Consider the following 442,640-nt stretch of genomic DNA (forward strand, 5'->3'; position numbering starts at 1 on the left):
GCCTCTCGAGGGTCTGGGTCACGGCCGCCGTGCCCGAGGCGCAGGCCGGGCAGCTGCGTCCGGGCCAGGGCGTTGGCGTCACCCTGGCGGCCTATCCGGGCGAGACCCTGCGCGGGACGGTCCAGGCCGTGCTCCCGCAGGCCCAGGGCGACAGCCGCACCTTGCAGGCGCGGATCGAACTGGCCAACCGCGACGGCCGCCTCAAGCCTGGCCTGTTCGCCACCATCGCCTTCGACGCGGCGACGCGGACCGCCCTGCTGATCCCGTCCGAGGCGGTGATCCGCACCGGGGCGCGCGACGTGGTGATGCTGGCCGCCGACGGCGGCCGCTACCAGGCCGTCGAGGTCCGGACCGGGCGCGAAGCCGGAGGCCGGACGGAGATCCTGGCCGGCCTGTCTTCCGGCCAGAAGGTCATCGCCTCGGGCCAGTTCCTGGTCGATTCCGAGGCCAGCCTGGCGGGCCTGCAGGTCCGGCCGCTTCCGGCCTTGGGCCCTCAAACACCCCCAGGCGACACGCCCATGGCCAAGCCGATGGCCCCGGCCAAGCCGGCCCTGGCCGAAACCACCGGCCGCGTCGAGCAGGTGACCCCGGACGGCGTCACCCTCTCGCACGGCCCCGTGCCGGCCATCGGCTGGCCGGCCATGACCATGACCTTCCGCGCCGACCCGAGGCTGCTGAAGGGCGTGAAGGCCGGCGACCAGGTCCGCTTCGCCTTCGACCCGCCGCCGGCCGACCCGATCATCCGGCGCATCGCCAAGATCGGCGGTGGCGCATGATCGCCGCCCTGATCCGCTGGTCGGTCGCCAACCGCTTCTTCGTGCTGCTGGGCGCCCTGGCGCTGATCGTGGCCGGCGGCCTGGCGGTGCGGTCGACCTCGATCGACGCCCTGCCCGATCTCTCCGACACCCAGGTGATCATCCGCACCAGCTATCCGGGCCAGGCCCCGCAGCTGGTCGAGAACCAGGTCACCTATCCGCTGGCCACCACCATGCTCTCGGTCCCTGGCGCCAAGACCGTGCGCGGCTATTCGTTCTTCGGCGACAGCTTCGTCTATGTGATCTTCGACGACAAGACCGACCTCTACTGGGCCCGCTCGCGGGTCCTGGAATATCTCAACCAGGTGCAAGGCCGCCTGCCCGAAAGCGCCCGCCCGGCCCTGGGGCCCGACGCCACCGGGGTCGGCTGGGTCTATGAATACGCCCTGGTCGACAGGACCGGCGCTCACGACCTCAGCCAGCTGCGATCGATCCAGGACTGGTTCCTGCGCTATGAGCTGAAGACCCTACCGGGCGTGGCCGAGGTCTCGGCGATCGGCGGCATGGTCCGCCAGTACCAGGTGGTGCTCGACCCGCAGAAGCTGGCCAGCTTCGGGGTCACGCACCAACAGGTTGTCGCCGCGCTGAAAGGCGCCAACGCCGAGACCGGCGGCTCGGTGCTGGAGCTGGGCGAGGCCGAATACATGGTCCGCGCCACCGGCTATCTGAAGACGATCGAGGACTTCCAGGCCGTGCCGCTGAGGACGGCGGCCGGCGGAGTCCCCGTGCGTCTGGGCGAGGTGGCCACGATCCAGGTCGGCCCGGAAATGCGGCGCGGCGTCGCCGAACTCAACGGCCAGGGCGAGGTCGCCGGCGGCGTGGTGATCCTGCGCTCCGGCGAGAACGCCCGCACGACCATCGCGGCGGTGAAGGCCAAGCTGGCCGAGCTGAAGAAGAGCCTGCCGCCGGGCGTCGAAGTCATCACCACCTATGACCGCTCGGGCCTGATCGACCGGGCCGTCCATAACCTGACCGGCAAGCTGCTGGAGGAGTTCCTGGTCGTGGCCCTGGTCTGCGCCCTGTTCCTGGGCCACCTGCGCTCGGCCCTGGTGGCGATCCTCTCCCTGCCGCTGGGGGTGCTGGCCGCCTTCCTGGTCATGAAGAGCCAGGGCGTCGACGCCAACATCATGTCGCTGGGCGGCATCGCCATCGCCATCGGGGCCATGGTCGACGCGGCCGTGGTGATGATCGAGAACGCCCACAAGAAGCTGGAGCGCTGGGCCCATGAGCATCCGGGCGAGATCCTGACCGGCGAGGCCCGCTGGGCGGTGATCACCGAGGCCGCCGCCGAGGTCGGGCCCGCCCTGTTCTTCAGCCTGCTGATCATCACCCTGTCGTTCATCCCGGTCTTCACCCTGCAGGCCCAGGAAGGCCGGCTCTTCCGCCCCCTGGCCTTCACCAAGACCTACGCCATGGCGGCGGCGGCCATCCTTTCGGTGACCCTGATCCCGGTGCTGATGGGCTATCTGATCCGCGGCAAGATCCCCGACGAGGCGGCCAATCCCGTCAACCGCGTGCTGACGGCGGCCTATCGTCCGCTGCTCGACCGGGTGATGCGCCGGCCCAGGACCACCCTGCTGGTCGCGCTGCTGGCCTTCGCGACCACCGCTTGGCCGCTCGCCCACCTGGGTGGGGAGTTCATGCCCAACATGGACGAAGGCGACCTGCTCTACATGCCCTCCGCTTTGCCAGGACTATCGGCGGCCAAGGCCGGACAGCTGCTCCAGCAGACCGACCGGATGATCAAGACCATGCCGGAAGTCGACAGCGTGTTCGGCAAGGCTGGCCGGGCCGAAAGCGCCACGGATCCGGCCCCGCTGGAGATGTTCGAGACCACCATCCGCTTCAAGCCCCGCGATCAGTGGCGGCCAGGCATGACCCCCGACAAGCTGGTCGCTGAGCTCGACCAACGTGTCCGCGTGCCCGGTATGACCAATGTCTGGGTGCCGCCGATCCGCAATCGCATCGACATGCTGGCCACGGGCATCAAGAGCCCGATCGGGGTCAAGGTGTCCGGGGCCAACCTCGCCGAACTCGACCGGATCGCTCGCGAGGTCGAGGGCGTGGCCAAGGGCGTGCCCGGTGTCAGCTCCGCCCTGGCCGAACGGCTGACCGGCGGGCGCTATGTCGATGTCCGCATCGATCGGGCCGCCGCCGCCCGGTTCGGCCTCAACATCGACGACGTCCAGTCGATCGTCTCCGGGGCGATCGGCGGCGAGACCATCGGCCAGACGGTCGAGGGCCTGGCGCGCTATCCGATCAGCGTGCGCTATCCCCGCGAGCTGCGCGATAGCCTGGAAGGTCTGCGGGCCTTGCCGATCCTGACGCCCGCCGGCGCGCAGATTACCCTGGGCACGGTGGCGCAGGTCGAGATCGCCGACGGACCGCCGATGCTGAAGAGCGAGAACGGCCGGCCCACCACCTGGGTCTATGTCGACGTGCGCGGCCGGGACCTGGCCTCCGTCGTCGGCGACCTTCGCCAGGCGGTGGCCCAGAAAGTGCGGCTGTCGCCCGGCGTCAGCGTCTCCTACTCGGGCCAGTTCGAATATCTGCAGCGCGCCGCCGACCGGCTGAAGATCGTCGTGCCGGCCACCCTGCTGATCATCTTCGTGCTGCTCTATGTGATCTTCCGCCGTTTCGACGAGGCAGGGCTGATCATGGCCACCTTGCCCTTCGCCCTGACCGGCGGGATCTGGACGCTGTATCTGGCCGGCTTCCACCAGTCGGTGGCCACCGGGGTCGGCTTCATCGCCCTGGCCGGCGTCTCGGCCGAGTTCGGGGTGGTGATGCTGATCTATCTCAAACAAGCCATGGACACGCTTGGTCGGAACCCGACGCCCGATCAGGTCGAGGCCGCGGTTCGCGAAGGCGCTCTGCTGCGGGTGCGGCCCAAGGCTATGACCGTGGCGGTGATTCTGGCGGGCCTCGCCCCCATCCTCTGGGGCCATGGCGCGGGCTCGGAGGTCATGAGCCGCATCGCCGCCCCGATGATCGGCGGCATGCTCACCGCGCCGCTGCTGTCGATGTTCGTGATCCCGGCCGGCTACCTGCTGCTGCGCCGCCGTCAGGTCCGAACCGTCCTTTCCACGTCCCCCTCAACCTAGGAGAACACCCAATGAAGACCCTGTCCCTGACGCTCGCCGCCCTGTTGGCGACGACCAGCCTGGCCGCCTGCGGCCGCAAGACCGAGGCGCCCGCCGCTCCGGCGGGGCCCGCCTCGGCCGCCGCGCCCGCCAACGCCAACGCCAACGCCAACGCCAACGCCATGGCCGGCATGGACATGGCCCCGGCCGACAAGATGGCCAAGGGCGTTGGCGTGGTGAAGGCGATCGACAAGGCCGCCGGCACGATCACCCTCGACCACCAGGCCATCCCGGAAGCCGGCTGGCCGGCCATGACCATGGGCTTCAAGATCGCCCCGGCCCTGCTGGACGGCGTCGCGGTCGGCGACCACGTCGCCTTCGACCTGAAGCTCCACGACGGCGCGGGCGAGGTGACCGCGATCCACAGACAATAGTCGCCCCGCGGGTCGGCGCGGACCCAGATTCCGCGCCGACCCGACACGCCGCGAAACTCAAGACTTCGCCATCAGTCGGGCCGCACTTCAGCCCGCCATTTCGTCCTACGCGCTCAGGGTCTGGATCAGCGGGCAGCCTGGATCGCGCCCCATGTCGCAAGCCTTCACGGACGCGGCCAGGACCTGCTCCATCCGCTGAAGGTCGGCGATCCGCGACCGCACATCGTCCAGGTGCGCCGCGGCCAGGTCGCGAACCTCGGCGCACGCGGCCTGTCCGTCGGCGGCAAGGTTCAGAAGGGCGCGTACCTCATCCAATTTGAACCCCAGTTCCCTCGCCCTGCGCACGAAGCTCAATCGCCCCACGTCCTGGACGCCATAACTCCGATAGCGCCCCCGCCGCGGGGGCGCGGAAATCAGGCCGATCCGCTCGTAGTAACGGATCGTCTCGATGTTGCAGCCGGTTCGGCGGGAGAGTTCGCCGATCTGAATCGCGTGATGGGTCATGGCGCCCTCGATTAGAGCTTGAGTCTGTAGCGGCTACAGATGGCATTTGTGTCGGCATCGAACCAGGAGGTGACAGGATGACGGCGCAAGACGGCCTTGAAACGCCGCGCGGCGGGAGAAAAGACCGCCCGGCCCAAACGACTCTGACTTGGGCGGCGCTAGCCGCGGCGGCCGGTGCTGTGTTCGCCTGGGCCGCCTGTTGCATCCTGCCGATGTCCCTGGCGCTCGCGGGCTTGGGCCTGGGTGGTCTGGGCTGGATCGCGGGTCAGCGCGCCTGGTTGACGATCCTTGCGCTCGGCGTCGTTTGCGCCGGCTGGATCGTGACATGGCGTCGAACGCGGGCATGCCGGATCGACAGCGCCTGCGCCGTTCCGTCACGCCTTGGGATCAGCCTGCTGGCCGTAGCCACCGCCCTGGTGGCTGCCGCGCTGCTCTGGCAACCCATCATCGAGCCTTGGGCCCTGGCTCTGATCCGGAACGCGCGAGGATGAACAAGATGCGGATTGAACCGATCTCCACCCTGACCTGCCCGCAGTGCGGCCACCAGGCGACCGACACCATGCCCACGGACGCCTGCCAGTACTTCTACGACTGCCAAGGCTGCGGCGCCGTGCTCAAGCCCAAGCCAGGCGACTGCTGCGTCTACTGTTCCTACGGCGACGTTGCTTGCCCACCGATCCAGGCGGGAAGCAGCGCGTGCTGCGGATGATGTCGGCGCGCTAGGCGGTCTTCTCCGTATCGTCGCGACGACTGGTCTGGTTCCAGAAGAAGCCGCCGACAAGGATAGCGATGGTCATCGCCTGAGCGGCGACGCCCTCGATCGTCGGGAAGAAGCCCAGCAGCTCGACGCGCGGCAAGGCCAGCGGATGCAGGTCGAGCAGACCCGCCTCCTGCAGACCGGCCACACCCTTGCCGGCCAGGACGACCGCCAAGATAGCCATCAGGATCGCGCTGTACTCGAAGAACTTCCCGATCGGCAGGCGCTTGGAGAAACGCAGCATCGCCCAGGCGATCGCCGCCAGGACCAGCGACGCAGCGGTGATCCCGCCCACCACCGCCCCAGCTCCGCCTTGAGTGGAGAGCGCCGTGAGGAAGAGGATGGTCTCGAAGACCTCGCGATAGACGACGATGAAGGCCAGCAGGAACAGGAACCAGGCCGACTGCTTCGAGAGCGCATGGGACAGCTTCTCGCGGATATAGACCTGCCAGGCGTCGGCCTGGGCCTTGCCGTGCATCCACAGGCCCACCGAGATCAGCACGGCCGCGGCGATCACCGAGCCGAAGCCCTCGGTCAGCTCGCGGCTGGCGCCGCTGATCGAAATGAAGAAGGTCGCCGCCGCCCAGGTCAGACCGCCGGCCGCCAGGGCCGCGATCCAGCCGCCGTGGACATAGGGCAGCACGTCGGTCCGCTCGGCTTTGCGCAGGAAGGCGATCATGGCGACCACGATCAGCAGGGCTTCCAGGCCCTCGCGCAGCAGGATGGTGAAGGCGCCGACGAAGCTGGACAGCTTGCTGGCCTTCTCCGGCGCCAAGGCGCGGCCCGCGGCGGCGAACAGAGCATCCAGGCGCTCGATCTGGTCGCGGACCTCGCTGGCCGGCGCGGCCTTGCCGATCGCGCCGCGCACGTCGCCCATCGCGCCCTCGATCCGCCGCATCAGGGCCGGATCGCGTGCGCCTAGTGACGGCTCGACCGGCTCGAAGCCGTCGAGATAGGCGGCCAGGGCCAGATCGGCGGCGGCCTTGCGGTCACCGGCTTCATAGGCCTTGAGGCTGGCGGCCAACTTCTGGCGGGCGACGTCCAGCGAGCCGCCGCCCGTGCGGGTGACGACTTCGGGATGGCGGCGCAGATAGGCGGTCAGGGCGCGGGCCTTGGTCTCGCCCACGGCGGTCGCAAGGGCGGCGGGCGTGGTCTGGGTCAGGGTTTGCAGGTCGGGGAAACGGGCGCGGACGGCGGCGTCCTCGTTCCAGATCTTCTCGCCGGCGGCAGCTTCGGCGTCGCTGAAGGCAAAGCGCCCGACATAGAAGGCCAGGTCCCAGCGTTCGTCGGACGGCAGGTGGGCGTAGCTGGCCATGGCGGTGCCGTCGAGGCCCTGCTGGATGACCTGGTAGAGGCCAAAGACGCTGCGTTGGCGGGCGCGCTCGGCGTCGGCGAAGGCGATTGGCGGCGGGTCGAGACCGGCCGCGTTCGGACCGTCGGCCTTGCCCGTCTCGCCATGGCAAGCCGCGCAGTTCTCGGCATAGAGGGCGGCCCCTCGCGCCAGGTCCGGCGCCCGCTTGGGCGCCAGGGGCGTCGGATAGGCGGCCAGCAGGTCATTGGCCAGGGCATGGGCCTTGGTCGAGACCACGGCCGGTTCCTGCTTGGCCGCGATCGTGGCCTGAAGGCTCTCGGCCTTGGCCAGCAGGTCCGGCTGGGCCTTGGTGGCCGGCAAACCCGCGATGCGCTCGCGCACCTGGCCGGCGAACTCGTTCATCTCGGCATATTCGGACGGGCTGATGACCTTGCCATCCTTCACCGCGCCAGCATAGTCGACCGACAGGTAATCGAGCAGTCGCCATGCGGTCTGGGACGAGCTGGCCTCCTGGGCCGTCGCGACGCCCGCGCCACCCGCCAGGACCAGGATCACGATCATCAGCCCAGAGATGGCCCGCCCCACGGCGTTAAGAACAGTAGTCATTATCACTCCGGTGGCGTGGCGATCGGCAGGCTGGAAACGGTACGGGCGACAGGACGGGGGAGCGCGGGGCCGCGAAGGCCGCCACGATGAAGCTTCATGCATCCTATAGCCACTGGAGGAGCAAGCGGAAATTATCTCCGATCGACTAATCGCGGTTTGGCGCACCGGGAATGGGGCCAGATTTTAGTTACGGAGATGACCAAGATCGGCGGCATGGAGCGTGGCGCGGTTCAGTTGGACAGCGCTCCGACAAGCCCGAGATCGAGTGGGCGGCCGTGATCGGCGCACGCCAAGTTTGGCCGCGAACACGCACTCGGCGCTATGAAGGCGTACGTCGCCTGGTGATTGACCCCGATTGAGGCGATGTTCCGTAGGCCCTCAACATCGTCCGCGAGTCCCGTAAATGCATTGCTCAGAGGAGACCCGCCGAGCGTTATTGGCCAGAATGGGATCAATGGCGTTCGCGATGGGCGCAGCGTTAGCGGTCGCGAGGAAGGCGACGAGCGCGACGGTCGCCCCGAACCCTAAAACGCTCTGGTCGCCCCTCCTTCCGGATCCCGATGCCGTGATGGTCGGCGGGACTGTACAGGGCGAGCGCGTCAGGATTTTGATCGATACAGGCTCGGCGATGACCGTCGTCGATGCCGCGCTTGCCAAGCGGCTGGGCTTGGCTTCGACGGGCGCCCGCAGCGTTCGCGGCGATGTCGGGTCGGTCACGCTGGGCGCGGGTAGCGACCTCAGTCTCGATCTTGGCGGGACGCATTTCGCCGTCGAGCGATATCTAGTCACCGATTTCGCGCCAATTTTTGGAGCCGATGGTGGCTCGCCCAATGTTATCCTTGGGATCGACGCGCTTAGAGACGCCATTCTCGCGATCGATTTTACAGCCCGCCGCCTCGCATTCCTCCCCCGCGACGCCTTCCGGCCATGGCCGGGCGCGGAACGCTTTGCGGTCACCAAGAGCTTGCGCGGGCAGCTCTCTCTCCCGATCGTCCTGGAGGGACACGACCCGGTCGCCGCGGCGATTGACCTGGGCAGTTCCAATCCTCTCACCGTCACGCCGGCCTTGGCGGAGGCGCAAACCTTGATGCGTGGCCGGAAAATTTCGTCGGCGGCGACGGGAGGGATCGACGGGCTGTCCATCAGCCGCACTATTTCGGTAGCGACGCTCCGGGTCGGACGCAGCCTGATCCACGATGTTCCCTGCGAGGTGTTGGCGAAGACCGACCCCACCCTTGTCGCCGCCAAGCTGGGCCTGCCCGTTTTCGAGCGATTTCTATTTGCTCTGGATGTCGCGGGCCAAGCCCTTTGGCTGAAACCCGAGGCACGTCGATTGGCGACGCCGTTTAGGCGGGATTTGTCTGGCCTGGGCCTCGCTGTGGAGTCTGGTCATCTGCGCGTCGTCCATGTCGCCCAGGGTGGGCCGGCCGCCTTGGCCGGGTGGCGTGAGGGCGAGATCATTGTCGCCGTGGACGGCTTGCCAATCGGCCCGCGTTACGCATCGAGCGGTTTGGCTCGATGGCGCTACGGGCCGGCGGGAGGCAAGGCCGTGCTCTCGCTGTCGGATGGATCTACACGCACGCTGGTGCTGCGACGCTACTATTAAGGCTCGAGCAAGTCGCACTGCCCGGTGACGCTGTTCTACGGCACCTCGCACCAGGATCAGGGTAGCAGGTTCGCGCAGGTGTCGAAGATGGCCCAGCAGTAGGCGCCTAGGGTGGGCAACGCGGTGACGGCGATTCCAAAGGCCCGCGCGCCCGCGCCGCGCGGATAGCCGCGGAGGAACGTGCTCCTTCCGACGCTGAAGAGGACGACCGCTCCAACGATGTAAGCCAGCGCGGCTTCGCCCTTGGCCGTCGCGAGCGCCAAGAGGCCAACACTAGTCACGAAGGCCTGCTCAAGGGTGTTTCGAAGGAACGCGGCGGGAATGGCCAAGCGCGCGCTTGGCCGGCTGAAGGCGGACCCGGCGTTGTCGGCGGCCGACACAAACCGCACGTGCGCCACCCTCTGCACGGCCAGCAGCACCCAAAAGCCGATCACCAGATTAGCCCGCAGGCCAAAGGCGACGCGTTCGGCCAGAGACGTCGGGAATTCGAAGAGCCGGGGCAGGCCGAGACACGCCAGTGTGAGGACCAGGACGCATACGGCAAAAGCGAAGGCGGCCTGCCTGCGAACGCATCCCTGTTCTGTCACCAGATCGATCTGAGGCGGCGCCATCTCCTCCGTCATTTGGGCGCCTTGGTCCGCCGCGCCCATAGACGATAGGTATCGCCGAAGATTTCGGGATGCTTCATCTCGTGGAGATGAAGGCGCCGGAGGTCGCGCATCGAGTCGGATGATCGATTTTCGGCGCGGTAGCGGGTTCGATCTGCCTGATGCCCGAACTGCACACCGAGAAACTCCAGGCCCGCTGAATCCAGAAGCTCGCCAATCTGGGGCAACGTGAAACGATGCTCTTCCACATGAAAGAGTAGGTCTCGGCAATCAGATAACGTCCAGAAATCCGAGGCCGGGCTCACCACGCTCTGCAGCTGGGCCGGCGCGCCCGCCAGCATCAGTTCACGCCGTAGAGCGCGAATCCCCTCCGCCGAGTTCGCGTACTGTCCATGGGCGATGTGGCGTCGCGCCTCGACAACGGCGCGCCTGCCGATCTCGCTGTAGAGCCCCAGGAAAATAAGGCCCTGCGGTTTCAACAGCCCTGAGAGCACCTTCAGACCTCGCACCGGCTCGGCCATATGGTGAATGACGCCAAAGCTGTCGATCAGGTCAAACCTCTGACTCAGGGCGGTGAGATCAAGAATGTCGGCTTGAAGGTGTTCAACCTCGATCCCGTATTCTCGGCTCTTGCGCATTGCGTAGCCAAGGCTGGCGCCGCTTAAGTCAACCGCTAGGATCGAAGCGCTACGGTAGGTGCTCGCCACACGCAGCGTTTCCAGTCCCGTGCCGCACCCCGCGACGAGCACTTGGGGTGCGTCGGTCTCGGGAATTTCCCGCGTTGCGAGCTCAGGCAATGCGGCCTGAACAGCTTCCCGGAACGGCAACGGCGCACCCAGACCGCAGCGCGTCCAGCGCGGATATGGGTTCTCTTCGTATTGCTGCTGCACGGCGATCGAGATGCTGTCGACCATGGGCTTCAGCAGGGGCAGGGTTGAGCGAAGGCGCGCCTCCTCGGCAGGTTCGGTCAGTTGTTCTCGGAGGAGATCGGCCAACGCCGGGAGATCAACGGCCTGAAGTCGCGACGAGAGCGGGGTGGAGGCAAGCGGGCGATACGCCGCCACCAGGGCGATCCTCGCGGCCGCCCCCGCCCCGAATTCGGGGTCTTCGTGTTCAAGCTGGGCGATCAGAGAATCAACGCGACTCTGCTCTTCGACGCTAGCGAAATAGACGAATTCGTTGAGAAACGCCTGTCGCGCGATCGCGACAATGAGGCCAAGCTCCTCTTCCAGGCTTGCAGGCTCGTCGTTGGCGATGGCCAATAGATCAGCTCGCAGCTGAACGAGCAGAAGCTCCACTGCCGCGTCCGGAATTGGCGCAGATGCAAGGAGGCTTCGAAACAGCGGATCCTGGACGAAGCGGGAGGCGGCATCACTTTTTTCCTCAAGCGTGCGTGTCAGCGCTCGCGGTTCAGCAGCGACCGCATTGAGGAGATCGTCGATCTCCGCATCTTGACGGATGACCGCTAAGGCCGCGGTCGCCAAATTCCGTGGGTTCACGTCCGTTCGTTCGAAGAGGCGGCATAGAACATCACGGAAGGCAGGGGTCGCGGGCGCCACTCGAGTATGGCGAAGGGCGCCTGCAAGCCGCCGCCAGTGCTCGTCGTCCCCAGGCACGATGTCGACGGCCTGAGCCAGCACGTCGAAGGCTTGCAGCCCTTGGCCAATCTGCAGCAGCGCAACGCCGAGATTGGCGAGGAGGACGGGCCGCATGGGATGGCCGACGGGCGCGTTGACACAGCCTGTCTCGAAGCGGGACGCGGCCAAGCTCGGATCACCGTTTTGCAACGCCAGGAGCCCATACCCGCTGAGCGCGCCAGGCAGGGTTGGCGATAGACGCAGGGCGGCTTGGTAGCTGCGCTCGGCATGAACCCCCTGTCGCATGATCCTGAAGGCGTCGCCTGCGGCAGCGTGGGCTTCTGCAAAGTCCGGCTTCAACACCGCGGCGCGCTGGAAGAATTTCGCCGCTGTCGGATAGGCGTGTAGGCGCCTGTGCGCCTCTCCGAGATTGAACTGGATGAACGGGTTTCGAGGTTGACCGGCAGCCGCCCGCTCGAACCACACCAGCGCATCATCGACCGGACCAGTGTTCATGGCCACGGTTCCAAGGACGTTCAGCGCCGAGGAATCCTTTGGCGTGACGGCGAGGACCCGCTGGGCATGAATTTGCGCTTGGCGCCATTGCCCCCCATTCACAAGCGCGACCGCACGTTGCAGGTCCGACATTACTTGGGCTGACGGGCGGTGCAGCAGATGTGGCGGCTGCCGGCTCATGAGCGGCTAGACCGGCTGAGGCGTCTGCGCCTCGCGCAGATCGGCGCGCGCATCGCGGATAATCGACCAGGCCGACTGCAGGAAGAGCCCGCCGATGACGACCGCCACCACAAGGTCCGGCCAAGCCGCCTTGGTCCAGAAAACCAAGCCCGCGGCGACAACAACCGCGAGGTTGCCCAAGGCGTCGTTGCGCGAGAAGAGCCAGACCGCGCGGACGTTGGCGTCGCCCTTCCGATGCGGGATCAGGATCAACGCAGCGACGACGTTCGCTACCAGCGCCACGGCCCCAAAGAGGCCCATGAGTTCGGCTTCAGGCTGGTTCAAGACCAGGACGCGGTAGCCTGTATTCAGGAGCACGCCCAGGCCAAGCAACGCCAGAAAGTAACCCTGGATCAGGGCGGACTTGGCTCGCCACGCGAGGGACCATCCAATCGCCAGCAGGCCCAAGAAGCTGATCAGACCGTCGCCAACGAAGTCCAGGGCATCGGCCTTCAGCGCCTGAGACCGTGCGATAAACCCGGCGATGATCTCCACCAGCCCGTAGCCAACATTGATCAGGACGACGCCCCAAAGGGCCCGTCGGTAAGAGGGGGTGACATGACTGACCGCTTTGGCGCTTTGGCGTTGGTCATCGTCCGCGACGGCCTCTTCGCGATCCAGTTGGTAGCCCAGCCCGTTCACGGTCGCCTCGATCTCGGACGCGCGTCGCTCCGCCCCGTCGACTTGCAGGGTCATCATCGACGAAGCGATCGATACGCGCGCCGTTTCCACGCCAGGAAGTTTTGACACCGCCGACTGGATCTTCTCGGCGCAGCTCGAGCAGTCCATTCCAGTGACCCGGTAGCGAAGTGTTTCGGCGACCGCCGTCGTGTTGGGCATGCACATCCTCCTCTTGGCCAAGACCTTACTTGCTCAAGTCACTAGAGGATCAAGTCGTTGCAGGCCGTTATTCGCCCTCCAGGTCATGCGGTTCGGGCGCGGTCGCCATGCGGCGATGGGATCTTAAGAGCCCATCACGCAGGACAGCTACGACACGGCGCCCGTTGAGGGGGACGAGGATCGCCGCTAGGCCCAGATAGGTCCAAGCCAGGATTGTTAGGCTATTGACCGTCGCCACCTCGTCCTCTCGGAAATGAAAGGCCAGTCCGACCTGCACGGCGAAGAGCGCGAACAATAGACCCGCCGACTGAACCGAAATTCGCAGGCGAACCAACAGCATGATGGCGAACAGCGACTGGGCGGCCGTCAGCAAGAATTCTTCCTTCTGCCGCGCGTCAAGGGGCAGGCCGATCAGCCCCCCCGCCCCAAGGCTCATTGCGAGCGGCAGCATGCCGACCAGCAGGGTCCATTGGTTGATCTTGTCGCTGATCATGGCCGTCAGTCCGCTTACCGCACGCCCGGCCAAGACGAAGAGGACCGCGATCGTCACGGCGGGCGCTTCGCTGGCCAATGGCGCGAGCCATTGGATGAGGAGGAACTCGTCGACGCCAAGGATCCTTCCTGACCCCACCATGGCTTCGGCAAACGGCTCGGCGGAGGTCGCGATCACCACGAATGCGATCAAGGTAAGCCCACCCATCCAGGCCCACTGTGCGGTGGGGCGGAGCGCGTTTAGCGCCGCCGCAGGGCCAGGCTCCTCGTCCTCATCGTCGTCGTCGGCCTTTGGCAACTGGCTGACGCGGTAGAGGTAGCCAGCGAAGATCAGGAACAGCACCGCGAAATCGAAGGGAGCAATGGCGCCGTTGAAAAGGATAACGAACGCATAGAGGCTGCCCAGCATAAGGAAGGCGATCTCGACGGCGTTGACGGGTGAGAGTTCGAGAGCCTTGTTGCGCGTCTTCAGCCAATGCAGCAGCACCATCAAAGGCCAGGCCAGTCCCACCAAAAGGCGGTTGGCGCCGGTCATATTGGCGGCGGCGTAGTGGACGTAGTTCGACTGCGGAGCCTGGCCAGCGCGGAAAGCATAGTACAGATCCACCGCGTACTCTGGAAGAACGGTGACCAAGGCGACCAAGGCGACGATGAGGCCTTGAGAAATGTGTTTCTCAGCGGCTTCCGCCCCCCAGGAAAGCATGAAGCCGGCGGCCAGGACCGCGACACCGAAAAAAAAGGCGTCCGCCACAGGGTCGGGTCGCCACCCTGTGATCCTGAGGACCATCGCCGGCGCCACCGCGAGCAAGGCCGCCAACACGAGCAGCATGAATCGGCGCATTCCTGACCCTCCCATAGCCGCGAGACGCGAGCATCGGCGACGTGGCTAGCTTGTCTGGTTCCCGTAGCGGACGACCTCAACCTTCTCGAACGTGATCAGACCGATGTCGTGGAATTCGCCGAGAGTGACAACAAACGCGCGAAGGGGCGCTTCATCGTCGACGATCTCGATGACCACCGGCATGTTGTCGTCGAGCCGAAACGGCCGATGCGCGTGCAGTCGCGAGGAGTGGCCATAGCCCAAGCTGCCGCGCAGGACCGTGGCTCCGGCCAACTGCGCTTCCCGAGCCCGCTTGACGATGACCGCCGCGAGCGCCTCGGCGCCATAGAGCGCGTCCTCGTCGGTATAGATCCTCAACAGGACCGCTGAACCAGGTGCAACCATCACGCCGCTCCTGACCAGGTGGAATAAGGACCACAGTTCATGTTCAACTCCTCTGTCTAGCTCGGCTCACCCTTTAGGCAGACGCCTCCGTGGCTTTGGAGGAAGAGGCCGACGTTTCCCGGCTGAAGCGGTCGCCGATCGTCAACAGAAGCTTGCTGATGGCCGGCAGGACGAGGAGGGTGACCGCAGTGGCGGTGATCAGGCCGCCGATGACCACCATGGCCAGAGGCTTCTGAACCTCGGCGCCTGTGCCATGCGCCAGCGCCATCGGGATGAACCCGATCGCCGGCACCAAGCCGGTCATGAGGACGGGACGCACCCGCTCCATGCCGCCTTCGTAGATGGCCTCGACAACGCTCGCCCCATCCTCAAGCCGCTGACGTATGCTGGTCATCACCACCAAACCGTTCAGGACCGCAACACCGGCCAGGACGATGAAGCCGACGGCCGCGGAGATCGAAAAGGTGATCCCCGTGAGGGCCAGGGCGAAGACACCGCCCGACAACCCCAGTGGAATGGCGGCGAAAACGGCCAAGGCTGGCCAGAAACCGCCGAGCGCCAAGAACAAGATGAGGAAGATCGCCAGGAAGCACAGCGGAACCACGATCGAAAGTCGCGCCGTCGCGGCCTTGAGATTTTCATACTGTCCGCCCCAGACCATCCACGAGCCCGGCGGAAGCGGAACGGCCGCCACCTTGTCGCGTGCTTCGGTCACGAAGGAACCGACATCGCGGCCGCGAACATTGGCCTGGATGACGACGCGCCGCTTTCCGTCCTCGCGGCTGATCTGATTGAGGCCGTCGGTGAAGCGGAACTCCACGAGTTGGCGCATCGGAACCGACTGGCGCGCTTGACCTTCGCCGCCGGACAACATGACCGGCATTGCTCCCAGGGCTTCGATGTCGTTCCGCTCGGCCATGGGTACGCGCACAACGATGTCGAAGCGGCGATCCCCTTCGAAGACATTGCCCGCCTCGCGGCCGCCGAGCGCGCTGGCCAGCGTATCGGCAACGTCTTCGACGGTCAGGCCATAGCCCGCGATCGCGGCCCGGTCGAACCGGACATCGAGCGTGGGCGCGCCGGAAGTCTGTTCCACCCGCACCCCTGACGCGCCCGGGATGGATCCAAGCGTGGCGCCGATTTTAGCCGCTGCGGCGCTCATCTTTTCCAGATCGTCGCCGTAAAGCTTAATGGCGACGTCGCCGCGCACCCCAGCGACCAGTTCGTTGAACCGCATCTGGATCGGCTGGGTGACCTCGTAGTTGTTCCCGAGCAACGGCTCGGCCTTACCGAGGATGCGCTCGACCGCTTCTGATTTCGAATGTACCCCCTTGGGCCAGTCCTTCTGCGGCTTCAGGATGACGAAGCCGTCGGACTGATTGGGCGGCATCGGATCGGCGGCCATCTCCGCCGTGCCGGTCTTGGAAAACATCATCTCCACCTCCGGCAGGGTCGTGACGGCGCGTTCGACGTGCAACTGCATGTCGCGAGACTGCTCCATCGCCGTGGAGGGAATCCGCAAGGAACCGAGAAGCACGTTCTTTTCGTCGAGGGTCGGAATGAATTCCTGGCCGATCGTCGTGAAGATCCCCGCCGCCACCACAAAGACCGCCAAGCCGCCGCCGATGAACGGCCAGGGCCGCAGAAGCGCGCGACGCAGGATAGGCTCATAGCGAACCTTCACCGCTTGAACCGCTTTGACCTCCTTTTCAGCCACCTTGCCGCGCATGAGGATGGCGACCATCGCGGGGACGAAGGTCAGCGACAGGATGAAGGCCGCCGCCAGCGCCAGCATGATGGTGACCGCCATCGGATAGAAGGTCTTCCCTTCGACCCCCGTGAACGTCAGCAAGGGCGCGAACACCAAGAAGATGATCGCCTGACCGTAGACGGTCGGCCGGATCATCTCTTGCGTGGCGTGGAGCACAGTCTCCAGCCTTTCTGGCAAACTGAGCAGGCGGCCCTGGTGCTCCTGTTTGTGGGCAAGCCTCAGAAGACAATTCTCGATGATGATCACCGCGCCGTCGACGATCAGGCCAAAGTCGAGCGCTCCCAGGCTCATCAGATTCCCGGGCACCTTCAGCCCGTTCATGCCGATGGCCATCATCAGGAAGGAAAAGGGGATGACCAGCACCGCAATCAGCGCCGCGCGGCCGTTGCCCAGCAACAGGAAGAGCGTTGCCGCAACGAGCAGCGCCCCTTCCGTCAGATTGCGCTCGACCGTGCCGATGGTGGCGTTCACCAGCGCGGACCGATCGAGAAGCGTGTGTACGACCACCCCGGGGGGAAGGGAGGCCTTAACCTGCTCCAGCTTCTCGCCTATGGCCTTGGCCACTGTGCGGCTGTTTTCGCCGATCAGCATGAGCGACGTGCCGACGACGACCTCCTGGCCGTTCTTACTGGCCGCGCCGGTCCGCAGTTCGCCGCCGATCCGCACCGCCGCCACATCCTTGACGTGAACGGGGACGCCGTCCCGGGTGGCGATCACGGCCTCTGCGATCTCGTCGAGCCGCCGCACCCGCGCATCGGCGCGCACTAAGTAGGCTTCGCCCGCGCGCTGGATGAAGTTAGCGCCGACAGACAAATTGGCGGCTTCGAGCGCTTTCCCAAGATCGGCGTAAGAGACGCCATAAGCGACCAGTTTCGCGGGGTCGGGTTCGACGAGGTACTGTTTCTCATAGCCGCCGATGGAATCCACGCCGGCCACGCCTTTGACCGTGCGCAACTGCGGCCGAATTATCCAATCCTGGACGGTTCGTAGGTAGGCCGCCTGGGAGACCGCGTCAGCGAGCCGCTCGCCTTCCGGCGTGAGATAGGCGCCATCGGTTTGCCATCCGGGTGCGCCATCGCGTATCCGGGCGTTCGGGCCGGGACGGGCGAATTCGACCGAGTACATGAAGATCTCGCCCAGCCCGGTAGAGACCGGCCCGACCTGTGGCTGCACCCCTGCCGGGAGCGAGGCGCCGGCCTGAGCCAGCCGCTCGGCGACTTGCTGGCGGGCGAAATAGAGGTCGGTGCGGTCGGTGAACACCGCCGTCACCTGCGAGAACCCATTACGCGAAAGGGACCGGGTCGTCTCGAGGCCTGGGATGCCGGCGAGCGCGGTTTCGATCGGGAATGTGACCCGTTTCTCGATCTCGACGGGCGAGAGCGAAGACTCGACCGTGTTGATCTGGACCTGCTTGTTCGTAACGTCCGGAACAGCGTCGACGGGAAGCTTCGTGAGTTGCCACAAGCCGAGAGCGGCGATGATCAGGGTAAGGGCGACGACATACCAGCGTCCCCTTACCGCGAGGGAAATGAGGCGAGCGATCATGCTTCTGTTCCTCTAATCTTCTTCCGCCTCGCCCTTGGCGAGTTCGGCTTTCAGGAGGAAGGCGTTTTTGACCACGATGCTTTCGCCAGCTCGGAGGCCCGAGGCGACCTCGACGCGCCCGGCGGCGCGAGCACCAACGAGGACCGGTCGGGCCACGAAACCTTTTTGAGTTCGGACAAACACCACGTCCTGTCCTTCCCAAGTCTGGACAGCCTCCTCGGGCACCACGATGCCTTGGGTGAGCGACTGACGCGCGGTGATCCGCGCTCGCACCGCCTGACCTGGCTGGAGTAATCCTTGCCCTCCGGTCAGGGTGAGCACGACGGTGGCGGCCCGGGTGGTCTCGTCGACGCCGGGCGTGACGGAGCGCACGATCGCGCTGGCGGTGGCTCCGTCATTCAACTCAAGCACGGCAGAGTCGCCTGGACGAATGCGGCGAGCGTCAGCAGCGGTCACGGCGGCTTCAACCTGCAGCCGGCTCGCATCCGCCACCCGGAAGAGTTCGGTCTCCGGCTGTACGAATGCGCCGACGCTTGCTGGCGCTGAGGTGATGCGACCCGTGATCGGACTTGTCACCATGACGTATCGGCCATCCCGAGACACATCGGCCGCGCGCACAGCAGCAGCGGCGCTCAGCGCCTCGGCTCGGGCTGAAGCGTCCTCCGCTTGCGCGGCTTCGAGGTCCTGGCGGGCGCTGACACGCTGTTCATAGAGATGGCGCTCTCTCGCGAGCGCCTTGGCCGCCAAGTCGGCTTTGGCGGCGGCCACACTGCGTGCGGCGGCGATCTGAGCAGCCTCGCGACTTTCCACCAACGCCAATACTTCGCCGGCGCGCACCGGTTCGCCCAAACGCTTGTTGATCCGACTGACCGAACCGGCTGCGCGAGCGGTAAGCACGGCCTGGGCCCCCGGTGCGGCTTCCACGGTCGCCTGCGCCACAATCTCGGCGGCTAGGCCGGTGGCGGACACCGTCTGGACTGAAAGCCCGCTCGCGGCGATGCGGTCCGCCTCCATTTCGACCGCGTCGGGCGCGCCGACCGGCTTCTTCTCTTCACCGGCTTCGGCAGCGACTTTCGCCGGCGGGTTGCTCGTGAGCTTTGCGAGGCCGAAGCCGCCAGCGGCGGCCAGGATCGCGGCCATGGCGATCCCGCCGTAAAGGGCGTTTCGGCTGACCGAGCCCGCCGCGGAGACCTGCTTGTGGTCGTGCTTCATGGTTGATCTCCAAAGGGGGGGGCGCCAGCTAGGCGGGCGAGCGCGGCCTGCGCGCTCAGCCGCTCGGTAGCGGCGTCGATCATCTGGGTGCGGGCATCGGTCAGCGCGCGACGGGCGTTTAGCAGTTCTACCAAGGCCAGTTTGCCGCCTTCATAGCCGATGCGCGTGAGGCGGTAGGCTTCCTCGGCGGTTTGCTCGCCTTCCCGAGCCGCAGCCAGGCGCGTTTCTGCGGCGCTCACGCGAGCAACGCCCGATCGCGCCGCAGCTTCGGCATCGAGCCGAGCCGAATTGAGGCGGGCCTCTGCGGCATTCAGCTCCGCTCGCGCCGCGCTGATGTTACCGCCATTGCGGCTGAAGATTGGAAACGGCATCGCGACGCCGGCCACCATGGCGGTGGAATTGTCTTCCTGCATTTTGCGGACCCCGAACGAGACGGTCACGTCTGGCACGGCCTGGCTCCGCTCCACCCGTACGCGCCGCGCCGCCGCATCGCGCTCGGCTTCTGCTGCCAGATAGGCAGGGCTCGAAAGGGGGTTCGGATCTGGAATTCGGAGGGTCTTGGTGGCTTCGTCGAGCAAGCTGACCGGGATCGAGGTGTAGGACACCGGCGCGCCCACCATGGCGGTGAGATTGGCGAAAGCCGTAGCGCGCGCGGCCCTGGCCTGGTCAACGGCAGCGCGCGCTGCCTGCACCGCCGCTTGGGCTTGCACCCGCCGCAGATCCGCCTCACGCCCGGATTGGACTAGGACGGTTGCTATACGTGCGTCTTCCTGCGCGAGCTCAAGGCCTTCGCTTGCCAATTGCAGCCGGCGATCGGCGCCGTCTGCCTCTGCGTAGGCGGCGGCGAGATCGAACGCATATTCCGATTGGGCACTCGCCGCGCGCCGACGCGCGGCTTCGACGTCGGCGCGTCCGGCAGCGATACGCGCCGATCGTTTGCCGCCGAGTTCGATCGTTTGCTCGATCGAAGCCGTAGTCTCGGCCATGTTCACCCCATTGCTGGTGGCGAAGTTCTCGACTTCGACGCCCAGTGTCGGGTTGGGCATAGCGCCAGCTTGGCGTGCAAGCCCTTCGGCGCGCGCGATTTCGGCCCGCGCTTCGGCTAAACGGGGGGCCGTCGCCTGGGCCTGACGCAGCAGCTCCCTGAACGGCGGCGCGGGGTCAGCGAGCGCGGCGCCGGCTAGCAGTGACTGCAACGAAAGGCCAAGCAGCAGCTTAAGGCGCAGCTTTTGAGGAACAGATAGGGACATAGACCTTCTCACGATTTGACGAGGCGGCGCGCCACAGGCGCGTAGCGGCTCAAGCGCGAGGCGGTCGATTCAATTCAAATTCGGGATTCGACACAGGCAACGCCGTGTTCGCCAACGCGTGGCGTTCGGTCGGTCGGTCGCTGGCGGGCGCATGATCTGCCGCCATAGGCGGAGGAAAGGCCACACTATGTTGGCAATGGCCGTAAAGGCAAAACCCGACCAGAGCCGGAGAGGGTCTACCCCGCTCTCCGTTGGTCGCCATCGCGACTTGCTGAAAGGTGGCCGCTGACGAGATGGTCGGCGCAGGTTTGCTTTCGGGGCAGAAGGCAGCATCGAGACTTGGAGCAAGAGCGAACAAGGCGACAGCGCAAGCGATCGCCAGCTGCGCAATGCCCTTTCCCCAAGCCCTCAGCCTGTCCATGGCCACCCCAGATACTCCAACGCCACGAAACCGGCGCACGCAGTTGGACGCGCTTTCAAAAGACACCGCGCCTTGACTCGTTGGCATCTTGCTTCCTCTAGTGGCTAGAGGATCAAGCGTTTTCTTTACTCGGCCGAGCCCAGCGGAAGTTGGCTATGGATATGCGGCGCCAATGCCCGGAACCATGGTTCAATGCGGCGGCGTCGCCCGAAATGATCTCTTTCGTTGCTGTGGATCGAGGGGCTATTCGTGGAGGCAAGGAGCGCCCTGCATGAACCTCTCCATCGGCTTGTTGGCCAAGGCCGCTGACGTCAAGGTCCCGACCATCCGCTTCTACGAGGAGATTGGCCTGCTCCCCGAGCCCAGGCGCGCGGCCAACGATCGTCGGGTTTATGACGCCGACGCCGTCCGACGCCTGGCTTTCATCCGTCACGCGCGCCAGCTTGGCTTCTCGGTCGAGGCGATCCGCAACCTGCTGGATCTCTCCGACAATCCTGAGCGCCCTTGTGGCGAGGCCAATGCTCTGGCCTCCCGGCAACTTCACGACGTCGAGACGAAGATCGCCCAGTTGGAAACGCTGCGCAGCGAGCTGCGGCGGATGGTGACTGCGACCTGCGATGGTCGGGCTGCCGATTGCCGTGTGATCGAGGCTCTGGCTGGTCCCAGTGCGGACGCCTAGCGGAGCGGATCACCTCGCCATAGTTGCCGGAGGATGACTGACGATGGAAATGCAAATATGATCGTGAACGCATCAAGGTCGACGGTAGATCACCATCAAAACGTCCCCAATTGCCGCCCCCACCGGCAACGGACTCAAGAAGATTATTCTATAAAAATCATACTGTTAAGCCAAATTGCAGGGCTCCTCCACAACCACCCGTCCGGCGACCCAACCCCGTCGCGGCCCGACATCGACATGACCAAGCAGATCGTCGAAGCCGGAAAAGCCCTGAAGATCGCCGTCCACGACCACCTGGTGGTCGGCCGCGAAGGCGTGGCCAGCTTCAAGGCCCTGGGGCTGATGTAGACGCAGCGGGGCGAGCCACAGAACAACCTCAACCTCCAGGCGACAAATTGTCGCGGACTTTACCCGCGATTCATCCTGCAGATGCGAAATGCGCACCACAACCTTCAGTGGAGGCGATTTTGCACACTCGATTGCCGCTCATCGACGTCGTGCGCGGCTATTGCCTGGTCAATATCTTCGTCAACCACATCGCCAGCGGTCAGGTCCGCAACTTCTCGCCGTCGAACATGGGCTTCTCCGACAGCGCCGACCTCTTCGTCTTCCTGGCCGGCATGTCGACCTTCCTGGCCTATGGCCGGATGGATGATCGCAGCGCCCTGCGCACCTTGCTGGTCCGGACCGTCAAGCTCTACGGCTGGACGCTCCTGCTGGCCCTGGGCACCCTGGCGGTGCTGACCGGGCTGGCCGCCGCGGTCGGCGTCGAAACGCTGAAGGCCGCGGCCCTCCTGCGCGAACTGACGGCGGCGCCCTGGCCAGACGCGGCCTGGCATCTTCTGACCCTTCAGCAATCGACCGGCTATTCCATGGTGCTGCGGCTGTATGTCGGGCTGATGCTGCTGGCGCCCCTGTTCCTAGCGCTGGCGGCGCGCCGCTGGTGGTGGGCGCTGGCCGCGGCCGCGCCGATCTGGCTGGCGGCCGGCCAGCTGCGGCTGGTGGAGCACGACAGCCTGACGGGAACGGTTCTGATGCTGAACGCCCTGCCCTGGAGCCTGGTCTTCGCCTGTGGCGTCGCCCTGGCCGCCGGCATGACCCAGGGCATAAGGCTGCCGCGTTCGCGGGCGCTGGGCGGCCTGGCCCTGGCTGTGCTGCTGGGCGGCTTCGCCGTGCTCCAGATCGCGCCCCACTGGCCGCCGGCCGAAGCCTGGTTCGCCGATCGCCAGAGCGACTTCTGGCTCGGGGTCAGCAAGATCCTGATGTCGCCGCTGCGGATCCTGCACCTGCTGGCGCTGGTCTATCTCGTGACCGCCTTCGCCGACGCCCCGCTGATCCGCCTGCTGCACCAGGCGGGTCCGACGTCGCCGCTGGCCGTGCTGGGCCGCCGATCGCTGCCGGTCTTTGTCACCGGCGCGGTGCTGGCCGTGACCGCCGACGAGATCCTGGCCCTGGCCAGGCAGACCCTGAGCCTGGCGGCGCCGGCCGCGCTCGCCATCGAACTGTCCCTCATCGCAGTGGGCGTCGCCATCCAGTGGTTCGTCGCCACGCACCCGCAGGCCCGATCGCGCGCAGCCTGGCCCGCCACGCCGCAGAACAGCCTGACGAACGCCCCGGCGACTTGACGGACAGCCGGCGATCTCCGAGCGTCGCCGCTTCAAGTCTTCTGGGGAGTCTCCATGCGTCGCCTGCTTACCGTCCTGCTCGGCTCGGCCGCCCTGCTCGGGTCCGTCTCCGTGGCCCACGCCGCCGACAAGAAGGCGCCCGCCAAGCCGCCGGTTGTCTCCAAGCCGATCAAGGCGCTGCACGACAGCTTCCTGATCCTGGACACCCACCTGGACACCCCGACCCACTTCGGCCGTCCGGGCTGGGAGATCACCGACCACCACGAGGTCGAGCACGACTTCAGCCAGGTTGACCTGCCGCGCATGAACGAAGGCGGCCTGGATGGCGGCTTCTTCGTCATCTACACCGGCCAGGGCGACCTGACGTCCAAGGGCTATGAGTACGCGCGCGACTACGCCCTGCACCGCGCCGTCGAGATCCGCGAGATGCTGGCCGCCAACCCCGGCCAGTTCGAGATCGCGCTGACCGCCGACGACGCCCGCCGCATCAACAAGGCCGGCAAGAAATTCGCCTTCATCAGCATGGAAAACAGCTGGCCGCTGGGCGAGGACCTGACTCTGCTGGAGACCTTCTACAAGGAAGGCCTGCGGATGGCCGGGCCGGTCCACTTCCGCAACAACCAGCTGGCCGACAGCTCGACCGACCCGAAGGGCAAGCTGTGGAACGGCTATTCGCCGCTGGGCGTGCGCTGGGTCGCTGAAGCCAACCGTCTGGGCATCGTCATCGACGTCAGCCACGCGTCGGACGACATCGTCGACCAATCGCTGGCCCTGTCGAAGGCTCCGATCATCGCCTCGCACTCGGGTCCCAAGGCGATCTACAACCACCCCCGCAATCTCGACGACGCGCGCATCAAGAAGATCGCCGATGCCGGCGGCGCGATCTGCATCAACTCGATCTACCTGACCGACAACACCCCCAGCCCCGAGCGCAAGGCGGCGATGGAGAAGCTGGGCCCCAGCCCCGACCTGAAGACGGCGACGCCGGCCGCGGTCAAGGCCTATGCCGACAAGCGCGCGGCGGTCGACAAGGCCTATCCGGCCAAGCGCGGCGACTTCGACCTGTTCATGAAGAGCATGCTGCACGTGCTGAGCGTGGCCGGCCCCAAGGGCGTCTGCGTCGGCGCCGACTGGGACGGCGGCGGCGGCATGGACGGCTTCGAGGACATCACCGACCTGCCCAAGATCACCGCGGCGCTGAAGACGGCGGGGTATAGCGATAGCGATATCGAGGGGATCTGGAGCGGGAATGTGCTGCGGATCGTGGCGGCGGCGCAGGCGGCGGCGGAGAAGAAGTAGGGGCTGCTAGATCCTCCCCCGCGATGCGGGGGAGGTGGCCCAGAGGGCCGGAGGGGGCCAGCTGGACGATCGCCGCATTAGCCCCCTCAGTCGCTCTGCGACAGCTCCCCCGCCATGCGGGGGAGCATCTTCTTCCGCGCCTCCCAAACCCGCCACCCCATCAGCAGCAGGAACACCGCCCCATAGACCAGCGGCGGGCGGTGATCGGCCTTCACCAGCAGGTAGTAGTGGGCCACGCCCAGGGCGACGACGACATAGACCAGCCGATGCAGCCGCTGCCACGCCGCCCGGCCCATGCGGATCACCCAGCCGTTGGTCGAGGTCACCGCCAGCGGGATCAGCAGCAGGAAGCCGGCCATCCCAAGGGTGATGAAGGGCCGCTTGAGAATGTCCTTCCACAGCTGGCCCCAGTCGAAGAACAGATCCACGCCGATATAGCTGCACAGATGCAGGGCGATGTAGGCGAAGGCGAACAGGCCGATCGTCCGTCGAAAGCACACCAGCCGAGGCTTTTTCAGCAGCCGCGCCGCCGGCGTGATGGCCAGGCCCACCAGCAGCAGGCGCAAGCCCCAGACGCCCAGCTGGCGGATCAGGGTCTCGATCGGATTGGCCCCGAGGTCGCCGGAAAAGCCGCGCCACGCCAGCCACAGCAGCGGCGCGAAACAGGCCAGCCAGACGCCGGCATAGACCAGGTTGTCCTGGGTCTTCGAAGGCCGCGCCATCAGTAGAACCGCTTCAGGTCCATCCCACGATAGAGGTCTGCCACCCACTCGCCATAGCCGTTGAAGGCCAGGGTTTCGCGGCGGCGGAACTCGCCCAGGCGCCGCTCGGTGGCCTGCGACCAGCGCGGATGGTCCACGGCCGGATTGACGTTGGCGTAGAAGCCGTACTCACGCGGGGCCAGCTTGTTCCAGGCCGTGGCCGGCTGGCGGTCGGTCAGAGTGATGCGCACGATCGACTTGCCGCCCTTGAAGCCATATTTCCACGGCACGACCAGCCGCAGCGGCGCGCCGTTCTGGTTGGGCAGCACGTCGCCATAGAGGCCCACGGCCATCAGGGTCAGCGGGTGCATGGCCTCGTCGATGCGCAGGCCTTCGACATAGGGCCAGTCCAGCGTGTTCCAGCCCTGGCCCGGCATTTCGGACGGTCGCTGCACGGTCTCGAACGCCACGTACTTGGCCTTGGAGGTCGGCTTGACCGAGGCCAGCAGGTCCTTCAGCGGGAAGCCGACCCACGGGATGACCATCGACCAGCCCTCGACACAGCGCATGCGGTAGATGCGCTCCTCGAGCTTGCTTCCGGAGATCAGATCCTCGATGCCGACCGTGCGCGGAGCCTCGCAGGCACCCTCGATCCGCACCGTCCACGGACGCGGCTTGAAGCGCCCGGACTTCTCGGCCGGATCGCCCTTGTCGACGCCGAACTCATAGAAGTTGTTGTAGCTGGTGACGTCCTTGCGCGGCGTCGGCTTCTCGGTGGTCGAAAAGCCCTTGGTGTAGTTCAGCGCCGCGTTCGCCCGTCCAGCGAAACCCGCCAGGCCCACGCCCGCCAGCCCCGCCATCAAGGTTCGTCGCTGCAGGTAGAGACCCTGGTCGGTGACGTCGTTGTCGGTCAGGTCGGGCGCGTGACGGATCAGCATGGCTCAGTTCTCCGCCTGCTGTTCGGCAAGATTGCGGCGGGGCGCATAGACCTTGGCCAGGCCCTGGGCCAGCACCGTCCGCTCGTCCGGTGACAGGGTGGCGGCATAGGCGGCCAGGGCGCTCTCGACATTGGCCCGCGCCTGGCTGTCCAGCGATCGGGCGCTGGCCAGGCGGCGGCTGACCTCGGCCGGATCGAAGCCCGGCGCGCGCATGGCCGCCAGCGCCGCTTGGCGCTCGGCCCGGGCCTGACGGGTGATCGGCTGGTTCTTCTGATTGGCCCCGCGCAGGGCTTGGCGCAGCGCCTTCCGGCTCTCGGGCGACAGCTGGTCGCCGGCTCGCCACAGCGGGGCGCGGGGCGCGCGTTCGGGCTGGGCTTGCGGCGGTTGGCGGATGACGACGGGGGGACGCTCGACCGGCGCCGAAGGCGCGGCGGCCGGCGGTGAAACATAGACCGTCGCCGGCTGGGCGGGCGGGGCCGGCGCGGCGACCGGCTTCTCGGCCAGACGAACATAGGCCATCCCGGCCACGCCGCCGATCAGGAACACATTGAGGGCCGCCGAGACGATCAGGCCGACCAGCAGCGGGCGCGACAGGCTCATAGGGCGGCAGGCTCCTCGAGGGCGTCCTGCAGGTCGGCGGTAAAGTCGACGGCGGTGACGGTGTCGGCCTGGGCGACGGCGGCCGGCGCGGGCTGGACCTGCCCACCGATCATCACCCCGACGCTGACCCCGGCGAAGGCGGCGGCCGACAAGCCCAGGGCCGCGCCCAGGCCCGCGATCCAGCGGCGAGCGGTATTGGCCGGCGACGGCGCGGCGGCGATCAAGCGGCCCAGCAGGGCGGCGTCGGGGCGCTGGGCGGGGGCCAGGTCCAGCAGGCGATCCAGGCCGGCCGCCTCCAATAGCACCGGCGACAGGCGCGCGGGTTCGGCGGCCAGCAGGGCGCGGGCGGCCTCGCGCTGATCCTCGGGCCAGCGGGCGATCTCGCCGCCATAGGCGGCGGCCAGGTTCTCGAAGCGTTCGAATGTCATCATCGTCTCAGTCCTCCCCCCGCAAGTCGGCCAGCGAAACCTTCAGGGCTCGCCGTCCCCGCCCCAGCAGCCCCTCCAGCGCCTCGACCGTCACCCCCATCAAGGCGGCGGCCTCGATATTGCCCAGGCCCTGGTGATGGCACAGCACGATCGCCTCGCGCTGCCGCTCCGGCAAAGCCGCCAGCGCCGCCTCGACCCGCTGACTCAGGTCGGCGGCCAGCAGGCCCGCGTCCGGCGGCGGACCGGGATCGACCTGCTCGGGCGGTTGGTCGGTCACAACCTCGCGCCGCCGTCGCAGCCGGTCGTAGCAGAGGTTCAGCGCCACCCGGTGCAGCCAGGTGTCGAACCGCGCCTGCCCCGGCTTCCAACCGCGCGCCTGTTTCCAGGCCCGCAGGAAGGTCTCCTGGGCCACGTCCTCGGCCTCGCCGGGATCGTTCAGCAGCCGCCGGGACAGGGCGAGAATGCGCGGCAGACGACGGTCCAGCAGGGTGCGAACGGCCGAGGCCTCGCCTCGTCCCACCCCCGCCAGCAAGGCTTCGTCGGGATCGTTCCCGTCGGTGGCCAATCGTCAATCCGCCGCGCACGCCGTCATTCAGATCCCGACCTTGGCCTTGCCCGACTTGGCCTGCAATTCCTCCAGCGTCAGGATGCCGTCATTGTTGGCGTCCATGCGCTTGTAGCGCCAGGCCAGCACGGCGTCGGCCTCGGTGCGCGACAGGAAGCCGTCCTTGTCGGCGTCGAAGCGCGCGAACATCCGCTCGCCCCGCTTGCCGGCCTTGGTCGCCGCGGCGTCCACCTTGGCGTTCTGCGCGCGATAGGCCTCGAACTCTTCGCGCGAGATCTTGCCGTCCTTGTTGGCGTCCAGGCGGGCGAACATCTTGTCGCCGTTCGAGGCCTGGAACTGCTGCAGGGTCATGCCCTGCGGTTTCTCCGAAGTCTGCGCCAGGGCCGGAGCAGCCATGGCCAGCAGCGCGCCGGTGGCGATCAAAGTACGTACGAACATCGGTCAAAGGTCTCCAGCGAGATCGTCCCTGTGACCTTGAACGCGTAGAGCCCCTGATTCCGTCGCGCCTTTCCTAAGCTTTCACGATCGCCGCATAGGCCGCGCGCGCCTCGGTCTTGGCCTTGGCCAGTTTGGGCTTCAGCGACTTGAACTGGGCGACGCCGCCGGCGCGGGCCAGCAGGGTCTTGAAGGCCTTGGGCTCGGCCTCGACGTCCAGGCCATCCTCCAGGGCCACCTTGATCAGCTGGGAAAGGTCCTGCTCCAGCCGCCAGGCCGCTTCCAGCCGCGCTAGCGCGCCGTCGTCGGCCAGGCCCGCCGCGCGGAAGGCGGCCAGGGCCTCGCCGGTGTTCTGGGCCAGGGGGCCGCCGTCGGCCGCATGGGCCAGCTGCAGGAACTGGGCAGCGAACTCGATATCGACCAGGCCGCCGGGGTCCAGCTTCAGGTCCCAGTCGCCCTTGCCGGGGCGCTCGTCTTCCATCAGCTGGCGCATCTCGACGACGTCCTTGGCCGTGACGGCGCGGTCGCGCGGACGGCGCAGGGCCGCCTCGATCGCCCCCTCGGCGCGGACCTTGAAGTGCGGCGAGCTGGCCCAGATCACCCGGGCGCGGGTCAGGGCCAGGAACTCCCAGGTCTCGGCCTCGCGCTCGTAGTACTCGCCGAACGCGCCGAAGCTGACCGCCACCGGCCCCTTGGCCCCGGACGGCCGCAGCTTCATGTCGACCTCGTAGAGGGTCCCCTCCGAGGTCGGCGCCGACAGGGCCGAGATCAGCCGTTGGGTGAAGCGGGCGTAGAACACCTCGGCGCTCCAGCTCTTGCCGTCCGACATCGCCGTCGGATCGTCGGCGACATATACGGTCATCAGATCAAGGTCTGACTTGGCGGTCATCTCGCGCGAGCCGGCCTTGCCCAGCGCGACCACCGCGACATGGCCCGGGAAGGCCCCGCCCAGGCGTTCGGTCTCGGAGAGGGCCGCCGGGGCCAGGCCGCCGACGATCAGGTCACCCAGCTCGGCAAAGGCCCGGCCGATGTCGCGGGCGTCGGCGCTGCCGCTCATCACCCGCACGCCGATGCGGAAGCTCTGGTCGCGGAAGAGCCGCCGCGCCGCGTCCATCGCGCCCTCGAAGTCCGTCGGATCCCACGGGGCGACGGTGGGCGTCTCGATGGGCCCGAAGAAGCTGGGGTCCAGCAGGGCGTCCAGGGCCGTGGGCCGCTTGGCCATGGTCTGGGCCAGGCGCGGCGCGAAGGCCATGACCTCGACGATCAGCTCGAACAGGCGCGGTTGGGCCAGGAACAGCGACTGGATCTGCACGCCCGAGCTGAGGGTCGCGAAGAAGTCGGCGAAGCGGTTGAAGGCCTGGTCCGGCGCGCCGGTGGCGTTGGCCGCGTCCAGCAGGCGCGGCGCCAGGCGGGTGAACAGCTCGCGGCCGCGCTCGGTGCGGGTGGCGGCGATGTGGCCGTGGTGCCAGCCGCGGATGGTGGCGGCCACGCGTTCGGGGCTGGAAAAGCCCATCCGCTTGAGGGTGGCCAGGGTCTCGGGATCGTCCTCGACGCCGGTGAACACCAGACTGCCGAAGCGCGAGGACAGCTCCTCCTCGCCAGCGAACAGGCGGCCATAGCGCTGGTTGACGCCCTTCAGGATCTTGCCGACGGCGGCGTCGAAGCTGCGCAGATTGTCCTGGCCCCACAGGGCGGCGACCTTCTTGCGGTCGTTGTCAGACTCCGGAAGCTTGTGGGTCTGGTCGTCGGCGATCATCTGGGCCCGGTGTTCCAGCGCCCGCAGATCCTTGTAGGCCTGCGTCAGCCAGGCGGCGTCCTCGTCGGTGACGTGGCCGGCGGCGGCCAGGGCCTTGAGGGCGTCCAGGGTGCGGGGGCTGCGCAGGTCGGGCTGGCGGCCGCCCAGGATCAGCTGCTGGGTCTGGACGAAGAACTCGATCTCGCGGATGCCGCCCCGGCCCAGCTTCAGGTCCGCACCCTTGGCGGTCAGGCGGTCGTCGACCTTGTAGGTGTGGATCTGCCGCTTGATCGAGTGGATGTCGGCGATGGCCGCGAAGTCCAGGTTCTTGCGCCAGATGAACGGCTGCAGCTCGGCCAGGAACGCCTGGCCTTGAGCGATGTCGCCAGCGGCGATGCGGGCCTTGATGTGGGCGGCGCGCTCCCAGTTCTGGCCGACGCTCTCGTAGTAGTCCATGGCCGCATCGACCGGCATGGCCGGCGGGGTCGAGGACGGGTCGGGGCGCAGGCGCAGGTCGATGCGGAAGACATAGCCGTCGCCGGTGCGCTCCTGCAGGATCCGGCCCAGGTGGTTGGCGATCCGCACGGCCACAGCCTGGGGCTCGTGGCCCTGCGCGACCGGCAGCTTTTCGGGCGCGTAGAAGATCGAGAAGTCGATGTCGCTGGAATAGTTTAGCTCGAACGCGCCGTGCTTGCCCATGGCGATGCAGAACAGGCCCGGCGCGGGACCGCCCTCGCCCCCCTCTTCGGAAGTTGGGCCGACATGGGTCAGCGCCCCGCGATCGACCTCCTGGCGCACGGCCTGGGCCAGGGCGGCCTGCAAGGTGGCGTCGGCGAAGCGGGTCAGGGCGCCGGTCACCTGGTCCAGGTCCCAGACGCCCGACAGGTCGCACAGGGCGGTGACCAGGTGCAGGTCGGCCTTCAGCTCGCGCAGAGTCCGGCGGGCGGTCTCGAAGTCCGGCTCGGCGGCGACGGCCTGGGCGGCGGCCAGGATGGCGGCCAGGGTCGCCTCGGGATCGCCTTCCAGCAAACGAGGCAGACGCTGGCCGTCGCGGCGCGCCAGGCCGGCCAGATAGGGCGAGGCGCCGAACACCGGGGCCAGGGCCGGCCAGGCCGCGTCGACGACCGCCATGGCCTCGTCGGTCGCGCGCTTGGCGATCATCTCGTGCGCCCGCTCGGCAGCCTTGGCGTCGAGGATGGGACCACAAGGGATGAGGCGATCGGCGAGACGAGTCATGCCGCGCACCGTGGCCCGGCCACGAAGCTGGAGCAAGATCAGGCGGCGCGCGGAACCATGCGGGCATAGAGGCCGGCGATCGTCGCCACCGCCGTGCGGGTCTCGTCCAGGTCGGGCGCCTCGCGATCGTCGTTGTAGCCGAAGGCCTCGCTGTCGCCGACCTGCTGCAGCACGATGCCGTCACGGCGCGGCAGCACCGAGACGTTGCGATAATAGAAGCCGTAGTGCAGCTCGGCTTGGGGGATCAGCCAGCTGATCTGGCCGCGCACCGGGACGACGCTGTCGTCCTTCCACAACGCCCGCGCGCCATAGCCGGTGCAGTTGACGATCACCGGCTCCTTCAGCTGGGTCAGCTCGCCGGGCGCGTTGAAGACCCGGGTCTCGATCCGGCCGCCAGCCAGCAGGAAGTCGGTCATCAGTACGTGGGCGTATTCGGTGACGTTGAACTGCAGCGACGCGCCCTTGCGCGCACGGGCCACGGGGAACGGATTGTCCTGGCCGGTGACCTCGACCATCCGGGGCGTGATGTCCCGCACCCGGTCGATATAGCTGGCGAAGTGCGGAACGCCCGGCGGGGGCGGCGCATGGGCGGCGGGGGCCTCGTCTAACAGGTTGTAGCGGTCGCTCCATTCGACGGGCGAACCGGCCAGGCCGACATAGTCCTGGAAGGTGCGGAACGAGGTCCGGCACATCGCCTCCCACAGTTCGGGGAAGCCGGCCGCTGCCTGGCCTTCGGCGGCGATGCGCGAGTCCGGCGACCAGGTGCCGGTGGCCCGAGCCGAGCGGGTCTTCTCCAGGCGCTCGGCGGCGTAGATGGTGACATTGGCGCCGGCCCGGCGCAGCACGGTGGCGGTCGTCAGGCCCAGCGCCCCGCAGCCGATCACCGCCACGTCCCGCGCGCCGCCGGCCAGGGCCTTCGCCGTCGCCTGCTCGGCCGCGCCCCACGACAGCGACCAGCCGCTGCCGCCGTGGCCGTAGTTGTGGACCACGGTCTTGTCGCCGACAGTCTCGACATCCATCCGCGGCCCCGCCGCTCGAAAGGGACGCAGGCAGACCGTTACCCGGGTGATGCGGTCCATCTCGGCCCGGACGGCGGGCAGCGTCGACAGCGCGGGCCTGCCGGCCGGAACGGTGGCGCAGCCGGCCAGCCCCGCTGCGCCCCAGCCGCCCAGGCCGGCCAGCAGCGCGCGCCGTCCCAAAATCGCCGATCCGTGGACCAAGATCGCCTCCCTGTACGATGGTGGACGGGCACTTGAAGGCGCCGCCGCGCCCAGGTCACCCGCCAAGGGATCGAGGCGCAAGGTTTTCTCGCCGACGCTCGAAGACCAGGCGCCCTGCGACACCGGAAGGCTTGACGGCTGAATTTACAGTTGTAACCATGTTGTCCGAGGAAACGGCCGGAACGGCATTCGCAATGATCGAGCTCTTCGCCCTCGCTTTGATCCGCGCCCAGTTGGCCGCCGCCGCCGCGGTGCTGCTGATCGTGATCCTTCGCCCGTCCGCCCGCCGCCTGTTCGGGCCGCGCCGCGCCTATGGCCTGTGGGGAATCGTGCCCGCCGCGGCTGCCGCCGCCTTCTTCCCCAGCCTGGCCGAGACCATGGGCATCGGCGCCCCGTCGCGGCCCCTGGGCGCCTCGGCGCCGATGCTGGTCGACCTGTGGCTGGCCGGCTGCGTGGTCGCGGTCGCCGTCCTGGTGCTGCGCGAGCATCTGTTCCGCCGCCGGGTCAAGCAGGGCGTCGCCGGTCCCGCCGTCATGGGCGCGCTGTGGCCGCGGGTCGTGCTGCCGGTCGACTTCGCCCAGCGCTTCGACGCCCGCGAGCGCGAGATGATCCAGCTGCACGAGCGCACCCACATCAATCGCGGCGACCCGATCGCCAACCTGGCCTTCGCCGCCGTCGGCGTGCTGGGCTGGTGCAACCCGATGATCGCTCTTGGCCTGCGCCTGGTCCGCATCGATCAGGAACTGGCCTGCGACGCCACGGTCGTTGCCCTGCGCCCCGGCATCCGCGCCGACTACGCCAAGGCGCTGATGAAGGCCCAACTGACCGTCGCCACCTCGCCCCTGGCCTGCGGCTGGGCCACCCATCCGCTGATCCTGCGGGTGTCGCTGCTGAACAAGCGCGAGCCCAGCCTGACGCGCGACGTCGCCGGCTTTCTGACGACGACCTTCCTGGCGGTGGCGGCGATGGGCACGGTCTGGAGCATCGCCCCGCGCGGTCCCGACGCCCGCGACCTGACCCAAAGCTTCGCGGCGACCACGCCCAGCTACATGGCGCTGATCACCTGGGCCGGGCGGTAGAGGCCCTCAGCCCCGATCAGCCCAGGAACAGCTTCACGTACTCGTCGACCGGTCGGCGGGTCAGGGTGTCGTTGATCCACACCTCGGTCGTCCCGTCCTTCTGCGGTTTCAGCAGCCGCACGCCGGCGACGCGCATGCGGTCGAAGACCCCGTCGGCCAGCTTCGGGTTCAGGGTGATGTGGCGGATGTTCGAGGCGTTGGGCGCGGCCTTCAGCTTGGCGGCGCCGGCCTTGTCCAGCGCCGCGAACAGCTGGTCGGCGGCGGCGAAGGCGGCCTTCTGCCGAGCCTGGAAGTCGTCCAGCGCCGCCAGGGCCAGCACCGCGGCCGGCCAGGCCTGATAGATCGTGCCGCCGAACTGATGGCGCAGGGCGCGGGCCTTGGCGATGTCGGCCTTGCTGCCTGCCAGCACCGCCCCGAACGGCGCGTCCAGGTATTTGTAGAGCGAGACATAGACCGTATCGAACAGGGCGGCGGTCCCGGCGATGTCATAGCTGGGCGGGGCCAGCATCTCGCCGCCCGCCCGGCGCACCGGGCTCTCTAGCGAGATCGCGCCGATCTTCAGCGGATAGGGACCGTTCTCGGCCTCATCGACGGCGGCCTTGATCTCGTCCAGCGTCGGACCGGCGCGGCCGGGCGCCAGATTGACGAGGTTCAGGCCCGACAGCAGCGGGACCGCGTCGCTCTCGTCGCGATAGAGGTGGCTTTCGTGCTGGACGATGACCCGCGTGGCCTCTCCGGCCAGGATGCGCACGGCGACGTGGTTAGCCAGGGTACCGGTCGGCAGGAAGGCGCAGTCCTCCTTGCCCAGCATCGTGGCGAACCGCTTCTCCAGTTCGGCGACCGCGCCGCCGGCCAGATAGCTGTCGCGCGGCTTGCCCTGCTGGACCAGCTGCGCCAGGCGGGCGGCGGACTTGACCGGATCGGGCGGCGCAGCGTCGCCGACCAGCCAGACGCTGCGGGCGTCGACGGGCGGGAACGGCGGCGGGGGCGACGCGGTCTGGGCCAGGGCGACGCCGGGCGTCAGCGCCAGCAGGGAAGCGGTCAGGAACTGGCGGCGGTCCATGCGTTTCCCCTTTGATGACGTGATCTATTCGACCCGCGGGAGCAGCAGCGCCACGCGCAGGCCCGGCCCCGAGCCGTTGTATTCGCCCGGCCCCTCGGCCAGCTCCAGACGGCCGCCATGCGAGACGGCGACGGCGCTGACCAGCGACAGACCCAGACCCGCGCCCGGTTCGCTGCGGCTGTTTTCCAGGCGCACGAAGCGCTGGACGACGCGCGGGCGGTCAGCTTCGGGCACGCCGGGGCCGGTGTCGGTGACCGAGAACTCCAGCTCGCCCGACGAGGTGCGCCGGGCGCGCAGCATGATCGCCCCGCCTTCCGGCGTGTACTTGATGGCGTTGTCCAGGATGTTGGCCAGGGCCTGGGCCAGGAACTCGCGGTTGCCCTTGATGTTCAGGGCCGGGACGATCTCGGCCTTGAAGTCCAGACCCTTGTCCTCGCACGACAGCTCGTAGAGTTCGGCCATATCGCCGGCCAGTTCCGAGGCGTCGAACAGGCGCTGGTCGGGGGCCGAGCCGGCGGCCTGCAGGCGGGCGATGGCCAGCACGGCGTTGAAGGTCTTCAGCACCCCGTCGGCGTCCATCAACGCTGTCTCCAACGCGGCCACGGGATCGCCCTTGCCGTTCTCGGCGTCGATCAGGGCGACTTCCATGCGGGCGCGCAGGCGGGTCAGGGGCGAGCGCAGGTCGTGGGCGATGGCGTCGCCGGCATGGCGCAGGCCGCCCATCAGGCGCTCGATCCGGTCGAGCATGTCGTTCAGGCCCTCGGCCAACTCGTCATATTCGTCGCGCGTGCCGCGGACCCGGGCGCGGGCGTGCAGGTCGCCCGCCCGCACGTCGTTGACCACGTCCACCAGGCCCTGCATCGAGCGGCTGACATTGCGGCTGATCAGGACGCCGCCGGCCAAGCCCAGCAGGATGACCAGGGCCCCCGCCCCCCACAGCGCGCGGACAATCTTGCGGACATAGGCTTCGGAGGCGTCGACATCGGCCCCGACGAACAGGATCTCGCCCTTCTCCAGCCGCTGCTGCACCCCGCGCGCGGCGGCCTTGACCTCGGCCCCGTCCAGGTCGGTCTCGGTGACCTTGAAGCTGGCCCACTGCGGCCCGTCGCCGTTGAAGTCGCCGACGGGGGACTCCTCGATCGAGCCGGAGATCCGCTTGCCAGTCTTGTCGGCCAGGAAATACAGGAACGGCCGCTCGCCGATGGCCCGCTCGACGATGGTCTGGTTCAGGGCGTCGACGCCGCCCTGGCGATAGGTCGCCTCCAGGCTCTCGAACTCGCGGCTGATCTCGGCCTGGGCGCGACGGTTCACCTCGCCGGCCGTGGCCACGTAGATGTAGCCCAGAAAGGCGCTGGCCGCTGCGGCGAACAAGGCCAGGAACAGCAGGGTCAGCCGAAACGGCGTGGTGCGGAGAAGACGCGGCAGACGCATGGGGTGTTCTAAATCTTCTTGCCCAGCAGGGCGGCGATGTTCTGGCGGCCGTCGAGGATGCGATCGAGGCTGATCCAGAGGGTCAGCCGGACGACGTCTGCTCGCGCTTCGGCGCTGAATTCGACCCTGGCCCCCGCCATACAGACGCTATCGGCCTTCCCTGCGCAGTTGCTCGCGGACCTCGTCCATGATCGCTTCGGGATCCCAGGCCACGCTCTTGCCCTCAGCGAACTCCTGGCGCGCGCGCCTGAGAGACTCGTTGATCTCATCGCGGTTCTGTTCAGCCCACGCATCCCATTCCGCATCGGTCGGCATGGGACCATGGATGTCCGACAGATCGTCGACGTCGTCAGCCTGAGGTTTCGCCGGCTTGTTCATGGTCTGATCCTACCACGCCCCCCAGCGATCTCCCAGCCGCGCCGCCTACGGATCGAGCCGGTAGCCCGCGCCGCGCACGGTCTGCAGCATGGCCCGGTCGAAGCCCTTGTCGATCTTCGAACGCAGGCGCGAGATGTGCACGTCGATGACGTTGGTCTGCGGGTCGAAGTGGTATTCCCAGACCTTCTCCAGCAGCATGGTGCGGGTCACCGACTGGCCGGCGTGGCGCATCATGAACTCCAGCAGCTGGAATTCGCGCGGCTGCAGGTCGATCTCCTTGCCCTGGCGATGGACCGTCCGGTTGATCAGGTTCATCTCGAGCTCGCCGACCTTCAGGGTCGTGGCCACGGCGCCGGTCTCGCGGCGGCGCGACAGGGCCTCGACCCGGGCCATCAGCTCGGGGAAGGCGTACGGCTTGACCAGGTAGTCGTCGGCGCCGGCGCGCAGGCCGGTGACGCGGTCGCCCACCTCGCCCAGGGCCGACAGGAACAGCACCGGCGTCTGGTCGCCCTCGCGGCGCAGGGTCTCGACCACCTGGACGCCGTCCATCTTGGGCATCATGCGGTCGACGATCAGCACGTCGAAGCCGCCCTTCTGCGCAACGCCCAGGCCCGCTTCGCCATCCGGCGCATGCTCGACCTCGTAGCCAGCTTCCTTCAGGCCGTGCGCCATGGCGGCGGCGGCTTCCAGGTCGTCCTCGATAATCAGTATACGCATCAGCGAGCCCCTCATGCGCTGGGACAGAAACAGCGGAACGATCAACGTTCCCTCGATTCTGGCCGCCGCGCGACTGTCGGAACGGTTGATAGCCGTTTCGACGACCGCCGTAACTTAAACCTTGGACAGATACGAAAAAGCCCCGCTCCGGCGGACCGGAGCGGGGCTCAATCGTCTAGCGCTGAAACCGCCTTACGGAGCGATCTTCAGCGGCACGAAGACCGGACGGTTCTGGCGGATCACCTTGACCAGAACGCTGGTGCGGCCGGCCTTCTTGGCGGAAGCCACCGCGGCGTTGACCTCGGCCGTGGTGTTGACCGCCGAGCCGTTGATCGACGACAGGACGTCGCCCTTGGCCAGGCCCTTCTCGCCGGCGTCGCTGTCGCCCTTGACCGCCGTGATCAGCAGGCCTTTGACCTCGCTGTCGATCTTGTAGGTCTGGCGCGAGGCCGCATCGATCGGACCCAGGCTCAGGCCCAGGGCGGCGATGCTCTGGCTGGCCGGCTTGTCCGGGGTCGGCGCGGCGCCGCCGTCCTTGTCCTGGTCGTCGTCGGCCAGGCCCAGCTGGCCTTCGGCCGGACGGGTGCCCGACTTGACGTCGATGGTGCGCGGCTTGCCGTCGCGCAGGACCGACATGCGGATGTTCTCACCCGGACGGGCCTTGGCCACTTCGCGGGTCAGTTCCGAGCGGTTGGTCACGGCCTGGCCGTTGACCGCCGTCAGGATGTCGTCCGGCAGCAGGCCGGCCTTGGCGCCAGGGCCACCCGGGACCAGCTCGGCGACGATGGCGCCCTTCACGTTCGGGATGCCCTGGGCTTCGGCCATCTCGGCGCTGAAGTCCTGAATGGTCACGCCGATATAACCGCGCACGACCTTGCCGCCCGAGATCAGCTGCTTGACGGTGGCTTCGGCGATGTCGGCCGGAATGGCGAAGCCGATGCCGACCGAGCCGCCCGACGGCGAGTAGATGGCGCTGTTGACGCCGATCACCCGGCCGTAGATGTCGAAGCTGGGGCCGCCCGAGTTGCCGCGGTTAATCGGCGCGTCGATCTGGATGTAGTTGACGAACGACGAGGTGTTGTCGCCCAGGTCGCGGTTGTAGGCCGAGATGATGCCGGCCGTGGCGGTGCCGCCCAGGCCGAACGGGTTGCCGATGGTGATGACCCAGTCGCCGACGCGCGGCTTGGCCTGGTTCTCGAAGTTCACATAGGGGAAGTCCGAGCCCTTGGCCTTGGGATCGACCACCTTGACCACGGCAAGGTCGGTGCCTTCGTCGCGGCCGACCAGGGTGGCCTTCAGCTCACGGCCGTCCTTCAGCACCACCTGGATGTCGTCAGCCTCGGCCACGACGTGGTTGTTGGTGACGATGTAGCCATCCGCCGAGATCAGGAAGCCCGAACCGGCCGACTGCTGCTTCGGCCCGGTGGGCGCCTCGCCCTCACCGTCTTCCTGGCCCTGGCCCTGGCCCGGCTTGCGGCCGCGCGGCACGATGTCGAAGCCTTCCAGACCCGGAATGCGCAGGGTCGGCTGGCTGGCCTTGGACGTCACGTTGATCTGGACGACCGCGGGAGAGACCTTCTCGAAGATGTCGGCGAAGGACATCGGCGCGCCGGGCGGCGGCGCAAAGGCCGGCGTTCCGGCCATGGCCACGCGGACGGGTTGCTGCGCCTCGGCGGCGCCCGCCGTGCCCATGCGCATGCCCACACCGGCCAGAGCTGCGGCGGCGACGCCCGCGCCCGCAACGGCGCCCACAATGAAACCCGACTTCCTAGCGGTCATTCTCGTCTTTCCTCACCCGCGCGCTCGGCGCGCGGTCCCATGTCATCTGAGAACCTAGTCGTAGCAACGAAAGGCGCAATGGTCCTCGACCTAACTTTACGTCATCCGCCGAAGCTTCTTGGGGCCGCTTTTCGGCGCAATCGTGTCAATCCTCTTCGAGGAGACGGCGCAGACGGTCCTCTTCGTCCTGCGAAAGCTCGCTCTCTGCTGTCTCCCGACGCCGCAGCAGTCCGAACATCAGACCGCCGCCGACCAGCAGTACGCCGACCGGCGCCAGCCACAGAACGGCATTGCCCGCCGAAAACGGCGGCTTCAGCAGCACAAACTCGCCATAGCGCTCGACAAGAAACGCACGGATCTCGCGATCGCTGCGCCCAGACTTGACCTGTTCGCGCACGACCTTGCGCAGGTCGCCGGCCAGCTGGGCCTCGGAGTCGTCGATCGACTCGTTCTGGCAGACCAGGCAGCGCACTTCCTTGAAGAGCTCGCGGGCCCGCGCCTCCTGGGCCGGATCGGCCAGGCGCTCGGACGGCTCGGAGGCCCCGGCGACCAGGGCCAGGGCCGAGATGGCGATGGCGGCGGCCTTCAGTCGGTTCACGACACCACCTCCTGCGCGCGCTTGCCCACGCCCAGGCGCACCCGGCGGTCCGACAGCGAGATCGCCCCGCCGATGGCCATCAAGAGCGGGCCGAAGAAGATCAGCCGCACCCAGGGGTTCACATAGGCGCGGACCAGCCAGGCGGGCTTGCCGCCCACGCCGGCCCGGCGCTCGCCGATGACCACATAGATGTCGTCCAGGCCGCGCGGGCAGATGTGCACTTCCGAGGTCGTCTGGCCGCCGGTCGGATAGAAGCGGCGCTCGGGCTGGGCGCGGCAGACCACTGTCCCGGCCTTGTTGGCCACCGTCACGATGCCGCGCTCGGCCAGGTAGTTGGGACCCTCAACTGTGCCGACATCGGTCAGGGTCAGCGCATAGGCGCCCAGCTTCTGGGTGTCGTTCAGGCTCATGGCCTGGGCCGTCTCGACCCGCCAGGCGGTCTCGAACGAAGCGCCCAGCACGAAGAGGCCCAGACCGGCATGGGCCAGGGTCGTGCCCCAGGCGCCGCGCGGCAGGCCCTTGGCCCGGCGGGCGCTCTCGGCGCCGGGTGCACGGAACAGCTTCAGGCGATCGGCGATTTCGACCAGCGCGCCGCCCACCAGCCAGAAGCCGACGACCAGGCCGCCGCTGGCCAGCAGCTTGCGCGGCTCGACGATGGCATAGGCCAGGAGCCCCAGAACGACGGCGCCGGCGAGAGCGATCCACAGCTTGCGCGCGACACCCTTGGCGTCGCCGCGCTTCCAGGCCAGCAGCGGCCCGGCCGGCAGCACCGCGAAGGCCAGGATCATCAGCGGCACGAAGGTCATGTTGAAGAACGGCGCGCCGACCGAGACGGCCTCGCCGTCCATGGCCTCGCGGATCAGGGGATACAGCGTGCCCAGCAGCACCACCGCCGTCGCCGTCGACAGCAGGATGTTGTTGAGCACGATGGCGCTCTCGCGGCTGATCGGACGGAACTGGCCGCCGCGGTTCAGGCTGGGGGCGCGCAGGCCAAACAGCAGGAAGCCCGCGCCGGCGGCCACGCCCATCATGATCAGCAGCAGCACGCCGCGCGTCGGGTCGACCGCGAAGGCGTGGACGCTGGTCAGCACGCCCGAGCGCACCAGGAAGGCGCCCAGCATCGAGAAGGTGAAGGCCGCCAGGGCCAGGAACGCCGTCCAGCCCGGCAGCGCCCCGCGCTTCTCGGTGACGATAGCCGAGTGCAGCAGGGCCGCGCCGATCAGCCAGGGCATGAAGCTGGCGTTCTCGACCGGGTCCCAGAACCACCAGCCGCCCCAGCCCAGCTCGTAATAGGCCCAGAAGGCGCCCAGGGTGATGCCGATGGTCAGCAGGCTCCAGGCCGCCAGGGTCCACGGACGGACCCAACGCGCCCAGGCCGCGTCGATCCGGCCCTCGATCAGGGCGGCCAGCGACAGCGAATAGACCACCGAGAAGCCGACATAACCCGCATAGAGGAACGGCGGGTGGAAGGCCAAGGCCCAGTCCTGCAGCAGCGGATTGAGCGAGCGGCCCTCGACCGGCGGATCCAGCAGGCGGTCCAGCGGGTTGGAGGCGAAGACGGTGTAGGCCAGGAACATCACGCCCAGCGCGCCCTGGATGGCGATGGCGTAAGCTCTGAGACGGGGCGGCAGGCTGTCGCCGAAGAAGGCCATGGCCGCGCCGTAGCCGGTCAGCACCAGGCACCACAGCAACATCGAGCCTTCGTGGCTGCCCCAGGCGCCGGCAACCTTGTAGAGCAGCGGCTTGGCGGTGTGCGAGTTGGCCGCGACGTTGGCGACCGAGAAGTCCGAACCGACGAAGGCGTAGATCAGGCAGCCGAAGGCGACCAGCACGGCCAGGAAGGTCGCGATCGCCGCGCCGCGACCGGCCCCGGCCAGCACCACCGAACGCCGCGCGCCGCCCACGGCCGACAACCCGGCCTGGGCGATCGACAGCATCAGCGACAGGACGAGGGCGAAGGCGCCCAGTTCGACGATCATGGGGCGGGCTTTCCAGGGGCAGGCTCGCCGGCGGCCGGCTGACCGTACGACGGCTTCTCGCCCTCGCCGCGCCACTCGCCCTGTTCCTTCAGCGCCTTGGACACTTCGCGCGGCATGTAGCGCTCGTCGTGCTTGGCCAGCACCTGCTTGGCGACAAAGACGCCGTTCTCGTCGAACGTGCCCTCGGCCACGATCCCCTGCCCTTCGCGGAACAGGTCGGGCAGGTCGCCGTGATAGCTCACCTTCGCGGTGGCCTTCTGGTCGGCGACCACGAACTCGACATTGCCGTCGGGATGCTTGACCACGCTACCGGCCTGGACCAGGCCGCCCAACTGCACCTTGCGGCCCGACTTGACGTGGGCCTCGGCCGCCTGGGCCGGCGTGTAGAACAGCGAGATGCTGTCGCGCATGCCGTACATGGCCAGGCCCACGGCCAGGGCCAGAACCGGCGCGACGGCCAGGATGACGGTCAGACGCGCGCGCGCCTTGCGGGATTTCGGCCAGAAACTCATGGCTTCACGTTCAAGTTCGATTGAGCGGGGGTGTCGGCGGCCTGACGCAAGGCCGCGATGACCTTGGGCTGATCCTTGAACCGGACGGAGGCTTCGGCGAGCGCGGCGTCGCGCTTGGCGACATCTCCCAGCACGGCATAGGCGCGCACCAACCGCACCCAGCCGTCGGCGTCATCGGGGGCCTGAGCCAGGCGCGCAGCCAGGCCCTGGACCATGCCGGCGACCATGTTCTGGACTTCCGGATTCTCTTCGGCGGCAGGCGCGCCCGGCAGGCCGCCGGCGGCCTGGGCCTGGTCGATCTCGCGGGTCAGGGCCAGGCGCGACGGATCCGTCGCCGGCAGGCCGTCGCGCAGCGTGCGCCAGTCGGCCAGGCCGCCGGCCAGATCGCCCTCGGCGATGCGGCCGCGAGCCAGATAGTAGCGCGAGCGCAGCTCGTTGGGCTCGATCTTCAGGGCTTCGCGGAAGGCCAGCTTGGCGTCGGCGCCGACCTCGCCCTTCGCTTCCATGACGAAGGTCTCGCCCAGCAGGCTCCAGATATCGGCGCGCTTGGGGGCCACGCGGACGGCGCGACGCAGAGCGGCCTCTGCTCCAGCCAGATCGCCGGCGGCGGCCCGGGCCTTGGCCAGGAACACCAGCGGCTCGACGTCCTTGGGACGCTCGGCGACCACGCTCTCCAGCACGGCGGCGATGCGGGCCGGATCCAGGGTCGAGGGATCGCTGGCCTTCCATTCGGCCACGCGCTGCAGATAGGGCTGGTCGGGCAAGCCGGGCTTGCCGACATAGACATAGAGACCCAGCGCGCCGACGCAGACTGCGCCGATCGAGGCCACGACGCCGATGCGAGCGGCCTTGCCGCTACGGCCCCAGCTCTCGGACTGGTCGGCGGCGGCCAGCAGGCCGCGTCCGGCCTCGGCGCGGGCGGCCTTCAGATCGTCCTGCGCCAACAGGCCGTCCATGGCCAGGCGCTCGACCTCGGCCAGGCGGCGGCGGTGCGGTTCAAGACGGGTCTGGGCGTCGTCGACGGGACGGGCGCGGGCCGCGCCGCGCAACACCAGCCCCGCCGTCGCGGCCGACAGCCCCGCCGCGGCGATCCAGAAAGCGATCATGGCCGCGTGTTAGCCCGTAACCGCGCGCGAAGTTAGCGAAAAAAGCGCGTAAGGACGACGGTATGACAAGAGCGCGCCCGTCGCGCCATGCCTGCCGAGGAAATCGTCATGACGCCGATCCTGCTGATCCCGGGCCTGCTCAGCTCGGCCGAGATCTTCGCGCCGCAGCTGCCGGCCCTGTGGCGATATGGTCCGCTGACCATCGCCAACACGCTGCAGGGCGACACCGTGCCGCAGATCGCCACCGCGATCCTGGCCGACGCCCCGCCCCGCTTCGCGCTCGTCGGCGTGTCGATGGGCGGCTATCTGGCTCTGGAAATCATGCGCCAGGCTCCCGAGCGGGTCGAGCGTCTGGCCCTGGTCTGCACCTCGGCCCGCCCCGACACGCCCGAGCAGTCGGCCAATCGCCGCGACATGGTCGAGCGGGCCCGCAAGGTCGGCTTCGATCGCTTCTGCGCCCTGGGCGCCGACAGCCTCACCCACCCCAGCCGCAAGGGCGATCCCGAGCTGAACGCCATCAGCGGCCGCATGGGCGCGGCGGTCGGCCTCGAGGGCTATGCGCGTCAGACCGAGGCCGTCATCGGCCGCGCCGACAGCCGTCCGCTGCTGCCGACGATCAAGGTCCCGACCGCGATCATCGTCGGCGACGCCGATCCCCTGACCCCGGCCTCACTGTCCAAAGAAATGGCCGCGGCCATTCCGGGCGCCGTGCTGACCCTCGCCCCCGATTGCGGACACGTGATCACGCTGGAACGGCCGGAAGTGGTGAACGCCGCGCTCGTGGCGTGGCTGGAACGCTGATCAGGCGGCGATCGCCGCGGCCGCGCGGCGGCGGACAATTTCGGCGGTCTTGTCGTCGCGGGTGTAGGCGATGAAGCCCGCGGCGACGTCCAGGTACTTCACGGCCAGGCCAGAATCGCCGCCCTCGCCGGTGCGGGCCACGTGCAGGACGTCCTCGATATAGGGGTCCAGGCGGGCGTTGAGCTTTTCCAGGATCTTGTTGCGCGAGCTGCCGTAGCCGGCCTTGTCGGCGCAGGCGCGCAACTCGGCGACGAAGGTCAAAGCCCCTTTTGCCCGACGGATCATCGCCTCGTCCGGCTCGTCGGTCAGCTTGGCGACGCCGCGGCTGCCCTTCTTGGCCAGCATCGAGATCGGCCGGGTCGGCAGGGCCTTGTCCAGCTCCCGGTCGGCCTGGTCCATGCGGGCCTCGCAGATCTTGGCCATCTGCTGCTTGAAGCGGAACAGGCGCTTGCCCCAGGGGCCGTCCTTGGCCACCTCGATCGACTGCTGGAACTCCAGGATCTGCATCTGCACGCGCTGGGCGTCCAGGCCCGCGGCGCGGCCGGCCTTCTCGCCGCCGGCGAAGTCGAACTCTTCGATCCGCGTCAGCGCCTCGCCGATGTCGGCCAGCACGCGCTCGCCGAAGCGGCTAACTTCCGACGAGGCTAGGTAGCGGTCGCTGGGCCGGTCCATGACCGCCGAGATCACGCGCAGGATGCGCCACTCGTCGGGCAGGTGGGCCGACAGGATGTCCAGCAGCAGCGGGCCGGCGTCCTCGCTGATCCGGCAGGCGTCGCGATAGGCCAGGCGCGCGGCCGCGGCGCGCTCGTCCGACATGCGGCTGACCCATTCCGACAGGCGCGGCAGGCAGGTGCGGGTGATGGTCGACAGCTGCAGGCACATGGCCAGCTGTTCGGGGTCACAGATCGAGCGGATGCTGTCGAAGGCTTCGTTGCTGCTGTCGCGCAGGCCGGCGGCGGCGATCGCGCACAGCTCGTCGAACACCGGCGGGGTGCCGTTCTCCAGGTCCCACGGATTGCACTTGGCCGAGGCGTCCTGCACCTGCTGCGGCGCGATCAGGCGCAGGGCCCGCCACAGACGGGACAGGGTCACCGGCGGGAACGACACACAATTGTCGCCGCGGTGGGCGCACAGTGGCGCGACCGGCGCCAGGATGTTGTTGCGGATGTAGCGGTTGGCGGCCTCGTCCTCGACCAGCCCGCGCACAGCGGCCAGCGAGCCTTGCGCGCCGGCGCCGGCCAGGGCCAGCTCCAGGCTGCGCAGGGCCGCATCCGGCGCGGTTTCCACCAGCGTCCGGATCAGCTGCAGTTTTTGGGCGGCGATGGCGGCCATAGATCCTCGTGTCGGACTCCCACGGCCGACAGCGTCAACCATGTTCGCTACGAGTTAAGGATTTCCGAAACGCGTCAAAATTCTAGCGCGCCTGCGACGCTCTGCACCGCTGAAAAAGCTGTTGCCTACCAGAAGTTTAGCCAAGGACGGCGCTCAGCGCAGCCTGACCGTTCCGCGACATCGTGACGCAACCTTGAGTTACCTTTCCGCGCGCGGCAGGTCCAGGGTGACTCTCAGGCCGCCCAGGGGTGATTCACCAAGCTGGACCGAACCGCGATAGGCGCGCGCCAGCTCGTCCACGATCGACAGGCCCAGGCCCGAGCCCGGGGCCTTCTCGTCCAGCCGCTGGCCGCGCTTCAGGGCCTGGCCGCGCTCCTCCGGCGTCAGGCCCGGACCGTCGTCGTCGACGGTCAGCAGCATGCGCGCCTCGCCGTGCGGCGCGGCCTCGACCCGGATCTTGCCGCGGCACCACTTGCCGGCGTTCTCCATCAGGTTGCCGGCCAGCTCCATGAAGTCCTGCTTCTCGCCCTGGAAGGCCAGGTCCTCTGGGCAGCGCCAGTCGATCTCGATGCCCTGCCCGTCCGACTTGTCCTGGAAGATCCGCTCCAGGGTCACGGCCAGCTCGTCCAGGATCGGCTCGACCGGCGTGCGCTCGCCTGAGGTCTGCGAGCGGGCGGCGGCGCGGGCGCGACGCAGATGGTGGTCGACCTGCTCGCGCATGGTCTGGGCCTGGCGCGCCACCACGTCGGCCAGTTGGCCCGGCTGCTGGGAAGCCTCGGTCAGCATCACCGACAGCGGCGTCTTCAGGGCGTGGGCCAGATTGCCGACGTGTGTGCGCTGCCGCTCCACGACTTCCTGGTTGTGGGCCAGCAGGGCGTTCAGCTCGACGGCCAGCGGCTCCAGCTCGACCGGATAGATGCCGTCCAGGCGCTCGGCCTTGCCCCGGCGGACGGCGGCCACCTCGCGGCGCAGGCGGAACAGCGGCTGCAGGCCGAAGCGCACCTGCACCACCACCGCCAGGATCAGGCCCACGCCCAGGATCGACAGGGCGAAGATGGTGATGCGGCCGAACTGGCTGGCGTCGTCGTCGATCGGCGAGCGGTCCTCGGCGGCCACGAACACCAGCGGATCGGCATAGCCCGGCAGCCGGGCCAGGATGGCGGCGGCGCGCAGCGGCTTGTCCTGCGGGCCGCGCAGGTCGAAGTACTGGGTCTTGCCCGGCGCGGCGTCCAGCTGGTCGATCTGGCTGGAGGACAGCATCAGGTCGCTGTCGAACAGCGAGCGCGAGCGCACCACCGGCCGGATCGCGCCGTCCGCCGACTTGTCCAGGATCGCCCAGTAGCGGCCCGAATAGGCGCGGGTGGCGCGGATGTCGGTCAGCACCGGCGCGCGCAGCTGGCCGTCCTCGATGGTCGAGCCGGCGTAGAGGTCGTCGGTCAGCACGGCCAGCGACGAGTCGAAACGCCGGATGGCCGCGGCCTTGAACTGGGCGGTCAGGAACACCCCGGCCGCCAGCATGACCACCAGGGTCCAGACCCCGGCGATCAGGACCAGACGGCGGACCAGCGATCGACGGCGCAGGTCCAGCAAGGAACTACTCAGTGGCTTCGCCCGCCAGCGGCGTCAGGCGATAGCCCAGGCCGCGGACGGTCTCGATGCGGTCGGCGCCCAGCTTCTTGCGCAGACGGCCGATGAACACCTCGATGGTGTTGCTGTCGCGGTCGAAGTCCTGGTCGTACAGGTGCTCGACCAGCTCGGTGCGGCCGATCACCCGGCCCTGGTGCATCATCATGTAGTGCAGCAGGCGATATTCCAGCGAGGTCAGGCGCAGCGGCTCGCCGTTTACGCTGGCGCGGGCCGCGCGCGGGTCCAGGCGCAACGCGCCGCACGACAGCGACGGCGCGGCGTGGCCGGCCGAGCGGCGCAGCAGGGCGCGCAGGCGGGCCAGCAGTTCCTCGGTGTGAAAGGGCTTGGCCAGATAGTCGTCGGCCCCGGCGTCGAACCCGGCGACCTTGTCGCTCCAGGCCGCGCGGGCGGTCAGGATCAGCACTGGCGTCGTGACATTGCCCCGGCGCCAGCGCTCCAGCACCGACACGCCGTCCACCTTGGGCAGACCCAGGTCGAGAACGACGGCGTCATAGGGCTCGGTCTCGCCCAGGAACTGGGCTTCCTCGCCATCCGGGGCGTGGTCGACGGCATAGCCGGCGTCGGCCAGGGCCAGCTTCAGCTGGCGCGACAGGTCGGGATCGTCCTCGACGAGCAGGATGCGCATGGGAAACTCCTGAGAACTATCAGCCGCCGCTGAGGATCTGACCGGTCTGGGCGTCGACGATGAAGTCGATGCGACGGCCATCGGCCGTGGCCCAGCGGACCCGGTAGTTGTTGCCTTCCAGCCCGGCGTCCAGCACCCGGCCCGGCACGCGCGAGGCGATCATCTGGATCACCCGCGACAGCGGCACGAGACGACCCGACTGCACGCCGCCGCGCGCCTGGTCCTGCTGGGCGCGCCAGTCGGCGCCGAGCGAGTCAGGACCACGACGTTGCGCCGACGCGGCGCCCGGGAGGGCGGCGACGAGCGCGGTGGCGACAAGAAGGGCGCGGATCGTTTTCATGCTCTCCGGTCTAAAGGATCGCGGCTGAATGGAGACTGAACACGCGGGTTATGAACGGGCCGCGACGTTCTGTCACGCCGGCTCGCGCGGCCAGGGAGCCGTGTCAGCTTATCAGCGTCTTGATGCGCGCGGCCAGGGCTTCCATCGCGAAGGGCTTGGTCATCACATGCATGCCGGCGTCCAGGCTGCCGTCGCCGACGGCGGCGTTCTCGGCGTAACCGGTGATGAACAGCACCTTGAGGCCCTGACGGCGCACGCGGGCGGCGTCGGCCATCTGCCGGCCGTTCATGCCGCCGGGCAGGCCGACATCGGTGACCAAGAGGTCGATGCGGCGGTCCGACTGCAGGATGGCCAGGCCCTCGGCGCCGTCGGCGGCCTCCACGCCCTGGTAGCCGAACTCAGCCAGCACCTCGAGCACCAGCATCCGCACGGTCGGTTCGTCGTCGACCACCAGCACGGTCTCGCCCGCGCCGTGGCCGGGGATCTGGGCGTCGCCGCCATTGACCGCGGCCAGGGGCTCGCCGGTGCGGCGCGGCAGGTAGAGCGTGACGGTCGTGCCCTCCCCGGCCCGCGTCTCGATGCCCGCCTGACCGCCCGACTGGCGCACGAAGCCGTAGATCATCGACAGGCCCAGGCCCGTGCCCAGGCCCAGCGGCTTGGTGGTGAAGAACGGATCGAAGGCCTTGGCGGCGACGTCCGGGGTCATGCCCACGCCGGTGTCGGACACGGCGATGGTGACGTACTCGCCGGCGGTCAGGCCCAGGCCGGCTGCGCCCGCCTCGTCCAGCCGGCGGTTGGCGGTGGCGATGGTCAGCCGGCCGCCGCCGGGCATGGCGTCGCGGGCGTTGATGCACAGGTTGAGGACGGCGTTTTCCAGCTGGTTGACGTCCACCTTGACCGGCCACAGGTCGTCGGCGGCGGCCACTTCCAGCTCGACCGCCGGCCCGACCGTGCGGCGGAACAGGTCCTCCAGCTCGGCGATCAGGCGGTTGGCGTCGGCGACGGTGGGGTCCAGGGTCTGGCGGCGCGAGAAGGCCAGCAGGCGATGGGTCAGGGCCGCCGCCCGGCGGCTGGCGCCCTGCGCGGCGGCGATGTAGCGGCCGACCTCGCCGGTGCGCCCCTGGGCCAGGCGGCTTTCCAGCAGTTCCAGGCTGCCGCTGATACCGGTCAGCAGGTTGTTGAAGTCATGGGCGATGCCGCCGGTCAGTTGGCCGACGGCCTCCATCTTCTGGCTCTGGCGCAGCTGCTCCTCGGCACGGGCGAGGGCCTCCTCGGCCGCCTTCTCGCGGGTGGTGTCGCGGGCCACGCAGTACATCAGGTCGCCGTCGGGCACGGCCGTCCAGGTGAACCAGCGGTACGTGCCGTCCTTGGCGCGGAAGCGGTTCTCGAAGCGCAGGGTCGCGCCGCCGCCCGCTAGGTGGTCGATCTCGCTGCGGGTCTTGGCCCGATCCTCGGGGTGCTCCATCCATTCGGACGTGCGGCCCAGCAGCGCCTTCTCGCTCCAGCCCAGGATCTCGGTCCAGGCCGGGCTGACCGCCAGCCACACCCCTTGGGCGTCGGCGACCAGGAACGGATCCTGCGACAGGTTCCACAGGCGATTGCGCTCGGCCGCCTCGCTCTCGACCCGGCTTTCCAGGGTGGCGTTCAGGCGCACCAGGGCCTGTTCGGCGCGGCGGCGTTCGATGGCGATCCAGGCGCGGTTGGAGACCTCGCGCGCCAGGCCGATCTCCTCGGGCGTCCAGTCGCGCACCCGGGCGCTGGCGATGTACAGGAGCGCCACGAAGCCGTCCTCCTCAGTCACCGGCAGGTTGATCCCCGAGATCGCGCCGATCGACACCAGCGCCTCGGCGGTGTCGCGGGTGCGCGGGTCCTGGCGGGCGTCCGAGAACACCACCAGCCGCCCCTGCTTGAGGTCGTCGATGTACGAGCCGTAGTCGCGGAAGTTCATCAGGCGCGGCAGGGGCGTGCGGCCCGGCGCGCTCCAGCCGCGCGCGACGTCGATGGTCTCGGCCTCGCGATCCACCAGGCCATAGCCGGCATGGGCCGCGTCCAAGGTGCGCCCCAGGATCTCGGCGGCGGCGTGGGCGATGTCGTCCGGGTCGTCCAGCAGGCGAAAGCGGTCCGACAGAGTCAGCAGCGCCTGCTCGAACGCCTGGGCCTCGCGCTGGGCGCTGACGTCCATCACTGCGCCGACGGCCCGTCGGCAGACGCCGTCCGCGTCGAAGATCCCCTTGCCGCGCGCCACCACGTGGCGGATGCGGCCGTCCTCGCGGCCGATGGTGCGATACTCGACGTCGTAGGTGGCCCGCAGATCGGGATCCAGGGCCGAGGCGAACGCCCGGGCCGTGGCCTCGCGATCGTCCGGATGCAGGCCGGCGTAGAAGTCGTCCAGGGTGCAGGGCGCCCCCGGCGAGATGCCGAACATCGCCCGCGTACGGTCCGGCCAGATCAACGCCCCGGTCTGGACGTCGACGTCCCAGGTTCCGATCTCGGCCATCTCGGTGGCCAGGCCCAGGGCTTCCTGGCTCAGCGTCAGCCGGACCTCGGCGGACAGGCCGGCTCCCTCGGAACTATGGGACAAGACGGGGAACTCCAGGCGCCGACACAGGGCGCCTGCAACGCGCCCCTGCCGGGAGGAACGCCAAGTCACGGCCAAGGTTCAAGTCCCCTGGCCCCGCTTCGGGGTCACGCGTCGGCCTAAAGCGCGATCAGGCTTTTGCGCACCGTCAGACGCACCGTGCGGCCCAGCGGATCCAGATAGTCGGCCTGATAGGCCTGGGGCGTCATCCCGCGCGCGTCCTTCACCACCGGACGGCTGTAGAGGACGTTGTCGGCGGCCACCGTCACCCGCGCGCCGGCCACCCACTTGGACACCGGCCCCAGGTTCAGGTCCTTGGGCGCCTCGTAGAAGGCCGACAGGTTGATGGTGGTCTGGTCGTCGAAGCGCAGGGCGCCGGTGGACGGGCCGGCGTCGATGGTGCTGCCGCCGCGCCAATTACCATTCAGGTTGACGCCCACACCCTGCTTGAAGGCGTTCAGGCGGAAGCTGAGCTCGCGGCGCGGCTGGCCTCGGCGGCTGGTGCTGGCGCCGTTCAGCAGGTCCAGCGGCGGCAGGCCGTCGCGCAGCGTGGTCTCGTCGCGCAGCCGCCAGACATAGTTGACCGACATCTGCACCTGGCCGGCCTTGCTGCGGTCGGGCTTGGCCTTGCTGCCCTTGGGGGGCTGGCCCAGGAAGCGCGTCAGGTTGAAGCCGCCGCGCACCTCCTCGCGGTCGATGGCGTCGAAGTTCAGCGGCCGGCTGTCGATGGCCGTCAGCACGCCGTCGGCGTTGCGGGTGAAGCGCTCGGGGAAAGCCGCCTCCAGCGCCGCCGTGCCCAGCGGGAAGTTGGAGATCGGGTCTTCGATATGGGTCGCCACATAGTTGGCGTTGACCGTCAGGCGCGTGGGCCCGCCGTCGCGGCCCATCGGCCGGAAGTTCAGGCCGGCGCGCACGCTGCGGCGGCGGTCGTTGGCCAGGCGGGTGTTGCCGCCCTCCAGCCGCTGGACGGCGACGCTGGTGCCGGTGGCGAAGTCGAACACCGTGACGCTGGGGGTCAGCACCACCGGGTCGACCAGCTGGTTGGCGTTGGGGGCGGTCTCTTCCTGGGTGATGTTCAGATTCACCGACACCAGCTTGTCGGGCGTCCAGTTCAGGCCCCCGCCGAAGGCCAGCCGGTCGCGGCGGCTGTCGATGTCATAGCCGGCGTTGAGGCTGGCGGTCAGGTCGCCCAGGGCCGGCAGCACCTCGCGCCCGCGATTGGCCAGCGGCACGTCGATGTCGCCCTGCAGCGAGACCACCTGGCGCTCGAAGACGCTGTGCATCGCGCCGCTGGAGCGCACGGTGTCGGACACCTGCTGGATTTTCTGGCCGCCCAGCTTCAGGGTCGAGGTGATGCGGCCGGCCGGGGTCTCGGCGACGTCGCCGTTCAGCACCAGCTCGGCCTTGGCGGTCTTGGAGGTCGACTTGGCGGTGTCGGGCTTGTTGATCTTCAGCAGGGTCGGCGAGACCGGGCCGAACGGGTTCACGGCCGGATCACCCGCCGCGATCGCCGCCTTCCAGCCGGCGGAGTCGACGCCCCGGCCGGTGATGGTGCTGTTGTCGTTCTGGTCGTAGCCGCCGGTCACGGTCCAGCGCCAGTCGCCGACATAGCCGTTGGCGGCCAGGCCCAGCTGGCCCTTGACGGTCTGGGCCTCGCGGATCAGCGAGCCGGGCGCGTCCAGATAGCGATAGACGGTGACGTCCTGGCCGAACGGCGAGAACGGATTGCCGGCCGGCAGCTTCACCGAGGTCGCGGGCAGGCCCAGCTGGCTGGTGCGAAGGGCGTCTTCCAGGTTCAGGCTGACCGTGACGCTGACCAGCTTGGCCAGGTCGCGGGTGACGGCGGCCTTGAAGCCCTTCTGCTGCAGCGCCGCCAGCAGGCTGCGGTGAGCGATCAGGCCGTCCAGCTCGGGCGCGTCGGCGCCGGCCGCGAAGGCGGCCAGGTCCTGAGGGCCGCGCCAGGCCGCATCCGGCGCGCGGACCACGGTGACGACGCCGCCGGCCAGGGCCGAGAGGGCCGGGTCGATCTCGGCCCCGAACGGCGAGGCCGCGACATTGCCGACCAGGCCGTAGGGCGAGGTCGCCGACGGGATGCGATAGATGTCGCGCTCGGTTTCCAGCAGCGCCTGCTCGCCGCGCAGGTCCAGGCCCGCCGTGGTGCGCTCGTCGCCGGCCAGGCGGAAGGCGTCGGCAGTCACGCGGCCGTTCAAGCGCGGCGCGGCGACACCGCCTTCGCTCTCGGCGGCGACCGAGGCGAAGCGCTTGCGCAGCACGAAGTTGACGACCTTCTGGTTGGGCCGGAAGCCGTAGGACAGCGCCGTCGCCGGCGGCAGCACGTCCATCCGCTCGATGGCCTGGGTCGGCAGGTTGCTGATCTCGGAGAAGCCCGAGATCCGCCGGCCGTTGGCCAGATAGATCGGCTGCGCCGCGTCCGGCTCACCGGTGGTGATCTCGCCCTGCAGCAGGGTGACCAGGTCCTGGATGGTGCTGGTGCCGGTGCCCAGGATCTCCGAAGCGTCCAGAGTTAGTTCGGGCAGGGCCGGCCCGCGCGCCTTGCCGCGGACGCCCTGCACGACCAGCCCCTCGATCAGGGCCGTCTGCTCGCTCTCGGTCGGCGCGGTGGTAACCGGTGTCTCCTGCCCATACGCCTCGAGAGGCGCACTGGCCTGCAGGAGCGCCAAGACGCTGACCAACACCATCGGAGCCTCCCCGGACCCTGAGTAGAATATGGGGAATCCCTAAGATGGGTAGCCGTGGGAGGCAAGGGGCATAGATCCTCCCCCGCGTTGCGGGGGAGGTGGCCCAGAGGGCCGGAGGGGGCTAGCTGGACCTAAGCCGTATTAGCCCCCTCAGTCACTTCGTGACAGCTCCCCCGCATCGCGGGGGAGCATCCTGAAGCCCTACTTCCGCTTGGGCGTGTAGGGCTTCTGGTCGCGCCAGGCCTGGGCGAACTTCTCCAGGTCCTCGTCGATCGTCTCGGGCAGGGTCACCACCAGGCGCGCCAGCAGGTCGCCGCGCTTGCCCTTGGCGTCCGGGAAGCCGCGTCCCTTCAGGCGCAGGGTCTGGCCGCTGTTGCTGCCCTTGGGCACGCCCAGCATGACGTTGCCGTCGGGGGTCGGCGCCTCGACCTTGCCGCCTAGCACCGCGTCGGGCACCGAGATCGGCAGGTCCATGATCAGGGCGTCGCCCTCGCGCCGATAGATGGGGTGAGGCTTGATGGCCAGTTCGATCAGGGCGTCGCCGGGACCGCCGCGACCGGGGCTGCCCTGGCCCTTCAGGCGCAGGGTCTGGCCTTCCTGGGCGCTGGCCGGGATGGTGACATCGATCGTGCGGCCGTCCGAGAAGGCCACGCGCTTCTTGCCGCCCTTGATCGCCTCTTCCAGGTCGATGTCCAGGCGCGCCTTGATGTCCGCGCCCTTGGCCGAGAAGCCCGCGCCGGCGCCGCCGCCGAACGGGCCGCGCCCGCCGCCGCCCTGGTTGAACATGCCGCCGAACAGGTCGGAGAGATCGATCTCCGGCCCGTCGTCACGCTGGAAGCCGCCGCGACCAAAGCCGCCGGCGTTGAACGGGCCGTTGCCCGGCTGGCCGCCGAAGCCGCGCATGGTCTCGCGACCGTCGGCGTCGATCTGGCCCAGGTCGAACTTCTTGCGCTTCTCCGCATCGCCGACGATGTCGAAGGCGGCGCTGACCTGCTTGAACTTCTCTTCCGCCTTCTTGTCCCCCGGATTGGTGTCCGGGTGGTGCTGCTTGGCGAGCTTGCGGAACGCCTTGCGGATCTCGTCCGCCGTCGCGGTGCGGGAAACGCCAAGTTCCTGATAGGGGTCGCGCGCCAAGGAAGGTCCTCTGGAAGAATAAGGGCGGTCTGGGTATCGCCCTCCATCTAGAACGTCCAGAGCGAGGCGCAAGGGCCGATGTGGCTTATTTACCACAACCCCGTTGTCGCAGGGACGCCCCAGCCGTATAGCGCGTCGGCCTGCGCCACCTCGATCAAGGCCGCCGACGACGGCGCATCGGCGGTCCGCATGGTCGCCGTGTAGACGAAGGCCGGGCTCGACACCTCGTCCTCGCGCAGGACCACGCCGCCGTCCAGCACGCGGAGCCGATAGCGCTCGACGCCCTCGGCCAGCGGGACCTCGCCGTCCCAGACGTCGCCGCCCAGGCGGGCGCGGCGGATCCAGGTCAGGCGCAGGTCGCCGGCGACCATCCGGCTGCGCAGATGGGCCGGGGCCAGGGGCCGCAAGGCCCGGCCGGTCCAGGTCGCCGTCACCTCGCTCATCGCCGTGCCCGAGGGCGGACCACCGGCCGGGGCGGCGCGGACCACCAGCGGCGCGCCGCGCTCGAAGGCCGCCACGGCCATCGGGACCACCGCCTCGTCCAGCAGCACCACAGCGGCGCCGGCCGGGATCACGGCTGCGCTGACCACGCCGTCGCGTTGGCCGCGCAGGAGGCCGGTGAGCCGCCAGACATCCGGCGCGATCAGCTCGGCGGACTGGAAGGCGATCACCTCACAGTCGCCGGACGGGGCGCGGACAGCCAGGGCGTTGTCGCCGGCCAGCACGGCCGCCAGCGGCGCCGAGGCCAGGCTGCGCCCCTCCATGCGGACGGTCAGACTGCCGGTGCGATCCAGCCGGTGCGGCGAGGCCGGTGGCAGGTCATTCAACGTCTCGCCCACCGTGGCCGGCGCGGCGATGCGGGCGCGGACGGTCAGGGTCGAAGGACCGGCGCCGGCATGGATGTCCAGCGGTCGCCACGGCTCGCTCGCCGCCGCAACCAGGGGCCTTGCATCGTCGGTCAGGGCGCCATCCGAGGGCAGGTCCAGCACGTGCAGCACCGGCGGCGCGGCCGGGTCGCGCGGCGGGCTGGGCGTCCAGTCGATCGCGTCGCCCACGCCTTGCACCGCCAGCACCGGGACCAGGGTCGCGCGCGGCTGCTCGTCCAGGTCCAGCCGCGCCACCCGCCAGGCGCCGCCGTCGAAGGTCAGCCGATCGCCGGTTTCCAGGCGCAGGGCCGCCGACGGCGCCAGATGGAGGATCCGGGCGCGTCGCGCGGCTTCATCGGCGGCCAGCATCCGGCGGGCGACCGCTTCGGCCTCGGCGGCTGCCAGCACGATCGGCGCATCGGCGTCACGGGTCCCCTGCCCGGCCTCGCGCCGCACGACCAGCGCCCCGACCTGGTAGTCGCGGGCGGCGTCGAGAAAGCGCAGGCGCAGCGCCTCGGCGGCGGGCTCCAGGGTGCGGGTCTCCGTCTCCCCGGGACCGTCTTCGGGCAGAACCAGATCATCCGCCGCCAGCACGCCAGACGTCCGCCCGCTGCGCGCCGCCATCCGCACGTGGTCGCCGCGCTCAACTGGGTCCAGGGCGAAGGCCTCGGTCAGGGGAAGCAATGCGTCGCGCAGCCGCATCGGCCGATCGACGACATAGCCGCCGACACTGCCGCCCGCCTCGCCGGGATCGATCGCCACCCCAGCCCGCGCGCCCAGGGCCTGGATCAGCTCGGGCAGCGGCGCGATCCCCGCCCGGCCGGTCAGCCAGTGCCCCAGCAGCCAGTTGCCTCCGTCGGCCCAGACGCCGGACCGGGCCGGGAAGTCCGGGAACGGCCGCGCATCCCAGCACCAGGCGCTGGCCGCCGCGATCATCGGCCCGCCATAGAGGGGCGAGACGGGATTGGCCTCGGGCTCCTCCAGCCAAGCCAGCACGGTCTCCAGATAGCGCCGCTGGCCGAAGTCGTCGCGCTCGCCCGTCGAATAGGGCGGCAGGAAGCTCTCCGAGCTCTTGGGGTCGATGAAGAGGTTCGGCGAATTGGCCCCCTTGTCGACCGCCGGGCAGCCGAACTCGGTCAGGCGGATCGGCTTGGACATCGGGACCCAGGCGGTCGGGGTCGCCGAGCGCACGCCGCCGGACCGGTCGTGATGCGGTTTGCTCCACCACGAGAGCAGGTCCTTGGCGCGATAGATCCACGGCTCGCCATGGGCGCCGTCGGTGATCGGGGTGCGGATCTGGGCGTCACGCGCCGCCTCGCTGGCATAGTACCAGTCGAACGCCTCGCCGCCGGTCAGGCCGGCGCGCAGATAGGCCGGATCGCTGGGCCCGAACCAGCCGGCCTGGGCGTCGCGATGGGTGTCGCCCTCGCGCCAGTCGGTGACCGGCGGATACCAGTCGACGCCGACGAAATCGATGTTCGGATCGGCCCAGAGCGGGTCGAGGTGAAAGACCGCGTGGCCGGTCCCGTCGGCGGGCTGGTGACCGAAATATTCGCTCCAGTCGGCGGCGTAACCCAGCTTCGTCCCCGCCCCCAGCACAGCCCGCGCATCGGCGGCCAGGCTCTTCAGCTTGGCCACCGCCGGATAGGTCCCGCCCGCCCCGCGCACGGTGGTGACGCCGCGCAGCTCCGAGGCAATCACGAAGCCGTCGACGCCGCCGGCCCGCACGGCCAAGGACGCCATGTGCAGCACCATGCGGCGCAGCCCCCAGGCGCCGTCGAAGAAGGCGTTCACCTGGGTCGTGGCGGCGCTCGTACCGTCGGCGCCCGCCGCGCAGGTGATCCGACCGCGCCACGGATAGGCCGCCTGGCCGGCCGGCGGATCCATCAGGATGAACGGATACAGCACCACCTTCAGCCCGCGGCGCTTCAGCTCGGCGATGGCCTGCAGCACCACCGCGTCGGCGGGCGTGCCGCCATAGGCCGGCGCACCGTCCTTCAGCGAGATCAGGTGCGCGCCCGAGCGGTCGACACCCGCCACGCTCCAGTCGATCGGCAGGGTCTCCTTGGCCGCCTGCTCGACGCCGGGCCGGATCTGGCACTGACCGCAGCGCAGGTCCGTGCCGAACCACGAGACGACCAGGGTCACCTCCTCCACCGCCGGCAGTTGGGCCTGCAGTTGGTCCAGGGCGACGACCAGGTCGGGCCGTCCCTCGGCGTTGTGCACGCTCTCGGACGCCGTGCGGGTCAGGCCCTCGCGCCGCAGCACCGCCTCGGTGGCGTAGACGAACTCACCGGCCCCGGGGATCAGGCAGACGCCCTTCAGCTGCTCCTCCAGCCCCAGGGTCCCGGGAACGCGCGGGCGGCGGAAGACCTCGAACGACAGCTGCGGCGGGCGGTTGCCGTACGGATCGAGCGGCAGGTCCTCGAACACCACATAGGCCACGCCGCGATAGGCCGGCGCCTCGCCCTCGACGGCGGCGATCAGCGGATCGGGCGCCTGGTCCTCGGTCCCGCGATGCAGGCGCATGGTCACGCCGGTCATGTCCATCACCTTGCCGTCGGCCCAGACCCGGCCCAGGCCGTCGATCGGGCCCTCGGCCACGGCGACCGCGAACGACAGGCTGTAGGCATAGGCCGTGGTCTTCTGGCCCTTGGAGCCGCCGACGCGGCCCTCGACCCGCTTCTCGCGGAAGCGGGCGGCCCAGACCACCTGGCCGCCGACCCGCGCGCGACCGAAGACGCACGGCAGCGCCGCGCCCTCGGCCGCCCCGGTCAGGCGCAGTTCGGGGATGCGCGGGCCGATCTGGCGAGCAGGGCTCAGGGCGTTGATCGCCGCCTGGTCGACCATGGCCCCGAGGGTCGCCCCAGCCACGGCGCCGAGCGGTCCGCCGATCGCCGCGCCGACGCTGGACAGGATCATCTGGGCCATGGCGGCCTCCTCAACAGGGAAAACGGAAGGCGGCGACCAGGCGCTCGCGCCACCAGCGTCCCAGGACGCTCTCGACGCAGGCCCGGCCCCAATAGGCGTGGATCATCCGGTCGGGGCCCGACTGGATCGCGCAGTGCTTGGCGACCGCGCTCGGCGCCATGCGGAAGACCAGGACGTCGCCGGGGCGGGCGGTGTTCGGCGGGATGGGTTGGAGCCAGCGGGCGAAGGCGTCCAGCATCAGTTCCTGGCCGCCGGTCTCGGCCCAGTCCGGGCGATACGGCGGCGGGGTTTCGGGCTCGGCGCCGTGCAGGGCCCGCCAGACGCCGCGGATCAGGCCCAGGCAGTCGCAGCCGGCATGCAGGGTCGAGGCCTGGTGGCGGTAGGGCGTGCCCAGCCAGCGGCGGGTTTCGGTGAGGATGGCGCAAGCCCCCTCCACCGGCGTTCGCCGGTCCCCCTCCCCCAAGAGGGGGAGGATAGAGAGCCCCGGTGGAAGGGCAGTGTAATTCTCCGCCCCCGGCTGGGGGCGGACAGACCTGCGCAGCAGGTCAGGTGGGGGCAAGTGCAGACTCACCGCTTTCCCCCGTCGTTCCGCTCCCCCTCCACCGGATACAGCGTCAGGAAGTCTTCCCCCGGCGCCGTCGGGAAACCCCGGAAATTCACGCCGTTCGCAAACGTCCCGACACAGCTCGCCCAACGCTTGTCGCAAGTCGCACCGTCCGGCGGGACAATCCCGCACCGCTCGTCACCGAGCCGCGCATCGCACAGCCGGGTGAAGGTGCGGCCGGCCACCCGCTCCAGGTCCGCCGCCGGCCCAGCCAGGGTCGCCTTGAAGGCCTGGCCCTCGCGGGCGACCGAGGCGATGGCGGCGGTCCACAGGCGCACCACGCGATACGGCGCGCTCCAGTCCACCCGCAGCGCCGCCACCCGCGCCCCGTCATAGAGGCCGGCGGCCAGGTCGCTGTCGGTGATCCCCGCATCGTCCAACACGCCCAGCGCCGCGGCCTGCCCCGGCGCATAGCCGACGGCGGTGTCGCTGGCGCCCGGGCTCCAGCCGCCGCCGGCCCGGCAGGTCACACCGTCGACGACGAGATCGCGATCATGATCGGTGAAGCCCAGCCGCACGCCGTCGCGACGCACGACGATCCAGGCCCAGGCCAGGCGGGCGACGTCCAGGCCCTCGGGAAGGGCGCGCATCAGACCCGCACCTCGACCAGCGCGCAGGCCGTGACCCGCGCGGCCGCGAAACCCTCCAGGGTCACGTCCAGCCGGTCGGTGTCGAAGCGCGCCGGCGTGTCGAACTCGAAGCCCGCCTTGACCGCCGCGCCGGCGGCCGGGGCGGCGGTCAGGGTCACAACGCCGGTCGCGGCGTCGACGGAAAAAGCGCCGGCCGCCAGGGCTGCGCCCGCCACCGAGACCTTGACCGTGCCGGCCACCGGTTTGGCGATCGTCCGCAACACGGTCCCGTAGGCCTTCGTCAGCTGAAAGGTTTTGCGCGCCCCGTCGCCGGTCCCGATCGCCTGGTCGCCCGCCGCCGTCACGCCCGAGGGCGCGCACGACTTGAAGTCGGCCGGGTCGCGGAACCGGAAGCCCGCCAACCGCCCGCCCCGCGCCTCGAAGAAGGCCAGGAGCTCGGCGACCTCGTCCAGCGGCCGGGCGGCGGTGGCGATCAGCCAGCGACGGCGGCCCTGGCTCCACGGACTGGTGCGGCGCTCGAAGCCCGAGGCCAGGGTCACCACCTCGGTGCGTCGCTCGATCCCGCCCGTGCAGCCGAACGCCAGGCGCGCGGGCAGGCGCGCCTCGTGGAACTCGCTCATGGCGATGTCTCCGGGTTCACGAAAAGGTTTGCAGAAAATTTGACGCCAAGCGCAGCCGTTCGGCGCGAACGCGATTAAGTCTGCGTCATGACCCGCTTTTCACTTCATCGGCGGGTCGTCGGCCCCTACGTATGGGGTCGAGATTGGAGAATACGATGGATTGGAAGACCCTGTTCCTGTCGCCCGAGGGCCGCATCGGCCGCCAGGCGTTCTGGATCGGCTGGCTGGTCCTTTTGGGCGTCAACGTGGTGGCCGGCTGGCTGCCGCTGATCGGCTGGGTCATCTCGCTGGCGACGATCTACGCCAGCGTCTGCATCCACACCAAGCGCCTGCACGACATGGGTCAGACCGGCTGGTGGCAGGTGCTGCCGTGGGTGCTGGGCCCGATCCTGGTGTTCGGCGCCGTGGCCTCGGTCGGCTTCTCGGCCCTGGGCAGCGCCTTCAACGGCGGCGAGCCCAGCATGGCCATGCTGGCCAGCCTGGGCGGCCTCTTGATGTCGATGTTCATCGCCTTCGCCGTCTGGCTGGCCTTCACCTTGTGGGTGGGCTGCAGCACCGGCCAGCCGGGCGACAACAAGTACGGCGCGCCGCCGATCAACACCGCCGCCGTGGTCCTCTAAAGGCGTCTCGCCCCCAGGCTCACGGCGCGCGCCAGGGCCTGGGCCAGCTGGGCGTCGGAGCGGATCAGGCCCGCGACGTCGCCGCCCTGGACATTGACGGTCACCGACACCCCGCCGGCCGTTCCGACCGGCTCGATGCTTCCGCCGGCGGACGGGCGAAAGACCTCCGGCCCGCGCTCGCCGACCAGATAGGCGCCGCCGGGCAGCACTGGGCCGCCATCGGCCCTGCTTCCTGAAAAAGGGGCGCCGGAAAAGCTCTTCGACAGCGCCGCGCCAAGTCCTGCGCCGGCCGCGCCCAGCACCGCGCGCGCCAGCTCGGCCAGCGACACTTCACCGTCAGACGCGGCGCGCGCCAGGGACCGCGCCAACGACGTCCCGGCCCGGGTGAAGGCCTCGTCGATCGAACGGGCGGCCCGTTCGGCCGGCGCCTTCAGGGCCTCAAGCGACGCAGCGGCCTCGGCGGCGCGGGCGGGAACGGCGGTCAGGCCGTCGGTTTCCAGGCTCATGAACAGGCCTCCTCATCGGGATAGCGGGCGATTAGGGCGGTCAGGCCCGAGCGGGTCAGGACCGGCTGCGGCGGAGTCTCGGTCAGCAGCCGCCACTCGACCAGCGACAGCCGCCAGAACGCCTCGGGCGCAATGCCCAGGCGGAGGGCCAGCCGCAGCGGCGCGGCCCAGCTCATGCGCTGGCGACCAGGGCGGCGGCCAGGGCGCTCGCGGCCTCGACGACCGTGGCGCGGGCGGCGATCGCCGTATCCTCGCCCCCGCCGTCCAGCAGGGCAGCCAGCACGGCGGAGAGATCGCCGGCGCTCAGGGTGGCGATCCGGTCGGGCAGCTGCGCCCAATCCGAGAGGCCCAGCGCGCTTTCGATCCGCGCCAGGGCGCCCAGGGTCAGGCACAGGCGCCGCGGTGCGCCGGCCAGGCTGACCACGACCTCGCCGCGGGCGGGATTGGCGGTCGGCATCAGAGCGCCGTGAAGGTGACGGCGCCGGCCGAGGCCAGGCTCAGCGCGAACGCCGCCTCGCCGTCGTGCTCGCCGGCATACTCCAGGGCCGCGACCAGGAACGCGCCCTCCAGCTGGCCGAAGTCGGGGATCACCAGCCGCCAGACGCGCGCCGACTGGTCGAAGAAGCTGGTCCGCACCTGGGCGTCGGAGGCGGCGTCACGGAACACGCCCGCGCCCGACACGGCCACCGATTTCACCCCCGCCCCAGCCAGCAGCTCGCGCCAACGGCCGGTGCTGTCGCTGTCAGTGGCGTCGATGGTCTTGGCGTTCAGGCTGATGGTCCGGGCGCGCAGGCCCGCGACGGTGTGGAAGGTCGGGGTCGCGGCCCCGTCGCTGATCTTCAGCAGCAGGTCCTTGCCGGCTTGGGCGGCCATGGGAAGCTCCGTGGATTAGAGGGGTTCGGTGACCGCCCGCACGCGGACGATGCCCAGCGTGGTCTCGCGATCGGCGCCGGCGAAGACGTCGGCATAGGGCGTGCGCAGGGTGACCAGGCGCCGGCCGGTCAGGGCCGGCTTGGCGTCGTGCAGCGCCGCACGGACGGCGGCGACCAGGGCCCTGGCCTCCTCCGGCCCGCCGAAGCGGCTAGCGCAGGTCAGGGTCAGCAGGTGCTCGACGGTGTCGCCTTCGACGGGGCGGCCTTCCGACCGGGTGACGACGACGCAGGGATAGGTCGGCATGCGCGGCGCGGCGGCATGGATCCGCTGGCCGGCGATCGCGGTGACGGCGGGCGCGGCCTTCAGGGTCGCGACCAGGGCGTCGATCAGGGGCTTGTCGCTCACAGCCGCGCCTTTCGGTAAGGGGCCAGCCACGGCTCGACGAGGGCCAGCGCGGGCTCGTCGCGATGCTCATAGGCGTGGGCGACCAGGATCAGGACGGAGAGGCGCAGCGGCGCCGGGCTGGCGGGGGTGAGAGCGACGCCGGCGGCCGTGGCGACACGGGCTTCGGCGGCGTCGATCAGCAGCGTGAGGACGGCGTCCTCAGAGGCGTCCGGCACGCGCAGAAACGCCCGGGCCTCGGCCAGGGTGAGGGATTGGGGCATCTTTGATGTCCTTGCAGAGGCGGCGCTTGCCCCCTCAGTCGCTCCGCGACAGCTCCCCCGCATCGCGGGGGAGCATCTGGGCCGCGCTGAAAGCTCCTCCCCCGCGATGCGGGGGAGGTGGCCCAGAGGGCCGGAGGGGGCTAGCTCGGCGTTGGAAGGTTAGCTCGCCGCGAACTTCAGCAGCTTCACGGCATCGAAGTTCTGCACGCCGCCGCCGACACGCTTGGTCGTGTAGAACAGCACGTGCGGCTTGGCCGAGTACGGATCGCGCAGCACCCGCACGCCGGCGCGGTCGACGATCAGATAGCCCTTTTCGAAGTCGCCGAACGCCACAGCCATGGCGTTGGCGGCCACGTCCGGCATGGCCTCGATCTCGGTCACCGGGAAGCCCAGCAAGGACGCCGACTGGCCCGGCTGCAGGGCCGCGTTCCAGATGTAGTTGCCTTGCGCGTCCTTGAACTTGCGCACCGCGCTGACCGTGCGGCGGTTCATCACGAAGCGGCCGTTCTGGCGGTACTGGGTCTTGGCCGCGTAGATCAGGTCGATCAGCTTGTCAGTCGGGTTGGTCGCGGTCCAGCCGCCCGCCACGCCGGTGGCCACATAGCCCAGCTGGCCCCACGTGTAGGTCGCGTCGGGCGCGGCGGTATAGGCCAAGAGGCCCTTGGGCTTGTTGACCCCGTCGCCGGTCACGAAGGCCGAGGTCTCCTGGGCGGCGAAGGCGTCCTGCACCTCCTCGGCCAGCCACTCGTCGATGCTGACATAGGCGTCGTCCAGCAGGGCCTGGGTGGCGGCCGGGCTGGCGTAGAGCTCGCCGGCCGGGAAGTCGATCACGTCCAGGGTCGGCGCGGTCGTCTCGGGCCGCACGGCGGTCTCGGCCACCCAGGCGGCGGCCAGGCCCGTCGGCGACACCGGCTTGCGGAACGTGCCGGCGCCGATGGTGCGGACCTGGCAGATCTCGCGCATCGGGCTGGTAGCCGCCAGGCGACGCAGGATCAGCCGCTCCAGCTCCGGCGGCGCGACATAGCCGCCGGAGCTGGCGACGCCTTCCGACAGCCCCTTAGCTTCGAGCAAGGCGGCGGGCGTTTCGCCGGTCTTCACATAGCGGTCGAAGGCGGCCTTGCGCTCGTCGACACGCGCCAGCGGCGCGTCACCGCCGAGATCAGGCCTCCGCAGGTCGGCCATCAGGCGGTCCAGCCGATCCTGGGCGCGGCCGACAGCCTCGTCGATGCGGCCGACCTTCTCCTCCAGCAGGACATCGGCCCGCTTGGTCTCGATGGCGGCCAACCGCTGGTCGTTGGCGGCCTTGAAGCTCTCGAACGCCGACAGGACGTCCGCCAGCGCCGCGCGGGCCTCGGGCGAGGCCGCGTGTTTGGTTTCCTTCATGGGGATCTCCGTTGAAAACAGATGCTCCCCCGCGATGCGGGGAAGCTGTCGCGGAGCGACTGAGGGGGCAAGCTGGACTTAGGCCGAGCTCGCCCCCTCCGGCCCTCTGGGCCACCTCCCCCGCAACGCGGGGGAGGATCTTCACGCCACCGTCAGCCGCGCTTGAGGCAGCATCGGGAAGGTCACGATCGACACCTCCCAGAGCTCGACGCGGGACAGCACGCGCAGGCGGCCCTGGGTGCGGGCCTTCACCTGTCGGAAGCCGATGGAGAGGCCGTCCAGGGCCCCGGCCTCGACCAGGGCGGCGACCAGACGGCCGCGAGGCGTCGTACGCAGGATCCGGCCACGGACGAACAGGCCCTTGGCGTCCTCGACCACCGCGTCCCAGACGCCCACGGGCTCGGCCTCGTCGTGCTGGTGCAGCATGATCACCGGAGCACCGGCGGCGAGGCTTTCGACGAAGGCCCCCGCAGCGGTGACGTCGTCATTGAGGTCGCGGGTCCAGAACAGCGACGCATAGCCCTCGATCTTCAGCTCATCGTCCATCGGCGCGCTCCAGACGGGCTTCGATGCGGATCAGGCTCTGGCGGCTGGCCTCGGCCTGGGCCTCCAGCCGCGCCAGGCGTTCGGCGACGGGGGCCTGGGCTTCCAGTCGCCGCTGCATCTCGTCGATCCGGGCCGAGGCCTTGCCGGCCCACAGCAGGGCGGCGGCGGCTTGCAGCGCCACGGCGACCAGCAGGGCGGCCGAGACCTGGCGATCCAGCCGCCAGCGGTTGGCAGGCGGGCTCAATGCTCCAGCCCCGCCAGGCGCCGGCGTTCGGCGTCGGTGAGGAAGGACGCGGCCTGCAGCCGGCTCCACAGGGCGTCGCGTTCGGCCGACAGGGCGGGGACGGCGTCCAGGTCGGGCGCGATCTTGGCGCCCGGGAACTTAGCGGCCAGCCAGCCGGTCAGAGCGCGGGCGGCTCGCTCGGCCAGGGGCACGACGGTCCCCCGCCAGAAGGCGGCGTTGGCCTCGCGATAGTTGGCGTAGGTGTTGTCGCCGGGGATGCCCAAGAGCTGCGGCGGCACGCCGAACGCCAGGGCGATCTCGCGGGCGGCGGCGTGCTTGCCCTCGGTGAAGTCCATTTCGGCCGGGGTCAGCGACATCGCCCGCCAGTCCAGCCCGCCTTCCAGCAACAGCGGCCGGCCGGCGTTGGCGGCGCCGGACTGGGCGGTCGCCAGCTCGGTCTTCAGCCGCTCGAACTGCTCGTCGGTCAGGCGGTCGCCGGCGTCCTTGCTGCTGTAGACCAGCGCCCCGGACGGCCGGGCGGAGTTGTCCAGCAGCGCCTTGTTCCAGGCGCTGGAGGCGTTGTGCACGTCGATCGCGAACGCCGCGGCTTCCAAGGGCGAGAAGCCGTAGTGATCGCTTGTGGGATTGAAGAGCTTGAGATGCAGCACCGGCAGCCAGCCGTCGGCGTCGCGGGCGATCCGCACCGTGCGCCCGGCGGCCTGGTAGTCATAGGCCAACGGCCAGCCGCGCGGCCCGGGGACCAGGGTCATGCGGTCAGGGCGCAGGGCGTAGAGCTCGGTCGGTTGGGCGTCGCCGGCGGCCTCGAGATAGGCGTTGCCGGCGACCTGCAGGCTGCCGAAGAAGGCCTCCATCAGGTCGGGTCCGCCTTGTTCGGGGTTAGGGCGATCGAGGAGCTTCTTCAGCGGGTGATCATCCGCGCGACGGCCATCGACGAACACGGCCAGCGGCGTCGCGGCGGCGGCCTCGGCGATCAGCCGCGTGCAGCGATAGGCGACGGGGTTCTTGGCGAAGCCTTCCGCCGCCAGGGCGCCGTAATCGCGCGGCGTCCACTGCGGACGGCCGCCGGTGGTGAGAGCGATCAGACGCGCGGCGCGGGAGTCTTTGCGCTCGGGCGCGCGGGGTTTGAAGAGGGGCATTGACGCCTCCCATTGCTGAGAACAAAGATAGAACAATCTGGAGCTGCAGCCATCACCGTCTTCCCCCTCCGGGGGAGGAGGGCCGCAAGGCCCGGAGGGGGCAAGTCAGGGAGTTCGCAATGTCAGCGCCCAAGACGACCGTCGCCAATGCGCGACGCCTTCGGAAGGACATGTCCAAACCGGAGATGAACCTCTGGCACGCGCTCAGGCGCGGCGGACTGGACGGACTCAAGTTCCGCCGCCAGCACCCGATCGGCCCATACGTGCTCGACTTCTACTGTGCGGCCCTACGGCTGGCGGTCGAGGTGGACGGTTACAATCACTGCATCGGATCGCGCCCCCGGCGAGACGCCGTGCGCGACCAGTGGCTGTCGAGCCAAGGCGTTCGAACGCTGCGACTTCCAGCGCACGAGGTGATGCGATCGGTGGACGATACGCTTTGGGCTATCAGAGCTTACATCACTGACTTGCCCCCTCCGGATGCTGCGCATCCTCCTCCCCCGGAGGGGGAAGACGGGGCCACTCCGTCTGCCCCCTCCGGGGGCGGACGACCGCGCGACAGCGCGGTCAGGTGGGGGCCTCCCGGCGGTTAAACCGCCCGCAACCGCGGCGCTCGCCCCGGTCCCAGCATCAACTCACTCACCGCCCAGACCAGCGCGTCCGCGCGGTCGGGGCTGTGCTCAAGGTCGCCGGAGCCGAGGGCCATCAGCTCTTCCTCCAGCGCCGGGAACGCGCCGCAGTGGAGGACGCGGCCTTGTTCGTACAGCGCGGCGACAGGCTCAGCTCTTGCGCGTTTGCCGATGCTGGCCTTCACCAGCTTGATCCGGCACGGCGGGTCGGCTTGGGCCAGCACCGAGCGCACCATGTCGCCGCCCTGGTTGGCTTCGGCGACGAGCGCGTCGGCCTTCCAGAACCGTGCAGCAGCCACCGCTCTCCCCGCCCAGCCGGCGGGCGACAAGCCCCGCGCGGTCTCGTCTGCGAGGACGAAAGCCCGGTCGTCGCGGCGGCCGACCGCCACGATCCCGCAGGCGTCGCCGGTCGCCGTCGCGGGCGGATCCACGGCTACGACCACGCGGTCGAACCTCGCCGGCCGCGCCGCCCTACACCGCGCCAGGTCCTCGGCCCTGAACAGCCCGCCGTCGGTTTCGACAATGATGCCGTCCAGCTCCTGGGCGGCGAGGCGGGTGCCGCCGTACAGGCTCTCCAGCGTGCGCAGGAAGGCCGGCGCCAGGTTCTCGGCGTTGGCGGCCGTCCCGGCGCGAGTCAGAGCGACGCCGGGTTCGGCCATCAGGGCCTTCAGCGCCCTGATCGGCCTGGGCGTCGAGGTCACCACCAGCCTGGGATCCTCCCCCAGCCGCAGGCCGAAGCGCAGCATGGCCAGGGTCTCGGCGGGCTTGGGCCAGGCGCAGAACTCGTCGGCCCAGGCGGCGTGGAACTGCGGGCCGCGCAAGCTGTCAGGGTCCTCCGCCGAGAAGGCGTAGGCGCACGCGCCGTTGGGCCAGACCAGCCGCCGGCGCGAGGCTTCCCAGCGGGGGCGCGCATCCGGCGGTGAGAGGGCGCGAAGACCGGAGGGGCCGTCGATCATCACCTCGCGCACGTCGTGGAAGGTCGGCCCTACCAGGGCCAGCCGCTCGACCCGCTCGGCCTGCTCGATCATCCAGGCCGCGCCGGCGAAGGTCTTGCCCGCGCCACGGCCGCCCAGGAACAACCAGGTCGTCCAGGGGTCATCAGGCGGGTTTTGATGGTCCTCTCTCACCCGCAGGGTCGCCAGGCAGCGCTCGACCAGATTGTTGGAGCTTTCGCTCAACCAGGTTTTTAAGCTCTCGGGATCCAGCAAGCTTGTCCAGTCGCTCACGCACCTGGGCATGAAGGGCTTCGACGCGCTCGGGAGTCCATTTGGAAGCGTCGTCATTCATCGCGGTCTCCTCGACGTCCGAGGCCTTGGCGGGGCGCAGGGCGTTGATCGCCTTCAGCGCTTGACCCCCACGACCTCGAAACAGTTTGACGTAGCGACCAGCCTTGGCGACCGCAGTCGCCACCGCCAGGCGATCGTCGGCGGATTTGCCCTCGACTTCCTTGTGCTTGGCGACTGCGGCCTCCACGAACTCGGCGGCCACCATGTCTTCCAGCTCAGCGAGCAGGGCATCGATCTTTTCGCTTCTTCCGGCCATGACACAAAGGTACGGCGCCAGCGGGCGCGGATGATTGGGGCCCGCATAAAAGTGACAAGCCGTTGATTTCGCGCGGTTCGGCCTCGCGAACGCCGAGCATTCACCGGCCCGAATGCCCGTGCCTCAGGCTCCAGCCGCTTTTCCCCAAGGAAAACCCGGACAAATCCGGGGCGCGCATGGACTTGTCATGGTCGCGGTCCCATCTAGGCCCCTCCACGGAACACAACGGGACGACGATCATGACTTTGACGGGCGAGCTTCTGATCGGCGGCAAACGCCGCTTCGGGACCAACGGCGAGATCAAGGGCGTCAATCCCGCCAGCGGCGAGACCCTGGAGCCGGCGTTCGGCGGCGCGACCAAGGCCGATGTCGAGGCCGCCGCGGCCCTGGCTCACGAGGCCTTCGCCAGCTATCGCGCCCTGCCCTACGAGACCCGCGCGACCTTCCTGGAAGCCATCGCCGAGCACATCGAGGCGATCGGCGACGACCTGATCGTCCGGGTCATGGCCGAGACTGGCCTGCCGCGCGCCCGCCTGGAAGGTGAGCGCGGCCGCACTACCGGCCAGCTGCGCCTGTTCGCCAGCGTGCTGCGCGATGGTGGTTTCCTCGAGGCGCGTATCGACCCGGCGATGCCGGACCGCAAGCCGCTGCCGCGTCCGGATCTGCGCCTGCGCAACGTCCCGCTCGGCCCCGTGGCCGTGTTCGGCGCGAGCAACTTCCCTCTGGCCTTCTCGGTGGCCGGCGGCGACACCGCCTCGGCCCTGGCGGCCGGCTGCCCGGTCATCGTCAAGGCCCACCCGGCGCACCCGGGCACGTCGGAGCTGATCGGCCGCGCCATCCAGGCCGCCGTGGCCTCGGTCGGCCTGCACCCGGGCGTGTTCGCGATGATCCACGACAGCGGCTATGAGGTCAGCCAGGCCCTGGTCGCCGACGCGCGGATCAAGGCCGCCGGCTTCACCGGTTCGCGCCGTGGCGGTCTGGCCCTGCTGGCCATCGCCCAGGGCCGCCCCGAGCCGATCCCGTTCTATGCCGAGATGAGCAGCATCAATCCGGTGATCCTGCTGCCGGCCGCCCTGGCCGCGCGCGGTCCGGCGATTGCAGAAGGCTTCGTCGGCGCGCTCACGCTGGGCGCGGGCCAGTTCTGCACCAATCTCGGTCTGATCCTGGCCATCGACGGGCCGGAACTGACCGCCTTCATCGACGCCGCCGGCAAGGCGGTCGAGGCCGCGCCCGCCGCCGTCATGCTGACCCCCGGCATCTGCCAGGCCTTCGCGCACGGGGTCGCGGCCCTGAACGACGCGCCGGAAGTCACCACCGTCGCGCGCGGCCAGACCGGCGTCGGCCACACCGGCCAGGCGGCGCTGTTCAGCGTCTCGGGCGCCGACTTCCTGGCCAACCCGCACCTGCACGAGGAGGTGTTCGGCGCCGCGTCGATCGTGGTGCGCGCCGCCGATCAGGCAGAGCTGGAGAAGGTCATCGCCGCCATCGAGGGCCAGCTGACCATCGCCATCCACATGGACGAGGCCGACCACGGCCTGGCCGGCGACCTGCTGCCCGCCCTGGAGCTGAAGGCCGGCCGCATCCTGGTCAACGGTTTCGGCACCGGCGTCGAGGTGGCCCACGCCATGGTCCACGGCGGCCCGTTCCCCTCGACCAGCGACGGCCGCACGACCTCGGTCGGCAGCCTGGCCATCGCCCGCTTCCTGCGCCCGGTCAGCTACCAGAACCTGCCGGAAGCCCTGCTGCCGGCCGAGCTGAAAACCGACAACCCGCTGGGCGTCACCCGCCGGGTCGACGGCAAGGTCGGCTAACGCAAGATCGAGCCCGCCGCCTTCGGACGGCGGGCATTTTCTTCGCCTCGATACTTAAGTCATCACTTGACCATTCCATCGACCACAGATACTTAAGCTCATGCCTAACCAACAGCCCTCGCTCGATCTGATGTTCCAGGCCCTCGCGGATCCCGCGCGGCGGGGCATGGTCGAGCGGCTCTCTCGGGGCCCTGCCTCGGTGAGCGAACTGGCCCGGCCGCTGGACATGTCGCTACCGGCGGTCATGCAGCACCTGGCCATGCTGGAGGCGGGCGGGATCGTGACGTCGGAGAAGGTCGGCCGGGTGCGCACCTGCCAGATCCAGCCTCAGGCGCTCAGTCTCGCCGAGCAATGGATCAACCAGAGGCGCACCCAGTGGGCGCAGCGCCTCGACCGCCTGGGTGACTTCCTGGCGGCCGAAGGAGACGACAAATGACTGAACGCAACGCCGTCCACGCCACCTTCGTCGTCGAGCGGACCTATGCCGCCTCGCCCGCCCGGGTGTTCAGCGCCTTCTCCGATCCGGAGAAGAAGGCCAAGTGGTTCAAGGGTCCCGATGAATGGGGTCCGGGCGACGTCAAGCTGGACTTCCGGGTCGGCGGCGACGAGCACAGCATCGGCGGCCCGCCCGGCGAACCGCCCCACCGCTGCTACATCCGCTACCTGGAGATCCTCCAGGATGAGCGGATCGTCTACACCTACTGGATGCACCACGGCGAACCGCTGGCTTCGGCCTCCATCGCGACGCTGGAGTTCCGGGCGGAAGGCGACAAGACCCGCCTGGTGATCACCGAGGTCGGGACCTTCCTAGACGGGTATTATGACGCCAAGGGGCGGGAAGAAGGGACGCGGTGGCTGCTGGAAGGCATCGCGCCACTCGTCGAAGCCGGCGAGGCCTAGCCGTCTGCCCCCTCCGGGGGCGGACGACCGCGCGCTGGCGCGCGGTCAGGTGGGGGCGAGTGAGGGGATTGCTCACTGACTTGCCCCCTCCGCGCCTTCGGCGCTCCTCCCCCGGAGGGGGAAGACGGGCAGCTCACCCCCTCAGTGCCCCCCAGGCGCCGGCGGCCGCGCGATCTTCGCCACGTCCGCCTCGGTCACCGGCTTGGCGTAGGCATTGCCAAAGTGCGTCCGGATATAGGTCACCGCCTCGGCCATCTGGGCATTGCTCAGCGTGCCGCTAAACCCCGGCATGCCGCCCTTGCCGCCCGCCACGACCATGATCGGATAGGCCGCGCCGGCCAGTTTCGGATTGTTGGCCAGGGCCGGGATTTCGCCCGCGCCCTTGCCGCCTTTCGCGTCCGCCATGTGGCAAGCCTGGCAGACCGCGCCATAGACCTGCTCGCCGGTCACCGGCTTCTGCACGCGGACCACCCCGCCTCCGGTGTCGCCGCCGCCCGACGTCTGAGCCATGGCCGGAAAGGCGATCAAGGCCGCCAGAAGTACGATCTTCCTCATGTCCTCAGGCCTCCAGCGCGCGCTTGTGCAGACGGGTGATGGCGTCGATGGACGACAGCAGGGCGCCCTCCATCCAGCAGCCCACGTAAGAGGCGTGCTCGCCGGCCAGGACGATGCGGCGGTCCATGCCGACCAGGGTCTGGTAGTGCTCCTTGCGGGTGTCCTCGTTCCAGCGCGCGCAGCAGCCCATGGCCCACGGCACGCGGCTCCAGGCCACCGAGGCGCCGTTGGCGAACTCCTTGCGGTAGCTGGCCGGGTGCAGAACCGAGCCCTGTTGCAGGGCCACCTCGATCCGCTGCTCGGGCGTCATGCCGGCCAGGCGATAGGCCCCCATCTCGCGGGCGAAGGCGCCCAGCAGCACGGCCGGACCGTCCTTGAACATGTTGTTGTTCGGATAGGAGATCAGGGCGATCTCCTGGTCGGTGAAGCTGTGGCCGCCGTAGATCGACTCGTCCTCTTCCCAGAAGCGGCGCTTCATCTCCAGGCCGATCTTGACCTGGCCGGAATAGGGCACGGCCTTGATGGCGGCCATCATCTCGTCGGTGACCTGAAGGTCCATCTGGCCCAGGATGCTGAGCGGGATCGTACAGACGCACCAATCGGCCTTGGCGTCGGTGGTCTTGCCGGTGGTGGTGTCGGTCCAGGTCACCGCCACGCCCTTGTCGTCCTGGGCGACCTTGGAGACCTTGGCGTTGTAGGTGATCAGGCCTTCCACCTGCTTGGCGAAGCCCTTGCCGATCATGTCCATGCCGCCCACCGGCTGGAACATGGTGGTCTGCATCTCGTGGCCCATGAAGAAGCCGATCGAGCTCCAGACCTGCGGGTCCAGCACGTCGTGCAGGCTGCTTAAGTCCTTCGACGCGATCGGCGCGCCATTGACCCCGCCGCCGGGCGGACGGTCATAGCCGCGGTGGGCCGAGGCGCGCAGGCTGGCCGAGTACTTATAGTCCTTGTCCAGCATGCCCCAGCCCTTCAGGGCTTCCAGCAGGCGCTCGCGGTCTTCGAGGGTGACGGTGTCGTCCAAGGCCTTGGCGTTGACCGACTTGGCCAGCAGCTCGGCGATATTGCCCTCGAAGTCGGCGGCGGCGGTGTTGAAGCGCACGGGCTTGCCGCCGAAGGCTTCCGACGAGTGCATCCAGGTGTTGTGGTTGTACTGGATGAAGGGCTCCAGCGCGACGCCGAAGGCCTTGCAGTAGTGCAGCAGCGTCCGGTGATGGTGCGGGATCCGCCAGGGACCGGGGTTGAAGTAGTTGCCCGGCGCGTAGCCGACCTTCTGGGTCGCGCCGCCCAGCTCGGTATAGGTGTCGCCGCCCCGCAGCGACCAGTTGCGGCCACCGGGACGGTTCTGGAACTCCAGGATCTTCACCTTGTAGCCGGCCCGGGTCAGCTCATAGGCGGCCAGCATGCCGGCCAGGCCCGCGCCCAGCACGATGACGCTGGCGCCGGGACGCGCGCCCTGCAGGTTCGGCGGACCGTGGAACTGGGTCTCGGCCGCATGGCCCAGGGTGGTCATCGCCTGATACAGCGCGGCCGTGCCGCCGACCCTGGCGATGGCGGAAAGAAGCTGACGCCGACTGGGCGCCCTGACACCGAAATCCATCACTGAAACCCCGAACCAACCGCCGGCCCTTGGCGGTGCGGTGTTAAGGGGTAACGGCGGTCGGCGAAGGCGCGAGCCCTTGCGAGGCCTGGGGCCGCAGGTCGTGGCCGGGGCTCTGAATTATCGGCGCCGGGACGATAGAGGTGCGCGCGAAGTGTGCAGGTGGAGTGTCCCCGTCTGCCCCCTGCGGGGGCGGACGACCGCGCGCCGGCGCGCGGTCAGGTGGGGGCAAGACGGGGATGGCTCACGGACTCGCCCCCTCCGCGCCTACGGCGCTCCTCCCCCGGAGGGGGAAGACGACCCTACCCCACTACCCGCAGCTGCGGCTTGTCGGCCGCCGCCTGGGTGAGCGGGACGGTGAAGTAGAAGCACGAGCCCTGGCACGGGGCGCTGATCACGCCGATCGCGCCGCCCATCAGCTCGACCAGCTCGCGGCAGATCGACAGGCCCAGGCCCGCCCCGTCGTGGGCGCGGGTCAGGGTGTTGTCGACCTGGGAGAAGGTCTTGAACAGGTGCGGCAGGTGCTCGGCGGCGATGCCGACGCCGGTGTCCTCGACGTCAAAGCGCAGGCCGTCCTTGCCGACATGGCGCACGCGGACCGTGACCCGGCCCTCGTTGGTGAACTTCACGGCGTTGGCGGCCAGGTTGCCCAGCACCTGGCGCAGGCGGGTCGGGTCGCCCGTCCAGCGGCCACGCAGGTCCGGCGCGATATCCACGACCAGTTCCAGGTCCTTGGCCGCGGCGGCGCCCGAGAAGGCCGCGCAGCTGGCCTCGACCAGGCCGGCCAGGTCGAAGATCTCGGCCCGCAGCTTGACGGCGCCGCCCTCCAGCCGGGCGATGTCGAGGATGTCGTTCAGCAGGGTCAGCAGCGAACGGCCCGACTCCTCGAGGATGCGCAGGCGACGGGCCTGGCGGTCGGTCAGGATGTCGGCGGCCATCACCTGGGCCATGCCCAGCACCCCGTTCAGCGGCGTGCGGACCTCGTGGCTCATATTGGCCAGGAAGCGGGTCTTGGCGGCGTTGGCGGTCTCGGCCTCTTCCTTGGCGGCGATCAGGGCCAGGCGGCCGGCGCGCAGTTCGTTCAGCGCCTCCTTCACCCGCAGCAGCAGGACGGCGGCCAGCGACCCCAGCAACAGGAAGGCGACGATCACCCACGGCGCCACCCTTTTCAGCAGCGACAGGCCGGGGTTCTCAGGATCCCAGGCCAGCTCCCCGACCATACGGCCGTTCAGGTCGCGCAACACGACGTGAGGCTTGCGGCCCTCCAGCGCATCCGAGAACGCCATGCCCTGAAGGCCCAGGTCGTCGGACAGCTCCTTCACCAGCGGCGGGGTCACGCGGCGGGCCGAGACCAGCACAGCGGTGGGACCCGTATAGCTATCCGCGACCGTGCGGGATTCAGGGGTCACGGCGGCGAAGGCGACCACATAGGCGACGCCGTCCACCTTCAGGAAGCCGACGCGCGAGGCCTCGGCGGCCAGGCCCAGGTGGCCGTCGGCCTCGTTCGAGCGGCTCTCGGCGGCGACGTCGGCGGCGGTGCGGGTCACCCGGCCGGGAAACTCGCCCAGGGCTCTGGCCGGGACGCGGACGCCCTCGCGCGAGGCATAGACCACTTGGCCGGCGCGCATGATGAAGGTCAGGTCGTGCTTGAACTGGCCGCTGTAGTAGCCGGCCAGATTGATGTCGATCCAGCGGGGGTTCAGCGTCCAGCCCGTGGCCTTGTAGGCGTCGTCCCAGATCGCGGCCGAGGCCAGCTCGCGCTCGGTACGGACCTGAGTGCGCGATACGATGCGGCTGACCAGCGCGATGTCGTCCGTGGTGTCGGTACGATCGACCTCGCGGGCGGCCAGCAGCATCAAGGCCGCCGCGCCAATGATCGAGACGGCCACCAGTGCCGCGGCCGCGCCGACGATCCCCAGGATCAGTCGCATCGGCCGCGCGTCGGGTCCTCGGAAAATGAGTTTGCTTCGCGCCATGGGAGGAAGCCTTGGGCCCGCATGCCTAGCGATCCGTAAAAAGCGGCGCTTGGTCGCTGCGACACCATGGCCGCGTTTTCGGCATGGCGCACAACTCCGCCCTCGCGACGCAAAGCCCTGTAAGACAAGGCTTTTCACTCAGGCTTCCGCGGTCGCCGAACGTCGTGCCGCAGGGGCGAAACACGCGGTGCGGCAGATCGCCGCCTGCCGTTTGAGCGCCCCCCGCCTAACCGTCTGGCTCCTGCATGGTTGAGATTGCGCCGTTCGCCGAAAGGGCGTTTGCTGCGTCCTCGATTGAAGGACCTCGCGTTGACGACCTCTCCGATCACCCCGCTCTCGGCCCTTTCTTCTGGATCTGGCGCGGTCATGCTTCCAGCCCGGCCTGAGCCCCTGCCCGTCGATCCCGCGACCACCGCGGTCATCGTCATCGACATGCAGAACGCCTACGCCTCCAAGGGCGGCTATCTGGACCTCGCCGGGTTCGACATCTCGGGCGCCCAGGGCGTGATCGAGAAGACCAAGGGCGTGCTCGAGGTCGCCCGGGCGGCCGGCATGACCGTGATCTATTTCCAGAACGGCTGGGACGACCAGTACGTGGAGGCCGGCGGCCCCGGCTCGCCCAACTGGTGGAAGTCCAACGCCCTGAAGACCATGCGCGCCAAGCCCGAACTGCAGGGCAAGCTGCTTGCGCGCGGCCAGTGGGACTACGAGCTGGTCGACGACCTCAAGCCTCAGCCCGGCGACATCCAGCTGCACAAGACGCGCTACAGCGGCTTCTTCAACAGCCAGCTGGACAGCGTGCTGCGGGCGCGCGGCATCCGCCACCTGATCTTCACCGGCATCGCCACCAACGTCTGCGTGGAGTCGACGCTGCGGGACGGCTTCTTCCTGGAATATTTCGGGACGGTGCTGGCCGACGCCACCCACCAGGCGGGGCCCGAGTTCGTCCAGCAGGCCGCCCTGTTCAACATCGAGACCTTCTTCGGCTGGGTCTCGACGACGGCAGACTTCAAGGGGGCGTTCGGGCAGCTGGCGCCGCAAACCTAGGGAGCAACACCATGCCCAAGACCGTCATCACCCCGCCCGGGACCGGGACCCCGATCGCGCCGTTCTCGCCCGGGACCCTGGCCGACGGGATCGTCTACGTGTCGGGCACCCTGGCCTTCGACAAGGACAACAACGTCGCCTTCCCCGACGACGCCGAGGCCCAGACTCGCCAGGTGCTGGAGACCATCAAGTCGGTCATCGAGACCGCCGGCGGCACGATGGAGGACGTGACCATGAACCACATCTTCCTGACCGACTGGTCGCACTATGCGCCGATGAACAAGGTCTATGCCGAGTTCTTCACCGGCGACAAACCGGCCCGCTACTGCATCCAGTGCGGCCTGGTGAAGCCCGGCTTCGTGGTCGAGATCGCCTCCGTCGCCCACATCGGGAAAAAATAGTGACCTCCCCTCTCCGCTCATCCCCGCGAAAGCGGGGACCCAAGCCGAGTCAGTGGATTTCAGCTCGGCTGCGCCAAACCCGACATGCCGCTTGGGTCCCCGCTTTCGCGGGGATGAGCGAGGTTTTTGAATGACTTCGGGAATGGTCGACGGTCTTCACTACGAGCTGCATGGCGGACCGGTGGCCGGCCGCGAGGTCGTGCTGCTGTCCTCGGGCCTGGGCGGGTCGGGCGCGTTCTGGGGCCCGCAGATGGCGGCCCTGACCGCGCACTGGCCGGTGGTGCTGTACGACCATCGCGGCACAGGACGTAGCGTTCGCTCGCTACCTCCAAACTACACCGTCGCCCACATGGCCGGCGACATGGTCAAGGTCATGGACGCGCTGGGCCTGCAGAGGGCCCACGTGGTCGGCCACGCGGCGGGCGGCAATGCGGGAATGCAGCTGGCCCTGGACCACCCCGACCGCCTGGCCAAGCTGGTGGTCGTCAACGGCTGGAGCCGGCCCGATCCGCACATCAAGCGCTGCTTCGACACCCGCATCCACCTGCTGAACGACACGGGCCCGCAGGCCTATGTCCACGCCCAGCCGATCTTCCTCTATCCGGCCGACTGGATCTCGCGGAACCACGCCCGGCTCGAGGCCGAAGAGGCCCACCACGTGGCCGGCTTCCCGCCGCGCGACGTGATGCTGGCGCGCATCCACGCCCTGCTGGCCTTCGACATCGACGCGCGGCTGGAGGCCATCACCCACCGGGTGCTGATCAGCGCCAGCGCCGACGACATGCTGGTGCCGATGGCCTGCTCGCAACGCATGGCCGCGCACCTGCCCAACGCCGCCTTCCAGCAGGTCGCCTGGGGCGGCCACGGCTTCACCGTCACCGATCCCGAGACCTTCAACGAAGGCCTCGTCCAGTTTCTCATGGGGGAATAATCCAATGCAGGTCGGCGTCTTCATTCCCATCGGCAACAACGGCTGGCTGATCTCCGAAAACGCGCCGCAGTACATGCCGAGTTTCGAGCTGAACAAGGAGATCACCCAGAAGGCCGAGAAATACGGCTTCGACTTCGCGCTCTCGATGATCAAGCTGCGCGGGTTCGGGGGCAAGACGCAGTTCTGGGAGCACAATCTCGAGAGCTTCACCCTGATGGCGGGCCTGGCGGCCGTGACCAGCAAGATCAAGATCTTCGCCACCGTCGCCACCCTGACCATCCCGCCGGCCATCGTGGCCCGCATGGCGTCGACCATCGACTCGATCGCCCCGGGGCGGTTCGGCATCAACCTGGTCACCGGCTGGCAGAAGGCCGAGTACAGCCAGATGGGCCTCTGGCCCGGTGAAGAGCACTATACCGACCGCTACAACTACCTGGCCGAATATACGACCGTGCTGAAGGACCTGCTGGAGACCGGCGTCTCGGACTTCAAGGGCAAGTACTTCACCATGGACGACTGCCGGGTCAGTCCGCACCCGCAGGAGACCAAGCTGATCTGCGCCGGCTCGTCCGACGAGGGCCTGGCCTTCACGGCGCAATATGCCGACTACAGCTTTGCCCTGGGCAAGGGGACCAACACCCCGACCGCCTTCGCCTCGGTGAACAAGCGGCTGGAGGCGGCGGCCGAGAAGACCGGCCGCGACGTGCAGTCGTTCCTGCTTTTCATGGTCATCGCCGACGTGACCGACGAGGGCGCGATGGCCAAGTGGCAGAGCTATCGCGACGGCGCCGACCAGGAGGCCCTGGCCTGGCTCACCAACCAGGCCGCGCCCAACGCCAAGGCCGGCGCAACGACCAACACCACCCAGCTGGCCGCGCCGGAATCGGCGGTGAACCTGAACATGGGCACGCTGGTCGGCAGCTATGAGAGCGTCGCCAGGATGATGGACGAGATCGCCGCAGTGCCGGGCACGGCGGGCGTGCTGCTGACGTTCGACGACTTCGTGCAGGGGGTGGAGGCGTTCGGGGAGCGGATCCAGCCGTTGATGAAGTCGCGACAATAGAAGCGGCCACTTGCCCCCTCCGCGCTGCGCGCTCCTCCCCCGAAAGGGGAAGACGGATCACCGTCTGCCCCCTCCGGGGGCGGACGACCGCGCAGCGGTCAGGTGGGGGCCAGTAAGCCCCCCTAATCGACCGCCAGCATCCCGATCAGCTGCAGCCGGAACACCAGCGTGCTGTCTGGCGGGATCTCGCCCATGTCGCGCGGGCCGTAGCCCAGCGACGACGGGATATACAGGGTCCACTCGTCGCCCACCTTCATCAGCGGCAGGGCTTCCAGCCAGCCCTGGATCAGGCCGTCGGCGGGCATGATCGCCGCCTTGCCCCGCGCGAAGCTTGAGTCGAAGACCGTGCCGTCCAGCAGCTTGCCTTCGTAGTGGACCTTGATGATGTCGCCAATCTTGGGCGAGGGACCGGTCTTGGGGCCGCTGGCGACGACCTTGTACTGCAGGCCCGACGGCAGGCTGATCACGCCCGGGGCCTTGGCGTTCTTCTCCAGGAAGGCCTTGCCGGCGATCGCGCCCGCCGAGGGGCCGGCGTTCAGCTGCGGCGGAGCGGTCGGCGTCACCTGGGCGTGAGCCGCGCCGGCGGCGAGGAAGGCCGCGAGGGCCAGAGGAGCGAGAAGGCGCATGTTGGTGACTCTGAATAACGGTGACGGGCACCCTAGCCGTCCTTGAGCGGAACTTCGATCCCCACAACCGATCTCCCCGGCGAAAGCCGGGGCCCAGATTCAGCCTGGGCGTTTGGGGATGATCCGAGATGCGCTCTGCACGCCCGGAAGGTGCTCTCGGGTTCGATCTGGGCCCCGGCTTTCGCCGGGGAAACGGGTTTTGGTCAGACCAGCCCCCGCCGCTGCGCCTCCAACGCGGCCTCCGCCCGCGAGCAGATGTTGAGCTTGCGGTAGATGGCCTTGACGTAGCCGGCCACGGTCAGCTCGGTGACGCCCATGACCTTGGCCGCCTCGCCCGAGCGCAGGCCGCGGCCGATCAGGCGCAGGACCTCGGTCTCGCGCGGGGTCAGGGCCGCTTCAGGCTCGGCGGCAGCCTGGGGCTTGCGGAAGTAGTCCAGCATCCGGCGGGCCACGGCCGGCGACAGCGGGGTCTCGCCCGCCTCCAGGCGGCGCAGGTAGCGCACCAGGTCCGCGCGATCCATGTCCTTGAGCAGATAGCCGCCCGCCCCCGCCGCGATGGCGTCGAACAGGTGGTGGTCGTCGGCATAGATAGTCACCACCACCGACCGCGTCGCGCCGCCCGAGCGCTCGGACAGGTCGCGCAGGAAATCGACGCCGCGCCCGTCCGGCAGGGCCAGATCAACGAGCGCCAGATCGGGCGCGCCCCCGTCCAGGAACGAGCGCGCCTCGGCCAGATCGGCCGCGCCAGTGGCCACCACCCCGGGAAACGCCTCAGCCAGGGCGGCCAGCAGGTGCTCGCGGGTCTCGGTCTGGTCCTCGAGGACGAGCGCAGTGCCAGGAATACTCATGCTTCAATGCTCATGCCGGCGTGCTCGCGCCGATGGGGGCCGACAGCCGGATCACCGTGCCGCGCTCGGCGTCGGGGATCTCGACCGCCCCGCCGATCTCGCCCAGGCGCCGCTCCAGGTTGGCCAGGCCGCTGCGCCGCCCGCCCGGCGCGCGCGGCAGGCCGACGCCGTCGTCGCTGATGGTCAGCTCCAACCGGCCGCCGGCCTCGTGGACGGTGACCGCCACCCGCCCCGCCCCCGCGTGGCGGATGGCGTTGGACACCACCTCGCGCACGGCCGAGGTCAGGTTCTTGTAGACCCGATACGGCGCGGTGACGTCGGGATCGGCCAACTCGACCGGGGGCCAGTCCAGGGTCAGGCCCGCCGCCTCCAGCCGTTCGGCGGTCTCGTGGCGCAGGTCGGCCAGCACGGCCTCCAGCGGCAGGTCCTGGCCCGACAGCCCCGAGACGATGGCCCGCAGGTCGCCGATCGCACCACGCATGGCCTCACGGGTCTGGGACAGGTCCTGGCGATGCAGGCCCGACAGCAGCCGCGCGCCGACGTCGTCGTGCAGGTCGCGAGCGATGCGCAGCCTCTCCTCGACCACGCCGCGGGCATAGGCGTCACGACCTTCCTCGATCTGGGCCAACAGCCCGACCAGCTGTTCGGCCAGCTGCACCTGGGCCGTGCCGAACAGGCCCCGGCCGCGGAACGGGAAGCGCAGGGTCAGGGCCGTGGTCCCGGCGGCGGCGGGCAGGCCTAGGGCCACGCCCTCCTCCAGGATCTCGACGCGGGTCTGGGAAGCGGCGCCCTGGGCGACTTCCAGCGGCTCATAGACCTTGGCCAGCAGCGCCTTCCAGGCCTGGCTGCGCGCCTCGACCCCGTGGATCAGGGCGACGTCGGCCACGGCGGCGAACATCTCGTGGTCCTTCATGGTCCGTCGGCCGATGGTCAGCCGCCACAGCACGTCGCGGAACGGCAGATAGACAAAGGCTACGATCAGCAGCGACACGCCCAGGGCGGTCTGGGCGCTGGTCCCCAGGGCGGCGATCAGCAGGCCGTCCAGCACCAGCAGGGCCGCGCCGGCGCCCAGATAGAACAGGATCCGGAACGCCCACTGGTCCAGCTGGAACAGCTTGTGCCGCCGCAGGCCCACGGCCATGCCGACATAGATGATCACGAAGAAGCCCAGCGAGAACCGCGGGTCCAGGAACGGCGCGCGGCCCAGGGCGATCGGCACCGCGACATTGCCGATGAAGGCCCCGGCCCCGATCACCACCGACAGGCCCAGCCAGCGAGTGGCGGCCATGGCGGCGGGGTCCTTGCGGCTGGCGAAGGCCTGGACGGCGATGGCTACGATGATCAGCGCCATCTCGATCGAGGTGCTGGCCTGGCCGGTGGTCTCGCGGGCCGGATTGCCCGGCAGCAAAGGCGTCATCGCCCACAGCGCCACGCAGACCGGAGCCAGCAGCATCACCGGCAGGCGGGTGACGCGGGTGGGATAGGCCAGGAAGAAGGCGATCATCGCCCCGCCGTAGGCCACCGCGCCCGACATGTTCAGCCAGGCCAGGACGACGGCCGCGGCCTGCCCCTGGACCAGCTCGACGCTGGCGGAAACCGCCCAGCCGAAGGTGAAGGCCAGCATGGACAGTCCGGTGAGGGCGAACAGCTGGGTGGCCAGGTCGCGCGGCCGCAGCGCCCAGACCCAGCCGACGATCAGGGCCGCGATCAGGCCGAACGAAAGATTGGCCCAGAACTCCATGCCCAGCCGGTTCAGGGGCCGGATGCGATCGTCCAGGGTGACGACCCGCTGCGCGCCGTCGGGTCCGGCCAGGCGCAGGACCAGGGGGCGGGCCTTCAGGGTCTCGGCGAAGGCCCCGCGGCGACGGTGCTGGGCGTCGACAGCGGCCTGGGAGTCGAAGGCGCCGGCCAGACCGATCGCCTCGGCCTCCAGCACAGGGCCCGAGGCCCCGACGCCGGCCAGCCGGTCGCCGACCTTGGCGCCGACGCGGTCCAGCGGACCGTCAGCGCTGACGGCGGTGATGACGATGGCGCCGTCAGACCTGGCGTCGAACTGCGCGCCCAACCAGGGCGGCGACGTCGCCAGCCAGACGCCGGCCAGCGCCGTGGCCACGCACAGCAGGATCACGCCGAGCAGCAAGGTGGTGGGAGACGAAACGCGCATCGCCCACCCAGCTTGAGCCAGGACAAGCGCTGCCGCAACCTTGGGTGAACACCGTTATGGGGTCACCACACCCCCAGGGTTGGGGGTTGCGCGGGCGGTTACCCTAAATCCCTCTCTCGTAGAGAGAGGGAGGGGCCCGCCGCCGAAGGCGGTGGGAGGGTGGGAGGTTTCACCTTTTCAGAACGGGATGCGGGCGACCGCCCGTCCCAAACCGTCGTCATCCCGCGCTTTATGCGCGGGACCCATGGTTCAGCTTCTACGTGAGAGCTTAGGCACGCACTGTCCTTGCGACGGATAGATGGGTCCCGCGCATAAAGCGCGGGATGACGGCTGAGACGGACGAGATTGAAGGCCGAGCCTCTCCGGCCGGCAATGTAACCTCTCACCCTCCCACCGCTGCGCGGCGGGCCCCTCCCTCTCTCTATGAGAGAGGGATTTACACCATCCCCACGGTCTTCAGCCTTGCCCGGGGGTGGATCTCGTTCTGGCTCATGACCACCGTCTGGCCGCGGAAGCGTTCGATGATCGAGCGGACATAGGGGCGAACGCCGGGGCTGGTCAGCAGCACGGGCGCCTCGCCGGCCAGGGCGGCGCGTTCGAACGAGTCCCGGACGCCGCGGATGAAGTCCTGCAGGCGCGAGGGCGGCAGGGCCAGCTGCTTGTCGTCGCCAGGGCCGATCAGGGCTTCGGCGAAGGCCTGCTCCCAGTCGGCCGACAGGGTGATGATCGGCAGGGCGCCGTCGTCGCCGCGGTTGGCCCAGCACAGCTGGCGGGCCAGGCGCGCGCGGACCTGCTCGACCAGCTGGGTGACCGAGCTGGTGTGCGGGGCGGCCTCGCCGATGCCCTCCAGGATCTGCGGCAGGTCGCGGATCGAGACGCGCTCCTTCAGCAGCGACTGCAGCACGCGCTGGACGGTGGTGGCGGTGACCGTGCCCGGGATCAGGTCGGCGACCAGTTTCTGCTGCGCCTCGGGCAGCTCCTTCAGGAGCTTCTGGACCTCGGCGTAGGACAGGAGGTCGGCCATGTTCTCCTTGAGGATCTCGGTCAGGTGCGTGGTCAGCACCGTGGCCGGGTCGACGACGGTGTAGCCGCGGAAGGTGGCTTCCTCGCGCAGGTCGTCGGTGATCCAGGTGGCCGGCAGGCCGAAGGCGGGTTCGCGCACGTGCTCGCCGGGCAGCTCGACCTGGCCGCCGCGCGGGTCCATGGCCATCAGGCTGCCCAGGCGCACCTCGCCGGCCCCGGCTTCCATCTCCTTGATGCGGATGGCGTAGCCCTGGTTGGACAGGCGCATGTTATCCAGGATGCGGACCGGCGGCATGATGAAGCCGAACTCCCCGGCCAGGGTCTTGCGCAGGGCGCGGATCTGGTCGGTCAGCTTACGACCGTCCAGGTCGTTGATCAGGGTCAGCAGGCCGTAGCCCAGCTCGATCTTGACGTCGTCGATGGCCAGCGAGGCGCTGATCGGCTCTTCCTCGGCCTCGGCCGGGGCGCCGGCGGCGGCGTCCATGTCGGAGAGATCGATGGGCTTTGGTTTCTTGGCGTCCTGCACCCGCTTATAGGCCAGGGCGCCGGCGCCGATGGCCATGGCCGCGAACGGGATGATCGGCATGCCCGGGATCAGGGCGATGACGCCCGACGAGGCCGAGACCATGCCCAGGCCGACCGGGTTCATGGCCAGCTGGGTGACCAGGGCCTTGTCGGCCGAGCCTTCGACGCCGGCCTTGGACACGACCATACCGGCGGCGATCGAGATGATTAGGGCCGGGATCTGGCTGACCAGGCCGTCGCCGATGGTCATGATGGTGTAGGACGACGCCGCTTCCCCGATGGGGATCTTGTGCTGCACCACCCCGATGATGATGCCGCCGACGATGTTGATGCCGGTGATGATCAGGCCGGCGATCGCGTCGCCCTTCACGAACTTGCTGGCGCCGTCCATGGCGCCGAAGAACGTGCTTTCCTGCTCCAGCTCCTTGCGGCGCAGCTTGGCCTGTTCCTGGTCGATCAGGCCCGTCGACAGGTCGGCGTCGATGGCCATCTGCTTGCCGGGCATGCTGTCCAGGGTGAAGCGGGCGGCCACTTCGGCGATCCGGCCCGAACCCTTGGTCACGACCATGAAGTTCACCACCACCAGGATGATGAAGATGATCACGCCGATGACGAAGTTGCCCTGCATCATCAGGTGACCGAAGGCCTCGATGACCGCGCCGGCCCCGCCGGTGCCTTCCTGGCCGTGGCCCAGGATCAGGCGGGTCGAGGCGACGTTCAGGCCCAGGCGATACAGGGTCGCCACCAGCAGAACGGTCGGGAACGAGGTGAATTCCAGCGGGCGCTTGATCAGCACCGCGGTCATCAGGATCAGCACCGAGCCGGTCAGCGACACGGCCAGCAGCACGTCCAGCAGCATCGGCGGGACGGGCAGGATCAGCAGGACGATGATGCCGACGACGCCGATCGCCAGACCCATTTCGCCGCGCATGATCCCGTCCAGCAGCGACTTGGCGCTGGGCACGGATCGAGCGGCGGTCGGGGCGGCGGCGTCAGCCATGCGGAACCTTGGAACCGTTGATGTTTAGCTAGACCTGCGCTTGGAGCGATTTGCGGTCTGCCGCCATCTCCTTAAAGAAAATTAGCCATGTTCGGCGCCGGACGCAGTGTCGCGGCGCCGCGACATGTTGGCCTAGGCCGGTGGTCCGTCCTCGCCCTTCGACAAGCTCAGGGTGAGGACTACTTTTGACGCCGCTTCAGTAGAAAACCTCACCCTGAGCCTGTCGAAGGGCGGGGTTTTCGGCTCCGCGGCGCCAGAAATCACTAGGCGGCCGCGCCGACGCCGCCCTGGGGCGGGGGCACCGGAACGCCGGCGTCGCCGTATTCCTTGAGCTTGTTGCGCAGGGTGCGGATCGAGATGCCCAGGATGTTGGCGGCGTGGGTGCGATTGCCCAGGCAGTGTTCCAGGGTGTCGATGATCAGCTTTTGCTCAACTTCAGCCACGGTCGATCCTACGAAAGTGCGAGAGACGGCGTCGGCCGCCATCTGGGCGCCGCGCGCCATGGCGACGTCGGGGGCGGGTGCGGGGGCCAGTTGCTGGCCGTCCGGCAGGCGAATGGCGAACTCTTCGATCTCCGGACCGGTCGACAGCAGCACCGCACGGTGCATGGCGTTTTCCAGTTCGCGGACGTTGCCCGGCCAGCGGTGGGCGATCAGGCGGCGCTTGGCCTCGGCCGAGATCGGCTTTTCCGGCATGCCGTTGGCGGCCGAGTACTTCTTCACGAAGAACTCGCACAGGCTCAGTACGTCGGCCGGACGCTCGCGCAGCGGCGGCAGGCGCAGATTGACGACGTTCAGGCGGTAGAGAAGATCTTCGCGGAAGACGCCGTCCTTGACCGACTGGGCCAGGTCGCGGTTCGAGGTCGCCAGGATGCGGATGTTGACCTTGACCGGCTTGGAGCCGCCCACGCGGTCGATCTCGCGCTCCTGGATGGCGCGCAGCAGCTTGGCCTGCAGACGCACGTCCATTTCCGAGATTTCGTCCAGCAGCAGCGTGCCGCCGTCGGCTTCCTCGAACTTGCCGATGCGGCGGGCCATGGCGCCGGTGAAGGCGCCCTTCTCGTGGCCGAACAGCTCGCTTTCCAGCAGGTTCTCGGGGATGGCGGCGCAGTTGACCGAGATGAACGGCGCCTTGGCCCGGCGCGACTTGCCGTGGACGTAGCGGGCCATGACCTCCTTACCCGAACCGCTTTCGCCGGTGATCAGGATCGAGGCTTCCGACGGCGCGACCTGATCGGCCAGCTTCAGGACCTGCTCCATGGCCGGGTCGCGGACGACCATCGGCTTGTCGTCGTCGGTGACGGCGGCCAGGACGGCGGCGATCAGCTCGGCGTCCGGCGGCAGCGGGATGAATTCCTTGGCGCCGGCCTTGATGGCCGAGGCCGCGCGCATCGGGTCGGCGTCGACGCCGCAGGCCACCACCGGCACCCGCATCCGCTCGGTCTCGTTGGCCGCGATCAGGCCGGCGATGTCCAGCGCGTAGTCGACCATCAGGAGGTCGGCGCCCTGCCCCGCCCGCAGCGCATTGGTCGCCTGCTCCGTGGTTTCCACGTGCGAGACCTTGGCGCCCGCGTTCATCGCCATTTTCACGGCGACCGAGAGCTGTCCGTTCAGTTTACCGACGACGAGAAGCCGCATGTTGTTACTCCCTCAGAACCGGGGCCTTAGCCCTGGTCGCCGTCCTTGATGATTTCCGTCATGGTCACGCCCAGGCGCTCGTCGACGACGACGACCTCGCCCCGGGCGACCAGGCGGTTGTTGACGTAGATGTCGATCGCCTCGCCGACCTTGCGGTCCAGCTCCAGGATTGAGCCCTGGCCCAGCTGCAGCAGCTGCGCCACCGACATGTTGGCGCGGCCCAGCACGGCCGAGATGTTGACCGGCACGTCGAAGACGGGCGCCAGGTCCGAGGCGGTCTTGTCCGCCAGTTCGACCGGCATTTCGGAGGCCAGCATCGCGCCGCCGAATTCGTCCAGGGTCAGATTGTCTTCGGCCATCTCAGGTCAGCCTTCTCAAGAGAACATCGGTTCGGCGTGAAGGCCTTCGGCGGCGATGGCCGCCTCCAGCGCTTCGGCGACACGCTGGGCGGCGCCGTCGGGATCGAAGGCCGCGCGGCCGTCGCCACAGTCGAAAGTAAAGGCCGCGGGGGCCATGGCGCCGTCGGCGCGGGCGACGATCTGGCCCTGATAGCCGATCTGGGCCGCCACGTTTTCCAGCGCCAGCTGGGTGCGCTCTTCCAGCTCCGGCGAGACCCGGACGAAGATGCGCGGCTGGGCCTCGACTTCGCGAGCCAGGCCCTCGAGGGCGGCCATGACCGGGGCCTCGGGGAAGTGGTGCAGGGCCGCGTCGGCGATCTTGCGGGCGCAGGCCAGGGCCAGTTGAGCCGCGCCTTCGCGGTGCTCGTGGACGACCTGGGTCAGGCCGCCGAACGCCTGGTGGATCGCCTGGGCGACCTCGTTCAGAGCGTGGGCGGCTTCCTGTTCGGCGCGGGCCACGGCCGAGCGCTCGCCCTGGGCGTAGCCCTCGGCGCGGGCGGCCTCGACCTCTTCGGCGGTCCAGGTCTTCTTGACCTTGGGCGCGGTGTAGGCGACGCCGCCGCGGTCGTCGAAGACCGTGTCGAAGGCGAACTTGCGGTGAGGTGTGTCCATCATGATGCCATCTCCCTCAGTAGATCAGCTCGTCGTCGCCGCCGCTGCCGGCCAGCATGATTTCGCCCTTGGCGGCCAGGTCCTTGGCGACCTGGACCATGCCGACCTGGGCCGCATCGACGTCCTTCAGGCGCACGGGGCCCATGCTCTCCATGTCCTCGCGCATGATCTTGGCCGCGCGCTCGGACATGTTCGACATGAACATGTCGCGCAGCTTGTCCGAGGCGCCCTTCAGGGCCAGGGCCAGCGACTCCTTCGGCGTGCCGCGCAGCAGCGTCTGGATGCCGCCCGGGTCCAGCTTCGACAGGTCCTCGAACACGAACATCAGGGCGCGGATCCGCTCGGCCGCCTCGCGGTTGCGCTCTTCCAGCGCGGCGATGAAGCGGGCTTCGGTCTGGCGGTCGAAGTTGTTGAAGATCTCGGCCATCATCTCGTGGCTGTCGCGCTTGGAGGTGCGCGCCAGGTTCGACATGAATTCGGTGCGCAGCGTCATCTCGATCTTGTCGAGGATCTCGCGCTGCACCGGCTCCATCCGCAGCATGCGGGTGACGCATTCCAGGGCGAAGTCTTCCGGCAGGCAGGCCAGCACGCGGGCGGCGTGGTCGGACTTCACCTTGGACAGCACCACCGCGACGGTCTGCGGGTATTCGTTCTTCAGATAGTTGGCGAGCACCGCCTCGTTCACGTTGCCCAGCTTGTCCCACATGGTTCGACCCGCCGGACCGCGGATCTCTTCCATCAGCTGGTCGACCTTGTCCTGCGGCATGAACGACGCCAGCAGGCGCTGGGTCTGCTCGTAGGAGCCCATGATCGCGCCGGTCGAGCTCATGCCCGAGACGAACTCGACCAGCAGGTCTTCCACGACCGAGGCCGAGACCGTGCCCAGACCAGCCATGGCCTGGGAGACTTCCTTGATCTCCTCGTCGTCCAGGGCTTCCCAGATCTTGGTGTGCTCTTCGCCCAGGGCGAGCAGAACGATCGCGGCCTTCTCGGGCCCCGAAAGGTTCTTCACATCGGTGACGGCGACTTTCATGGCCATCAGGTCGACTCGTGCAGCCAGTTACGGAGGATCGCGACGGACTCTTCGGGGTGCTTTTCGACGAACTCCGAGACCCGCTTGATCGACGAGGCCTTAACCTGACCCTCGATCTTGGCGATGTCGATACGTTGATCGATGTCGCTGACCGGACCGGCGATGGCCATCGGCTCACCCGACTGGTCGACGACGACCTGCTGCTGGGTGCCGTCCGACAGGGTGACCAGGCGGGTCACCGGCTGGCCCGGACCGGCCAGGGCCAGCTGGGCGGGGGCCGGCGAGGTCAGGTTCTTGATGAACGGGCGGACCGCGAACAGCAGGACCAGCAGGGCCACGACGCCCAGGATGCCCAGCTCGGCGAAGCGCATGATGTCGTTCTTGTCGAAGCCCGACAGCAGGCCTTGCTTCTCCAGACCCTGATCCTCGGGCTGCGGGAACTTGATGTTGGTGACCTTGACCTGGTCGCCGCGGGCGGCGTCGAAGCCGACGGCGGTCTTCACCAGTTCTTCGATCTGGGCGATCTCCTCGGCCGACCGCGGGGTGTAGGCGCCCGGCTTGCCGTCCTTGCCCATCGGGGCGGTGATCCCGTCGATGGCCACGGCGACGGCGACCTTGCGCACCGTGCCAGGCTCCTGGACGGTGGTCTTCACCGACTTGGAGATCTCGTAGTTGGTGACGCTCTCGTTGGCGTTCGACCGCGAGCCCAGCTGCTGGAAGCCATTGTTGGCGGCCTGGCCGGGGACGTTGGCGGTGGCGGTGACGCCCGAGGTGTCGTCGTTCTTGGTTTCGCTGTTGCCCGACTCGTTGGTGCTTTCCGAGCGGATGACCTGGCCATCCGGATCGAAGCGCTCTTCCTGGGTCGTGACGCGGTCCAGGTTGATGTCGGCGGTGACGTTGACGCGGGCCTTGCCGGCGCCCAGCACGCCCTCGACCATGTCCTTGACGGTCTTGGCGATGCGCTGCTCGGCTTCGGTCTTGCGGTCCTGGGCCATCTTGCCGGCCAGGCTCTCGTCGCTGGGGGCCGACAGGGTCTTGCCGTGCTGGTCGATGACGGCGACCTTCTCGGCCTTCATGTTCGGGACCGACGAGGACACCAGGTTCTGGATGGCGCGGACCATGTCGGTCGACGGCTCACGGGCGCCGACGCCGATGGTCACGGCGGCCGAAGGTTGCTCGGCGTCTTCCTCGAACAGCTGACGCTTGGGCAGCACCAGGTGGACGCGGACGCTGTTGACGCCCTGCATCGCCTTGATGGTGCGCTCCAACTCGCCCTGCAGGGCGCGCTGGCGGTTCAACTGCTGGACGAAATCGGTCTGGCCCAGGGCGTTGCTGCTGTCGAAGATCTCGTAGCCGATGTTGCCCGAGCTCACGAGGCCCTTGCCGGCGATCATCAGGCGGGCGCTGGCGACCTTGTCGCGCGGCACCATGATGGTCGAGCCGTCGCCCTTGGCTTGATAGGGGATCTTGGCCTGGTCCAGGGCCGCGGTGACTTCCGAGGCTTCCTTCAGGTCCAGGTTGGAATAGAGCAGTTCCTGGGGCTCCTTGCCCATGAACATGACCAGGGCCACCAGCACGGCGACAACGCCGGCGCCAACGCCGAGCATCGCGGCCAGACGGCCAACGCCAAACTGCTTGATCGAACCCAGAAAGCTTTCCAAGCCTCACCCCTGCATCTGCCGACGAAGCAGGGAGAGCCGCCCGTCGGTAGGCAGGATTTACCCAGTGCAAGGTAAACGAGGCGTTTATATTTGGGTCCGGAAGGGGGCGTCAGAGGCGCCAAAACGTCGCGGCCGCCCCCTTTCGGGAGCGGCCGCTGAACGTCTTCAAACCCTTACGGCTCAAGGCCTTGGGGGTTATCTGGAGCTCCAGGGGCGAGCCAAGACGCCGCACCCCTGAAAGGTCTTAACGGTACTGCTGGATCCGAGTGGTCCGCAGGCCCGCCAGGCCGTGCTTATCGATCGACTGCTGCCAGCTGAGGAACTCATCGTTCGTCAGCTTGTAACGATCGCAAGCCTCGTCGAGCGAGAGCAGACCCCCGCGGACGGCGGCCACGACCTCGGCCTTGCGGCGGATGACCCAACGCTGGGTCTCCGGCGGCGGCAGATCGGACAGGGTCAGAGGCGCACCGGTCGGACCGATGACGTACTTTTCACCCCGGCTGTTCGTGCGCTGCTGTTGCAACATGGCTTTACGCCTTTCCCACAACCATCACTGTTGAGAGGTCACTATAGGCGCCGCCTAATAACAGCGGCTTAATTCCAATAGTAAAGATCCTCTAAACAGGTGGCTCCATCTAGTACTCGTTAGTGTATCGAACTGACACACAAGAATTAAACAGCGTTAATCCCTAGGACTAGCGCTTAATATTCAGAAGCTCTTCCAGCATCTGATCTGCGGTCGTGATGATTTTCGACGAAGCAGAGTAAGCACGTTGCGTCGTAATCAGGCCCGTGAACTCGGTCGACAGGTCGACGGTCGAAGCTTCCAGCGTCGAGGGAGCCAGCGAACCGGCGCCGCCCTGGCCCGGAGGCTTCAGGCTGTAGGTGCCGCTTTCGTTGGTGACGCGGTAAGCATTGCCGTTGACGCCCTTAAGGCCGTTGGGGTTGCTGAAGGTGGCCACGGCGACCTGGGCGATCCGGCGCGTGACGCCGTTGTCGAAGATGGCCGAGACGTAGCCGTCGGTGTCCACTTCGATGTTGGTCAGGTTACCGAAGGCCGTACCGTTGGTGTTCACCGACTGGACGACCGACTGGCTGTTGTACTGGGTCAGGCCGCCGGCGGCGCTGGCCAGGTCGATCTGGACGTCCTGGGTGTCGATGCCCAGGCCCTTGGCCCAGACCGGCGGTTGCGGCAGCTGGGCGGCCGGCGGGGCCGGCTGGGTGACCAGCGGCGTGCCCGAAGCCTGGATGTTGACCGAGGTCGGCGTGCCCGAGAACAGCGAGCCCGTGCTCATCAGCTTGCCGTCGGTCGTGAACTTGACGATGCCGGTGCTGATCAGGCCGTTGGCGTTGTTCTCCAGGTCGCCCGGCTGGGCGCGCAATTCAGCGTACCACTCGTTGGGGCCCGGGGCCTTCAGCAGCGACATGGTGACCGTGCGCTGGCCGCCCTTGGAGTCCGACAGCGGGATCTGGATCTCGAAGTCGGGCTTGACGCCTTGCGGCTTGGTCGTGGTGTCCTTGCTGGCCTGACGCAGGGCGTAGGTCGACATCGAGTTGGCGGCCGGATCGTACAGCGCGCCCTTGTTGACTTCGTCGGCGTCGGTGGCCGGCGCGACGGCGCCGGTGACGATGCCCAGGTCAGCCAGGCTGACGGTGGTGCCGGCGGCGATTTCGACATCGGTCGTCGAGCCGGTGGCCGTGCCGCCCGGATAGGTCAGGGTCGAGCTGGCGATCATGCCGGTGGCCGGATCGTAGCCGACGGTGCCCGAGATCTTGACGACGCCGTTCTCACGGATCTCGACGTCGTACTTGTTCTCGCCGCCCTGCGGATTGGCGACGCCGGTCGACTTGTAGGTCACGTCGTAATTGTGGGTGGCCAGGGTCGAGTCCGGCACGGCGGTCTTCGACGGAGCGCCAGCGGCGCCGACCTTGTACGAGACGTTGGCGGCGACCGGCTGTTCCGAGCGCAGGTTGGCGTTGACGCCGACGCGGGTGGTGCGCTCGGCCGTGCCGCCGACGGTGCCGACATTGATCGCCGACAGCTGCATCAGGTCCGACGGGTCGGGCGTGATGATGCCGCTGACCGGATCGGCCAGCCAGCCTTGCAGATAGAGGCCGGCGTCGTTCTTCAGGTAGCCCAGGCTGTCCAGCTGGAACGAGCCGGCGCGGGTGAACGAGCGGGTGTCCGACGAGGTCAGGCCTTCCGGCTTCTCGGTGGCGACGAAGAAGCCCGAGCCCGAGATCGACAGGTCCAGGTTCGACGTGGTCGACTGGTTCAGGCCCTGCTGGCTGACGAACTGGTGGGTCTGGGCCTTCACGCCGCCGGCGCTGTAGGCGGTGTTCTTGCTGCCGCCGGTGACCAGGGTCGAGAAGTTGGCGGTCGAACGCTTGTAGCCGACGGTGTTGACGTTGGCGATGTTGTCCGAGATCGCGGCCAGGGCCGACGAGTTGGCGATCAGGCCCGAGACGCCCGAGAGCATGGCGGAGTTGATGCTCATGACTGAAATCCTGCTTCTAAATGGGGTTCGAAGGGTTCAGCGCTGTTTGCGTTTGGGTCCGGGGGAAGACCGTCTTCCGGGGGACCGCGTCGGCGTCATTCTGACGCCCTGTCGATACGAATGAGGTGGCGGGGTTAGGCGGCCTTGGACTCTTCGTCCTCCGCCTTGGCTGCGACGGCGGTGACGCCGATGACACTGTCGATGGGAACCGCCTGGCCGTTGATCATGACCTTCGGCTGGCCGGTCGAGTTGTCGACGGCAGTGACGACGCCCTCGATGCGGCCCTTGATGTTGGTGACCTTCAGTTCCTTGCCGTCGCCGCCCTTGGCCACGACGTTGATGCCGTAGACGCCACCGTCGGAAAGCTGGGCGCCGCTGTCGTCCTTGCCGTCCCAGGTGATCGTGTGAGCGCCGCTCTTCTGGTCTTCCGGGGTCAGGGTGCGGACGACCTTGCCGGCGGCGTTCTTGATCTCGACGGTCAGCGAGGTCGACTGGCCCGGCTGGCTCCAGGTGAAGGTGGCCTTGCCGCCCTGCAGGGTCGAGGTGTCGCTGGTCGCCGTGACCTGCTTGCCGATCATGTTGACGCCCTCCGACAGGCCCGAGCCGGTGTTCATGCCGACCAGGGCGGCCAGCAGGTCATTGGTGACCAGCTGCTGCTCGACGCCCGTCATCTGGGTGATCTGCTGGGTCATCTGGGTCGTGTCGGTGGGCGACAGCGGGTCCTGGTTCTTCAGCTGCGTGGTCAGCAGCTTCAGAAAGGTCTCGGTGTTGTTGGCCATCGACGTGCGGCCGTTGTTGATCCGGTCGAGGACGGAATTGGTGTTCGCGGAGGAGACGGCGGTGGCCATGGTTCTTCCTTAGATCCGGATGTCCAGACCGCTGTCGGCGGCCATCTTCAGGCCGGGCAGCAGGTCGGGGGTGAGGGCGATGTCTTCTTCACCGGTCAGGTTCTGGAAGGCGCGACCGGCGAAGGCCTGGCGGCCCTGGTCGTTGAAGCCTTCGAAGGCGAAGAAGGGGTTGTTGCTCTGGCCTTGGTTCTGGCTGGAGACGTCGAAGGAGAGGCCGTTGTCGGCCACGTTGAAGCCGGCGTCGTTCAGGGCTTGGCGCAGCTCGCCGGCCTTGGCGCGCAGTTCCTGGGCGGCGTGGACGGTGTCGAACTTCATGGCGGCGGTCATCACGCCGTCGCGGCCGATCTCGATCCGCACGTCGACCTTGCCCAGGGCGTCCGGGGTCAGGACCATGTCGAAGCGCGTGGCCTTGCCCATGGACTTGATGATCTGGGCCGACAGGGCCTGAACCGTCTCGGGCGAACCGCGGACCGGGGCCTTGGCTTCCACCTCGGCGGCGGCCTTGGCGTCCAGCGCCTGGGCGGTCGGGGCCGGAGCGACGACCGGGGCGGCGTCGACCGTGGCGAGCGCCGGAGCCTCGACCGCGGCGATCGTGGTCGCGGCGGCGTCGGTCTTCTTGGCCGAGGCGTCGACGCTGGTCTCGCCGCTCTTGTCGCTGGCGGCGACGGCGGTCACCGCCTGGGCGGTTTCGACGGCGACGGCGTCGGCGGCTTGAGCCTGGGCGGCCTGGGCGGTGGGCGCGGCCTTCGGCGCTTCGGTGGTCTTGGCGGCCTTGGTGTCGACGGGGGCGGCTTCCACCGGGGCGGCCTCGACGGCGGCGACGGCTTCGACGACCTGGACGGCCGAGGCGGCGGGCTCGGCGACGACCGGCGCGGCGTCGGCGACGACCTGGGCCTGGACGGCGACTTGAACCGCTTGCGGCGCGGCGGCCTGCGGAGCGACCGCAGCGACCTGGGCCTGCACGGCCGGCTTGGCGTCGGCGGCGACCTGGGGGGCGATCTTCGGCGCGTCGGTCTTCGGCGCGGCTTGAGCGGTCAGATCCGCATCCGCCACAGGGGCGGCGGCCGGCGCGGTCTCTTCACCACCGGCCAGAGCGGCCAGGGCTTCGAGGGCGGCGGCGTCGACAGCCTGGCCTTCCGGCGCGGCGGCCGTCTGGACTTGCGTCTGGGCCTGCTGGGCGACGGCGGCCGGTTGAGCGGCTTGCGTCTGAACCTGGGCGGCCTGGTCGGCGACCGGGGCTTGGGCGGTCTGAACGGCGGCGGCGAAGTCGGCGACCGTATCGGCGGCTGCGGCGACCGGAGCGACCTCGACGACCTCACCCTCGACCGGGGCGGCGACCGGCGTGGTCGCGGCGGCCTGGGCGGCGATCAGGGCGGCGGCGGCCTGGGCGGCGGCTTCGGCGCTGGTGGCTTCAGCCTGGGCCGGGACTTCGGCGGTGTCGGCCGGGTCGGCGGCGACGCCCGTCTTGTCCGAAGCCTTGTCCGAACCCTTGTCGGCGGTCTCGACCGTCTTGTCCTTGGGGGCGTCAGCGGCCTTGGCGTCGCTCTTGCTGTCCGTGCGGGCCGGCTTGTCGGCCGTCTTCACGTCGCGGGCTTCGCTCTTGTTGTCGGCGCGGGCTTCGCTCTTGGGCTCGGGACGACGGGCGACCGGGGCGCGGTCGTTCGTCGTGTCACGGCCGGCGATGCCCAGCAGGGCCTCGAAGCCTTCGCCCGACACCTTCGGACCAGCGGCCGGAGCCGGGCTGGCGGAAGGAGCGGCGGTGGGGGCGGCGATCGCGGTCATTCGCAGTCGTTGCTCGGCTCGGTTGGGTGGGACGGCTCATGACGAACCGCCTTGTCGCCGGTCCTCTGAGCAACGGTCGGGCCAACTCGGCAAAAACAGGTCAAGCCATTGTTTTTACTGATGTTAATAGCTTGTTTACGAAGCAAAAACGGGCCCGATGTGGCGCTTTTTGCCGGGTGTCGACGCCCCGACAGGACGGGAGTTGCCGCGTCCCGGCGCCGCGCCCTCCCCCACCGCTCGAGTTGGCGCCGTCCTTGCGCAGCACTCCCTGTCGAATTTCCGACCACCGGAACATATCGCCATGAAATTCAATGGCTTGGCACATCACCGGGGACTGATCCCCACCGCGACCCGGCAAGTTTCGCCCGGCAAGGACGCATTGTGCGTTGCGCGGTTTGCCGAGCACGAGCCTGCCGAAGCCGGACATCCGGCTTCGATAAGCAGGCTCGATCTTCAAGAATCCGAAGCGCGCTTCGTGGGCGATCTCGCCTTCGAAGCGCGCTTCTAGGGGAGTCGAAGCCTATGTCGCTTAATGCGATCATGAGCACGGCGACGTCCGGCATGATGGCCGCGCAGACGGGTCTGCGCGTCACGTCGGACAACATCGCCAACGTCAACACCACCGGCTACGTCCGCAAGACGATCAGCCAGTCGAACATGCTGTCGAACGGCATGGGCGTGGGCGTCAATATCGACGCCATCAAGCGCGCGACCGATCGCTTCCTGCAGTCGGCCAGCCTGAACGCCTCGTCGGACAGCGCCCGCGCCTCGGTCGTGGCCGAGACCCTGAACAGCGCCCAGAAGCTGTTCGGCGACCCCAGCGTCGACGGCAACTTCTTCTCGACCCTGGACGACATCTTCACGGCCTTCTCGGCCGCCCAGGACGATCCGACCTCGGCCCTGCTGCGCAGCCAGGCCCTGACCCGCGTCGAGGACTTCCTGTCCGACTCGGCCCGGATCACCTCGTCGCTGTCCAAGCTGGGCAAGGACGCCGACGCCCGCATCTCGGGCGACGTCTCGCGCGTCAACGACCTGCTCAGCCAGATCGACGCCCTGAACATCGACATCACCCGGGCCAAGGTGTCCGGGGCCGACTCCACGGGCGCCGAGAACGTCCAGAGCGGCATGATCGACGAGCTGTCGCAGCTGATGAACGTGCAGATCTCGCCCCGCACCCTGGGCGGCGTCGTGGTGCGCTCGACCGAAGGCCTCAGCCTGGCCGGCGAAGGCGCCGCCAAGGTCACCTACCAGACCTCGCCGACCGCGACGGGCTATCTGACGGTCCAGCTGGCCAACGGCTCGATCAATCCCACCGCGCTGAACATCACCAACGGCGAGCTCAAGGGCCTGCTGGACGTGCGCAACACCGAGCTGGTCAATCTGTCGGACCAGCTGGGCGAGTTCACGACCCGCGCGGCCGAGGCGATCAACAAGGCGGCCAACGCCAGTTCGTCGGTCCCCGCCCCCGCCACCATGACCGGCCGCAACACCGGCCTGGACGCGGCGGCGGCCTTCAAGGGCTTCACCGGCAAGACCACCATCGCCCTGACCAACGGCGACGGCGTGATCCAGCGCAAGATCGAGATCGACTTCGGCAACACGCCGGGCGGCCCGGGCACGATGAGCGTCGACGGCGGGCCCGCCGCGGGCTTCGACGAGACGACCTTCCTGACCCAGCTGAACACGGCCATGGGCGCCATGGGCTCGGCCAGCTTCACGAACGGCGCGCTCAGCTTGTCGGCCAGCACTAGCCTGGGCGTGGCGGTCGCCGATCCCGACCCGACCTACAATCCCTCGTCCAAGACCGGGAAGGGCTTCAGCCAGTACTTCGGTCTCAACGACATCATCCGCACCAACAGCTACTCGCCTTACGAGACGGGCCTGAAGGCGGGCGACGACCACGGCTTCACCTCGGGCGCGATGACCATCCGCCTGACCGACGTCGAAGGCGGCCGCATCCGCGACGTCGTCGTCGAGCCCCCCGCGGGCGGCACGATGCAGGAGATGTTGGACGCACTGAACTCGCGCGCCACCGGCGTGGGCGTCTACGGCCAGTTCTCGCTGAACGCCAACGGCCAGATGACCTTCCAGTCGGCCAGCAGCTCGCCGGTCAGCATGTCGATCCTGGGCGACACCACCGAACGCGGCGTCGGCGGCCCCTCGGTCAGCCAGCTGTTCGGCCTGGGCCCGGCGGAACGCAGCACCCGCGGCGAGAAGTTCTTCGTCAATCCGGCGTTCGAGCAGACCCCCAAGCTGCTGCCGTTCGCCCAGCTCGACCTGGCCGCCGCAGCCGGCACGCCGTCTCTGGCCGTCGGCGACGGTCGCGGCGCCCTGGCCCTGGCCAAGGCCGGCGAGACGACCATGTCCTTCTCGGTCGCCGGCGACGCCGTGGCCGTGAACATGTCGCTGCAGCGCTACTCGGCCGATTTCAGCGGCACGGTCGCCCGCAAGTCGGCGACGGCCGAAAGCCGCAAGGACGCCGCCGCCGCGGTCTCCACCGAAATCGACACTCAGCGCCAGTCGCACGAGGGCGTGAACCTCGACGAGGAGCTGATCAACCTGACGACCTACCAGCAGGCCTTCAACGCGTCCGCTCGCCTGATCCAGGCCAGCAAGGACATGTTCGACGTCCTCGTCGGCATCATGGGGTAATCGCTATGACCCGCGTTTCCACCGTCCAGAACTACAACGTCATGACCTCCAACCTCATGAAGGCGCAGATCCGCCAGAACGAGGTCGGGGGCCAGGTGTCCAGCCAGAAGGTCGCCAACGACCTGAAGGGCTACGCCAAGAACGCCGAGATGCTGACCGCCATGCGCGGCACCCAGACCCGCATCAACGGCCTGGTCGAGCAGAACAAGCTGGTGAACAACCGGCTCGACATGCAGGACACCGGCATCGGCAAGGTCGCCGACTCCACCAAGAGCGCGCGCGAGGCCATCGCCAACTCGCTGGCGGCCGGCAACGCCACCACCCTGATGCAGGAACTGCAGGCGGCGTTCGGCAACATCGTCCAGGGCCTGAACACCAAGTCGAACGGGCTCTACGTGTTCTCGGGCGCCAAGACCGACACCGCCACGACCTCGGCCACCAACATGAGCGACCTGACCACGGCGCCAGACGTGTCGGACCTGTTCCACAACGACCAGTACATCGCCACCAACCGGGTCGACGAACAGACCAGCGCCAAGACCGGCGTGCTGGGCGACAACCTGGGCAAGGAAGTGTTCCAGGTGTTCAAGGACATCCAGGCCCGCGTCGACGCCCTGGGTCCGTTCACCGGCAATCTGGACGACGCCACCGTCACGTTCCTCAAGGACCGCATGACCGAGCTGGACAAGGCCTACAAGGGCGTCGTCGACACCCAGGGCAAGAACGGCGTCACCCAGAAGCGCTTCGAAAGCGCCACCACCGACCTCAGCAACCAGGCCGACACCCTGACGATCATGGTTGGCGGCGTCACCGACGTCGACATGGCCGAAGCCGTCACCCGCCTCCAAGCCGCCCAACTGGCCGTCCAGGCCTCGGCCCAGGTGTTCTCCAGCCTGCAGCAGTCCTCGCTGCTGAACGTGCTGCGGTCGTAGGAAGGCCCAAACCTCGCAAAACCGCCCTTCCCGCGCTATATCCCCGGCGATGAACGCCGACTTGCTGACCCCGACCACCGCCTCCGACACCGACACCCTCATCGCGCGCGCGGTCGAGCAGGTGCGGGCGGCTGTGGGTCTGCCGGCGGGGACGCGGATCGTGGCGGCGATGTCGGGCGGCGTGGATTCCACCGTCACCGCGGCCCTGCTGGCCAAGGCCGGCTATGACGTCGTGGGCGTGACCCTGCAGCTCTACGACCACGGCGCGGCGATCACCAAAAAGGGCGCCTGCTGCGCCGGCCAGGACATCCTGGACGCCCGCATGGCCGCCGAGCGCATCGGCATTCCGCACTACGTGCTGGACTACGAAAGCCGCTTCCGCGAGCAGGTCATCGAGGACTTCGCCGACGCCTATCTGCGCGGCGAGACGCCGATCCCCTGCGTGCGCTGCAATCAGACCGTCAAGTTCCGCGACCTGCTGGACGTGGCCCGCGACCTGGGCGCCGAGGCCATGGCGACCGGGCATTATGTGCAGCGCGGGTTCGTCGGGGGTTCGAACCGCCCGCAGCTTCGCCGCGCCGCCGACCCGGCCAAGGACCAGAGCTATTTCCTGTTCGCCACCACGCGCGACCAGCTGGACTTCCTGCGCTTCCCGCTGGGCGGCATGGACAAGCCGACCGTGCGCGCCGTCGCCTTCGGCCTGGGCCTGTCGATCGCCGACAAGCCCGACAGCCAGGACATCTGCTTCGTGCCCGAGGGCAAGTACACCACGGTCATCGACCGCATCCGCCCGCAAGGGGCCGAGGCCGGCGACATCGTCCACCTGGACGGCCGGGTGCTGGGCCGTCACGAGGGCGTGACCCGCTACACCATCGGCCAGCGCCGGGGGCTGAACATCGCCGTCGGGGATCCGCTGTTCGTGGTCCGCATCGACGCCGACCAGCGCCAGGTGATCGTTGGCCCGCGCGAGGCCCTGCTGACCGCCGCCCTGACCCTCAAGGAAGGCAGCTGGCTGGGCGTACAGGACAGCCTGGAAGCCGCCGCCGAGGACGGCCAGCGGGTGCTGGCGCGCGTCCGCTCCACCCGCGAGCCGGTGGCCGGCCATCTGGCGATCCAGGACGGCCAGGTCTCGGTGGTGTTCGACGGCGCGGAAGAAGGCGTCGCCCCGGGCCAGGCCTGCGTGCTGTACGATCCGGCCGATCCCGAGCGCGTGCTGGGCGGCGGCTTCATCGCCGGAACGACCCGGGCGATGGACCTGGCCGCCGCCTGATCCAGGGCTAAACGACGGATCGAACCGGGCTTTCCGGGGTTCAGCAGAAAAGAACCCCACGGAAGGCCCCCATGCTCCGTTCCCTGCTCATCGGCCTGTCGGCCGGCTCCCGTTCCATGACGCCGCTGGCGGCGGTCAGCGAGGCCGCGCACGGCGGGCATCTCGACGCCGCCAATCCGTCCGCCCAGCTCTTGGGCCATCCGCTGGTCGCCGCCGGGACCAAGGCCCTGGCCGCCGGCGAGCTGTGGGGCGACAAGATGAAGTCCGCGCCGGACCGGATCGTGCCGCTGGGCATCGCCGCCCGGGTCATCACCGCCGGCTTCACCGGCGCCGCCCTGGCGCCGCGCAAGAAGATGCTGCTGGGCGGCGCCCTGGCGGCCGGCGCGGCCGTGGCGGCCGCCTATGTCACCTTCCACTTCCGCATGAAGGCCCTGGACCGCTTCGGCCAGACCAAGAGCGGCCTGGTCGAGGACGCCCTGACCGTCGGCGCGGCCCAGCTGGTGACGCGGGCGCTGCGCTGATGGAACGCAAGGATGAAGAGCCCGTCGCGCCGGAGATGACGCCCGATCCCGAGGCGGATGTGACGACCGAAGGCGTGCGACGCCAGCGGCGGCACATCGAGGAGCTAGACGGGGAAGATCCGCTGCGGGGCGGCGTGGCGGACTAGCCCCTACTCCGCCGCGATCTTCACCGCTTCCAGGGCTTCGCCGACCGTCAGGGCCGGTTCGTCCGGGATGGTGCGTTCGATGTCGCGGCGCTGGACCACCTCGCCGCAGGCCTCGCAGGCCAGCACGGGGTGGAAGGCGCAGCCGCAGGTCTTGTGGCGGAACATCACCGGCGACTTGTCGCGGCCATACACGTGCTGGTCGCCCCACTCGGCCATCGTCAGCAGCACCGGCGACAGGGCCAGACCCTTCTCGGTCAGCCAGTATTCGTGGCGCGGCGGACGTTCTGAATAGCGGCGGGTCTCCATGACCCCGTTGGCGACCAGGCTCTTCAGCCGCGCGGCCAGGACGTTGCGGGCCACGCCCAGGCGCTCCTGCCACTGCTCGAAGCGCTTCACGCCGGCAAAGGCGTCGCGCAGGATCAGCAGCGTCCACGGATCTCCCACCACTTCGAGGGTGGCGGCGACCGAGCAACGCTCGTGAGTATAGTCAGCTGTGCGGCCCATGAGACGAAGGGTGAGGCGTTCCGCGAGGGAAAGCAAGAGAAGGTTGCGTTTGAAGATGAACCCAGGTAGGTTTTTATTCGCAATTGACTCTCTCGGTTATTGCAAAACTGGCGAGCGGCTCCAACCACCGTCGGCGGCCGCTCGCCCTCTTCCTTCGCCAAATCGCAAATCGCTTGCTTGACGTCGCGCGAAGGGGGCCTATTCCGCCCCAAAACACCGCTTCAGGGAGCTGAACCATGTCCGCCGCCGATCCCACCCGCGATCCCGTCGTCATCGTCTCGTACGCCCGCACGCCGATGGGCGGCTTCCAGGGCGCGCTGGGCGGGGTGAAGGCCACCGACCTGGGCGCGACGGCGGTCAAGGCCGCGATCGAGCGCGCCGGCGTGGCGGGCGACAAGGTCGAGCAGATCATCATGGGCTGCGTGCTGCCCGCCGGCCTGGGCCAGGCCCCGGCCCGCCAGGCGGCGCTGGGCGCGGGGCTGCCTCTTTCCGTCGAGGCCACCACCGTCAACAAGATGTGCGGCAGCGGCATGCAGGCCGCGATCATGGCCCATGACGCCCTGGCTGCGGGCTCGGTCGATGTCGTGGTCGCCGGCGGTATGGAGAGCATGACCGGCGTGCCCTACCTGCTGTCCAAGCACCGCGCCGGCGCCCGCATCGGCCACGACCAGATGTGGGACTCGATGTACCTGGACGGCCTCGAGGACGCCTACACGCCGGGCAAGCTGATGGGCGCCTTCGCCGAGGACACGGCGGCCGAATACCAGTTCACCCGCGACGACATGGACGCCTATGCCACGCGCGGCCTGATGAAGGCCAAGGCGGCGGTCGAGAGCGGCGCCTTCAAGGCCGAGATCACCCCGGTCACCGTCACCACCCGCAAGGGGACCGAGATCGTCGACACCGACGAGCAGCCCGGCAAGGCCGATCCGGCCAAGATCCCCACCCTGCGCCCAGCCTTCTCGCGCGACGGCGGCATCACGGCGGCCAACAGCTCGTCGATCAGCGACGGGGCGGCAGCCCTGGTGATGACCCGCGAGAGCGTAGCGAAAGAGCTGGGCGTGCCGATCGTCGCCCGCGTCGTCGGTCATGCCGCCCACGCTCATGAGCCGGGCCTCTTCACCACCGCCCCCGTGCCGGCCATGCGCAAGGCGCTGAAGAAGGCCGGCTGGGACGTCGCCGACGTCGACCTGTTCGAGGTCAACGAAGCCTTCGCCGTGGTCGCCATGATCGCCCAGAAGGAACTGGGTATTCCCGACGACAAGCTGAACATCAACGGCGGCGCCTGCGCGCTGGGCCACCCGATCGGCGCTTCGGGCGCGCGGATCCTCTGCACCCTGATCTCGGCCCTGCAGGCGCGCGGCGGCAAGAAGGGCCTGGCGTCCCTGTGCATTGGCGGCGGGGAAGCCACGGCGATGGCGGTGGAGCTGGTCTGATCCTATCTGAAGTCCTCCCCCGCAACGCGGGGGAGGATCAAGCGTTGAAAGTCCCATGACCGAAAGCTTCCGCCACAACCCCGAACTCAGCCGCTACGAGCTCGAAGAGGACGGCCTGCTTGCGTGGGCCGACTATCAGCGGGCCGGGCACCGGCTGGTGATCCCGCATGTCGAGGCCGATCCCGCCCTGCGCGGCAAGGGCTCGGCCGGCCGGCTGATGACCAGGGTCGCCCAGACCGCCCGCTCGGAAGGCATGCGCATCACGCCCCTGTGCGGCTATGCGGCCGCCTGGCTAAAGCGCAACGATCCAGATTTGATCGCTTAAGCCCTACTCTCTGCGTCATCAGAAGAGTTCGCACGGTCCGCCGCTTGCGAACGCCCATCCGCGCCATAGCTAAACGGCAAGCCGGACCGTTGGGGCCTCGGCGCGGAGATCCCCTCATGAGCGACACCAGCAAGGGCCTTGCACTGGTCACTGGCGCGTCCACCGGCATCGGCGCGGTCTATGCCGATCGCCTGGCCAAGCGCGGCTACGACCTGATCCTGGTCGCCCGCGACGAAGCCCGCCTCGCCGCCCTGGCCGAGCGCCTGAAGACCGAGACCGGCGTCAAGGTCGAGGTGCTGAAGGCCGACCTGACTGACCGCGCGGACCTGGCCAAGGTCGAGGATCGCCTGGCGTCGGACACCGCGATCACCCTGTTGCTGAACAATGCCGGCGCGGCCCATTTCGGCGGGTTCGAGACCGTCGATCGCGACGCCCACGAGAAGCTGATCGCCCTGAACGTGCTGGCCGTCACCCGCCTGGCCGCGGCCGCGGCGGCGAACTTTGTGCCGCGCGATGCGGGCACGATCATCAACATCTCGTCGGTGGTGGGGCTGGTCCCCGAGTTCAAGTCGCCCGTCTACGGCGCGACCAAGGCCTTCGTAACCTATCTGACCCAGGGCCTGCGGGTCGAATATGCGCAGAGCAAACTGCGCCTGCAGGCGGTGCTGCCCGGCGCGACGCGGACCGAGATCTGGGAACGCTCGGGCGCCGACCTGAACGCGGCCGATCCCGAGACGGTGATGAATGTCGACGACCTGGTCGACGCGGCGCTGGTCGGCCTGGACCAGGGGGAGCTTGTGACCATTCCCTCGCTGCCCGACGCGGCCGACTTTGCGGCCTACGACGCCGCACGCCTGAAGATGGCTCCGAACCTGTCGCGGCGCACCCCGGCAGCGCGGTTCAAGGCCTGACAAGCGGAAAGCTCGCCGGCGAGGCGCTCACTCCCACGCCGGCGAGTCCGCCCTGACGGTGTCCTACGGGGTTGATGCGCACCCGTGGGAACCGCCTGGAACGCGAAACTTACGAAAGCACCATCACGACGACGCGGCGGTTCTGGGCCCGGCCTTCGCGCGTCTCGTTGGCGGCGACCGGAGCTTCCTGGCCGTACGAAATCGTGGCCATCCGGTTCAGCGCCACACCGTGGGTGCTGAGGAACTTGCGCACGGTTTCCGCGCGCTTCTCGCCGAGCTCGTCGTTGTATTCCTTCGAGCCGGAATTATCCGTGTGACCCTGGATCTCCAGGTACACGTTCTTGTTGTCGGTCTTCAGCTTCTCGGTGAATTCCGCCAGGCGCGTTTCGGCTTCCGGCGACAGGCTCGCGGCGTTGACCGGGAACTTCACGGAGTCATCGCTGAGGACCAGCTGGTACTGGAACTTGCCTTCCGCCAGCTTGCCGGCGGCGGTGGCGCGATCCAGGGCTTCCTTGGCCGTGCGATCCAGCTCGCCGATCTGGGTGTCGTGCCCGCTGACCCGGGCGTCGACAGCGCCGACCTGCTGGTTGACGTACTTCTTGGTCGCGCAGCCGCTGACCGAAAGACCACCCATCACCAGGGCGGCGGTAATCATCAGGGTCTTGGTGCTAGCTATCACTTTGTGCCTCGTCCGTAGTGGGTGCAAACGTCCTGCAACGCTCGCAGGAGGCAAATCGGCAAGCCAAACTGGGCCAAAGATGGGCGTGATTTCGACCCTTCCGGGCCAAGCTAGACCATTGATACAGCTGAATAATTGGCGGACTTAATACCGCGCGCAAGCGCCGTGTCCGGACTTTGGTTCCAAAGATTCTTTATTCGCTAGATGTGCTGGAAAGCCACGCCTGGAAGGCCCGCAGGGCGGGACTCGGGGTCCTGGATTTCAGCCAGGTCAGCCAATATCGGCCGGCGCTGACCTGAGTCTCGAAGGGCCGAACCAGGCGTCCCTGGCGCAGATCCCGAGCAAACATCATCGGCGGGGCCAGGGCTACCCCCAACCCTTGCAACGCCGCCTCGACCATCACCCACGAGCTGTCGAAGACGGGGCCGCGCACCGGCGGCGGCGGCAGTCCGGCGGCGGCGAACCAGTCGGGCCAGTCGGCGGCGCGATAGCTGCGCAGCAGGGTCTCGCGCAGCAGGGCCGAGGGCTCGGTCAGCCGCTCGGCCACCTGCGGCGCACACAGCGGGCTCATCGGCGCTTCAAAGAGGGGCGCGGCCTCGGTGCCGTGCCAGGCCCCGTCGCCGAACCGCACCGCGCAGTCCAGCCCCTCGCCCGCCAGGTCGGCCCGGTTGTTGTTGGTGAAGAGCCGCAGGTCGACGAACGGATGGGCCTCGTGGAACGACGACAGGCGCGGCAGCAGCCAGCCGACCGCGAAGGTGCCCACGACCCCGACCCGCAGCACCTCCAGCACCCGGCCGCCTTCGAAGCGGTCCAGCACGTCGCCCAGCTTGTCGAACGAGTCGCGCACGCTGGGCAGCAGGGCCAGGCCCTCGTCGGTCAGGGCCAAGCCACGCGGCAGCCGTCGGAACAGGGTCGCGCCCAGCCGCGCCTCCAGCCCCTTCACCTGATGGCTGACCGCCGCCTGGGTCACGCACAGCTCGATCGCGGCCTTGGTGAAGGACAGATGTCGGGCCGAGGCCTCGAAGGCGCGCAGGGCGTTCAGCGGCAGTTGCGCACGGCTCATGCGGACAAGACCCTAACTCAGCTAATGGCTCAGCCAAGGTATCGTCGTTTGCGGCCAAGGCCAGCCCCGGGCAGTTTCCGCCGGCAAGGAGACCCCACATGCTTGATCGCAGAACGCTGATAACGGCTCTCGCAGCCGCCCCTACCCTCTTGCCCGCTGTGTCACGGGCGGCCGCGCCGTTAACACACCTTAATTCAAGTATGGCTGAGGTCGAGAAGCGCAGCGGCGGCCGACTGGGCGTGGCCGCCCTGGACCTGCAGACTGGCAGGCGCTTCGCCTGGCGCGGCGACCAGCGCTTCCGCATGTGCAGCACCTTCAAGATGCCCTTGAGCGCCGCCATCCTGCGCCGCGTCGACCAGGGCCGCGAGCGTCTGGACCGGGTGATCGCCTACGGCCCAGAGGTGCTGATGGGCAACTCGAACGCCACCAAGCAGAACCTTGGCAAGGGCATGACGGTCGGCGCCCTGTGCGAGGCCACCACCATCTGGAGCGACAACGCCGCCGCCAACCTGCTGCTGGACGCCCTGGAGCCGAAGAAGGGCCCTGCGGCCATGACCCGCTTCCTGCGGTCCATCGGCGACCAGACGACCCGCGTCGACCGCTACGAGCCGGAGATGAACAGCGGGGCCGAGGACGATCCGCGCGACACCACCACCCCGACGGCGATCGTGGCCACCTGGAAGGCCCTGCTGGTCGACGACGCCCTGTCGCCGGCCTCGCGCCAGCAACTGACCGCCTGGGTGGTCGACAACCGCACCGGCGACAAGCGCCTGCGCGCGGGCCTGCCCTCCGGCTGGAAGGTCGGCGACAAGACCGGCAACGACGGCAAGGCCATCACCAACGACATCGCCATCGCCTGGCCGCCCGGCCGCAAGCCCGTGCTGATCGCCACCTTCCACGACCGCGGCTCGCCCGACGACGACAAGCGCAGCGCGGTGCTGGCGCAGGTGGCGCAGACCCTGGTCGCGGGCGGGTTCGGCAAGGGGTGATGGTCGCCAGACAGGATCGCTGAGGCCCCTGCCCGGCTGTGACGTCATCGCATTGCCGTCATAGCCGAGCATAGATGCCCCTCACCGCGAGAGGGACCTCGACCGGATCCGCGCCCAGGGAATGTCATGAACGCGCCCGTACGATCGCCTCCGCGCAGGCCGGCGATCATGACCTTCCTGCACAGCTTCCAGCCCGGCGGCGTCGAGCGCGTGGCGCTGAGGCTGGCCGGGGCCTGGGCGGAGGCGGGCTGCGCGGTGACGGCCGTCATGGGCCGCCGGGACGGCCCCCTGGTCCAGGCCATGGTCGGCCGCTTCACCATCGAACGCGCGGGAGAGGCCTATCTGGCGCTGAGGAGCGGGCTGGTGGAGGCGGTTTAGCGCCCAGCACCTCCCCCGCGTTGCGGGGGAGGTGGCCCAGAGGGCCGGAGGGGCTAGCTCGGCCTCTGCAGCGCTCGCCCCCTCAGTCGCTTCGCGACAGCTCCCCGCAGCGCGGGGGAGCATCGATCCGGAACTACTCCGCCGCGTAGCTCTGCAGCGGGCGCACATCCAGGGCCTCGTCGGGGGCGCCGGCGATGGCCTGGGCGGCGGCGAGGGCGCCGGCCGAGGTCGTGTAGTAGGGCACCTTCATCATCAGCGCCGTGCGGCGGATCTCGAAGCTGTCTTCCAGCGCCTGCTTGCCCTCGGTGGTGTTGAACACCAGCTGGACGCCGCCGTTCTTCATCACGTCGACGATGTGCGGACGGCCTTCCAGGACCTTCTTCACGTGCTCGACCTTGATGCCTTGCGTGGCCAGGTAGGCTTGCGTGCCCTCGGTTGACAACACGGTGAAGCCGGCCTGTTGCAGCAGGCGGACCGGCTCGACGATCCAGGGCTTGTCGCTTTCCTTGACCGAGACGAAGGCGGTCCCCTTGCGCGGCAGCTTCACGCCGCCGCCCAACTGGCTCTTGGCGAAGGCGCGGGCGAAGGCCGGGCCCATGCCCTCTTCGCCGTCACGCTTCCAGTCCAGGCCCATGACTTCGCCGGTCGAGCGCATTTCCGGGCCCAGCACCGTGTCGACGCCGGCAAAGCGCGCGAACGGGAAGACCGCTTCCTTGACCGCGATGTGGTCGTAGGGAACGTCCTTCAGGCCGAAGCTGGCCAGGGGCTCGCCGGCCATGACCTTGGCGGCGATGGCGGCGACCGGCTGGCCAATGGTCTTGGCCACGAACGGCACCGTGCGCGAGGCGCGCGGGTTCACTTCCAGCACGTAGATGCGCGGGTTGTCGCCGTGCGGCTCCTCGATGGCGAACTGCACGTTCATCAGGCCGCGCACGTTGAGCGCCAGAGCCATCTGCACCGTCTGGCGCTTCAGTTCCTCGACCGTCTCGGCCTTCAGCGAGAAGGGCGGCATCGAACACGCCGAGTCGCCCGAGTGGACGCCGGCTTCCTCGATGTGCTCCAGCACGCCGGCCACGAACACGTCCTTGCCGTCGCACAGGGCGTCGACGTCCACTTCCGTGGCGCGGCTCAGATAGTGGTCCAGCAGGATCGGGTGCTCGATCGAGATGTCGCCGGCATTGGCGATGTAGCGCTCGAGGTGATCGTGGTCGCGGATGATCTCCATGCCACGGCCGCCCAGCACGTAGGACGGACGCATCACGAACGGGAAGCCGATCTTCTCGCCTTCCGCGCGGGCCTCGTCCCAGGTGCGGGCGATGGCGTTTTCCGGCTGGGCGATCGAGAGGCCGTTCAGCAGTTGCTGGAAGCGCTCGCGGTCCTCGGCCAGGTCGATGGCGTCCGGGCTGGTGCCCAGGATCGGGATACCGGCCTCTTCCAGGGCGTGGGCCAGCTTCAGCGGGGTCTGGCCGCCGAACTGAACGATGACGCCGGCCAGCTCGCCGCTGCGCATCTCGACATGCAGCAGCTCCAGCACGTCCTCGGCCGTCAGCGGTTCGAAGTACAGGCGGTCGGAGGTGTCGTAGTCGGTCGAGACGGTCTCAGGGTTGCAGTTGACCATGATCGACTCGATGCCGACCTGATCCAGCGCGAAGGCCGCGTGGCAGCAGCAGTAGTCGAACTCGATGCCCTGGCCGATGCGGTTGGGACCACCGCCCAGGATCACGGCCTTCTTGCGGTTCGAAGGCTCGCTCTCGCACTCGGGGATCTGGCCCAGGGCGCCCGTCTCGTAGGTCGAGTACATGTAGGGCGTCGAGGCCAGGAACTCGCCGGCGCAGCTGTCGATGCGCTTGAAGACCGGGCGGACCTGCAGCTCCTGGCGCAGGCTGCGCACGGCGCCTTCGGTGGAGCCGGTCAGCTTGGCCAGGCGGGCGTCGGAGAAGCCTTGAGCCTTCAGGGCGCGGAAGCCTTGCGCATCGGTGGGCAGGCCGCCGGCCTTCACCCAGCCTTCCTGGCGGACCAGTTCGGCGATCTGGCGCAGGAACCAGGGCTCGTAGGAACAGGCGGCGTTGACCTCGTCCACGGTCAGGCCGTGGCGGAAGGCCTGGGCGATGACGCGCAGGCGGTCGGGGGTCGGGGTGCCCAGGGCGCGCACGACCGCGGCCTTGCCGGTGTCCGGATCATCAGCGCCGACGATCTCGACGTCGTCGAAGCCCGACAGGCCGGTCTCCAGGCCGCGCAGGGCCTTCTGGACGCTTTCCTTGAAGGTGCGGCCGATGGCCATCACCTCGCCGACCGACTTCATGGCCGTGGTCAGCAGCGGTTCAGAACCCGGATACTTCTCGAAGGCGAAGCGCGGGATCTTGGTGACGACGTAGTCGATGCTGGGCTCGAACGAGGCCGGGGTCGCGCCGCCGGTGATGTCGTTCTTCAGCTCATCGAGCGTGTAGCCGACGGCCAGGCGGGCGGCGACCTTGGCGATCGGGAAGCCGGTGGCCTTCGACGCGAGCGCAGAAGAGCGCGACACGCGCGGGTTCATCTCGATGACGACCATGCGGCCGTCCTTGGGATTGACGGCGAACTGGACGTTCGAGCCGCCGGTCTCGACGCCGATCTCGCGCAGCACGGCGATCGAGGCCGCGCGCATCCACTGATATTCCTTATCCGTCAGCGTCAGGGCCGGGGCGACGGTGATCGAGTCGCCGGTGTGGACGCCCATCGGGTCGATGTTCTCGATCGAGCAGATGATGATGCAGTTGTCCGCCGTGTCGCGGACCACTTCCATCTCGTACTCTTTCCAGCCCAGGACGCTCTCTTCGATGAGGACTTCCGTGGTCGGCGACAGGTCCAGGCCGCGCTCGACGATCTCCTCGAACTCTTCGATATTGTAGGCGATGCCGCCGCCGGTGCCGGCCAGGGTGAACGACGGACGGATGATCGCCGGCAGGCCGACGAACTCCAGGCCTTCGCGGGCCTCGTCCATGTTGTGGGCGGCCTTGGAGCGGGGGCTTTCCAGACCCAGCTTGTCCATGGCGTCGCGGAACTTCTGGCGGTCCTCGGCCTTGTCGATGACCTCGGCCTTGGCGCCGATCATCTCGACGCCGAACTTCTTCAGCACGCCCTGCTCTTCCAGGGCCAGCGCGGTGTTCAGCGCCGTCTGGCCGCCCATGGTCGGCAGCAGCGCGTCGGGGCGCTCCTTCTCGATGATCTTGGCGACCATCTCCGGGGTGATCGGCTCGATATAGGTCGCGTCCGCCACGTCCGGATCGGTCATGATCGTGGCCGGGTTCGAGTTGACCAGGATGATGCGGTAGCCCTCGGCCCGCAGCGCCTTACAGGCCTGGACGCCCGAATAGTCGAACTCGCAGGCCTGGCCGATGACGATAGGGCCGGCGCCGATGATCAGGATCGAGGAGAGATCGGTACGTTTCGGCATGGCTAACTCGCGCAAAGACACGGTCGCGCACATCCGCGCGCCCGCTGTCGACCATCTTGCTGGTTAAGTCGCCCGTGTAGAGACGGAGTCGGTTTTCCGCAACCCCGCATCTTATGAAGGGGTTAACGGCGACTTTCGGCGAGCGCCGTTCGCCGTCCCCGAGACGACCGGAACGCCGCGGGGAAAGTTATCCACAGGAAATCTCCCCACGCACAAACCCCTCTTGAGCCTCGTCAATTGGCGGCCATTCGGGGGCGCAGGTTAACAAGCTAAGCTGCTGAGTTTCTTACGTCGCGGGCGTTTCCGGCAACCCATATCGGGGCCGTTAAGACCCCTGAGGCCGCGTAATGCTCCGGGCCCCGAACATCCCACGACCTGGGCGTCGAGGACGGGGGGTTCACACCCTCCAGCCTCTGTCTATGAACATCGCAGGCGCCTTGGGGGAGCGCGTCTGAGGTCGTCGCTCGGCCTTTTTGTCCCCAGCAGTAAGAGGACGATCATGGCTTATACTTACGAGCAGCTGACCAAGGCCTATGCGGCCGTACACGGCGGGATCGCCCCCAATGCCGAGGTCGCCGTCCAGCTGCAACTGCTGACCAACGCCTCGTTCACGGACGCCGACCGGCTGAACTACATCCTCAACAGCGCCGACGACTCCACCGCCGTGGCGGTGATGACGTACCAGTTCTTCACGGGCAAGAGCCCCAAGGCCGACGGCATCGCCTGGCTGCTGAACTCGGCTGACAACAAGAACGACCTGAACGACGCGGCGTTCGCCAACTTCAATCTCGAACACCGCTTCATGAACTTCGCCGCCAGCCTGGCCCTGTCGGGCGAGGGCAAGGCCGCGTTCGAGGCCAAGTACGCCTCGCTGACCTATGCCGGCTATGTCGCCTCGATCTATGACAGCATCATCGGCAACGCCCAGGCCCGCGCCGCCGGCCTGAATCCGGAAGCGATCGTCGCCTCTGTCGTCGCCCGCCAGGACCTGATCCTGGCCTCGGCCCGCGCCGCCGGCATGATCGGCCCCAACGCCACCGCCGCCGAGATCGACCTGGCCCTGAAGACCGCCACCGCCGCCTATCTGCTGGCCGAGGGCATCAAGGCCGATGTCGGCGTCTACGCCGCCGCGACCAACAACTTCATGGTCGGCCTCGCCAAGGGCGACGCGGTCTACAACACCGACATCACCCAGACCTACGCCCCCAACACCAACAGCCCCTCCAGCGGGACCGGCAAGGCCGTCGACACCCCGCCGCCCGTCCAGAGCCTGCCCGGCGCACCACCCCCGCCGCCGGAACCCGAGCCGGAGCCCCAGCCGCCGGCGCAGGCCAGCTTTGTCTTGACCACCGGCATCGACAAGTTCACCGGCACGAGCGGCGCCGACACCTTCACCGGCACACACCTGACCTACCAAGGCACTGACGTGCTGGACGGCGGCGCCGGCATCGACACCCTGACCATCACCGCCAGCCCCACCGCCGGCATCGCCTACTACATGCCCAATGACGGCTTCACCGGCATCGAGGTCGTCAACGTTACCTCGGACGGCGGCCTGGACGCTTATTTCCCTTACCTGGCCGACATCACCGAGCTGAACGCCACCGCCGGCGCTGGCATCATGGACCTGACTGTGAACGCGACCGCGACGGTCACGGCCACTTCGACGCACCAGGACACCTTTAGCATCGCCATCAATGGCGGCAGCGACATCAGCCTGACCAGCAGCCTCGCCACCACCGGGCAGATCACGATCGGCATCAACGAAGCGCCGACGGGCGACGTCGTTGTCAGCCGCGAACAGACTGGCGCCAACGTGGCCGGGACGATCACGGTCAACGGCGGCAAGACCGTCAGCATCACCCAGACTGCGGTCAATCCGTCGAACGGGACCCAGACCAACGGCGCGGTCACCGTCAACGGCTCGGCCCTGACCACCGAGGTCACGGTCAAGGCGGCGCAGGCCGCCACCGGCGGCGGCTTCACGCGCAACGCCAACAGCGTCACGATCGGCGACACCAACTACGGCAGCACCACCCTGGCCGGCACGATCAGCAAGGTGGCCGTCGACGGCTACACCTCGCTGGCGTTCAACGGTTCGGGCCTGACTGACCTGTCGCTGGCCCACGGCTCGGGCAACGTCGTCCTGCGCAAGGGCGCCCTGGCCGCGCCGACCAACACCGAACTGAACCTGGCCCTGAACGGCCTGACGGGCGGCATGCTGCAAGACTTTAACAGCCTGTACCGGACGCTGAACGTCACCACCGGCGCCCAGGCCTCGACCCTGGGCGGCCTGGCGTTCGGCAATCTGCAGACGCTGGACATCCAGGGCGCCAGCACCCTGACCATACAAGGCTCACCGACGCTGGGCGGCTTGCAGGACGTCAAGGTCAGCGGTGCGGCGGGCCTGAACGCCGACCTGTCGCAGACGTCGGTCACTCTGGTCGACACCTCGGCCAGCACCGGAACCAACACCCTGAAAATCGACGCCAGCCAGGCGCTCTTCACCGGCGGCGCGGGTGTGGACAACATCACGCTGTCCTCCACGACGGTCAGCCAATCGGTCACTCTGGGCGGCGGCGACAACACCCTGACGCTGGCCAGCGGCACGACCCACGCCAGCATCAACGGGCTGCTCGAAGGCGGCTCGGGCGGCGTCAACACCCTGAAGTTGGACGCCCTCGACGCCGCCCAGATCTCAAACTTTGGAACCGCCAAGTTCTATGGCTTCCAGACCATCGAGCTGACGGCCGCCGCCGCAATCGACAACACCGCGCCGATCAACCTCGGCATGATCAGCGGCATCGCCAATACGGTGCGCACCCAGGGCGGCAACGGCCTGACCCTGACCAGCGCCACCTCGGTCCAGACCCTGGAGCTGACCGGCGCCGGCACGTCCTACAATCTGACGGGGAACTGGGCCGGCGCGAACGACACCCTGGCCGTGAAGCTCCAGGGCGCGGGCGGCAGCGTCAACTTCGCCTTCACCGGGATCACCGCCGCCGGGATCGAAACCGTCAACATCACCAGCAACGACATCAACCACACCGGCAACGCCCAGAACTGGCTGACCTGGCTGGGCAATGACGTGAAGACCATCACCGCCAGCGGCGACGGCGACCTGAACCTGACCGCCTCCAGCACGGCCCTAACCACGGTCGACGCCAGCGGCCTCACCCAGGGCGACTTCCAGTGGAGCTCCGTCGGCCTGACCGGCGCGGCGACGATCAAGGGCTCGGCGACGGGGACCAACACCATCGACATGCGCAGCCTGGGCGCGACCGGCAGCTTCACCTATACCGGCGGCACGGGCGCAGACCTCGTCACGTTCGGGGTCGGGAACAACACGATCAACCTGGTCGCCGACAGCGCCGTGGACAAGATCATCGTCGGCGGCGGCAACACCGGGGCCGCCTACACGACGGTCAACGGCCTGCAGGCCGGCGATCAGATCGTCTTCGACTTCGGCCCCGACAAGCCGCACGCCCTGACCACGCTGCCCAACTCCGCCACGCTCGCGGACTACCTCGCCGCCGGATCGATAAACAGCGACGGCATCTGGACCTATGTCGAGTACTTCACGATCGGCAGCGACACCTACCTCATCTACGACCGCAGCTCGAACAATGGATTCCAGGACAACGACGACGTGTTGATCAAGCTCGTCGGCGTCACTGGCATCACCTCCGCCAACTTCAACGCCGGGACCGGCACGCTCACGCTCTGATGCGGTAAGGCTTAGCGGTTTCCGAGGGAGGCGCGGCTTCGGCCCGCCTCCCTTTTTCGTGCGCTCTACCGCGCGCGCGGCGCCTCTTCCGGCGCCGCCGGAGCGATCCAGGCGCTGCCGTCCAGGGCCTTTTGTTCGCCCAGCTGGAACAGGGCCTCGCGGTTGGCGGCGCTGAAGTCCAGGCCCGAGGTGTCGCCTGGCGCGTCGTCCGGAATGGCGGTGAACAGCATCGTCCCGCCGCTCTGGCGCACGAAGGCGGCGCTGGCGGTCAGGTGCGTGCGGGTCAGGGCCTTGCTCATGGTCAGCCACGAGCGGCCGATGATCGACAGGGTGCCGCCCTTGGTGAAGCCGAACGTGCCGCCGACCTTGCCGTTGACGATCACATGCACCCGGCCCGGCCGCGCCTCGCCGCCGGCCGGCGGGGCCCATAGCAGCAGCGACTCCGGGGCCACGAAGAACGGGATTGTCACCCCGCCGTCGACATGCATTTCCGACAGGCGGCGGCCCTCGCCCTCGACCTCGATCAGGGTGGGCGGGAAGACGCCGGGGATGCTGGCCGAGGCCACCAGCACGTCCTGGAACAGCTTCAGCGCGGCGGCGTCGCCCCGCGCGGCGATCGCGCCCATGTCCCAGATCACCGTCTGCTCGGTGTCGAGATTGGTGGTGGCGATCAGCAGGCGCCGGCCCTTGGAATGCTCCATGGCGATCGCCCACAGCAGGGGCGGATCGACATACTTCTCGACCAGCACCCGCAGGCCCTTGGTGTCGTAGACGCCGGGCCGGAAGAACACATCCAGCCCGCGCCGCGACAGGATCTTGTCGGCCGCGTCGCTGGTGTAGGCCTCCGTCAGGCGGCGGTCCCAGTCCTTGCCCAGGAAGGCGAACGGCGCGGTCAAGGCGCCGGTCGAGACGCCGGTGACGATGTCGAACTCGGGCCGCTCGCCGGTGCGGGTCCAGCCGACCAGGATCCCCGCCCCATAGGCCCCGTTCGAGCCGCCGCCCGAGATGGCCAGCACGTCGAAGGTCTTCTGATGGACGCGGCGGGTGCGGGCGGCCTCGGCGAAGGCGATGCCGGCGGCGGCGTCGCTGGCGTTGAAGCGGATGTCGGCCAGCCCCTGAGGCGCCTGGGCCCCGAGATCGGCGGCCGTGAACGGGTCGCGCGGCAGCGAACCGCAGGCGGTCAGCAGCAGGACGGACATCAGAGCGGCGAGCAGCCTGGCCATGCGACGCGACAAGCCCCGCCCCGGCGACCGCGTCAACCCCGACGCGCACTCGCCGTCGCAGAACTACGTTCTCCGAGATGGACTCCGATCGCCAATGGTTCATAGTCGGGGGGTCGTCTTGCCGGGGGGAAGAGATGCCGTACCGCCACGCCTGGCTGTTCATCGCCGCGCTGATCGCCACGTCCGTCTTCGCCTTCTGGCGCAGCTATGTCGGCGTCCTGGCGACCGCGCCGATCGGCTTCCACATCCATGGCGTCACCGCCACGCTGTGGATGCTGTTGCTGCTGGCCCAAAGCTGGACGCCGCATCGCGGCCAGCTGGCCGTTCATCGCCTCGTGGGACGCGCGACCTTCGTGGCCATACCGCTGTTCGCCGCCGGGGCCATGGCCGTGCTGCACTCGATGGCGGCCGGCACGATCGGCGGCAATCCGTTCTACGCCCTGTGGGGGGTCAAGCTGTCCATGCTGGACGCCCTGGCGTTCGGGGCGGTGCTGTACGCCGCCGCCATGGCCCTGCGTCATCGCCGGCAGGTGCGCCTGCACGCCGGCTGGATGCTGTCGACCGCCCTGCCCCTGATCAGCCCTGTGCTGGGCCGGGTGTTCAACCAGACCGTCCCCGGCATGATCATCCGCGGCCCGCAGGACTTTCCGGTGTTCGGCGGCGGCGTGCAGCTGGCCAATCTTGTCGCGGGGCTGATTGCGCTGTGGCTGTGGCGGCGCGATCCGCGTCATGGCCGGCCGTGGCTGGTGGCCCTGGCGGTGATCATCGCCCAGATCGTCGCCTTCCAGCTGATCCCGGCCGGCGAGCCCTGGAGATCGGCCTTCGGCGCCCTGGCCGCCCCGCCCCTGCCCCTGCTGCTGGCCCTGGGCCTGGCGCTAGGCGCGGCGAGCGTCTGGATGGGCTGGACGACGCCGGCGGACCGCCGGAAGGCGCAGCCGGCGGCGGCTTAGCCCAAACGAAACAGGCCGGCGCTTGCGCGCCGGCCTGTCGATCGTTCGAACTGTAAGAGGTCTTAGACCGCTTGCAGTTGGCCGGCCGAGGTCTTGCCGCTGCGGCGGTCTTGCTCGAGCTCGAACGCGATCTTTTGACCTTCGTTCAGCGAGCCCAGACCGGCGCGCTCGACGGCCGAGATGTGCACGAACACGTCCGCGCCGCCGTTGTCGGGTTGGATGAAGCCGAAGCCCTTGGTGGCGTTGAACCACTTCACGGTGCCGGTAGCCATAGTCAGTATCCTTGTAGTCAGATGTGGTCGTTCGCTCGGCTTATCCCGAGGCGACGATCAAATTTCGTTGGAAGTTCGGGAGGCGCGTCCGGCGCTCCGGCTTTCGGAGCAAGGAAAAGCAGGCCGATCGGCAGCGAATTCGATGGTGCTTTATCCCCCCTCACCTGCGGAAGAGCAAGGAAAAACTTTTCAACGACTTTGAACTCTCCTTGGACCCCAAGCTTTGCCTGGCGCGTTTTGCCTTGGTGAATCCGCCAGACCGGCGGAGAAAACTGGAGTTCGCCGTATGACCTTGCTGGAAAAGATCCCGACCTTGGGCGACGCCGAACTGAACACCCTGCTGGCCAACGCCCGCCGGCTGGACGTCACCGGAACCCCTGCCCAGCGCCGCGCCGTCGACGAGGTGCTGACCCCGTTGGAACGCGAGGCCTCGCGCCGTCGCGAACTGGCCCGCGCCCGTCGCTAGACGCGTGAGCCGCCCTTAAGCGTGAAATCGCGCTTGCGGGACTCTTATTTGCAATTCATTCTCAGAAACATCATCGCGAGGAGACGACGATGGTTCTGAGAATGACGGGCGCCAGCTGGCTGGCCACCATGATGCGCGCGGGTCGCGAACGCGACGAGCCGCAGGAAGAGACCGACTGGCTGCTGCACGGCCCCACCGACCCCGACGTGGTCGAAGGCGACCGCGCGGCGAACGATTAGCGAGCGATAGATGCTCCCCCGCGATGCGGGGGAGCTGTCGCGTAGCGACTGAGGGGGCTAACGCGGCGTTCGCCCAGCTTGCCCCCTCCGGCCCTCTGGGCCACCTCCCCCGCAACGCGGGGGAGGATCTTAAGTAGCGAACGGCCACACCCAGGCGATCAGCCACGGCGCCACCAGCAGGATCATCAGGCTGAGCGGCGCGCCCAGGCGGGCGTAGTCGCCGAAGCGATAGCCACCTGGCCCCAGCACCAGCGTGTTGCACTGGTGGCCCACTGGCGTGAGGAAGTCGCAGCCGGCCCCCACCGCAACGGCCATCAGGAACGGATCGGGGGAGAGCCCCAGCTTCTGCGCCACCCCCATGCCAATCGGGGCGGCGATCAGCACCGTGGCGGCGTTGTTCAGGAACGGCGTGGCGGCCATGGCCACGGCCATCATCGCCGTCAGGGTGGCGATCGGCGGCAGGCCGTTGAACGCCCCCGACAGCCCGCTGGCGATCAGGTCGGCGCCGCCGGTCTTCTGCACCGTGTCGCTGACCGGGATCAGGGCCGCGACCAGCACCAGCACCGGTGCTTCGAGGGCCGCATAGGCCTCGCGCATCCGCAAGGCGCCCGTGGCCACCACCAGCACCGCGGCGCCCAGGAAGCCGGCCGCCACCGGCACGACGCCCGTCGCCACCAGCACCATGGCCGCCACCAGGATCGCCACCGGCAGGATGGCGTGGCGCACCCCGCCCAGCCGCACCTCGCGCTCGGCCAGCGGCAGAAGACCTAAAGCCTGCAGAGCCCCCGGCAGCGACTGCTCGGCGCCCTGCAGCACGACGATGTCGCCAGACTTCAGGCGGATGGTCGCCAGACGCCCCGCCATGCGGTGACCGCTGCGGCTGACGCCCAGCAGATTGACCCCATGGGTGTCGCTGAGCGTGACGCTGCGGGCCGACTGGCCGATCAGGTCCGACTCCGCGCCGATCACCGCCTCGACGACCCGGACCTCCTCGGTCGGCTCGTTCATGGTCACCGGGCGCAGAGCGTCGCGCAGGCGCAGCTTGGTCTTCACGATCAGCTGGTTGAGGTTCTCCTGCTCGCCCTCCAGCAGCAGCACGTCGCCGGGGTGGAGCTTGAGATTGGCGTGCGGGGCCTGGGTGCGCTTGCGGCCGCGCAGCAGGGCCACGACGGTGACCGAGCCCTCGGCGGCGGCGCGGACCTTGCCGATCCGGCAGTCCTCGAACGACCAGTCCTCGGGAACCTCGACCTCGGTGACATAGGCCTTGGCCGCCAGGGCCGCGTCGATATCGATGGCCGCCTTGCGCTCCTTCGGCAGCAGCCGGTAGGCGAACGACAGATAGGCCACGGCCAGCACGGTCAGCACGCCGCCGACCGGCAGGAAGTCGAACATCTGGAACGGCTGGCCCAGGGCCTCCTGGCGCACCTCCGAGACGATGATGTTGGGCGAGGTGCCGACCAGCACGGCCAGCCCCCCGACCAGCGAGCCGAACGCCATCGGCATCAGGATCCGGCCGGGCGGCACGCCGGTGCGGCGGGCGATCTGCAGGGCGCTGGGCATCATCAGGGCCAGGGCCCCGACGTTCTTGGTGGCCATCGACAGGATGGCCGTCGTTCCGGCCAGCACGGGGACTTGCGTGCGCTCGTCCTTCAGCTTGGGCATCAAGGGCGCCATTAGCAGGTCGACCACGCCCGAGCGGGCGACGGCGGCCGACAGCACCAGGGCGCTGGCGATGATGATGACGATGTCGTTGGAGAAGCCGCTGAAGGCCTCCTTCACGGGGATCAACCCCAGCGCCATGCCGCCCACCAGGGCGCAGAGCGCGATCAGGTCATACCGCCACCGCCCCCAGACGAACGCGGCGATCGTCGCCCCGATGAGCCCGAAGGACAGAGCTTGCTGTAGCGTCACGTGTGCAGGTTCCCCGAAGCTGTGCTGGAGGGGAACGGGGGGATGAGGGGTTGGTTCAATAGATGCTCCCCCGTGATACGGGGGAGCTGTCGCGGAGCGACTGAGGGGGCTAGTTCAGCGCCTTGCGCGCCGCTTCCCAGTACTGCGCGCCCGTGACCAGGGTCACCAGCGTCGCCACCCACAGCAGGCCGTGCGCCACGATCGTGAAGCCGCCCATGACGCTGGGCTCTGGCGACAGGCCGAACGCGCCCCACGAGGCCAGGATCATCTCGGCGCCGATGGCCACCAGCTGCAGGGTGGTCTTCCACTTGGCCAGCAGGGTGACCGGCAGCTTGACGCCCTTGCCGGCGCCGACCTCGCGCAGGGCGCTGACGGTGAATTCGCGGAACAGGATCAGGCCGGCCGGCAGCACGACCATGGCGTTGGGGCCCAGCGCCATCAGGCCCAGCAGGGCGCCGCAGACCAGGATCTTGTCGCCGATCGGGTCCAGGATCGCGCCCCAGACGCTGACGGCGTCCAGCTTGCGCGCCAGCCAGCCGTCGAAGAAGTCGGTCACCGCCGCCACCACGAAGGCGTAGAACGCCCAGCGCTCCAGGCGCAGCTGGCTCTCGGCGGTCAGCTGGTCCGACAGGAACGGCACCGCGCCGGCCGCCGCGGCCAGGGCCACGAACATGAACAGCGCCATCACGAGGCGCGAGCTGGTCAGGATGTTGGGCAGGGCTTTCATGGTTCCCTCATAACGCACAATTCGGCGAAGAGGATACGGCTCAGCCTGCGGTGTCGCATTAACCGAAATCGCGGATTTTACTGACGCGCACCGCGAGCGCGTTCGCTATACAGACGGTTGGGGGGCGATGCGGCGCCTTCGTGGTCGCGGGCGCACGCGCGGATGGCACGGCTGGGTACGGGACGGGGTCATTTCAGCTCGGTGCGCAGCCGGCTCGTGCTCCTGACCGTCAGCCTGCTGGCGCCGGCCCTGCTGGCCATGGGCTTCCTGCTGATCAGCGCCGACCGCGAGTCGCGCAGCCAGCTGTATCAGCAGCTGGTCACCACCGCCCGGGCGCTGTCTGGCGCCGTCGACCGCCAGGCCGCCGTCGGCATCTCGGTGGCCGAGACCCTGGCCACCGACCAGGCCCTGATCAACGGCGACTGGGCCGCCTTCCACGCCCGCGCCCAGCGCGTGGCCCAGCGGCGGCCGGGCTGGATCGTGGTCTCCGACATCCGCGGCCAGCAGATCCTCAACACCTTGCAGCCCTACGGCCAGCCGCTGCCCGCCGTGCCGCGCGCCAACGAACTGACCAGCGCCCTGCTGGCCGGGCGCAGCAAGATCTCGGACCTGCGCGAGGGCAAGGTCTCGGGCAAGCCGGTGATCACCGTAGCCACGCCCATCCAGGTCCGGGGCCAGCCCTATGTGCTGTCCTATGTCGTGGAATCCAGCTCGTTCACCTCGGTGTTCCGCCAGCAGCGCGTGCCCGAGACCTGGATCGCCACCGTCATCGACAACAACCGCCGGGTCGTCGCCCGCTCGCGGCTGAACGAGAAGTTCACCGGCAAGCAGACCACCTCGGACATGGCCCGCAACCTGGACCACTCCACGGAGGGGGTCAGCAAGAGCACCTCGCTGGACGGCGTGCCGACCATGGTGGCCTATACCCGCTCGCCCCAGACCGGCTGGACCCTGGTGGTCGCCGTGCCTCGCGCCGAGCTGGCCCGCACGGTCAACCGCTCGGTGCTGACCGGGGCCGGGGTGTTCGTGGTGCTGCTGGGCATGGGGCTGACGCTGTCGCTGGTCTATGCGCGGCGGATCAACGGCGAGATGCGCCAGCTGATCCTGGACGCCGACGCCATCGGCCGCGCGGAAAGCCTGCCGCCCGCCGATCCCGACACCCTGGAAGAGATCGCCGCCGTCCACGCCGCCCTGCGCACCGCCTCCCAGGAGCTGAAGATCCGCGAGGAACGCCAGGGGGTGATGATCAACGAGCTGAACCACCGCGTGAAGAACACCCTGGCCACCGTCCAGGCCCTGGCGCGGCAGACCTTCTCGAAGACCAAGGACGCGCCAGTCGAGGTGTTCACCGACCGCCTGATCGCCCTGTCGGCCGCCCACGACCTGCTCACCCGCACCGGCTGGCGCGAGGCCGATATGGGCCAGCTGGTCCAGGCCAGCCTGGGCGCCTATGTCGAGCGCGTAGACTGTTCCGGCCCTGCGGTGGCCCTGGCCCCGCACACGGCCGTGGGCCTGTCGATGGTGTTCCACGAACTGGCCACCAACAGCGCCAAGTACGGCGCGCTGTCGGCGCCCACCGGCCGGGTCTCGGTGACCTGGCGCCTGGACGACGACGGCGGCGTGCTGTCGTTCACCTGGCGCGACCAGGGCGGCCCGCCCGTCACCCCGCCCGCCGCCCAGGGCTTCGGCACCCGCCTGATCGAAAGCTCGATCCGCCGCGAGCAGAAGGGCAGCGCCCACTTCGACTTCCGCCCCGACGGCCTGGTCTTCGACGCCACCCTGCCGCTGCCCGCGACGGTGCGCTGGAGCAATAGCTTCTAAGGGCCTGACTCAAATCAAGGCCGCGCCCCGCCGTCTCCGCGATGATGCCCGCGTCATCACGGAGCCCTTCGATGAAGATCGTCCTCATCCTCGCCCATCCCTCGCCGCTCAGCTTCGGCGTGACCCTGGCCGGCGACTGCGCCGAGGTGCTGCGCGCGGCCGGCGTCGAGGTCGTGGTGCGCGATCTCTACCGCATGGGCTTTGATCCCTGCCTGGCCGCCGAGGAGCTGCCCGGAGCCCAGGGGCCACGCGCCGACGTCGTGGCCGAGCGGGCCATGCTGGCCGACGCCGACGGCTATCTCTTCGTCTATCCGCTGTGGTTCAACGCCCCGCCGGCCATGTTGAAGGGCTATGTCGATCGGGTGCTGAGCGGCGGCTTCGGCTTTGCCCCCACCGCCCACGGGGCCGACCCGCTGCTGGTCGGCAAGACCCTGATCAGCGTCACCACCTCGGGCGCGCCGGACGTCCACCTGGACAAGACCGGGGCGCTGAACATGCTGACCCGGTCGTTCGACCTGCACCTGTGCGGCATGACCGGTCTGCGCTTCGTCGACCACCAGCATATCGGCGGCGTGGGACCGGACATGAGCGAGGAATATGCCGAAGAGCGCCGCGGCCGCGTGCGGGCGATGCTGGCCCGCGAGCTGCTAGGCCACGACGCGGACTGAGGGGCGGAGAGCGCCCTCCCCCCCCTCAACCGTCATCCCGCGCTTTATGCGCGGGACCCATCCATCCGCCGCAGGTGCAGAGAAAACCTAGCTCTCACGTGGAAGCTGAACCATGGATCCCGCGCATAAAGCGCGGGATGACGGGTTTAGATGCGGGTTGAGCCAGGGCGCTAAACCGGCCCCACCATGTCCCCTTCCGCCACCGCCCCGCCGTCGGTAACGTTCAGATAGATGCCGCAGAACATGTGGCCGTAGTGGTCGAACAAGGCCTTCACCAGATCGACGTCGCGCTCGGCCGTGATCGGGTCGACGTGGGTGGCGGCGCAGCGGACGATCGGCTTCAGCACCTCGGCGGTCGCGGTCCCGACCTGCAGGGTCCGACCGGTCCAGTCGTTCTCGGCCCAGGCCGGCCAGCCGTCGACATAGAGGTTGGCCCGAAAGCGTAGCGGATCCAGGTCCATGCCGACCTTGGCCGACAGGTCGCGCACGCTGGCCAGGTTGACGATCGAGACATAGCCCGAGCGGCTGTCCATGAAGCGATAGGCGCCGGGCCCTTCGATCACCTTCAGCGGGCCGCGGATGTCGCCGTCCAGCAGCTCGGAGAGCCAGGCCTCCAGCCCCGCGCGGCCGTCCGCCGAGGCCAGGTCGCCGGCGAAATCGGGATGGCCCTCGGCGCGGGCGCTGAACACGCCGGTGGCCTCGTCATAGGCGGTGCGGGCCCTGGCCACGGCCGGGATCTTGGCCAGCACCGTGAACTTCATCTTCGAGATGTGGGCGGGCTCATCGGGCTTGAAACCGCTGGGCCCGTCCTCGACCGCGAACAGCCGATCGCACGGGAAGCAGGCCCCAGCCTCCAGGTCCGCCGAGGTCAGGCGCTCGGGCGTGAAGCCCTTGACGGGGTGGCGGTAGAGCGAGGTGATCCGGGCGTCCATAGCCTCGGAAAATCGGGGACGACTCGCCCCCTGGCAAGGCTTGGTTGGAACCCAGACTCCCGCCCGGGGTTTTGCTGCTCTGGAGGGCGTTTCATGACCGACGCTTCGCCGCGTCCGATCCTCAAGTGGTTGAAGTCGCGTCCGTATCATCTGACGCCGTGGATCGTGCTGCTGGCGGCCGCGCCGTTCGCCTTCCCGAAGAAGCCCGCCGAGCTGCAAGAGACCCCGATCGAGGCCCCGCCCGGCCTGTCGGAAGACCGCGCCATGCCGCCGGACCAGTTCGACCAGGCCGAGCCCCAGCGCGGCCGCGCCGCCCGCCTGCCGCATCACATTCCCCTGCTCGGCTGGCGTGACATCCTGTGGCGCACCGGACGCGAGATCGGCGTCGACCGCCTGCCGGCCGTAGCTGGGGGCGTGACCTTCTACACCCTGCTGGCCCTGTTCCCGGCCATCGGCGCCTTCGTGTCGCTGTACGGCCTGTTCGCCGACGTGCGCACGGTCGAGCAGCAACTGCGCGAGATGTCGGGCATCTTCCCCACCAGCGTGGTGCAGATCGTCGGCGAGCAGATGCTGCGCCTGGCCAGCCAAGAAGGCAGCAAGCTGGGCGTGGCCTTCGGGATCAGCCTGCTGCTGTCGATCTGGAGCGCCAACGCCAGCATGCGGGCGCTCTTCGACGGACTGAACATCGCCTATGACGAGGACGAAAAGCGCGGCCTGGTGCGCAAGACCCTGCTGTCCTACGGCTTCACCGCGTGCGCTCTGCTGTACGCGGCGGCGGCCTCGGCCCTGCTGATCGTCACGCCGTTTGTGCTCGAGATCATGCGGCTGTCGGCGCTGGATGCGTTCTGGGGGCCGATCCGCTGGCTGATCGTGCTGGCGATCACCGCCTTCGCCTTCGCGGTGCTGTACCGCTTCGGGCCCAGCCGGGCGCGGCCGCGCTGGCGCTGGGTGTGGATCGGGGCGGTGACCGGGGCGGCCGGCTGGCTGCTGGGCTCGCTGGGCTTTTCGCTCTACGTCAACCACATCGCCCACTATGACGCCACCTACGGCCCGCTGGGGGCGGTGATCGCCTTCATGGTCTGGGTGTGGTTCTCGATCATGGCCATCCTGGTGGGGGCCGAGCTGAACGCCGAGATCGAGCACCAGACCGCCGTCGACTCGACCACCGGCCCGGAGCAGCCGATGGGCTCGCGCGGCGCGGCCATGGCCGACACGGTGGGCCTGGCCTTCCACCCCTGGGAGATGATCAAGCGCGAAGCCGGCATGGTGAAGCGCGTGACCGGCGGGGTCTGGGATCGGGTGAGAAGACGCTGAATCTCTCCTCCCCCGTCTGGGGGAGGTGGCGCGGCCGCGAAGCGCGCCGTGACGGAGGGGGCTTGTACGGCATGTCGGCGCTGGCCCCTCCACCGGCGTTCGCCGCTCCCCCTCCCCCAAAGGGGGAGGATAGATTAGAACCTCCGCCATGCACCTCGCCCCCTGCGCCGATCACGACCTTGCCGACATCGCCGCCCTGGTGAACTCGGCCTATCGCGGCGAGCTGGCGACCAAGGGCTGGACGCACGAGAGCTACCTGCTGGGCGGTCAGCGCACCGACGAGGAGTCCCTGCGCGCCGATCTCGCCGCCAAGCCCGGCGCGACCATCCTGACCCTGCGCGAGACCGCCGACGCCAAGCCGCACGCCTGTGTCTGGGTTGAGCCGGCCGGCGCGGACGGCTGGTACGTCGGCATGGTCACCGTCTCGCCCCTGCGCCAGGCCGGCGGCATCGGCCGGACCATGCTGGAGGCCGCCGAGGCCCACGCCCGCGCCCAAGGCGGGACGTCGATGCAGATGACCGTCATCTCGGTGCGCGACACCCTGATCGCCTGGTACGAACGCCGCGGCTACGCCCTGACCGGCGAGACCCAGCCGTTCCCGTACGACGACGAGAAGTTCGGCGAGCCGCAGCGGGATGATCTGGCCTTCGTGGTGATGAAGAAGGCGCTCTAGATCACCGCCCTAGACCGCTCCGACACTTCACTCGACAGCGCGCCGGCCACGATCTCGAGGCCCCGCCGCAAGGTCGCGCGGTCCTCGGTCGAGCCCAGGCAGATGCGGACGCCGTTCTCCAGCCCCGGCTCGACGATCGGCGCGCCGGGCGGGGTGACCTCGGCGCCGCCGCGCAGGGCGCGGCCGGCCAGGCGCTCGGCCTCCAGCTCGCTCATCGGCAGCCAGACGTGGGGCGAAGCTTCCGAACGCGCGGGCTCCATGGCCGGACCCAGCAGGTCCCGGGCCAGGCTCAAGCGCACGGCGCCCTCCTCCAGGGTCTCGGCCAGGATGGCGTCGGCCGTGCCGTCCTCGATCCACTGGGTGGCGATCAGCCCGCCGAAGGCCGGCGGGGCGTAGGCGATCACCCGCACCGCATCCAGCACCCGCTCGAAGGCCTCGCCCGGCGGGGTCACCAGGAAACCGGCCCGCAGGCCCGGCGCCAGGGTCTTGGACACGCCCGACACGTGGAAGGTCCGCTCGGGCGCCAGCAGGGCGAAGGGCGGCGGCGCGTCGGGGGCGTAGGCGCCGTAGATATCGTCCTCGACGATGATCAGGTCGTGCTTGCGGGCGATGGCGGCGATGGCGTCGCGGCGCGCGCGGCCCATGATCCGGCCCGTCGGGTTCTGCAGGGTGGGCAGCACGGCCAGGGCGCGGGCGCCGGTCGCCAGGATCGCCGCCTCCAGCGCGTCGGGACGCAGGCCTTCGTCGTCCATGGCCAAGCCGCGGATCTTCCAGCCGCTGTGCAGGGCCAGGGCCTTCAGCCCGTGATAGGCCACCGCCTCGGTCAGCAGGGTGTCGCCGGGCCGCAGCACCGTGCCCAGCGCCAGGGCCAGGCCCTGCTGGGCGCCGGCGCAGCAGATCACCCGCCGCCAGTCGACGCCTTCATAGCTGCTGGTGCGCGACAGCCAGGCCGCGCCGGCCCGCCGCTGGGCTTCGTGACCGGCCGCCGGGGCATAGGCCAGGTGCTCCAGCAGGTCGTGCCGCTTGCGCAGGCGGGCCAGGGCCTCAGACAGGCGCGAGGCGGCCGGGATCGACGGCGAGATGTTCTGGGCCATGTTGATCGGCCCTTCGCGCTCGGCGGCGCGGTAGGCGGCGGGGGCGTTGACGAAGCTGCCCCGGCCGACATGGGCGCTGACCAGACCCGCCTTCTCGGCCTCGACATAGGCCCGCGTCACGGTCCCGAGGCCGACGCCCAGCCGATAGGCCAGGTCCCGCTGCGGCGGCAGGCGCGCCCCGGTCGCCAGGGCGCCTGTCGCAATGTCCGCGCGCAGCACCGACAGCAGCCGCTCGTACAGCGGCGCCGCGCCGTCGGGGATGACCGGGGTCCAGGCCTGCGCCACGGATGTCTCCTTTATTGTCACCATATCAATATGCCGTTTGACTCACGATACAATGAAAATCAACACAATGACGCCTCGGCCCACCTTGTGGAGACAATGAGGTTGCAATGACTCCCGACCTGCTGCTGGCCTACGTGCTCTTTTGTTTCGCCACCGCCGGTACGCCCGGCCCGAACAACATGCTGTTGCTGGCGTCGGGCGCGAACTTCGGCCTGCGGCGGACGGCGTGGCACATTCTCGGGATCAGCACAGGGCTGGGATTCATGGTGCTGGCCATGGGCTTTGGCCTGGGCGGGGTGTTCCGCGCCTATCCGGTGCTGCACGAGATCCTGCGCTGGGTCGGGGCGGCCTACATGCTGTGGCTGGCCTGGAAGATCGGCGGCGCGCGCTCGGTCAGCGACCGCGACCTGGCCAAGCCGATGAGCTTCCTGCAGGCGGCCGCGTTCCAGTGGGTGAACCCGAAGGCCTGGGCCATGGCCCTGGGCGCGGTGACCACCTATGCGCCGGAGGGCTCGGGCTGGACCATCGTGCCCCTGCTGGCCGGGACCTTCATGCTGGTCGGCGCGCCCTGCAGCGCTGCGTGGGCCGGCTTCGGCCAAGGCCTGCGACCGTTCCTGGACAAGCCGGCGGTGCTGCGGACGTTCAATGTGGTGATGGCGCTGCTGCTGGTGTTGTCGCTGTACCCGCTGCTGGTGGATCACAAGGCCAAGCCGGTGAGCTTGGAGGCCCTGGCGGATGTGCCGCCGCCGCCGACGATGCGGTCGCACGGGTGACCTAAACTGTCATCCCGGCCAAGCGCGCAGCGCGCCGAGCCGGGACCGCCGGAAACTCTGAGCTTGCCGCGGTCCCGGCTCTCCGCTTCGCTGCGGCCGGGATGACAATCAAGATGGACCCGCCCCATGCGCCTGCTGCTCGCCTTCGTCGCCACCTTGGCCCTGACCACCGGCGCCCTCGCCCAGGACCTCAAGGTCACCGTCGCGGGCCGTGACACCGTCACCCTGACGCCCAAGGACCTGGCCGCCCTGCCCCGCGCCAAGGCCACCATCCAGGTCAAGGGCGCGGCGGTGACCTATGAGGGCGTCCGGCTCGACGCCGTGCTGGCCCAGGCCGGCGTGGTGCATGGCGAGCGCCTGATGGGCCGCTATCTGAATCAGGTGGTGATCGCCCGCGCCGCCGACGGCTTCTTCAGCCTGCTGTCGCTGGCCGAGACCGATCCGGTCTACCGCGCCAATCCGGTCGTGGTGGCCGACACCGTCAACGGCCACAAACTGGATGACCGCGAGGGCCCCTATCGCCTGGTAGTCGACGGCGACCTGCGTCCGTCGCGGGCGCCGCGCCAGGTGGTCTCGATCGAGGTCAAACCCGCGTTCTAAGAACGCTGGACAACCCGCGCGAAGTTCGGAACTTTCCCGCCAAACGTTTGTGGGGCATTCCGTGACCAAGCTTATCCTGAACCGCCGCGGCCTGTTGGCCGGGGCCTTCGCCTTCGCCGCCGCGCCGGCTTTCGCCCGCGCGACCAACACCTCGACCACCACCCTCAAGGTCGCCGACCGCGACGTCGAGGTCACCGTCCTGCGTCCCGACGCGGCCAAGGGCGTGGTGATCTTTTCGCACGGCGCCGGCGGCTGGCCCGCGCCTTACCAGGCCCTGCTCGACCACTGGGTGGCCGCCGGCTTCATGGTCGTCGCGCCGCTGCACGTCGATTCCCAGAAGCACCCCCGACGCGCCGACTACAATCTGCAGAGCGCCTTCCCGGCCCGCCTGGCCGACCTGGCCGCCGCCAGCGCCTGGGCCGCCCAGGCCGCGCCGGGCCTGCCGATGGCCTCGGCCGGGCACTCGTACGGCTCGCTGATGTCGATGATCCGCGCCGGCGCCTTCCAGGGCATGATCCCGGCCCAGGACCCCAACACCAAGGCCGCCCTGTGCTTCTCCAGCCCCGGCGCCATCAAGGGGCTGGTGGGCCCGACCTCGTACCAGGGCCTGACCAAGCCGATGATGATGATCACCGGCGACCAGGACGTCGTGCCGGGCCTGGTGCCTGACTGGCATGAGCACCTCTATCCGTTCGACACCAGCCCGGCCGGCCAGAAGTATCTGTGGCAGGGCAAGGGCGTGAACCACGGCCTGGCCTATCACCCCGAGGCGCCGGCCTTCGCCGAGGCGGCCGCGCTGAGCGTGGCGTTCCTGAAGGCCAAGGTGCTGGACGACAAGGCCGCGGAAGCGGTGCTGGCGGGGCAGACATCGACGGACTTCGCGGAGTGGAAGACGCGGTAGCCTCAGCACAGGCCCCCACCTGACCGCTTCGCGGTCGTCCGCCCCCGGAGGGGGCAGACGGTGATCCGTCTTCCCCCTCCGGGGGAGGAGCGCGAAGCGCGGAGGGGGCCTTAAGCCGCCCGCACCCGATCGGCGCTCAGGTTCAGGAAATCCCGCTTGCCCAGCGGCACGCCCTGGCTGCGCAGGATGTCGTAGGCCGTCACGACGTGGAACTGGAAGTTCGGCAGGGCGAACTCCAACAGGTAGTCGACGCCCGTGAAGCCCAGGGTCAGCGGGCCGGCCCCGAACACCACCTCGCGGGTCTCCGCGCCCTCAAAGGCCTGCGCCGGCACGCTCTCGACATAGGCCAGAGTCCGCGCCACGCGCTCCTGCAACTGGGCGAAGGTCGTCTCCTCGTCGGCCATCCCTGGCGCGGTCGTGCCGGTCAGCCGCGCGAAGACGCCGCGAGCGCTGTCGGAGGCCCGCTGGATCTGGCCCGACAGCGGCAGCATGTCGTCATAGAGCCGCACCTGGACATAGGCGTCGGGGTCGGTCCCGGTCGCCTCCGCATGGGCCTTGGCCTTGTCGAGCAACAGGGACAGGGCGGTCAGGCCGCGGGTGATGGCGGTCGCCGTGACGTGGTGGATCGTAAGAGGCATGAGCCGCTTCCTCCTGGAACTGGGCTGCGGCCTAGCTAAGCCGATCCGAGTCCGTTTTCAATCAATACTGATGACAATGTGCGTCAGCAGGGGCGTCAGCAGCCTCATTCCCTTCCTCCCGGAAAAGGCCTAGAGAGACCGACCCATTCTCTCAGCCCAGCGACCCTCCCCTTGCGACTGCCCCAGGCCCGCCTCGACCAGGTTCTCGACCGCTTCCGCGAAGTGGAGGCCCGCATGGGCGCGGCCACCGACGGGACCGAGATCGTCAAGCTCTCCAAGGAGCACGCCGAGCTGCGCCCGGTCGCCGAGGCCGTCGAGCGGCTGGCCAAGCTGACCGCCGAGCGCGCCGAGCTGGACGTCATGGCCGCCGATCCCGAGATGGCCGACATGGTCAAGGACGAGATCGTCGCCCTGGACGAGAAGCTGCCGGTCCTGGAACACGACCTGGCTCTGATGCTGGCCCCCAAGGACAAGGACGAGAACGCCTCGGCCATCCTGGAAGTGCGCGCCGGCACCGGCGGCGACGAGGCGGCTCTGTTCGCCGGCGACCTCTTCCGCATGTACCAGCGCTACGCCCAGCTGCAGGGCTGGCGCGTCGAGATCGACAGCATCTCGGAAGGCGAGATGGGCGGCTTCAAGGAAATCGTCGCCTCGATCACCGGCGAAGGCGTGTTCGGCCGGCTGAAGTTCGAGAGCGGCGTGCACCGCGTGCAGCGCGTGCCGGCCACCGAAGCGCAAGGCCGCATCCACACCTCGGCCGCCACCGTCGCGGTGCTGCCCGAGGCCGAGGACGTCGAGATCGAGATCAAGGAAAGCGACCTGCGGATCGACACCTATCGCTCGTCGGGCGCCGGCGGCCAGCACGTCAACAAGACCGACTCGGCCGTGCGTATCACCCACTTGCCCACGGGCGTGGTCGTGACCAGCTCGGAAAAGTCGCAGCACCAGAACCGCGCCCGGGCGATGAAGAACCTGAAGGCGCGCCTGTACGACATGCAGCGCGAGGCCCTGGACACCGCCCGCGCCGACGCCCGCAAGAGCCAGGTCGGCAGCGGCGACCGCTCGGAACGCATCCGCACCTACAACTTCCCGCAGGGCCGGGTCACTGATCACCGCATCAACCTGACCCTCTACAACCTGTCGCGGATCATCGAGGGCGACGCCCTGGACGACGTGATCAATCCGCTGATCGCCGAGGATCAGGCCGAACGCCTGGCCAGCCTCGAAGAAAGCTTCGGCTGATGGCCTGGACCCGCACCTATGACGAGGGCGAGCCCCAGCGGGTCAACAAGTGGCTGGCCCAGAGCGGCGTGTGCTCGCGCCGCGAGGCCGAGGCCCTGATCGCCAACGGCCTGGTGTCGATCGACGGCGAGGTCGTGGAAGACGTCGGCCGCAAGATCCTGCCGGGCCAGACCCTGGTGTTGGCCGACCAGGCCACCGCCAAGCTGGACTCGACCTTCACCTACATGATCCACAAGCCGGCGGGCGTGGTCTCGGCCCAGCCCGATCCCGGCCAGGTCCCGGCCGCGCGCCTGCTGACCCGTCAGAACATCTGGGGCGGCGTTCCCGCGCCGATCCCGCAGTCGGGCGACCTGCTGCCGCCGATCGGCCGCCTGGACAAGGACTCGCGCGGCCTGCTGCTGCTGTCGCAGGACGGCGTGGTGGCCAAGGCCGTGATCGGCCCGCAGTCGGACCTGGAAAAGGAATACCGGGTCGCGGTCATGGGCGACCTGACCGAGGAAAAGATCGAGCTGCTGCGCTTTGGCCTGGAGCTGGACGGCCGTGAGCTGCGCCCGGCCGAGGTCGACGTGATCTCCGACCAGCGCCTGCGCTTCGTGCTGCGCGAAGGCCGCAATCGTCAGATCCGCCGCATGTGCGAGCTGGTCGACCTCAAGGTCGTCGACCTGTTCCGCGTCCGCATCGGCCCTCTGACCCTGGGCGAAATGCCCGAAGGCCGCTGGCGGCCGCTAACCCCGGAAGAGCGCGCGGCGCTGATCGCGGGCTAGTCCTTCGCGGGACGCCGGCGGCGGGGCACGCGGACCACGGCTTCGCCGTCCATGATCAGGTCCTCGCCGACATAGCCGGCGCAGCGCAGGGTGACGCGGGCGCTCTCGGCGTCGATCTCCGAGACCGTGACGCGGGCGGTGACCACGTCGCCGATCCGCACCGGCCGGTGGAAGGCCAGGGTCTGCGACAGATAGATCGCGCCGGCGCCCGGCAGGATGGTGCCGACCACGGCCGAGCCGAACGATGCCGACAGCAGGCCGTGGGCGATCCGGCCGCGATAGGCGGTCTTGGACGCGAAGGCCTCGTCCATGTGCACGGGGTTGAAGTCGTCCGAGGCGTCGGCGAACTGGCCGATGCGCTCTTCGGTGACGGTGACGTGCTTCTCGGCCGTCATGCCGACGGACAGTTCTTCGAGGATGTAGCCGCCGGAGGGGTGACGTTCGATCATTCCCCGGCGTTAGCGGTCACGGGCCGCCATGGCCAGGGAAATGTGACGAAAGCGCGTCTCGACGAGTGGCAGGGCCAGCGCCGCCAGCAGGGCCAGGGCGCCCGTCATGCCGTTCATCGCATACAGCGCGGCCAGGCCGGCATAGGCCATCCACAGCCGATCGCCGGTGCGCGCCAGATAGGCCGCGACCGCCGGAGCCAGCAGGGCCAGCTCGTAATTCATGGCGTAGGGCGACAGCAGCAAGGCCCCCCCCAGCAGGGCGATCAGGCGGTCGGGCCAGGGTGCGTCGTGGCGGAACGTGGTCCATACGCCCCAGACGGCTAGCGGCGCCAGCAGCCAGGCCCAGGCGCCGCTCCAGCCGTGGGCGACCAGCCAGGCATGCGGCGTGACCATGTCGTCCAGAAGGGCCCGGTCGGCCATCACCACGCCTGAGAAGCGCGACACGGCCGCCAGCCAGTCCAGCCAGGCCTGGAGCCCGAACAGCACCGCCGACAGCCCGCAGAGCGCCAGGGCGACGACGCCCGTCGCCAGAATCGTCAGCCATGCGCCCTGGGCGGCCAGGGCCAGGGGCAGCAGGACCAGCACCTGCGGCTTGATCACGCCGGCGATCGCGAAGCACAGACCGGCGAGCCACGGCCGCTCGCGCAGGCTCAGGCCCAGCAGGACCAGGCCGACGATCAGCAGGGTGACCTGGCCGCAAAAGACGGCGAACGGGACCATCGGCAGCACGACCAGCCACCACGGCGCGCCGATCCGGCGGGCGCCGGCCAGCAGCGTCGCCAGGCTGGCCAGCATCAGGATCGCATAGGCCGTCCCGAACGGCAGGCGAGCCAGCGGCGCCAGCAGCAGCAGGGCCGAGGGCGGATTGACGTAGGGCCGCAGCACCTGCGGCGGCAGCGGCAAGCCTTGCACGGCGGTGACGTGGGCGAAGTCGTAGATCCGGCCCGGCTCGGTCAGGGCGGTTCGTCCGCCGGCCCACAGCGCCAGGAAGTCCAGCCCCGCCGGCTGCGCGCCCAGGTCATGGACGATCGTCAGCCCACTCACGGCCGCCAGCGCCGCCAGCAGCACGATCAGCAGGGTCCTGTAGTTCGGCTGGCCGGCCTTGGTCATGCCCCGACGATCGCAGGGGCAGCTGTGCAAATCGCTAACACCCAGATCGCTCATCCCCGCGGAAGCGGGGACCCAAGCGGAGTCTCAGGGCGTGGCGCCGCCCGGAATCACAACCCGGTGCAGCTTGGATCCCCGCCTGCGCGGGGATGAGCGGAAGGGCTACTCCGCCGCCAGCGCCTTGGCCGCCTCGGCCGCTTTCAGCTCTTCGGCCTTCTTCTCGACCAGCTCGACGATGTGGTCGATCATGCCTTCGTTGGACTGTTTGTGGTCGGGCTTGCCGGCCATGTAGACCATGCCTGCCCCCGCCCCGCCGCCGGTGAAGCCGATGTCGGTCATCAGCGCCTCGCCCGGGCCGTTGACCACGCAGCCGATGATCGACAGCGACATCGGCGTGGCGATGTGGGCCAGGCGCTCTTCCAGGGCTTCCACCGTCTTGATGACGTTGAAGCCCTGACGGGCGCACGACGGGCAGGCGATGATGTTGACGCCGCGGTGGCGCAGGCCCAGCGACTTCAGGATGTCGAAGCCGACCTTGATCTCTTCCACGGGATCGGCGGCCAGGCTGACGCGGATGGTGTCGCCGATGCCGGCCCACAGCATCGAGCCGATGCCGATCGAGGACTTCACCGTGCCGGTGCGCGTGGCCCCGGCCTCGGTGACGCCCAGGTGCAGCGGGCAGTCGATGGCCTCGGCCAGCTGGTAGTAGGCCGCCACAGTCATGAACGGGTCGGACGCCTTCACCGAGATCTTGAACTCGTGGAAGTCGTGGTCCTGCAGGATGCGGGCGTGGTTCAGCGCGCTCTCGACCATCGCGTCGGGGCACGGCTCGCCGTACTTCTCCAGCAGTTCGCGCTCCAGCGAGCCGGCGTTGACGCCGATGCGCATCGAGCAGCCATGGTCGCGGGCGGCCTGGATGACGTCACGCACGCGGTCGGGGCTGCCGATATTGCCCGGATTGATCCGCAGGCAGGCCGCGCCCGCCTGGGCCGCCTCGATGCCGCGCTTGTAGTGGAAGTGGATGTCGGCCACGAGCGGGACCTTGGCCTCGCGGGCGATGGTCTTGAAGGCCGCGGTGCTTTCGACGTCGGGGCAGCTGACGCGCACGATGTCAGCGCCGGCCTCTTCCAGCTGACGAATCTGGTTCAGCGTCGCATTGGCGTCGCTGGTCAGGGTGTTGGTCATCGACTGGACGGTGATCGGCGCGTCGCCGCCCACCTCGACATTGCCGACGCGGATCTTGCGCGACTGGCGGCGCGTAATCATGCGCCAAGGACGGACGTGCGTGTGATCTGCGGCCATGGCGCTAATCTAGAGGGTCTGCCGAGGAAACTGAAGGGTCTGCCCTGCCCTTCCCACCACTTCCCAACATCCAAAACCCGTTTCCCCGGCGAAAGCCGGGGCCCAGGTTCATCCGGAGCGGTTTGGGATGATCCGAAACCCGCCTCACCAGCCGGCGAAGCGTTTGTGGGTCCGATCTGGACCCCGGCTTTCGCCGGGGAGACGGGGTTAGGGCTTCGGCGCCGCCGGGATCAGCTTGGAGAGCGCGGTCGAGTTGGCCTGCAGGCGGCCGGTCAGCACGCCGTTGGCATAGACGTCGAACACCGCCGGATCCGAGACGTCGGCGGTCAGGCCGGGCGTGCGGGGGACGCGATAGGCTTCGCCGGCCGCCAGGGCGCGGGCGAAATAGACCTGGCCGTCGCCGCGCACCACCAGGGTCGCGCCCTTGCGGGCCTGCAGGATGACGCCCGAGCTGTCGGCCGGGGCCGCGCCCAGCATCGCGCCCTTGGGCTTGAAGGCCGAACCCAGGGCGATCTGCTTGGACGGATCGACGATACCGGCGCGGGCCTCGGCCTCGGCGCGGGCCTTGGCGGCGATCTTGGCGGCGTCGACCGAACCGCCGTTGGCGGCGGCGTCGTCCAGGCCAGGGGTCTTGTAGGGCTCGGGCGTGGTGCTCTCGACCGGGGCCGGCAGCGGCGCGCCCAGCGAGACCGAACCATCGCCGGCATTGGCGCCCGCGGCAGCGGCCGTCGGCGTCGCGGCTGCGGTCGAGGTCACGGCCGACTGAGCCACCTGAGCCGGCGGCTCTTCCTTGGTGATGGCGCGCTGGGCCACGTTCCACAGCAGGATCGCGCCCACGACCAGCAGGCCGCCGGCCAGGATCAGGGCCAGGCGCGGATCGCGCTCGCGGCGCACGCCGATCGGAGCGCGCAGCTCGACGCCGTCATCGGGCGCGTCGTCCTTGAAGCGCGACACGGCCGCGTCACCGTCCAGGCCCAGCAGGCCGGCATAGGCGCGAACATAGCCGATGGTGAACGGACGCGAGGGCAGGTCGTCGAGGCGCATGTCCTCGAGGGCCTCGATATAGCTCTGGCGGATGCGGGTGGCGTCGGCGACGTCCTGGGTGGTCAGGCCGCGGAACTCGCGCGCGCCCTTCAGGGCCAGGCCGATATCGGCGCCGTCGGTCAGCGACGGTTGCGACGCGGCGATCGGCGTATCGTCGACATCGACGTCCGTGACGAGATGCAAACGCCTCACGTTGCCCGTATCCAGCGGCATGACAGCTAAACGGCCCCCAGTACGCGACACGCGCCCCCTAACGCAATGTCAGGCGCGCGCATCGCAATCCCCCTGCCTTCGTATCGCACGAAGGTATTAACAAGTGTTTGTGGATATCAAACTAAGTAGCCGGATTCAATGTACTAAACAGTGACGCTTGGTTAACGGCAAAGGTTTGTTACACGGCTACGTAGAGCTTGCGCGCCAAGGTTTCGATCTCGCCGCGCAAGGATCCGCCCGAGCCCTTCAGCAGGGCCTCGACGTTGCGGCGCGCGGCCTCGCGGTCCAGCGACAGGACCATCTGCTTGACCGGACCGATGCCGGCCGGCGGCATGCTAAGCCCTTCAAAACCAAGGGCGACCAGGGCGAAGGCCTCCAGCGGACGGCCGGCCATCTCGCCGCACACGGACACCGGCGTGCCGGTGTCGGCGCAGGCCTGCTGGATGGTCTTCAGCGCCCGCAGGGCGGCCGGCGACAGCGGGTCGTAGCGGTCAGAGACCTTCGGATTGCCCCGATCGGCCGCGAACAGGTACTGCATCAGGTCGTTGGTGCCGACCGAAACGAAGTCGGTCATGGGCAGAAGTGCGTCGAGATGCCACAGCAGCGACGGGGCCTCGACCATGGCCCCGACGTCCAGGCGCGAGGGCGCGGGTCGGCCGCGCTTCTGGGCCCAGGCCACTTCCTGGTCGACGAACGAGCGCGCGGCGCGGAACTCGTCGACATTGGCCACCAGCGGGAACATCACCTTCAGCGGCCGGCCGTTGGCGGCCTTGATCAGGGCGCGGATCTGCATGCGCAGCAGGGCCGGACGGTCCAGGCCCATGCGCACGGCGCGCCAACCCAGGGCCGGATTGTCCTCGCGCTCCAGCTCCATGTACGGCAGCAGCTTGTCGCCGCCCAGGTCGAGCGTGCGGAAGGTCACCGGCATGCCGTTGGCGGCCTCCAGCACCTTTTCGTAGAGCGCCGTCTGGGCCTCCAGCCGCGGCAGCTCCTCGGCGACCATGAACTGGAACTCGGTGCGGAACAGGCCGATGCCCTCGGCCCCGGTCTCCGCGAGAATATCGAGATCGACGGCCAGGCCGGCGTTCATCAGCAGGCTGATCTTGGCCCCGTCCTTGGTGATCGGCGGGGTGTCGCGCAGGCGGGCGAACTCGGCCTTGCGCTGGGCGCGGACCTCCATCCGGGCCTTCAGCGCCTTGACCACGTCGACGCGCGGCCGCAGCCAGGCTTCCTGCGTCTCGGCGTCGACGACCACAGGGTCGCCTTCGCTGACCCGGTCGCGCAGGCCCGCCAGGCGGCCCACGCAGGGGATGTCCAGCGCCCGGGCCACGATGCCGGCGTGGCTGGCGGCCGAGCCTTCCTCGAGCAGGATGCCCTTCAGCTTGGTGCGATCGTATTCCAGCAGGTCGGCGGGACCCAGGTTGCGGGCGATCAAGATGGCGTCGTCGGGCAGCTGGCGCACGGCGTGGACGTCGCCCGACAGGTGGCGCAGCAACCGGTCGTTCAGGTCTTCCAGATCGTGCAGCCGCTCGCGCAGATAGGGGTCGCGGGCCTGGCCCAGGCGGGCGCGGTGCTCTGAGCGAACGCGCTCGACCGCGGCCTCGGCGGTCAGGCCTGAGCGCACGGCTTCCTGCAACGACCGGTTCCAGCCCCGGTCGTGGGCGAACAGGCGGTAGGTCTCCAGCACCTCGTAGGACGCGCCGACCAGACCGTGCTGGCCTTCCAGCATCTGGTCGATCTGGGTCTGCAGGGCCTCGATGGCGTAGGAGAGCCGCGCCTCCTCTGCCAGGGCGTCGTCGGACAGCAGGGTCTCGGGGACCACCGGCTGCTCGTGCAGCACCGCCACGCCATAAGCGAGACCTTCCGCGAAACGCGAGCCCTTCAGCCGCTCGGGCTTGTGGGGGGCCAGCTCGACGTCCTTGAGCTCGTCGGCGCCCAAGAGTTCGCTGGAGCTGACCATCTCGGCCAGCACCATGGCGATGATCTGGAGGTCCTCGACCTCCTCCTCGTCATAGGTGCGCTCGGTGCGGTTCTGGACGACCAACACGCCGATTGCCCGGCCGCCGCGCAGCAGCGGCACAGCCAGGAAGGCGTGGTACGGGTCTTCGCCAGTTTCCGGACGGTACGAGAACGACGGGTGGCTGGCGGCGTCCGACAGGTTCAGCGGCCGGCCCAGGCGCATGGTCTCGCCGACCAGGCCCTCACCGGGCATCATCCGCGTGACGTGGACGGCTTCGGGCGACAGGCCCTCGGTGGCGAACAGTTCGAGATCGCCAGACGCGCGGCGCAGATAGATCGAGCAGACCTCGGCCACCATCGACACGGCGATGGTGCGCACGACCATGTCGAGCTTGTCCTGGGCGGGGCCGCCGCCGGCCATGGCCTCGCGGATCTGCCGAAGCAGGCTGCGGGGTCCTCGAACGGCGATGCCGGATGCCGCCATGTGCCTGCAGCGCGCTCCCTAGGTTTCGAAAGACCGGTCTAGCCCAGCTTGTGAGGTCGTGGGTTAAGACGGCTCAATTCTCAAGATTGGGGCTACCGCAGATTTCGCAATGGGGATAGCCGCTGCGTCAACCGAACGGCGATTAGGTGAGCGCCCACGAAAAAGCGCCGCCCAGTCAGACTGGGCGGCGCAGGTTTGTTCGCTAGGGGAGGGATCGGAACGCTAGCGAAGCGAAACCGGGGTTAGCGATAGTAGCCGTAGCGGCTGTTGTAGCGGTCGTTGCGATAGCCGCCGCGGTCGTAGCGGTTGTCGTAGTAGCGGCTGTTCTCGTAACGGGGCTGGCTGCGATAGCCATAACCGTAGCGGTTCTTCTTCTTGGCCGTCGTGGCGCCCAGGGCGGCGCCGGCGACGGCGCCGATGGCGACCGCGTCGGTCTTGCCGTCGCCGATCGCGGCGCCGGCGACACCGCCGATCAGGGCGCCGATGATGGCGCGTTCGGTCTTCTGGCCGGCGAAGGCGCTCGAGGCCGGGACGATCAGGGCGCCGGTGACGACAGCGGCGACGACGGTCTTGGTGATGGTCTTCATGACAGTCTCCTTTTTCCGGTGGCGTCGCCCCCAAACCAATTCTGGGCGGCGCTGTTGATGTCCGTTGTAAGGAGCCGCGCTTGAACCCGACCTGAACGGGCCTGTTCAGATTCCGTTTAGGTACGAAAAAAGTTTGAGAGGCTTCAGGCGAGGTCCACTTTCGGCTGGTGCAGCCGCACCGACCACAGCACGCCGGTCAGCATCAGGACGATGGCCACGGCTTCCAGGCCATGCGGCCAGCGGCGCTCGTGCAGGAAGCCGTACAGCAGGGCGAACAGGGTCTCGAACACGATCATCTGGCCCGACAGGCTGAGCGGCAGATAGCGGCTGGCGGCGTTCCACAGGCCGTTGCCGATGACCGACGCCCCGATCGCCACCGCGAAACTGACCATCCAGAACCAGCCCCAGGCGGCCGGGACATGGACCTTGCCGCCGCCCAGGAAGAAGGCCGGGACCAGCACCAGCGACAGCAGGCCCGTGGCCACGCCGGTCAGCAGCGACCACTCGTGGCTGGTGAACTTGGGCGTCGCGGCCAGGCGGCGAGCGTTCCAGACGGCGTAGACGGTCCACACGCCCAAGGCCAGCAACGCGCCCAGCAGGCCGATCAGCTGCTGGCCGAGGCTGACGCCGCGGTTCTGGGTGAACACCGCCACATTGATGCAGACCCCGCCCGCCACGACCAGGGCCAGCGGCGCGGCCAGCCGGCGGATCGGAACGCCCTCCCCCGGTTTTGCGCCCATCAGGGTCACGGTGACGGGCAAGAGGCCGATGACCAGCGAGGCTAGGGCGACCCCGGACGTCTGCACCGCCACGGCCAGGCCGACATAGTAGATCAGGTTGCCCAGCAGGCTCAGCAGGAAGAGGTCGCGCCAGTCGCGCCCCTCCATCTTGCCCATCACCGTCCGCCAGACCGGCAACAGCAGCGCCACCGACGCCAGGCCGTAAGCGATGTAGCGCCCCGCCGTCATCTGCAGCGGCGTGAAGGCGTCCAGCAGCTTGGGAGCCAGGAACACCCCGCCCCAGAACGCGCCAGCGACGAGGCCGCACAGCAGGCCCAGAACGAGATTGCGGGAAGAGCTCATGCCGACTGGGTAGCAGGTCGCGCGAAGCCAGGCTTTGGCGAAAGGTCTCGGAGGTTTGGAAGATCCTCCTGAGCGCCCCCTCCGTCACGATGCGTATCCGCATCGCGCCACCTCCCCCGTTTCACGGGGGAGGAAGGAACCTCTCCTCCCCTGCGCAGCGGGGGAGGTGGATCGGCGCGAAGCGACGAGACGGAGGGGGCGCTTTAGCTCCGCGCCTTCCGCAACGCCCCTGGCGTCACGCCCAGGCTGGCCTTCATCCTCTTGGTGAGACCGCTCTGGTCGCCATGGCCCGTGCGGACGGCGATTTCGGCGATCGACAGGCTGGTGCCCGACAGCAGCCGCTGGGCGGCGCGCAGGCGGGCATCGCTGAGCGCGCCGTGCGGGGTGGCGCCGTAGGCCTGCGAGAACTTGGCGAAGAAGCGGCTCTGGCTCATGCCGGCCTCGGCGGCCAGGTCGCGGACGGTCAGCGGCTGGTCGTAGCGCGTCTCGATCATCGCCGCGGCCCGGGCCAGGCGCGCGTCCACGGCGATCGGACCGGTGGTCAGGCCGCGCAGCAGCAGCGGCGTCCACAGACCGGCGACACCGTCGTCGATCCCGCCCGGCGCCTCGCCCGACAGGAACGACAGCAGGCCGTGCACCGGCCCGGTCACCGAGGCGAACGGCTTGTCGCGCAGGCTTTCGAACGGCCGCATCAGCGCATCGCCGATATCGGCCACCACGAACAGGTTCTCGCCGTCGGCGGCGCAGACATGGCGCGTGCCCGGCGGGATCACCGCGGCGCTGCCCGGATCGACCCGCCCACCCTTGCCGTCGATCTCGATCTCCAGCACGCCGCGGCGCGGCAGCACGATCTGGTCGAAGTCGTGGGCGTGCGAGATCGCCTCGACGCTGTAGCGACGGAAGGACAGCTCGGCGGGGGCTAAGAGGCTGTGCGCCATCCCTTGACCATACCCTTTTCCGTCTTCCCGGCGAAAGCCGGGATCCAGATCTCATAGCGCTTGGGCTGATCGGAGACGCGCCGCGTCCATAGATCCCACCCCACCGCGCTTCCATCTGGGCCCCGGCTTTCGCCGGGGAAACGGATCAAGGGAGAGCGGAGGAAGCCTAGCCGTGCCCCGGCAGGGCCAGGGGTTCCGACGCGTCCTGGACCAGCCGGCGGGCCTGTTCGAGGGCGGCGTCGATGTCGCTTTCGATGAACTCGACTTCCAGGTCGGTCAGCGGGTGCGGCGCGGCGATGACGTTGCGCAGATAGGCGCGCTTTTCCAGCTCGGTCATGGTCCACCAGCCAACGGTGTGACCTTCCTCGATGACCGCGTCGCCCATGGCCAGCAGGTCGTCGGTGTCGAAGATCGGCTGACCGGGCTTTTCGGGGAACCACTGGCCGTCGTCCGGCAGGGCCTGGTCCAGCTGGTTCAGCAGGGCGGCCAGCCACGGGCTGATCAGCAGGGGCTTCTCATAGCCGTCGCCGAACTTGGCGCGCAGCAGCAGGTCGTAGAGCAGGTCGAGACCGGCGTCGCCGTGGAAGGTGACGGTCTTGGCGTCGGGATCGAACTTGAAGACGTCGGGCATGGGAGCTCCGCCAGAGCCTGTATGAACAGGCTCTAATTTCTAAACGCCCAAAGCACGCCGAGGCGTGCTTTGGGAGGCTGGCGCTCTCATACCGTCCGAACGCGACGTTTTCATCTTTTCTGTCATCCCGGCCGTAGCGAAAGCGAAGAGCCGGGACCGCGGAAAGCTCAGAGCCCCCGGCGGTCCCGGCTTTCGCCGGGATGACAGATTGGGGCTTACAGTTGGTCCAGACCGTAAACCGCGTGCAGAGCCCGCACGGCCAGTTCGGTGTAGGCCGCGTCGATCAGGACCGAGATCTTGATCTCCGAGGTCGAGATGACTTGGATGTTGATGTTCTTTTCGGCCAGGGCCGCGAACATCGACTGCGCCACGCCGGCGTGCGAACGCATGCCCACCCCGATCACCGACACCTTCGAGACGTCTTCGTCGACGGCCACGTCTTCGAAGCCGATCTCGGCCTTGGCGGCCTGGACGATCTCCACGGCGCGAGCGGCGTCGCGCTTGCCGACCGTGAACTCCATGTTGGCGGTCTCGGCGGTGCGGGCCCGCGACTGCACGATCATGTCGACATTGACATTGGCGTCGGCCAGACGGCCGAAGATCTGCGAGGACACGCCCGGATGGTCGGGCAGGCCCAGCAGGGTGATCTTGGCTTCGTCGCGGCTATAGGCGACGCCCGAGACGATGCGCTTTTCCATGATTTCTTCCTCGTCGCAGACGACCGTACCTTGGCCGGGGGCTTCCCCGGGTTCGACGAAACTCGACAGCACCCGCAGCGGGACGCGATGGGCCATGGCCATCTCGACCGAACGGGTCTGCAGCACCTTGGCCCCCAGCGAGGCCATTTCCAGCATCTCCTCGTACGAGATCTTGGCCAGCTTGCGGGCCTTCTTCTCGATGCGGGGATCGGTCGTGTAGACGCCGTCGACGTCCGTGTAGATGTCGCAGGCGCCCTTGACGGCGGCGGCGATCGCCACGGCCGAGGTATCCGAACCGCCGCGGCCCAGGGTGGTGATCCGCTGGTTGGCGGTCACGCCCTGGAAGCCGGCGATGACGGCGATCTCGCCGTTCTCGAAACAGGCTTCCAGATTGGCCGGCGGAATGTCCTCGATGCGGGCGCTGCCGTGGGCCTCGTTCGTGAGGATCGGCACCTGCCAACCCAGGAACGAGCGGGCCTTGTGGCCCATGTTGCGCAGGGTCATGGCCAGCAGACCGGCGGTGACCTGCTCGCCCGAGGCGACGATGGCGTCGTACTCGTCATCCGATTCCGGAAGACCTGCAGCCGCGCGGCCTGCGCCATCGGTCCAGGCGACCAACTCGTTGGTCTTGCCCGACATGGCCGACACGACCACCGCGACCTGCTTTCCCGTCGCCACTTCGGCGGCGACCAGGCGCGCCACACGGCGGATGCGCTCCAGGTCGGCCACCGAGGTGCCGCCGAACTTCATCACCAGACGTGACACGTCCTTGGTACCTCGACACTTGGTTATTTCTTGCGCCCGCGCGGCAAGATCGCTCCCCCTCGCGCAAGCCCCGGCCTTCTAGCGGGGGGATGGCGCAACGGCAATGTCGCGCAGGTGTCTTTTTTCACGGATCGTGGCGGGACGAACCGCGCGTGATAGACAAGCCTCATGACTCAAGCCGCTGAAGCCCCCCCGTCTTCCTGGAGCATCGACCCCGCCGACGTGGCGCGGTTCTCGGCGATCGCCGCCGAGTGGTGGGATCCCAAGGGCAAGTTCGCGCCGCTGCACGTGTTCAATCCCTGCCGCCTGGCCTTCATCCGCGAGCAGGCGCTGGTGCGGTTCGGCCGCGACGGCGCGGCGCGCCAGCCGTTCCAGGGCCTGACCCTGCTGGATATCGGCTGCGGCGGCGGCCTGCTGAGCGAGCCGATGGCCCGCCTGGGCTTTGACGTCACCGCCGTCGACGCCTCGGAGAAGAACATCAAGACCGCCGCCACCCATGCGGCCGAACAGGGGCTGACCATCGGCTACCGTCCCGCCACCGCCGAACAGCTGCTGGCCGAGGGCGCCGGACCGTTCGACGTGGTGCTGACCATGGAGGTCATCGAGCACGTCGCCGATCCGGGCGAGTTCCTGCGCACCTGCTCCAAGCTGCTCAAGCCCGGCGGCCTGATGATCGTGGCCACCCTGAACCGCACGCTGAAGGCGCTCGCGCTCGCCAAGATCGGCGCCGAGTACGTGCTGCGCTGGGTGCCGCCCGGCACCCATGACTGGAGCCAGTTCCTGAAGCCGGAAGAGCTACGCGCCTTCCTGGCCAGCGAGCCGGTCGAGATGCAGGGCCCGTTCGGCGTGGCCTACAACCCGCTGACCGGCCGCTGGAGCCGCTCCAACGACGTCGACATCAACTACATGATGACCGTGACCAGGGGTTGAAACGGCTGAGGTCCGGGAACTTCGCCTCTGCGCGGGCTTTTTGCTCGACAGGGACAAAGACCCCGGATTGACGGCCCGCTTCGGGGTCGGACGTCGATCCGTTCGAGTGGGAACGGAGACACAAAATGACTTCCAAGACGCTTGCTGCTGCGCTCGCCGCCACCGTGGCGTTCGGCGCGATCGCACCAGCCTTCGCCCAGGACTCGGCCTATCAGCAGAGCCTGCGCAACTACGACAACCAGCGCTCCAACTACTATGAGCGCGTGGCCGAGTATCAGGACCGCCAGGACGCCTACGAGCGCGACCGGGCCAACTACATGCGCACCCGCGACGACTATGACCGCCGCTACGGCCGCGGCGCCTATGACCGTCGCAATCCCAGCTACGCCGAGCGCTATCGCGTCGCCCAGTATCGCGACAGCGCCGCCTACTATGCCGAACAGGCCGAGTTCGAGCGCTCGCGCGCCACCTACGAACGCGCTCGTTACGACTATGACCGCCGCTATGGCGAAGGCAGCTACGACCGCCGCAACCCGCGCGAGGCCGATCGCTTCCGCACCAGCGGCGTCAGCTACACCTCGGGCTACGACGCCAGCCGCGATCAGTGGGAGCGCGATCGCGATCGCTACATGCGCGCTCGCGACGACTATGACCGCCGCTATGGCTACGGCGCCTATGACCGCCGCAATCCGGGCGAGGCCAGCCGCTATGGCGCGCCCTATGCCGGGGCTGCGGGCATCGACACCAGCGCCAGCGTCAACTACCGCGACGACTGCCGTCAGGACGCCAAGAAGAACGCCACCGTCGGCGGCGTGATCGGGGCCCTGGCCGGTGCGGCCCTGGGCTCGAACGTGGCCGCTCGCAACGCCCGTCCGGAAGGCACGGTGCTGGGCGCTCTGGTCGGCGCGGGCGTCGGCGCGGCCGTGGGCAACGCCTCGGCCAAGTGCGACACGCGCGGCAATTACTACACCTATGACCAGACCCAGCCGTATCGCTACAGCGACGGCCGCTACGCCAGCAGCAGCGAACGCTGCCGCCTGGCCGCCGCGCCCGCCGAGTACAACGGCCGCGTCGAGAACCGCTATGTCCGCGTCTGCCCCGACGCCGACGGCCGTTATCGCGTCGAAGGCTAACCCGCTCCGGGCTGTCGGTCGAGTTTCCGACTTTGCGAAGGAAACCCGCCGTCAGCTTGGGCGTTTAGCTTCCGAGGGATCGAAACAAGAAACGATCGGAGAGCCCGTCATGCGCCCCCGTATTAAAGCCATTGTCATGGCCACCGCTGTCGCCTTCACGGCCAGCACTGTCGCCATCACCGCCGCCGAGGCCCAAGGTCGTCGCGAGCGTGTGCTGGTGTGTAACAAGTCCAAGGCCAAGAACGGCGCCATCATCGGCGCCCTCGGCGGCGCCCTGGTGGGCAACACCGTCGCCGGCCGCGGCAACAAGACCGAAGGCGCCCTGCTGGGCGCCGGCGTCGGCGGCCTGGCCGGTCACGAGATCGGCAAGGGCAAGAAGAAGTGCCACTACGAGTACCGCTATCGCTAGTTAGCGGGCTCCTAGAGCCAAACCTTCAGAAGGGCGCCGGACCGCAAGGTTCGGCGCCCTTTCTGCGTCTGGGCGCATAGCCGCGGCGGTCGACAGAAACCGAGAAGTCCTGACGGTCACGATCCGAAGGTCGGCGTTCTGGCGGCGCGTGGGTTTCTGCTCGCGAACCTAGTCGGACTTAGCGGGGCAAACGATCAGGGGCGCTCACAAGCTTGATAGCTGTGATTTCCGCTGCTCTCTTCAGATCGGCTTTCACACGATCTGGCATTCGTGATGAAGGAACCTGTTGGACCGCCGCAATGAAGCCGTCCCTGAGAGCCGCGATCCGCGTCCCGATGTCCGACGACATGAAGGCGGCATAGTCCACGTTATAAAAGGTCCAGAACTCTCCTGCCGACCGCTTATGGCTGGTGCCATTTGGAACGACGCCTCGGGCTGGATCGACGCACAAGAGGTTCAACACGATAGTGTCGGGCTTCAAAAGCTCAGCCTTAGCGAAATCAAACTCAGTCCCCATCGCGTACGCGAACTCGTCCGCGAACAGGTTGAATCGTCGGCCTACGCTTACGTCGCCAGTTGGCATGAAATGGATCGGCATAACTGTTCGCCTCAACGCGAGGGTAGTGTCTGCACGTAGGCGCGGATTGCAGAGGCGACGACCAGCGCGCGCTCACGGATACCCGGAGCGGCGTCGAGCCCTATCTGGTCTAGTTCGACAGACACTAGGTAATCGGCAACAGCATCGTCCGACCTGCCGTTGGCGATCTGCCCAGCGGCGTTGAGTAGATAGGTGTCGTACTCATCCATCGGCAAGCTAGTGCCGATTGGGTTCCAGTTGCGCCAGCCGATCTCGCGTAGGGGTTCCAGCTTGATTTTCGGACGCTTAGCCATGCGATAATGCTACGCGCCCCAACGTCTCCTAACCACCCCGGACAGCCCCTCGAAATGTCCGCTTTCCGCACCGCTGCCAGGCTTGTGGCTAACGGCGCACGCCGGTGTTGCGGGTCAGGGAGGAGGCGCTGACGCCCTAGGGCTCCACCGCCCCCAGGCTCTGGGGCTGCCAGGCCTCGCCGGCGGCGAACACCAGGCTGCGGGTCACGCCCAGGCGGCGGATGTTCACCTGGTTGACCTCGTCGTCATAGACGTCGGCGAACATCGCCGCGCGGACAGTGATCTCGGCCCTGACGTCGGCGGGCGCGACCTGGCCGACATATTCGAGGCGGACCTCGTCGGCGCCCAGGGTCATGTCCTTGAGCGCCAGATCGACGGCCTGCCCGTTCACGGCCACCCTGAAGGTGCGCAGCATGTAGGTCTTCAGCGCCGCGATGGCGTCGGGATCGTCCAGGCTGGCCTGGGCGTCCGGGGCGATCAGGGCCAGGGCGGGCTCGGCGTCGTGGGCCGGGATGCGGTGGCTGACCTTCACCCCGCCGGTCTTGGCGTCCAGCTCCACGACGCTCAGCGCGCCGTGGCCGCGGTGCGCGGCCGCCGGCAGCGGGGCGAGCACAAGGCCCGCCGCCGCGATCAGGACGGCCGCGCGCACCATCACTTCGGCGCCGCGGGGGGACCGTCGTCCTTCTTGGGGGCGGCCACCGGGGACGTGCCCAGGCCGCTGGGCTCGACCTTCATGTCGGCGTCCTTCATGCGGTTGGCCACTTCGGGCGCCTTCATGATCTTCAGCGTCGTGGGCGTGATGGCGCCGTCATAGACGTTGTTGCCGCGGTCGGCGTCGGCGGTCTCCCACAAGGGATCGATCTGCGCGCCCTTCAAGTCCTTGGTGGAGACGTACTGCCAGGTGACCTGCTTGGAATTCTTGCGCCAGATCTCGGCCGGGATGCGGACGGTCTCGGACGTGCCGTCGGCGAAGTCCATCTTCAGAATCACCGGCATCACCAGCCCGCCGACGTTGCGGAAGGTGAAGCGGTAGAAGTTGTCCTTCATGTCGCGCGCGGCGGCCTCTTCCGGCGTCAGGTCGTCACGCGCGGTCTTGGCCTTCTTGCGGGCGCTGTCGAAGACAGTGAACTCGTCGTTCTGGTCGTAGAAGTCGCGGGTCTTGGGATCGCGATCGGTCACTGTCGTGCCGGTGTTGCGCGACGCGGTCAGCGAGCCCGGCTCCTTGCCGCTCTCGACCTTGCGCACGCCGGCCTCGACGTCGGGATCGCCGCTGTCGATGCGGGCGCGCACGATCTTGTCCAGCGCGATGTCGACGTGGTCGGTCGAGTAGAACCAGCCGCGCCAGAACCAGTCCAGATCGATGCCCGACGACTCTTCCATCGTGCGGAAGAAGTCGTACGGCGTCGGGTGCTTGAAGCGCCAGCGGTTGGAATATTCCTTGAACGCGCGGTCGAACAGCTCGCGGCCCATGATCGTCTCGCGCAGGATGACCAGCGCGGTGGCGGGCTTGGAATAGCCGTTGGGGCCGAACTGGACGATCGAATCCGACTGGGTCATCAGCGGCACCTGGTCCTGGCTGACCATGTACTCGATGATGTCCTTGGGCTCGCCGCGGCGCGAGGGGAACTTCTTGTCCCACTGCTTCTCGGCCTGGAACTGCAGGAAGCTGTTGAGGCCCTCGTCCATCCACGTCCACTGGCGCTCGTCGGAATTGACGATCATCGGGAAGTAGTTGTGGCCGACCTCGTGGATGACCACGCCGATCAGGCCGTACTTGGCGCGCTCGGTATAGGTCAGCTCGCCGGTCTTCTTATCCTTCACCGGCCGCGGGCCGTTGAAGCTGATCATCGGATATTCCATGCCGCCGACCGGGCCGTTGACCGACTGGGCGGTCGGGTACGGATAGGCGAAGGTGAAGTCCGAATAGACCTTCAGGGTCTGGGCGATCGACTTGGTCGAATAGGCGTCCCACAGTGGCCGGGCTTCCTTGGGGAAGAACGACATGGCCATGACCACCGGGTGGTCGGCGCCGGCTTCCTGCTTCACGCCCAGGGCGTCCCAGACGAACTTGCGCGAGCTGGCCCAGCCGAAGTCGCGGACGTTGCTGGCCTGGAAGACCCAGGTCTTCTCGGTCGTGGCCTTGCCCTTCTCGGCGGCCAGGGCCTCCTCGGGGGTGACGACATAGACGGGCTCGGCGGCGGTGCGGGCCTTGGCCAGGCGGTCACGCTGGGCGGCGGTCAGCACGGTCCCGGCGTTCTGCAGCACGCCGGTGGCCGAGACCACATGGTCCGACGGCACGGTCAGGGCGACGCGATACTCGCCGAACTCCAGGGTGAACTCGCCCGAGCCCAGGAAGGCCTTGTTGTGCCAGCCTTCGTAGTCGGAATAGACGGCCAGGCGCGGGAACCACTGGGCGCCCTCGTAGATGCAGTTGCCGTCCTCGCCCTTGCCGGTGAAGCACTCGTAGCCGCTGCGGCCGCCGATCACCTTGTTCTCGATCATCGGCAGCGACCATTCGATCACCAGCTTGGTCTCGCCGCCGTTGGCGCGCACGGCCTGGCCCAGGTCCACGCGCAGCAGGGTGTCGACGACGGTGAACTTCAGCGGCCGGCCCGAGACGTCCTTCACCGACTTGATGGTGAAGCCGCCTTCCCAGGTCTTGAAGCGCTGGACGCGTTGCAGCTGAGCCAGGCTGATGCTGTCGCCCGACACGGTCTCGGTCAGCTTGCTGATGGAGTCGCGCTTGGAATCCTGGTCCAGCAGCAGCCACAGATAGGGCAGGCTGTCGGGCGAGTTGTTGCGATAGGTGATGGTCTCGCGACCGGTCAGCAGCTTGGTGTCCTCGTCCAGGCGGACGGCGACGTCGTAGTCGACCTTCTGCTGCCAGTAGCGATAGCCCGGCGCACCAGCGGCGTTGCGATAGTCGGTGGGGGTCGGCCAGTCCTCGCCTTCCAGCTGGCGGAACTTGTCGTCGAACGGCGCCTTGGTCTGCTTGATGGCGTCGGCTTGAGCGACGGAAGCGGCGGACAAGGCGGCGAGCACGCCGGCCACGGCGTAGCGAATGAAACGCTTGGACAAGTTCGAAAGCCCCTCGGAAAATCCGCAACCCGGATGAAACCCCCGGAGCCTTTTAGACGCCTCATCTGGCTACATATGAGGCGTCTAAAAAGGCTCCAAATCAAACACCTAGAGCGCGCTAACGCGCTCTAGACGGACCTTGGCGAGGGGGCGGGGGGAAATCCACCCCCAATTTCGCGGGTCTGGTCAGAAATTGATCTTCAGTCCCGCCCGAACCGCGCGCGGTTCGACCGGGTGGAAATGGATGTCCTCGACACCCTCGGCCGGCTCGCCCGGCAGGCGCGAGGCATAGGCATAGGCGATGTCGTCGCGCTTGCTGCCGGTCAGGTTCAGCACCTCGACCATCAGGCTGGCCTTGCCGAAGCTCTGCACGAACAGGGCGTTGAGCAGGCTGGTCGGGCGCGAGCGCACCGAATTGTCCTCGATCAGCGGGGCCGCGCCCAGGCGGCGCCAGGTCAGGGACAAGGTCGAGCCCTGGCGCAGGGTCCAGCTGGCCCCGGCGCTGACCACCGAACTGACGGCGTTGGGGATGCGGTCGCCCTCGGCCGGATCGCCGGTGAAGCGGGCGTGGGTGGCGGCGTAGGACCCGGTCAGGTTCAGGCCCGGCAGGGGCCGCCAGTCGGCCAGCAGCTCGATCCCGGCCCGCTTGGTGCCGCCGCTGGCCTCGGTGAAGCCGGCGTCGCCGACATAGACGAGTTCGGACTGCACCTTTAGCGCCCAGGCCGCCGCGGTCAGCAGGAAGTCGCCGCGCTTCCAGCGCAGGCCCAGCTCCGCGCCGTCGGCGGGCGACAGCAGCGGGGCGCGCTCGGCCGGATCGCCGGTCACCGGATCGATCGTGATCACCGCCCCGCGCGCGTCGTTGGAGTGGAAGCCGCGCCCGGCGTCGGCATAGAGCTCGAAGGTCTTGGACACCCGCCAGGCCAGGGCCAGCTTGGGGCTGACCAGCAGGTCGCTGACCTCGCCGGCGTTGCGCGGATCGCCGGCGTTGACGTCGGCGCCCATGGCGTCGGCGCGCAGGCCGAAGGTGGCGTCCAGCGGGCCGAACGATTTGGAGGCCTCGCCCCAGACGGCTGTCGACCATTCGGTCAGAGCGTCCTGGCGCACGGTCTCGCGACGCACGCGGGCCGTGGTGCGGTAGAGGCCGACCTTGCCGATGTCGTCGACCCGGGCGGTGACGCCGGTGCGGGCGCTCCAGCCATCGCCGAGGGTCCAGCGCTTGGTCAGCGAGCCGCCATAGATCCAGCGCTGGTCGGCCTGCTGGAACTGGTCGCCATTGACGGGATCGTCGAGGAAGTAGGTGAAGTTCGAGAAGAGATCGAGCTTGTAGCGCTGGATATAGACCACCGTGTCCAGGCCGCGCAGCAGGTCGCGGCGGCGGGCCGACAGGATGTAACGCGAGCTGCTGCCGCCGTCGGTCGGGTCGATGGCGTCCAGCCGGCCCAAGGTTCCAGCCTCGACCGCGCGACGCGGGATCTGGTCGGTGGCGTTCCAGTCGGCGTCATAGGCGAGCGCCGTGATCGACCAGCCGCCGACGATGGCCCGGCCCAGCAGGTTGATCTTCTTGAGGTCCTCGGGCGTGGACCAGGCGCCGCGCGTCGTCGACAGGTCCGCCGCGACCATGAAGTCTTGGCTCAGCGCCTTGGAGCCCACGGCGCGGTAATAGTCGTACTGGCCCGCCCAGGCCTGCAGGCCGTCGCCGTGCAGGTGGTCGGCGGTCTCGAAGGCCACGGCCCCCGCGGTGGCGAAGTCGCCGCTCTCGGCCGAATAGGGTCCCTTGCGGAAGCCGATATCGTGGACGAACTCCGGCGTCAGGATGTTGAGATCCAGATAGCCCTGGCCGTGCCCGTGGCTGGGCAGGTTCAGCGGCACGCCGTCCAGCGAGGCGGCCAGGTCGGTGCCGTGATCCAGGTTGAAGCCGCGCAGGAAGTACTGGTTGGCCTTGCCCGCGCCCGAGTGCTGGGTGGCGACCAGGCCGGGCACCGCCTCGATCAGCTCGCCGGGGCGCAGCAGCGGCCGCACGGCGAAGTCGGCATAGGCGATGCGCCCCTCGCTGGCCGAGGTCGCCCGCCCCAGGTCATCGGCCCGCCGCCCCCAGACCGAGATCGGCTCGACATCCTGAGCATAGGCCGCCACGGGCAGGCAGACGGTCAGCAGCAAGGCGGCGGAAAAGCGATAAAACCCCATGCGGCCTCTTAGGGCCTGGGCGAACCGAAGCCAACGGGCCGTCAGTTCACATCCGTCTTCTTCGGCGCGGCCGGCGGCAGGGGGGCGACCTTGACGCCGTCCTCGACCAGGGCTTTCACCTCGGTGGGCGAGGCCTCGCCGTAGATGCCGCGATCCTCGGACTTGCCCTCGTGGATGGCGCGAGCTTCCTTGGCGAAGGCGTCGCCGACATAGTCGAAATTGTCCTCGACATGCCGCCGCACCTCGCCCATGGCGGTCATCATCATGTCGCGCATCTTCGGGTCCACGGCGGGCGCCGAGCGCTGAGCCTTCGTGCCCGCCACGGCCGGGGCCATGATCTGCTTGGACACCCCGTGCGAGCCGCAGACCGGACATTCGACCAGCCCACGCGCGGCCTGGTCGTCATAGTCCGACGACGACCCGAACCAGCCCTCGAACTCATGGGCTTGGTCGCACTGGAGGGCGTACTTGATCATCGTCCTTAGGGCCCCCTTCTTAAGGTCCGGCGAAGGGCCGGGCGTTCTGGAGGGCCGGGATCGCCGCGCGCGCCTTGCCGGCGGCGGACAGGTCGAGGTCGGCCATCAGCACGCCAGGCTCGTCGTGGTCAAGCTGGGCGATGATCTCGCCCCAAGGCCCGATGACGATCGAGCGGCCCCAGGTGCCGCGCCCGTCCTCGTGGAAACCGCCCTGGGCGGCGGCCAGCACGAATGAGCCGGTCTCGATGGCCCGGGCGCGCAGCAGCACCTCCCAGTGGGCCTCGCCGGTCGGACGGGTGAAGGCGGCCGGAACCGTCAGCACCGTCGCCCCCGCCAGCGCCAGGGCGCGGTGCAGGGCCGGGAAGCGCATGTCGTAGCAGATCGACAGGCCGAAGGTGGCCAGCGGCGTCTCCACCGTCACCGCCCGATCGCCGGGCTGGTAGGCGGCCGATTCCCGCGCCGTCTCGCCCGTGGGCAGATCGACGTCGAACATGTGCAGCTTGTCATAGGTCGCCACGATCGCGCCGGTGGGATCGATGACCACCTGGCGGTTGGCCGCCCGGCCGTCGCCGTCCGGACGCGTCACCAAGGCCGAGCCGACGTCGATCCAGGTCCCGGTCTGCGCCGCGATCTCCCGCAGGCCGTTGACGACGAGGTCGTCCTCCAGCGCGGTCAGGGCCGGCAGCAGCTTGGCGCGATCCTTCTGCACGACGTTGGTGCATTCGGGGGTCAGGACGAACTGCGCGCCCTGCCCGATCGCCTCGCGCACCAGCGGCGCGACATGGGCCAGCGCCGCCTCATGCGTCGCCGGCGTCCGCGTCTGGATCAGGCCGACACGAAGCGTCATGCGGCCAGCATCGGATCCAGCTTACCCTCGCGCTCGAGGGCCATCATGTCGTCGCAGCCGCCGATGTGCTGCTCGCCGACGAAGATCTGCGGGAAGGTCGTGCGGCCCGAGCGGTTCATCATCTCCTGGCGCAGCGCCGGGTCCATGCCCGCCTCGATCTCGGTGAAGTCAGCGCCCTTTTCGGTCAGAACCGACAAGGCGCGGGCGCAGTAGCCGCAGAAGGGACGGGTGTAGATGGTGACTTTGGCCATGATCCAGCTCGACTGTTCAGCGCCCTCATATAGGACGCGCTTGTCGTTCTGTAACGCGGGCGACGACCGATAGGCTCACGGAAGCCGCGCCGGCCGCCAGAAGCGCCCGCGCGCAGCCCTCGGCGGTGGCGCCGGTGGTCAGGACGTCATCGACCAGCACGATGCGCCGGCCCTCGACCTGTTTGCGCTTGCCCGGCGGCACGGCGAAGGCGGCGGCGACGTTGCGCTTGCGGCCTACGGCCGACTTGCCGCCCTGGCTGGCGGTGTCGCGCTTCCGGACCAGGGCGTCGGGCAGATAGGTCAGGCCGTGCATCCGAGCCAGCGGCCGGGCGATCTCGGCGGCCTGGTTGTAGCGGCGGGTCAGCATCCGGGTGCGGTGGACGGGGACCGGCACGATGGCGTCGGCCTGGGCCAGCAACTCCGCCCCGGACCGCGACAGCCAGCGAGCGAACAGGCCGGCCAGGTCCGTGCGGTCGGCGTGCTTCAGCTTCAGGATCAGGGCCCGCGAGTGCTCGTCATAGACACAGGCCGCCCGCGCCCGGCCGAACGCCCGCGGCTTGGCTAGGCACGACAGACAGCGCTCGGCCAATACATTGGAGGGGGGCGCGTAAGCCATCGCCAGGCCGCAGCCGTCGCAGACCGGATCGTCCAGGAAGGTCACCCGCGCGAACGCCGCCGCCGACAGGCCGCCGCTCAGCGCCGCCTCGCCGTCCAGGCTGGACGGCGGCAGCAACAGGTCCAGCAGCGAGCGCCCCAAACCCCTAAGATGCGGCCCGGCTTTCCATTCGGATCCGGAATCGCCATGTTCCGCGCGCAATGACCGCCTCGCCCCTGCTCTTCGACCGCACCCTGCACCGCCAGCGCCTTGACCGCGCCGCGCCCGACTATGCGTCCGCCGACTTCCTGAAGGCCCGCGCGGCCCAGGACGTGGTCATGCGGCTGGAGACGATCCTGAGACGCTTTCCGGTCGCCGTCGATCTCGGATCCAGAAACGGCAGTTTTTCCAAGGCCTTGGCCGACAGCGACGCGGCGGCGAACATCGACGTGCTGTTCGAGACGGATCTCTCGGCGCGGATGCTGGCCGGCCGTCCGGGCCTGCGCGTCGCGGCCGACGAGGAGCGCCTGCCGTTCGGCGACGACACCCTGGACCTGGTCGTCTCGACCCTAGCCCTGCACTGGACCAATGACCTGGTCGGGGCCCTGATCCAGGTGCGCCGGGCGCTGCGGCCCGATGGTCTGTTCATCGGGGCGATGTTCGGCGGGGCCACCCTGACCGAGCTGCGCCAGTGCCTGCTGGCCGCCGAGGCCGAGGTTTCGGACGGCGCGGCCATGCGCGTCTCGCCGTTCGCCGACGCCAGCGACGCGGCGGCCCTGCTGCAGCGGGCCGGTTTCGCCCTGCCGGTGGCGGACGTCGATCGCGTGAAGGTGCGCTACGCCCATCCGATCAAGCTGCTGCAGGACCTGCGGGCCATGGGCGAGACCAGTGTGCTGCTGGACCGCTCCAAGAAGCCCCTGCCCCGCAAGGTGCTGTTCCGGGCGCTGGAACTCTATGTCGAACGGTTCGCCGAGGCCGACGGCCGCGTGCCGGCGACGTTCGAGATCGTGGCCGTCACCGGTTGGGCGCCGCATGACAGCCAGCAGAAGCCGCTGCGTCCGGGCTCGGCCAAGATGCGGCTGGCGGATGCCTTGGGAACGACCGAGCAGTCGGCCGGCGACAAGGCCGGCTAGGCGAACTTGTCCGAGAGCTTGGTGAAGAGGCCGTTCAGATTGCCGCCCAGCGCGCCCAGGGCGGTGATCAGCATCACACAGATGATCCCGACCAGGATGCCCAGCTCGACGGCGGTGGCGCCCGACTGATCGGTCCAGAAGCTCTTCAGAGCACGTCGCGCAACCAGGCGAGCTTTCAGAGTACGTCGCGCAGCCACGCGACAAGCGGCTCGTCCGCGGGGGGCATCGGATAGTCCGAGAGTTTGTCGGGCTTCACCCATGCCAGCGCCTCGTGCTCCTTGCGCGCCACCTGACCTTCCCAGCGACGCAGCAGATACAGTGGCATCAGGAGGTGAAAAGACTCGTAAGAGTGCGAGGCGAACACGAACGGGGCCAGGCACGCCTGCGCGACCTTGATGCCCAGTTCCTCGTCCAGCTCACGGATCAGGCACGCTTCGGGCGTCTCGCCCGGCTCGACCTTGCCGCCCGGAAACTCCCACAAACCCGCCAATTGCTTGCCTTGCGGCCGCTGGCAGATCAGCACCCGCCCATCGACATCGATCAGGGCGGCGGCGGCGACGAGGACGATCGGCTTGCTCATGGGAGCGGGTGTGGCGTGATGCCGCGCCGGAGGCAAGGCCAAGCATCGCCGCACGAGCGCCATATTTACGTCCGTAGTCTCCCCTCGTCACTGGGAGGGACACCATGCACAAGACGCTCGCCATGCTGGCCGCCGGCGCGGCCCTGCTCGCCGCCGCCCCCGCCTTCGCCCAGACGTCTTCCGCCGCCAATCCGGAGGAACCCGCCGTCCGCGCGGCGCTGGAGCACTATCTGGCCGGCCACGCCACCGGCGACCCCAAGGAATTCCGCCAGGCCTTCCACGACGACAGCCGGCTGATGTGGATCCGCGACAACGCCCTCGTTCAGCGCTCCGACGACGAGTATATCGGCGGCGCGTCGGGCAAGCCCGCCCCCGACGAGGCCCAGCGCAAGCGCTGGATCGAGTCGATCTCGATCACCGGCTCGGCCGCCAGCGCCAAGATCGTGTTGGACCACCCCAACGCCGTCCTCACCGACTACATGCAGCTGCTGAAGACGCCCGAGGGCTGGAAGATCGTGCACAAGATCTTCGACGTGGCCCCGAAGACGCCAGCGTCCTAGCGCCCCCTCCCCGCGCCGCGGGGAGGCCCTCGCCCGTAAAACTTGACTTCCCTGCTCGGATAACCGATATCCGCCCCGCGCCACCTCGGCGCTATTGGCGCTCCAGCCGCGTGAGGGTCCGTTTTCGGACCAGCCTGTCGAGCGCCTTGAGAGCTTTCTCATCAGATCGCCCGTACACGCGGGGCGCTCCCCGACCGACTAGCCGAATGGGCCAGCCGTGCGAGGACGCATGAGCTGTCTTTCGGCGCATGAAAGACAGACACTCGTGACTCAATTTGCTGACCTTGGCCTGGCCAAGCCGCTGCTGAAGGCCCTTGCCGAGAAGGGCTACAAGGAGCCGACCCCGATCCAGGCCCAGGCCATTCCGGTCGTGCTGCAAGGCAAGGACCTGCTGGGCATCGCCCAGACCGGCACCGGTAAGACCGCCGCCTTCGCTCTGCCCATTCTTCAGCGTCTGGCTGAGGATCGCAAACCCGCCCCGCGCCGCGGCTTCCGCTGCCTGGTGCTGTCGCCGACCCGCGAGCTGGCGACCCAGATCGCCGAGAACTTCAAGGCCTACGCCGTTCACATGGGCCTTTCCGTTCACACCATCTACGGCGGCGTGAAGTACGGCCCGCAGATGAAGGCCCTGGCCGGCGGCATCGACGTGCTGGTCGCCACCCCCGGCCGCCTGATGGACCACATGGCCGAGAAGTCGGCCGTGGTCTCGGGCACCGAGATCTTCGTCCTGGATGAAGCCGACCAGATGCTGGACCTGGGCTTCGTGGTGCCGATCCGCAAGATCGCCAGCCAGCTGACCAAGAACCGCCAGAACCTGTTCTTCTCGGCCACCATGCCCAGCGAAATCGGCAAGCTGGCCGGTGAGCTGCTGAAGGATCCGGTGCAGGTTTCGGTGGCCCCGCAGGCCACCACCGTCGAGCGCATCGACCAGCGCGTGCTGTTCATCGAAGCCCAGCGCAAGCGTCCGCTGCTGGCCGAACTGTTCGCCGACAACAGCTTCTCGCGCACCATCGTCTTCACCCGCACCAAGCGCGGCGCCGACCGGGTGGCCAAGTATCTGAACGCCGCCGGCGTCGAGGCCGCCTCGATCCACGGCGACAAGACGCAAGGCCAGCGCGAGCGCGCCCTGGCCGCCTTCAAGGCCGGTGAGATGCGGGCCCTGGTGGCCACCGACATCGCCGCGCGCGGCATCGACGTCAACGACGTCAGCCACGTGATCAATTACGAGCTGCCCAACGTGCCGGAGGCCTATGTCCACCGGATCGGCCGCACGGCCCGCAAGGGCAAGGACGGCATCGCCATCAGCTTCTGCGCCGATGACGAGCGTAACCTGCTGAAGGACATCCAGAAGGCCACCCGCCAGCAGATCCCGTCCTTCGACCGCCGCAACGACAAGCAGCTGGCCGCGGCCGCCGCCGTCGCCGACAAGCTGGTCCCGGCCGAGAAGTACGTGGATCCGCGCAAGGCCGACCCGCGCAACGACGTGCCGTCGGAACTGCGCCGCAAGCGCAATCGCCCCAACCGCAATGGCGGTAATGGCGGCGGCGGTGGGCGCTCCGAGGGCGGACAAAAAGCCCAGGGCCAGGGCCGCTCGCAGGGCCAAGGTCAGGGCCGTAACCAGCCCCAGGGTCAGGGCCGCAACAAGCCCAAGGGCAATGGTCCTCAGAACGAGTTCCGGGGTCCCAAGCGCGACGCCGCACCTGCGGAAAAACGCTGGTCGCCGATCGACTGAACCATAAGCAATTCCAAGAGTTTGAAGCCCGGTGCGACAGTTCGTCGCGTCGGGCTTTTCTTTTGCGCCTATGCCGGGGTTCCGCTTGTGCCGACCCCGGAGATGGGTTCACTTTGCTCTTGGGCCGATCGGCAGATCGGATGGGGGACCACGGAATATGAGTGAGGGCAGGCCCAGCGCCACGCCTGAACTGACGCGCATTGCCGGCGGCCAAATGGCCGCGCGGGTGGCGTCGTTCGACTGGGCGACAAGTCCGTTGGGACCACGGGCCGACTGGTCTCCCAGCTTGAGCCTGGCCGTGGACATGATCCTGGCCGCCAACACGCCGATGGCCTTGCGCTGGGGTCCGCAGCTGGTCCTGATCTACAACGACGCCTACGCGCCCTCATTGCGCGAGCGTCACCCTTCGGCGCTCGGCATCGCCTTCTCGGACGAGACGCCGGAAATCCGCGAAGCCCTGCGCCAGTCGCACATGGACATCTTGGACGGCGCCAGCGGCGGCTTCGCCTTCGAAAAACTGCCCCTGCGGGTGAATCGCGGTGTCGACAACGAACTGGCCTTCTTCACCGTCAGCTACAGTCCCGTGCCGGACGCGACCACCGCCTCGGGGGTCGGCGGGGTGTGGATCACCGCCGTCGAGATCTCCGACACCGTCCGCATCGAGAAGACCCTCAAGACCGTCCAGGAGCGCTACCAGATGGCGCTGGAGGCCGCCGGCGGCGTCGGGGCCTGGGAGTGGGACCTGAAGGCCGACAAGATCTACGCCGATCCGCGCTACGCCGCCCTGCATGGCCTGCCGCCGGACGAGGCCGAAGGCGGATTGCCGCTGGATCGTTTCCTGCCGGCCGTACATCCCGACGATGTCGCACGCGTACAGGCGCAGGCCGTCGTCGCCCTGCGGGCCGGCGGCGACTTTACCGAAGAGTACCGCCTGGTCCAGACCGATGGCCGGATCGCGTGGGTCTATGTTCGCGGCAAGGCCTATCTGGGAACGGACGGCAAGGCCCGGCGCGCCGCGGGGGTGATGGTCGATATCACCGAGCGCAAGTCCACCGAGGTCGCCCTGGCCGCCGCCCGCGCCGGCATGGAGCTGGCCGCCCAGGCCGCCGGCATCGGACGGTGGGACTACGACCTGATGTCCGGGACCCGTTACTGGGACCCGCGCGTGCGCGCCATTTTCGGCATTCCGGCCGATATCCCAGCCTCGGCCGAAGTGTTCGAGGCCCTGATGCATCCTGACGACCTGGCGGCTGTCCAGGATGCGGTCGCGGCGACCACCGATCCAAACGGTCCCGGCACGATCAATCTGGAATACCGCATCTATCGCGGCGCCGACGGCGCCCTGCGCTGGGTCGAGGTCTCGGGCCGCGCCTTCTTCGAACACGGCCGCTGTGTGCGCTTCGTCGGCGTGGTCTCCGACGTCACCGAGCGGCGCGAGGCGCTGGAACGCCAGCTGCGCCAGGACGAGACCCTGCGCCTGGCCGTCGACGCCGCCGATGTCGGGGCCTGGGACTTCGACCTGATCCGCAACGCGCTGTCGTGGTCGCCCGGCTGCTACGCCCTGTTCGGCGTGCCGCAGGGCGATCCGGTGTCGCTGGAGATGTTCTACCCGCTGGTCCATCCGGACGACCGCCCCCGGGTGCGCGAGGCCATGCGCCTGGCCCTGGATCCGGACCTGCGCGCCGAGTACGCCATCGAGTTCCGCGCCCTCAATCCGGTCGACGGGGCCGAGCGCTGGATCGCGGTACAGGGCAAGACCTTCTTCAGCGAGGACGGCCAGGCCCAGCGCTTCGTCGGGGCCGTGGTCAACATCACCGAGCGCAAGCGGGCCGAGTTGCACCTGCGGCTGCTGGTCAACGAGCTGAACCACCGGGTGAAGAACAGCCTGGCCACGATCCAGGCCATCGCCGCCCAGAGCTTCACCGACGGCCGCTCGCTGGACGAGGCCAAGGCCGCCTTCGCCAGCCGCATCGTCACTCTGTCCGAGGCCCACGACCTGCTCACTCGCGAGAACTGGGAAGGGGCAGACCTGCACGACGTGACCATGCGCCTGGCCTCGCTGCACGGCGGGGTGGGACGCTTCACCCTGAACGGCCCGACCGTGCGGCTGTCGCCCAAGACGGCGCTGTCGCTGTCGATGGCCCTGCACGAGTTGGCCACCAATGCGGTCAAGTACGGCGCGCTGTCGGTCCCGGACGGCCGGGTCGACATCACCTGGACCCAGATCCCCCGACCGGGCGCGCCGCGCCTGGAGCTGACCTGGACCGAACGCGACGGCCCGCCGGTGACCCCGCCTGAAAGCCGCGGCTTCGGCTCGCGCCTGATCGAACGCGGCCTGGCCGCGGAACTGTCGGGCTCGGCCGACATCGACTTCCGCCCGGACGGGGTGGTCTGCCGGATCGAGGCGCTGCTGGAGGCCTAGCTCGCCGCCCTAAGCGCCGCGGCGATCTGCTCGTCCGTCCGCCGCAGGGCCATCATCAGCGCGCCGGCCACGATCAGCGGCAACACGGCCCAGACCAGCCAGCCGGCGACCGCCAGGGCCGTGGCCGAGCCGATCAGCAGCGACACGGCGATCTCGGCGATGGCGACCAGCAGAGAGCCTCCGCGCCGGCGGCGGAAGTCGGCGCGCTTGCCGGGCTTCTGGCGCCAGACATTGACCAGACCCGAGCACCAGGCGGTCAGCCCCGCGCCGATCGCGGTCCACAGGCCGGCCAGCGGCTGGTGCCAGGCCAGCACCGCCACCGGGATCGCCAGCAGGATGGCGACCGGGATCAGGGCCGCGGCCAGCTTGGCCTGGCGCAGCACCTTCATCGGCGTGGGCGCGACGGCCAGCAGGTCGGGAGCGTCCTCGGCCGACAGGGTGATCCACGCCAGGGCCCCGGCCACCTGTCCGGCCAGGATGGTGACGGCGGCGGCCGAGCCGGCCAGGGCCATGGCCGGGACCTCGGCGGCGCTGCGGGCCATGACCAGGGCCAGCGGGACCATGTACAGCACCCGCATCAGCACCTGGGACAGCAGGGCCGCATCGCGCCCCATCAGCCGCAGCTCCTTGCGCACCGTGGCCTGGAAGGCGCCGGCAGCAAAGGCTCGCGTGAGGCCCCGCGCGGCCTTGCGAGTCTCGGTGCCTTGGGTGGCGGCCGCGGCGTCGGCGAAGCGGCGGCCCAGGATGACGACAGCCAGGGCGAAGATCCCCGCCCCGATCGCGACGACCGCCAGCAGCGGCAGGGGCTCGCCCACCGCCGCCCGCAGCGGCAGGTCGGCCAGTGGCGGCGGGCGAATGCGGCCTTCCTTGGCGTCCAGGGCGATGCGGGCGATCAGGCTCTCGGACTTCTGCTCGCCCAGCAGGTTGCGGTACTGGCTGGCCAGGAAGAAGCCGGCGCCGATCACGGCGGCCATCACCTGGGCCACGGTGCGGGTGCGGCGCGGACCGATCAGGGCGAACAGCGCCATGGCGAGCAGCAGGCCCACGCCCGTCGCGCACAGCGCTGCGGCGATCAGCACCACGAACACTCCCGCCCAGGCCGGATGGCCCAGCACGATCGACGGCGTCAGCAGCAGCAAGGTCGGCAGCACGAACCACAGGCCCGCATTGACCGCCAGGCCCAGGGCCCGGATCAGCAGCACCCGCCCCGGCTTCAGCGGCGAGGAGAACAAGAGATCCAGATCCCCGCGCTCGTAGAGGGCGTCGGCCGAAGCGGCCAGGGTGCTGGACAGCATCAGGGTCATGATCACCGCCAGGGCCAGATCGGCGATCACCACCGCCAGCGGCACGATCGGGACCTCGACCTCGCGCAGGGCCAGGCCCGCCAGCACCCCGCCGCCCAGGGCCAATACGCCCAGAATGGCGAAGGCGATCATCGCGCCCTTCGACTTGCGCCCCGCCCGGAAGCCCCGCCAGGCCAGCCGCAGCTCGTGCGCCAGCAGCCAGGGAGCGCTGGCGGGCTTGAACGGCAGGCTCACGCCCCTCCCCTCCTCATTGGGCCGCCTCCGCAGTCAGTTGCAGGAACACGTCCTCGAGCGTCTTGCCGCTGGCCTCCCCGGCCCGACCGCGCAGGTCGTCCAGCGTGCCCTCAGCCAGCAGGCGGCCGCCGGCGATGATGCCGATGCGGTCGGCCATGCGCTCGGCCACTTCGAGAATGTGGGTGGTCAGGATCACCGTGCCGCCAGCGTCGACCCGCGCCTGCAGCATGTCCTTGACTAGGCGCGCGGCCGCCGCATCCAGGCCGGTCAGCGGCTCGTCCAGGATCAGCAGCTTGGGGTCGTGGATCAGCGCCCCGGCCAGGGCGACCTTCTGCTTCATGCCGCGCGAGAAGCCCTCGCACCGACGGCGGGCCTCATCCGCCAGGCCCAGGGTCGCGAGCAGGTCCTCGGCCTTGTCCTTGGCCGTGCGGGGCTCAATGCTCCACAGGCCGGCGACGAACTCGAGGTACTCGAGCGGCGTCAGCTTGTCGTAGATCATCGCCTCGTCGGGCGCCCAGGCCACCAGGGCCTTGGCCCCGGCCGGGTCGCGCCGCGCATCGACCCCGAACACCGAGATCTCGCCCGCGTCCGGCTGGGTCAGCCCCGCCACCATCCGCAAGGTCGTGGTCTTGCCCGCCCCGTTGGGCCCCAGCAGCGCATAGAGCTCCCCGGCCCGCACCGTCAGGTCCAGCGCGGACACCGCGGGCTTGGCGAAGGCCTTGCTCAGCCCCCGCACGATCAAGGCGTCGGTCAAGGCGCTTCCCCCGTCCCTAAAGTCTCAGCAGTCGTCCGTCTCGGGATTGGCCAGGCTCTGCTTGGTCGCGTCCAGCCAGACGTGGCAGCTGTGGTCGGCGCCGTTCTTGGTGCAGAGCATCTTGCCGTCGCCCTTGTGCAGTCCGGTCGCCCCGCAGGCGCTGGTCTTTCCCTGGCCGGGCAGGCGGTCATAGAGGGTCTGGGCGGCCGGGCCGATCAGCAGCAGGTCGACGATCCCGCCTTCGTAGGGAAAGGCGCGGGCCTCGGTGATCCCGGGCGCGGCCTCGGCGCGCGGCTTGGCCATCCGCTCCAGCTCCACCGCCCGTTCGATAGTCAGGTTCAGGTGGCAGCTGGGACGCTCGATAAAGTCGATCGTGCCACCGGTCAGGTTGGCTTCGCACTCGGCGTCGCGGTTCTTGATCCAGGCGCGCTGCTTGGCGCGCAGGCTGTCCTTGGCCTTGGGCGACAGGCGCGCCATGGCTCCGGCATAGGCGGTGTTCAGCCGCTTGTCCTGGCGGGTCAGCTCGGCGTTGATGCAGCCGGCCATGGCCGGGGTCACGCCGCGGGCGGCGTCGCCGGTCTGGAAGCAGCGGTTATAGGTCGCCGAGTACTCTTTCTCGACATTGACCTGAGCCGCCGCCGGAAACGCCAGCAGCGTGGCGGCCAGGGCCGTGAGCGCAAGCAGCTTCATCGCGGTCTCCGCCTTCAGAACTTGGTCTTGCAGCCCTGCTTCAGGTGCACGCCGCGCAGGAAGCCGCGACGGGCCAGGCCGGCATCGACGGCGGCGTTCATCTGGCGGTCGGCCGGGGCCGCGCCGGTCACTTCGCGCACCAGGCCGCGGAACGGGATGATGCTGTTGATCACCGCCTTGCCGCCGGCCTCGGCCAGCTTGCCGCCGCGGTTTTCCTCATAGGTGTTGCCGACCACATAGTCGGGACCCAGGGTGGCGTTGAGATCCTTGACCTCGGCGGCCAGCGCCCGGCAGGTCTTCAGCCCCTTCAGGCTGTAGGGATCCTCGAACGCCTTGACCAGGATCGGCGGGATCTCGCGCTTGGACATGCCGACGTCGCGGGCCGGTTGGCTGCCGATGTCGATGGCCTTCTGACGCGCCTCGCCCCAACGGCCGCTGGGCTCGTCGGGCTTGGCCGGCGGCTTGGTCTGGGCGTGAGCGGTCGAGGCGGCCAGCAGGGCCGCTCCCATCAGGATACAGAACTTCCGGGTCATCTCACGCCCTCCAAACTGAATACCGATCAGGAACGGCAAGCTTGGCCTGCGGTTCCACTCACGGGCGAGTGTGAAACCTTAGTTCGGCGGGGTCGCCGCTTCCAGGTCGAAAGCCGCGTCGAACGCGTCGTCATTGGGCACCGCGCCGGTCAGCGCCGCCTCGAACAGGCCCTCCAGCGCCTCCCAGATGAAGCCCAGCTGCTCCAGTACGGTCGGCACGATGTTGGGGTCGAAGCCCGGATACAGATCCTCGACCAGCCACAGGCCCGAGGCCGGGTCGAAGCCGAAGCGGCAACCGATCAGGCGGAACTGGGCGCGGGCCATGGTCTCGAACAGGGCGGTCAGGTCGCGGGCCTCGTCCAGGTCCTCCGGACCCAGCACCAGGCAGCGGGCCTGCAGCCAGCCATGGTCGGGCAGCAGATAGAACGCACCCTCGTCCTCGCCCGAGACCTCCAGGCCCCGATCGATGGCTTCCACCACATAGCCGGCCTCGCGGCAGACCGTGGCCAGGCTCTCCAGCATCGCGCCTTCCTGGTCGGGCGTGAGATCGGTCATGGGAAGGGCTCCTGGGAAATGGGGGACTGCGGGCGTTCTAGCACGGTGGCGGAAGCATTGTGCGTCCTTCGAGGCTCGGCTTCGCCTCGCACCTCAGGATGAGGAAATCTGTGAATCCCCCACCATCGCCAGCAGGTCGTCGAAGATCTCGCGCCACAGGGCGTCGGTCATCGGGAAGCCGACGACGTGGCGCAGCAGGAAAGCGCCCTCGACGGCCAGGAAGGCGATGCGGCGGCGGCGTTCCTCGGGCGTGACGGCCGAGAGGTCGCCAGCGCGTTCGGCGTACCAGTCGGCCATGGCCCCAACCTTTTGACCGCTCCCCGCGACCGCCCCCAGCAAGGTGGCCGTGCGGCTGATGGTGTCGTGATCCTCGATGGCGGTCGAGCGGATGTGCTCGGCGATCACCGCCTGGGGCGTGGGATCTGGGCCGACGTTGCGGGCGAAGCGCGCCTTCTCCTGCTCGGCCCAGCGGTTCAGCAGGGCGTCCAGCAGGCCCTCCTTGGTCCCGAACGCCGACTGCACGCTGGCCTTGGGGACCTGCGCCGCCTCGGCGACCTTGCCGAAGGTCAGGGCTGCGGCCCCGAACTGGGCGACCACGGCCTCGGCCGCATCCAGCAGAAGATCACGATCCAGACTGCGCGGCCTTGCCATTTCCGCTCCTTGGAACTAATTAGATACGATCGTATTTAAACTACGAGATCAGACGCACGACAAGGAGACAGACGCGTGGCCTGGACCTATCTCTTGCTGGCGGGACTGCTGGAAATCGGCTGGCCGGTCGGGCTGAAACTGGCCCAGGCGCCCGGCACGCGGATCACCGGCATCGTGGTGGCCATCGCCTTCATGGCCGCCAGCGGGACCTTGCTGTTCCTGGCCCAGCGCCAGATCCCGATCGGCACCGCCTATGCTGTGTGGACCGGCATCGGCGCGGCCGGCACCTTCCTGGTCGGCGTGTTCGTCTTCGGCGATCCCAGCTCGCTGGTGCGCTATCTGGGCGTCAGCCTGATCGTCGCCGGCGTGGTGGCGCTGAAGTTCGGGCACTAGGGCGTTCGCCTCGCACATCACCAAACTCACCGTCATTCCCGCCCTTGTGGCGGGAACCCCTCTATCCGCCGCAAGGGCGAAAGGGGCGGACTGCTGGGCAGTCCGCTTGCATCTCAAGTGTCGGCTGAACCAGGGGTTCCCGCCACAAGGGCGGGAATGACGGCTGGTGGGGTTAGCTCCGGTAGTCCCCGTTGATCGCCACGTACTGCTTGGTCAGGTCGCAGGTCCAGACCGTGGCCGAGCCCTTGCCGACGCCGACGTCGACGCTGACCTCGAACTCCTGGTTCTTGACGTAGGCGCTCATCTTGGCCTCGTCGTACTCGGGCGAGATCAGGCCGTCGCGGGCGGCGTAGAGGTCGCCGAACTTGACGCTGATGCGCTCGCGAGCGACCGGCTCGTCGGCGCGGCCCACGGCCATGACGATGCGGCCCCAGTTGGCGTCCTCGCCGGCGAAGGCGGTCTTGACCAGCGGGCTCTCGGCGATGGTACGGGCGATCTTGCGCGCCGACGCCGGGCTCTCGGCGCCGTTGACGGTGATCTTGACGAACTTGGTGGCGCCCTCGCCGTCCTTGACCAGCTGCAGGGCCAGGTCCAGCAGCACGTGCTCCAGCTTTTCGCGGAAGTCGGCCAGGCGCTTGTCGCCCGGACGGCTGATCTTGGGCGCGCCCGACTGACCCGTCGCGAACAGCAGCAGGGTGTCGTTGGTCGAGCGGTCGCCGTCCACCGTCACGCAGTTGAAGGTCGTGCGGGTATAGAGGCTGACCAGGGTCTGCAGGGCGGCGGGCGCGATGGCCGCGTCGGTGGCCACGAAGGCCAGCATGGTGGCCATGTCGGGCGCGATCATACCCGAGCCCTTGGCGATGCCGGCGATCTTGACCTCGACGCCGTCGATCAGGGCGGTCGCATAGGCGCCCTTCGGGAAGGTGTCGGTGGTCATGATCGCCCGGCCGGCCTCGGCCCAGGCGTCGGGCGTTAGGCGGGCCTCGACGTCCGGCAGGCGGGCGGTGATCTTGCTGTCGTCCAGGATGACGCCGATGACGCCGGTCGAGGCCATCATCACGTCGCGCTGGCGGCAGTCCAGCCGCTTACCCACGGCGGTGGCCACGCGGCGCACGGCGTCGGCGCCGGGACGGCCGGTGAAGCTGTTGGCGCAGCCGGCATTGACCACCAAAGCGCGCACGTCCGCGCCGCCGGTGGCGGCCAGCTGGCGCTTGCACCAGTCCACCGGGGCCGAGCCGACGCCGTGACGGGTGAAGACGCCCGCCGCCGAGGTGCCCTCGGCGAAGCGCATCAGCAGCAGGTCTTCACGCTCGTGCTTGTAGAAGCCGGCGCGGCCAGTGGCGATCTCGACGCCGGCGATCGGCGGGATGACCGGGAACGGCACGGCCAGCGGCGACACGGCCAGGCCGGGCTTGCCGGCGCCGGTCGCAGCAGACTTCACCGGCGTCGCCGCGGCGGCCGGGGCGGACACGTCCTCGCCGGCCGACTTCTGGGCGCGGCGCAGGCCGGCGCGCTTCAGGGCCGAGGTCAGCGGATCGACCAGGGCGCGCTCGATGGCCGCGCCCGCGGCGGCGACGGGATTGGACGTGGCCTCAGGCGCCTTCTCGGCGGTCTTGTTGCCGGAGGCTTTGGGAGTCTTGGTCATGGGAACCGCGTCTAGTTCTTGGCGGGTTGAGCGGGAGGCGGGGCTTCGGCCGGCGCCGAGGCCGGCTCCTGGGCGCCGCCAGTGTTCGGCGCGTCCTGGGGCTTGCCGATCAGCATCTCGACCTTGGCCGAGCCACGCAGCTTCTCGAGGATGTCGCGCACTTGATCATAGGTCAGGAAACGCACGATCTGCGGTCTGGCCGCCTCGAGCGTGATCGGCTCCTCGGTGCGCTTGTCCTCGACGCGGACCAGGACCCAGCCGCCCTCGGCCGCGAACGGACCGACCAGCTGCCCCTTCTGGGCGTCCTTCAGGGCCACGCCATAGGGCTCGGGCATCACGTCCAGGGTGAAGTAGCCCAGGTCGCCGCCGTTGAAGCGGGTGGCCTGGTCGGTCGAGCGCTCCATGGCCAGGGCGTCGAACGAGGCGCCGGTGGCCAGCAGCTTCTTGACGCTCTCGGCCTCGGCCTGGCTGGCGACGATGATCTGGCGGGCGCGGATCTCTTCCGAACGCTTGGAGAGCTTCTGCTGCTCGGCATAGAGCTTGCGGATGGCGTCCTCGGTGACGGCCTTCTCGACCACGCCCTCGACCAGCATGTCGCCCAGGATGCGCTCGCGGGCGGCGTCCAGACGGCGTTGGGCCACGGTTTCCTTGTCCAGCTTGCGCTTCGCAGCCTCGGCGGCGAGGAGTTTCTGATCGATGACCTCGTCCAGGCGCTGGCGGAAGACCTCGCTGGAGATGTCCAGCGGCTCGCCTTCGCTGATCAGGCCCTGGGCCACGGCCTCGCGCTTGACGTCCGACGCCCAGATCACCTGGCCGTTGACACGGGCCACGGCGGTGTCGCCCGGCTCCGGCGGCTTTTCGGCGACCTTGTTCTGACCGCAGGCGGCCAGCAACAGGGCGCAGGTCATGACGCTGAGCATGCTCAAGGCGCGAAGGGACGCGAAAGTCTTCAAGGCCCAGATCTCCGGCTTTGCTTCAAACGCCTCTAGCGCGGTTTTTCGAGAAGAGGAAACGGCTTCGCCGCACAAAGCGTTCGGGGCGACGAAAAGCACCGTCCCGACGACCGCTTACGGGCGATAACCCCTCGCTGCGGAGGGGTCTTCGCGTTGACACCAAGGGGGGCGGTGCTTAAGTCTCCGGCCGCGCAGGACTGACGGATTTATCCATTGATCCCGCGTGACTTCATTCCCGTAGTCGAGGCCGCAAAGCCTTAGCGCCGGCCTCCTCGTCACACCGTCTCCGTTCGGATTTCCCCTGCATGCTTGGTTTCGCCAAAAAGCTCTTCGGCTCTTCCAACGAACGCAAGGTCAAGACCTTCCAAGCGCGGGTCGCCAAGATCAATGCGCTGGAAGCCGAGTACGCCGCGCTCTCAGAAGAGGCGCTGAAGGGCAAGACCGACGAATTCAAGGCCCGCCTGGCCAAGGGCGAAACCCTGGACGACATCCTGAACGAAGCCTTCGCCGTCGTGCGCGAAGGCTCCAAGCGCGTGCTGGGCATGCGCCACTTCGACGTCCAGCTGGTCGGCGGCATGGTGCTGCACTTCTCGGGCATCTCCGAGATGCGCACCGGTGAAGGCAAGACCCTGGTCGCCACCCTGCCGACCTATCTGAACGCCCTGGAAGGCAAGGGCGTCCACGTCATCACCGTCAACGACTACCTGGCCCGTCGCGACGCCGACTGGATGGGTCAGCTCTACAACTACCTGGGCCTGTCGTACGGCGTGATCGTCAACGGCCTGTCGCAAGGTGAACGTCAGCGCGCCTATCGCAGCGACATCACCTACGGCACCAACAACGAATTCGGCTTCGACTACCTGCGCGACAACCTCGTCTACAGCGTCGAGGAAATGGTCCAGCGCGGCCACAACTTCGTCATCGTCGACGAAGTGGACTCGATCCTGATCGACGAAGCCCGCACGCCGCTGATCATTTCGGGCCCGACCGAAGACCGCAGCGAGTTCTACAAGACCGTCGACGTCCTGGTGAAGCAGCTGATCCAGGACAAGGGGACCTACGACCACGACGAGAAGCAGAAGCAGGTCATCCTGACCGAAGACGGCCAGGAAAAGATCGAAGAGATCCTGATGTCGGGCGGCCACCTGGCCGAGGACTCGGCGGGCCTCTACGACGCGGCCAACGTCTCGGTGGTGCACCACGTCAACCAGGCCCTGCGCGCCAACGTGCTGTACACGCGCGACAAGGACTACATCGTCAAGGGCGACGAGATCGTCCTGATCGACGAGTTCACCGGCCGCATGATGACCGGCCGTCGCCTGTCGGAAGGCCTGCACCAGGCGATCGAGGCCAAGGAAGGCGCCGCCATCCAGCCCGAGAACCAGACCCTGGCCTCGGTGACCATCCAGAACTACTTCCGCCTCTACACCAAGCTGTCGGGCATGACCGGCACGGCGTCGACGGAAGCCCAGGAATTCGACGACATCTACAAGATGAGCGTCTCGGAAATCCCGACCAACCGCACCATCCAGCGCATCGACGACGACGATGAAGTCTACCGCACCGAGCGCGAGAAGAATGAAGCCATCCTGAAGCAGATCGCCGACTGCCACGTGCGCGGCCAGCCGATCCTGGTCGGCACCGTCTCGATCGAAAAGTCGGAAGAGCTGTCCAAGCTGCTGTCGACCTTCGCCTTCGAGAACAACGGCAAGAAGCAGAAGGGCATCCCGCACCAGGTGCTGAACGCCCGCTTCCACGAGCAGGAAGCCGGCATCGTCGCCGACGCGGGCTTCCCTGGCGCGGTGACCATCGCCACCAACATGGCCGGCCGCGGCACCGACATCCAGCTGGGCGGCAATGTCGACATGCGCCTGGCCAGCTGGCGCCAGCAGCAGCGCGGCATGGGCCTGGAGATCGACCACCAGGACGAGCAGGCCCAGAAGGCCGCCATCGAGGCCGAGATCGCCGACGCCAAGGCCGCGGCCCTGGCCGCCGGTGGCTTGTTTGTGCTGGGCACCGAGCGCCACGAAAGCCGCCGCATCGACAACCAGCTGCGCGGCCGCACCGGCCGTCAGGGCGACCCGGGCCGCAGCAAGTTCTTCCTGTCGTGCGAGGACGACCTGCTGCGCATCTTCGCCGGCGAGCGCCTGGACGCGATCATGCGCACCTTCGGCGTCCAGGAAGGCGAGGCGATCACCCACAAGTGGCTGAACAACGCCATCGCCACCGCCCAGAAGCGCGTCGAGCAGCGCAACTACGAGATCCGCAAGAACCTCCTGAAGTACGACGACGTCGTCAACGACCAGCGCAAGGCCGTGTTCGAGCAGCGCCAGGAGTTCATGGAGTCGACCGACCTCTCGGAAATCATCACCGAGATGCGTCACGACACGATCGACGACCTGGTCGCGCGCCACCTGCCGCCCAAGGCCTATGCCGAGCAGTGGGACATCGCCGGCTTGAAGGAACGCGTCCAGTCGATCCTGGGCCTGGATTTGCCAATCACCGAGTGGGCCGCCGAGGAAGGCATCGCCGACGAGGAGATCAAGGACCGCATCGTCAAGGCCGCCGACGAATACGCCGCCCAGCGCGAGACGATCATCACGCCCGAGCAGATGCGCTCGGTCGAGAAGAACTTCCTGCTGCAGATGATCGATCTGCAGTGGCGCGAGCACCTGATGCACCTGGACCACCTGCGCAACGTCATCGGCCTGCGCGGCTACGGCCAGCGTGATCCGCTGAACGAGTACAAGACCGAGGCCTTCTCGCTGTTCGAGAAGCTGCTGGGCGACCTGCGCACCAACACCACCCGCTGGCTGATGACGGTCGAGATCGCCTATGCCGATCCCGAGCCGCTGGAGAGCCCGGACAACCTGGTCGAGGTCCACCTGGACCCTCTGACCGGCGAGAACGCCGCCGTCGCCGGCGCCATCCCCGACGGTCTGTCGCCCGAGCAACGCGAAGCCCTGCCGGTCTCGTCGCTGCCGGAAGACTGGGAACGCACCGGCCGCAACAGCCCCTGCCCCTGCGGCTCGGGCAAGAAGTTCAAGCAGTGCCACGGCGCCCTGGTGAAGTGAGACCCTGATCCGCTTCCCCGGCGAGAGCCGCGGGCCAGATCAAGTCAGGAGCGCCGCGCGGTCTCGCGCGGCGCTCTTTGCATTTACGGCTGAGGATCAGGATGAATCTGGGCCCCGGCCTTCGCCGGGGAAACGGAGGGAGGGGTCAACCCAAGAACTCGCGCGCCAGGTCCCGCCATTCCGGATTGGCCACCTCGATCAGCTGTAGCTTCCAGACCCGTCGCCATTCCTTGATGCGGCGCTCACGGATAAGGGCGCTCTCGCGGGTCTCGTGGACTTCGCTCCAGACCAGCATCGTGCAGCCGTATATGGCCGTGAAGCCACTGATTTGGCTCTGATGCTCGAACACCCGACGGCCGATATCGTCGGTGGAGCCGACATACAGCGTGCCGTTCCGACGGCTGGCCATGATGTAGACGTAGAACGCCATGGCGGGAGCGTAGCACGCAAACTCAACCTATGGGTTTATAATCTTTCCGTTTTCCCGGCGAAAGCCGGGACCCAGATTCACCCCGTGAGTTTGGGCCTGATCCGAGAAGCGCCCTGCCTCCTCGTTCAAAGCTCAAGGCTCGATCTGGATCCCGGCTTTCGCCGGGGAGACGGCGTTAGGGCCTGGCCTTCAACGGCCATCCCGCCACGGCCGCCGCCGCGACCAGCAGAACCGCTGCGCTCAACCCTGACACTCTCAACCCCATCACCGCGTCCGCCCCCGCCAGCGCGCCGAAGATCGCCACCCCCGCCGCGCCGCCGACCTGGCGGCAGGCGTTGAGGGTTCCGGAAGCCGCGCCGGCGTCGTGGCGGTCAACGCTGGCCAGGAGGCCGCTGGTCAGGGCCGGGATGGCCAGGCCCATGCCGCCGGGGATCAGGGCGAAACCGGGGACCATGTCCCAGAGGCCGCTCCCCGCCCCCAGCCGCGCGGTCAGGGCGTAGCCGCAGGCGGCCAGCAGCACCCCGCCGGTGGTCACCGCCCGGGCGCCGAACCGCGCCACCAGCCCGCCGCTGATCAGGTTGGAGACGATGAAGGTCGCCGTCAGCGGCAGGAAGGCCAGGCCCGCCTGACCGGGCGGCCAGTGCAGGGCCCGCAGCATGTAGAGTCCCAGCACGAAGATCAGGCCGTAATAGGTGAAGTTCAGCGCCGAGCCGACCACCACCGCCGTCCAGGCCGGACGCTGGCGAAAGGCGCCCAGCGGCATGGCCGGATGGGCCGCGCGGCGCTCGACCAGCACGAAGGCGGCGGCCAGGATCACGCCGGCGACCAGGGCCAGCAGCGGCCAGCCGCTCCAGCCCCGATGGCCGCCCTCGATCAGGCCGCCGACCAGCAGGGTCACCGCCGCCACCGCCAGAGCCTGGCCGGGGATATCGAACGGCACGCGAGGCTTCTTCGGGGCCTCGGGCGTGACGATGAGGGTCAGCATCGCCCCGGCCGCGCAGACCGGCAGGTTGACGAAGAACACCCAGCGCCAGTCCAGGGCCTCGACCAGCAGGCCGCCCAGCACCGGCCCGGCGGCGATCGACACCCCGCCGGCAGCGGTCCACCAGCCGACGGCCGAGGCCCGCTTGCGGTCGTCCCCGTGGGCGGCGTGGGCGATCAGGGCCAGCGAAGGCGGGATCAGCAGCGCGCCGGCCGCGCCCTGGGCCACGCGGGCCAGGATCAGCATCAGGGGCGTCGTCGCCAGGCCGCACGCCGCCGAGGCGATCCCGAACAGCAGCAGCCCGGTCACGAACGCCCGGCGCGGTCCCACCCGGTCGGCGATCGCGCCGGCCGACAGCAGCATGGCCGCCAGCGCGAGGATGTAGGCGTCGACCACCCATTGCAGCTGGGCGGTCGGGGCGTCGAACGCCTTGCCGACAGCGTCCAGCGCGACATTGACAATGGTCACGTCCAGCTGGGTGACGAAGAAGCCGAAACTGGCGGCGCCAGTAATCCAGGAAAGATTTGGGATGAGGGGCAGCTTTCTCATGCCGTCTCCATGCCCCGCCTCGCCTCTGGAATGCTACACGCGCCGATGAACCATTCCGCGCCGGATGGGCCTAGAGTGCAGCCATGGACGCCAACATCGCCACCCCCGCCGCCCTGATCGGCGACCCGACCCGCGCGGCCATGCTGCAGGCCCTGCAGGACGGCCGCGCCCAGCCCGCCAGCGCCCTGGCCTGGGCTGCCGGCGTCACCGCCCAGGCTGCCAGCAACCACCTGGCCAAGCTGGTCGACGGCGGCCTGCTGGCGGTCGAGCGTGAGGGTCGGCATCGGTATTACCGCCTCGCCTCGGCCGAGGTGGCGCATGTCATCGAGGCGCTGTCGGTGCTGGCGACGCCGGTGCGGTCGCTGGAGGTCCCGCGGTCGCCGAAAGCCCGGGCGCTGCGGGATGCGCGGTGCTGCTACGGCCACCTGGCCGGGCGGCTGGGCGTGCGGGTCTGCGAGGCCCTGGTCGAGCGCGACCTGATCCGGCCCGAGGCGGACAAGCTCTACGCCGTGACGCCGGAGGGCTCGGCCTGGTTCGCGGACCTGGGCGTGGCGGTGGACACCCTCCGCTCGCCGCGCGGCGTGGCGCGGCAGTGCCTGGACTGGACCGAGCGCCGGCACCACCTGGCCGGGCCTCTGGGCGTGAGGCTGCTGGAGGCGATGACCGCCCACGGCTGGCTGGCGCTGGAAGCCAAGGGCCGCGCGGTGCGCCTGACAGCCGAGGGCGCGGCGGCGCTGCGCGAGCGGCTGGGCGTGAGCCTGGATGACAACGCCCAAGCGGCCGCTTGATTTACGGCGCCAGCACCACCCCCACATCCGGCGCCGTCCCGCCATCCACCTGCGCCAGATAGGCCTTCTGGATCGCCGCCTGCCCCGCCGAGCGCTCGACCTTCAGCCACCGCGGCGCATCCGCCACGAACCCGCTCCAGGCCGCGCCATAGCGCTGCTCGAAGCCGCCGGGGCCCCAGTCGTTCTGGCGCTTGGTCACGCGATCGGGCGCGAAGAAGAAGGCCGGCTGCGGGCCGGGCAGGTCGCTGGTCCCTTCGCGCGGCGCTTCCCAGTGGGTGCCGCCGACCAGGATCGAGGCCTTCAACTCATCACCGAACCGCCGATGCACGCCGCCCAGCACCGCCGCGTCACCAGCGAAGTCGACATAGGCTGCCGGCCCTTCGATCGGCGCAGTCGCCAAATCCTCGTACAGCACCACCCGGTCGTAGAAGCCCAGCCCCTCGACGAAGGCCTTGTTGCGGGCCGAGGTCAGGCCCACGATCTTGGCCGCGCCGCGCTTCTTCAAAAGCGCCGCCAGACCGATCGCCGTCTTCGACGAGGCGCTGGAGAGGATTACGCTTCTGGCGCCATAGAAGCCGTTCTCGTCGAACTGGTCGTCGATCAGGAAGGCGGTGATGAACAGCGGCTGCAGCAGCGCCTGGTGGGCCTGCAGGCCGTCATCCTCGCCGACGGCCAGATACTGGTTGTAGATCGGCGGCAACGGCGCGCGGTGCGCGGAGACGTCGGTGAAGCCGCTGCGTCCGGCCTTGGCCTGCACCGTCAGGTGGGTCGACATCGGCCAGTAGCCGTAGAACCGCTGGCCCACGGCGATGTCGGGATTGGCCGAGGCCTCGACCCGTGCATGGCCCCAGACCGGCACGCGGCCGAACCCCTCCGGGGCCGGGAAGAAGTCCCAGTAGCGCATCATCTCGCCGAACACCGCGTAGGTGATATTGTTGGCGGTCAGGGCGAAGCTCTCGATGGCCAGACGCACCTGGCCGTCCTCGAGCGGCGGCGGTTCGGCGTCGCGGAACTGGCTCTGCCGAAGGTCCGACTTGGCGACGACGAAATCCCAGCCCATGGCGCTTGCTCCCTTAACAATCGACCGACGTTCGCCCGCGCCCCGATCGAAGTCAAACGCCCGTTGGAATTGTCACACGGGACAATGTTTCCGTTGCGGCAGGGGTCGCGAGGGCTCAAGTCCGCCCTACCCGTTCCCCCTGATCCGCCCAGTGGAGCCGACCGATGACCCACGCGTCCCTGCCCTTGCGCCACTTCCTGCTGGCGCTGGCCGTGGTGGCGGTCTGGGGCACCAATTTCGTGGTCATCCGCATCGGCCTGGACCACCTGCCGCCGCTGCTGTTCGCCACCCTGCGCTTCACCATGGTGCTGCTGCCGGTGGTGTTCTTCGTCAAGCGCCCGGCCGTGCCCTGGAGCAACCTGGCGGCCTATGGCCTGCTGATCGGCGCGGGCCAGTTTGGCCTGCTGTTCGTGGCCATGAAGGGCCACATCTCGCCGGGCCTGGCCTCGCTGCTGCTGCAGACCCAGGTGTTCTTCACTATCGCCCTGGCCATGCAGATCAATCGCGAGCGGGTGCAGGGCTTCCAGATCGCGGCCCTGCTGCTGGCCGTAGCCGGCATCGTGGTCATCGCCGCCCATGGCGGCGGCGCGGCCACGCCGCTGGGCGTGGGCCTGGCCCTGCTGGCCTCGCTGAGCTGGGGCTGCGGCAACATCGTCGCCCGCCAGGCCGGACCGGTGAACATGCTGGGCTATGTCGTCTGGGCTAGCCTGTTCTCGATCCCGCCGCTGTTCCTGATGTCGCTGTGGCTGGAAGGCTGGCCGGCCATCGTCAAGGGCGTGACCAGCGCCGGCCTCGGCACCTGGATCGCCGTGGCCTGGCAGGCCGTGGGCAACACCATGTTCGGCTATGCCGCCTGGGGCTGGCTGCTGCACCGCCATCCGGCCGCCACCGTCACCCCGATGGCCCTGCTGGTCCCGGTGTTCGGCATGAGCGCCTCGGCCCTGTTCCTGGGCGAGGGCCTGCCCGCGTGGAAGCTGATCGCCGCTGCCCTGGTGCTGACCGGCCTGGCGGTGAACATGCTGTGGCCCAAGCTGCGGATGCGGTTCGCGGCGGCCGCCTAACCCTTCCCGTCATCCCGCGCTTTATGCGCGGGACCCATTTGTCCGCCGCGAGTGAAGTGCGGGTCCAAACTCTCACGTGGAAGCTGAACCATGGGTCCCGCGCATAAAGCGCGGGATGACGGAGTGTGGTTGTGAGGGATGTGTTGACCTCCCCCACGTCACCCACCTGACCCTCTCTGAAAAAGGGAGGCGACCCATGCCGACGCCGTTCGAGGCCGCCTGGACCAAGGCCCAGGTCGACAAGGTGCTGGACCAGGTCCGGGCCTATGAGTTCCCACCGGCGCCAGAAGGCGGCGGCTGGGCCTATGGCTGCGACGCCGATTTTCTGGAGGCCCTCTGCGGCTACTGGACCGACGGCTATAACGTCACCACCGCGCTGGCGACCCTGAACCGCTTCCCGCAGTTCACCGCCACGATCGAGGATCTCGATATCCACTTCGTCCACGTGGTCGGCGAGGCGCAAGGCAAGCGCCCGCTGCTGCTGACCCACGGCTGGCCGGGCTCGCATTTCGAGTTCTGGGACGCGATCGAGCCCCTGGCCTTCCCCTCGCGCCATGGCGGCGATCCAGCCGACGCCTTCGACCTGGTGATCCCGTCGCTGCCGGGCTTCGGCTTCTCAGGGAAACCCAAGCGACCGCTGGGCCAGCGGGCGACGGCGCGGCTGTTCAACACGCTGATGACCCGCCAGTTGGGCTACGACACCTATCTGGCGCAGGGCGGCGACTGGGGCGGCCTGGTCACCTCGTGGCTGGGCCTGGACCACGCCGCGTACGTCCGCGCCATCCACCTGAACATGATCGGCCTGCGCCCGGCCGGACCGCCGACGACGCCGGAGGAGATCGCCTGGATCACCGGCTTCGGCGCCCAGATGGATCTCTGGGGCGCCTATTTCCGCCTGCAGGCCAGCAAGCCCCAGTCCGTCGCCTGGCTGGGGGCCAACAACCCCGTTGGCCAGGCCGCCTGGATCCTGGAGCGCTTCCACGATTGGGCGGACCTGTCGGCCAAGCCCTTCGAGCAGGTGTTCACCCGCGACCAGCTGCTGACCAATGTCATGCTGTATGTGATGACCGGCAGCTTCACGACCGGCGCCTGGTACTACCGCGCCATGCTGGAGGAAGGCGGGCCAGTCCTGGCGCAGGGCCAGCGTTGCGAGACCCCGACCGCCTTCGCAAACTTCCCCGGCGAGAGCATCTACAAGCCCCCGCCCCGCTCGTGGGCCGATCGCGCCTACAACATCACCCGCTGGAGCGAGATGCCCCGCGGGGGCCACTTCGCGGCGATGGAAGAGCCGGGGCTGTTCGTCGACGACGTTCGGGCCTGGGCGCGGACGCTGTAGACGCTCCACCGCCGCCATGGCATCCGGGCGCTCTGCTTCAGGAGTTCGCCATGGCCCGCTACGATTTCGCGTCCGACAATGTCGCCGGGGCCATGCCCGAGGTGATGGAGGCCATCGTCGCGGCCAATGTGGGCACGGCCTCGGGCTATGGCACGGACCATGTCAGCCAGGCCGCCGCCGACCGCATCCGGGGCCTGCTGGACGCCGATGCTGAGGTCCGCTTCACGGCCTCGGGCACGGCCGCCAACGCGTTCGCCCTGACCCTGCTGGCCCAGCCGCACGAGGCAGTGCTGGCCCATGAGCACGCCCACATCTGCACCGACGAGACGGGCGCGCCGGGCTTCTTCGGCCAGGGCGTGGGGCTGATCGGCTTGGCCGGCCCGTCGGGCAAGATCGAGCTTTCCGGCCTGGAGGCGGCGCTGGAGAAGCCCGACGTCTCCTACCACCAGCCGGCCGCCGCCCTGTCGCTGACCACCGCCACCGAGTACGGCACGGTCTATTCGGAAGACCACCTCAAGAGCCTGATCGCGCCGGTGAGGGCCAAGGGCTACGGCGTCCACCTGGACGGCGCGCGCCTGGCCAACGCCGTGGCCGCCGGCTTCGACCTGAAGAGCGTGGCTAAGATGGGCGTCGACATTCTGGTGATCGGCGGCACGAAAGCCGGCTCGACCCCGACCGAGGCCGTGGTGTTCCTCAACCCCGCCCACGCCCGCCGCCTGGACGCGCGCCTCAAGCACGCGGGTCAGCTGGTGTCGAAGGGCCGCTTCCTGGCCGCCCCGTGGCTGGGCCTGCTGGGCGAGGACGGCGGGACGGGGCCCTGGGCGGCCCGTGCGGCCCACGCCAACGCCATGGCCGAGAAGCTGGCCAGCCTGATGCCGTTCGAGATCAAGCACCCGGTCGAGGCCAACGGCATCTTCGTGGAGATGGACGAACCGACCCTGGAGCGCCTGCGCGGCGAAGGCTGGTTCGTCTACCGCTTCCTGGACGGCACGGTGCGCTTCATGTGCTCCTGGGCGACGACGCCGGAGATGGTCGAGGACCTGGGCGCGGCGTTGGGGCGGGTGCGCTAGCAGCTCCCTCTCCCATAGGGAGAGGGTTGGGGTGAGGGGTTACACTCTCGACCGCTTTAACCCCTCATCCTCCCACGCCTGCGGCGCGGGCCCCTCCTTCTCCCTCTGGGAGAAGGTTTCAACGGGCGCCGAGACGACATCCACCCGCTCCACGCCCAGCAACTTCGCAATATCCGCCGCCGGCGCCGGCCGGCTGATGAAATACCCCTGGATCTCGGCGCAGCCCTGGCCGCGCAGGGCGTCCAGCTGTTCCTGGGTCTCGACGCCTTCGGCCGTGGTGACCACGCCCATGCTGGCGCCCAGGTCCAGCACGGCCTTGATGATGGCCATGGCGTCGCTGTCGTCGAGGATGTCGCGGACGAAGGTCTGGTCGATCTTGATCTTGTCGAACGGGAAGCTGCGCAGATAGCTCAGCGAGCTGTAGCCCGTGCCGAAGTCGTCCATCGAGATCCGCACGCCCAGGGCCTTAAGGTCGTGCAGCATCTGCATGTTGGCGACGTTGTCCTGCAGCAGCACCGACTCGGTGATCTCCAGCTCCAGGCGTTCGGCGGCCAGGCCCGAGGCGGCCAGGGCCGAGACGACGGTGCGCACCAGGCCGCGATCGCGGAACTGGGCCGGCGACAGGTTCACCGCCAGGCGCACGTGCTCGGGCCAGGTGGCGGCCTCGGCGCAGGCATGGCGCAGGACCCACTCGCCCAGCGGCACGATCAGGCCGATCTCTTCGGCCAGCGGGATGAAGTCGGCCGGCGAGACCATGCCCCGGTCGGGGTGGCGCCAGCGCAGCAGGGCCTCGCAACCCGTCACCCGCTCGTCGCCCAGATGGTAGAGCGGCTGGTAGAACAGTTCGAACTCGCCGGCCTGCAGCGCGCGGCGCAGGTCCAGCTCCAGCGCCCGGCGGGCCTGCAGCTGCTCGTCCATGGCGCGTTCGAAGAAGTGGAAGGCGCCGCGGCCGTCGCCCTTGGCGCGATAGAGGGCCATGTCGGCCTTCTTCAGCAGCTCGTCGGCGTCCTCGCCATCCGAAGGCGCGGCGGCGACGCCGACGCTGGCGCCGATCACCACCTGGTGGCCCTGCAGGTCGAACGGGGCCGACATGGCCTCGACGATGCGGCCGGCCAGGCGCGTGGCGCCGGACATGTCCGACAGGCCCGTCTGCACCACGGCGAACTCGTCGCCGCCCAAGCGCGCGACGGTGTCGCCCTCACGCACGCAGCTGCGCAGGCGCTCGGCGGCCTCGCGCAGCAAAGCATCGCCCAGCGGGTGGCCCAGAGTGTCGTTGACGGTCTTGAAGCGGTCCAGGTCGATGAAGTGGACGGCCAGCTGGTCGCCCTTGCGGGCCCGACGGGCCAGGGCCTCGGACAGCGACTTCTGGAACAGCACGCGGTTGGGCAGTTCGGTCAGCGGATCGTAGTGGGCCAGACGGGCGATCTGGGCCTCGGCCCGCTTGCGCTCGGCGATGTCTTCCGAGACGCCCAGCAGATATTCGGCCTGGCCATCGACGCCGCGCAGGGCGATCTTCTTGGTGCGCAGGATGGCCGTCGAGCCGTCGCGGCGCGGCACCAGGTCTTCCTCGATCACGCGCACTTCGCCGGAATCCAGCACCTCGCGGTCGCGCTCGACATAGAGGGCGCCCAGTTCCTCGCCATGGACGTCGGCGTCGGTGCGGCCGATCACCTCGTGGCGCGGCAGGCCCAGGGTCTTCTCGCCGGCGCGGTTCAGCAGCACGTAGCGATGGTCCTGGGCGTTCTTGACGAACACCATCGAGGGCATGGCCTCGACGATGGCGGTCATGAAGGTCTGGGCGCGTTCGACTTCCGCCTTGGCCTCGGCCAGCTGCTCGACACCCCGACGGTTGGTCTCGTTGGCGGCCTGCAGCAGGCCCAGCACCGTGCCGACGCCCAGATAGCGGCCGCCCTCGGTGACGATGAAACCGCGCAGCAGGTCCGAGGCGCGATAGGACAGGCTGTTGGTGGTGAATTCGGCGAGCTCGGCCCCGGCGTCGACGACCAGCGGCTCGCGGTCCATCAGGGTCGAGATCGGACGGTTGGCATAGAGCGCGCGGCCATACTCGGCGGCCATGCGCAGGAAGAAGGCGTTGCGTTCGACAATGCCGATCGGCCGGTTGTCGTCGTCGACGACCGGAACGATCAGGGTGTCCGGCTCCGCCCGGAACCGGTCATACAGAGACTTGCCGAGATCTTCCTGGCGCGCGGGCGCCAGCGAAGAAACCGTATCCCGCAGGGTGAACATCAATACGCCTCCACTCGCGAGCGGAGGAGCCATTCACTCGGCTAACGACGTGATAATGGCAGAGCTGTTGACGGCGGATTTCGCGAAACATTCATGCAGCCGTCACAGTGCTTGCGGGCATTTTTACTGGTTTTCGCGCCAGACGATGAGATGCAACCCAGGCGCTACTTTTCCGTGTCCAGGAAATCGCGACCGGCGAACGCCGGCGCGGCCACCTCGACCACCGGCTCGTCGCGATCATCGTACTCGGTGCGCAGGGCCCGGCTCATCACTGCATGCATCTCGTAGAGGCAGGTGATGTAGGTCAGCTCCAGGATCTGCTCGTCGTCGAGGAACGCCTTGAGCGCGGCGAACACGCCGTCGGCGATGCGGCCGCCGTCCAAAACGAGGCCGTCGGCATAGGCCAGCACGGCGCGCTCGTTCGCGTCGAACAGGTCCGACACCGGCCAGTGCGGCACGGCGGCGATCTTGGCTTCCGAGACCCCCAGGCCGCGCAGAGATTTGCAGTGCTGGGAGAACACGAACTGGCTGCCCCGCGCCCAGCCGGCCCGGGTCTGGGCCAGCTCGCGCAGCACCGGGTCCAGCTTGCGGGCCGGATCGCGATAGAGGGCAAAGCCCTGCGAGGCGTGCTTGAGAATGTCGGGGCTGCCGGCGAACACCGTCCACCAGTCGCCGCGTGTGCCGGTGGCGGTGCCGGGTTCAGCCACCGGATCGCGGTCGTCGAACAGCAGGTCGTAGAGCTTGCGGGTCCGCTCGTCAGTGACCTCGGCGCGGGAAACCTGGCGCAGGCGGGGCATCAGGCGTCTACCGTCATGCCGGCGGGCTCGTGGGCGACATCGGCGGCGGCGAAGTCGCGGGTGAAGGCCGCCAGCTCCATCATGACGCCGTTGGGATCGGTGAAGTAAACGGAACGCACGAAGACGCCCGGATGCGGCTCGCGCGCCACGCCCATGGGGCTGTCGTCGTGGCTGATCACCATCGGAAAGGTCGGGACGCCGGCGGCCTGCAGGCGCGCCAGGCAGGCCTCGAGGTCGGCTTCGTCGACGCTGAAGGCCACGTGGTTCATCGAGCCGACGGCGGTCTTGGCGTCGGCCGGGAACGACCGGACCGAGGCGATCCCCGGCGCAGCCGCCGGCGTCGTCGGCCACCAGAAGAAGGCCAGGCACGCCCCGCCGCCGCAGTCGAAGAAGAAGTGCTGCCCGCCGTCCGGCAGGGCCACGGTCTTGACGAGGGGCATCTGCAGCACCTCGGTATAGAACCTGACCGTCTCGCCCATGTCGCGGCAGACGAGCGCCAGGTGATTGACGCCGGTGATCTTCATCTCGGCTTCCTCCCGACGCGGGAGGTTACGCCGATGGATCAGCGGCGCCAGCTTGCCGCGACGTCGACCTAGTCCCGCTCGCGCTTCGTATCCCCGATCACCACCTGGCCGATCCAGCTGACGATGCCCGTGACCACCGCCGCCTGGATCCCCGCCCACAGGCCATGGACCTCCATGCCGGGCACGACCAGCGACACCAGGCCGATCATCGCCGCGTTCACCACCAGCAGGAACAGGCCCAGGGTGATCATGGTCAGGGGGAAGGTCAGCACCGTCACCACCGGGCGGACGATGGCGTTGACAATCCCCAGCAGGAAGCCGGCGATGAGCAGCGTGGTCCAGCCCTCGGCCACGACCCCGTCGACCAGGCGGTCCGACAGCCACAGGCCGGCGGCGGCGATCAGGATGCGAAGGATGAAGCGAAGCATGGACCGACTCTCCCAGATTTCCTGAAGAGTGGCCGATTGCGCGGCGCGATCAAAGTGCCGCCGCATTCGTACAATATCCAAGCGGGCAACTCGGACATTACAAATGCGTTACCACCCTTTCGCCCGCGACTTTGCGCCCTATCTATCCTCTCGTGTGGGGGATGATCGCGCGCGATTGGCGAGCGGATCCGCACGCAAGGGGATATGAAGACCATGGCCGTAAATTCTCTATCGGTGATGTCGCCGGACGGCGGCCTGTCGCGCTACCTGACCGAGATCCGCAAGTTCCCGATGCTCAGCAAGGACGACGAGTTCATGCTGGCCCAGCGCTGGAAAGAGCATCAGGACAGCGACGCCGCCCACAAGATGGTCACCTCGCACCTGCGTCTCGTGGCCAAGATCGCCATGGGCTATCGCGGCTACGGCCTGCCGATCGGTGAAGTGATCTCCGAAGGCAATGTCGGCCTGATGCAGGCGGTCAAGAAGTTCGAGCCCGAGAAGGGCTTCCGCCTGGCGACCTACGCCATGTGGTGGATCCGCGCCTCGATCCAGGAATACATCCTGCGCTCGTGGTCGCTGGTGAAGATGGGCACGACCGCCGCGCAGAAGAAGCTGTTCTTCAACCTGCGCAAGGCCAAGAGCCAGATCGCCGCCTTCCAGGAAGGCGACCTGCGCCCTGACCAGGTCAGCCAGATCGCCACCAAGCTGGGCGTGCTGGACAGCGAGGTCATCTCGATGAACCGCCGCCTGTCGGGCCCCGACGCCTCGCTGAACGCCCCGCTGCGTTCGGACAGCGAGAGCGAGTGGCAGGACTGGCTGGCCGACGACGACCAGGTTTCGCAAGAGACCGTCGTCGCCGAGAACGAGGAGAAGTCGCTGCGGATGTCGCTTCTGGAAGAGGCGATGGTCGAACTGACCGACCGCGAGCGTCACATCCTGACCGAGCGCCGCCTGAAGGACGACCCGACCACCCTCGAGGAACTGGCCGCCCAGTACGGCGTCAGCCGCGAACGGGTCCGCCAGATCGAGGTCCGGGCGTTCGAGAAGCTGCAGAAGTCCATGCGCGAGGCGGCCGTCGCCAAGAACATGGTCGAAGCCTAAAGCCTTACCCTTACGGGTCCGAAACGACGCCCGGCGGCCTTGCGGTCGCCGGGCGTTTTCGTGTCTAGCTCGACCATGAACACCGTTCGCCCAACCGACGCCGAGATCGCCGCCCTGGCGCAGGGCCTGCTGGACCACAGCCTGCCCAAGGCCCAGTGGACCCACGCCGCCCACCTGACCGCCACCCTGCGCCTGGTCCGCACCCGCGACGCGGGGCTGGAGCGCGACCTGCCAGGCATCATCCGCACCTACAACGTGTCGGTCGGCGGGGTGAACGATGACACCAGCGGCTATCACGAGACCATCACCCAGGCCTATCTGGCGGCCATCCGCGCGTTCGTGGCGGACCTGCCGGCGGGGATCTCCGACAGCGAGGCCGCACAGCGCCTGCTGGAAACGCCCCTGGGCGACAAGGACTGGCCCCTGACGCATTGGTCGCGCGAACGGCTGTTCAGCGTCGAAGCCCGGCGCGGCTGGGTGGAGCCGGATTTGAAGCCGTTGGGCGCTCGGACTTAGTCGACGAGGGCTGGTGGGTGAGCAGTACCCCCACCTCACCCGTCATCCCGCGCTTTATGCGCGGGACCCATTTATCCGCCGCAAGTACAGCGCCGGTCCACGCTCTCACGTGAAAGCTGAACCATGGGTCCCGCGCATAAAGCGCGGGATGACGGTTAGGGGAAAGCCTGCGCCGCCCTCCCCGACTTTCTTGAACCGTCTGTACAAAAAACGGCAAGACGCCCTCGCCTCGCCGGTCTATCCCCGCCGCCATGACCGGTCGCCTGCAAACGCTCGTCCGGGGCAAGAGCCCCATCCGCCCGATCGACGCGCTCAGAGGCGGCGCCGGCGCCCTGGTCGGCCTGCTGTTCGCCGGCCTGCTGGGACGCTTTGCCGTCGGCGGCGGCGACTGGCTGCATCCGCTGCTGGTGGCGCCGATCGGGGCGTCGGCGGTGCTGGTGTTCGCCGTGCCGGCCAGTCCGCTGGCCCAGCCGCGCTCGGTGCTGGGCGGCAACCTGGTCTCGGCCTTCATCGGCATCGCCGTGGCGATGCTGGTCCCGCAGACCCTGGTCGCCGCGCCGCTGGCGGTCGGGCTGGCGATCGGGACGATGATGCTGCTGGGCTGCCTGCACCCGCCGGGTGGCGCGGTGGCGCTGATCTGCGTGATCGGCGGCCCGGCCGTGCGCGAGGCCGGCTTCCTGTTCGCCCTGAACCCGGTGGCAGTGGACTCCGCCCTCCTGGTCGCTGCCGGCATGGCCTGGGGACGGCTCACCGGCCACTCCTATCCGCACCGCGTCCCCGCCCCGGCCGCCAGCCCGCATCACACCAAGGACCCCGCTCCCGCCGCCCGCATCGGCTACAGCCCCGTCGACCTGGACGCGGCCCTGGCCCGCTACGGCGAGCTGCTGGACGTCACCCGCGAGGACCTGGACGCCCTGTTCCGCGAGGTCGAGATCTCGGCCCACCAGCGGCTGCACGGCCAGATCCGCTGCGGCGAGGTGATGTCGCGCGACGTCATCCGCCTGGACCGCGACCAGTCGGCGGCCAGCGCCCTGGCCTATCTGCAGGAGCACGAGCTGCGCGCCGCCCCGGTGGTCGACGAGGCCGGTCGCGTCATCGGCATGGCCCGCCGCGCCGAGCTGCAGGCCAATAACCGCCGCACCGTGGAGGCGGCCCTCGACCCCTTCGTGCACAAGGTCATGGAGGGCACGCCGATCGCGGCCCTGCTGCCGATCCTGTCCAGCGGCCACACCCACGAGGCCATGGTGGTCGACGGCGAGCGGCGGCTGGTCGGGGTCATCACCCAGACCGACCTGATCGCGGTGCTGTACCGGGCGCATATCGTGGAAAGCGTCGCAGCGGGCTGACCGACGGCCCTCTTGACTGACCCAGGCGTCGTCTCGCCACTGTGGGCGAAAATCGGGAGCGCCTCATGATTGTCGTCCACCACCTGAACAACTCGCGCAGCCAGCGTGTCCTGTGGCTGCTGGAGGAGCTGGGCGTCCCCTATGAGGTCAAGCGCTACGAGCGCGACGCCAACACCATCCTGGCCCCGCCCGAGCTGAAGGCCATCCATCCGCTGGGCAAGTCTCCGGTGATCACCGACGGCGACAAGGTCATCGCCGAGACCGGCGCGATCGTGGAGTATATCGTCGAGACCTATGGCCAAGGCCGACTGGTCCCGGCGGCGGGCAGCGCCGAGCGCCTGCGCTACACCTACTGGCTGCACTATGCCGAGGGCTCGGCCATGACGCCGCTGCTGTTGAAGCTGGTGTTCACCGCCCTGCCCAACCGCGCGCCGGGTCTGATGAAGGGCCTGGTCAGGTCGATCGCCAACAAGGCCCAAGGCAGCTTCATCGACCCGCAGATCAAGCTGCATGTCGACTACTGGGACGCCGAGCTGGCCAAGTCGGCGTGGTTCGCGGGCGGCGCCTTCACCGCCGCCGACATCATGATGAGCTTCCCGCTGGAGGCCGGCGCGGCGCGCGGCGGCGCGGGCAGCCGTCCGCATGTGAAGGCGTTCCTGGAGAAGATCCATGCTCGCCCCGCCTACCAGCGGGCCCTCGAGCGCGGCGGTCCGTACGCCTATGCCTGAGGTTATTGAGACCTGAGGTATTGTCGCGGGGGCGTGACCGGTCCCACCCCCGCGACAACTTACCGCAGTCTTACTTTCCCTGATGTGGGGATCGTGGAGTTCCCGTGGGGAAGGGGATTAACCTTTATCCCCGAGAACCACGACCATGGAAAAGACGCTATTGGCATGCGCGCTCGGGGCTCTGGCATCCGGGCTGGTGGGGATCTCGGCCGCGGAGGCGGGAGAGGCATCGTCGGTTCTGGACGCCATCACGTCCGGCAAGCCGATGCTGGAAGTCCGCACGCGCTATGAGCACTGGGACCAGACCAAGACCGCCACCCTGACGGAGAACGGCCAGCAGCTGACCACCCGCACGCGGGCCGGCTGGGAAACGGCCTCCTACAAGGGCTTCAAGGCCCTGGTCGATTTCGAGAACGTCACCTGGCTGGGTCCGGTGCGCTTTGCGATCACCTCGAACGGCGGTCCGCCGCTGAACGGCGCCGACAAGGCCAAGTATCCGGCCATCAACGATCCCGAAGGCACCGAACTCAACCGCCTGCAGCTGCAGTGGACGCCCAACAAGACCGCCCAGTTCACTCTCGGCCGCCAGCGCATCCAGCTGGACGACTCCCGTCTGGTGGGCGCGGCCCCCTGGCGCCAGGACGAGCAGACCTGGGACGCCTTCCGCGTCGACGTCAACCGCGGCCGATTCAAGGCCACCTACATCTACGCCGACAAGGTCAACCGCACGCTCGCCGAACTGCGCGACTGGGACAGCGACAGCCATTTCGTCAACGCCAGCTGGACCTTCTCCAAGGCGCTGACGCTGCAGGGCTATGTCTATGGCATGGACTTCGAGCAGGCCCCGGCCAGCAGCGTGATCACCAAGGGCGTCAAGGCTTCGGGCAAGCACAAGGTCGGCGCGTACGACCTGGCCTACAACGCCACCTTCGCCCGCCAGAACGACTGGCGCGGCCGCACCGCCCCGTTCGAGCTGGACTATTTCGGGGCCGACGTCGCCGCCACCCGCGGCGCCTACACCCTGCGTCTGGCCTATGACGCCCTGGAAGGCGACGGCGTGCGCGGCTTCGGCTCGGCGACCGGCGCGGCCCACGGCTTCAACGGCTGGGCCGACGCCTGGAACACCCCGGGCGGCTTCAAGAACTTCGCCGACGGCCTGCAGGACGTGAACGTCATGCTGACCGTCAAGCCCAAGTGGTCCTGGCTGCCGGCCAAGAGCGAGCTGATGGCCCGCTACCACGACTTCGACAATGGCCGCACCAATGTCGACCTGGGCCACGAGTGGAACCTGATGTACGCCACGCCGATCAACAGCCATTGGTCGATGCAGTGGAAGTACGCCGACTTCGATCGCGCCAAGACCGTGCCCAAGGGCGCCCTGGCCCCGCCGGCCTCGCGCACCAAGTGGTGGCTGACCATCGAGTACAAGCTCTAGGCCCCCAAGCCTGGACGCGGATCATCAAACCCCTCTCTCCCGCAGAGAGGGGTTTTTTGCGCGCGCTGTCGTTGTCCGCGCCACGCTGAGCGCGCGCCCGCGCTTGCCTCCGTCACACAGTGGGCTCAGCCTCGCCTCCGGCCGACAACCACAAGGAGGATCGCCATGAAGATCGTCACCAGCCTCAGCTTCCAGGGTGAGTGCCGCCAGGCCTTCGACTTCTACGCCAAGGTGCTGGGCGGCAAGGTGACCGCAGCCTTCCCGTTCGGCGACGGCCCGCCCGACACGCCGGTCGACGCCAAGTACAAGGACTGGCTGATGCACGCCTGGCTGGACGTCGGCGACCAGTCGATCATGGGCGCGGACATGCCGCCCGAGTTCGCCCCTAACATCGACAAGCCCAAGAACGGCTTCGACGTCACCTTCCACACCGAGGACCCCGCCGAAGCGCGCCGGGTGTTCGACGCCTTGTCGGAAGGCGGCAAGGTGGGCATGGCCTTCGCCGAGACCTTCTGGTCGCCCGGCTATGGCAGCTTCACCGACAAGTTCGGCATCCCGTGGATGATCAACACCATTCCCAAGCAGGGCTGAGTGTTTGAGGGTGGCGGCCGCGTTCAGCGCGCCTCCATCCGCTGCTCGTCCCGGCGCCACCCGCGCGCCAGGATCCAGGCCGCCAGAGCCATCAGGCCGATCAGGGCCAGGTAGATGATCGGCAGGGTCAGGCCGCCCGCGCCCAGCACCGGCAGGGCGATGGACAGGGCGGCGATGGCGAGCGCGATCCGGTAGACCGCCCGGGTCGCGCCCACGGCCATGGCCAGGGCGGCGACCACGTGCAGCGCGCCCATGCCGCCCAGCACCCCGAAATGCCAGAGGAAATAGGCCAGGCTCTGCTGGTCGATCATGCGCGCCAGATAGGGCGTCATGCCCGCGTCATCGCCGGCCATCAACGCCAGCTTGCGTCCCAGATTGCTGCCGGTGATCTGCAGGTGGACATAGCCCATCATCCCCGCCGCCAGCGCGATCATCAGCCGCGCCAGGACGATCCCGGCGGCCGGCGCGCTGAACCGGCCCCGCCAGGCAGCCCGCACGCCGCCGAGGGCGAAGACCAGGGCCGCGACGGGACGGTCGATATGCGCGATCTCGGCGGCGATCGCGCGCCCCTGCTCGGGACGGACAATGGCCAGCACGCTCTCGGCATGGCGTCCCAGGGCTTGGGCGAGGGCTTGGGCCAAGGCTCGGAGAAGGTTCATGTCGCCAGCCCCAACTCATCTGTCGACGGAACGGTTTGCGTCCACTCCGCGGCGTAGGCCTGGCCGGCGCCGGTCAGGCGGTAGGCGTGGCGCGGAGGGCGGCCCGGCGTCTCGGAAGCTCTCCACTCCGACACCAGCAAGCCCTGCCCCGCCCAGCGCTCCAGAAGCGGATACAGCGTGCCCGCCCCCACCCCGGTTTCCCGTGTAAGATCATAGCCATAACGCCAGTCCGCCGGCGCGGCGAGCAGGGCGTGGAGCAGGCGAAGCGCCGGTCCGGAGGGGCGTCGGGTGCGTTTCATTGCAATATCTCGACATATATCGACTTAAGAGTCAACGCCGTCGCCCGGACGCCCAACCTGTGCGGCCAAGCGTCGCTGGACGGTCGTGCTTAAGATTTCCAAAACCTGACGCGCGGCATCTCAAGGGCTCACGCCCGCCCTCGCAGGAGACGCCCCGCCTTGACGCCCCGCCCTTCCCTGACGCGTCGCATCGCCGCCGTCGCGGGACCGGTCGCGCTGGCGGCGCTGGGCGCGGGCCTGAGCCTCTTCGCCGCCGTCGCGGTCGAGGCCCAGCCCCGCACGCCCGGCCGGATCGCGGCGGTGTTTCCGCCCTGGTGGAGCCCGGCCAAGGTGGTCGGCGCGGCCGCCAGCGCTGGCGACCTCTCCGGCGTCGGCGGCGTGCCGTTCATCGTGATTCTGCGCGGCGATCCCGCCGACCTGGAGCAACGGGCCCGCGCCGCCGGCGCCGTCCTGCTGTTTGACCCCGCCCTGGCCGGCGCCTGCGCGCCCGCCATCACCGCCACCAAGCCCTGAAGACGAACATGAAGCTGGCCTTCTCCAATCTCGAGTCGCAACGCCAGGTCGGCGGCAAGCTGATCGTGGCCCTGGCCTGGGCGATGGTCGCGATCGTCGTCGGCGCGCGCCTGGCCGTACACGAGGGCTTCGCCGGCCTGGCCGTCGCGTCCGTGCTGACCGCCATCTGCGCGACCCTGGCCAGACGCTTCGGCGGCGAAGGCTCGGCCGGCCGCTCGCTGGTCGGGGTGGCGCTGATGGCCCAGGTCTCGCTGTTGGTCGCGGCCCTGGGCGGCCACGCCTGGCAGGGCGACATGCACATGGCCTATTTCGCGGCCCTGGCCCTGCTGGTCGTCTATTGCGACTGGGTGGTGATCACAGCCGCCGCCGCGACCGTGGCCGTGCACCACCTGGGTCTGTCGTATCTGCTGCCCAGCGCGGTGTTCCCCGGCTCGGCCAGCCTGGGTCGGGTCATCGTCCACGCCGTGATCCTGATCGTCGAGGCCGGAGCGCTGATCACCATCACCGCCAGCGTCAACTCGATGTTCGCCGTCAACCACAAGGCCCGCGCCAAGGCCGAGGCCGCCGTCGGCGAGGCCCGCGCCGCCAATGACGCCGCCGAGAGCGCCCGCCGCTCCGAGGAAGAGACCCGCGCGGTCAACACCGCCGCCCGCGAGCGGGCCGAGGCCCAGCGCGACGCCGCTATCGCCGCCCTGGGTCAGGCCCTGGCGCACCTGGCGCGCGGCGACCTGACCGCCCGTCTCGACCAGCGCTTCGCCGAGGCCTACGAGGCCCTGCGCGCCGACTACAACACCGCCGCCGGCAAGCTGGCCGACGCCATGGGCGTGATCGAGGGCCGCGTCGACGGCGTGCGCGCCCACTCCGACCAGATCGCCGACGCCGCCGTGAACCTGGCCAAGCGCACCGAACGCCAGGCCGCCAGCCTGGAAGAAACCGCCACGGCGATGGACGAGATCACCGCCACGGTCGGCCAGACCGCCTCGGGCGCCAAGAAGGCCGCCGACGTGGTGGCCCGCACCCGCGACGATGTCCGCCGCTCGGGCGAGGTGGTGCAGCAGGCCGTCGCAGCCATGACCGCCATCGAGGGCTCCTCGCAGCAGATCACCAACATCATCAGCGTCATCGACGAGATCGCCTTCCAGACCAACCTCCTGGCCCTGAACGCCGGGGTCGAGGCCGCTCGCGCCGGCGACAGCGGCAAGGGCTTCGCCGTCGTGGCGTCGGAAGTCCGAGCCCTGGCCCAGCGCTCGGCCGAGGCCGCCAAGGAGATCAAGGCCCTGATCTCGACCTCGACCCTGCAGGTCGAGACGGGCGTGGGCCTGGTCGGCCGCACGGGCGAGGCGCTGGAGCGGATCGTCTCCCAGATCGCCGAAATCGACGGCCTGGTCAGCGAAATCGCCGCCTCGGCCCAGCACCAGGCGTATGGCCTCCACCAGGTCAACAGCGCCGTCAACCAGATGGATCAGGTGCTGCAGGAGAACGCCGGCATGGTCGAGCAGACCTCGGTGGCCACCCAGACCCTGCACGGCGACGCGGCCCTGCTGGCCGAGCTTGTCAGCCAGTTCGAGCTGCCGCGCGGATTGGCCGAGCCGGTGCGCCGGCGGGCATAAACCTCGCCGGATCGCGGACGACCTGCCCTTAAGGTCAAGCTGAACCCCTTGCGCAGCCGGAGTTGGGCGCCTATCCTCCCAGCCCCCGGTTGTGAAACGCCCGCGACTGGAAGCCATTCCTCCCAAGGCGACCGAGCTAAAATCCGCAATGGAAAAAGTGCCGATGACCGTCGGGGGTTATCAGACCCTCGACGAAGAACTGAAGCGTTTGAAGACCATCGAACGACCGGCCGTAATCGCGGCGATCGCCGAGGCGCGCTCGCACGGCGACCTGTCGGAAAACGCCGAGTACCATGCCGCCAAGGAGCGTCAGGGCTGGATCGAAGGTCAGATCGCCGAGATCGAGGACAAGATCGCCCGCGCGCAGGTGATCGACGTCTCGAAACTGTCGGGCAAGCAGGTGAAGTTCGGCGCCACGGTCAGCGTGGTCGACGAGGACACCGAGGACGAGGCTCGCTACCAGATCGTGGGCGAGCATGAGGCCGACGTGAAGTCGGGCCGCATCTCGGTCCTGTCGCCGCTGTCGCGCGCGATGATCGGTAAGGAAGTCGGCGAGGTGGTCGAGGTCAACACGCCCGGCGGCGTCAAGGCCTACGAGATCCTCAAGGTGGAATGGCTGTAGGGTTCGCCCCAGCTAAGCCACAACTACGGTTCAATGGAGCAAGGCTGCCGATCGGCGGCCTTGTTTCGTTTCGCGTTGTCGGGGGTCGATGTGACCGAAGCTCCGAAACTGCCGCTTAGGGTATGGGCTGTCTCCGATGGCCGCGCCGGCATCGAGGCCCAGGTCGTGGGCCTGTCGGAGGCGATCGCCCGCCTCGTCCCCTGCGAAGTCACCATCAAGCGCGTGGGTTGGAAGGGCCGCACCGGCCGCCTGCCCTGGTGGCTGAACCTGCTGCCCAAGCGCTGGCTGACGCCGGACAGCGGCATTCCCACCGGTCGTGACGGCGAGTGGCCGGACCTCTGGGTCGCCGCCGGCCGCGCCACCTTGCCCCTCTCCATCCGCGCCAAGCGCTGGTCGGGCGGCAAGTCCTATGTCGTGCAGATCCAGGATCCGCGCGTCCCGGCCCACATGTTCGACCTGGTGATCCCGCCCAAGCACGACCGCCTGGACGGCGACAACGTGCTGCCGATCAGCGGCTCGCCGCACCGGGTGACGCCCAAGCGGCTGGAGGCCGAGTATGAGACCTTCAAGGCTCTGATCGATCCCCTGCCCCGGCCGCGCGTGGCGGTGCTGGTGGGCGGCAAGTCCAAGGCCTTCGACCTGTCCAGCGAGCGGGCGGCGCAGATCGCCCACTCGATCCAGATCCCGCTGGAGCAGGAAGGCGGCAGCCTGCTGATGACCTTCTCGCGTCGCACGCCCGACGCCGCGCGCGCCCTGATGACGGCCCGCCTGCGCCACCTGCCCGGTACGATCTGGAACGGCGAGGGCGCCAATCCCTATTTCGCCTTCCTGGCCGGGGCCGACTACATCCTCGTCACCGAGGACTCGACCAATATGGCCACCGAGGCGGCCTCGACCGGCAAGCCGGTGTTCGTGCTGAAGATGGACGGCGCGGGCCTGAAGTTCCGCATGTTCCACGAGGAGCTGGAGCGCATGGGCGCGGCCCGCCCCTATGGCGGCGCCTTCCACGGCTGGACCTATGATCCGGTGGACGAAACCGACCGCGCCGCCCGCGAGGTTCTGGCGCGGATCGGGGTGGAGATCCCCGCCCCGGTCGCCGAGGTCGAAGCGCCACAGAAGCCCAAGCGCAAGCCGCGCGCGAAGACGGTCGAAGGCGTGGTCGAGACGCCTACGCCGAAGCCGCGCAAGCCCCGCGCCGCCAAGCCGAAAGCCTGATTTTTCCGATTGTAGACGCGAATTTGTTCGCGTTACGTTCGCGCCATGATTGAGCTGCCAATCATACCTCGCCCTGGCAAGGCCGCTCGGAACGAGCAACGCAAGGCCCTGGCGGCGACTTGCAATGCGGCGTCTGTCGTCTTCGTGGGCACCGCGCTCGTCCAGCCCCTGGTTACAGGCCGCTCCAATGCTCTGCTGATCCTTGGCGCCTTGGTCAGCTTCATTGCCCTACAAGGCGCGCTGCACTACGTTCTCTACCGTGTGGAGGATTGAATGGACCCCTTCTTCCAAATGCAGCTGATCCTTTGGCTGGCTGTTTTCGGCGCGGTGGGCGTCCACTGGTTCTTCATGCGGGACTACAATCGCGAGAAGAAGCAGCGGCGTGATCGAGACTCCTAGAGCCCCCTTCGTCTCCGACGGCCAATCTAGCGATCGCCGGGCATGACCCGCATCCTCTTCATATGCGACGCAGGTCCCGCCATCGGCGGCGGCCATGTCATGCGCTCGATCACCCTGGCGCGAGCGCTGCAGGCGCGGGGCGCAGCTTGCGCGTTCCTGGCCACGCCGGAAGTGGCGCGGGTGCTGGAGGCCTTCGCGCCCGACATGGCCCAGGCCGCCAGCGACGAGGCCTATGACGCCGTGGCGTTCGACCACTATGGCCTGACCGCCGACGACCACCGCGCCCTGGCCAAGGGCCGGCCCAGCCTGGCGCTGGACGACCTGGCCGACCGACCGCTGGCCGTCGATCTGGTCCTGGACTCCGGCCCGGCCCGCAAGGCCGAGGACTATGCCGGCCTCCTCGCTCCCGATGCGCGCCTGCTGCTGGGTCCAGCCTACGCCCCGGTGCGGCCAGCGTTTGCGGCCCTGCGCGAGACCGCCCTGGCCCGCCGGGCCGAGCGGGCGGCGGTGCGACGGATCCTGGTGTCGCTGGGCCTGACCGACCTGGGCGGCGTCACCGGCCGCGTGGCCGACCTGCTGCGGCCCCTGGCGGGCGAGGCCAGGCTGGACCTGGTCCTGGGTGGCGGCGCGCCCAGCCTGCCGGCCTTGTGGGACCTGACGGCGCAGGATCCGCGCGTGACCCTGCACGTCGACACCCTGCACATGCCCGAACTGGTGCTGGAGGCCGATCTGGCCATCGGGGCCGGCGGCTCGACGACCTGGGAGCGCTGCACCCTGGGCCTGCCCGCCCTGACCCTGATCCTGGCCGACAACCAGGCGCCGTCGGCACACGCCCTGGCCGCCCTCGGCGCCTCGCCCTGCCTGGACGTCGCCGCGCCGGACTTCGAGCCCGCCTTCATCGAGACGGTCTCGGCCCTGCTGGCCAATGCCGACCACCGCGCCGCGCTGTCGACGGCCAGCGCCGCCGTCTGTGACGGCCTGGGCGCGGACCGGGCGGCTGAAGCGTTCCTCGCCGCCCTCTAGGCGTTTGCCGCCGCCGGGCGCATCCTGCCGGCATCAGGGATGGGGCGGGACATGGCGACAAAATCCGTAGTGGTCACCGGCGTGTCCACCGGCATCGGCTGGGGCGCGGTCAAGGTGCTGACGGCCAGGGGCTGTCACGTGTTCGGCAGCGTGCGCAAACGCGCCGACGCCGACCGGCTGGCGGCCGAATTCGGCGCCGCCTTCACCCCGCTGCTGTTCGACGTCACCGACGAAGCCGCCGTCCGGGAGAGCGCCAGGCAGGTCGAGGCGGCGCTGGGCGGCGCGGCCCTGGCGGGCCTGGTCAACAACGCCGGCATCGCCGTCGCCGGTCCCCTGCTCCAACTGCCGATCGAGGAATGGCGTCAGCAGTTGGAGGTCAATCTGACCGGCGTGGTCATCGCCACCCAGGCCTTCGCGCCGCTGCTCGGGGCCGGCGAGGCCCGCGTGAGCAACCCCGGCCGGATCGTCAACATCTCGTCGGTCGGCGGCCGCAACGGCAATCCGCTCATGGCCCCATACTGCACCAGCAAGTTCGGGCTGGAGGGCCTGTCGGAATCGCTGCGCCGCGAGCTCTTGCCATTCGGCGTCGACGTGGTGGTGGTCGCGCCGGGCGCGGTGGCGACGCCGATCTGGACCAAGGCCGACGAGACCGACACCAGCCGCTACGCCAACACGATCTACGCCCCGGCCCTGGAGCGCCTGCGCCAGTACATGCTGACCATCGGCAAGGCCGGCCTGCCGCCCGAGACCATCGGCGAGACCATCCACACGGCGCTGACCGCCGCCCGGCCTAAGGTCCGCTACGTCGTCTCGCCCTCGCCCATGCAGGTGCTGATGACCGAGATCCTGCCCAAGCGCACGCTGGACCGGATCACCGGCAAGCGGCTGGGCCTGATCGAAGGCTAACCCACCATCGACCAGTCCAGCGGCTCGCCGCGGGCGATGTCGCGGGTCGCGGGCTTGCCCAGGACGTTGTCCAGCTCGCCCGGCGGCAAACCGCTGCCCGGGCGCACCGAGCGGATGTTGGCGCGCGACAGCGTCTCGCCAGCCTTGACGTCGGCGGAGACGTACAGCGAGCGACGGAACTGCAGGGAGCCCTGCTCGGCGCCCAGCACGTCGTAGTGCGCCACGCCCAGGGCGGCCCAGGCGTTGCGGGTGTCGTCGACCAGGGCCTTGAACTCGACCGGCTCCAGGCTGAAGGCAGCGTCCGGTCCGCCGTCGGCGCGGGCCAGGGTGAAGTGCTTTTCGATCACGCAGGCGCCCAGGGTCACCGCCGCCACCGAGGCCGCCGTGCCAGGCGTATGGTCAGACAGGCCGATCGGGCAGCCGAAGCGCTGGGCCATGTCCGGCACGGTGCGGACATTGGCGTCGGCGAAGGTTGCGGGATAGCTGGAGACGCAGTGGAGCAGCAGCACGCCCGCCGCGCCGGCGGCCAGGGCGGTGTCGCGGGCCGTCTGCATCTCCTGCAGGTTGGCCATGCCGGTCGAGATGATCAGCGGCTTGCCCTTGGCGGCGGCGTACTTGATCAGCGGCAGGTCGACGGCCTCGAACGAGGCGATCTTGAAGGCCGGCGCGCCCAGGCTGTCCAGCAGGTCGACGGCGGTCTCATCGAACGGGCTGGAGAAGATGGTCACGCCGCGCTGGCGGGCGCGCTCGAAGATGGCCGCATGCCATTCGAACGGCGTCTGGGCTTCCTGATAAAGCTCGTACAGCGTGCGGCCGTCCCACAGGCCGCCGTGGATCTTGAACTCGGGCCGGTCGACATCCAGCGTGATGGTGTCGGCGGTATAGGTCTGGATCTTGATCGCGTCGCAGCCAGTGTCGGCCGCCGCATCGACCATTGCAAGGCAGCGCTCGAGGCTGCCGTTGTGATTGCCCGACAGCTCACAGATCACATAGGGCGGATAATCAGCGCCGATCTTGCGTCCGGCGATCTCGATGAAGGGCGCGGTCATGACGCCACATTAACCCTGAAATCGTGGACGAGGCGTCAATCGTCCCTATTCGACTGCGTGCTCCATGACCGGCGGTTCGACCGGTCGCGCCTCGTACTCGCGCCTCGCGTTCCAGGCCGAAATCCCGGCCACTGCGCAGAACGTCGTGATCAACGCCGCGCCCACGGTCACATCGCCGAACCAGAGATTGGCCAGGCCGGCAAAGAGGGCCACGATCGCCGCGGCCAGCAGGATTGCGAGCTTCATCAGGTTTCCTCCGTGTAGCCTGTGGCGACTACTTAAGGGATCGGACACCATAACCGCGACCTTGTCCACGGCGTCGTGTGTTCGCGGAGCGCCGCCAAGCTGACGGAAGCTAGAGATGGCGTGAGTTTTTCGCCGCGTCCGGCCCATCGCCTCGCGCCGGAATCGACACTATATGTGCCCCATGTCCACATCCGCTCCCCGCCAAACGCGCTGCCTGATCATCGGTTCGGGTCCCGCTGGCTACACCGCCGCCATCTACGCCGCTCGTGCGCTGCTGAAACCCGTGCTGATCGCGGGCATCCAGCCGGGCGGCCAGCTGACCATCACGACCGATGTCGAGAATTATCCGGGCTTCGCCGACGTCATCCAGGGTCCCTGGCTGATGGACCAGATGCGCGCCCAGGCCGAGCATGTCGGCACCGAGCTGGTCAACGACATCGTCCTGTCGGTCGATCTCTCCAAGCGCCCGTTCACGGTGAAGACCGACAGCGGCCAGGACTGGATCGCCGAGACCATCATCATCGCCACCGGCGCCCAGGCCAAGTGGCTGGGCCTGGAGAGCGAAGCTAAGTTCCAGGGCTTTGGCGTCAGCGCCTGCGCCACCTGCGACGGCTTCTTCTATCGCAACAAGGACGTCATCGTGGTCGGCGGCGGCAACACCGCCGTGGAAGAGGCGCTGTTCCTGACCAGCTTCGCCAGCAAGGTGACCCTGGTGCACCGCAAGGACGAGCTGCGGGCCGAGAAGATCCTGCAGGAGCGCCTGCTGGCCCACCCGAAGATCGAGGTCATCTGGGACAGCGTCATCGACGAGGTCACCGGCACGAGCGATCCGATGGGCGTCACCGGCGCTCGCCTGAAGAACATCAAGACCGACGAAACGACCGATGTGGCCGCCGACGGCGTATTCATCGCCATCGGCCACGCGCCGTCGTCGGAGCTGTTCAAGGGCCAGCTGGAAACCGGCCCGGGCGGCTATCTGAAGGTCAAGCCGGGCACGGCCTCGACCGCGATCGAGGGCGTCTATGCCGCCGGCGACGTGACCGACGACGTCTACCGCCAGGCCGTCACCGCCGCCGGCATGGGCTGCATGGCCGCGCTGGAAGCCGTGCGCTTCCTGGCCGAGGAAGACCACAAGGCTGCGCATCATCCCATCAGCCACGCGGAAGCGAACAAGATCGGGGTTTGGTAGGGGCCTAGCGCCCCCTCCGGCCCTTCGGGCCACCTCCCCCGTTCCACGGGGGAAGATGAAACGACTTCTCCTCCCCTGCGAAGCGGGGGAGGTGGCGCGGCGCGCAGCGCCGTGACGGAGGGGGCGCTGCCCTCCGCTTCTAATTCAACGGATTCAGCAAGCTCGGCGGCCGCGGCTTGGGCTTCGGCGGGGGCGGCGGAGGAGGCGGCGGCGCGGCGGGGGCTTCGACCGTCGGCGGGGCCGGTTCGGCGACGGCTTCCAGCGCCTTGTTGATGCGGTCGATCTCTTCGGCCGTCGGGATCCGGCGGCCGGCCACCGTGCCCTGCACCGTGACGCGTTCGCCGCCGTGACCGTCGGGGACCGAGATCAGCTTGGCCTCGGGCAGCACCAGGTTCGACACCCCCAGCATCTGGGCGGCCGCGCCCACCATCGGCGGCGGCGCGTTCTGGGCGGCCAGCACCTCGGGCGGGGCCGCCTCCAGGGTGCGCGGGTCGGCGGCCATCAGGATCTCGGCCGAGACGGTCTCGTTGCCAGAATAGCGGCCGTTGAACGCCGCCAGGGTCCCGGACGGTCCCGTCCAGCGATAGAAGATGTGCTGACCAAACTTGCGCAGCTTGACCAGGGTCGGGGCCCAGTACGGCGAGACATAGTCGGCGTGATAGTGGGTCGACATCCCCACCGGCTTGAACACGAAACCGCTCAGCGCCCGCTTGGCCACCGCCTGGGCGTTAGCCCACATGGCCGGCACCGGCGTGCGCGCCAGAGAGCCATCGCAGGCGAAGCTGAACTGGCAGCCGGTGGTCCGGGCCGCGCCCTCGTAGATGACCCCGCAGACCGACTTGGGATAGCCCGGGTGGCGCATGCGGTTCAGCACCGTCTGGGCCACGGCCTGCTGGCCCTCGCCCGGCTCGAAGGCGGCCTCGTAATAGACCGCCTGGGAGAGGCAGTTCAGCGCCTTGGCGCGGGCGTCGGCCGATCCGGTCAGCACGAACGGCTTGGCGAACTCGAGCTCGTCCGGCGTCATCGGGCGCAGGCTGTTGATCAGCCGCGCCTCGTCGAAGTCGGGCGCGCGGTCGCCGATCCGCGGGATGTCCTTGAGATTGATGACCTCCCAGCCCTCGACGCGCCCCCAGTAGTCCGTATGCGGACGAGGGTCGTGGCGCTTGGCCAGGGCCAGCATGGCGTGGTCGAAGTCGGCGGTATAGCGGGCCAGGCCCTCGTCGGTGAAGCTGCGGGTGATCCGCACCATCCCGCCCGCCCGTCCCTCGCCGGCGGGGACGTAATAGGTGGTGGTCGAGCACGCCCAAAGGCCGCCGGCGACCAGCAAGGTCGCGGCGGCCCCAAGGGGCGTTCTAAGGCTCAGGGTCCCCACCCTGTTCTCCTGGAAGCTTACTTCTTGCCCAGGGTCGAGCGGATCATCCAGGCGTGCTTCTCGTGCGCCTGCAGGCGCTGGGTCAGCAGGTCGGCGGTGGCTTCGTCACCGGCGTCGTCGGCGACCGGGAAGCTATCGCGCAGGGTGCGGATCACCGTCTCGTTGTCGGCCAGCAGCTCGTTGAACATGGCTTCCCAGTCGCCTTCCGGGTTGCCGTCCTTGATGCTGGAGAGGTTGCCGAAGGCGCCGTAGCCCTGCGGGGCCAGCTCGCCCAGGGCGCGGATGCGCTCGGCGATGTCGTCCAGCGCCGCCCATTCTTCCTGGTACTGGCCTTCCAGCAGCACGTGCAACGACTGGAAGTTCGGGCCGCGAACATTCCAGTGATAGCCATGCGTCTTCAGATAGAGCGCGTAGCTGTCGGCCAGCACCTTGTTGAGGGCCGAAGCGATGTCGCCGCGCTGCTTGGCGGTCAGTCCGGTGTTCAGGGCGTCAGCCATAAATAATCTCCCGAGTTGCGCGTCTTACGTAAGCGTGTCCATGCTCTTGGCAAGACATCTTTGCGGGGAGCGGAGATGGAGAACAAAGAGACGTCAATATTCGCCCCGCCTGCCTTGCTCCCCGATGAGCGAGGACGCACCCACGCGCTGCTTAGCGCCTGGCTCATACCCAGGGTTCCACCGCCCTGGCCTTTGTGTGCGCTGGCCGCGCTGATCGCAGTGGCCGCCGCGGTGCTGATGCGCGTCAGCCTGCTGGGCCTGCAGGGCGGGGTGGGCGCGACTCAGCCGTTTTTCCCGGCCGTGATGCTGGTGACCCTATACGCCGGCTGGCGCTGGGGCCTGATTCCCGTCATCGCCGGCGCGACGTTCGGCTGGTGGCTGTGGGGCGGCCGCTATGGCCAGGCCCTGGCCGAGGACGAGCTGGCCACCATGGTCATCTACCTGCTATGCGCGGTCATGGTGACGGCGGTCGGTGAAGGCCTGCGCAGCGCCATTCGCGGCCTGACCGAGGCCCGCGAGGCGCTGGCCGAGACCGAGGACCGCCTGCGCGTGACCCAGACCGCCGCCGGCGCCGACGCCCGCGGACGCGGCCGCGCCGAGGACCAGATGCGTGAGAGCGAGGCACGGTTCCGGAACCTGGCCGACAGCGCCCCGGCCCTGATGTGGGTTTCGCGTCCGGGCGGGGTGCGCGAGTTCGTCAACCAGGCCTATGTCGCCTTCACCGGCCTGGACGACGAGGCCGCCCTGTCGATGGACTGGCGCACGCGGCTGTATCCCGAGGACCTGCCGGGCATCCTCAAGGCCCAGGTGCAGGGCGAGGCCTCGCGCAAGCCGTTCGCGCTGGAGGCCCGTTATCGCCGGGCCGACGGCCAGTGGCGCTGGCTGAAGTCGTTCTCGCAGCCGCGCTTCGACGCCGACGGGGGCTTCCTGGGCTTCATCGGCATCGCCTTCGACACCACCGACGCCAAGCTGGCCGAGAAGGATCTCACGCGTCTCACCGAGATGCTGGAGGAGCGCGTGGCCGCCACCGTGGCCGAGCGCGACGCGGCCCAGGCGGCGCTGATGCAGGCCCAGAAGCTGGAGGCCATCGGCCAGCTGACCGGCGGGGTGGCCCACGACTTCAACAACCTGCTGACGGTGATCATCGGGGCGCTGGACGCGGTCGAGCGCCACCCCGACGACGCCCGCCGGCGCGAGCGGATGCTGACGGCGGCCGCCGCGGCGGCCAAGCGCGGCGAGAAGCTGACCCAGCACCTGCTGGCCTTCGCCCGCCGCCAGCCGCTGAAGCCGGAGGTGTGCCGCATCGACCGCTTGGTCGCCGAGAGCGAGAGCCTGCTCCGACGGGCCCTGGGCGACGCCTATGGCTTCAACCTGCGGCTGGGCGCGGGCGTGCGCAGCGCCACGATCGACGCCGGCCAGTTCGAGGCGGCCCTGCTGAACCTGGTGGTCAACGCCCGCGACGCCACTGCGCCGGGCGGCCAGGTCACCATCGAGTCCCACCCGCTGACCCTGACCCAGAAACAGGGCGAACTGGAGCCCGGCGAATATCTGCGGATCAGCGTGCGCGACACCGGCATGGGCATGGACGCGGCCACCCTGGCCCGGGCGGTCGAGCCGTTCTTCACCACCAAGGCCCCCGGCGAAGGCACGGGCCTTGGCCTGTCGCAGGTCTACGGCTTCGCCCGCCAGAGCGGCGGCGGGGTCGAGATCCAGAGCCAGCCCGGCCAGGGCGCGGTCGTCTCGCTGCTGCTGCCCGAGGCCGTCGCGGTGCCGATCGAGGACGCCGCCCCGCGCCTGGACCGCATCCAGGCCCAGACCCCCGCCCGCGTGCTGCTGGTCGAGGACGATCCGCAGGTGGCCGAGCTGATCGACGCCATGCTGGCGGACCTGGGCCATACCGTCGTGCGGGCCGGCGGGGTCGACGAGGCCCTGGCGCGCCTGGACCAGGACGAGGGCGTGCAGCTGGTGCTCAGCGACGTGATCATGCCCGGCGGCCGCAGCGGCGTGGACCTGGCCGAGCAGCTGGCCGCGACCCGTCCGGGCCTGCCGGTGGTGCTGTGCTCAGGCTACACCGGCGGCGACCAGGGCCGCGCCCGCGCCGGCGACTGGCCCTTCGTCAGCAAACCCTTCTCCCTGGAAACCCTGGCTCGAGCCCTGACCGAAGCCCAAGCCCGGGTGAGACCGCACTAGTCGGGAAGGTCTGCTAGGCTCGGAACGCACGATAGTGGAGCGGGCGAATGCCCATAGCCGTCCTCCTCGTCGATGACCTAGGCCCGCATCGCGCGCCGAAGGGTTACTATCCGCTGACGGTCGAGCGCTTGCGAAACATCATCACGGCGCGACAGAGCTCGCTGGAGCATCAGCGCCAGCTGGGTGAACTCGAAGATCCAGACGTGGCCTGATCCGGTGGTCAGAGTGAGCGCGAGCAGACCCGCAACGGCTCCGAAATAGCGCCGCCAAGCATCAGCGAGACCGTTGAGATCTGGGTCGAAAGCGCGGCGGTGGCCAATCCCATTTCTAGATCCGGTCACGCAGGGGCAGCGAGACCAAATTCTACATCGTGCAACACCATGCATTTTCCTGTACAAAAGCGGAGATAATAGGGCAAGCCCCCAGTTGAAATGCACGATATTGCACGATATAGCCTGCGATCATGAACGACACACCACCCGTCGCCCGCCGAGAATTGATCGCCCAGCGCCTCGATCAGGGCCAAACCGTCGTCGCGGCGGTGCTGGCTGAGGAGTTCTCGGTCTCTGAAGACGCCATTCGGCGTGACCTGCGCGCCCTGGCCGCCCAAGGTCGCTGCCGACGGGTCTATGGCGGCGCGCTGCCAATCTCGCCGATGTCGGCCTCGATGAGCGTGCGGGCTGCCGAGGACATCGACCGCAAGCACGTCCTGGCAAAGGCAGCCGCCAAGCTGGTCTGCCCTGGGGAAGTCATTTTCCTCGACAACGGCAGCGCCAACTTGGCCCTTGCCGCCGAGCTGCCCGGCGACCTGGGCCTGAAGGTGATCACCAACTCGGTGCCGATCGCCTCAGTGCTGTTCCAACGCCAGGATCTGGACTTCATGATCCTGGGCGGCGTGGTTGATCGAGAGGTGGGCGGGGTGATCGACGCCTCGGCGGTCCTGGCGGTCCAGCAGCTGAGCATAGACCGCTGCTTCCTGGGCGCCTGCGCGCTATCAGTCCGTCACGGCGTCTGCATCTTCGATGCCGGCGACGCAGCCTTCAAACGCGCCCTAATCGGCGTCAGCGAGGCTATCGTCCTGATGGCCCTGACCGAGAAGCTCGAAACCCGCGCCCCTCATCGCGTGGCCCCACTCGAAGCTTTGGACACCCTGATCCTCGAGGCGGACGCGCCCGAAGCGATGCAGGACGACCTCGCCCAGGCCGGCGCCAAGATCGTACTGGCCTAGCCACCACCCCCTCATCACCTGAAGCTTCGTCATGGTGACGCCGTCCTCCCCGGCGGCGCGTCTCGCCACGCGCCTATCTTTCCTCGTCGCCGGCTTCAGCATCGCCTCTTGGGCGCCGCTGGTCCCCTTCGCCAAGGCCAGGCTGGCCATCAACGACGGCGCCATGGGCTTGCTGCTGCTCTGCCTGGGCCTGGGCTCGGTGCTGACCATGTCCGCGACGGGCGCGCTTGGCGCCAGGTTCGGAAGCCGCCCAATCATCATACTGGGCGGCCTGGGCGTGACCTTGTTCCTGCCCCTGCTGGTCATCGCCGACTCGCCGATCGCGCTGGGCGCCGCCCTCTTCGCCTTCGGCGCGGCGCTGGGATCGCTGGACGTGGCGATGAACATTCACGCCGTAGATGTCGAGCGCGCCAGCGGCCAGACGCTGATGTCGGGCTTCCACGCGCTCTACAGCATCGGTGGCTTCGCGGGCGCGACGGCGATGACCCTGATGCTGTCGCTGGGTCTGTCTCCGCTGACGGGCGTGATCGCCAATGCCGTCCTGATGCTGGCCGCGATGGCTCTGGCCGCGCCGCGCCTTGTGCGGGCCAAGGGCGATCCAGACGGCGCGGCATTCGCCGTGCCGCGCGGCGTGGTCCTGCTGCTGTCGCTGCTGGCGGCGGCGACCTTCCTCGCCGAAGGGGCGATGCTGGACTGGAGTGCGCTGCTGATCACCAAGGGCGGCCTCGTTTCCGTTGCTCAAGGCGGTCTCGGCTACGTGCTGTTTTCGATCGCCATGACCGCCGGTCGGCTGGTCGGCGACAAGGTCGTCGCTCGCCTCGGCGATCGCCTGGTGCTGCGTGGAGGCGGTCTGCTTGCCGTCGCAGGGTTCGTCGTGCTGCTGACCGCACCCGTGGCCTTCCTGGCGCTCAGCGGCTTCGTCCTGATCGGCGTGGGCGCCGCGAACATCGTACCGGTGCTCTTCCGGCTGGCCGGCGCTCAGACGGCGATGCCGGCGGCGCAGGCGATCTCCGCCCTGTCGACGATTGGCTACGCCGGCATCCTGATCGGTCCGGCCGGGATCGGCGGGATCGCCAACACCACCGGCCTGCACGGCGCCTTCTGGCTGCTGGCCGGCCTATTTGCACTCACACCGCTGCTCGCTGGCCGCCTGACCAAGCCGACGCGCAGCCTCGCGCCGCAAACCTGATCCTCCAAGCTCAAGGACGAAGCACCATGCCCGCATCCGATCGCACGTCGCCGACCTTCCGAGGCCAGACCTATGCCGCCTTCCTGTTCGACATGGACGGCACCTTGCTGGACTCGTCGCCCGTCGTGGAGCGGGTCTGGACGGCATGGGCCCAGCGTCACGGTTACGAGCCGGCCGACGTCTTGGCCGTCTGCCAGGGCCTGCAGTATCGCGACACCCTGCGCCGCTTCGCCAAGCCGGATTTCGACATCGAAGCCGAGGCCGCCAGCCTGCTGCAGGCCGAACTGGACGACATTGAAGGCGTCGTGGCGATCGCTGGCGTCCAGGACCTGATCGCGGGGCTCGACCCTGCGCGCTGGGCGATCGTGACGTCGGCGCCGAAAGCCTTGGCCGCGATCCGACTGCGAGCGGCGGGTCTGCCCATCCCGGATCACTTCATCACTGGCGAGAGCGTGGGGAACGGTAAGCCGAACCCCGAAGGCTTCCTGAAGGCCGCCGCCCTGCTAGGCGTGCCGATCGGCGACTGCCTGGTCTTCGAAGACTCCCCCGCAGGCGTCGCTGCCGGCAAGGCGGCCGGGGCCCGCGTGGCGATCGTCGGCGACCTCGTTCCCGCCAGCGAAGGTGACTTGGCGATCAGCGACTACCGCTGATCGCCGACGAGCAGACGTTCCGAACGCCCGCAACGGGTCGACTGCGGCGCTTCGCGGCAGGTTCCGGCGTCTGGGCCATCGGGTTGAGCAAAACCAGGTCCCTCGCCCTTACGTAGCCTCCATGAACGGCAAGTAAGTAAACCTTCACTGAACTGACATCGAACCTGCCTATAGCGCGAGCACGCTAAGGCTGGGGATGCTTAGCGCGGCGTCAGAGACGAATCGCGAAGGCCCCGATAGCTCCGGCGCACTTCCCAAGACGGCCGAAAACGGCCGCGAAAAAGGTGTCTCCAAACATGCGCTACCAAACCTCTCGCAAGCTGGCGTTCCTGCTGGGCGCGGCCGTGTCCGTGATGGGCATGGCGACCGCCGCCCAGGCCCGCCAAGCCGACGCAAACACCGCCCTGGACGAGATCGTCGTCACCGCCGAGCGCCGCTCGGTGAACCTGCAGAAGACCCCGCTGTCGGTCGCCGCCGTCGGCGGTGAACAGCTGCGCGCCGTGCAGGCCGGCGGCGAGGACATCCTGGCCCTGTCGGGTCGCGTCCCCAGCCTCTACGCCGAAACCACCACGGGCCGGATCTTCCCGCGCTTCTACATCCGCGGCCTCGGCAACATCGACTTCTACCTCGGCGCCTCGCAGCCGGTGTCGATCATCCAGGACGACGTGGTTCTCGAGCACGTGACCCTGAAGTCGAACCCGATCTTCGACGTGCGCCAGGTTGAAGTGCTGCGCGGCCCGCAAGGCTCGCTGTTCGGCCGCAACACCACGGCCGGCATCATCAAGTTCGACAGCATCCGTCCTAGCGAAGACTACAACGGCCGCTTCTCGGCCTCGTACGGCAGCTACGGCACGACCACCTTCGACGGTGGTATCGGCGGCCCGATCGCCGAAGGCCTGATGTTCCGCGCCTCGGTCCTGTACCAGCACCGCGACGACTGGGTCGACAACACCTTCGCCGGCGCCAGCGCCGACGGCACCAAGACCCCGCAGAAGAACGCCATGGGCGGCTTCGACGAGAAGGACGTGCGCCTGCAACTGCTGGCCACCCCGAACGAAAAGCTGACGGTCCTGGCCTCGGCCCACGCCCGCGACTACGACGGCACCTCGACCCTGTTCCTGCGCAACGCGATGACCAAGGGTTCGAACAAGCCGAACGCCCCGCGCGACAGCGTCGCCTATGACGAAGCCGGCAACAATCCGCAGGCCTATCAGATGGCCGGCGCCTCGCTGAACATCGCCTACGACTTCGGCGGCGTGACCCTGACCTCGATCAGCGCCTACGAGACCGCCAAGGGCAAGAGCCGCGGCGACACCGACGGCGGCGCGGCCGCCAACTTCCCGGTCAACGGCGCCCCGAACGGCTTCGGCCAGTCGATGGGCCAGCTGCGCGACCTGGACCAGCTGACCCAGGAAATCCGCCTGGCCAGCAACGGCGACGGCAAGCTGAAGTGGCAGGTCGGCGGCCTGTACTTCGACTCGCGCGACACCACCGACTTCTATCAGCGCGGCTGGTTCCTGACCCCGGGCACGGCCGGCGCCAACCCCAACAACTGGGTGCGCCTGAACAACCTGAACACCTCGTGGGCGGTGTTCGGTCAGGCCAGCTATGAGGTCACCGACGCCCTGACCATCACGGCCGGCGCACGTCAAACCTACGACGCCAAGAAGACCGTGCTGGCCAAGACCTCGAACAACGCCGCCAACGTGTCGACCTATACCGGTCGCCGCTATGTGCGCATGACCGACGAGCAGCCCAGCTGGGACCTGTCGGCCCTGTACCAGGTCAACCCGGACCTCAGCCTGTACGCCCGCGTGGCCAAGGGCTTCCGCGGCCCGACCATCCAGGGCCGTTCGGCCGTGTTCAACGCCGACTTCACCACCGCCGACAGCGAGACCATCCTGTCGTGGGAAGCCGGCTTCAAGAGCACCCTGCTGGACAACACCCTGCGCTTCAACGCCTCGGCCTTCACCTACGAGGTCAAGGACATCCAGCTGAACGGCAACGACAGCAACGGCAACGGCGTGCTGTTCAACGCCGACAAGGCCAAGGCGTACGGCGTCGAGGCCGACCTGGAATGGCGTCCGATCCAGAACCTGCTGCTGACGGCCGGCGCCAGCTACCTGCACAGCGAGATCAAGGACAAGCGCGTCTACGCCCAGGTCTGCGCCCTGAACGGCGTCGTGGTCTGCACCGTGGAAAACCCGACCATCAAGGTCGGCGCCAACACCTTCGCCCAGATCGACGGCGAGCCGCTGCCGAACGCTCCGGAATACAACCTGAACTTCACCGCTCGCTACGACGTGCCGGTGTCGAACGACGGCCGGGTGTTCGTGGCCACCGACTGGAACCTGCAGGGCTACACCAACTTCGTGCTCTACAAGACCCGCGAGTTCTACTCGAAGGGCAACTTCGAGGGCGGCCTGAAGCTGGGCTACGAGAACATGGACAAGGGCTACGAGATCGCTCTGTTCGGCCGCAACATCACCAATGAGAAGAACCTCAAGGGTGTGATCGAGAACTACATGGCCGCCGTCTACAACGAGCCCCGCGTCGTCGGCGTCTCGCTGAGCGCCAAGTTCAACTAAGTTTCCTCCCCCGTACGGCCTCTCTCGGGGGGCCGTACACCTACCCTACGGGTCGGGCCTTCGGGTTCGGCTCGACTTCAGCCGCTCCGGAGCCTGGCTCCAGGGCGGCTTTTTCTTGGGCGGCGTCGTCGCCGTAGACCCAGGTGGCGAACAGCGGAGATAGGTCTTGCGGGCTGGCGGCCTGCATGGCGGCCTGGAAGTCGCGGCTGGTCACCGTGCCGCCCGCATGGCGCCGGGTATAGGCGCGCAGGCCCGCCCAGAAGGCGCCCTCCCCCATCGTCTCGCGCAACTGGGCCAGGAACAGGGCGCCCTTGCTGTATTGCACCGCCCGCCGGGTCGCCAGCGAGGGGTAACGGCCGTCCCAGGCCAGCGGCTTGTCGAAGCCGGCCTGACGGGCCCGCGCCAGCCGCTCGCGGGCCAGATCCAGCTCACGCCGATAGGCCGCCTCGCCGAACCGGTGCTGCTTCCAGGCGGCGGTCATGAAGGTGGTCACGCCCTCGTTCAGCCAGAACTCGCGCCACGAGGCGCAAGTGACCAGATTGCCCCACCACTGGTGGGCCAGCTCGTGGGCGATGACCCAGGCGGCTGACGGGTCGCCCTGCTCGCGATCCAGCTCGTCCCGGCCGATCAGCGAGAAGCTGGCGGTCTCCTGGGCCTCGCGGCCGGCCGTCAGCAGCTGGGCGTAGCGGCCGTCGGGCAGCGCCACGCCCGCCTTGTCGGCAAAGAAGGCGGCCATGGGCGGGGTGTCGGTGAACAGGGCGGAGAGATCGGCCTGGCCGCCGCTGGCGTCGAGATAGGTCAGCCGCCCGGCCGGGGTGTCGTGGAACTGGCGTGCGAACGGCCCCGCCGCGAACCCATAGAGATAGGCCGGATAGGGCCTGGTCGCGCGCCAGCGATGGCGCGTCAGCCCGTCGGGCGCGGCGGTCACGGCCAGGGCCTGCCCCACCGCCAGCGATTGGGCGCCAGCCGGCAGATAGAGGTCCAGCGCCAGGTCGGCCTTATCGCCCGGCGTGTCCTGCCGGCAGACCATCCAGTCGCAGGCGAAATAGCTGGCGTGCAGCCCGCCCGCCGCCGCCGTCACGCCCCGGGCCGGCGTTCCGGCGATCCGGAACCGCAGCGTGGCCTTGCCGCCTTTGCGCAGGGGCCTGGGCAGGGTGAAGACCACGCCCGCCGCATCCGAGACCACCTGGACCGGCCCGCCGTCGGCGGTGGCTGCGTCGATGCGCAGGGCGTTGGGCGAGAAGGCCAGCCGCGTCACCCCATCGGCCGTGGCGCGGACCACGATCGTCTCCGTCCCCGACACCGCCGTCGTCGCCAAGTCCGGGCGCAGGGTCACGGCGTAGCGCTCGACCTCGAAGGCCTCGGGCGTCGGCAGGTTGGAGGCGGCCAGGATCAGGGACAGCAAGGCGAGCGTCGGCATGGGCGGACGCTAGAGCGTGGCGGGCAAAAAGAAAGGGCCGGCTCCTTTCGGAACCGGCCCCCGACGATCGGCCCGAAGGCCGATCGCTACCCACAAGTCTTAGTACTGGAAGCGGACGCCCATCTTGAACGTGCGGCCGATCAGGCCGGCGTAGTGGAAGGTCGTCAGGAAGTTCGGGGCCGAAGCATAGGCGCCCGGCGCGATCGGCGCCTTCTCGTCGAAGATGTTGCCGACGTTGCCGAAGACTTGCAGGCCTTCGCGGATTTCCGCGGTGGCGTTCAGGTCGACGTTGATGAACTGCTTGATGTTGCAGAACTTGGCGCCCATCGCCTGGTTACCAGTGTTGTACTGATTGCCGGTGACGCAGCTCATGTCGGCGCGTTGGTCGGAAGCGACCGACTTGATCTTGCCGACATAGTAGGCCGTGGCCGACAGGGTGTAGCGGTCACCGAACGAGACGGTGTTCTGCCAGTTGCCCTTCCAGTCCGGCGTACCGTTGCCCGACGACAGGTCGTACGGACCCAGGGTGCCGGCGTACTTCTGCACGGCGGTGCCGGTGTGCAGGTTGTACTTCAGCACGTGGGTGACTTCGACGCGGCTGGTCCAGCGGATGTCTTCCGTGACCGGAACCTTGGCCGTGGCGGCGAAGTCGACGCCCGAGGTCGTCGAGTAGTTGGCGTTGACGTACGGCACGTTGATGATCAGCACGCGCGGTTGGGCCAGCGGGAACAGCGGGTCCGGCGCGTCGATCACGTTACAGGAGTAGCCCTGGCCGACGGCGGCGACAGCGGCGCAACCGGCGGTCTGGTTGCCGGCGGCGTAGTAGGCCGCGAAGGCCTTGCTGACGTCGGGACCGGCGACGATCAGGTCCGACTTCTTGACGTTGTAGTAGTCGACGGTCATCGACAGCCACTTGGTCGGCTCGGCGATGACGCCGGTCGTGAAGCTACGCGACTTCTCGGGCTTCAGGTTCGGGTTGCCGGCCACGCCGCGACCCAGGCTGTAGGCCTGAGCGTAGGGGTTGGTCGTGCCACCGTGGGCGGTCTGGAAGGCCACCGGCGGGGTCGAGGTGACGAAGCCGGCGTATTGCGAGCGCGGACCCGATTCAGCGAAGGTCGGCGCGCGGAAGCCCTTGGAGTAGGTGCCGCGGATCGCGAACTGGCGGATCGGGGTCCACTTGGCGGCGAACTTCGGCGAGAAGTGGCTGAAGCCTTCCGAGTAGTCGTCGTAACGGCCCGAAACGTTCAGTTCCAGGGTGTCGTGGACCGGAGCGGCCAGTTCGAAGAAGGCGGCCTTCACGGTGTGCTTGCCGAACGCCGAGGCGGTCGACAGGCCGTAGGTGTCCAGGCGGACGTTCTGGTTGTTGTTTTCCAGGACTTCCTTACGGGCCTGGGCGCCAACGGCCAGCATCATGTCGCCGCCGGGCAGGGCCCACAGCTTCTTGGTGATCGAGGCGTCGATCGCCATCAGCGACGAGTGCGACGGCGTCGTCTTGTCCGGCGAGATCGCATCGCGAACGGCTTGGGTGTTCTGCGACGGGTTAACGAAGTTGTACGCGCCGGTGTTGATCGCGTTCGACAGCGCCGCGATGTTCAGCAGGCCGTGTTGCGTCAGGCTCAGGTTGTCACGTGCGCCGACAGCTTCAACGCGCCAGTTCCAGTCGTCACCGAACGAGCCGTTGAAGCCGATGGTGCCGCGGATGACTTCGTTGTCGCGCTCGCTGCCCAGCGGGATGTCGCCGAACAGGTAATACAGGCGAGCCGCGCCGTTCGACGGGTCGCCGGCATAGGCGGCCGCGTACGGGTTGTTCGGGTTCAGACGACGGTCAACCGCGGTGGCGCAGTTCACGCCGCTGTTGCAGACATAGACCGGCAGCACGATGCCCGGGTTCGACGAAGCCAGCGACGGCGCGCCGCCGAAGGGCTGGGTCTGACGGACGGCGGTCGGCTGACCCTTGATGCTGACATAGCTCTTCGAGTAGCTGCCGGTGGCGTAGCCCTCGATGTTTTCGCTCAGGCGGAAGCTCAGGCGGCCGTTGAAGGCGTAGCGCTTCTGCAGGGGCTGGATCTGACGATAGTAGTCGACCAGGTCCCACTTACAGCCGGTGCCTTGGGCGGCGCCGGTGGTCACCGTGTAGGTGCCGTTGGCGCAGTTCAGGTTCAGCGACTGGTACTGGTTGGTCAGGGGCGCGCCAGCGCCGCCGGCCAGCGGGTTGTTCAGGTCGGTCTGGGTGACGCGGGTCACCACGGCGTTCGGCGTGGCGGTCGTCAGGGCCGAGTCGGCAGTGTTGTTGTCGACGCCGCCGATCGAGCTCAGGTCCTGGGTGTTGTAGGGGAAGCCACGGCTGTGGTTCGAGACCCGGCCGTCCTTCTGGTATTCGGCGTTGACGTAAACGTTCCAGCCGCTCTCGGCGTAGTCGCCGTAGCCCAGGGTGATGTCGGCGCGCTTGTGTTCAGCGTCGCCACGGTCGCTTTCGCCGATCTGGGCGCTGCCCTTCACGCCGACGAATTGCTTCTTGAGCTTCAGGTTCACAACGCCGCCGATGGCGTCGGCGCCGTACGACGACGAGGCGCCGTCCTTCAGCACTTCGATGCGGTCGATCAGGCTGAACGGGATCGAGTTCAGGTCGACATAGGCGTTACGGCCGTCGTCGTTCAGCGGGAAGTTGGTCGAGCGCAGGCCGTCAACCAGAACCAGGGTCGAGGAAACGCCCAGGCCGCGCAGCGAGACGGCCGAGCCGCCGGCCGAGAAGCCGCTCTGGAAGCCGGTGCCGATCGAGCCGGCGCCGTCGGCCGAGATCGAGCGGATGGCGTCGGTGGCCGTCGTGATGCCGGCGGCTTGCAGGGTTTCGGCGGTCATCACGGTGACCGGCGACGGGGTCTCGGTGTCCGTACGACGGAACAGCGAACCGGTGACGACGATTTCTTCGACCTGCGTGTCGGCGGGCGCCGTCTGAGCGACAGCCTGGCCAGCGCCGAGCGCGGCGAACGCCGCACCGCAGATCATCGAGGAAGCGAGCAAGCGCTCCCGAATGGACTTCGTATTCAATTTAAACTCCCCAGCGTCTCATAGCGCCGCGCGGACGATGCGCGGCCCCCACCCGGACGCGATGTCGCACCCGGATTGGGGTGGAGCTACGAACTGAAACGATCCTAGGTCAACGAACATTGCGCTCGTGAAATATGACACGAAACAGCTGTCGCATTTAAGTCACATCATTAACAACCGGTAATGCCCAGAAGCCACAAAGCATTTTTCGGAGAATTAAAAATATAGAATTTATTTTCTAAAATATATTCGATGCATGGATAGCCTTCCGAAAGCTCAATTTCTAGGCATCAAATACTTGTACATGAATTACTTTACACAGAAGAGATGGACAAAACTGCCGCACCCCTTCATGCAATCGCTAGTGTTGCGAAATTTTTCTTTTAGATTGCCTTTTTGTAAGGAAAAATTGCTCACTTCGCCCAAGGACTGCTAGGCAAGGTCGTTCTGACGCGACCTGTCGCCGCACCGGGTGCGCGAAGGCCCTCGCCTTCAAAACGGGCGCCCCTGACTTTGACTGAACCCGGGTTTGATTTCCGCCGCCGAAGGGCTATATGTGTGACACTCAGGTTATGCTCACTTTCAGCATAACCCGGACGTCGGAATGGAACGACCGCTTCCGTCCCGGCGTTTTTTGAGGCCCTGGAAATGCTCACTTTGAGCATAACGGAGGATCCAATGGCCGACGGCTTCGCTGCCCCGCTTGAGTTCACCGCCGACATCGAGGCGGAAACCGCCGGGATCTGGGAGAAGGTCAAGCACCACGTCACCCCGATGGAGTGGCGCGCTCAGGCTCCGCTGATCTCGGAGATCAACCGCCTCAAGCGCGAGAAGAACGCCGCGATCCTGGCCCACAACTACATGACGCCGGACATCTTCCACGGCGTGGGCGACTTCGTGGGCGACAGCCTGGCCTTGGCCAAGGAAGCCGCCAAGAGTGATGCAAAAATAATCATCCAGGCCGGCGTCCACTTCATGGCTGAGACCAGCAAGGTCCTCTCGCCCCAGAAGAAGATTCTGATTCCAGACCTGAAGGCCGGCTGCAGCCTGGCCTCCTCGATCACCGGCGCCGACGTGCGACTGATCAAGGAGCGTCACCCGGGCATTCCGGTGGTCACCTATGTCAACACGACCGCCGACGTGAAGGCCGAGACCGACATCTGCTGCACCAGCGCCAACGCCGTGCAGGTGGTCGAGTGGGCCGCCAAGGAATGGGGCGTCGACAAGGTCATCCTGATCCCCGACGAGTTCCTGGCTCGCAACGTGGCCCGCCAGACCGACGTCAAGATCATCGCCTGGGCCGGTCACTGCGAGGTGCACAAGCGCTTCACCGCCAGCGACATCGCCGACATGCGCTCGGCCTGGCCCGGCGCGGAAGTGCTGGCCCACCCCGAGTGCCCGGCCGAGATCCTGGAAGCCGCCGACTTCGCCGGCTCGACCGCGGCGATGAACGACTATGTGGCCGCCCGCAAGCCGGCCCAGGTCGTGCTGATCACCGAGTGCTCGATGGCCAGCAACGTCCAGGCCGAAAGCCCCGGGACCCAGTTCATCGGTCCCTGCAACATGTGCCCGCACATGAAGCGGATCACGCTGCAGAACATCTACGACGCCCTGGTCTACGAGCAGTACGAGGTGACGGTCGACGCCGACATCCTGGACCGCGCCCGCCTGGCCGTGCAGCGGATGATCGACCTGCCGCCGCCCGCCGTCCCGGCCCGCTACGACCTGGTCAAAGCGCGGCATCACGTGGATGTCGAGCTGATCTAAGCCTGCCCCCCTCCTTCCCTCTCCCCAGGGAGTGCTTCAGTGATCGAGCGTTTGGTTTTCGACGGCCCCGTGATCCTCGGGGCCGGCTTGGCGGGCCTCAGCGCCGCTCTTGCTGCGGTTGAAGGGGCGGCCAAGACGGCGCTCGTCCTGTCGCCGACGCCGCTGGCGACGGGCTGCTCCAGCGCCTGGGCGCAGGGCGGCATGGCCGCGGCCCTGGCCGGCGACGACACCCCGGCCCTGCACGCCGCCGACACCATCGCCGCCGGCGCCGGTCTCTGCGATCCGCAGGCCGTGGCTCTGCTGACGGAAGAAGGTCCGCAGGCCGTGCGCGATCTGGCCGCCCTGGGCGCGCCATTCGACCGACAAGCCGATGGCGGCTTCGTGCTCAGCCTGGAAGCCGCTCACGCCAAGGCCCGGGTCGCCCGGGTCGGCGGCGACGGGGCCGGCGCGGCGATCATGGCCGCCGTCGTCGCGGCCGTCCGCGCTGCGCCGACCATCCAGGTTCGCGAGAACGCCCGCGCCCGCCGTCTTCTTCAGGACGCGACCGGCCGTGTGGTCGGGGTGCTGGCCCAGATCGACGGCGCCCTGGTCGAGATCCGCTCGACCGCGGTGATCCTGGCCACCGGCGGCATCGGCGGCCTCTATGCCGTCACCACCACGCCCGCCCAGGTGCGCGGCGAAGGCCTCGGCTTGGCCGCCCTGGCCGGCGCGACGATCGCCGATCCGGAGTTCGTGCAGTTCCACCCCACGGCCATCGACATCGGCCGCGATCCCGCGCCCCTGGCCACCGAGGCCCTGCGCGGCGAGGGCGCGATCCTGCGCAACGCCGACGCCCGCGCCTTCATGGCCGACTATCACCCGGCGAAAGAGCTGGCGCCGCGCGACGTGGTGGCCCGCGCCATCCACGCCGAGCGCGAAGCGGGCCGTTGCGCCTTCCTGGACGCCACCCAGGCCGTCGGCGGGCACTTCCCGAAGGAGTTTCCGGCCGTGTTCGAGGCCTGCATCGCCGGCGGTATCGACCCGCGCCGGGCGATGATCCCGGTCGTGCCGGCCGTGCACTACCACATGGGCGGGGTCGCCGCGGACCTGGACGGCCGCGCCAGCCTGCCGGGCCTCTATGCCGCCGGCGAGTGCGCCTCCACCGGCGTGCAAGGCGCCAACCGGCTGGCCTCCAACAGCCTACTGGAAGCGGCCGTGTTCGGCGCCCGCGCCGGTCACGCGGCGGCGACCGAAGGCCTGCACGGTGGTGAGCCCGTCAGCCTCGAGCCCCTGCCCGACCTGCCGGACGCGGCGCTGCAGACCCTGCGCAAGGCCATGAGCCGCGACGCCGGCGTCATCCGCGACGCAGCGGGGCTCACGCGCCTGCTGGACCAGATCCGCGCCCTGGAGCCGACCGCCCCCACGGTCGTGGCCGCCCGCCTGATCGTCGAGGCCGCCCTGGCCCGCCAGGAAAGCCGTGGCGGTCACTACCGCGCAGACTTCCCCGCGACCGCCCAGCCGGTCCGTACCTTCGTCACCCTCACGAGCGCGGACGCCGCCGTCCGCTACGCCGCCGAATGACCATCACGCCTCTCGACGACCTGCTGATCCGCCCCATCGTCGACCACGCCCTGGCCGAGGATCTGGGCCGGGCCGGCGACATCACCGGCCAGGCCTGCATCGACGCCGACGCCCGCCTGTCGGTGGTGTTCGCCAGCCGCCATGACGGCCGGGTCTCGGGCCTGGCCTGCGCCCGCCTGGCCCTGGCCGCTCTGGATCCGACGGCGACCTTCGAGGTGGTCACGCCCGACGGCTCCGACGCCGCCCCAGGCGCGATCCTGGCCCGCGCGGAAGGCAACGCCCGCGCCGTGCTGGCCGCCGAGCGCACCGGCCTGAACCTGCTGGGCCGCCTGTCGGGCATCGCCACCCTGACGCGGGCCTATGTCCGCCAGGTCGAGGGCACGCACGCGACCATCGTCGACACCCGCAAGACCACCCCGGGCCTGCGGGCGATGGAGAAATACGCCGTACGCTGCGGCGGCGGGGTCAATCACCGCTTCGGCCTGGATGACGCCATCCTGATCAAGGACAACCACGTCGCCGCCTGCGGTGGCGTCGGCGAAGCCGTCCGCCGGGCGCGGGCCCACGCCGGCCACCTGGTCAAGGTCGAGGTCGAGGTCGACGGCCTGCACCAGCTGGAAGAAGCCCTGAAGCACGGCCCCGACGTCGTCATGCTCGACAACTTCAGCCTCGACGACCTGCGCACGGCCGTCAGCCTGGCCAAGGGCCGCGCGGTGCTGGAGGCCTCGGGCGGGGTGAACCTCACCACCGTCCGGGCCATCGCCGAGACCGGCGTGGACGTGATCAGCGTCGGGGCGCTGACGCACTCGGCGCCGGTGCTGGATATTGGGCTGGATGCAGTCTGAGACCGTAGATGCTCCCCCGCGATGCGGGGGAGCTGTCGCGGAGCGACTGAGGGCGAGTTGGACGCATGCCGCGTTAGCCCCCTCCGGCCCTCTGGGCCACCTCCCCCGCGGCGCGGGGGAGGATCTAAGGCTAGAACACCTTCACCAGCTCCCGCACCACCATCGCGGCCAGCACACCGGTGGACACCAGGAACAGCAGGAACCGCACCGCCACCAGGTTGACGCTGACCTGCACCAAGCTGTGCAGGACGCGCGCGCCGACATAGACCCAGGCCAGATGCACGGCCATGCCGTCGGTGTGGCCGGCGACCTGGATGGCCAGGGCCGCCGCGTAGAAGATGGTCGGCTGCTCCATCAGGTGGTTGTAGTTGTCGGCCGCCTGCCGCGCGCCGTCGGGCAGGGTGTTCAGCGAGCCCGGGAACCGCGCGTCCTGCGGCTTGATCCCGGCCTTCTGCATGGCCGGGATCCGCTGGACATACATCCACAGCCAGATCAGCAGCGACCACCCTACCAGCGCCATCACCGGCGCGATCATCGTCTCGTTCATCGACGTCCTCCCCGTTTTGGGGGAAGGCTAATCAGAGAACGGCGATACCGGATAGGGTGACGTTGCGGAGGTTCGTCAGGCCGCCCGCGCCGCCCGCCCCTCGCTCGCGCCGTCGCGGTTGAGGCGGAAGCGGGTGGTCAGGGTCGCCAGCTCGCCGGCCTCGCGGGCCAGGGCCTCGCTGGCGGCGGTGGACTGCTCGATCATCGCCGCGTTCTGCTGGGTGGCCTGGTCCATGTGGTTGACCGCGACATTGACCTCGCGAAGGCCGGTGGCCTGTTCGCGCGACGAGGCGGCGATGTCGGCCACCAGCTGGCTGACCGAGCCCACCTGGCCGATGATCTTTTCCAGCGCCTGGCCGGTCTGCTCGACCAGGCCGACGCCTTGAGCCACTTCGCCGGTCGACTTGGTGATCAGGGCCTTGATCTCCTTGGCCGCGTCGGCCGAGCGTTGGGCCAGGGCCCGCACCTCTTGCGCCACGACCGCGAAGCCGCGACCGGCCTCGCCCGCACGGGCGGCTTCGACGCCGGCGTTCAGGGCTAGCAGATTGGTCTGGAAGGCGATCTCGTCGATCACGCCGATGATGTTGCCGATCTCACGCGAGCTGGTCTCGATGCCGGCCATGGCCTCGGTGGCCTGGCGCACGACCTGACCGCCGGTCTCGGCCGCCTGGCGCGCGCCCTGGGTCGATTCCGAGGCCTCACGGGCGTTATCGGCGGTCTTCTGGACGGTGGCGGTGATCTCGTCGAGGGCGGCGGCCGTCTCTTCCAGGCTGGCGGCCTGCTGCTCGATGCGACGCGACATGTCGATGGCGGCCGACGAGATCTCGCGCGAGCCGGCGGTCATGGTCGCCACGCCGGTCGCGACGGTCGAGACCGCCGCCTCCAACGCCGAGGCGGCGCTGTTGAAGTCGGCGCGCAGTTGCTCGTAGGTCGCCGGGAACGGCTGGCCGAACTGGACGCGCAGGTCGCCCTGGGCCAGGGCGTGCAGGCCGCCGGCCAGTTGCTCGACGACCCGGGCCTGTTGCGCGGCGGCGGCCTGCTCGGCTTCGCGCGCTTTCGCCTGCGCCTCGCGCAGGGCCACGGTCTCGCGATAGTCCTGCCAGAACACCACCAGCGCGTCGCGGCCGCCCAGCTTGGCGGGCATGACGGTGGCCAGCACCGGCAGCGGCGAGCCGTCCAGTCGCTGGTGCATCCATTCAAAACGGATGTGGCCCTTGGCGAAGGCCTCGGTGATGCGCGAGCCCACCAGGTCGGCCGAACGCCCGCCGCAGGGCTGGAGCTCCGGCGACAGCTTGGTCGGCGACACCCCGATCAGCGTGTCCCGGCTGGTCTCCATCAGCTTTTCCATCGCCGGGTTGCAGTCGACGATCACCCCGTCCTCGATCACGTAGTAGCAGTCGGGGGAGTGCTGGAAGATAAACGCCGCGACGTCATGTCGATCGGTGTTTTCGGGTTTGCGCCGGAACATGCGAGCCTCATGCCAGGTAGGGTCGCGGCCGACTAAAGACGTCAAATCTTAATGGGAAGCAAAAGCTATCCACAGGGTTGCCAACAGGCGTTTGATGCCCGGCGGTTGCACAGAAACCCTTATGGAACATGGGTTTTTGGAAATACTGCAGTGCAGCAATGACTTAGGTTGCGCTAGGGAAGGCCGGGCGTCCGCGCGGACGCCCGTAAACCGTGTCAGCCCCGGTCCCGGAATGGGTCGGCCGGGTAGACGCCCAGGATCTCGAACTTCTCCGAGAAGAACTTCAACTCGTCGAAGGCCAGGGCCAGGCTGCGGTCCTCGGGGCGGCCGTCGACCTCGGCGTAGAAGAAGGTCGCCGTGAAGGCGCCGTTCTCCATGTAGCTTTCCAGCTTGGTCATGTTGACGCCGTTGGTGGCGAAACCGCCCATGGCCTTGTACAGCGCGGCCGGCAGATTACGGACCTTGAACACGAAGCTGGTCACGCAGCGATGGGTGAACGGCGGCGGCTCGGGGCTCTTGTCGGCCGTCATCACCAGGAAGCGGGTGGTGTTGTTGCGCTCGTCCTCGATGTCGCGAGCCAGGATGTCCAGGCCGTAGATCTCGGCGGCCAGGGCCGGGGCCACGGCGCCGCGGGTCGGGTCGGGCTTCAGGGCCAGGTCCTTGGCCGCACCGGCCGTGTCGCCGGCGGCTTCGGTGGCCACGCCCAGCTTCTTGAGACTGTTGCGGACCTGGCTGAGCGCGATCGGCATCGAGGCCACGGTCTTGATGTCGGCCAGCTTGACGCCCTTGTTGGCCATCAGCTGGAAGCGGATCGGCTTGAAGCGCTCGCCGATGATCTTCAGGCCCGAGGCCGGCAGCAGGTGGTGCACGTCGGCGACGCGGCCGGCGATCGAGTTCTCGATCGGGATCATGCCCAGCTGGGCCTGGCCGGTCTTGATGGCCTCGAACGCTTCCTCGAACGTCTTGCAGGGATAGGCCTCGTACTCGGGAAAGTAGGTCCGGCACGCCTCGTGGCTGTTGGCGCCGGGCTCGCCCTGGAAGGCGATCTTCTTGAGGATGCTCATTAGGCCTGCTTTCCAGCTTCTTGGCGTGCAGCTTCGAGGTCATAGGGATTGTCGACGGAGATGGGCGCGATCGCCGCAACGGCGGCGCGGATGGTCAGGCCCAGCTCCATGGCGCGCAGCTGCTCCAGCTTCTCACGCTTTTCCAGGGCCGAGGGGGCGGCGGCGTTGAACGCCTCCAGCGCCGCGCGGCGATAGCCGTAGATGCCGATGTGACGCCAGACCGGCGCGTCGCCATAAAGCGTCGAGCGGGTGAAATAGAGCGCGCGGCCGCTTTTCTCGTCCGGCTCCAGGGCCAGCACGGCCTTCACCACGTCCGGATTGGCGCGGTCGGCGGGCGAGGCCTCGGGCGCCACGACGGTGGCGATGTCGGCGTCGCCGAACTCCTTAAGTAGTCGCGCGCAGTCCGACAGCACGGCCGGATCCACGAACGGCATGTCGCCCTGCAGATTGATGACCACGTCGTGCTGCGAACCCGGATCGAGCACCGCCAGGGCGGCCAGGATGCGGTCCGAGCCCGAGGGCAGATTCGGATCGGTCAGCACCGCCGTGCCGCCAGCCTTTTGAACCGCCTCGACGATTTCGACGTCGCCGGCGGCCACGGCCACGGGGCCCACGCCCGCCGCCAGGGCCTGGTTCAGGACGCGGACGATCATCGGGACCCCGCCGATATCGGCCAGCGGCTTGTTCGGCAGGCGGGTCGCCGCCATCCGCGCGGGGATCAGGACGATGGGGTTCATGAGAGCTCGGCGCCTCAAATCTTTGCTGCCCGGTTGCGCGAGGGGCGGTAGCGTGTAAGAGACGCGAGCGCAACATGACGCACGTCTGGACTCGCCAGAGACCTGCGAGCGTCGCGGATTCAAGCCCGGCTTGCGAACGGGCTGACAAAGGGCTGACTAGGCTAGATGAGCGACCTGACGTTCAACAAGATCGCTGGCGGCGTGCTGCTGACCGGCCTCGTTATCTTCGGTCTGCGCGAAGCGTCGGACATCGTCTTCAAGAAGCACGAAGTCGAGAAGGCCGGCTACGAGATCGCCATCCAGGAAGAGTCCGCCGAAGGCGGCGCGGCGGCTGCCGATACGCCGCCCGACTGGAACGCCGTGCTGACCCCGGCCAACGTCGCCGCCGGCGCGGCCGTCTCGGCCAAGTGCGCCGCGTGCCACAAGATGGACGCGTCGAACGCCAACTCCACCGGCCCGGGCCTGTGGGACGTGGTGGGCCGCAAGCCGGCCGCCCACGCCGGCTTCAACTATTCGGGCGCGATGAAGGACTTCTCGGGCAAGCAGGCGGTGTGGGACTACGACGCCCTGTACACCTTTCTGAAGGCCCCGGGTAAGGACGTCCCCGGCACCAACATGACCTTCGTGGGTCTGAAGAAGCCGGAAGATCGCATCGCGCTGATCGCCTACCTGCACAGCCTGGGCAGCACCCTGCCGATCCCGGCGCCTCGCCCGGCCGCCGCCGCGGCCCCGGCCGAAGGCGCCGCCGCCACGGAAGCCGCCGCGACCCCGCCGGCCGGTGAAACGGCGCCCGCCGCGGGCGCCGCCGCCGCCCCGGCCGCTCCGGCCGCCGGTGGCAATACGGCGCCGCCGAAGGCCTGATCCTTCAGCGCATCGCTATGAAAGAGGCCGCGAAGCGAAAGCTCCGCGGCCTTTTCTCTATCTGCCGTCATTCCCGCCCTTGTGGCGGGAACCTCTGGTTCAGCTAACACGTGAGACACAAGCGGACCGCCTGCGGTTCGCCACATCCGCACCTGCGGCGGACAGAGGGGTTCCCGCCACAAGGGCGGGAATGACGGAAGTTGGGGCGGGGCGGTCAGAACTGCCGAGGAAGCGGCGTCCACTCGGCCACTGCCTTGTAAAGATCATCCCAGCGCGGGTTGTCCCGCTCGATCAGATTGATCTTCCATTGGCGAGGCCAGCGCTTGATCGAGGTCTCACGCTGGATGGCCTCGGTCATCAGCTCGTGCTCCTCGTACCAGACTAGACGATGAACTCCGTACCTGCGCGTGAAGCCTGAGCGCCCCTCGCGATGATCCGTGATGCGGGTAATGAGATGGCCCGTGACACCGGCATAGATCGTGCCGCGATAACGGTCCGCCATCATATAGACCGCGATCCACGCCTCGCGAGGAACCATGACGCTCTCCACCCAGGATGAAGAACAATATAAGAACACTTCTAACCTGTCACGACCTCAACAGGCTTATCTACACCCGCCGATACCCCAGCGGCGCCCCGGTCCCGGCCGCCTCGATCCGCGCAATGGCTTCGCTCAGCGGCTCGATGGCCGTGGCCATGTGGTGGGCGTTGGCGTGGAGGATGGTGTCGGGATCCAGCAGCAGGGCGACGTGGCCCTTCCAGAAGACGAGGTCGCCGCGCTTGCGGTCGCTCTCGACGATCTGGCGGAAGAAGGCCCGCTGCATGTCGGTGTCGCGCGGACAGGCGCGCGCGCAGGCATAGAGGGCCTGCTGCACCAGGCCCGAGCAGTCCAGGCCCAGGCTCTCGCGGCCGCCCCACTGGTAGGGCGCGCCCAGGAAGGCCTGGGCGACGGCGACGTGGTCGCGGTGGCCGCGGCCGATCGTGGTCAGATGCTCCTCGACGAACCAGCCGGCGCCGACGCCCTTGGCGAAGCGGCCTTCGCGGGCCTCGATGGTGACCAGGGCGTTCAACGAATAGAGCCCCTCGGGCCGCGACTTGATGTCAGGCTGGCTGAAGGCGTAGGTGCGGATGGCGCTGACCGCGTGGGTCGGCGGATGGCCCTGCTCGATCAGGGCCGAGGCGGCGACATAGCCGACATAGCCGTCGCGGGTCGCCTGGCCCCAGACGAAGCCGTTCTTCTCCTCCAGCACGCGGAAGACCTCGCCGAACAGCAGCTGGTCCCATTGCTCGGCGTCGGGCGAGGCGCTGGCGCGGATGGCGGTGGCGGGCTCGGCGCAGACCATGATCCGGCTGGCGGCGTAATGCTCGGCGGGGGCCAGGCCCTCCAGCCGCTCGTCGGCCAGATCGGCCCGAGCCAGGGTGATGCGAGTGTCCAGGGTCATGCGAACCGGCTCTTGATCATGGCGAAGGCGGCGCGGATGGCGTGAACCTCTGCGCCTACCGGGAATCCGGGGCGTCCCTTGGGGTTCCAAGCGAAAACGTCGAAGTGCGCCCAGGAGCCCGCCTCTTCTGCATTTGGGGCAAAGCGCTGCAGGAACAAGGCCGCCGTGGTGGCGCCGGCCTGGGCCCAGCCGTCTGGGTCGTTCTTCAGGTCGGCGATGTCGCTGTCCAGGGCCTCGCGATAGGCCTCGGTCAGGGGCATGCGCCACACCGCGTCGGACACCGTCTTCGAGGCCGTCTCGATTTGGGCGGCCAGCTTGTCGTCGGGCGTCCAGAACGGGATCACGAACGGGCCCATGGCCATCCGGGCCGCGCCCGTGAGCGTGGCGAAGTCCAAGGTCAGGGCGGGCTTCAGCTCGGCGGCGCGGGTCAGGGCGTCGGCCAGGATCAGGCGCCCTTCCGCGTCGGTGTTGCCGACCTCGACGGTCAGGCCGGCGCGGGTCTGCAGCACGTCGCCCGGGCGCATGGCGTCGCCGGCGATGGCGTTCTCGACCACCGGGGTCAGGATGACGAGCCGCACCGGCAGCCTGGCCTCCATGACCATGCGACCCAGGGCCAGGGCGTGGGCGGCGCCGCCCATGTCCTTCTTCATCAGCCGCATGCCGGCCGAGGGCTTGATGTCCAGACCGCCGGTGTCGAACACCACGCCCTTGCCCACCAGGGCCAGCACGGGATGGTCGAGGTCGCCCCAGGTCACCTCGATCATCCGAGGGCTGCGAACCTCGACGGCGGCGCGGCCCACGGCGTGGATGGCCGGATAGTTCTCCTTCAGCAGGTCGTCGCCACGCACGACCGACAGGGTCGCGCCGTACTTTTCGGCGATCTCGCCGGCGATGGTCTCGATCTGCAGCGGGCCCATGTCGTTGGCCGGGGTGTTGACCATGTCGCGCGCCAAGGCGCAGGCGTGGGCGAAGGCGGTGACGGCGGCGACGTCGACGCCCTTGGGCGCGACCAGGCGCGGGATCGGCTCGCCGCGCTTCTTGTAGCGGTCGAAGCGATAGGTCCCGAGCGCGAAGGCCAGGGCCGCCTGCTCCGGATCGATCCCGCGCGGCAGCTTGGCCAGGGCGTACTCGCCGGCCGGCAGCTTGCCCGCCAGGGTGCGGAACAGCGACAGATCAACGCGGCCAGAACCTATACCCAACAGCACCCGCTCGACCGCGCCGCTGGCGCCGGGGACGGCCAGCACCTGGCCGGCCTTGCCCGAGAACTTGTTGGCCGCCGCGTAAGTCCTTACCGGCGCTCGCTTTTGCGCCAGGAAGGCCTCGACCTCGCCCTCGGCGAGGGGGTGGACCGGGATCGCCTGCCCCTGAGCGCTCTCAAGGATCGGATGCGTCGCGTCGGTCATCGGCGAAACCCTTTAAAATTATGCTTAACGATTCCTTGAGGCGGCGGCCGGATCATGGCCGAACCTTCTGGAGACTTGTCTTCCATGTGTCGCAAGCGCGCGCGCGTCGCAACCGTTCTCGCCCCGGCTGCTCTTCTGCTGGCCCTGCCCGCCTTCGCCGCCGATGCGCCGAAGCCCCAGGCCGCCGCAGCCGCAAAGCCGGCCAAGGCCAGCCGCGAGCAGCGCGCCGAGGCCGCGCGCCTGGACCCGCTGGCCCGCGCGGCCTTCTGGGGCACGCAGATCGAGATCGACCCCGCCGACGCCGAGGCCGCCGCCGGCCTGGCCCTGGCGCTGCGCAATCTGGGCCGCAATGACGAGGCCGCCGTGGCCGCCACCAACGGCCTGATCGCCCATCCCGACGACCAGCCGCTGCTGCTGGAACTGGCCCGCGCCCACATCGCGCGCGGCCAGGGCTTCTACGCCATCGATCCGGCCCGCAAGGCCGCCGGTCTGGCGCCACGCGACTGGCGTCCGCAGACCCTGCTGGCCGTGGCCTATGAGCAGGCCGAGCGCGGCGAGGAGGCCGAGGCCGCCCACCGTCAGGCCCTGACCCTGGCGCCCAACGAGGCCGCGCCGGCCACCAACTACGGCATGTTCCTGGCCGCCCGCGGGGATCTGGCCGCCGCCGAGACCCAGCTGCGCCGCGCCGTCGCCCTGCCGACCGCCACGATCCAGGCGCGCCAGAACCTGGCCCTGGTGGTGGGCCTGCAAGGCCGTCTGCCGGAAGCTGAAAAGCTGGCCCGCGCCGACCTGCCGCCCGAGCTGGTCAACAACAACCTGGCCTATCTGCGCGCCGCGCTGGGCCAGGGCGCTGCCGGGCGCACCTGGGAGTCGCTGAAGGCCGGCGGCGGGCAATAGAGCCGTCTAGGCCAGGGCCTGGCTGAGCACCTTCGCCGCCCGGGTCAGCTGGGCCAGCAGCGGGCTGGCCACGAACTCGCGCACGGTGAGAGCAAAGAACGCCCCGAGCGCCAGGATCAGCCCGGTTTCCAGGGCCGCGCCGGCCCGTTCCTCGACCAGTCCGTCGAGGATCTTCCGCTTCTGCTTCGCCACGCGCCCTGTCCCAGTTTGAGATCACTGGGAGCGGGCGGGGCAAGAGACGGGCCACAGGGTGAACGCGACGTTTACCCTGACCGCGCCGTCTAGTGCTTCATCATGGTGTCCATGATCCGGATGATCGCCGGCCCCATGATCACGACGAACAGCGCCGGCAGGAACAGCAGGATCATCGGCACGGTCAGCTGGGCCGGCAGGGCCGCAGCCTTCTTCTCGGCGGCCGACAGGCGCAGCTCGCGGTTTTCCTTGGCCATGACCCGCAGGGCCGTGCCCAGGGGCGTGCCGTAGCGCTCGGCCTGGATCATGGCCGTGGCCACCGACTTGATGCCGGGGTGATTGGTCCGGCGGGCCAGACCCTCATAGGCCAGGCGACGGTCGGGCAGATACGACAGCTCGGCGGTCAGCAAGCTCAGCTCCTCGGCCAGCTCCATCGATGTAGAGCCGACTTCGGCGCCGACCTTCTGGATGGCCGCCTCGATCGACATGCCGCTTTCCACGCAGATCAACAGCAGGTCCAGCGAGTCCGGGAAGGCGGCCACGATCGACTCGCGGCGCTTCTGGGCGATGTTGCTGATGTAGATGTTGGGCGCGTAGTAGCCGGCCGCCAGGAACATCACCCAGGCGCAGACCTTCTGCATCGGCAGCAGGCCAAAGCCGTTGATGACGTAGAGATAGAACGCCGCCGTGGCCGCGCAGGCGAACGGCATGATGAAGCGGAAGAAGTAGAAGGTCGTCACCGGACCGGGGCCGCGGAAGCCGGCCTGGGCCAGCTTGTCGACGACCTTGGGATCCTCCAGCAGCCGCGACAGCTGCAGCCGCTCGACGACGTTCTTGTACAGGCCCTCGTCCTGGTGGCGCAGCGAGCTGGACAGCCCCGGGCCGCCGCGGTCGGCGATGCTCTGGCGCGAACGACGGCGCAGTTCCTCGCGGCGGTTGGCCACCGACTTCAGGCGGCCTTCCAGGCTGCTGTCGCGCAGCATCGGCGAGGTCAGGGTGATGATGGTGGCGAACACCACCACGGCGATGAACGCCGTCAGCAGGTTAGAGGGGTTGGTCAAAGCTTCGATCATGGCGCCCTCCCCCTCAGAACTTGAAGTTGATCATCTTGCGCATCACGAAGATGCCGATCGCCATCAGCAGACCCGCGGCCAGCAGCATCAGATGGCCGCGCTGGTCGGTGAACATCGGAGTCATGTAGGTGGGCGAGGTGATGCTGATCAGCGCCGTCACGCCGGGCGGCAGGCTGCCGATGATCATGGCCGAGGCGACCGCTTCGGCCGATAGCGCCTTGATCTTCTCCTTCATCAGCTTGCGCGCGCGCAGCACCGTGGAGAGGTTGCTCAGGGCTTCGGCCAGGTTGCCGCCGGTCTTGGCCTGGATGCCCAGCACGATCGAAAAGAAGCGCAGCTCGCTGGTCGGCATCCGCTCGTACATGCGGTCCAGGGCGGTATCCATCGGCACGCCCATGCCGACGTTCTCGGTCAGGGTGCGGAACTCGGCGGCCAGGGGCTCGGGGCTCTCCTTGCCGATGATCTTCAGGCAGTCGTGGACCGGCAGGCCCGACTTGACGCCGCGCACGATGATGTCGACGGCGTCGGCGAACGAAGCGGTGAACTTGGCCATCCGGCGCTGGCCCAGGAAGCCCAGCACCCAGCGCGGCAGGCCCAGGCCCGCGCCGAAGCCGGCGCCCAGGGCGACCAGCGGCATCTGGCCCAGCAGCAGCATCAACAGGGCCACGAACACGCCCAGCACGCCGCTGATGATCCAGAACATCCGGAGATTGGGCGCCAGGCCCGCGGCCTGCATGCGCGCGGCGATGCTCAGCGAGGCCTTCTTCTGCTTGCGTTCCTGGTCCTTCAGGGCCTTCAGGATCGACTGGCGACGGGCTTCGGGCGTGTTGGCCGCGGCCTTGGCGCGCACGCGCGCCTGGCGCTCGCCGCCGCCGGCGATCATCTGGGCGCGCTTGCCGGCCTTGACGTTGTCGCTGTCGCCGCCGACGAACGCGAAGCCCAGGCCCGCGATGGTGATGAAGCCCAAAATCCCGGCCAGGATGAACAGCATGGCCGCCTACTCCGCCGCGTCCAGGGCTTCGGCCAGTTCGCGCTCCAGGCCGTAATAGCGGGCGCGGTCCCAGAAGCGCGGGCGGGCGATGCCGGTCGAGCGGTGCTTGCCCACGACCTTGCCGTTCTCGTCCTCGCCGGTGATCTCGTAGACGAACAGGTCCTGGGTGACGATCACGTCGCCTTCCAGACCCACCACCTCGGTCACGTGGGTGATGCGGCGCGAACCGTCGCGCAGACGGGCCGCCTGGACGATGACGTCGACCGAGCCGACGATCATCTCCTTGATGGTCTTCGAGGGCAGGCCGTAGCCGCCCATGGTGATCATGCTCTCGATACGGCTGATGGCTTCGCGCGGGCTGTTGGCGTGCAGCGTGCCCATCGAGCCATCGTGGCCGGTGTTCATGGCCTGGAGGAGGTCGAACGCCTCCGGGCCGCGGACTTCGCCGACGATGATGCGTTCGGGACGCATGCGCAGGCAGTTCTTGACCAGGTCGCGCATGGTCACCGCGCCCGAGCCTTCCAGGTTGGGCGGACGGGTTTCCAGACGCACCACGTGCGGCTGCTGTAGCTGCAGTTCGGCGGCGTCCTCGCAGGTCACGACCCGCTCGGTAGGGTCGATGAACGCGGTCATGGTGTTGAGCAGGGTGGTCTTGCCCGAACCCGTACCGCCCGAGATGACGATGTTGCAGCGGCAGGCGCCGATGACGCCCAGAACCCGCGCCCCTTCCGGGCTGATGGAGGCGAACTCCACCAGGTTCTTCATGGTCAGCTTGTCCTTCTTGAACTTACGGATGGTCAGGGTGGGACCATCCAGAGCCAAGGGCGGGGCGATGACGTTGACGCGCGAACCGTCGGGCAGGCGGGCGTCGCAGATCGGCGAGCTTTCGTCGACGCGGCGGCCGACCTGGCTGACGATCCGCTGGCAGATGTTCATCAGCTGCAGATTGTCGCGGAAGCGCACGTTCGTGAGCTGGACCTTGCCGCCCACTTCGATGAACACGCGGTGCGCGCCATTGACCATGATGTCGGCGATGTCGTCGCGGGCCAGCAAAGGTTCGAGCGGGCCATAGCCGAGGACGTCGTTGATGATGTCCTGGACCAGGTGCTCCTGCTCGGACACCGACATCGAGACGTTCTTGATCGCCACCAGCTCGGCGACGATGTCGCGGATTTCCTCGGCGGCCTGCTTCTGATCCAGCTGGGCCAGCTGGCTCAGGTCGATGGTGTTCAGCAGCGCGTTGAAGATCGTGGTCTTGGTGGCGTGGTAGTAGTCGCTCTGCTCACGGACGATGTTGGTCGTCTGGGCCGCGGCGACGCCCTGGGCGGCGCGCAGCTGGTCCAGGCCCGCCGTCGCCTTGGGCGCGGGACCGTTGACCTTGGGCGCCGGCGCGGTCGGGGCCGCGGTCGGCTCCACCCGTTGCGGACGCGTGGCGATGGGCGCGCCGCCCGCGGGAGCGGGGGGCGGCGCCTTGGGTTCGGCGGGAACGGATTGGTCGCGCTTGCCGAACATGAGGTCTACTTCTTCTTGAACAGGCCCGAGAGCACGGACGTCTTCTGCGGCGCGGGCGGCTCACGGCGGCTGATCAGGCGCGCCAGATGCTCCAACCCTTCGGCGGCCTTCGACTTGGGCGCCACCTCGGCCAGCATCTGACCGTTGTTGGCCGCCTGGCCGTAGGGCTTGGGATCGAACGGCAGCACCAGCGAGGGCTGGACGCCGAGGGCCTCCCCGAAGTCCTTCACGGGGATCTCGGGACGGCCGGGCACGCCGACCTGGTTCAGGACCAGGCGCGGCGGGATGTCGTTCGGCCGCGCGCTGCGCACCAGGTCGATGATGTTCTTGGCGTTGCGCAGGGACGCCAGGTCGGGCGTCGCCACCACCACCAGGTCGTCGGAGCCCAGCAGCACCCGGCGCGTCCAGGCGCTCCAGACGTGCGGGATGTCCAGCACCACGAACGGGGCGGCGTTGCGGATCTTCTGCGTCACCTCTTCGAAGGCGTCGGCGCCAATCTCGTAGTCGTCGTCCAGGGTCGAGGGCGCGGCGAACAGCGACAGACGATCCCCACAACGGACCATCATGCGGTCCATCAGCACCGGGTCCAGGCGGTCGGGCTGGGTTAGGGCGTCCAGCACGCCCTGCACGGGGTCCTGGTTGAAGTCGAGGCCGGCAGTGCCGAAGGCCAGATCCAGGTCGGCCAGCACGGTGGCCGTCTGCATCTTCTCGGCCATCGCCCAGGCGAAGTTGTGGGCCAGGGTCGAGGCCCCCACCCCGCCCTTGGCGCCGACGAAGGCGATCTGGCGGCCGACGAACGGCGCGGCCGGGTCGGCGTACAGCGCGCCGATCGCGCGGATCACCTGCAGCGGCGAGCGCGGCTGGGTGATGTATTCGCTGACCCCGCGACGCATCAGCTCGCGATAGAGGGCGATGTCGTTGGTCTGACCCACGACGACGACCTTGGTGCCCGGGTCGCAGACCTGGGCCAGGCTGTCCAGCAGGTGCAGCAGGCGCTGGGCGCCGTCGATGGTCTCGACCATCACCAGCGAGGGCGTCGGCTGGTTCTGGTAGTGCTCGACGGCCGCCTCCAGCCCGCCGTCGCGGACGATGGTCGAGGCCCGGGCCATGCGACGGTCGCCCGACGCCTGCTCGATCAGGGCCGCCGTCTCGGGACGGGCGCAGAAGGCGTGGATCGAGATGCGCGGAATGACCGCCTCGCCGACGCCGACCTCGTTCAGGCCGGCTTCCTCGGCGGCGGCGTCATAGGCCGGCGGCGCCGTCATCGTCGCCGCCATCGTCGCCGTCGGGGCGGGCGGCGGCGCGATGTCCAGGTCGCGGAAGTCGTCATCGCGCGACGCGGCGGCCGCGCGCTGCTGCGGCGCGGCGGTCGGGGTCGCGGTCGGGGTCGGGCGGGTCGTCGGCTGGGCCGGGGCGGCGCGCGGCGCTTCCTGCGGACGCGCGGGCGGGAACTCGGCGAACGGGTCCTCGAACCCACCCAGGGCCGGGCTCAGCGACGGCGGGGCCGAGGCGCGCCAGGGATCCGAGCCCCCGGTGGTGAACTCGTCGGCGGCGTCGAAGCCGAGGTCGAAGGGATCGTTGTCGGTCGGGCGCATTACGGGATCGCCCTCGAAATCAGGCCAGCGGAGGGGCCGTCCTTGGCCGTGGCCGTGACCTCGCCCTTGCGATACTTGCCGAACACCACGCCGCGACGGCCGGCGTCGGCGGGCGTCATGTCGCGCGGCCGGACCAGGTCCTCGGGGTTGGCGATCTGGGCGGCCATGTTGGCGGCCATGGCGCAGCCGAAATTGTCATAGGCCTTGTTGTCGCGCGTGGCCGTCAGGTTTTCCCAGGCCTGGCCGCACTTGGGGCCTTGCGCCTCGTAGCGCAGGAAGCCGACGCGGATGGCGTTGTCCTCCGGCCCGGTGGGCTGGAAGCCGACGACGCGGACGCGCGCGGCGGGCGCGCCCAGCAGGACCAGGCGATCGCGGATCTGGCTGGCCATGCCGCCAGCAGCGTTGGGCGAGGTGACGACCAGCTCGCGGCCCTCGGCCTGCATCCAGCGGCCGAACAGATCCTCCAGGGCCGCGCCCTGGTTGGCCGACAGGCCGCTGGCGTGCGCGGCCAGGACGATCTCGTCCGGCGCGGAGGTCACCTTGACGCGGTCCATCCACTGCTGGGTCTCGGTCGCGGCGGTCCGGGACGGGCCCTGGTCGGGCGGCGTCGAGGCGCAGGCGGCCAGGCCGGCCACGGCGGCCGACAGCAGCAGGCTCTTCAGGACGATCTTGACGGGAGCGTTGTGCGTCATGGCGGTCCTACTCGATCACGTAGCCGACGGGGCCTTGGTAGGCGCGTCCGGCGTTGGCGCCCGGCGGCGCCTTGACGACCTGGTTCAGGCGACCCAGCAGCACGGTGCTCATGTCGCCGGCGATCTTCAGCCCGTCGGCCGGGGTCTGCAGGTTCTGCGGCTTGGTCGGGTCGACGATGTACGGGGTGACGATGATCACCAGCTCGGTCTCGCCGTTCAGGAAGTCGCGCGAGCGGAACAGCGTGCCCAGGATCGGCATGCTGGTCATGCCCGGCAGGGCGTCGATGGTCTGCTTGGTGGTCTGCTGCAGCAGGCCGGCGATCATGAACGACCCGCCCGAGGGCAGCTCGACCACGGTCTCGGCGCGGCGCACCGACAGGCCCGGCACCACTAGGCTGGAGGTCGAGGTGTCGCTCTTCAGCGAGAAGGCGCCCAGGTTGGTCAGTTCCGAGACCTCGGTGGCGATCTTCAGCGAGATGCGGCCGCCCGACATCACCACCGGCGTATAGGCCAAGCCCACGCCGTAGGGCTTGAACTCGATGGACACGCGGCCGGTGTTGTCCTGACCCACGGGGACCGGGAATTCACCGCCGACCAGGAAGTTGCCGCGCTCGCCCGACACGGCCGTCAGGTTCGGCTCGGCCAGGGTGCGCACCAGGCCCACGCGCTCAAACGCCTGGATCATGCCCTTGGCCTGGTTGAGGCCCGTGCTGCCGGCGACGTTGCGGATGGTCGACAGCGGATCCTTGGGATCGACGAAGTCGTAGGCCTTCAGCACTTCCGAGGTCGTGCAGCCTTCGGCCGTACAGGTGGTCAGCGGCACCTTGACGTCGCGGCTGATCACCGGGGCCTTGGTGGTGTCGCGGCTGAAGCCGCCGGTCACGCCGCCCATCAGGGCGCCGTTGACGCCGTAGGTGGGGGTGAAGCCGAAGCTGTACTGGTTCTGACCCAGCTGACCCAGGATGGCGTTCATGTCGACGCCGAGCTGCTTGATGGCGTTGCGCTGGACCTCGACGATGCGGACCTGCAGCATGACCTGGTCCTTGCCGGACACGCCGATCATGTTCAGGACCTTGTCGGCCGAGCCGGTGAACTGGGCGGCGATGCGGCCGGCGGCCTCGGCGTCGGCGGCCGTGCGGGCCGTGCCGCTCAGCACGACGCTGTCGCGGACCGCCTGCACCTGCACCTTGGCGTCGGGCAGCACCCGGCGGATCGTCTCGGACAGGTTGTCGACGGGCTGGGTGACGCGGATCGTCAGCGACAGGATGCGGCGCCCCGCGTCGTCGAAGAAGGCGGCGTCGGTCGAGCCCTCGGCCAGGCCGACGACATAGATCCGGCGCTTGTCGCGCAGCACCGCGTCGGCGACCTGCGGATTGGTGACCAGCAGATCGCGGACGTCGGACGGCAGTTCGACGATGGCCGACTTGCCGCGCGACAGCTCGACCGAGGCCGCGCCCTGGTCGGCGGTCAGGTAGATGCGCGGGATCTGCTCGCCGACCGGCGGCGGCGGGATGTAGGCGGCGGGCGCCGGAGCCGCCGGACGAGCCGCGCGAACCGGACGATAGACATGCGAGCCGCCGACCGGACCGTCGGCGAAGGCCGGGGCGGTCGCGGTCAGGCCCAGCAGGACGGCCATGTGGGCCGTCAGCATTCGGCGCTGGATGGACATGTTGGCTTTCTTCGGGGGCAGTTGGCCGCTCATGGGCGCACCGCCACGCTGGTGGTCGCGCCGCCGCGGTTGATGCGGACGGCGGTGTCTTTCGCGGTCGCCGGATTGGCCAGGCCCGAGGGGCCGCCCAGGTCGGTATAGGCGCGCAGGGCCAGGGTCACCGCGCCGGACGCCTTGGCGCGGGTCAGGGCCTCGGCCTCGACCGGACCGACCTCGAGGGTGGCGGTAGCGGCGACGATCGACTTGGCGTCCTTCTCGGCGGCCGTGGACTGGTCCAGGGCCAGGACGCGGATGTTCTGCAGCACGGTCTCGGCGACGATGACCTTGTTGCCGGCTCCGCCGTTCTCGCCGGCGACCGCATCCTCGCGGGTCACCAGCACGTCGACGCGGTCACCGGGCAGGATGAAGCCGCCCGCGGAGGTCTCCGAGGTGACGGGCACCGACATGGCGCGCTTGCCGGGGGTCAGGACGACGGACAGGTAACCGCCCTCGCCGCCCCGCACGATCTTGCGATTGGTGATGGGTTCGCCGGTCAGGATCGGGTCGCGAACGATCGCGCCCTCGACGACCTTGGCCGGATCGCCACCGATCATCTGGTCGGCGGCCCCGGCGACGGTGGCCTTGGCTTCCTCGACCTTGCCCTCGGGCTTGGTCGGCGAGGCGCCGTTGGTGATGAAGGCGCCGTTGACGGCGTCGGACGGCCAGGCCTGCCATTCCACGTCGGCGGCGACCAGGCGCGTGCCGATCGGCAGGTCGCGCTTGGCGACCAGGACCTGGGTCATCGGCTTGCTGGGTTCGGACGGCGCCGGCGCGGCGATCGCGACCGATTCGGCCGGCTTGCCGCCCATGGCGCGCTGCAGGACCACGGCCAGGCCGATGGCCGAAACGGCGGCGATCAGGACGATCAGGAGGCGGACGGGGCTCATGCGCGGGCTGAAACTCTTGGGAAGAACCTCACGGCCGCCCTTCCGGCGAGCGCGCAAAATTCGTCAGTCAGCCTTTCTGGCTATGTCCCATGGTCGCCCGCGCATGGTTAACGCCCGCTAAAAGTTTTTAACCCTGAGTCGATCGGCGCGCGCGACAGGCTGTCGCGGGGCGAGTCTCAGGTCTTGGGGTTCAACCCAGGATTCCGCGGGCCAGGGCGCCCTCGGGGAAAGCAGCCAGGGCGCCGATGGCGATGGCGACGCCGTAAGGCAGGTCGCCGCCGTCCTTGCTCAGGTTGCGCAGCCAGCTGGGTCCGCCGGCGACAATAGGCGTAAAGAAGCCCGAGCGCAGGGTCAGGATGGTCAGGGTCAGCGCGCCGCCGGCCAGGCCCGTATAAAGGATGAACGGCATCACCGCGGGCCAGCCCAGCCACAGGGCGCAGACGGCCAGCAGCTTGCCGTCGCCGCCGCCGATCCAGCCGGCCGCAAACATGCCCATGCCGATGACCAGCGCGCCCAGGCCGACGGCCAGGCACAGGCCGATCTGCGCCAGCGGCGCGCCGCTGACCAGGGCGGCCGGGAAGAAGGCGGCGATCAGGGTCAGCGAGATCCAGTTGGGGATCGTGTAGCTGGTCAGGTCCTTGAGACCGCCGATCACGGCCAGGACCGGGAACGCCAGCAGCAACGGGATCTGGATGGCTTGCATCGCGAGGGCCTTCTTACTTCCCTTTCGGGTCGCTTCATTCTGGGACGGACGGATGAAGCAAACGTTTCCCGGCGTTCGGGAGGCCAATTCATCCTTCGCCCAAAGAAAAAGGGCCGGGGCGTGAGCCCCGACCCTCTTTTTTCGAGAGGTCAGCGATCGTTAGACCGTGGTGCCGACCTTCGTGGCCAGAGCGTTGAACTTGGCGTTCAGGTTGTTACCCAGCGCCGACACGCCGGTGATGATCACGACAGCGATCAGGGCAGCGATCAGGCCGTACTCGATGGCCGTGGCGCCCGATTCATCCTTCAGGAAGCGAGTGACGAACTTGGTCATGACTTGGTCTCCTAAACCAGGGTTAGTTGATTTGAGGCTTTCAAGCCGTTCGACTTGCTCACCCCCGAAAACACGATCAACTTCGCCCAACTGACTTAATGGCCAGTAAACTCGAACTAGTTTCCGGCAATTTTCTTTTGGTTTATTTGTATTTACCGTTATTTGCTCTTAACCATGCCTTCAGAAAGGACCTCAAAACCCTTTTGAATCAAGGAACCTCTCAAGCGACGCCTTGACGCATACAGTCTGGCTTTAGGTATTTGTTGACCAAATAAAATGATCCTGCGGGAACATTCTGATCCGGAATCGGAAACCTCATGCGCCGCTTTTCGCTCGTCATCGCCGCCGCCCTGACCCTTTCCGGGGTCTCCGCGAGCGCGCAGATGCTCCCTATCAAGACGGCTTCGGCCGATCTGCCGGTCGCCGCCGGCCAGGCCTCGTACCTGAACCTGGGCGGCGCGGTGCGCGACATCGTGGTCGGCGATCCCAGCGTCGCCGACGTCAGCGTCGTCAACGAGCGCACCCTGGTGGTCCTGGGCAAGCGCCCCGGCGTGACCAGCCTTCTGGCCTTCAGCGCCAGCGGCCGCGCCCTGGCCGACCGTCAGGTCGTCGTCTCGGAAGGCGCCGGCGTCACCGTCTATCGCGGCGCCCACGCCACGGCCTACGCCTGCGGCGTTCAATGCACCCGCCTGACGCCCGAGGACGGCGGCGGCGCAGCGCCCCCCGCGCCGGGCGCGGTTCCCTAAGCCTAAGACTCACGGGCGTGCGCGCGTTCGTCGCACGCCCCTACACCAGTGATTAGGATCGTTCGGCTAGCGTGCCCCCGTCCCAATCACGGAATGCCTCCACGATGGCCAAGCTTCCGATCCTCGCCCGCGCTCGACGCCGACTGGTCCTCACGACCGGCCGCTTCGCGCGCGCCGAGAGCGGAGCGACGGCGGTGGAGTTCGCCCTCGTCGCCATTCCCTTCCTGACCCTGATCTTCGCGCTGATCGAGCTGGGCCTGGTGCTCACCGTCTCGCTGTCGCTGGAGAGCGCCGTCATCGACGTAGGCCGCACCATCCGCACAGGCGAGGCCCAGATGGCCGGCACCAGCGCCACGGCGTTCAAGACCGCCGTCTGCAACAAGATGCTGCCGATCGGCGGCAACTGCGCCACGTCGCTGCAGATCGACGTCCAGACCTTCGCCGACTACGCCACCACCAACACCGCCAATGACGGCACGACGCCCCAGACCATGACCTGGCGGCCCGGCGTGCCCGGCTCGGTCGTGCTGATCCGCGCCTACTACACCTGGCCGCTGATCACGCCCCTGCTGCAGACCGGCCTGCAGAGCAGCAGCGGCAAGCGGGTCCTGTACGCCGCCACCGCCTTCACCAACGAGCCGTACGACCAATGAGGCGCGACCCGACGACGCGCCGTGCGCGCCCCGCCCGCCCGCTGATCAGCTTCTGGCGCGACCGCCGCGGCGTCTCGGCCGTGGAGTTCGCCCTGATCGCTCCGGTCATCGTGCTGATGTACTGCGGCATGGCCGAGCTGACCCAGGCGATGATGGCCCAGCGGCGGGTGTCGAACATCACCTCGACGATCGGCGACCTGGTGGCCCAGACGGGCCAGGCCGGTCCTTCGAAGCTGAACGACACCTTCCAGATCGGGAAGATCATCATGGCCCCCTTCCCGGCCTCCGACCTGAAGATGTGCGTCGTCAGCATCACCGCCGACGCCAACGGCAAGGACACCGTAGCCTGGTCGAGCACCTCGTCCAGCATGCCGACCTGCCCGGCGCAGGGCGCCGTGCTGACCGACGTCTCCGTCGGGGTGCTGCCGGCCAATCAGAGCGTGATCATGGCGCGGGTGACCTACGCCTACGCCTCGCCGATCAAGCTGGTGCTGCCCAACGCCATGACCTTCACCCGCACCTACTACCTGCGCCCGCGCAAGTCGGACGTGGTGATCTGGAACAACGACATCTAGGCCAGACGGTCTCGCAGCCGCGCCACCAGCGGGTGCGCCTCGAACGTTTGCTCGCCCAGCCGTGACAGCGGCCGCACGCCGATCAGGCTGTTGGTCAGGAACACCGCCTGGGCCCGCGCCAGGACCTCGGGCCCCGCCGCCACCTCCTCGACCGCCTCCAGCGCCATCAGCCGCGCCCGGGTGATCCCCGCCAGCACGCCACAGTCCAGGCGCGGGGTGAACAGCCGCCCGTCGGCGATCCAGAACAGATTGGCCGCGCCCGCGCAGGCCACCTCGCCCCGGTTGTTCAGCATCACCGCCTCGTCGGCCCCGGCCGCGCGCGCCTCCGCCCGGGCCAGGACGTTGTCGAGATAGCTCAGCGTCTTCAGCCGCGACGCCGGCGAGCCTTCGTTGCGGCGCGTAGCCGCGAGGATGGCCGTGGCGGGCGTCGTCGCCGGAGCCGAGGCCGCCGCGGTGGCGAACAGACGCACGACCGGCGCGTCGGGCCGATCCAACCCCCGGCCGCCCGAACCGGCGGTCAGGGTCAGGCGGATGGCGAAGCACCCCTCGGCCGGCGTCGCCGCGCGGACCGCGCGCTCAGCCTCGGCGCGATCGAACGGCAGGCTCAGGGCCTCGCAGCCGGCGGCCATGCGGTCGAGGTGGGCAGCCAGGTGCGGCAGAGCGCCGTCCACCGCCAGCATCGTCTCGAACACGCCGTCGCCCAGCAGCAGTCCGCGATCATCGTTAGGGATCATTCGGTCAGGGCCTTCTTCAGGGCGGCGATCTTGGCCTCGGTTTCGAGGCGCTCGGTGCGCGGATCGCTGTCGGCGACGATGCCGGCCCCGGCCCGGGCCTCCAGGCGCCAGCCGCCGTCCGCTTCGGTCAGGGCCACGCCGCGGATCAGCACGCTGGAGTCGAACGCGCCATCAAAGCCGGCCCAGAACAGGCTGCCGCAATAGGGACCGCGCGGCGGCTCCAGCTGGGCGATCACCCTCATGGCCTGGACCTTGGGCGCACCGGTGATCGAGCCGGGCGGGAAGCTGGCGCGCAGCAGGTCGGCGACGCCGTGTCCTGACCCCAGCCGCGCCGTGACGGTCGAGACCAGGTGATGGACGTTGGCGAAGCTCTCGACCTTGAACAGCTCCGGGACCTGCACGCTGCCCGGCGGACTGACCCGGGCCAGGTCGTTGCGCATCAGATCCACGATCATCAGGTTCTCGGCCCGGTCTTTGTCGCTGGCCAGGAGCTCAGCGATCAGGGCGCGGTCTTGCGTCGCGTCACGGCCGCGCGGCCGGGTCCCCTTGATCGGCTGGGTCTGGATCGCCCCGTCCGGCTCGACCTTCAGGAAGCGCTCCGGCGAGTTGGAGACCAGGGCCCGACCGGGCAGGCGGATGTAGGCGCTGAACGGCGCCGGGCTGGTGGCGCGCAGCCGCGTGAACAGGTCATACGGATCGGCGCCGGCCGCCAGACGCCCGGTCCAGGCGCGGGCGATATTGGCCTGGAAGATCTCGCCGGCCAGGATCCGCGCGACCACCTCGGCGACGGCGGCCTCGTAGGACGCGGGGTCGGCGGCGGTCAGGTCGGGGCACAGCGGACCGGCGGGTTCGGGACGCTCGGCGGCGGGCGTATCCAGCCAGGCCAAGGCGGCGCGGGCGCGATCCTGGGCCTGGCCTTCGGTCTCCCCGCGTCCGACCGCGACGACCTGCCGCGCGTGATGGTCGAAGGCCAGCAGGGCTGGATAGCAGGCGCCGATCAGGTCCGGCCAGTCGGTGCGGGCGAGATCCAGCGCCTCTATGCGGTCGCCCAGTTCATAGGCGGCCAGGCCGACGAGCCCGCCCTGAAACGGCGGGCCATCCGGATCGCTCGGCAGGCGGGGCCCGAGCTTGTCGGCCAGCTGGGCGAACGGGTCGCCCGCGTCGAGGCTGAAGGTCTGGTCGGGGGCGCGCAGCACGTACGACCACCGCCCCCCATGGCGCCCTTGGCCACCGGTCACGAGGGCGCAGGCGAACGCCTCGTCCCGGAAGGGCGCCAGGGCCCAAACCGGCTCGCGCCAGGGGGCGGTGAGGAGAGCGACGCGGCGCATGGGTGGGGTGATAGCAGGCGGCTAGCGCCCCCTCCACCGCTTCGCGGTCCCCCTCCCCCGTTGCACGGGGGAGGATGGGATTCTCCTCACCCGCATTGCGAGGGAGGTGGCACGCGGCGTTGCCGCGTGACGGAGGGGGCGCTAGCCCGCCTCCCGCTCCCCGCCCTTCACCCAGAACAGCCCCACCAGACCCAGCGCCAGCAGGCCGGCGATCGGGATGAACCCCGCCACCTGGCTGGCGAACATCTTGGTCGCCAGGGCCACCAGCAGCGAGCCCAGCCACATGGTCGCCGTGCCCGACAGCGAGAACAGGCCGAAGAACGCCGCCATCCGGTCCGCCGGCGCCAGGCGCACCAGAAGCGTCCGGCTCGAGGCGTACTGCGCGGTGACGAAGACGGCGATCAGCAGGCCCATGCCCAGATAGATCAGCTCCGGCAAGGTCGAGAACAGCGGGCTGTTCCACACCGGCGGATGGGTCGCCGCGTCCCAGGTCCAGAAGTACAGGATCTTCTCGCGGCCCATGCCCAGGGTGCCCAGCAGCACCAGGATGCACATGCCGATCTCGACCTGCACCGCCTTGCGCGGTCCCAGGGTGCGGTCCAGGTGCGGCGCGATCAGCCCGCCCAGCACGCCGAAGATCGACAGCGAAATGCCATAGGCCAGCATCTCCAGCTCGCCCCACTTCATCAGGCCCGACGCGAACAGGCCGCCGAAGATCAGCAGGGCCGTCATGCCGTCGCAGTACAGCATCCGCGCGCCCAGGAACTTGGCGACGTCCGCGTGGCCCTTGAGGTTGGCGAAAGTGTCGAGGATCAGCTTCACGCCTTCCTTCAGCGAGGCCAGGAACGGCACGCCGGTGCGCGGCGCATCCCGGGTCCACAAGAAGAACGGGATCGCGCCCAGCACCATGACGACGCCCGCCAGCGGTCCGGCGATCCGGCTGGGCTCGTGGGCGCTCTGGCTGAGACCCAGCAGCGGCGCGGACGGTACAAACGACCACGGGACCATGCCCGGCAGCACGAAGGCCCACATGACGAAGATCAGCAGGGTCACCGACAGGCCGTTGGCCGTCGCATAGCCCAGGCCCGACAGCACCGGCTCCTGCCCCTTCTCGGCGGCGCGCGACAGCAGCGAGTTGTTCAGCACGTCGCCGCAGTTGTAGGCCACGCCCAGCAGGATCAGCATAGCGCCGACCACGCTCACCGACAGACCGCCGGGACTGGCGAACCAAAGGCCGAACAGCAGCGGCGCCATGATCGCCAGGATCAGGCCCATCAGCGGCTTGCGCGGTCCGAACCGCTCGATCGAGGCGCCCAGGATCGGCGCCAGGACCGCGGTCGCCAGGCCGTAGATGGTGGAGATGTCGGCCACCACCGCCTGGCCCTTGACCGGATCCCCGACCAGCACCCGCGAGAAGTAGGGCGAGAACACGTAGATGGTGACGAGGATGACATAGGGGTCGCGCGAACCCTGGTGCAGGATCCAGCTCAGCGCGCCTCGGGAAAGCGTCTTCTGCGGCGCCGGGACCAGCACGTCGTCGGCCGCGACCTCACTCAAGCCAGGGGGAGACCCCGCCAACTCACTCATGCCACACCCTAATGATGCACAACCTTCTGACGAGGCCATGACGCGAGGCTGGACCTTAAACGGGCGTTTGTCACCTTACGGATTTGACGCCCATCAAGCGGAGGTCACAGCAGGATGTGAGCCCGCACCTTGTCGCGCGACGCCGCGTCCAGACCGATGACCTTTTGCAGATAGCCGTCCAGCCCGCCGAACTCGGTCTGGATGACCGCGAGCGCGGCGGCGAGGTAGCGGGCCTCCACGCCCATGGCCGCGCGCATCGCCGCCTCGGTGGGACGGCGGCCGGTCAGCTCCTCGATGGCGGCGATATATTTGGGACCGCGACGCTCGAAGCGACCCGGATCGTTGGTCAGCAGATAGTCGTCGATGACGTCGTCATCTGACACCCCGGCCACGTGGTGCGTCAGCGCCGCCAGCATGCCCGTGCGATCCTTGCCCGCCGCGCAATGGATCAGCACCGGCCCGCGCGCCTCGCTCAGCGCCTGAAAGTAGCGACGGAAGAGATCGATGTGCCGCTCCTTCAGCGGCAAGCGGCGATAGTACTCTTCCATATAGCCCTCGACGGCGCCGACCGAGAGGTCCGACTCCATCAGGAAGGTGTGCCAGGGGTCGGGGCCCGTGGCGCCCATGTCGTTGTCGATCACCTGGGCGGCGAAGTCGTTCCAGCGCCGCGAAGGATCGCGCTCGCGCTCGTTGGGCCGGCGCAGGTCCACCAGGGTGACGATGCCCAGGGCGGCCATCGCCTCCAGATCCTCGTCGGTGGCCTGGGCCTGGTGGGCGGCGCGGAACAGCACACCCTTCTTCAGGCGCCCGGCCGCGGCGGCGTAGTCGCCGAAATCACGGAAGTTCTCGACGCCTTGCAGGGGGATGTGTCTGGTCATGACCCAACGCCTTAACCCCGCAAGGTGACGATGGCGAGACCTTGCCCGGCTTTGAGGCGTCCCTACTTCCGCAGCAGCGGCTGCAGGCGGTCCTGGATCGGCTGGTCGACATATTTGTGGAAGGCCCAGGCCGCGCCATAGGCCAGCGGGAAGCCGGCCAGCCACATCAGCCACTGCCAGCCGATGCCGATCGGCACGGTGTCGATCAGCTTATGGACCGCGCTCCAGTAGATCACGCCCACGAAGATGTGGGTGATGAACAGGGCGAACGAGAGCTTGGCGCCCTCCTCGATCCACTGCTGCGGACGCTTGACCGGCAGGCGACCCGCGCCCAGCACGATGGCGGCGATGGCCAGCAGCGACGGGGTGTCGAACCACCACGGATCGGGCAGCGCATAGCGGTCGAAGGCCTGGGTGATGACCAGCAGGGCGACACCGCCCCACAGCAGGATCTTGGCGACGGTCTCGGACGGCCAGCGCATGTCGACGGCCCGCGCCAGACACAGGCCCAGCACGAACAGCGGCAGGGCGCGCACGACGCCGTACTGGAACTGCAGATCCGGCAGGGCGTGGCCGAACACCTTGCGAGCGATGACCTCGAACACCCCGACCACCGCCGCCGCCGCGATCGGCAACAGCCAGGCGTGGCGCACCTTGCCCACCGCCCGCCACAGGAACGGGAACACCGCATAGCAGACGATCAGGGCCGACAGCGACCAGCTGGGCAGGTTCCAGCCGTCGCTGGGCACGCCCCAGGCATGGACCAGGAAGGCCTGGGCCGGCAGCTGGTCCCAGGCGAAGCGGCTGGGCTTGTGGGCGTCGGTGCCGAGGGTGTTGAGGATCAGGACCAGCACCGCCAGCAGGGCCAGCACCACCAGGTGCCCCGGCCAGACACGCGCGGCGCGGCGCACCCAGAACTTACCCGGCCCGACCCGGCCGCTCAGGATCGAGGCGCCATAGGCCCGGCCCAGCACATAGCCCGACAGCATCAGGAAAAAGTCGGTGGCCAGGAAGCCGCGCGCGAACACCGGGTGGAAGCGCTCGATCCGCAAGGGACTCTCGGCCCCGTAGTGGTAGACCACGATCAGCAGCGAGGCGAGAAAACGCAGAAAGTCCAGCGATCCGCCGCGCACCGCTTCCCGGTCGGGACGCTCCAACGTCGGGGCGGCTTGGGGCTCGTGATTAGCCTCAGAAGGGGAAAGCGGAACTGTCACATCCCCGGTCATACCGAAGGCGGCCGCGCCGGGGAAGATACGGACCGCCCCTCGGCTTGCGATACGAGGTCGCGGCGCTTATCTGTAACTTCTGTTGTTTCTAATGAAGGTCCTTCGGAAGGTCCCCATGTCTACCGCCCGCATGCCCGTCCTGTTCGTCGGTCACGGCTCGCCGATGAACGCCATCGAGGACAATGCCTGGAACCGCGACTGGGGGCGCCTCGGCCGTGAACTGCCGCGCCCCAAGACGGTGCTGATGATCAGCGCCCACTGGGAGACGCGCGGCGCCTCGGCGGTCAGCGCCTCGGCCGCGCCGGAGACCATCCACGACTTCGGCGGCTTCCCGCAGGCGCTGTTCGACGTGCAGTACCCCGCGCCCGGCGATCCGGCCCTGGCGGCGCGGGTGGCCGATCTGCTCTCGCCCGACGTCGTCGTGCAGCACCCGACGCGCGGCCTGGACCACGGCGCCTGGGGCGTGCTGCGACCGATGTATCCTGCCGCCGACATCCCCGTGGTGCAGCTGAGCCTGGATCGCGGCCGTCCCGACCGCTGGCACTACGAGGCCGGCAAGCGCCTGGCCGCCCTGCGCGACGAAGGCGTGCTGATCATGGGCAGCGGCGACATCGTCCACAACCTGCGCGCCGTCGACTGGCGCCGGCCGGAAGCGCCGGACTGGGCCGACCGGTTTAACGAGAAGGCCAAGGCCCTGATCGTCGCGGGCGACCACGACCCGCTGATCGATTGGCGCAGTCTTGGTCCGGATGCTGAGGCCTCGATCAACAGCGCCGAGCACTATCTGCCGCTGCTGTATGTGCTGGGGGCGCAAGCCGAAGGCGATGCGGTCGAGTTCTTCACCGACGACATCTGGGCGGCGATTTCGATGACGGGGGTACAAATAGGCTGATGCCTCGAGATGCTCCCCCGCGATGCGGGGGAGCTGTCGCGAAGCGACTGAGGGGGCGAACGCGGCCTACGTCCAGCTGGCCCCCTCCGGCCCTCCGGGCCACCTCCCCCGCATCGCGGGGGAGGATCTTTAAAGCGCCAGAGCCGCCCTCTCCGCCGCCGCCACCCGCGCCTCCATCCCCTTGCCGTAGATCCCCCGCACCCGCGCCAGCACGTCCTCCGGTGCCGTCTCCGGTCGCCCGGCATCGAATGGCGGGGCCGGCGCATATTCCACCGCCAGCTGGATGCTCTGCGCCACCACGTCCCCCGCCAGCTCCGCCGCGATCACCAGGGCGAAGTCGATGCCCGCCGTCACCCCGCCGCCGGTAAAGTAGCGCCCATCCCGCGCCACCCGTGACGGATCCGGGATCGCCCCGAACAGCGCCAGCTGATCGCGCCACGCCCAGTGGCACGCCGCGCGTTTGCCGGTCAGCAGCCCCGCCGCCGCCAGCACCAGCGAGCCGGTGCAGACCGAGCAGACGTACTTCGCGCCATCCGCCAGCCGGCGGATCTCCGCGATGAAGGCCCGGTCCGCCATCGCTTCCGTCGTCCCGAACCCGCCCGGCACGATCAGCACGTCGCAGGCCTCGATGTCGGACAGCTTAGGCAAGTGCGCAAACACCAGCCCGTCGGCCTCGATCTCGCCGCCGTGCAGGCTGGCCACCGTCACGGTCGCGCCGGGCAGGCGGCACAGGATCTGGTGCGGGCCGGTGAAGTCCAGGTGCGTTACGCCCGGGAACAACGCGATCACGATCTGGGTCATCCGATAGCCTCCGTCACGATTGACAGCGACCATGGTTCGATTAGCGTCCGTCAGGAATGACATAGTTCCCACGGATTCAGCCAAGGGCTTTGGCATGACGCGCACCATCGGCTTTCTCGTCTATCCCGGCTTCCAGCTGCTGGACGCCACCGGCCCGATCGCGGCGTTCGAGATCGCCGGCCGCCTGGCCCCCGGCGCCTACGCCCTGCACTTCCTGTCGCTGCGCGGCGGCCTGACGCCCAGCTCGGCCGGCGTGACGATCCAGACCACCGCCCTGGCCGACGCCCCGCATCTGGACACCCTGCTGATCTCGGGCGGCGACGGGGTGAAGGTGCCGGCCACCTGCGAGGAGACCCTGGCCTTCGTCCGCGCCGCCGCCCGCGACGCCCGCCGCGTGGCCTCGGTCTGTTCAGGCACCTATGTCCTGGCCGCCGCGGGTCTCCTGGACGGCAAGCGCGCCACCACCCACTGGAGCCGCACCCAGGACTTCCAGCGCCGCTTTCCCAATGTGCGCCTCGAGCCCGACCGCATCTGGATCCAGGACGGGGCGGTGTGGAGTTCGGCCGGCATCACCGCCGGCATCGACCTGGCCCTGGCCATGATCGGCGCCGACGAGGGCGAGGCGATCGCCCGCCGCACGGCCCAGCAGTTGGTGGTCTATCACCACCGCCCCGGCGGCCAGTCGCAGCACTCGGCCCTGATCGACCTGCGCCCCGGCCGCTTCGACGCCCTGCTGTCCTGGGCCCGCCAGAACCTGGCCGAGACCCTGTCGGTCGAACAGCTGGCCGACCGCGCCGCTATGAGCCCCCGCAACTTCGCCCGCCTGTTCGCCCAGGAGACCGGCGTCACCCCCGCCAAGGCCGTCGAGCGCCTGCGGGTCGAGGCCGCCCGCGCCCTGCTGGACAGCCAGCCGCTGCAGGTCGAGGACGTAGCCCTGGAGGTGGGCTTCGGCGACCCAGAGCGGATGCGCCGCGCCTTCATCCGCGCCTTCGGCCAGCCGCCCCAGGCGGTCAGGCGACGCGCCTGAAATAAGGCAGCTGCAGCGTACGCCCGTGCAACAAGGCTGCAACACGGGCCGGGGAGCGTGTCGTTCGAGGGACGAAACGCAAAGGAGCCAGCCATGCCATTCGGTAAAGTGCTCGGCGTGTCCGCCTTGGCGGCCGCCACCCTCGTCGTGACCTTCCCCGCGGCCAGTTTCGCCGCCGGTCACGACCGCTACTACGGCCGCGACTACGTGCGCTACGACGGCCCGCGCCATCATCGCTACGACCGCGGTCACCGCTACGACCGCCGCCACTACAGGCCCCAGAAGGTGCGCGTCTGCCGTCCCGAGTGGCGTCACCACCACCGCGTCCGCGTCTGCCGCACGGTGTGGCGCTGATGAAGCCGAGAACCTCGCCCTTCGACAAGCTCAGTTTGTCGAGGGGTGAGGAACCCGCTTGTTCAGCGCTTGATCATGCCAGACCCCTGAGGGCCGCCACCACCCCGACGGCCGAGATCGCCACGATCGAGAGGCAGCAGAGCGCCAGCGCGCGGAGCCGCAGCGTCTTGGCCCTGTTCGACACGAAAATCATGGCGGCAAAGCACAGGCCGGCGAGCCCCGCCGCCAACGACGCGCCTTCGCCGAGCGACAGCTTGTAGGCCTGGTAGGCCGTCGCTCCCAAACCGACCAGGGCGATCGGGATCGCGGACCGTTCGAGAAGGCTCGGCTTGGCGACGGGCGTCATCCGCGCCCCGCCTTCAGGGCTGCCACCTCAACCTGCAGCTCCGACAGCCGCGCGGCGTGTTCGCGGCACAGGACCATCAGTTCCTCGCTGCGCAGGGCGTCCAGCTTGTCGATGACCCGCATGATCTCCAGCTCGGCCCGCAGGTTGACGGCGTAGTCGTGCTCGGCGGTCTTGCGGTCCTTCGCCGCCTGGCGGTTCTGGCTCATCATGATCACCGGGGCCTGGATGGCCGCCAGGGTCGAGAGCAGGAGGTTGAGGAAGATGAACGGATAGGGGTCGAAGGCGTGCTTGAACGGGGTCAGCGCCAGGTTCAGCCCCATCCATAGGACGAGGGCCAAAGCGAAGCCGCCGATGAAGCCCCACGAGCCGCCGATCGCCGCCACCTTGTCGGCCAGACGCGTCCAGAAGGTGCTGTCCTCGTCCTCGTCCAGGCCCTCCGAAGGCTGCTCGGCCAGCACCAGGTGGATGGCCCGGCGCTGCACCTCGGTCAGCTCGTCGTAGGGTCGGCGCAGCAGCTCGCGCGACATCTGGTCGAGGCGTTCCTGGGACATGCTTTCAAGGGACTCGCGCGAAGGATCGGCGGCGATCATCGGCCGGTTGCGCCGAAGATGACAAGGTCGCGATTGACAGAGCTGCGTCGGCAAGGCGACGCTCATACCTGTCGGGTGGCGCCGATGAACCTCAAATCTCCGGAGAGAAAACCGATGGCCCACAAGTTTCTGATCAAGAAGAACAAGGCCGGCGAGTTCGTCGCCTACTTCGTCTACAACAGCGAGACCATCTTCTGGACCGAGGGCTATTCCTCGAAGGCCTCGGCCAAGAACGCCATCGAGTCGATCCTGAAGAACGGTCCCGGCGCGGAAATCGAAGACCAGACGCTGGCGGACTGAGTGGAAGATGCTCCCCCGCAATGCGGGGGAGCTGTCGGCGGAGCCGACTGAGGGGGCGAGCTGGACGTCAGCCGCACTAGCCCCCTCCGGCCCTTCGGGCCACCTCCCCCGCAACGCGGGGGAGGATCTGGAAAGCGCCTTGACCCCTCCCCCATTCGGCTCTCTGATCATTGATAACAATGATACGGGAGGGGACGAACATGGCTGTACAAGGCCGGAAGACCATCTTCATCACAGGGGCGGCCAGCGGCATCGGCCTGGCGACCGCCAAGCGCTTCGCCGGCGCAGGCTGGTTCGTGGGGCTGTCGGACGTCAACAAGGCGGGCCTCTCCGCCGCGCATCAGGCGATCGGGGCCGACAACGGCAGCGTCCATGTCCTGGACGTCCGCGATCGCGAGGCCTGGGACGAGGCCCTCGCCGATTTCGGCCAGCAGACCGGCGGTAAGGCCGACGTGCTGCTGAACAATGCCGGCATCGCGCGGTTCGGGGTGCTGGAGGACCTGTCCGAGGATGACTGCGACCTGCAGGTCGACATCAACATCAAGGGCGTGATCCACGGCGCGCGGGCGGGCCTGCCGCTGCTGCGGGCGGCCGGCGGGCGGCTGGTCAATGTCGCCTCGTGCGCGGGGCTGTACGGCTCGCCGAAGCTGGCGGTCTATTCGGCCACCAAGTTCGCGGTGCGCGGGCTGTCCGAAGCGCTGGACGTCGAATACGCCCGCCACGGGGTCAGCGTCGCCTGCGTCATGCCGTGGTTCGTCGAGACGCCGATCCTCAACGCCGGGGCGTCAGGCACCAACGAGCAGATGGCCGACGCCCTGCGCGCGGGCGGCCTGGAGGTCTATCCCGTCGAGGACGCCGCCCAGGCGATCTGGGACGCCGCCCACGGCAAGGCCCTGCATTATTTCGTGGGCAAGCGGGCCAAGCAGATGCGCTTCGCCAGCAGCCACATGCCGAACATGCTTAGGAAGCAGCTCCGCTCGCGGCCCCTACTGTCGTCTTGAGACCATCCAGCGGCGAGCGCTCGGTCGCGACGGGGATCTTGGCGGCGACCTTGTCGGCCGGGATCGCGACCGTGCGGGCCGTGGCGATCGGGGCCGAAGCTGGCTCGGTCACGGGACCGATCGGACCGCCCTGGCCGTGTTCGCGATCCAGACGCGCAGCGACCGCATAGACCACCGGCGGCTTGCCGTCGGCCGTCAGGCTGGCGACTTCCGTCGGGGCGATGTCCTCGACCGTGCGCGACGGTGCATAGGTCGACGGGCCGCCACGGCCGAAGCGGTAGAACACGTGCATGCCGACCTGGGTGACGCGCAGCAGGCGCGGGCCCCAGCCAGGCGAGACGCCGGTCGTGTGGAAGTGGGTGGCCGAGCCGACCTGATTGTCCAGGGTGCCGGCCAGGGCGCGCGAGGCGACCTTGCGGGCCCGGCTCCAGGCGCCGATCTCGCGAGCGCGGCGCATCGAGCCATCGCAGGCGAAGCTGAACTGACAGCCGGTGCGGTTATAGGCGCCTTGGAACACGACGCCGCAGATCGACTTCGGGAAGGCCGGGTGACGGGCGCGGTTCATGACCACCTGGGCCACGGCCGCCTGGCCGCTCGGGGTCTCGCCGCGGGCCTCGTAATAGACCGCCTGCGCCAGGCATTCGAGCTCACGCGAGCTCTCCAGCGCATTGCCCAGTTGGAACGGGGCGGCGCTGACCGAGTTGAATCCGGGGTTGAAGGCCTGGCCGAAGCTGGCGCGGAGCATGAGCGGGCCGCTGCGGCCGCTCTGTCCGGGCATCAGCCCGCCGGTGTTCTCGAGACGGGCGGCCAGCAGTTGGACTTGGCGATCGCGCGAGTCCAGAGCGGCGAAGAGATGGGGATCATGACGCTTGGCCACGGCGAGGGCGCCGCGGTCCATACGCGTAGACGCGCTAAGCATGGCCGTTTCGGAGAAGTCCCCCGAAGCGCCTTCTGCCAGCCGAGCAACACGGGCGTGGGTCGAGGCCGATTGAGCCAGACCGCCGAGAAGGTAAACGCCACCCAGAGCCAGACCCGTGATGGATCCGACCAATACGGCGCCGACCAGCCCGCGTGCGTCAGCACGCGTCTGCGACTTGATAGACAAAACTCGTGTCCTGCGCGGCGAGGGCGCTCCGGCCCCCCGACAAAATCCGCCTCGAAATCCCCGGTAAATTCACTGGCGGGGAGCCCTTCGAAGCGGGGGAACTGGCCGTATCACGACGTGGCCAAGATCCTGCTTGACGCGGCTTATGACGTATCGGTGACCGACTCGCAAGCTTTAGCGGCGGGTCGCCACGGGCCGTGCGCGCAACGGCCGCATGGTTAATTTGTTAACGCCTTGAATCATTGCAAAAAGCGGCAGGCAGCGGATCAGCGTTTTTTTGTGGACGAAAAAGCCCTTTGCACGCTTGTGCTCAACCTTTCGTAACGGAACCTGAGCTTGGCCGCATCGTTACTCGACGAGGACATGAACCTTAACGACGAGGCCGAAGATGAACGCTCACAACGCCCCCAAAACGACTCTGCAAACGATCGCGCTGACGGCGGTGTGCGCCTTCGTTTTGACCGCCTGCGGACATAACGCCGAACAGCGCGCGGCCAGTGGCGCGATCGCCGGCGCGGTGGTCGGCGGGCCGGTCGGCGCGGCCGTCGGCGGGGCGGCTGGCGTGGCCGTCGACAAGGTCGCTCGCCCGTAGGAGCGCAGACGAAAAGGGAGGGCGCCGCGCAGCGCCCTCCCCCGTTTCGCCCCTCAACCCTTAACCACCCGCCACACATCCACGGCCAGCTTGCTGAGATAGATGGCCGCGGCGATCACCAGGCCGATCTGGATCGACTGATCCAGCAACTGCTGAAGATGAGCCAGGCCGGCGACATTGGCGTCGGGCGCGATCACCGTCACCAGCGGCCGCATCGGCCACAGCACGGCCACCAGGGCCATACCGCCCAGCGAGCAGACGATCTCGACCGCCGAGCGTCCCCGCACCCAGCCCGGCTTGACCACCGCGATCAGCGACGAGGGGATCTGCACGATCGAGAGAGCCAGGATCGGCCACCAGAGGGTCTGCAGGATCGGGCTCAGCACGAGCTGCAGATCATGGTGGTCCTGGGTGATCTGGGCGGCCGGGAACGGCACCAGCCTGGTCCACCAGCCGATGAACAGCAGGGTGACGGCCAGCTCGAACATCCCCTCGAAGCGGCTCTTCACGAACAGCTTCTTGCCACCCGACAGCTGCGGCAGGTCGGCGACCTTCCAGTTGGTCAGGCCGTCGGTCTTCAGCCAGCCGCGCTCAAAGGCGGCGGCCACCAGGGTCGCGAAGCCGATCAGGGTCATGGCCGTCGGCACGAAGTCGCCCACTGCGCGGCTGATGGTGCGGGCGTCGCCCTCGCCGGTCAGCAGCAGGATGAAGGCCGGGACCACTGCGGCGATGGCGGCGATGGCCAGCAGCACCTTCACCCCGAACTCCCAGAACGGATAGAGCTCCGGGCCCACCAGGGCGCGGCTGGGGCCATAACGGCCGGCCACCGCGATCGGATGGCCGATCTCGTGCAGCATGGCTTCGGTGTCGGTCTTGTCCATCGGACGGCCCAGGCGCTCTTCAGTCTCCTCGACCTTATTCATGATCAGGTCGCGCAGCTCGGCGACGATGTCCTGGCGCTGGGCCTTGGGCAGCAGGGCGGCGACGGCCGCCAGATAGCGATCGATCAGATCGTTCATGGTCTTGTTCCCCTGAGTTTGAGAGGCCGCGCTCACAGCAGCGGCTCGAGGGCGGCGTTGATCGCGCGCCATTCGTCGGCCAGGCGGGCCAACACGGCCCGGCCGTCGTCCGACAGCTGGTAGAAACGCTTCTTGCGCTTGTCTTCCTCGCGCCATTCGCTGGCCAGCAGGCCTTGGGCCTCCAGCCGGCGCAGCATGGGATAGAGCGCGCCTTCGTCGATCTCGACGCCCACGGTCAGGAGGGCCTGGCGCAGGCTGTAGCCGTAGCGCTCCTCCCGCAGCTGGGCGAGGACGGCCAGGATCAGCGACCCCCGCCGCAGCTCCTGACGGAGCGAGTCAAAGATATCAGTCTCGGTCGGCATTGGGTGTGCGCCACATAGTGTGCATCACATGGTGTGTGACACACACTGTGTAACGCACAGTATAATGGATCGTCAACGGCTATTCGAAGCGTTGCCATGGACGCGCCTGGCGTGCTGATCTCAACCTCTGGTTCGAGAAGTTTCGCGGGGGCGAGTTTTGCGTCGATGGATCCTGGCCGCCGCGGCGGTCGTGAGCGTGGGCGGCCCGCTGCCGGCCCTGGCGGGCGTTCGCCCCAAGGCCCCTGCCCCCGCCGCCTCGGAAGACGCGTTCCAGATGGCCCTGGCCGAAGCCGGCGCGGCTCTGCGCAACGGCGATATGGAACAGGCTCGCAAAGTGCTGCAGCGGGCCTGGCGCTCGCCCGGCTTCGCCACCGCCCCCGCCGACCTTCGCCACGACCTGCTGTTGGCCCTGACCGGGCTGGCCGTCGAGGCCAAGGCCTGGGCCGACGCCAAGGAAGCCATCGCCGCCGCCACCGCCATGCCCGAGGCGACCGGCGACGACTGGATGGCCCGCTGGGAGGTCGCGGCCCGCGCCGGCGACAAGGCCGAGGCCGTCGCAAGCCTCACCACCCTGGCCGAGCGTTTTCCCAAATCGCTCAGCGACCTGGACGACGACACGGTCGACTACTGGATCAACGAGGCCAGCCGCCAGCCGCAAGGCGAGGCGGTCCACTTCCGGCTGGTGGACGCCGTCGCCAAGGGCGGCTGGACCCCGGCCGATCCCTTCGTCGACCTCAGCGATATGCGGCGCCGCTACGCCCTGGGCCTGCTGACGCGCGGACGCGTCGCCGAGGCCGAGCGCGAAGCCGCCAAGGTCACTTTCGGCGAGGCGATCATGCTGATGCGCGCCGACAAGCGCTTTGACGCCCTGGTCGGGACGGGTCCGCAGCGCTTCGTCGTCAAGTCCGCCTCCCAGGCCCGCCTGAAGGCGATCGAGGCGCTGCTGAAGACCGACACCAGACGCCTGTCCGGCCCGATCGCCCAGGCCGAGACGCTGATCGCCCTGAACCGGGCCGACGAGGCCCTGGCCGTTCTCGACGCGGCCATCGCCCGGGCCAATGCCGACCCGAAGGCCTTCGATGACCAGAGCACCAAGTTGAGCTGGGCCCACAACACGCGCCAGGCCGCCCTCAACTGGCTGGGCCGGCGCGAGGAGGCGCTGGAGGCCTTGGCCGCCGGCGCCCGCGTGCCCGAACGCGGCCAGCCCAACATCAACCAGACCCTCAACCTCGCCGTCGCCCAGGTGTCCGCCAACCAGCCCCGGGCGGCGCTGGCCACCGCGGCCTCGGCGCGGATGGACCTGATGTCGCCCTATGGCAAGGCCGTGATGCTGAAGGCCAAGACCTGCGCCGCCGCGACCGCCGGCGAGCCCGCCCTGGCCCTGGCCGCGCGGCGCGAGCTGGAAGCGCTGGGCGACGCGGCCAAGGGCAACAGCCTGGACGCCCTGCTATGCGTCGGCGACCTGGACGCCGCCGCCAAGCTGGTGATCGCGCGCCTGGCCGATGCTGAGAGCCGCTCGCCCATCCTGCTGGAACTGCAACGCACGCCGCCCTCACCGCATCCCACCGCCTACGGCCTGAGCCAGGAAGCCAAGCTGGAGCAGCTGCGCCAGCGTCCCGACGTCCTGGCCGCCCTGGAGCCGATCGGCCGCATCGTGCGCTATGCGCCGGCCGATCTCTGGTAAAGGCCCGGAACGCCCGCCTCCGTCACGGCTTACCTCCTCGAACCCGCGAGGAGACGGCCCATGCTCGGAGACAAGGACGCCCAGGCGACGATCGGCGTGCGGGACCTCAACGTCTCGCGACCGTTCTACGAGGAGGTGTTGGGGCTGAAGCCTCTGCCCAGCAGCGAGCCCAGCGTGATGGGCTTCCAGGCCGGCCAGGCCCAGGTGCTGGTCTATGAGAGCGAGTATGCCGGGACCAACAAGTCGACAGTGCTGACCTGGTCGCTGGGCGAAAGCTTCGACGAGGCCGTGCGGCTGCTGCAGTCAAAGAACGTCGCCTTCGAGCACTACGACCTGCCGGGCATGACCCGCGAGGGCGACATCCACACAGCCGGGCCGATGAAGGTGGTGTGGTTCAAGGACCCGGACGGCAAGATCCTCAGCCTGGGGAACTACTGAGCCAGTGGTGATGAAAACGTCGCCGAGCCTCGCCATAAACGGGTCCTCGCAAGCTCCCGGCTCAACCCTGGCAGCGCCGCTCGTGACACGGCGCACCGGCTCGGCTGGAGCGCTCTAGGAACCGAAATGCCAGACGCCCGCGCCCTCGCCCGCTTTGTCGACGCCCAGACCAGCACCTACGGCACGGCGCTGGCCGAACTGCGGCGAGGCGAGAAGACTGGCCACTGGATGTGGTTCGTCTTCCCACAGATCGCCGGCCTGGGCCGCAGCCCCACCGCTCAGCTCTACGCCATCGCCGACCTGGCCGAGGCGCGAGCCTATCTGGCCCACCCCGTGCTGGGCCCGCGCCTGGTGGAGGCGGTGGAGGCCATCAACGCCCTGCCCGGTCACGACGCCCACGCCGTCTTCGGCGCGCCCGACGACCTGAAGCTGCGCTCCAGCCTGACCCTTTTCCAGGCCGCAGCTCCGGACGAGCCGGCGTTCAGCCAGGCGCTGGACAAGTACTTCGCCGGCGAGGCCGACCCGCTGACCCTGGCCCGGCTGGGCTAGCGCCCCCCGGGCCAGTTCCTCGATCAGGAAGGGCTTGTTCAGCACCAGCACGTCGGCGAAGGCCGGGGCCACGCCGGAGCGACCATAGCCGGTCGCGAAGAAGAACGGCACGCTCCGGTCACGCAGCCGCTGAGCCACCGGGCTGGACGAGCGGCCGTCCAGATTGACGTCGAGAATGGCCAGGTCAAAGCCGTCGGCGGCCGCCAGCTCCAGAGCCTTGCCCAGACGCGAGGCCAGGCCGGCGACGGTGTGACCCAGCCCGTCGATCATGTCCTCCAGGAGCATGGCGATGGTCATCTCGTCTTCGTCCCCGATATTGGCCTCGATCCGGCAGACCAGGCCCTCGGGTTCAAACGCCAGGCGGACCTCGCCGTTCAGCTCCGCCGACAGACCGCGCTCGATCAGGCGCGAGCCGAAGCCCCGCCGGGTGGGCGGGCTGACGGTCGGGCCGCCGCGCTCGACCCATTCCAGGGACAGGCGCAGACCCTTGTCCAGGCGATGGGCGGTCCAGCGGACGGTCACCACCCCGGCCGCGTTCGACCACGCGCCGTACTTGACCGCGTTGGTAGCCAGCTCGTGCGCGGCCAGGGTCAGGGCCAGGGCCGACTTGGCCGAGATCTCGACATCCTCGCCGTTCAGCACCAGCCGCTCGGGATCGTCGCTGTGCGAGCCGACCGCCTCCAGCAGCACGCCGCGCAGGTCCACGCCCGTCCTGCGCTCGCCGGTCAGCAGGTCGTTGGCGCGGGCCAGGGCCACCAGCCGGGCCGAAAACTGGGTGGCGGCCTGGTCGATGTCGTCGGCCCGGCGGAAGGTCTGCATGGCGATGGACTGGACCATGGCCAGGTTGTTCTTCACCCGGTGGTTCAGCTCATTGACCACCAGCCGCAGGTGGTCGTCCTTGCGCCGACGCTCGGTGACGTCGGTCGCCATGCCGAACCATTCGACGATCTCGCCGTCCGGCCCCAGCACCGGAATGGCCCGCGACAGGGTCCAGCCGATCGCGCCGTCGGCCTGGCGCACGCGATGCTCCAGTTCGAACGGGGCCTTGGCCGCGATGGACTGGGCGATGGCGGCCCGCAGGATCGGGTGGTCCTCCTCGGGAACATAGACATCGATCCAGTCCGTGGTCGGCCCGCCGATGTCGGCCAGAAAGCCGCGGCCATCCAATTGCCGCGCCTCCCGCCAATCGGGGCTCATCCGATAGACAACGTCGGAGCTGGCGTTGACCAGGGCGCGGAAGCGGCCCTCGCTTTCGGCCAGCAGAGCGCGCTTGGCCTCGACCCGCCGGGCGGCCACCACCTTTTCAGTGGAGTCACTGCAGATATCGAGAACGCCCGCCACCGCGCCGGTCTCGTCGCGCAGCGGGCTGTAGGAGAAGGTCCACCAGGTATCCTCCTCGTAGCCGTTGCGGGTCATGAGCAGGTGCTGGTCCTCTGACCAGGTCGCCTCGCCCGCCAGCACCTGGCGGATTAGGGGCTCCAGGTCGGGCCAGATCTCCGCCCAGACGACCGCCAGCGGCTGCCCCATCGCCCACGGATGGCGCGCGCCCAGGAATGGCGCGTAGGCCTCGTTGTAGAACAGGACGAGGTTGGGTCCCCAGGCCACGAACATCGGAAAGCGCGAGGAGAACATGATCTCCAGCGTGGTCTTCAACGACTGCGGCCAGCCTTCCGGCCCGCCCAGGCTGGTCGCCGTCCAGTCGACGGCGGCGAACGCCTACCGTGCGGCGTCGCCCAGGATCATGCCGGGCGTTTCGGTCGGCGCTTCGGACCGGGCGGAGGAAGACATGCCTCAGGCATAGAGCGTCGCCGGGCGGCTGTCACCGATCGGCGGCCCCGGCATTAACATGGGATACGGGCGGCTAGAGGCTCACCGTCTTCAGGGTCGTAAAGCCCGCCTCGCTCTCGATCCGCAGGCGATAGGTTCCGGGCCGCAGGAGGAGCACGGCCCGGGTCTCGTCCTTGGCTAGCACGTGCTGGTCGGCGGGCACGGCGCGGTCGGGCTCGTAGGCGTGGACGGCCTGGACGATCACCGGCTCGCCACGCGGCCGCCGTGGCGTCTTGACCATCACCCGCTGGCGCATGGGATCGGCGGCCAGCCAGCCGGGGCGGCCGTCGACGTCCGGCAGGCTGGGATGGAAGACGGCCAGGTCCGCGCCGGCCATCTCCGCGCCCAGAGCGCGGCCGCGGGCCCGCACGACGATCGGCGCCTTGGGCGCGAACCGCTCCAGCACCGCCAGGGTCAGCCCCTGGTCGACGCCGTGCGGTCCGAACGAACCGGTATAGGCCTGGCTGACCGACAGCGGCTCGATCCCGGTCTGCTCCTGGAAACGCTGGGCCAGCCAGCGGTTGCCGCGCAGGTCGGGCGTCTTGCGCAGATGCGAGAAGCCGACATGGACCAGAACCCGCGACGATGGATGGGTGGCCAGCACGGCGGCCAGGTTCTCGGCCTGGGCAGTCTCGCGGCGGGCGATGGCCTCCGCGCCCTTGATGGCCATGTCGGCCTGGTCGAAGCGCTGTTCGTGCGCCTCCAGCCGGTAGCCAAGAGCCAGGGCCTCACGCGCCGCGTCGGCGAACATCGGGTCATAGGTGTAGTAGCCGAAGCTGGGCTCGAAGGGCTGGCCGGCCGTCATCCCCCGCACGCCCGGCGCCTCGCCCGGCTTGCGATTGGCGAAGGTCTCGCAGGCCAGAATGTCGAAACCCTCCGGCCGCAGGGCCCGCAGCACCTTGGCCAGGAACAGCCGGTGGCGCGAGGCCGAGTGCGACTCGTTCGGCATCACCACCCGCCGCCCGATCGTGAGACGCCACTCTCTCCATCGGAGGTTGTTCACGACAAGGCGCGCCTGGGACACCTCCCGCCACTCTGCTGCCACTCCTCGTCAGCAGCCCCTCTAGCCTTCGCGTATCGGCGATCCTAATTTGGGGTCATGCCTCGCAGCCCAAACTCCGGCGTCTCCGACGTCTCCACGCCCTTCGTCATGGACAATCTGGGCGGCGCCGTCGGCGATGTCGCCGCCGGGGTCATGCCCATGCTGTGGACTCCGCACCGCCCCGCGCGGCCGGACAAGTCCGAGGGCGGCAAGAAGTTCAAGCTGGTCAGCGAGTACCAGCCAGCCGGCGACCAGCCGACGGCGATCAAGGAGTTGGTCGAGGGCATCGAGAACAACGACCAGGACCAGGTGCTGCTGGGCGTCACCGGCTCGGGCAAGACCTTCACCATGGCCCAGGTCATCGAGCGCACCCAGCGCCCGGCCCTGATCCTGGCCCCGAACAAGACCCTGGCGGCCCAGCTCTACAGCGAGATGAAGTCGTTCTTCCCGGAGAACGCGGTCGAGTACTTCGTCAGTTACTACGACTACTATCAGCCCGAGGCCTATGTGCCGCGGACCGACACCTATATCGAGAAGGACAGCTCGATCAACGAGCAGATCGACCGGATGCGCCACTCGGCCACCCGGGCGATCCTGGAGCGCGACGACGTCATCGTTGTGGCCTCGGTAAGCTGCATCTACGGCATCGGCTCGGTCGAGACCTACACCGCCATGACCTTCACCCTGACGGTGGGGGATCGGGTCGACGAGAAGCAGCTGATCGCCGACCTGGTGGCCCAGCAGTACAAGCGCAACGATCAGGCCTTCGAGCGCGGCACCTTCCGCCGCCGGGGCGACACCATCGAGATCTTCCCCGCCCACTACGAGGACCGCGCCTGGCGCGTGACCATGTTCGGCGACGAGGTCGAGGCGATCGCCGAGTTCGACACCCTGACCGGCAAGAAGACCTCCGAGCTGGAGACCATCAAGGTCTACGCCAATAGCCACCACGTCACGCCGCGCCCGACCCTGCGCCAGGCGATCATCGAGATCCGCAAGGAGCTGAAGGAACGGCTGGAATGGCTGACCGCCAACGGCAAGCTCCTGGAGGCCCAGCGCCTGGAGCAGCGCACGACCTTCGACCTGGAAATGATCGAGACCACCGGCTCGTGCGCCGGCATCGAGAACTACAGCCGCTATCTGTCGGGCCGTAAGACCGGCGAGCCGCCGCCCACCTTCTTCGAATACATCCCAGACAACGCCCTGCTGTTCACCGACGAGAGCCACCAGACGGTTCCGCAGATCGGCGCCATGTACAAGGGCGACCGCAATCGCAAATGGACCCTGGCGGAGTACGGCTTCCGCCTGCCCTCGGCCCTCGATAACCGCCCTCTCAAGTTCGAGGAGTGGGACGCCATGCGCCCGCAGTCGGTGCATGTCAGCGCGACCCCGGCCGACTGGGAGCTAGAGCGGGCCGGCGGGGTCTTCGCCGAGCAGGTCATCCGCCCGACCGGCCTGATCGACCCGCCGGTCGAGGTGCGTCCGGTGAGCAAGGACAACGCCTCCCAGGTCGACGACGTGGTCGACGAGATCCGCCAGACCATCAAGAAGGGCTATCGCACCCTGGTCACCGTGCTGACCAAGAAGATGGCCGAGGACCTGACCGAGTACCTCAACGAGCAGGGCATCCGCGTCCGCTACATGCACAGCGACGTCGACACCCTGGAGCGCATCGAGATCATCCGCGAGCTGCGGATGGGCAATATCGACGTGCTCGTCGGCATCAACCTGCTGCGCGAGGGCCTGGACATCCCCGAGTGCGGTTTCGTGGCCATTCTCGACGCCGACAAGGAGGGCTTCCTGCGTTCGGAGACCTCGCTGATCCAGACGATCGGCCGGGCGGCGCGAAACGTCGACGGTAAGGTCATCCTCTATGCCGACCGGATCACCGGCTCGATGGAGCGGGCCATGGCCGAGACCGCCCGCCGCCGCGAGAAGCAGCACGCCTACAACCTCGAGCACGGCATCACGCCCGAGAGCGTCAAGCGCGACATCAAGGACATCCTCAACAGCCCCTACGAGCGCGGCGACCGCGTGCTGGTGCCGATGGGCATGTCCGAGACCGACGACCGTCCGTTCAGCGGCGACAACTTCAAGGCCGCGCTCAAGGACCTGGAGGCCCGCATGCGCGAAGCCGCCGCCAACCTCGAGTTCGAAACCGCCGCCCGCCTGCGCGATGAGATCAAGCGCATGAAGCTGATGGACCTGGAATTCGCCAACGAAGCCCTGGCCGCGACCGGCGACGAGGTCGATAAGGCCGCGCCCAAGCGCATCCGCGCGGAGATCCGCCAGGAGAAGGCTGAGGAATTCCGCAAGAAGCGGAAGTAGGGTGCGAGGGGGAGCATCTTCCCCCTTAAGCCCATACACCCCCTTCCCTCGCCGCCTCGCCTCGCGCAGGCTGGCGCCATGACCGATGGCTCACAGCCCGCCCCGCGCCCCAGCGTGCGCGACCTCGTCGAGAAACTGGCGGGGGTGCTGGTCACCGCCGGCCTGATGGTGGCCGGCCTGTTCGGCCTCGGCGTGCTGGACGCCTGGATCGCCCGTCGCGACGACCTGTTCCTGAAGACCATTCCCGACGTGCTGGTGTCGTGGCGCGACCCCTCGCCGCTGGCCTTCTGGGCTTTCATCCTGACCCTGGCGGTGCCGGCCCTGGTGGTGCCCGGCGCGTTCGGCCTGGACAGCAAGGCCGTGCCGCCCGGCGTCGCCCGCCGAGCTCGCCTGGTCGCGGTCACCGCCTCGGCCTTGGCGGTCGCCGGCGGCATCGGCGTCGCCGCCTTCGCCGCCCGCCCGGAGCTGGGCCTGGCCACGCCCTTCGGCGCAGCCTGGCTGATCGACGGCAAGGCCCGCGAGCACTGGTCCTGGGGCGCGGCGACCAGCGTCGGCGTCGGCTGTAGCACCACGCCCAGCCAGATCACCGGCGAGGCCCCGACTCACGCCTTGAACTACGACGTCACCTTCCCCAGCAGCGCCGAGGCCCGCCTGGCCCGCGACACCACCGACCTCCGCGCCTGGCTGGGCAAGATGACCCCGATCGACGAGAGCCTGCGCGCCCGCAAGGTTCCGCGGTTCGCCGCCGCCGAGCCCGCCTGCATGGCGCATTTCGAGAAAGGTCTGGCCGAGCCGGATAAGGCCCGATTGCGGACGCTGATCGGCCTCTAGGGCTTGGCCGCGGCCGCCGGCGCGTACTTGCAGGCGCTGGCCTTGCGCTTGGCCATCAGGGCGCGGACCCAGTCGCTGGTGTCCTCGCCGTCCACGAAGGTCGGCGGGTTGGGATAGATCAGCTGCACCAGGGTGCCGTTGTCGAGGTCCGACGCCTTGAAGGCCGGGACCTTGGGGTCGTCGACCTCCAGCGGGTCGATGACGGCGATCTTCAGGCTCGGATCGCGCAGCTTCAGGCGCTCGACTGTCCCGAGGAAGGCGGCGCTGTGGAAATTGCCGTTCAGGTGCAGGACCTTGGCGCCGGGATTGGCCTTCAGGGCCAGGAAGATCGCCTCGGCCATGGTGTCATCGCGGGCGGTCTGGGCGGCCAGGCTGCGCTCGGCCTTGGCCAGGGCCTCGGGCGATTGGCTGGCGCCGCCGCCGTGGGCCGCCGCGCCCGACTGGAAGCGCATGTACTTGGCGCGATAGGCGCCGGTCCCGGGATTGAGCTGCCGCGCCACCCAGCCACGCTCTTCCGGGGTGAACTTGTCGAGGATCTCCGGACCGAACTGGCCGATGCACGAGATGGCCCAGGTCGGGGCCTCGGACGCGATCACCGGCAGGCCGCGCGCCTTGGCGAACTCGACCAGCGGCCGGTACGAGGTCGGGTAGTTGTCCCAGGCCCGGCCCTTCTCCTTCAGGGCGTTCTCGCCGACCTTGCCGGCCAGATAGGCGTCGATGACGCCTTGCGTGTCGCGCTCGAACTGCTCCAGCGACAGGACGTAGCGCAGATGGCGCGCGACCAGGGCCCGGAACAGCGCCTGCTGCTGGGCGTGCACGCCCGGATGGCGATGGCTCTCGCCGAAGAACACCACGTCATAGGCCGACAGCAGCTCGGCGGCCTCGGCGGGGCTGACCACGCGCGGCTGGCCGGTCTTGGCGTCCTTCATCACGAAGGCGGTGTCGTAGAAGTCGGCCAGGCCCTGGCTCAGGCGGTAGCCGTCGCCGGCGGGCTGAACGGTCTGGGCGGCGGCCGGGGCGGCAAGCAGCAGCGACGCCGCGATCGCGGCGTGGAGCAGAGCGGATTTCGTCGTCATGACGTCTCGATGGATAGGTTCGGCGGCCCAGCTTCCTATACTGCGCTCCCTCTCCCATAGGGAGAGGGTTGGGGTGAGGGGTTACGAGGTCAGCCGGGGCGCCGGCACGCCGTCCACCACTGTAACCCCTCACCCTCCCACCGCTTCGCGGCGGGCCCCTCCCTCTCCCTATGGAAGAGGGATTCTATCCCACCATCCCCGCCAGCCGCTGGCGAATGAGCGCCTCGGCTTCGCTCATGATGCGGTCAATCAGCACCTTCACGGTCGGGACGTCGTGGATCAGGCCTTGGATCATGCCGGCGGTCCAGACGCCGTGGTCGACATCCCCGCTTTCTAGTCCCTCTCTCCCGCGCGCGCCCTTCACCAGGTCGGCGACGTCCTCGAACTTGGCGCCGCCGGCGCGCTCGATGGCCACGACTTGCTGGCTGATGGCGTTGCGGGCCACGCGGGCGGTGTTGTGCAGGGTTCGGAAGATCAGGTCAGTGGCGCGCTCGTCGTTGGCGACCATGGCCTGCTTGAAGTTCTCGTGGATCGGGGCTTCCACCGTCGCGCAGAAGCGGGTGCCCATGTTGATGCCGTCCGCGCCCAGGGCCAGGGCCGCGACTAGGCCGCGGGCGTCGCCGAAGCCGCCCGAGGCGATCATGGGGATCTTCACCTTGTCGGCGGCGGCCGGGATCAGGATCAGGCCGGGGATGTCGTCCTCGCCCGGGTGGCCGGCGCATTCGAAGCCGTCGATCGAGATGGCGTCGACGCCCATCCGCTCGGCCGACAGGGCGTGACGGACGGCGGTGCACTTGTGGATCACCTTCACGCCGTTGGCCTTGAAGTGATCCACATGCTCCTGCGGCTTGTAGCCGGCGGTCTCGACCACCTTGATCCCGCTCTCGATGATCGCGGCGCGATACTCGGCATAGGGCGGCGGGGTCATGGCCGGCAGGATGGTCAGGTTCACCCCGAACGGCTTGTCGGTCAGGTCGCGGGTGCGGGCGATCTCCTTCGCCAGGGCCTCGGGCGTGGGCTGGGTCAGGGCGGTCAGGAAGCCCAGGCCGCCGGCATTGGCCACCGCCGCGACCAGCTCGGCCTTGCCGACCCACTGCATGCCGCCCTGGGCGATCGGATGCTCGACGCCGAACAGCTCGGTGAAACGGGTCTTGATGGCCATGATGCGCTTCCCTCTGATTTTGAGGGACTATGGCGCGGCGCCCGCTACGTCAGGCAAGCGGCTTCCGCGGGGCCGGCTTTCGGCGACGAAGCGCCGGAGGCCGGGTCAGCATCAGGGTCGCGGCGAACAGCGGGATCATCGGGCGCTCCACGTCGTTGCGGACAGCGCCGCCGACATGGAGCTAAGCCGTCGAGACGGCCGCCCGGTTCCCCGTTCGATTGTAAGAAAGCGTGGCTAGGCCAGCCCTGTTACTGCAGGCCCGCGCGGCCGATGGCGTAGAAGCGCTCGGAACGCTGCTTCTTCAGCTCAGCGGCGCTCATGTGGGCCATGGCCTTCAGCTCTTCTTCCACCGCATCGCCGACAGCCTGGATGGCCACGTCGGCGTTGGAATGGGCGCCGCCGGCCGGTTCCTCGACGATGCGGTCGACGATGCCCAGCTTGATCAGGTCCTGGGCGGTGATGCGCATGTTGGTCGCCGCGTCCTTGGCCCGGGCGCCGTCGCGCCACAGGATCGAGGCCGCGCCTTCCGGCGAGATCACCGAATAGATCGAGTGTTCCAGGATCAGCACGCGGTTGGCGCCGGCCAGGGCGATGGCCCCGCCGCTGCCGCCTTCGCCGACGATCGTCGCGACCATCGGGGTGCCCAGCGTCAGGCAGCGTTCCGTCGAGCGGGCGATAGCCTCGGCCTGGCCGCGCTCCTCGGCGCCCAGGCCCGGATAGGCGCCGGCGGTGTCGACAAAGGTGATGACCGGCAGGCTGAAGCGCTCGGCCATGTCCATCAGGCGGACGGCCTTGCGGTAGCCTTCGGGGCGGGCCATGCCGAAGTTGTGCTTCAGGCGGGTGGTGGTGTCGTGGCCCTTCTCGTGGCCCATGACCACGACCGGCTGGCCGCGGAATCGACCCAGGCCGCCGACGATGGCCTGGTCGTCGGCGAACTTGCGGTCGCCGCGCAGCTCGACGAACTCGTCGATCAGGCCCGCGACATAATCGCGCAGGTGCGGCCGCTGCGGGTGCCGCGCGACCATGGTCTTCTGCCAGGCGTCGAGATTGGAATAGGCCTCGGTGCGCAGCTCCTGGGCGCGATCGCGAAGGGCCTGGATCTCGCTGTCGAACGCACCCGGCCCAGCCGTCTCGGAGAGCTTGCTCAGCTCTTCGATTTTGCTTTCCAGGTCAGCGATTGGACGTTCGAAATCGAGATAATGGGCGGCCATGGACTCTTAACGTCGCCGTGGATGAAAGGGTGCGAACCTAGTGGCGTAATGCCTCGAGGGAAAGAGGCGAGATTCAGACCGGGAACCGCCCCGAATCCGCCGGGTTTTATCCACAGGCTCCCAGTGTGGATCCCCAGGTGAGTCTCGAAACAAGACTCTCTGGTCTGGTGAATCGCGACATAGAGTCCTATGTTGCTTTGTAGCAGGTCGCGGAAGACGACTTGCGCCCGCGGCCCCCGCCCATCGAATGTGGCTCGGACCCGCCTGATGAGAGCAAAGTGTTCCCATGCAGGTGTTCACCTTTTTCTGTGTTGAATCCGACGGTTCGGTTCCGCGCTTCGACGTCACGCCGTGCGCTGACGACAAGGCCGCCCGTGTGCGCGCCTTCGAACTTCTGGACATGCATACCCGCTGCGACTTCGTGGAAGTGTGGCGCGGATCGCAACGCGTGTTCGACGTCTCGGCGCACCACGCGGTGGCGGCGTAACACCTCAATTCCCCACGCGATGAATTATTGCGCCGCAACCTGAGCGGCTGTAGCGTCTGCGTCCGGACGGCGCCCAAAACGGGCGCCGCGCACCGGAAGGCCGCTTCATGGACGCATCGGTCCTCACCGCGCCGCTCATACCGCCTGCTCCGAAAGTCCATCCCAAGCCGCTCGGCCCTGAGCTGTTCGGCCAACTGCGCGTCGCCTGGGAGATGGGCCGAAGCCTGGTCGGGGCCTATAGCGAGGACGACTTCGAGAATCTGGTCACGCCTTATGTGTTCATGGGCAGTCCGGGCCTGGTGGTCAGCGACCCGACCGCCGCGCGTCAGGTCCTGACCTCGCCGAACTATCTGCGTCCCGTGAAGGCCAGCCGGCCGCTCAAGCCCCTGGTCGGCGAAGGCCTGCTGCTCAGCGAAGGCGAGACCTGGCGGCGGCAGCGCAAGAGCCTGGCCCCGGTCTTCACGCCCGCCGCGACCGGCGGTCTGCTGCCCCATTTCGTCGCCGCCGGCGCGGGCCTGGTCGAGGCGCTGGCGGGGCAGGACCGCGCCAACCTGGCCCAGGCCTTCCATCACGCCACCCTGGACGCGGTGCTGCGCGCCCTGTTCTCGCGCCGCGCCGACGCCGAGGGCGCGCTGCTGGCCGACCTGGCCCGTCGCTACATGGAGGGGCCGGCCCACTTCAAGCTGCTGGACTTCGTCAGTCGCGGCGCCGACGACCTGATCTTCATGGACGGCGACCGGCGGGCGATGGGCCGGCGCTGGCTGCACACGGTCGACGCCCTGATCGCCGAGCGCCGCGCCCATCCGCACGCTCAGGTGCGGGACATGCTGGACCGCCTGCTGGCCGCCCGCGACGAGGAGGGCGCGCCCCTGCCCGACCAGGAGATTCGCGACCAGTGCAGCTCGATGCTGGCGGCGGGCTTCGAAACGACCTCGCGCCTGCTGTTCTGGGCCGCCTACCTGCTGGCGCTGGACCCAGCGACGCAGACCCGGGTGCGCGCAGAGGTCACGGCCTTCCCCGCGCAGCAGGTGAGCAGCCTCGATGACCTGAAGGCCTGGCCGCTGCTGCGCTCGGTGCTGTTCGAGACCCTGCGCCTCTATCCCGCCGCACCCTTGATCGCCCGCGCGGCGCGAGGGGCCGACACGGTGATGGGGTGCGAGGTCGTCCCCGGCTGCATGATCACCATCAGCCCCTGGCTGATGCACCGGCACCGCAAGCTGTGGGACGCCCCGACCGCCTTCCGACCCGAGCGCTTCATTGACCAGGCCCACCCATGGGGCATGGAGGCCTTCATCCCGTTCGGCGCGGGGCCGCGGGTCTGCATCGGGGCGGGCTTTGCCCTCGCCGAGGCCCAGATCGTGCTGGCCAGCCTGCTGCAACGGTTCCAGATCGGGCTGGACAGCGACCGGCCGGTGCTGCCCAAGGCCTCGATCACCCTGGGGCCGGACCACGAGCCGGTGTTTGCGCTGACGCCCTTGAACCGCGCGGCCTGAAGCGTCAGCTTCGCGCCAGTTGTTCGAAAGGCCCCGCCATGACCGAGACTCCCGCCACGCGTCCTTCCGCCACCGCCGACGACAGCGGCCACGGCGGCCTGCAGACCTTCGTCACCGCCGGCCCGGCCACGATCGTCGCCGACATCGCCGCGGCCAAGGGCGGTCTGGACCTGGGGCCCGATCCGCACGAACTGGTCTGCGCGGGCCTGGCGGCCTGCACCAGCATGACCCTGCGGCTCTACGCCAACCAGAAGAACTGGGACATCTCGGCCATGCACGTCGAGGTCTTCCACCACTTCGACGCCGACCAGACCCCGCACGACCGCTTCGAGCGCACGATCACCCTGGAAGGCAACCTCAACGACGAACAGCGCGAGCGCCTGTTCCAGATCGCCGACAAGTGCCCGATCCACAAGCTGCTGACGGCGGGGGCGCGGGTGGTGACGACGGTGGGCGGGGAGTAGCTCAGCCTAGGTCCTCCCCCGCGTTGCGGGGGAGGTGGCCCAGAGGGCCGGAGGGGGCTAGCTCGGCCTTCGCAGCACTTGCCCCCTCAGTCGCTCCGCGACAGCTCCCCCGCATCGCGGGGAGCATCTTAAAACCCGTACAGCGCCGCGTACTCCCCATCCTTCGCCGCGATCTGCCGCGCGCAATCGACCATCACCTTGGCCTGTTTCCAGGTGGCGTCGTCCTGCATCTTGCCGTCGATCATCGCCACGCCCGTCCCGTCCGGCATGGCCTCCAGGATCCGCCGCGCGAAGGCCACCTCGGCGGGGTCCGGGCTGAACACGCGCTTGGCGATGTCGATCTGGCTGGGGTGCAGGCTCCAGGCGCCGGCGCAGCCCATCAGGAAGGCGTTGCGGAACTGCTGCTCGCAGGCGACCGGGTCGTCGATCGCCCCGAACGGACCATAGAACGGCTTGATGCCGTGGGCGGCGCAGGCGTCGACCATCTTGGCGAAGGTGTAGTGCCAGAGGTCCTGCTGCACCGAGGCGCGGGCCGAACCGTCCGCATGCGGATCTTCCACCACGCGATAGCCCGGATGACCGCCGCCGACCCGCGTGGTCTTCATCGCCCGGCTGGCCGCCAGGTCCGCCGGCCCGAGCGAAATCCCCTGCATGCGCGGGCTGGCCGCCGCGATGGCCTCGACGTTCATCACGCCCTCGGCCGTCTCCAGGATGGCGTGCAGCAGGATCGGCCGGGTCACGCCGTGCTTGGCCTCCAGCGAGGCCAAGAGCTGGTCCATGTAGAAGATGTCCCACGGCCCCTCGACCTTGGGGACCATGATCACGTCCAGCTTGTCGCCGGCCTTTTCGACGATGGTGGCGATCTCATCCAGGTGCCAGGGCGAGTTCAGGCAGTTGATCCGCGCCCAGAAGCCCACGCCCAGCGCCTTGAAGTCGACCTCGCGCGACATCGCCACCAGGCCGGCCAGGGCCGCGCCCTTGGCGTCGGCGGGGATGGCGTCCTCCAGATTGGCCAGGATGACATCGACGGTCGGGGCGATCTCGGGGAGCTTGGCGCGGACCTTGTCCAGGTGCGGCGGCACGAAGTGGATCATCCGCTCCACCCGGGCCGGCAGCTCGCGATACGGCGCGGGCGCGCCGATGGCCAAGGGTTTGAAAAAGCCGCGCGCGGTTTTCACGTCATCACTCTCCCCATGACCCCTCTCCTCGCTCATCCCCGCGAAAGCGGGGACCCAAGCCGAGCTGACCGAGGAAACCCTGATTTTCAGCTTAGGTCCCCGCTTTCGCGGGGATGAGCGGTGTAGGGGTGTGTTGGCGAGGACTGTGCTGCGGCGCAATATGCGACGTCAAGGCTGCCGCTTGCGTCAGGCCTTCGCGGGCGGCGGCGGTTTCGGGGCCTCTTCCGGATCCTCGCGCTCGAGGTCGGCGGCGGCGTCGTTGCTGGAGCCGGGCTTGACGGTCTTGGCCTTGCGGCGACGGGCGGCGGGCTCCAGGCGCAGGCTGGTCAGGGCGTCCTCGCCCTCCTCGCCGAACAGGCCACGGACACGGATGTCGCGCTGCGGATAGGGGATCTCGATGCCCGCCCCTCGCAGGGCGTCGTCGATCAACCAGGTATAGGCCGCATAGATCGCCGCCGGGCGGCGCACGGCGTCCACCGTCGGCCAGACCACCAGTTCGAACTTCAGGGCGTGGTCGCCATAGCCGACCAGCCAGACCTGGGCGCGGCGGGTGGCGTCGTCGGGCGAGGTGTAGGGCGCGGCCTTGGCGGCCTTCAGCACCGCCTCGCGCACCTTGGTCTTGTCGGCCCCGAAGGCGGTGACGAACGGCACCCGGATGCGGCGGTTGGTGCCGCGCAGGGTCCAGTTGACCACCTGATCGTTCACCAGCACCGAGTTGGGCACGATGATGTCGGTGCTGTCATTGGTGCGGATGCGCGTGGCGCGCGGGCCGATCTCGTGCACCACGCCGCGGCCGCCATTAGGCAGCTCGACGAAGTCGCCCACCGCCACCAGCCGCTCGAACACCAGGCTGACCCCGGACGCGAAGTCCTTGATGATGCCCTGCAGGCCCAGACCGACGCCCACGCCCAGGGCGCCGGCGAACACGGTCAGCGAGGTCAGGTCGACGCCCATGGTCGACAGGCCCGCCATCACCCCGATGACCACCAGAGCGTAGGTCGCCACCTTCTCGACGATGTAGAGCGAAGCGGCGCTGCCGGCCGCCCGTTCGCGCAGCCGGCGCAGGCCCGCCGAGGTCAGCCGCGCCGCGACGATGGCCGCCACGACGATCAGTACGCCCGCCGCCAGCCCGCCGACGGTCACCGAGGCCTTGCCCAGCTTCAGGAGTTCGAAGGAATCGAGCGTGCGGAGCGGGTTGGCGGCCATGGCCGGAGTTTGGAGCGAGCCGCCGCTTCGGATCAAGAGCGCGCTACAGCACCCAGTTCACCGCCACCGCTGGGGTCACCGAGGCCGTCACGTTGCGGCCGGCGGGCACGATGCGCGCCCCGACGATGACGCCGACCTTGGGCGTAAAATTGTACTCGACCGCCGGGGCCAGGATCAGGGCCTGGCTGACCGGATAGCGGCGCTGGACCGCCGCGCCGTCCAGAACGCCGGCCACTTCCGTCGCCGCGTCGCGCTGCCAGGCGACGTCCAGCGCCGCCACCCAGTTTCGCGTCACGCTGTACTCGAAGGCCAGGTTGGCCAGAAGCGTGTCGCCCGGCCGGGCCTTGCCCGCAAAGCCCTTCGCCGTGCCGTAGACGCTGGCTCCGCGCACCTTGGCGTCGCCGGCGCGGGTGTAGGCGACGTTCAACCGCGTGCGGAGGATGCGGCCGTTCGGCATCCAGAAATAGTGCTGCGAATTGACGCCCAGGGTGGTGGCGTAGGCCCCGCTGCCGAAGCCGTCATTGGGCCGCTCGTCCAGGCGGTCGTGGCGGCCGATCGGCAGGTTCTCCTGCAGCATCACCGAGATCGTCGGGACCCGGCCGCCTTCCTTGTACTGTGTCAGCCGGTACTGGACCTGGGCGGTGACGTCGCCGACGCCCAGCCCCTGGCTCCAGCGCCCGCCAGCCCGGCGATAGCCCAGGTGCGGGATGAAGCCCGCGGTCAGGGTGTCGGTCACGCCGTACAGCAGATAGGCCGACGAGCCGATATTGTCCTCGTCCGGCGCGCTGCGCCGTTTGCCGTCGGCGCCGAAGCGGCCATAGGGCTTGGCGTCGAACAGATAGGGCTCGATCAGCGCGTGGCCCTTGGGCAGGGTCGAGGCTCCGGAGGCCAGCAGCGGCCCGGTCCACCAGGCCTCGTCCAGGCCCTGGCGGTCGGGGGCGATCGCGAAGACCGGCGAGCTCAGCGCCAGCGCGGCGGCCGCGCCCAGGACGGCGCGGCGGATGATCGATGACATTAGGTCCCTCCGAGACGGTCGGGCGAACCTTCGCGTCTCGGAGAACCGCATTCTGTCAGCAGTGTGCTAGCGGCCGACCATCGCCATGCCGGCGGCCGTGTAGCGCTCGCCTTCCACGGCCGTTTCCGGCACGGCGGCGGCGATGCGGGCCAGGTCGTCGGCCGAGAGGACCACATCGACCGCGCCGAGGTTCTCCTCCAGGCGGGCGATCTTGGTGGTGCCCGGGATCGGGGCGATATGCTCGCCCTGGTGCAGGATCCAGGACAGCGCCAGCTGGGCCGGGGTGATGCCCTTTTCGCCCGCGATGACCGTCAGGGCCCCGACCAGGCCGAGGTTCTTGGTCAGGGCCTCGCCCTGGAAGCGCGGCAGGCCACGACGGAAGTCGTTGTCGGCTAGGTCGCTCTTCAACGCGCCGGTCAGGAAGCCCCGGCCCAGCGGGCTGTAAGGCACCAGGCCCACGCCCAGCTCGCGCAGGGTCGGCAGCACCTCGGCCTCCAATTCGCGGAACCACAGCGAATATTCGCTCTGCAGGGCCGCGACGGGCTGCACGGCGTGGGCCTTGCGGATGGTCGCCGCACCGGCTTCGGAGAGGCCGAAATGCTTGACCTTGCCCTCGGCGATCAGGTCCTTGACCGCCCCGGCCACGTCCTCGATCGGCACGTTGGGATCAACGCGGTGCTGGTAGAACAGGTCGATGACCTCGACGCCCAGGCGCTTCAGCGACGCCTCGGCGACGGCGCGGATGTGCTCGGGGCGGCTGTTGGTCCCCCGCATCCGCGAGAAGCCTTCGCCCGTGCCTTCCGGCGCGATGTCGAAGCCGAATTTGGTGGCGATCACCACCTGGTCGCGGAAGGGCTTGAGGCCCTCGCCGACCAGGACCTCGTTCAGATAGGGGCCGTAGACCTCGGCGGTGTCGAAGAAGGTGACGCCCAGCTCGACGGCCTTGGCCAGAACCTTGTGGGCGTCGCCGGGCTCGAGGGCGGTGCCGTACACCTGTCCCATGCCCATGCAGCCGAGACCGATGGCCGAGACCTCCAGGCCATCGCCGAGTTTGCGCGTCTTCATGGGAAGCTCCTTCGATTGGGGTGACGACGAAGATGGTTTCGATACGCGGCGAACCTAGAGGGTCCGCGCTGTTGTGGAGGATCAGGCAATCTTCCCGGCGCAACGACCAATCTTTTTTGGCGCCGGATGTCGGAACGCATCCGCCCGGCCCGTCCTAGGCTGACAACAAAGGAGGAAGACCGCCATGCCCAAGACCAGCCCCTTCCTGTGGTTCGACAAGGAGGCCGAAGAGGCCGCCGCCTTCTATGTCTCGATCTTCCCGAACTCGAAGATCGTCCGCGTCGACCGCTATCCGACCGATGCGCCTCAGGGTCCCAAGGCCGGCGACGTGATGACCGTCAGCTTCGAGCTGGACGGCCAGCCCTGGACGGCAATGAACGCCGGCCCGGCCTTCACCTTCAACGAGTCGATCTCGTTCGTGATCGACTGCGATGGCCAGGAGGAGGTTGACCACTACTGGGACGCCCTGACGGCCGACGGCGGCCAGGCGGTGCAGTGCGGCTGGCTGAAGGACCGCTACGGCCTGTCCTGGCAGGTGACGCCCAAGCAGCTGATCGAGTGGACGACGGGCGAGGACCGCGAGGCGGCCGCGCGGGTGTTCAAGGCGATGATGGGGATGGTGAAGATCGACGTCGCGGGGTTGCGGGCGGCGTATGAGGGGGGCTGAGGCTATAAGCGCCCCCTCCGGCCCTTCGGGCCACCTCCCCCGCTTCGCAGGGGAGGAAAGGTCTTCATCCTCCCCCGTGCAACGGGGGAGGTGGCGCGGCGCGTAGCGCCGTGACGGAGGGGGCGCTCTGGTCCGCGCGCCCGCCCTAAGCCGCCAGCTTCATCAAACTCCCCGGCGGCATGTCCCGGCGCACCTGCCGATCCAGGTCCTCGGTCATCTGGTCCAGGTCCTCGAACGTGTCCTCCGTCTCCTTGACCTCGTCGGAGCGTTCGAACTTGCCCGGCTGGGTCAGCATGCCCTTGATCTTGGCGGTATGGAGCTCGTCCTTGAACGCCTTGCTCAGGCTACGGACGAACTTGATGAAGTCCATGTCGCCCTCGACCTCGACCTTGGCCTGGTCCTCGATCGCCTTGCGGTCGGCGGCCTGCTGCTCGGGCGGCAGCGTCGTGTCCGGGGCGGCGGCCAGGTCCTGGGCGAACATCTCGCCGGAGTCCTTGGCGGCCTTGGCGTAGTCCTTGACCGCGCCCTGCAGGTCCTTGGCCGCCGCCGCCAGGGCCTTGGCCATGCCCTTGGGATCGTTGGCGTACATCTGCTTCAGCATCTTCAGCTTCTCGACCAGCTTCAGCAGCTTGTCGCGCGCCCGCCCCTTGGCGTCGCCGATCGCGGTCTTGCGACCGGTCCGAAGATCTTTCTTCAGCTGGTCCAGGGCCTCGGCCTCCGGACTCCTCTTCTTCGCCGGTTCCTGGGCGGGCGCGGCCTTGCCATAGGCCGCCAGCGCCATCGTCCCCACCTGCCCCGTCACCCTCATGGCCTTCGAGCCTCACGCGGCCATTCTGGCCTGCCTTTGGCGGCCAGAATGGCGTAACGCGGGTCGCCCTAAGGTTAAGCTCAGGCCTTCTTGACGAATTCCGTCCTCAAAACGAGGCCCTTAACCTTGTCGACATTGGCCTCGATCTCGTCGGGGTCGCCGGTCAGGCGGATCTTCTTGACCACCGTGCCGCGCTTCAGCGTCACGCCGCCCGAACCCTTGACCTTCAGGTCCTTGATCAGGGTGACGGTGTCGCCGTCGGCCAGGACGGTTCCGTTGGAGTCGCGGGTCTCTTCGCTCATGATCTCTATTTCTTCCGCCCCAGCGGATGCTTGGTCTGAACGACGTGGGCCAGGTGCTCGCCCGCCACGTGCGTATAGATCTGGGTGGTTGCAATATCGGCGTGGCCTAGCAAGGTCTGAATGACCCTTAAGTCAGCGCCGCCTTCCAGGAGGTGGGTGGCGAAGGCGTGGCGCAGCACGTGCGGGCTGACCTTTTCGCGGTCGATGCCGGCGGCGATGGCGGCGTCTTCCAGCAGCTGTCCCACCCGGCGGGCGGTCAGGCGGCCGGTCGAACCGCGCGAGGGGAACAGCCACGGGCTGTCCTTGGTGCCCTTCGACAGGAACGACGGCCGCTCGGCCAGATAGGCCTTCACCGCCGCTCGGGCGGCGTCGTTCAGCGGGGCCAGCCGTTCCTTGCCGCCCTTGCCCTTGACGATCAGGAAGGCTGGATCGCGGGCCAGGGCCGTCAGCGGCAGGGCCAAGAGCTCGGAGATCCGCAGGCCCGAGGCATAGATCAGCTCGATCATGCACGACAGGCGCAGACCCTGGGCGCCGTCCTTTTCGGTGGCGGCGGCCAACAGGCGCTCGATCTCCTCGCGCTCAAGCACCTTGGGCAGCGGCCGGCCGGCCTTGGGGGCGGCGACACGGCGCGAGGGGTCGTCGGTCCGCCAGCTCTCGCCCAGCACGAAGCGATAGAACTGGCGCACCGACGAGCGGCGGCGGGCGGCGGTGGCCGGCGACAGGCCGCGCGCGCCCAGGTCCTGGAAATAGGCCTCGATGGTTTCGGCGTCAGTGTTGTCGAGATCCACGCCGCGGCCGGCCAGGAACAGCCGGGCGTCCTCCAGGTCCTTGCCGTAGGCGGTCAGGGTGTTGCGGGCGGCCGCGCGCTCGACGGCCATCATCTCCAGGAAGGCGTCGACCCAGCCTGCCCCCTTCGCGCTCACTTCGTGAACGCCAGACCCAGGATGCCCTCGACGACGATGGCGCGGGCGTCGGCGGAGAGGCCGGCGTGGTTCACGGCCTCGGCAATGCGGGCGCGGTCCACCGGCGCGGGACCGGTCGCCCCGGCGTCCAGGGCGATCGACAGGGCCAGCAGACCGGCCTCGCCCTTGCGCTTGGCGGCGCCGGCGTCGTCCAGCAGCAGGGCGCGGGCCGGCGAGGCGACGGGCTTGGCCAGGTCGAAGCTGGCGAACTGGGCGCGGGCGTCGGGGTCCAGACCCCCGCCCAGGCTGGCCAGCAGCACGGCGGCGGGCTGGGCCGGCGACTTGGGACCGCCGGTCGCGCCGCGCGAGACCAGGTTGCCCAGGATCTGGTTGTCGACCTTGCCGGACGCCGCCGCGATCAGCGCGTCCAAGAGGGCCAGGTCGGTGGTGTTGGCGCCGGGGATGGTGTCGCCGACCAGCCGGCCGCGGATGGCTTGGGCGCTGGCCACGTCACCCGAGGCCACGGCGGCACGGGCCAGCAGCACCGGGTCCTGCAGCGGACCGCCGGCCGAGGCCAGCACCGCGATCGAGGCGGCCGAGGCGTGGGCGGCCTCGACGAAGGCGGTCAGGGTCTTGGCCTGGCGCAGGAACGCCAGGTCCGAAGCTTCTTGCGCGGTCAGGTCCGCGCCCGAGGCCACGCCCGACAGGTCGCCAGTCGGCTTCAGCACCGACTTCAGGGCCGGCGAGGCCGAGGCGATGGCGGCGGCCGACTGGACGTCCAGGTTCAGGCGGCGCGACAGGGCGTAGTTCACCCCGTTCTTCAGATTGGCAGCGCCGGGGGCCGTGCCGGCCAGCGCCGCGCCCATCAGCCGGGCGTAGTCGGCGTCCTTAGTCCCCGCCTGAGCCAATTGGAACGTGAGTTGCGCCGCGTCAGGCTGGTCGGCCTTCAGCTGGCAGAAGGCCCGCAGCCGCAGCCAGTAGGCCGCGCCGCGATCGACGGTCAGGGCCTGCTCGACGCGGCAGGCCTTGTCATCGTCGCCGCTGATCAGGGCCGCTTCCGCGCTCGCCATCGACAGCGCCGCGCTGCCGGGCGCGCCGGTCACGCGGTCGAGCACGGCGTTGGCGCCCTTGGCCTCGCCGAGTGCAATGAGAGCCAAGCCGCGCTGAGCGCCCATCTCGGCGTCGTCGCCCACCCCGGCTGGACCATTGGCGCCGGTCGACAGCATCCGCCGCGCCAGGCTGGCGAAGGCCGGCGACAGCGGCTTGGACCCGCCCAGCTTCGGCACGACGTCGCGCATGATCGCCGGGGCGGTCCCCTTCCACAGATCACCGCCAATGCCGGTGTCGGCGACCGGGCCGGAGAAGTAGTCCGGGGCGGCCAGGGTCTTGACCGTGACCTCTTCCTGGGCGCCGGCGAGGGCGGGAACGGCCAGCGCCAGGACCAGCGCGGCGGCGAACGGAGAACGCTTCGAAATGACCATGGACCGGTTATGACGCATGACGGAGTTCTCGCAAACTTGGCGGTTAGCCCTACCCTCGTGTAAACCCGCGACCGCATCATGACCGAAGCTGCTGAACCGCCCGAAACCCTGCCCGCCGCGCTGATCGACGCGAAGGCCGACCTCGCGCCCTTCCGCGAGCGCACCATCGTGCTCGTGGGGCTGATGGGCGTGGGCAAGTCCAGCGTGGGCCGCCGTCTGGCCAATGTGCTGGAGCTGCCGTTCCGCGACGCCGACAACGAGGTCGAGGCCGCCGCCGGCCGGTCGATCTCCGAGATCTTCGCCGAGCTGGGCGAATCGGCCTTCCGCGACGGCGAGCGCCGGGTGATCGGCCGCCTGCTGGACGAGCCGCCGCACGTGCTGGCCACCGGCGGCGGCGCCTTCGTCAATCCCGAGACCCGCGCCCTGATCAACGAGAAGGCCGTGTCGGTCTGGCTTAAGGCCGATATCGAGCTCTTGGCCCGTCGCGTCTCGCGCAAGGACAACCGCCCGCTGGTGCGCGGCAAGGACCCGGTGCAGGTGCTGACCCAGTTGGCGCAGGCCCGCAACCCCGCCTATGCCGAGGCCCAGGTCCACGTGCAAACCGGCGACACCCCGCACATGGTGGCCGTCGAGGCCATACTGGCGGCCCTGCGCGCGTCCAATCTTAGTAAGCCCACGGAGTAAGCCCATGATCCGCACTGTTTCCGTGGGCCTGGGCGAGCGCGCCTATGACGTCGTCATCGGTCCGGGCCTGCTCGACACCGCCGGCGAGCGGATCGTTCCGGTGCTGGGCAAGCGCAAGCGGGTGGCCATCGTCACCGACTCGAATGTCGGCGAGCACCACGGCGAGCGCCTGGCCGTCGCCCTGGAAAAGGCTGGCGTCGCGGTCGACGTCATCACCATCCCGCCCGGCGAAGAGAGCAAGAGCTTCGAGGGCTTGGCCGAGCTTTCAGACCGCCTGCTGGCCCTGGGCCTGGAGCGCGGCGACCAGATCGTGGCCTTCGGCGGCGGCGTCGTCGGCGATCTCGCCGGCTTCGCGGCGGCGATCTACAAGCGCGGCATCGACTTCGTGCAGGCGCCGACCACCCTCTTGGCCCAGGTCGACAGCTCGGTCGGTGGCAAGACCGCCATCGACACCCCGCGCGGCAAGAACCTGATCGGCGCCTTCCACCAGCCGCGCCTGGTGCTGGCCGACCTGGACGTGCTGTGCACCCTGCCCGCCCGCGAGCTGGCCTGCGGCTATGCCGAGATCATCAAGTACGGCCTGCTGGGCGACTTCGCCTTCTTCGAGTGGCTGGAGACCAACGTCGCCAAGGTGCTGGAGCGCGACGTCGACGCCCTGGTCCGCGCCGTCGGCCGCTCGGTCGAGATGAAGGCCGAGATCGTCGCCGAGGACGAGAAGGAAGCCGGCCGTCGCGCCCTGCTGAACCTCGGCCACACCTTCGGCCACGCCATCGAGGCCGAGATGGGCTTCGGCGACGCGCTCAAGCACGGCGAGGCCGTCGGCGTCGGCATGGCCCAGGCCTTCCGGTTCTCCACTAAGCTGGGCCTCTGCCCCACTCAGGACGCCGTCCGCGCCGAGGCCGCCATCAAGGCCGCCGGCCTGCCGACCACCATGGCCGATGTCCGCTCCGAACCCTTCAACGCCGACGCCCTGGTCGCCCACTGCGGCCAGGACAAGAAGGCCGAAGGCGGCAAGCTGACCTTCGTCCTGGTCCGCGGCATCGGCGACGCCTTCGTCGCCAAGGACGTCGACCGCGCGGCGCTCAAGACGTTCCTGATCGAGGAAGGCGCGGTCTAGGCTAGCGCCGGATAAGGCCCAGCAGGGCGTCGTTGATGCGGCCCTGCCACCCCGGCCCTTCCGCCTTGAAGTGATCGAGCACGGCCTGGTCCAGCCGAATGGAAACCGGCGTCTTGGTCGGAGCCTTCTGCGCGCCTCGGCCCCGCGCCGCCGTCTTCGGAAACGCCGCCAGCACATGGGCTGGCAGGCTCTCCGCGCCTTTGGCCTGCGCGAAGTCCTGCGCGGTCCACTCGGGATTTTCGGTGTCGATCAGCGGCCTAGGGGACATAACGCTTCATCTCCTTCTGATGCGCGCGCCGCAAACTGATCGGTCGCAGCACGCCCGCGCGGTCGGTGAACACCAGGCAGTGGGCGACACCATCGATCAGTCCGAACGCGCGATAGCGGACCTCGCCATAGTCCTGACGGTCGTCTGCGATGACCGCCAGAATCTCCAAGTCGGCGGCCCGCTCGAACGAGACGCCGTGCTTGGCGATGTTGACCTCGTTCTTGAGCGGGTCGAACTGCATAACTTTATCGTATATACGATTTAACTTACTCCATCAACGCCGCCCCTTCACCGCCAGGCCGGCGCCGGCCAGCAGGGAGTAGAAGGCCCCGAAGGCGGCGTAAGGGGCGATGGAGACGGCGGTGGGCGAGCGGATGGTTCAGCTGAACAAGGACGTTCAGACCTTCCGGGACTCGGTGGCGCGCTTCGTCGGCGGGCAGCCTGGCGCCGAGGCGTTTCGCGCCTGGGACCCATGGAAAATGTCTTCTCTGGACGCCATCGCCGAACTCTGAGCAGATTTCCGCCGAGGGCGCGGAACCATCCTTAGAAAGATGCGTTTTTCGCCTTTGCTGGTCCGGGGGAGGCCGGCATGGAGGGGCGTGTTGGCCAGCTTGGCTGAGACCGAAATTCGCGACAGTCTGGTGCGCGATAGCGTCGATTTCGACGTGTACGCCCGCTTGGCGGCGGCCGAGAAAAGCCTCGCCGAGGAAATCCGCAAATCCGAAACCCTGGCCCGCGTGTCCGAGGCCGTCGCCTCCAGTCAGGACGTCGACGCCTGCGTGCAACTGGTGATCGATGGCGCCCGCGAGATCATCGGCGCAGCGTTCGGGGCCTTCTTCTACAACGTGGTCGACACCGACGGAGAGTCCTACGCCCTCTATCGGCTGTCGGGCGCCTCGCCCGAGGCGTTCGCGGCGTTCCCCAAGGTGCGCAAGACCGAGGTCTTCGCTCCCACCTTCAGCGGCCAGGGCGTTGTCCGCTCGGACGACATCACCCAAGATGCGCGCTACGGCCGTAACGCCCCGCGCCACGGGATGCCCGAGGGCCACCTGCCCGTGCGCAGCTATCTGGCCATCCCAGTCGCCAACCGGCAGGGCGAGGTGCTGGGCGGTCTGTTCTTCGGCCATCCCGAGGCCGGCCGCTTCACCGCCCGCGACGAGAACCTGGTGGTCGGCATGGGCGCCCAGGTCGCCGCCACCATCGACACCATCAAGATCAACGCCGAGGCGCGCGACGAACTGATTCAGCGCCGCCGGGCCGAGGAGCGCCTGAAGTTCGCCCTGGACAGCGGCCGCATGGGCTCGTGGGACCTGGACGTCGCCACCCGCGCCTACGAGGCCTCTGACCTCTGCAAGCTGAACTACGGCCGGGGGATCGACGAAAGCTTCGGCTTCGCCGACCTGATCGCCACGATCCATCCCGACGACCGCCCGGGCATCCTGGCGGCGATCGAGGCGGCGATCCGCGACGGGGCCGACTACGACGTCGAGTACCGGGTCGTGCATCCCAACGGCGACCTGCGCTGGCTGCACGCCCGCGGTCGCGCCGCCACGATCGCCGATGACGGCGGCGCACGACGCCTGGCCGGGGTGTCGCTGGACATCACCGAGCGCAAGCGCGCCGAGGAACGCCAGAAGCTGCTGGTCAACGAGCTGAATCACCGCGTGAAGAACAGCCTGGCCACGGTGCAGTCGATCGCCGCCCAGACCCTGCGCTCCAACGCCTCGCCCGAGTTCTTCCGCGAGGCCTTCGAGTCGCGGCTGATCGCCCTGTCGCAGACCCACGACCTGCTGACCCGCGAGAGCTGGGAGGGCGCTAGCCTGCGCGAGGTGATCGACGCCGAGATGCACGCCATGGCCGGCGAGGATCGCATCAGCTTCGACTACGCCACCGACATCCGCCTCAGTCCCAAGGCCGCCGTGGCCCTGGGGATGGGCGTGCATGAACTAGCCACCAACGCCTCGAAGTACGGCGCCTTGTCGACGCCGGACGGTCGGGTGGACGTGACCTGGACCCTGGACCGCGATCTGCTGCGGCTGCGCTGGACGGAAAAGGACGGACCTGAAGTCCATCCTCCCGCCCGGCGCGGCTTCGGCGCCCGCCTGCTGGAGCGCGGCCTCGCGGCCGAGCTATCCGGCGCGGTCGACCTGACCTATGATGCCGCCGGCGTCGTTTGCCATATGGCGCTGCCTCTGCGCGCGCTGGAGCCTGACACATGAAGACACTCTCCGCCCTCAAGGTCCTGGTCGTCGAAGACGAGGCGCTGGTCTCCATGCTGGTCGAGGACATGCTGACCGATCTGGGCTGCACCATCGTGGGTCCCGCCGCCGAGATCGAGGAAGCCTTGCGCCTGGCCACCTCGGCCGACATCGACGCGGCCCTGCTGGACGTCAATTTGGGTGGCCGCCCGATCTTCCCGGTCGCCGACGCCCTGCGCGCGCGCGGCGTGCCCTACGCCTTCGCCAGCGGCTATGGCGAGGCCGGCATCAGCGAAGACCACAAGGGCGCGGCCGTCCTGCAGAAGCCGTTCCGCGAGGCCGACCTGCGCCGCGTGCTGGAAGGCCTGGTCAGCCAGACCGCCTGATCCTTCTTCAGATCCGGAGACAAAAAAGGGGCGGCTCCTCGCGGGGCCGCCCCTTTTCCGTATCGGTAGTCCGGATCCGTATCGGCCGGGTGCGAACACCCGGCCGAAGAGGACGTCAGATTACCACTTCTTGCTGACCGACATGAAGATCCGGCGACCGATCATGTCGTAGTTGCCGATGGCGGCGGTGCCGACGCGGAACTGACCCGACGACTGAGCCGGCGGACGCTCGTCGAAGGCGTTGTTGATGCCGACCTGGGCCGACATGCCTTCGAAGTCCTTCTTCACCGAGAACGTGTGGTAGGCGGTGAATTCGGTGTGCAGCTTGTACCACGAGCACGAGTTCGAGGCGGCGGTGCAGACATTGCCCACGCCGTTCGCCGTGTCGCTGTACTTCGTGACCGGGAACACGTTGCCCATGTTGGCGGGCTGCGTGATGTCCGAACCCTTGCCGATCATGTTGACGCCCCAGAAGAACGTCCAGTCGTCCTTCTTCCAGGTCGCTTGCATGTTGCCCGAGAAGCCGGGGCCATCGAAGTTGTACGTGGTGTTGCGGTAGTCCAGCGGAGCCGCGCCGCCCAGCAGGGTGGTCACGTTCTTGGTCGCCCAGGTGAACTGCGAGTTCAGCACCAGACGGCCGCCCAGCAGGTCCTGACCGTAGCGGGTGGTCAGGTCGATACCGCGGTTAACCTGGTTGGCCACGTTCACGTAGCTGTTCTGGACCGTCAGCACGTAGTGCTTCGTCGGGTCGCGGGTGAACAGCGAGCAGAACGGGTTGGTCGCGAAGTCGGCCGAGTTGTAGCACTGACGCAGGATGTTCAGCGCGCCGAACTGGCGAACTTGGTCGTCCACCTCGATGGTGAAGTAGTCGACCGCGACGTTCAGGTCCGCAAAGCGCGGCGACCAGACGAAGCCGAAGGTGTTGGCGTCGGCCGTTTCGGCCTTCAGATTGCCAATGCCGCCCGTCGAGAAGATCGAGGCGCTGCTGCCGCCCAGGGCGTTATAGTCCGCCGGGATGCCCTGAGCCGCACAGTTGGTGCGGGTCGTTTGCGACGCCGTGGTCGAGTTGGCCAGGTCGAAGCAGGGGTCGATGGCGCTCTGGGCCGAGTAGCCGATCTGGTTGCCCAGATACAGTTCGTACAGCGACGGGGCGCGGAACGAGGTGCCGTGCGTGTAGCGCAGGGTCACCGACGGGAACACGCGCCAGTTCACGCCGACCTTGTAGGTCGCGTTCGAGCCGTAGCTGTCATAGTCCGAGTAACGACCCGACAGGTTCAGGTCGAGGCTTTCCATGAAGCGGGCGTCGCGCACCAGTGGCACGTCCAGTTCGCCGAAGACTTCCTTGACGCTGTCGGTGCCCTTGGTTTGGCCAGCCGAAGTGTACAGAGCCATGTTGCGGGTCGCGGCTTGCGTGCCCGGCTTGTCGTTGATGCGTTCCTTGCGGACCTGGAAGCCGAACGCGCCGGCGACGGCGCCGGTCGGCAGACGGAACAGGTCGCCCGAGGCCGAACCTTCGATGTAGGCGTGGCTGTACTCGGTGGTGCCCTCTTCGTCGAAGAACAGGAAGTCCTTCTCGGCCTGGGTGAACTGGCCCTGCAGGACGCGGTTCGACATCCACGGAATACCGTTCGGCAGGGCCGAGCAGTTGAAGTTCGAGACGTTGCCGCCCAGCGGGTTGTTGGTGCAGGCCACGTTCGGGCTGTTCAGGGCCACGAAGCGGTCCAGATAGACGCGCTTGCCGAAGTCATAGGTCGCGTCCGACTTGGAGTACTGGCCGAACAGGTCCCAGTTCCAGCCGCCGTTCCAGTCGATCGAGCCGCGCAGGCCCGCGACAGCGCGGTAGTACTTGACGTCCTGGTGACCGTCCGACGCGTAGGCCGAGATGGTCAGGGCGTCCGCGCCCAGGGTGTTGTTCGGGTTGCTGGCCGGCAGGTAGTTCACGGCGCCGTTCAGCGTGTTGCGCTGAGCGAACGACTGGAAGATCTGGCCGACGCCGTATTGGGCCGACTTACGCTCGCTGAACATCAGCTCAGTGTAGGCTTCGATGTTGTCGGTCAGCTGGTAGCCGCCGTTGAAGGCCACGGTCGAGCGGATTTCCGGGCTGACGGTGCTGGCGCGGTCGAACAGCGGCGTCGATTGCGGCGCGTAGCTGTAGGTGCTCGGGAAACCGATGCGGTTGAAGCGGACGAAGCCGGGGTAAGGCGAGTCGTTGCCCTGGGCCGCGGTCGGATAGGTCTGGCCCGGAACCACCGGCATCAGGTTCATCGAACCGGCGACGCGCTGGACGTAGCCGTTGCCCAGGTTGACGCACTTGAACTCGCCGGTCAGCGAGTCCTTGTAGTCCTTGCGGGCGCCGGTCTTCGGGTCGAACAGGTAGTCGGCGGCGCAGGCGGTGTCGTCACGGTCGCCGCGACGCAGGACTTCCTGGCGGAAGTACTCGCCCGAGATGTTGGCGTAGCCGCGGTCGAAGGTCTTACCGTAGGCGCCGGTGATGCGATAGGACGAGCCGCCCTTGTCGATCGGGTTGCTGCCCCAGATCTTCAGCTCGCCACCGTCCAGCTTGGTGCGGGTGATGATGTTGACGACGCCGGCGACGGCGTCCGAGCCGTAAACCGACGAAGCGCCGTCCTTCAGGATCTCGACGCGTTCGACGATCGATTCCGGAACAACGCCCAGGTCGAACGGGCCGACTTGGCCACGCACGCCGGCCGGACCGGCGCGACGGCCGTTCAGCAGCACCAGGGTGCGGTTGGCGCCGAGGCCGCGCAGCGAAATCGTGCTGACGCCCGGACCGCCGGTCACGTTGTAGCCGGTGTACTGGTTGTTGATCTGGCCGTTGCCGGCGGCGAGGGACGAGTTCTGCAGAACGGCCGAGATCGAGGCCTGGCCTTCCAGCTCGGCGCGTTCCGAGGTCAGGACCTGGATCGGCGCGGAAGCGGTGAATTCGCTGCGGCGGATGCGCGAACCCGTGACGGTGATCGCCTCGACTTCCTGGGCCTCAGCGGCCGGCGCGGCAGGCGCGGTCTGGGCGTGGGCCGGAGCGGCGACGGCGATCAGCGACAGAACGCCGGTGATGACCGTCGTTCCCAGCAGAATGTTCTTGTTCAAGCTCAACAGAGGTCCCCCAAGGACGACACTAAAACGGATGATTTGGGACCGAACGAGGCATAAATACCCACGTTCATCCACACCTCACCGTAGCAGGATCGTCATAAATCCGAACCCCAAACGGCCATATCGCGCCGCATTTTAGAAATAACGTGGCTATTTGAACACAATTGAGCCCGCTATTGGAAAGTTCTTCCTGAAAAAGCCACGATCAGCCCGGACCGCGTCGAATTGTTGAGCGAGGGGGGCAATTTCATAAATCAGCGATATCTGAGACAAAATATTGCCGAAACACTTTGTCGCTCTGCGCACACAGAAAAACACGCTCCAGCGGATGGAGCGCGTGGCACGCGGCGATGGCGTAAAGATCAGTCCAGGTCGCGCGGACCGAATGAATGGGGCAGCAGCCCCCAGAACGGCAGACGCTCGGTGATTGCGCCGTCCTGCACGGAGACGATCTCGCAGGCCTCGCCGGCGAACTCGGCGATCCGCTGGCGGCAGGCGCCGCAGGGCTGGACCACCGCGCCCGAACCGGCCGCGATCAGCACCTTGTCGATGCGCCGCGCGCCGCCGGCCGTGATCATCGCCCCGATCGCCGTCTGCTCGGCGCAGGTGCCGACCGGATAGGCCGCGTTCTCGACATTGACGCCGTAATGGACGCGCCCCTCGTCATCGATCACCGCCGCCGCCACCGTGAACGCCGAATAGCGGGCATAGGCGCGCGCCAGCAGCGCGGGCAGGCCCTGGGCGGCTTGCTGTTCGATGGGATCGGGAGTGACGTCGACGCTCATGCTGTTCCCTGCCTCCGGGCGGGATCGCGCCGGGGAGAGAGGCAATCAGTCGCAGCGCCCCGAGGCAAGCGAAAAACGCCGCCCCGGATCCCCTCGACCTAGCCCTCGCCGGGGGCCGTGGCGACGATCGACAGGGCGTGAACGGGACCGGCCAGCTCATCCTCCAGCACCTTCATCACCAGGCGCTGGCGCATCACCCGGGCCTTGCCCGCAAAGGCCTCGGCCTCGATCCGCAGGTTCAGGTGGCTCTCGCCCGCGCCGGTGTGGCCGGCATGGCCGTGATGGCGGTCGCTATCGTCGACGATCTCCAGCCGGGTGGGCGCAAACGCGTCTTCCAACTTGCGGCGAATGGTGTCGATGACGGCGCCCATGATGCGTCTCTTGCATGTCAATCCTTGAACGGAAATAGCGCGGGACTACTCTAGACGCCATGAGCCGCGAGTTCGAATACCGTCCCAAATTCACCGACATCCGCGTGCGTCCGCCCAAGAAGGGCGAGGACGACGTGGTCAACGACGTCCTGGGCCTCAAGCCGGGCGAAAAACGTTGCGATCATCCCGACTGTCGCTTGGCCGGTTCGACCAAGGCGCCGAAGTCGCGCGACCTGCCCAACCAGCACTACTGGTTCTGCCAGCCGCACGCGGCCGAATATAACAAGAACTGGAACTTCTACGCCGGCATGAGCGAGTCGCAGATCCGCGCCGCTCAGGAGAAGGAGCGCCAGACCGGCGGCCGTCCGACGTGGAGCTTCAAGGCCGACGCCAATTCCCGCGAAGCCGCCGCTGCGGCCGCGCGCGACGCCCGCGCCTTCGCCGATCCGTTCGGCGTGTTCCGCGCCCAGCAGCGCAAGGCCGAATCAGCGCGCACCGCCGCCGAGCGCGGCCTGGGCAAGCTGGAGCGTCAGGCCCTGGCCGACCTGGACCTGGAAGCCGGCGCCGACAGCGCCGCGATCAAGGCCAAGTACAAGGAGCTGTTGAAGCGCTGCCACCCCGACGCCAACGGCGGCGACCGCAGCGCCGAGCACAAGCTGCAGCGGGTCATCAAGGCCTATAAGACGCTGCAAAAGTCGGGAATGGTGAAGAGCTGAGGGGGCTTCCTCTCAGCGCCTTGCGAAACGACCGGTCTCTAGGCCATCCTCCCGCCCCACACGGGCAGGGACAGCGAATCCATGACAGTCAGCGATCCGGAATGGCGCGCGCCCAGCGAGCCGCCGACGCCCGTGACGCCCGTGCCGTTCGGCAAGCCGTGGAGCATCTGGTTCTGGGGCGGGCTGCTGTCGACCGGCGGCTTCGCCCTGGCCGTGGCGCCGCGCCAGGTGCTGGACCTGCTGAACACCTCGGTCGAGACCCCGTCCCTGCCCTGGGTTCGATTCGCGGGCCTGGTCCTGCTGGCCTATGCCATGGGCTATCACGTCGCCGGCTGGACCGGGCAGCGCACCTATATGCGGGCCTCGGTGGTGCTGCGGGTGTTCTCGCTGGTGGTGATCGGCGCGTTCGTCCTGGCCGACTGGCTGCCCAAGGCCTGGCTGGCGTTCGGCCTGTTGGACTTCGTCGGCGCGGTCTGGACGACGCTCGAACTCCAGTGGCGGCCTAAGCCGAAGGCGTAGGCTCCAGCGACCGGCGCGTGAAGCGCCGCTGCACGAACACCGCCGCCAGCCAGCACAGCATCGCCCACGCCGCGCCGACGCACCATCCGGCCAGCACGTCGCTGGCCCAGTGGACGCCCAGATAGACGCGGCTGAGGCCCACCAGCAGGCTGATCAGCACCGCCGCGACCATGGCCAGCACCTTGACCCGCCGGCGATCGGCGAACCGCGCGGCCAGCACGCCCAGCGTCAGGAACACCACGGCCGACAGCATGGCATGGCCCGATGGGAAGCTGGCGTTCACCGCCTCGACCGCGCGATAGGCCAGGTCCGGGCGCTCGCGCTCGAACACCCTCTTCAGAGCCTGGCTGATGATCAGCCCGCCGCCGGCCCCAGCCACCAGCAGCACGCCCTCGTTCCAGCGCCGCAGGGACGCCAGCAGGGCGAAGGCGAACAGGATCAGCAGCGCCAGCACCGCCACCGAGCCCAGGGCGGTGATGTCGGTGGCGGCGATGTGCAGCCAGTCTGGTCCGATCAGGATGTCGGGCTGACCATCGACTCGCAGCGCCTCCAGCACCGCCAGGTCCAGCGCCCGCGTCTCGCCCTCCCGAACTTCTTCGGCGATCGACAGGAAACCCATGCCGCCCAGGGCGATGATCAGCAGGGCGCAGGTCGCGCCCAGCTCGCGCCGCGCGGCCGTCAGCACGGCGCGAAAGTCGATACGGATCAAAGGCATAGCTCCCGAAATGCAGACGTCAGACTACAATATTTCCCTTTTGAAACATGAACTTAAGCTGACCAGAGCCGTTCATGCTGGGACTAGGTCACGTCCCCTATTCTGACATCCTCATCGAAGGAGACCCCACATGAAACGCCTTCTGACCGCTTCGCTCGCCGTTCTGATGCTCGCCGGCGGCGCCGGCGCCGCCTCGGCCCAGGACTGGCGCCGTGATCACAACAACAACGGCCGCTACGACCAGCGCGACCGCGCCTATGAACAAGGCCGCCGCGACCAGGCTCGCGCCGAAGACCGCCGCGACCGTCGCGAGTACCGCCGCTGGGCCAAGGGCCAACGCCTGGACCGCCAGTATCGCGACAACCGCTACTACGTCAGCGACTATCGTCGCTACGGCCTGCGTCAGCCGCCGCGCGGCTATCGCTGGCAGCGGGTCGACAACCAGTACCTGCTGACGGCTGTCGCCACGGGCCTGATCGCCTCGGTGATCATCGCCAACCGCTAAAAAATTAGGCCTGGAGGGGGCGTCGCAACGCGGCGCCCCCTTCCCCTCCCTAGCGTCAAGAGGCTAATTCGGAGGTATGCCCGAGTTCGCCGAAACCAGCTCCGCCCAAGATCCCCTGATCACCCTGGTCCCCGACAAGTGGGTGACGCTGCGCGACGCGTTCGGCGTCGACAGCGACATGAAGGTCCCAGCCTTCAGCCATCGCGATCCGCACGTGCCGGAAATCGACAGCGCCTATCGCTTCGATCCCCAGACGACCAAGGCCATCTGCGCCGGCTTCGCCAAGGACCGCCGCGTGATGGTCCAGGGCTATCACGGCACCGGCAAGTCCACCCACATCGAGCAGATCGCCGCGCGCCTGAACTGGCCGCTGGTCCGCGTGAACCTGGACAGCCACGTCTCCCGTATCGACCTGGTCGGCAAGGACGCCATCGTCCTGAAGGAAGGCAAGCAGGTCACCGAATTCCGCGAAGGCATCCTGCCCTGGGCCCTGCAGCGCCCGATCGCCCTGGTGTTCGACGAATATGACGCGGGCCGTCCGGACGTGATGTTCGTGATCCAGCGCGTGCTGGAAGCCGGCGGCAAGCTGACCCTGCTGGACCAGAACCGCGTCATCCGCGCCAATCCATATTTCCGGCTGTTCTCCACGACCAACACCATCGGTCTGGGCGACACCACCGGCCTCTATCACGGCACCCAGCAGATCAACCAAGGCCAGATGGACCGCTGGTCGATCGTTACGACGCTGAACTATCTGGAGCACGACGTGGAAGCCGCCATCGTGCTGGCCAAGAACCCGTCCTACGACACCGCAGACGGCAAGCGCACCCTGGCCGCCATGGTCCGTGTCGCCGACATGACCCGCAACGCCTTCATGAACGGCGACATCTCGACGGTCATGAGCCCGCGGACGGTCATCACCTGGGCCCAGAACGCCGAGATCTTCGACCACGACGTCGCCCTGGCCTTCCGCCTGACCTTCCTGAACAAGTGCGACGAACTCGAGCGCCCCACGGTCGCCGAGTTCTTCCAGCGCGCCTTCGGCACGGACCTCCCGGAAAGCGCCGCGCGGGTGAAGGTGGCTTAGACTAGAGCGTCACGCCGCCTCGCGCGGCGTGATTTTCTCCAGCTCGGCGCCCATCTTCCGACGCTGCTCCATCAGGTCGTAGCTGTTCTGCAGACGCAGGAAGAAGCCTTCCGACATTCCCCAATAGCGGCACAGACGCAGATCAGTGTCGGCGGTGACCGCGCGCTTGCCGAGCACGATCTCGTTGATCCGCCGCGGCGGTACGCCAATGGCGCGGGCCAAGGCGTTCTGACTCATGCCGATCGGCTTGAGAAACTCTTCAAACAGGATGTCGCCCGCCGTGGGATTGGGTATCCAGTTGGCCGGGTCCATCTCAATGGTATTCGCAGATTTCGACATTTTCAGCGTGTCCATTGATCCAGCGGAAACAGATCCGCCACTGTTGATTGATCCGTATCGAGTATTGCCCTCCGCGGTCCCCTCGCAACGCTTCAAGCCTGTTGCCAGGCGGGAAACGTAGGTCTTCTACCTGCTCCGCGGCATCTAGTGAGCGCAGCTTGCGGATGATCGAAGCCTGGATGTCACCAGGCAAGCGACGCGAATACCCACCTCTCCAAATGGCCTCCGCTTCGCGGTCGGCGAAACTTCGGATCATCAGACGTAACCATAACGCATAACGTTATACGGATCAACCATCGCACCACCCTCAACTACCGCAAGGGTTGAATATAACATTTGTTCTTGTTTTGATCCAGATCGCCCTTTTGGCCGTTTCGACAAGACCGCGTCATCGGAACCGGCTTGAATAGCGGCTCGTTCGTCTTGGCGAACCTTACGGAGACCTCCCATGACCGACATCACCTACGACATCGTCGAGCACGACGGCGGCTGGGCCTATAAGGTCGGGGCGACGTTCTCCGAGACCTTCCCGAGCCATGACGCGGCGCTAAAGGCGGCCAAGACCGCCGCGGCCGAGCAGGAGCTGCCCGGCGAGGATGTCGGCATCGTGTATGAGGACAAGAACGCGGTCTGGCACGGCGAGGTGGCGTCCGGCGACGATCGGCCGAAAACCCATATCCGGGACGCTGAATAGGCTTGCGACCGGCCAAGTCCTGAAATCGGCCTCTAACTTGCGGCACGTGACCCAAGACAAGCCATTTTGAGACAAGGTCGCCGCCATGTTCGCCAAGAAGAAAGAAGCCCCCGCGCAGCTGGCCCTGGCTCCGCTGGAGCAACAGCCGCCGCGCGCGGCCGCTCCGGTCCAGCACCAGCCTGCGCCGGCGCCTGCGCGTCCGAAGCCGGCCTCGCTGTTTGCCCAGGGCCTGACGATCCGCGGCGACGTGGTGGGCGACGTCGAGGTGCATCTGGACTGCGTGGTGTTGGGCGACGTGAAGGTCGGCAAGCTGGTGATCGGCCCCAACGCCCGCGTCGAGGGTTCGGTCGTCTCGCAGGCCATGGAGATCCACGGCCTGGTGATCGGCTCGGTGACCGCCCAGAGCGTGCGCCTGTACGGCACCGCCCGCGTCGACGGCGACATCACCCACGAGCAACTGGCCATGGAAACCGGCGCGCAGTTCCAGGGCCGCAGCCTGAAGTTCCGCCGTCCGGCTCCGGCGCCGACGCCCGCGCCGCAGCCCCAGGCTCAGCAAGCCGCGCCGCAGCCGGTCCATCAGCCGGCCCCGGCGCCGCAGGCCCCGCCGTCGGCTTCGCAGTCGCCGTACAACCACACCGCCCACTGACGCTTTTACCGGCGTCCACTTTTGGCTGTCGCGCTCACATGTGGCGCGGCGGCCACGGCGAGGCTTTAGCGAACCTCGATACGGAACACTGACGCTAAGCCAGGCTTTGTTATGGTGAGGGTCGACGTCTCGCGGCCCGCATCAAGGAGCCCCACTCCATGGTTGGTAAGCCGTTGAAGATCGTGCCGCCCGTCTCGGGCCCGGCGGAAATCTACGACCTGGGACGCGGTCCCGAGTCTACGGGTCAGCGTATCAAGCGCCTGCAGGAAGAAGCCCGCATCCTGGCGCGCGAAGAGGTCGAGCGACTTGACGCCGACCTGCGCCGCCTGGCGGACCAGGCCAAGCTGATCGCCGACGGCGGCGACGCCTATCCTGTCGGCGTGCGTGAACTGGCCGGCCGCATCTCGGTGGACACCGCCCAGCGCGCCGACATGCTGCGCGCCCTGATCGAACGACTAGCCTAGCCTTCACGTCTCAAAACGGCTCAGCCCGCCGCATTGGCCATCTTGCGCAGGCGGCGGGCGAGGTCTTCGGGCCGATCGGCGATCTGGTCGAACAACGCCTGGACCTCAGCCTCGCCGAAGCCGGCCGCGCGCAGGGTGCGCCAAGCGCCGGCCAGCACCGCCTCGGCAATCTCCAGGCGCCCATCTTCCGGATAGGCTTCGGACAGCTTGAGGCCCACGCCGAACGGGGCCTGCGAAGCGGGATACTGGGCGGCGAGCGACATGCGGACCATCCTGTGGTCGACGCCAATGTTCCTTTTTTGTTCGCGTCGCGCAAGAGACTCGAGTCCCCAATTCGGGACATGAAGAAGCCCCGGGGCCGCAAGGCTCCGGGGCTCTTCGTGCGAGGCTGATCGCTTAACGGCAGACGGTACGCTCATAGTACGAACCGTTCCAGCGATCGTACTCGCGGGTGGTCCAGCATTCGCCGCCACGGCCGTAATAGGGGCGCGGGGCGTAGCCGTAGCCATAACCGTAGCGCGGCGGAGGCGGCGGCGGGGCGTAATAGCCCTGGTCGTAATAGCCACGGTCGCGGCGTCCGTTGTCGGAGATGGCCGCGCCGATCGCCAGGCCAACCACGCCGGCGGCGATGGCGGCCGCGGCGGTGTCGCCGCCCCGGTTGCGGTGATGACGCCAGCGCGGGTCGGCCGAGGCCGAGGTGGCGGCCAGGACCAGCGACACGGCGGCGACGCCGGCGCCGACCCGGCCGATGGTGGTGATGAGCTTGTTGGCCATGACGGCCTCCCTCAAATCCTCTGCTTCCCGGCGCGTAGCGCGTCGTCTCAAGCGTTGAACCTACGATCGGACTCCGTGGCTGAACGGCGCCTGAACGAACCTGACCAACGGCTGGCGGAACCGGTTTGTTCATCTTTTTGGGGAAAACTCCGCCTCACTTGAGACCGCGCGCTCCCGGAGAGAACGCCATGAGCCATTCCCTGTCGTACGCCCAAGGCCAGGCCCTTCAGGTCCTGTCGTTCGAGGTCGGCGCCCAGACCTACTGCGTTCCCGTCAGCGCCGTCCGCGAAATCCGTGGCGTCACGCCGCCGACCCCGCTGCCCGACGCGCCGCCCTATGTGCGCGGCGTCATCAACCTGCGTGGCCAGGTCATGCCGGTCATCGACCTGTCGTGGCGCCTGGGCAAGGGCGCGGCCGAGGACGGCCCGCGTCAGGTGATCATCGTGGTCGAGAACCAGACCGACGTCGCCGGCCTGCTGGTCGACGCCGTCTGCGACAGCTTCACCGTCGAGGCCGAACAGATCAACCCGCCGCCGGCCCTGGGCGATGGCCAGGACAGCCCGCTGGTCTCGGCCGTCATCACCGCCGGCGAAGGCTCGATGACCGTCCTGCTGGCCGTCAGCCGCATTCTGCCCGAGCGCCCGATCGCCCTAGCGGCGTAAGCCTTCGGCGACTTGCCACCACGCGTTGAGTTCAACACTGTATCGCTTCGGATTCGGGGGCGAACATGGACCGTGCAGCGCGTGAAGGCGAGATGGGCGAGCGCCCGGAGCTCTGGCGGCTCTGGAACGCGCTGCACAAGCTTTTCCCCAGCCTGGGGCTGATCTCGGACAGTTTCGTCACGCCTGGCGCCTGGGGCTATGTCGGCGTCGATTTTGTCTCCGGCTTCCGGCGCAATCCCTCGACGCGCAAAGCGTTCGCCCTGCTGGAGGGCGTGGACGACGCCCTGTTCGACGGCCTCACCGCCCTGGCCGCGCTGAATGCCCGCCGGCAAGAGCAACTGCTGCGTGCTGTCGTCATCCTGTATCTGACGATGCCGCTGTCGATCGCCGCGCTTCTGGCCGATATCGCCGGCGACAGCATCATGGCCTTCCTCAAGGCCAACCAGCCGTCGGCGGTCGCCATCGGCATCCTGGCGACCTCGGCCCCGCTTGGCTACATGATGAGCACCTGGCGCTCACGCCAGTTGATTGGGGTTCTGGACCTGATCCGGATCGAGCGCGACCAGCGCCCCTTCACCGCGTTGGAGCTTCGCGACGAATAGGCCGCGCCCCAAACATTTGTTCGAATAGCCTCTTCCGCTTCGCCCTCGCCGAACGCTAGTCTTCCGCCAAACTAAAGGGAGACGAGCATGAAGGCCGCTGTTCTGCGCGAGGTGGGCAAGCCCCTCGAGATCGAGACCGTGGCCATCGGCAAGCCCGGCCCGCGCGAGGTGCTGATCCGCACCAAGGCCGCCGGCGTCTGCCACTCCGACCTGCATTTCATCGAGGGCTCCTATACCCACGCCCTGCCCGCCGTACTGGGCCATGAGAGCGCCGGCATCGTCGAGGCGGTCGGATCCGAGGTCCGCACCGTCAAGGTCGGCGACCACGTCATCACCTGCCTCAACCCCTATTGCGGCCACTGCGAGGTCTGCCTGACCGGGCACATGAACCTGTGCATCAGCCCCGAAACCCGCCGGGGCAAGGGGGAGGAGCCACGCCTGTTCAAGGAAGACCTGTCAGGCTCGGGCGACACCAGGATGGCCCAGTTCCTGAACCTGTCGTCGTTCGCCGAGATGATGCTGGTGCACGAGCACGCCTGCGTCGCCATCCGCAAGGACATGCCGTTCGACCGCGCCGCCCTGATCGGCTGCTCGGTGATGACTGGGGTCGGCTCGGTGATGCACACCTCCAACGTCCGTCCGGGCGAGACCGTGGCGGTCATCGGTTGCGGCGGCGTGGGCCTGGCCACCATCAACGGCGCGGCCATCGCCGGCGCGGGCCGGATCATCGCCATCGACCGCGTCGCCGCCAAGCTGGAGCTGGCCCGCACCTTCGGCGCCACGGACGTGATCGACGCCTCGGCCGTCGACGATGTTGCCAAGGCGGTGCTGGACCTGACCGGCGGCGGCGTGCAGCACAGCTTCGAAGCCATAGGCCTGAAGGCGACGGCGGAAGCCTCGTTCAAGATGCTGCGCCGGGGCGGCACGGCGAACGTCATCGGCATGATCCCGGTCGGCACCAAGATCGAGCTGCACGGCGTCGACTTCCTGGGCGAGCGCCGGATCCAGGGCAGCTACATGGGCTCCAATCGCTTCCCGGTCGACATGCCGCGCCTGGTGGACTTCTACATGAACGGCAAGCTGAACCTGGACGACCTGATCTCACGCCGCATCAAGCTGGAGGAGATCAACTCGGCGTTCGACGAGCTGAAGCGTGGCGAGCTAGCGCGGTCGGTGATCGTGTTTGATTGAGGCTTCCAACAGCCCCTCTTCCCTCCCTTTTTGCCTTCCTAGGCCTTGTGCCTAGGACCCAGGGCTTGGCTGGGCTCGGCTTGGACGGAGCGCTCCGCGAGCGTGGCGCACGCCGTCATCGCTCAGTGCGAGCGGACAGATGGGTCCTAGGCACAAGGCCTAGGAAGACAAGAATGGGATCGGACGCCCAACTGGTCTAGTCCAGCTGTCACATCACTGACGAACCCCGGGTGTAACTGCGGCGCAGTTTCTACCGGAGCGTCCTTCCATGTCCCAGATCGACCGCCGCGGCCTGCTGGCCGCCATCGGCGCCCTGACGCTGCCGCCGGCCCTGGCCCGCGCCGCCGCCATCGACGCGGACGTGCGCACCGGCACGATCAAGGACGTCGAGCACGTGGTCATCCTGATGCAGGAGAACCGCGGCTTCGATCACTATTTCGGGACACTGTCGGGCGTGCGCGGTTTCGGCGACCGCTTCCCGATCCCGGTCCGGAACAAGCCCGGCCGCGAGAACGGCTCGGTGTTCCTGCAGGCCTATGGCGACCAGCTCTTGGCGCCCTTCCCGCTGGAGACCACCAAGACCTTCGCCCACATGCGGGTCGAGAGCACGCCGCACAGCTGGACCAACGCCCAGGACGCCTGGGACAATGGCCGCATGGACCGCTGGCCGGACTCCAAGGAGCCCTGGTCGATGGGCTATTTCGAACGCGCCGACATGCCGTTCCAATACGCCCTGGCCGAGACCTTCACGCTCTGCGACGCCTATCACTGCTCGACCCAGACCGGCACCAACACCAACCGCCTGTTCCTGTGGACCGGCACCAACGATCCGTCGGGCAAGCGGGGCGGACCGTCGATCTCGAACTCGCACGACAACTTCGCTGAGAAGGGCGGCTCGCCGGATTCCTACACGTGGACCACCTATCCCGAGCGGCTGCTGAAGGCCGGCGTCTCCTGGCGGATCTACCAGGACATGGCCGACAACTTCACCGACAACCCCCTGGTCGGGTTCGCGGCCTATCGCGCCGCCTACAAGGACGCCCCGGGCTCGGACAAGCGCCTGAAGGACCTGGCCCTGACCACCCATCACCTGGACAAGCTGCGCGAGGACGTGGTGTCCGGCCGCCTGCCGCAGGTGTCGTGGATCATCGCCCCGGCCGGCGATAGCGAGCATCCCGCCCCGTCCAGTCCGGCCCAGGGCGCCCACTACACCGCCAAGGTCATCGACGCCCTGACCGCCGATCCCAAGGTCTGGGCGCGCACCGTGTTCCTGGTGATGTTCGACGAGAACGACGGCTTCTTCGACCACATGCCGCCGCCGTCGGCCCCGTCGAAGGATGCGGACGGCAAGCTGCTGGGCGCCTCGACCGTGGACCTGACCGGCGAGCACCACCACGTGCGCGCCGCCAGCGAGGCCAAGGCCGAGCGCGACGACTTGATGGGCCGCCCCTACGGCCTGGGTCCGCGCGTGCCGCTGTACGCCATCTCGCCCTGGAGCCGTGGCGGCTGGGTCGACAGCCAGGTGTTCGACCACACCTCGGTGATCCGCTTCCTGGAGGCGCGCTTCGGCGTCATGGAGCCCAACATCTCGCCCTGGCGGCGGGCGGTGTGCGGCGACCTGACCAGCTGCTTCGACTTCAAGACTCCCAACCACCAGCCGTTCGCGCCGCTGCCGTCGGTGGCCCAGGAGGCCGCCCGCGCCGCCAAGCTGCCGGAGTTCAAGCCGCCGACGCCGACCAAGGTGGTTGCTCCGGTGCAGGATAAGGGCGTGCGCCCCTCGCGCGCCCTGCCCTACGCCCTGGCCGTCGAGGGCAAGGTTCGCGACGGGGCCATGACCCTGTCGTTCGCCAATACCGGCGCCCAGGCCGCGGTGTTGCACGTCTATGACCGCCTGCGGCTGGACGCGATCCCGCGCCGCTACACCGTGGGTCCGGGCAAGACCCTGGACGACGCCTGGCCGGCGGGCGCCTACGACCTGTGGGTGCTGGGGCCGAACGGCTTCCACCGCGAATTTGCGGGCGAGGCCACCAGCGTCGAGGCCAGCGCCCGCGTGCGCGGCGCCACCCTGCTGGTGACCCTGAAGAACAGCGGGACCGAGCCGCGCACCGTCGTTGTGACGCCCCAGACCGGCGAGCCCTGGCGCGTCACCCTGGCCCCGCGCGAGGTCGGCTCGCGGGCCCTGCCGACAGAGCAGGGCTGGTACGACCTGACCGTCCGCCAGGATGGCGACCCCGACTGGCTGCGCCGCCTGGCCGGCCGCATCGAAACCGGCGCGCACTCGATCAGCGACCCGCTGATGGGCGGGGCTGCGCGGCTGACCGTTTAAACTGTCATCCCGGCCAAGCGCGCAGCGCGCCGAGCCGGGACCACAGAGCGCGCCGAGCTCGCCGCGGTCCCGGCTCTCCGCTTCGCTGCGGCCGGGATGACAGCTAGGGTCACGGCGAAGTCTTCAGGGATTCGCCGTCATGCTCCGCCCCTCCGCGCTCGCCATCGTCCTGGCCCTGGCCGCCGCCCCGGCCCTCGCCGCGCCCAAGGCCGATCCGCAGAAGACCGTGAGCAAGCTGGTCGCCTCACCGGCGTTCAAGAAGGCCGTGGCCAAGCTGGACGCCGACTACGACCGCACGGTCGGCGACATCGTCACCCTGACGCAGATCCCCGCCCCGCCGTTCAAGGAAGAGGCCCGCGCCAAGGCCTATCTCGAGATGCTGAAGGCTCACGGCCTGTCGAACGTCGAGATGGACGCCGAGGGCAATGTCATGGGCGTGCGGGCTGGGACGGCCACGAAAGGCAAGGGCCCGTTCGTGGTCATCGCCGCCCATCTGGACACCGTCTTCCCCGAAGGCACGGACGTGACGGTCAAGCGCGAGGGGACCAGGCTGATGGCCCCCGGCGTCGGCGACGACACCCGCTCGCTGGCCACTTTGCTGGCCTATCTGCGCGCCCTGGACGCGGCGGGCATCAAGACCAAGAGCGACATCCTGTTCGTCGGCAATGTCGGCGAGGAGGGCCCCGGCGACCTGCGCGGCGTGCGCCACCTGTTCAACACCGGTCCGTACAAGGGCCGGATCAGCGCCTTCTTCTCGATGGACGGTTCGGACCCGTCGCGGATCGTCGACAAGGGCGTGGGCTCCAAGCGCTATCGCGTCACCTTCAAGGGCCCGGGCGGCCACAGCTACGGCGCGTTCGGCATCGTCAGCCCGATGGCGGCCATGGCCCAGGCGGTGACCGACCTCTACGCCGTCCAGCCGCCCAAGGATCCCAAGACCACCTATTCGGCCAGCGTCACGGGCGGCGGCACCTCGGTCAATTCGATCCCCAACAGCGCCTTCATGGAGTTCGACATGCGCTCGGAAAGCGCCGCCGAACTGGCCAAGCTGGACGCGACCCTGATCGGCATCCTGGACAAGGCGGTCGCGACCGAGAACGCCGCCCGCTCCACCGCGCCCGGCAAGATCAGCTACGAGGCCAAGGTGATCGGCGAGCGGCCGGCCGGCCACACCGATCCCAAGTCAGACATCGTGGTGCTGACCGCCGCGGCGGTCTCGGCCCTGGGCTTTGAGCCCCAGCACGGCGACAGCTCGACCGACTCCAACCTGCCGATGAGCCTAGGCATTCCGGCCGTCACCATCGGCGCCGGCGGCAAGGCGGGCCGCGCCCACGCCCTGGACGAGTGGATCGACGTCGAGAAGACCGAAGGCCTGAAGGGCATGCAGGTCGGCCTGGCCGCCCTGCTGGCCGTGGCGGGGGTGGACTAGGCCGCGGCCTTCGCCGCCCCCTTCCGCGTCACCAGCCAGATGCCGGCGCAGACCAGCGCCAGGGCGGCGGCGTTTTTCCACGCCAGCACCGGCTCGTGCAGGAACAGCGCCGACAACAGCACCCCAAACACCGGGATCAGGAAGTTGAACACCGCCAGCATCCCGACGGGATTGTGCTTCAGCAGCAGGCTCCACAGCGCGAAGGCCGCCGCCGACAGGCCGGCCATATAGGCCAGCAGGCCCAGCGAGCGGGCGTCGAAGCCATGCAGCGCCCCGCCGCCGACATAGCCGATGGCCAAGAGGCCCAGGCCACCGATGCCCAGCTGCCAGCCGGTCATCACCATCGGGTCCATCTTCTGCGAGATGGTCTTGCCCCAGATCGAGGCGGCGGCCAGCACGAAGGCGGCGATGACCACGAAGCCCTCGCCCAGCAGGGTGAAGTCGAAGTCGAGGCCCTTACCTCCGAGATTGACCACCACCACGCCGGCGAAGCCCAGCAGGCAACCCAGCACCTTGCGGCGGTTCAGGCGGTCGTTGGCGTAGAGGAAGTGGGCCAGGATCACGCCGAAGAACGCGCCGGTGGCGTTCATGATCGACGACTTCACGCCAGTGGCGTGGGCCAGGCCGACATAGAAGAACACGTACTGAAGGGTCGTCTGGAAGACGCCCAGCCCCACGACCCTGGCGATCTGGTCGCGCGGCGGGACCAGCGGCTTGCGGCTCAGCCCGGCCAGAACCAGCAGGATCACGCCCGCCGCCAGGAACCGCCAGCCGGCGAACAGCATCTGGGCGGCGGTGTCGCTCTTGCCCACGTGCAGCAGGGCATAGCCGCCCTTGATCGCCGGAAACGCGCTGCCCCACAGGAAGCAGCACAGCACGGCCATGCCGATGACGAAGCGGCGGTCGGTATAGAGGGTCGTGCGAGGAGAGGACAAACGCGGGCTCGCTTCAGGGGCGTAAGCGCTGCTTCTAGGCTGTGCGCCGGAAGGCTTCAATGACTGCGCTGCCAATCACGCCAGCCAGACCCGCCAATATTCGTCAGACAATTTATGCTAACGGCGTTCTTGATCCCACATTCTGTCAGAGTTGAGAGATCCTGAAATACGCGTCGCAAGTCTTTTGAAGAATCTTCCCAAGGTTGTTCACGAACGCTAAGCCTCACTGATATCGATGTTTTGTCTTGTCCCCGCTGCGCCAGGACTTTTCGTCGTCCACAAGGATTTCGGTCACGATGACCACCCGCGAGACTCTGCCCGTCGACGTCAGCGCCTTTTTCGACGTCTCGCTGGATCTGCTGGTCATTCGCGACGTCGACGGCCGGGTGCTGAAGGCCAGCCGCTCGTGGGAAGCCAAGATGGGCCACCGTCCCGAGGACATGGAGGGCCAGTCCCTGCTGCGCCTGGTCCATCCCGACGACATGCCCGGCACCCAGATGAGCGCCATCGAGGTCGAGAACCGCCGCGACGGCGATCCGGTCCGCGGCTACACCAACCGCTATCGCCACGCCGACGGCCACTACCTGACCCTGGAATGGCGCGCCCAGCGCTATGGCGACCGCATCTTCGGCGTGGCGCGCGACGTCACCGAGCGGGTGGCGGCCGAGCGGGCGCTGCTGGAGGCCAAGGCCTCGGCCGAGGCGGCCAACCGCGCCAAGACCGACTTCCTGGCCAATATCAGTCACGAGATCCGCACGCCGCTGAACGGGGTGATCGGCATTGTTGACGCCCTGGCCCGAACGTCGTTGAGCCCCGACCAGGCCGAGATGGTCGACCTGATCCGCAACTCGGGCGCGACGCTGGAGCGACTGGTGTCGGACTTCCTGGACGTGGCCAAGATCGAGGCCGGCCAGCTGCGGCTGGAACAGCGGCCGTTCGACCTGGACGAGGCCCTGCGCCCCTGCGTCGAGATCATGCGCCACCGGGCCGAGGAAAAGGGCCTGACCCTGCAGGTCGAATGCGCCGGCGACCTGACCCACGGCCATCTGGGCGCCCGCTATCTGGGCGACGGCACGCGGATCGGCCAGGTGGTCGGCAACCTGCTGTCCAACGCCGTGAAGTTCACCGAGACCGGCGGCGTCACCCTGCGCATCGCCGACGAGGCCGCCGGCCTGACCCTGGAGATCGTCGACACCGGCATCGGCTTCGACGCGGACCATGCGGCCAAGCTGTTCGGCCGCTTCCATCAGGCCGACGCCTCGATCAGCCGCCGGTTCGGCGGCACGGGCCTGGGCCTGTCGATCTGCCACTCACTGGTCGAGATGATGGGCGGCCAGATCTGGGCGACCTCGAGCCCCGGGGCCGGCAGTCGCTTCGTCGTGATCCTGCCGCTGCCCCGCGCCCCGGCCGAGCATCCCGAAATCCGCGACGTCAACGCCCCGCCCCTGCCGCGCACCGACGCCCCGCTGCGGGTGCTGCTGGTCGAGGACCACCCGACCAACCAGCGGGTGGCCCAGCTGATCCTGGCCGCCCAGGGCGCGGCGGTCGTCACGGTCGGCGACGGGCTGGACGCCTTGGACGCCTTCCGCGTGGCCACCTTCGACGTGGTGCTGATGGACATGCAGATGCCGCGCATGGACGGCCTGGCCGCAACGCGGGCGATGCGGGCTTGGGAAACCGAGATCGGCGCGTCCCGCACCCCGATCATCATGCTCAGCGCTAACGCCCTGACGACCCACCGCGAACAGACCCTGGCCGCCGGCGCCGACCTGCACGTGGCCAAGCCGATCACCGCGGCGAACCTGCTGGCAGGCATCCAGGCGGCGGTGGGGTAGCGGGGGACGGCGCGACCGTTATCGACCCGTTGCGGACATTTCACCAAGCCCCTCTCTCATAGAGAGAGGGATTTCGAAAGGCCGCTAGCCACCCCAAGGCGACTTTCCGAAGTTCCGCCTGTAGGCTGACAATCATGATCCAGGCCTGTGAACAGTGCGGTGGGAGAATCGCGGACCACCGTATCGAGCCGATATTTGATCGATGCGGGATCGCTGCGCTTTGGCCGTGGGCTACGCCAAACTTTTCGGGGCGGCCATAGCTCTGTCTGGCCTAGTCCCCTTGGGCGCGTGGCACTTCCGCTAGGGCCCGATGAAGTTGCTCGCCGTTCTAGCGAGGCTCGCTTGCACGCTAAATTGCCCCGGCCGACTCTGGGGTGACGGAGAGCTGCTCAGGCGCCGCCGCGCCCTCAAAAGAACACCGTTTCACCAAAGCTTGCGCTCGCGCTGGTGTTGGCCGGGGGATGGGATGAGGAACGCATCGCTTGGGGTGCTGGTGGCGGTCGCCTGCCTGGCTGCGTCCCCGGCCCTGGCCGAGAGCTTCGCGGGTCGCCAGGCGTACAAGCTGGATGCGGCGCGGGTGAAGGTGCTGACCGATTTCGTGGAGGCCTCACGCCAGGCGCTGGGCGTGCCGGGGATCTCGGTCGGGATCGTGCAGGACGGCAAGACCGTGTTCGCCGGCGGGTTCGGGGTGCGCGCGGTGGGCCGGCCGGACAAGGTCGACGCCGACACCCTCTATCTGGTGGCGTCCAACACCAAGCCGCTGACCACCCTGATGCTGGCCAAGCTGGTCGACGAGGGCAAGCTGACGTGGGAGACGCCGGTCGCGGACCTGGAGCCCCGGTTCAGGCTGGCGGACGCGGCGACCACGCCGAAGATCCAGGTCAAGCACCTGCTGTGCGCCTGCACCGGCCTGCCCTATCGCAACCTGGACTGGGAAGTGGCCCCGCCCAACGCGCCCGAAACCCTGGCCTTCGACATCCTGGCGCGGATGCGACCCGCGGGGACGTTCGGCGCGACCTATTCCTATTCGAACCCGATCGCGGCGGCCGGCGGCTTCGTGGGCGGCCGGGTCGCCTATCCCGACCTGGCGCTGGGCGCGGCCTATGACAAGGCGATGGACACCCGGGTGTTCGGGCCGCTGGGCATGAGCCGCACGACCTTCGACTACGACACGGCCATGCAGGGCAACTTCGCCCGCGCCTATGGCGTGAACCCGCTGGGTGAGAGGGTCGAGGTCGATCCGGCCCGCAATCGCCAGATGCACGCGGTGCGCCCCACGGGCGGGGCCTGGACCAACGTCAACGACCTCCTGGCCTATGTCCGCATGGAGCTGGCCGGCGGGCGACTGGGCGATGGGACGCGCTACATCTCCGAGGCGGCGCTGAAGGCGCGGTCGGACGCCCAGGTCAGCACCGGGGCGCAGTCCTGGTACGGCATGGGGCTGGACACCAATGTCTCGAGCGGCACGACCGTGCGCTATCACGGCGGGCGGCTGTACGGCTTCCGGGGCGACACGGTCTGGCTGCCCGAGCACGACGTGGGGGTGGTGATCCTGGCCAACGCCAGCACCGCCAATGTCCTGATGGAGGCCCTGCCCCGCAAGCTGATGGAGGTGCTGTTCGACGGCGAGCCCAAGGCCGACGGCATGGTCGCCGCCGCGGCGGCCGCAGAGAACCAGCGGCGCGAGGCCGCGCGCCAGGCCGTGCGCTATCCGGCCGACGGATCGGGCCTGGCCCCGCGCTATCGCAACGACGTGCTGGGCGAGCTGAAGGTGGCGTCAGCGGACGGCCAGACAGTGTTCGAATTCTCCGCCTGGAAGACGCCGGTGGCCTCGCGGACCATGCCCGATGGCGCGGCGGCGTTCGTGGTCATGGCGGCCAGCCCGACCTTCCCATTCGTGGCCGGCAAGACCGGCGAGCGGCGCACCTTGACGATCCGCGAAGGTCAGAACGCCTTCACCTTCGTCGAGGTCGACTAGGGCTTGGTCGGCTCGGCGCGCGTGGCGTCCCAGACGAAGACGAAGTTGCGGTGCTCGGCCCAGGTCTGGCCGGTCAGCCGCCCGGCTTCGAGGCAGGCGGCGGTGTGATAGGGCCCCTTGCCGTCGGTGGTGCGGAAGCTGACGCAGGTGCGGCCCTTGGAGGTCTTCCACCGGCCGGCCAGGATGTCGCTGTCGTAGAAGCTGCCCGTCACCGTGCCGTCGTCGGCCAGCGTCAGGCTCATGCGCTTCAGGTAGGGCGTTGCGCTCTTGCTGGAGGTCAGGTCGACGGTCCAGTCGCCCGCCAGGGTTTCGGGAGTCGTCGCGGCCAGAACGGCCGCCGCCAGCATCGCCAACATGTCCCGCCCTCTTAGGTTTAGCGCAGCTTGCTCTTGGCCTGCTCGATGTCAGCCATGGCCAGCTTCGGGGTGTCCTCGCCGCTGACCGGCTCACCGCCGGCCGCCAGCATGCGGTCGATGCGGGCCTTCTGCGACTTGAACGCGGCCAGTTCCGAACCGCCCAGGATGGTGCCCTGCGGGACCTTGGCGCCGATCGGATTGACCCGCTGGCCGTTCAGCCAGACTTCGTAGTGCAGGTGCGGGCCGGTCGACATGCCGGTCGAGCCGACATAGGCCACGACCTGGCCCTGGCGCACGCGCGAGCCGGCCTTGATGCCGGGGGCGTAGCGCGAGATGTGAGCGTAGCCGGTGTCCCATTGATTGGCGTGGCGGATGCGCAGCCAGTTGCCGTAGCCGGCCCAGCGGCGGGCTTCCAGCACCACGCCGTCGCCGGCGGCCAGGATCGGGGTGCCGGTGCCGGCCCCGAAGTCCACGCCCTTGTGCGCGCGGTTGTAGCCCAGGATTGGGTGGCGACGGGCGCCGAAGGTCGAGGTGATGCGCGCGCCGTCGACCGGGGTGCGTAGCAGGAAGCCTTTGATATTCTTGCCGCTTTCGTCGAAGAACTGACTCTTGTCCTCGCCCTTGCGGTCGAAGGCGTAGAACTTCTGGCCCTTGACCTCGGCATATTCCAGGTCGCCGGCCTCGATGGTGCGGCCGCTCTCGGTGACCTTGCGGCCGAAGACCAGGCAGAACTTGTCACCCTCGCGGATGTCGCGCGAGAAGTCGATCTTGTGCGAGAACAGCTTGGCCGCCTGGCTGATCACCGCCGGGGTGCCGCCGACGCTGGCCACGCTCTCGTAGAACGAGCCGTTCATGGCCCCGCAGGCCACCTTTTGCTCGTCGCGGACCTTTTCCTCCAGTTCGCGCAGGCGCAGGGCGCCGTCGAAGGTGCGCGAGACGGTCAGGGTCGAGTTGGGGCTGGTGCGCATCGACAGACCTACCAGGCGGACCGGTCCGCGCTGGCCGCGGCGCTGGGCGATGGCGGCCTCGAAGGCCATGCCGGCCTTGATATTGACGGTGTCGATCGCGCCCTGGAGCGTGGCGACCACGGCCTGGGCGTCTTCCGGAGCGACGCCGGCGCGCTGCACGGCGCCTTGCAGGGTCTCGCCCGGGCGCACCTTGACGGCGATGTTCTCGGGACGCTCGAAGCCGGGCTGGGCCTCGGCGCTGGCGAAGGCCACGTGCTGCAGGGCGACCAGGGCGGCCGGGTCCAGAGCGGCGCGTTCAGTGGTCGGAGTCTTGGCGTCTTCGGCGGTCAGTTTCCACCCGAGGCCCAGAGCGGCCATGCCGGCGACGGCGGTGAAAACCCTCGGCGCCCAGCGAGTCGCGCTGCGGCGCGGATCAAATTCCTGCATCGTGCCCCCGTCGGTGTCGATGCCGCGCAAGTCAAAATGACACGGCTGGGTAGCCCCCCAGCAATCGTCGCGCCGGAACATGGTCGGCCATGCTCCGCACGGCAAGGACTATTCGGCGCTTCGGGCGATTTGTCACGGACATGGTTAAAGGCGCCGCGGCGGTCGAACCGTAACCATATGATCCAATTGCGAAAACGCCCACCGTTGCCGGTGGGCGTTTCTGGGTACGCTGGTACTGTACGCTTACTGAAGTCGCGAGACTTAGGCGGCGTTGATCGCCTCGTTCGGGTCGCGCAGCACGTAGCCGCGACCCCAGACCGTCTCGATGTGGTGCTTGCCGTGCGCCGAAGCGGCCAGCTTTTTGCGCAGCTTGCAGATGAAGACGTCGATGATCTTCAGCTCGGGCTCGTCCATGCCGCCGTACAGGTGGTTCAGGAACATTTCCTTGGTCAGGGTCGTGCCCTTACGCAGGGAGAGCAGCTCGAGCATCTGGTACTCTTTGCCGGTCAGGTGAACGCGGTTGCCGTTCACTTCGACCGTCTTGGCGTCCAGATTGACGATGATGTCGCCGGTCTTGATGACCGATTGCGCGTGACCCTTCGAACGACGGACCACCGCGTGGATGCGGGCGATCATCTCGTCCTTGTGGAACGGCTTGGTCATGTAGTCGTCGGCGCCGCCCGAGAAGGTCTTCACCTTCGTGTCGATTTCCGACGAGCCCGACAGGATCATGATCGGCGTGTTGATCTTCGCGACCCGCAGGGTGCGCAGAACATCGATGCCGCTCATGTCGGGCAAGTTCAGGTCGAGCAGGATGAGATCGTAGTCGTAGATCTTGCCCAGATCGACGCCTTCCTCACCCAGATCCGTCGTATAGACGTTGAAGCCCTCAGACTTCAGCATCAGTTCGATGGTCTGCGCCGTCGCGCTGTCATCCTCGATCAACAGTACGCGCATGAGCCCCTCCACGCCGATCCGGCGTATTCGAACGTCTTAAGGCGGAAGTCCGCCGATAAACCCTGCGGCCAGTGTGCCGGAGAGTTAATTTAAGACTGGTTAATGGTGAATGTTTCCGTTGGCCGAATGGTTAATATGATTTGCGAATCGGGTGCAAGCGGGCGGAGAGCCCTTGGTCACATTGGTCGCACGCGTCGCAGGGGGCTCATCCGGCGCTCACGTTAACCAACGCAAAAGCGTTAAATCCGTGCCCGGAAAGCGGTTGAAACGCTGTTACGCGAGTAAGACAACATTCAATCGACAGTTATCTTTACGGCGCGATTGCGGCGTTCCGTCGCGGGTATTTGAACACCATGCTCAAGCTCCGCGTGTGGGTTTCCAGCGGCCAAGCTGAGCCGTGAGACGAGGCCGCGACAGCCCGCCGCAGGCTGTCAGGCGAGTTTTTCCGGGGCCAGCCAGCCGGCTTCGCGAAGCTTGGCCACCGAGGCGCGGCTGACCGGGGCGGCCTGGCCGTCCACCAGCCGCAGGCGCAGGTTCCGGCCGTCGCGCTCGACGCCCTGGATCGCCCGCCGCGCCACCCACCACGAGCGGTGCACGTGCAGGCCCTCGACGCCGGACAGGCCCGCCGTCACCCGCGACAGGGGCCCCATCTCCAGCCGCGAGCCGTGTTCGGTCCTGACCCGGACATAGTGGTCCTCCATCTTCAGATAGAGCACCGCGCCCGGATCGGCGGCGGGCGATGGGGCCGACTTGGGAACCAGCGCCTCACGCGTGCGCGCGTGCGTCAGCGGGCGCACGCGGATGAAGTAGTAGGCCAGGACGAGCGGGGTCGTGATCGCCACGCACTGGCCATACCAAGCCAACGGCGACACGGCGTCGGCGACCTGCGGCCAGAGCGCGATCGCCACCAACCGCAGAGGCGCGCCCTGCACGAAGCTTCCGACCAGCACGATCAGCGGGATCATCGCCCAATACGGCCAGCCCAGCCGCCTGGCCGCTTCGCCGATCAACCGCGCCAGCACGCCGATCAGCGCCATGCCGCAGGCCAGGCTGCCAGCCCAGTAAGCGATCCGCACCAGAGGCCCGTCGTTGAAGAAGCTCCCAAACGGCCCCATCAGCCCCAGCAGCACCCCGATCCCGACGGCCACGCCAAGATCCACCACCCATTCACGGGCAGTACCCAGCAGCGGAGTGTCGGAAGCTTGGGCGCTCATCAGGCGATGATATAGCGACCGTTCGCCCGTCCGCGAACCCATTCGCCCATTCGCGCATTCGCCGTGGCGAAGCGGTCCGCCGGCGGTCACAGCCAGGCCATCGTCACTCGCCGAAGGGCCGTCATGTCGTTCCGTCACGTCTTCGCCGCCGCGCTGGCCGCGGCCACCACCGCCGCCTCCCCGGCGCTCGCCGCCAATGCCGGCTTCATGCTGCTGCACGAGCCGCGCCCCAACGGCCCGCCGGTCGAGGTCGGGGTCTGGTACCCCACCGACGCCGCGACGGCGCCGATGAGCTTCGGGTCCTGGGGCCACCAGGTGGCGGCCGGCGCGCCGGCGGCGGGTCAGCGCCTGCCGCTGATCGTCATGTCGCACGGCAACGGCGGCTTCTTCGGCGGCCATGCCGACACCGCCCAGGCGCTGGCCGAAGCCGGCTTCGTGGTCGCCGCCCTCACCCACCCCGGCGACAGCTACAAGGACCAGAGCCGCGCCACCGCCATGGCCGACCGGCCGGCGGCGCTGGCGGCGCTGATCGGGTTCATGCTGGACGCCTCGCCACTGAAGGCGAAGATCGATCCCGGCAAGGTCGGGGCGTTCGGCTTCTCGTCGGGCGGCTTCACGGTGCTGGCCGCGGCCGGCGGCAAGCCGGACCTGACCAAGGTCCCCGCCCACTGCAAGGCGCATCCCGGCAACTTCGACTGCAAGCTGACCGCCGGCCGCCCGATCCCGGCCGACGCGCTGACCGCCCCATGGGTCCACGACGATCGCATCAAGGCCGTGGTCTCGGCCGCCCCGGCCCTAGGCTTCACCTTCGGGCGCGACGGGCTGAAGGGGATCAAGGCCCCGGTGCAGCTGTGGAAGGCGGCCGATGACGAGATCCTGCCCGGCGACGACTATGCCGAGGCGGCGCACCGCAACCTGCCAAAGCCGCACGACTATCGCGTCGTGGTCGGGGCGCGGCATTTCGACTTCCTGACGCCCTGCAACGCCAAACCCGCGCCGGAGGTGGCGGTGATCTGCGCCAGCGCCCCGGGCTTCGACCGCGCGGCCTTCCACAAGACCTTCAACGCCGCGGTCGTCCGGTTCTTCAGCGACCAATTGGTCGCACCTTAGCCGTAGCCAGTTTCATACCTGATTAACCACGATCGCCGAGTCTGCGCGGGTCATCTCAGGAGCGACCTTGCGCAGTCTCATCGCCGCCGTCGAACGCATCGATCCGCTGACCATCTACGGTCGCGTGGCCGCCGTGAACGGCCTGCTGATCGAGGTGCGCGGCGGTCTGACCCGGCTGTCGGTCGGGGCCCGCGTCGAGATCGAGCGGCATGGTCAGAAGCCCCTGCCCGCCGAGGTCGTCGGCTTCCGCGAGACCCGCGCCCTGCTCATGCCGTTCGGCCCCGTCGAGGGCGTGGGCCCCGGCGCGGAGATCCGCATCGTGCCGGAAGGCGCGGTCGTGCGTCCGACCAAGGCCTGGCTGGGCCGCATCATCAACGCCTTCGGCGAACCCATCGACGGCTTGGGCCCGCTGCCGCAGGGCGAGATCCCCTATCCGCTGAAGACCTCGCCGCCCCCGGCCCACGCCCGCGGCCGGGTGGGCGAACGCCTGGACCTGGGCGTCCGCTCGATGAACGTCTTCACCACCACCTGCCGCGGCCAGCGCCTGGGCATCTTCGCCGGCTCGGGCGTCGGCAAGTCGGTGCTGCTGTCCATGCTCGCGAAAGAAGCCACCTGCGACGCCGTCGTCGTCGGCCTGATTGGTGAACGGGGCCGCGAGGTCCGCGAGTTCGTCGAAGAGACCCTGGGCGAGGAAGGCCTGCGCCGCGCCGTCGTCGTGGTCGCTACGTCGGACGAGCCGGCCCTGACCCGCCGCCAGGCCGCCTACATGACCCTGGCGATCAGCGAGTACATGCGCGACCAGGACCAAGAGGTCCTGTGCCTGATGGACTCGGTGACCCGCTTCGCCATGGCCCAGCGCGAGATCGGCCTGGCCGCCGGCGAGCCGCCGACCACCAAGGGCTACACGCCCACTGTCTTCACCGAGTTGCCCAAGCTCTTGGAGCGCGCCGGTCCCGGCCCGATCCGCGCCGACGGCACCACCGCCGCCCCCATCACCGCCCTGTTCACCGTCCTCGTAGACGGCGACGACCACAACGAGCCGATCGCCGACGCCACCCGCGGTATTCTGGACGGCCACATCGTCATGGAGCGCGCCATCGCCGAGCGCGGCCGCTTCCCGGCGATCAATGTCCTGAAGTCGATCAGCCGGACCATGCCGGGGTGCCAGCACCCCCACGAGCGCCAGATCGTCAAGGGCGCGCGCCAGGTCATGGCCGCCTACGCCAACATGGAAGAACTGATCCGCATCGGCGCCTATCGCGCCGGGGCCGACCCGACCGTCGACCGCGCGATCCGCCTGAACCCTGCGATCGAGGCTTTCCTCAGCCAGGATAAGGAAGAAGCAACTAGTCTGGACGACTCTTTCGGTCATCTGGGGCAGATCCTCGAGAGTGAGTACTGATGACCAAGTGGGCCGCCTCGCTGATCCGCATCTCGAACCACGAGGTCGAGACGCTGCAGAAACGCCTCGCCGAGATCACCGAGCGTCGAACCGCCGCTGAACTGCGCATCACCATGCTGGACGCCGAAGCGGAAGCCGAAGCCAAGAACGCCGAGGGCGATGCGTCGGCCGGCTGGTACATGATCGGCTACCGCGAGGGCTATAAGCGCCGCCGCGCCGACATGGTCGTGCAGGTCGAGCAGAGCCAGCAGGAAGAGATCGGCGCCCGCGAGGCTCTCTCGGAAGCCTTCGAGAACCTCAAGAAGTACGAGCACGTCGCCGAACAGGCCAAGGTGCTGGCCGCCAAGAAGCTGGGCGCCTTCGAGGCCGCGCAGCTGGACGAACTGAGCATCCGCCGCACCGCCATGGCCGGGCGCTAGCATGACTGGGCGGCTGACCCGCCGGTCCGCCATTACCTCGGCTCTGGCCCTGAGCGCCTGCGGCCGGCAGGCCTCCAGCCAGCCCGTCATCAACGACATTCCGCTGAAGTCGGTCGCCGCCACGCCGGTCGGCATCTGCGTGCAGCAGCATCAGCTCCAGGACCCGGCCTTCGCCGACCTCTTCGTCCGTCACTACGCCCAGCTGACGCCGGAGTGGGAGATGAAGATGGAGTACATCCTCCAGGACGACGGCAGCTTCCGCTTCGACCGCCCCGACGCCATCGCCGCCTTCGCGCGCGACCACGGCATCCGGCTCTATGGCACCACCCTGGTCTGGTACAATCAGGAGATGCCCGCCTTCCAGAAGCTGGACGGTCGCGGCAAGCCCTTTGCCGACGCCTATCGCAACTACATCCTGGCCGTCGCCGGACGCTATCGCGGCCAGGCCGTGGGCTGGGACGTCGTCAACGAAGCCATCGACGACAACGGCACGGACCTGCGCCAGTCGATCTGGACCCGCAATCTGGGCGTCGACGAGCACATGATCCTGGCCTTCCACCACGCCAAGGAAGCCGATCCCGACGCGGTGCTGTTCCTCAACGAGTTCCACCTCGAGAACATGCCCAAGAAGCGCGCGACCTTCATGCGCCTGGTCGAACGCCTGCTGAAGGCCGGCGCGCCGATCGGCGGGCTCGGCACCCAGAGCCACCTGGACCTCGACTCCACCCGCCCGGGCCTGTGCCGCGCGGCCATGCGCGACCTGGCCAGCTTCGGCCTGCCGCTCCACGTCTCGGAGCTGGACATCTCGCTGGGGGAAAAGCCGAACTACGCGCGCCTGCCCGACCTGCGCCTGCGCCAGGCCGACATCGCTCGCGAGTTGGCGCAGGCCTATATGGACCTGCCTCAGCAGCAGCGCTTCGCCTTCACCCTGTGGGGCCTGCGCGACCAGGACAGCTGGCTGCGGTCCAGCAAGAACCACGACCCCAACGACCAGGGCCTGCCCTTCGACGACGCCGGCCGGCCCAAGCCGATGTTCCAGGCGCTGGCCGAAACGCTTTCTGGGTAGGGACACGCCCTTCTCCGCGACCGTCATCCCGCGCTTCATGCGCGGGACCCATTTGTCCGCCGCAAGTGAAGCGCCCAGCAAAGCTCTCACGGGCAAGCTGAACCCTGGGTCCCGCGAACAAGTCGGGGGATGACGACTGCGGGAATCCGGGAAATTCCTCGCGAAAACCCGTTTCGCATACACGAAATCTCAAGCGCCCTGCGGCACGGTGTCCGCATGAAACTGATCCACGCCCTCCAGGACATGGACAGCGAAAACTCGCTGTCGGCGCGTTTCCGTCGGGCGCGAGCCGCCCACGTCGTCGCCCTGATCGAAAAGACCTTCGCCGAGCGCGGCCAAGTCCGCATCGCCGATCTCGGGGGCGAGCCGACCTATTGGCAGATCCTGTTCGACCGCGCCTTCCTGGAAGCGCACAAGGTCCATATCAGCCTGTTCAATCCCCAGCCGTTCTCGGTGGACGATCCGTTGTTCACGGCCGCCGTGGGCGACGCCTGCGACATGCACGAGCATGCCGACAACAGCTTCGACCTGGTCCATTCCAACTCGGTGGTCGAGCACGTCGGCGACTGGGTGCGCATGGAGGCCTTCGCCCGCGAGTGCCGTCGCCTGGCCCCGCGCTACTACGTCCAGACGCCCTATTTCTGGTTCCCGGTCGAGCCGCACTTCTCGGCGCCGTTCTTCCATTGGCGCTCGGAACAGACCCGCGCCAAGCTGCTGATGAAGCGCAAGCACGGCTTCTCGGAGATCGCCCCCGATGTCGGCGCAGCGATGCGCGACGTGCAGCACGCCCGCCTGCTGGACAAGGCCCAGTTCAAGTTCCTGTATCCCGACGCCCGTCATGTCGACGAGAAGATCCTCGTCCTGACCAAGTCGCTGATCGCCATCCGCGACTGAGGCCGCGACGGGGGTGGACGCGGTGATCGGCAAAGAGGGGATCCGCGGCTGGAGCCGGCCGGCCGTCCTGACCTGCGCCTATGTGGCCAGCGTCGCCTACAGCCTGTTCCTGGCCGGCGCGACGCACAACCTGCCCACCCTGTGGACCGCCAACGCCATCGCCATCGGCGCCCTGATGGTGCTGAACCGGCGCCAGGGCTTCGCCTTCCTGGCCGCCACCTGCATGCTGCGCATCGTTCTGGGCCTGAGCACCCAGGACAGCGTGCGCTTCACGCTCCTGGTCACCGTGGTCGACGCCTTCCAGATGACCGGCACGGCCTATCTGATGCGCCGCTTGGGCGCGCCGATCCGCATCCGCGACCCGCGCGGTCTGCTGGCGATCATCGGCCTGGTCTGTCTGCTGACCGTCCTCACCTCGCTGATGAGCAATGGCCTGTTGTCGCTCAGCGCCGGCCGGCCACTGCTGAAGGGCTGGAGCGAGTGGACCATCTCCAACGTGCTGGGCGCCGCCGTCGCCCTGCCCGCGACCCTGATCCTGATGGACCGCCGCCAGGGCGAGGGCTTCCCGGTCCGTCCGCTGGAGGCCCTGGCCACCACCGTGCTGGTCGGCGGCGCCTCGGCCATCGTCTTCGCCTCCCAGGTCGACTACCAGGTGCTGCTGTTCGCGCCCGTCATCCTGGCGTCCTTCCGCGGCGGCCCGCGCGCCGTGGCCGTACTGGTCATGGTGGCGATCGCCGTCGCCATCCCGGCGCTGCTGCAGCGCACCGGCATGGATCCCCGCACCGCCCTGCCGCCGCTGCGCCACGCCCTGATCTTCCTGGTCGTGCTCTACGCCGTCAGCCTGGTCGCGGCCCTGGCCATCAGTCGCCAGAAGCGCCTGAAGGCCCTGCTGGCCCGCCGCTCGACCCTGGCCCGCGCCGCCCAGGCCCGCGCCCAGGCCGCCAACCAGGCCAAGTCCGAATTCCTGGCCACGATCAGCCACGAGATCCGCACCCCGCTGAACAGCATCCTGGGCTTCGCGGCCCTGGTGGCCGACGATCCGGACCTGTCGGCCGAGAACCGCCGGCGGCTGGACCTGGTCGGCCAGGCCGGCCGCTCCCTGGCCGAGATCGTCGGCGACCTGCTGGACTTCGCCAAGGTCGAGGCCGGCCGCCTGGACCTGACCCTGTCACCGACCTCGCCCATCGCCCTGCTGCGCGACACCACCGCCATCATCGCCCCGGAAGCCGCGGCCAAGGGCCTCTACCTGCGCACCGTGGTCGAGGCGCCGGACGAGGCCGCGCCCGACACCCTGCTGGCCCTGGACGAGACCCGCCTGCGCCAGGCGCTGCTGAACCTGCTGGCCAACGCCCTGAAGTTCACCGCCACCGGCGGGGTGACCGCCAAGCTGACCCTGGGCCCGGCGCCGGGCGCCCTGCGGTTCGAGATCGTCGACACTGGCATCGGCATCGATCCCACGGTGCAGACCCGCCTCTTCCAGCGCTTCTCCCAAGGCGACAGCTCGATCAGCCGCAGCTATGGCGGTACGGGCCTGGGCCTAGCGATCAGCAAGGCCCTGATCACCCGCATGGGCGGCGAGATCGGCGTCGAGAGCCGGCCCGGCCAGGGCGCGTGCTTCTGGATCGCCCTGACCGCCCAGCCCGCCGCCGCGCCGGATCCCGCCGACCGCACCGCGCCCGAAACCCTCAGCGAGCGCGCCCCGCGCGTGCTGCTGGTCGACGATCACCCGATGAACCGCGAACTGGGCAAGGCCCTGCTGACCCTGGCCGGCTGCGAGGTGATCACCGCCGACGACGGCGTCCAGGCGGTGCAGGCCATGCAGGTCGAGGACATCGACCTGGTGCTGATGGACGTCCACATGCCGGTGATGGACGGCCTGGCCGCCACCCGCGCCATCCGCGCCCTGCCCGGCGAGCAGGCCGCCGTGCCGATCATCGCCCTCAGCGCCGACGTGCTGCCCGATCAGATCGCCCGCTGCCGCGCCGCCGGCATGGACGACCACGTGGCCAAGCCGATCCAGCGCGACGCCCTGATCGCCGCCGTGGCCCGCGGCCTGGAAGGCCGCGACGCGCAACCGGAGCGCCGGACCGCGCATTGACGGAACCCCGCCCTCGTGGCTGGCTTGCCGCCGGACGCGGACGGCGTCGGTTTCCTCACGAGTTCCCCATGGCCAACCTGATCCTCAGCGTCGTCGGCAGCGACCGTCCCGGCCTCACCCAGGCCCTGGCGCGGGCGGTGTTCTCGGCCGGCGGCAACTGGCTGGAGAGCCATCTCAGCCGCCTGGGCGGGCTCTATGTCGGCTCGGTGCTGATCGCGCTGGAGGCAGACGCGGTCGAGCGCCTGCGCGCCGCCGTCGCCGAGGTCGACGCCCAGGGCCTGGAGGTGCGGATCGCGCCGGCGCTCGAAGCCGCCGAGGCCCAGGGCGACGGCGAAACGGTCGGCTTCAGCGTCGTGGGCGGCGACCGCCCCGGCATCGTCCACCAGGTCACCGCCGTGCTAAGCGACCTGGGGGCCAATATCGAGACCTTCGAAACCCGCCTCAGCGTCGAACCCCACTCCGGCGCCCCGCTCTTCCACCTCGACGCGCAACTGCGCCTGCCAGCGGGCCTAAAGTCCGACACGGTGCAGGCGGCGCTGGAGTCTATCTCCGGCGAGATCATGGTGGATGTGACGGTGGAGCTCCCTCTCCCATAGGGAGAGGGTTGGGGTAGGGTTTCATCGATGGTCGGATTGCCGGCACGACCTGTGGTTGGTGAACCTGAGAGTAACTGCGCCGCTTCACCGATCTGAAATTGCATCGCTCCAAAGATTTTTCCATCTTAAGTAGATGGGGCGCGTCACATGCGTAATCGGCTCTTCCTGGCCATGTCGGCCGGCCTTCTAGCTTTCACTCAAGCCGATCTGGCGCAGGCGCAGGTGCTCAATCGCCTAAACAAGGCGCTGGAGCAGATGAACGCCAGTCTCGCCGAGACCAATCGCGCGTTGGCTGGCGGCGCGACGCCGGCATCGACCTCGAGCCCCGCAGCCAGAGGCCAAACCTTGGCAGGTCTGGCCAGGATCGCGCCAGAGCAGCGCGCGGCCATCACGGAGCGCCTTGCCCAAACGCAGTCGAACGAAGATCTGCAGCAGTCGATCGCGGAAGCGAAGACGACGATCCAGCCGTTTCTGGAGCGTGCTTCGTGCCTTACGACGGTGAACGGGAGTGCACTGAACATCTTTGCAGCACCCGGGAGGAACTTTGGCACCTACTTCGGCCCACACCTAAACACTCAATATCATGACCGGTCGATCTGCCTGGATTTGGTGCGTCTACAAGGTTGGAGCAAACCCGCAAAAAACGCTCTGAAATTCGAAGCGGTTTTCGAAGCATCCGATAGCGGAGAGTCAACCAAAGGAAACTACCTGCTTATCCGGCAGCCAGACGGCGTTTGGCTTTTCCGAGACGCCTAGCGAATCCACGCCTCCCCCCGAAACAGAAACGCCCCGGTCTTGCGGCCGGGGCGTCTTCGTCTTCGGGTTCCGGGCTCTTACGAGTCCAGGAAGCTGCGCAGCTTCCGCGACCGGCTCGGGTGCTTGAGCTTGCGCAGGGCCTTGGCTTCGATCTGGCGGATGCGTTCGCGGGTGACCGAGAACTGCTGGCCGACTTCTTCCAGGGTGTGGTCGGTGTTCATGCCGATGCCGAAGCGCATCCGCAGAACGCGTTCTTCCCGCGGGGTCAGCGACGCGAGCACTCGCGTCGTGGTCTCACGAAGATTGCTCTGGATGGCCGCGTCGATCGGCAGGACGGCGTTCTTGTCCTCGATGAAGTCGCCCAGGTGGCTGTCCTCCTCGTCGCCGATCGGCGTTTCGAGCGAGATCGGCTCCTTGGCGATCTTCAGGACCTTGCGGACCTTTTCCAGCGGCATGGCCAGCTTTTCGGCCAGCTCTTCCGGGGTCGGCTCGCGACCGATCTCGTGCAGCATCTGGCGGCTGGTGCGGACGATCTTGTTGATCGTCTCGATCATGTGCACCGGGATGCGGATGGTCCGCGCCTGGTCGGCGATCGAGCGGGTGATCGCCTGACGGATCCACCAGGTGGCGTAGGTCGAGAACTTGTAGCCGCGACGGTATTCGAACTTATCGACCGCCTTCATCAGGCCGATATTGCCTTCCTGGATGAGGTCCAGGAACTGCAGGCCGCGGTTGGTGTACTTCTTGGCGATCGAGATCACGAGGCGCAGGTTGGCCTCGACCATTTCCTTCTTGGCCTGACGGGCTTCGCGTTCGCCCTTCTGGACCGTCTGGACGATACGGCGGTAGTCGTCGATCGGCACACCGGTCTCGGTGGCCAGGGCCGCGATCTCGCCGCGGATGTCGGTCACCGACTGGCTGTCGTTCTCGACGAACTTGGTCCAGCGCACGCCCATACCCTTGACCTGATCCGACCATGTCGGGTTCAGCTCCGAGCCGAAATAGGCCTTCAGGAATTCGCCGCGGCTGATGCCGTAGCTGTCAGCAAGGCGCAGCAGGCGGCCTTCCAGGCCGATCAGGCGCTTGTTGATGGCGTAAAGCTGCTCGACCAGAGCCTCGATACGGTTGTTGTTCAGCTTCAGCGTCTTCAGGTGCTGGATGATCGTCGCCGACAGGCCTTCATAGGCCTTGCGGTCGGCGTCGGTCAGGTCCTCGCCCTTCAGGCGGCTGCCGACCAGCTTGTCCTGCAGCTTGCGGAAGCTTTCGAACTCGCTGGCGATGGCGTCCAGGATGGCCATCACGCCTTCGCGCAGTTCGCCTTCCATGGCGCTGACGGTCGGACCGGCGCCGTCGTCGAAATCGTCCTCGTCCTCGCCTTCGCCCTCAGGCTTGGGCTCGGCACCGGCTTCCTGGTCGACGGGCTCGGCCGGTTCGCCGTCGTCGTCCTCGGCGGCCGGCTGGGCGGCCACGCCGTTGATGGCGGCGTAGGTGCCTTCCAGGTCGATGACTTCACGCAGCAGGATGCGGCCCGTGCCCAGCTCCTCGCGCCACACCATGATGGCTTCGAAGGTCAGGGCCGATTCGCAGAGACCGCGGATCATGGTGTCGCGGCCGGCCTCGATGCGCTTGGCGATGGCGATTTCGCCTTCGCGCGACAGCAGCTCGACCGAGCCCATCTCGCGCAGATACATGCGCACGGGGTCGTCGGTGCGGTCGTAGGCGGCCGGCTTGTCGCTGGTGATGACCGTGGTGTTCTCGTCACGGGTGGCGACTTCGCCGCCCTCCGAGGCTTCGGCGTCCTCTTCGGCCTCGACCACGTTGACGCCCATCTCGCTGAGCATGGCCAGCGTGTCTTCGATGGCGTCGGGGCTGACTTCCTCGGACGGCAGCACCTTGTTCAGCTCGTCCATCGTGACGTAGCCGCGGGCCTTGGCCTGCTTGATGAACTTCTTGACGCCGGCGTCGGTCAGGTCGAGCAGGGGACCATCACCACCGGTGGCTTCGGGCGCTTCCGTCTCGGCCGAGGAATTGGTGCTCATCAAGCTCTCCGAAATCGACGCCGACCGCTTCACAGGGAGCAGCGTCGAGAAAATCCGTTTCGAAAAGGATTAGGCCGGCAAGTCCTGCGCTTTTTATTTTAGCGCCTTCCCAACAATCGCGTTCCCGTTGCATCGCCAGATCCCGCCCGCCACGTGCAAGCACTCCGCGGGAGACCCGGCGGAGGCTCATGGCTTGAGCGCGGCCTGACGCCACCCTTTCGGAGCAGCGACCACTGGGGACCTGGTGCGGCGGCGAGGGTGACATCCTGTTTCGATAAGGGCGCGCGCTGCGGCGGCCCGGCCGATGTCAATCAGCTGCTTGGCAAATCCTTGAGTCGGCATGTGGCTTTGGGTGACGCCGGTGTCAAGATGGGACGGTCAGTTTTCCGCCTTCGGACGGCCGCTATTGCGGCGCGCGCCAGAACTCCAGTTGGCTGATCTGACGCTGCAGGGTGGCGATACGGCTGCGCAGGTCGCGGGTCGTGGCCAGGCTGGCGGTCGTCACTTCCTCGTAGCGCATCCCGTCCAGCGCCCGCTCGGAGTCGGCGATCTCGATCACCGCCTGGTAGCAGGACGCCCACAGGACGCGGGCCTTGGCCGGGTCGTAGCGCTTGTCCAGGAACGGCGCGTCCGACTGGGCGATGCGCTCGACCTCGGCCAGGGCGCCCGACAGGCCGCGGCGGTCCAGGCGCTCGCGCAGCGAGACGTCGTCGCCATGGTCGTCGCACAGGGCCGAGAACAGCTCCTGAGCCAGGGGCTGCAAGCGCGGATCGCCAAAGCCGATACGCTCGATGGCCTCGTCGAAGGCCCGCGCCCAGCCTGGATGCTCGATGGCGGCCAGGGCGATGGCGGCGTGGAACGGATTGATCCGCCCGCCGATCTGGGCGCGGGCGATGGGACGCAGGCCAGGATCGGGCGGACCGCGATCACGCTTCCAGTTGCCGCCGCCACCGCCGCCCCGCGGGACGAACGGCCGGCCGCCGTCGCGGAAGCCGCCGCCGCCTCCCCCGCCGCCGCCATAGCCACCGCCGTCGTTGGACTGCGGCCGCGCGCGCTGGAACAACTCGTCATAGCGTTCGCGCAGATCGTCCTTGTAGGCCTGGGCCAGGTCCTTGTCGGCGATGGTTCCGGCCGCGGCGCGCAGGCGCTGGCGCAGGCCCGCCTTGCGCTCGGGCGTGTCCAGCTCCTCCAGGTCGCGCTCGCGCTCGAACAGGGCCTGGACGAAGGGCTTGGTGTCGGCGAGCTGCTCGCGCAGCGCCTCGGCGCCCTGCTCGCGCAGAACGTCGTCAGGGTCCTTGCCGCCGACCGGCATCGAGAAGCGGAACGAGCGGCCGGGCTTCAGCAGCGGCAGGGCGCGGTCGATGGCGCGATGGGCGGCGCGCTGGCCGGCCTTGTCGCCGTCGAAGCACAGCGTCGGCTCGGGGTGCAGCCGCCACAGGGCGTCCATCTGCTCCTCGGTCAGAGCCGTGCCCATCGCCGCCACGGCCGGCACCTTGGCCCGCTGGCAGGCGATGACGTCCATATAGCCCTCGACCACCACCATGGCCGGACGGCCGCCGCCGCTCTGGCCGTCGTGCAGGATCTTGCGGGCCTCGAACAGGCCGTACAGCACCCGGCTCTTATGGAAGAGGCTGGTCTCGGGGCCGTTCAGATATTTGGCGCGGGCGTTGGGATCCATGGCCCGGCCGCCGAACGACACGACCTTGCCGCGGGTGTCGGTGATCGGGAAAATGATCCGGTCGCGGAAGCGGTCATAGGGCGCGCCGCCATCCTCGGGCGAGATCAGCACCCCGGCGTCGACCAGGTCGCCCGGCTTGGCGCCCTTGGCGATCAGATAGTCCTTCAGGCCGGTGCGGTTGTTGGGCGCGAAGCCGATGCGGAAACGGCCCCACTCGTTCTCCGGCAGAGCGCGCTTTTCCAGATAGGCGCGGGCCGCCTGGCCACTGGGGCGACGCAGCTCGCTCTCGAACCAGGCCGCGGCCAGTTCCATCCAGTCGCCCAGGCCCGAGCGTTTCTGCTCCTCGCGGGCAGCCACCGGGTCTGGTGCGGGCAGGCTCATGCCGGCCTCGGCCGCCAGACGCTCGACCGCCTCGGCGAAGGTCAGCCGCTCGGTCTCCTGCAGGAAGCTGATGATGTCGCCGTGCTTGCCGCTGGAGAAGCAGTGGTAGAAGCCCTTCTCGTCGTTGACGAAGAACGACGGGCTCTTCTCCTTGGTGAACGGCGACAGCCCCGCATACTCGCGCCCCTGCCGCCGCAGCTTCACCGACTTGCCGACGACGTCGGACGGGCGAAGGCGGGACTTCAGTTCTTCGAGAAAGCGGTCGTCGAAACGCATCTAGAGGGGGCGAGGCTACGCGGTTTGCTGAGTCTGGCACCTTATCTGGGGATGCGCCGCGTCAGAACCCAGCCAATGACCGAGGCGAACAGCAGGCGCCGCCTTCTGCACAGGTTACTCACAAGTTAACCGTAAGCTCCGCCCTAGGAACACCGACTCCGGCCGCCCGTTTTGCAAGCCCAGGGCGACGCCTCGACGCGTCCCCTCTTTCAAAACCGCCACGGAGAAGACCCATGCCGCAACGCTGGAACGATCGCGAAGGCCGCTTCGATGTCGAGGCCGACGGCGATTTCGACCGTCAGCAGGGCTACGGCTACGACGCCGCCCGTCGTCGCGATCCGGCCTATGACACCTCCAACCGTAACGAGGGCGGTTACCGCGCCGAGCCCTCGCACCGCAGCCGCCGCCACGGCAGCGAGTTCCTGCGCGCGGCCCAGCAGGGCGGCGATATCGGCTATGGCCGCATCCGCTCGGGCGCCGACTACGGCGGGACCTCGGTCAATCGCGGCTGGGACCGGGCCGGCGGCCACGACTTCGGCGGCGCGACCGGCGACTACGGCTCCAGCGGCTATTCCAGCCGCACGGCCGACTATGGCGATGAGCGCTATTTCGAGAACCGCGATCGCGACCGGTATGGCTATCAGGGCGAATACGGCCGCCATAACCCCTACCGCGCGTTCGGCCGTGATGGGCGCGCCGGCTACGAAGAGGACCGCAGCTGGTTCGACCGCGCCCGCGACGAGGTCTCGTCGTGGATGGGCGACGACGACGCCCAGCGCCGCCGCGAACTTGACGGCGAACACCGCGGCCGAGGCCCCAAGGGCTATCGCCGCTCGGACGACCGCATCCGCGAGGATGTCAGCGATCGCCTGACCGACGACAGCTGGCTGGACGCCCAGAATATCGAGGTCGCCGTCGCCGATAGCGACGTCACCCTGACCGGCACGGTCCGCTCGCGCGAAGACAAGAAGCGCGCCGAGGCCCTGGCCGAAAGCGTCTCGGGCGTCGACAACGTCCAGAACAACCTGCGGATCGACCGCGGCGAGGCCTACGCCACCGCCGTGCCGATCACTCCGCCGCTGGGCTAAGCCGGCCTGAGCCCGCTCCCCCGCATCGCGGGGGAGCGGGCTTATGCATACCCACGTTCTTCCCCTCCAGGCCAACTTGGCCTCGACAAGCGGGGGTTAACGCCACAAACATCCCGGCTTCTCGCCGCGGGGCGCAACACCCGCGCGCTGCATTGGGGTGTTTTCGTGAAAGCGCTGCTCTTCTCCGTTTCCGTTCTGTCGCTGGCCGCCACGGCCGCTCTGGCTCAGGGCCAAATGACCACCCAAGTCATGCCCGAACCGGCCGCGCCGACGCCGCCGATCGCTGCGCCGCAGGACGTTCCCTATGTCGGCACGCTGAAGCTGAACGTCGACGCCACCGATCTGGACCGCAAGATCTGGAACGTCACCACCACCATCCCGGTCAGCAAGGCCGGCGACTTCGTGTTCCTGTATCCGCAGTGGGTTCCGGGCGGTCACTCGCCGCGCAACGACCTGGACAAGCTGGCCGGCCTGGTGGTCACCGCCAATGGCAAGCGCATCCCCTGGAAGCGTGACGTCGTCAGCGTTCACGCCTTCCATGTCGACATCCCCGCCGGCGTCAGCGAGATCGAGGTCAGCTACCAGTTCCTGACCGCCGTCGAGGGCCGCGTCGGCCGCATCGAGGTCACCCCCGAAATGCTGAACCTGCAGTGGATGCAGGTGACCATGTATCCGGCCGGCTACTACACCCGCCAGATCCCGATTGAAGCCAGCGTCAAGCTGCCGGAAGGCTGGAAGCTGGCCACCGCGCTCGAAACCGCCAGCGCCGCCGGCCAGACCACGACCTTCAAGCCGACCACGGTCGAGACCCTGGTCGACTCGCCGATCTTCGCCGGCAAGTACTTCAAGTCGGTCGACCTGGATCCCAAGGGTCCGGTCCCCGTCCGCCTGAACATGGTCGCCGACAGCCCCGAGTTGCTGGACGCCAAGGCCGAGCACATCCAGGTGCACAAGGACCTGGTGCAGCAGGCCTACAAGGTGTTCGGCTCGCACCACTACGACCACTACGACTTCCTGGTCGCCCTGTCGGACAAGATCGGCGGCATCGGCCTGGAGCACCACCGCTCGTCGGAAAACCGCGTCGCCCCGAAGTACTTTACCGAATGGGACAAGACCTTCGTCGGCCGCGACCTGCTCAGCCACGAGTTCACCCACTCGTGGAACGGCAAGTTCCGCCGTGGCGCCGACCTGTTCACGCCGAACCTGAACGTGCCGATGCGCGACAGCCTGATGTGGGTGTATGAGGGCCAGACCCAGTACTGGGGCAACGTCCTGGCCGCCCGTTCGGGCCTGCTGACCAAGCAACAGGCGCTGGATTCGATCGCCTCGACCGCCGCCGTCTACGACAACCGTCGTGGCCGCGACTGGCGTCCGGTGCAGGACACCACCAACGACCCGATCATCGCCAGCCGCAAGCCGCTGTCGTGGCTCTCGTGGCAGCGCAGCGAGGACTACTATTCCGAAGGCCTGCTGGTCTGGATGGACGCCGACACGCTGATCCGCGAGAAGACCGGCGGCAAGAAGTCGCTGGACGACTTCGCCAAGACCTTCTTCGGCGTCGACAACGGCTCGTACGTGGTCCGCACCTATGTGTTCGACGACGTCGTCGCCGGCCTGAACAGCGTCTACGCCTATGACTGGGCTGCCTTCCTGAAGACCCGCATCGAAGAGGTCCAGGAAAAGGCCCCGCTCGATGGCCTGGCCCGCGGCGGCTACAAGCTGGTCTACACCGACACCCCGACCGAGTTCATGAAGTCGGCCGAGACCCGCGCCAAGAACGTCGCGCTCAGCTACTCGCTGGGCCTGACCGCCGGCTCGGACGGCGTGCTGACCGACGTGCAGTGGGGCGGCCCGGCGTTCAAGGCCGGCCTGACGCAAGGCCTGACCATCGTGGCCGTCAACGGCGAGAGCTTCGACGGCGACAAGCTGAAGGCCGCGACCACCGCCGCCCTGAAGCCGGAAAACCCGCTGGTCGAACTGCTGATCAAGGATGGCTCGCGCTATCGGATGGTCAAGCTCGACTACCGCGGCGGCCTGCGCTACCCGCGCCTGGAGAAGATCGCCGGGACGCCCGCGCGCCTCGACGACATCCTGACGCCGCGCAAGTAGAGCGCCCCAAAAGGATGATGGGGCTGCGACTCGTTCGCGGCCTGCGACGATTTGGGGAAGGGCGGGAAGGCGACACACGTGTCATCTTCCCGCTTGTTCAATCCCTCTGAACGCGTACCGAAAAGGGCCCGCCCCTCTCCCAAGCGGGCCCTTTTTTGTGTCTGGAGGTCAGCGGACTGAGACCGCTACCATTTCGGTCTTGAGCCCCGACTGAAGCCTCCGCATAGTCGCCCCCGACGCTGGCCGCAGAGCCCGCTGCGCACTCGGGGAAACGCCATGACCACCGCCCTCACCCGACGCCTGTTCGGCGCCAGCCTGGCCGCCCTGTCTGTGGGCCTGCCGGCTCTGGCCCAGACGCCTCGGGAGGTCGGCGGCAAGCCCCTCTACAAGGACCCCCGTCAGTCGACCGACGCCCGGGTCCAGGACCTGCTGGCCCGAATGACGCTGGAGGAGAAGGCCGCGCAACTGGTCGGCATCTGGCTGACCAAGGCCAAGATCCAGACGGTTGAGGGCGAGTTCTCGTCCGAGCGCGCCCGGGAAGCCTTCCCGAATGGCCTTGGCCAGATCTCGCGACCGTCCGACCGCAAGGGCGTCAAGCGCGCCAAGCCGGTGACCACCGCCGCCGGGGCCGACCAGGAGGTGGTCAACCGCACCGCCGCCGAGACCGCCCGCTACACCAACGCCGCCCAGAAGTGGGCGATGGAAGAGACCCGCTTGGGCATCCCGCTGCTGATGCACGACGAGGCCCTGCACGGCTATGTCGCCCGCGACGCCACCTGCTTCCCGCAGGCCATCGCCCTGGCCTCGACCTTCGACACCGCCCTGACCGAGAAGATCTTCGCCATCGCCGCCCGCGAGATGCGGGCGCGGGGCTCGAACCTGGCCCTGGCCCCGGTGGTCGACGTGGCCCGCGACCCGCGCTGGGGCCGCATCGAAGAGACCTATGGCGAGGACCCCCACCTGTGCGCCGAGATCGGCCTGGCGGCGATCCGCGGCTTCCAGGGGACGACCCTGCCGCTGGCCAAGGACAAGGTCTTCGTCACCCTCAAGCACATGACCGGCCACGGCCAGCCCGAGAGCGGCGTCAACACCGCCCCGGCCCAGGTCGCCGAGCGGACGCTGCGCGAGAACTTCTTCCCGCCCTTCGAACGGGCGGTGAAGGAGCTGCCGGTGCGGGCGGTCATGCCCAGCTACAACGAGATCGACGGCGTGCCTTCGCACGCCAACCGCTGGCTGCTGACCAAGGTGCTGCGCGAGGAGTGGGGCTACAAAGGCTCGATCCAGAGCGACTATTTCGCGATCAAGGAGCTGAACACCCGCCACAAGCTGACCGGCCAGCTGGCCGACACCGCCGTGCTGGCCATGCACGCCGGCGTCGATGTCGAGCTGCCCGACGGCGAGGCCTATGCCCTGCTGCCCGACCTGGTCCGCGCCGGCCGCATCCCACAGTTCGAGATCGACGCCGCCGTCGCCCGTATCCTGGCGATGAAGTTCGACGCCGGCCTGTTCGAAAACCCCTACTGCGACGAGAAGACCGCCGACGCCAAGACCGCCCCGGCCGACGCCGTCGCCCTGGCCCGCGAGGCCGCCCGCAAGGCCGTGGTCCTGCTGAAGAACGACAAGGGCGTGCTGCCCCTTAACGGCAAGTCCATCAAGCGCCTGGCGCTCTTGGGCACCCACGCCAAGGACACCCCGATCGGCGGCTATTCCGACATTCCGCGCCACGTGGTCTCGATCCACGAGGGCCTGGCCGCCGAGGCCAAGGCGCAAGGCTTCCAGCTGGACTATGCCGAGGCCGTGCGGATCACCGAGACCCGTCTGTGGGCCGCCGACAAGGTCACCCTGGTCGACCCAGCCGTGAACGCCCGCCTGATCGCTGAGGCGGTCGAGGTCGCGAAGAAGGCCGACGTCGTGGTCATGGTGCTGGGCGACAACGAGCAGACCAGCCGCGAGGCCTGGTCCGACACCCACATGGGCGACCGCCAGAGCCTGGACCTCATCGGCCAGCAGAACGACCTGGCCCAGGCGATCTTCGACCTGGGCAAGCCGACCGTGATGTTCCTGCTGAACGGCCGGCCGCTGTCGATTAACCTCTTGGCCGAGCGCGCCGACGCCATTGTCGAGGGCTGGTACCTGGGCGAGCAAACCGGCCATGCCGCCGCCGACATCCTGTTCGGCCGCGCCAATCCGGGCGGCAAGCTGCCGGTCAGCATCGCCCGCGACGCCGGCCAGCTGCCGATCTTTTACAACTACAAGCCCTCGGCCCGGCGCGGTTACCTGTTCGACAAGGTGACCCCGCTCTATCCGTTCGGCTTCGGCCTCTCCTACACGACCTTCGACCTGTCGGCCCCACGCCTGGCCAAGGCCAGCATCGGCCCGAACGAAAGTGTCCGGGTCGAGGTCGATGTCACCAACACCGGCAAGGTCGCCGGCGACGAGGTGGTTCAGCTCTACATCCACGACGAGGCCGCCTCGGTGACCCGCCCGGTGCTGGAGCTGAAGCACTTCAAGCGGGTGACCCTGGCGGCCGGCGCCAGGACCACGGTGGCCTTCGAGATCAAGCCCTCGGACCTGTCGATGTGGAACCTGGACATGAAGCGCGTCGTCGAACCGGGCGCGTTCTCGATCCTGACCGGACCCAACTCCGTCGACCTGAAAAAGGCGACGCTGACGGTGGCGTGAGGCCTCCTTACGTAACAATCGAAAGACAAGTTGACCGGTGCGGGGTTCAGTCCCGCACCGGGAAGGCCCATGTTCCGGCGATGGCTGTTCCTCCTCCCCTCTTCACCGACGAAGAGATCGACACCCTGGTCGAGACCTTCTACGCTCGCGTCCGTCGCCACCACCGCCTGGGGCCGATCTTCGAGGAGGCGGTCGGCGCGGACGGCTGGCCGCATCACCTGGCGACGCTGAAGGACTTCTGGTCGTCGGTGCTGAACACCACCGGCCGGTACAAGGGCTCGCCGATGGCGGTGCACCAGCGCATCCCGCAGCTGACCGAGGGCCTGTTCATGCCCTGGCTGAACCTGTTCCATCAGACCTGCGTCGAACTGTTCGACGCCCCGCGCGCCGCCATCGTCGGCCAGAAGGCCGAGCGCATCGCCCGCAGCCTGAAGCTGGGCCTGTTCTTCAATCCGGACGCGGTCGCTTGAGCGCGTTGAAAGACCAGGGCTTCGTCCGCTTCGAAGCCGATGAAACCTTCCATCTGTTGGGCCCCGAGGCCAAGGGCGCCTGGCACAGCTTCGCCGACAGCTGGAGCGACCTGCCGCTGGACGGCTTCATGGCCGACGGCGGCCGCTATCGCCGGCGGCGGTTCGCGGCCTTCTCGGTCGCCTCGGGCCAGGTCCACCGCAAGCCGCACCAGCCGCACTGGCAGAGCCGCGACTACAACCCGCTGAACGGCGGCGTGCAGCGCTGGTTCGAGCCGGTTACCGACGCCATCGCCGACCACCCGGTGACGCAAGCCGTGATCCGCGCCGGCGTCGATCTATTCGGCGACCAGACCTGGCACGTGGAGCTGCACCAGTTCCGCATCGAAGCCCGCACGGGCGAGGCCGGCCAGCCCACGCCCGAGGGCGCGCACCGCGACGGCGTCGACTGGGTGATCGTCATGCTGGTCGACCGCACCAATGTCGATCAGGGCGTCACCGACATCTACGCCCCGGACGGGACCAGCCTGGGAGCCTTCACCCTGACCCAGCCCGGCGATGCGGTGTTCCTGGACGACCACCGCGTGCTGCACGGCGTGACGCCGATTCAGCCGGTCGATCCGGAGCAACCGGCGCTGCGCGATGTGTTGGTGGCCACGTTCCGGGTCCAAGAAGCGGACGAAACGGCGCATAACGCTTGAAATTGCAATTCGTTCTCAAGTAAGGACGGGACCTCCACCGCCAAGGTTTTCCGAGTTCCCGTGAAGTCCGCCGCCGACCAGCACCGCCGTTCCTTCTGGCTGAAGCAGCTGCACCAGTGGCACTGGATCAGCGCGGCCGTGTCCCTGGTCGGCATGATGCTGTTCGCCATCACCGGCATCACCCTGAACCACGCCGGCCAGATCGAGGCCGAGCCCAAGGTCGTCAGCCGCAAGGCCGAGCTGCCCGCCGACCTGCTGGCCCTGCTGGCTAAGGGTCCGGAAGAGGGCAAGCGCCCCCTGCCCGTGCAAATGGAGCGGTTCCTGGACAAGGCCGTCGGCGCCGACGTGGCCGGCCGCGAAGGCGAGTGGTCGTCCAGCGAGGTCTATGTCGCCCTAGCCCGTCCGGGCGGCGACGCCTGGCTGTCGATCGACCGCGAGACCGGCGCCGTCGAGCACGAGAAGACCACGCGCGGCGCGGTGTCCTTGCTCAACGACCTGCACAAGGGCCGCAACTCGGGCAAGGCCTGGGCCTGGTTCATCGACGTCTTCGCCGCCGCCTGCGTGATCTTCACGGTCACCGGCCTGATCCTGCTGCAGTTCCACGCCCGCGCCCGGCCGATGACCTGGCCGCTGGTCGCGCTGGGCCTGGCGGCGCCCGTCGTTCTCATCATCCTTTTCGTTCACCTCTGAGGCACACCCCGTGAAGCGTTCGATCTCTCTCCTGACCTTTGCCGGCGCCGCCGTCGGCGCCGCGCCGGCCCTGGCCGCCGATCTCAACGTCACCGTCGAGATCCCCCGCATGACCGTGGCCGAGTACCACAAGCCCTATGTCGCGATCTGGATCGAGAACGCCGACGCCACCGCCGCCGGCACCCTGGCCGTCTGGTACGACGCCGACAATCGCGAGGACAAAGGCGCCAAGTGGCTGAAGGACATGCGCCAGTGGTGGCGCAAGGCCGGCCGCGAGATGAGCTTCCCGGCCGACGGCGTCTCGGGCGCCACCCGCGCGCCGGGCCCGCAGAAGCTGGTCTTCGCCGGCTCGAAGGGCGCCCTGAAGGCCCTGAAGCCCGGCCAATATAACCTGGTCGTCGAAGCCGCCCGCGAAGTCGGCGGCCATGAGGCCGTCCGCGTGCCCTTCACCTGGGGCAAGGCGGGCAAGCCGGCCTCGGCCAAGGGCGCGACCGAACTGGGCGCCGTCATCGTTTCCGTGAAGTGAGGGGTAGAACCATCATGACCTTCAAGAAAAGCCTGCTCGCCGTCGCCGCGCTCGGCGCCGCCTTCGCCATGCCGCTGTCGGCCCAAGCCCACCGCGGCTGGATGCTGCCGTCGTTCACCAACCTGTCGGGCGACAGCGCCTGGGTCGGCGTCGATGCGGCCATCTCCAACGAGCTGTTCCACCCCGACCACCATCCGATGCGCCTGGATGGCGTCAAGGTGCTGGGTCCTGACGGCCAGCCGGTGAAGCTGGAGAACGCCTCGACCGGCAAGTACCGCTCGACCTTCGACCTGCAGCTGTCCAAGCCGGGCACCTACAAGATCTTCACGGCCAGCAACTCGGTCATGGCCAGCTGGACCGAGAACGGCGAGGTCAAGCGCTTTCGCGGCAGCCCTGAAGACTTCGCCAAGCAGGTCCCGGCTGGCGCGGCCGACCTGAAGACCATCAAGGGCGCCAACCGCAACGAGACCTTCGTCACGCGGGACAAGCCGACCACCGAGAGCCTGGCCCCGACCGGCGTCGGCCTGGAGCTGGTCCCGGTCACCCACCCGACCGACGTGATCGCCACCGAGGCGGCCTCGTTCAAGTTCGTGCTGGACGGCAAGCCAGCCGCCGACCTGGAGGTGACCTTCATCCCCGGCGGCTATCGCTGGCGCACCAGCCCCGGCGAGATCAAGGCCAAGACCGGCGCCGACGGTGTCGTGAAGTTCACCCTGCCGGAAGCCGGCATGTACTGGGTCAACGCCTCGGTCCGTTCGGGCGCCAACGCCCGCGGCGGCCCGCCCGGCGCGGCCCCGCAAGGCCCGGCCCAGCCCCTGGCCGGCAATGGCCAAAGTGCTGGCTACACCGCCGTCATCGAAGCCCAACGGCCGTAAAAGGACCTGTCATCCCGGCCGCAGCGCAGCGGAGAGCCGGGACCTCGGAGAGCTCGATGCTTCCGGCGGTCCCGGCTCGGCGCGCGTCGCGCTTGGCCGGGATGACAGCTTTCAACGTATGCCCCGCGTCCTGATCCCCGTCCTCGCCACGCCGCCCGCCCGTCCTGTCGGCGGCAGCGTCCGTGCGTTCGGCGGGGCGACGATGGGCACGACCTGGTCGGTCAAGGCGGTGCTGCCGGCCACGACCGAACTTGCCGCCCTCGAGGCCATGATCCAGCGCGCGCTCGACAGCGTCGTCGCCGAGATGAGCCCGTGGGAGCCGCTCTCGGACCTGTCGCGCTACAACCGCGCCGCCCCGGGCAGCTGGACCGCCCTGCCCGCCCAGACCGCTGCCGTCCTGCGCCGCGCGATCGCGATCGCGCAGGCCACCAACGGCGCGTTCGACCCGACCCTGGGCGCCCTGACCGATCTCTGGGGCTTTGGGCCTCGTCCGTTTTCGGGTGAGCCGCCACTGGCGGCTGACATCACCACCCTGCGCGACGCCGGCGGCTGGCGCCGCCTGACGCTGGACGGCGACGCCCTGTTCCAGCCGGGCGGTCTGAAGCTGGATCTCAACGGCATCGCCAAGGGCTTCGGCGTCGACCAGGCCGCCGCCGCGCTCGATCGGGCCGGGGTGAAGAGCTACCTCGTCGAGGTCGGCGGCGAGCTGCGCGGCACGGGCGCCAAGCCCGACGGCCAGCCTTGGTGGGTCGAGCTGGAACGGCCACCCACGGCGAATGACGCCGAGCACACGGTGGTCGCCCTGCACAATCTGGCCGTGGCCACCTCCGGCGACTACCGCCGGTTCTTCGACCATGACGGCCGCCGCTACGCCCATACCCTGGACCCGGCCACCGGCGCGCCCGTCGCGCACGCCACCGTCAGCGTCACGGTGCTGGCCCAGGACTGCATGAGCGCCGACGCCTGGGCCACGGCCCTGACCGTGATGCCCCCCGACGCGGCCCTGGCCTTCGCCGCCGCCCACGACCTGGCCACCCTGATTGTCAGCCGCTCGGCCAGCGGCTTGGAAGAGCGCCTGTCGCCCGCCCTGCAGGCCATGCTGGACTGATGTTCGACTTCGAAGCCTTTCCGCCCGAGACCCGCCGCCTGATCGCGGCCGGCGCCGTGACCGGGGCCTATGCCCTGTTCTGCGCCGCCATCGCCGCGCGCGAAGCCCTGCGCCGCCACGCCACGCGCAAGGCCGCCAAGGCCCTCTCGCAGGGCACGGGTGAGCCGGTGCTGGTCGCCTATGCCAGCCAGACCGGTTTCGCCGAAGAACTGGCCAACGCCACCGCCAAGGCCCTGTCGGAAGGCGGCGCGCCGGTCACGCTGCGCGAGCTGTCGGCCGTCACCGCCACCGACCTGACCGGCCGCGCCCTGTTCGTGGTCAGCACCACCGGCGAGGGCGACGCGCCCGACACCGCCCGCGCCTTCATCCGCGACGTGATGAAGCCCACTCTTACGGATGCCCATGACCTCAAAGGCCTGCGCTACGGCGTCCTGGCCCTGGGGGATGCGACCTACGCCCAGTACTGCGCCTTCGGCCGGTCGCTGGACGGCTGGCTGGCCCATGCGGGCGCTTCCCCCCTCTTCGACCGGGTCGAGGTCGACGACGGCGATCCGGCCGCCCTGCGCCACTGGCAGGGGCAACTTTCCCTGATCACCGGCGTCACCGACGCACCCGACTGGAGCCGCCCGGCCTATCGCCGCTGGACCCTGGCCGAGCGCCGCCTGCTCAACCCCGGCAGCCCCGGCGGCGAGGCCTGGCACGTGCGGCTGGTCCCGGCCGACAAGGTCAGCTGGGAAGCCGGCGACATCCTGGAGATCGGCCCGCGCAACGATCCGGCCGAGGTCGCGGCCCTGGGTCTGCCCGCCGAGCTGGCCGAGGCGCTGTCGGGCCTGCGCCTGCCGCACGGCCCGATCGGCGACATCGCCGAGCTGACGCCGCTGCCGCATCGCGAATACTCGATCGCCTCCCTGCCCAGCGACGGCGGGGTCGAGCTGCTTGTGCGGCTGATGCCGCGCGCTGACGGTGCTCCCGGCCTGGGCTCGGGCTGGCTGTGCCGGTTCGCGGAAATCGGCGGAAACATCGACGCCCGCGTTCGGACCAACCGCAGCTTCCACGGCCCCGACAAGAACCGCCCGCTGATCCTGATCGGCTCGGGCACAGGCCTGGCCGGCCTGCGCGCCCATCTGAAGGCCCGCGCCGCGACCGGCGCCAACCGCAACTGGCTGGTGTTCGGCGAGCGCACCTCGGCCCACGACTTCTTCCACCGCGCCGAGATCGAGGCCTGGAAGACGTCGGGCTTGCTGGAGCGCCTGGACCTGGCCTTCTCCCGCGACCAGGGCGACCGCATCTACGTCCAGCACCGCCTCCGTGCAGCGGCCCAGGTGCTGCGCCAGTGGGTGGCCGACGGCGCGGCGATCTATGTCTGCGGCTCGCTGGAAGGCATGTCGCGCGACGTCCACGCGGCGCTGGTCGAGGCGCTGGGGGCTGAGGCGCTGGAGCAGCTGACGGACGAAGGGCGCTATCGGCGGGACGTCTACTGAACCACCTCCGTGTCATCCCGGACAAGCGCGCAGCGCGCCGATCCGGGACCGCAGGAAGACCATGCGCTTGCCGCGGTCCCGGCTCTCCGCTTCGCTACGGCCGGGATGACAGATTGAGAGCGGCCCGCTCCTCCGGCGTGTTCGCGCCCCGCAACCGCGCCAGCGCCCCGTCCGGAACCGGCAGGGCCGTCAGCCCTGCGCGCTCCGCCAGCCGCCGCAGCGGCCAGCCGGCCTGAGCGTCCGCCGGCAGCGCCGCCGTCTCGAGCACCATCGGTACGGGCAGGCCCTCGTAGTAGCCGCCCGTCGCCAGCAGCGGCGCGAGGTCCTCGGCCGTCAGCGTCGGCGCGTCGACCGCCAGCACCAGCAGCCGTTCCGCCCCCAGCGCTCGCGCCCCGGCCAGCACGCCGCCGACCGGTCCGGCCAGAGCCTGTTCGTCCGGAACCCATGGCAGGCCCAGATCCGCCCCGGCCGTGACCAGGGCCTGGGCGCCCACCGCTCTGGCCAGCGCCGCCACCCGGTCGACCGCCCGCGCGCCGTCCCAGTCGAGCACGGCCTTGTCGCGCCCCATCCGCCGGGACGCGCCGCCGCACAGGATGATGGCGCCGAGCTTGGTCATGAAGGCTGCCTATCGCCTCTGGCGCCGTCTTCCAAGCTCCACCCAAAGCGGTCTAGTGTCCCGCGCGATAAGGGACGGAAATACAAGAATGAGCCAACCGACCGAGCGCCAGCGCCGTCGTACGACCCAGAGCGCCACGATCCGCGACGTCGCCGCCCGGGCGGGCGTCTCGCCGATGACCGTCTCGCGGGTCATCAATCGCGAGAGCACCGTCAAGGAAGAGACCCGCGCCCTGGTCGAGAAGGCCATCGCCGACCTCAACTACGCCCCCAACCCCGCCGCCCGCAGCCTGGCCGGCAGCGCGCCGTTTCGCATCGGCCTGCTGTACGACAACCCCTCGATGGGCTTCCTGTCGGAGTTCCTGGTCGGGACGCTGGACGAGAGCAGCCGCACCGGCGCCCAGATCGTCATCGAGAAGTGCGCCGAGCCCGAACTGGCCGGCGCCACCCTGGCGCGGCTGCTGAAGACGGGCGTCGATGGCCTGATCCTGCCGCCGCCGCTGTGCGAGAGCCCGCAGGTGCTGGCCGAGGTCAAGGCCGCCGGCGCGGCCGCCGTGGCCGTGGCGCCGGGCCTGGCCAGCGCCGACATGGCCACCATCCGCATCGACAACGAGGCCGCCGCCTTCGAGCTGACCCAGCACCTGATCGGCCTGGGCCACACGCGCTTCGGCTTCATAAAGGGCCACCCGAACCAGACGGTCAGCCAGCAGCGCCTGGACGGCTTCATGACCGCCCTGAAGGCTGCCGGCATCCCGATGGAGGACATCCGGGTCGAGCAGGGCTATTTCACCTATCGCTCGGGCCTGGACGCGGCCGAGCGGCTGCTGTCGGGCGACCAGCGCCCCACGGCGATCTTCGCCGGCAATGACGACATGGCCGCCGCGGCCGCGGGCCTGGCCCATCGTTTGGGCCTGGACGTGCCGGGGGATCTCTCCATCGTCGGCTTCGACGACACCTCGATCGCCGACAACATCTGGCCGCCGCTGACCACGGTGCGCCAGCCGATCGCGGCCATGGCCCGCGCGGCCGTCGACCTGGTGCTGGAAGAGATCCGCCGCCAGCGCGACGGCGGCGGCGAACCCAAGCAGCTGATGCACCCCCACACGCTGATCGTGCGGGACTCCACCGGGCCGGCCAGCGCCTAGGCTAAACTTCCGGGATGGTCTGCTTCAGGCGGCCGCCCACGCGGATCGGCTCGACCCGCACGGCCTGGCCGGTGCGGTCGTCGGTCTCGACGAACACGCCGCAAATCGTCGCCGGACCGCTGGCCGGGGTGTAGCGGCCGCCGCTGATCTTGGTGGTGAACCGGCGCAGCGGCTCGTCCTTCTGGTTGCCGATCACGCTGTCATAGTCGGCGCACGCGCCAGCGTCGGTCTGATAGGCGGTGCCACCGGGCAGGATCTGGCAGTCGGCGGTCGGCACGTGGGTGTGGGTGCCGACGACCAGGCTGGCGCGACCGTCGCAATAGTGGCCCATGGCCATCTTCTCGGAGGTGGCTTCACAGTGCATGTCGACGATCACCGCGTCGGCCACCTGGCCCAGCGGGGCCTTGTCCAGCTCGCGATCGGCGGCGGCGAACGGGTCGTCCATGGCGTCCATGTGCACCCGGCCCAGCAGGTTCACGACGAACACGGTCTTGCCCGAGTCGGTCTGAAAGAGATGGCTGCCGCGGCCCGGCGCGTCCGACAGGATCGGATAGTTGGCCGGACGGATCAGGCGCGGCTCGCGGACGATATAGGTCAGGGCCTCGCGCTGGTCCCAGCTGTGATTGCCCAGGGTCAGGCAGTCGGCGCCGGCGTCGAACAGCTCGCGGGCGGTGTTCTCGGTGATGCCGAAACCGGCCGCGGCGTTCTCGGCGTTGATGATCACGAACTCGAGGCCGAGACGGCGGCGGAGATCAGGCAGATGGTCGGCCAGGCCGTCGCGGCCCGACTTGCCGACGACATCGCCAAAGAAGGCGAAACGCATAGAAAGTCCTTAGAGCGAGCCGTCAGCGGCTCATGTCATGGACGGCGATATACTCTTTTTCTGTGAGAATGGCGTCCAGCCTTTGATCATGCGGTTCGGCGGGCAGGTTTTCGACCTGCTGGCCGCTGTAGGCCAGGCCGATCACGACCACCGACCGGCGGGCCCGCAAGGCCTCCAGCGCCCGGTCGTAATAGCCGCCGCCCTGCCCCAGGCGCAGACCGTCGCGCTGAAAGGCCAGCAGTGGAGCGATGACCAGATCGGGCTCCAGGATGGGTCGCTCGGGCGCGGGACCGCGCAGGCCTATGGCGTCGTGCACCAGCGGCTCACCCGGCGTCCAGGCGCGGAACACCATGCGCGCGGCGTCGGCGTCCTCGACCGCCGGCAAGGCCAGGGTCCAGCCGGCCTCGTGCATGTGGCCAGCCATGATCAGCGGTGAGATCTCCGAACCCAGGCCGTGATACAGCGCCGCCACCTTGCCGACGGGATCGGGAAACAGCTTCGCCAAGGGCTCGCGCGCCACTTCGGCGATCATCCAGTCGGCTTCGGGATGCTGGCGCGCCAGCTCCTTGCGCTGGTTGCGCAGGAAGATACGCAGGGCGGTCTTGGCCGCGACGGGATCGACGATGGTCATCGTCCGTCTATAGCGCTTCAGAAGGGGAAAGGGTGGCGGCGCCGCGAAGAACCGTGAAGACGTTTCAATCCACTCGAACCTGTCAGTAACAGGTGGGCCCCGTGTTCCCGCAGCCACGGCCACGGGAGGGAACAGGTCCCGATAGAGAGATTAAGGTCCCTGGGATAAGAAATCTTCGACGAGAGCCACAGCATGACCCGCCGTTGATCAATATAGGGATCCTTTGGCTCCTGCGATAGGGTCGGTTTGACGCGGGCCATACGCGCTCCCCATGGTCAATCCGGAGACCAACATGAAAGCGCCCCGTTCCCAGGCGCCTACGCCTCTACTCCTGGATGGGAGCGTCGAGCACGCCCTACGCGCACGTCTTGTTCCGGGAGCGCCCTTTGGCCGGCAAGAGATAGCTGCTCTCCAAGCCTTGATTGAGGACACGCCCCCAGACGTCAACGCGGTGCAAATCGTTCTATACGACCTGCTCCACGACCTGAATTACTGCGAAGCCGACCTTAAGGGGCAGGCGCGGGCTCATGAGCTTGTCGCGTCAGCACTAGCCGAGATCAACGCGATCATCGAGACGCAACGCACAGTGAAGGCAGCTGAGGCCTATGACCTGATGCAAGCCAATCCTGATCGCGGCATACCGGCTAAGGACGTGTTCGAAGCGATACGCACCGAGCACACTAGTCGCACGAGACGCGACCGCTCGTAGGTCTAAGGTCGCTGTTACGCTGCGGTCGTCTTTTTGCCACCGCATAAGCGCGGTGACGCGAAGCCTGAAGATGCTCCCCCGCGATGCGGGGGAGCTGTCGGCGGAGCCGACTGAGGGGGCGAACTGGAGCGAGACCGCATTGGCCCCCTCCGGCCCTCTGGGCCACCTCCCCCGCATCGCGGGGGAGGATCTGCCAGCCTACTCCGCCGCCAGCTTCTCCAGCCGGTCCGCCGCCGCGTCCAGGGCGCGGATGGCGGTGATCTCGGCCTTGGTGCCTTCCTGCTGCATGCGGTTGATCTCGGCGTTGGCATGGGCCAGGCGGAGCTTCATGTCCGAGAGCTCGTCGGCCAGCAGCAGGGCGCCCATCAGGAAGAGCCGGGTCTCGCCCAGCTGGCCGACGTCGGAGCTGACCTGGCGGACCTGGCGGTCGAACAGGCGCGCCAGTTCGGTCAGGTGCGGCTCCTGGCCGTCCTCGCAGCCGACCATGTAGGGCCGGCCGTTCACGTGGATGGTCACCTGGGACATGGTCAGGCCTCCTCAGGATCGTCGAAGAGCTCGTCGTCCTCGCCCGGCGTGACCGCGTGACCGTCGTGGTGATGGTCGTTGGCCACGGCCTCGTCGCCCAGGGCGGCGCGGATCTCGGCGATGGCGCGGCCCAGGGCCACCGAGGCCTGCTCGCCGGCCTCCTCTAGCGCCTTCTCGCGCTCGCGGGCGGCTTCCAGATCGGCGACCAAGCGGGCGCGCTCCTCGTCGTCGAAGAGACCCGGCTCATCGGCCGAGAAAAGGGGCATGGCCGGGGCCGCGGCGCTGGCGGCGGCCAGCGCGCGCTCGGCCTCGGCGGCCTTGGCCGCCTGGCGCTGTTCCAGCTGGCTCACCGCCCGGTCCAGGCGGCGAACGGCCAGGTCGAGGGCGCTGCCTTCGGCCGGGATCATCGGCGAACTTCCATCATGCGACGCAACATATAGATCGAGGCCCTGTTAGCCAGCGTTCGGAGGCGAGAATGGGGCGGGATCAGAAGCCCTTAGCAGCATTCGCCCCCGCCTGTCCGCGACCCGGAGGGGTTGTCCTCACTTTTGCACCGCCAAACCCCCTCGCTTTTTCGCAATCGGATTTAGCGCCCTTGGAGGCGGCCGTAGTTTCTCGGACTTGACTTGTCGGCTGCACACCGCAAAACGCCACCCCAACTAGGGAACGTCGGTCGCCTTCGACCGGCGGCCATAAACCGGAGAAAGATCCATGGCTGTTCGCGTCGCCATCAACGGCTTCGGCCGCATCGGACGTCTGGTCCTGCGCTCCATCGCCGAGCATGGCCGCCGCGACATCGAGGTCGTCGCGATCAACGACCTGGGTCCGGTCGAGACCAACGCCCACCTGCTGCGCTACGACAGCGTGCACGGCCGCTTCCCCGGCACGGTGACGTCGGGCGAGGACTGGATCGACGTCGGCATGGGCAAGATCAAGGTCACGGCCATCCGTAACCCTGAAGAGCTGCCGCACGCCGAACTGAACGTCGACATCGCGTTCGAGTGCACCGGCATCTTCACCGCCAAGGACAAGGCCGCCGCCCACCTGAAGGCCGGCGCCAAGCGCGTCCTGATCTCGGCGCCCGGCGACAACGCCGACAAGACCATCGTCTACAAGGTCAACCACGAGACCCTGACCGCCGACGACATCATCGTCTCGAACGGCTCGTGCACCACCAACGCCCTGGCCCCGGTGGCCAAGGTGCTGCAGGACCTGGTCGGCATCGAGCGTGGCTACATGACCACGATCCACAGCTACACCGGCGACCAGCCGACGCTGGACACCATGCACAAGGACCTCTACCGCGCCCGCGCCGCCGCCCTGAGCATGATCCCGACCTCGACCGGCGCCGCCAAGGCCCTGGGCCTGGTCCTGCCGGCCCTGAAGGGCAAGCTGGACGGTTCGTCGATCCGCGTCCCGACCCCGAACGTCTCGGTCATCGACCTGAAGGTCGTGCCGACCCGCGAGACCAACGTCGCCGAGGTCAACGCCGCCCTGCAGGCCGCCGCCGACGGTCCGATGAAGGGCGTGCTGTTCACGACGACCGACCCGCTGGTCTCGACCGACCTGAACCACATCGCCGCCAGCTCGACGGCCGCCCTGCCCCAGACGCAAGTCATCGAGGGCAAGCTGGTCCGCGTGCTCAGCTGGTACGACAACGAGTGGGGCTTCGCGACCCGCATGAGCGACACCGCTCTGGAAATGGCGAAGTTCCTCTAAGGAACGCCCTACCAAACCCCGCTCTCGCAAGGAGCGGGGTTTTCCTTGCCTGATATCCCCTACGCTTTTCCGGGACGCCGACATGACCTTCCGCACCCTCGACACCGCCGATCTCGCCGGCAAGCGCGCCCTGGTTCGGGTGGACTTCAACGTCCCGGTGGACGGCGGGAAGATCACCGACGACACTCGCCTGCGCGCGGCGCTGCCGACGATCAGCTATCTGTCCAAGCAAGGCGCCAAGGTGATCCTGCTGGCCCACTTCGATCGTCCGAAGGGCAAGGTCGTGCCGGAGATGAGCCTGGGCTTCGTGGCCGAGCCGCTGTCCAAGTTGCTGGAGCAGCCGGTCGCCTTCGCCTCGGACGCCGTCGGCCCGGCCGCCGCTGAAGTCGTCAACGCGCTCGAGAACGGCGGCGTCGCGCTGCTGGAGAACGTCCGCTTCCACGCCGGCGAAGAGAAGAACGACGCCGAGTTCGCCGCCGCCCTGGCCGCCAACGGCGACATCTATGTCAACGACGCCTTCAGCGCCGCCCACCGCGCCCACGCCTCGACCGAAGGCCTGGCCAAGCTGCTGCCGGCCTATCCGGGCCTGTCGATGCAGCGCGAGCTGGAAGCCCTGGACGCCGCGCTGGGCAACCCGAAGAAGCCGGTGATCGGCATCGTCGGCGGCTCCAAGGTCTCGACCAAGCTGGACCTGCTGAACAACCTGGTCGCCAAGCTGGATCGCCTGGCGATCGGTGGCGGCATGGCCAACACCTTCCTGTTCGCCCAGGGCCACGACGTCGGCGCCTCGCTCTGCGAAAAGGACCTGGCCGACACCGCCCGTGAGATCATGAAGAAGGCCGAGGCCGCCGGCTGCGAACTGCTGCTGCCGACCGACGTGGTCGTGGCCAAGAAGGTCGCTCCTGGTGTTGAAAGCGCTGTCCGTCCGCTGGACGGGGTCCAGGCCGACGACCTGATCCTGGACGCCGGTCCGGACAGCGCCAAGCGTCTGCTGGCGGCCATGGACCAGAGCGTCACCCTGATCTGGAACGGCCCGCTTGGCGTTTTTGAAGTCCCCCCGTTCGACGAAGCGACCGTTTCGGCGGCGAAACACGCAGCAAGCCTGGCCAAGTCGGGTAAGCTGGTGGCCGTCGCGGGCGGCGGTGATACCGTGGCCGCGCTGAACCACGCGGGCGTGTCGGCCGATTTCACCTTCGTCTCGACCGCCGGCGGCGCGTTCCTGGAATGGATGGAAGGCAAGACGCTTCCGGGCGTCGCCGCCCTCGAAGGGTAAGCTCAAGTTATTTGCTGGCGCGGATCGTGCAGATCGGCGTTCAGCCTGTATAAGACTGACACGCATCAGCACGACATGGGCAGAGAACGCAAAAGCGTCGCGGCCCCAAGAACAAGAAACGACCTAACCACTTAACGCTTGCAGGAGAGAGACTACGTGGCTCGCATCACGCTGCGCCAGCTGCTGGACCATGCCGCCGAGCATGAGTACGGGCTGCCCGCCTTTAACATCAACAACATGGAACAGGGCCTGGCGATCATGGAGGCGGCCGACGCCGTCAACTCGCCGGTCATCATCCAGGCCTCGCGCGGCGCGCGTAACTACGCCAACGACATCGTTCTGACCCGTCTGATCGACGGCCTGGTCGAGCTGTACCCGCATATCCCGGTGTGTATGCACCAGGACCACGGCAACGGCCCGGCGACCTGCGCCACGGCGATCCAGTACGGTTTCACCTCGGTGATGATGGACGGCTCGCTGATGGAAGACGCCAAGACCCCGGCGTCCTACGAGTACAATGTCGAGGTCACCAAGAAGGTGGTCCAGATGGCCCACAGCTGCGGCGTCTCGGTCGAGGGCGAGCTGGGCGTTCTGGGCTCGCTGGAAACCGGCATGGGCGAGGCTGAAGACGGCCACGGCTTCGAAGGCAAGCTGAGCCACGACGAACTGCTGACCGATCCGGACCAGGCGGTCGACTTCGTGCAGGCCACCGGCGTCGACGCCCTGGCGATTGCGATGGGCACCAGCCACGGCGCCTACAAGTTCACGCGCAAGCCGGACGGCGACGTCCTGGCCATGAATGTGATCGAGGAAATCCACCGCCGCCTGCCCAACACCCACCTGGTGATGCACGGCTCCTCGTCGGTCCCGCAGGACCTGCAGGACATCATCAACCAGTACGGCGGCGAGATGCCCCAGACCTGGGGCGTGCCGGTCGAAGAGATCCAGCGCGGCATCAAGCACGGCGTGCGCAAGATCAATGTCGACACCGACAACCGCATGGCCATCACCGGCGCCATCCGCAAGCTGCTGATGGAAAAGCCGCAGGAGTTCGACCCGCGCGCCTATCTGAAGCCCGCCAAGGAAGCCATGCGCAAGGTCTGCGCCGCCCGCTTCACCGAGTTCGGCTCGGCCGGCTGGGCTGACAAGATCAAGCCGCTGTCGACCGCGACCATGGCCAAGCGCTACACCTCGGGCGAGCTGAACGCCAAGTTCGGCGCCGGCGCGGCCAAGGCCGCCGCCGAGTAGTCGGTTCGGTCCGCTGACATGAAGAGGCCTCCCGAAGCGATCCGGGGGGCCTTTTTGTTTTTCCCTCTCTCATAGAGAGAGGGAGGGGCCCGCCGCGCAGCGGTGGGAGGGTGAGAGGTTTCACCCTCAGCCGATTGCTCTCCGACGATCCCGCCTAGGGCCGTTCACCGCGAACTGCGCCCTATCCGGAAAGATTATAACCTCTCACCCTCCCACCGCCTGCGGCGGAGGGCCCCTCCCTCTCTCTATGAGAGAGGGGATTTTCAGGCTCCCCGCCTCCACCGCGCCGCATGCCAGCATCGCCAGGCTGAACCACGGGCCCACGAAGGCGTAGGTCTCCTGCCAGCAGTGCAGGCCGTCGACCGTGCTGGCCACGCCGCCGCAGAACAGGCCGCAGGCGAAGCCCGTAGCGGCCGGACGCTCCAGCTCGACGCGGCGCAGGCCCACGGCGGTCAGCAGCAGCATCGGCGCGGCCAGGGTCAGGACGTTGGCCACGCAGATCGCCCCGTCCGGCCACAGCATGGCCAGGACCATCTCGGTGGGCAGGTCGATGATCTGGACGGCGGCGGCGACCAGCATCAGCCCCGCCAGCACCGCCGCGACGCCAAACGCGACATCCGCCCCGCGCCGCTCGCGCGCCAGCCGCGTGGCCGCCACCAGGGCACAGGCCGCGATGGCCAGGGGATAGGCCGCCTTGATCCAGAAGAAGGCCCCGTTCGCCGCCAGGGTCAGGTCGGGCCGCAGCTTCAACCAGGCCAGGATGATCAGCACGCCGGCCAGCGCCCCGGCCATGGCCGTCTCGGCCAGCCGCCAGGGCAGGTTGGCCGCCGACCATCCAGCGCCACCGGACACAGGCAGAGGTTCGCCGCTCGCGGTCGCGAGCGCGTCATCGATCGTCACGCGCCCCTCCCCACAGAGTAGCTTACGGGATTGGATGTCGCCCTTGCGCCGCATGTGCAAAAAGCCGCGGCACTTCATTGGTCGAACGACGGTTTGTCAATCAATCAGGAGGTAGCGGTACAAAACGTGATGCACGTCGGGAAGGCGACGGACGACCCTAGTGGATGGTGGGCGTCCGCAGCGCCGGACGACGCCACAGCTGGGCGGTCAGGGCGTTGGCGATGCCGACCCAGCCCAGGTCCGGGGCCGAGCCGCCGCCGACCTTGCGCGCTTCCAGGGCGTAGGCCGCCGAGGCCGCCAGCGAGGCCGTGGCCGCACCCAGCTGGCCGCCGACGCGCTTGGCGCCCAGGCCCAGCCACAGGGCGTTGAACCCCTGCACCAAGCTCCAGATCGTCAGGGCGCGCGTACGGGCCGGGCTGGACGGCGAGTTCCAGGTGCGCAGGCCAGACAGGGTCATGGCGATGAACAGCGGCGGCAGCAGCAGGCTGGTCATGGGTTTGGGCTGGTGAGCCACCGGCTCGTGCATCTCGGCGAACTCGACGGCGTACATCTCGTCGTCCAGGACGCGCTCATGCCGGCCGCCCATCAGTCGGGCCGCAATGATCGCCGCGCCCGCCAGGGCCGCGCCCGCCGCGATCTGGGCGACGGGATGGACGCCCTCCCGCCGATCGAGCTGGAACGCCTCGCGGCCGGCCAGGGCGCGGTCGCGGGTCTTTCCGTTGGCGATATGCATGGCGGGACTCCCCTAAATCTATCTACTCGATAAGGTCAAACAGCCCAGCTGCACCTTGGTTCCAGACCGCGGTTCGACTGGGGCGACACCTCGACGCATGATGCCGCGATCGTTTTTTCGCGCTAGCGTAAAAAGCGCCGAGACCGGGTTCCATAAGGCCTTAAGGGCGCACAACCCCTTCGCGCAACACCGTTCGAAGACCCGTGTGGCGTAATGCCGCGCGCGGGCGCCACAGGATACCCGATCCCGTCACATCGCTGTTTTCACTGACCTTTTTAGCATGCCAACACCCTGAATGACCTGGTTAAGGTTGCTGGCCATTAAGGTTCCTTTGAGCTTCGGAGCACAACCTTTCGCCGAAGCGCAGGGAAGACTCGTCACCAGGGGGTAGCGGGTCAGGGACCCCTGTAGGGGAACAATCCGATGTCCATCTTTCGGGCCCGCCAAGACAACAAGTCCGCCGGCCGCATCGCCGAGCTGGAAGCCGTCATCGCCGCCATCCACCGCAGCCAGGCAGTGATCGAATTCGATCTCGACGGCACGATCATCACGGCCAACGACAACTTCCTGAAGACCCTGGGCTATGGCCTGCAGGAGATCCAGGGCCGCCATCACAGCCTGTTCGTCGAGTGCGACTACGCCAAGAGCGGCGAGTACCGCGACTTCTGGAAGCGTCTGTCCAGCGGCGAGTTCTTCTCCGACAAGTTCTGCCGCGTCGGCAAGGACGGCAAGGAGATCTGGATCCAGGCCTCGTACAACCCGATGTTCGACAAGGACGGCAAGGCCTACAAGGTCATCAAGTTCGCCTCGGACATCACCCAGGTCGAGCGTGAGCGCGCCGCCGCCGAGGCCGCCCGCAAGAAGGCCGATCAGGACAACACCGTCGTCACCGTGCTGGCCTCGGGCTTGGACGCCCTGGCCAAGGGCGACCTGACCGCACGCATCGAGGCGGCGATGGATCCGCGCTACCAACAGATCAAGGACGACTTCAACGCCGCCGTAGCCAGCCTGCGCGAGACCGTGCAGGGCATCGTCCAGCGCACCATGGGCATGCATGCCGGCTGCGACGAAATCTCCTACGCCGCCTCGGACCTGTCGCGTCGCACCGAACAACAGGCCGCCAGCCTGGAAGAGACCGCCGCCGCCCTGGACGAGATCACCGCCACCGTGGCCCGCAGCGCCGACGGCGCCAATCGCGCCTCGCAGGCCGCGTCGGGCGCCCGCGCCGACGCCGACCGCTCGGGCAAGGTCGTGGCCGAGGCCGTCGCCGCCATGGGCGAGATCGAGAAGTCTTCGGGCCAGATCACCCAGATCATCGGCGTCATCGACGAGATCGCCTTCCAGACCAACCTCCTGGCCCTCAACGCCGGCGTCGAGGCCGCTCGCGCGGGTGAAGCCGGCCGCGGCTTCGCCGTCGTCGCCTCCGAAGTCCGGGCCCTGGCCCAGCGCTCCGCCGAAGCCGCGCGCGAGATCAAGACCCTGATCGCCAATTCGACCGCCCAGGTGGATCGCGGCGTGCGTCTGGTCGGCGAGACCGGCTCGTCGCTGGACGCCATCGTCGCCAAGGTCGGCGAGATCGACATCCTGATCTCCGAGATCGCCCGCTCGTCGCAGGAACAGGCCACCGGCCTCAACCAGGTCAACAGCGCCGTCAACCAGATGGACCAGGTCACCCAGCAGAACGCGGCCATGGTCGAGCAGACTACCGCAGCCTCGGCCAACCTGCGCACCGAGGCCCACGACCTGTCGGACATGATGCAGCGCTTCAAGACCGGCCAGGACGCCGTCGTCGAACGCCCGGCTCAGATCCGCAGCTATGGCCGCCCGGGCGCGCGAGCGGCGTAAGAGGGCCCAAAAACCCGCCCTTCGACAAGCTCAGGGTGAGGCTTTCTACTGAAACCGGCTTGAAAGTCGTCCTCACCCTGAGCCTGTCGAAGGGCGAGGACGCTGCACGGCGCTTGGCGTTCGTCCCGCGGGACGTCAGCATGGCGGCATGAGCCCGCTCATCCGCCCTTCCCGGCCGAGTCAAAACTAACGCCGGACCTCAGGGAGATCCGGCGTCAGCATATCGCGCGCGGGCTCGACGAGAGCCTGCGGGTGTTCATGCAGCGCAGTTAGGCCGGCAGTTCGCCCATGGCCGACTGCAGGTAGTTCTGGTCGCCCAGCGACTTGACCAGACCCAGCTGCATTTCGAGGAAGTCGATGTGCTCTTCGGTGTCGGTCAGGATCTCGCGCAGGATCTCGCGGCTGACATAGTCGCGCACGGTCTCGCACTGGACGATGCCGGGGACCAGGATCTCGCGGTTGAACAGCTCGACGTTCAGGTCGCTGGCCAGGCATTCCGGCACGGTCTCGCCGATCTTGAGCTTGTGCAGGTCCTGCAGGTTGGGCAGGCCTTCCAGGAACAGGATGCGATTGATCAGCTTGTCGGCGTGCTTCATCTCGCCGATGGATTCGTCGTAGGTGATCTTGCCCAGGCGCTTGAAGCCCCAGTTGTCGTACATCCGCGCATGCAGGAAGTACTGGTTGATCGCAGTCAGTTCGTTGGTGAGCACCGCGTTGAGCACGCGGATGACGCCGGCGTCGCCTTGCATGGCGGCCTCCTTAAGGGTTCGCTGTTCGGGCGGAACCTGGGGCAAGCCGTTCGAGGCTTCAACCGCTATCTGTGCAAGTGTTTCGCAGGCTCACAGAAAAGCGTGCGAGTGCTTCGCGATAGCCCGCGAAGTAGAGTTTCGGGCCGTTACTCGGCTGCGAATGCGAGGGCCTCGCGGCTTTCCTGGATCATCTGACGCATTTCGCAGACGCACTTGGCGCACTGGGCCTGACAGCCCTTGTGGCGAAAGATCTCCGCCGGGCGCGTGGCCCCAGCGTCGATAGCGGCGCGCACTTCGCGCTCGCGGATGCCGTTACAGTTACAGACGTACAAGGAAGAACGCCCTACCCGATTGAGTGTCATTCTCATTTAGCCGAGAGAGTCGACTTTTGCAACTGACTCTCAGTCGAGTTCGCAGCGACATGCGGTCGCGGGTAGAGTGGATACGGATCGTGACGGAGGGGGCGCTCGTGCTAAAGCCAGGCCCATGACGCTCGACTGCCGCCTCTATTTGATCACCCCGCCCGCCTTGGATGACCTGGCCGGGTTCGGCCGCCTGCTGGCCCAGGCCCTGGAAGGCGGCGACGTGGCCGCGCTGCAGATCCGCCTGAAGGACGCGCCCGACGACGTCGTGGCCGCCGCCGTCGACGTGCTGGCCCCGATCGCCCAGGCCCGCGACGTGGCCGTGATCCTCAACGACCGGCCCGACCTGGCCGCCCGCCTGCCGGTGGACGGCGTCCACGTGGGCCAGTCGGACATGGCCTATAAGGATGCGCGCAAGCTGATGGGCGGCCGCATGGTCGGCGTCACCTGTCACGACAGCCGCCACCTGGCGATGGAAGCCGCCGAGGCCGGCGCGGACTATGTCGCCTTCGGGGCCTTCTTCCCGACCACGACCAAGGACGCCCCGATCGTCGCCGAGCCCGACATCCTCAGCATCTGGCAGGAGTCGATGGAAACCCCGTGCGTGGCCATCGGCGGCATCACCGCCGCCAACGCCGCTCCGCTGGCCACGGCCGGCGCGGACTTCCTGGCCGTCGCGGCCGGGGTCTGGGCCTATCCGGAAGGTCCCGCCGCCGCCGTCGCCGCCCTGAACACGGCGATCGCCGAAGGCCTCGCCGCCCGTAAGTAAAAGCAGCTATTCCCACCGCCTTGTGATGCACTGCACACAGGCATAGCGTCTCTTCCAGCGAACGATAACTGGGGAGGCGCGCGAAATGCGGCTCAAAGGGTGTTTGCTTAGCGTATCGGTCCTGCTGGCCCTTTGCGGCCCCGCGACCGCCGAGACCTGGAAACTGGCTCCGGGCGAGACCAAGACCTATTACGACGTCGACTTCACCCGCGTGGACCAGTCCACCGGTCTGGTCGTGACGCGTATCGCCGAAGGCAAGCCGAACGGTCCCTACAGGAACTGGCCGGCCGGCAAGGGTCCGATCCTGATGTTCGCCCTCGACTGCGCGGCGGACAAATGGATGGACCTGGGCATGGACTTCGACGGCGGCCACGCCCTGCCCAAGGGCTGGCGCAAGGAAGCCAAGGTCGAGGACATCTCCGGCGCGGTCGGCAAGGCCGGCAAACTGGCCTGCGAGACCAAGGACAGCCTGCCGAAGGTGGAACTGCCTTAGGGCCTTTCCTCAGCAGATCCGTCATCCCGCGCTTTATGCGCGGGACCCATGGTTCAGCTTCTACGTGAGAGCGTGAGTCCGCATCGCACTTGCGGCGGATAGATGGGTCCCGCGCATAAAGCGCGGGATGACGGGCTGTGAGGTCCCCTTAACCACGCCCCAATCCCTCATCTTGCCATCGGCCCTGTGGACGACTAGGTTCCGCGCCCGTTCTTTCACACCGTCGACCTACCGCTCCGCCGCCGGACTTTCCGGCGGGCGTCGACGGCATTCCTTGAGGATATCCGCCCGTGGCCACGCCTTCCGCCCTCCTGAACGTCATGATCGACGCGGCCCGGAAGGCCGCCCGCGGCCTGGCCCGCGACTTCGGCGAGGTCACGGAACTGCAGGTGTCCAAGAAGGGCGCGGCCGACTTCGTCACCAATGCCGACCTTAAGGCCGAACAGACCCTGTTCGAGATCCTGACCAAGGCCCGCCCGGGCTACAGCTTCCTGGGCGAAGAGCGCGGCATGATCGAAGGCACCGACAAGACCCACACCTGGATCGTCGACCCGCTGGACGGCACCACCAACTTCCTGCACGCCATCCCGCACTTCGCCGTCAACATCGCGCTGCAGCGCGAGGGCGAAGGCATCGTGGCCGGCGTGACCTACAACCCGATCACCAACGACCTGTTCTGGGTCGAAAAGGGCAAGGGCGCCTTCCTGGGCGCCGAGAAGCGCCTGCGCGTCGCCGCCCGCCGTCACCTGGACGAGAGCGTTCTGGCCACCGGCGTGCCCTTCGCCGGAAAGCCCGGGCACGGCCAGTTCCTGAAGGAGCTGCACCAGGTCAGCCAGAAGGTCGCCGGCGTGCGCCGCTTTGGTTCGGCCGCCCTGGACCTGGCCTGGGTCGCCGCCGGTCGTTTCGACGCCTACTGGGAGCGCAATCTCAACCCGTGGGACATCGCCGCCGGCGTGCTGATGATCCAGGAGTCGGGCGGCAAGGTCACGACGATCGACGAAAACGATCTGGACGTCGTCAACGGTAAGTCGATCCTGGCCAGCAACCAGGACCTCTACCCGCAGATCCTGGAACGCCTGCGCGCAGCTTAAGATATGTGATGGCGAGGGCCTGAAAGCCCTCGCCAAATCGTCACACCTGCGCGCTAAATCGCGGGGCATGACCCTGCTCACCCGTCGCGCCATGACCACCGCCGCCCTCGCCGGCACGCTGCTGCCCACCCTGACCTTCGCCCAGACGAAGAAGCCCGTCGTGATCGGCCATCGCGGCTGCAGCGGCGAGCGGCCCGAGCACACCGCGCTGGCCTATGAGCGCGCCATTGAGCAGGGCGCCGACTTCATCGAGCCCGATCTGGTCCCCACGAAGGACGGCCATCTGGTCTCGCGCCACGAGAACGAGATCGGCGGCACGACCGACGTCGCCAGCCGCCCCGAGTTCGCCGGCCGCAAGGCGACCAAGACCATCGACGGCCAATCGATCACCGGCTGGTTCACCGAAGACTTCAACCTGGCCGAGCTGAAGACGCTGAAGGCCCGCGAGCGGCTGCCGCAGCTGCGTCCCGTCAGCGCCGCCTTCGACGGCCAGGCCGGCGGCATCCTGACCTTCGACGAGGTCGTCGCCATCGCCAAGGCCGGCTCCAAGCGCACCGGCCGCACCATCGGCGTCTATCCCGAGCTGAAGCACCCGACCTATTTCGCCGGCATCGGCCTGCCGACCGAGGACCGCCTGGTCGCCCTCTTGAAGAAGAACGACCTGAACTCGGCGACCGCGCCGGTGTTCGTCCAGTGCTTCGAGGTCGGCCCGCTCAAGCGCCTGCGCGCCAAGACGCCGGCCAAGCTGGTGTTCCTGGTCGACGGCGAAGGCGGCCCGGCCGATCTGCCGGGCGTCAAGTACGCCGACCTGATCACCGCCCAGGGCCTGAAGGATGTCGCGGTCTATGCCGACGGCCTGGGCCCGACCTGGAGCCTGGTGGTCCCCAGCGACGGCCAAAAGCTGCTGCCGGCCACCGACCTGGTGAAGAACGCCCACGCCGCTGGTCTGCAGGTTCATCCGTGGACGGTGCGGACCGAGAACTACTTCCTGCCCGCGACCTTGCGGAAGGGCGATCCCAAGGATCCGGCCTTCCTGGCGATGCACGGCGACGTGGCGCCGGTGTTCAAGGCCCTTTACGCGGCCGGGGTCGACGGCGTGTTCAGCGACTTCCCCGCCGCGGCGGCCGCCGCCCGCTAGAGCGTGGCAGCCAAAAGTGTGAGCGGTTTTGGCGTTTGCCACGCTCTAAATGTTTGAATTAGAGCCTGTCCGTTTCTGATGTTTCCATCAGAAACGGACAGGCTCTAGCAGCGCTCTTGCGGAAACAGCCCCGTCCGGGCAGCGTGCCGGCCTCGATTTGCCCTGGGGCCACGCCATGACCTTCCGCCACGCCGTCTCCGCGGCCGCCCTCGCCGCCAGCCTGCTGCTGGGAGCGCCCGCCTTCGCTGCGACTCCGGGGGCCGCCACGCCGGGGGCCGAGGTGCTGAACCGCATCGCCGAAGACTTCGTGCGCATGACGCTGGAGGCCGGCGTGCGCGAGCCGGGCTATGTCGACGCCTACTACGGCCCTGAGGCCCTGCAGAACACCGCCAAGGTCGCCCCGCGTCCGGTCTCGGTGCTGCGCAAGGAAGCCGACCGCCTGCAGGGTCTGCTGGGCCACATCCCGGACAAGGATCTCGACGCCGACGAGAAGCGCCGCAAGCTGTTCCTGAAGGGGCAGATCAAGGCCGCCCAGACCCGCCTGGCCATGATCGCCGGCGACAAGTTCAGCTTCCAGGATGAGGCCGAGGGCCTGTTCGGCGTGCGCCCGGTGCTCAAGCCCCTGAAGAGCTATGACCCGATCCTGGCCCGCCTCGACAAGCTGGTCCCGGGCAAGGGCGACCTGGCCAGCCGCGTCGACGCCTTCCAGAACAAGTATGTGATCCCGACCGACAAGCTCGAGCCGGTGATGAAGGCCGGCATCGCCGCCTGCAAGGCCAAGACCGAAGAGCACATCAAGCTGCCCGCCAATGAGCGCTTCGACCTGTCGTTCGTCACCGGCAAGCCCTGGAGCGGCTACAACTGGTACCAGGGCAAGGCCCACAGCCTGATCGAGATCAACACCGACCTGCCGATCTATATCAGCCGCGCGCTCGACCTGGGCTGCCACGAGGGTTACCCCGGCCACCACGTGCTGAACGCCCTGCTGGAAGAGAAGCTGACCAAGGGTAAGGGCTGGGTCGAGTTCAGCGTCTATCCACTGTTCTCGCCGCAATCGTTCATCGCCGAGGGCAGCGCCAATTTCGGCATCGAGCTGGCCTTCCCGGGCGACAGCAAGACCGCCTTCGAGCGCGACAAGCTCTATCCGCTGGCGGGCCTGGACCCCAAGACCGCCCAGGCCTATGGCGAGCTGCAGGAGGCCAAGGCCGCCCTGTCGAGCGCCGGCAACACCATCGCCGCCGAATACCTGGCCGGCCGGATGACCAAGGAACAGGCCGTCCAGGCGATGATGAAGTACAGCCTCTATTCGCGCGGCGGGGCCGAGAAGCGGGTAGCCTTCGTCGAGACCTATCGCTCGTACGTCATCAACTACAACCTGGGCCAGGACATGGTCCGCGCCCACGTCAACCGCGCCGGCAAAACCGAAGACGCCCGCTGGAAAGCCATGGAGCGCGTGATCAGCGAACCCACGACCCCGGCGGACCTGCGGAAGTAGGTTCGCTCACCAACCCGATCCCCCACCGCCGCCACCGCCACCCCCGGACGAGCCGCCGCCCGAGGAGCCGCTGCTGGAGGAGCTGCTGGAGCCGCCGCCGGACGAGCCCGGCGGGGTGGAAGCCGAGGCGATGGTGGCGACCAGGCTGCTGCCCATCGACGTGGCGAAGGCGGCGGGACGGCTGAACGCCCGCTGGTCGCCATCGTACCAGTCCTTCTCCGGATCCATCTGGGCCTGCGCCAACACCCTGGCGAAGCGCTTGGCCCAGCGGGTTTCGACCTTCAGGGCGATGGCGTAGGGCAGGTATTTCTCGAACAGCTCGGCAGTCTTTTCGGGCGGATTGAGCCGCTCCAGGCGGTCCTCTTCGGCCACCGACAGATAGTGGCGGAAGCCGGCGATCCGCGCCCGCAGCGGCCAACCCTCGGCGGTCGGCCCGCGCAAGTTCATCTTGGCGACGATGACGATCGGCAGGGCCAGCAGCGCGACCAGCATTGGCACGGGGTCGCCGGCGGCGAAGCCCAGAAACACCAGCAGCGCGCCTGCGTGCCAGGTGGCCAGCACGGCGATCCCCGTGCCAATGAACGACAGGGTGCGCTTACCGCTCTTGGCCGACAAGGGGCCGGCGCGCAGGCGCTTCAACCAGCGGCGGGCGACCTCGCCGCCGATCCCCACCGCCACGGCGCCCAGGGTCAGCGGCGCGGCGTGGGGGGCGTTCAGCAGCACCAGGAGCACGGCCAGCGACAGCAGCAGGCCGGCCAGGGCCAGCCAGCCACGATTGGCCTTGCCGGCGGCGTCGGAATTGTAGCGGTCCTCGCCGTAGGCCCGGTCCAGCCCGCGGTCCAGGTCCATGCGGGCGTCCATCAAGGTCCGGTGGTTGCCCTGGCTGAGCTGCAGGCTGGCCCGCCCCTTGAACAGCTCGCGGACCATGGCCGCCTCGGCGGGCGGCAGCGGGGGCTTGCCGACGGTCTTCAGCAGGCGGCGGACCGGCTTGCCGAAGCTGCCCTTCTTGACCTTGTCGACGATGCGCAGGTGGCCCCGCACAGCGACATCGACGATGGCGGCGGTAAAGGCCCGGTCGTCGAACTTGCCCTTCCAGATGTAGCGCACAGCCGCCGCCGACAGGCCGTCGGGCGGCGAGAACAGCGGCACGATCGGCCAGGGATCAGGATTGCGCCGCGCCCGCCACACCGCCCGCGCCATGTAGGCGGCGATGGCGACGACGCCGGCCCAGGCCAGCAGCAGCCCGCCCTGCTCGCGCAGGAACCAGCCCAGGCGCTGGCCTTGCGACGGCTCGGCGACCACGCCCTTGGGCCAGGCGGCCGCGACAGTCAGGCCTTCCTGGGCCTCCAGCCGCTGGGTGGTGTGAAAGACGATCTGGCCCGGCCGTTCGGAGACCACCTCGGCGTTTTTGCCGGTATCGCCCTGGGCGCCAGTATAGACCGCCCGCTTCCCGAACCGTGCGGCGGTCGGCAGGGTGATCCGCGCCTCGGCCTGCTCGATCGGGAAGGTCCAGCCGGTGCCGGTGGCGTTCCAATAGAGCTCGTCGAAGTCGCCGAAGAAGCCCAGCTGCCGGGTCGTGCGGTAGCGGATGCTATAGACGTGCGCGCCAGGGTCCAGCAGCCGATCGGGATCGCCGATGCGCACCCGCTGGCCATTGCTCATGCGCATCAGCTTGAAGGGCTCGGTCCGGCCGTCGCGCTCGACCGACACTACCGTGAAGCCCACCTCCACCAGCCGGCCGCGCTCGGTGCGATAACGGGTGGGGAAGTCGCGCTGGATGCCGCGCTGGATCGTCTCGCCCTCCGATTCCAGGGCGATGGTCTCGACCACATCCAGGTCGCCATTGGCCTGGACGCGGACGTCGCTGACGAAGCTGGTGATCCGCTCCTCGGCCAAGCCGCGGCCAGCGCCCGCCAGACCTAGAACGAGGAATAGCGGCAGCGCCCAGGCGCGCATGATCGAAGACCTCACCGGGCGGCGTCGAACTGCACGGCCGGCGCGGCGGCGAGCCCGGGGTCGTCGTCGGTGAACGAGGGCTCCTCGCGGAAGCCCAGCGGCCCGGCGATCAGCAAGGCGGGGAACGTGGCGATCCTGGTGTTCAGATCACGGACGGTGGCGTTGTAGTAGCGGCGGGCGCTCTGCAGCTCGGTCTCGATCTCGGCCAGTTGCGCCTGCAGGGCCAGGAAGGCCTGGTCGGCCTTGAGGGCGGGATAGGCCTCGGCCACCACCATCAGCCGGCCTAGCGCGCCGTCGAGAGCGGTATCGGCGCGGACGGCCTCGGGCGCGGTGCGGGCTTGCACGGCCTCGGCGCGGCGGGCGGTCACCGCGTCCAGCAGGCCGCGCTCGTGCTCGACATAGCCCTTCACCGACGACACCAGGTTGGGGATCAGGTCGGCGCGGCGGCGCAGCTGTACGGTCACCCCGCTCCAGCCTTCACGCACCAGCGCCCGGGCCCGGACCAGGCCGTTGTAGATCAACACGACGACGAGGGCGGCCAGGGCCAGCCCGATGGCGACAATCCAAGACGTAGTCAGGGGACGCTCCAGTTCTCGCACACGACCTAAAGGCGTTCACGCCTTCCGGTAGAGGTATCGCCTCGCATCGCGATGGCCAAGCTTGGCCATGAAACAAGGTCGCCTCGGCGCCATCCGGCATGGAGCGGAACCCCCGAACAGCTGAGCCGTTTCCCAGCGCAACACAGCCAAGCCTGTCCGCACTCAGCCCCTCACTAAGCAAGGAAGCCCGCGCGATGCGATCCATCCTCCTGATGCTGCTGGGCGTTCCCCTGCCGATCATCCTGCTGCTCGCCTTCTGCACGCACCACTTCTGAGCCGGCCGGGAGCGTCGCCATGACCTATGAAACACCCACGTCTGAAAGCCTTTCACGGGTCGAGGTCATTCCCGACGAGACCCAGTCGGCGGTCAGCTGGGACGCGGTCTGGGCCGGGGCGGCGGCGACCGTCGCCATGCTGTTCGTGCTGGTCTCGCTGTGCGCGGGCTTCGGCCTGAAGATGGCGCCGCGCTGGCCGGGCGGCGTTACGGCCGAGGACTTCACCCCGATCCTGGGCGCGGCCTTCGTCGCCTGCCAGGTCGTGGCCAGCATGCTGGGCGGCTATCTGACCGGACGACTGCGCACCAAGTGGCTGTACGTCCACGACCACGAGACCCACTTCCGCGACACCGCGCACGGCCTGCTGGCCTGGGCGACCAGCGTCGTGGGCCTACTGGTGCTGGGCGCCCTGATGGCTGCGCCGGCCGTCAGCGCGCCCGTCGAGCTGACCCCGGCAGAGGCCATTCGCGCCGGTCAGATCAGCGCCCAGATCTCGCTGTTCCTGGGCATCGGCGCCCTGACCAGCGCCTTCGCCGCCAGCATCGCCGCGGCGGTGGGCGGGATGCGCCGGGACGAGATGCACAGGCTGCATCGCGCCTTCAAGGCCTGACGAGAAGCGACACAAGACGAGTTGGAATGAAGGGCCGGGCGTTGCGAAAGCGGCGACCCGGCCGCTGAGGTTTGATGATGCTGACGACGAAGATGAACCCCCGCGTCTTCTGGGGGGCCAGCCTGGCGATCGGGCTGCTGCTGGTGCTGGCGGTCGTCGCGCCGGGACTTTCTGACCGTATCTTCAAGACCGCCCAGGCCTGGGTGATCGACACCTTCAGCTGGTTCTACGTCGCGGCCGTCGCCGGCTTCCTGGGCCTGATGCTGTTCCTGGCCCTGGGTCCGACCGGCGCCCTGAAGCTGGGACCGGACGATTCCGAGCCGGACTTTCCCTATGTCTCGTGGCTGGCCATGCTGTTCGCGGCCGGCATGGGCATCGGCCTGATGTATTTCGGCGTCGCCGAGCCCATCCAGCACTATATCAGCCCGCCCGAGGCGGAGCCGCGCACCTTCCTGGCCGCCCGCGAGGCCATGGTCATCACCTTCACCCACTACGGCGTCCACGCGTGGGCGATCTACGCCCTGGTCGGGCTGAGCCTGGCCTTCTTCGCCCATCGCAAGGGCCTGCCGCTGACCCTGCGCTCGGGCCTGTCGCCCCTGCTGGGCAAGCGGATCAAAGGCCCGATCGGCGACGCGGTCGACATCTTCGCCATCTGCGGCACGGCCTTCGGCATCGCCACCTCGCTGGGCTTCGGCGTGGCTCAGATGAACAGCGGCCTGGCCTATCTGCTGGGCGTGCCCAACAACGCCTGGGTCCAGGTCATCCTGATCGGCGTGGTCATGACCGCCGCCACCGCCTCGATGATGAGCGGCGTTGGCAACGGGGTGCGCCGCCTGTCCGAACTGAACCTGATCCTGGCCATCCTCTTGATGCTGTTCGTGATGGCGGTCGGCCCGACGGGCTTCCTGCTGAAGGCGCTGGTGCAGAACTTCGGGTCGTATCTGGAGCACTTCGTCCACCGCACCTTCACTCTCTACGCCTACGAGCCGCGGGCGTGGATGGCGGACTGGACGCTGTTCTACTGGGCCTGGTGGATCGCCTGGTCGCCGTTCGTGGGCATGTTCATCGCCCGCATCTCGCGCGGCCGCACGGTGCGTGAGTTCATCCTCAACGTGCTGTTGGTCCCGGCCGGCTTCACCTTCCTGTGGATGACGGTCTTCGGCAACACCGCCATCAGCCTGGACATGGGCCAGGCGGCCGGGGCGATCTCGCGGGCCGTCACCACCGACCTGTCGACCGCGCTGTTCTACTTCCTGGAGCAGTTGCCGGGCGCGGCGATCACCTCGACCCTGGCCATCCTGCTGGTGGCGGTGTTCTTCGTGACCTCGGCCGACTCCGGGGCGCTGGTCATCGACACCATGGCCTCGGGCGGGGCCGACGACACCCCGCGCTGGCAGCGCATGTACTGGTGCGTGCTGCTGGGCCTGGTCGCCGCTCTCCTGCTGCTGGCTGGCGGACTAGGGGCGCTGCAGGCCGCGACCCTGGTGGCCGCCCTGCCCTTCACGGTGATCATGATCCTGCTGGCCGTCGGCCTGGTCCGCCAGATGAACGCCGACCTGGCCGGCCGTACGCTCGAGACCGAGGCCCCGCCGCTGGCCGAGCAGATCAAGCGCATCCTTTCGCCGGCGAGCCGCCGCGAGATCCAGCGCCAGATCGACCGCACGGGCGCCTCGGCCCTGGAGCGCGTGCGCGACGGCCTGGCCGCCGAGGGCCTGACCGCGACCGTGACGCGGGACGACGAGGGCCTGTTGCTGGCCGCCTCGGTCGGCGAAGGCGGGCGTCTGTTCCAGTACCGGCTGGTGGCCCGCGCCCGGCCGCGTCCGGCCCTGACGGCCCTGGACGCGCCCGAGAGCCGCCGGGCGATGGAGTGGCGGGCTTCGGCCAGCTCGGACGACGTCGCCAGGCCCCGCGACGTCACCGGCTTCACCCAGGATCAACTGGTCGCCGACGTCCTCTACCACCTGGAGCGCTGGCGGACCGCCTAGGCCGCGGCCGCCTGGACCATCGCGCGCGCCTCAGCCGCCGACAGCCACCGGCCGCGCGCGAACTTGGCCGCGCCCGGGCCCGTGGCGTTGAACTGCGAGAACCGCGCGTCCTCGGGCTGCAGCATGGTGCGGGGATTGCCGTCCTTGCCGGTGTACCACATCTCGGTCCACCCGGCCGGGGCGATGTGGTCGTCCATCCAGCAGTCGATGAAGGCGGTCGCGCCCTGGAACTTGGGGTCGCCATAGCGGCCGTCGGCAAACTGGCTGGACGGGCGCCAGGGCCGGCCGAGATAGACTGATCCCGTCTTGGTGCCGGCCTCCTTGGTCAGGCTGCATTTGACGAACACGAAGCCGACCGGCTGCTCGATCGAGGTGCTGGGGGCGACGATATAGCCGTCGATCGGATCGACCGGCCGCGGCCGCGAGCGGATCTCGCAGTCCCGGAACAGCGCCCGGCCCGCGCCGAAGATGAAGTCGTAGCTGCCGGTCACCAGGCAGCGCTCGAACAGGCTGGAGCCGGCGTCGGGGAACAGGGTGTCCTGATAGCTGAGCAGGTCCACCTCGGTGAACCGCGCGCGGTCGGAGCCCTTGTCCAGCATCAGGGCCACGGCCTGCGGGCCGCCGCCGTCGTGCGAGTGCAGGCCGCCCGGCTTGGACATTTCCGCCAGGCCGTCGAAGGCGTTCTGGATCGTCAGGTTACGGGCGGCGAAGTCCGGCGCGCGGACGAACAGGGTCGGGGTGCGGAACGTGCCCCAGCGCTTGCCGTCGGGCGCGGTCAGGCCCGAGGCGGCCAGGTGGCTGATCACCGAAGCCTTGCGGTCCTGCCCCACCAGGTGGACGAACGGCTTGTCGATGACGACCTGCTCGTCCCAGAGGCCGCGGGTCACGAAGATGCGGAAGGGTTTCTTGCCGTTGGCCGGCGCGGCCGCGAGCGCGGCCGACAAGCTGGCATAGGCCGGAGCGGCGACCGGCGGCTTGCCCGGCCCGCGCCACAGCACCGCGTCGTAGCGCGTGGCGGCCGAGGCCACGCCCGGGACCAGCAGCGCCGCGCCGGCCAGAACGCCCCGACGAGAAGGAAGGTTCAGCGACATAATGCTTTTCCAAAAAAGAGTGGGCGCCGGCGGGGAGGGCCGCCGGCGCCCCAATTCCTCGGGGGGAAGAATAGTGGATCTTAGAAGGCGTACCGCAGCCCGAAATTGAACTGCCGGCCCGTGTGCGAATAGACGTAGACGCTGTCGCGGTTGCTATCCGTGTACTGATTGTTGAAGGCGTCGGTCAGGTTCAGCCCCTCGAACGTCAGCTTCAGCTTCTTGTTGATCGCGTACGACGCCGAGGCGTCGATGGTCGTGATCGAACGTACGCCGTCGATGTCGTTGGTGCTGGTGCCGCTGGGCACGGCGGTCAGGTACTTGTCGCGATAGGCCGCCGAGACGCGGGCGCTGAACACCTCGTCCTCGTAGTAGAGCGTGGCGTTGAAGGCGTTCTTCGACAGGCCCACCAGGTCGTTCTGCACGAAGCCGGTCGGCGAGCGGGCCGAGATGTAGTCGATCTTGGAGTCGACGATCGTGGCGTTGAAGATTGCACCCGTGTGCTTGAGCACACCCGGCAGGAAGCTGAACGGCTGCTGGTAGCTGACCTCGATCCCCTTCAGCGGGCCGCCCTCGGTGTTCACCGGCTGGCTGAACAGGAAGGTGTCGCCCGCCGAGACGCCCAGGCCGTCCAGCAGGCTGACCGGCAGGCCCGAGGCGCTGAACGGTTGCGAGATCCGCGACGTCTGGATGTAGCTGCTGATGTCCTTGTAGAACAGGCCAACCGACAGCAGGCCATCCTTGGCGAAGTACCATTCGGCCGACAGGTCGTAGGTGGTGGCGCGGATCGGCTTCAGGTTCGGATTGCCCGAGCTGACGCTGAACACGCCTACGGTCGACAGACTGCCGCCAGGGGTCAGGCTGCCGAGGTTCGGGCGGGTCATCACCTTGGCCGCGCCGAAGCGCAGCAGGAAGTCTGGCGTGACCTCGGCCGTCAGGTTCAGGGCCGGCAGGATGTCGTCATAGTCGCGCTTGACTGTGGTCTGCTGGGCCGCGCCCGCCACCAGCTGGTAGCCGGTCGAGCTCTGCTCGGTCTTGACGTAGCGCACGCCGATGTCGCCGCGGATCGGGATGGCGAAGCGCTCGGTCTGGAAGTCCAGTTGCACGTAGGCGGCGCTGTCCTTTTCCTCGACGCTGCGGATGTTGCCGCGGGCGTTGGCGTTGCTCGCGCCCGACAGCTCGAACAGGCCCGTGCCGCTGTAGATGTTGTAGAGCTTGGCGAAGGCGTCCAGGTCCGGCGCGATCCACTGGGTCGGGATGCCCGTTGCGCCCAGGTTCTTGCCAAAGCCGGACACCATCTTCGTGAGGCTGGCCAGGGTGGTCCCCGCCGGCAGGGTCGGGACGACCGACTCATTGACCCGCGCCAGGGCCCAGGAACTGAAGTTGTAGCGCTTGGCGTTGACCCCGGCCTTCAGCTGCAGGCCGTCGGCCAGGCGATAGTCGCCGTCCAGTTGGAAGGTTCCGATCTTGTTGGTCACACCCTGCGGCCGCAGGCGGATCTCCGAGCGCGCCGCGCCGAAATTGTAGGCCAGCGGATCGGTGACGTCGAAGCCGAAGCTCATCGCCGGCAGGTTCGGATTGACCCGGTAGTCATACGAGAAGTTGTCGGCGTTCTCGCGGTTCAGAATCACCGTGGTCTGGATCGGGTTGTTGAAGTCCGACTTCGAGAAGCCGGCCAGGCCGCTCACCTTCAGGCGATCGCCGAACTCGCGCTCGACCGAGAACGTGGCCTGGGTGTACTCGGTGTCCAGCTTGTCAAAGCGGGTCTCGCTCTCGACGTCGACGTCGTCGAACAGGCCATAGACCATGTCACCCTTGGCATTGACGACGCCGTCGCGGACGATGATCTCGGGGCGGCCGCCCTGCGAGGCGTTACGGGCGAACGACAGGGCTTCCAGCCAGTTCTCCTCGCGGGTCGCCTTGAAGTCCGAATAGAGCACGTCCAGGCCGATCAGGGTCTTGTCGTCCGGACGCATCTGGAACGAACCGGTCAGGCCCAGGCGCTTCTGCTCATGGGTCAGGCGGCCGTAGCGCGGGAAGCGCGGGGTGAACACCGAGGCCGAGCTGGCCTGGGTGAAGGTCGAGGCCGGGCTGAAGCCGCCGACTTCGGTCCCGTTCAGCCAGCCGCCCGAGCCGTGACCCTCTTCCAGCAGACCTCGCTCGGTGTAGGCCACCGAGACCAGCCCGCCCAGCTTACCGTCGAACCACGTGTTGGAGGCCAGGACCGCGAAGCGCGGGTCCCACGACTTGGAGAGGTCGTTGTAGCCCTGCTGGGCCGAGACCACGAGGGTCGCGCCCTTGTAGTCGAACGGCCGGCCGGTCTGCAGGTCGACGGTGGCGCCCAGCGAGCCTTCCTCGGTCTGGGCCGAGGCGGTCTTGCGCACCGTGATGCTGTTGAAGAGCTCCGAGGCGAAGACGTTGAAGTCGAACGCGCGGTTGCGGTTGGCGCCGCCCGAGCTGTCGGTGCCGCTGGCCGTGCTCTGGCCCTCGACGCCGTTGATCCGCACGCGAGTGAACTGCGGACCCAGGCCCCGGACGGTGATTTGGCGGCCCTCGCCGGCGTCGCGGGCGATCGACACGCCCGGCACACGCTGGATGGACTCGGCCAGGTTGGCGTCCGGGAAGTCGGCGATGTCCTCGGCCTTGATGACGTCGACCACGCCGCTGGCGCGGCGCTTGATGTTCATGGCGCTCTGCAGGCTGGCGCGGAAGCCGGTGACGACCACCGCCTCGACCTCGGCGGCGGACTCTTCCGGCGTCGCGGAGACGGGGGTCACGGCCTGAGCGGCGATCAGCGGCGCCGGCGCGGTCGAGGCCAGCTGCAGCGAGGCGGTCTGGCCCAGCACCGCGGTGCGGCCGTTGTTGGAGACGACGGTCAGGTCGGCGCCGCGCAGCAGGCGGGCTAGGCCCTCCTCGACGGTGTAGGCGCCGCGCACGGCGTTGACGCGCTTGCCCTGGACCGCGCCCTGCGGCGCCAGGATCTGCAGCTCGGCCTGCTTGCCGAACTGGGGAATGCCGGTGGCGGCGGGCTGCTCGGCCACGTCGAACTTGCGCACCTGGGCATGGGCGCCCGAGGCGACCAGCAGCGCCGTCGCGCCGGCCGCGAGCATCAGATAGGACTTGTCTTGGTTACGCAGCGACGTACGCATGCGGCCCCTCCCTTTTTCGTTTCCAACGGCGCTTCTTGGAACGCCTGATTGGAGCGATGCGGCGGAAACCGGTTTCCGTCACAAAACGTCAAAATAATTTCCCGGTGGGGTTCTGAAGCCCTTCTTCCCTGCCTTCCTAGGCCTTGTGCCTAGGACCCATGGCGCCACGTGACGAGGATTTTCCCTTAGACCACTATTACCGCCACACGCGCCCGGAGGCTCAGCACACCGGAACGCTGGGTCCTGGGCACAAGGCCCAGGAAGGCGATGAGTTGCTGGAAGGCAACCTTCAGCCGGCCTGCAGGACGATGGCTTCGCCGCTGGTCAGGACCTGGCCGTTGAAGGTGGTGGCGGCGGCTTCGGCGAAGCCTTCAGGGTCGTTGGTCCGGAACCAGCCGACGAAGCGCTCGCCGGCCAGGCGCGGGTCGGCGACCTCGATCTTGCGGTCGTTGTAGCGGTTGAACTCGGCGGCGGCCTCGGCCAGCGTCTGGCCGTCCAGCACGATCTGCCCCTCGCGCCAGGCCAGCTGGCGGGCCAGGTTGTCGTCGGCCTTGGGCGGCGCCTGGACGCCGGCGCCGTTGTCGGCGAACACCCGCTGGCCGGCGACCACCCGACGCGGCGCCTGGCCGTCGGTCCAGACCTCGACCACGCCTTCGGTCACCAGGATGTCGCTGCCGGCCTCGTGCTTGCGCACTGAGAAGGCCGTGCCGACCGCCCGCACCCGCACCGGACCGCTTTCGACCACAAAGGGCCGATCGGGATCCTTGGCCACCGCGAACCAGGCCTCGCCGCGCTCCAGCCGCACGGCGCGCAACCGGGGCCTCATCGAGATCTCCAGCTCGGAGCTCGTATTGATCGCCGCCACCGAGCCGTCGGCCATCGGCACGCGGCGGATCTCGCCCAGGGCGGTGCCATAGCGCTTGGCCAGCAGCCGCGGCGCGACCACCACCGCGGCCAGGCCGGCCGCCAAGGCGCCCAGGCCGCCGATCACGCCTCGCCGGCGCAGCATCGGCGTGGGCCGGGCCACGGGCGTCTCCAGTCCCAGCGCACGGCCGCGGTCCAGGTGGGTCCAGCCGGCCTCGGCGCGGACATAGGCGCCCACGCGGCGACGATCGCCGGCCAGCCAGGTCTCCAGTTCGGCGCGCACGCCGGGGTCATCGCCCTCACGATCGACGCGGACCACCCATCGGGCGGCGGCCGCCTCGATGTCAGCGGCGCTTTCGCGATCGACCATCGGTCTTCTCTCTCAGTCCCTGGGCGCCCGCGGGCGCGTCCTGTTCGGTCATGGCCGCGAGGATGGCGCGCAGCCCCCGCACGGCTTCGTTTTCCACGACATGTTCGGTCACGCCCAGCCGGCGGGCGATCTCGCGCTGGGGCACGCCCTCGATCTTGCGCAGTTCGAAGATCTTGCGGCAGCGGTCCGGCAGGGCGGCGATCAGGCCGCGCACCCGCTCCAGCTCACGCCGCCCCGAGACGATGCGCTCGGCCGACGGATCTTCCAGCGCCAGGTCCAGCGCCTCGATTTCACTGACGGTCTCGATGCGCACCACGCGGGCGCGACGGATTTGCTCCAGGGCGACGCTGCGCGCGGCCTGGAAGAAATAGGCCCGCGGCTCGCCGATGTGCTCGATGTTGCTGAGGGCGGCCAAGCGGCAATAGGTCTCCTGGATGATGTCGTCGACGTCTCCGGCGGCGGCGAATGATCGCCGCAGCCAGACGCGCACGGCGGCTTCGTGGGGCAGGATCTCCCGCCCCAGCCACGCCACGACGCGCGCGCGTCCTTCCAACACCGTCCCTCCCGATTCTTCGTTCTTGCGGTTCACAAGAAGCGATGCACGGGCGCGGAATTTCCGTCAAACGGGCCTATTGTTTTGCAGACCTCAGCGCGCCTTGGCCTCGCGGACGACCAGGGGCTTCTTGGCGAAGGCCTTGGGATCGACGTTGCGCAGGGTCTGCTTCTTCACCCCGTCATTGCTCATGAACGACACCTCGACCGTGACGCGATCGAAGGTCTTCAGGCCGAAATGCACGGGCAGAGCGCTCTGGGCGTTGTAGCCGCCGCCGGTCGAGACCAGGCGCGTGGCGACAATCTTGCCGGCCTTGTCGTACAGGCGGACCTCGGCGCCGGCGCGGGTGTAGTTGCCCTTGGCGTCCAGCACCAGAACGCTGAGGCTGCGGCTCTTGGCGGGCGCGGCCAGGTCGTTGCGGAACAGGAAGTGGCCGCCCACCGGGCTGTAGCCGCGCATCACCGACAGATCGAGCGCGCCGTCGCCGTTGTAGTCGACCCACTCCACGCCGTGGTCGCCGGCGTTCAGCAGGCTCTCGCGGGTCAGGACCTGGTCGAAACCGCCCTTGCCGTTGTTGTGGTACAGCAGGTCCAGCGGCGTCTGCTTGCCGGCCTCGCCCTCGTAGCTGGTGACGTAGAGGTCCAGATAGCCGTCGTTGTCGTAGTCGCCCCAGGCGGCCCCGACCGCGTGGCCCGCATCGTCGACGCCGGCCGCCTTGCCCACTTCCTCGAACGTGCCGTCGCCCTTGTTGCGGTACAGCAGGTTGGCCCCGTAGACGGCGACGAAGATGTCCAGATTGCCATCGTTGTCGTAGTCGCCGATGGCGCAGCCCACGCCGCCCTCTTCCTTGGTGCGGCCCGGCGCGTGCAGGCCCAGGGCCGGGGCGACATCGGTGAAGCCCTTGGCGCCGTCGTTGCGCCACAGGGCGTCGGTCGCGCCCGACTGGTTGGCCAGGAACAGGTCCAGCTTGCCGTCGCGATTGTAGTCGAACCAGCACGAGCCAACCGTCGGCCGCAGGTCCGTCACGCCGTTGTCGGCGAACGCCTGCTTGAAGGCGCCGCCTTCGTTGTGGAACAGCTGGTTGGGACCCAGGCGGTTGGACGCATAGAGGTCGAGCCGGCCATCGTTGTCGTAGTCGATCCAGTTGGCCTGGCGGCTCATCCGGTCGGGGATGGTCAGGCCGATCTTCTGGGACACCTCGACGAAGCGCTTGCCGCCCTCGTTCTTCCAGACGAACGACTGGTTGCCCTGCGCCGCCGGGACGTTCGAGCCGCCCAGCAGGTCCAGATAGCCGTCGCCGTCATAGTCGCCCCAGCTGACGCCGCGGACTTCCTTGCCCGTCGTCGGCAGACCCAGGGTCGGGCCGATATTGGTCAGCACACCGTTGTCGTTGCGATAGAGGCGAACGTCGCCGCCCTTCAACGACACGGCCAGATCCAGGTCGCCGTCCCTGTCGAAATCGGCCCAGGCGTTCGACAGCGAACCCGGGACGGAGAACATCTCGGGCTGGACCGAGGTGAAGGCCGGATCGGCGGCGTAAGCGGCGCCGGCGGTCAGGACGGCGGCCAGCAGCGACGACGCCAACCAGGCGTTTTTCTTGGACATCGGATCGCCTTTCAGGGCTTCAGGTCGGTGCGTTCGGAGACGTGGGCTTCGACCTGTTCGCGCCGCAGCCACAGCTCGCGGAACTGGTCCTTGGACAGCATGTCCAGCTGGTCACTGTAGTGCGTCGTGCCGGGCTGGCGGGCATTGCCATAGCTCATCAGGCCGTAGGCCTTCACCGGGGTCGAGAACTCGATCATCGCCACCCAGGTCTCGCCGTGGTTGGGCGTGCGGATCCCCTTGGCGTCGGGCTCGGACCAGGTGATGACCCGGAAGGCGCCCAGATTGCCGAAACCGCCGGTGCCGGGCACGTCGACGCCGTCCAGGATGAAGCGCGAGGCGTCGCCGAAGCGGCGGTCGATCGCGCCGTACTTCTTCTTGGTGTTGGCGATGGCGGTGCGCAGCTGCTCGACGGCGGCGGCCGGATCCTTCAGGCCGTAGGGCGTGCTGATCGGGCGTTGTTCCGTCCACGGAATGGCATAACCGCCCTGCCCCGCGAAGGTCGGGCCGGCGAACAGCTTGGCCCACTCCTCGAACAGCAGGCCCGCACGGCTTTCAGCCGTGAAGTTGCGGTCCCAGCCGGCCAGCAGGCGGGCGGCGGCCTGGACCTCGGGGTCTTTGTCCTTCAGGGCCGCGGGCACCAGCTCGGGCAGCACGCGGTCGGCCATCAGGGCGTTGGTGGACAGCTTCAGCTGCTTGAAGCGGTCCAGGCTGATCTTGTCGTTCTCGGCCATCAGCTTGACGGCGTTCTGGGCGCGGAACGACTCCGGCGTGCGCGGGGCCAGATACTTGGGATAGTCGTCCGGCTTCATGGTCACCGGCCAGCTGGCCACCCACGGAGGGTCGTTGGCGTTCTGCACGAAGCCGCCGACCGGGTCGGTGACGCGCGGCAGGTCCTCGAACGGATGGGTGTCGGTCCACAGGTAGCGCGAGCTGTCGCCCGGCACGAGGCCGCTCCAGAAGTTCAGGTCGCCTTCGCTACGCTTGGGCGCGATGCCGTTGAAGGTGTAGTCGATGTGGCCGTCACGGTCGGCGTACATGATGTTGAAGGTCGGCACCTGCAGCCGCTTCATCGCGCTCTCGAACGCCTTGAAGTTCGGCGCCGTGACCATGTCGAAATACTGTTCCAGCATCTTCGGGCGATCCAGGCCCGCCACGCGCACGGCGACCTTGGAGCCATCCTTGCGGTCGAAAACCGGGCCGTGGACGGTCGAGCGGATGGTCAGCGGCTTGGTCGCCAGCGTCCCGTCGGCCTGGCGCACCCTGTAGGTCAGGCCCTGCGACTTGAACGGCAGCACCTTGCCGTCGAAGACATAGCCGTCGTCCTTCAGGGTCAGCTTGTAGTTGGTCGCCCCCACCATGCTGTTGACGGTGTTGGTGATGCCCATCTGCTGGTTGAAGGCGAAGCGGATGATCGGCAGGCCCACCTGGGTGGCGCCATAGACCTCGAAGTTCGGCCCGGTCAGGTGGGCCTCGTAATAGATGAAATAGCCGGTGCCCCAGGGCAGGTGGGGGTTCTGCAGCAGCAGGGCGTTGCCGTCGGCGGTTTTCTTGGGCGAGACGGCCCACGAGTTGGAGCCCTGGTCGGCGATGTCCGGCGGATCGCCCTCGCCGATCGTCTTGCCGGGCGAGGCCACGTAGATGAAGTTCATCAGCCGGTGGGCGTGGGCCACGACGTCGACGCCGCTGACCGGCAGCACCTGCTTCAGGTCGGCGTCGATCTTGTCCGGATGGGCCGCCGCATAGGCGTTGATGCCCTTGGCGAAGGCGTCGAGATTGGCCCGGAACGCGGGGGTCTGCTGCTTGTACCAGAGCTTGGCGCGGTCGGGCACGCCGTTGGTCAGCAGCCAGGTCGTGGTCTCTTCGTATTCGGGACCGAAGTACTCGGCGCCCTTGCCGCGCGCCTCGCCGTACAGGCGCAGGATGGTGTTGGCGTGGCTCTGGGCCTGGGCCCAGCCATAGCCGTAGAACACCGCCTTGGCGTCCTTGCCGTAGATGTGGGGCACGCCATAGGTGTCCCACAGGATCTCGTTCTTGGTCGGCTTGGCCGGCGCCAGGGCGGCCGGCTTCGCAGCCCCGATGTCCTTGGGGGCCTCCTGGGCGATGACCGGCCCGGCCGCCAGCCCGATCCAGCCCGTCAGCAGCAGCGTCGCGACGGTGCGGCGAAGAATCGTCATGCCTTGGTGCTCCCCAACCTATTTCATTCTACGGGGCCGCCGCAGCGGCCCCCGCAACCCACAACTGTCGATCAGAAGTCCCACTGCAGGCGGGCGTAGTAGGAGCCGCCGGTGAAGCCGAACGGCGAGATGCCCGGATACTGCCCGGTGCCCGTGTTGACGTTGTACGAGGCGTTAGCCGCCGTCGAGGGACCGCTGCGCGACGGATAGACGTTGAGCAGGTTGTTGGCGCCGATCGCGACGTTGACGGTGGGCAGGATGCGATAGCCGATCTCCAGGTCGGTGATCCACTTGGCGCCGTACGAGCGGTCGTTGGCCGGAATGTTCTGCTGGACCGTGTAGCTGCCGAAGCGGGTGCCGCGCAGATTGACGTTCAGCTTGTCCCACGCCCAGTTGACGCCCAGGCTGACCTTGTCCTTCGGGAAGGCCTTGGTCAGGTAGCCCTGGCTGAGACGGTCGAACAGCACGTAGTTGGCGCCCAGCGCCGCCAGCTCGGGCGGATTGGCGATGATGCCGGTGATCTTGGTCTCGTTGTGGTTATAGCCCAGGGTCAGGCGCAGGGTGCCGTAGTCGCCCAGCTCGTGGCGATAGGCCGTGACCAAGTCGACGCCGCGCGTGCGGGTGTCGATGGCGTTGGTGTAGTACTGGGCGCTGAGCGAGCTGGGCAGGCCGTTGGCCACCAGGATGTTCGACACCGCCGTCCCCGTCAGGGTGCTGGTGATGGCGATGCGGCCGTCGACCTCGATCTGGTAGGCGTCCAGGGTGATCGACAGGCGCGGCAGCGGCTCCAGCGTCACGCCGACGCTGTAGTTCTTCGACTTCTCCGGCGTCAGCGGCTCGGCGCCCAGGGCGACGGCCTCACGCGAGCCGACCGGCAGGGTCTTGATCTGCAGCAGGTCCAGCACGCCGTTCACTTGGCGGAACTGGCTGGAGCTGGCGGCATAGCTGTTCTGGGCCAGGCCCGGCGCGCGGAAGCCGGTGCTGGCCGCGCCGCGGATGGCCAGCCAGGGGGTCAGCTCGTAGCGGCCGTTGATCTTGCCGACCACGGTGTCGCCCGAGGCGTCGTCATAGTCCTCGTAGCGGACCGCCGCGCCCAGGAAGAGCTTGTCGATCGTGTAGCCGACCTCGCCATAGGCTGCGAGGTTCGTGCGCTTGGTCTTGCTGGCGTCGGAGGGCTGGAAGCCCGGCGCGGCCTGGGCGCCGGTGGCCGGACGCGAGCCGGCCGACGGCTGGCCCGCCGGAATGACATAGGTCCCGGCCGCGTAGCTCAGGGGCTCGCCCGCGCCGACCTGATAGGTCTCGCGGCGATGCTGGGCGCCGAACGACAGCTGCAGGTCGCCGCCGCCGGCCTGGAAGCCGCGGGTGACGTCCAGCGAGTTGACCCACTCCGACGAGACCAGCTTGCCGACATAGAAGGTGGTCGGGCTTGCCGGACCCAGGCTGGCGTTGATGCTCTCGGAGACGTTCTCCTTGGCCAGGTTCTTGCCGAAGGTCGACGAGACGTCCCAATCCCAGCCCTGGATCACGCCGCGCGCGCCGAAGGCCAGTTCGAAGTCCTGTTCCTTGATCACCAGGTTCGGGCGGAAGCCGTCCGGATAGACCTGGGGCAGCGAATTGACGTTGGTCGGCGCCCGGAAGGTGAAGGGCAGGTCCGAGACGCGGTGGCTGAAGGTGCCGAACGAATAGAGCTCGACCTCGCCGACGTCGTAACGGGCGTTGTAGCCCAGATTGACGCCGTTCTGCGGCAGGACGCCCGAGTTGCGGGTGACCATGCGGTCGACCGTGGCCTCGCGCGGGTCCAGCGCGCCGCCCACCAGCGGGTACAGGCGGATGCTGGAGGCGATCGGCTCGGCGCGGTTGGACAGCGCCTGGTCCTTGGTGGCGAAGAACAGGTTCAGGAAGCCGTTCTCACCCAGCTTGGTCCCGTAGTTGCCCTGCACCAGAGTGAAGTCGCCGTCGTTGCGGTCGAAGTTCTGGCCACGCGTGACGGTCAAGGAGCCGCCGGGCGTGTCCTTCAGCATGATGTTGATGACGCCGGCGATGGCGTCGGAGCCGTACTGGGCGGCGGCGCCGTCGCGCAGCACCTCGATGCGGCCGATCGCCGAGGTCGGGATCAGGTCCAGGTCGGCCGGCACCGAGCCGTTGTACAGCGACGACACCGAGTTGATCAGCGAGGTCTTGTGGCGGCGCTTGCCGTTGACCAGCACCAGGGTCTGGTCGGGGTTCAGACCGCGCAGGCCGCCCGTGGCGATGACGGTGGCGGACACGCCGCCGGCGCGGGCCGGCAGGTTGAACGAGGGCACCAGGGTCTGCAGGGCCTGGAAGGCGCCGGCCTTGCCGGTGCGCTCCAGGTCGGCGGCGCTGAGCACGTCGATCGGCGTCGGGCTCTCGGTGACAGTGCGGGCCACGCCGCGCGTGCCGGTCACCACGACCTCGGTCACTTCCTCGGGCGCCTCGCGCGGGGTCGCCGCGACGGCCTCCTGAGCGACATAGCCCATCGGCGCGCTGGCCTTGATCAGGCCGGTCGGCGCCGCCGTATCGGCGGTCAGGGCGATCAGCCCGTCCTTCATGATCGCCACGCGCAGGGGCGAGCGGCCGATGATGGCCTCCAGCGCCTGGCGGGTCGGCATCCGGCCGTTCACCGCCGGCGAGCGCAGGCCTGAGACCTGGTCATAGGGATAGAGCAGCCGCACGCCCGACTGCTGGGACAGCGCGTTCAGCGCCCCCTGCATCGGCTGGGCCGCAATATTGAAGTCCTTGGAAGCCTCTGCCGCAGCTGCGGGTAGCGCAACCATAGCAACGGTGGCGAACAGCGCGCCGCGATACAGGGAATTGAACTTAGATCCACCGGCCATTGGACGCCCCCAAGCGTGATTGAACAGTCTCAACCACTGCAACGAGCCGCCGTGCGGGGAACCGCCATCTGCTCAGAGAATAATTTTCAAGATTTTGTCACGAGCAGGATGCTGCCGTCGGCGGCGGCAATCGCATTGACCGGGAAGCTGGCCTCCACCGCCGTCAGGAACTTGTCGGCCTCGTCGACCTCGAAGCGCCCGCCCACCCGCAGATTGGCCAGGCGCGGGTCGCCGATGACGATGGGCGGACCGCGATAGCGATTGAACTCGGCCACCGCCTGGGCCAGCGTTTCGCCGTCCAGCTCGATCACCCCGTCCTGCCAGGCCGTGCGCTGGCGCAGGATGGTCGGCCCCAACGCCGTGGGCGCCATGGCCCCCGAACCGATCACCGCCCCGCCGCCGGCCACGACCCTGGGCGCGTCGGCCCGCTGGGCGTTGGCCTGCGACTTGCCGCCGGCCTCGGCCACGGCCACGACGCCCTCGGTGACGGTCAGTTCGACCACGGTGTCGCGGATGCGGACGTTGAAAGCGGTGCCGATCGCCCGCAGCCGGGCCGAGCCCGCCTCGACCAGGAACGGCCGTCCGGGATCATGGGCGACCTCGAACAGGGCCTCGCCCTTGATCAGCCGCACCTGCCGGCTGGACTTGCGCAGGGCGACCTCGACGGCCGAGGCGGTGTTCAGGTGAATGCGCGAGCCGTCGGCTAGGGTGACCGTCCGCCGCTCGCCCGTGCGCGTGTGGTGCAGGTCGACGTCGCCGAGATAGCGCCAGGCGGCCGTGCCGATGCCCGCAACGACCAGAGCCGCCACCGAACCGCCGACCAGGGCCCGTCGCGACACCATGGGCGGGGCCTCGACCACCGGGGCGGTCGTCTCCACCGGCGGGGGAACGGCCCGCAGCCGCTCGCCGGCCTCCCAGGCCGCCTCCATCCGTGCGAAGGCGACCGCATGGCGAGGGTCGGCCTCGATCCACTCGAAGATGGCCCGACGCTCGTCCGCGGGCGCGCCGGCATGCAGCCTAACGAGGAGCGCCGAGGCCCTCTCGTCGATCTGCTGCCTTTCGGCCCCTGCGGGTGATGCGGTCAAAACTGCCTTCCTCGCGCTCGGACATAGCCTTGGCCACGAGCATCACAGCTCTAGCAAGATGCTTCTCTACTGTCGAAACGGATAGGGACATGCGAACCGCTATCTCCTGGAACGAAACATCGTGCACGCGCCGCAAAATAAACACCTGGCGGCACTGGGCGGGCAGGGTTTCGATGATGGCGTGCAGCCGGCGCAGCTCGTCGCGGGCGGTCAGCGAGGCTTCCAGGGTGTCGTCGCTGCGCAGGGTGTCCAGGTCGGCCACGAAGTCCAGTGAGACGATGGTTTCCCGGCGCAGGGTGTCGATCAGCAGGTTGCGGGCGATCGTGAACAGATAGCCGCGCCCCGTGGGGATTCGGTCGATGTCCTTGGCCGCATAGGCGCGGGCCAGACTCTCGGCCACTAGGTTGTCGACGTCGAAGCCGGGCGGGCACGCGCGGCGCAGACGCGAGCGCAGAGCCCCCTCATGGGGCAGGATCACCGCCTTGAACCAGGCCAGGCGCGTGGTCAGACCGTCCATGATTGGGTCCCTCCGCAAAAGGAGCGGTGCGCCATCGCGCCATATCCAGAAGGTCGCGTCAAATGGCCGACGTCGATCGCAAAGGCGCGATCGGGGGTCAGGAGAGGTGCGTTCGTCCAAGTCCGACGCAGTTTGCGATCGAATATGGGCGCCACGGCTCTTGCAGCGCGCGATCGCGATTGACGATACGATCCTATGGCGGAAATTTTCGCGCCGTTCGTTTTGACAAGACAGGGGGGCCACGGCCTGGGTGATCGCGCCATCGTCGCGCGCGTCGCCGACCGCCGCCCCGCCGACAAAACGACGAAGACCGGGGAGAAGACACCTTGCAGGACGCTTTGGACCGCCGCCAACGGATCAAGTCGATCATCGGCGGCTCGGCCGGCAATCTGGTCGAGTGGTACGATTGGTACGCCTATTCGGCCTTCACGCTGTACTTCGCCCCTGCCTTCTTCCCGTCCGACGACCCGACCGCCCAGCTGCTGAGCGCAGCGGCGATCTTCGCGGTCGGCTTCATCATGCGCCCAATCGGCGCGTGGGTGATGGGCATCTATGCCGACCGCAAGGGCCGCAAGGCGGGCCTGACCTTCTCGGTCACCCTGATGTGCGCCGGCTCGCTGATGATCGCCGTGACCCCTGGCTACGACCAGATCGGCATCTTCGCCCCCGCCATCCTGCTGACCGCCCGCCTGCTGCAGGGCCTGTCGGTCGGCGGCGAGTATGGGGCCTCGGCGACCTATCTGTCCGAGATGGCGGGAAAGCAGAACCGCGGCTTCTTCTCCAGCTTCCAGTACGTGACCCTGATCTCGGGCCAGCTGATCGCCCTGTGCGTGCTGCTGCTGCTGCAGGCCATCATGCCCGTCCATGATCTGGAGAGCTGGGGCTGGCGCATTCCCTTCGCCGCGGGCGGGGTTCTGGCCATCGTGGTGTTCTACATCCGCCGCGGCCTCAGCGAGACCAACAGCTTCGTGGCCGCCAAGCGCGACTCCACCGTCAAGTCCAGCGGCTGGGCGCTGTTCCGCTATCACCCCAAGCAGGCCATGACCGTGGTGCTGCTGACCGCCGGCGGCACCTTGGCCTTCTATGCCTACTCCACCTACATGCAGAAGTTCCTGGTCAACACCTCGGGCTTCAGCCGCGAGTCGGCCACAGCGATCACCGCCGCGGCGCTGTTCATCTACATGCTGCTGCAGCCGGTGGCCGGGGCCCTGTCTGATCGCATCGGCCGCAAGCCGCTGATGGTCGGTTTCGGCGTGCTGGGCGTGGCCTTCACCTTCCTGATCTTCCGCACGCTGGAGACCACCAGCAGCTCGTTCGCCGCCTTCCTGCTGGTGCTGGGCGCGCTGGTCATCGTCACCGGCTACACGGCCATCAACGCCGTGGTGAAGGCCGAGCTGTTCCCCGCCCACATCCGCGCCCTGGGCGTGGCCCTGCCCTACGCCCTGGCCAACACCATCTTCGGCGGCACCGCCGAATATGTGGCCCTGTGGTTCAAGGGCCAGGGCATGGAGCGCGGCTTCTACATCTACGTCACGGCCATGATCGGCGTGTCGCTGATCGTCTATCTGCGGATGCCCGACACCCGGAAGACCAGCCTCATCACCGAGGACTAGCGCTTCCGGAACGGCCGGCCTGGGATGTTCGTCGGGCATGGTCGCGTCGCCAGAAAGGAGCCGCCGACGCGAAGATCTCGCGCCGGCCGGTATCCGACCGTGGCTGTGCGGCGCGGCCGCGACAAATCAGATCAATTTAGTAGGCATTAAGCCCTGCTATCAGGCCGCCTCGACGCCGAACTGCAGGCGGGCCAGGCGAGCATAGAGACCGCCCTTGGCGTAGAGCTCGGCGTGCTTGCCCTGCTCGACCAAGCGGCCTTCCTCCATGACCACGATGCGGTCAGCCTTCAGCACGGTGGCCAGGCGGTGGGCGATGACGAGCGTGGTGCGCCCCTCCATCGCCGTGGCCAGGGCCTGCTGCACCAGGCGCTCGCTCTCGGCGTCCAGGGCGCTGGTGGCCTCGTCCAGCAGCAGGATCGGGGCCTCGCGGACCAGGGCCCGGGCGATGGCCAGACGCTGGCGCTGGCCGCCCGACAGGGTCTTGGCGCGCTCGCCCACGGGGGTGTCGAAACCCTGCGGCAGGGCCGACAGGAAGCCGGTGGCCTGGGCGGCGTCGGCGGCGGCCTTGACCTGCTCCTCCGTCGCATCGGCGCGGCCGAAGCGGATGTTGTCCAGCGCCGAGCCCGAGAACAGCGGCGAGTCCTGAGCCACCAGGGCCATGCGCTCGCGCACTTCCGACGGATCGGCGTCGCGCAGGTCGACGCCGTCAAGGCGAATGCCGCCGACCTGAGGGTCATAGAAGCGCAGGAGCAGCCGCAGCACAGTGCTCTTGCCCGCGCCTGAGGGGCCGACCAGGGCGACGGTCTCGCCGGGCACCACGGTCAGGTCGAAGCCGTTCAGGGCTGGCAGGTCGGGACGGCCGGGATAGGCGAAGACCACGTTCTCGAAGGCGATCGCGCCCTTGGCCGGGACCGGCAGGGTCTGGGGCGCCGGCGGGGCGGCGATGTCCGGGTGCGAGTTCAAGAGCTGGGAGATCCGTTCCATGGCCCCGGACGCCTTCTGGACGTCGCCCCAAACCTCGCCCAGAGCGCCGATCGAGCCGGCCGCCATCACCGCCAGCATGGCGAACTGGGCCAGGGTGCCGCCGGTCATCTCGCCCGACAGAACGAGGCGCGCGCCGGTCCACAGCAGAAGCGTGATGCCGCCGAACGCCAGGACGATGACCATGGCCGTCATGCTGGCGCGGGCGGTGATGCGCTTTACAGAGGCGCGGTAGGCGGTCTCGACGGCCTCGCCGAACCGGCCGGTGGAGGCGGCCTCGCGCCCGAAGGCCTGCACGGTCTCCAGGGCGTCCAGGCTCTCGCCGGCATAGCCCACGGCGTCGGCGAAGCGGTCTTGGGCGGTGACCGACAGTTTGCGCACCCGGCGGCCCAGGAAGAACATCGGCGCCAGGATCACCGGCACCATCAGGGCGATGAAGCCGGCCAGCTTGGGCGAGACCACCGCCATGTAGCCGAGGCCGCCCACCAGGCTGAGGATATTGCGCAGGGCGATCGAGGCCGAGGCCCCGACCAGCTGCTCGACCAGGGTGACGTCGGTGGTCAGGCGCGACAGCACCTCGCCCGTGCGGGTCTTCAGGAAATAGGCCTGATCGAGGCCCAGGGTGTGGCCATAGAGCACCCGGCGCAGGTCGGCGACCACGCGCTCGCCCAGGCGGGTGATGAAGAAGAATCGGGCGGCGGTGGCGATGGCCAGCACCAGGGCCACGACGCCCAGGCCCAAAAAGGCGCGATTGATGTCAGCCTCGGCGCCCTTGGCGAATCCGTGGTCGATCACCTGCTTGAAGGCCGCCGTCAGCCCCAGGGTCGCGCCCGTCGAGAACAGCAGGAAGAAGCCCGCGGCCAGGCCGTCGCCCTTGTGGGCCTTGACGAACGGCAACAGGTGGACGAGCGGCCGGATGTCCTTGCGGCGCTCGCGTTTAGCGCCCGCCTCGGCCATGCTCTGGACCAGAGCGGCCCCCGCGCCGGGGCGTCCGTCGGCCTTTTGCTCGCCGCCGTTCACGTCGGTCATCAACAGTCCCTTGCCAAAATCGCGCGGGTTCTTTATAGCCGCCCGTCTTCGAGGGCCACCCCGCGTGTGCGTGGATGGCGCTTAACCCAATTCAAACTCGCCGGCTTAGTCGGACTGGATCGCCGCCATGAAACAAGACATTCACCCCGACTACCACTTCATCACCGTCACCCTGACGGACGGCTCGAGCTATCAAACGCGTTCGACCTACGGCAAGGAAGGCGCGAACCTGGCGCTGGACATCGACCCGCGCACCCACCCGGCGTGGACGGGCGGCAACGCCCAGCTGATGGACCGTGGCGGCCGCGTCTCGCGCTTCAACGCCAAGTTCGCCGGCTTCACCGGCAAGAAGTAAGAAGCTCACGCTTCTCGCCGTAAGGGCGACGAAAAGCCGGCGCCGCGTTTGCGGGCCGGCTTTTTCTGTATCTGGGGCCTAGCGCCCCCTCCGTCTCGATGCTCCGCATCGATCCACCTCCCCCGTTGCACGGGGGAGGATAAAGCGCTTCCTACTCCTCCCCTGCGCAGCGGGGGAGGTGGCCCGCAGGGCCGGAGGGGGCGCTTCTCAGTCTTCCGGATCGTACGGGTCATCCCCGCGGTCGCGCATCAGGTCGGTGGCCACGAAGTCCATGGCGTCCTCGGCGTCGACGAAGCTCAGCTCCGACACGGTCTGGTCGCGGATCGAGACGCCGGCCTTGTGGGTGCTGTCGGGATCGCCGGTGACCAGCGGGTGCCACTGCGGCAGGTCCTTGCCCTCATGCAGCCGGCGATAGGCGCAGGAGGGGGGCATCCACTCCAGGTCCTCGATATTGTGCGGCGTCAGCTTGATGCAGTCCGGCACCGTCTTCCTGCGGTTCGGATAGTCCTTGCACTGGCAACGGTGCTCGTCGAACAGCTGGCAATGCACCCGCGTGGGGATGATCTCGCCGGTATCTTCGTCTTCGAAGCGAACCAGGCAGCAAAGACCGCAGCCATCGCATAGACTTTCCCACTCGGGGACGGTCATTTGCACGAGCGTCTTCGTCTGCCAGAAATATTTGTGTGGCGTCATGGCGCCGTCCTAAACCCGATTGCCTCGGGGACCAACAGAGCCTGACGACGCACCGTGAACGACTGGACGCTGCCGCCTTATAAATTCGACGACAAGGAACCGCCCAAGAAGCCTGGGCAGGGACCGACGCCGGCTGCGCCGCCTCCGCACGATCCGTGGGCGCCCGAGGCCCCGCTGCGCGACCCGTTCAAGTTCGCCGACAGCCCGCAGTCTCCCCTTTCGAACACGCCACCTTCAAGTACGCCGCCTCCGCCGCCTGAAGAGCCCTTCCGCGCAGACCTGAAGCATCACGCGGCCAAGAAGAAGGCCCGCAAGTGGGGCTGGATCTGGGGCGTGCTGCTGGTGTCGTTCCTGGTCGGCGTGCTCGCGGCCGGCGGCGGCGCGGCCTATGTCTGGTTCAAGTACCTGAAGGACACCCCGCCCCTGCCCTCGCGCGAGGCGCTGTTCGCGGTCAACCGCGCGCCGGGCATCCGCTTCGAGGACCGCAGCGGCCAGGTGATCGCCACCCGCGGCCCGCGCTATGGCCAGCGCATCACCGTGGGCTCGGTGCCCAACTACGTGCCGATGGCGTTCCTGGCCGCCGAGGACCGTCGCTTCTACAAGCACGGCGCCATCGACCTGCAGGGCATCGGCCGCGCCGCCTGGATCAACTGGCGCGCCGGCAAGACCCGCCAGGGCGCCTCGACCCTGACCCAGCAGCTGGCCAAGGGCCTGTTCCTGACCCCGGATCGGGTGGTGAAGCGCAAGCTGCAGGAGATGCTGCTGGCCTGGAAGCTGGAGCAGGTCCTGACCAAGGACGAGATCCTCGAGCTCTATCTGAACCGCATCTATTTCGGGGCCGGCACCTACGGCGTCGACGGCGCGGCCCAGACCTATTTCGACAAGCCCGCCAGCCAGCTGACGCTGTCGGAGGCCGCCTTGCTGGCCAGCCTGCCCAAGGCCCCGTCGCGCCTGGCGCTGACCAACGACATGGAGCGCGCCCTGGCCCGCTCGCGCCTGATCCTGGCCAATATGCGCAAGGAAGGCTGGATCACCGCCGAGCAGGAAAGCCGCGCCCTGGACGACACCCCGCGCCTGTCGGGCTTGGCGCTACAGGACGAGGGCGACTACGGCTGGGTGCTGGACTACGCCACCACCGAAGCCGTGAAGATCGCCGGCCAGAACGCGCCGGACCTGGTCGTGCGGCTGACCATCGATCCTGCCCTGCAGCACGAAGGCGCCGAGGTCGTGCGCCAGACCATGGCCACCGAGACCACCCGCTCGGGCGCCACCCAGGCGGCCCTGCTGTCGCTGTCGGCCGACGGCGCGGTGCGGGCCATGGTCGGCGGGACCAGCTACAGCGAGAGCCCGTTCAACCGCGCGGTCCAGGCCAAGCGCCAGCCGGGCTCGACCTTCAAGCCGTTCATCTATGCCGCCGCGGTCGAGAAGGGCGTCTTGCCCACCGACGTGCGCGTGGACGAGCCGATCAAGTTCGGCGACTGGGCCCCGGCTAATTACAGCGGCGGCTATCGCGGCCCGATGACCGTCGAGCAGGCGCTGATCAACTCGACCAACACCGTGGCGGTGAAGCTGGGCAAGGAAGCCGGCGGCGACGCCATCGGCGACCTGGTGCGCCGCTTCGGCATCACCAGCCTGCCGCCGCGTCCGGACCTGTCGGTGTCGCTGGGCTCGTACGAGGTGAACCTGCTGCAGCTGACCTCGGGCTTCCAAGTCTTCCAGCAGGGCGGCGTGCGGCTGGAGCCCTATGTGATCGAGTCGATCATCACCCAGGACGGTCGTCAGATCTTCCAGCACCTGGCCCCGCAGGCCGAGCGCCGCGTCTACGACATCAGCCACGCCTCGATCATGGTCAAGATGATGAAGAAGGTGGTCGCCGAGGGCACCGCCAAGCGCGCCGCCTTCGGACGTCCGGCCGCCGGCAAGACCGGCACCAGCCAGAACTGGCGCGACGCCTGGTTCGTCGGCTTCACGCCCGACTACGTCACCGGCGTGTGGGTCGGCAATGACGACGAAAAGCCGATGAACAAGGTCGTCGGCGGCGACATCCCGGCCAGCATCTGGCGCCGTTTCATGATGACGGCCCACCAGCCCCTGGCCATCCGCGACTTCGCCTGGCTGCTGCCCGATCCCGCGCCGCAGACCACGCCCGACCCGCGCAACGGCTACTACGAGACCCTGTCGGCCGAATTCGCTCGAGCGGCCTCGGAGCTGGAAGCGGCGGCCAGAGCGGCCCCGCCGACACCGCCGGAGGGGCAACCGGCGCCGCAGAACCTGCCGTACTGAGTGCGCGATCCTCGCCCTTCGACAAGCTCAGGGTGAGGATCATGGCTTAGGCCGTACAGTAGAAAACCTCACCCTGAGCCTGTCGAAGGGCGAGGTTTGCGGTCCCGCTACCGATATCCTGTCATCGACGTCGGCCGGTCCGCCGCCTTGGTCGCCCAGGTCTTGTTGGGCGTGGCGCTCATCGTGAAGACCAGGTCGCCGCCGGCGATGATCTCCTCGTGCTTGAGGTAGGCCCGGGTCAGCGGCTTACCGTTCAGGGTCACCCGCGCCACGTACGGCGTTGCGTCGGTCATGCCCTCGGCGTGGACGGTGAAGCGCTTGCCGTTCGGTAGGTTCAGCGCCGCCTTGTCCACGAACGGACGCCCCAGAGCGTATTCGTTCGAGGCCGGGGTCACGGGATAGAAGCCCAGGGACGTGAACACCAGCCAGGCCGACATCTGGCCCAGGTCGTCATTGCCCGACAGGCCGTCCGGGGTCGGCTTGTATTGGCTCTTCACGATCTGGCTCAGTCGCGCCTGGGTTCGCCATGGCGCGCCAGCGTAGTTGTACATATAGGCCACGTGGTGGCTGGGCTCGTTGCCGTGGATGTACTGGCCGATCAGGCCGGCGATGTCCTCGGCGTGGCTGTAGTCCAGCTTGGAATTGTCGAAGTCGAACATGGCGTCCAGCTTCTTCACCGTCGCCGCGTCGCCGCCCAGCACCTTGACCACCCCGCCCAGGTCCTGTGGCGCGAACCACGAATATTGCCAGGCGTTGCCCTCGGTGTAGTCCGAGCCGTAGTTGATCGCGGTCGGGTCGAAGGGCTCGCGGAAAGCGCCATCCGACTTCCGCGCCCGCAGGAAGCCAGTCTTGGCGTCGAAGCTGTTCTTCCAGTAGCCGGCGCGCTTGTCGAAGGTCGCGGCCACCTCGGCCTGGCCCATCTCGCGGGCCATCCGGGCGATGGTCCAGTCGTCATAGGCATATTCGACGGTCTTGGAGGCGGCTTCCGGCTCCTTGTCGATCGCGACATAGCCCAGCTTCATGTAGTCGCCCAGGCCGCCGTAAGGGGCGTAGGTCGCGCTCTTGACCATGGCGTCCAGGGCCGCCTTGCCGTCATAGCCGCGGATGCCCTTCATCCAGGCGTCGGCGATGACCGGCACGGCGTGGTAGCCGATCATCGTCCAGGTCTCCTGGCCGTGGAACTGCCAGACCGGCAGGAGGCCGTACGGGCTGTGCCGCTGCGAGGCGATCAGCGAGTTGACGACGTCGTTGGTGTAGTCCGCCGGCTGCACCAGGGTCAGCAGCGGATGCTCGGCCCGGAAGGTGTCCCACAGCGAGAAGGTCGAGTGGAAGGTGAAGGCCCGGCCGTCCAGTTTGCCCTCATGCACCTGGTCGTCGGGACCGCGGTAACGGCCGTCGGCGTCGGCGAAGACGCTGGGGGCCAGCAGGGTGTGATAGAGCGCCGTGTAGAGGGTCTTCTTCATCGGGGCCGGGGCCTCGATCTCGACCGCGTTCAGGGCCTTCTCCCACAGCGCCTTGGCGCGGCCGCGCTGGGCGTCGAAGTCGAAGCCCGGCTCGTCGCTGGCGAGGTTGGCGATCGCGCCGTCCTCACTGACCGACGACAGCGCCACCTTGGCCGTCAGCGGGCCGTCGATCTGGCCGAAGTCGAACACCCCGACCAGCGCCCTGCCCTGCACCTGGGCGCGGTCATTGGACGTCCGTCCCGGCTGGGTGAAGCCCTTGTAAGGGATGTCGGCCTCGCGGTTGTGGAAGGCCTGGCCCACCAGCGGCTTGTCGAAGCGTATGGCGAAGAACAGCTTGCGGCCGGGCGCCCAGCCGCGCGTCTCGCGATAGCCGGTGATGGTGCCGTCCGGGGCGACGCGCAGCCGCGACCACAAGACCTTGCCCGGATAGTTGTAGATCGAGGTGCGCAGGTCGATCAGCACCTGGGCCTTCTGACCCTTCTCGAAGGTGTAGCGATGCAGGCCGGTGCGCAGGCCGGCCGTCAGCTCGGCGCGCACGTGGCTGTCGCTCAGCGTCACGGCGTAGTAGCCCGGCTCGGCGACCTCGGTGTCGTGAGTGTAGCGCGAGCGGTAGCCCGAGCCCGGCTTGTCGGCCTCGCCTGGCTCCAGCTTGGGCTCGCCCGTCACCGGGGTCAGCAGGATATCGCCCAGGTCCGAATGGCCCGAACCCGAGAAGTGGGTGTGGGAGAAGCCCAGGATGGTCGGGTCGCCGAACCGGTAGCCGGCGGCGCGGGCATAGCTCTGCTTGAACGGCAGGATGTCGGTGTCGGGGCTCAGCTGCACCATGCCGAACGGCACGACCGCGCCGGGGAAGGTGTGGCCGTCGCCGCCCGTGCCGATGAACGGATCCACGGACTCGTAGGCAGTCTTGGACGCCACTTGGGCCAGGACAGGGCTGGCGGCCAGGATCGACAGGCTGGCCAGCAGGGCGAGGCGAAAGCGCATTCAGCGGGACTCCGTGAGAGGTCGCAGCCTAGCAGCGCTTTCGCCTCCTAAAAAAGCTCATCCCCGCTTTCGCGGGGGCGAAGGGTCAGCGCGCGGTGGCGAGAGCCGGCGGCGCGCTGTCTTCATCTTCCTCGCTCAGCTCGCCCAGTTCCCCTCGAGCCCGCGCCGTCTTGCCGTACAGCAGCTCGAACAGCGGGCTGGCCATCAGGGTGGTGGCGATGGCCATCAGCACCAGGATCGAGAACAGCGCCGGGCCGATGATGCCCTTCTGCAGGCCGATATTGATGATGATCAGCTCCATCAGGCCGCGGGCGTTCATCAGCGCGCCGATGCCCATGGCCGTGGCGTTGTCCTGGCCGGTCAGGCGGGCTGCAGCCCAGCAGGCCCCGCCCTTGGCCAGGATCGAGCCGGCCAGGATCACCAGGGCCACGCCGACCAGGCTGAGGCTGTTGACCATGGTCAGCTGGGTGTTCAGGCCCGAGAAGGTGAAGAACATCGGCAGCAGCAGCACCACCGCGAACGGCTCCAGCTGCTTCTTGATCTCGCGGCTCAGCACGCCGCGCGGCAGCACCGTGCCCAGGATGAAGCCGCCGAAGACGGCGTGGATGCCGGCCGCATCCATGGCCCAGGCGCACAGCATGAAGAGGATGATCACCACGCCCAGCAGCGACGGCGACACCTTGCCCTCGCGCTCGGCCCAGCGGCCCAGCGGGGCCAGCAGGCGCGGCCCCAGGGTGACCATGAACAGCACGAAGCCCAGGCCGCCAGCGATGGCCTTGATGGCCACGGCCGAACCGCCGCCGAAAGTGGCCAGCACGATGGCCAGCACCGTCCAGGCGCCGGCGTCGTCGATGGCTCCGGCCGACAGCGACAGCGTGCCCAGCGGGGTCTTGGACAGCCCCCGCTCGTGGATGATCCGGGCCAGCATTGGGAAGGCGGTGATCGAGATCGCCGCGCCCATGAACAGGGTGGCCTGGAAGGTGTCGATGCCCTTGCCAAACAGGCCCTGGCTCAGCAGCCACGGCGCAATGGCGACCGCCACCAGGAACGGCGCGGCCATGCCCGACAGCGACACCGCCACCGCGCTCTTGGCGTTGCTCTTGAAGTGGTCGCTCTGGAAGCCCATCCCGACCAGGAACATGTAGAGGCCCACGCCCATCTGGGCGCCAACATAGAGGACGGCCTTGCTCTCCTTGGGGAACAGCATGGCCTGGACGTCGGGCGCCAGCAGGCCCAGCAGCGACGGGCCCAGCACCACGCCGGCGATCATCTCGCCCACGACCTGCGGCTGGTCGAAGAACCGCTTCACGGCCCAGCCCACCAGGCGGCACGCAGCGACGATCACCGCCATCTGCAGGAAGAAGACCACGCTGAGTTCAGCTGGCGTCATGACTTGAAGTCCCCCGGAGCGCCGCCTTTTGACGGTCGCGTTTCCAATCCCTGAGACCGACGCTAGCCGAGACCGACAGCGTTGTCACGAGGGGATGAAAGCCCTCTCTCATAGAGAGAGGGAGGGGCCCGCCGCGTAGCGGTGGGAGGGTGAGAGGTTATAATCTCTCAGGATAAGGCGCGGCGTGGGCCCCCAGGACGTCGTCGGAAAGGCTCGGATCTCTCCGGCCAGCGGTGAAACCTCTCACCCTCCCACGCCTGACGCCGTGGGCCCCTACCTCTCTCTATGAGAGAGGGATTTTCTCAGGGATCAGTCCCGCAGCGGGCGCAGTCTGTTCACGTGGCCCATTTTGCGGCCGGGGCGGGCTTCGCCCTTGCCGTAGAGGTGGACGCGGGTTTCGGGCTCGGCGGCCAGCTTCTTCCAGGCGTCGACATCGGCGCCCAGCAGGTTGGTCATTTCCACGTGGTGGTGCGGGGCGGTCGGGCCCAGCGGCCAGCCGACGACAGCGCGGATGTGCTGCTCGAACTGGTCGACCTCGCAACCGTCCTGGGTCCAGTGGCCGGTGTTGTGGACGCGCGGGGCGAACTCGTTGACCAGCAGCTTGCCGTCGGCCAGCTCGAACAGCTCCACGCCGATGACGCCGACATAGTCCAGCGCGGTGAGGATCTTGGCGGCGATGGCCTCGGCCTGATCGCGCGTGGCCGGGGTGACCTTGGCCGGGGCGACGGTGCGGCGCAGGACGCCGCCTTCATGGTGGTTTTCGGCCAGCGGATAGCAGGCGATCTCGCCGTCGCGGCCGCGGGCGGCGATCACCGACAGTTCGCGGCCGAAGTCGGCCGGAGCCTCGAGGATGGCGTCCTGGCGGCCGATCTTGTCGAACGAGGCCTCGGCGTCGGCGGCCTTCTGGATCCAGGCCTGCCCCTTGCCGTCATAGCCTTCGCGGCGGGTCTTCAAGAGCGACGGAGCGCCGATCTTGGCCACGGCCTCGGCCAGGCTCTCGCTGTCGTGGACCGGGGCGAAGGCCACGGTTGGCACGCCGATGTCGGCCAGGAAGCTCTTTTCCACCACCCGGTCCTGGGCGGTGGCCAGGGCCTTGGCGCCCGGCGAGACCACCGCGCCCAGGGCGGCCAGTTCGGCCACGGTGTCGGCAGGCACGTTCTCGAATTCGTAGGTGACGACGTCGCAGGCCTCGGCCAGGCGCTTCAGCGCCCAGCGGTCGTCATAGGCCGCCACGATCTGACGAGCGGCGACCCGGCCGGCCGGCGAGTTCTCTTCCGGGTCCTGGATGACCACGTCGAAGCCCAGGCGCGCGGCGGCCAGAGCCAGCATGCGACCCAGCTGTCCCCCGCCGAGGACGCCAATGGTCGAACCAGGAACGAGCGGGAAGTCGGCCATTGTCTCTTCTTAGTCCTCGACGCTCTCGGCGACGCTGTCGGTCTGGGCGGCGCGGAAGGCCGACAGGCGTTCCGACAGCCCGGCATCCGACAGGGCCAGGATCTGGGCGGCCAGCAGGCCGGCGTTCTTGGCGCCGGCTTCGCCAATCGCCAGGGTCGCCACCGGAATGCCGCCCGGCATCTGAACGATCGAAAGCAGGGAATCGAGCCCGCTCAGCGCCTTGGACTGCACCGGCACGCCCAGCACCGGCAGGTTGGTCATCGAGGCGGCCATGCCCGGCAGGTGCGCCGCGCCGCCGGCCCCGGCGATGACCACCTTGTAGCCGGCCTTTTCGGCGCCGGTGGCGAAGTCGAACAGGCGCTGCGGCGTGCGGTGGGCCGAAACCACCTTGGCCTCGTAGGCCACGCCCAGGGCGTCCAGCGCGTCGGCCGCGCCCTTCATGGTCGGCCAGTCCGAGCGGCTGCCCATGATGATGGCGACGGGCGGGGTGGCTGCGGTCATGACGTCGGCCCTTGAGGCGGCGAATGAAGGCCGCCCCGTATGCGCGCCCTCCCCTTCGCGCAAGCCCAAAACGACACGAGACGGATCAATCCCGCGCCCGACCTGCGCCGTTTCGTCCAATGGACGTGCTCAAGTCTTGGGCGCAAAGCCTAGCGTGTCAGTGTCCCGTTTGCGTGGAACGCCGTTCCCGCGTTAACCATAGCCAAGCTATGCCATAGCGATTCACGCGTAAGGCCTCCTGAAGATCACCCGATGAAGATCACCGGCGCCCGAACCGAACCTTTCGCCGCCATCCGCAAGCGGGCCCTGGTCCGCGCGGGGGCGCAGGTCGTCGCGCGCGAGGTCGCCGCCCCGGACAGCGCCGCCTTTCTGGGCCTCACCGAGGCCGACATGTCGCCGCAGGTGGTCGAGGCCCTTCAGACCCTGATGGGCGAGATCGACGACCTGCGTAACGAGGTCTCCTCGCTGAAGCTGCGGCTGAACGAGGCCCAGGGCCTGGCCGACATGGACGCCCTGGCCCCGGTGCTGAACCGCCGCGCCTTCCTGCGCGAGGCCAAGCGCGTGGCCGCCTTCGCCCAGCGCTCCGGCTCGTCGGCCAGCCTGGTGTTCTTCGATCTCGACAACTTCAAGAGCGTCAACGACCGCTTCGGCCACACGGCCGGCGACGAGGCGCTGAAGGTCGTGGCCAAGCGCCTGACCGCCAATATCCGCGAAAGCGACGTCGTGGGCCGCATGGGCGGCGACAAGTTCGCCGTGCTGCTGTGCCAGGCCGACCAGGAGATGGCCCTGACCAAGGCCGAGACGCTGGCCGAGGCCGTCCGCTCACGTCCCGTCGAGTTCGGCGAATGGTCGGTGCCGCTGCACATCTCCTACGGCGTGCGCGAGATCCAGCCCGGCGGCGATCCGGAAGTGGCCCTGGCCGAGGCCGACGCCTATGTCTTCCTGCGGAAGCGTAAAGCTTCCGCCTGACAACTGCCGGTCATGCGACCTTATCGCACGGCGACTCCCCCAGCAGGCCGAGATAGAGATTTCACACTCTGTTAAGCATGTCTGGCGGGCTTCCATGCAGCGTATTCTGGTCGCCGAGGACGATCCCGTCCTCTCGATGATCTACCAAATCACCCTGAGCGAAGCCGGCTTCGACGTGATGCTGTGCGCCGACGGCCAGGCCGCGTTCGAGGCCCTGGACAGCTTTGCGCCGGACCTGGTGATCACCGACCATTCGATGCCGCGCATGAGCGGCGGCGAGCTGGTCAGCGCCGTGCGCCGCCGCCGTCCGCAAGCCGCGACCCTGATGGCCTCGGGCGTCAACGCCCGCCTCTTGAAAGACGACCAGCACGCCGACGCGCGTCTGGAAAAGCCGGTCACGCCCGGCAGCCTGCTGCAGACGGTCCGAGCGCTGGAGGCGCTTGGCTGCGTGAGCGTTTAGCGCCCCCTCGCGATGCGTATCCGCATCGCGCCACCTCCCCCGTTTCACGGGTGAGGAGAATAAAGCTCCCTCCTGCCCCGCTTGCGGGGGAGGTGGCGCGACGCCGATAGGCGACGTGACGGAGGGGGCGCTCCGCAGCGTTGTTAAGCGATGATGTCCGGCGTCAGCTGGTCTTCCAGCCGGCCGATCTCGTCCTTCAGGGCCAGCTTCTTCCGCTTCAGGCGGGCGATCTGCAGCATGTCGGGCTGGTAGCGCTCTTCCAGAGCCTGGATGGCGTCGTCCAGGTCCTTGTGCTCCTCGCGCAGGTCCGCGATGCGACGTTCGATCGCGATGTCGGTATCGTCCGACGGATCATCGTCGTTCATGGACATGTCTCGGAGTGGCCCCTCTAGGCGTCTTAGATAGCAAAGGCTGACGGCCGGTAAAGGCTTAGCCGTGTTCGTTTTCCAGCGCGTGCGCCAGTCGTTCCAGCGCCGAACGGCGTGGCGGATCGCCAGAGGCCTCGGCGGCGGCGACCAGGCCGTCCAGCACCGGGATCGGCGAGCCCGGATCGGCACTCAAGGCCTCCAGGCTCTCCATCAAAACGCGCTCGCCGCGCAATTCGACCGCCTTGACCGCATCGCGCAGCGCTTCCTTGGCCGCTTCGTCCACCGGCGGACGGGCCGGCTTCAGCGCCCGGCGCACGCCCCGCAGCGGCGCGCCGATCTCGACGTCCCAGGCGCGCATCAGCCGGGCGGCGTCCTTGAGGTCGGCGCTGCGCCCTTCCCCGGCCATCCAGGCGGCCCACAGCAGCCACGGCACGTTCTGGCCATGGGCGTCCTGCAGATGCAGGCAGGCCTCCGCGACAGGTTGTCGCGCATAGGCCTTCAAGGCCCAGTCCCAGAACCGCATCGGCGTTAAACTTCAGCCTTGCTGGAGATCGTCTCCAGGTCCTCGCCCCAGCGCTTCACCGGCGCCCACTGAAGGTCGAACAGATCCAGAGTCCGGCCCACCGACTGGTCGACCATCTCGTCGATCGAGGCGGGCTTGGCGTAGAAGGCCGGCAGCGGCGGGGCGATCACCGCCCCCATCTCGGCCAGCTTGGTCAGGGTGCGCAGATGGCCCAGATGCAGCGGCGTCTCGCGCACCATCAGCACCAGGGTGCGACGCTCCTTCAGGGTGACGTCGGCGGCCCGGGTCAGCAGCGAAGACGTTACGCCGGTGGCGATTTCGCTCATCGTCCGCACCGAGCAGGGCGCGACGATCATGCCCAAGGTGCGGAACGAGCCGGACGCGATGGCCGCCCCAATGTCGCTCACGCGGTGCACGACGTCTGCCCGTTCGTTGAGCGCGGCGACCGAAAGACCGGTCTCCTGCTGCAGGGTCAGCACCGCCGACTTCGACACGACCAGGTGGCTCTCGACGCCCAGCTCGCGGCAGGCGTCCAGCGTCCGCAGGCCGTAGATCACCCCCGAAGCGCCTGAGATTCCCACGACGAGCCGGGCTTTATCTGCGGTCTTCGGAGCGTCCGTCATGGTGAATTTTCGTCCGGCCTAGGAGCAAGATCGGCGACGTCAAGCGCCGCCGATTGCAATCATATGTGATCTGACAGCGCCGCGCAGCCGGTGTTCACTTTGGTCTCCAACAGCAAGGAGCCGAGAGCCATGGCCATCGAATCCCGTATCCGCGAGCTTGGATCCCGTCATGAGACCCTTGATCGCAAGATTCAGGACGAGACCAGTAGACCCAATAGCGACGGAACCATGCTTCGGGAGCTTAAGCGCCAGAAGCTGAGGCTGAAGGAAGAGATCGAAGGCCTCAGGGCCCGACTTCACTAGCTAGCGATAGCTGAAAAACACGAGGCCCCGCTCCAGCAAGGAGCGGGGCCTCTGCTTTGAAAGCTGTCATCCCGGACGCGCTTGCGCGAGCCGGGACCGCCGGAAGCCAGGCGCTTGTTGCGGTCCCGGCTCGGCGCGCTTCGCGCTTGGCCGGGATGACAGATTTTATGGCTAGTCCTCGTCTTCCTCGTCGACGTAAGCCGTCGACTTGCCGAACACGTCCTCGGCCTTGATCTCCCCGCGCTTGGCGCGGAAATCTTCTTCTTCCTCGACCTCGGGCTCGAACTGGCCGGCCTCGGCGGCGGGGCGCAGGGTCGGGTCTTCCGGCAGGATGCCCTTCTTCAGGTCGTCCTTGGCCTTCTTCTCGGCGGCCTTCTTGACCAGAGCGTCCAGCTCCAGCTGGCCGACCAGGCCCAGGGTCACCGGGTCGACCGGCTTGATGTTGGCGGCGTTCCAGTGCGTGCGGGCGCGAACCTGCTCGATCGTGGCCTTGGTGGTGCCCAGGAGCTTCGAGATCTGGGCGTCGGTCACTTCAGGGTGGTGGCGCAGGAACCAGGCGATGGCGTCCGGACGGTCCTGACGACGCGACACCGGGGTGTAGCGCGGAGCCTTCTTGGCCGGCTTCAGCAGCTCGGCGTGACGGCTGACCTGGGCCTTCATGCGGTATTCCGGCTTGGCCTGGGCCTTGTCCAGTTCCTCGCGGGTCAGCTGACCGTTGCCGATCGGGTCGGCGCCGCGGATGTCGCGCGCCACTTCACCGTCGGCGATGCCGCGCACTTCCAGCGGGTGCAGGCCGCAGAAATCCGCGATCTGCTCGAAGCTGAGCGAGGTGTTGTCGACCAGCCAGACGGCGGTCGCCTTGGGCATCAGGATGTCGGACATCGGTCCTCCAGAAATGACGGCGCCCGGCCTTTCGGCCGGGCGGGATGTTGCAAAACCTATAATCCCGTTCTTGCGGAAAGGGAACGGGGAGCTTTGGGTTCCTGGCTCTATTCTATTGAGCGGACGGGAACTTCGGCGACGACCTAGTCGACCGTCATCACCACCTTGCCCACATGCTCGCCGGCTTCCAGGTGCGCGTGCGCCTTGGCCGCCTCCGTCAGGGGGAAGGTGGCGTCGACGATGGGCTTGAGCTTGCCGGCCGCGACCCAGGGCCAGGCCACGCGCTCGACCTCGGCGGCCAGGCGGGCCTTTTCGTCGGACGAGCGGGGGCGCAAGGTCGAGCCGGTGATCACGGCGCGCTTCTGCATGATCTTCATCACCGGCACCTCCAGCGCCGAGCCGCCCAGGCTGGCGATGTAGACGATGCGGCCGCCGGTGTTCAGGGCGTCGAGGTTCTTCTCGAAATAGCTGGCCCCGACCATGTCGAGCACCACGTCGGCGCCGCCGGCGGCCTTGACCACTTCGGCGAAGTCCTCGGCCTTGGTGTCCACGGCAATGTCGGCGCCCAGGTCCAGCGCCTTGGCCTTCTTGTCGGCGCCGCGGCCGGTGGCGATGACCTTGGCCCCCGCCGCCTTGGCCATGGCGATCGCTGTTGTTCCGATTCCGGACGTTCCACCATGAACCAGCAGGGTCTCACCGGCCTTCAGGGCGCCATGCTCGAACACATTGGCGAAGACCGTGAAGACGGTCTCGGGCAGGGCCGCGGCGTGGATCAGGTCCAGGCCGCCCGGAATGGGCAGGGCGTGGCGGGCGTCCACCACGGCGTACTCGGCATAGCCGCCGCCACCCAGCAGGGCGCAGACCTTGTCGCCGGCCTTCCAGCGCCCCGCGCCCACAACGACCTCGCCCGCCACTTCGAGACCCAGGGTGGTCGGCGCGCCGGGCGGCGGCGGATAGAAGCCCATGCGCTGCAGCAGATCGGGACGGTTCACGCCGGCCGCGGCCACCTTGATCAGGATCTCGCCCGGTCCCGATACGGGACGCTCCAGCGCGATGGGTTTCAGGGCCTCGGCGGGTCCCTTGCCGCCCTCGATCGCGATCGCCGTCATGGTCTGGCTCATGGCCTGGTTCCCTCGTCACGCTTGCCTTGGGACCTAGGTAGGCGTCAGATATCGGACGGAAAAGGGAGAAAAGCCGATGTTCGAAGAGCCTGCGGAGCCCCGCGCCTTCAGCGGACGCGCCTTGAACGAGACGACCCACGAGGATCTGGAAGTCTACGGCGTCTCGGAATTGGAAGAGCGCATCGAGGCCCTGCAGGCCGAAATCGAGCGCACCAAGGCCCAGCTCGCCAAGAAGAAAGCCGGCCGCGACGCGGCGAATGCGCTGTTTGGTCGCCTGGACTAGGCGCGCCTAAGGGTCTTTTTAAGGTTTCGGTGAGGTTACTGGCGTCTTAAGCGCTCATCAGCGTTCGGACGCTTCTTGTCGTGAGAAGGTCGGGGGTGGGTCGCAACGGGACGACGAGTTCTGGCACGGGCGTTGCAGTCCCTCTGCCAAGCGAGACGTCCTCGCGGCCTTTCGAGGGGCATTGAGTAGCTATGACCGAACTGAACGCGTTCGCGGACACGCCTTGGCGCGCTGGAGTGATCCAGGACTTCGCGCGATCGGAACTGTTCGACCGGACGTTCGAGGAAGGCATGCAGCTGGTCGAAGAGACCGCCGCCTATCTCGACGGGGCCGGACGGCATGACAGCAAGATCCTCTCGCGCAACGCCGCCCTGGACTACGCCACCGAGAGCATGCGCCTGACCACCCGCCTGATGCAGCTGGCCTCGTGGCTGCTGGTGCAGCGCGCCGTGCGTGAAGGCGAGATGCTTCCCGAGGCCGCCTGCGCCGAGAGCTACCGCCTGGGCCTGGAAGCCGCCGGCGCCCCGCCTGCGGTGGAAGAGCTGCCCTTCGGCCTGACCAATCTGCTGCAGCGCTCCGAGCGCCTGTACGAGCGCGTGCGTCGCCTGGACCAGCGCATGTACGTGGAATCGCCGAACGAAGAGGCCCCGCGCCCGGTTCAGGCCCAGTTCGATCGTCTGACGGCGGCGTTCGGGGGCTAAGCCCCCTTCCCGTACCGCATCCGGGCCAAGGCGCCGACCGCGCCGGCGGCCAGGTCCATCGGCTTCAGGCCCGCCTTCCACTTCTCGAAGGCCATGACGTTGTCGATGCGCGCGTCCAGATGCGTCAGCGCTGAAGCGCGGCCCGAGGCCAGATCGACCGCCAGGGTCGAAACGAGAATTCCCGACAGGATGGCCCGCTTCGAATAGTGGTTCTCGTCGGTGGCCGTATCCCCGGCCCAGCGCCAGATCGCGTCGGCCGATTCCCAGGTCAGGCGCGAGGCCAGCGGCAGGTTGGTCGGAAAGGCCAGAAACGCCGCTAGCGGCCGCATCACATCGGCGTGCTGCTGGGCCGCATCGAGTCGGGCCACCACGCCCTCACGGATTCGCTGGCGAATCTTCAGGGTCGCCAGATCGAAGGTCGAAAGCGTGCCCATGGCCGCCGCATCGTGGCGCCGCGACAACAGGGCGGCGAGATCTCGCGCCCCTTCCGGCAGCAGCAGCTGGCCTTCCGCATCCGAAAGACCCGCCGCCGCCAGGGCACGGCTGACCAGGCCCGCGTTCCAGCCCGTGCGCGGCGCAAGGCGCAAAGCCTCGTCCAGCACGCGCTGTTCGGCCGTGTCGGCCCACGACGGGTCAGCGTGACCGGAAGCTTGAGCGGAGGTGGAAGTGGTTTGTGTCATAAATCCGAGTCTACACTGGTGTTTAGGCCGCGTCCCGCATGGACAGCGGCTCCTCGCTCTGCTATCAGCCCCGCCTCATCGCCTGGGAGCACCCCTCTCAGGTTACCCGGTTTTGTTCGCCCGCCCGGCCCCTCAAGAGGGACTTGGGAATATTGGTCGGGCTGTCGAATGGAGAGATACCCCTGGTCCAGATTTTCGTCCGCGACAACAACGTCGATCAGGCGCTGAAGGCCCTGAAGAAGAAGATGCAACGCGAAGGCTCGTTCCGCGAAATGAAGCGGCACGTGCACTATGAGAAGCCGTCGGAAAAGCGCGCTCGCCAAAAGGCTGAAGCCGTCCGTCGCGCCCGTAAGCTGGCCCGCAAGCGCGCTCAGCGCGAAGGCCTGCTGCCGATGCCGAAGAAGCCGAGCCGGTAGATCCAGCTCCTCTTCCTCGAAGACCTTCGAAAGCCGCGCGGCACCCCGCGCGGCTTTTGTCGTTTCTGGGCTCAGCCGCGCTGGGCGACGACCTGGGCGGCGAAGTCGCGATAGCCGTGCAGCGGGCGGCCCAGCATCCGGGTCAGGCGCTCGACGTCGCCGGCCTCCGGGGCCATGCCGTCGCTGACATAGCGCTCGGCCATCAGGCGCATCTCATAGGCCATCCAGCGGGGCATGAAGGCCGCTAGGTTCTGTTCGAAGCCGCTGGGATCGTCGCCGCCGTAGACGATCGGACGGCCCAGGGCCTGCGACCAGATCGTGGCCAGGTCCGAGCCCGTCAAGGTGTCGGGACCGACCAGGTTGATGACCTCGTTCGGCAGCTTGCCGGGCGCCTGGTCGCGACGGACCAGCTCGATCGCCGCCACCTCGGCGATGTCGCGGGCGTCGACCATGGCCACGCCCTTGCCGCCGATCGGCATCGGATAGACGCCGTGGTTCAGGAACACGTCCTGGATCATCAGATCGTTGTCGATGAAGTAGGCCGGACGCAGGATCGTGGCCGAGAACCCCATCTGCTGGATCATCCGCTCGGCGCCGGACTTCACAGCAAAGTGCGGCACGTTCACAAAGCGGTCGGCGTGGATCACCGACAGGTAGACGACCCGGTCGACACCGCTCTCGCGGGCGATGTTCAGGGTGATCAGGGCCTGGGTGAATTCGTCGCCGGCCACCGCGTTCAGCAGGAACAGCGTGCGCACGCCCTTGAAGGCCGCGCGCAGGGCGTCGATGTCGAGCAGGTCGCCCTTGGCGACGTCGACCCCGGCCGGGAAGTCGGCCTTGGCGGGATCGCGGGTCAGGACGCGGATGTCAGCGCCGCGCGCAGCCAGTTGCTGGACGACTTGGCGGCCGATACGGCCGGTGGCGCCGGTCACGAGGATGGTCATGGGAATTTCTCCGGGTTGGTCAGTGAAGACACCCGGAAAATGACCGATCCACATAAGAGCCAATAGTCGTTAGATATGGACGTACCGTCTCACTGGTGGAACACATGGATCTGCTGGCCCTCGCCGATTTCAACCTGGTCGCCCGCCATGGCGGCTTCGGCCGCGCCGCCCGCGCGGCGGGACGCCCCAAGGCGACGCTGTCACGCCGGGTCACCGAGCTGGAGGCCAGCCTGGGCCTGCGCCTCTTCGAGCGCGGCGGACGGGCGCTGAAGCTTACCCAGGAAGGCCGGGCGCTATTCGAGCGGACCGGGGCCCTGCTGACCGAACTGGACGAGGCGGCCGCCGCGATCGCGTCCGGCGGCGAGTCGCCGCGCGGCCGTCTGCGGATCAGCGCGCCGCTGCTGTTCTCCCAGACGGCGATGGGCAAGCTGGCCGCCGCCTTCTCCCGAAACTTCCCCGAGGTCCGGCTGGAGGTGACCACCGACGACCGCCCCGTCGACTTGGTCGAGGAAGGCTACGACTTGGTGATACGGGTAAACCCGCCCGCCGACGAGACGCTGGTCGGTCGGGCGTTTCTGCGCGATCGCCTGGTGGTCGCGGCCCGTCCGGACCTGACGAGACCTCAGGACGGCTCGCCCGCCCGGGCCGTGGTGCGCGGAAGCGGAGACGGCGCCGAGACCTGGGAGATCACCACCGCCCAGGGACGGTCCCGCCTCGCGGTCGAGCCCGTGCTGCGGCTGTCATCCATGACCATGGTCCGCGACGCCGCGCTGGCCGGCGTCGGCGCGGCGCGGCTCCCCATCTCCCTGGTCGGCAGGGACCTGCGGACCGGCCGCCTGGCGCATTGGGGTGATGTCGACGGTCCGGAGATCGCCCTGTGGGCCCTGTATCCGTCCCGACGGCTGCTCAGCGCCCGCGTCTCGGCGTTTCTCGATCACCTGAAGGCGGCCTTCCCGACCGGCGCGCCGGAGGAGCTGGCCGCCTATCTCGACGACGAAAGCCGTTAGCCCTTCTTCGCCGCGTCGGCCACGAACGCCACGGCCCGCACGATGTGATCGGCGAAGCGGCGGCCGATCAGCAGGGTGTGGGTGGCGGCCTCGACATGGTCGACCAGGCCGTGTTGGGACGCCTTGGCCGGGGCGGCCTGCATGGCCTTGCGGTCCTCGCGACCGGCGATCGGACCGGCGGTGACCACGGCCACGGGCCATTTCGGGTCAAACTGCGGTTGCTTGGCGGCCTGGTCCGACGCCTGCGCCCACAACCCCACCTCTTCCGCCGCGGTGCGGTTGTGGCGGCCGTTGGCGAACGCCCAGCGCTTTTCGGCCTTGGCGGCCGGCGGCAGATCGATCTTGTCGCCCAGGCGCGTGTAGATCAGCGGCTTGTAGAGCCCCAGCGAGGCCCCGCGCGCGGCCCACTTGGAAACCTCCGCGAACTTGTTGACGAAGCCGCGCATGCGCGGGTCCAGCGCCGCCTCGGGCGTGGCCGCGTCGACCAGCACCAGGCCCAGAATCTTTTCGGGATGGCGGCCGGCATATTCGCGCATCCGCAGGCCGGCCATCGAGTGGCCCACCAGGATGAACGGCCCAGGCTCGCCCGACAGCTCGACCAGCTTCTCGAAGTCCTCGACGATGGCCAGGCCGTCGCGCGGCTTGGGCCCCTTGGGCGAGAAGCCCATGCCGGCGCGGTCATAGGCGCACGAACGCCAGCCGGCGGCGGTCAGGGCCTCCTGCGTGCCGCCCCAGTCGGCGGCGAAGCCGAAGGCGCCGGCTTCCAGCCAGACCACCGGGCGATCGCTCTTGGGGCCCTCGCAGACCAGGCGCAACGAGCGGCCCGGCTCGATCTCGACCATCTGGCCGCGGGGGTGCGGCGCTGCAAGCGCGCTGACCACCCCGCCCACGGCGATGTACGACACAAGAAGAAGCGCGAGACCGGCGACGCCGCGGCCGAGGAACTGGATCATGGCGTTCAATGTAGTGACGCTTTGTGACGCGTCGAGGCGACAAACGCCGGGATCGGAGCTTTATCCGACGACGACGGGAATCTGCGCACGGACCCGGCCGGTCTTGGTGCGGGTGATGGTCACGCCATCGCCGCTGGAGAGACCCTTGGCGGCGCGCGCCTTGACCACGCTATCGGGCCAGCGCGAGACGGTCGCCACGCGGACCTTGCGCGACACCCGGCCGGCGGCCTTCAGCGGCAGGTCGTCGGCTTCCGCGAAGGTACGGCCCAGGAACAGGGTTGGATTCAGCGGCTTGTCGCCCTTGCGCAGCTCGAAATGCAGGTGCGAGCCGGTCGAGCGGCCCGAATTGCCGACATAGGCCACCGTGGACCCGCGCTTGAGATAGGCGCCGCGCTTGACGCCGGCCGCCGGGCCCTTGAGGTGGGCATAGGTCGTGGTCAGGCCGCCCTTGTGCATGACCTCGACATAGCGCCCGTACGAGCCGCTGACGCCGACGGCCTTGACCACCCCGTCGGCGGCGACCTTGACCGCGGCCCCGCCGGGGGCGGCGATGTCGACGCCCTCGTGCAGGCGGCCGTTCTCTTCCCACGGCATCTGGCGCAGGCCGAACGGCGAATTGACCACGCGGCCGGGCAGCGGGGCGTCGAACTGATAGGCGGGCGGCGGCGGGGGCGGCTCGGGGGCCTCGACCTTGGGCTGGACCACCGGCGCGGGCGCGGCCGGCGCGGTCGTCTGCGCGACCCAGCTGCCCAGCGCCATCGCGCCGTTCAGGGCTCCGGCCATGGCCGCCACGCCCAGCATGGTGAAGAAGGCGACGCGCAGGTGCGGAGACTGAACAGCCAGGCTCTTGGAGATCAAAACCGCTTCCTCTCGGACTTCGGTCAATCGGGACGGGGCCCGGCGCGGGCGCCCTGATCCCATGCTTGACCTTTCGGGACGGTGAATGCCCTCGAAATGAATGGCCGGGCTCTATGACGCCCGTATGGGGCGGAAGCGGGGCAGCTTAACCATTTGCTAACCATGACGATTGCGAGACGAAAACATGAAGCATCGGAAAGACATTACAGGACGTTCATTTCATGAAATCCAAGTCATTCTCTAAATTACACGTCATGACTGAGACGTAACGGGACTTCGAGAACTCTGGGAAGTACACAGTATTCATCGGCGCACAACAAGAAGCGCCACACCAGAGGGACACTTCAAATGCGCAAGATCATCACCAACATCGCCACCGTCGCCAGCCTGAGCCTGGCCATCGTTCCGGTCCTGGGCCTGACCCAAGCCGCCAACGCCGCCGAGCCCACCGTCCGCGTCGCCTATGCCGACCTGAACCTGGCCACCCCGGCCCAAGCCGCCATCTTCAAGGCTCGCGTCGAAGCCGCCGGCGACCAGCTGTGCCGCGCCAAGCTGGCCAAGGGTCAACTGGAAATGCCGCTGCGCGCCTGCATCGCCGACGCTCACCGCCAAGCCGACCGCCAGCTGTCGCCCACCCAGCGCCAAGCCCTGGCGTATGCCTCGCACGCCAAGGCAGTGGAACTGGCCGCGAAGTGATCCCGGCGACAACGCCCCACCTCCCCGCACCCCGCGACAGAGGCTCCAGGTAACCCTGGAGCCTTTGTTTTATGTCCCGTCGCGGACTACAGGGCGTAGACGCCTCTCCCGCCGGACGGAATCACGCCTTGCTGCAACTCGACGTCATCGTCCGCGTCGCGGGCGCGACCCTGCTGATCGTCGCCGCCGTCGCCCTATGGCGCCGCGGCAAGCGCGCGGACCATCGCTATTTCGCGCCCTTCGCCGCCTGCCTTTGCGGCTATCTAGCGGGGAACACCCCTGCCCCAGGCCTGCAGCTGTCGGGAGAGGTCAGCCACATCGCCGTCCTGCTCAGCGGCTTCACCGTCACCTTCCTGTGGTGGTTCTGCCTGGCGGTGTTCGACTGGACCTTCCAGCCCAAGGGCGGCGTCCTGGCCCTGGGCCTGGCCTGGATCGTGGTCGCCGCCGCCGACCGAGGCGTCTTCGGCGAGGCCCTGGCCAGCCGTGGCCTGTCCTGGATCCTCATCGCCTTCGGCTCGGCCATGATGGGCCACCTGGCCTGGCGCCTCTATCGCGACCGGGACGGTGACCTGCTGGACCGCAGGCGCCGATCGCGCCTGGGCGTCGTCGCCGTGGTCGCGGGACTGCTCATCACCGACATGGCCGTGGATATCGTGCTGGGGCTGGAATGGCAGTCGCAGACCTACGCCATCGTCCAGAACCTCATCATCCTAGCGTTCGCCGCCTGGCTGCTGACGCTCTCCGCCGAGCGCTCGTCCCTGGATGCGCCGACAAGCGCCCTCGCTGCGCCCGCCGCCGACGGCCTGGAAGCCCGCCTGCGCCATCTGGTGGAGGTCGAGAAGATCCATCTCGATCCGGCGCTGGACCTGGCGACCTTCGTCCGGCGCATGGGGACCTCCGAACGGGCGGTGCGCCAGTTGATCAATCACCAGCTGGGCTATGATCATTTCCGCACCTTCCTGAACGCCCACCGGATGGACGAGGCCCGGCGCCTGTTGGCCGATCCCGCGCGCAGCGGCGACAAGTTGATCGTTATCGCCATGGACAGCGGCTTTGCCTCGCTGCCGTCGTTCAATCGCGTCTTCCAGTCGGTCCAGGGCATGACGCCCGGCGCCTATCGTCGCGCCGCCGGGTTCTGAGACACGTTTCGCCGGCTTTCGAGAAGCCGGCCCGCCGCCTTCCAGCGCATGACCCGCCCTCTCGCAGACAATGGAGTGCGGCGTGGACAGCTTTATCGGAACCTTGGGCGTCATCGCCCTTCTGCTCGGCGTGGGCGGCGCGCTAGGGCTGGCCCTGCCGGGGCGACTATCGATCCGCTGGCTGCTGGTCGCGGCGGGGCTCGTCCTGCTCAACGACCTGATGCTGACCAGCGCCTATGGCCTGCTCCCACGCCTGCCGGCGGGCAGCAGCTGGAACTGGCAGGGCAAGATCCTGGCGCTGGCCGCCACCCTGGCGATCGCCGCCCTGCCGGCCTTCAGCTGGCGCCGCTCGGGCCTGACGCTGGCGCAAGCGCCCGGCAGCCTGAAGACCGCCCTGCCCGTCACCGGTCTCTATTTCGGCCTCTTCCTGGTGCTGGCCCTGGTCTTTCCCAATGAACCCGCCTCGCTCGAGACCATCGCCTTCCAGCTGACCATGCCGGGCCTGGAGGAAGAGCCTTACTACCGCGGCGTCCTGCTGCTGGCGCTGGGTCAGGCGTTCACCGGCCGCGTGCGCTTCCTGGGCGTGGAGTGGGGCCTGGGCGCGATCCTGTCCTGCGCCCTCTTTGGCCTGGCCCACGCCTTCGGCTTCAGCCACGGGCAGTTCAGCTTCGATCCGTTGACCATGGCGCTCACCGCCCTGCCGTCGCTGATCGCCGTCTGGCTGGTGCTGAAGACCCGCAGCGTCCTGCTGCCGGTGCTGATGCACAACTTCGGCAACGCCGTCACGCTGCTGATCTGACCGGACCGCCCCCATGAAAAAGGCCCCGGCGTTTCCACCGGGGCCTTCGTCATTTTCAGCGGTGAGAAGCCCTAGAGCCCCTTCACGATGCCTTCGACCATCTTCTTGGCGTCGGCGAACAGCATCATCGTGTTGTCCTTGAAGAACAGCTCGTTCTCCACGCCGGCATAGCCCGAGGACATGCCGCGCTTCACGAAGAGAACCGTGCGGGCCTTCTCGACGTCCAGGATCGGCATGCCGAAGATGGCGCTGGTCGGGTCGGTCTTGGCGGCCGGGTTGGTGACGTCGTTGGCGCCGATCACGAAGGCCACGTCGGCCGTCGAGAACTCGCTGTTGATGTCCTCCAGTTCGAAGACCTCGTCATAGGGGACGTTGGCTTCGGCGAGGAGAACGTTCATGTGACCCGGCATCCGGCCCGCGACGGGGTGGATGGCATACTTCACCTCGACGCCCTCTTCCTTCAGCTTGTCGGCCATTTCGCGCAGGGCGTGCTGGGCCTGGGAAACGGCCATGCCGTAACCCGGGACGATGATGACCTTCGAGGCGTTCTTCATGATGAAGGCCGCGTCGTCGGCCGAGCCCTGCTTGACGGGGCGCGTCTCGACCTTGCCGCCCGGACCGGTCGCCGCGGCGTCGGCGCCGAAGCCGCCCAGGATCACCGAGACGAACGAACGGTTCATGCCCTTGCACATGATGTAGGACAGGATCGCGCCCGACGAACCGACCAGAGCGCCGGTGATGATCAGGGTGGTGTTTTCCAGGGTGAAGCCCAGAGCCGCCGCCGCCCAGCCGGAATAGCTGTTCAGCATCGACACGACGACCGGCATGTCCGCACCGCCGATCGGGATGATCAGGGTGACGCCGATCAGCAGGCTGAGGGCGAAGATGCCCCAGAAGGCCCACTTGGCCTGGCCGCCCGAGATCACCAGCACCACGATCAGGGCGACGATGCCCGCCGCGATGGCGATGTTCAGCAGGTGACGGGCCGGCAGCAGGATCGGCGCGCCGCCCATGCTGCCGTTCAGCTTGGCGAACGCGATGACAGAACCGGTGAAGGTGATGGCGCCGATGGCCAGGCCCAGCGACAGTTCGATCAGGCTGTTGAGGTGCACCGCGCCGTCCTCGCCCACGATGCCATAGGCGGCGGGCGTGTAGATAGCGGCCACGGCGACCAGACAGGCGGCCATGCCGACCAGGCTGTGGAAGGCGGCGACCAGCTGCGGCATCGAGGTCATCGGCACCTTGCGGGCGATCACCGCGCCCACGCCGCCGCCGACGGCGACGCCGCCGACGATCAGGCCCAGGGTGACAGCGTCCAGCGCGCCTTGGGTCCACAGGGTGGCCAGCACGGTGGCCACGGCGATGGCCATGCCGACCATGCCGTAGGTGTTGCCCTTGCGGCTGGTCTCGGGGCTGGAAAGCCCGCGCAGCGCGAGGATGAAGAGCACCCCGGAGACGAGGTACAGGATGGCGGCGAGATTGGCGTTCATGTGATCAGTTCCCCCTGCTCGCGCCGCTTACTTCGACTTCTTCTTGTACATCGCCAGCATGCGCTGGGTGACAAGGAAGCCCCCGAAGATGTTGACCGCCGCGAAGGCCGCGGCGACGGCGCCGGCCCCCTTGGAGATCCAGACCGAGCCGGTGACGGCTTCACCGGCCGCGCCGTGGGCCGCGGCGGCCAGCAGGGCGCCGACGATGATCACCGACGAAATAGCGTTGGTGACGGCCATCAGCGGCGTGTGGAGCGCGGGCGTCACGCTCCAAACGACGTAGTAGCCGACGAAGATGGCGAGCACGAAGATCGCCAGACGGAACACGGTGGGGTCGACGGCTTCCATGGGAGCCTCCCTTCTTTCGAGTTGCTAGGCGGTCTTCAGGTTCGGATGGACGATTTCACCATCGCGGGTCACGACGGCGGCCTGCAGGATCTCGTCCTCGAAGTTCGGGGCGAATTCGCCTTCCTTCGTCGTGAACAGCGTCGCCAGGGCCACCAGGTTACGCGAGTAGAGCGCGCTGGCGTCGGCGGCGATGCGGCCGGGCAGGTTGGCGTGGCCGAGGATCTTGGCGCCGTTGGCGGTCACGACCGTCTCGTTCAGCTTCGCGCCCTCGACATTGCCGCCCTGCTCGATGGCCAGGTCGACCAGGATCGAGCCCGGCTTCATCGACGCCACCTGGGCGGCGTTGACCAGCTTGGGCGCCGCGCGGCCCGGGATCAGGGCCGTGGTGATGACGATGTCCTGCTTGGCGATGTGCGAAGAAACCAGCTCGGCCTGCTTGGCCTGGTATTCCTTCGACATTTCCTTGGCGTAGCCGCCGGCGGTCTGGGCGTTCTTGAACTCTTCGTCCTCGACGGCCAGGAACTTGGCGCCCAGCGACTCGACCTGCTCCTTGGTGGCCGGACGCACGTCGGTGGCGGTCACCACCGCGCCCAGGCGACGGGCCGTGGCGATGGCCTGCAGACCCGCGACGCCCACGCCCATGATGAACACCTTGGCCGCGGCGACAGTGCCAGCGGCGGTCATCATCATCGGCAGCGCCTTGCCATAGGCCTCGGCGCCCTCGATCACGGCGCGATAGCCAGCCAGGTTGGCTTGCGAGGACAGCATGTCCATCACCTGCGCACGCGTGATGCGCGGGATGAATTCCATGGCGATCGCCGTCGCGCCGGCCTTGGCCAGAGCGTCCAGCGTTTCCTTGTCCTGATACGGATTTAGGGCGGCGGCGACGATCGCCCCGCTCTTCAGGGCCGCGATCTCGGCCGCCTCGGGCGCGCGCACCTTGAACAGCACGTCGGCGTCCTTGAGGGCGTCCTTGGCGGTCTTGACGATCTTCGCGCCCGCCGCCTCGTAGTCGGCGTCGAGATAGGACGCGGCCGTCCCGGCGCCCGCCTGCACCACCACCGAGAAGCCGGCTGCGCCGAGCTTCTTGACGGTTTCAGGCGTGGCCGCGACCCGCGTCTCGTTCGCGCGGGTCTCTTTCGTGACGGCGATAACAGCCATCGGCATACCCCTCCCCAGAGCACTGTTTCCTCAACAGGATGAGGCGCTCTGTAGGGGATAGTCTTGCCTCTTGTCGAGGCAAGATCTGCGGGTCAGAGAAAAATTATGCCAATGTCTACCGGTGTCAGTGGGCCGGAGCAGGCTTTTCGCGGAGGAAGAAGATCCCACCGGCCAGCAGCACCACGGCGGCGATAGCGCTACCAATGAAACCGGCCTTCGTGCAGAACAGCAGGGTGATGAAGAGCAGCAGGACCGAGACGGCCAGCGAGCCCCACTTGGTCATCTTGCCGAACGCGTCGTAGGTCGCGGCTTGTTCGTGAATGTCCATCTCACCGCGGTGATAGTCGCCGGCCATGTGTCGTCCTCGGTCCAAAAGGAAAAACTGCAGCCCGCCGCTTACAACGCCGGGCCTAAAGGCTCAAGCGGGCGATGGCCGCGACACTTTCAACGCTCAGCGCCGCCATGCCGCCCGGCGGCCCCACGATCGGTTTCAGGAAGCGTGAATAGTCCAGCGGCGGGCTGTCGCCGAACAGGCCTATCGCCGGCGTCCCGACCGAGGCGGCCAGGTTCAGCGGGCCCGAATCGTTGCCGATGAAGAGGTCGGCGCGCGCCAGCAGGGCCGCCCCGACGTCCAGCTTCAGATCGCAGACATTGACCCCGCCCACGTCGTCCGTCGCCAGGGCCGCGTCAACGGCCGCCGAGTCGCCGAAGCCGCCCAGCCAGAAGCGCGTGCCGCCTATATCGGCAAGATCGGCCGACAGGCGGGTGAAGTTCTCCAGCGGCCAGCAGCGGCGCGGCTCGCTGGCCCCGACGCCATAGACCACCCAGGGGCGCGGCAGATGGCCGAAGCGCTGCTCGACGGTCTCGAGGGCGGCAGGCACTGGAATCAGCGCCGGCTCGCGACTGCCCACCGTCAGGCCGTGGGCGGCCTCGAACGCGGCCAGCTTCTCGATGCGGTGCGCCGGACGCATGGCGCGCGGCAAGTGGGGACCGTGGGTCAGCCACGCCTCCTGCCCATGCCCCAGGCCGAACCCGCGCCGCTCGCGCACCCCGGCCAGGGCCGCGCCGATGGCCGGACGGTCGATCTTTTCCAGGATCCACACCGCCCGCGGCCGACGCAGGCGGCACAGCTTGTAGAAGTCGACGATCTCCACTAGGTGGCGCAGCCGTCCGGCGCGATAGTCCAGATAGTCGATGGCCTCGACGCAGGGCTCGGCGGCCAGCAGCTCCCGCGCCCGGCTGGACGGCCGCGCCGCCAGCAGCACCTTGCGCTCCGGCGTCGTGGCGGCGATGGCCCGCAGGGTCGGCAGGTGCCACATCAGATCGCCCACGCCCCGGTCGGGCATGTAGACGAGAACCAGGCCGGCGGGGATGCTCAAGGGAGAGGTCTCTGAACGCGGAAAACCCTCTCTCATAGAGAGAGGGAGGGGCCCGCCGCGAAGCGGTGGGAGGGTGAGAGGTTATAATCTCTCAGAATGGAGCGCCGATAGGGCTTCTCCGGCAGGCGGTGAAACCTCTCACCCTCCCACGCCTGCGGCGCGGGCCCCTCCCTCTCTCTATGAGAGAGGGATTCTTAGCCCCACCCCGCCAGCAGCCCTCGCAAGCCCGCCACGAACGCCAAAGGCTGGTCGATCATCACATGGTGGTCCGCGTCCGGCAGGGGCAGCAGCAGCACCTCGTCGGGCATCTGCTCCAGCATGTAGTTCAGCGTCTCCGGCCCCATCAGCCCCGAACGCTCGCCCCACAGCATCGCCGCCGGGCAGGCGATTTCCGGCAGCAGCAGGCCAAGGTCCGGCATCCGGAAATTGTGCCAGAGGTCGGGGTCGAACTTCCAGGTCCAGCCGCCTTCCAACTCTTTCAGCGACCGCCGGGCGATGTAGTCGGCGATGTAGAGGTTCTCGCAGGGCTGCGGCGGGGCCAGGCGGAAGCGGGTCAGGGCGTCCTCCATGGTGGCGTAGACACGGTTGCCCAGGCCGGACCGCGGCGGCGGGCCCTTCCAGCGCTTGTGGGGTGGCTGGATGCTGGTGTCGGCCAGGATCGCCCCGCGCAGGCGCTCGGGATGGCGCGCGGCGCAGTAAAGGGTCGGGAAACCACCGAACGAATGGCCGACCACGATCGGCTTCACGCCGCCGGCTTCCAGCTGGGCCGCGTCGACGGCGGCGAAGATCTCCTTGGCGAAAAGCTCGGCGCTGTAGGCCTCTCGCCAATCACTGCCGCCCATGCCCGACCACGAGATGGCGGCCACGCGCCAATCCTTGGCGAAGAACGGTGCGATGAAGCTCCACCAGTCGGCATGGGCGCCGTTGCCGTGCAGGAACAGCAGGCCGGGCTTGCCGACCTCGCCCCAGGTCAGGAGCTCGATGTTCGCGCCCTCGACGTCGAAGGTCGAGCGTTGGGGTTCCTGGGCGATGATCGCGGTGAACCAGGCCGGGGCGGGCGGCGGCTGGCCCTCGAACGGCGCCAGCAGCGAAGCGGGTTGGGTCTGATCGTCGGCCATGCTCAGCCCTCGTCCTTGTAGGCCAGCTCGCCGGGACGCGGCTTGCGGGGGCTCAGCGCCTTGAAGACGCCCGTGCCGGTGATCAGGGTGCGATCGCCGGCCCAGATGCGGCCGCGCACGGTGAACAGCAGGTCCTCATCGCCGATCAGCTCGCCCTCGCCTTCCACCCAGTCGCCCAGCTTGGCGCCCGAAAGGAAGTCGCACATCAGCCGGACCGTGACCCAGCTGTAGGACTTCTGCAGCGAGATGATCCGGCCCCAGGCCATGTCGGCGAAGCTCATCAGCATGCCGCCATGACAATTTCCAAGCCCGTTGGTGTGGTGCTCCTCGACCCGGAAGGCCAGGCGCGCTTGGCCGGGTCCTTCGCGGTGCTCGAACAGCGGCCCGATCTGGCGGCCGAAGCCGCGCGACCAGTTCAGTTGGGAAAAGCCCTCGGGGATGGCGGCGGTCTGGGCGTCGGTCAGGTCGTCGGACATGCGACCAGACTAACAAGCGTTTGAAAAAAGCAAAGCCTTCCGTAAGGACGAAGGGTCGGCCGGCATCTACCCTTTCGAACAGGGGGATCCATGGGCCGCATCGAGGACGATTTCGCCGACTGGCTGGGGCCGCATCTGCCGATGCTGCACCGGACGGCGCGGGCGTTCGCCGATCCCGCCGACCAGCACGACCTGCTGCAGGAGCTGACCCTGGCGCTGTGGAAAGCGCGGCCGCGGGTGGGCCAGGCGCGGATCGAGGCGGCGTTTGCTTACCGGGTCGCCCACAACGCCGCCCTGACCTGGCGGCGCGGCGAGACCCGGCGGCGGCGCCGGGGTGTGGCGGTCGAGGCCGAGCTGGTGATCCGCGACGCAGGCGACGACCCTCAGGGGCCGCTGCTGGAGCGACTGTTCGTAGCGATCCGCCAGTTGGCGCCGGTCGAGCGGTCGCTGGTCCTGCTGTTGCTGGACGGCGTCCCCTATGCCGAGATCGCCCGCCTGCACGGCCTCTCGGAAACCAATGTCGGGGCGCGGCTAACGCGGCTCCGCCACCGCCTCACCCGCCTCGTGGAGGGCGACGACGATGGACTTTGACCAACTGCAAACTGCCTGGCGCTCGCCGACCAACACGCCCGACGACAAGGTCCGGGCCCATCTGATGGAGGACGTCATGAAGACCCTGAAGACCCGTCGCCACCGCGAGATCCTGCTGCTGATCATGCCGACGGCGGCCATGACCCTGTTCACCGGCATCGCGATCCAGAACATCGCCGCCGGGCGGATGGACGTCGGCCAGGAGTGGGGCGCGTTAGGGATGCTGGGCGTCTGCTGGCTGATCCTCGCAGCAGTGGTCGTCGTCGGCTTCCGCCTGCGCCATTGCGGCCAGGCGGGAGACTCTCCGATGCGCGACTCGATCGCCGCCCTGCTGGCCGCCAACCGCCGGGCGCGGGCCAATGTTCGAATCTTCTGGATGATGCTGCCGGTGTTTCTGGTCCCGATGCTGTTCGGCGTCGGCCAGCTGGGCGCGGTCGGCAAGGCCTCGGACCGCGACGTCTGGCAGATGCTGCTGGTGTTCGGCGTGGCCCTGACGGTCAGCGCGGGGTGGAACACGGCGCGGTACTTCTGGGTGATGAAGCCGGAGCAGCGGCGGCTGGAGGGTTTGCTGGAGGAGTATGAGGCCTAGAGGCCCACCTCGCTCAGCGCCGCCCGCTGCCGCTCCGCCACGGCCTCTTCGGAGAAGCCTTCCAGCGAGGCCTCGAACATTCGGCGCCAGTTGTGCCGCGCGCCCAGATGCAGGAACGCGGCCCCAAGGCCGATCGCGGCCCGGTCCATGAAAACGAACTCGCGCGGGATGGTCACGCCGCCGACCGCCTTCAGGGCCTGGCGCACCTTGAAGGCCTCGCGGCGGCCGTATTCGCCAGGCGGGACATCGTCGGCCACCGTGCGCTCCCGATCGTCCAGCAGCGGTCCGTAGATGAAGCGGGCCCAGACGTTCAGCGCATCTACCAGTTCGTCGTTCAGGCCGGTGAAGCCCCAGCTGCGATAGGCCTCGATCTGCTCGGCGCGGTCGTCATTGGACAGGGCGCGATAGAGCCGCACCACACCGGCCACGAACTTCGGCGGGAAGATGCGGATGCAGCCGAAGTCCAGCAGGTTCAGGTGCGCCGCGCCCTCACCGGCGAAGCTGTAGTTGCCCAGGTGCGGATCGCCATGGATGACGCCCAGTGTCGTCATCGGGCTCCACCAGGCCTCGAACAGCAGGGCGGCGATGCGGTCGCGAACCGCTTGCGGGGCGCTCTTGAAGGCCAGCAGCCCCTGGCCGTCCAGCCAGGTCATCGATAGCAGCCGACCGGTCGACAATTCAGGAATCGGCGTCGGCGTGCGGATGTCCTCGCGGCCGGCGAAAAAGTTGCCATAGACCCGCATCAGCTGGGCTTCGCGGCCGTAGTCCAGCTCCTCGCGCAGACGGTCGCCGATCTCGACGATCATCTCCGACGGGTCGATCGAGCCATCCATGCGCTTGAACAGGCCGATCATGGCGCGCAGTTGGCCCAGGTCGCTTTCGACCGCGCTCTGCATATCCGGGTATTGCAGCTTCACGGCCAGGGCGCGGCCGTCGTGGGTCGCGGCGCGGTGCACCTGGCCCAGCGAAGCGGCCGCAGCGGCCTCGTGCTCGAAGCTCTTGAACTTGGATTGCCAGTCCGGCCCCAGCTCGGCGGCCATGCGCCGACGCACGAACGGCCAGCCCATGGCCGGTGCGTTGGTCTGCAGCTCGCCCAGCTCCTTGGCGAACTCGGGCGGCAAGAGGTCGGGCACCGTGGCGAACATCTGGGCCGCCTTCATCAGCGGCCCCTTCAAGCCCCCAAGGGCCGCCTTCAGCGCCTTGGCGTTGCGCGCGTCGGCGTCGTCGCCGCCCCGGATGCGGTTGGCCCCATAGGACACCGCCGCGCCCGACAGGCCCGCGCCCACCTTGGCGAAGCGGGAGAGACGGCCGCCCAGACGGTTACGTTCGGGATCTTCAGCCAACAAGCGCCTCGAACTCGTCCACCAGGCGCTCCAGCTGCGTGCAACCGGCGGCCCAGAACGCCTTATCCCTCGGGTTCAGGCCGAAGGGCTTCAAGGCCTCGACATAGGTGCGCGTGCCGCCGGCCGCCAGCAGGTCTTCATACAGCGGCGCGAAGCCGGCCGGGTCCTCGCGGCGCTTTTCCATCAGGCCGCGCACCAGCAGGTCGCCGAACGCATAGGCATAGACGTAGAACGGCGCGTGGCAGAAGTGGCTGACATAGGCCCAGTAATGCTCGTAGCCTTCGTTCAGCTTGACGGCCGGACCCAGGCTCTCGCCCATCACCTCCAGCCACAGGGCGCCGATCTGCTCAGGTGACAGCTCCCCGTCGGCGCGGACCTCGTGGAAGCGGCGCTCGAAGCGGTGGAAGGCGATCTGGCGGACCACGGTGTTGAGGCCGTCCTCGATCTTGCCGGCCAGCAGGCCCTTGCGGTCTTCAGGGCTCGCCTCGGCCAGCAGGCGGTCGAACACCAGGCCTTCGCCGAAGATCGAGGCGGTCTCGGCCAGGGTCAGGGGCGTGTCGGCCAGCAGGGTGCCCAGCGGCTGGCACAGGGTCTGGTGCACCGCGTGGCCCAACTCGTGAGCCAGGGTCAGAACGTCGCGCCGCTCGCCCATATAGTTCATGAACACGAACGGATGGCGGTCGGCGGTGACCGGATGGGCGAAGGCGCCCGACTGCTTGCCCGCGCGCGGGGCCGCATCGATCCACGGCCGGTCGAAGAAGGTCCGGGCCGTGTCGGCGAACTTCGGCGCCAGGTCCTGGAAGCTCTCCAGAACCATGCCGCGCGCCTCGTTCCAGGCGTAGGACTTGGGCGCGGCGGCGGTCAGGGGTGCGTTGCGGTCCCAATAGTCCAGGTGCGGCAGGCCCATGACCTTGGCCTTCAGCGCATAGTAGCGGTGCGACAGGCGCGGATAGGCCTCGACCACCGCCTGCTCCAGCGCGTCGACGGCGTCGGCGTCGACCTCGTTGGCCAGGTGGCGCGACTGAGCCGGATGGTCATAGCGGCGCCAGCGGTCCTCGACCTGCTTCTCGAAGGCCAGGGTGTTCAGCACCAGGGCCTGGGTCGAGCTGCGCTCCTCCAGCGCCTTGGCCAGGCCATCGGCGGCGGCCTTGCGGCGGGCCGTGCTGGGATCCGACAGGCGGTTCAGCGCCTCGGGCAGGGTCAGGGTCTCTTCGCCGGCTTTCGCGGTGAGTTTGGCCAGGGTCTCGTCATAGAGGCGCACCCAGTTGGCGACGGCCGGGGCCTTGTCGACGATGAAGCGCTCCAGCTCCGGCGACAGCTCGTGCGGCCGCGACAGGCGCACGCGGCGCAGCCACGGCGCCCAGCGGGCGGCCTCGGGATGGGCGTCCAGCGCCTTGGCGATCTCGGTGTCTTCCAGCTGGTTCAGCTCCAGCGTAAAATAGAGGCTCTCGGCGGCGATCTGCGAAGAGCGCGCGCGCAGGTCGGCCTCGAACTTCGACCAGGCCGGGTCGTCGCGCGCGACCGAGGCGGCGAGACCCGCATAGGCCCCGACGCCCCACAGGCCGTTGGTCGCCTGCTCATACAGCGTAATCCCGCGATCCAGCAGGACGCCCAGGCGCTGCGGCTCCTTGCGGGCCTCCAGGAACATGCCCTCCAGCGAGGCCAGCTCGTCATTGGCGGCCTTGGCGGCGGCCAGGTCGGTCTCGATCCGCGGATCGTCACGGCCGGTGTAGAGATCGGCCAGGGACCATTGCGGCGGGGTGTCGGGCTTGAAGGGCGCGTTCATGGCTTGCAGATAGGGCTCCGGACCGGCTGGGCGCAATGCACAACGCACGACCCGGAGGCTAGCTGCGCGCGATCCTCGGCTCGGCCATCCAAGCGAAGACGCAGGTGACTAGGTAGGCCGCCAGGGCCGAGCCGCCGACGCCCAGTACGCCCTCGCCCACCGGCGAGACCAGCGGCACCAGTTGCAGCAGCACCAGGAAGCCCAGGAACAGCGGCGCAGCCATCCAGCCCTGCCCCTCGACGCCGCGGCGCCAGCCCCAGGCGGCGGCGGCCAGGGCCAGCAGGCCCATCTCCAGCGCCTGCTCGGGCACGGGGTGGTTCCACAGGCCCAGCCCCACCTTCGGCTCGCCCCACAGCAGCGGGAGGTCGGGGCGATGCACCAGGAAATCCAGCAGCCAGTGCGACAACACCGTCAGGCCGATGATCACGCCCGCACGGCGCGGCAGCTTCAGCCACAGCATCACGCCCGCCCCGAACACGACCGACCACAGCACGGCGGCCGGCAGGCTGTGGGTATAGGGCATGTGGTCCAGCACCAGGGCGCTGCCCGGCAGGTCGTGATCGATCCGGACCTGCTCGACGCCGGCGATCACCAGCCCGCCCCAGACCACGTCCATCGCCTGGCAGCCCAGCACATAGGCCCACAGCGGCGCACGCGGCTCGACCGCCCGGGCCGCCAGGGCGGCCGCATAGTGTCCGACGAACATCTGGTGTTTCTCCTCCAGAGCCGAAAGTCGCACAAAGTCCTGTTAACTATAAACATTAAGGTTCGCGACACGTCTGCGAAAGCCGATGTTTACCCACCACCTGTATCACTCTGAACCAACAAGAGCCTGCTCCATGTCGAGTCAGGCCGGTTCTGGTGGATGTGCCCTATGACCAAAACGGTCCTAGTCGTCGATGACGACCCGACACAACGTCGGCTGATCCAGGCGGTGCTCGAGCGCGACGGGTTCGCGGTCGCCCATGCCGAAGGCGGCGACGCCGCCATCGCGCACCTGACTTCGGGCGCGCCCGCCGACGTGATTCTGCTCGACCTCGTCATGCCCGGCCTGAACGGCCAGGACACGCTGAAGGAGATGCGCGCGCGCGGCTTCGCCCAGCCCGTGATCGTGCTGACCGCCAGCGGCGGCGTCGACACCGTGGTCAAGGCCATGCAGGCCGGGGCCAGCGACTTCTTCATCAAGCCGGCCTCACCGGAACGCATCACCGTCTCGATCCGCAACGCCCTATCGATGGGCGACCTCAAGGGCGAGGTCGAGCGCCTGACCAAACGCGCCGGTGGCAAGACCACCTTCGCCGACCTGATCGGCGACAGCCCGGCGATGACCCTGGTCAAGCGCATCGGCGAGCGGGCGGCCAAGAGCGCCATCCCCGTGCTGATCACCGGCGAAAGCGGCGTCGGCAAGGAGCTGATCGCCCGCGCCGTCCACGGCACGTCGGATCGCGCCGGCAAGCCTTTCGTGGCCGTCAACTGCGGCGCCATCCCCGAGAACCTCGTCGAGTCGATCCTGTTCGGCCACGAGAAGGGGTCGTTCACCGGCGCCACCGACAAGCACCTGGGCAAGTTCAAGGAGGCCGACGGCGGCACCCTGTTCCTGGACGAGGTCGGCGAGCTGCCCCTGGACATCCAGGTCAAGCTGCTGCGCGCCCTGCAGGAGGGTGAGATCGACCCGATCGGCGCCAAGCGCTCGGTCAAGGTCGACGTCCGCATTGTCTCGGCGACCAATCGCGATCTGCAGCAGGCCGTCGCCGGCGGCGTATTCCGCGAGGATCTCTATTACCGCCTGAACGTCTTCCCGGTCGAAGCCCCGTCCCTACGCCAGCGCCGCCAGGACGTGCCGGCTCTGGTCGAGGCGTTCATCCGTCGCTTCAACGTGGAAGAAGGCAAGCGCGTCATCGGCGCCTCGCCCGAGACCCTGCAGCTGCTGACCAGCTTCGACTGGCCCGGCAATGTCCGCCAGCTGGAGAACACAGTCTATCGCGCCATCGTGCTGGCCGACGCCCCGTACCTGCAGCCCTACGACTTCCCGGCCATTTCGGGCCTGGCCGCGCCGATCGAGGCCGTCTCGACCCCACCGGCTCCGCCGCCGGCCGCCCTTCTCCAGGCCGCCCACGCCGCCATGGCCGCGCCGACCGCGGCCGAGGCCCCCGTGCGCATCCTCGACGACCGCGGTCACCTGCGGACGCTTGAGGAGATCGAAAAAGACCTGATCCAGCACGCCATCGACGTCTATGCCGGCCACATGAGCGAAGTCGCCCGCCGCCTCGGCATCGGCCGCTCGACCCTGTACCGCAAGGTGCGCGAGCAAGGCATCGACGTGGACCTGAAGGAAGCGGGTTAGCCTTAGGTTGCAACCCAACGCATCGGCCGCCCCTTAACGCTTCGCACCTCACGCAGCGTTAAGGGCCTTGCCATGCAGCAGCAGATTTCGGTGATCACCCTGGGCGTGGCGGATATCGCGCGCTCCAAGCGGTTCTATGGCGAGGGCTTCGGCTGGACGCCGGTGTTCGAGAACGACGAGATCGTCTTCTACCAGATGAACGGCCTGATGCTGGGGACCTGGCTGACCACGGGCCTCGAGGACGACATGCAGCGTCCGGGCCTCACGCGCCCCGGGGCCTTCGCCCTGGCCCACAACGTGGCTGAGCAGAGCGACGTCCAACCGGTGATCGACCGGCTGGCCGCGCACGGCGGACGTATCCTCCGTCAAGGCGACGCGCCGGTGCATGGCGGCTTTCGCGGCTATGTCGCCGATCCCGACGACCACGCCTGGGAGATCGCCTGGAACCCCGCCTGGAAGATTGACGAGCGCGGGCTCGTGACGTTCGGGCTTTAAGCTCTACGGACCGCAAGTCCACAGGCCCGTGAACACCCGGCTGGCGCCGTCCGCGCGCTGGTAGGTCAGGGTCGCCGGACGCGGCGGGGACTCCCCGCCGCCGATGGCCGGGCCGGTCAGGGCGATGACGATGGTCTTGCCCTGACCGCTGAAGGTCCCGCCCTTGGTGATGGCGTTGAACCCTCCCGGCTGGGCGACGCGCTCGACATAGTCGCCGACCTTCACCAGGCCGAAGGCGGAGTCCTTGGTCCCGACATCGCCCTTGGCGATCAGCAGCGGCGGGGTCGCGCCGGCGCCGCCGAAGCTGCAGCCCAGCTCGCCCTGCACCGGATTGGCCTCGACATCGGCCGCGCTCAGCGTGTTCAGCGTGATCGCCGAGCCGTCGCCGCCGACCGTCTCGCCGCTGGAGGCCGGGACAGCGGGCGCGGGTTCAGGCGGTGGGGCGGCGGCCTCGACGCCGGCCACCGAACGGCTCTCGACCGGGGCGGCCGGCTCGGCGGGCTTCTGCTCGGAGCAGGCGGCCGCGCCCAGAAGGGCGGCGAGGGCGGCGCTCAAGGCGAGATGGCGTGCGGCCATGGTCGAGATCCTTCTCGTTGACGCCAAGGACTACGCCCCGCGCCCTTCGGGGGTTCCAAGCCCTTTTTCTGGGCGACGCTAGGGAAGCTTCGTTGATCTTGCGCAGCTTGATCCCCTAGTCTGTACGCCATGTTCTAGAGTTCGGAGGCGTTTTGGACACTGTCGTCACGATCCTGTTTCTTCTGTTCGCGGTTATTGTCAGCGGATCCCTGGCGCGGTTTTCGAGACTGCCCCTCCCCCTCGTCCAGATCGCTCTGGGCGCCCTGATCGCGCTCTCCATCGTGCCGACGGTCGAGCTGAAGCCCGACCTGTTCTTCCTGCTCTTCCTGCCCCCGCTGCTGTTCCTGGACGGCTGGCGCATCCCGCGCGAGGACCTGCTGCGCGACCGCGCCATCGTGCTCGAAATGGCCTTGGGCCTGGTGGTGCTGACGGTCCTGGGCGTGGGCTGGCTGATCCATGTGATGATCCCGGCCATGCCGCTGCCGGTCGCCTTCGCCCTGGCCGCCATCGTCTCGCCGACCGACCCGATCGCGGTCTCGGCCATCGCCGCCCGAGCGCCGATCCCCAAGCGGATGATGCACATCCTGGAAGGCGAAAGCCTGCTGAACGACGCCTCGGGCCTGGTGTGCATGCGCTTCGCCGTGGCCGCCATGCTGACCGGCGTGTTCTCGATCCAGGCCGCGTTCCTGACCTTCCTGTGGGTGGCGTTGGGCGGCCTGGCCATCGGCGTCGGCGTCACCTGGTCGGTGACCTGGGCCAAGCAATGGCTGGCCCGCAAGCTGGGCGAAGACACCGGCTCGCAGATCCTGGTCAGCCTGCTGATCCCGTTCGGCGCCTATCTGGTGGCCGAACACTTCCACTGCTCGGGTATCCTGGCGGCCGTCTCGGCCGGTGTGACCATGGGCTTCGTGGAAGGCTCGGGTAAGGCGCTGGCCGTGACCCGCGTGCGTCGCGCCGCCGTGTGGGACACCGTGCAATACGCGGCCAACGGCGTGATCTTCGTGCTGCTGGGCGAGCAGATGCCCGGCATCCTCAACGGCGCGGCCAACACCGTCCGCATGACCGGCCACCATGAAGTCTGGTGGCTGGCGATCTACGTCCTGGCGATCAGCGCGGCCCTGGGCCTGATGCGCTTTGCCTGGGTGTGGACCTCGCTGCGCCTGACCCTGTTCAAGGCCCAACGGCGTGGCGAGCCGGCCCGCAAGGTCGACTGGCGGCTGGTGGCGGCCATGTCGTTCGCCGGCGTGCGCGGGGCCATCACCCTGGCCGGTGTGCTGACCCTGCCCCTGACCCTGGCGGACGGAACGGCCTTCCCGGCCCGGGATCTCGCCATCTTCCTGGCCGCCGGGGTGATCGTGGTGTCGTTGATCGTCGCCAGCGTGGGCCTGCCGCGCGTGCTGCGGAACCTGGAGTTGCCGCCCGAGCCCTCGCACCAGGCCGAGATCGACCAAGCCCGCGCCACTGCCGCCCAGGCCGCGATCCAGGCCGTCGAGACCGCCCAGCATGCCCTGGGCGAAGGCCGCGAGGACGCCGACCTCTATGTCGAGGCCTCGACCCGGGTCATGGAGCTCTATCGCGAACGCATCGACGGCCGCCTGCACACGCCCGACGAGGCGGCGGTCAATCGCAAGCTCCAGGCGATCGAGCTGCAGCTGCGCGTGGTCGGCCTGACCGCTGAGCGCGACGCGATCTTCAAGCTCTCCCGCGAACGGGCCCTGAGCAGCGAGTCGGCGCGCAAGATCGTCCGCGACATCGACCTGCTGGAAGCGCGCTACCGGGCCTGACGTAACGTCGGCTTGCCAACGCTCGCACCCCACCGCACAGTCCTCCCCAACAAGCGTTTGGGGAGGCGTCGATGGGTGTCGTGGGTAAGGTCGCGCTGACGGCCGTGGGTCTGGTTCTGGTTGTCGCCGGCGTGGTCGCCGTGCGGACCGCCACCTTCGAGGCCCCGGCGGCGGTCGATCCCAAAGCGGCCAACCTGGCCTCGGCCCGGCCCGTCGACGTCGCCCGCGCCGCCGCCCACCTGGGCGAGGCCGTGCGCTTCCAGACCATCAGCCACCAGGACCCCGCCGAGGACCAGCCGGCCGAGTGGGACAAGCTGCACGCCTGGCTGCAATCGACCTATCCCGAGGCCCACAAGGTCATGACCCGCGAGGTCGTGGCCGGCCATACCCTGGTCTACACCTGGCCCGGCTCGAACCCGGCCCTGCCGCCGATCGTGCTGATGGCCCACCAGGACGTGGTGCCGGTGACGCCGGGCAGCGAAGGCTCGTGGAGCCATCCGCCGTTCGACGGCGTGGTCGCCGGCGGCTCGGTCTGGGGCCGCGGCGCGATCGACGACAAGGGCTCGCTGGTCACGCTGTTCGAGGCGCTGGACGGCGTGGCCGCCAGCGGCTTCAAGCCCGTGCGCACCGTCATCGTGGTCAGCGGCCACGACGAGGAGGTGCGCGGCGTCGGGGCCCGCGCCGCCGCGGCCCTCTTGAAGTCGCGAAACATCAAGGCCCAGTTCGTGCTGGACGAGGGCATGGTGGTGGTCGCCGATCACCCCGTCACCGGCCAGCCCGCCGCCATCATCGGCACGGCCGAGAAGGGCTACGCCACCATGAAGGTCGTCGCCCCGGCCGTGGGCGGCCACTCCTCGGCGCCGCCCAAGGACACCGGCGTCGCGACGCTGTCGCGGGCCGTGCTGGCCATCACCGACAAACAGTTTCCGATGAAGTTCCAGGGCCCGGGCGCGGACATGCTCAAGGCCATCGCCCCGCACGCCAAGCCGGTGGTCAAGGTGTTCGCCGCCAACACCTGGCTGTTCTCGCCGCTGTTGGTCGACGTCACCGCCAAGACCCCGGCCGGCGCGGCCATGCTGCACACCACCATCGCGCCGACCATGCTGAAAGGATCTCCAAAGGAGAACGTGCTGCCGCAGGACGCCACGGCCTGGATCAACTACCGCATCGCGCCCGGCGACACCTCGACCACGGTGATGGCGCGGGCCAAGGACGCGGTCGGCGACCTGCCGGTGCAGTTGTCATGGACCAAGACTCCGGACGAGCCTTCGGCGGTGTCGTCAACCGAGTCCGACGCCTGGAAGACCATCGCCGGCCTGGCCGCCGACGAGAGCAAGGCCCCGGTCGTGCCGGGTCTGGTCACCGCCGGCACCGACAGCCGCTACATGGGCGGGGTGGCCACCGACGTCTATCGCTTCCAGCCGCTGGTGCTGAAGGTCGAGGACACCAAGATGATCCACGGCACCGACGAGCATGTCAGCCTGGCCAATGTCGAACGGATGGTGCGCTTTTATCAGCGGCTCGTGGAGACCGCGGCGGCGCGGTGACGTCTAAAGCTTGAGCAAAGTGTCGATCAGCGTTCGATCGGCCCTTGCGAGACTGTCGCAATGTTCTGCGACATGAGGCCTGAGTGACGGCGTTTTCTCCAACCTCCATCCGAGCTTTCTGCACATGCCGCCCGCCGACGACGCCGCCGCGCTCGTGAAGTCCCGCCCCGTACGCAGCCTGCCCGACAAGTTCGGCGAAGGCTTCTGCTGGGACGCCTGGTACGTCGCCTGCCTCTCGCCCGACCTCAAAGCCGGCAAGGCCGAAAAGCGCGAGTTTCTGGGCGAGCCCGTCCTGCTGGGCCGCACCCGGGCCGGCCAGGTCTACGCCCTGCGCGACATCTGCCCCCACCGCGCTGCGGCCCTGTCGGCCGGCAAGGTCCATCGCGAGGCCGACGGGACCGACAGCGTCGAATGTCCCTATCACGGCTGGCGCTTCGGCCCGGACGGCGCCTGCAAGTCGATCCCATCCCTGACCGCCGACAGCGACTTCGACATTTCCAAGGTGCGGGTGCGCCGCTACCCGACGATCGAGCAGCAGGGTCTGGTGTGGATCTGGATGGCGTCCGATCCGCGCTTCGATGGCCAGCCGCCCGAGCCGCCACCGAGCATTCCCGGCGTGACCGGAACGCCCAAGCTGGTCGATCACCTGGATTACGACATCCATATCGATCACGCGGTGCTGGGCCTGATCGATCCGGCCCATGGCCCCTTCGTGCACCAGCAGTGGTGGTGGCGCACCAAGACCAGCCAGCACGAGAAGAAGAAGAGCTTCTGTCCGTCCGAGGCCGGCTTCACCATGGTGCGGCACGAGCCCTCGAAGAACTCCAAGGCCTACGCCATCCTGGGCGGCGAGCCGCTGACCGAGATCACCTTCCGCCTGCCGGGCCTGCGCTGGGAGCATGTGGTGGTCGGCGACAAGCAGGTTCTGGCCCTGTCGGCCATGACCCCGATCAACGCCAGGAAGACCCGCATGAACCAGATCATGTGGTCCGATCACTGGGCCTTCACGGCCTTCCACCCGGTGATCCGCGTGGCCGCCCGCGCCTTCCTGCGCCAGGACGGCAAGATCGTCGAAGCCCAGACCCCGGGCCTGCAGTGCAATCCGCCCTTGATGTGGGTGGGCGACGCCGACCAGCAGGCCCGCTGGTACCACCAGTGCAAACGCGAATGGAACGCCAGCCGGCGGGAGGGACGAGCGTTCGTCAATCCGGTGCGGGATCAGACTCTGCGGTGGCGGACCTAGCCACATCGTCATCCCGCGCTTTATGCGCGGGACCCATGGGTCAGCTTATACGTGAGAGATCCATTCTGCTCCGCGCCTGCGGCGGACAAATGGGTCCCGCGCATAAAGCGCGGGATGACGGTTAGGGTATGGGATGTTCTTGAAGACCTACCGCCGCCTCCTCTTCAGCCTTACCACCCTGCCCGCCCAACGCGGTTGGCTGTTCTGCCTCGCTGTCTCCGCCATCACGCTCGCCACAATGGCCGCCATCGGCTTCACGACCGGCCTCTATCATCTGACGCCCGCCGAACCCGGCCTGCCGTTGCGGATGCTGACCGTCCTCTTCATCCCCGCCCTCGGCGAAGAAATCCCGTTCCGCGGCCTGCTCACGCCCGGTCCCGGCGAAAGCCGCCGCCCCTGGCTGGCCATCGCGTTGTCCACGACGCTCTACACCCTGTGGCACGTGGTCGAGGCCCTGACCTTCCTCCCCGGGGCGGCGTCCGTTTTCCTGCGCCCGGACTTCTTGCTGTGCTGCGCGGTGCTGGGCCTGGGCTGCGCGGTCATGCGGCTGAAGACCGGCTCGCTGTGGCCGGCCGTCGGGCTGCACTGGCTGCTGGTGGTGGTCTGGCAGACCTGGCTGGGCGGCGTGAGCGCACTCTCCTGACGCGCACGAAAAAGCCCGCCCGGTGGGGACCGGACGGGCTCTCTTCGAGGACACGGCCTGAGGGACGGATCGGCCGCGTCCCAAAAGCTCAGGCGTTAGGCCCGATAGACGTAGGCGCTGCTGACATAGCCGACGCCGACGCCGTCCTGGCCGACCAGGATCCACTTGCCGTCACCGGTGCGGCCCAGGGCCTGGAAGGTCGTGCCCGACTGCACCGAGCCCAGGCGCTGGCCGTAGGTCGAGGCGTCGGCCCGCAGGTTGACGGTCGAGCGGGTGACGTACTTGCCCTTGGTCTCGACCAGGGGCGCAGCCCGAACGGTCTGAGCGTAGCGGTAGCCGCCCGACTTGTAGATGCCGCCGACCTCCTTGGCCGCCTCGGTCTTCTGCATGCCGCAGCCGACCGCCGAACCGGCGCCCGCGCCGATCACCGCACCGATGGCCGTGCCCGTGCCGCGATCGCCCTTGCCGGCGATCTTGTTGCCGGCCAGGCCGCCCAGCAGGCCGCCCAGGACCGCGCCGACTTCCTGCTTGGAGCCCGAGGCCTTGCAGCCGACGACGCCGGCGTTGGCTTGCGGCGCGGCGGCCATGCTCAGGGCGGCAGCGGCGGCGCCGATGGTCAGGGTGATGGTCTTGATGTTCTTGGTGATGGTCATGGTCTTGTTCCTTCGTCCCTTGAAAGTCTCCGGGGTCAGCAACCCCGTGAGACAGACCATGGCAGGACGAAGCTGAACGGCTGCGCGAACCGATTCAGCAGATTTCGTTCATGTTGAAAAAAGTTGGCGTCAGGCCCCGAGCGCGTAGGGCCCGCTCTTGTCCAGGGCCGCTTTCCAGGCCGGTCGGGCGTGCATGCGCGCGATCCAGGCGGCCATGTGCGGATACTCAGGCAGCTTGCCCATCGCCTTGGCGACCTCGGGCACGAAGCTCATCTGGATGTCGGCGCCGGTCAGCGCGTCGCCGACGAAGAAGTCCCGGCCCGCCAGGCTGTCATTGACGAACGACAGGTGGTTGGCGATCTCGCCCTGGATGCGCGGATGCAACGGCGCGCCGGCCTCGCCCAGGCGGCCGACATACATGTTGAGCATCAGCGGCAGCATGGCCGAGCCCTCGGCATAGTGCAGCCACTGCTGGTAACGGTCGTAGTCGGCGCTTGCCGGATCGGGCGCGAGACGCCCTTCGCCGTGGCGACGGATTACATAGTCGATGATCGCGCCGGACTCGATCACCGTCAGGTCGCCCCCATCTTCTTGTTTGGCGGTGATGACGGGCGACTTGCCCAGCGGGTGCACCGCCAGCAGCGACGGCGGGGCCAGGCGGGTCTTGGGATCGCGCGTGTGCTGGACGATCTCGTACGGGACGCCCAGCTCCTCCAGAAGCCACAGGATCCGCTGCGAGCGCGACTCGTTCAGGTGGTGGACCGTCAGCATGCCTTGTTTCCCTGATCTTGTGCGCCGCGACATTGCTCGCAGGTGCGAAAAGCGCCAGGGTGAAAGAAAACGCCTGTTCGATACCGGGGAGCAAGCATGACGCACACGGCAAGTGAGACCCTCATCCTGCCCGGCTTGATCGGCCTGCTGCGCGAGGCGGCCGACTCCGCCAGCCTGTTCGTGGCGGAAGCCAAACCCCAGGTGCTGGCCCACATCACCGGCGAGAACGGCCCAAATGGGGGCAAGGTCGACCGCAAGCTGGCCGACGTTCATCAGATGCGCGTCCACGGCTATGGCTGGTACGCGGCCTATGCCGAGCTGATGAATCAGGTCGCCGGCTGGGCCGAGCGGCTGCAGGACGAGGGCCAGTTCGGCGAGATCGAGGCCCTGCTGGCCCAGCTGCTGTTCGCGGAATACTCGGCTCAGCTGATCGGCGGCGTGCCGATGAACCAGGGCGAGATCGTCCGCCCGGCGCACCTTGTCGAAGACCGCGCGGTGATGAACCGCCTGTTCTCCAACGGCATCATGAAGCTGATGGTCGAGGGCGGGACCCAGGCCGTGAAGACCCGCATCGCCCAGCATCTGGCCGACGCCCGCGGCCGGCCCACGCTGGAGCGGACCGGTCTGGACGAAACCTTCGAGATGATCCGCGACCAGTTCCACGCCTTCGCCGAGGAGAAGGTCACGCCCTTTGCTCACCAGTGGCACCTGAAGGACGAGCTGATCCCGATCGAGCTGGTGGAGGAGCTGGGCGCGCTGGGCGTGTTCGGCCTGACCATCCCGGAGGAATTTGGCGGATCCGGCATGGGCAAGACCGCCATGTGCGTGGTGTCCGAAGAGCTGTCGCGGGCCTGGATCGGCGTCGGCTCGCTGGCCACTCGCTCGGAGATCGCCGGCGAGCTGATCCTGACCGGCGGCACGGACGCCCAGAAGGAGTACTGGCTGCCGAAGATCGCCAGCGCCGAGATCCTGCCGACGGCCGTCTTCACCGAGCCCAACACCGGCAGCGACCTGGGCTCCCTGCGGACGCGGGCCGAGCTGCAGGGCGACCACTATGTGGTGACCGGGAACAAGACCTGGATCACCCACGCCGCCCGCGCCGACGTCATGACCCTGCTGGTCCGCACCGACCCGGCCACCACCGACTATCGCGGCCTGTCCATGCTGCTGGCCCCCAAGCCGCGCGGGACGGAAGGTGACGACTTCCCCGCCCCCGGCATGAGCGGCGGTGAGATCGGCGTGATCGGCTATCGCGGCATGAAGGAGTTCGAACTCGGCTTCGACGGCTTCACCGTGCCGGCCGAGAACCTGCTGGGCGGCGTGCCGGGCCAGGGCTTCAAGCAGCTGATGGCCACCTTCGAGAGCGCCCGCATCCAGACCGCCGCCCGCGCGGTGGGGGTGGCCCAGGCGGCGCTGGAGACCGGTCTCGGCTACGCCCTGGACCGCCAGCAGTTCGGCCAGGCAATCTTCCACTTCCCACGGGTCTCGAACAAGCTGGCCATGATGGCCGCCGAGATCATGGGCGTGCGCCAGCTGACCTATTACGCCGCCCGCCAGAAGGACGAGGGCAAGCGCTGCGACCTCGAGGCCGGCATGGCCAAGCTGATCGCCGCCCGCGTCGCCTGGGCCGCCGCCGACAACGCCCTGCAGATCCACGGCGGCAACGGCTTTGCCATGGAATACGCCGCCAGCCGCCTGCTGGCCGATGCGCGGATCCTCAACATCTTCGAAGGCGCCGGCGAGATCCAGGCCCAGGTCATCGCGCGGCGGCTGCTGGATGGCGGGAATTAGAGCCTTGCCCTTGTCCGGCCACGGACGCTCGGCATAGCGTGCGACCTTAACCGTAAGGATCGCCCATGTTCGCCACCACCCGCCGCACCGCTCTCGTCTCGGCTCTCGCGACCACGGGCCTGGCGGCGTTCGGTAATCGCGCCTTTGCCCAAGAGACCGGCTCGGTCGCCGGCGCCATCGACCAGTTCGCCCAGGAGGTCATGGCCGCCTTCCCCGACCAGCCGGGCCTGGGCATCACCGTGGTCGAGAAGGGCAAGGTCACCCTGGCCAAGGGCTATGGCGTCAAGACGCTGGGGACCCAGGACCGCTGCGACGAGAACACCGTCTTCGGCATCGCCTCCAACACGAAGGCCATGACTGCCGCCCTGCTGGCCATGCTGGTCGAGGAAGGCAAGGTCGAATGGGACGCGCCGGTCACCAGGTACCTGCCCGCCTTCCAGATGAGCGATCCGGTAGTCACCAAGCTGATGACCGTCCGCGACCTGCTGGTCCATCGCAGCGGCCTGACCCTGGGCGCCGGCGACCTGATGATCTGGCCGGCCCCGACCCATACCCGCGCCGACATCTTGGCGGGCCTGAAGTATCTGCCGATCGGCGGCCAGTTCCGGGGCGGCTACGCCTATGACAACGTGCTCTACGTCGCCGCCGGGGCGGTGATCGAGGCGGTGACCGGCCAGACCTGGGAAGCGGTGATCAAGGCCCGGATCTTCGAGCCGCTGGGCATGACCAGCACCGTCGCCAGCCCGGCCCTGGTCGACCGCGCCCGGCGCGCCTCGCCCCACGCTCGCCTCGGTCCGCCGATCCGCGGCATGGGTCCGCAGACTGTGCTGCCGTTCGACGCCAGCTTCGACGCGGCCGGCCCGGCCGGCGGGGTCAATTCCACGCCCAAGGACATCGCCCAGTGGATGCTGGTGCAGCTGGGCCTGGGCATGCGGCCCAACGGCAAGCGCCTGTGGGGCGAGCCCGCCGCCCGCGAGATGTGGAAGCCGCAGACCATCACCAGCTGGTCGGACGGCCCGACCGACGAGAACCCCGCCCGCCCCTCGATGCAGGCCTATGGCCTGGGCTGGTTCGTCCAGGACCACCGCGGCGAGCGGATGCTGTGGCACACCGGCGGCCTGGCCGGCTTCATCTCGTATACAGCGCTGCTGCCCGGCCGGAAGTCGGGCGTGATGATCATGACCAACGCCGAAGAGACGCCGGTGCTGCGCTCGCTGCGCTACGGCGGTCCCGACCGGCTGCAGGGCCGCAAGGATTATGACTGGATCGCCTCCAGCCGGCGGGTGCAGGCCGAGACCGAGGCCCAGGCGGTCAAGGATCACGCGTCGATGACCGCGCCGACCGCCGGCGGCGCCAAGCCCAGCCTGCCGCTGTCCGCCTATGCCGGCGTCTACAGCGACCCCTGGTACGGCACGGTGACGATCAGCTTGGCGGGCCCGACCAAGGCAAAAGGGAGCAAGAAGCAGGGCCTGAAGATCTCCTTCGACAAGACCCCGGCCCTGCGCGGCCAGCTGGAGACGTTCGACGGCGAGACCTTCAAGACGCGCTTCGACGACCGCACCCAGGAAGACGCCTTCGTCACCTTCGACGTCAAGGACGGCAAGGTCGTCTCGGCAGTGGCCAAGGCCGTCTCGCCGCTGGCCGACTTCAGCTACGACTATCAGGACCTGCGGCTTACGCGGCAGCCCTGACGGCGCCATCCTCCTGGATCAGGGCGCGGTGAGCGGCGACGCCCGCTATGACCCCGCCGGCCGAGGCGAAGGTGGCGTTGTGCATGCTGGTCGTGGCGTCGCCGGCGGCGAAGACGCCCGGTACGGTCGTGGCCTTCATGTCGTCGACGCGGATGACTGGGCCCAGCATGCCGTCGTCGATCGCGCAGCCCAGTTGGGCGGCCAACGGACTGGCCAAGGTGGTGCGCGGCGCGACGAACAGGGCCTCGGCGCTCACGACCCGGCCGTCGGCCAGGCGCACAGCCTCCATAACCGGCGTCGCGCCCAGCACCTCGACGATCGGCTGGCGCTCGATGGCCACGCCGCGTCGGGCCAGGACGGCGAGCGTCTCGGCGTCGGGCTCAAACTTGCCCTGCGTGTAGTAGGTGGTCGGACCCCAGTCGGGCAGCATCTCGGCCTGATGCGGCGCCATCGGATGGTTGGCCAGCACGCCCAGCGCCCGGTCGCGCACCTCGTAGCCGTGGCAATAGGGGCAGTGCAGCACGGTCGCGCCCCAACGTTCCTTCAGGCCCGGGATGTCGGGCAGGTGATCGACGATCCCGCCGGCCAGCACCAGCTTGCGGGCCCGCTCGGTCCGGCCGTCGGCTAGGGTCACCACGAAGCCCTCCCCGTCCCGGACCGCCTGCGTGGCCTCGCCGTGGATGAACGCCACGGTCGGATAGGCCGCGACCTGCCGGGCGGCCTCGCGGAAGATCTCGGCCGGCGCCTTGCCGTCCTGGCCGAAGAAGCCGTGCGAAGCATCGGCGAAACGGTTGCGCGGCAGGCCCGCATCGATGATCAGCACCCGCCGGCGCGCGCGGCCCAGCTGCATGGCGGCCGACAGGCCGGCGAAGCCTCCACCCACGGTGATGACGTCATGGTTCATGGGGATGCTCTCCTTTGGGACGCGGGTCAGCCGCCCACAGGACGGCGACGTCCTTGGCCAGGTCGGCCAGCGACAGGCGTGACAGGCGGTCGTGCAGCAGGCGCTCGGCCTCGCGCATGGCCTCGTCCAGGGCGGCGTTGACCGCCCGCTCGACCAAGCAGCCGGGCGTGTCCTCGATCAGGGCGTGGGTCAGCAACCGCTCGTTCAGCGCCTGCTGGATATCGCCCAGGCTGATGTCGGAGGGCGCGCGAGCCAGCCGCCAGCCGCCGCCATGGCCCTTGGTCGAGGCGACGATCCCCGCCTCGCGCAGGCCCGCGAACGTGCGGCGGATGACCACCGGATTGGTGTCGGCCCAGGCGGCCAGCCGCTCGGAGACGATCGGATCGTCCGGCTGCTCGGCCATGTGCAGCAACAGGTGCAGGGCGACGGAAAGGCGACCGCTTCGTTTCATGTAATTCCATTTGTTACATGATGGATCGCTTTTCAAGGCCCTCCGGACAGAGCGGCGGAAAAGTCACAGCTGAGAAAAGCTTGCCCCCAAGGAAATGCGAGTCATTTGCAGTTGCGATTCCCGCCGCTATAGGCGTCCGACCGTCGGCCCTGCCGGCGTCTTGTAGCTTTGGCGTCCGTTCTCGCTTCGCGTTGTGTGTGTGCGGGACCCGCGCCCTTATTGGGGATGGACATATGTCCTTGAAGGTTACGCTGCTTGCAGGCGGCGCGGTCCTGGCGCTGGCGACTTCGGTTCAGGCGCAAACCACCACGCAGACCGAGGCCAACGACGTCGACGCCGTGGTCGTCACCGGCTCGTACACGATCAACAACCGCATCGACACGGCGACCGGCCTGGGCCTGACCCTGCGCGAGACCCCGCAGTCGGTGACCGTGATCACCGCCCAGCGCATCCTCGACCAGAACATGCGCACCGTCGCCGACGTCGTGGTCAACACGGTCGGCGTCGCCGCCATCCAGGTGGATGACGTGCGCAACACGTTCAACGCCCGCGGCTTCGAGATCAAGAACTACCAGATCGACAGCGTCCCGACCGCCTGGACCCTGGCCGGCGGCGCTGGCGAGACCGTGGCCGACGTGTCGATCTACGAGCGCGTCGAAGTCGTGCGCGGCGCCACCGGCCTGATGACCGGCGCCGGCGACCCGTCCGCCTCGATCAACCTGGTGCGCAAGCACGCCGCGAGCCGCGAGCTCACCGGCTATGTGAACGCTAGCCTGGGCAGCTGGAACAACCGTCAGGTCCAGGCCGACGTCGCCGGCCCGCTGACCGCCAGCGGCAACATCCGCGGCCGCGTCGTGGCCAAGTACGAAAAGACCGACAACTTCATCGACTGGTACAAGAACGAGAAGTCGGTCCTGTACGGGGTCGTCGACGCCGACCTGACCGAGAACACCCTGCTGCGCGTCGGCGCCAGCCAACAGAAGGGCGCGCCCAATGCGCCGGCCTGGGGCGCCCTGCCCACCTTCTTCGAGGACGGCACGGTGGCCGAGTGGCCCCGCTCCAAGACCGCCTCGGCCAAGTGGAGCTACTGGGACAGCACCAACCAGAACGTCTTCGCCAACCTGCAGCACAAGTTCGGCAACGGCTGGTCGCTGTCGGTGAACTACAACTGGATCCGCAACGCTCAGAGCACCGAGTTGCTCTACATGTCGGGCCTGATCGACAAGGCCTCGGGCACCTGGCAATGGGCCCCCTATCCCTACAAGGACAAGGGCGAGAGCATCCAGAACAGCATCGACGTCCAACTCAAGGGCGACTACACGCTGTTCGGCCGTGAGCACGAATTCGTGGCCGGCGCCCTGCACAGCAAGCAGCACCTGACCACCGACACCTTCGCGCAGACCTCGGCCGCGACGCCGTCGGGCAGCTTCTACGACTGGACCGCGATCCCGCACCCGACCTTCTCGGATACCCCGAACCCGACGGTCGACCAGACGATCAAGCAGACCGGCTACTACGCCGCCACGCGCATCAACGTCACCGACGCCTTCAAGCTGATCGGTGGCGCGCGCCTGGCCAGCTGGAGCCAGAAGGGCTTCAACTACGGGACCTTCGACTTCGGCGACGACAACGTCTTCATCCCCTATGTCGGCGCACTGTACGACCTGTCGTCGAACCATCGCCTGTACGCCAGCTACACCGAGATCTTCCAGCCGCAGAACGCCCAGGACTTCACGGGCGCCTATCTGGACCCGATCACCGGTGAAAGCCTGGAAGCGGGCCTGAAAAGCGGCTTCTTCGGCGAACGCCTGCAGACCACGGTCGCGGTGTTCCGCATCGTCCAGGACAACCTGGCGCAGACCGACCCCGACCTGACGCACATGGTCCCGGGCTCCAGCCCCCCGACCCGCGCCTCGATCGCGGCCAAGGGCGCGACCAGCAAGGGCTTCGAGCTGGAAGTGGTCGGCAAGCCGGTCGACAACTGGAACATCGCGCTGGGCTATAGCCAGTTCCAGATGCGCGACGCGCTCGACGAAAAGGTCAACACCCAGTTCCCGCGCAAGCTGTTCAAGGTGTTCACCACCTATGACCTGACAGGCGCGCTGGCAGGCCTGACGGTCGGCGGCGGCGTCAACTGGCAGAGCGAGACCTATTCGGCCTCGACCAACCCGGCCACCGGCGCGCCCTTCAGCTTCACGCAGAAGTCCTACGCTCTCGTCAGCCTGATGGCCCGCTACAAGGTCAACGACCAGCTGTCGATCCAGGCCAATGTCGAAAACCTGACCGACGAGACCTACTACTCGCAGACCGGCTTCTACAGCCAGTACCGTTACGGCAAGCCGCGTAACTACACGGTCAGCCTGACGTACGCGTTCTAAGAACCGTCCTCAGAGCCGACAAACGACCGCCCGCGGATCAGCCGATCCGCGGGCAGTTTCGTTTCAGGCCTCAGCGGGGCTTCCAGCCCTCGGCGATGATGGCGATCTGGCGGTCCATGGCCGCCGACATCTGCGCCGCCGGCAGTTCGCCGCCGGCCGCCGCGGTCATGCGGTAGTTCCAGGCATAGGCCGCCTTCAGGGTGTCGACCACCAACGGCAGGTCCAGGTCGGCGCGCACGTCGCCCTTGCGCATGCCTTCTTCCAGCACGTCCAGCAGCATCTGGTTCAGGCGCGGATTGCGGCCATAGGGCGTCACGCCCGGATCGTTGGCCGGATTGTACGAGGCCGCGATGTGCGCCAGGAACAGCTTCACCCGCCGGCATTCGAACTCGTAGTGGATCGCGAAGATCGAGCACAGCTTGTCCGCCGTCGTTCCGCGCAGGAACGGCGTCACGCGATCGAGTTCCGCATAGAGCCCGGTCAGCCGGTGCTCCATGACATGGCTCAGCACCTCGGCCTTGGAGGCGAAGGTGGTGAACACGCTACCGACGGACACCCCCGCCCGCTCCGCGATGGCGCGGATGGTGGTCTCCTCGTAGCCAACCTCGTTGAAGAGGTCGCGGGCCGCCTCGAGAACCTTCTCCCGAGTGGCGGCCTTCTGATCAGTTCTTACGCCCACGCACGTCCCCCTCGAACACGCCAGCGTCGTTGAAACCAAAGGCGTTCCATTCCCCCTGAACGGAACGCCTCAGTGAATTCGTCAGGCGCGAGCGCCCGCGAAGATGACCTTCAGTTGATCCGAAAGCCGCGCCAGCAGAGCATCCACCGACCAACCGTCGTAAACGGCTCGGCGATAGTTGGCGACATACACGTCCCAGCTGATTTCAGCCAAGAGCTTCACGTCGACATCTTTCTTCAACTGACCGGCATCGATACCACGCTGCAGCGCTTCGGCCAGCAGGCGGAAGATGTGCTTGAGATCGGTGCGGGCGCGGCGCTCGGCGGCTTCCGAACGGGTCCACGAGACCGCGATGCTGGCGCGCAGCAGCGGCAGTTGCTCGACGTGGAAGCCGTAGGCCACGGCGAACAGGCCCAGCAGGGCTTCGTCGATGGTCTTGGCGGTGCGCGAGGCCTGGGTCATCTGGGCGTAGATGACTTCGTAGTCGGCGGTCAGGATTTCTTCGAACAGCTCCGACTTGTCGGCAAAGCTGGCGAACACGGCGCCGGTCGACATGCCGGCGGCCTGCGCGATGTCACGGATCGTGGCGCCTTCGTAGCCACGCTCGGTGAACAGGCGACGGGCGGCGGCCAGAACGCGCTCACGGGTGCGCTGCTTGGCCAGGGCGCGGCGGGTCAGCTTGACCGGGGTTTCGGCGCCGGACTCGATATTGACGGACACGAAGCTCATGCGGCGGCCTCCAGACGGGCGAGAGCGGCTTCCGCGCGCTTCTCGAATTCAATGCAGTACTCGTCGACGACATTCTGAAGGACGTCGGCGTAGCGGCGAGCCAGCTGGCGACCGTCCTGAGCGGCGTCGCGCAGGTCGGTGATCAGTTGACGGACTTCGGCCAGGGCCTCTTCGCGATCATTCGCGACGGGGCTGGCGGCGTTCGAGGCGTGAGCGCTCGAGGCCATGCGGTTATCTCCTACCCCCGCTGGGGTCAGTGAAAGCGCCGAACAGATCCGCGGTGGGGGAGTTGATCATGTTCAACGAACGCGCACTAAAATTTTGAAGCGGGGCCTTTAACGCCGGAAAAACGTCCTGGCAACCGCAAAATGGAACAAAAATCGACGAACGATGGGCTCGAGCGATAGATATGACACCGCTTTCTAAGCGTCACTGCGACAAATACGCTCATCGAACACATTCAGCGAACTCGATCACAAGACGACGGTCGACGAACGCTCGCGCCATCCGAGCGCGGCTATGGCGCCCGCGTCGTCGACGGCCTATTCTGCCGCCATGTCTCAAGTGTTCGACTTTCTCGTCCCCGCCGCGCTGCTGGCCGTCCTGCTGGCGCTGGCCGCGGGCCTCTATGCCCTGTTCCGCGGCGGCGACTTCGGCCGCTCCTATTCGAACAAACTGATGCGCCTGCGGGTGGTTCTGCAGTTCGTGGCGATCATCGTGCTGGTCGGCGCGGCGTTCTGGTGGCGCAAGGGCTGAGGGAGGCCCTTCGATGGTCACGCTGAACAAGATCTACACCCGCACCGGCGACGCCGGCTCCACCCGCCTGGCCACCGGCGCGCCCGTCAGCAAGGCGTCCCTGCGGGTCGAGGCCTATGGCGGGGTCGACGAGACCAACGCCGCCATCGGTCAGGCGCGGCAGCATACGGCGACCGACGCCGCGCTCGATGCCATGCTGGAGCGGATCCAGAACGACCTCTTCGACCTAGGCGCGGATCTCGCCACGCCCGAGCAGCACGGCAAGCCCGAGTGGGAGCCGCTGCGGATCCTGGAAAATCAGGTGACCCGCCTGGAGCAGGAGATCGACCTGTTGAACGCCGAGATGCAGCCTCTGACCTCGTTCGTGCTGCCCGCCGGCTCGCCGGCGGCCGCGGCGCTGCACGTGGCGCGCACCGCTTGCCGCCGAGCCGAGCGCACCTGCGTGGCCCTGGCCGCGACCGAAGGCGAAATCGTCGGCGCGCCGGCGATCAAGTATCTGAATCGTCTCTCGGACTTGCTGTTCGTCGCCGCCCGCTGGAGCAACGACAAGGGCGCCGCCGACGTCCTGTGGAAGCCGGGGGCGACGCGGGGCTAGAGCCTTACGGGTTTTCCGGCTGGACCGGCGCGGCCTTGGTCGGCGCGGTGGCGGTCGGGCCGTCGGCCTTCTGGTTGTTCAGAGCGGGCGTGCCGGCCGGACGACGGGTCCAGGTCTCGATCGGATAGACCGCGGCGCACTTCAGCCACTTGCCGGCCCACGCCCCGCCGTTTGCCTCGCAGCGATCCTTCGGCCACACCCAGGCCGCGTGATAGGCCAGGACGCCGGCGCTGCTGAGCAGGAACAGGCCCAGGAAGATGTACTTCAGGCGGGTGAGGGTCTTGGTCATGACCGCTCCCTAGCGAATTTCCGATCCCAAGGGAATTGGCCACGCCGACGCGGCCCCACGAACAAAAGTCCGAGAATCGTACAATTGTTTGAACCCCAGCCTGCTCAATGCATTACGCTTACGCAAAGGGAAACTTGCATTGCGGCGCCGAAGCGCTAATTCGGTTGGCCAGCAGGAGAAACGTAGCCTGGAGGCGATACGCCCATGAAGGTCCTAGTCCCGGTCAAACGGGTGATCGATTACAACGTGAAGGCCCGCGTGAAGGCGGACCAGACCGGTGTCGACCTCGCCAACGTCAAGATGTCGATGAACCCCTTCTGCGAGATCGCAGTCGAGGAAGCCGTGCGTCTCAAGGAAAAGGGCGTGGCGACCGAGGTCGTCATCGTCAGCATCGGCCCGGCCCAGGCGCAGGAGACCATCCGCACCGCCCTGGCCATGGGCGGCGATCGCGGCGTGCTGATCACCACCGACGCCGATCCCGAGCCCCTGGCCGTGGCCAAGCTGCTGGCCGCCGTGGTGGCTGAGGAAAATCCGAACCTGGTCCTGATGGGCAAGCAGGCGATCGACGGCGACAACAACGCCGTCGGCCAGATGCTGTCGGCCCTGCTGGGCTGGCCGCAAGCCACCTACGCCTCGGCCCTGGAAGTCTCGGGCTCGAGCGCCAAGGTGACCCGTGAAGTCGACGGCGGCCTGCAGACGCTCGACGTCGACCTGCCGGCCATCGTCACCGCCGACCTGCGCCTGAACGAGCCGCGCTATGCGTCGCTGCCCAACATCATGAAGGCCAAGAAGAAGGAGATCGCCAGCAAGGCGGTCGCCGACTACGGCGTCGATGTCGCGCCGCGTCTGAAGGTCCTCAAGGTCACCGAGCCGGCCAAGCGCTCGGCCGGCATCAAGGTGGAAACCGCCGCCGACCTCGTCTCCAAGCTCAACACCGCGGGGGTGCTGTAATGGCTGTTCTCGTCGTCGCCGATAACGACAACGCGCACCTGCGCGATGGCACCCACAAGGTCGTGACCGCCGCCCTGAAGATCTCGGGCGACGTGGACGTCCTGGTCCTGGGCCAAGGCGCCAAGGGCGTGGCCGACGCGGCCGGCAAGATCGCCGGCGTCCGCAAGGTGCTGCTGGCCGAGTCCGACGCCTTGGGTCACGGCATCGCCGAAGCCCAGGCCGACGCCGTTCTGGCGCTGGCTGGCAACTACGATGCAATCCTGGTCCCGGCCACGGCCGGCGGCAAGAACTTCGCCCCGCGCGTCGCCGCCAAGCTGGACGTCGCCCCGATCTCGGACATCGTCGAGGTCGTCTCGGCCGACACCTTCACGCGCCCGATCTATGCCGGCAACGCGCTGGAGACCGTCCAATCGTCGGACGCCAAGAAGGTGATCACCGTCCGCCCGACCGCCTTCGCGGCGGCGGGTGAAGGCGGCTCGGCCTCGGTGGAAACCGTGGGCGGCGCCGACGCCGGCAAGACCCGATTCGTCAGCGAAGAGATGGTCAAGTCGGACCGTCCGGAACTGGCCGCGGCCAAGATCGTCGTCTCGGGCGGTCGCGCCATGGGTTCGGCCGAAGAGTTCCAGCGCGTGATCGAGCCTCTGGCCGACAAGCTGGGCGCCGCCGTCGGCGCCTCGCGCGCGGCCGTCGACGCCGGCTACGCCCCGAACGACTACCAGGTCGGCCAAACGGGCAAGGTCGTCGCGCCGTCGCTGTACGTCGCCATTGGCATCTCGGGCGCCATCCAGCACCTGGCCGGCATGAAGGACTCCAAGGTGATCGTCGCGATCAACAAGGACGCCGACGCCCCGATCTTCCAGGTGGCCGACTTCGGCCTGGTCGCCGACTACAAGACGGCCGTCCCGGAACTGATGGACGCCCTGACCGCGGCCGGGAAGTAAGCTTCCCCCGCTGAGGCAGACAAGCGAAAGGCCCGGAGGCGACTCCGGGCCTTTTTGTTGTTCGGCGGTGGCGATGTCCGGCTGGAGATTATGAGAGCCCGCTGTCGCCCGCTGCCGGGGCCTAGCCGTCAGGCTTCGGCGGCGATCTGCCGCAGCGCCTGTTCGAAGTACTCGGCCGGCTGGCCGCCGGAGATCAGGTAGCGATCGTTGATGACGACGGCCGGCACAGAGCTGATCCCGGCCGCTTGCCAGGCGCGCTCGGCGTCACGGACCTCCTGGGCGTAGCGGCCGGACGTCAGCACTTCCAGAGCCTCATGCGGGTCGAGGCCCGCCTTCATCGCCGCGCGCACCAGCACCTCGTGCTCAGCGGGGCTTTGGTTGCCGGTGAAATAAGCGTCGAACAGCGCGCGCTTCAGCGCCTTCTGGTCGCCGACCAGGCCCGCCCAGTGCAGCAGCCGGTGGGCGTCGAAGGTGTTGTAGATGCGGCTGTTCTCGTCGGTCGCCATGGTGAAGCCGACCGCGGCGGCGCGGTCGTGGATGGCCTGGCGATTGACGGCCGACTGCTCGCGCGTGGCGCCGTACTTCTGGGCCACGTGCTCGACGATGTTCTGGCCTTCGGGCGGCATGTTCGGGTTCAACTCGAAGGGCTGAAACGCAATCTTGGCGTCCACCAAGTCGCCGACCCTCTCGAGCGCCGCTTCAAGTCCGCCCAGTCCGACCACGCACCAGGGACAGGAGACGTCGGAAACGAAGTCGATCTTCAGAGGCTTGGTCATGGCGCGGTCCAGTTGGCAGGATCGCGTGAATATAGGCGCCCCGGCCGCGATTGCACCGCGCGCCCAGCAGCCTCAGCGGCGATCGCTCAGCACGCCAAGGCTGCCGAGGAACTGCAGAGCGTCCCGCTCGACCTTGGCCTGCTCTTCCTTGGGGAACTTGCCGTGCACGCCGCCGGCCACGGGGTGGAAGCGATTGGTGACCCCCGCCTTGTCGAGATCGGCCTTCAGCGTCGTTGAAGCCTCGAAGGGAACGGTCGGGTCGGCGTCACCGTGCACGATGAACACGGGCGGCTGGTTCTTGCGCACATACGCGGCGGGCGACATCGTCGTCCACAGCGCATCCGGGCCGTCGCCGATCCACCGGGCGGTCGAGGGGCTCTTGAAGGCGCCCGGATCGGCCGGCCTCAAGTGGTAGGGACCGTAGAAGTCGAGGATGGCGGCCACCTTGGGCTGGTCGCGGCAAGCCGGCAGGTCGATGTCGTTGCCGTGCGGCAGCATGCCCGCCATCAGGGCCAGGTGCCCGCCGGCCGAGGTGCCGTAGGGCACGACCTTGTCCGCATTGAAGCCATAGGTCCCGGCATTGGCCTTCACCCACGACAGCGCGCAGCGGACGTCCTGCACCGCGGCGGGCGCGCGGGCGGTGTCGGACAGGCGATACTGGACGGTGACGACCGAGAAGCCCGCGGCCAGATAGGACCGGAAGCCTTCCCAACTGGCGGGTCTCTGGCCTTTCCACCACGCGCCGCCGTGAATGTAGACCAGCACCGGACGCGGTCCCGCGAACGCGGTGTTGCGATAGACATCCAGATGCAGGTCCTGGCCGCTGGCCTGGAGATAGACCACCTCCTTGGTCGCCGTCGGCGCGGCGACCTGTGCCACGGCGTCTGGATCGCTCCCAGCCTGGGCTGCGGCGGATCCGGCGCTGAGCAGCAGCGCGGCGGCAAGAGTCCTGGCGATCATCGCGTCTCTCCCAACAGCCATTTCAATGCAGCGGGCGCCAGTGGACGCCCCGCGATCTTGGTTCGTCGCGCCAAGTTTGCATTCCGCTCTATCAGGTTGAGCGCGCATGTCTACGGGCAGATTGCTAGACCTTTATCGCACAGATTGGTCAACCAATAATCAGACCCTTTTGTAATCCCTGCTCATTTTGCCGCTGACGGCTTCGTAAGAGCTGAATTTTCGAAACGACCTCGCCCCCAATAGCGAGTTCGCTGCCGATGGGCTGCGCACTTCGCCGAACAATGGCCGTTGACATTCGTCGCCAAGCGATCAACCAAATAGGTAAGCCAAATAGAGAAAATTGGTTCTGGGGAAGGAAGAGGGAATGGACAACCGTTCAGAGCGCCCAAGCGCGCGCACGATGCTGCTGGCGTCGACGGCTTTTGTGATTGGACTGGGCCTGAGCCCCGCCCTGGCCCAGACGGCCGCGCCCGCAAGCGAGGCGGCGCCGGACGACCAGGCGGTCGAGGCCGTGGTCGTCACCGGCTACCGCGCTTCCCTGCAGAGCGCCCTGAACGTCAAGCGGCAGTCCGACGTCATGGTCGACGCCATCAATGCCGAGGACATCGCCGACTTCCCCGACGCCAATCTCGCCGAGTCGTTGCAGCGCATCCCGGGCATCTCGATCGACCGGGACAACGGCGAGGGCCGCACCATCACTGTGCGCGGCCTGGGCGGCGACTTCACCCGCGTGCGCATCAACAACCTCGAGGCGCTGTCGACGGCGGGGACCAACGACACCAACTCGACCGCGATGAACACCACGCGGACCTTCGACTTCAACGTCTTCGCCTCGGAGCTCTTCAACAGCCTGAAGGTGCGCAAGACCGCGTCGGCGGAGACCGATGAAGGCTCGTTAGGGGCGACCGTCGACCTGCAGACGGGCCGGCCGTTCGACTACCGCAAGGATCGCTTCGCCCTGTCGGTCGAGGACGCCTATTACCAGAACGGCGGTCACCACAATCCGCGGGTCGCCGGCCTGCTCTCCAAGCGCTGGGCCGACGGCAAGATGGGCTTCCTGGCCTCGGTCGCCTATTCGGAGAAGGACACCGAAACCGACCAGTACCGCCGGCAGATCGTCACCGGCGAGTACGTCTATCGCTCAGCCACCTGGGCGACCCTGGAAAATCCGCGACGCGCGGGCTTCTCCGCGCCGGTCGGCACGACGTTCGGCGATCGGGTCTCCAATCCGACCGCGACCAATCCCGGCGGCACGGTGTCGTCGACAGCCGCCATCACCAACCCGGCCTATATCGCCGCGGTCACCGGTTCGGATCCGACCGCCTACGCCCTGCTGCATCCGTCGCTGGATGGCTCGCAGGTGATCTTCCCGGCGCTGGCCGGCCCCGAGCAGCAGGACCTGAGCCAGAAGCGCCTGGGGCTGACCTCATCCTACCAGTGGGAGATTTCGTCGCGGACGCGGCTGACGATCGACGGGCTCTATTCGAACCAGAAGAGCAGCTCGACCCTGAACCAGCTGCTGCCGTTCGGCCTGAACCGCAACAACACCAACGCGACCTTCGCCACCGCCAATGCGGCGACGGCGCTGAACTCCAAGCGCGGCCTGTATCCCGGCACCTGCAACTACACGGCCGGCGGGACCTACGCCTCGCCGATCGACTGCGGCCAGGCGACCTATGGCGGCGCGCTCGTGGCGGGGACCAACTTCTCGTACAATCCCAACAATCTGGACGTTTACGACTACTACAACTGGGCCGGCTCGCCGGGCTATGTCGCCTCCGCCGATGGCCTGGCCATGCGCGCCCAGCAGATCGGCCGGCCGGCGACCGACGTGCTGGCGGCCAATGTCACCAACGGCGTCGCCGACTATCTGAAGCTGCGCAATGTCGACTGGGGCGCGCGCGCCGACCAGGGCAGCTACGACACCACGTTCAAGCAGCTGTCGTTCAACCTGACCCACGAGTTCAGCGACCGGCTGAAGGCCGACTTCACCTACGGCGCATCAAGCTCCAAGCTCCAATCCTACGGCAAGATGGCCGAGTGGGGTCAGTTCGATCAGCCGGCGACCTTCACCTATGACGAGCGCGGCGGCGGCGACATGCCGATGTTCGACGCCGGCTTCAACGCCGCCGACCCGAACCAGTGGACGATCCTCAAGGGCGTGTCGTTCCTGCGCTACCACAAGAAGAACGTCGAGAATAAGTACGGCTCGTGGAAGGCCGACTTCACCTGGGAGCTGAACGACAACCTGACCTTCAAGTTCGGCGGCACCCAGCGCGACTACCAGTTCTCGACCTCGCAGCTGGAGCGCCAGAACGTCCAGATCAATCCGACCGAGAAGGAGGCGGGCGTCTCGATCGCCAGTCTGGGCAAGGTCATCGCGTTTGGTCAGGGTCTGAATGCGCCGGCCGGCACGACGACGTCCTGGTTTGGTCCGGACATCGACAAGTTCGACGCCCTGTTCGGCTTCACCTGCAACTGCATAAACAAGTGGGGCGACTGGCGGCTGACCCAGTTCCGCCAGCAAGGCCGCGAGACCTTCGACGTCCAGGAAAAGACCGGCGGCGTCTATGGCCAGGTCAATTTCAACTACGACTTCTTCGACGGCTGGAACACGTTCGGCAACCTCGGCGTCCGCTACGCCACCACCGACATCGACTCCACCGGCCGCTCGACCGGCGGACGGACCGTCAAGGGCGAGAACTCCTATTCCGACGTCCTGCCGTCGTTCAACATCGCCATCCGGCCGCGTGAGGATCTCTATTTCCGCTTTGGCGCGGCCAAGACGATGTCGCGCCCGACCCTGCAACAGCTGGCGCCGACCATCACCCAGCTGAGCATCCCCGACGGCGGCGTGAACTCCGGCGCCACCCTGACCATCGGCAATCCCAAGCTCTCACCGTTCCGCGCCAACAACTTCGATGCGGCGGTGGAGTGGTACTATGCCGAGGGCGGTCTGATCTCGGTGGCGCTGTTCAAGAAGAAGATCGGCTCCTATCCGCAGACGGTGCGCTTCTCGGGGCCGCTTTCGTCGTTCCTGGACGAAGCGGGCCTGCAGAGCCTGATCGAGCAGTTCGGCACGACCAGCGACCAGGCGGCCTATATCCGCGCCGACTACGACGCCACGGCGCGCCAGTTCCGCGACGCGCCCGGCGGCTCGCTGCAGGGCTGGGAGATCAACTACCAGCAGGCCTTCACCTTCCTGCCGGGACTGCTGAAGAACACGGGCATCCAGCTCAACGCGACGCACATCAAGTCCGAGCTGACCTACATTCTCGATCCCGGCTCGGAGACCAGTGCGCCGGTGCTGGGCAAGGGGCCGTGGCTGGGCGCCTCGCCCAACGCCGTCAACATGACGCTCTATTACGAGGACAAGCGGATCAACACCCGCGTGTCGCTGGCCCAGCGTGACGGCTATTACACTACCTACCCCCTGGTGGCCGGGCCGTGCGCGCCGGGCGTCGTCGCCGGTGTGGCGTGCGACACCCCGCTGATCAACGACTTCGGGGGCTCCAAGGACACGCTGAATGTCGACTTCGCCTTCAGCTACAAGCTGTCCAGCCAGCTGTCCTTCTCGATCGAGGGGCTGAACCTGACCAACCAGGCGACCAGCCGCTACTACTATTCGGAAAATCCGGTCGCGGCCCTCTACGGCTCGCCCGGGCGTCAGCTCACCGTCGGCTTCCGGTTCCGCCACTGAGCCCGCGCGGAGGTGGACCTCTTTGGGCCCACCTCCAGCCCGGCGACCTGAGCCTCAGCGAGGCTGATGGCCGGAGATGGACGACCAGCCGCTGCGCATCACCGCTGCAGGCCCTATTTCCACGCTCCCCGAAACAGGCTGACGAGCCCTCCCCGGCCACAGGCCAAAAAAAAGCCCGGTGAAACCACCGGGCCAGTTCATTAGGGAGGAAACGCCCAGGAAGGGCAGAAGCGGCAGCGCCGCCTCACAGGATTGTTTATAGGGTGCGGCGCAAAATTAGGCAAGCGCAAAATTGAGCTTCAATGTCGATTTTTCTGAAGGGGATTGAAGCAACCCTTTGCACCACAAGGATTACGTAACGGCGCTATTCTAAATAGCCCATTTTTTAGTCATGCTGCATTGCACAATTTGTTGCGCTTGAAACGGTCTCGCTTGAGAACACCGCGCAAAGCCAAGCGGCGTAAGGCTTTGCGCATGACACCGGTTACCTTGAGCATGGGTTTAGTGTGGGTGGGGGTGGATAATTGCAGCGCAGTCGCGTAAAAGCCGCGCGCCTGACGCGTAAGCGTCATCCCCTATTCCTCCCGAAAGTCCGTCCGCTCCCATGTCCATGCGAAATATCGCCATCATCGCGCACGTCGATCATGGCAAGACCACCCTCGTCGATCAGCTGCTGGCCCAGTCGGGCGTGTTCCGCGCCAACGAGGCGACGACCGAACGCGCCATGGACTCCAACGACCAGGAGCGCGAGCGCGGGATCACCATCCTGGCCAAGTGCACCTCGGTCCTGTGGAACGGCGAAGCGGGCGAAACCCGCATCAACATCATCGACACCCCCGGCCACGCCGACTTCGGCGGTGAAGTCGAGCGCATCCTGGGCATGGTGGACGGCTGCGTCCTGCTGATCGACGCCGAAGAAGGCGTGATGCCGCAGACCAAGTTCGTGCTGACCAAGGCGCTGAAGATGGGCCTGCGCCCGATCCTCTGCATCAACAAGGTCGACCGCGCCCACGCCGATCCGGACCGCGTCCACAACGCCGCCTTCGACCTGTTCGCCGCCATCGGCGCCACGGACGAGCAGCTGGACTTCCCACACATCTACGCCTCGGGCCGTTCGGGCTGGGCGACGCTGGACATGAACGTGCCGAGCGACAACCTCGCCCCGCTGTTCGACCTGATCGTGCGCCACGTACCGGAACCCAAGCAGATCGCCAAGGTCAACGAGCCCTTCCAGATCCTGAACGTGCTGATCGAAAGCGACCCGTTCCTGGGCCGCCTGCTGACCGGCCGCATCGAGAGCGGCAAGGCCGTTCCCGGCATGGCCATCAAGGCCCTGGACCGCAACGGCAAGGAAATCGAGCGCGGCCGCATCACCAAGGTGCTGGCTTTCCGCGGCCTGAAGCGCCAGCCGGTCGACGAAGGCGCCGAAGCGGGTGACATCGTCGCCATCGCCGGCATGTCCAAGGCGACCGTGGCCGACACCCTGTGCGCACTGGAAGTCACCGACGCCCTGCCCTCGCAGCCGATCGACCCGCCGACCATCTCGATGACCGTCTCGGTCAACGACAGCCCGCTGGCCGGTCGCGAAGGCGACAAGGTCCAGTCGCGCGTCATCCGCGACCGCCTGCTGAAGGAAGCCGAATCGAACGTCGCCATCAAGGTGACCGAGACCAGCGAAGGCGACGCCTACGAAGTCTCGGGCCGCGGCGAACTGCAGCTGGGCGTTCTGATCGAGAACATGCGCCGCGAAGGCTTCGAGGTCTCGATCTCGCGTCCGCGCGTCGTGTTCCAGAACGACCCGGAAACCGGCAAGCGCCTGGAGCCCATGGAAGACGTCATGATCGACGTCGACGACGAGTTCTCGGGCATCGTCATCGAGAAGCTGTCGCTGCGTAAGGCCGAGCTGAAGGACATGGGTCCGTCGGGCGCCGGCAAGACCCGCATCCAGCTGACCGCCCCGTCGCGCTCGCTGATCGGCTATCAGGGCGAGTTCCTGACCGACACGCGCGGTTCGGGCGTGCTGAACCGCGTGTTCAGCCACTACGAGCCCTACAAGGGCGCGATCGACCAACAGCGCAAGGGCGTGCTGATCTCGAACTCGGACGGTGAAACCGCGGCCTACGCGCTGTGGAACCTGGAAGAGCGCGGCGTGATGTTCGTCGGCGCCGGCGAGAAGACCTATCTGGGCATGATCATCGGCGAGAACGCCCGTTCGGACGATCTCGACGTCAACCCGATGAAGGCCAAGCAACTGACCAACGTCCGCGCCTCGGGCAAGGACGAGTCGATCCGCCTGACCCCGCCGCGCAAGATGACCCTCGAACAGGCCATCGCCTACATCGAGGAAGACGAGCTGGTCGAGGTGACGCCGAAGAACATCCGTCTGCGCAAGCAGATCCTGAACCCGTCGTTCCGTAAGCGCCGCGTCAAGGAAGAGTAGACCCTTCCGGGCTTACCTTAAGTCAATTAGAGGCCGCGGTTCGAAAGGACCGCGGCCTTTTTCCTTAAGGGCCACGCTTAACTGAGAAACCACGCGACTTAACCGTGGGTTTACCGGCCCGCCCCATGGTTTCTACCGGGGATTTCACTCCGCTTGATCATGGAGATCGCGCCTTGAACGGTCGCGAAATAGGGCGTCGCATCTGGAGCGCCCTGGCCGATAAGCTGGCGAGCGGGCCCAGCGCCCTGGTGGCCCGTTTTTCCCCCGCTGTTCCCGAGGCCATGGCCGGCCGTGTCCGCATGGAACAGGTCCAGGCCATCCTGCGCCTGACGCCCGTGATGATGGGCGCCAACATCCTGATCGCCTCTCTAGTCAGCCTGACCAGCCTGGGCTCGGCCAACGCCCTGCCGCTGTCGGTCTGGGCCATGATCGTCAACGGCTACGCCCTCTTGGGCCTGTACGGCTGGTTCTCGGCGCGTCGCCGCAAGACCGGCAAGGCGACCGTCTCGGCGCGCGGCGTCAACCGCCTGGTGCTGCAGGCCGGCCTGCTGGGCGTGATGTGGGGCGTCCTGCCCGCCCTGACGTTCCGGGAAAGCGGCAACGCCACGCCGATGCTGGTGGCGTCGGTGATCGCCGGCATGATCGGCTGCGGCGGCTTCGCCATGCTGACCCTGCCCGCCGCCGTGATCGCCTATTCGACCCCGATGGTCGTTGGCTCGCTGATCATGCTGGTCACCAGCCCCGATCCGATTCTGCAGGCCCTGGCCGGCCTCCTGGTGTTCTGCCACCTGGTGGTCAGCGCCTCGTGCCTGTCGCACGCCCACATCTTCGTCGAGCGCCTGGTGGCGTCCGACGAGCTGGAGAAGCAGAAGCAGGTGGTCAGCCTGCTGCTGTCTGACTTCGAGGAAGGGGCCAGCGACTGGCTGTGGGAGGTCGACGCCCACGGGGCCCTGACCTACGTCTCCGACCGCATGGCCGCCGCGGCCGGGGTCGAGAAAGACACGCTGATCGGGCGGCCGATGTCGGCCCTGTGCGGCGCGGCCGAGGGCGGTCCCTCCGGCGCGGTCGCCGCGCTGTCGGCCCTGTTCGCCGAGCAGAAGACTTTCCGCGACGTCGTCGTGTCGGTCCAGGTGGGCGACGAGACCCACTGGTGGTCGCTGGCGGCCAAGCCCGTGCACGACCTGGACGGATGCTTCACCGGCTTCCGCGGCGTTGGCGCCGACATCACCCGCGCGCGCGAAGACCAGGCCCGCATCTCGCGCCTGGCCCACTACGACGTGCTGACCCAGCTACCCAACCGCCTGTCGTTCCTGCAGGCCCTGGGCCGCGCCTGGACCGAGCATGGCCAACCCAAGGCCCAGGGCGGCAGCGGAGCCGGCTGCGCCGTTCTGTGCCTGGACCTGGACCACTTCAAGGGCGTCAACGACAGCCTGGGCCATCCGATCGGCGATGATCTGCTGATCCAGGCCTCGGCCCGCCTGAAGGCCTGCGTCGGCGAGGCCGGCCTGGTTTCGCGCCTGGGCGGCGACGAGTTCGCCGTGGTCATCGCCCCCTCGCCCGGCCACGCGGCCCTTGGAGATCTCGCCCAGTCGATCGTCGCGGCCCTGTCGCGCCCTTACGACGTTCGCGGCCACAACGTGCTGATCGGCGCCAGCGTCGGCATCGCCGTTGCGCCCCTGCACGCCGACGATCCGGACGGCCTGCTGAAGAACGCCGACCTGGCTCTCTATGGCGCCAAGGGCGACGGCCGCGGGGCCTATCGCTTCTTCGAGACCGCCATGGACGTCTGGGCCCAGGAGCGCCGCGCCCTGGAGCTGGACCTGCGCGACGCCCTGGCCAAGGACGAGCTGAAGCTGTTCTTCCAGCCCCTGATCGGCGCCAGCGAGAACGAGATTACCGGCTTCGAGGCCCTGCTGCGCTGGCAACATCCGCGCCGCGGCCTGGTCGCGCCGGCTGACTTCGTCGAGCACGCCGAGCAATGGGGCCTGATCGGCAAGATCGGCGAGTGGGTGCTGATGGAGGCCTGCCGCACGGCCGCCGGATGGCCCGCGCCGATGACCGTGGCCGTCAATCTGTCGCCCAACCAGTTCGCTTCGGGCCAATTGGTGGCCCAGGTCCGCAAAGCACTGAAGGCCTCGGGCCTGCATCCCTCGCGACTGGAGCTGGAGATTACCGAGGGCCTGCTGCTGCACGACAGCGCTCGCACGCTGAAGCAGCTGGCCGACCTGAAGGCCCTGGGCGTGAAGATCGCCATGGACGACTTCGGCACCGGCTATTCCAGCCTGGCCTATCTGTGGCGGTTCCCGTTCGACAAGATCAAGATCGACCGCTCGTTCGTGGCCGAGATGCAGGACAATGCGGCCATTGCCGACATCCTGCGCACCATCACCCTGTTGGGCCAGACCCTGAACCTGAAGGTCACCGCCGAGGGTGTTGAGACGCCGTCTCAGGCCCGCCTGCTGGCCGACATGCGCTGCGACACCTTCCAGGGCTTCCTGTACGGGCGTCCGATGCCAGTCGGCGACATTCCGAGCTTCCTGGTCTCAGACCTGGCGCGACGGATGCGCCGCGCCAGCGAGAGCGATGGCGCCGAGGCCGAAGCCGCGGCGAGCTGACTACCGCCGCTTCACCAGGCCGAACAGCCACAGCAGCAGCACCGCGCCCAGGGTCGAGACGACCAGGCTGGCGATCCAGCCGCCGTAGCTGATGCCCAGCATGCTGACGATGAACGCGCCCAAGAGCGCGCCGACGAGGCCGACGACCAGATTGGTCAGCAGGCCGTGATCGCGCTTCATGATCTTCTCGGCCAGCCAGCCGGCGAAGATGCCGATGATGATGGCTCCGATGAAACCAACGCCGTTCATGTGATTACCCTCCACTGAAGCTTAGGCCACGGAAATGCGCGAGCCCGGCCTAGGGTTCAGTGCTAATCACGGGTCATGGTCCATCCCGTCTTCGACAATCTTCCGACCACGGTGTTTGAGCGCATGAGCGGCCTGGCCCGCCAGCACGGCGCGATCAACCTGGGCCAGGGCTTTCCCGACGATCAGGGTCCCCTCCCCGTGCGCGAGGCCGCGGCCCGGGCGCTGATTGAGGGGCTGAACCAGTATCCGCCGATGCGCGGCCTGCCCGAGCTGCGCGCCGCCGTCGCCGGCCACTACCAGCGGACCCAGGACCTGGCGCTGGACCCCGACAGCGAGATCGTCGTCACGTCCGGGGCGACGGAGGCCCTGGCGGCGGCGTTCACGGCGCTGATCTCGCCCGGCGACGAGGTGATGCTGTTCCAGCCGCTGTACGACGCCTATCTGCCGCTGGTGCGCCGGGCGGGCGGGATCCCCCGACTGGTCACCCTGACGCCGCCGCACTGGCGCTTTACGCGGGCGATGCTGGAGGCGGCCTTCAGCGACAGGACCCGGATGGTGGTGCTGAACAGCCCGCTGAATCCGGCCGGCGTCGTCGCCCCCGATGAGGATTTGGCCCTCTTGGCTGAGTTCTGCGTCCGCCACGACGTGATCGCCGTCTGCGACGAGGTCTGGGAGGCCGTGGTCTTCGACGATCGCCGCCACCGCCCGCTGATGTCTTTCCCGGGCATGCGCGAGCGGACGGTGAAGATCAGCTCGGCCGGCAAGCTGTTCGGCATGACCGGCTGGAAGGTCGGTTTCCTGATGGCCGCCCCGCCCCTGGCCAAGGCCCTGGCGGCCGCCCACCAGTTCCTGACCTTCACCACCCCGCCCAACCTGCAGGCGGGCGTCGCCTGGGGCCTGGAGCACCACCGCGCCTGGTTCGACGACATGCCCCGGGACCTGCAGCGCTCACGCGACCGCCTGACCGCCGGCCTGCGCACGGCCGGCTATGTCGTGCTGGAGAGCCAGGGGACCTATTTCCTAAACGTCGACCTGGCCGCCTCGGGCGTGGCCGTCGATGACGTCACCTTCTGCGAGCGGTGCGTGACTGAGCATGGCGTCGCCGCCATCCCGGTCTCGGCCTTCTACGCCGAAAGCTCCGTCACCACCGTGGTCCGCCTGTGCTTCGCCAAGGCCGACGCGACCCTGGACGCGGCGATCGAACGCCTGGCCGCGGCGCGAGAGGCGATGGCCTAGCCGTCCTGCAAAGCCGGCGCGGGCCGCATCATCGCCACGCTCGGCGCCGCGCCCAGGCCGGCCACCAGGTCGCGGGCGCTGGCGCGGGCCATGCAGCGGTCCATGACCGACAGCAGGTTGCGCAGGTCGATCGGCTTGGCCACGTGGGCGTCGCAGCCGGCGTCCAGGCAGGTCTTGATCTGGGCCGACATCACGTCGGCGGTCAGGGCGATCACCGGCAGGCGGGCCAGGCGCGGATCCTGGCGCAGGCGACGCGTGGCCTCCAGCCCGTCCATCACCGGCATGTTGACGTCCATCAGCACGATGTCGATCGGCTGCAGGGCCAGGGTCTCCAAGGCCCGCTGGCCGTTCTCGGCCTCGACCAGCTCGCATTCGAACGGTTCGAGGAACAGGCGGATGACCCGGCGATTGACCGGATGGTCGTCGACCACCAGCACCCGGCGGCCGGTCAGGGCGGCAAAGCCCGACTCGGCGTCACCGGCCTCGTCCAGCTCGGGCGGCAGCTCCAGGGGCTCGGCGGTGTCGACCACCATCTCGATGGTGAAGACCGAACCGCGGCCTTCCTGGCTTTCCACGGCGATCTCGCCGCGCATCATCTTGACTAGGCGGCGGGTGATGTTCAGCCCCAGGCCCGTCCCGCCGAAATTTCGGGTGGTGGAGGCGTCGGCCTGGGTGAAGGCGCGGAACAGCTTGGCGATCGTCGCCTCGTTCATGCCGATGCCGGTGTCCGACACCCGCAGGCGCACGCGCACACGACCATCCTCTTCCGGATAGCAGGCCAGCCCCACCTCGACCTTGCCGTGGGTGGTGAACTTCAGGGCGTTGGACACGAGGTTGGTCAGGCACTGGCGCACCCGCACCCCGTCGAACATCAACGGGCCGGGCGCGGCGCTCTCAAGCTGGAAGGTCAGGTCGACGCCCTTTTCCAGGGCCGTGGGCTGGTAGCCGCCGACCAGACGCGCGCAGGTCTGGACGATGTCACCGGCAGTCGGGGCGATCTCCAGCTTGCCGGCCTCGATCTTGGAGAGGTCGAGAATGTCGTTCAGCAGCACCAGCAGGGTGTCGCCGCTGTCCAGGATCAGGTCGACCTGCTCGCGCTGTTCGTCGGTCAGCTGGCCGCTGCGCAGGGCCTGGGCCAGGCCCAACATGCCGTTCAGAGGCGTGCGCAGCTCGTGGCTCATCACCGCCAGGAACGCCGACTTGGCCTGGTTGGCGGATTCGGCCCGCTTCTGGGCGCCCTTCAGGTCCCGGGAGGCGCGGCGCTGGTGCAGCGTCCAGGCGACGCCGCCGGCCACCAGCACGGCCAGCAGGATGGCGATGACCACCGAGGCCCGCGCCAGGCTGCGCGACAGCCGCACCTCCTGGGTCAGGCGACGGCTCTCGTCGCGCTTGGCCCGCAGCTCGGTCTCGAGGGCGGCCGACATTTCCGAGACGCTGCGGGCGTGTTCGCGATTGGTCTGGCGGGTGTCGGCCTTGCGCCAGGCGTCCAGCTTGGCGAAGGCGTCCTGGCTGCGGCCCTCGGCCTGATCAACATAGGCCTCGATCAGACCCTCGACCTGCAGGTCGCGCGGGCTGAGCGCGGTGGAGACGCCACGCAGGCGCACCAGGTCCGCGCGCGCCGCGTCGGCCAGCCCCAGCTGGCCCAGGGCGGTCGCGCGCATGCCCAGCATGATCACCTGAAGCCGGCGGGAGGGCTTGTCGACGATGGCCTGGGCCGGCGCCAGGCATTGCAGCACCTGGCGCGGCTGGTCGGACAGCTGAGCGATCCGCGCGCACAGGAAGCGGTCCCAGGTGCCGTCCGAGCCGCTGCTGTTGAGGGTCATCTGGTGGTGCAGGGTCGCAAACCGGCGGGCCACGTCCAGCTCGCCCAGCTCGGCGGCGGTGAAGCCGATGTCATAGATCCGCTCGATCTTGCGCAGGTAGAAGGCGTCGCGCTCGTCCAGGGCCGCGGCCCGGGCCATGTGGTCCAGCGCGCCTTCCTTGTCGCCCATGTCCGACAGCGTGTAGCTGTGCACCTGGTGCAGCTCGGCCAGCAGCGGCTGGGCGATGTCGCCGCGGCGCTCCAGGTCGGTCTTGAGGTCGGCGGCCAGGCGCGCGGCCTCGGCCCAGCGCCCCACCTGGCCCAAGTGGCGAACGCGCTCGATGCTGGCCATCAGGCGGATGTCGGGGCCCGACTTGTCCAGGAAGCGCTGCCAGTCGGCCTCGGTGAAGGCCCGGTAGCCATGGGTCTCGTGGCGATAGGCCAGGGCTTCCAGATCGACGAGGGCCAGCAGGGCCGGATCATGATCGCGGCGGGCCGCCTCGCGCACCCGGGCCGCCCAGGCGCCGAACGGCGCGCCGACCTGGCTGCTCTTGTAGGCGTACAGCACCCGCCACAGGCCGTAGAGCCGTTCCTCGCCCCGCTCATCCATCGCCTGGGCGCCGGCGCGCTCGACATCCTCGTTGTCGCGCGACGGCTTGTGCGCCCGCGCGCCGATGTCACGGCTCAGCTGCTCCAGGCGCTGGGCCAGGGGTGCATCGGCCTGGGATACGGCGTCCTTGGCGGCGACAGGGCCCGCCGCCAGCGCACAGATCAGGACGAGAAAGGTGAGAAGGCGCCGCAAGTCCGCTTTCCTGGAGTTCGCGGCCAGCCTTCAAGGCAACAGATGTAAGACCAGTTAAGCTTACCCCAGGTCAAGTGACCGACGTTCGCAGATCAAGGTGGTATTATCGCCTAGATCGTCGCCCCGCCGTCCACGACCAGGGCCTGGCCGGTCATGAAGCTGCCGGCCTTCGACGCCAGATAGACCGCCGCCCCGGCCAGTTCGTCGGGCTCGCCGATCCGGCGCAGCGGCACACCCTTGGTCGAGCGCTCCAGGGTCTCGGGATTGTCCCACAGGGCCTTGGCAAAGTCGGTCTTGATCAGGCCGGGCGCGATGCAGTTGACCCGCACATTGTCGGGGCCGAACTCGTGGGCGAGGTTGCGGGCCAGCTGGAAGTCGGCGGCCTTGCTGATGTTGTAGGCGCCGATGATGGCGTTGCCGCGCAGGCCGCCGATCGACGACACGATGATGATCGCCCCGTCCTTCCGCTCGCGCATTTCCGGCGCGACCATGCCGATCAGCCAGTGATTGCTGATGATATTGTTGTCCAGGATCTTGCGGAACTGGTCGTCGGCGATGCCCGACAGCGGGCCGTAATAGGGATTGCTGGCCGCGTTGCAGACGCAGATGTCGACCTTGCCGAAGGCCTTGCGGGTCTCGTCGACCAGATTCTGCAGGTCTTCCTTCGAGGCGATGTTGGCCGGGACTGCGATCGCCGTGCCCGCGCCGTGCTGGGCGTTGATCGCCGCCGCCACCTCGTCGCAGGGCCCGGCCTTGCGCGAGGAGATCACCACCTTGGCGCCATGCTCGGCCATCCGCTCGGCGATCGCCTTGCCGATCCCACGCGAGGATCCGGTGATGATCGCCACCTTGCCGGACAGGTCGAAGAGGCTCATGGCGGGCTCCCTAAACGTTTGTTTGAATTGCCGTCACCCTGAGGCCGCCAACCGGCGAGGTCAAGCCGCGGAAAAAATTCGACGCGAAATGTCGGCACGGTTGTTTCCGCCCCGTCCTTGCGGCGAGAGTTCAGACAAAGGAGACGCCCGATGCTCGACACCGCCGACTTCCCCGCCGCCAATTTCCCCTCTGACAGGGAACTGGTTCTGGAACGCATCATCGACGTGCCGGCCGCCAAGCTGTTCAAGCTGTGGACCACGCCCGAACGCATGGGCGAATGGTTCTGCCCCAAGCCCTGGCGTGTCACCGAAGCCCGCATGGATGTGCGCAGCGGCGGCGACAGCTACATCGTCATGGAGGGTCCGGAGGGCGAGGTCATGCCCAACCCCGGCGTCTATCTGGAAGTGATCGAGAACCAGAAGATCGTCTTCACCGACGCCTTCACCAAGGCCTGGGAGCCCTCGGCTAAGCCGTTCATGGTCGGCATCATCACCTTCGAAGACCTCGGCGGCGGCAAGACCCGTTACCGCGCCGTGGCCCGCCACTGGACCGTCGAGGACCGCCAGACCCACGAGGCCATGGGCTTCCACGAGGGTTGGGGCATCGTCGCCGACCAGATGGCCGAGGTGGCGGCGACGCTCTAGGGCGCCGTCAGGCGCACTTGTTCCCGCCGCTCATGTCCAGGTGGAAGTGGTCGCGGTGCTCGGCGTTGTAGTCGGGGCCCAGCGTCGTCAGGAACACCCGGCAAGCCCCGTCCCGCACCCGGCGCAGGAACTGCCCGCGCGGGCCGGGGTCCGTCCAGTCGCTGGCGACGCTGATCACTTGCCCGTCCGCCAGCTTGAAGCCGGCGATGTCGATGGCGTCGGCGGTGGCGTGCTCGCTGACCGGCCCCTCCTGCAGGCCGTACATCCGGCGGCAGGCATAGCTGCCATAGTGCTGCAGGCCGGCCACGTGCTGGCCCAGCAGCTCGTCGGCGGCCGGCTGCACGACCTGGCGTTCCCAGATCACCAGGGCCAGGGCCTCCTTGCAGACCAGGGGCGCGTCGGCCGGCTCCAGCCGCGCCAGGCCCGTCTCCAGCCGCACCGCGTCGCGCAGCTGGCAGAACTGGCCTTCCGTGCGATCAGGGACCTCGACATAGGCCACGCCCGCCCGGCTCATGATGCCGCGGCACACCCTGGGATCGGCCCCCGCGCGGGCGGCCTTGACCCGCGTGGCCAAGCCGACCGGATCGACGACGCTGAGCGGCTTCCACGGCAGGTGCTGGTCGGGAATCTTGCGCTCGGCGACGAAGGCCATCAGCAGCACGATCAGCCACAGGATCACCAGCGCCGCGTAGCGGGCCAGACGGCTCCTGTGGCGCACCTCGTGATCGACGTGCGGATGTCGCGGGACGCGATAGCCGGCCATGAATGGGGGAACGCCTGGAAAAGGTTAACGCCGCACCCAAGCACGACCTTGGCGACGGCTTCAACCGCGCTCAGCGACAAAGGCTGTAGGGCGCCGGATTCAGGTGCAGATGGTCGGCGTGGGCGGCGTTGTAGTCGGGGCCCAGCACCACCCCGAACACCCGACAGGCGCCGTCGCGCACCGTGTGCAGGAACCGCGCTTCATCGTCATCGCCGCGGAAGTCCTTCAGCACCGTGATCCGCCGCCCGTCGGCCAGGCGGAAGCCCGCGACGTCCAGGGCATTGGCGGTGGCGTGCTGGCTGGGCCGGCCGCTCTTCGCGCCGCCAATCGTGCGGCAGGCATAGGTCCCGAGATGCTCGACGCGGGTCACGGGTGAGGCCAGCCCCTGTCGGGCGGCCGGTTCGATCACCTGCCGCTCCCACAGGGCGTAGCCTAGGGCTACCGGGCAGGTCATGATCGGGGCAGCCGGCGACAGGCGGCTCTGGGCCCGCACCGTGTCGCGGGTCGAGCAGAAGCCTTCCTCGCGCACCGGCTGGTCGACCGGGTCGATGCCGCCCGCGCGCAGGGCTGCACGGCAGGCGGCCGGGTCAGCGCTGATCCGCGCCAGCTTGCCGGCCGTGGCCAGGCCGATCGGCTGGTTCAGCGAGAACGGCTTCCACGGCAGGTCCTGCGGCGGGGCCAGACGGTCGACCAGCAGGAAGACCAGCATCCCGGCCAGGACGAGGTCCAGCAGGACCGACCAGAGGGCCGCCAGGGCGTGCGTGGTGGGGTTCACGAGGGTCACGGGACTTCAACGCCATTGACCCTGCATCGGTCCCGGTCCAGGGGATCGACCATGACCTCCACCGGTGACGTTCGCCTGTTCGACAAGGCCCTGGCCCCTCGCTTCGCCCTGCTGTGCCTGGGCATCTGGCTGAACGCCGCCGACACCCTGGTGACGGCCACCATCATGCCCAGCGTGGCCCGCGACATCGGCGGCCACCAGTATTTTGGCTGGTCGGTCGCGGCCTATCTGACGGGCTCGATCGTCGCCGGGGCGTGCTCGGGCAAGCTGTCGATGGCGCTGGGGCTGCGCGCCGCCACAGCCTTCTCGGGCGCCATCTACGCCATAGGCTGCGCCATGGGCGCGCTGGCGCCGGAGTTCGTCACCTTCATCGTCGGCCGCTTGGTCCAGGGCCTGGGGGCTGGGGCCGTGGTCGCCCTGTGCTACGTCGCTATCACCGCCCTGTTCCCCGAGCGCCTG

General features: G+C 68.4%; 421 protein-coding genes and 15 pseudogenes (1 of these 436 running past the window's edge). 191 read left to right on the forward strand and 245 right to left on the reverse strand.

Annotation, left to right across the window (positions count from 1 at the left end; translation table 11 throughout):
- The 3 genes from ABDW31_RS00005 to ABDW31_RS00015 form a co-directional block, all read left to right on the forward strand.
- Positions 1 to 776: efflux RND transporter periplasmic adaptor subunit (locus tag ABDW31_RS00005; protein WP_343698208.1), on the forward strand; the 776-nt coding region annotated here is incomplete at its 5' end.
- Complete coding sequence (locus tag ABDW31_RS00010; protein WP_184717246.1) at positions 773 to 3,919, forward strand: efflux RND transporter permease subunit; 3,147 nt, start codon at positions 773 to 775, stop codon at positions 3,917 to 3,919. The genes ABDW31_RS00005 and ABDW31_RS00010, both read left to right, overlap by 4 nt.
- Positions 3,920 to 3,930: 11 nt before the next feature.
- Positions 3,931 to 4,332 (forward strand): copper-binding protein, encoded by a 402-nt coding sequence (locus ABDW31_RS00015; protein ID WP_184717244.1) that lies wholly within the window; start codon positions 3,931 to 3,933, stop codon positions 4,330 to 4,332.
- Between the two features lie 105 nt (positions 4,333 to 4,437).
- Here ABDW31_RS00015 and ABDW31_RS00020 read toward each other — a convergent pair whose 3' ends face one another.
- Positions 4,438 to 4,836 (reverse strand): helix-turn-helix domain-containing protein, encoded by a 399-nt coding sequence (locus ABDW31_RS00020; RefSeq protein WP_168077320.1) that lies wholly within the window; start codon positions 4,834 to 4,836, stop codon positions 4,438 to 4,440.
- Positions 4,837 to 4,913: 77 nt separating this feature from the next.
- Between ABDW31_RS00020 and ABDW31_RS00025 the strand changes: the two genes are divergently transcribed.
- Positions 4,914 to 5,327 carry an MFS transporter permease gene (locus tag ABDW31_RS00025; RefSeq protein ID WP_241693663.1) on the forward strand — a complete coding sequence of 138 codons (414 nt, stop codon included), beginning with the start codon at positions 4,914 to 4,916 and terminating at the stop codon, positions 5,325 to 5,327.
- Positions 5,324 to 5,545, forward strand: coding sequence for a GDCCVxC domain-containing (seleno)protein (locus ABDW31_RS00030; RefSeq protein WP_168077325.1), 222 nt, complete (start codon positions 5,324 to 5,326; stop codon positions 5,543 to 5,545). Before ABDW31_RS00025 ends, ABDW31_RS00030 begins: the two co-directional genes overlap by 4 nt.
- Before the next feature lie 10 nt (positions 5,546 to 5,555).
- Here the strand turns inward: ABDW31_RS00030 and ABDW31_RS00035 are convergent, their stop codons facing one another.
- Positions 5,556 to 7,511 (reverse strand): cytochrome c/FTR1 family iron permease, encoded by a 1,956-nt coding sequence (locus tag ABDW31_RS00035; protein ID WP_343698209.1) that lies wholly within the window; start codon positions 7,509 to 7,511, stop codon positions 5,556 to 5,558.
- 454 nt (positions 7,512 to 7,965) lie between these two features.
- On the opposite strand from ABDW31_RS00035, the gene ABDW31_RS00040 reads away from it, so the two are divergent.
- Positions 7,966 to 9,117, forward strand: a complete 1,152-nt coding sequence (locus tag ABDW31_RS00040; protein ID WP_184717243.1) for an aspartyl protease family protein — start codon at positions 7,966 to 7,968, stop codon at positions 9,115 to 9,117.
- A gap of 56 nt (positions 9,118 to 9,173) precedes the next feature.
- Here ABDW31_RS00040 and ABDW31_RS00045 read toward each other — a convergent pair whose 3' ends face one another.
- The 8 genes from ABDW31_RS00045 to ABDW31_RS00080 all read right to left on the reverse strand — a co-directional run bounded on the left by ABDW31_RS00045 (position 9,174) and on the right by ABDW31_RS00080 (position 20,372).
- Entirely contained in the window at positions 9,174 to 9,740 is a 567-nt protein-coding gene (locus tag ABDW31_RS00045) for an MAPEG family protein (protein ID WP_184717241.1), read from the reverse strand.
- Positions 9,737 to 11,950 carry a methyltransferase domain-containing protein gene (locus tag ABDW31_RS00050; protein ID WP_343698210.1) on the reverse strand — a complete coding sequence of 738 codons (2,214 nt, stop codon included), beginning with the start codon at positions 11,948 to 11,950 and terminating at the stop codon, positions 9,737 to 9,739. Before ABDW31_RS00050 ends, ABDW31_RS00045 begins: the two co-directional genes overlap by 4 nt.
- A 54-nt stretch (positions 11,951 to 12,004) precedes the next feature.
- Entirely contained in the window at positions 12,005 to 12,877 is an 873-nt protein-coding gene (locus ABDW31_RS00055) for a cation transporter (protein WP_221444626.1), read from the reverse strand.
- A 67-nt stretch (positions 12,878 to 12,944) separates the two neighbouring features.
- A complete protein-coding gene (locus ABDW31_RS00060) occupies positions 12,945 to 14,198 on the reverse strand; it encodes a sodium:proton exchanger (RefSeq protein ID WP_343698211.1) in 1,254 nt (417 codons plus the stop codon).
- A gap of 57 nt (positions 14,199 to 14,255) precedes the next feature.
- The gene (locus ABDW31_RS00065) at positions 14,256 to 14,567 is read right to left on the reverse strand and encodes a DUF190 domain-containing protein (RefSeq protein ID WP_338064190.1); all 312 of its coding nucleotides are present in this window, start codon (positions 14,565 to 14,567) and stop codon (positions 14,256 to 14,258) included.
- Positions 14,568 to 14,667: 100 nt separating this feature from the next.
- Positions 14,668 to 17,910 (reverse strand): CusA/CzcA family heavy metal efflux RND transporter, encoded by a 3,243-nt coding sequence (locus tag ABDW31_RS00070; protein WP_343698212.1) that lies wholly within the window; start codon positions 17,908 to 17,910, stop codon positions 14,668 to 14,670.
- Positions 17,911 to 17,922: 12 nt separating this feature from the next.
- On the reverse strand, positions 17,923 to 19,122 hold the full coding sequence (locus ABDW31_RS00075) for an efflux RND transporter periplasmic adaptor subunit (protein WP_184717233.1): 1,200 nt from the start codon (positions 19,120 to 19,122) through the stop codon (positions 17,923 to 17,925).
- Entirely contained in the window at positions 19,119 to 20,372 is a 1,254-nt protein-coding gene (locus ABDW31_RS00080) for a TolC family protein (RefSeq protein WP_184717231.1), read from the reverse strand. Before ABDW31_RS00080 ends, ABDW31_RS00075 begins: the two co-directional genes overlap by 4 nt.
- Before the next feature lie 692 nt (positions 20,373 to 21,064).
- Between ABDW31_RS00080 and ABDW31_RS00085 the strand changes: the two genes are divergently transcribed.
- From ABDW31_RS00085 to ABDW31_RS00100, 4 genes are all read left to right on the forward strand, one after another.
- Positions 21,065 to 21,472, forward strand: a complete 408-nt coding sequence (locus ABDW31_RS00085) for a helix-turn-helix domain-containing protein (protein WP_184717229.1) — start codon at positions 21,065 to 21,067, stop codon at positions 21,470 to 21,472.
- Between the two features lie 57 nt (positions 21,473 to 21,529).
- The gene (locus ABDW31_RS00090) at positions 21,530 to 21,820 is read left to right on the forward strand and encodes a JAB domain-containing protein (protein ID WP_343698213.1); all 291 of its coding nucleotides are present in this window, start codon (positions 21,530 to 21,532) and stop codon (positions 21,818 to 21,820) included.
- A gap of 119 nt (positions 21,821 to 21,939) precedes the next feature.
- Entirely contained in the window at positions 21,940 to 23,097 is a 1,158-nt protein-coding gene (gene opgC, locus ABDW31_RS00095) for an OpgC domain-containing protein (protein ID WP_343698214.1), read from the forward strand.
- Between the two features lie 54 nt (positions 23,098 to 23,151).
- A complete protein-coding gene (locus ABDW31_RS00100) occupies positions 23,152 to 24,396 on the forward strand; it encodes a dipeptidase (RefSeq protein ID WP_184717225.1) in 1,245 nt (414 codons plus the stop codon).
- Positions 24,397 to 24,482: 86 nt separating this feature from the next.
- Here the strand turns inward: ABDW31_RS00100 and msrQ are convergent, their stop codons facing one another.
- From msrQ to ABDW31_RS00140, 8 genes are all read right to left on the reverse strand, one after another.
- A complete protein-coding gene (gene msrQ / locus ABDW31_RS00105; protein WP_184717223.1) occupies positions 24,483 to 25,118 on the reverse strand; it encodes a protein-methionine-sulfoxide reductase heme-binding subunit MsrQ in 636 nt (211 codons plus the stop codon).
- On the reverse strand, positions 25,118 to 26,035 hold the full coding sequence (msrP, locus tag ABDW31_RS00110) for a protein-methionine-sulfoxide reductase catalytic subunit MsrP (protein WP_184717221.1): 918 nt from the start codon (positions 26,033 to 26,035) through the stop codon (positions 25,118 to 25,120). The genes msrQ and msrP overlap by 1 nt, the downstream gene beginning before the upstream one ends.
- A 3-nt stretch (positions 26,036 to 26,038) precedes the next feature.
- A complete protein-coding gene (locus ABDW31_RS00115; protein ID WP_184717219.1) occupies positions 26,039 to 26,635 on the reverse strand; it encodes a periplasmic heavy metal sensor in 597 nt (198 codons plus the stop codon).
- Positions 26,632 to 27,066, reverse strand: a complete 435-nt coding sequence (locus tag ABDW31_RS00120) for a hypothetical protein (protein ID WP_184717217.1) — start codon at positions 27,064 to 27,066, stop codon at positions 26,632 to 26,634. The genes ABDW31_RS00115 and ABDW31_RS00120 overlap by 4 nt, the downstream gene beginning before the upstream one ends.
- A gap of 4 nt (positions 27,067 to 27,070) precedes the next feature.
- A complete protein-coding gene (locus ABDW31_RS00125; protein WP_184717215.1) occupies positions 27,071 to 27,628 on the reverse strand; it encodes an RNA polymerase sigma factor in 558 nt (185 codons plus the stop codon).
- A 27-nt stretch (positions 27,629 to 27,655) separates the two neighbouring features.
- On the reverse strand, positions 27,656 to 28,066 hold the full coding sequence (locus ABDW31_RS00130) for an EF-hand domain-containing protein (protein WP_184717213.1): 411 nt from the start codon (positions 28,064 to 28,066) through the stop codon (positions 27,656 to 27,658).
- A 73-nt stretch (positions 28,067 to 28,139) separates the two neighbouring features.
- Positions 28,140 to 31,034, reverse strand: coding sequence for a bifunctional [glutamine synthetase] adenylyltransferase/[glutamine synthetase]-adenylyl-L-tyrosine phosphorylase (locus ABDW31_RS00135; RefSeq protein WP_184717211.1), 2,895 nt, complete (start codon positions 31,032 to 31,034; stop codon positions 28,140 to 28,142).
- 38 nt (positions 31,035 to 31,072) lie between these two features.
- The gene (locus ABDW31_RS00140) at positions 31,073 to 32,254 is read right to left on the reverse strand and encodes an FAD-dependent oxidoreductase (RefSeq protein WP_343698215.1); all 1,182 of its coding nucleotides are present in this window, start codon (positions 32,252 to 32,254) and stop codon (positions 31,073 to 31,075) included.
- A gap of 194 nt (positions 32,255 to 32,448) precedes the next feature.
- Here ABDW31_RS00140 and ABDW31_RS00145 point away from each other — a divergent pair, with 194 nt between their 5' ends.
- Positions 32,449 to 33,333, forward strand: coding sequence for a M56 family metallopeptidase (locus ABDW31_RS00145; protein ID WP_184717209.1), 885 nt, complete (start codon positions 32,449 to 32,451; stop codon positions 33,331 to 33,333).
- 16 nt (positions 33,334 to 33,349) lie between these two features.
- Here the strand turns inward: ABDW31_RS00145 and ABDW31_RS00150 are convergent, their stop codons facing one another.
- The 10 genes from ABDW31_RS00150 to ccmI form a co-directional block, all read right to left on the reverse strand.
- Positions 33,350 to 34,396, reverse strand: a complete 1,047-nt coding sequence (locus tag ABDW31_RS00150; RefSeq protein WP_184717207.1) for a beta-eliminating lyase-related protein — start codon at positions 34,394 to 34,396, stop codon at positions 33,350 to 33,352.
- Between the two features lie 24 nt (positions 34,397 to 34,420).
- Positions 34,421 to 35,827 (reverse strand): two-component system sensor histidine kinase UczS, encoded by a 1,407-nt coding sequence (uczS, locus tag ABDW31_RS00155; RefSeq protein ID WP_184717205.1) that lies wholly within the window; start codon positions 35,825 to 35,827, stop codon positions 34,421 to 34,423.
- An 8-nt stretch (positions 35,828 to 35,835) separates the two neighbouring features.
- A complete protein-coding gene (locus ABDW31_RS00160; protein ID WP_343698216.1) occupies positions 35,836 to 35,967 on the reverse strand; it encodes a hypothetical protein in 132 nt (43 codons plus the stop codon).
- Between the two features lie 7 nt (positions 35,968 to 35,974).
- On the reverse strand, positions 35,975 to 36,205 hold the full coding sequence (locus ABDW31_RS00165) for a hypothetical protein (RefSeq protein WP_184717203.1): 231 nt from the start codon (positions 36,203 to 36,205) through the stop codon (positions 35,975 to 35,977).
- 45 nt (positions 36,206 to 36,250) lie between these two features.
- Entirely contained in the window at positions 36,251 to 36,922 is a 672-nt protein-coding gene (gene uczR / locus ABDW31_RS00170; RefSeq protein WP_184717201.1) for a two-component system response regulator UczR, read from the reverse strand.
- 192 nt (positions 36,923 to 37,114) lie between these two features.
- A complete protein-coding gene (locus ABDW31_RS00175; RefSeq protein ID WP_184717199.1) occupies positions 37,115 to 38,701 on the reverse strand; it encodes a Do family serine endopeptidase in 1,587 nt (528 codons plus the stop codon).
- Between the two features lie 145 nt (positions 38,702 to 38,846).
- Positions 38,847 to 39,299 carry a cytochrome c-type biogenesis protein gene (locus tag ABDW31_RS00180; RefSeq protein ID WP_184717197.1) on the reverse strand — a complete coding sequence of 151 codons (453 nt, stop codon included), beginning with the start codon at positions 39,297 to 39,299 and terminating at the stop codon, positions 38,847 to 38,849.
- A complete protein-coding gene (locus ABDW31_RS00185) occupies positions 39,296 to 41,278 on the reverse strand; it encodes a heme lyase CcmF/NrfE family subunit (RefSeq protein WP_184717195.1) in 1,983 nt (660 codons plus the stop codon). Before ABDW31_RS00185 ends, ABDW31_RS00180 begins: the two co-directional genes overlap by 4 nt.
- Positions 41,275 to 41,790, reverse strand: a complete 516-nt coding sequence (gene ccmE, locus ABDW31_RS00190; RefSeq protein ID WP_343698217.1) for a cytochrome c maturation protein CcmE — start codon at positions 41,788 to 41,790, stop codon at positions 41,275 to 41,277. Before ccmE ends, ABDW31_RS00185 begins: the two co-directional genes overlap by 4 nt.
- Complete coding sequence (ccmI, locus tag ABDW31_RS00195; RefSeq protein ID WP_184717191.1) at positions 41,787 to 42,896, reverse strand: c-type cytochrome biogenesis protein CcmI; 1,110 nt, start codon at positions 42,894 to 42,896, stop codon at positions 41,787 to 41,789. The genes ccmE and ccmI overlap by 4 nt, the downstream gene beginning before the upstream one ends.
- Positions 42,897 to 43,004: 108 nt before the next feature.
- On the opposite strand from ccmI, the gene ABDW31_RS00200 reads away from it, so the two are divergent.
- Positions 43,005 to 43,697 carry an alpha/beta hydrolase gene (locus ABDW31_RS00200; RefSeq protein WP_184723676.1) on the forward strand — a complete coding sequence of 231 codons (693 nt, stop codon included), beginning with the start codon at positions 43,005 to 43,007 and terminating at the stop codon, positions 43,695 to 43,697.
- Here ABDW31_RS00200 and ABDW31_RS00205 read toward each other — a convergent pair whose 3' ends face one another.
- The 11 genes from ABDW31_RS00205 to ABDW31_RS00255 all read right to left on the reverse strand — a co-directional run bounded on the left by ABDW31_RS00205 (position 43,698) and on the right by ABDW31_RS00255 (position 59,663).
- Positions 43,698 to 45,071, reverse strand: a complete 1,374-nt coding sequence (locus tag ABDW31_RS00205) for a hypothetical protein (protein ID WP_184717189.1) — start codon at positions 45,069 to 45,071, stop codon at positions 43,698 to 43,700.
- A gap of 156 nt (positions 45,072 to 45,227) precedes the next feature.
- A complete protein-coding gene (locus ABDW31_RS00210; RefSeq protein ID WP_343698218.1) occupies positions 45,228 to 46,619 on the reverse strand; it encodes an ATP-binding protein in 1,392 nt (463 codons plus the stop codon).
- A gap of 4 nt (positions 46,620 to 46,623) precedes the next feature.
- A complete protein-coding gene (locus tag ABDW31_RS00215; RefSeq protein WP_184717185.1) occupies positions 46,624 to 47,301 on the reverse strand; it encodes a response regulator transcription factor in 678 nt (225 codons plus the stop codon).
- A gap of 19 nt (positions 47,302 to 47,320) precedes the next feature.
- Complete coding sequence (locus tag ABDW31_RS00220) at positions 47,321 to 47,641, reverse strand: PepSY domain-containing protein (RefSeq protein WP_184717183.1); 321 nt, start codon at positions 47,639 to 47,641, stop codon at positions 47,321 to 47,323.
- A gap of 103 nt (positions 47,642 to 47,744) precedes the next feature.
- Positions 47,745 to 50,222: a PAS domain-containing protein gene (locus ABDW31_RS00225; RefSeq protein ID WP_184717181.1), complete on the reverse strand. Its 2,478-nt coding sequence runs from the start codon at positions 50,220 to 50,222 to the stop codon at positions 47,745 to 47,747.
- Between the two features lie 116 nt (positions 50,223 to 50,338).
- Entirely contained in the window at positions 50,339 to 52,918 is a 2,580-nt protein-coding gene (locus ABDW31_RS00230) for a TonB-dependent receptor (RefSeq protein ID WP_184717179.1), read from the reverse strand.
- A 201-nt stretch (positions 52,919 to 53,119) separates the two neighbouring features.
- Positions 53,120 to 54,052, reverse strand: a complete 933-nt coding sequence (locus ABDW31_RS00235; RefSeq protein ID WP_184717177.1) for a J domain-containing protein — start codon at positions 54,050 to 54,052, stop codon at positions 53,120 to 53,122.
- A gap of 89 nt (positions 54,053 to 54,141) precedes the next feature.
- A complete protein-coding gene (locus tag ABDW31_RS00240; RefSeq protein WP_184717175.1) occupies positions 54,142 to 57,849 on the reverse strand; it encodes a glycoside hydrolase/phage tail family protein in 3,708 nt (1,235 codons plus the stop codon).
- Between the two features lie 10 nt (positions 57,850 to 57,859).
- Positions 57,860 to 58,324, reverse strand: a complete 465-nt coding sequence (locus tag ABDW31_RS00245) for an NlpC/P60 family protein (RefSeq protein WP_343698296.1) — start codon at positions 58,322 to 58,324, stop codon at positions 57,860 to 57,862.
- A 92-nt stretch (positions 58,325 to 58,416) separates the two neighbouring features.
- A complete protein-coding gene (locus ABDW31_RS00250) occupies positions 58,417 to 59,043 on the reverse strand; it encodes a DUF2163 domain-containing protein (protein WP_184717173.1) in 627 nt (208 codons plus the stop codon).
- Positions 59,043 to 59,663 carry a DUF2460 domain-containing protein gene (locus tag ABDW31_RS00255; protein ID WP_184717170.1) on the reverse strand — a complete coding sequence of 207 codons (621 nt, stop codon included), beginning with the start codon at positions 59,661 to 59,663 and terminating at the stop codon, positions 59,043 to 59,045. The genes ABDW31_RS00250 and ABDW31_RS00255 overlap by 1 nt, the downstream gene beginning before the upstream one ends.
- A 155-nt stretch (positions 59,664 to 59,818) precedes the next feature.
- Here ABDW31_RS00255 and ABDW31_RS00260 point away from each other — a divergent pair, with 155 nt between their 5' ends.
- A complete protein-coding gene (locus ABDW31_RS00260) occupies positions 59,819 to 60,283 on the forward strand; it encodes a DUF805 domain-containing protein (protein ID WP_184717168.1) in 465 nt (154 codons plus the stop codon).
- On the opposite strand, the gene ABDW31_RS00265 is transcribed toward ABDW31_RS00260, so the two are convergent.
- From ABDW31_RS00265 to ABDW31_RS00310, 10 genes are all read right to left on the reverse strand, one after another.
- Entirely contained in the window at positions 60,280 to 60,789 is a 510-nt protein-coding gene (locus ABDW31_RS00265) for a phage tail tape measure protein (protein WP_184717166.1), read from the reverse strand. The genes ABDW31_RS00260 and ABDW31_RS00265 overlap by 4 nt on opposite strands.
- Positions 60,786 to 60,965, reverse strand: a complete 180-nt coding sequence (locus ABDW31_RS00270; protein ID WP_184717164.1) for a phage tail assembly chaperone — start codon at positions 60,963 to 60,965, stop codon at positions 60,786 to 60,788. The genes ABDW31_RS00265 and ABDW31_RS00270 overlap by 4 nt, the downstream gene beginning before the upstream one ends.
- Complete coding sequence (locus tag ABDW31_RS00275; RefSeq protein ID WP_184717162.1) at positions 60,962 to 61,246, reverse strand: GTA-gp10 family protein; 285 nt, start codon at positions 61,244 to 61,246, stop codon at positions 60,962 to 60,964. Before ABDW31_RS00275 ends, ABDW31_RS00270 begins: the two co-directional genes overlap by 4 nt.
- A complete protein-coding gene (locus tag ABDW31_RS00280; protein WP_172272341.1) occupies positions 61,246 to 61,662 on the reverse strand; it encodes a phage major tail protein, TP901-1 family in 417 nt (138 codons plus the stop codon). The genes ABDW31_RS00275 and ABDW31_RS00280 overlap by 1 nt, the downstream gene beginning before the upstream one ends.
- A 15-nt stretch (positions 61,663 to 61,677) precedes the next feature.
- Entirely contained in the window at positions 61,678 to 62,067 is a 390-nt protein-coding gene (locus ABDW31_RS00285; RefSeq protein ID WP_184717160.1) for a DUF3168 domain-containing protein, read from the reverse strand.
- Positions 62,064 to 62,327: a head-tail connector protein gene (locus ABDW31_RS00290; protein ID WP_184717158.1), complete on the reverse strand. Its 264-nt coding sequence runs from the start codon at positions 62,325 to 62,327 to the stop codon at positions 62,064 to 62,066. Before ABDW31_RS00290 ends, ABDW31_RS00285 begins: the two co-directional genes overlap by 4 nt.
- A 159-nt stretch (positions 62,328 to 62,486) precedes the next feature.
- On the reverse strand, positions 62,487 to 63,710 hold the full coding sequence (locus ABDW31_RS00295; RefSeq protein ID WP_184717156.1) for a phage major capsid protein: 1,224 nt from the start codon (positions 63,708 to 63,710) through the stop codon (positions 62,487 to 62,489).
- A 141-nt stretch (positions 63,711 to 63,851) separates the two neighbouring features.
- The gene (locus ABDW31_RS00300; RefSeq protein WP_184717154.1) at positions 63,852 to 64,256 is read right to left on the reverse strand and encodes an HK97 family phage prohead protease; all 405 of its coding nucleotides are present in this window, start codon (positions 64,254 to 64,256) and stop codon (positions 63,852 to 63,854) included.
- On the reverse strand, positions 64,246 to 64,500 hold the full coding sequence (locus tag ABDW31_RS00305; protein WP_184717152.1) for a hypothetical protein: 255 nt from the start codon (positions 64,498 to 64,500) through the stop codon (positions 64,246 to 64,248). Before ABDW31_RS00305 ends, ABDW31_RS00300 begins: the two co-directional genes overlap by 11 nt.
- Complete coding sequence (locus ABDW31_RS00310; RefSeq protein ID WP_184717150.1) at positions 64,497 to 65,636, reverse strand: phage portal protein; 1,140 nt, start codon at positions 65,634 to 65,636, stop codon at positions 64,497 to 64,499. Before ABDW31_RS00310 ends, ABDW31_RS00305 begins: the two co-directional genes overlap by 4 nt.
- Positions 65,637 to 65,821: 185 nt before the next feature.
- On the opposite strand from ABDW31_RS00310, the gene ABDW31_RS00315 reads away from it, so the two are divergent.
- On the forward strand, positions 65,822 to 66,229 hold the full coding sequence (locus ABDW31_RS00315) for an endonuclease domain-containing protein (RefSeq protein WP_343698297.1): 408 nt from the start codon (positions 65,822 to 65,824) through the stop codon (positions 66,227 to 66,229).
- On the opposite strand, the pseudogene ABDW31_RS00320 reads toward ABDW31_RS00315, so the two are convergent.
- Positions 66,226 to 67,911, reverse strand: a pseudogene (locus tag ABDW31_RS00320) (terminase family protein). The gene ABDW31_RS00315 and the pseudogene ABDW31_RS00320 overlap by 4 nt on opposite strands.
- A 132-nt stretch (positions 67,912 to 68,043) precedes the next feature.
- Between ABDW31_RS00320 and ABDW31_RS00325 the strand changes: the two are divergent.
- The 3 genes from ABDW31_RS00325 (at position 68,044) to ABDW31_RS00335 (ending at position 70,518) form a co-directional block, all read left to right on the forward strand.
- Positions 68,044 to 69,618 (forward strand): aldehyde dehydrogenase (NADP(+)), encoded by a 1,575-nt coding sequence (locus ABDW31_RS00325; RefSeq protein ID WP_343698298.1) that lies wholly within the window; start codon positions 68,044 to 68,046, stop codon positions 69,616 to 69,618.
- Between the two features lie 100 nt (positions 69,619 to 69,718).
- Entirely contained in the window at positions 69,719 to 70,054 is a 336-nt protein-coding gene (locus tag ABDW31_RS00330; protein ID WP_184717142.1) for a metalloregulator ArsR/SmtB family transcription factor, read from the forward strand.
- Positions 70,051 to 70,518: an SRPBCC family protein gene (locus ABDW31_RS00335; RefSeq protein WP_184717140.1), complete on the forward strand. Its 468-nt coding sequence runs from the start codon at positions 70,051 to 70,053 to the stop codon at positions 70,516 to 70,518. Before ABDW31_RS00330 ends, ABDW31_RS00335 begins: the two co-directional genes overlap by 4 nt.
- 141 nt (positions 70,519 to 70,659) lie before the next feature.
- Here the strand turns inward: ABDW31_RS00335 and ABDW31_RS00340 are convergent, their stop codons facing one another.
- The 3 genes from ABDW31_RS00340 to ABDW31_RS00350 all read right to left on the reverse strand — a co-directional run bounded on the left by ABDW31_RS00340 (position 70,660) and on the right by ABDW31_RS00350 (position 74,604).
- Positions 70,660 to 71,073: a cytochrome c gene (locus ABDW31_RS00340; RefSeq protein WP_184717138.1), complete on the reverse strand. Its 414-nt coding sequence runs from the start codon at positions 71,071 to 71,073 to the stop codon at positions 70,660 to 70,662.
- A gap of 4 nt (positions 71,074 to 71,077) precedes the next feature.
- Complete coding sequence (locus ABDW31_RS00345; RefSeq protein ID WP_184717137.1) at positions 71,078 to 72,673, reverse strand: flavin monoamine oxidase family protein; 1,596 nt, start codon at positions 72,671 to 72,673, stop codon at positions 71,078 to 71,080.
- Between the two features lie 302 nt (positions 72,674 to 72,975).
- Complete coding sequence (locus ABDW31_RS00350; protein ID WP_343698219.1) at positions 72,976 to 74,604, reverse strand: ATP-binding protein; 1,629 nt, start codon at positions 74,602 to 74,604, stop codon at positions 72,976 to 72,978.
- 411 nt (positions 74,605 to 75,015) lie between these two features.
- Between ABDW31_RS00350 and rutB the strand changes: the two genes are divergently transcribed.
- The 4 genes from rutB to rutA all read left to right on the forward strand — a co-directional run bounded on the left by rutB (position 75,016) and on the right by rutA (position 78,091).
- A complete protein-coding gene (rutB, locus tag ABDW31_RS00355) occupies positions 75,016 to 75,696 on the forward strand; it encodes a pyrimidine utilization protein B (protein WP_184717133.1) in 681 nt (226 codons plus the stop codon).
- Between the two features lie 11 nt (positions 75,697 to 75,707).
- The gene (gene rutC, locus ABDW31_RS00360) at positions 75,708 to 76,097 is read left to right on the forward strand and encodes a pyrimidine utilization protein C (RefSeq protein WP_184717131.1); all 390 of its coding nucleotides are present in this window, start codon (positions 75,708 to 75,710) and stop codon (positions 76,095 to 76,097) included.
- A 130-nt stretch (positions 76,098 to 76,227) separates the two neighbouring features.
- Entirely contained in the window at positions 76,228 to 77,028 is an 801-nt protein-coding gene (gene rutD, locus ABDW31_RS00365) for a pyrimidine utilization protein D (protein ID WP_184717128.1), read from the forward strand.
- A 4-nt stretch (positions 77,029 to 77,032) separates the two neighbouring features.
- The gene (gene rutA / locus ABDW31_RS00370) at positions 77,033 to 78,091 is read left to right on the forward strand and encodes a pyrimidine utilization protein A (protein WP_184717126.1); all 1,059 of its coding nucleotides are present in this window, start codon (positions 77,033 to 77,035) and stop codon (positions 78,089 to 78,091) included.
- 122 nt (positions 78,092 to 78,213) lie between these two features.
- On the opposite strand, the gene ABDW31_RS00375 is transcribed toward rutA, so the two are convergent.
- The 13 genes from ABDW31_RS00375 to ABDW31_RS00435 form a co-directional block, all read right to left on the reverse strand.
- Complete coding sequence (locus tag ABDW31_RS00375) at positions 78,214 to 78,717, reverse strand: FKBP-type peptidyl-prolyl cis-trans isomerase (RefSeq protein WP_184717124.1); 504 nt, start codon at positions 78,715 to 78,717, stop codon at positions 78,214 to 78,216.
- Positions 78,718 to 78,920: 203 nt separating this feature from the next.
- Entirely contained in the window at positions 78,921 to 79,565 is a 645-nt protein-coding gene (locus ABDW31_RS00380; protein WP_184717122.1) for a response regulator transcription factor, read from the reverse strand.
- A gap of 10 nt (positions 79,566 to 79,575) precedes the next feature.
- Positions 79,576 to 81,729, reverse strand: coding sequence for an ATP-binding protein (locus ABDW31_RS00385; RefSeq protein ID WP_184717120.1), 2,154 nt, complete (start codon positions 81,727 to 81,729; stop codon positions 79,576 to 79,578).
- Between the two features lie 436 nt (positions 81,730 to 82,165).
- A complete protein-coding gene (flhA, locus tag ABDW31_RS00390; RefSeq protein WP_184717118.1) occupies positions 82,166 to 84,277 on the reverse strand; it encodes a flagellar biosynthesis protein FlhA in 2,112 nt (703 codons plus the stop codon).
- A 263-nt stretch (positions 84,278 to 84,540) separates the two neighbouring features.
- Positions 84,541 to 85,914 (reverse strand): sigma-54-dependent transcriptional regulator FlbD, encoded by a 1,374-nt coding sequence (flbD, locus tag ABDW31_RS00395; RefSeq protein ID WP_184717116.1) that lies wholly within the window; start codon positions 85,912 to 85,914, stop codon positions 84,541 to 84,543.
- A 26-nt stretch (positions 85,915 to 85,940) separates the two neighbouring features.
- The gene (fliN, locus tag ABDW31_RS00400; protein WP_184717114.1) at positions 85,941 to 86,273 is read right to left on the reverse strand and encodes a flagellar motor switch protein FliN; all 333 of its coding nucleotides are present in this window, start codon (positions 86,271 to 86,273) and stop codon (positions 85,941 to 85,943) included.
- Between the two features lie 15 nt (positions 86,274 to 86,288).
- The gene (locus tag ABDW31_RS00405) at positions 86,289 to 86,927 is read right to left on the reverse strand and encodes a flagellar assembly protein FliH (protein ID WP_184717112.1); all 639 of its coding nucleotides are present in this window, start codon (positions 86,925 to 86,927) and stop codon (positions 86,289 to 86,291) included.
- A gap of 13 nt (positions 86,928 to 86,940) precedes the next feature.
- Entirely contained in the window at positions 86,941 to 87,963 is a 1,023-nt protein-coding gene (gene fliG / locus ABDW31_RS00410; protein ID WP_184717109.1) for a flagellar motor switch protein FliG, read from the reverse strand.
- Positions 87,963 to 89,618, reverse strand: coding sequence for a flagellar basal-body MS-ring/collar protein FliF (gene fliF, locus ABDW31_RS00415; protein ID WP_184717107.1), 1,656 nt, complete (start codon positions 89,616 to 89,618; stop codon positions 87,963 to 87,965). The genes fliG and fliF overlap by 1 nt, the downstream gene beginning before the upstream one ends.
- 244 nt (positions 89,619 to 89,862) lie before the next feature.
- Positions 89,863 to 90,144, reverse strand: coding sequence for a CtrA inhibitor SciP (gene sciP, locus ABDW31_RS00420; protein WP_184717105.1), 282 nt, complete (start codon positions 90,142 to 90,144; stop codon positions 89,863 to 89,865).
- 169 nt (positions 90,145 to 90,313) lie between these two features.
- A complete protein-coding gene (flgE, locus tag ABDW31_RS00425; RefSeq protein WP_184717102.1) occupies positions 90,314 to 92,116 on the reverse strand; it encodes a flagellar hook protein FlgE in 1,803 nt (600 codons plus the stop codon).
- Between the two features lie 134 nt (positions 92,117 to 92,250).
- Positions 92,251 to 92,964, reverse strand: a complete 714-nt coding sequence (locus tag ABDW31_RS00430) for a flagellar hook assembly protein FlgD (RefSeq protein WP_184717100.1) — start codon at positions 92,962 to 92,964, stop codon at positions 92,251 to 92,253.
- A gap of 9 nt (positions 92,965 to 92,973) precedes the next feature.
- Complete coding sequence (locus ABDW31_RS00435) at positions 92,974 to 94,746, reverse strand: flagellar hook-length control protein FliK (RefSeq protein ID WP_221444623.1); 1,773 nt, start codon at positions 94,744 to 94,746, stop codon at positions 92,974 to 92,976.
- Positions 94,747 to 95,047: 301 nt separating this feature from the next.
- Here ABDW31_RS00435 and ABDW31_RS00440 point away from each other — a divergent pair.
- The 6 genes and pseudogenes from ABDW31_RS00440 to ABDW31_RS00465 form a co-directional block, all read left to right on the forward strand.
- Positions 95,048 to 95,167: pseudogene (locus tag ABDW31_RS00440) on the forward strand (hypothetical protein); the annotation flags it as partial.
- A gap of 101 nt (positions 95,168 to 95,268) precedes the next feature.
- Complete coding sequence (gene flgK / locus ABDW31_RS00445) at positions 95,269 to 97,398, forward strand: flagellar hook-associated protein FlgK (RefSeq protein WP_184717098.1); 2,130 nt, start codon at positions 95,269 to 95,271, stop codon at positions 97,396 to 97,398.
- Between the two features lie 5 nt (positions 97,399 to 97,403).
- The gene (locus ABDW31_RS00450; RefSeq protein ID WP_184717096.1) at positions 97,404 to 98,330 is read left to right on the forward strand and encodes a flagellin; all 927 of its coding nucleotides are present in this window, start codon (positions 97,404 to 97,406) and stop codon (positions 98,328 to 98,330) included.
- A gap of 49 nt (positions 98,331 to 98,379) precedes the next feature.
- Entirely contained in the window at positions 98,380 to 99,600 is a 1,221-nt protein-coding gene (gene mnmA, locus ABDW31_RS00455; RefSeq protein ID WP_184717094.1) for a tRNA 2-thiouridine(34) synthase MnmA, read from the forward strand.
- A 71-nt stretch (positions 99,601 to 99,671) separates the two neighbouring features.
- On the forward strand, positions 99,672 to 100,121 hold the full coding sequence (locus tag ABDW31_RS00460) for a DUF4126 domain-containing protein (RefSeq protein ID WP_184717092.1): 450 nt from the start codon (positions 99,672 to 99,674) through the stop codon (positions 100,119 to 100,121).
- Complete coding sequence (locus tag ABDW31_RS00465; RefSeq protein ID WP_184717090.1) at positions 100,121 to 100,267, forward strand: hypothetical protein; 147 nt, start codon at positions 100,121 to 100,123, stop codon at positions 100,265 to 100,267. Before ABDW31_RS00460 ends, ABDW31_RS00465 begins: the two co-directional genes overlap by 1 nt.
- Positions 100,268 to 100,270: 3 nt before the next feature.
- Here ABDW31_RS00465 and ABDW31_RS00470 read toward each other — a convergent pair whose 3' ends face one another.
- Complete coding sequence (locus ABDW31_RS00470) at positions 100,271 to 100,771, reverse strand: helix-turn-helix domain-containing protein (protein ID WP_184717088.1); 501 nt, start codon at positions 100,769 to 100,771, stop codon at positions 100,271 to 100,273.
- A gap of 236 nt (positions 100,772 to 101,007) precedes the next feature.
- On the opposite strand from ABDW31_RS00470, the gene ABDW31_RS00475 reads away from it, so the two are divergent.
- The 3 genes from ABDW31_RS00475 to ABDW31_RS00485 all read left to right on the forward strand — a co-directional run bounded on the left by ABDW31_RS00475 (position 101,008) and on the right by ABDW31_RS00485 (position 103,443).
- Entirely contained in the window at positions 101,008 to 102,207 is a 1,200-nt protein-coding gene (locus ABDW31_RS00475; protein WP_343698220.1) for an acetyl-CoA C-acyltransferase, read from the forward strand.
- Positions 102,208 to 102,262: 55 nt separating this feature from the next.
- Positions 102,263 to 102,532, forward strand: a complete 270-nt coding sequence (locus tag ABDW31_RS00480; RefSeq protein WP_184717084.1) for a GNAT family N-acetyltransferase — start codon at positions 102,263 to 102,265, stop codon at positions 102,530 to 102,532.
- Positions 102,533 to 102,648: 116 nt separating this feature from the next.
- A complete protein-coding gene (locus ABDW31_RS00485; RefSeq protein ID WP_184717082.1) occupies positions 102,649 to 103,443 on the forward strand; it encodes an SDR family oxidoreductase in 795 nt (264 codons plus the stop codon).
- Between the two features lie 109 nt (positions 103,444 to 103,552).
- Here ABDW31_RS00485 and ABDW31_RS00490 read toward each other — a convergent pair whose 3' ends face one another.
- Both ABDW31_RS00490 and ABDW31_RS00495 read right to left on the reverse strand, forming a co-directional pair.
- Positions 103,553 to 104,122 (reverse strand): OmpA family protein, encoded by a 570-nt coding sequence (locus ABDW31_RS00490; protein ID WP_343698221.1) that lies wholly within the window; start codon positions 104,120 to 104,122, stop codon positions 103,553 to 103,555.
- A 193-nt stretch (positions 104,123 to 104,315) separates the two neighbouring features.
- Positions 104,316 to 105,185: a LysR family transcriptional regulator gene (locus ABDW31_RS00495; protein ID WP_184717080.1), complete on the reverse strand. Its 870-nt coding sequence runs from the start codon at positions 105,183 to 105,185 to the stop codon at positions 104,316 to 104,318.
- 200 nt (positions 105,186 to 105,385) lie between these two features.
- Here ABDW31_RS00495 and bla point away from each other — a divergent pair, with 200 nt between their 5' ends.
- Positions 105,386 to 106,174 carry a class A beta-lactamase gene (bla, locus tag ABDW31_RS00500; protein ID WP_343698222.1) on the forward strand — a complete coding sequence of 263 codons (789 nt, stop codon included), beginning with the start codon at positions 105,386 to 105,388 and terminating at the stop codon, positions 106,172 to 106,174.
- Between the two features lie 168 nt (positions 106,175 to 106,342).
- Positions 106,343 to 106,552 carry a hypothetical protein gene (locus tag ABDW31_RS00505; protein ID WP_184717076.1) on the forward strand — a complete coding sequence of 70 codons (210 nt, stop codon included), beginning with the start codon at positions 106,343 to 106,345 and terminating at the stop codon, positions 106,550 to 106,552.
- A gap of 133 nt (positions 106,553 to 106,685) precedes the next feature.
- Here the strand turns inward: ABDW31_RS00505 and carB are convergent, their stop codons facing one another.
- Complete coding sequence (gene carB / locus ABDW31_RS00510) at positions 106,686 to 109,985, reverse strand: carbamoyl-phosphate synthase large subunit (protein WP_184717074.1); 3,300 nt, start codon at positions 109,983 to 109,985, stop codon at positions 106,686 to 106,688.
- A gap of 499 nt (positions 109,986 to 110,484) precedes the next feature.
- Between carB and ABDW31_RS00515 the strand changes: the two genes are divergently transcribed.
- A complete protein-coding gene (locus ABDW31_RS00515; protein WP_184717065.1) occupies positions 110,485 to 113,712 on the forward strand; it encodes a hypothetical protein in 3,228 nt (1,075 codons plus the stop codon).
- A 65-nt stretch (positions 113,713 to 113,777) separates the two neighbouring features.
- On the opposite strand, the gene ABDW31_RS00520 is transcribed toward ABDW31_RS00515, so the two are convergent.
- Positions 113,778 to 114,935, reverse strand: a complete 1,158-nt coding sequence (locus tag ABDW31_RS00520; protein WP_184717063.1) for a patatin-like phospholipase family protein — start codon at positions 114,933 to 114,935, stop codon at positions 113,778 to 113,780.
- A 134-nt stretch (positions 114,936 to 115,069) separates the two neighbouring features.
- Between ABDW31_RS00520 and ABDW31_RS00525 the strand changes: the two genes are divergently transcribed.
- Complete coding sequence (locus tag ABDW31_RS00525) at positions 115,070 to 115,885, forward strand: hypothetical protein (RefSeq protein WP_184717053.1); 816 nt, start codon at positions 115,070 to 115,072, stop codon at positions 115,883 to 115,885.
- Positions 115,886 to 115,947: 62 nt separating this feature from the next.
- Here the strand turns inward: ABDW31_RS00525 and ABDW31_RS00530 are convergent, their stop codons facing one another.
- Positions 115,948 to 116,157, reverse strand: a complete 210-nt coding sequence (locus ABDW31_RS00530) for a cold-shock protein (protein ID WP_172272508.1) — start codon at positions 116,155 to 116,157, stop codon at positions 115,948 to 115,950.
- A gap of 286 nt (positions 116,158 to 116,443) precedes the next feature.
- On the opposite strand from ABDW31_RS00530, the gene ABDW31_RS00535 reads away from it, so the two are divergent.
- Positions 116,444 to 116,623, forward strand: a complete 180-nt coding sequence (locus ABDW31_RS00535) for a hypothetical protein (RefSeq protein ID WP_184717051.1) — start codon at positions 116,444 to 116,446, stop codon at positions 116,621 to 116,623.
- Positions 116,624 to 116,712: 89 nt separating this feature from the next.
- Positions 116,713 to 116,862 (forward strand): hypothetical protein, encoded by a 150-nt coding sequence (locus ABDW31_RS00540; protein ID WP_184717049.1) that lies wholly within the window; start codon positions 116,713 to 116,715, stop codon positions 116,860 to 116,862.
- A 129-nt stretch (positions 116,863 to 116,991) separates the two neighbouring features.
- Here the strand turns inward: ABDW31_RS00540 and ABDW31_RS00545 are convergent, their stop codons facing one another.
- Together ABDW31_RS00545 and pgsA are read right to left on the reverse strand one after the other, a co-directional pair.
- The gene (locus ABDW31_RS00545; protein ID WP_184717047.1) at positions 116,992 to 118,773 is read right to left on the reverse strand and encodes an SLC13 family permease; all 1,782 of its coding nucleotides are present in this window, start codon (positions 118,771 to 118,773) and stop codon (positions 116,992 to 116,994) included.
- Positions 118,774 to 118,882: 109 nt separating this feature from the next.
- On the reverse strand, positions 118,883 to 119,500 hold the full coding sequence (pgsA, locus tag ABDW31_RS00550) for a CDP-diacylglycerol--glycerol-3-phosphate 3-phosphatidyltransferase (RefSeq protein WP_184717046.1): 618 nt from the start codon (positions 119,498 to 119,500) through the stop codon (positions 118,883 to 118,885).
- A 162-nt stretch (positions 119,501 to 119,662) separates the two neighbouring features.
- Here pgsA and ABDW31_RS00555 point away from each other — a divergent pair, with 162 nt between their 5' ends.
- Both ABDW31_RS00555 and ABDW31_RS00560 read left to right on the forward strand, forming a co-directional pair.
- Positions 119,663 to 121,321, forward strand: a complete 1,659-nt coding sequence (locus tag ABDW31_RS00555; protein WP_184717044.1) for an HWE histidine kinase domain-containing protein — start codon at positions 119,663 to 119,665, stop codon at positions 121,319 to 121,321.
- A 71-nt stretch (positions 121,322 to 121,392) separates the two neighbouring features.
- Positions 121,393 to 121,989, forward strand: coding sequence for an NAD(P)H-dependent oxidoreductase (locus tag ABDW31_RS00560; RefSeq protein ID WP_184717042.1), 597 nt, complete (start codon positions 121,393 to 121,395; stop codon positions 121,987 to 121,989).
- Positions 121,990 to 122,020: 31 nt separating this feature from the next.
- On the opposite strand, the pseudogene ABDW31_RS00565 reads toward ABDW31_RS00560, so the two are convergent.
- Positions 122,021 to 122,103: pseudogene (locus ABDW31_RS00565) on the reverse strand (hypothetical protein); the annotation flags it as partial.
- 56 nt (positions 122,104 to 122,159) lie between these two features.
- Positions 122,160 to 122,921: an MOSC N-terminal beta barrel domain-containing protein gene (locus tag ABDW31_RS00570; protein ID WP_184717041.1), complete on the reverse strand. Its 762-nt coding sequence runs from the start codon at positions 122,919 to 122,921 to the stop codon at positions 122,160 to 122,162.
- 93 nt (positions 122,922 to 123,014) lie between these two features.
- On the opposite strand from ABDW31_RS00570, the gene ABDW31_RS00575 reads away from it, so the two are divergent.
- Together ABDW31_RS00575 and ABDW31_RS00580 are read left to right on the forward strand one after the other, a co-directional pair.
- Positions 123,015 to 124,235 carry a YihY/virulence factor BrkB family protein gene (locus tag ABDW31_RS00575; protein WP_184717039.1) on the forward strand — a complete coding sequence of 407 codons (1,221 nt, stop codon included), beginning with the start codon at positions 123,015 to 123,017 and terminating at the stop codon, positions 124,233 to 124,235.
- Between the two features lie 148 nt (positions 124,236 to 124,383).
- Complete coding sequence (locus tag ABDW31_RS00580; protein WP_184717037.1) at positions 124,384 to 124,908, forward strand: GNAT family N-acetyltransferase; 525 nt, start codon at positions 124,384 to 124,386, stop codon at positions 124,906 to 124,908.
- Here ABDW31_RS00580 and ABDW31_RS00585 read toward each other — a convergent pair.
- On the reverse strand, positions 124,905 to 126,287 hold the full coding sequence (locus ABDW31_RS00585; RefSeq protein ID WP_343698223.1) for a PLP-dependent aminotransferase family protein: 1,383 nt from the start codon (positions 126,285 to 126,287) through the stop codon (positions 124,905 to 124,907). The genes ABDW31_RS00580 and ABDW31_RS00585 overlap by 4 nt on opposite strands.
- Before the next feature lie 107 nt (positions 126,288 to 126,394).
- On the opposite strand from ABDW31_RS00585, the gene ABDW31_RS00590 reads away from it, so the two are divergent.
- The 3 genes from ABDW31_RS00590 to ABDW31_RS00600 all read left to right on the forward strand — a co-directional run bounded on the left by ABDW31_RS00590 (position 126,395) and on the right by ABDW31_RS00600 (position 128,561).
- Positions 126,395 to 127,060, forward strand: a complete 666-nt coding sequence (locus tag ABDW31_RS00590; RefSeq protein WP_184717033.1) for a LysE family translocator — start codon at positions 126,395 to 126,397, stop codon at positions 127,058 to 127,060.
- A gap of 126 nt (positions 127,061 to 127,186) precedes the next feature.
- Entirely contained in the window at positions 127,187 to 127,660 is a 474-nt protein-coding gene (locus tag ABDW31_RS00595) for a molybdopterin-dependent oxidoreductase (RefSeq protein WP_184717031.1), read from the forward strand.
- 61 nt (positions 127,661 to 127,721) lie between these two features.
- Positions 127,722 to 128,561, forward strand: a complete 840-nt coding sequence (locus tag ABDW31_RS00600) for an alpha/beta hydrolase (protein ID WP_184717029.1) — start codon at positions 127,722 to 127,724, stop codon at positions 128,559 to 128,561.
- Positions 128,562 to 128,671: 110 nt separating this feature from the next.
- Here the strand turns inward: ABDW31_RS00600 and ABDW31_RS00605 are convergent, their stop codons facing one another.
- Positions 128,672 to 129,199, reverse strand: a complete 528-nt coding sequence (locus tag ABDW31_RS00605) for a DUF1993 domain-containing protein (protein WP_184717027.1) — start codon at positions 129,197 to 129,199, stop codon at positions 128,672 to 128,674.
- 171 nt (positions 129,200 to 129,370) lie between these two features.
- Between ABDW31_RS00605 and prfA the strand changes: the two genes are divergently transcribed.
- Entirely contained in the window at positions 129,371 to 130,441 is a 1,071-nt protein-coding gene (gene prfA / locus ABDW31_RS00610) for a peptide chain release factor 1 (RefSeq protein ID WP_184717025.1), read from the forward strand.
- Positions 130,441 to 131,205 carry a pseudouridine synthase gene (locus ABDW31_RS00615; protein ID WP_184717022.1) on the forward strand — a complete coding sequence of 255 codons (765 nt, stop codon included), beginning with the start codon at positions 130,441 to 130,443 and terminating at the stop codon, positions 131,203 to 131,205. The genes prfA and ABDW31_RS00615 overlap by 1 nt, the downstream gene beginning before the upstream one ends.
- Here the strand turns inward: ABDW31_RS00615 and ABDW31_RS00620 are convergent.
- The 11 genes and pseudogenes from ABDW31_RS00620 to ABDW31_RS00670 form a co-directional block, all read right to left on the reverse strand.
- A complete protein-coding gene (locus tag ABDW31_RS00620; protein WP_343698224.1) occupies positions 131,202 to 131,654 on the reverse strand; it encodes a MaoC family dehydratase in 453 nt (150 codons plus the stop codon). The two genes, ABDW31_RS00615 and ABDW31_RS00620, sit on opposite strands and share 4 nt — an antisense overlap.
- Before the next feature lie 9 nt (positions 131,655 to 131,663).
- Positions 131,664 to 132,764: a glycosyltransferase 87 family protein gene (locus ABDW31_RS00625; protein WP_184717018.1), complete on the reverse strand. Its 1,101-nt coding sequence runs from the start codon at positions 132,762 to 132,764 to the stop codon at positions 131,664 to 131,666.
- A 159-nt stretch (positions 132,765 to 132,923) separates the two neighbouring features.
- Positions 132,924 to 134,063, reverse strand: coding sequence for a flavodoxin-dependent (E)-4-hydroxy-3-methylbut-2-enyl-diphosphate synthase (gene ispG, locus ABDW31_RS00630; protein ID WP_184717016.1), 1,140 nt, complete (start codon positions 134,061 to 134,063; stop codon positions 132,924 to 132,926).
- Between the two features lie 207 nt (positions 134,064 to 134,270).
- Positions 134,271 to 135,320 (reverse strand): helix-turn-helix domain-containing protein, encoded by a 1,050-nt coding sequence (locus ABDW31_RS00635; protein WP_184717014.1) that lies wholly within the window; start codon positions 135,318 to 135,320, stop codon positions 134,271 to 134,273.
- A 178-nt stretch (positions 135,321 to 135,498) separates the two neighbouring features.
- A complete protein-coding gene (gene ptsP / locus ABDW31_RS00640; RefSeq protein WP_184717012.1) occupies positions 135,499 to 137,763 on the reverse strand; it encodes a phosphoenolpyruvate--protein phosphotransferase in 2,265 nt (754 codons plus the stop codon).
- A gap of 242 nt (positions 137,764 to 138,005) precedes the next feature.
- Entirely contained in the window at positions 138,006 to 138,350 is a 345-nt protein-coding gene (locus tag ABDW31_RS00645; protein WP_184717010.1) for a glycine zipper 2TM domain-containing protein, read from the reverse strand.
- Between the two features lie 143 nt (positions 138,351 to 138,493).
- Positions 138,494 to 139,432: a DMT family transporter gene (locus ABDW31_RS00650; protein WP_184717008.1), complete on the reverse strand. Its 939-nt coding sequence runs from the start codon at positions 139,430 to 139,432 to the stop codon at positions 138,494 to 138,496.
- Positions 139,429 to 139,644 (reverse strand): annotated as a pseudogene (locus ABDW31_RS00655) (hypothetical protein); the annotation flags it as partial. The pseudogene ABDW31_RS00655 and the gene ABDW31_RS00650, both read right to left, overlap by 4 nt.
- A gap of 15 nt (positions 139,645 to 139,659) precedes the next feature.
- Positions 139,660 to 140,370, reverse strand: a pseudogene (locus tag ABDW31_RS00660) (AraC family transcriptional regulator); the annotation flags it as partial.
- 166 nt (positions 140,371 to 140,536) lie between these two features.
- Positions 140,537 to 141,001 (reverse strand): hypothetical protein, encoded by a 465-nt coding sequence (locus ABDW31_RS00665; protein ID WP_184717004.1) that lies wholly within the window; start codon positions 140,999 to 141,001, stop codon positions 140,537 to 140,539.
- A gap of 215 nt (positions 141,002 to 141,216) precedes the next feature.
- Entirely contained in the window at positions 141,217 to 142,464 is a 1,248-nt protein-coding gene (locus ABDW31_RS00670) for an aspartate kinase (RefSeq protein ID WP_184717002.1), read from the reverse strand.
- 168 nt (positions 142,465 to 142,632) lie between these two features.
- Between ABDW31_RS00670 and ubiG the strand changes: the two genes are divergently transcribed.
- The 3 genes from ubiG to ABDW31_RS00685 all read left to right on the forward strand — a co-directional run bounded on the left by ubiG (position 142,633) and on the right by ABDW31_RS00685 (position 144,936).
- Positions 142,633 to 143,394, forward strand: coding sequence for a bifunctional 2-polyprenyl-6-hydroxyphenol methylase/3-demethylubiquinol 3-O-methyltransferase UbiG (gene ubiG / locus ABDW31_RS00675; protein WP_184717000.1), 762 nt, complete (start codon positions 142,633 to 142,635; stop codon positions 143,392 to 143,394).
- A 125-nt stretch (positions 143,395 to 143,519) separates the two neighbouring features.
- Complete coding sequence (locus ABDW31_RS00680) at positions 143,520 to 144,527, forward strand: glycine zipper domain-containing protein (RefSeq protein ID WP_184716998.1); 1,008 nt, start codon at positions 143,520 to 143,522, stop codon at positions 144,525 to 144,527.
- Between the two features lie 136 nt (positions 144,528 to 144,663).
- Positions 144,664 to 144,936 carry a glycine zipper 2TM domain-containing protein gene (locus tag ABDW31_RS00685; RefSeq protein ID WP_343698225.1) on the forward strand — a complete coding sequence of 91 codons (273 nt, stop codon included), beginning with the start codon at positions 144,664 to 144,666 and terminating at the stop codon, positions 144,934 to 144,936.
- A gap of 178 nt (positions 144,937 to 145,114) precedes the next feature.
- Here ABDW31_RS00685 and ABDW31_RS00690 read toward each other — a convergent pair whose 3' ends face one another.
- The 9 genes from ABDW31_RS00690 to ABDW31_RS00730 all read right to left on the reverse strand — a co-directional run bounded on the left by ABDW31_RS00690 (position 145,115) and on the right by ABDW31_RS00730 (position 153,480).
- Positions 145,115 to 145,534 carry a hypothetical protein gene (locus tag ABDW31_RS00690; RefSeq protein WP_184716994.1) on the reverse strand — a complete coding sequence of 140 codons (420 nt, stop codon included), beginning with the start codon at positions 145,532 to 145,534 and terminating at the stop codon, positions 145,115 to 145,117.
- Positions 145,535 to 145,545: 11 nt separating this feature from the next.
- A complete protein-coding gene (locus tag ABDW31_RS00695; protein WP_184716992.1) occupies positions 145,546 to 145,827 on the reverse strand; it encodes a hypothetical protein in 282 nt (93 codons plus the stop codon).
- 136 nt (positions 145,828 to 145,963) lie between these two features.
- On the reverse strand, positions 145,964 to 146,479 hold the full coding sequence (locus ABDW31_RS00700; RefSeq protein WP_184716990.1) for a DUF6702 family protein: 516 nt from the start codon (positions 146,477 to 146,479) through the stop codon (positions 145,964 to 145,966).
- On the reverse strand, positions 146,479 to 148,905 hold the full coding sequence (locus ABDW31_RS00705) for a M1 family metallopeptidase (RefSeq protein WP_184716988.1): 2,427 nt from the start codon (positions 148,903 to 148,905) through the stop codon (positions 146,479 to 146,481). The genes ABDW31_RS00700 and ABDW31_RS00705 overlap by 1 nt, the downstream gene beginning before the upstream one ends.
- A 186-nt stretch (positions 148,906 to 149,091) precedes the next feature.
- Positions 149,092 to 151,089, reverse strand: coding sequence for a TonB-dependent receptor (locus tag ABDW31_RS00710; protein WP_184716986.1), 1,998 nt, complete (start codon positions 151,087 to 151,089; stop codon positions 149,092 to 149,094).
- Between the two features lie 41 nt (positions 151,090 to 151,130).
- On the reverse strand, positions 151,131 to 151,565 hold the full coding sequence (locus ABDW31_RS00715) for a DUF1178 family protein (RefSeq protein ID WP_184716984.1): 435 nt from the start codon (positions 151,563 to 151,565) through the stop codon (positions 151,131 to 151,133).
- 19 nt (positions 151,566 to 151,584) lie between these two features.
- On the reverse strand, positions 151,585 to 152,412 hold the full coding sequence (locus ABDW31_RS00720; protein ID WP_184716983.1) for a carbon-nitrogen hydrolase family protein: 828 nt from the start codon (positions 152,410 to 152,412) through the stop codon (positions 151,585 to 151,587).
- Positions 152,409 to 152,663 (reverse strand): glutaredoxin 3, encoded by a 255-nt coding sequence (gene grxC / locus ABDW31_RS00725; protein WP_184716981.1) that lies wholly within the window; start codon positions 152,661 to 152,663, stop codon positions 152,409 to 152,411. The genes ABDW31_RS00720 and grxC overlap by 4 nt, the downstream gene beginning before the upstream one ends.
- 25 nt (positions 152,664 to 152,688) lie before the next feature.
- Positions 152,689 to 153,480 (reverse strand): ComF family protein, encoded by a 792-nt coding sequence (locus ABDW31_RS00730; protein ID WP_184716979.1) that lies wholly within the window; start codon positions 153,478 to 153,480, stop codon positions 152,689 to 152,691.
- Here ABDW31_RS00730 and ABDW31_RS00735 point away from each other — a divergent pair.
- Positions 153,480 to 154,391, forward strand: a complete 912-nt coding sequence (locus ABDW31_RS00735) for a methyltransferase domain-containing protein (protein WP_184716977.1) — start codon at positions 153,480 to 153,482, stop codon at positions 154,389 to 154,391. The two genes, ABDW31_RS00730 and ABDW31_RS00735, sit on opposite strands and share 1 nt — an antisense overlap.
- On the opposite strand, the gene ABDW31_RS00740 is transcribed toward ABDW31_RS00735, so the two are convergent.
- Together ABDW31_RS00740 and mutT are read right to left on the reverse strand one after the other, a co-directional pair.
- Complete coding sequence (locus ABDW31_RS00740) at positions 154,388 to 154,588, reverse strand: Flp family type IVb pilin (protein WP_343698226.1); 201 nt, start codon at positions 154,586 to 154,588, stop codon at positions 154,388 to 154,390. The two genes, ABDW31_RS00735 and ABDW31_RS00740, sit on opposite strands and share 4 nt — an antisense overlap.
- A complete protein-coding gene (gene mutT / locus ABDW31_RS00745) occupies positions 154,567 to 154,971 on the reverse strand; it encodes an 8-oxo-dGTP diphosphatase MutT (protein ID WP_184716973.1) in 405 nt (134 codons plus the stop codon). Before mutT ends, ABDW31_RS00740 begins: the two co-directional genes overlap by 22 nt.
- 104 nt (positions 154,972 to 155,075) lie before the next feature.
- On the opposite strand from mutT, the gene ABDW31_RS00750 reads away from it, so the two are divergent.
- The 3 genes from ABDW31_RS00750 to ABDW31_RS00760 all read left to right on the forward strand — a co-directional run bounded on the left by ABDW31_RS00750 (position 155,076) and on the right by ABDW31_RS00760 (position 159,685).
- Positions 155,076 to 155,531 (forward strand): nuclear transport factor 2 family protein, encoded by a 456-nt coding sequence (locus ABDW31_RS00750; protein WP_184716971.1) that lies wholly within the window; start codon positions 155,076 to 155,078, stop codon positions 155,529 to 155,531.
- A gap of 265 nt (positions 155,532 to 155,796) precedes the next feature.
- On the forward strand, positions 155,797 to 157,263 hold the full coding sequence (locus tag ABDW31_RS00755; protein ID WP_184716968.1) for a DEAD/DEAH box helicase: 1,467 nt from the start codon (positions 155,797 to 155,799) through the stop codon (positions 157,261 to 157,263).
- A gap of 157 nt (positions 157,264 to 157,420) precedes the next feature.
- Positions 157,421 to 159,685: a PAS domain-containing protein gene (locus ABDW31_RS00760; RefSeq protein WP_184716966.1), complete on the forward strand. Its 2,265-nt coding sequence runs from the start codon at positions 157,421 to 157,423 to the stop codon at positions 159,683 to 159,685.
- On the opposite strand, the gene ABDW31_RS00765 is transcribed toward ABDW31_RS00760, so the two are convergent.
- The 6 genes from ABDW31_RS00765 to ABDW31_RS00790 form a co-directional block, all read right to left on the reverse strand.
- Positions 159,682 to 161,223 (reverse strand): hypothetical protein, encoded by a 1,542-nt coding sequence (locus ABDW31_RS00765; protein WP_184716964.1) that lies wholly within the window; start codon positions 161,221 to 161,223, stop codon positions 159,682 to 159,684. The two genes, ABDW31_RS00760 and ABDW31_RS00765, sit on opposite strands and share 4 nt — an antisense overlap.
- A gap of 13 nt (positions 161,224 to 161,236) precedes the next feature.
- Positions 161,237 to 161,977 carry an ABC transporter ATP-binding protein gene (locus ABDW31_RS00770; protein ID WP_184716962.1) on the reverse strand — a complete coding sequence of 247 codons (741 nt, stop codon included), beginning with the start codon at positions 161,975 to 161,977 and terminating at the stop codon, positions 161,237 to 161,239.
- Between the two features lie 24 nt (positions 161,978 to 162,001).
- A complete protein-coding gene (locus ABDW31_RS00775) occupies positions 162,002 to 162,667 on the reverse strand; it encodes a lysozyme inhibitor LprI family protein (protein WP_343698227.1) in 666 nt (221 codons plus the stop codon).
- A 14-nt stretch (positions 162,668 to 162,681) separates the two neighbouring features.
- A complete protein-coding gene (locus ABDW31_RS00780; RefSeq protein WP_184716957.1) occupies positions 162,682 to 163,200 on the reverse strand; it encodes a hypothetical protein in 519 nt (172 codons plus the stop codon).
- A gap of 78 nt (positions 163,201 to 163,278) precedes the next feature.
- Positions 163,279 to 163,755, reverse strand: a complete 477-nt coding sequence (locus tag ABDW31_RS00785) for a hypothetical protein (protein ID WP_184716955.1) — start codon at positions 163,753 to 163,755, stop codon at positions 163,279 to 163,281.
- Between the two features lie 93 nt (positions 163,756 to 163,848).
- The gene (locus ABDW31_RS00790; RefSeq protein ID WP_184716953.1) at positions 163,849 to 164,406 is read right to left on the reverse strand and encodes a TetR/AcrR family transcriptional regulator; all 558 of its coding nucleotides are present in this window, start codon (positions 164,404 to 164,406) and stop codon (positions 163,849 to 163,851) included.
- A 75-nt stretch (positions 164,407 to 164,481) separates the two neighbouring features.
- Between ABDW31_RS00790 and ABDW31_RS00795 the strand changes: the two genes are divergently transcribed.
- Together ABDW31_RS00795 and ABDW31_RS00800 are read left to right on the forward strand one after the other, a co-directional pair.
- Positions 164,482 to 164,799, forward strand: a complete 318-nt coding sequence (locus tag ABDW31_RS00795; protein WP_184716951.1) for a multidrug efflux SMR transporter — start codon at positions 164,482 to 164,484, stop codon at positions 164,797 to 164,799.
- 29 nt (positions 164,800 to 164,828) lie between these two features.
- Positions 164,829 to 164,970: pseudogene (locus ABDW31_RS00800) on the forward strand (hypothetical protein); the annotation flags it as partial.
- A gap of 1 nt (position 164,971) precedes the next feature.
- Here ABDW31_RS00800 and argJ read toward each other — a convergent pair.
- Positions 164,972 to 166,444 carry a bifunctional glutamate N-acetyltransferase/amino-acid acetyltransferase ArgJ gene (argJ, locus tag ABDW31_RS00805; RefSeq protein ID WP_184716949.1) on the reverse strand — a complete coding sequence of 491 codons (1,473 nt, stop codon included), beginning with the start codon at positions 166,442 to 166,444 and terminating at the stop codon, positions 164,972 to 164,974.
- A gap of 11 nt (positions 166,445 to 166,455) precedes the next feature.
- Positions 166,456 to 167,364, reverse strand: coding sequence for a peptidyl-prolyl cis-trans isomerase (locus ABDW31_RS00810; protein WP_184723661.1), 909 nt, complete (start codon positions 167,362 to 167,364; stop codon positions 166,456 to 166,458).
- 338 nt (positions 167,365 to 167,702) lie between these two features.
- Here ABDW31_RS00810 and secA point away from each other — a divergent pair, with 338 nt between their 5' ends.
- Positions 167,703 to 170,471, forward strand: coding sequence for a preprotein translocase subunit SecA (gene secA, locus ABDW31_RS00815; RefSeq protein ID WP_184716948.1), 2,769 nt, complete (start codon positions 167,703 to 167,705; stop codon positions 170,469 to 170,471).
- 145 nt (positions 170,472 to 170,616) lie between these two features.
- Here the strand turns inward: secA and ABDW31_RS00820 are convergent, their stop codons facing one another.
- Both ABDW31_RS00820 and ABDW31_RS00825 read right to left on the reverse strand, forming a co-directional pair.
- On the reverse strand, positions 170,617 to 170,901 hold the full coding sequence (locus ABDW31_RS00820) for a GIY-YIG nuclease family protein (RefSeq protein ID WP_184716940.1): 285 nt from the start codon (positions 170,899 to 170,901) through the stop codon (positions 170,617 to 170,619).
- 175 nt (positions 170,902 to 171,076) lie between these two features.
- Positions 171,077 to 172,432 carry an MFS transporter gene (locus tag ABDW31_RS00825; RefSeq protein ID WP_184716938.1) on the reverse strand — a complete coding sequence of 452 codons (1,356 nt, stop codon included), beginning with the start codon at positions 172,430 to 172,432 and terminating at the stop codon, positions 171,077 to 171,079.
- 83 nt (positions 172,433 to 172,515) lie between these two features.
- Here ABDW31_RS00825 and ABDW31_RS00830 point away from each other — a divergent pair, with 83 nt between their 5' ends.
- Positions 172,516 to 173,220: a winged helix-turn-helix domain-containing protein gene (locus ABDW31_RS00830; RefSeq protein ID WP_184716936.1), complete on the forward strand. Its 705-nt coding sequence runs from the start codon at positions 172,516 to 172,518 to the stop codon at positions 173,218 to 173,220.
- Position 173,221: 1 nt separating this feature from the next.
- Here the strand turns inward: ABDW31_RS00830 and ABDW31_RS00835 are convergent, their stop codons facing one another.
- Positions 173,222 to 174,280, reverse strand: coding sequence for a DUF2855 family protein (locus ABDW31_RS00835; protein WP_184716934.1), 1,059 nt, complete (start codon positions 174,278 to 174,280; stop codon positions 173,222 to 173,224).
- 164 nt (positions 174,281 to 174,444) lie between these two features.
- Here ABDW31_RS00835 and ABDW31_RS00840 point away from each other — a divergent pair, with 164 nt between their 5' ends.
- Complete coding sequence (locus ABDW31_RS00840; RefSeq protein ID WP_184716932.1) at positions 174,445 to 175,341, forward strand: EamA family transporter; 897 nt, start codon at positions 174,445 to 174,447, stop codon at positions 175,339 to 175,341.
- A gap of 8 nt (positions 175,342 to 175,349) precedes the next feature.
- On the opposite strand, the pseudogene ABDW31_RS00845 reads toward ABDW31_RS00840, so the two are convergent.
- A pseudogene (locus tag ABDW31_RS00845) lies at positions 175,350 to 175,433 on the reverse strand (hypothetical protein); the annotation flags it as partial.
- Between the two features lie 104 nt (positions 175,434 to 175,537).
- Between ABDW31_RS00845 and ABDW31_RS00850 the strand changes: the two are divergent.
- Both ABDW31_RS00850 and ABDW31_RS00855 read left to right on the forward strand, forming a co-directional pair.
- The gene (locus ABDW31_RS00850) at positions 175,538 to 176,677 is read left to right on the forward strand and encodes an epoxide hydrolase family protein (protein WP_184716931.1); all 1,140 of its coding nucleotides are present in this window, start codon (positions 175,538 to 175,540) and stop codon (positions 176,675 to 176,677) included.
- 50 nt (positions 176,678 to 176,727) lie between these two features.
- Positions 176,728 to 177,747, forward strand: a complete 1,020-nt coding sequence (locus ABDW31_RS00855; RefSeq protein ID WP_184716929.1) for a low specificity L-threonine aldolase — start codon at positions 176,728 to 176,730, stop codon at positions 177,745 to 177,747.
- 39 nt (positions 177,748 to 177,786) lie between these two features.
- Here ABDW31_RS00855 and ABDW31_RS00860 read toward each other — a convergent pair whose 3' ends face one another.
- From ABDW31_RS00860 to ABDW31_RS00875, 4 genes are all read right to left on the reverse strand, one after another.
- Positions 177,787 to 179,994 (reverse strand): EAL domain-containing protein, encoded by a 2,208-nt coding sequence (locus ABDW31_RS00860; RefSeq protein WP_184716927.1) that lies wholly within the window; start codon positions 179,992 to 179,994, stop codon positions 177,787 to 177,789.
- 164 nt (positions 179,995 to 180,158) lie between these two features.
- Entirely contained in the window at positions 180,159 to 180,791 is a 633-nt protein-coding gene (locus ABDW31_RS00865) for a carboxymuconolactone decarboxylase family protein (RefSeq protein ID WP_184716925.1), read from the reverse strand.
- On the reverse strand, positions 180,791 to 181,315 hold the full coding sequence (locus tag ABDW31_RS00870; RefSeq protein WP_184716923.1) for a VOC family protein: 525 nt from the start codon (positions 181,313 to 181,315) through the stop codon (positions 180,791 to 180,793). Before ABDW31_RS00870 ends, ABDW31_RS00865 begins: the two co-directional genes overlap by 1 nt.
- A 68-nt stretch (positions 181,316 to 181,383) precedes the next feature.
- A complete protein-coding gene (locus ABDW31_RS00875; RefSeq protein ID WP_184716921.1) occupies positions 181,384 to 181,743 on the reverse strand; it encodes a phage holin family protein in 360 nt (119 codons plus the stop codon).
- Between the two features lie 139 nt (positions 181,744 to 181,882).
- On the opposite strand from ABDW31_RS00875, the pseudogene ABDW31_RS00880 reads away from it, so the two are divergent.
- From ABDW31_RS00880 to ABDW31_RS00910, 7 genes and pseudogenes are all read left to right on the forward strand, one after another.
- Positions 181,883 to 181,951: pseudogene (locus ABDW31_RS00880) on the forward strand (hypothetical protein); the annotation flags it as partial.
- Entirely contained in the window at positions 181,948 to 182,844 is an 897-nt protein-coding gene (rpoH, locus tag ABDW31_RS00885; RefSeq protein WP_184716919.1) for an RNA polymerase sigma factor RpoH, read from the forward strand. The pseudogene ABDW31_RS00880 and the gene rpoH, both read left to right, overlap by 4 nt.
- A gap of 75 nt (positions 182,845 to 182,919) precedes the next feature.
- Positions 182,920 to 183,360 (forward strand): hypothetical protein, encoded by a 441-nt coding sequence (locus tag ABDW31_RS00890; RefSeq protein ID WP_184716917.1) that lies wholly within the window; start codon positions 182,920 to 182,922, stop codon positions 183,358 to 183,360.
- Positions 183,361 to 183,611: 251 nt separating this feature from the next.
- Positions 183,612 to 184,706 carry an HPP family protein gene (locus ABDW31_RS00895; RefSeq protein ID WP_184716915.1) on the forward strand — a complete coding sequence of 365 codons (1,095 nt, stop codon included), beginning with the start codon at positions 183,612 to 183,614 and terminating at the stop codon, positions 184,704 to 184,706.
- A gap of 65 nt (positions 184,707 to 184,771) precedes the next feature.
- On the forward strand, positions 184,772 to 185,434 hold the full coding sequence (locus ABDW31_RS00900) for a glutathione S-transferase (RefSeq protein ID WP_184716913.1): 663 nt from the start codon (positions 184,772 to 184,774) through the stop codon (positions 185,432 to 185,434).
- Between the two features lie 145 nt (positions 185,435 to 185,579).
- Positions 185,580 to 186,869 (forward strand): alginate export family protein, encoded by a 1,290-nt coding sequence (locus ABDW31_RS00905; protein ID WP_343698228.1) that lies wholly within the window; start codon positions 185,580 to 185,582, stop codon positions 186,867 to 186,869.
- Positions 186,870 to 187,034: 165 nt separating this feature from the next.
- Positions 187,035 to 187,460 carry a VOC family protein gene (locus ABDW31_RS00910; RefSeq protein ID WP_184716909.1) on the forward strand — a complete coding sequence of 142 codons (426 nt, stop codon included), beginning with the start codon at positions 187,035 to 187,037 and terminating at the stop codon, positions 187,458 to 187,460.
- Between the two features lie 23 nt (positions 187,461 to 187,483).
- Here ABDW31_RS00910 and ABDW31_RS00915 read toward each other — a convergent pair whose 3' ends face one another.
- Together ABDW31_RS00915 and ABDW31_RS00920 are read right to left on the reverse strand one after the other, a co-directional pair.
- Complete coding sequence (locus ABDW31_RS00915; protein ID WP_184716907.1) at positions 187,484 to 188,119, reverse strand: hypothetical protein; 636 nt, start codon at positions 188,117 to 188,119, stop codon at positions 187,484 to 187,486.
- Positions 188,116 to 188,418 carry a PadR family transcriptional regulator gene (locus ABDW31_RS00920; RefSeq protein ID WP_184716905.1) on the reverse strand — a complete coding sequence of 101 codons (303 nt, stop codon included), beginning with the start codon at positions 188,416 to 188,418 and terminating at the stop codon, positions 188,116 to 188,118. The genes ABDW31_RS00915 and ABDW31_RS00920 overlap by 4 nt, the downstream gene beginning before the upstream one ends.
- A 159-nt stretch (positions 188,419 to 188,577) precedes the next feature.
- On the opposite strand from ABDW31_RS00920, the gene ABDW31_RS00925 reads away from it, so the two are divergent.
- From ABDW31_RS00925 to ABDW31_RS00955, 7 genes are all read left to right on the forward strand, one after another.
- Positions 188,578 to 188,931 carry a hypothetical protein gene (locus ABDW31_RS00925; RefSeq protein WP_184716904.1) on the forward strand — a complete coding sequence of 118 codons (354 nt, stop codon included), beginning with the start codon at positions 188,578 to 188,580 and terminating at the stop codon, positions 188,929 to 188,931.
- An 8-nt stretch (positions 188,932 to 188,939) separates the two neighbouring features.
- The gene (locus ABDW31_RS00930; protein ID WP_184716902.1) at positions 188,940 to 190,541 is read left to right on the forward strand and encodes a methyl-accepting chemotaxis protein; all 1,602 of its coding nucleotides are present in this window, start codon (positions 188,940 to 188,942) and stop codon (positions 190,539 to 190,541) included.
- Positions 190,542 to 190,689: 148 nt separating this feature from the next.
- Positions 190,690 to 191,163 carry a transcription elongation factor GreA gene (gene greA / locus ABDW31_RS00935; protein WP_184716900.1) on the forward strand — a complete coding sequence of 158 codons (474 nt, stop codon included), beginning with the start codon at positions 190,690 to 190,692 and terminating at the stop codon, positions 191,161 to 191,163.
- A 90-nt stretch (positions 191,164 to 191,253) separates the two neighbouring features.
- Entirely contained in the window at positions 191,254 to 192,378 is a 1,125-nt protein-coding gene (locus ABDW31_RS00940) for an ELM1/GtrOC1 family putative glycosyltransferase (RefSeq protein WP_343698229.1), read from the forward strand.
- A gap of 273 nt (positions 192,379 to 192,651) precedes the next feature.
- Positions 192,652 to 192,777 (forward strand): hypothetical protein, encoded by a 126-nt coding sequence (locus ABDW31_RS00945; RefSeq protein ID WP_343698230.1) that lies wholly within the window; start codon positions 192,652 to 192,654, stop codon positions 192,775 to 192,777.
- A 42-nt stretch (positions 192,778 to 192,819) separates the two neighbouring features.
- Positions 192,820 to 193,800 (forward strand): UDP-2,4-diacetamido-2,4,6-trideoxy-beta-L-altropyranose hydrolase, encoded by a 981-nt coding sequence (gene pseG / locus ABDW31_RS00950; protein ID WP_184716896.1) that lies wholly within the window; start codon positions 192,820 to 192,822, stop codon positions 193,798 to 193,800.
- Positions 193,801 to 193,851: 51 nt separating this feature from the next.
- Positions 193,852 to 194,706: an SDR family NAD(P)-dependent oxidoreductase gene (locus ABDW31_RS00955; RefSeq protein WP_184716894.1), complete on the forward strand. Its 855-nt coding sequence runs from the start codon at positions 193,852 to 193,854 to the stop codon at positions 194,704 to 194,706.
- Here the strand turns inward: ABDW31_RS00955 and pseI are convergent.
- Positions 194,703 to 195,755, reverse strand: a complete 1,053-nt coding sequence (gene pseI / locus ABDW31_RS00960) for a pseudaminic acid synthase (protein ID WP_184716892.1) — start codon at positions 195,753 to 195,755, stop codon at positions 194,703 to 194,705. The genes ABDW31_RS00955 and pseI overlap by 4 nt on opposite strands.
- A gap of 45 nt (positions 195,756 to 195,800) precedes the next feature.
- A complete protein-coding gene (locus ABDW31_RS00965) occupies positions 195,801 to 196,001 on the reverse strand; it encodes a hypothetical protein (RefSeq protein WP_184716890.1) in 201 nt (66 codons plus the stop codon).
- Positions 196,002 to 196,182: 181 nt separating this feature from the next.
- On the opposite strand from ABDW31_RS00965, the gene trxB reads away from it, so the two are divergent.
- The gene (trxB, locus tag ABDW31_RS00970) at positions 196,183 to 197,190 is read left to right on the forward strand and encodes a thioredoxin-disulfide reductase (RefSeq protein ID WP_184716888.1); all 1,008 of its coding nucleotides are present in this window, start codon (positions 196,183 to 196,185) and stop codon (positions 197,188 to 197,190) included.
- 139 nt (positions 197,191 to 197,329) lie between these two features.
- On the opposite strand, the gene ABDW31_RS00975 is transcribed toward trxB, so the two are convergent.
- Together ABDW31_RS00975 and ABDW31_RS00980 are read right to left on the reverse strand one after the other, a co-directional pair.
- Positions 197,330 to 198,562, reverse strand: a complete 1,233-nt coding sequence (locus ABDW31_RS00975; protein WP_184716886.1) for a cell wall hydrolase — start codon at positions 198,560 to 198,562, stop codon at positions 197,330 to 197,332.
- Between the two features lie 17 nt (positions 198,563 to 198,579).
- On the reverse strand, positions 198,580 to 199,059 hold the full coding sequence (locus ABDW31_RS00980) for a Dps family protein (RefSeq protein ID WP_184716884.1): 480 nt from the start codon (positions 199,057 to 199,059) through the stop codon (positions 198,580 to 198,582).
- A gap of 60 nt (positions 199,060 to 199,119) precedes the next feature.
- Between ABDW31_RS00980 and ABDW31_RS00985 the strand changes: the two genes are divergently transcribed.
- The 6 genes from ABDW31_RS00985 (at position 199,120) to ABDW31_RS01010 (ending at position 206,904) form a co-directional block, all read left to right on the forward strand.
- Entirely contained in the window at positions 199,120 to 201,249 is a 2,130-nt protein-coding gene (locus tag ABDW31_RS00985) for an ATP-binding protein (RefSeq protein ID WP_184716882.1), read from the forward strand.
- Between the two features lie 47 nt (positions 201,250 to 201,296).
- Positions 201,297 to 201,461: a hypothetical protein gene (locus ABDW31_RS00990; protein WP_184716880.1), complete on the forward strand. Its 165-nt coding sequence runs from the start codon at positions 201,297 to 201,299 to the stop codon at positions 201,459 to 201,461.
- A gap of 251 nt (positions 201,462 to 201,712) precedes the next feature.
- Entirely contained in the window at positions 201,713 to 202,477 is a 765-nt protein-coding gene (locus ABDW31_RS00995) for a DeoR/GlpR family DNA-binding transcription regulator (RefSeq protein WP_184716878.1), read from the forward strand.
- A gap of 31 nt (positions 202,478 to 202,508) precedes the next feature.
- The gene (locus tag ABDW31_RS01000; RefSeq protein WP_184716876.1) at positions 202,509 to 203,666 is read left to right on the forward strand and encodes an MFS transporter; all 1,158 of its coding nucleotides are present in this window, start codon (positions 202,509 to 202,511) and stop codon (positions 203,664 to 203,666) included.
- 26 nt (positions 203,667 to 203,692) lie between these two features.
- Positions 203,693 to 204,316 carry an HAD-IA family hydrolase gene (locus ABDW31_RS01005; protein ID WP_184716875.1) on the forward strand — a complete coding sequence of 208 codons (624 nt, stop codon included), beginning with the start codon at positions 203,693 to 203,695 and terminating at the stop codon, positions 204,314 to 204,316.
- Between the two features lie 296 nt (positions 204,317 to 204,612).
- Positions 204,613 to 206,904 carry a TonB-dependent receptor gene (locus ABDW31_RS01010; RefSeq protein ID WP_184716873.1) on the forward strand — a complete coding sequence of 764 codons (2,292 nt, stop codon included), beginning with the start codon at positions 204,613 to 204,615 and terminating at the stop codon, positions 206,902 to 206,904.
- A gap of 40 nt (positions 206,905 to 206,944) precedes the next feature.
- Here the strand turns inward: ABDW31_RS01010 and ABDW31_RS01015 are convergent, their stop codons facing one another.
- A complete protein-coding gene (locus tag ABDW31_RS01015; RefSeq protein ID WP_343698231.1) occupies positions 206,945 to 208,324 on the reverse strand; it encodes a M1 family aminopeptidase in 1,380 nt (459 codons plus the stop codon).
- 99 nt (positions 208,325 to 208,423) lie between these two features.
- Positions 208,424 to 211,345, reverse strand: a complete 2,922-nt coding sequence (locus ABDW31_RS01020; RefSeq protein WP_343698232.1) for a TonB-dependent receptor — start codon at positions 211,343 to 211,345, stop codon at positions 208,424 to 208,426.
- A gap of 705 nt (positions 211,346 to 212,050) precedes the next feature.
- On the opposite strand from ABDW31_RS01020, the gene nadA reads away from it, so the two are divergent.
- From nadA to nadC, 3 genes are read left to right on the forward strand one after another with little or no spacing between them, the layout of a single operon-like run.
- A complete protein-coding gene (nadA, locus tag ABDW31_RS01025; protein WP_184716869.1) occupies positions 212,051 to 213,139 on the forward strand; it encodes a quinolinate synthase NadA in 1,089 nt (362 codons plus the stop codon).
- A gap of 39 nt (positions 213,140 to 213,178) precedes the next feature.
- A complete protein-coding gene (locus tag ABDW31_RS01030) occupies positions 213,179 to 214,699 on the forward strand; it encodes an L-aspartate oxidase (RefSeq protein ID WP_184716867.1) in 1,521 nt (506 codons plus the stop codon).
- Positions 214,696 to 215,544, forward strand: a complete 849-nt coding sequence (gene nadC, locus ABDW31_RS01035; RefSeq protein WP_184716865.1) for a carboxylating nicotinate-nucleotide diphosphorylase — start codon at positions 214,696 to 214,698, stop codon at positions 215,542 to 215,544. Before ABDW31_RS01030 ends, nadC begins: the two co-directional genes overlap by 4 nt.
- A gap of 130 nt (positions 215,545 to 215,674) precedes the next feature.
- On the opposite strand, the gene ABDW31_RS01040 is transcribed toward nadC, so the two are convergent.
- From ABDW31_RS01040 to ABDW31_RS01055, 4 genes are all read right to left on the reverse strand, one after another.
- Positions 215,675 to 216,091, reverse strand: a complete 417-nt coding sequence (locus ABDW31_RS01040) for an MAPEG family protein (RefSeq protein WP_184716863.1) — start codon at positions 216,089 to 216,091, stop codon at positions 215,675 to 215,677.
- 75 nt (positions 216,092 to 216,166) lie between these two features.
- Complete coding sequence (locus ABDW31_RS01045) at positions 216,167 to 217,558, reverse strand: methyl-accepting chemotaxis protein (protein WP_184716861.1); 1,392 nt, start codon at positions 217,556 to 217,558, stop codon at positions 216,167 to 216,169.
- Positions 217,559 to 217,773: 215 nt separating this feature from the next.
- Positions 217,774 to 218,622 carry a prephenate dehydratase gene (locus tag ABDW31_RS01050; RefSeq protein WP_184716859.1) on the reverse strand — a complete coding sequence of 283 codons (849 nt, stop codon included), beginning with the start codon at positions 218,620 to 218,622 and terminating at the stop codon, positions 217,774 to 217,776.
- Positions 218,622 to 219,359 carry a 3-deoxy-manno-octulosonate cytidylyltransferase gene (locus ABDW31_RS01055; RefSeq protein WP_184716857.1) on the reverse strand — a complete coding sequence of 246 codons (738 nt, stop codon included), beginning with the start codon at positions 219,357 to 219,359 and terminating at the stop codon, positions 218,622 to 218,624. Before ABDW31_RS01055 ends, ABDW31_RS01050 begins: the two co-directional genes overlap by 1 nt.
- 165 nt (positions 219,360 to 219,524) lie before the next feature.
- Between ABDW31_RS01055 and ABDW31_RS01060 the strand changes: the two genes are divergently transcribed.
- Complete coding sequence (locus tag ABDW31_RS01060) at positions 219,525 to 220,220, forward strand: cytochrome c family protein (RefSeq protein WP_184716849.1); 696 nt, start codon at positions 219,525 to 219,527, stop codon at positions 220,218 to 220,220.
- Between the two features lie 65 nt (positions 220,221 to 220,285).
- On the opposite strand, the pseudogene ABDW31_RS01065 reads toward ABDW31_RS01060, so the two are convergent.
- The 4 genes and pseudogenes from ABDW31_RS01065 to ABDW31_RS01080 form a co-directional block, all read right to left on the reverse strand.
- Positions 220,286 to 220,462 (reverse strand): annotated as a pseudogene (locus tag ABDW31_RS01065) (hypothetical protein); the annotation flags it as partial.
- A complete protein-coding gene (locus tag ABDW31_RS01070; RefSeq protein ID WP_184716847.1) occupies positions 220,435 to 220,758 on the reverse strand; it encodes a GIY-YIG nuclease family protein in 324 nt (107 codons plus the stop codon). The pseudogene ABDW31_RS01065 and the gene ABDW31_RS01070, both read right to left, overlap by 28 nt.
- A gap of 70 nt (positions 220,759 to 220,828) precedes the next feature.
- The gene (locus ABDW31_RS01075; RefSeq protein ID WP_184716845.1) at positions 220,829 to 221,662 is read right to left on the reverse strand and encodes an NlpC/P60 family protein; all 834 of its coding nucleotides are present in this window, start codon (positions 221,660 to 221,662) and stop codon (positions 220,829 to 220,831) included.
- A complete protein-coding gene (locus tag ABDW31_RS01080) occupies positions 221,659 to 223,065 on the reverse strand; it encodes a M17 family metallopeptidase (protein WP_184716843.1) in 1,407 nt (468 codons plus the stop codon). The genes ABDW31_RS01075 and ABDW31_RS01080 overlap by 4 nt, the downstream gene beginning before the upstream one ends.
- 84 nt (positions 223,066 to 223,149) lie before the next feature.
- Between ABDW31_RS01080 and ABDW31_RS01085 the strand changes: the two genes are divergently transcribed.
- Entirely contained in the window at positions 223,150 to 223,962 is an 813-nt protein-coding gene (locus ABDW31_RS01085; RefSeq protein ID WP_184716841.1) for a pilus assembly protein TadD, read from the forward strand.
- A 6-nt stretch (positions 223,963 to 223,968) separates the two neighbouring features.
- On the opposite strand, the gene ABDW31_RS01090 is transcribed toward ABDW31_RS01085, so the two are convergent.
- From ABDW31_RS01090 to ABDW31_RS01135, 10 genes are all read right to left on the reverse strand, one after another.
- Positions 223,969 to 224,154, reverse strand: coding sequence for a hypothetical protein (locus ABDW31_RS01090; protein ID WP_184716839.1), 186 nt, complete (start codon positions 224,152 to 224,154; stop codon positions 223,969 to 223,971).
- Between the two features lie 89 nt (positions 224,155 to 224,243).
- Positions 224,244 to 225,227 carry a type II secretion system F family protein gene (locus ABDW31_RS01095; protein WP_184716837.1) on the reverse strand — a complete coding sequence of 328 codons (984 nt, stop codon included), beginning with the start codon at positions 225,225 to 225,227 and terminating at the stop codon, positions 224,244 to 224,246.
- Positions 225,228 to 225,240: 13 nt separating this feature from the next.
- A complete protein-coding gene (locus tag ABDW31_RS01100; protein ID WP_184716835.1) occupies positions 225,241 to 226,218 on the reverse strand; it encodes a type II secretion system F family protein in 978 nt (325 codons plus the stop codon).
- A gap of 6 nt (positions 226,219 to 226,224) precedes the next feature.
- Positions 226,225 to 227,730 carry a CpaF family protein gene (locus ABDW31_RS01105; protein ID WP_184716833.1) on the reverse strand — a complete coding sequence of 502 codons (1,506 nt, stop codon included), beginning with the start codon at positions 227,728 to 227,730 and terminating at the stop codon, positions 226,225 to 226,227.
- A gap of 5 nt (positions 227,731 to 227,735) precedes the next feature.
- Positions 227,736 to 229,325: a CpaE family protein gene (locus tag ABDW31_RS01110; protein WP_184716830.1), complete on the reverse strand. Its 1,590-nt coding sequence runs from the start codon at positions 229,323 to 229,325 to the stop codon at positions 227,736 to 227,738.
- A complete protein-coding gene (locus ABDW31_RS01115) occupies positions 229,325 to 230,017 on the reverse strand; it encodes a CpaD family pilus assembly lipoprotein (protein WP_184716828.1) in 693 nt (230 codons plus the stop codon). Before ABDW31_RS01115 ends, ABDW31_RS01110 begins: the two co-directional genes overlap by 1 nt.
- 7 nt (positions 230,018 to 230,024) lie before the next feature.
- Entirely contained in the window at positions 230,025 to 231,686 is a 1,662-nt protein-coding gene (locus ABDW31_RS01120; RefSeq protein ID WP_343698233.1) for a type II and III secretion system protein family protein, read from the reverse strand.
- A gap of 29 nt (positions 231,687 to 231,715) precedes the next feature.
- Positions 231,716 to 232,612, reverse strand: a complete 897-nt coding sequence (cpaB, locus tag ABDW31_RS01125; RefSeq protein ID WP_184716824.1) for a Flp pilus assembly protein CpaB — start codon at positions 232,610 to 232,612, stop codon at positions 231,716 to 231,718.
- Between the two features lie 190 nt (positions 232,613 to 232,802).
- Positions 232,803 to 233,315, reverse strand: coding sequence for a prepilin peptidase (locus tag ABDW31_RS01130; RefSeq protein ID WP_184716822.1), 513 nt, complete (start codon positions 233,313 to 233,315; stop codon positions 232,803 to 232,805).
- Positions 233,316 to 233,474: 159 nt separating this feature from the next.
- Positions 233,475 to 233,648: a Flp family type IVb pilin gene (locus ABDW31_RS01135; protein ID WP_184716820.1), complete on the reverse strand. Its 174-nt coding sequence runs from the start codon at positions 233,646 to 233,648 to the stop codon at positions 233,475 to 233,477.
- 317 nt (positions 233,649 to 233,965) lie between these two features.
- On the opposite strand from ABDW31_RS01135, the gene ABDW31_RS01140 reads away from it, so the two are divergent.
- The 3 genes from ABDW31_RS01140 (at position 233,966) to ABDW31_RS01150 (ending at position 235,622) form a co-directional block, all read left to right on the forward strand.
- Positions 233,966 to 234,394, forward strand: coding sequence for a pilus assembly protein N-terminal domain-containing protein (locus ABDW31_RS01140; RefSeq protein WP_184716818.1), 429 nt, complete (start codon positions 233,966 to 233,968; stop codon positions 234,392 to 234,394).
- Positions 234,395 to 234,498: 104 nt separating this feature from the next.
- Positions 234,499 to 235,047, forward strand: a complete 549-nt coding sequence (locus tag ABDW31_RS01145) for a TadE/TadG family type IV pilus assembly protein (protein WP_184716816.1) — start codon at positions 234,499 to 234,501, stop codon at positions 235,045 to 235,047.
- Positions 235,044 to 235,622 (forward strand): TadE/TadG family type IV pilus assembly protein, encoded by a 579-nt coding sequence (locus ABDW31_RS01150; protein ID WP_184716814.1) that lies wholly within the window; start codon positions 235,044 to 235,046, stop codon positions 235,620 to 235,622. The genes ABDW31_RS01145 and ABDW31_RS01150 overlap by 4 nt, the downstream gene beginning before the upstream one ends.
- Here the strand turns inward: ABDW31_RS01150 and ABDW31_RS01155 are convergent.
- The 5 genes from ABDW31_RS01155 to ABDW31_RS01175 form a co-directional block, all read right to left on the reverse strand.
- Entirely contained in the window at positions 235,619 to 236,356 is a 738-nt protein-coding gene (locus ABDW31_RS01155; protein ID WP_184716812.1) for an aminotransferase class IV, read from the reverse strand. The two genes, ABDW31_RS01150 and ABDW31_RS01155, sit on opposite strands and share 4 nt — an antisense overlap.
- Positions 236,353 to 237,684 (reverse strand): aminodeoxychorismate synthase, component I, encoded by a 1,332-nt coding sequence (pabB, locus tag ABDW31_RS01160; protein ID WP_184716809.1) that lies wholly within the window; start codon positions 237,682 to 237,684, stop codon positions 236,353 to 236,355. Before pabB ends, ABDW31_RS01155 begins: the two co-directional genes overlap by 4 nt.
- A gap of 141 nt (positions 237,685 to 237,825) precedes the next feature.
- On the reverse strand, positions 237,826 to 239,310 hold the full coding sequence (locus ABDW31_RS01165) for an MFS transporter (protein ID WP_184716807.1): 1,485 nt from the start codon (positions 239,308 to 239,310) through the stop codon (positions 237,826 to 237,828).
- A 65-nt stretch (positions 239,311 to 239,375) separates the two neighbouring features.
- Positions 239,376 to 240,149, reverse strand: coding sequence for a tyrosine-protein phosphatase (locus tag ABDW31_RS01170; RefSeq protein ID WP_184716805.1), 774 nt, complete (start codon positions 240,147 to 240,149; stop codon positions 239,376 to 239,378).
- A 62-nt stretch (positions 240,150 to 240,211) separates the two neighbouring features.
- Positions 240,212 to 241,306, reverse strand: coding sequence for an acyltransferase (locus ABDW31_RS01175; RefSeq protein WP_343698234.1), 1,095 nt, complete (start codon positions 241,304 to 241,306; stop codon positions 240,212 to 240,214).
- A 184-nt stretch (positions 241,307 to 241,490) separates the two neighbouring features.
- Here ABDW31_RS01175 and ygiD point away from each other — a divergent pair, with 184 nt between their 5' ends.
- Positions 241,491 to 242,267: a 4,5-DOPA dioxygenase extradiol gene (gene ygiD, locus ABDW31_RS01180; RefSeq protein ID WP_184716801.1), complete on the forward strand. Its 777-nt coding sequence runs from the start codon at positions 241,491 to 241,493 to the stop codon at positions 242,265 to 242,267.
- Positions 242,268 to 242,396: 129 nt separating this feature from the next.
- Here the strand turns inward: ygiD and ABDW31_RS01185 are convergent, their stop codons facing one another.
- The gene (locus tag ABDW31_RS01185) at positions 242,397 to 243,068 is read right to left on the reverse strand and encodes a DJ-1/PfpI family protein (protein WP_184716799.1); all 672 of its coding nucleotides are present in this window, start codon (positions 243,066 to 243,068) and stop codon (positions 242,397 to 242,399) included.
- A 94-nt stretch (positions 243,069 to 243,162) separates the two neighbouring features.
- Here ABDW31_RS01185 and ABDW31_RS01190 point away from each other — a divergent pair, with 94 nt between their 5' ends.
- Together ABDW31_RS01190 and ABDW31_RS01195 are read left to right on the forward strand one after the other, a co-directional pair.
- Positions 243,163 to 244,095 carry a GlxA family transcriptional regulator gene (locus ABDW31_RS01190; protein ID WP_184716797.1) on the forward strand — a complete coding sequence of 311 codons (933 nt, stop codon included), beginning with the start codon at positions 243,163 to 243,165 and terminating at the stop codon, positions 244,093 to 244,095.
- A gap of 93 nt (positions 244,096 to 244,188) precedes the next feature.
- Entirely contained in the window at positions 244,189 to 244,449 is a 261-nt protein-coding gene (locus ABDW31_RS01195) for a hypothetical protein (RefSeq protein ID WP_184716794.1), read from the forward strand.
- A gap of 73 nt (positions 244,450 to 244,522) precedes the next feature.
- Here the strand turns inward: ABDW31_RS01195 and ABDW31_RS01200 are convergent, their stop codons facing one another.
- Together ABDW31_RS01200 and ABDW31_RS01205 are read right to left on the reverse strand one after the other, a co-directional pair.
- Positions 244,523 to 244,795 (reverse strand): hypothetical protein, encoded by a 273-nt coding sequence (locus ABDW31_RS01200; RefSeq protein ID WP_184716793.1) that lies wholly within the window; start codon positions 244,793 to 244,795, stop codon positions 244,523 to 244,525.
- Positions 244,792 to 245,346 carry a DUF1003 domain-containing protein gene (locus ABDW31_RS01205; protein ID WP_184716791.1) on the reverse strand — a complete coding sequence of 185 codons (555 nt, stop codon included), beginning with the start codon at positions 245,344 to 245,346 and terminating at the stop codon, positions 244,792 to 244,794. The genes ABDW31_RS01200 and ABDW31_RS01205 overlap by 4 nt, the downstream gene beginning before the upstream one ends.
- 153 nt (positions 245,347 to 245,499) lie before the next feature.
- Here ABDW31_RS01205 and ABDW31_RS01210 point away from each other — a divergent pair, with 153 nt between their 5' ends.
- Together ABDW31_RS01210 and ABDW31_RS01215 are read left to right on the forward strand one after the other, a co-directional pair.
- Complete coding sequence (locus ABDW31_RS01210; RefSeq protein ID WP_184716789.1) at positions 245,500 to 245,685, forward strand: DUF1508 domain-containing protein; 186 nt, start codon at positions 245,500 to 245,502, stop codon at positions 245,683 to 245,685.
- 170 nt (positions 245,686 to 245,855) lie between these two features.
- Complete coding sequence (locus ABDW31_RS01215) at positions 245,856 to 246,686, forward strand: SDR family oxidoreductase (protein ID WP_184716787.1); 831 nt, start codon at positions 245,856 to 245,858, stop codon at positions 246,684 to 246,686.
- On the opposite strand, the gene ABDW31_RS01220 is transcribed toward ABDW31_RS01215, so the two are convergent.
- A complete protein-coding gene (locus tag ABDW31_RS01220; protein WP_184716785.1) occupies positions 246,646 to 247,791 on the reverse strand; it encodes a cell wall hydrolase in 1,146 nt (381 codons plus the stop codon). The two genes, ABDW31_RS01215 and ABDW31_RS01220, sit on opposite strands and share 41 nt — an antisense overlap.
- A gap of 388 nt (positions 247,792 to 248,179) precedes the next feature.
- Between ABDW31_RS01220 and ABDW31_RS01225 the strand changes: the two genes are divergently transcribed.
- The gene (locus ABDW31_RS01225) at positions 248,180 to 248,383 is read left to right on the forward strand and encodes a hypothetical protein (RefSeq protein ID WP_184724275.1); all 204 of its coding nucleotides are present in this window, start codon (positions 248,180 to 248,182) and stop codon (positions 248,381 to 248,383) included.
- Positions 248,384 to 248,436: 53 nt separating this feature from the next.
- On the opposite strand, the gene ABDW31_RS01230 is transcribed toward ABDW31_RS01225, so the two are convergent.
- Positions 248,437 to 249,402 (reverse strand): hypothetical protein, encoded by a 966-nt coding sequence (locus ABDW31_RS01230; protein WP_184716783.1) that lies wholly within the window; start codon positions 249,400 to 249,402, stop codon positions 248,437 to 248,439.
- Between the two features lie 32 nt (positions 249,403 to 249,434).
- Positions 249,435 to 249,764, reverse strand: a complete 330-nt coding sequence (locus ABDW31_RS01235) for a PadR family transcriptional regulator (RefSeq protein ID WP_184716781.1) — start codon at positions 249,762 to 249,764, stop codon at positions 249,435 to 249,437.
- Between the two features lie 157 nt (positions 249,765 to 249,921).
- Between ABDW31_RS01235 and ABDW31_RS01240 the strand changes: the two genes are divergently transcribed.
- The 3 genes from ABDW31_RS01240 (at position 249,922) to ABDW31_RS01250 (ending at position 252,435) form a co-directional block, all read left to right on the forward strand.
- Entirely contained in the window at positions 249,922 to 251,448 is a 1,527-nt protein-coding gene (locus ABDW31_RS01240) for a hypothetical protein (RefSeq protein WP_184716779.1), read from the forward strand.
- Positions 251,449 to 251,508: 60 nt separating this feature from the next.
- Positions 251,509 to 251,886, forward strand: a complete 378-nt coding sequence (locus ABDW31_RS01245; RefSeq protein WP_184716777.1) for a VOC family protein — start codon at positions 251,509 to 251,511, stop codon at positions 251,884 to 251,886.
- A gap of 126 nt (positions 251,887 to 252,012) precedes the next feature.
- Positions 252,013 to 252,435 (forward strand): DUF1810 domain-containing protein, encoded by a 423-nt coding sequence (locus ABDW31_RS01250; RefSeq protein WP_184723655.1) that lies wholly within the window; start codon positions 252,013 to 252,015, stop codon positions 252,433 to 252,435.
- A gap of 639 nt (positions 252,436 to 253,074) precedes the next feature.
- Here ABDW31_RS01250 and ABDW31_RS01255 read toward each other — a convergent pair.
- Positions 253,075 to 254,067, reverse strand: a pseudogene (locus ABDW31_RS01255) (HWE histidine kinase domain-containing protein); the annotation flags it as partial.
- Here ABDW31_RS01255 and ABDW31_RS01260 point away from each other — a divergent pair.
- Positions 254,066 to 254,236 (forward strand): hypothetical protein, encoded by a 171-nt coding sequence (locus ABDW31_RS01260; RefSeq protein ID WP_184716775.1) that lies wholly within the window; start codon positions 254,066 to 254,068, stop codon positions 254,234 to 254,236. The pseudogene ABDW31_RS01255 and the gene ABDW31_RS01260 sit on opposite strands and share 2 nt — an antisense overlap.
- Before the next feature lie 60 nt (positions 254,237 to 254,296).
- On the opposite strand, the gene ABDW31_RS01265 is transcribed toward ABDW31_RS01260, so the two are convergent.
- A complete protein-coding gene (locus ABDW31_RS01265; protein WP_184716773.1) occupies positions 254,297 to 255,211 on the reverse strand; it encodes a hypothetical protein in 915 nt (304 codons plus the stop codon).
- A gap of 150 nt (positions 255,212 to 255,361) precedes the next feature.
- Here ABDW31_RS01265 and uvrB point away from each other — a divergent pair, with 150 nt between their 5' ends.
- Together uvrB and ABDW31_RS01275 are read left to right on the forward strand one after the other, a co-directional pair.
- Entirely contained in the window at positions 255,362 to 257,632 is a 2,271-nt protein-coding gene (gene uvrB / locus ABDW31_RS01270) for an excinuclease ABC subunit UvrB (RefSeq protein WP_184716772.1), read from the forward strand.
- Positions 257,633 to 257,710: 78 nt separating this feature from the next.
- A complete protein-coding gene (locus ABDW31_RS01275; protein ID WP_184716771.1) occupies positions 257,711 to 258,463 on the forward strand; it encodes a hypothetical protein in 753 nt (250 codons plus the stop codon).
- Here the strand turns inward: ABDW31_RS01275 and ABDW31_RS01280 are convergent.
- Positions 258,460 to 259,539, reverse strand: a complete 1,080-nt coding sequence (locus ABDW31_RS01280) for a ChaN family lipoprotein (RefSeq protein ID WP_184716770.1) — start codon at positions 259,537 to 259,539, stop codon at positions 258,460 to 258,462. The two genes, ABDW31_RS01275 and ABDW31_RS01280, sit on opposite strands and share 4 nt — an antisense overlap.
- Here ABDW31_RS01280 and ABDW31_RS01285 point away from each other — a divergent pair.
- Positions 259,538 to 259,726, forward strand: a pseudogene (locus ABDW31_RS01285) (hypothetical protein); the annotation flags it as partial. The gene ABDW31_RS01280 and the pseudogene ABDW31_RS01285 overlap by 2 nt on opposite strands.
- Here the strand turns inward: ABDW31_RS01285 and ABDW31_RS01290 are convergent.
- Both ABDW31_RS01290 and ABDW31_RS01295 read right to left on the reverse strand, forming a co-directional pair.
- A complete protein-coding gene (locus tag ABDW31_RS01290; protein WP_184716769.1) occupies positions 259,724 to 260,701 on the reverse strand; it encodes a nitronate monooxygenase family protein in 978 nt (325 codons plus the stop codon). The pseudogene ABDW31_RS01285 and the gene ABDW31_RS01290 overlap by 3 nt on opposite strands.
- A gap of 248 nt (positions 260,702 to 260,949) precedes the next feature.
- Positions 260,950 to 261,912 (reverse strand): acetyl-CoA carboxylase carboxyltransferase subunit alpha, encoded by a 963-nt coding sequence (locus tag ABDW31_RS01295; protein WP_343698235.1) that lies wholly within the window; start codon positions 261,910 to 261,912, stop codon positions 260,950 to 260,952.
- A gap of 286 nt (positions 261,913 to 262,198) precedes the next feature.
- On the opposite strand from ABDW31_RS01295, the gene ABDW31_RS01300 reads away from it, so the two are divergent.
- From ABDW31_RS01300 to ABDW31_RS01310, 3 genes are all read left to right on the forward strand, one after another.
- Positions 262,199 to 262,399: a hypothetical protein gene (locus ABDW31_RS01300; RefSeq protein ID WP_172271133.1), complete on the forward strand. Its 201-nt coding sequence runs from the start codon at positions 262,199 to 262,201 to the stop codon at positions 262,397 to 262,399.
- A gap of 107 nt (positions 262,400 to 262,506) precedes the next feature.
- On the forward strand, positions 262,507 to 263,892 hold the full coding sequence (locus ABDW31_RS01305) for a cytochrome P450 (protein WP_184716767.1): 1,386 nt from the start codon (positions 262,507 to 262,509) through the stop codon (positions 263,890 to 263,892).
- Between the two features lie 38 nt (positions 263,893 to 263,930).
- Positions 263,931 to 264,356: an OsmC family protein gene (locus ABDW31_RS01310; RefSeq protein WP_184716766.1), complete on the forward strand. Its 426-nt coding sequence runs from the start codon at positions 263,931 to 263,933 to the stop codon at positions 264,354 to 264,356.
- A 128-nt stretch (positions 264,357 to 264,484) separates the two neighbouring features.
- On the opposite strand, the gene ABDW31_RS01315 is transcribed toward ABDW31_RS01310, so the two are convergent.
- The 4 genes from ABDW31_RS01315 to ABDW31_RS01330 all read right to left on the reverse strand — a co-directional run bounded on the left by ABDW31_RS01315 (position 264,485) and on the right by ABDW31_RS01330 (position 268,820).
- Positions 264,485 to 265,534 carry a CoA ester lyase gene (locus tag ABDW31_RS01315; RefSeq protein WP_343698236.1) on the reverse strand — a complete coding sequence of 350 codons (1,050 nt, stop codon included), beginning with the start codon at positions 265,532 to 265,534 and terminating at the stop codon, positions 264,485 to 264,487.
- 186 nt (positions 265,535 to 265,720) lie between these two features.
- A complete protein-coding gene (locus tag ABDW31_RS01320; RefSeq protein WP_343698237.1) occupies positions 265,721 to 266,740 on the reverse strand; it encodes a mechanosensitive ion channel domain-containing protein in 1,020 nt (339 codons plus the stop codon).
- Between the two features lie 43 nt (positions 266,741 to 266,783).
- Positions 266,784 to 267,755, reverse strand: a complete 972-nt coding sequence (locus ABDW31_RS01325) for a transporter (RefSeq protein WP_184716763.1) — start codon at positions 267,753 to 267,755, stop codon at positions 266,784 to 266,786.
- 66 nt (positions 267,756 to 267,821) lie between these two features.
- Positions 267,822 to 268,820: an aldo/keto reductase gene (locus ABDW31_RS01330; protein WP_184716762.1), complete on the reverse strand. Its 999-nt coding sequence runs from the start codon at positions 268,818 to 268,820 to the stop codon at positions 267,822 to 267,824.
- A 184-nt stretch (positions 268,821 to 269,004) separates the two neighbouring features.
- Between ABDW31_RS01330 and ABDW31_RS01335 the strand changes: the two genes are divergently transcribed.
- Positions 269,005 to 269,487, forward strand: a complete 483-nt coding sequence (locus tag ABDW31_RS01335; RefSeq protein ID WP_184716761.1) for a VOC family protein — start codon at positions 269,005 to 269,007, stop codon at positions 269,485 to 269,487.
- Positions 269,488 to 269,632: 145 nt separating this feature from the next.
- Here the strand turns inward: ABDW31_RS01335 and ABDW31_RS01340 are convergent, their stop codons facing one another.
- The 4 genes from ABDW31_RS01340 to ABDW31_RS01355 form a co-directional block, all read right to left on the reverse strand.
- The gene (locus ABDW31_RS01340; RefSeq protein ID WP_343698238.1) at positions 269,633 to 270,295 is read right to left on the reverse strand and encodes a hypothetical protein; all 663 of its coding nucleotides are present in this window, start codon (positions 270,293 to 270,295) and stop codon (positions 269,633 to 269,635) included.
- Between the two features lie 80 nt (positions 270,296 to 270,375).
- A complete protein-coding gene (locus ABDW31_RS01345) occupies positions 270,376 to 270,597 on the reverse strand; it encodes an alkylphosphonate utilization protein (RefSeq protein WP_184716760.1) in 222 nt (73 codons plus the stop codon).
- A gap of 5 nt (positions 270,598 to 270,602) precedes the next feature.
- The gene (locus ABDW31_RS01350; protein WP_184716758.1) at positions 270,603 to 271,520 is read right to left on the reverse strand and encodes a tyrosine recombinase; all 918 of its coding nucleotides are present in this window, start codon (positions 271,518 to 271,520) and stop codon (positions 270,603 to 270,605) included.
- The gene (locus ABDW31_RS01355) at positions 271,517 to 272,998 is read right to left on the reverse strand and encodes a hypothetical protein (RefSeq protein ID WP_184716756.1); all 1,482 of its coding nucleotides are present in this window, start codon (positions 272,996 to 272,998) and stop codon (positions 271,517 to 271,519) included. The genes ABDW31_RS01350 and ABDW31_RS01355 overlap by 4 nt, the downstream gene beginning before the upstream one ends.
- 60 nt (positions 272,999 to 273,058) lie before the next feature.
- On the opposite strand from ABDW31_RS01355, the gene ABDW31_RS01360 reads away from it, so the two are divergent.
- Positions 273,059 to 273,664: a shikimate kinase gene (locus ABDW31_RS01360; RefSeq protein WP_184716754.1), complete on the forward strand. Its 606-nt coding sequence runs from the start codon at positions 273,059 to 273,061 to the stop codon at positions 273,662 to 273,664.
- A gap of 4 nt (positions 273,665 to 273,668) precedes the next feature.
- The gene (gene aroB / locus ABDW31_RS01365) at positions 273,669 to 274,781 is read left to right on the forward strand and encodes a 3-dehydroquinate synthase (protein WP_184716752.1); all 1,113 of its coding nucleotides are present in this window, start codon (positions 273,669 to 273,671) and stop codon (positions 274,779 to 274,781) included.
- Between the two features lies 1 nt (position 274,782).
- On the opposite strand, the gene ABDW31_RS01370 is transcribed toward aroB, so the two are convergent.
- The gene (locus ABDW31_RS01370) at positions 274,783 to 275,049 is read right to left on the reverse strand and encodes a BrnA antitoxin family protein (RefSeq protein WP_184716750.1); all 267 of its coding nucleotides are present in this window, start codon (positions 275,047 to 275,049) and stop codon (positions 274,783 to 274,785) included.
- Positions 275,039 to 275,290 (reverse strand): BrnT family toxin, encoded by a 252-nt coding sequence (locus tag ABDW31_RS01375; protein ID WP_184716748.1) that lies wholly within the window; start codon positions 275,288 to 275,290, stop codon positions 275,039 to 275,041. Before ABDW31_RS01375 ends, ABDW31_RS01370 begins: the two co-directional genes overlap by 11 nt.
- Positions 275,291 to 275,411: 121 nt before the next feature.
- Between ABDW31_RS01375 and ABDW31_RS01380 the strand changes: the two genes are divergently transcribed.
- From ABDW31_RS01380 to ABDW31_RS01390, 3 genes are all read left to right on the forward strand, one after another.
- Positions 275,412 to 275,561, forward strand: a complete 150-nt coding sequence (locus ABDW31_RS01380) for a hypothetical protein (protein ID WP_184716746.1) — start codon at positions 275,412 to 275,414, stop codon at positions 275,559 to 275,561.
- Between the two features lie 90 nt (positions 275,562 to 275,651).
- Positions 275,652 to 277,268, forward strand: a complete 1,617-nt coding sequence (locus ABDW31_RS01385) for an HWE histidine kinase domain-containing protein (RefSeq protein ID WP_343698239.1) — start codon at positions 275,652 to 275,654, stop codon at positions 277,266 to 277,268.
- The gene (locus tag ABDW31_RS01390; protein ID WP_184716742.1) at positions 277,265 to 277,633 is read left to right on the forward strand and encodes a response regulator; all 369 of its coding nucleotides are present in this window, start codon (positions 277,265 to 277,267) and stop codon (positions 277,631 to 277,633) included. The genes ABDW31_RS01385 and ABDW31_RS01390 overlap by 4 nt, the downstream gene beginning before the upstream one ends.
- 120 nt (positions 277,634 to 277,753) lie before the next feature.
- Here ABDW31_RS01390 and ABDW31_RS01395 read toward each other — a convergent pair whose 3' ends face one another.
- From ABDW31_RS01395 to ABDW31_RS01405, 3 genes are all read right to left on the reverse strand, one after another.
- On the reverse strand, positions 277,754 to 280,747 hold the full coding sequence (locus ABDW31_RS01395) for a TonB-dependent receptor (protein WP_343698240.1): 2,994 nt from the start codon (positions 280,745 to 280,747) through the stop codon (positions 277,754 to 277,756).
- A gap of 362 nt (positions 280,748 to 281,109) precedes the next feature.
- Entirely contained in the window at positions 281,110 to 281,532 is a 423-nt protein-coding gene (gene cdd, locus ABDW31_RS01400) for a cytidine deaminase (protein ID WP_184716738.1), read from the reverse strand.
- A gap of 98 nt (positions 281,533 to 281,630) precedes the next feature.
- A complete protein-coding gene (locus ABDW31_RS01405) occupies positions 281,631 to 281,906 on the reverse strand; it encodes a BolA family protein (protein ID WP_184723652.1) in 276 nt (91 codons plus the stop codon).
- Positions 281,907 to 281,962: 56 nt separating this feature from the next.
- On the opposite strand from ABDW31_RS01405, the gene ABDW31_RS01410 reads away from it, so the two are divergent.
- Together ABDW31_RS01410 and ABDW31_RS01415 are read left to right on the forward strand one after the other, a co-directional pair.
- Positions 281,963 to 282,619 (forward strand): J domain-containing protein, encoded by a 657-nt coding sequence (locus ABDW31_RS01410; RefSeq protein ID WP_184716736.1) that lies wholly within the window; start codon positions 281,963 to 281,965, stop codon positions 282,617 to 282,619.
- An 81-nt stretch (positions 282,620 to 282,700) separates the two neighbouring features.
- Complete coding sequence (locus tag ABDW31_RS01415; protein WP_184716734.1) at positions 282,701 to 283,138, forward strand: hypothetical protein; 438 nt, start codon at positions 282,701 to 282,703, stop codon at positions 283,136 to 283,138.
- On the opposite strand, the gene ABDW31_RS01420 is transcribed toward ABDW31_RS01415, so the two are convergent.
- Complete coding sequence (locus tag ABDW31_RS01420) at positions 283,122 to 283,847, reverse strand: phosphatase PAP2 family protein (RefSeq protein WP_184716732.1); 726 nt, start codon at positions 283,845 to 283,847, stop codon at positions 283,122 to 283,124. The two genes, ABDW31_RS01415 and ABDW31_RS01420, sit on opposite strands and share 17 nt — an antisense overlap.
- Positions 283,848 to 283,983: 136 nt before the next feature.
- On the opposite strand from ABDW31_RS01420, the gene ABDW31_RS01425 reads away from it, so the two are divergent.
- Positions 283,984 to 284,358 carry an RcnB family protein gene (locus tag ABDW31_RS01425; RefSeq protein WP_184716730.1) on the forward strand — a complete coding sequence of 125 codons (375 nt, stop codon included), beginning with the start codon at positions 283,984 to 283,986 and terminating at the stop codon, positions 284,356 to 284,358.
- A gap of 76 nt (positions 284,359 to 284,434) precedes the next feature.
- Positions 284,435 to 285,445, forward strand: a complete 1,011-nt coding sequence (cobS, locus tag ABDW31_RS01430) for a cobaltochelatase subunit CobS (RefSeq protein WP_184716728.1) — start codon at positions 284,435 to 284,437, stop codon at positions 285,443 to 285,445.
- A gap of 9 nt (positions 285,446 to 285,454) precedes the next feature.
- Here the strand turns inward: cobS and ABDW31_RS01435 are convergent, their stop codons facing one another.
- On the reverse strand, positions 285,455 to 285,799 hold the full coding sequence (locus tag ABDW31_RS01435; RefSeq protein ID WP_343698241.1) for a HigA family addiction module antitoxin: 345 nt from the start codon (positions 285,797 to 285,799) through the stop codon (positions 285,455 to 285,457).
- A complete protein-coding gene (locus ABDW31_RS01440) occupies positions 285,759 to 286,040 on the reverse strand; it encodes a type II toxin-antitoxin system RelE/ParE family toxin (RefSeq protein ID WP_184716726.1) in 282 nt (93 codons plus the stop codon). Before ABDW31_RS01440 ends, ABDW31_RS01435 begins: the two co-directional genes overlap by 41 nt.
- Positions 286,041 to 286,232: 192 nt before the next feature.
- On the opposite strand from ABDW31_RS01440, the gene ABDW31_RS01445 reads away from it, so the two are divergent.
- The 3 genes from ABDW31_RS01445 to ABDW31_RS01455 all read left to right on the forward strand — a co-directional run bounded on the left by ABDW31_RS01445 (position 286,233) and on the right by ABDW31_RS01455 (position 287,588).
- A complete protein-coding gene (locus ABDW31_RS01445) occupies positions 286,233 to 286,478 on the forward strand; it encodes a DUF2188 domain-containing protein (RefSeq protein ID WP_184716724.1) in 246 nt (81 codons plus the stop codon).
- 85 nt (positions 286,479 to 286,563) lie between these two features.
- Positions 286,564 to 287,124 carry a polymer-forming cytoskeletal protein gene (locus ABDW31_RS01450; RefSeq protein WP_184716722.1) on the forward strand — a complete coding sequence of 187 codons (561 nt, stop codon included), beginning with the start codon at positions 286,564 to 286,566 and terminating at the stop codon, positions 287,122 to 287,124.
- 158 nt (positions 287,125 to 287,282) lie between these two features.
- Entirely contained in the window at positions 287,283 to 287,588 is a 306-nt protein-coding gene (locus ABDW31_RS01455) for a hypothetical protein (protein WP_184716720.1), read from the forward strand.
- Between the two features lie 20 nt (positions 287,589 to 287,608).
- Here ABDW31_RS01455 and ABDW31_RS01460 read toward each other — a convergent pair whose 3' ends face one another.
- Entirely contained in the window at positions 287,609 to 287,860 is a 252-nt protein-coding gene (locus ABDW31_RS01460) for a hypothetical protein (RefSeq protein WP_184716718.1), read from the reverse strand.
- A 124-nt stretch (positions 287,861 to 287,984) separates the two neighbouring features.
- Positions 287,985 to 288,362, reverse strand: a complete 378-nt coding sequence (locus tag ABDW31_RS01465; protein WP_184716716.1) for a hypothetical protein — start codon at positions 288,360 to 288,362, stop codon at positions 287,985 to 287,987.
- A 188-nt stretch (positions 288,363 to 288,550) separates the two neighbouring features.
- Between ABDW31_RS01465 and ABDW31_RS01470 the strand changes: the two genes are divergently transcribed.
- From ABDW31_RS01470 to ABDW31_RS01490, 5 genes are all read left to right on the forward strand, one after another.
- A complete protein-coding gene (locus ABDW31_RS01470; RefSeq protein ID WP_184716714.1) occupies positions 288,551 to 289,024 on the forward strand; it encodes a chemotaxis protein CheW in 474 nt (157 codons plus the stop codon).
- 92 nt (positions 289,025 to 289,116) lie between these two features.
- Positions 289,117 to 289,626 carry a hypothetical protein gene (locus tag ABDW31_RS01475; RefSeq protein WP_184716712.1) on the forward strand — a complete coding sequence of 170 codons (510 nt, stop codon included), beginning with the start codon at positions 289,117 to 289,119 and terminating at the stop codon, positions 289,624 to 289,626.
- An 87-nt stretch (positions 289,627 to 289,713) separates the two neighbouring features.
- Complete coding sequence (locus ABDW31_RS01480) at positions 289,714 to 290,817, forward strand: Zn-dependent alcohol dehydrogenase (RefSeq protein WP_184716710.1); 1,104 nt, start codon at positions 289,714 to 289,716, stop codon at positions 290,815 to 290,817.
- 268 nt (positions 290,818 to 291,085) lie between these two features.
- Positions 291,086 to 293,143, forward strand: a complete 2,058-nt coding sequence (locus ABDW31_RS01485) for a phospholipase C, phosphocholine-specific (protein ID WP_184716708.1) — start codon at positions 291,086 to 291,088, stop codon at positions 293,141 to 293,143.
- 139 nt (positions 293,144 to 293,282) lie between these two features.
- Entirely contained in the window at positions 293,283 to 294,572 is a 1,290-nt protein-coding gene (locus tag ABDW31_RS01490; RefSeq protein WP_184716706.1) for a M20/M25/M40 family metallo-hydrolase, read from the forward strand.
- Here ABDW31_RS01490 and ABDW31_RS01495 read toward each other — a convergent pair.
- Positions 294,569 to 295,456, reverse strand: coding sequence for a DMT family transporter (locus tag ABDW31_RS01495; protein ID WP_184723645.1), 888 nt, complete (start codon positions 295,454 to 295,456; stop codon positions 294,569 to 294,571). The genes ABDW31_RS01490 and ABDW31_RS01495 overlap by 4 nt on opposite strands.
- A 347-nt stretch (positions 295,457 to 295,803) precedes the next feature.
- On the opposite strand from ABDW31_RS01495, the gene ABDW31_RS01500 reads away from it, so the two are divergent.
- On the forward strand, positions 295,804 to 297,342 hold the full coding sequence (locus ABDW31_RS01500; protein ID WP_184716705.1) for an ATP-binding protein: 1,539 nt from the start codon (positions 295,804 to 295,806) through the stop codon (positions 297,340 to 297,342).
- 466 nt (positions 297,343 to 297,808) lie between these two features.
- The gene (locus ABDW31_RS01505) at positions 297,809 to 299,320 is read left to right on the forward strand and encodes a serine hydrolase domain-containing protein (protein WP_184716704.1); all 1,512 of its coding nucleotides are present in this window, start codon (positions 297,809 to 297,811) and stop codon (positions 299,318 to 299,320) included.
- On the opposite strand, the gene ABDW31_RS01510 is transcribed toward ABDW31_RS01505, so the two are convergent.
- The 4 genes from ABDW31_RS01510 to ABDW31_RS01525 all read right to left on the reverse strand — a co-directional run bounded on the left by ABDW31_RS01510 (position 299,317) and on the right by ABDW31_RS01525 (position 303,241).
- Positions 299,317 to 299,676, reverse strand: a complete 360-nt coding sequence (locus tag ABDW31_RS01510; RefSeq protein WP_184716702.1) for a glycoside hydrolase family 43 C-terminal domain-containing protein — start codon at positions 299,674 to 299,676, stop codon at positions 299,317 to 299,319. The two genes, ABDW31_RS01505 and ABDW31_RS01510, sit on opposite strands and share 4 nt — an antisense overlap.
- Positions 299,677 to 299,693: 17 nt before the next feature.
- Complete coding sequence (locus tag ABDW31_RS01515) at positions 299,694 to 301,070, reverse strand: peptidoglycan DD-metalloendopeptidase family protein (protein WP_184716700.1); 1,377 nt, start codon at positions 301,068 to 301,070, stop codon at positions 299,694 to 299,696.
- Positions 301,071 to 301,331: 261 nt separating this feature from the next.
- Positions 301,332 to 302,027, reverse strand: coding sequence for a cell cycle two-component system response regulator CtrA (ctrA, locus tag ABDW31_RS01520; protein WP_184716698.1), 696 nt, complete (start codon positions 302,025 to 302,027; stop codon positions 301,332 to 301,334).
- Between the two features lie 431 nt (positions 302,028 to 302,458).
- The gene (locus ABDW31_RS01525; RefSeq protein ID WP_184716690.1) at positions 302,459 to 303,241 is read right to left on the reverse strand and encodes a LytTR family DNA-binding domain-containing protein; all 783 of its coding nucleotides are present in this window, start codon (positions 303,239 to 303,241) and stop codon (positions 302,459 to 302,461) included.
- Between the two features lie 123 nt (positions 303,242 to 303,364).
- Between ABDW31_RS01525 and ABDW31_RS01530 the strand changes: the two genes are divergently transcribed.
- The 8 genes from ABDW31_RS01530 (at position 303,365) to ABDW31_RS01565 (ending at position 311,582) form a co-directional block, all read left to right on the forward strand.
- Entirely contained in the window at positions 303,365 to 304,351 is a 987-nt protein-coding gene (locus ABDW31_RS01530) for a dienelactone hydrolase (RefSeq protein WP_184716688.1), read from the forward strand.
- A 67-nt stretch (positions 304,352 to 304,418) separates the two neighbouring features.
- On the forward strand, positions 304,419 to 305,753 hold the full coding sequence (fliI, locus tag ABDW31_RS01535; protein ID WP_184716686.1) for a flagellar protein export ATPase FliI: 1,335 nt from the start codon (positions 304,419 to 304,421) through the stop codon (positions 305,751 to 305,753).
- On the forward strand, positions 305,753 to 306,172 hold the full coding sequence (locus tag ABDW31_RS01540) for a flagellar export protein FliJ (protein WP_184716684.1): 420 nt from the start codon (positions 305,753 to 305,755) through the stop codon (positions 306,170 to 306,172). Before fliI ends, ABDW31_RS01540 begins: the two co-directional genes overlap by 1 nt.
- 1 nt (position 306,173) lies before the next feature.
- Positions 306,174 to 307,238, forward strand: coding sequence for an endo-1,4-beta-xylanase (locus ABDW31_RS01545; RefSeq protein WP_184716682.1), 1,065 nt, complete (start codon positions 306,174 to 306,176; stop codon positions 307,236 to 307,238).
- A 216-nt stretch (positions 307,239 to 307,454) separates the two neighbouring features.
- Entirely contained in the window at positions 307,455 to 308,132 is a 678-nt protein-coding gene (locus ABDW31_RS01550) for a class I SAM-dependent methyltransferase (protein ID WP_343698242.1), read from the forward strand.
- Positions 308,133 to 308,154: 22 nt separating this feature from the next.
- Positions 308,155 to 310,230 (forward strand): ATP-binding protein, encoded by a 2,076-nt coding sequence (locus tag ABDW31_RS01555; protein WP_343698243.1) that lies wholly within the window; start codon positions 308,155 to 308,157, stop codon positions 310,228 to 310,230.
- Positions 310,231 to 310,298: 68 nt separating this feature from the next.
- Positions 310,299 to 310,826 (forward strand): ACT domain-containing protein, encoded by a 528-nt coding sequence (locus tag ABDW31_RS01560; protein WP_184716676.1) that lies wholly within the window; start codon positions 310,299 to 310,301, stop codon positions 310,824 to 310,826.
- 147 nt (positions 310,827 to 310,973) lie between these two features.
- The gene (locus tag ABDW31_RS01565; protein WP_184716674.1) at positions 310,974 to 311,582 is read left to right on the forward strand and encodes a hypothetical protein; all 609 of its coding nucleotides are present in this window, start codon (positions 310,974 to 310,976) and stop codon (positions 311,580 to 311,582) included.
- Between the two features lie 77 nt (positions 311,583 to 311,659).
- Here the strand turns inward: ABDW31_RS01565 and rpoD are convergent, their stop codons facing one another.
- Both rpoD and dnaG read right to left on the reverse strand, forming a co-directional pair.
- Positions 311,660 to 313,621: an RNA polymerase sigma factor RpoD gene (gene rpoD / locus ABDW31_RS01570; RefSeq protein ID WP_184716672.1), complete on the reverse strand. Its 1,962-nt coding sequence runs from the start codon at positions 313,619 to 313,621 to the stop codon at positions 311,660 to 311,662.
- 403 nt (positions 313,622 to 314,024) lie between these two features.
- A complete protein-coding gene (gene dnaG / locus ABDW31_RS01575; RefSeq protein WP_184716670.1) occupies positions 314,025 to 315,956 on the reverse strand; it encodes a DNA primase in 1,932 nt (643 codons plus the stop codon).
- 233 nt (positions 315,957 to 316,189) lie between these two features.
- Here dnaG and ABDW31_RS01580 point away from each other — a divergent pair, with 233 nt between their 5' ends.
- The 10 genes from ABDW31_RS01580 (at position 316,190) to ABDW31_RS01625 (ending at position 327,683) form a co-directional block, all read left to right on the forward strand.
- Complete coding sequence (locus ABDW31_RS01580) at positions 316,190 to 317,044, forward strand: BON domain-containing protein (protein ID WP_184716669.1); 855 nt, start codon at positions 316,190 to 316,192, stop codon at positions 317,042 to 317,044.
- A gap of 165 nt (positions 317,045 to 317,209) precedes the next feature.
- Positions 317,210 to 319,153, forward strand: a complete 1,944-nt coding sequence (locus ABDW31_RS01585; protein ID WP_343698244.1) for a peptidase M61 — start codon at positions 317,210 to 317,212, stop codon at positions 319,151 to 319,153.
- Between the two features lie 276 nt (positions 319,154 to 319,429).
- Complete coding sequence (locus tag ABDW31_RS01590) at positions 319,430 to 321,835, forward strand: glycoside hydrolase family 3 N-terminal domain-containing protein (protein WP_184716667.1); 2,406 nt, start codon at positions 319,430 to 319,432, stop codon at positions 321,833 to 321,835.
- 80 nt (positions 321,836 to 321,915) lie between these two features.
- A complete protein-coding gene (locus ABDW31_RS01595; RefSeq protein ID WP_184716665.1) occupies positions 321,916 to 322,305 on the forward strand; it encodes a group III truncated hemoglobin in 390 nt (129 codons plus the stop codon).
- Positions 322,302 to 323,003, forward strand: coding sequence for a 2OG-Fe dioxygenase family protein (locus ABDW31_RS01600; RefSeq protein ID WP_184716663.1), 702 nt, complete (start codon positions 322,302 to 322,304; stop codon positions 323,001 to 323,003). The genes ABDW31_RS01595 and ABDW31_RS01600 overlap by 4 nt, the downstream gene beginning before the upstream one ends.
- Positions 323,004 to 323,063: 60 nt before the next feature.
- Positions 323,064 to 323,693 (forward strand): PepSY-associated TM helix domain-containing protein, encoded by a 630-nt coding sequence (locus tag ABDW31_RS01605; protein WP_184716661.1) that lies wholly within the window; start codon positions 323,064 to 323,066, stop codon positions 323,691 to 323,693.
- A gap of 10 nt (positions 323,694 to 323,703) precedes the next feature.
- Complete coding sequence (locus ABDW31_RS01610) at positions 323,704 to 324,219, forward strand: DUF2271 domain-containing protein (RefSeq protein ID WP_184716659.1); 516 nt, start codon at positions 323,704 to 323,706, stop codon at positions 324,217 to 324,219.
- Between the two features lie 14 nt (positions 324,220 to 324,233).
- On the forward strand, positions 324,234 to 325,094 hold the full coding sequence (locus ABDW31_RS01615; RefSeq protein ID WP_184716657.1) for a DUF4198 domain-containing protein: 861 nt from the start codon (positions 324,234 to 324,236) through the stop codon (positions 325,092 to 325,094).
- A gap of 118 nt (positions 325,095 to 325,212) precedes the next feature.
- Positions 325,213 to 326,202 (forward strand): FAD:protein FMN transferase, encoded by a 990-nt coding sequence (locus ABDW31_RS01620; RefSeq protein WP_184716655.1) that lies wholly within the window; start codon positions 325,213 to 325,215, stop codon positions 326,200 to 326,202.
- Positions 326,202 to 327,683, forward strand: coding sequence for a sulfite reductase flavoprotein subunit alpha (locus ABDW31_RS01625; RefSeq protein ID WP_184716654.1), 1,482 nt, complete (start codon positions 326,202 to 326,204; stop codon positions 327,681 to 327,683). The genes ABDW31_RS01620 and ABDW31_RS01625 overlap by 1 nt, the downstream gene beginning before the upstream one ends.
- Before the next feature lie 94 nt (positions 327,684 to 327,777).
- On the opposite strand, the gene ABDW31_RS01630 is transcribed toward ABDW31_RS01625, so the two are convergent.
- On the reverse strand, positions 327,778 to 328,299 hold the full coding sequence (locus ABDW31_RS01630) for a molybdenum cofactor guanylyltransferase (protein ID WP_184716652.1): 522 nt from the start codon (positions 328,297 to 328,299) through the stop codon (positions 327,778 to 327,780).
- Positions 328,300 to 328,387: 88 nt separating this feature from the next.
- On the opposite strand from ABDW31_RS01630, the gene ABDW31_RS01635 reads away from it, so the two are divergent.
- Positions 328,388 to 329,443: a LacI family DNA-binding transcriptional regulator gene (locus ABDW31_RS01635; RefSeq protein WP_184716650.1), complete on the forward strand. Its 1,056-nt coding sequence runs from the start codon at positions 328,388 to 328,390 to the stop codon at positions 329,441 to 329,443.
- A gap of 1 nt (position 329,444) precedes the next feature.
- Here ABDW31_RS01635 and ABDW31_RS01640 read toward each other — a convergent pair whose 3' ends face one another.
- Together ABDW31_RS01640 and ABDW31_RS01645 are read right to left on the reverse strand one after the other, a co-directional pair.
- Positions 329,445 to 330,266: a TIGR00282 family metallophosphoesterase gene (locus ABDW31_RS01640; RefSeq protein WP_184716648.1), complete on the reverse strand. Its 822-nt coding sequence runs from the start codon at positions 330,264 to 330,266 to the stop codon at positions 329,445 to 329,447.
- Positions 330,267 to 330,288: 22 nt separating this feature from the next.
- Entirely contained in the window at positions 330,289 to 330,897 is a 609-nt protein-coding gene (locus ABDW31_RS01645) for a 5-formyltetrahydrofolate cyclo-ligase (protein WP_184716646.1), read from the reverse strand.
- 292 nt (positions 330,898 to 331,189) lie between these two features.
- Between ABDW31_RS01645 and ABDW31_RS01650 the strand changes: the two genes are divergently transcribed.
- Positions 331,190 to 331,606 carry a hypothetical protein gene (locus tag ABDW31_RS01650; RefSeq protein ID WP_184716643.1) on the forward strand — a complete coding sequence of 139 codons (417 nt, stop codon included), beginning with the start codon at positions 331,190 to 331,192 and terminating at the stop codon, positions 331,604 to 331,606.
- Positions 331,607 to 331,804: 198 nt separating this feature from the next.
- On the opposite strand, the gene ABDW31_RS01655 is transcribed toward ABDW31_RS01650, so the two are convergent.
- Positions 331,805 to 332,131, reverse strand: a complete 327-nt coding sequence (locus tag ABDW31_RS01655) for a cell division protein ZapA (protein WP_184716642.1) — start codon at positions 332,129 to 332,131, stop codon at positions 331,805 to 331,807.
- A gap of 2 nt (positions 332,132 to 332,133) precedes the next feature.
- Positions 332,134 to 332,538: a hypothetical protein gene (locus ABDW31_RS01660; RefSeq protein ID WP_184716640.1), complete on the reverse strand. Its 405-nt coding sequence runs from the start codon at positions 332,536 to 332,538 to the stop codon at positions 332,134 to 332,136.
- A 304-nt stretch (positions 332,539 to 332,842) separates the two neighbouring features.
- Here ABDW31_RS01660 and gap point away from each other — a divergent pair, with 304 nt between their 5' ends.
- The 3 genes from gap (at position 332,843) to fba (ending at position 336,371) form a co-directional block, all read left to right on the forward strand.
- Positions 332,843 to 333,850 carry a type I glyceraldehyde-3-phosphate dehydrogenase gene (gap, locus tag ABDW31_RS01665; protein WP_184716638.1) on the forward strand — a complete coding sequence of 336 codons (1,008 nt, stop codon included), beginning with the start codon at positions 332,843 to 332,845 and terminating at the stop codon, positions 333,848 to 333,850.
- An 82-nt stretch (positions 333,851 to 333,932) separates the two neighbouring features.
- Positions 333,933 to 335,123 carry a phosphoglycerate kinase gene (locus tag ABDW31_RS01670; protein WP_184716636.1) on the forward strand — a complete coding sequence of 397 codons (1,191 nt, stop codon included), beginning with the start codon at positions 333,933 to 333,935 and terminating at the stop codon, positions 335,121 to 335,123.
- A gap of 156 nt (positions 335,124 to 335,279) precedes the next feature.
- Positions 335,280 to 336,371: a class II fructose-bisphosphate aldolase gene (fba, locus tag ABDW31_RS01675; RefSeq protein WP_184716634.1), complete on the forward strand. Its 1,092-nt coding sequence runs from the start codon at positions 335,280 to 335,282 to the stop codon at positions 336,369 to 336,371.
- A gap of 204 nt (positions 336,372 to 336,575) precedes the next feature.
- On the opposite strand, the gene ABDW31_RS01680 is transcribed toward fba, so the two are convergent.
- Together ABDW31_RS01680 and ABDW31_RS01685 are read right to left on the reverse strand one after the other, a co-directional pair.
- On the reverse strand, positions 336,576 to 337,271 hold the full coding sequence (locus tag ABDW31_RS01680) for a DUF1109 domain-containing protein (protein WP_184716632.1): 696 nt from the start codon (positions 337,269 to 337,271) through the stop codon (positions 336,576 to 336,578).
- A gap of 157 nt (positions 337,272 to 337,428) precedes the next feature.
- Positions 337,429 to 338,004, reverse strand: a complete 576-nt coding sequence (locus ABDW31_RS01685; RefSeq protein WP_184716630.1) for a tryptophan-rich sensory protein — start codon at positions 338,002 to 338,004, stop codon at positions 337,429 to 337,431.
- Positions 338,005 to 338,427: 423 nt separating this feature from the next.
- On the opposite strand from ABDW31_RS01685, the gene ABDW31_RS01690 reads away from it, so the two are divergent.
- On the forward strand, positions 338,428 to 339,849 hold the full coding sequence (locus ABDW31_RS01690; RefSeq protein WP_184716628.1) for a PAS domain-containing methyl-accepting chemotaxis protein: 1,422 nt from the start codon (positions 338,428 to 338,430) through the stop codon (positions 339,847 to 339,849).
- Positions 339,850 to 340,118: 269 nt separating this feature from the next.
- Here ABDW31_RS01690 and bfr read toward each other — a convergent pair whose 3' ends face one another.
- Together bfr and ABDW31_RS01700 are read right to left on the reverse strand one after the other, a co-directional pair.
- Entirely contained in the window at positions 340,119 to 340,598 is a 480-nt protein-coding gene (bfr, locus tag ABDW31_RS01695) for a bacterioferritin (protein WP_172270960.1), read from the reverse strand.
- A gap of 146 nt (positions 340,599 to 340,744) precedes the next feature.
- Positions 340,745 to 340,930: a bacterioferritin-associated ferredoxin gene (locus ABDW31_RS01700; RefSeq protein ID WP_172270958.1), complete on the reverse strand. Its 186-nt coding sequence runs from the start codon at positions 340,928 to 340,930 to the stop codon at positions 340,745 to 340,747.
- A 154-nt stretch (positions 340,931 to 341,084) separates the two neighbouring features.
- Between ABDW31_RS01700 and thiE the strand changes: the two genes are divergently transcribed.
- The 5 genes from thiE (at position 341,085) to ABDW31_RS01725 (ending at position 345,946) form a co-directional block, all read left to right on the forward strand.
- Positions 341,085 to 341,729, forward strand: a complete 645-nt coding sequence (gene thiE, locus ABDW31_RS01705) for a thiamine phosphate synthase (RefSeq protein ID WP_184716626.1) — start codon at positions 341,085 to 341,087, stop codon at positions 341,727 to 341,729.
- 85 nt (positions 341,730 to 341,814) lie between these two features.
- Positions 341,815 to 342,222, forward strand: a complete 408-nt coding sequence (locus ABDW31_RS01710; protein WP_184716624.1) for a hypothetical protein — start codon at positions 341,815 to 341,817, stop codon at positions 342,220 to 342,222.
- 290 nt (positions 342,223 to 342,512) lie between these two features.
- Positions 342,513 to 343,313, forward strand: a complete 801-nt coding sequence (locus ABDW31_RS01715) for an inositol monophosphatase family protein (protein WP_184716622.1) — start codon at positions 342,513 to 342,515, stop codon at positions 343,311 to 343,313.
- Positions 343,314 to 343,380: 67 nt separating this feature from the next.
- On the forward strand, positions 343,381 to 344,451 hold the full coding sequence (locus tag ABDW31_RS01720) for a glycerophosphodiester phosphodiesterase (RefSeq protein ID WP_184716620.1): 1,071 nt from the start codon (positions 343,381 to 343,383) through the stop codon (positions 344,449 to 344,451).
- 175 nt (positions 344,452 to 344,626) lie between these two features.
- A complete protein-coding gene (locus ABDW31_RS01725) occupies positions 344,627 to 345,946 on the forward strand; it encodes a hypothetical protein (protein WP_184716618.1) in 1,320 nt (439 codons plus the stop codon).
- A 6-nt stretch (positions 345,947 to 345,952) separates the two neighbouring features.
- Here ABDW31_RS01725 and ABDW31_RS01730 read toward each other — a convergent pair whose 3' ends face one another.
- Both ABDW31_RS01730 and ABDW31_RS01735 read right to left on the reverse strand, forming a co-directional pair.
- Positions 345,953 to 347,902 (reverse strand): DUF2207 domain-containing protein, encoded by a 1,950-nt coding sequence (locus tag ABDW31_RS01730; protein ID WP_184716616.1) that lies wholly within the window; start codon positions 347,900 to 347,902, stop codon positions 345,953 to 345,955.
- Between the two features lie 11 nt (positions 347,903 to 347,913).
- Positions 347,914 to 348,501 (reverse strand): LemA family protein, encoded by a 588-nt coding sequence (locus tag ABDW31_RS01735; RefSeq protein ID WP_221444617.1) that lies wholly within the window; start codon positions 348,499 to 348,501, stop codon positions 347,914 to 347,916.
- A gap of 294 nt (positions 348,502 to 348,795) precedes the next feature.
- Between ABDW31_RS01735 and ABDW31_RS01740 the strand changes: the two genes are divergently transcribed.
- Together ABDW31_RS01740 and ABDW31_RS01745 are read left to right on the forward strand one after the other, a co-directional pair.
- Positions 348,796 to 349,386 carry a hypothetical protein gene (locus ABDW31_RS01740; protein WP_184716614.1) on the forward strand — a complete coding sequence of 197 codons (591 nt, stop codon included), beginning with the start codon at positions 348,796 to 348,798 and terminating at the stop codon, positions 349,384 to 349,386.
- A gap of 77 nt (positions 349,387 to 349,463) precedes the next feature.
- Positions 349,464 to 351,371, forward strand: a complete 1,908-nt coding sequence (locus ABDW31_RS01745) for a BCCT family transporter (protein WP_184723636.1) — start codon at positions 349,464 to 349,466, stop codon at positions 351,369 to 351,371.
- Here ABDW31_RS01745 and ABDW31_RS01750 read toward each other — a convergent pair.
- The 9 genes from ABDW31_RS01750 to ABDW31_RS01790 all read right to left on the reverse strand — a co-directional run bounded on the left by ABDW31_RS01750 (position 351,368) and on the right by ABDW31_RS01790 (position 365,631).
- Positions 351,368 to 352,462, reverse strand: coding sequence for a pectinesterase family protein (locus ABDW31_RS01750; RefSeq protein ID WP_184716612.1), 1,095 nt, complete (start codon positions 352,460 to 352,462; stop codon positions 351,368 to 351,370). The two genes, ABDW31_RS01745 and ABDW31_RS01750, sit on opposite strands and share 4 nt — an antisense overlap.
- Positions 352,463 to 352,542: 80 nt before the next feature.
- Positions 352,543 to 355,608, reverse strand: a complete 3,066-nt coding sequence (locus ABDW31_RS01755) for a TonB-dependent receptor (protein ID WP_343698245.1) — start codon at positions 355,606 to 355,608, stop codon at positions 352,543 to 352,545.
- Between the two features lie 289 nt (positions 355,609 to 355,897).
- Complete coding sequence (locus ABDW31_RS01760) at positions 355,898 to 356,842, reverse strand: FecR domain-containing protein (RefSeq protein ID WP_184716608.1); 945 nt, start codon at positions 356,840 to 356,842, stop codon at positions 355,898 to 355,900.
- On the reverse strand, positions 356,817 to 357,398 hold the full coding sequence (locus tag ABDW31_RS01765) for a sigma-70 family RNA polymerase sigma factor (RefSeq protein ID WP_184716606.1): 582 nt from the start codon (positions 357,396 to 357,398) through the stop codon (positions 356,817 to 356,819). Before ABDW31_RS01765 ends, ABDW31_RS01760 begins: the two co-directional genes overlap by 26 nt.
- 90 nt (positions 357,399 to 357,488) lie before the next feature.
- On the reverse strand, positions 357,489 to 359,000 hold the full coding sequence (locus ABDW31_RS01770; protein ID WP_184716605.1) for a CRTAC1 family protein: 1,512 nt from the start codon (positions 358,998 to 359,000) through the stop codon (positions 357,489 to 357,491).
- A gap of 11 nt (positions 359,001 to 359,011) precedes the next feature.
- Positions 359,012 to 361,174 (reverse strand): acylase, encoded by a 2,163-nt coding sequence (locus ABDW31_RS01775; RefSeq protein WP_184716603.1) that lies wholly within the window; start codon positions 361,172 to 361,174, stop codon positions 359,012 to 359,014.
- A gap of 71 nt (positions 361,175 to 361,245) precedes the next feature.
- Positions 361,246 to 364,029 carry a TonB-dependent receptor gene (locus tag ABDW31_RS01780; protein WP_343698246.1) on the reverse strand — a complete coding sequence of 928 codons (2,784 nt, stop codon included), beginning with the start codon at positions 364,027 to 364,029 and terminating at the stop codon, positions 361,246 to 361,248.
- Between the two features lie 86 nt (positions 364,030 to 364,115).
- Complete coding sequence (locus ABDW31_RS01785; RefSeq protein WP_221444615.1) at positions 364,116 to 365,114, reverse strand: FecR family protein; 999 nt, start codon at positions 365,112 to 365,114, stop codon at positions 364,116 to 364,118.
- Positions 365,047 to 365,631, reverse strand: a complete 585-nt coding sequence (locus ABDW31_RS01790) for a sigma-70 family RNA polymerase sigma factor (RefSeq protein WP_184716599.1) — start codon at positions 365,629 to 365,631, stop codon at positions 365,047 to 365,049. The genes ABDW31_RS01785 and ABDW31_RS01790 overlap by 68 nt, the downstream gene beginning before the upstream one ends.
- Positions 365,632 to 365,957: 326 nt before the next feature.
- Here ABDW31_RS01790 and ABDW31_RS01795 point away from each other — a divergent pair, with 326 nt between their 5' ends.
- Entirely contained in the window at positions 365,958 to 367,244 is a 1,287-nt protein-coding gene (locus tag ABDW31_RS01795) for an MFS transporter (RefSeq protein ID WP_184716597.1), read from the forward strand.
- A 159-nt stretch (positions 367,245 to 367,403) separates the two neighbouring features.
- Here ABDW31_RS01795 and ABDW31_RS01800 read toward each other — a convergent pair whose 3' ends face one another.
- Entirely contained in the window at positions 367,404 to 369,257 is a 1,854-nt protein-coding gene (locus tag ABDW31_RS01800) for an ABC transporter transmembrane domain-containing protein (RefSeq protein ID WP_184716595.1), read from the reverse strand.
- 124 nt (positions 369,258 to 369,381) lie between these two features.
- Here ABDW31_RS01800 and rpmE point away from each other — a divergent pair, with 124 nt between their 5' ends.
- Positions 369,382 to 369,609 (forward strand): 50S ribosomal protein L31, encoded by a 228-nt coding sequence (rpmE, locus tag ABDW31_RS01805; protein ID WP_184716593.1) that lies wholly within the window; start codon positions 369,382 to 369,384, stop codon positions 369,607 to 369,609.
- A 5-nt stretch (positions 369,610 to 369,614) separates the two neighbouring features.
- Here the strand turns inward: rpmE and ABDW31_RS01810 are convergent.
- Both ABDW31_RS01810 and ABDW31_RS01815 read right to left on the reverse strand, forming a co-directional pair.
- Positions 369,615 to 369,749, reverse strand: a pseudogene (locus tag ABDW31_RS01810) (hypothetical protein); the annotation flags it as partial.
- Between the two features lie 67 nt (positions 369,750 to 369,816).
- Entirely contained in the window at positions 369,817 to 370,302 is a 486-nt protein-coding gene (locus ABDW31_RS01815) for a YcgN family cysteine cluster protein (RefSeq protein ID WP_184716591.1), read from the reverse strand.
- Between the two features lie 54 nt (positions 370,303 to 370,356).
- Between ABDW31_RS01815 and ABDW31_RS01820 the strand changes: the two genes are divergently transcribed.
- Positions 370,357 to 372,585, forward strand: coding sequence for a PBP1A family penicillin-binding protein (locus ABDW31_RS01820; RefSeq protein ID WP_184716589.1), 2,229 nt, complete (start codon positions 370,357 to 370,359; stop codon positions 372,583 to 372,585).
- 107 nt (positions 372,586 to 372,692) lie between these two features.
- Here ABDW31_RS01820 and ABDW31_RS01825 read toward each other — a convergent pair whose 3' ends face one another.
- From ABDW31_RS01825 to purE, 4 genes are all read right to left on the reverse strand, one after another.
- Entirely contained in the window at positions 372,693 to 375,032 is a 2,340-nt protein-coding gene (locus ABDW31_RS01825) for a GH92 family glycosyl hydrolase (RefSeq protein WP_184716587.1), read from the reverse strand.
- 85 nt (positions 375,033 to 375,117) lie between these two features.
- On the reverse strand, positions 375,118 to 376,422 hold the full coding sequence (locus ABDW31_RS01830) for a cation:proton antiporter (protein WP_184716585.1): 1,305 nt from the start codon (positions 376,420 to 376,422) through the stop codon (positions 375,118 to 375,120).
- Between the two features lie 309 nt (positions 376,423 to 376,731).
- On the reverse strand, positions 376,732 to 377,817 hold the full coding sequence (locus ABDW31_RS01835) for a 5-(carboxyamino)imidazole ribonucleotide synthase (protein WP_184716583.1): 1,086 nt from the start codon (positions 377,815 to 377,817) through the stop codon (positions 376,732 to 376,734).
- Positions 377,818 to 377,826: 9 nt separating this feature from the next.
- Positions 377,827 to 378,318: a 5-(carboxyamino)imidazole ribonucleotide mutase gene (gene purE / locus ABDW31_RS01840; protein ID WP_184716581.1), complete on the reverse strand. Its 492-nt coding sequence runs from the start codon at positions 378,316 to 378,318 to the stop codon at positions 377,827 to 377,829.
- A gap of 252 nt (positions 378,319 to 378,570) precedes the next feature.
- Between purE and ABDW31_RS01845 the strand changes: the two genes are divergently transcribed.
- From ABDW31_RS01845 to ABDW31_RS01855, 3 genes and pseudogenes are all read left to right on the forward strand, one after another.
- Positions 378,571 to 379,287: a GGDEF domain-containing protein gene (locus tag ABDW31_RS01845; protein WP_184716579.1), complete on the forward strand. Its 717-nt coding sequence runs from the start codon at positions 378,571 to 378,573 to the stop codon at positions 379,285 to 379,287.
- 94 nt (positions 379,288 to 379,381) lie between these two features.
- Positions 379,382 to 379,747, forward strand: coding sequence for a response regulator (locus tag ABDW31_RS01850; protein ID WP_184716576.1), 366 nt, complete (start codon positions 379,382 to 379,384; stop codon positions 379,745 to 379,747).
- A gap of 11 nt (positions 379,748 to 379,758) precedes the next feature.
- Positions 379,759 to 379,857, forward strand: a pseudogene (locus tag ABDW31_RS01855) (hypothetical protein); the annotation flags it as partial.
- 33 nt (positions 379,858 to 379,890) lie between these two features.
- On the opposite strand, the gene ABDW31_RS01860 reads toward ABDW31_RS01855, so the two are convergent.
- The 3 genes and pseudogenes from ABDW31_RS01860 to ABDW31_RS01870 form a co-directional block, all read right to left on the reverse strand.
- A complete protein-coding gene (locus ABDW31_RS01860) occupies positions 379,891 to 380,118 on the reverse strand; it encodes a DUF465 domain-containing protein (RefSeq protein ID WP_184716574.1) in 228 nt (75 codons plus the stop codon).
- A 58-nt stretch (positions 380,119 to 380,176) separates the two neighbouring features.
- A pseudogene (locus ABDW31_RS01865) lies at positions 380,177 to 380,654 on the reverse strand (TIGR02444 family protein).
- Positions 380,644 to 381,261 carry a UbiX family flavin prenyltransferase gene (locus ABDW31_RS01870; protein WP_184716568.1) on the reverse strand — a complete coding sequence of 206 codons (618 nt, stop codon included), beginning with the start codon at positions 381,259 to 381,261 and terminating at the stop codon, positions 380,644 to 380,646. The pseudogene ABDW31_RS01865 and the gene ABDW31_RS01870 overlap by 11 nt, the downstream one beginning before the upstream one ends.
- Positions 381,262 to 381,390: 129 nt before the next feature.
- Between ABDW31_RS01870 and ABDW31_RS01875 the strand changes: the two genes are divergently transcribed.
- Complete coding sequence (locus ABDW31_RS01875) at positions 381,391 to 381,564, forward strand: DUF465 domain-containing protein (RefSeq protein WP_184716566.1); 174 nt, start codon at positions 381,391 to 381,393, stop codon at positions 381,562 to 381,564.
- 171 nt (positions 381,565 to 381,735) lie between these two features.
- Here the strand turns inward: ABDW31_RS01875 and ABDW31_RS01880 are convergent, their stop codons facing one another.
- Entirely contained in the window at positions 381,736 to 382,446 is a 711-nt protein-coding gene (locus ABDW31_RS01880; protein WP_184716564.1) for a DUF1013 domain-containing protein, read from the reverse strand.
- A 143-nt stretch (positions 382,447 to 382,589) separates the two neighbouring features.
- Entirely contained in the window at positions 382,590 to 383,567 is a 978-nt protein-coding gene (locus ABDW31_RS01885) for an NAD(P)H-quinone oxidoreductase (protein ID WP_184716562.1), read from the reverse strand.
- 76 nt (positions 383,568 to 383,643) lie between these two features.
- Between ABDW31_RS01885 and ABDW31_RS01890 the strand changes: the two genes are divergently transcribed.
- A complete protein-coding gene (locus ABDW31_RS01890; protein ID WP_184716560.1) occupies positions 383,644 to 383,850 on the forward strand; it encodes a DUF1192 family protein in 207 nt (68 codons plus the stop codon).
- A gap of 191 nt (positions 383,851 to 384,041) precedes the next feature.
- The gene (locus ABDW31_RS01895; RefSeq protein ID WP_184716557.1) at positions 384,042 to 384,551 is read left to right on the forward strand and encodes a DUF1465 family protein; all 510 of its coding nucleotides are present in this window, start codon (positions 384,042 to 384,044) and stop codon (positions 384,549 to 384,551) included.
- Here ABDW31_RS01895 and ABDW31_RS01900 read toward each other — a convergent pair.
- Positions 384,548 to 385,231, reverse strand: coding sequence for a COQ9 family protein (locus ABDW31_RS01900; protein ID WP_184716555.1), 684 nt, complete (start codon positions 385,229 to 385,231; stop codon positions 384,548 to 384,550). The two genes, ABDW31_RS01895 and ABDW31_RS01900, sit on opposite strands and share 4 nt — an antisense overlap.
- 182 nt (positions 385,232 to 385,413) lie before the next feature.
- Between ABDW31_RS01900 and rpsU the strand changes: the two genes are divergently transcribed.
- Positions 385,414 to 385,647 (forward strand): 30S ribosomal protein S21, encoded by a 234-nt coding sequence (gene rpsU, locus ABDW31_RS01905; protein ID WP_096053900.1) that lies wholly within the window; start codon positions 385,414 to 385,416, stop codon positions 385,645 to 385,647.
- Between the two features lie 71 nt (positions 385,648 to 385,718).
- Here rpsU and ABDW31_RS01910 read toward each other — a convergent pair whose 3' ends face one another.
- Entirely contained in the window at positions 385,719 to 386,591 is an 873-nt protein-coding gene (locus ABDW31_RS01910; protein WP_184716553.1) for an NmrA/HSCARG family protein, read from the reverse strand.
- 104 nt (positions 386,592 to 386,695) lie between these two features.
- Between ABDW31_RS01910 and ABDW31_RS01915 the strand changes: the two genes are divergently transcribed.
- Positions 386,696 to 387,598, forward strand: coding sequence for a LysR family transcriptional regulator (locus ABDW31_RS01915; RefSeq protein ID WP_184716551.1), 903 nt, complete (start codon positions 386,696 to 386,698; stop codon positions 387,596 to 387,598).
- Here the strand turns inward: ABDW31_RS01915 and ABDW31_RS01920 are convergent.
- Positions 387,595 to 388,551 carry an alpha/beta fold hydrolase gene (locus tag ABDW31_RS01920; RefSeq protein WP_184716549.1) on the reverse strand — a complete coding sequence of 319 codons (957 nt, stop codon included), beginning with the start codon at positions 388,549 to 388,551 and terminating at the stop codon, positions 387,595 to 387,597. The two genes, ABDW31_RS01915 and ABDW31_RS01920, sit on opposite strands and share 4 nt — an antisense overlap.
- Positions 388,552 to 388,611: 60 nt before the next feature.
- Complete coding sequence (locus ABDW31_RS01925; RefSeq protein ID WP_343698247.1) at positions 388,612 to 389,409, reverse strand: M23 family metallopeptidase; 798 nt, start codon at positions 389,407 to 389,409, stop codon at positions 388,612 to 388,614.
- Between the two features lie 348 nt (positions 389,410 to 389,757).
- On the opposite strand from ABDW31_RS01925, the gene ABDW31_RS01930 reads away from it, so the two are divergent.
- From ABDW31_RS01930 to ABDW31_RS01940, 3 genes are all read left to right on the forward strand, one after another.
- Positions 389,758 to 390,105, forward strand: a complete 348-nt coding sequence (locus ABDW31_RS01930; RefSeq protein WP_184716545.1) for a UrcA family protein — start codon at positions 389,758 to 389,760, stop codon at positions 390,103 to 390,105.
- Positions 390,106 to 390,233: 128 nt separating this feature from the next.
- Complete coding sequence (locus ABDW31_RS01935) at positions 390,234 to 391,244, forward strand: AraC family transcriptional regulator (protein WP_343698248.1); 1,011 nt, start codon at positions 390,234 to 390,236, stop codon at positions 391,242 to 391,244.
- A gap of 82 nt (positions 391,245 to 391,326) precedes the next feature.
- Entirely contained in the window at positions 391,327 to 392,043 is a 717-nt protein-coding gene (locus tag ABDW31_RS01940) for a CPBP family intramembrane glutamic endopeptidase (RefSeq protein WP_184716540.1), read from the forward strand.
- Between the two features lie 71 nt (positions 392,044 to 392,114).
- Here ABDW31_RS01940 and ABDW31_RS01945 read toward each other — a convergent pair whose 3' ends face one another.
- From ABDW31_RS01945 to ABDW31_RS01975, 7 genes are all read right to left on the reverse strand, one after another.
- Complete coding sequence (locus ABDW31_RS01945; protein WP_343698249.1) at positions 392,115 to 393,533, reverse strand: NAD(P)(+) transhydrogenase (Re/Si-specific) subunit beta; 1,419 nt, start codon at positions 393,531 to 393,533, stop codon at positions 392,115 to 392,117.
- A 27-nt stretch (positions 393,534 to 393,560) separates the two neighbouring features.
- Positions 393,561 to 393,881: a proton-translocating transhydrogenase family protein gene (locus tag ABDW31_RS01950; RefSeq protein WP_184716536.1), complete on the reverse strand. Its 321-nt coding sequence runs from the start codon at positions 393,879 to 393,881 to the stop codon at positions 393,561 to 393,563.
- Between the two features lie 24 nt (positions 393,882 to 393,905).
- A complete protein-coding gene (locus ABDW31_RS01955) occupies positions 393,906 to 395,048 on the reverse strand; it encodes a Re/Si-specific NAD(P)(+) transhydrogenase subunit alpha (protein WP_184716534.1) in 1,143 nt (380 codons plus the stop codon).
- 118 nt (positions 395,049 to 395,166) lie between these two features.
- Positions 395,167 to 395,397 (reverse strand): aa3-type cytochrome c oxidase subunit IV, encoded by a 231-nt coding sequence (locus tag ABDW31_RS01960; protein WP_184716532.1) that lies wholly within the window; start codon positions 395,395 to 395,397, stop codon positions 395,167 to 395,169.
- Positions 395,398 to 395,452: 55 nt separating this feature from the next.
- Positions 395,453 to 396,421 (reverse strand): glycosyltransferase family 9 protein, encoded by a 969-nt coding sequence (locus tag ABDW31_RS01965; RefSeq protein WP_343698250.1) that lies wholly within the window; start codon positions 396,419 to 396,421, stop codon positions 395,453 to 395,455.
- A gap of 194 nt (positions 396,422 to 396,615) precedes the next feature.
- Positions 396,616 to 397,539 (reverse strand): alpha/beta hydrolase, encoded by a 924-nt coding sequence (locus ABDW31_RS01970; protein ID WP_184716528.1) that lies wholly within the window; start codon positions 397,537 to 397,539, stop codon positions 396,616 to 396,618.
- 2 nt (positions 397,540 to 397,541) lie between these two features.
- Positions 397,542 to 398,015 (reverse strand): PaaI family thioesterase, encoded by a 474-nt coding sequence (locus tag ABDW31_RS01975; RefSeq protein ID WP_172269719.1) that lies wholly within the window; start codon positions 398,013 to 398,015, stop codon positions 397,542 to 397,544.
- 90 nt (positions 398,016 to 398,105) lie between these two features.
- On the opposite strand from ABDW31_RS01975, the gene ABDW31_RS01980 reads away from it, so the two are divergent.
- Both ABDW31_RS01980 and ABDW31_RS01985 read left to right on the forward strand, forming a co-directional pair.
- Complete coding sequence (locus ABDW31_RS01980; protein WP_184716526.1) at positions 398,106 to 398,606, forward strand: RNA polymerase sigma factor; 501 nt, start codon at positions 398,106 to 398,108, stop codon at positions 398,604 to 398,606.
- Positions 398,596 to 399,195: a hypothetical protein gene (locus ABDW31_RS01985; RefSeq protein ID WP_184716524.1), complete on the forward strand. Its 600-nt coding sequence runs from the start codon at positions 398,596 to 398,598 to the stop codon at positions 399,193 to 399,195. Before ABDW31_RS01980 ends, ABDW31_RS01985 begins: the two co-directional genes overlap by 11 nt.
- Here ABDW31_RS01985 and ABDW31_RS01990 read toward each other — a convergent pair.
- Genes ABDW31_RS01990 through ABDW31_RS02000 form a run of 3 tightly spaced genes read right to left on the reverse strand, consistent with a single transcriptional unit; the run spans position 399,192 to position 403,030 of the window.
- Entirely contained in the window at positions 399,192 to 400,538 is a 1,347-nt protein-coding gene (locus ABDW31_RS01990; protein WP_184716521.1) for an AarF/UbiB family protein, read from the reverse strand. The genes ABDW31_RS01985 and ABDW31_RS01990 overlap by 4 nt on opposite strands.
- Complete coding sequence (locus ABDW31_RS01995; protein ID WP_184716519.1) at positions 400,531 to 402,324, reverse strand: M3 family oligoendopeptidase; 1,794 nt, start codon at positions 402,322 to 402,324, stop codon at positions 400,531 to 400,533. Before ABDW31_RS01995 ends, ABDW31_RS01990 begins: the two co-directional genes overlap by 8 nt.
- Positions 402,325 to 402,382: 58 nt before the next feature.
- The gene (locus ABDW31_RS02000; RefSeq protein ID WP_184716517.1) at positions 402,383 to 403,030 is read right to left on the reverse strand and encodes a hypothetical protein; all 648 of its coding nucleotides are present in this window, start codon (positions 403,028 to 403,030) and stop codon (positions 402,383 to 402,385) included.
- Positions 403,031 to 403,198: 168 nt separating this feature from the next.
- Here ABDW31_RS02000 and ABDW31_RS02005 point away from each other — a divergent pair, with 168 nt between their 5' ends.
- Together ABDW31_RS02005 and ABDW31_RS02010 are read left to right on the forward strand one after the other, a co-directional pair.
- Positions 403,199 to 404,668 (forward strand): sigma-54 dependent transcriptional regulator, encoded by a 1,470-nt coding sequence (locus ABDW31_RS02005; RefSeq protein WP_184716515.1) that lies wholly within the window; start codon positions 403,199 to 403,201, stop codon positions 404,666 to 404,668.
- Positions 404,669 to 404,740: 72 nt separating this feature from the next.
- On the forward strand, positions 404,741 to 405,163 hold the full coding sequence (locus ABDW31_RS02010) for a VOC family protein (protein WP_184716513.1): 423 nt from the start codon (positions 404,741 to 404,743) through the stop codon (positions 405,161 to 405,163).
- 3 nt (positions 405,164 to 405,166) lie between these two features.
- Here ABDW31_RS02010 and ABDW31_RS02015 read toward each other — a convergent pair whose 3' ends face one another.
- Positions 405,167 to 405,739, reverse strand: coding sequence for a hypothetical protein (locus ABDW31_RS02015; protein ID WP_184716510.1), 573 nt, complete (start codon positions 405,737 to 405,739; stop codon positions 405,167 to 405,169).
- 152 nt (positions 405,740 to 405,891) lie between these two features.
- Here ABDW31_RS02015 and ABDW31_RS02020 point away from each other — a divergent pair, with 152 nt between their 5' ends.
- The 5 genes and pseudogenes from ABDW31_RS02020 to ABDW31_RS02040 all read left to right on the forward strand — a co-directional run bounded on the left by ABDW31_RS02020 (position 405,892) and on the right by ABDW31_RS02040 (position 410,956).
- Entirely contained in the window at positions 405,892 to 407,523 is a 1,632-nt protein-coding gene (locus ABDW31_RS02020; RefSeq protein ID WP_184716508.1) for a Na+/H+ antiporter, read from the forward strand.
- 71 nt (positions 407,524 to 407,594) lie between these two features.
- Positions 407,595 to 409,070: a M20 family peptidase gene (locus tag ABDW31_RS02025; RefSeq protein WP_343698251.1), complete on the forward strand. Its 1,476-nt coding sequence runs from the start codon at positions 407,595 to 407,597 to the stop codon at positions 409,068 to 409,070.
- Between the two features lie 124 nt (positions 409,071 to 409,194).
- The gene (locus tag ABDW31_RS02030) at positions 409,195 to 410,313 is read left to right on the forward strand and encodes an aromatic ring-hydroxylating dioxygenase subunit alpha (RefSeq protein WP_184716505.1); all 1,119 of its coding nucleotides are present in this window, start codon (positions 409,195 to 409,197) and stop codon (positions 410,311 to 410,313) included.
- Between the two features lie 35 nt (positions 410,314 to 410,348).
- Positions 410,349 to 410,432: pseudogene (locus ABDW31_RS02035) on the forward strand (hypothetical protein); the annotation flags it as partial.
- Positions 410,433 to 410,446: 14 nt separating this feature from the next.
- A complete protein-coding gene (locus ABDW31_RS02040; RefSeq protein ID WP_184716503.1) occupies positions 410,447 to 410,956 on the forward strand; it encodes a CPBP family glutamic-type intramembrane protease in 510 nt (169 codons plus the stop codon).
- A gap of 95 nt (positions 410,957 to 411,051) precedes the next feature.
- Here ABDW31_RS02040 and ABDW31_RS02045 read toward each other — a convergent pair whose 3' ends face one another.
- Together ABDW31_RS02045 and ABDW31_RS02050 are read right to left on the reverse strand one after the other, a co-directional pair.
- Positions 411,052 to 411,609 carry an SH3 domain-containing protein gene (locus ABDW31_RS02045; protein WP_184716501.1) on the reverse strand — a complete coding sequence of 186 codons (558 nt, stop codon included), beginning with the start codon at positions 411,607 to 411,609 and terminating at the stop codon, positions 411,052 to 411,054.
- A 129-nt stretch (positions 411,610 to 411,738) separates the two neighbouring features.
- Positions 411,739 to 412,380: a glutathione S-transferase gene (locus tag ABDW31_RS02050; RefSeq protein WP_184716499.1), complete on the reverse strand. Its 642-nt coding sequence runs from the start codon at positions 412,378 to 412,380 to the stop codon at positions 411,739 to 411,741.
- Between the two features lie 96 nt (positions 412,381 to 412,476).
- Between ABDW31_RS02050 and ABDW31_RS02055 the strand changes: the two genes are divergently transcribed.
- Positions 412,477 to 414,171 carry an acyl-CoA dehydrogenase family protein gene (locus tag ABDW31_RS02055; protein ID WP_184716497.1) on the forward strand — a complete coding sequence of 565 codons (1,695 nt, stop codon included), beginning with the start codon at positions 412,477 to 412,479 and terminating at the stop codon, positions 414,169 to 414,171.
- A 65-nt stretch (positions 414,172 to 414,236) separates the two neighbouring features.
- Positions 414,237 to 415,862 (forward strand): serine hydrolase, encoded by a 1,626-nt coding sequence (locus ABDW31_RS02060; RefSeq protein WP_184716495.1) that lies wholly within the window; start codon positions 414,237 to 414,239, stop codon positions 415,860 to 415,862.
- Here the strand turns inward: ABDW31_RS02060 and ABDW31_RS02065 are convergent.
- Together ABDW31_RS02065 and ABDW31_RS02070 are read right to left on the reverse strand one after the other, a co-directional pair.
- A complete protein-coding gene (locus ABDW31_RS02065; protein WP_184716493.1) occupies positions 415,846 to 416,766 on the reverse strand; it encodes an NAD(P)/FAD-dependent oxidoreductase in 921 nt (306 codons plus the stop codon). The two genes, ABDW31_RS02060 and ABDW31_RS02065, sit on opposite strands and share 17 nt — an antisense overlap.
- On the reverse strand, positions 416,756 to 417,217 hold the full coding sequence (locus tag ABDW31_RS02070) for an Rrf2 family transcriptional regulator (RefSeq protein ID WP_184716491.1): 462 nt from the start codon (positions 417,215 to 417,217) through the stop codon (positions 416,756 to 416,758). The genes ABDW31_RS02065 and ABDW31_RS02070 overlap by 11 nt, the downstream gene beginning before the upstream one ends.
- Positions 417,218 to 417,450: 233 nt before the next feature.
- Here ABDW31_RS02070 and ABDW31_RS02075 point away from each other — a divergent pair, with 233 nt between their 5' ends.
- Complete coding sequence (locus ABDW31_RS02075; protein ID WP_184716489.1) at positions 417,451 to 419,595, forward strand: TonB-dependent siderophore receptor; 2,145 nt, start codon at positions 417,451 to 417,453, stop codon at positions 419,593 to 419,595.
- Positions 419,596 to 419,665: 70 nt separating this feature from the next.
- On the opposite strand, the gene ABDW31_RS02080 is transcribed toward ABDW31_RS02075, so the two are convergent.
- The 3 genes from ABDW31_RS02080 to ABDW31_RS02090 all read right to left on the reverse strand — a co-directional run bounded on the left by ABDW31_RS02080 (position 419,666) and on the right by ABDW31_RS02090 (position 421,230).
- Positions 419,666 to 420,274 (reverse strand): TetR/AcrR family transcriptional regulator, encoded by a 609-nt coding sequence (locus ABDW31_RS02080; RefSeq protein ID WP_184716487.1) that lies wholly within the window; start codon positions 420,272 to 420,274, stop codon positions 419,666 to 419,668.
- 81 nt (positions 420,275 to 420,355) lie between these two features.
- The gene (locus tag ABDW31_RS02085) at positions 420,356 to 421,003 is read right to left on the reverse strand and encodes a TetR/AcrR family transcriptional regulator (protein ID WP_184716485.1); all 648 of its coding nucleotides are present in this window, start codon (positions 421,001 to 421,003) and stop codon (positions 420,356 to 420,358) included.
- A complete protein-coding gene (locus tag ABDW31_RS02090) occupies positions 421,000 to 421,230 on the reverse strand; it encodes a hypothetical protein (protein ID WP_184716483.1) in 231 nt (76 codons plus the stop codon). The genes ABDW31_RS02085 and ABDW31_RS02090 overlap by 4 nt, the downstream gene beginning before the upstream one ends.
- A gap of 328 nt (positions 421,231 to 421,558) precedes the next feature.
- Between ABDW31_RS02090 and ABDW31_RS02095 the strand changes: the two genes are divergently transcribed.
- On the forward strand, positions 421,559 to 421,759 hold the full coding sequence (locus tag ABDW31_RS02095; protein ID WP_184723630.1) for a twin transmembrane helix small protein: 201 nt from the start codon (positions 421,559 to 421,561) through the stop codon (positions 421,757 to 421,759).
- Between the two features lie 13 nt (positions 421,760 to 421,772).
- A complete protein-coding gene (locus ABDW31_RS02100) occupies positions 421,773 to 422,354 on the forward strand; it encodes a cob(I)yrinic acid a,c-diamide adenosyltransferase (RefSeq protein ID WP_184716481.1) in 582 nt (193 codons plus the stop codon).
- Positions 422,355 to 422,358: 4 nt separating this feature from the next.
- On the opposite strand, the gene ABDW31_RS02105 is transcribed toward ABDW31_RS02100, so the two are convergent.
- Positions 422,359 to 422,643 carry a hypothetical protein gene (locus tag ABDW31_RS02105; protein WP_184716479.1) on the reverse strand — a complete coding sequence of 95 codons (285 nt, stop codon included), beginning with the start codon at positions 422,641 to 422,643 and terminating at the stop codon, positions 422,359 to 422,361.
- A gap of 204 nt (positions 422,644 to 422,847) precedes the next feature.
- Here ABDW31_RS02105 and ABDW31_RS02110 point away from each other — a divergent pair, with 204 nt between their 5' ends.
- Together ABDW31_RS02110 and ABDW31_RS02115 are read left to right on the forward strand one after the other, a co-directional pair.
- A complete protein-coding gene (locus tag ABDW31_RS02110) occupies positions 422,848 to 423,594 on the forward strand; it encodes an electron transfer flavoprotein subunit beta/FixA family protein (protein WP_184716477.1) in 747 nt (248 codons plus the stop codon).
- On the forward strand, positions 423,594 to 424,535 hold the full coding sequence (locus ABDW31_RS02115) for an electron transfer flavoprotein subunit alpha/FixB family protein (RefSeq protein ID WP_184716475.1): 942 nt from the start codon (positions 423,594 to 423,596) through the stop codon (positions 424,533 to 424,535). Before ABDW31_RS02110 ends, ABDW31_RS02115 begins: the two co-directional genes overlap by 1 nt.
- A gap of 128 nt (positions 424,536 to 424,663) precedes the next feature.
- Here the strand turns inward: ABDW31_RS02115 and ABDW31_RS02120 are convergent, their stop codons facing one another.
- Positions 424,664 to 425,311, reverse strand: coding sequence for a DsbA family oxidoreductase (locus ABDW31_RS02120; protein WP_184716473.1), 648 nt, complete (start codon positions 425,309 to 425,311; stop codon positions 424,664 to 424,666).
- A 72-nt stretch (positions 425,312 to 425,383) separates the two neighbouring features.
- Positions 425,384 to 426,271, reverse strand: a complete 888-nt coding sequence (locus ABDW31_RS02125) for an alpha/beta hydrolase (RefSeq protein ID WP_184716471.1) — start codon at positions 426,269 to 426,271, stop codon at positions 425,384 to 425,386.
- A 364-nt stretch (positions 426,272 to 426,635) separates the two neighbouring features.
- Here ABDW31_RS02125 and ABDW31_RS02130 point away from each other — a divergent pair, with 364 nt between their 5' ends.
- The 3 genes from ABDW31_RS02130 (at position 426,636) to ABDW31_RS02140 (ending at position 435,026) form a co-directional block, all read left to right on the forward strand.
- On the forward strand, positions 426,636 to 429,971 hold the full coding sequence (locus ABDW31_RS02130; RefSeq protein ID WP_184716469.1) for a TonB-dependent receptor: 3,336 nt from the start codon (positions 426,636 to 426,638) through the stop codon (positions 429,969 to 429,971).
- Positions 429,972 to 430,575: 604 nt separating this feature from the next.
- Positions 430,576 to 432,411: a translational GTPase TypA gene (gene typA / locus ABDW31_RS02135; RefSeq protein ID WP_184716467.1), complete on the forward strand. Its 1,836-nt coding sequence runs from the start codon at positions 430,576 to 430,578 to the stop codon at positions 432,409 to 432,411.
- 281 nt (positions 432,412 to 432,692) lie between these two features.
- Positions 432,693 to 435,026 carry an EAL domain-containing protein gene (locus ABDW31_RS02140; RefSeq protein ID WP_343698299.1) on the forward strand — a complete coding sequence of 778 codons (2,334 nt, stop codon included), beginning with the start codon at positions 432,693 to 432,695 and terminating at the stop codon, positions 435,024 to 435,026.
- Here ABDW31_RS02140 and ABDW31_RS02145 read toward each other — a convergent pair whose 3' ends face one another.
- The gene (locus ABDW31_RS02145) at positions 435,027 to 435,275 is read right to left on the reverse strand and encodes a GlsB/YeaQ/YmgE family stress response membrane protein (RefSeq protein ID WP_184716463.1); all 249 of its coding nucleotides are present in this window, start codon (positions 435,273 to 435,275) and stop codon (positions 435,027 to 435,029) included. It abuts the gene before it with no gap.
- 75 nt (positions 435,276 to 435,350) lie between these two features.
- Here ABDW31_RS02145 and ABDW31_RS02150 point away from each other — a divergent pair, with 75 nt between their 5' ends.
- Entirely contained in the window at positions 435,351 to 436,511 is a 1,161-nt protein-coding gene (locus ABDW31_RS02150) for an aminotransferase (protein ID WP_343698252.1), read from the forward strand.
- Here the strand turns inward: ABDW31_RS02150 and ABDW31_RS02155 are convergent.
- Together ABDW31_RS02155 and ABDW31_RS02160 are read right to left on the reverse strand one after the other, a co-directional pair.
- Positions 436,508 to 439,087 carry a response regulator gene (locus ABDW31_RS02155; RefSeq protein ID WP_343698300.1) on the reverse strand — a complete coding sequence of 860 codons (2,580 nt, stop codon included), beginning with the start codon at positions 439,085 to 439,087 and terminating at the stop codon, positions 436,508 to 436,510. The genes ABDW31_RS02150 and ABDW31_RS02155 overlap by 4 nt on opposite strands.
- A gap of 137 nt (positions 439,088 to 439,224) precedes the next feature.
- Positions 439,225 to 439,989, reverse strand: a complete 765-nt coding sequence (locus tag ABDW31_RS02160) for an SDR family oxidoreductase (protein ID WP_184716457.1) — start codon at positions 439,987 to 439,989, stop codon at positions 439,225 to 439,227.
- 150 nt (positions 439,990 to 440,139) lie between these two features.
- On the opposite strand from ABDW31_RS02160, the gene ABDW31_RS02165 reads away from it, so the two are divergent.
- Positions 440,140 to 440,634, forward strand: a complete 495-nt coding sequence (locus ABDW31_RS02165) for an SRPBCC family protein (protein ID WP_184716455.1) — start codon at positions 440,140 to 440,142, stop codon at positions 440,632 to 440,634.
- A gap of 7 nt (positions 440,635 to 440,641) precedes the next feature.
- Here the strand turns inward: ABDW31_RS02165 and ABDW31_RS02170 are convergent, their stop codons facing one another.
- A complete protein-coding gene (locus tag ABDW31_RS02170; RefSeq protein WP_184716453.1) occupies positions 440,642 to 441,397 on the reverse strand; it encodes an extensin family protein in 756 nt (251 codons plus the stop codon).
- Between the two features lie 70 nt (positions 441,398 to 441,467).
- Positions 441,468 to 442,181 carry an extensin family protein gene (locus tag ABDW31_RS02175; RefSeq protein WP_343698253.1) on the reverse strand — a complete coding sequence of 238 codons (714 nt, stop codon included), beginning with the start codon at positions 442,179 to 442,181 and terminating at the stop codon, positions 441,468 to 441,470.
- A gap of 51 nt (positions 442,182 to 442,232) precedes the next feature.
- Here ABDW31_RS02175 and ABDW31_RS02180 point away from each other — a divergent pair, with 51 nt between their 5' ends.
- Positions 442,233 to 442,640, forward strand: partial view of an MFS transporter gene (locus ABDW31_RS02180; RefSeq protein ID WP_184716451.1) — the start only. The gene runs 975 nt beyond the window's last position; only the first 408 of its 1,383 coding nucleotides appear in the window; it begins with the start codon at positions 442,233 to 442,235; the stop codon falls past the right edge of the window.

Origin of the sequence: Caulobacter sp. (genome assembly GCF_039596335.1) — a bacterium.
In the GTDB taxonomy this organism is placed as follows: domain Bacteria; phylum Pseudomonadota; class Alphaproteobacteria; order Caulobacterales; family Caulobacteraceae; genus Caulobacter.

What these genes read in the sequence shown, in the direction of transcription:
- ABDW31_RS00010 (WP_184717246.1), top strand. Translation starts at nt 773, where the DNA reads ATGATCGCCGCCCTGATCCGCTGGTCGGTCGCCAACCGCTTCTTCGTG.
- ABDW31_RS00015 (WP_184717244.1), top strand. Translation starts at nt 3,931, where the DNA reads ATGAAGACCCTGTCCCTGACGCTCGCCGCCCTGTTGGCGACGACCAGC.
- ABDW31_RS00020 (WP_168077320.1), bottom strand. Translation starts at nt 4,836, where the DNA reads ATGACCCATCACGCGATTCAGATCGGCGAACTCTCCCGCCGAACCGGC.
- ABDW31_RS00025 (WP_241693663.1), top strand. Translation starts at nt 4,914, where the DNA reads ATGACGGCGCAAGACGGCCTTGAAACGCCGCGCGGCGGGAGAAAAGAC.
- ABDW31_RS00030 (WP_168077325.1), top strand. Translation starts at nt 5,324, where the DNA reads ATGAACAAGATGCGGATTGAACCGATCTCCACCCTGACCTGCCCGCAG.
- ABDW31_RS00035 (WP_343698209.1), bottom strand. Translation starts at nt 7,511, where the DNA reads ATGACTACTGTTCTTAACGCCGTGGGGCGGGCCATCTCTGGGCTGATG.
- ABDW31_RS00040 (WP_184717243.1), top strand. Translation starts at nt 7,966, where the DNA reads ATGGCGTTCGCGATGGGCGCAGCGTTAGCGGTCGCGAGGAAGGCGACG.
- ABDW31_RS00045 (WP_184717241.1), bottom strand. Translation starts at nt 9,740, where the DNA reads ATGACGGAGGAGATGGCGCCGCCTCAGATCGATCTGGTGACAGAACAG.
- ABDW31_RS00050 (WP_343698210.1), bottom strand. Translation starts at nt 11,950, where the DNA reads ATGTCGGACCTGCAACGTGCGGTCGCGCTTGTGAATGGGGGGCAATGG.
- ABDW31_RS00055 (WP_221444626.1), bottom strand. Translation starts at nt 12,877, where the DNA reads ATGCCCAACACGACGGCGGTCGCCGAAACACTTCGCTACCGGGTCACT.
- ABDW31_RS00060 (WP_343698211.1), bottom strand. Translation starts at nt 14,198, where the DNA reads ATGCTGCTCGTGTTGGCGGCCTTGCTCGCGGTGGCGCCGGCGATGGTC.
- ABDW31_RS00070 (WP_343698212.1), bottom strand. Translation starts at nt 17,910, where the DNA reads ATGATCGCTCGCCTCATTTCCCTCGCGGTAAGGGGACGCTGGTATGTC.
- ABDW31_RS00075 (WP_184717233.1), bottom strand. Translation starts at nt 19,122, where the DNA reads ATGAAGCACGACCACAAGCAGGTCTCCGCGGCGGGCTCGGTCAGCCGA.
- ABDW31_RS00080 (WP_184717231.1), bottom strand. Translation starts at nt 20,372, where the DNA reads ATGTCCCTATCTGTTCCTCAAAAGCTGCGCCTTAAGCTGCTGCTTGGC.
- ABDW31_RS00085 (WP_184717229.1), top strand. Translation starts at nt 21,065, where the DNA reads ATGAACCTCTCCATCGGCTTGTTGGCCAAGGCCGCTGACGTCAAGGTC.
- ABDW31_RS00090 (WP_343698213.1), top strand. Translation starts at nt 21,530, where the DNA reads ATGATCGTGAACGCATCAAGGTCGACGGTAGATCACCATCAAAACGTC.
- ABDW31_RS00100 (WP_184717225.1), top strand. Translation starts at nt 23,152, where the DNA reads ATGCGTCGCCTGCTTACCGTCCTGCTCGGCTCGGCCGCCCTGCTCGGG.
- msrQ (WP_184717223.1), bottom strand. Translation starts at nt 25,118, where the DNA reads ATGGCGCGGCCTTCGAAGACCCAGGACAACCTGGTCTATGCCGGCGTC.
- msrP (WP_184717221.1), bottom strand. Translation starts at nt 26,035, where the DNA reads ATGCTGATCCGTCACGCGCCCGACCTGACCGACAACGACGTCACCGAC.
- ABDW31_RS00115 (WP_184717219.1), bottom strand. Translation starts at nt 26,635, where the DNA reads ATGAGCCTGTCGCGCCCGCTGCTGGTCGGCCTGATCGTCTCGGCGGCC.
- ABDW31_RS00120 (WP_184717217.1), bottom strand. Translation starts at nt 27,066, where the DNA reads ATGATGACATTCGAACGCTTCGAGAACCTGGCCGCCGCCTATGGCGGC.
- ABDW31_RS00130 (WP_184717213.1), bottom strand. Translation starts at nt 28,066, where the DNA reads ATGTTCGTACGTACTTTGATCGCCACCGGCGCGCTGCTGGCCATGGCT.
- ABDW31_RS00135 (WP_184717211.1), bottom strand. Translation starts at nt 31,034, where the DNA reads ATGACTCGTCTCGCCGATCGCCTCATCCCTTGTGGTCCCATCCTCGAC.
- ABDW31_RS00145 (WP_184717209.1), top strand. Translation starts at nt 32,449, where the DNA reads ATGATCGAGCTCTTCGCCCTCGCTTTGATCCGCGCCCAGTTGGCCGCC.
- ABDW31_RS00150 (WP_184717207.1), bottom strand. Translation starts at nt 34,396, where the DNA reads ATGGACCGCCGCCAGTTCCTGACCGCTTCCCTGCTGGCGCTGACGCCC.
- uczS (WP_184717205.1), bottom strand. Translation starts at nt 35,827, where the DNA reads ATGCGTCTGCCGCGTCTTCTCCGCACCACGCCGTTTCGGCTGACCCTG.
- ABDW31_RS00160 (WP_343698216.1), bottom strand. Translation starts at nt 35,967, where the DNA reads ATGGCGGGGGCCAGGGTCGAATTCAGCGCCGAAGCGCGAGCAGACGTC.
- ABDW31_RS00165 (WP_184717203.1), bottom strand. Translation starts at nt 36,205, where the DNA reads ATGAACAAGCCGGCGAAACCTCAGGCTGACGACGTCGACGATCTGTCG.
- uczR (WP_184717201.1), bottom strand. Translation starts at nt 36,922, where the DNA reads ATGCGTATACTGATTATCGAGGACGACCTGGAAGCCGCCGCCGCCATG.
- ABDW31_RS00175 (WP_184717199.1), bottom strand. Translation starts at nt 38,701, where the DNA reads ATGACCGCTAGGAAGTCGGGTTTCATTGTGGGCGCCGTTGCGGGCGCG.
- ABDW31_RS00185 (WP_184717195.1), bottom strand. Translation starts at nt 41,278, where the DNA reads ATGATCGTCGAACTGGGCGCCTTCGCCCTCGTCCTGTCGCTGATGCTG.
- ccmE (WP_343698217.1), bottom strand. Translation starts at nt 41,790, where the DNA reads ATGAGTTTCTGGCCGAAATCCCGCAAGGCGCGCGCGCGTCTGACCGTC.
- ccmI (WP_184717191.1), bottom strand. Translation starts at nt 42,896, where the DNA reads ATGATCGCTTTCTGGATCGCCGCGGCGGGGCTGTCGGCCGCGACGGCG.
- ABDW31_RS00200 (WP_184723676.1), top strand. Translation starts at nt 43,005, where the DNA reads ATGACGCCGATCCTGCTGATCCCGGGCCTGCTCAGCTCGGCCGAGATC.
- ABDW31_RS00205 (WP_184717189.1), bottom strand. Translation starts at nt 45,071, where the DNA reads ATGGTTGACGCTGTCGGCCGTGGGAGTCCGACACGAGGATCTATGGCC.
- ABDW31_RS00215 (WP_184717185.1), bottom strand. Translation starts at nt 47,301, where the DNA reads ATGCGCATCCTGCTCGTCGAGGACGATCCCGACCTGTCGCGCCAGCTG.
- ABDW31_RS00220 (WP_184717183.1), bottom strand. Translation starts at nt 47,641, where the DNA reads ATGAAAACGATCCGCGCCCTTCTTGTCGCCACCGCGCTCGTCGCCGCC.
- ABDW31_RS00230 (WP_184717179.1), bottom strand. Translation starts at nt 52,918, where the DNA reads ATGGTGTTGGTCAGCGTCTTGGCGCTCCTGCAGGCCAGTGCGCCTCTC.
- ABDW31_RS00240 (WP_184717175.1), bottom strand. Translation starts at nt 57,849, where the DNA reads ATGGCCCAGATGATCCTGTCCAGCGTCGGCGCGGCGATCGGCGGACCG.
- ABDW31_RS00250 (WP_184717173.1), bottom strand. Translation starts at nt 59,043, where the DNA reads ATGCGCGCCCTTCCCGAGGGCCTGGACGTCGCCCGCCTGGCCTGGGCC.
- ABDW31_RS00255 (WP_184717170.1), bottom strand. Translation starts at nt 59,663, where the DNA reads ATGAGCGAGTTCCACGAGGCGCGCCTGCCCGCGCGCCTGGCGTTCGGC.
- ABDW31_RS00260 (WP_184717168.1), top strand. Translation starts at nt 59,819, where the DNA reads ATGGATTGGAAGACCCTGTTCCTGTCGCCCGAGGGCCGCATCGGCCGC.
- ABDW31_RS00265 (WP_184717166.1), bottom strand. Translation starts at nt 60,789, where the DNA reads ATGAGCCTGGAAACCGACGGCCTGACCGCCGTTCCCGCCCGCGCCGCC.
- ABDW31_RS00270 (WP_184717164.1), bottom strand. Translation starts at nt 60,965, where the DNA reads ATGAGCTGGGCCGCGCCGCTGCGGCTGGCCCTCCGCCTGGGCATTGCG.
- ABDW31_RS00275 (WP_184717162.1), bottom strand. Translation starts at nt 61,246, where the DNA reads ATGCCGACCGCCAATCCCGCCCGCGGCGAGGTCGTGGTCAGCCTGGCC.
- ABDW31_RS00280 (WP_172272341.1), bottom strand. Translation starts at nt 61,662, where the DNA reads ATGGCCGCCCAAGCCGGCAAGGACCTGCTGCTGAAGATCAGCGACGGG.
- ABDW31_RS00290 (WP_184717158.1), bottom strand. Translation starts at nt 62,327, where the DNA reads ATGCCCCAATCCCTCACCCTGGCCGAGGCCCGGGCGTTTCTGCGCGTG.
- ABDW31_RS00295 (WP_184717156.1), bottom strand. Translation starts at nt 63,710, where the DNA reads ATGAAGGAAACCAAACACGCGGCCTCGCCCGAGGCCCGCGCGGCGCTG.
- ABDW31_RS00300 (WP_184717154.1), bottom strand. Translation starts at nt 64,256, where the DNA reads ATGGACGATGAGCTGAAGATCGAGGGCTATGCGTCGCTGTTCTGGACC.
- ABDW31_RS00310 (WP_184717150.1), bottom strand. Translation starts at nt 65,636, where the DNA reads ATGCCCCTCTTCAAACCCCGCGCGCCCGAGCGCAAAGACTCCCGCGCC.
- ABDW31_RS00315 (WP_343698297.1), top strand. Translation starts at nt 65,822, where the DNA reads ATGAACCTCTGGCACGCGCTCAGGCGCGGCGGACTGGACGGACTCAAG.
- ABDW31_RS00330 (WP_184717142.1), top strand. Translation starts at nt 69,719, where the DNA reads ATGCCTAACCAACAGCCCTCGCTCGATCTGATGTTCCAGGCCCTCGCG.
- ABDW31_RS00335 (WP_184717140.1), top strand. Translation starts at nt 70,051, where the DNA reads ATGACTGAACGCAACGCCGTCCACGCCACCTTCGTCGTCGAGCGGACC.
- ABDW31_RS00340 (WP_184717138.1), bottom strand. Translation starts at nt 71,073, where the DNA reads ATGAGGAAGATCGTACTTCTGGCGGCCTTGATCGCCTTTCCGGCCATG.
- ABDW31_RS00345 (WP_184717137.1), bottom strand. Translation starts at nt 72,673, where the DNA reads ATGGATTTCGGTGTCAGGGCGCCCAGTCGGCGTCAGCTTCTTTCCGCC.
- ABDW31_RS00350 (WP_343698219.1), bottom strand. Translation starts at nt 74,604, where the DNA reads ATGCGACTGATCCTGGGGATCGTCGGCGCGGCCGCGGCACTGGTGGCC.
- rutB (WP_184717133.1), top strand. Translation starts at nt 75,016, where the DNA reads ATGCTTCCAGCCCGGCCTGAGCCCCTGCCCGTCGATCCCGCGACCACC.
- rutC (WP_184717131.1), top strand. Translation starts at nt 75,708, where the DNA reads ATGCCCAAGACCGTCATCACCCCGCCCGGGACCGGGACCCCGATCGCG.
- rutD (WP_184717128.1), top strand. Translation starts at nt 76,228, where the DNA reads ATGACTTCGGGAATGGTCGACGGTCTTCACTACGAGCTGCATGGCGGA.
- rutA (WP_184717126.1), top strand. Translation starts at nt 77,033, where the DNA reads ATGCAGGTCGGCGTCTTCATTCCCATCGGCAACAACGGCTGGCTGATC.
- ABDW31_RS00375 (WP_184717124.1), bottom strand. Translation starts at nt 78,717, where the DNA reads ATGCGCCTTCTCGCTCCTCTGGCCCTCGCGGCCTTCCTCGCCGCCGGC.
- ABDW31_RS00380 (WP_184717122.1), bottom strand. Translation starts at nt 79,565, where the DNA reads ATGAGTATTCCTGGCACTGCGCTCGTCCTCGAGGACCAGACCGAGACC.
- ABDW31_RS00385 (WP_184717120.1), bottom strand. Translation starts at nt 81,729, where the DNA reads ATGCGCGTTTCGTCTCCCACCACCTTGCTGCTCGGCGTGATCCTGCTG.
- flhA (WP_184717118.1), bottom strand. Translation starts at nt 84,277, where the DNA reads ATGGCTGACGCCGCCGCCCCGACCGCCGCTCGATCCGTGCCCAGCGCC.
- flbD (WP_184717116.1), bottom strand. Translation starts at nt 85,914, where the DNA reads ATGCGGCTTCTCGTCGTCGGTAAACTGAACGGACAGCTCTCGGTCGCC.
- fliN (WP_184717114.1), bottom strand. Translation starts at nt 86,273, where the DNA reads ATGGCCGAAGACAATCTGACCCTGGACGAATTCGGCGGCGCGATGCTG.
- ABDW31_RS00405 (WP_184717112.1), bottom strand. Translation starts at nt 86,927, where the DNA reads ATGATGGACACACCTCACCGCAAGTTCGCCTTCGACACGGTCTTCGAC.
- fliG (WP_184717109.1), bottom strand. Translation starts at nt 87,963, where the DNA reads ATGGCCATGAAAGTCGCCGTCACCGATGTGAAGAACCTTTCGGGGCCC.
- sciP (WP_184717105.1), bottom strand. Translation starts at nt 90,144, where the DNA reads ATGTTGCAACAGCAGCGCACGAACAGCCGGGGTGAAAAGTACGTCATC.
- flgE (WP_184717102.1), bottom strand. Translation starts at nt 92,116, where the DNA reads ATGAGCATCAACTCCGCCATGCTCTCGGGCGTCTCGGGCCTGATCGCC.
- ABDW31_RS00430 (WP_184717100.1), bottom strand. Translation starts at nt 92,964, where the DNA reads ATGGCCACCGCCGTCTCCTCCGCGAACACCAATTCCGTCCTCGACCGG.
- ABDW31_RS00435 (WP_221444623.1), bottom strand. Translation starts at nt 94,746, where the DNA reads ATGACCGCGATCGCCGCCCCCACCGCCGCTCCTTCCGCCAGCCCGGCT.
- flgK (WP_184717098.1), top strand. Translation starts at nt 95,269, where the DNA reads ATGTCGCTTAATGCGATCATGAGCACGGCGACGTCCGGCATGATGGCC.
- ABDW31_RS00450 (WP_184717096.1), top strand. Translation starts at nt 97,404, where the DNA reads ATGACCCGCGTTTCCACCGTCCAGAACTACAACGTCATGACCTCCAAC.
- mnmA (WP_184717094.1), top strand. Translation starts at nt 98,380, where the DNA reads ATGAACGCCGACTTGCTGACCCCGACCACCGCCTCCGACACCGACACC.
- ABDW31_RS00460 (WP_184717092.1), top strand. Translation starts at nt 99,672, where the DNA reads ATGCTCCGTTCCCTGCTCATCGGCCTGTCGGCCGGCTCCCGTTCCATG.
- ABDW31_RS00465 (WP_184717090.1), top strand. Translation starts at nt 100,121, where the DNA reads ATGGAACGCAAGGATGAAGAGCCCGTCGCGCCGGAGATGACGCCCGAT.
- ABDW31_RS00470 (WP_184717088.1), bottom strand. Translation starts at nt 100,771, where the DNA reads ATGGGCCGCACAGCTGACTATACTCACGAGCGTTGCTCGGTCGCCGCC.
- ABDW31_RS00475 (WP_343698220.1), top strand. Translation starts at nt 101,008, where the DNA reads ATGTCCGCCGCCGATCCCACCCGCGATCCCGTCGTCATCGTCTCGTAC.
- ABDW31_RS00480 (WP_184717084.1), top strand. Translation starts at nt 102,263, where the DNA reads ATGACCGAAAGCTTCCGCCACAACCCCGAACTCAGCCGCTACGAGCTC.
- ABDW31_RS00485 (WP_184717082.1), top strand. Translation starts at nt 102,649, where the DNA reads ATGAGCGACACCAGCAAGGGCCTTGCACTGGTCACTGGCGCGTCCACC.
- ABDW31_RS00495 (WP_184717080.1), bottom strand. Translation starts at nt 105,185, where the DNA reads ATGAGCCGTGCGCAACTGCCGCTGAACGCCCTGCGCGCCTTCGAGGCC.
- bla (WP_343698222.1), top strand. Translation starts at nt 105,386, where the DNA reads ATGGCTGAGGTCGAGAAGCGCAGCGGCGGCCGACTGGGCGTGGCCGCC.
- ABDW31_RS00505 (WP_184717076.1), top strand. Translation starts at nt 106,343, where the DNA reads ATGACCTTCCTGCACAGCTTCCAGCCCGGCGGCGTCGAGCGCGTGGCG.
- carB (WP_184717074.1), bottom strand. Translation starts at nt 109,985, where the DNA reads ATGCCGAAACGTACCGATCTCTCCTCGATCCTGATCATCGGCGCCGGC.
- ABDW31_RS00515 (WP_184717065.1), top strand. Translation starts at nt 110,485, where the DNA reads ATGGCTTATACTTACGAGCAGCTGACCAAGGCCTATGCGGCCGTACAC.
- ABDW31_RS00520 (WP_184717063.1), bottom strand. Translation starts at nt 114,935, where the DNA reads ATGGCCAGGCTGCTCGCCGCTCTGATGTCCGTCCTGCTGCTGACCGCC.
- ABDW31_RS00525 (WP_184717053.1), top strand. Translation starts at nt 115,070, where the DNA reads ATGCCGTACCGCCACGCCTGGCTGTTCATCGCCGCGCTGATCGCCACG.
- ABDW31_RS00530 (WP_172272508.1), bottom strand. Translation starts at nt 116,157, where the DNA reads ATGGCTACCGGCACCGTGAAGTGGTTCAACGCCACCAAGGGCTTCGGC.
- ABDW31_RS00535 (WP_184717051.1), top strand. Translation starts at nt 116,444, where the DNA reads ATGACCTTGCTGGAAAAGATCCCGACCTTGGGCGACGCCGAACTGAAC.
- ABDW31_RS00540 (WP_184717049.1), top strand. Translation starts at nt 116,713, where the DNA reads ATGGTTCTGAGAATGACGGGCGCCAGCTGGCTGGCCACCATGATGCGC.
- pgsA (WP_184717046.1), bottom strand. Translation starts at nt 119,500, where the DNA reads ATGAAAGCCCTGCCCAACATCCTGACCAGCTCGCGCCTCGTGATGGCG.
- ABDW31_RS00555 (WP_184717044.1), top strand. Translation starts at nt 119,663, where the DNA reads ATGGCACGGCTGGGTACGGGACGGGGTCATTTCAGCTCGGTGCGCAGC.
- ABDW31_RS00560 (WP_184717042.1), top strand. Translation starts at nt 121,393, where the DNA reads ATGAAGATCGTCCTCATCCTCGCCCATCCCTCGCCGCTCAGCTTCGGC.
- ABDW31_RS00570 (WP_184717041.1), bottom strand. Translation starts at nt 122,921, where the DNA reads ATGGACGCCCGGATCACCTCGCTCTACCGCCACCCCGTCAAGGGCTTC.
- ABDW31_RS00575 (WP_184717039.1), top strand. Translation starts at nt 123,015, where the DNA reads ATGACCGACGCTTCGCCGCGTCCGATCCTCAAGTGGTTGAAGTCGCGT.
- ABDW31_RS00580 (WP_184717037.1), top strand. Translation starts at nt 124,384, where the DNA reads ATGCACCTCGCCCCCTGCGCCGATCACGACCTTGCCGACATCGCCGCC.
- ABDW31_RS00590 (WP_184717033.1), top strand. Translation starts at nt 126,395, where the DNA reads ATGACTCCCGACCTGCTGCTGGCCTACGTGCTCTTTTGTTTCGCCACC.
- ABDW31_RS00595 (WP_184717031.1), top strand. Translation starts at nt 127,187, where the DNA reads ATGCGCCTGCTGCTCGCCTTCGTCGCCACCTTGGCCCTGACCACCGGC.
- ABDW31_RS00605 (WP_184717027.1), bottom strand. Translation starts at nt 129,199, where the DNA reads ATGCCTCTTACGATCCACCACGTCACGGCGACCGCCATCACCCGCGGC.
- ABDW31_RS00615 (WP_184717022.1), top strand. Translation starts at nt 130,441, where the DNA reads ATGGCCTGGACCCGCACCTATGACGAGGGCGAGCCCCAGCGGGTCAAC.
- ABDW31_RS00620 (WP_343698224.1), bottom strand. Translation starts at nt 131,654, where the DNA reads ATGATCGAACGTCACCCCTCCGGCGGCTACATCCTCGAAGAACTGTCC.
- ABDW31_RS00625 (WP_184717018.1), bottom strand. Translation starts at nt 132,764, where the DNA reads ATGACCAAGGCCGGCCAGCCGAACTACAGGACCCTGCTGATCGTGCTG.
- ispG (WP_184717016.1), bottom strand. Translation starts at nt 134,063, where the DNA reads ATGGCCGCAGATCACACGCACGTCCGTCCTTGGCGCATGATTACGCGC.
- ABDW31_RS00635 (WP_184717014.1), bottom strand. Translation starts at nt 135,320, where the DNA reads ATGCCGCTGGATACGGGCAACGTGAGGCGTTTGCATCTCGTCACGGAC.
- ptsP (WP_184717012.1), bottom strand. Translation starts at nt 137,763, where the DNA reads ATGGCGGCATCCGGCATCGCCGTTCGAGGACCCCGCAGCCTGCTTCGG.
- ABDW31_RS00645 (WP_184717010.1), bottom strand. Translation starts at nt 138,350, where the DNA reads ATGAAGACCATCACCAAGACCGTCGTCGCCGCTGTCGTCACCGGCGCC.
- ABDW31_RS00650 (WP_184717008.1), bottom strand. Translation starts at nt 139,432, where the DNA reads ATGAGCTCTTCCCGCAATCTCGTTCTGGGCCTGCTGTGCGGCCTCGTC.
- ABDW31_RS00665 (WP_184717004.1), bottom strand. Translation starts at nt 141,001, where the DNA reads ATGCCCGACGTCTTCAAGTTCGATCCCGACGCCAAGACCGTCACCTTC.
- ubiG (WP_184717000.1), top strand. Translation starts at nt 142,633, where the DNA reads ATGACTCAAGCCGCTGAAGCCCCCCCGTCTTCCTGGAGCATCGACCCC.
- ABDW31_RS00680 (WP_184716998.1), top strand. Translation starts at nt 143,520, where the DNA reads ATGACTTCCAAGACGCTTGCTGCTGCGCTCGCCGCCACCGTGGCGTTC.
- ABDW31_RS00685 (WP_343698225.1), top strand. Translation starts at nt 144,664, where the DNA reads ATGGCCACCGCTGTCGCCTTCACGGCCAGCACTGTCGCCATCACCGCC.
- ABDW31_RS00690 (WP_184716994.1), bottom strand. Translation starts at nt 145,534, where the DNA reads ATGCCGATCCATTTCATGCCAACTGGCGACGTAAGCGTAGGCCGACGA.
- ABDW31_RS00695 (WP_184716992.1), bottom strand. Translation starts at nt 145,827, where the DNA reads ATGGCTAAGCGTCCGAAAATCAAGCTGGAACCCCTACGCGAGATCGGC.
- ABDW31_RS00700 (WP_184716990.1), bottom strand. Translation starts at nt 146,479, where the DNA reads ATGGTGCGCGCGGCCGTCCTGATCGCGGCGGCGGGCCTTGTGCTCGCC.
- ABDW31_RS00710 (WP_184716986.1), bottom strand. Translation starts at nt 151,089, where the DNA reads ATGGGGTTTTATCGCTTTTCCGCCGCCTTGCTGCTGACCGTCTGCCTG.
- ABDW31_RS00715 (WP_184716984.1), bottom strand. Translation starts at nt 151,565, where the DNA reads ATGATCAAGTACGCCCTCCAGTGCGACCAAGCCCATGAGTTCGAGGGC.
- ABDW31_RS00720 (WP_184716983.1), bottom strand. Translation starts at nt 152,412, where the DNA reads ATGACGCTTCGTGTCGGCCTGATCCAGACGCGGACGCCGGCGACGCAT.
- grxC (WP_184716981.1), bottom strand. Translation starts at nt 152,663, where the DNA reads ATGGCCAAAGTCACCATCTACACCCGTCCCTTCTGCGGCTACTGCGCC.
- ABDW31_RS00735 (WP_184716977.1), top strand. Translation starts at nt 153,480, where the DNA reads ATGACCGCCTCGCCCCTGCTCTTCGACCGCACCCTGCACCGCCAGCGC.
- mutT (WP_184716973.1), bottom strand. Translation starts at nt 154,971, where the DNA reads ATGAGCAAGCCGATCGTCCTCGTCGCCGCCGCCGCCCTGATCGATGTC.
- ABDW31_RS00750 (WP_184716971.1), top strand. Translation starts at nt 155,076, where the DNA reads ATGCACAAGACGCTCGCCATGCTGGCCGCCGGCGCGGCCCTGCTCGCC.
- ABDW31_RS00760 (WP_184716966.1), top strand. Translation starts at nt 157,421, where the DNA reads ATGAGTGAGGGCAGGCCCAGCGCCACGCCTGAACTGACGCGCATTGCC.
- ABDW31_RS00775 (WP_343698227.1), bottom strand. Translation starts at nt 162,667, where the DNA reads ATGAAGCTGCTTGCGCTCACGGCCCTGGCCGCCACGCTGCTGGCGTTT.
- ABDW31_RS00780 (WP_184716957.1), bottom strand. Translation starts at nt 163,200, where the DNA reads ATGACCCGGAAGTTCTGTATCCTGATGGGAGCGGCCCTGCTGGCCGCC.
- ABDW31_RS00785 (WP_184716955.1), bottom strand. Translation starts at nt 163,755, where the DNA reads ATGACCGATCTCACGCCCGACCAGGAAGGCGCGATGCTGGAGAGCCTG.
- ABDW31_RS00790 (WP_184716953.1), bottom strand. Translation starts at nt 164,406, where the DNA reads ATGGCAAGGCCGCGCAGTCTGGATCGTGATCTTCTGCTGGATGCGGCC.
- argJ (WP_184716949.1), bottom strand. Translation starts at nt 166,444, where the DNA reads ATGACCAAGACTCCCAAAGCCTCCGGCAACAAGACCGCCGAGAAGGCG.
- ABDW31_RS00810 (WP_184723661.1), bottom strand. Translation starts at nt 167,364, where the DNA reads ATGCTCAGCGTCATGACCTGCGCCCTGTTGCTGGCCGCCTGCGGTCAG.
- secA (WP_184716948.1), top strand. Translation starts at nt 167,703, where the DNA reads ATGCTTGGTTTCGCCAAAAAGCTCTTCGGCTCTTCCAACGAACGCAAG.
- ABDW31_RS00820 (WP_184716940.1), bottom strand. Translation starts at nt 170,901, where the DNA reads ATGGCGTTCTACGTCTACATCATGGCCAGCCGTCGGAACGGCACGCTG.
- ABDW31_RS00825 (WP_184716938.1), bottom strand. Translation starts at nt 172,432, where the DNA reads ATGAGAAAGCTGCCCCTCATCCCAAATCTTTCCTGGATTACTGGCGCC.
- ABDW31_RS00830 (WP_184716936.1), top strand. Translation starts at nt 172,516, where the DNA reads ATGGACGCCAACATCGCCACCCCCGCCGCCCTGATCGGCGACCCGACC.
- ABDW31_RS00835 (WP_184716934.1), bottom strand. Translation starts at nt 174,280, where the DNA reads ATGGGCTGGGATTTCGTCGTCGCCAAGTCGGACCTTCGGCAGAGCCAG.
- ABDW31_RS00840 (WP_184716932.1), top strand. Translation starts at nt 174,445, where the DNA reads ATGACCCACGCGTCCCTGCCCTTGCGCCACTTCCTGCTGGCGCTGGCC.
- ABDW31_RS00850 (WP_184716931.1), top strand. Translation starts at nt 175,538, where the DNA reads ATGCCGACGCCGTTCGAGGCCGCCTGGACCAAGGCCCAGGTCGACAAG.
- ABDW31_RS00855 (WP_184716929.1), top strand. Translation starts at nt 176,728, where the DNA reads ATGGCCCGCTACGATTTCGCGTCCGACAATGTCGCCGGGGCCATGCCC.
- ABDW31_RS00860 (WP_184716927.1), bottom strand. Translation starts at nt 179,994, where the DNA reads ATGTTCACCCTGCGGGATACGGTTTCTTCGCTGGCGCCCGCGCGCCAG.
- ABDW31_RS00865 (WP_184716925.1), bottom strand. Translation starts at nt 180,791, where the DNA reads ATGCCCCGCCTGCGCCAGGTTTCCCGCGCCGAGGTCACTGACGAGCGG.
- ABDW31_RS00870 (WP_184716923.1), bottom strand. Translation starts at nt 181,315, where the DNA reads ATGAAGATCACCGGCGTCAATCACCTGGCGCTCGTCTGCCGCGACATG.
- ABDW31_RS00875 (WP_184716921.1), bottom strand. Translation starts at nt 181,743, where the DNA reads ATGCTTCGCTTCATCCTTCGCATCCTGATCGCCGCCGCCGGCCTGTGG.
- rpoH (WP_184716919.1), top strand. Translation starts at nt 181,948, where the DNA reads ATGAAGACCATGGCCGTAAATTCTCTATCGGTGATGTCGCCGGACGGC.
- ABDW31_RS00890 (WP_184716917.1), top strand. Translation starts at nt 182,920, where the DNA reads ATGAACACCGTTCGCCCAACCGACGCCGAGATCGCCGCCCTGGCGCAG.
- ABDW31_RS00895 (WP_184716915.1), top strand. Translation starts at nt 183,612, where the DNA reads ATGACCGGTCGCCTGCAAACGCTCGTCCGGGGCAAGAGCCCCATCCGC.
- ABDW31_RS00900 (WP_184716913.1), top strand. Translation starts at nt 184,772, where the DNA reads ATGATTGTCGTCCACCACCTGAACAACTCGCGCAGCCAGCGTGTCCTG.
- ABDW31_RS00905 (WP_343698228.1), top strand. Translation starts at nt 185,580, where the DNA reads ATGGAAAAGACGCTATTGGCATGCGCGCTCGGGGCTCTGGCATCCGGG.
- ABDW31_RS00910 (WP_184716909.1), top strand. Translation starts at nt 187,035, where the DNA reads ATGAAGATCGTCACCAGCCTCAGCTTCCAGGGTGAGTGCCGCCAGGCC.
- ABDW31_RS00915 (WP_184716907.1), bottom strand. Translation starts at nt 188,119, where the DNA reads ATGAACCTTCTCCGAGCCTTGGCCCAAGCCCTCGCCCAAGCCCTGGGA.
- ABDW31_RS00920 (WP_184716905.1), bottom strand. Translation starts at nt 188,418, where the DNA reads ATGAAACGCACCCGACGCCCCTCCGGACCGGCGCTTCGCCTGCTCCAC.
- ABDW31_RS00930 (WP_184716902.1), top strand. Translation starts at nt 188,940, where the DNA reads ATGAAGCTGGCCTTCTCCAATCTCGAGTCGCAACGCCAGGTCGGCGGC.
- greA (WP_184716900.1), top strand. Translation starts at nt 190,690, where the DNA reads ATGGAAAAAGTGCCGATGACCGTCGGGGGTTATCAGACCCTCGACGAA.
- ABDW31_RS00945 (WP_343698230.1), top strand. Translation starts at nt 192,652, where the DNA reads ATGGACCCCTTCTTCCAAATGCAGCTGATCCTTTGGCTGGCTGTTTTC.
- pseG (WP_184716896.1), top strand. Translation starts at nt 192,820, where the DNA reads ATGACCCGCATCCTCTTCATATGCGACGCAGGTCCCGCCATCGGCGGC.
- ABDW31_RS00955 (WP_184716894.1), top strand. Translation starts at nt 193,852, where the DNA reads ATGGCGACAAAATCCGTAGTGGTCACCGGCGTGTCCACCGGCATCGGC.
- pseI (WP_184716892.1), bottom strand. Translation starts at nt 195,755, where the DNA reads ATGACCGCGCCCTTCATCGAGATCGCCGGACGCAAGATCGGCGCTGAT.
- ABDW31_RS00965 (WP_184716890.1), bottom strand. Translation starts at nt 196,001, where the DNA reads ATGAAGCTCGCAATCCTGCTGGCCGCGGCGATCGTGGCCCTCTTTGCC.
- trxB (WP_184716888.1), top strand. Translation starts at nt 196,183, where the DNA reads ATGTCCACATCCGCTCCCCGCCAAACGCGCTGCCTGATCATCGGTTCG.
- ABDW31_RS00980 (WP_184716884.1), bottom strand. Translation starts at nt 199,059, where the DNA reads ATGGCTGACGCCCTGAACACCGGACTGACCGCCAAGCAGCGCGGCGAC.
- ABDW31_RS00990 (WP_184716880.1), top strand. Translation starts at nt 201,297, where the DNA reads ATGCCCATAGCCGTCCTCCTCGTCGATGACCTAGGCCCGCATCGCGCG.
- ABDW31_RS00995 (WP_184716878.1), top strand. Translation starts at nt 201,713, where the DNA reads ATGAACGACACACCACCCGTCGCCCGCCGAGAATTGATCGCCCAGCGC.
- ABDW31_RS01000 (WP_184716876.1), top strand. Translation starts at nt 202,509, where the DNA reads ATGGTGACGCCGTCCTCCCCGGCGGCGCGTCTCGCCACGCGCCTATCT.
- ABDW31_RS01005 (WP_184716875.1), top strand. Translation starts at nt 203,693, where the DNA reads ATGCCCGCATCCGATCGCACGTCGCCGACCTTCCGAGGCCAGACCTAT.
- ABDW31_RS01010 (WP_184716873.1), top strand. Translation starts at nt 204,613, where the DNA reads ATGCGCTACCAAACCTCTCGCAAGCTGGCGTTCCTGCTGGGCGCGGCC.
- ABDW31_RS01015 (WP_343698231.1), bottom strand. Translation starts at nt 208,324, where the DNA reads ATGCCGACGCTCGCCTTGCTGTCCCTGATCCTGGCCGCCTCCAACCTG.
- nadA (WP_184716869.1), top strand. Translation starts at nt 212,051, where the DNA reads ATGGCCGACGGCTTCGCTGCCCCGCTTGAGTTCACCGCCGACATCGAG.
- nadC (WP_184716865.1), top strand. Translation starts at nt 214,696, where the DNA reads ATGACCATCACGCCTCTCGACGACCTGCTGATCCGCCCCATCGTCGAC.
- ABDW31_RS01040 (WP_184716863.1), bottom strand. Translation starts at nt 216,091, where the DNA reads ATGAACGAGACGATGATCGCGCCGGTGATGGCGCTGGTAGGGTGGTCG.
- ABDW31_RS01045 (WP_184716861.1), bottom strand. Translation starts at nt 217,558, where the DNA reads ATGTTCCGGCGCAAACCCGAAAACACCGATCGACATGACGTCGCGGCG.
- ABDW31_RS01050 (WP_184716859.1), bottom strand. Translation starts at nt 218,622, where the DNA reads ATGAGCATCCTCAAGAAGATCGCCTTCCAGGGCGAGCCCGGCGCCAAC.
- ABDW31_RS01055 (WP_184716857.1), bottom strand. Translation starts at nt 219,359, where the DNA reads ATGAACCCCATCGTCCTGATCCCCGCGCGGATGGCGGCGACCCGCCTG.
- ABDW31_RS01060 (WP_184716849.1), top strand. Translation starts at nt 219,525, where the DNA reads ATGAGCGACCTGACGTTCAACAAGATCGCTGGCGGCGTGCTGCTGACC.
- ABDW31_RS01070 (WP_184716847.1), bottom strand. Translation starts at nt 220,758, where the DNA reads ATGGTTCCTCGCGAGGCGTGGATCGCGGTCTATATGATGGCGGACCGT.
- ABDW31_RS01075 (WP_184716845.1), bottom strand. Translation starts at nt 221,662, where the DNA reads ATGACCCTGGACACTCGCATCACCCTGGCTCGGGCCGATCTGGCCGAC.
- ABDW31_RS01080 (WP_184716843.1), bottom strand. Translation starts at nt 223,065, where the DNA reads ATGACCGACGCGACGCATCCGATCCTTGAGAGCGCTCAGGGGCAGGCG.
- ABDW31_RS01085 (WP_184716841.1), top strand. Translation starts at nt 223,150, where the DNA reads ATGTGTCGCAAGCGCGCGCGCGTCGCAACCGTTCTCGCCCCGGCTGCT.
- ABDW31_RS01095 (WP_184716837.1), bottom strand. Translation starts at nt 225,227, where the DNA reads ATGATCGAAGCTTTGACCAACCCCTCTAACCTGCTGACGGCGTTCATC.
- ABDW31_RS01100 (WP_184716835.1), bottom strand. Translation starts at nt 226,218, where the DNA reads ATGCTGTTCATCCTGGCCGGGATTTTGGGCTTCATCACCATCGCGGGC.
- ABDW31_RS01105 (WP_184716833.1), bottom strand. Translation starts at nt 227,730, where the DNA reads ATGTTCGGCAAGCGCGACCAATCCGTTCCCGCCGAACCCAAGGCGCCG.
- ABDW31_RS01110 (WP_184716830.1), bottom strand. Translation starts at nt 229,325, where the DNA reads ATGCGCCCGACCGACAACGATCCCTTCGACCTCGGCTTCGACGCCGCC.
- ABDW31_RS01115 (WP_184716828.1), bottom strand. Translation starts at nt 230,017, where the DNA reads ATGACGCACAACGCTCCCGTCAAGATCGTCCTGAAGAGCCTGCTGCTG.
- ABDW31_RS01120 (WP_343698233.1), bottom strand. Translation starts at nt 231,686, where the DNA reads ATGTCCATCCAGCGCCGAATGCTGACGGCCCACATGGCCGTCCTGCTG.
- cpaB (WP_184716824.1), bottom strand. Translation starts at nt 232,612, where the DNA reads ATGAGCCCCGTCCGCCTCCTGATCGTCCTGATCGCCGCCGTTTCGGCC.
- ABDW31_RS01130 (WP_184716822.1), bottom strand. Translation starts at nt 233,315, where the DNA reads ATGCAAGCCATCCAGATCCCGTTGCTGCTGGCGTTCCCGGTCCTGGCC.
- ABDW31_RS01135 (WP_184716820.1), bottom strand. Translation starts at nt 233,648, where the DNA reads ATGACCAAGTTCGTCACTCGCTTCCTGAAGGATGAATCGGGCGCCACG.
- ABDW31_RS01140 (WP_184716818.1), top strand. Translation starts at nt 233,966, where the DNA reads ATGCGCCGCTTTTCGCTCGTCATCGCCGCCGCCCTGACCCTTTCCGGG.
- ABDW31_RS01145 (WP_184716816.1), top strand. Translation starts at nt 234,499, where the DNA reads ATGGCCAAGCTTCCGATCCTCGCCCGCGCTCGACGCCGACTGGTCCTC.
- ABDW31_RS01150 (WP_184716814.1), top strand. Translation starts at nt 235,044, where the DNA reads ATGAGGCGCGACCCGACGACGCGCCGTGCGCGCCCCGCCCGCCCGCTG.
- ABDW31_RS01155 (WP_184716812.1), bottom strand. Translation starts at nt 236,356, where the DNA reads ATGATCCCTAACGATGATCGCGGACTGCTGCTGGGCGACGGCGTGTTC.
- pabB (WP_184716809.1), bottom strand. Translation starts at nt 237,684, where the DNA reads ATGCGCCGCGTCGCTCTCCTCACCGCCCCCTGGCGCGAGCCGGTTTGG.
- ABDW31_RS01165 (WP_184716807.1), bottom strand. Translation starts at nt 239,310, where the DNA reads ATGGCCTCGTCAGAAGGTTGTGCATCATTAGGGTGTGGCATGAGTGAG.
- ABDW31_RS01170 (WP_184716805.1), bottom strand. Translation starts at nt 240,149, where the DNA reads ATGACCAGACACATCCCCCTGCAAGGCGTCGAGAACTTCCGTGATTTC.
- ygiD (WP_184716801.1), top strand. Translation starts at nt 241,491, where the DNA reads ATGTCTACCGCCCGCATGCCCGTCCTGTTCGTCGGTCACGGCTCGCCG.
- ABDW31_RS01185 (WP_184716799.1), bottom strand. Translation starts at nt 243,068, where the DNA reads ATGACCCAGATCGTGATCGCGTTGTTCCCGGGCGTAACGCACCTGGAC.
- ABDW31_RS01190 (WP_184716797.1), top strand. Translation starts at nt 243,163, where the DNA reads ATGACGCGCACCATCGGCTTTCTCGTCTATCCCGGCTTCCAGCTGCTG.
- ABDW31_RS01195 (WP_184716794.1), top strand. Translation starts at nt 244,189, where the DNA reads ATGCCATTCGGTAAAGTGCTCGGCGTGTCCGCCTTGGCGGCCGCCACC.
- ABDW31_RS01200 (WP_184716793.1), bottom strand. Translation starts at nt 244,795, where the DNA reads ATGACGCCCGTCGCCAAGCCGAGCCTTCTCGAACGGTCCGCGATCCCG.
- ABDW31_RS01205 (WP_184716791.1), bottom strand. Translation starts at nt 245,346, where the DNA reads ATGTCCCAGGAACGCCTCGACCAGATGTCGCGCGAGCTGCTGCGCCGA.
- ABDW31_RS01210 (WP_184716789.1), top strand. Translation starts at nt 245,500, where the DNA reads ATGGCCCACAAGTTTCTGATCAAGAAGAACAAGGCCGGCGAGTTCGTC.
- ABDW31_RS01225 (WP_184724275.1), top strand. Translation starts at nt 248,180, where the DNA reads ATGAACGCTCACAACGCCCCCAAAACGACTCTGCAAACGATCGCGCTG.
- ABDW31_RS01230 (WP_184716783.1), bottom strand. Translation starts at nt 249,402, where the DNA reads ATGAACGATCTGATCGATCGCTATCTGGCGGCCGTCGCCGCCCTGCTG.
- ABDW31_RS01235 (WP_184716781.1), bottom strand. Translation starts at nt 249,764, where the DNA reads ATGCCGACCGAGACTGATATCTTTGACTCGCTCCGTCAGGAGCTGCGG.
- ABDW31_RS01245 (WP_184716777.1), top strand. Translation starts at nt 251,509, where the DNA reads ATGCTCGGAGACAAGGACGCCCAGGCGACGATCGGCGTGCGGGACCTC.
- ABDW31_RS01250 (WP_184723655.1), top strand. Translation starts at nt 252,013, where the DNA reads ATGCCAGACGCCCGCGCCCTCGCCCGCTTTGTCGACGCCCAGACCAGC.
- ABDW31_RS01260 (WP_184716775.1), top strand. Translation starts at nt 254,066, where the DNA reads ATGATCTCCAGCGTGGTCTTCAACGACTGCGGCCAGCCTTCCGGCCCG.
- ABDW31_RS01265 (WP_184716773.1), bottom strand. Translation starts at nt 255,211, where the DNA reads ATGCCGAACGAGTCGCACTCGGCCTCGCGCCACCGGCTGTTCCTGGCC.
- uvrB (WP_184716772.1), top strand. Translation starts at nt 255,362, where the DNA reads ATGCCTCGCAGCCCAAACTCCGGCGTCTCCGACGTCTCCACGCCCTTC.
- ABDW31_RS01275 (WP_184716771.1), top strand. Translation starts at nt 257,711, where the DNA reads ATGACCGATGGCTCACAGCCCGCCCCGCGCCCCAGCGTGCGCGACCTC.
- ABDW31_RS01280 (WP_184716770.1), bottom strand. Translation starts at nt 259,539, where the DNA reads ATGACGACGAAATCCGCTCTGCTCCACGCCGCGATCGCGGCGTCGCTG.
- ABDW31_RS01290 (WP_184716769.1), bottom strand. Translation starts at nt 260,701, where the DNA reads ATGGCCATCAAGACCCGTTTCACCGAGCTGTTCGGCGTCGAGCATCCG.
- ABDW31_RS01295 (WP_343698235.1), bottom strand. Translation starts at nt 261,912, where the DNA reads ATGGCCGCCCATTATCTCGATTTCGAACGTCCAATCGCTGACCTGGAA.
- ABDW31_RS01300 (WP_172271133.1), top strand. Translation starts at nt 262,199, where the DNA reads ATGCAGGTGTTCACCTTTTTCTGTGTTGAATCCGACGGTTCGGTTCCG.
- ABDW31_RS01305 (WP_184716767.1), top strand. Translation starts at nt 262,507, where the DNA reads ATGGACGCATCGGTCCTCACCGCGCCGCTCATACCGCCTGCTCCGAAA.
- ABDW31_RS01310 (WP_184716766.1), top strand. Translation starts at nt 263,931, where the DNA reads ATGACCGAGACTCCCGCCACGCGTCCTTCCGCCACCGCCGACGACAGC.
- ABDW31_RS01320 (WP_343698237.1), bottom strand. Translation starts at nt 266,740, where the DNA reads ATGGCCGCCAACCCGCTCCGCACGCTCGATTCCTTCGAACTCCTGAAG.
- ABDW31_RS01325 (WP_184716763.1), bottom strand. Translation starts at nt 267,755, where the DNA reads ATGTCATCGATCATCCGCCGCGCCGTCCTGGGCGCGGCCGCCGCGCTG.
- ABDW31_RS01330 (WP_184716762.1), bottom strand. Translation starts at nt 268,820, where the DNA reads ATGAAGACGCGCAAACTCGGCGATGGCCTGGAGGTCTCGGCCATCGGT.
- ABDW31_RS01335 (WP_184716761.1), top strand. Translation starts at nt 269,005, where the DNA reads ATGCCCAAGACCAGCCCCTTCCTGTGGTTCGACAAGGAGGCCGAAGAG.
- ABDW31_RS01340 (WP_343698238.1), bottom strand. Translation starts at nt 270,295, where the DNA reads ATGAGGGTGACGGGGCAGGTGGGGACGATGGCGCTGGCGGCCTATGGC.
- ABDW31_RS01345 (WP_184716760.1), bottom strand. Translation starts at nt 270,597, where the DNA reads ATGAGCGAAGAGACCCGCGACTCCAACGGAACCGTCCTGGCCGACGGC.
- ABDW31_RS01355 (WP_184716756.1), bottom strand. Translation starts at nt 272,998, where the DNA reads ATGCGTCATAACCGGTCCATGGTCATTTCGAAGCGTTCTCCGTTCGCC.
- ABDW31_RS01360 (WP_184716754.1), top strand. Translation starts at nt 273,059, where the DNA reads ATGACCGAAGCTGCTGAACCGCCCGAAACCCTGCCCGCCGCGCTGATC.
- aroB (WP_184716752.1), top strand. Translation starts at nt 273,669, where the DNA reads ATGATCCGCACTGTTTCCGTGGGCCTGGGCGAGCGCGCCTATGACGTC.
- ABDW31_RS01370 (WP_184716750.1), bottom strand. Translation starts at nt 275,049, where the DNA reads ATGTCCCCTAGGCCGCTGATCGACACCGAAAATCCCGAGTGGACCGCG.
- ABDW31_RS01375 (WP_184716748.1), bottom strand. Translation starts at nt 275,290, where the DNA reads ATGCAGTTCGACCCGCTCAAGAACGAGGTCAACATCGCCAAGCACGGC.
- ABDW31_RS01390 (WP_184716742.1), top strand. Translation starts at nt 277,265, where the DNA reads ATGAAGACACTCTCCGCCCTCAAGGTCCTGGTCGTCGAAGACGAGGCG.
- cdd (WP_184716738.1), bottom strand. Translation starts at nt 281,532, where the DNA reads ATGAGCGTCGACGTCACTCCCGATCCCATCGAACAGCAAGCCGCCCAG.
- ABDW31_RS01410 (WP_184716736.1), top strand. Translation starts at nt 281,963, where the DNA reads ATGAGCCGCGAGTTCGAATACCGTCCCAAATTCACCGACATCCGCGTG.
- ABDW31_RS01415 (WP_184716734.1), top strand. Translation starts at nt 282,701, where the DNA reads ATGACAGTCAGCGATCCGGAATGGCGCGCGCCCAGCGAGCCGCCGACG.
- ABDW31_RS01425 (WP_184716730.1), top strand. Translation starts at nt 283,984, where the DNA reads ATGAAACGCCTTCTGACCGCTTCGCTCGCCGTTCTGATGCTCGCCGGC.
- cobS (WP_184716728.1), top strand. Translation starts at nt 284,435, where the DNA reads ATGCCCGAGTTCGCCGAAACCAGCTCCGCCCAAGATCCCCTGATCACC.
- ABDW31_RS01435 (WP_343698241.1), bottom strand. Translation starts at nt 285,799, where the DNA reads ATGGACACGCTGAAAATGTCGAAATCTGCGAATACCATTGAGATGGAC.
- ABDW31_RS01440 (WP_184716726.1), bottom strand. Translation starts at nt 286,040, where the DNA reads ATGATCCGAAGTTTCGCCGACCGCGAAGCGGAGGCCATTTGGAGAGGT.
- ABDW31_RS01445 (WP_184716724.1), top strand. Translation starts at nt 286,233, where the DNA reads ATGACCGACATCACCTACGACATCGTCGAGCACGACGGCGGCTGGGCC.
- ABDW31_RS01450 (WP_184716722.1), top strand. Translation starts at nt 286,564, where the DNA reads ATGTTCGCCAAGAAGAAAGAAGCCCCCGCGCAGCTGGCCCTGGCTCCG.
- ABDW31_RS01455 (WP_184716720.1), top strand. Translation starts at nt 287,283, where the DNA reads ATGGTTGGTAAGCCGTTGAAGATCGTGCCGCCCGTCTCGGGCCCGGCG.
- ABDW31_RS01460 (WP_184716718.1), bottom strand. Translation starts at nt 287,860, where the DNA reads ATGGTCCGCATGTCGCTCGCCGCCCAGTATCCCGCTTCGCAGGCCCCG.
- ABDW31_RS01465 (WP_184716716.1), bottom strand. Translation starts at nt 288,362, where the DNA reads ATGGCCAACAAGCTCATCACCACCATCGGCCGGGTCGGCGCCGGCGTC.
- ABDW31_RS01470 (WP_184716714.1), top strand. Translation starts at nt 288,551, where the DNA reads ATGAGCCATTCCCTGTCGTACGCCCAAGGCCAGGCCCTTCAGGTCCTG.
- ABDW31_RS01475 (WP_184716712.1), top strand. Translation starts at nt 289,117, where the DNA reads ATGGGCGAGCGCCCGGAGCTCTGGCGGCTCTGGAACGCGCTGCACAAG.
- ABDW31_RS01480 (WP_184716710.1), top strand. Translation starts at nt 289,714, where the DNA reads ATGAAGGCCGCTGTTCTGCGCGAGGTGGGCAAGCCCCTCGAGATCGAG.
- ABDW31_RS01485 (WP_184716708.1), top strand. Translation starts at nt 291,086, where the DNA reads ATGTCCCAGATCGACCGCCGCGGCCTGCTGGCCGCCATCGGCGCCCTG.
- ABDW31_RS01490 (WP_184716706.1), top strand. Translation starts at nt 293,283, where the DNA reads ATGCTCCGCCCCTCCGCGCTCGCCATCGTCCTGGCCCTGGCCGCCGCC.
- ABDW31_RS01495 (WP_184723645.1), bottom strand. Translation starts at nt 295,456, where the DNA reads ATGGCCGTGCTGTGCTGCTTCCTGTGGGGCAGCGCGTTTCCGGCGATC.
- ABDW31_RS01500 (WP_184716705.1), top strand. Translation starts at nt 295,804, where the DNA reads ATGACCACCCGCGAGACTCTGCCCGTCGACGTCAGCGCCTTTTTCGAC.
- ABDW31_RS01505 (WP_184716704.1), top strand. Translation starts at nt 297,809, where the DNA reads ATGAGGAACGCATCGCTTGGGGTGCTGGTGGCGGTCGCCTGCCTGGCT.
- ABDW31_RS01510 (WP_184716702.1), bottom strand. Translation starts at nt 299,676, where the DNA reads ATGTTGGCGATGCTGGCGGCGGCCGTTCTGGCCGCGACGACTCCCGAA.
- ABDW31_RS01515 (WP_184716700.1), bottom strand. Translation starts at nt 301,070, where the DNA reads ATGCAGGAATTTGATCCGCGCCGCAGCGCGACTCGCTGGGCGCCGAGG.
- ctrA (WP_184716698.1), bottom strand. Translation starts at nt 302,027, where the DNA reads ATGCGCGTACTGTTGATCGAGGATGACAGCGCGACGGCGCAGACCATC.
- ABDW31_RS01525 (WP_184716690.1), bottom strand. Translation starts at nt 303,241, where the DNA reads ATGAGCGCCCAAGCTTCCGACACTCCGCTGCTGGGTACTGCCCGTGAA.
- ABDW31_RS01530 (WP_184716688.1), top strand. Translation starts at nt 303,365, where the DNA reads ATGTCGTTCCGTCACGTCTTCGCCGCCGCGCTGGCCGCGGCCACCACC.
- ABDW31_RS01540 (WP_184716684.1), top strand. Translation starts at nt 305,753, where the DNA reads ATGACCAAGTGGGCCGCCTCGCTGATCCGCATCTCGAACCACGAGGTC.
- ABDW31_RS01545 (WP_184716682.1), top strand. Translation starts at nt 306,174, where the DNA reads ATGACTGGGCGGCTGACCCGCCGGTCCGCCATTACCTCGGCTCTGGCC.
- ABDW31_RS01550 (WP_343698242.1), top strand. Translation starts at nt 307,455, where the DNA reads ATGAAACTGATCCACGCCCTCCAGGACATGGACAGCGAAAACTCGCTG.
- ABDW31_RS01560 (WP_184716676.1), top strand. Translation starts at nt 310,299, where the DNA reads ATGGCCAACCTGATCCTCAGCGTCGTCGGCAGCGACCGTCCCGGCCTC.
- ABDW31_RS01565 (WP_184716674.1), top strand. Translation starts at nt 310,974, where the DNA reads ATGCGTAATCGGCTCTTCCTGGCCATGTCGGCCGGCCTTCTAGCTTTC.
- rpoD (WP_184716672.1), bottom strand. Translation starts at nt 313,621, where the DNA reads ATGAGCACCAATTCCTCGGCCGAGACGGAAGCGCCCGAAGCCACCGGT.
- dnaG (WP_184716670.1), bottom strand. Translation starts at nt 315,956, where the DNA reads ATGCGTTTCGACGACCGCTTTCTCGAAGAACTGAAGTCCCGCCTTCGC.
- ABDW31_RS01580 (WP_184716669.1), top strand. Translation starts at nt 316,190, where the DNA reads ATGCCGCAACGCTGGAACGATCGCGAAGGCCGCTTCGATGTCGAGGCC.
- ABDW31_RS01590 (WP_184716667.1), top strand. Translation starts at nt 319,430, where the DNA reads ATGACCACCGCCCTCACCCGACGCCTGTTCGGCGCCAGCCTGGCCGCC.
- ABDW31_RS01595 (WP_184716665.1), top strand. Translation starts at nt 321,916, where the DNA reads ATGGCTGTTCCTCCTCCCCTCTTCACCGACGAAGAGATCGACACCCTG.
- ABDW31_RS01615 (WP_184716657.1), top strand. Translation starts at nt 324,234, where the DNA reads ATGACCTTCAAGAAAAGCCTGCTCGCCGTCGCCGCGCTCGGCGCCGCC.
- ABDW31_RS01620 (WP_184716655.1), top strand. Translation starts at nt 325,213, where the DNA reads ATGCCCCGCGTCCTGATCCCCGTCCTCGCCACGCCGCCCGCCCGTCCT.
- ABDW31_RS01625 (WP_184716654.1), top strand. Translation starts at nt 326,202, where the DNA reads ATGTTCGACTTCGAAGCCTTTCCGCCCGAGACCCGCCGCCTGATCGCG.
- ABDW31_RS01630 (WP_184716652.1), bottom strand. Translation starts at nt 328,299, where the DNA reads ATGACCAAGCTCGGCGCCATCATCCTGTGCGGCGGCGCGTCCCGGCGG.
- ABDW31_RS01635 (WP_184716650.1), top strand. Translation starts at nt 328,388, where the DNA reads ATGAGCCAACCGACCGAGCGCCAGCGCCGTCGTACGACCCAGAGCGCC.
- ABDW31_RS01640 (WP_184716648.1), bottom strand. Translation starts at nt 330,266, where the DNA reads ATGCGTTTCGCCTTCTTTGGCGATGTCGTCGGCAAGTCGGGCCGCGAC.
- ABDW31_RS01645 (WP_184716646.1), bottom strand. Translation starts at nt 330,897, where the DNA reads ATGACCATCGTCGATCCCGTCGCGGCCAAGACCGCCCTGCGTATCTTC.
- ABDW31_RS01650 (WP_184716643.1), top strand. Translation starts at nt 331,190, where the DNA reads ATGAAAGCGCCCCGTTCCCAGGCGCCTACGCCTCTACTCCTGGATGGG.
- ABDW31_RS01655 (WP_184716642.1), bottom strand. Translation starts at nt 332,131, where the DNA reads ATGTCCCAGGTGACCATCCACGTGAACGGCCGGCCCTACATGGTCGGC.
- ABDW31_RS01660 (WP_184716640.1), bottom strand. Translation starts at nt 332,538, where the DNA reads ATGATCCCGGCCGAAGGCAGCGCCCTCGACCTGGCCGTTCGCCGCCTG.
- gap (WP_184716638.1), top strand. Translation starts at nt 332,843, where the DNA reads ATGGCTGTTCGCGTCGCCATCAACGGCTTCGGCCGCATCGGACGTCTG.
- ABDW31_RS01670 (WP_184716636.1), top strand. Translation starts at nt 333,933, where the DNA reads ATGACCTTCCGCACCCTCGACACCGCCGATCTCGCCGGCAAGCGCGCC.
- ABDW31_RS01685 (WP_184716630.1), bottom strand. Translation starts at nt 338,004, where the DNA reads ATGCATATCGCCAACGGAAAGACCCGCGACCGCGCCCTGGCCGGCCGC.
- ABDW31_RS01690 (WP_184716628.1), top strand. Translation starts at nt 338,428, where the DNA reads ATGTCCATCTTTCGGGCCCGCCAAGACAACAAGTCCGCCGGCCGCATC.
- bfr (WP_172270960.1), bottom strand. Translation starts at nt 340,598, where the DNA reads ATGCAAGGCGACGCCGGCGTCATCCGCGTGCTCAACGCGGTGCTCACC.
- thiE (WP_184716626.1), top strand. Translation starts at nt 341,085, where the DNA reads ATGACGCTCGACTGCCGCCTCTATTTGATCACCCCGCCCGCCTTGGAT.
- ABDW31_RS01710 (WP_184716624.1), top strand. Translation starts at nt 341,815, where the DNA reads ATGCGGCTCAAAGGGTGTTTGCTTAGCGTATCGGTCCTGCTGGCCCTT.
- ABDW31_RS01720 (WP_184716620.1), top strand. Translation starts at nt 343,381, where the DNA reads ATGACCCTGCTCACCCGTCGCGCCATGACCACCGCCGCCCTCGCCGGC.
- ABDW31_RS01725 (WP_184716618.1), top strand. Translation starts at nt 344,627, where the DNA reads ATGACCTTCCGCCACGCCGTCTCCGCGGCCGCCCTCGCCGCCAGCCTG.
- ABDW31_RS01730 (WP_184716616.1), bottom strand. Translation starts at nt 347,902, where the DNA reads ATGCGCGCCTGGGCGCTGCCGCTATTCCTCGTTCTAGGTCTGGCGGGC.
- ABDW31_RS01740 (WP_184716614.1), top strand. Translation starts at nt 348,796, where the DNA reads ATGACCTATGAAACACCCACGTCTGAAAGCCTTTCACGGGTCGAGGTC.
- ABDW31_RS01745 (WP_184723636.1), top strand. Translation starts at nt 349,464, where the DNA reads ATGCTGACGACGAAGATGAACCCCCGCGTCTTCTGGGGGGCCAGCCTG.
- ABDW31_RS01750 (WP_184716612.1), bottom strand. Translation starts at nt 352,462, where the DNA reads ATGTCGCTGAACCTTCCTTCTCGTCGGGGCGTTCTGGCCGGCGCGGCG.
- ABDW31_RS01755 (WP_343698245.1), bottom strand. Translation starts at nt 355,608, where the DNA reads ATGCGTACGTCGCTGCGTAACCAAGACAAGTCCTATCTGATGCTCGCG.
- ABDW31_RS01760 (WP_184716608.1), bottom strand. Translation starts at nt 356,842, where the DNA reads ATGGTCGATCGCGAAAGCGCCGCTGACATCGAGGCGGCCGCCGCCCGA.
- ABDW31_RS01770 (WP_184716605.1), bottom strand. Translation starts at nt 359,000, where the DNA reads ATGTCCAAGAAAAACGCCTGGTTGGCGTCGTCGCTGCTGGCCGCCGTC.
- ABDW31_RS01775 (WP_184716603.1), bottom strand. Translation starts at nt 361,174, where the DNA reads ATGACGATTCTTCGCCGCACCGTCGCGACGCTGCTGCTGACGGGCTGG.
- ABDW31_RS01780 (WP_343698246.1), bottom strand. Translation starts at nt 364,029, where the DNA reads ATGGCCGGTGGATCTAAGTTCAATTCCCTGTATCGCGGCGCGCTGTTC.
- ABDW31_RS01790 (WP_184716599.1), bottom strand. Translation starts at nt 365,631, where the DNA reads ATGGACGGTCTGACCACGCGCCTGGCCTGGTTCAAGGCGGTGATCCTG.
- rpmE (WP_184716593.1), top strand. Translation starts at nt 369,382, where the DNA reads ATGAAACAAGACATTCACCCCGACTACCACTTCATCACCGTCACCCTG.
- ABDW31_RS01815 (WP_184716591.1), bottom strand. Translation starts at nt 370,302, where the DNA reads ATGACGCCACACAAATATTTCTGGCAGACGAAGACGCTCGTGCAAATG.
- ABDW31_RS01825 (WP_184716587.1), bottom strand. Translation starts at nt 375,032, where the DNA reads ATGCGCTTTCGCCTCGCCCTGCTGGCCAGCCTGTCGATCCTGGCCGCC.
- ABDW31_RS01830 (WP_184716585.1), bottom strand. Translation starts at nt 376,422, where the DNA reads ATGACGCCAGCTGAACTCAGCGTGGTCTTCTTCCTGCAGATGGCGGTG.
- ABDW31_RS01835 (WP_184716583.1), bottom strand. Translation starts at nt 377,817, where the DNA reads ATGGCCGACTTCCCGCTCGTTCCTGGTTCGACCATTGGCGTCCTCGGC.
- purE (WP_184716581.1), bottom strand. Translation starts at nt 378,318, where the DNA reads ATGACCGCAGCCACCCCGCCCGTCGCCATCATCATGGGCAGCCGCTCG.
- ABDW31_RS01845 (WP_184716579.1), top strand. Translation starts at nt 378,571, where the DNA reads ATGAAGATCACCGGCGCCCGAACCGAACCTTTCGCCGCCATCCGCAAG.
- ABDW31_RS01850 (WP_184716576.1), top strand. Translation starts at nt 379,382, where the DNA reads ATGCAGCGTATTCTGGTCGCCGAGGACGATCCCGTCCTCTCGATGATC.
- ABDW31_RS01860 (WP_184716574.1), bottom strand. Translation starts at nt 380,118, where the DNA reads ATGTCCATGAACGACGATGATCCGTCGGACGATACCGACATCGCGATC.
- ABDW31_RS01870 (WP_184716568.1), bottom strand. Translation starts at nt 381,261, where the DNA reads ATGACGGACGCTCCGAAGACCGCAGATAAAGCCCGGCTCGTCGTGGGA.
- ABDW31_RS01875 (WP_184716566.1), top strand. Translation starts at nt 381,391, where the DNA reads ATGGCCATCGAATCCCGTATCCGCGAGCTTGGATCCCGTCATGAGACC.
- ABDW31_RS01880 (WP_184716564.1), bottom strand. Translation starts at nt 382,446, where the DNA reads ATGTCCGACATCCTGATGCCCAAGGCGACCGCCGTCTGGCTGGTCGAC.
- ABDW31_RS01885 (WP_184716562.1), bottom strand. Translation starts at nt 383,567, where the DNA reads ATGAGCCAGACCATGACGGCGATCGCGATCGAGGGCGGCAAGGGACCC.
- ABDW31_RS01890 (WP_184716560.1), top strand. Translation starts at nt 383,644, where the DNA reads ATGTTCGAAGAGCCTGCGGAGCCCCGCGCCTTCAGCGGACGCGCCTTG.
- ABDW31_RS01895 (WP_184716557.1), top strand. Translation starts at nt 384,042, where the DNA reads ATGACCGAACTGAACGCGTTCGCGGACACGCCTTGGCGCGCTGGAGTG.
- ABDW31_RS01900 (WP_184716555.1), bottom strand. Translation starts at nt 385,231, where the DNA reads ATGACACAAACCACTTCCACCTCCGCTCAAGCTTCCGGTCACGCTGAC.
- ABDW31_RS01910 (WP_184716553.1), bottom strand. Translation starts at nt 386,591, where the DNA reads ATGACCATCCTCGTGACCGGCGCCACCGGCCGTATCGGCCGCCAAGTC.
- ABDW31_RS01915 (WP_184716551.1), top strand. Translation starts at nt 386,696, where the DNA reads ATGGATCTGCTGGCCCTCGCCGATTTCAACCTGGTCGCCCGCCATGGC.
- ABDW31_RS01920 (WP_184716549.1), bottom strand. Translation starts at nt 388,551, where the DNA reads ATGATCCAGTTCCTCGGCCGCGGCGTCGCCGGTCTCGCGCTTCTTCTT.
- ABDW31_RS01930 (WP_184716545.1), top strand. Translation starts at nt 389,758, where the DNA reads ATGCGCAAGATCATCACCAACATCGCCACCGTCGCCAGCCTGAGCCTG.
- ABDW31_RS01945 (WP_343698249.1), bottom strand. Translation starts at nt 393,533, where the DNA reads ATGAACGCCAATCTCGCCGCCATCCTGTACCTCGTCTCCGGGGTGCTC.
- ABDW31_RS01950 (WP_184716536.1), bottom strand. Translation starts at nt 393,881, where the DNA reads ATGGAAGCCGTCGACCCCACCGTGTTCCGTCTGGCGATCTTCGTGCTC.
- ABDW31_RS01955 (WP_184716534.1), bottom strand. Translation starts at nt 395,048, where the DNA reads ATGCCGATGGCTGTTATCGCCGTCACGAAAGAGACCCGCGCGAACGAG.
- ABDW31_RS01960 (WP_184716532.1), bottom strand. Translation starts at nt 395,397, where the DNA reads ATGGCCGGCGACTATCACCGCGGTGAGATGGACATTCACGAACAAGCC.
- ABDW31_RS01970 (WP_184716528.1), bottom strand. Translation starts at nt 397,539, where the DNA reads ATGGCCGACGATCAGACCCAACCCGCTTCGCTGCTGGCGCCGTTCGAG.
- ABDW31_RS01975 (WP_172269719.1), bottom strand. Translation starts at nt 398,015, where the DNA reads ATGTCCGACGACCTGACCGACGCCCAGACCGCCGCCATCCCCGAGGGC.
- ABDW31_RS01980 (WP_184716526.1), top strand. Translation starts at nt 398,106, where the DNA reads ATGGGCCGCATCGAGGACGATTTCGCCGACTGGCTGGGGCCGCATCTG.
- ABDW31_RS01985 (WP_184716524.1), top strand. Translation starts at nt 398,596, where the DNA reads ATGGACTTTGACCAACTGCAAACTGCCTGGCGCTCGCCGACCAACACG.
- ABDW31_RS01995 (WP_184716519.1), bottom strand. Translation starts at nt 402,324, where the DNA reads ATGAACGCGCCCTTCAAGCCCGACACCCCGCCGCAATGGTCCCTGGCC.
- ABDW31_RS02000 (WP_184716517.1), bottom strand. Translation starts at nt 403,030, where the DNA reads ATGTTCGTCGGACACTATGCGGCCGCCCTGGCGGCCCGGGCGGTCGAG.
- ABDW31_RS02005 (WP_184716515.1), top strand. Translation starts at nt 403,199, where the DNA reads ATGACCAAAACGGTCCTAGTCGTCGATGACGACCCGACACAACGTCGG.
- ABDW31_RS02010 (WP_184716513.1), top strand. Translation starts at nt 404,741, where the DNA reads ATGCAGCAGCAGATTTCGGTGATCACCCTGGGCGTGGCGGATATCGCG.
- ABDW31_RS02015 (WP_184716510.1), bottom strand. Translation starts at nt 405,739, where the DNA reads ATGGCCGCACGCCATCTCGCCTTGAGCGCCGCCCTCGCCGCCCTTCTG.
- ABDW31_RS02025 (WP_343698251.1), top strand. Translation starts at nt 407,595, where the DNA reads ATGGGTGTCGTGGGTAAGGTCGCGCTGACGGCCGTGGGTCTGGTTCTG.
- ABDW31_RS02030 (WP_184716505.1), top strand. Translation starts at nt 409,195, where the DNA reads ATGCCGCCCGCCGACGACGCCGCCGCGCTCGTGAAGTCCCGCCCCGTA.
- ABDW31_RS02040 (WP_184716503.1), top strand. Translation starts at nt 410,447, where the DNA reads ATGTTCTTGAAGACCTACCGCCGCCTCCTCTTCAGCCTTACCACCCTG.
- ABDW31_RS02045 (WP_184716501.1), bottom strand. Translation starts at nt 411,609, where the DNA reads ATGACCATCACCAAGAACATCAAGACCATCACCCTGACCATCGGCGCC.
- ABDW31_RS02050 (WP_184716499.1), bottom strand. Translation starts at nt 412,380, where the DNA reads ATGCTGACGGTCCACCACCTGAACGAGTCGCGCTCGCAGCGGATCCTG.
- ABDW31_RS02055 (WP_184716497.1), top strand. Translation starts at nt 412,477, where the DNA reads ATGACGCACACGGCAAGTGAGACCCTCATCCTGCCCGGCTTGATCGGC.
- ABDW31_RS02060 (WP_184716495.1), top strand. Translation starts at nt 414,237, where the DNA reads ATGTTCGCCACCACCCGCCGCACCGCTCTCGTCTCGGCTCTCGCGACC.
- ABDW31_RS02065 (WP_184716493.1), bottom strand. Translation starts at nt 416,766, where the DNA reads ATGAACCATGACGTCATCACCGTGGGTGGAGGCTTCGCCGGCCTGTCG.
- ABDW31_RS02070 (WP_184716491.1), bottom strand. Translation starts at nt 417,217, where the DNA reads ATGAAACGAAGCGGTCGCCTTTCCGTCGCCCTGCACCTGTTGCTGCAC.
- ABDW31_RS02075 (WP_184716489.1), top strand. Translation starts at nt 417,451, where the DNA reads ATGTCCTTGAAGGTTACGCTGCTTGCAGGCGGCGCGGTCCTGGCGCTG.
- ABDW31_RS02085 (WP_184716485.1), bottom strand. Translation starts at nt 421,003, where the DNA reads ATGAGCTTCGTGTCCGTCAATATCGAGTCCGGCGCCGAAACCCCGGTC.
- ABDW31_RS02090 (WP_184716483.1), bottom strand. Translation starts at nt 421,230, where the DNA reads ATGGCCTCGAGCGCTCACGCCTCGAACGCCGCCAGCCCCGTCGCGAAT.
- ABDW31_RS02095 (WP_184723630.1), top strand. Translation starts at nt 421,559, where the DNA reads ATGTCTCAAGTGTTCGACTTTCTCGTCCCCGCCGCGCTGCTGGCCGTC.
- ABDW31_RS02100 (WP_184716481.1), top strand. Translation starts at nt 421,773, where the DNA reads ATGGTCACGCTGAACAAGATCTACACCCGCACCGGCGACGCCGGCTCC.
- ABDW31_RS02105 (WP_184716479.1), bottom strand. Translation starts at nt 422,643, where the DNA reads ATGACCAAGACCCTCACCCGCCTGAAGTACATCTTCCTGGGCCTGTTC.
- ABDW31_RS02110 (WP_184716477.1), top strand. Translation starts at nt 422,848, where the DNA reads ATGAAGGTCCTAGTCCCGGTCAAACGGGTGATCGATTACAACGTGAAG.
- ABDW31_RS02115 (WP_184716475.1), top strand. Translation starts at nt 423,594, where the DNA reads ATGGCTGTTCTCGTCGTCGCCGATAACGACAACGCGCACCTGCGCGAT.
- ABDW31_RS02120 (WP_184716473.1), bottom strand. Translation starts at nt 425,311, where the DNA reads ATGACCAAGCCTCTGAAGATCGACTTCGTTTCCGACGTCTCCTGTCCC.
- ABDW31_RS02125 (WP_184716471.1), bottom strand. Translation starts at nt 426,271, where the DNA reads ATGATCGCCAGGACTCTTGCCGCCGCGCTGCTGCTCAGCGCCGGATCC.
- ABDW31_RS02130 (WP_184716469.1), top strand. Translation starts at nt 426,636, where the DNA reads ATGGACAACCGTTCAGAGCGCCCAAGCGCGCGCACGATGCTGCTGGCG.
- typA (WP_184716467.1), top strand. Translation starts at nt 430,576, where the DNA reads ATGTCCATGCGAAATATCGCCATCATCGCGCACGTCGATCATGGCAAG.
- ABDW31_RS02140 (WP_343698299.1), top strand. Translation starts at nt 432,693, where the DNA reads ATGGCCGGCCGTGTCCGCATGGAACAGGTCCAGGCCATCCTGCGCCTG.
- ABDW31_RS02145 (WP_184716463.1), bottom strand. Translation starts at nt 435,275, where the DNA reads ATGAACGGCGTTGGTTTCATCGGAGCCATCATCATCGGCATCTTCGCC.
- ABDW31_RS02150 (WP_343698252.1), top strand. Translation starts at nt 435,351, where the DNA reads ATGGTCCATCCCGTCTTCGACAATCTTCCGACCACGGTGTTTGAGCGC.
- ABDW31_RS02160 (WP_184716457.1), bottom strand. Translation starts at nt 439,989, where the DNA reads ATGAGCCTCTTCGACCTGTCCGGCAAGGTGGCGATCATCACCGGATCC.
- ABDW31_RS02165 (WP_184716455.1), top strand. Translation starts at nt 440,140, where the DNA reads ATGCTCGACACCGCCGACTTCCCCGCCGCCAATTTCCCCTCTGACAGG.
- ABDW31_RS02170 (WP_184716453.1), bottom strand. Translation starts at nt 441,397, where the DNA reads ATGGCCGGCTATCGCGTCCCGCGACATCCGCACGTCGATCACGAGGTG.